The organism is Halobacteriovorax sp. ZH5_bin.2, assembly GCF_043196375.1.
In the GTDB taxonomy this organism is placed as follows: Bacteria; Bdellovibrionota; Bacteriovoracia; order Bacteriovoracales; family Bacteriovoracaceae; genus Halobacteriovorax_A.
The window spans coordinates 113,421-505,375 of sequence record NZ_JBEBMJ010000003.1; the positions used below are offsets into that span (position 1 = coordinate 113,421).

The 391,955-nt window shown below is 36.8% G+C and carries 356 protein-coding genes, 6 tRNA genes and 2 pseudogenes (1 of these 364 only partly in view); 223 read left to right on the plus strand and 141 right to left on the minus strand.

Translation table 11 applies throughout. The annotated features are described in order from the left end of the window. The 7 genes in view from ABMA76_RS09000 to ABMA76_RS09030 are tightly spaced (at most 7 nt apart) and all read left to right on the plus strand, a layout consistent with a single transcriptional unit that may run on beyond the window. Window positions 1–393, plus strand: the final stretch of a protein-coding gene (locus ABMA76_RS09000; protein ID WP_392909816.1) for a radical SAM protein. Its footprint begins 546 nt before the window's first position; the window shows 393 of its 939 coding nt (coding positions 547–939); the start codon falls outside the window, past its left edge; it ends in the stop codon at window positions 391–393. After that, a complete protein-coding gene (locus tag ABMA76_RS09005) occupies window positions 383–1,312 on the plus strand; it encodes a radical SAM protein (RefSeq protein ID WP_392909818.1) in 930 nt (309 codons plus the stop codon). The genes ABMA76_RS09000 and ABMA76_RS09005 overlap by 11 nt, the downstream gene beginning before the upstream one ends. Next, window positions 1,312–2,223, plus strand: coding sequence for a radical SAM protein (locus ABMA76_RS09010; protein ID WP_392909820.1), 912 nt, complete (start codon window positions 1,312–1,314; stop codon window positions 2,221–2,223). The genes ABMA76_RS09005 and ABMA76_RS09010 overlap by 1 nt, the downstream gene beginning before the upstream one ends. Then, complete coding sequence (locus ABMA76_RS09015; RefSeq protein ID WP_392909822.1) at window positions 2,220–3,314, plus strand: hypothetical protein; 1,095 nt, start codon at window positions 2,220–2,222, stop codon at window positions 3,312–3,314. The genes ABMA76_RS09010 and ABMA76_RS09015 overlap by 4 nt, the downstream gene beginning before the upstream one ends. A 7-nt stretch (window positions 3,315–3,321) precedes the next feature. Further along, entirely contained in the window at window positions 3,322–4,164 is an 843-nt protein-coding gene (locus ABMA76_RS09020; protein WP_392909824.1) for a hypothetical protein, read from the plus strand. A 1-nt stretch (window position 4,165) separates the two neighbouring features. Beyond that, window positions 4,166–4,840, plus strand: a complete 675-nt coding sequence (locus ABMA76_RS09025; RefSeq protein ID WP_392909826.1) for a hypothetical protein — start codon at window positions 4,166–4,168, stop codon at window positions 4,838–4,840. Then, on the plus strand, window positions 4,837–5,904 hold the full coding sequence (locus tag ABMA76_RS09030; RefSeq protein WP_392909828.1) for a DegT/DnrJ/EryC1/StrS family aminotransferase: 1,068 nt from the start codon (window positions 4,837–4,839) through the stop codon (window positions 5,902–5,904). The genes ABMA76_RS09025 and ABMA76_RS09030 overlap by 4 nt, the downstream gene beginning before the upstream one ends. On the opposite strand, the gene ABMA76_RS09035 is transcribed toward ABMA76_RS09030, so the two are convergent. Genes ABMA76_RS09035 through ABMA76_RS09050 form a run of 4 tightly spaced genes read right to left on the minus strand, consistent with a single transcriptional unit; the run spans window position 5,897 to window position 9,004 of the window. Continuing rightward, entirely contained in the window at window positions 5,897–6,562 is a 666-nt protein-coding gene (locus ABMA76_RS09035; RefSeq protein WP_392909830.1) for a PIG-L deacetylase family protein, read from the minus strand. The two genes, ABMA76_RS09030 and ABMA76_RS09035, sit on opposite strands and share 8 nt — an antisense overlap. Continuing rightward, a complete protein-coding gene (locus tag ABMA76_RS09040; RefSeq protein ID WP_392909832.1) occupies window positions 6,559–7,473 on the minus strand; it encodes a radical SAM protein in 915 nt (304 codons plus the stop codon). Before ABMA76_RS09040 ends, ABMA76_RS09035 begins: the two co-directional genes overlap by 4 nt. Further along, entirely contained in the window at window positions 7,470–8,042 is a 573-nt protein-coding gene (locus ABMA76_RS09045; RefSeq protein WP_392909834.1) for a polysaccharide deacetylase family protein, read from the minus strand. Before ABMA76_RS09045 ends, ABMA76_RS09040 begins: the two co-directional genes overlap by 4 nt. After that, window positions 8,039–9,004 (minus strand): NAD-dependent epimerase/dehydratase family protein, encoded by a 966-nt coding sequence (locus ABMA76_RS09050; RefSeq protein WP_392909836.1) that lies wholly within the window; start codon window positions 9,002–9,004, stop codon window positions 8,039–8,041. The genes ABMA76_RS09045 and ABMA76_RS09050 overlap by 4 nt, the downstream gene beginning before the upstream one ends. Before the next feature lie 105 nt (window positions 9,005–9,109). Between ABMA76_RS09050 and ABMA76_RS09055 the strand changes: the two genes are divergently transcribed. Then, window positions 9,110–10,831: a tail fiber domain-containing protein gene (locus ABMA76_RS09055; RefSeq protein WP_392909838.1), complete on the plus strand. Its 1,722-nt coding sequence runs from the start codon at window positions 9,110–9,112 to the stop codon at window positions 10,829–10,831. A 4-nt stretch (window positions 10,832–10,835) separates the two neighbouring features. Next, complete coding sequence (locus ABMA76_RS09060; protein WP_392909840.1) at window positions 10,836–12,029, plus strand: nucleotide sugar dehydrogenase; 1,194 nt, start codon at window positions 10,836–10,838, stop codon at window positions 12,027–12,029. Here ABMA76_RS09060 and ABMA76_RS09065 read toward each other — a convergent pair. Then, the gene (locus ABMA76_RS09065) at window positions 12,026–12,628 is read right to left on the minus strand and encodes a radical SAM protein (RefSeq protein ID WP_392909842.1); all 603 of its coding nucleotides are present in this window, start codon (window positions 12,626–12,628) and stop codon (window positions 12,026–12,028) included. The two genes, ABMA76_RS09060 and ABMA76_RS09065, sit on opposite strands and share 4 nt — an antisense overlap. 124 nt (window positions 12,629–12,752) lie before the next feature. Between ABMA76_RS09065 and ABMA76_RS09070 the strand changes: the two genes are divergently transcribed. Then, window positions 12,753–14,297 carry a GNAT family N-acetyltransferase gene (locus ABMA76_RS09070; RefSeq protein ID WP_392909844.1) on the plus strand — a complete coding sequence of 515 codons (1,545 nt, stop codon included), beginning with the start codon at window positions 12,753–12,755 and terminating at the stop codon, window positions 14,295–14,297. Between the two features lie 24 nt (window positions 14,298–14,321). Here the strand turns inward: ABMA76_RS09070 and ABMA76_RS09075 are convergent, their stop codons facing one another. Beyond that, window positions 14,322–15,914: a GMC oxidoreductase gene (locus ABMA76_RS09075; RefSeq protein WP_393061421.1), complete on the minus strand. Its 1,593-nt coding sequence runs from the start codon at window positions 15,912–15,914 to the stop codon at window positions 14,322–14,324. Between the two features lie 175 nt (window positions 15,915–16,089). Between ABMA76_RS09075 and ABMA76_RS09080 the strand changes: the two genes are divergently transcribed. Next, window positions 16,090–16,374, plus strand: a complete 285-nt coding sequence (locus tag ABMA76_RS09080) for a hypothetical protein (RefSeq protein ID WP_392857778.1) — start codon at window positions 16,090–16,092, stop codon at window positions 16,372–16,374. Here ABMA76_RS09080 and ABMA76_RS09085 read toward each other — a convergent pair. Beyond that, complete coding sequence (locus tag ABMA76_RS09085; RefSeq protein ID WP_393061423.1) at window positions 16,371–17,228, minus strand: hypothetical protein; 858 nt, start codon at window positions 17,226–17,228, stop codon at window positions 16,371–16,373. The two genes, ABMA76_RS09080 and ABMA76_RS09085, sit on opposite strands and share 4 nt — an antisense overlap. A gap of 1,036 nt (window positions 17,229–18,264) precedes the next feature. Between ABMA76_RS09085 and ABMA76_RS09090 the strand changes: the two genes are divergently transcribed. Beyond that, window positions 18,265–18,789, plus strand: coding sequence for a GNAT family N-acetyltransferase (locus ABMA76_RS09090; RefSeq protein ID WP_392909852.1), 525 nt, complete (start codon window positions 18,265–18,267; stop codon window positions 18,787–18,789). Between the two features lie 229 nt (window positions 18,790–19,018). Here ABMA76_RS09090 and ABMA76_RS09095 read toward each other — a convergent pair. Beyond that, a tRNA-Ile gene (locus ABMA76_RS09095) sits at window positions 19,019–19,095 on the minus strand. Window positions 19,096–19,228: 133 nt separating this feature from the next. On the opposite strand from ABMA76_RS09095, the gene dapF reads away from it, so the two are divergent. From dapF to ABMA76_RS09115, 4 genes are read left to right on the plus strand one after another with little or no spacing between them, the layout of a single operon-like run. Next, complete coding sequence (gene dapF / locus ABMA76_RS09100) at window positions 19,229–20,017, plus strand: diaminopimelate epimerase (RefSeq protein ID WP_392909854.1); 789 nt, start codon at window positions 19,229–19,231, stop codon at window positions 20,015–20,017. After that, entirely contained in the window at window positions 20,010–20,399 is a 390-nt protein-coding gene (locus ABMA76_RS09105; RefSeq protein WP_392909856.1) for a hypothetical protein, read from the plus strand. The genes dapF and ABMA76_RS09105 overlap by 8 nt, the downstream gene beginning before the upstream one ends. Further along, a complete protein-coding gene (locus ABMA76_RS09110; RefSeq protein ID WP_393061425.1) occupies window positions 20,399–21,184 on the plus strand; it encodes a TlyA family RNA methyltransferase in 786 nt (261 codons plus the stop codon). The genes ABMA76_RS09105 and ABMA76_RS09110 overlap by 1 nt, the downstream gene beginning before the upstream one ends. A 1-nt stretch (window position 21,185) precedes the next feature. Further along, entirely contained in the window at window positions 21,186–21,716 is a 531-nt protein-coding gene (locus ABMA76_RS09115) for a TIGR00730 family Rossman fold protein (RefSeq protein WP_392909860.1), read from the plus strand. 16 nt (window positions 21,717–21,732) lie between these two features. Here the strand turns inward: ABMA76_RS09115 and ABMA76_RS09120 are convergent, their stop codons facing one another. Then, entirely contained in the window at window positions 21,733–22,575 is an 843-nt protein-coding gene (locus tag ABMA76_RS09120; protein WP_392909862.1) for a hypothetical protein, read from the minus strand. A 205-nt stretch (window positions 22,576–22,780) separates the two neighbouring features. Between ABMA76_RS09120 and ABMA76_RS09125 the strand changes: the two genes are divergently transcribed. Next, window positions 22,781–23,575 carry a transglycosylase domain-containing protein gene (locus ABMA76_RS09125; protein ID WP_392909864.1) on the plus strand — a complete coding sequence of 265 codons (795 nt, stop codon included), beginning with the start codon at window positions 22,781–22,783 and terminating at the stop codon, window positions 23,573–23,575. Further along, a complete protein-coding gene (locus ABMA76_RS09130; RefSeq protein ID WP_393061427.1) occupies window positions 23,565–24,170 on the plus strand; it encodes a hypothetical protein in 606 nt (201 codons plus the stop codon). The genes ABMA76_RS09125 and ABMA76_RS09130 overlap by 11 nt, the downstream gene beginning before the upstream one ends. A 46-nt stretch (window positions 24,171–24,216) precedes the next feature. Here the strand turns inward: ABMA76_RS09130 and ABMA76_RS09135 are convergent, their stop codons facing one another. Next, complete coding sequence (locus ABMA76_RS09135; RefSeq protein ID WP_392909868.1) at window positions 24,217–24,561, minus strand: hypothetical protein; 345 nt, start codon at window positions 24,559–24,561, stop codon at window positions 24,217–24,219. Window positions 24,562–24,878: 317 nt separating this feature from the next. Then, on the minus strand, window positions 24,879–26,468 hold the full coding sequence (locus tag ABMA76_RS09140) for a cache domain-containing protein (protein ID WP_392909870.1): 1,590 nt from the start codon (window positions 26,466–26,468) through the stop codon (window positions 24,879–24,881). Between the two features lie 176 nt (window positions 26,469–26,644). Here ABMA76_RS09140 and ABMA76_RS09145 point away from each other — a divergent pair, with 176 nt between their 5' ends. The 7 genes from ABMA76_RS09145 to ABMA76_RS09175 all read left to right on the plus strand — a co-directional run bounded on the left by ABMA76_RS09145 (window position 26,645) and on the right by ABMA76_RS09175 (window position 32,693). Beyond that, on the plus strand, window positions 26,645–26,842 hold the full coding sequence (locus tag ABMA76_RS09145; protein ID WP_392909872.1) for a hypothetical protein: 198 nt from the start codon (window positions 26,645–26,647) through the stop codon (window positions 26,840–26,842). A gap of 241 nt (window positions 26,843–27,083) precedes the next feature. Beyond that, complete coding sequence (locus tag ABMA76_RS09150) at window positions 27,084–27,554, plus strand: fimbrial protein (protein ID WP_392909874.1); 471 nt, start codon at window positions 27,084–27,086, stop codon at window positions 27,552–27,554. 123 nt (window positions 27,555–27,677) lie between these two features. Further along, a complete protein-coding gene (locus ABMA76_RS09155; RefSeq protein WP_392909876.1) occupies window positions 27,678–27,833 on the plus strand; it encodes a hypothetical protein in 156 nt (51 codons plus the stop codon). Window positions 27,834–27,892: 59 nt separating this feature from the next. After that, a complete protein-coding gene (locus ABMA76_RS09160; RefSeq protein WP_392909878.1) occupies window positions 27,893–28,582 on the plus strand; it encodes a fimbria/pilus periplasmic chaperone in 690 nt (229 codons plus the stop codon). After that, a complete protein-coding gene (locus ABMA76_RS09165; protein WP_392909880.1) occupies window positions 28,572–30,986 on the plus strand; it encodes a fimbria/pilus outer membrane usher protein in 2,415 nt (804 codons plus the stop codon). Before ABMA76_RS09160 ends, ABMA76_RS09165 begins: the two co-directional genes overlap by 11 nt. Window position 30,987: 1 nt before the next feature. Next, complete coding sequence (locus tag ABMA76_RS09170; RefSeq protein WP_393061429.1) at window positions 30,988–31,905, plus strand: spore coat protein U domain-containing protein; 918 nt, start codon at window positions 30,988–30,990, stop codon at window positions 31,903–31,905. A gap of 44 nt (window positions 31,906–31,949) precedes the next feature. Further along, window positions 31,950–32,693: a hypothetical protein gene (locus ABMA76_RS09175; RefSeq protein WP_392909884.1), complete on the plus strand. Its 744-nt coding sequence runs from the start codon at window positions 31,950–31,952 to the stop codon at window positions 32,691–32,693. Window positions 32,694–32,698: 5 nt separating this feature from the next. Here ABMA76_RS09175 and ABMA76_RS09180 read toward each other — a convergent pair whose 3' ends face one another. The 3 genes from ABMA76_RS09180 to ABMA76_RS09190 form a co-directional block, all read right to left on the minus strand. Then, window positions 32,699–32,941, minus strand: a complete 243-nt coding sequence (locus ABMA76_RS09180) for a DUF6868 family protein (RefSeq protein WP_392909886.1) — start codon at window positions 32,939–32,941, stop codon at window positions 32,699–32,701. A gap of 10 nt (window positions 32,942–32,951) precedes the next feature. Continuing rightward, entirely contained in the window at window positions 32,952–33,704 is a 753-nt protein-coding gene (locus tag ABMA76_RS09185) for a hypothetical protein (protein ID WP_393061431.1), read from the minus strand. A gap of 245 nt (window positions 33,705–33,949) precedes the next feature. Further along, window positions 33,950–34,324 carry a VOC family protein gene (locus ABMA76_RS09190; RefSeq protein WP_392909890.1) on the minus strand — a complete coding sequence of 125 codons (375 nt, stop codon included), beginning with the start codon at window positions 34,322–34,324 and terminating at the stop codon, window positions 33,950–33,952. A 132-nt stretch (window positions 34,325–34,456) separates the two neighbouring features. Here ABMA76_RS09190 and ABMA76_RS09195 point away from each other — a divergent pair, with 132 nt between their 5' ends. From ABMA76_RS09195 to ABMA76_RS09220, 6 genes are read left to right on the plus strand one after another with little or no spacing between them, the layout of a single operon-like run. Then, window positions 34,457–35,851, plus strand: a complete 1,395-nt coding sequence (locus ABMA76_RS09195; RefSeq protein WP_392909892.1) for a hypothetical protein — start codon at window positions 34,457–34,459, stop codon at window positions 35,849–35,851. A 3-nt stretch (window positions 35,852–35,854) separates the two neighbouring features. Beyond that, entirely contained in the window at window positions 35,855–37,204 is a 1,350-nt protein-coding gene (locus tag ABMA76_RS09200; protein ID WP_393061433.1) for a hypothetical protein, read from the plus strand. A gap of 33 nt (window positions 37,205–37,237) precedes the next feature. Then, window positions 37,238–37,447, plus strand: coding sequence for a DUF4266 domain-containing protein (locus ABMA76_RS09205; protein WP_392909896.1), 210 nt, complete (start codon window positions 37,238–37,240; stop codon window positions 37,445–37,447). Then, window positions 37,416–38,597, plus strand: coding sequence for a DUF3570 domain-containing protein (locus ABMA76_RS09210; RefSeq protein WP_393061435.1), 1,182 nt, complete (start codon window positions 37,416–37,418; stop codon window positions 38,595–38,597). Before ABMA76_RS09205 ends, ABMA76_RS09210 begins: the two co-directional genes overlap by 32 nt. Before the next feature lie 9 nt (window positions 38,598–38,606). After that, the gene (locus ABMA76_RS09215; protein WP_393061437.1) at window positions 38,607–39,044 is read left to right on the plus strand and encodes a redoxin family protein; all 438 of its coding nucleotides are present in this window, start codon (window positions 38,607–38,609) and stop codon (window positions 39,042–39,044) included. Between the two features lies 1 nt (window position 39,045). Continuing rightward, window positions 39,046–40,005, plus strand: a complete 960-nt coding sequence (locus ABMA76_RS09220) for an FAD:protein FMN transferase (RefSeq protein ID WP_392909902.1) — start codon at window positions 39,046–39,048, stop codon at window positions 40,003–40,005. A gap of 109 nt (window positions 40,006–40,114) precedes the next feature. Here ABMA76_RS09220 and ABMA76_RS09225 read toward each other — a convergent pair whose 3' ends face one another. From ABMA76_RS09225 to ABMA76_RS09240, 4 genes and pseudogenes are all read right to left on the minus strand, one after another. Continuing rightward, window positions 40,115–41,686: a flotillin family protein gene (locus ABMA76_RS09225; protein WP_392909904.1), complete on the minus strand. Its 1,572-nt coding sequence runs from the start codon at window positions 41,684–41,686 to the stop codon at window positions 40,115–40,117. Between the two features lie 19 nt (window positions 41,687–41,705). After that, the gene (locus tag ABMA76_RS09230; protein WP_393061439.1) at window positions 41,706–42,266 is read right to left on the minus strand and encodes a hypothetical protein; all 561 of its coding nucleotides are present in this window, start codon (window positions 42,264–42,266) and stop codon (window positions 41,706–41,708) included. A 310-nt stretch (window positions 42,267–42,576) separates the two neighbouring features. Then, window positions 42,577–44,118, minus strand: a pseudogene (locus ABMA76_RS09235) (C1 family peptidase). A 739-nt stretch (window positions 44,119–44,857) separates the two neighbouring features. Next, window positions 44,858–44,933: transfer RNA gene (locus ABMA76_RS09240), tRNA-His, on the minus strand. A 162-nt stretch (window positions 44,934–45,095) separates the two neighbouring features. On the opposite strand from ABMA76_RS09240, the gene ABMA76_RS09245 reads away from it, so the two are divergent. Then, complete coding sequence (locus tag ABMA76_RS09245) at window positions 45,096–45,698, plus strand: hypothetical protein (RefSeq protein ID WP_392909910.1); 603 nt, start codon at window positions 45,096–45,098, stop codon at window positions 45,696–45,698. Between the two features lie 71 nt (window positions 45,699–45,769). Then, complete coding sequence (locus ABMA76_RS09250; protein WP_392909912.1) at window positions 45,770–46,498, plus strand: HAD family hydrolase; 729 nt, start codon at window positions 45,770–45,772, stop codon at window positions 46,496–46,498. Here ABMA76_RS09250 and ABMA76_RS09255 read toward each other — a convergent pair. After that, window positions 46,461–47,546, minus strand: coding sequence for an RluA family pseudouridine synthase (locus tag ABMA76_RS09255; protein WP_392909914.1), 1,086 nt, complete (start codon window positions 47,544–47,546; stop codon window positions 46,461–46,463). The two genes, ABMA76_RS09250 and ABMA76_RS09255, sit on opposite strands and share 38 nt — an antisense overlap. A 14-nt stretch (window positions 47,547–47,560) precedes the next feature. Continuing rightward, the gene (locus ABMA76_RS09260; protein ID WP_392909916.1) at window positions 47,561–49,759 is read right to left on the minus strand and encodes a hypothetical protein; all 2,199 of its coding nucleotides are present in this window, start codon (window positions 49,757–49,759) and stop codon (window positions 47,561–47,563) included. A gap of 81 nt (window positions 49,760–49,840) precedes the next feature. On the opposite strand from ABMA76_RS09260, the gene ABMA76_RS09265 reads away from it, so the two are divergent. Next, window positions 49,841–51,010: a hypothetical protein gene (locus ABMA76_RS09265; protein ID WP_392909918.1), complete on the plus strand. Its 1,170-nt coding sequence runs from the start codon at window positions 49,841–49,843 to the stop codon at window positions 51,008–51,010. After that, on the plus strand, window positions 51,010–51,801 hold the full coding sequence (locus ABMA76_RS09270; protein WP_392909919.1) for a hypothetical protein: 792 nt from the start codon (window positions 51,010–51,012) through the stop codon (window positions 51,799–51,801). Before ABMA76_RS09265 ends, ABMA76_RS09270 begins: the two co-directional genes overlap by 1 nt. On the opposite strand, the gene ABMA76_RS09275 is transcribed toward ABMA76_RS09270, so the two are convergent. The 4 genes from ABMA76_RS09275 to ABMA76_RS09290 form a co-directional block, all read right to left on the minus strand. After that, a complete protein-coding gene (locus ABMA76_RS09275) occupies window positions 51,796–52,767 on the minus strand; it encodes a hypothetical protein (RefSeq protein WP_392909921.1) in 972 nt (323 codons plus the stop codon). The two genes, ABMA76_RS09270 and ABMA76_RS09275, sit on opposite strands and share 6 nt — an antisense overlap. Before the next feature lie 108 nt (window positions 52,768–52,875). Beyond that, complete coding sequence (locus ABMA76_RS09280) at window positions 52,876–54,024, minus strand: cysteine desulfurase family protein (RefSeq protein ID WP_393061441.1); 1,149 nt, start codon at window positions 54,022–54,024, stop codon at window positions 52,876–52,878. Window positions 54,025–54,058: 34 nt separating this feature from the next. Then, window positions 54,059–55,165, minus strand: coding sequence for a quinolinate synthase NadA (gene nadA / locus ABMA76_RS09285; RefSeq protein WP_392909925.1), 1,107 nt, complete (start codon window positions 55,163–55,165; stop codon window positions 54,059–54,061). A gap of 27 nt (window positions 55,166–55,192) precedes the next feature. After that, window positions 55,193–55,510 carry a rhodanese-like domain-containing protein gene (locus ABMA76_RS09290; RefSeq protein WP_392909927.1) on the minus strand — a complete coding sequence of 106 codons (318 nt, stop codon included), beginning with the start codon at window positions 55,508–55,510 and terminating at the stop codon, window positions 55,193–55,195. A 209-nt stretch (window positions 55,511–55,719) separates the two neighbouring features. Here ABMA76_RS09290 and ABMA76_RS09295 point away from each other — a divergent pair, with 209 nt between their 5' ends. From ABMA76_RS09295 to ABMA76_RS09345, 11 genes are all read left to right on the plus strand, one after another. Then, complete coding sequence (locus ABMA76_RS09295; RefSeq protein WP_021265854.1) at window positions 55,720–56,493, plus strand: ParA family protein; 774 nt, start codon at window positions 55,720–55,722, stop codon at window positions 56,491–56,493. Window positions 56,494–56,600: 107 nt separating this feature from the next. Next, window positions 56,601–57,482 carry a ParB/RepB/Spo0J family partition protein gene (locus tag ABMA76_RS09300; protein ID WP_392857661.1) on the plus strand — a complete coding sequence of 294 codons (882 nt, stop codon included), beginning with the start codon at window positions 56,601–56,603 and terminating at the stop codon, window positions 57,480–57,482. A 149-nt stretch (window positions 57,483–57,631) separates the two neighbouring features. Next, window positions 57,632–58,450 (plus strand): hypothetical protein, encoded by an 819-nt coding sequence (locus tag ABMA76_RS09305; protein ID WP_392909929.1) that lies wholly within the window; start codon window positions 57,632–57,634, stop codon window positions 58,448–58,450. 113 nt (window positions 58,451–58,563) lie between these two features. Continuing rightward, entirely contained in the window at window positions 58,564–59,826 is a 1,263-nt protein-coding gene (locus ABMA76_RS09310; RefSeq protein ID WP_392909931.1) for a Glu/Leu/Phe/Val dehydrogenase, read from the plus strand. Between the two features lie 53 nt (window positions 59,827–59,879). Next, on the plus strand, window positions 59,880–60,365 hold the full coding sequence (locus tag ABMA76_RS09315) for a hypothetical protein (protein ID WP_392909933.1): 486 nt from the start codon (window positions 59,880–59,882) through the stop codon (window positions 60,363–60,365). A gap of 47 nt (window positions 60,366–60,412) precedes the next feature. Continuing rightward, complete coding sequence (locus ABMA76_RS09320) at window positions 60,413–60,928, plus strand: hypothetical protein (protein WP_021266190.1); 516 nt, start codon at window positions 60,413–60,415, stop codon at window positions 60,926–60,928. 78 nt (window positions 60,929–61,006) lie between these two features. After that, window positions 61,007–61,402: a LexA family protein gene (locus tag ABMA76_RS09325; protein ID WP_393061443.1), complete on the plus strand. Its 396-nt coding sequence runs from the start codon at window positions 61,007–61,009 to the stop codon at window positions 61,400–61,402. Window positions 61,403–61,409: 7 nt separating this feature from the next. Further along, complete coding sequence (locus ABMA76_RS09330) at window positions 61,410–62,681, plus strand: Y-family DNA polymerase (RefSeq protein ID WP_392909937.1); 1,272 nt, start codon at window positions 61,410–61,412, stop codon at window positions 62,679–62,681. 76 nt (window positions 62,682–62,757) lie between these two features. Continuing rightward, window positions 62,758–63,438 carry a hypothetical protein gene (locus tag ABMA76_RS09335; RefSeq protein WP_392909939.1) on the plus strand — a complete coding sequence of 227 codons (681 nt, stop codon included), beginning with the start codon at window positions 62,758–62,760 and terminating at the stop codon, window positions 63,436–63,438. Between the two features lies 1 nt (window position 63,439). Beyond that, window positions 63,440–64,396, plus strand: coding sequence for a DUF2817 domain-containing protein (locus ABMA76_RS09340; RefSeq protein ID WP_392909941.1), 957 nt, complete (start codon window positions 63,440–63,442; stop codon window positions 64,394–64,396). A gap of 3 nt (window positions 64,397–64,399) precedes the next feature. Further along, window positions 64,400–65,152 (plus strand): alpha/beta fold hydrolase, encoded by a 753-nt coding sequence (locus ABMA76_RS09345; protein ID WP_392909943.1) that lies wholly within the window; start codon window positions 64,400–64,402, stop codon window positions 65,150–65,152. Here the strand turns inward: ABMA76_RS09345 and ABMA76_RS09350 are convergent. The 3 genes from ABMA76_RS09350 to gpmI are packed head-to-tail and all read right to left on the minus strand — an operon-like array spanning window position 65,134 to window position 69,259. After that, entirely contained in the window at window positions 65,134–66,705 is a 1,572-nt protein-coding gene (locus tag ABMA76_RS09350) for an ArnT family glycosyltransferase (protein ID WP_392909945.1), read from the minus strand. The genes ABMA76_RS09345 and ABMA76_RS09350 overlap by 19 nt on opposite strands. Window positions 66,706–66,719: 14 nt before the next feature. Next, window positions 66,720–67,727 carry a 6-phosphofructokinase gene (gene pfkA / locus ABMA76_RS09355; RefSeq protein ID WP_392909947.1) on the minus strand — a complete coding sequence of 336 codons (1,008 nt, stop codon included), beginning with the start codon at window positions 67,725–67,727 and terminating at the stop codon, window positions 66,720–66,722. 8 nt (window positions 67,728–67,735) lie between these two features. Beyond that, window positions 67,736–69,259, minus strand: coding sequence for a 2,3-bisphosphoglycerate-independent phosphoglycerate mutase (gene gpmI, locus ABMA76_RS09360; RefSeq protein WP_393061445.1), 1,524 nt, complete (start codon window positions 69,257–69,259; stop codon window positions 67,736–67,738). 202 nt (window positions 69,260–69,461) lie between these two features. Between gpmI and ABMA76_RS09365 the strand changes: the two genes are divergently transcribed. From ABMA76_RS09365 to ABMA76_RS09375, 3 genes are all read left to right on the plus strand, one after another. After that, window positions 69,462–70,223, plus strand: a complete 762-nt coding sequence (locus ABMA76_RS09365) for a hypothetical protein (protein WP_392909951.1) — start codon at window positions 69,462–69,464, stop codon at window positions 70,221–70,223. Window positions 70,224–70,391: 168 nt separating this feature from the next. Beyond that, window positions 70,392–72,116 (plus strand): acyl-CoA dehydrogenase, encoded by a 1,725-nt coding sequence (locus ABMA76_RS09370; protein WP_393061447.1) that lies wholly within the window; start codon window positions 70,392–70,394, stop codon window positions 72,114–72,116. Between the two features lie 39 nt (window positions 72,117–72,155). Then, the gene (locus ABMA76_RS09375) at window positions 72,156–72,959 is read left to right on the plus strand and encodes a hypothetical protein (protein WP_393061449.1); all 804 of its coding nucleotides are present in this window, start codon (window positions 72,156–72,158) and stop codon (window positions 72,957–72,959) included. Window positions 72,960–72,961: 2 nt separating this feature from the next. Here the strand turns inward: ABMA76_RS09375 and ABMA76_RS09380 are convergent, their stop codons facing one another. Then, window positions 72,962–74,197 (minus strand): class I SAM-dependent RNA methyltransferase, encoded by a 1,236-nt coding sequence (locus ABMA76_RS09380; RefSeq protein WP_392909957.1) that lies wholly within the window; start codon window positions 74,195–74,197, stop codon window positions 72,962–72,964. A gap of 184 nt (window positions 74,198–74,381) precedes the next feature. On the opposite strand from ABMA76_RS09380, the gene ahcY reads away from it, so the two are divergent. The 3 genes from ahcY to ABMA76_RS09395 are packed head-to-tail and all read left to right on the plus strand — an operon-like array spanning window position 74,382 to window position 76,857. Further along, on the plus strand, window positions 74,382–75,677 hold the full coding sequence (ahcY, locus tag ABMA76_RS09385) for an adenosylhomocysteinase (protein ID WP_392909959.1): 1,296 nt from the start codon (window positions 74,382–74,384) through the stop codon (window positions 75,675–75,677). Between the two features lie 54 nt (window positions 75,678–75,731). Next, window positions 75,732–76,172, plus strand: coding sequence for a ribose 5-phosphate isomerase B (gene rpiB / locus ABMA76_RS09390; protein ID WP_392909961.1), 441 nt, complete (start codon window positions 75,732–75,734; stop codon window positions 76,170–76,172). A gap of 4 nt (window positions 76,173–76,176) precedes the next feature. Then, window positions 76,177–76,857, plus strand: coding sequence for a hypothetical protein (locus ABMA76_RS09395; protein ID WP_392909963.1), 681 nt, complete (start codon window positions 76,177–76,179; stop codon window positions 76,855–76,857). Here ABMA76_RS09395 and ABMA76_RS09400 read toward each other — a convergent pair whose 3' ends face one another. Together ABMA76_RS09400 and ABMA76_RS09405 are read right to left on the minus strand one after the other, a co-directional pair. After that, the gene (locus tag ABMA76_RS09400; RefSeq protein WP_392909964.1) at window positions 76,858–77,244 is read right to left on the minus strand and encodes a thiol-disulfide oxidoreductase DCC family protein; all 387 of its coding nucleotides are present in this window, start codon (window positions 77,242–77,244) and stop codon (window positions 76,858–76,860) included. A gap of 18 nt (window positions 77,245–77,262) precedes the next feature. Beyond that, the gene (locus tag ABMA76_RS09405; RefSeq protein WP_392909966.1) at window positions 77,263–78,972 is read right to left on the minus strand and encodes a hypothetical protein; all 1,710 of its coding nucleotides are present in this window, start codon (window positions 78,970–78,972) and stop codon (window positions 77,263–77,265) included. Window positions 78,973–79,245: 273 nt separating this feature from the next. Between ABMA76_RS09405 and ABMA76_RS09410 the strand changes: the two genes are divergently transcribed. From ABMA76_RS09410 to ABMA76_RS09425, 4 genes are all read left to right on the plus strand, one after another. After that, complete coding sequence (locus ABMA76_RS09410) at window positions 79,246–79,818, plus strand: metal-dependent transcriptional regulator (protein WP_392909968.1); 573 nt, start codon at window positions 79,246–79,248, stop codon at window positions 79,816–79,818. Window positions 79,819–79,912: 94 nt separating this feature from the next. Next, the gene (locus tag ABMA76_RS09415; protein WP_392909970.1) at window positions 79,913–80,368 is read left to right on the plus strand and encodes a hypothetical protein; all 456 of its coding nucleotides are present in this window, start codon (window positions 79,913–79,915) and stop codon (window positions 80,366–80,368) included. Continuing rightward, entirely contained in the window at window positions 80,368–81,585 is a 1,218-nt protein-coding gene (locus tag ABMA76_RS09420; protein WP_393061451.1) for an Npt1/Npt2 family nucleotide transporter, read from the plus strand. Before ABMA76_RS09415 ends, ABMA76_RS09420 begins: the two co-directional genes overlap by 1 nt. Before the next feature lie 31 nt (window positions 81,586–81,616). Then, complete coding sequence (locus tag ABMA76_RS09425; protein ID WP_393061453.1) at window positions 81,617–83,650, plus strand: M3 family metallopeptidase; 2,034 nt, start codon at window positions 81,617–81,619, stop codon at window positions 83,648–83,650. A gap of 422 nt (window positions 83,651–84,072) precedes the next feature. Here the strand turns inward: ABMA76_RS09425 and ABMA76_RS09430 are convergent, their stop codons facing one another. The 3 genes from ABMA76_RS09430 to ABMA76_RS09440 are packed head-to-tail and all read right to left on the minus strand — an operon-like array spanning window position 84,073 to window position 87,393. Beyond that, the gene (locus ABMA76_RS09430) at window positions 84,073–85,134 is read right to left on the minus strand and encodes a saccharopine dehydrogenase (RefSeq protein ID WP_392909976.1); all 1,062 of its coding nucleotides are present in this window, start codon (window positions 85,132–85,134) and stop codon (window positions 84,073–84,075) included. A 22-nt stretch (window positions 85,135–85,156) separates the two neighbouring features. Continuing rightward, window positions 85,157–86,404, minus strand: a complete 1,248-nt coding sequence (locus tag ABMA76_RS09435; protein WP_392909978.1) for an MFS transporter — start codon at window positions 86,402–86,404, stop codon at window positions 85,157–85,159. 2 nt (window positions 86,405–86,406) lie between these two features. Then, complete coding sequence (locus ABMA76_RS09440) at window positions 86,407–87,393, minus strand: NAD(P)H-dependent flavin oxidoreductase (protein ID WP_393061454.1); 987 nt, start codon at window positions 87,391–87,393, stop codon at window positions 86,407–86,409. Between the two features lie 109 nt (window positions 87,394–87,502). Here ABMA76_RS09440 and ABMA76_RS09445 point away from each other — a divergent pair, with 109 nt between their 5' ends. From ABMA76_RS09445 to ABMA76_RS09460, 4 genes are all read left to right on the plus strand, one after another. Then, window positions 87,503–90,166, plus strand: coding sequence for a helicase-related protein (locus ABMA76_RS09445; RefSeq protein ID WP_392909982.1), 2,664 nt, complete (start codon window positions 87,503–87,505; stop codon window positions 90,164–90,166). Window positions 90,167–90,171: 5 nt separating this feature from the next. Beyond that, window positions 90,172–90,999, plus strand: a complete 828-nt coding sequence (locus ABMA76_RS09450; RefSeq protein ID WP_392909984.1) for a DUF455 family protein — start codon at window positions 90,172–90,174, stop codon at window positions 90,997–90,999. Continuing rightward, complete coding sequence (locus ABMA76_RS09455) at window positions 90,996–91,886, plus strand: hypothetical protein (protein WP_392909986.1); 891 nt, start codon at window positions 90,996–90,998, stop codon at window positions 91,884–91,886. The genes ABMA76_RS09450 and ABMA76_RS09455 overlap by 4 nt, the downstream gene beginning before the upstream one ends. A gap of 93 nt (window positions 91,887–91,979) precedes the next feature. Then, window positions 91,980–93,392, plus strand: coding sequence for a hypothetical protein (locus ABMA76_RS09460; RefSeq protein ID WP_393061455.1), 1,413 nt, complete (start codon window positions 91,980–91,982; stop codon window positions 93,390–93,392). On the opposite strand, the gene ABMA76_RS09465 is transcribed toward ABMA76_RS09460, so the two are convergent. After that, the gene (locus ABMA76_RS09465; RefSeq protein WP_392909990.1) at window positions 93,389–94,201 is read right to left on the minus strand and encodes an HD-GYP domain-containing protein; all 813 of its coding nucleotides are present in this window, start codon (window positions 94,199–94,201) and stop codon (window positions 93,389–93,391) included. The genes ABMA76_RS09460 and ABMA76_RS09465 overlap by 4 nt on opposite strands. Window positions 94,202–94,387: 186 nt before the next feature. Here ABMA76_RS09465 and ABMA76_RS09470 point away from each other — a divergent pair, with 186 nt between their 5' ends. Then, window positions 94,388–95,458: a hypothetical protein gene (locus tag ABMA76_RS09470; RefSeq protein WP_393061457.1), complete on the plus strand. Its 1,071-nt coding sequence runs from the start codon at window positions 94,388–94,390 to the stop codon at window positions 95,456–95,458. Next, on the plus strand, window positions 95,439–96,101 hold the full coding sequence (locus ABMA76_RS09475; RefSeq protein ID WP_393061459.1) for a hypothetical protein: 663 nt from the start codon (window positions 95,439–95,441) through the stop codon (window positions 96,099–96,101). Before ABMA76_RS09470 ends, ABMA76_RS09475 begins: the two co-directional genes overlap by 20 nt. Here the strand turns inward: ABMA76_RS09475 and ABMA76_RS09480 are convergent. Genes ABMA76_RS09480 through ABMA76_RS09505 form a run of 6 tightly spaced genes read right to left on the minus strand, consistent with a single transcriptional unit; the run spans window position 96,098 to window position 101,556 of the window. After that, on the minus strand, window positions 96,098–97,264 hold the full coding sequence (locus tag ABMA76_RS09480) for a trans-sulfuration enzyme family protein (RefSeq protein ID WP_393061461.1): 1,167 nt from the start codon (window positions 97,262–97,264) through the stop codon (window positions 96,098–96,100). The genes ABMA76_RS09475 and ABMA76_RS09480 overlap by 4 nt on opposite strands. Then, the gene (locus ABMA76_RS09485) at window positions 97,264–98,646 is read right to left on the minus strand and encodes a pyridoxal-phosphate dependent enzyme (protein ID WP_392909997.1); all 1,383 of its coding nucleotides are present in this window, start codon (window positions 98,644–98,646) and stop codon (window positions 97,264–97,266) included. The genes ABMA76_RS09480 and ABMA76_RS09485 overlap by 1 nt, the downstream gene beginning before the upstream one ends. Then, window positions 98,643–99,644 carry an ArsA family ATPase gene (locus ABMA76_RS09490; protein ID WP_392909999.1) on the minus strand — a complete coding sequence of 334 codons (1,002 nt, stop codon included), beginning with the start codon at window positions 99,642–99,644 and terminating at the stop codon, window positions 98,643–98,645. The genes ABMA76_RS09485 and ABMA76_RS09490 overlap by 4 nt, the downstream gene beginning before the upstream one ends. Window positions 99,645–99,658: 14 nt before the next feature. Continuing rightward, the gene (locus ABMA76_RS09495) at window positions 99,659–100,471 is read right to left on the minus strand and encodes an ArsA-related P-loop ATPase (protein WP_392910001.1); all 813 of its coding nucleotides are present in this window, start codon (window positions 100,469–100,471) and stop codon (window positions 99,659–99,661) included. Continuing rightward, entirely contained in the window at window positions 100,471–101,121 is a 651-nt protein-coding gene (locus tag ABMA76_RS09500; RefSeq protein ID WP_392910003.1) for an outer membrane protein, read from the minus strand. Before ABMA76_RS09500 ends, ABMA76_RS09495 begins: the two co-directional genes overlap by 1 nt. Before the next feature lie 45 nt (window positions 101,122–101,166). Continuing rightward, the gene (locus tag ABMA76_RS09505) at window positions 101,167–101,556 is read right to left on the minus strand and encodes a polyhydroxyalkanoate synthesis regulator DNA-binding domain-containing protein (RefSeq protein WP_021265786.1); all 390 of its coding nucleotides are present in this window, start codon (window positions 101,554–101,556) and stop codon (window positions 101,167–101,169) included. A 492-nt stretch (window positions 101,557–102,048) separates the two neighbouring features. Here ABMA76_RS09505 and ABMA76_RS09510 point away from each other — a divergent pair, with 492 nt between their 5' ends. The 17 genes from ABMA76_RS09510 to ABMA76_RS09590 all read left to right on the plus strand — a co-directional run bounded on the left by ABMA76_RS09510 (window position 102,049) and on the right by ABMA76_RS09590 (window position 120,454). After that, window positions 102,049–103,920: a tetratricopeptide repeat protein gene (locus ABMA76_RS09510; RefSeq protein WP_392910006.1), complete on the plus strand. Its 1,872-nt coding sequence runs from the start codon at window positions 102,049–102,051 to the stop codon at window positions 103,918–103,920. A 62-nt stretch (window positions 103,921–103,982) separates the two neighbouring features. Further along, window positions 103,983–104,537, plus strand: a complete 555-nt coding sequence (locus ABMA76_RS09515; RefSeq protein ID WP_392910008.1) for a hypothetical protein — start codon at window positions 103,983–103,985, stop codon at window positions 104,535–104,537. Between the two features lie 105 nt (window positions 104,538–104,642). Beyond that, a complete protein-coding gene (locus ABMA76_RS09520; RefSeq protein ID WP_392910010.1) occupies window positions 104,643–106,406 on the plus strand; it encodes an ABC transporter substrate-binding protein in 1,764 nt (587 codons plus the stop codon). A gap of 113 nt (window positions 106,407–106,519) precedes the next feature. Then, entirely contained in the window at window positions 106,520–107,461 is a 942-nt protein-coding gene (locus ABMA76_RS09525) for an ABC transporter permease (protein ID WP_392910012.1), read from the plus strand. Window positions 107,462–107,469: 8 nt separating this feature from the next. After that, on the plus strand, window positions 107,470–108,342 hold the full coding sequence (locus ABMA76_RS09530; protein ID WP_392910014.1) for an ABC transporter permease: 873 nt from the start codon (window positions 107,470–107,472) through the stop codon (window positions 108,340–108,342). Between the two features lie 108 nt (window positions 108,343–108,450). Then, on the plus strand, window positions 108,451–109,281 hold the full coding sequence (locus ABMA76_RS09535; protein WP_392910016.1) for a hypothetical protein: 831 nt from the start codon (window positions 108,451–108,453) through the stop codon (window positions 109,279–109,281). Further along, window positions 109,282–111,327 (plus strand): coiled-coil domain-containing protein, encoded by a 2,046-nt coding sequence (locus ABMA76_RS09540; RefSeq protein ID WP_392910017.1) that lies wholly within the window; start codon window positions 109,282–109,284, stop codon window positions 111,325–111,327. It abuts the gene before it with no gap. An 83-nt stretch (window positions 111,328–111,410) separates the two neighbouring features. Then, window positions 111,411–111,494: transfer RNA gene (locus tag ABMA76_RS09545), tRNA-Leu, on the plus strand. A gap of 314 nt (window positions 111,495–111,808) precedes the next feature. Further along, window positions 111,809–112,858, plus strand: a complete 1,050-nt coding sequence (locus ABMA76_RS09550; RefSeq protein WP_392910019.1) for a hypothetical protein — start codon at window positions 111,809–111,811, stop codon at window positions 112,856–112,858. Window positions 112,859–112,906: 48 nt separating this feature from the next. Further along, window positions 112,907–113,617: a hypothetical protein gene (locus ABMA76_RS09555; protein WP_392910021.1), complete on the plus strand. Its 711-nt coding sequence runs from the start codon at window positions 112,907–112,909 to the stop codon at window positions 113,615–113,617. Window positions 113,618–113,753: 136 nt separating this feature from the next. Further along, window positions 113,754–114,410: a hypothetical protein gene (locus ABMA76_RS09560; protein ID WP_392910022.1), complete on the plus strand. Its 657-nt coding sequence runs from the start codon at window positions 113,754–113,756 to the stop codon at window positions 114,408–114,410. Window positions 114,411–114,547: 137 nt separating this feature from the next. After that, the gene (locus ABMA76_RS09565) at window positions 114,548–114,937 is read left to right on the plus strand and encodes a hypothetical protein (protein WP_392910024.1); all 390 of its coding nucleotides are present in this window, start codon (window positions 114,548–114,550) and stop codon (window positions 114,935–114,937) included. 160 nt (window positions 114,938–115,097) lie between these two features. Continuing rightward, window positions 115,098–115,481 (plus strand): hypothetical protein, encoded by a 384-nt coding sequence (locus ABMA76_RS09570; protein ID WP_392910026.1) that lies wholly within the window; start codon window positions 115,098–115,100, stop codon window positions 115,479–115,481. Between the two features lie 73 nt (window positions 115,482–115,554). Further along, window positions 115,555–116,247, plus strand: coding sequence for a hypothetical protein (locus tag ABMA76_RS09575; RefSeq protein ID WP_392910027.1), 693 nt, complete (start codon window positions 115,555–115,557; stop codon window positions 116,245–116,247). A 170-nt stretch (window positions 116,248–116,417) separates the two neighbouring features. Then, window positions 116,418–118,217: a DEAD/DEAH box helicase gene (locus ABMA76_RS09580; protein WP_392910029.1), complete on the plus strand. Its 1,800-nt coding sequence runs from the start codon at window positions 116,418–116,420 to the stop codon at window positions 118,215–118,217. A gap of 4 nt (window positions 118,218–118,221) precedes the next feature. Beyond that, entirely contained in the window at window positions 118,222–119,379 is a 1,158-nt protein-coding gene (locus ABMA76_RS09585) for an NAD(P)/FAD-dependent oxidoreductase (protein ID WP_392910031.1), read from the plus strand. 7 nt (window positions 119,380–119,386) lie between these two features. Next, window positions 119,387–120,454, plus strand: a complete 1,068-nt coding sequence (locus tag ABMA76_RS09590) for a glycosyltransferase (RefSeq protein WP_393061463.1) — start codon at window positions 119,387–119,389, stop codon at window positions 120,452–120,454. Here ABMA76_RS09590 and ABMA76_RS09595 read toward each other — a convergent pair. Together ABMA76_RS09595 and typA are read right to left on the minus strand one after the other, a co-directional pair. Further along, window positions 120,443–121,144, minus strand: a complete 702-nt coding sequence (locus tag ABMA76_RS09595; RefSeq protein WP_392910035.1) for a response regulator transcription factor — start codon at window positions 121,142–121,144, stop codon at window positions 120,443–120,445. The two genes, ABMA76_RS09590 and ABMA76_RS09595, sit on opposite strands and share 12 nt — an antisense overlap. Window positions 121,145–121,377: 233 nt before the next feature. Beyond that, complete coding sequence (gene typA, locus ABMA76_RS09600) at window positions 121,378–123,219, minus strand: translational GTPase TypA (protein WP_392910037.1); 1,842 nt, start codon at window positions 123,217–123,219, stop codon at window positions 121,378–121,380. Window positions 123,220–123,283: 64 nt separating this feature from the next. On the opposite strand from typA, the gene ABMA76_RS09605 reads away from it, so the two are divergent. Beyond that, on the plus strand, window positions 123,284–125,020 hold the full coding sequence (locus ABMA76_RS09605) for an ABC-F family ATP-binding cassette domain-containing protein (protein WP_392910039.1): 1,737 nt from the start codon (window positions 123,284–123,286) through the stop codon (window positions 125,018–125,020). Here ABMA76_RS09605 and ABMA76_RS09610 read toward each other — a convergent pair whose 3' ends face one another. From ABMA76_RS09610 to ABMA76_RS09645, 8 genes are all read right to left on the minus strand, one after another. Further along, window positions 125,021–126,385 (minus strand): hypothetical protein, encoded by a 1,365-nt coding sequence (locus tag ABMA76_RS09610; RefSeq protein ID WP_392910041.1) that lies wholly within the window; start codon window positions 126,383–126,385, stop codon window positions 125,021–125,023. 1 nt (window position 126,386) lies between these two features. Continuing rightward, complete coding sequence (locus ABMA76_RS09615; protein WP_392910043.1) at window positions 126,387–127,472, minus strand: hypothetical protein; 1,086 nt, start codon at window positions 127,470–127,472, stop codon at window positions 126,387–126,389. Window positions 127,473–127,566: 94 nt separating this feature from the next. Beyond that, window positions 127,567–128,121, minus strand: a complete 555-nt coding sequence (locus ABMA76_RS09620; protein ID WP_392910045.1) for a hypothetical protein — start codon at window positions 128,119–128,121, stop codon at window positions 127,567–127,569. 41 nt (window positions 128,122–128,162) lie between these two features. Continuing rightward, on the minus strand, window positions 128,163–129,956 hold the full coding sequence (locus ABMA76_RS09625; RefSeq protein ID WP_392910047.1) for a phosphatidylserine/phosphatidylglycerophosphate/cardiolipin synthase family protein: 1,794 nt from the start codon (window positions 129,954–129,956) through the stop codon (window positions 128,163–128,165). 83 nt (window positions 129,957–130,039) lie between these two features. Next, window positions 130,040–130,834, minus strand: a complete 795-nt coding sequence (locus ABMA76_RS09630) for a 2-oxo acid dehydrogenase subunit E2 (protein ID WP_392910049.1) — start codon at window positions 130,832–130,834, stop codon at window positions 130,040–130,042. Then, window positions 130,831–131,076, minus strand: coding sequence for a DUF1653 domain-containing protein (locus ABMA76_RS09635; protein ID WP_392910051.1), 246 nt, complete (start codon window positions 131,074–131,076; stop codon window positions 130,831–130,833). Before ABMA76_RS09635 ends, ABMA76_RS09630 begins: the two co-directional genes overlap by 4 nt. After that, window positions 131,076–131,612, minus strand: coding sequence for a CopD family protein (locus ABMA76_RS09640; protein WP_392910052.1), 537 nt, complete (start codon window positions 131,610–131,612; stop codon window positions 131,076–131,078). Before ABMA76_RS09640 ends, ABMA76_RS09635 begins: the two co-directional genes overlap by 1 nt. After that, a complete protein-coding gene (locus ABMA76_RS09645) occupies window positions 131,612–133,195 on the minus strand; it encodes a phosphoenolpyruvate carboxykinase (ATP) (RefSeq protein WP_392910054.1) in 1,584 nt (527 codons plus the stop codon). Before ABMA76_RS09645 ends, ABMA76_RS09640 begins: the two co-directional genes overlap by 1 nt. A gap of 232 nt (window positions 133,196–133,427) precedes the next feature. Here ABMA76_RS09645 and alaS point away from each other — a divergent pair, with 232 nt between their 5' ends. The 3 genes from alaS (at window position 133,428) to ABMA76_RS09660 (ending at window position 136,853) form a co-directional block, all read left to right on the plus strand. Continuing rightward, a complete protein-coding gene (gene alaS / locus ABMA76_RS09650) occupies window positions 133,428–135,998 on the plus strand; it encodes an alanine--tRNA ligase (RefSeq protein WP_392910056.1) in 2,571 nt (856 codons plus the stop codon). Between the two features lie 136 nt (window positions 135,999–136,134). After that, the gene (locus ABMA76_RS09655) at window positions 136,135–136,488 is read left to right on the plus strand and encodes a hypothetical protein (RefSeq protein ID WP_392910058.1); all 354 of its coding nucleotides are present in this window, start codon (window positions 136,135–136,137) and stop codon (window positions 136,486–136,488) included. Between the two features lie 65 nt (window positions 136,489–136,553). Further along, entirely contained in the window at window positions 136,554–136,853 is a 300-nt protein-coding gene (locus tag ABMA76_RS09660) for a hypothetical protein (protein WP_392910060.1), read from the plus strand. On the opposite strand, the gene ABMA76_RS09665 is transcribed toward ABMA76_RS09660, so the two are convergent. From ABMA76_RS09665 to ABMA76_RS09675, 3 genes are all read right to left on the minus strand, one after another. Next, window positions 136,850–138,076 carry a sensor histidine kinase gene (locus ABMA76_RS09665; RefSeq protein ID WP_393061465.1) on the minus strand — a complete coding sequence of 409 codons (1,227 nt, stop codon included), beginning with the start codon at window positions 138,074–138,076 and terminating at the stop codon, window positions 136,850–136,852. The genes ABMA76_RS09660 and ABMA76_RS09665 overlap by 4 nt on opposite strands. Before the next feature lie 52 nt (window positions 138,077–138,128). After that, the gene (locus ABMA76_RS09670; protein ID WP_393061467.1) at window positions 138,129–139,340 is read right to left on the minus strand and encodes a sensor histidine kinase; all 1,212 of its coding nucleotides are present in this window, start codon (window positions 139,338–139,340) and stop codon (window positions 138,129–138,131) included. 106 nt (window positions 139,341–139,446) lie between these two features. Next, window positions 139,447–139,522, minus strand: a tRNA-Met gene (locus ABMA76_RS09675). 150 nt (window positions 139,523–139,672) lie between these two features. On the opposite strand from ABMA76_RS09675, the gene ABMA76_RS09680 reads away from it, so the two are divergent. Both ABMA76_RS09680 and ABMA76_RS09685 read left to right on the plus strand, forming a co-directional pair. Continuing rightward, window positions 139,673–139,969: a hypothetical protein gene (locus tag ABMA76_RS09680; protein ID WP_392910066.1), complete on the plus strand. Its 297-nt coding sequence runs from the start codon at window positions 139,673–139,675 to the stop codon at window positions 139,967–139,969. Between the two features lie 102 nt (window positions 139,970–140,071). After that, window positions 140,072–141,088, plus strand: a complete 1,017-nt coding sequence (locus ABMA76_RS09685) for a tryptophan--tRNA ligase (protein WP_392910068.1) — start codon at window positions 140,072–140,074, stop codon at window positions 141,086–141,088. A gap of 5 nt (window positions 141,089–141,093) precedes the next feature. Here the strand turns inward: ABMA76_RS09685 and ABMA76_RS09690 are convergent, their stop codons facing one another. The 5 genes from ABMA76_RS09690 to rplU form a co-directional block, all read right to left on the minus strand. Further along, window positions 141,094–141,561: a 23S rRNA (pseudouridine(1915)-N(3))-methyltransferase RlmH gene (locus ABMA76_RS09690; protein WP_393061469.1), complete on the minus strand. Its 468-nt coding sequence runs from the start codon at window positions 141,559–141,561 to the stop codon at window positions 141,094–141,096. Window positions 141,562–141,567: 6 nt separating this feature from the next. Next, window positions 141,568–142,032, minus strand: a complete 465-nt coding sequence (rsfS, locus tag ABMA76_RS09695; protein ID WP_393061471.1) for a ribosome silencing factor — start codon at window positions 142,030–142,032, stop codon at window positions 141,568–141,570. 3 nt (window positions 142,033–142,035) lie between these two features. Then, window positions 142,036–143,037: a GTPase ObgE gene (gene obgE, locus ABMA76_RS09700; protein WP_392910074.1), complete on the minus strand. Its 1,002-nt coding sequence runs from the start codon at window positions 143,035–143,037 to the stop codon at window positions 142,036–142,038. Window positions 143,038–143,126: 89 nt separating this feature from the next. Continuing rightward, entirely contained in the window at window positions 143,127–143,381 is a 255-nt protein-coding gene (gene rpmA / locus ABMA76_RS09705) for a 50S ribosomal protein L27 (RefSeq protein WP_392910076.1), read from the minus strand. A 26-nt stretch (window positions 143,382–143,407) separates the two neighbouring features. After that, the gene (gene rplU, locus ABMA76_RS09710; RefSeq protein WP_021266313.1) at window positions 143,408–143,713 is read right to left on the minus strand and encodes a 50S ribosomal protein L21; all 306 of its coding nucleotides are present in this window, start codon (window positions 143,711–143,713) and stop codon (window positions 143,408–143,410) included. Between the two features lie 244 nt (window positions 143,714–143,957). Between rplU and ABMA76_RS09715 the strand changes: the two genes are divergently transcribed. After that, window positions 143,958–144,767: a hypothetical protein gene (locus ABMA76_RS09715; protein WP_392910078.1), complete on the plus strand. Its 810-nt coding sequence runs from the start codon at window positions 143,958–143,960 to the stop codon at window positions 144,765–144,767. Here the strand turns inward: ABMA76_RS09715 and ABMA76_RS09720 are convergent. After that, a complete protein-coding gene (locus ABMA76_RS09720; RefSeq protein WP_393061473.1) occupies window positions 144,764–145,306 on the minus strand; it encodes a hypothetical protein in 543 nt (180 codons plus the stop codon). The two genes, ABMA76_RS09715 and ABMA76_RS09720, sit on opposite strands and share 4 nt — an antisense overlap. Window positions 145,307–145,353: 47 nt before the next feature. Here ABMA76_RS09720 and ABMA76_RS09725 point away from each other — a divergent pair, with 47 nt between their 5' ends. The 8 genes from ABMA76_RS09725 to ABMA76_RS09760 all read left to right on the plus strand — a co-directional run bounded on the left by ABMA76_RS09725 (window position 145,354) and on the right by ABMA76_RS09760 (window position 155,787). Beyond that, window positions 145,354–146,610, plus strand: coding sequence for a dicarboxylate/amino acid:cation symporter (locus ABMA76_RS09725; RefSeq protein ID WP_392910082.1), 1,257 nt, complete (start codon window positions 145,354–145,356; stop codon window positions 146,608–146,610). Window positions 146,611–146,766: 156 nt separating this feature from the next. Then, window positions 146,767–148,296 (plus strand): transglycosylase SLT domain-containing protein, encoded by a 1,530-nt coding sequence (locus tag ABMA76_RS09730; protein WP_392910084.1) that lies wholly within the window; start codon window positions 146,767–146,769, stop codon window positions 148,294–148,296. A gap of 128 nt (window positions 148,297–148,424) precedes the next feature. Next, window positions 148,425–149,564, plus strand: coding sequence for a hypothetical protein (locus ABMA76_RS09735; RefSeq protein ID WP_393061475.1), 1,140 nt, complete (start codon window positions 148,425–148,427; stop codon window positions 149,562–149,564). Between the two features lie 152 nt (window positions 149,565–149,716). Beyond that, the gene (locus ABMA76_RS09740; protein ID WP_392910088.1) at window positions 149,717–150,889 is read left to right on the plus strand and encodes a hypothetical protein; all 1,173 of its coding nucleotides are present in this window, start codon (window positions 149,717–149,719) and stop codon (window positions 150,887–150,889) included. Between the two features lie 183 nt (window positions 150,890–151,072). Next, the gene (locus tag ABMA76_RS09745) at window positions 151,073–152,029 is read left to right on the plus strand and encodes a porin (RefSeq protein WP_392910191.1); all 957 of its coding nucleotides are present in this window, start codon (window positions 151,073–151,075) and stop codon (window positions 152,027–152,029) included. Between the two features lie 619 nt (window positions 152,030–152,648). Further along, window positions 152,649–153,614 carry a porin gene (locus ABMA76_RS09750; RefSeq protein WP_392910090.1) on the plus strand — a complete coding sequence of 322 codons (966 nt, stop codon included), beginning with the start codon at window positions 152,649–152,651 and terminating at the stop codon, window positions 153,612–153,614. A 99-nt stretch (window positions 153,615–153,713) separates the two neighbouring features. Beyond that, a complete protein-coding gene (locus ABMA76_RS09755) occupies window positions 153,714–154,709 on the plus strand; it encodes a hypothetical protein (RefSeq protein WP_392910092.1) in 996 nt (331 codons plus the stop codon). A gap of 91 nt (window positions 154,710–154,800) precedes the next feature. After that, on the plus strand, window positions 154,801–155,787 hold the full coding sequence (locus ABMA76_RS09760; protein WP_392910094.1) for a hypothetical protein: 987 nt from the start codon (window positions 154,801–154,803) through the stop codon (window positions 155,785–155,787). On the opposite strand, the gene ABMA76_RS09765 is transcribed toward ABMA76_RS09760, so the two are convergent. After that, window positions 155,784–156,260 (minus strand): tRNA (cytidine(34)-2'-O)-methyltransferase, encoded by a 477-nt coding sequence (locus ABMA76_RS09765; RefSeq protein WP_393061477.1) that lies wholly within the window; start codon window positions 156,258–156,260, stop codon window positions 155,784–155,786. The genes ABMA76_RS09760 and ABMA76_RS09765 overlap by 4 nt on opposite strands. 12 nt (window positions 156,261–156,272) lie before the next feature. Continuing rightward, window positions 156,273–157,781, minus strand: a complete 1,509-nt coding sequence (locus ABMA76_RS09770; protein WP_392910098.1) for a leucyl aminopeptidase — start codon at window positions 157,779–157,781, stop codon at window positions 156,273–156,275. Between the two features lie 101 nt (window positions 157,782–157,882). Here ABMA76_RS09770 and ABMA76_RS09775 point away from each other — a divergent pair, with 101 nt between their 5' ends. Continuing rightward, window positions 157,883–159,064, plus strand: a complete 1,182-nt coding sequence (locus tag ABMA76_RS09775; RefSeq protein ID WP_392910100.1) for an LptF/LptG family permease — start codon at window positions 157,883–157,885, stop codon at window positions 159,062–159,064. Here the strand turns inward: ABMA76_RS09775 and ABMA76_RS09780 are convergent. From ABMA76_RS09780 to ABMA76_RS09790, 3 genes are all read right to left on the minus strand, one after another. Then, a complete protein-coding gene (locus tag ABMA76_RS09780) occupies window positions 159,061–160,158 on the minus strand; it encodes a RodZ domain-containing protein (RefSeq protein WP_393061478.1) in 1,098 nt (365 codons plus the stop codon). The genes ABMA76_RS09775 and ABMA76_RS09780 overlap by 4 nt on opposite strands. A 20-nt stretch (window positions 160,159–160,178) precedes the next feature. Next, the gene (locus ABMA76_RS09785) at window positions 160,179–160,982 is read right to left on the minus strand and encodes a tetratricopeptide repeat protein (RefSeq protein WP_393061480.1); all 804 of its coding nucleotides are present in this window, start codon (window positions 160,980–160,982) and stop codon (window positions 160,179–160,181) included. 97 nt (window positions 160,983–161,079) lie between these two features. Continuing rightward, a complete protein-coding gene (locus ABMA76_RS09790; RefSeq protein ID WP_392910106.1) occupies window positions 161,080–162,228 on the minus strand; it encodes a class I SAM-dependent RNA methyltransferase in 1,149 nt (382 codons plus the stop codon). A gap of 65 nt (window positions 162,229–162,293) precedes the next feature. Here ABMA76_RS09790 and ABMA76_RS09795 point away from each other — a divergent pair, with 65 nt between their 5' ends. The 5 genes from ABMA76_RS09795 (at window position 162,294) to ABMA76_RS09815 (ending at window position 168,535) form a co-directional block, all read left to right on the plus strand. Further along, window positions 162,294–164,024 (plus strand): TrkH family potassium uptake protein, encoded by a 1,731-nt coding sequence (locus tag ABMA76_RS09795; RefSeq protein WP_392910108.1) that lies wholly within the window; start codon window positions 162,294–162,296, stop codon window positions 164,022–164,024. A gap of 20 nt (window positions 164,025–164,044) precedes the next feature. After that, window positions 164,045–164,740, plus strand: a complete 696-nt coding sequence (locus ABMA76_RS09800; RefSeq protein WP_021266154.1) for a TrkA family potassium uptake protein — start codon at window positions 164,045–164,047, stop codon at window positions 164,738–164,740. 30 nt (window positions 164,741–164,770) lie between these two features. Beyond that, complete coding sequence (locus tag ABMA76_RS09805) at window positions 164,771–166,003, plus strand: HAMP domain-containing protein (RefSeq protein ID WP_392910110.1); 1,233 nt, start codon at window positions 164,771–164,773, stop codon at window positions 166,001–166,003. 88 nt (window positions 166,004–166,091) lie between these two features. After that, a complete protein-coding gene (gene lepA, locus ABMA76_RS09810; RefSeq protein WP_392910112.1) occupies window positions 166,092–167,915 on the plus strand; it encodes a translation elongation factor 4 in 1,824 nt (607 codons plus the stop codon). A 2-nt stretch (window positions 167,916–167,917) separates the two neighbouring features. Next, complete coding sequence (locus ABMA76_RS09815; protein WP_392910114.1) at window positions 167,918–168,535, plus strand: hypothetical protein; 618 nt, start codon at window positions 167,918–167,920, stop codon at window positions 168,533–168,535. Here ABMA76_RS09815 and ABMA76_RS09820 read toward each other — a convergent pair. Next, complete coding sequence (locus ABMA76_RS09820) at window positions 168,532–169,467, minus strand: hypothetical protein (RefSeq protein WP_392910116.1); 936 nt, start codon at window positions 169,465–169,467, stop codon at window positions 168,532–168,534. The genes ABMA76_RS09815 and ABMA76_RS09820 overlap by 4 nt on opposite strands. Before the next feature lie 63 nt (window positions 169,468–169,530). After that, a complete protein-coding gene (locus tag ABMA76_RS09825; protein ID WP_392910118.1) occupies window positions 169,531–170,523 on the minus strand; it encodes a lysylphosphatidylglycerol synthase transmembrane domain-containing protein in 993 nt (330 codons plus the stop codon). 80 nt (window positions 170,524–170,603) lie between these two features. Between ABMA76_RS09825 and ABMA76_RS09830 the strand changes: the two genes are divergently transcribed. From ABMA76_RS09830 to ABMA76_RS09845, 4 genes are all read left to right on the plus strand, one after another. Then, window positions 170,604–171,917 carry a UDP-glucose dehydrogenase family protein gene (locus tag ABMA76_RS09830; protein ID WP_392910120.1) on the plus strand — a complete coding sequence of 438 codons (1,314 nt, stop codon included), beginning with the start codon at window positions 170,604–170,606 and terminating at the stop codon, window positions 171,915–171,917. Next, complete coding sequence (locus tag ABMA76_RS09835; protein WP_392910122.1) at window positions 171,917–172,723, plus strand: nitrilase-related carbon-nitrogen hydrolase; 807 nt, start codon at window positions 171,917–171,919, stop codon at window positions 172,721–172,723. The genes ABMA76_RS09830 and ABMA76_RS09835 overlap by 1 nt, the downstream gene beginning before the upstream one ends. A gap of 96 nt (window positions 172,724–172,819) precedes the next feature. Further along, window positions 172,820–173,002, plus strand: a complete 183-nt coding sequence (locus ABMA76_RS09840; protein ID WP_392857462.1) for a hypothetical protein — start codon at window positions 172,820–172,822, stop codon at window positions 173,000–173,002. A gap of 71 nt (window positions 173,003–173,073) precedes the next feature. Then, window positions 173,074–173,961, plus strand: a complete 888-nt coding sequence (locus ABMA76_RS09845; RefSeq protein WP_392910124.1) for an alpha/beta fold hydrolase — start codon at window positions 173,074–173,076, stop codon at window positions 173,959–173,961. Here the strand turns inward: ABMA76_RS09845 and ABMA76_RS09850 are convergent, their stop codons facing one another. Then, window positions 173,962–174,216 (minus strand): NifU family protein, encoded by a 255-nt coding sequence (locus ABMA76_RS09850; protein WP_021266260.1) that lies wholly within the window; start codon window positions 174,214–174,216, stop codon window positions 173,962–173,964. Between the two features lies 1 nt (window position 174,217). Next, window positions 174,218–174,922, minus strand: a complete 705-nt coding sequence (locus ABMA76_RS09855; protein WP_392910126.1) for an RsmE family RNA methyltransferase — start codon at window positions 174,920–174,922, stop codon at window positions 174,218–174,220. A gap of 79 nt (window positions 174,923–175,001) precedes the next feature. Here ABMA76_RS09855 and ABMA76_RS09860 point away from each other — a divergent pair, with 79 nt between their 5' ends. Together ABMA76_RS09860 and ABMA76_RS09865 are read left to right on the plus strand one after the other, a co-directional pair. After that, window positions 175,002–175,946, plus strand: coding sequence for a DEAD/DEAH box helicase (locus ABMA76_RS09860; protein WP_392988971.1), 945 nt, complete (start codon window positions 175,002–175,004; stop codon window positions 175,944–175,946). After that, a complete protein-coding gene (locus tag ABMA76_RS09865) occupies window positions 175,934–176,731 on the plus strand; it encodes a DNA repair protein RecO (protein ID WP_392910130.1) in 798 nt (265 codons plus the stop codon). Before ABMA76_RS09860 ends, ABMA76_RS09865 begins: the two co-directional genes overlap by 13 nt. Here ABMA76_RS09865 and ABMA76_RS09870 read toward each other — a convergent pair. The 6 genes from ABMA76_RS09870 to ABMA76_RS09895 form a co-directional block, all read right to left on the minus strand. Then, window positions 176,726–177,613: a hypothetical protein gene (locus ABMA76_RS09870; protein WP_392910132.1), complete on the minus strand. Its 888-nt coding sequence runs from the start codon at window positions 177,611–177,613 to the stop codon at window positions 176,726–176,728. The genes ABMA76_RS09865 and ABMA76_RS09870 overlap by 6 nt on opposite strands. Next, window positions 177,595–178,026 (minus strand): FixH family protein, encoded by a 432-nt coding sequence (locus ABMA76_RS09875; protein WP_392910133.1) that lies wholly within the window; start codon window positions 178,024–178,026, stop codon window positions 177,595–177,597. The genes ABMA76_RS09870 and ABMA76_RS09875 overlap by 19 nt, the downstream gene beginning before the upstream one ends. Continuing rightward, window positions 178,026–178,412, minus strand: coding sequence for a hypothetical protein (locus ABMA76_RS09880; protein WP_393061482.1), 387 nt, complete (start codon window positions 178,410–178,412; stop codon window positions 178,026–178,028). Before ABMA76_RS09880 ends, ABMA76_RS09875 begins: the two co-directional genes overlap by 1 nt. Before the next feature lie 2 nt (window positions 178,413–178,414). Continuing rightward, window positions 178,415–178,936, minus strand: a complete 522-nt coding sequence (locus ABMA76_RS09885) for a redoxin family protein (protein WP_392910137.1) — start codon at window positions 178,934–178,936, stop codon at window positions 178,415–178,417. A 64-nt stretch (window positions 178,937–179,000) separates the two neighbouring features. Then, the gene (locus ABMA76_RS09890) at window positions 179,001–179,261 is read right to left on the minus strand and encodes a GIY-YIG nuclease family protein (protein WP_392910139.1); all 261 of its coding nucleotides are present in this window, start codon (window positions 179,259–179,261) and stop codon (window positions 179,001–179,003) included. Then, window positions 179,261–181,714 carry a DUF3656 domain-containing protein gene (locus tag ABMA76_RS09895; protein ID WP_392910141.1) on the minus strand — a complete coding sequence of 818 codons (2,454 nt, stop codon included), beginning with the start codon at window positions 181,712–181,714 and terminating at the stop codon, window positions 179,261–179,263. The genes ABMA76_RS09890 and ABMA76_RS09895 overlap by 1 nt, the downstream gene beginning before the upstream one ends. A 304-nt stretch (window positions 181,715–182,018) precedes the next feature. Between ABMA76_RS09895 and ABMA76_RS09900 the strand changes: the two genes are divergently transcribed. From ABMA76_RS09900 to aspA, 26 genes are all read left to right on the plus strand, one after another. Next, complete coding sequence (locus tag ABMA76_RS09900; protein ID WP_392910143.1) at window positions 182,019–183,338, plus strand: glycine--tRNA ligase; 1,320 nt, start codon at window positions 182,019–182,021, stop codon at window positions 183,336–183,338. A gap of 63 nt (window positions 183,339–183,401) precedes the next feature. After that, window positions 183,402–186,053 (plus strand): pyruvate, phosphate dikinase, encoded by a 2,652-nt coding sequence (gene ppdK, locus ABMA76_RS09905; RefSeq protein ID WP_392910145.1) that lies wholly within the window; start codon window positions 183,402–183,404, stop codon window positions 186,051–186,053. Next, window positions 186,053–186,940, plus strand: coding sequence for a hypothetical protein (locus ABMA76_RS09910; RefSeq protein ID WP_392910147.1), 888 nt, complete (start codon window positions 186,053–186,055; stop codon window positions 186,938–186,940). The genes ppdK and ABMA76_RS09910 overlap by 1 nt, the downstream gene beginning before the upstream one ends. An 86-nt stretch (window positions 186,941–187,026) precedes the next feature. Next, window positions 187,027–188,709 (plus strand): hypothetical protein, encoded by a 1,683-nt coding sequence (locus tag ABMA76_RS09915; RefSeq protein ID WP_393061484.1) that lies wholly within the window; start codon window positions 187,027–187,029, stop codon window positions 188,707–188,709. 11 nt (window positions 188,710–188,720) lie between these two features. After that, window positions 188,721–192,557, plus strand: coding sequence for a hypothetical protein (locus tag ABMA76_RS09920; protein ID WP_393061486.1), 3,837 nt, complete (start codon window positions 188,721–188,723; stop codon window positions 192,555–192,557). A 72-nt stretch (window positions 192,558–192,629) separates the two neighbouring features. Continuing rightward, on the plus strand, window positions 192,630–194,054 hold the full coding sequence (locus ABMA76_RS09925; RefSeq protein ID WP_393061488.1) for a Mur ligase family protein: 1,425 nt from the start codon (window positions 192,630–192,632) through the stop codon (window positions 194,052–194,054). Next, window positions 194,038–195,732: a hypothetical protein gene (locus ABMA76_RS09930; protein WP_393061490.1), complete on the plus strand. Its 1,695-nt coding sequence runs from the start codon at window positions 194,038–194,040 to the stop codon at window positions 195,730–195,732. Before ABMA76_RS09925 ends, ABMA76_RS09930 begins: the two co-directional genes overlap by 17 nt. A gap of 119 nt (window positions 195,733–195,851) precedes the next feature. Beyond that, on the plus strand, window positions 195,852–197,018 hold the full coding sequence (metK, locus tag ABMA76_RS09935) for a methionine adenosyltransferase (RefSeq protein ID WP_392910157.1): 1,167 nt from the start codon (window positions 195,852–195,854) through the stop codon (window positions 197,016–197,018). A gap of 206 nt (window positions 197,019–197,224) precedes the next feature. Further along, window positions 197,225–197,455, plus strand: coding sequence for a hypothetical protein (locus ABMA76_RS09940; protein WP_392910159.1), 231 nt, complete (start codon window positions 197,225–197,227; stop codon window positions 197,453–197,455). A 153-nt stretch (window positions 197,456–197,608) separates the two neighbouring features. Continuing rightward, entirely contained in the window at window positions 197,609–199,150 is a 1,542-nt protein-coding gene (locus ABMA76_RS09945; protein WP_393061492.1) for a sigma-54-dependent transcriptional regulator, read from the plus strand. 237 nt (window positions 199,151–199,387) lie between these two features. After that, window positions 199,388–202,063, plus strand: coding sequence for a tol-pal system YbgF family protein (locus ABMA76_RS09950; RefSeq protein WP_393061494.1), 2,676 nt, complete (start codon window positions 199,388–199,390; stop codon window positions 202,061–202,063). A 40-nt stretch (window positions 202,064–202,103) separates the two neighbouring features. After that, the gene (locus ABMA76_RS09955; RefSeq protein WP_392857420.1) at window positions 202,104–203,036 is read left to right on the plus strand and encodes a sigma-54-dependent transcriptional regulator; all 933 of its coding nucleotides are present in this window, start codon (window positions 202,104–202,106) and stop codon (window positions 203,034–203,036) included. A gap of 9 nt (window positions 203,037–203,045) precedes the next feature. Further along, window positions 203,046–203,453, plus strand: coding sequence for a flagellar basal body rod protein FlgB (gene flgB / locus ABMA76_RS09960; RefSeq protein ID WP_021266076.1), 408 nt, complete (start codon window positions 203,046–203,048; stop codon window positions 203,451–203,453). A gap of 14 nt (window positions 203,454–203,467) precedes the next feature. Further along, window positions 203,468–203,911 (plus strand): flagellar basal body rod protein FlgC, encoded by a 444-nt coding sequence (flgC, locus tag ABMA76_RS09965; protein ID WP_021265925.1) that lies wholly within the window; start codon window positions 203,468–203,470, stop codon window positions 203,909–203,911. Between the two features lie 26 nt (window positions 203,912–203,937). Next, complete coding sequence (gene fliE / locus ABMA76_RS09970) at window positions 203,938–204,300, plus strand: flagellar hook-basal body complex protein FliE (RefSeq protein WP_021265866.1); 363 nt, start codon at window positions 203,938–203,940, stop codon at window positions 204,298–204,300. A 68-nt stretch (window positions 204,301–204,368) separates the two neighbouring features. Then, window positions 204,369–206,030 (plus strand): flagellar basal-body MS-ring/collar protein FliF, encoded by a 1,662-nt coding sequence (gene fliF / locus ABMA76_RS09975; protein ID WP_392857416.1) that lies wholly within the window; start codon window positions 204,369–204,371, stop codon window positions 206,028–206,030. Between the two features lie 42 nt (window positions 206,031–206,072). Then, window positions 206,073–207,104 (plus strand): flagellar motor switch protein FliG, encoded by a 1,032-nt coding sequence (gene fliG, locus ABMA76_RS09980; protein WP_392910165.1) that lies wholly within the window; start codon window positions 206,073–206,075, stop codon window positions 207,102–207,104. A gap of 28 nt (window positions 207,105–207,132) precedes the next feature. Further along, entirely contained in the window at window positions 207,133–207,948 is an 816-nt protein-coding gene (locus ABMA76_RS09985) for a FliH/SctL family protein (RefSeq protein WP_392910167.1), read from the plus strand. Next, window positions 207,935–209,305 carry a FliI/YscN family ATPase gene (locus ABMA76_RS09990; protein ID WP_392910169.1) on the plus strand — a complete coding sequence of 457 codons (1,371 nt, stop codon included), beginning with the start codon at window positions 207,935–207,937 and terminating at the stop codon, window positions 209,303–209,305. Before ABMA76_RS09985 ends, ABMA76_RS09990 begins: the two co-directional genes overlap by 14 nt. Before the next feature lie 5 nt (window positions 209,306–209,310). Then, entirely contained in the window at window positions 209,311–209,769 is a 459-nt protein-coding gene (locus ABMA76_RS09995; protein WP_392910171.1) for a flagellar FliJ family protein, read from the plus strand. Window position 209,770: 1 nt separating this feature from the next. Further along, window positions 209,771–210,304 carry a hypothetical protein gene (locus tag ABMA76_RS10000; RefSeq protein ID WP_392910173.1) on the plus strand — a complete coding sequence of 178 codons (534 nt, stop codon included), beginning with the start codon at window positions 209,771–209,773 and terminating at the stop codon, window positions 210,302–210,304. Window positions 210,305–210,384: 80 nt separating this feature from the next. Continuing rightward, window positions 210,385–211,932, plus strand: coding sequence for a hypothetical protein (locus ABMA76_RS10005; RefSeq protein ID WP_393061496.1), 1,548 nt, complete (start codon window positions 210,385–210,387; stop codon window positions 211,930–211,932). Next, window positions 211,932–212,798 (plus strand): flagellar hook assembly protein FlgD, encoded by an 867-nt coding sequence (locus ABMA76_RS10010; RefSeq protein ID WP_392910177.1) that lies wholly within the window; start codon window positions 211,932–211,934, stop codon window positions 212,796–212,798. Before ABMA76_RS10005 ends, ABMA76_RS10010 begins: the two co-directional genes overlap by 1 nt. Window positions 212,799–212,808: 10 nt before the next feature. Beyond that, on the plus strand, window positions 212,809–213,276 hold the full coding sequence (locus tag ABMA76_RS10015) for a TIGR02530 family flagellar biosynthesis protein (RefSeq protein WP_392910180.1): 468 nt from the start codon (window positions 212,809–212,811) through the stop codon (window positions 213,274–213,276). 132 nt (window positions 213,277–213,408) lie between these two features. Then, the gene (locus tag ABMA76_RS10020) at window positions 213,409–214,689 is read left to right on the plus strand and encodes a flagellar hook protein FlgE (RefSeq protein ID WP_392910182.1); all 1,281 of its coding nucleotides are present in this window, start codon (window positions 213,409–213,411) and stop codon (window positions 214,687–214,689) included. 89 nt (window positions 214,690–214,778) lie between these two features. Continuing rightward, the gene (gene aspA, locus ABMA76_RS10025) at window positions 214,779–216,197 is read left to right on the plus strand and encodes an aspartate ammonia-lyase (RefSeq protein ID WP_393061498.1); all 1,419 of its coding nucleotides are present in this window, start codon (window positions 214,779–214,781) and stop codon (window positions 216,195–216,197) included. A gap of 38 nt (window positions 216,198–216,235) precedes the next feature. On the opposite strand, the gene ABMA76_RS10030 is transcribed toward aspA, so the two are convergent. Together ABMA76_RS10030 and ABMA76_RS10035 are read right to left on the minus strand one after the other, a co-directional pair. Further along, window positions 216,236–216,577, minus strand: a complete 342-nt coding sequence (locus ABMA76_RS10030) for a hypothetical protein (protein WP_392912046.1) — start codon at window positions 216,575–216,577, stop codon at window positions 216,236–216,238. A 94-nt stretch (window positions 216,578–216,671) separates the two neighbouring features. Further along, window positions 216,672–217,106, minus strand: a complete 435-nt coding sequence (locus ABMA76_RS10035) for a hypothetical protein (protein WP_392912048.1) — start codon at window positions 217,104–217,106, stop codon at window positions 216,672–216,674. Between the two features lie 119 nt (window positions 217,107–217,225). Between ABMA76_RS10035 and ABMA76_RS10040 the strand changes: the two genes are divergently transcribed. Together ABMA76_RS10040 and ABMA76_RS10045 are read left to right on the plus strand one after the other, a co-directional pair. Beyond that, window positions 217,226–218,392, plus strand: coding sequence for a thiolase family protein (locus ABMA76_RS10040; RefSeq protein WP_393061500.1), 1,167 nt, complete (start codon window positions 217,226–217,228; stop codon window positions 218,390–218,392). Window positions 218,393–218,436: 44 nt separating this feature from the next. Then, window positions 218,437–219,501 (plus strand): Crp/Fnr family transcriptional regulator, encoded by a 1,065-nt coding sequence (locus ABMA76_RS10045; protein ID WP_392912052.1) that lies wholly within the window; start codon window positions 218,437–218,439, stop codon window positions 219,499–219,501. On the opposite strand, the gene ABMA76_RS10050 is transcribed toward ABMA76_RS10045, so the two are convergent. Then, window positions 219,498–221,105, minus strand: a complete 1,608-nt coding sequence (locus ABMA76_RS10050) for a hypothetical protein (RefSeq protein ID WP_392912054.1) — start codon at window positions 221,103–221,105, stop codon at window positions 219,498–219,500. The two genes, ABMA76_RS10045 and ABMA76_RS10050, sit on opposite strands and share 4 nt — an antisense overlap. Window positions 221,106–221,269: 164 nt before the next feature. On the opposite strand from ABMA76_RS10050, the gene ABMA76_RS10055 reads away from it, so the two are divergent. The 4 genes from ABMA76_RS10055 (at window position 221,270) to ABMA76_RS10070 (ending at window position 225,288) form a co-directional block, all read left to right on the plus strand. Next, complete coding sequence (locus ABMA76_RS10055) at window positions 221,270–222,061, plus strand: GYF domain-containing protein (protein ID WP_392912056.1); 792 nt, start codon at window positions 221,270–221,272, stop codon at window positions 222,059–222,061. A gap of 6 nt (window positions 222,062–222,067) precedes the next feature. Next, on the plus strand, window positions 222,068–222,796 hold the full coding sequence (locus ABMA76_RS10060; protein ID WP_392912058.1) for an alpha/beta hydrolase: 729 nt from the start codon (window positions 222,068–222,070) through the stop codon (window positions 222,794–222,796). Next, window positions 222,786–223,307 carry a hypothetical protein gene (locus ABMA76_RS10065; protein ID WP_392912060.1) on the plus strand — a complete coding sequence of 174 codons (522 nt, stop codon included), beginning with the start codon at window positions 222,786–222,788 and terminating at the stop codon, window positions 223,305–223,307. The genes ABMA76_RS10060 and ABMA76_RS10065 overlap by 11 nt, the downstream gene beginning before the upstream one ends. Before the next feature lie 61 nt (window positions 223,308–223,368). After that, a complete protein-coding gene (locus ABMA76_RS10070; RefSeq protein ID WP_392912062.1) occupies window positions 223,369–225,288 on the plus strand; it encodes a serine/threonine protein kinase in 1,920 nt (639 codons plus the stop codon). A 27-nt stretch (window positions 225,289–225,315) separates the two neighbouring features. Here the strand turns inward: ABMA76_RS10070 and ABMA76_RS10075 are convergent, their stop codons facing one another. Beyond that, window positions 225,316–226,062: a hypothetical protein gene (locus ABMA76_RS10075; RefSeq protein ID WP_392912064.1), complete on the minus strand. Its 747-nt coding sequence runs from the start codon at window positions 226,060–226,062 to the stop codon at window positions 225,316–225,318. A 163-nt stretch (window positions 226,063–226,225) separates the two neighbouring features. Here ABMA76_RS10075 and ABMA76_RS10080 point away from each other — a divergent pair, with 163 nt between their 5' ends. After that, window positions 226,226–226,870, plus strand: coding sequence for a hypothetical protein (locus ABMA76_RS10080; RefSeq protein ID WP_392912066.1), 645 nt, complete (start codon window positions 226,226–226,228; stop codon window positions 226,868–226,870). Between the two features lie 22 nt (window positions 226,871–226,892). Here ABMA76_RS10080 and ABMA76_RS10085 read toward each other — a convergent pair whose 3' ends face one another. After that, window positions 226,893–227,321 (minus strand): hypothetical protein, encoded by a 429-nt coding sequence (locus ABMA76_RS10085; protein WP_392912068.1) that lies wholly within the window; start codon window positions 227,319–227,321, stop codon window positions 226,893–226,895. A 246-nt stretch (window positions 227,322–227,567) separates the two neighbouring features. Between ABMA76_RS10085 and ABMA76_RS10090 the strand changes: the two genes are divergently transcribed. Together ABMA76_RS10090 and ABMA76_RS10095 are read left to right on the plus strand one after the other, a co-directional pair. Then, complete coding sequence (locus ABMA76_RS10090) at window positions 227,568–228,476, plus strand: YihY/virulence factor BrkB family protein (RefSeq protein WP_392912070.1); 909 nt, start codon at window positions 227,568–227,570, stop codon at window positions 228,474–228,476. Beyond that, complete coding sequence (locus ABMA76_RS10095) at window positions 228,473–229,903, plus strand: hypothetical protein (RefSeq protein WP_393061501.1); 1,431 nt, start codon at window positions 228,473–228,475, stop codon at window positions 229,901–229,903. Before ABMA76_RS10090 ends, ABMA76_RS10095 begins: the two co-directional genes overlap by 4 nt. Here ABMA76_RS10095 and ABMA76_RS10100 read toward each other — a convergent pair. From ABMA76_RS10100 to ABMA76_RS10115, 4 genes are read right to left on the minus strand one after another with little or no spacing between them, the layout of a single operon-like run. Next, window positions 229,896–230,744: a class II glutamine amidotransferase gene (locus ABMA76_RS10100; protein WP_392912073.1), complete on the minus strand. Its 849-nt coding sequence runs from the start codon at window positions 230,742–230,744 to the stop codon at window positions 229,896–229,898. The genes ABMA76_RS10095 and ABMA76_RS10100 overlap by 8 nt on opposite strands. 32 nt (window positions 230,745–230,776) lie before the next feature. Further along, a complete protein-coding gene (locus ABMA76_RS10105) occupies window positions 230,777–231,385 on the minus strand; it encodes a TetR/AcrR family transcriptional regulator (protein WP_392912076.1) in 609 nt (202 codons plus the stop codon). Continuing rightward, window positions 231,385–234,579, minus strand: coding sequence for an efflux RND transporter permease subunit (locus ABMA76_RS10110; protein WP_392912079.1), 3,195 nt, complete (start codon window positions 234,577–234,579; stop codon window positions 231,385–231,387). The genes ABMA76_RS10105 and ABMA76_RS10110 overlap by 1 nt, the downstream gene beginning before the upstream one ends. Then, window positions 234,576–236,060 (minus strand): TolC family protein, encoded by a 1,485-nt coding sequence (locus ABMA76_RS10115; RefSeq protein WP_392912081.1) that lies wholly within the window; start codon window positions 236,058–236,060, stop codon window positions 234,576–234,578. Before ABMA76_RS10115 ends, ABMA76_RS10110 begins: the two co-directional genes overlap by 4 nt. Window positions 236,061–236,226: 166 nt before the next feature. Between ABMA76_RS10115 and ABMA76_RS10120 the strand changes: the two genes are divergently transcribed. The 5 genes from ABMA76_RS10120 to ABMA76_RS10140 all read left to right on the plus strand — a co-directional run bounded on the left by ABMA76_RS10120 (window position 236,227) and on the right by ABMA76_RS10140 (window position 241,122). Beyond that, on the plus strand, window positions 236,227–236,970 hold the full coding sequence (locus ABMA76_RS10120) for a YkgJ family cysteine cluster protein (RefSeq protein WP_392912084.1): 744 nt from the start codon (window positions 236,227–236,229) through the stop codon (window positions 236,968–236,970). A 12-nt stretch (window positions 236,971–236,982) separates the two neighbouring features. Then, complete coding sequence (locus ABMA76_RS10125) at window positions 236,983–237,624, plus strand: class I SAM-dependent methyltransferase (protein WP_392912086.1); 642 nt, start codon at window positions 236,983–236,985, stop codon at window positions 237,622–237,624. After that, window positions 237,621–237,953 (plus strand): arsenate reductase family protein, encoded by a 333-nt coding sequence (locus ABMA76_RS10130; RefSeq protein ID WP_021265763.1) that lies wholly within the window; start codon window positions 237,621–237,623, stop codon window positions 237,951–237,953. Before ABMA76_RS10125 ends, ABMA76_RS10130 begins: the two co-directional genes overlap by 4 nt. A gap of 3 nt (window positions 237,954–237,956) precedes the next feature. Continuing rightward, window positions 237,957–238,688, plus strand: coding sequence for a tRNA-uridine aminocarboxypropyltransferase (locus ABMA76_RS10135; protein ID WP_392912089.1), 732 nt, complete (start codon window positions 237,957–237,959; stop codon window positions 238,686–238,688). A 127-nt stretch (window positions 238,689–238,815) separates the two neighbouring features. Next, entirely contained in the window at window positions 238,816–241,122 is a 2,307-nt protein-coding gene (locus ABMA76_RS10140) for a hypothetical protein (protein ID WP_392912091.1), read from the plus strand. Between the two features lie 6 nt (window positions 241,123–241,128). Here ABMA76_RS10140 and ABMA76_RS10145 read toward each other — a convergent pair whose 3' ends face one another. The 3 genes from ABMA76_RS10145 to ABMA76_RS10155 form a co-directional block, all read right to left on the minus strand. Next, complete coding sequence (locus tag ABMA76_RS10145) at window positions 241,129–241,500, minus strand: hypothetical protein (protein ID WP_392912094.1); 372 nt, start codon at window positions 241,498–241,500, stop codon at window positions 241,129–241,131. A gap of 82 nt (window positions 241,501–241,582) precedes the next feature. Beyond that, window positions 241,583–242,221 (minus strand): hypothetical protein, encoded by a 639-nt coding sequence (locus ABMA76_RS10150; RefSeq protein ID WP_392912096.1) that lies wholly within the window; start codon window positions 242,219–242,221, stop codon window positions 241,583–241,585. Between the two features lie 18 nt (window positions 242,222–242,239). Beyond that, window positions 242,240–242,316 (minus strand) — tRNA-Arg (locus ABMA76_RS10155). Window positions 242,317–242,431: 115 nt separating this feature from the next. Here ABMA76_RS10155 and rsgA point away from each other — a divergent pair. The 6 genes from rsgA to ABMA76_RS10185 all read left to right on the plus strand — a co-directional run bounded on the left by rsgA (window position 242,432) and on the right by ABMA76_RS10185 (window position 249,213). Further along, a complete protein-coding gene (gene rsgA / locus ABMA76_RS10160; protein WP_392912098.1) occupies window positions 242,432–243,418 on the plus strand; it encodes a ribosome small subunit-dependent GTPase A in 987 nt (328 codons plus the stop codon). 133 nt (window positions 243,419–243,551) lie between these two features. After that, a complete protein-coding gene (locus tag ABMA76_RS10165) occupies window positions 243,552–244,013 on the plus strand; it encodes a PilZ domain-containing protein (protein WP_021265844.1) in 462 nt (153 codons plus the stop codon). A 45-nt stretch (window positions 244,014–244,058) separates the two neighbouring features. Then, window positions 244,059–245,147 (plus strand): hypothetical protein, encoded by a 1,089-nt coding sequence (locus ABMA76_RS10170; RefSeq protein ID WP_392912100.1) that lies wholly within the window; start codon window positions 244,059–244,061, stop codon window positions 245,145–245,147. A 19-nt stretch (window positions 245,148–245,166) separates the two neighbouring features. Continuing rightward, a complete protein-coding gene (locus ABMA76_RS10175; RefSeq protein ID WP_392912102.1) occupies window positions 245,167–245,910 on the plus strand; it encodes a hypothetical protein in 744 nt (247 codons plus the stop codon). Between the two features lie 9 nt (window positions 245,911–245,919). Beyond that, window positions 245,920–246,459, plus strand: a complete 540-nt coding sequence (locus ABMA76_RS10180; protein WP_392912104.1) for a peptidylprolyl isomerase — start codon at window positions 245,920–245,922, stop codon at window positions 246,457–246,459. Between the two features lie 273 nt (window positions 246,460–246,732). After that, complete coding sequence (locus ABMA76_RS10185; RefSeq protein WP_392912107.1) at window positions 246,733–249,213, plus strand: BspA family leucine-rich repeat surface protein; 2,481 nt, start codon at window positions 246,733–246,735, stop codon at window positions 249,211–249,213. Here the strand turns inward: ABMA76_RS10185 and recJ are convergent. From recJ to ABMA76_RS10200, 3 genes are all read right to left on the minus strand, one after another. Further along, window positions 249,210–250,931 (minus strand): single-stranded-DNA-specific exonuclease RecJ, encoded by a 1,722-nt coding sequence (gene recJ / locus ABMA76_RS10190; RefSeq protein WP_392912109.1) that lies wholly within the window; start codon window positions 250,929–250,931, stop codon window positions 249,210–249,212. The two genes, ABMA76_RS10185 and recJ, sit on opposite strands and share 4 nt — an antisense overlap. A gap of 46 nt (window positions 250,932–250,977) precedes the next feature. Continuing rightward, on the minus strand, window positions 250,978–251,223 hold the full coding sequence (locus ABMA76_RS10195; RefSeq protein WP_021265840.1) for a hypothetical protein: 246 nt from the start codon (window positions 251,221–251,223) through the stop codon (window positions 250,978–250,980). A 146-nt stretch (window positions 251,224–251,369) separates the two neighbouring features. Beyond that, window positions 251,370–252,692, minus strand: a complete 1,323-nt coding sequence (locus tag ABMA76_RS10200; protein ID WP_392912111.1) for a hypothetical protein — start codon at window positions 252,690–252,692, stop codon at window positions 251,370–251,372. 144 nt (window positions 252,693–252,836) lie between these two features. Here ABMA76_RS10200 and ABMA76_RS10205 point away from each other — a divergent pair, with 144 nt between their 5' ends. Next, window positions 252,837–253,580, plus strand: coding sequence for an acyl-[acyl-carrier-protein] thioesterase (locus ABMA76_RS10205; protein ID WP_393061503.1), 744 nt, complete (start codon window positions 252,837–252,839; stop codon window positions 253,578–253,580). Between the two features lies 1 nt (window position 253,581). On the opposite strand, the gene ABMA76_RS10210 is transcribed toward ABMA76_RS10205, so the two are convergent. From ABMA76_RS10210 to ABMA76_RS10225, 4 genes are all read right to left on the minus strand, one after another. Next, window positions 253,582–257,151 carry a fibrinogen-like YCDxxxxGGGW domain-containing protein gene (locus tag ABMA76_RS10210; RefSeq protein WP_392912116.1) on the minus strand — a complete coding sequence of 1,190 codons (3,570 nt, stop codon included), beginning with the start codon at window positions 257,149–257,151 and terminating at the stop codon, window positions 253,582–253,584. Then, complete coding sequence (locus ABMA76_RS10215) at window positions 257,148–262,172, minus strand: tail fiber domain-containing protein (RefSeq protein WP_393061505.1); 5,025 nt, start codon at window positions 262,170–262,172, stop codon at window positions 257,148–257,150. Before ABMA76_RS10215 ends, ABMA76_RS10210 begins: the two co-directional genes overlap by 4 nt. A gap of 140 nt (window positions 262,173–262,312) precedes the next feature. Further along, the gene (locus ABMA76_RS10220; protein ID WP_392912121.1) at window positions 262,313–263,110 is read right to left on the minus strand and encodes a hypothetical protein; all 798 of its coding nucleotides are present in this window, start codon (window positions 263,108–263,110) and stop codon (window positions 262,313–262,315) included. After that, window positions 263,110–263,568 carry a hypothetical protein gene (locus ABMA76_RS10225; RefSeq protein ID WP_392912123.1) on the minus strand — a complete coding sequence of 153 codons (459 nt, stop codon included), beginning with the start codon at window positions 263,566–263,568 and terminating at the stop codon, window positions 263,110–263,112. Before ABMA76_RS10225 ends, ABMA76_RS10220 begins: the two co-directional genes overlap by 1 nt. 178 nt (window positions 263,569–263,746) lie before the next feature. Between ABMA76_RS10225 and ABMA76_RS10230 the strand changes: the two genes are divergently transcribed. After that, a complete protein-coding gene (locus ABMA76_RS10230) occupies window positions 263,747–265,126 on the plus strand; it encodes a M48 family metallopeptidase (RefSeq protein WP_392912124.1) in 1,380 nt (459 codons plus the stop codon). 94 nt (window positions 265,127–265,220) lie between these two features. Here ABMA76_RS10230 and ABMA76_RS10235 read toward each other — a convergent pair whose 3' ends face one another. The 4 genes from ABMA76_RS10235 to ABMA76_RS10250 all read right to left on the minus strand — a co-directional run bounded on the left by ABMA76_RS10235 (window position 265,221) and on the right by ABMA76_RS10250 (window position 271,701). Continuing rightward, window positions 265,221–266,393 (minus strand): hypothetical protein, encoded by a 1,173-nt coding sequence (locus tag ABMA76_RS10235; RefSeq protein ID WP_392912126.1) that lies wholly within the window; start codon window positions 266,391–266,393, stop codon window positions 265,221–265,223. Then, window positions 266,390–266,797, minus strand: coding sequence for a nucleoside diphosphate kinase regulator (gene rnk / locus ABMA76_RS10240; protein ID WP_392912128.1), 408 nt, complete (start codon window positions 266,795–266,797; stop codon window positions 266,390–266,392). Before rnk ends, ABMA76_RS10235 begins: the two co-directional genes overlap by 4 nt. A gap of 297 nt (window positions 266,798–267,094) precedes the next feature. Continuing rightward, complete coding sequence (locus ABMA76_RS10245; RefSeq protein ID WP_393061507.1) at window positions 267,095–268,654, minus strand: methyl-accepting chemotaxis protein; 1,560 nt, start codon at window positions 268,652–268,654, stop codon at window positions 267,095–267,097. Between the two features lie 212 nt (window positions 268,655–268,866). Next, window positions 268,867–271,701 carry a hypothetical protein gene (locus ABMA76_RS10250; RefSeq protein ID WP_393061509.1) on the minus strand — a complete coding sequence of 945 codons (2,835 nt, stop codon included), beginning with the start codon at window positions 271,699–271,701 and terminating at the stop codon, window positions 268,867–268,869. Between the two features lie 91 nt (window positions 271,702–271,792). Here ABMA76_RS10250 and ABMA76_RS10255 point away from each other — a divergent pair, with 91 nt between their 5' ends. Then, window positions 271,793–272,425 (plus strand): NAD(P)H-binding protein, encoded by a 633-nt coding sequence (locus tag ABMA76_RS10255; protein WP_393061511.1) that lies wholly within the window; start codon window positions 271,793–271,795, stop codon window positions 272,423–272,425. Window positions 272,426–272,595: 170 nt separating this feature from the next. Next, window positions 272,596–274,458, plus strand: a complete 1,863-nt coding sequence (locus ABMA76_RS10260) for a CheR family methyltransferase (protein ID WP_392912136.1) — start codon at window positions 272,596–272,598, stop codon at window positions 274,456–274,458. A 29-nt stretch (window positions 274,459–274,487) separates the two neighbouring features. Here ABMA76_RS10260 and ABMA76_RS10265 read toward each other — a convergent pair whose 3' ends face one another. The 7 genes from ABMA76_RS10265 to ABMA76_RS10295 form a co-directional block, all read right to left on the minus strand. Then, window positions 274,488–275,204 carry a phosphoribosyltransferase gene (locus ABMA76_RS10265; RefSeq protein ID WP_393061513.1) on the minus strand — a complete coding sequence of 239 codons (717 nt, stop codon included), beginning with the start codon at window positions 275,202–275,204 and terminating at the stop codon, window positions 274,488–274,490. A 16-nt stretch (window positions 275,205–275,220) separates the two neighbouring features. Beyond that, on the minus strand, window positions 275,221–275,706 hold the full coding sequence (locus ABMA76_RS10270; RefSeq protein ID WP_392912140.1) for a cyclic nucleotide-binding/CBS domain-containing protein: 486 nt from the start codon (window positions 275,704–275,706) through the stop codon (window positions 275,221–275,223). Between the two features lie 275 nt (window positions 275,707–275,981). Next, a tRNA-Gly gene (locus ABMA76_RS10275) sits at window positions 275,982–276,057 on the minus strand. A gap of 98 nt (window positions 276,058–276,155) precedes the next feature. Next, window positions 276,156–277,334 (minus strand): APC family permease, encoded by a 1,179-nt coding sequence (locus ABMA76_RS10280; protein WP_392912141.1) that lies wholly within the window; start codon window positions 277,332–277,334, stop codon window positions 276,156–276,158. A gap of 47 nt (window positions 277,335–277,381) precedes the next feature. After that, window positions 277,382–278,311: a KamA family radical SAM protein gene (locus ABMA76_RS10285; RefSeq protein WP_392912143.1), complete on the minus strand. Its 930-nt coding sequence runs from the start codon at window positions 278,309–278,311 to the stop codon at window positions 277,382–277,384. Further along, window positions 278,308–278,583, minus strand: coding sequence for a hypothetical protein (locus ABMA76_RS10290; protein ID WP_393061515.1), 276 nt, complete (start codon window positions 278,581–278,583; stop codon window positions 278,308–278,310). Before ABMA76_RS10290 ends, ABMA76_RS10285 begins: the two co-directional genes overlap by 4 nt. Before the next feature lie 15 nt (window positions 278,584–278,598). Continuing rightward, window positions 278,599–279,483 carry an exonuclease domain-containing protein gene (locus ABMA76_RS10295; RefSeq protein ID WP_393061517.1) on the minus strand — a complete coding sequence of 295 codons (885 nt, stop codon included), beginning with the start codon at window positions 279,481–279,483 and terminating at the stop codon, window positions 278,599–278,601. A 142-nt stretch (window positions 279,484–279,625) separates the two neighbouring features. Between ABMA76_RS10295 and lpdA the strand changes: the two genes are divergently transcribed. After that, window positions 279,626–281,014, plus strand: coding sequence for a dihydrolipoyl dehydrogenase (lpdA, locus tag ABMA76_RS10300; protein ID WP_393061519.1), 1,389 nt, complete (start codon window positions 279,626–279,628; stop codon window positions 281,012–281,014). Between the two features lie 19 nt (window positions 281,015–281,033). After that, window positions 281,034–282,689: a 2-oxoglutarate dehydrogenase, E2 component, dihydrolipoamide succinyltransferase gene (sucB, locus tag ABMA76_RS10305; protein WP_393061521.1), complete on the plus strand. Its 1,656-nt coding sequence runs from the start codon at window positions 281,034–281,036 to the stop codon at window positions 282,687–282,689. 49 nt (window positions 282,690–282,738) lie between these two features. Here sucB and ABMA76_RS10310 read toward each other — a convergent pair whose 3' ends face one another. The 3 genes from ABMA76_RS10310 to ABMA76_RS10320 all read right to left on the minus strand — a co-directional run bounded on the left by ABMA76_RS10310 (window position 282,739) and on the right by ABMA76_RS10320 (window position 284,759). Continuing rightward, complete coding sequence (locus ABMA76_RS10310) at window positions 282,739–283,311, minus strand: glutathione S-transferase family protein (protein WP_393061523.1); 573 nt, start codon at window positions 283,309–283,311, stop codon at window positions 282,739–282,741. Between the two features lie 8 nt (window positions 283,312–283,319). Continuing rightward, window positions 283,320–283,934 carry a hypothetical protein gene (locus tag ABMA76_RS10315; protein ID WP_392912151.1) on the minus strand — a complete coding sequence of 205 codons (615 nt, stop codon included), beginning with the start codon at window positions 283,932–283,934 and terminating at the stop codon, window positions 283,320–283,322. Between the two features lie 93 nt (window positions 283,935–284,027). Beyond that, the gene (locus ABMA76_RS10320; protein ID WP_393061525.1) at window positions 284,028–284,759 is read right to left on the minus strand and encodes an SAM-dependent methyltransferase; all 732 of its coding nucleotides are present in this window, start codon (window positions 284,757–284,759) and stop codon (window positions 284,028–284,030) included. 120 nt (window positions 284,760–284,879) lie between these two features. Here ABMA76_RS10320 and ABMA76_RS10325 point away from each other — a divergent pair, with 120 nt between their 5' ends. Beyond that, window positions 284,880–285,014, plus strand: coding sequence for a hypothetical protein (locus ABMA76_RS10325; protein ID WP_392912154.1), 135 nt, complete (start codon window positions 284,880–284,882; stop codon window positions 285,012–285,014). Here ABMA76_RS10325 and ABMA76_RS10330 read toward each other — a convergent pair. Continuing rightward, on the minus strand, window positions 284,994–285,746 hold the full coding sequence (locus tag ABMA76_RS10330) for an endonuclease I family protein (RefSeq protein WP_392912156.1): 753 nt from the start codon (window positions 285,744–285,746) through the stop codon (window positions 284,994–284,996). The two genes, ABMA76_RS10325 and ABMA76_RS10330, sit on opposite strands and share 21 nt — an antisense overlap. A gap of 132 nt (window positions 285,747–285,878) precedes the next feature. After that, window positions 285,879–286,697, minus strand: a complete 819-nt coding sequence (locus ABMA76_RS10335; protein ID WP_392912158.1) for an endonuclease I family protein — start codon at window positions 286,695–286,697, stop codon at window positions 285,879–285,881. 232 nt (window positions 286,698–286,929) lie between these two features. On the opposite strand from ABMA76_RS10335, the gene ABMA76_RS10340 reads away from it, so the two are divergent. Then, window positions 286,930–287,334, plus strand: a complete 405-nt coding sequence (locus ABMA76_RS10340; protein ID WP_392857291.1) for a hypothetical protein — start codon at window positions 286,930–286,932, stop codon at window positions 287,332–287,334. Here the strand turns inward: ABMA76_RS10340 and ABMA76_RS10345 are convergent. Continuing rightward, entirely contained in the window at window positions 287,331–288,578 is a 1,248-nt protein-coding gene (locus ABMA76_RS10345) for a replication-associated recombination protein A (protein ID WP_392912162.1), read from the minus strand. The genes ABMA76_RS10340 and ABMA76_RS10345 overlap by 4 nt on opposite strands. A 163-nt stretch (window positions 288,579–288,741) precedes the next feature. On the opposite strand from ABMA76_RS10345, the gene rpsU reads away from it, so the two are divergent. After that, entirely contained in the window at window positions 288,742–288,966 is a 225-nt protein-coding gene (gene rpsU / locus ABMA76_RS10350) for a 30S ribosomal protein S21 (protein ID WP_021266202.1), read from the plus strand. Between the two features lie 60 nt (window positions 288,967–289,026). On the opposite strand, the gene ABMA76_RS10355 is transcribed toward rpsU, so the two are convergent. The 8 genes from ABMA76_RS10355 to ABMA76_RS10390 all read right to left on the minus strand — a co-directional run bounded on the left by ABMA76_RS10355 (window position 289,027) and on the right by ABMA76_RS10390 (window position 297,472). Beyond that, window positions 289,027–289,848 carry a hypothetical protein gene (locus ABMA76_RS10355; RefSeq protein ID WP_392912164.1) on the minus strand — a complete coding sequence of 274 codons (822 nt, stop codon included), beginning with the start codon at window positions 289,846–289,848 and terminating at the stop codon, window positions 289,027–289,029. A 48-nt stretch (window positions 289,849–289,896) separates the two neighbouring features. Further along, entirely contained in the window at window positions 289,897–290,442 is a 546-nt protein-coding gene (locus tag ABMA76_RS10360; RefSeq protein ID WP_392912165.1) for a hypothetical protein, read from the minus strand. Window positions 290,443–290,555: 113 nt separating this feature from the next. Continuing rightward, the gene (locus ABMA76_RS10365) at window positions 290,556–291,398 is read right to left on the minus strand and encodes a pyruvate, water dikinase regulatory protein (RefSeq protein ID WP_040314013.1); all 843 of its coding nucleotides are present in this window, start codon (window positions 291,396–291,398) and stop codon (window positions 290,556–290,558) included. Between the two features lie 41 nt (window positions 291,399–291,439). Beyond that, the gene (gene miaA / locus ABMA76_RS10370) at window positions 291,440–292,399 is read right to left on the minus strand and encodes a tRNA (adenosine(37)-N6)-dimethylallyltransferase MiaA (RefSeq protein ID WP_392912167.1); all 960 of its coding nucleotides are present in this window, start codon (window positions 292,397–292,399) and stop codon (window positions 291,440–291,442) included. Beyond that, window positions 292,396–294,087 (minus strand): DNA mismatch repair endonuclease MutL, encoded by a 1,692-nt coding sequence (mutL, locus tag ABMA76_RS10375; RefSeq protein ID WP_393061527.1) that lies wholly within the window; start codon window positions 294,085–294,087, stop codon window positions 292,396–292,398. The genes miaA and mutL overlap by 4 nt, the downstream gene beginning before the upstream one ends. Before the next feature lie 8 nt (window positions 294,088–294,095). Next, window positions 294,096–295,001: a diguanylate cyclase gene (locus tag ABMA76_RS10380; protein ID WP_392912171.1), complete on the minus strand. Its 906-nt coding sequence runs from the start codon at window positions 294,999–295,001 to the stop codon at window positions 294,096–294,098. A 111-nt stretch (window positions 295,002–295,112) separates the two neighbouring features. Continuing rightward, a complete protein-coding gene (locus ABMA76_RS10385) occupies window positions 295,113–296,339 on the minus strand; it encodes a hypothetical protein (protein WP_392912173.1) in 1,227 nt (408 codons plus the stop codon). Beyond that, the gene (locus ABMA76_RS10390; protein WP_392912175.1) at window positions 296,339–297,472 is read right to left on the minus strand and encodes an acyl-CoA dehydrogenase family protein; all 1,134 of its coding nucleotides are present in this window, start codon (window positions 297,470–297,472) and stop codon (window positions 296,339–296,341) included. The genes ABMA76_RS10385 and ABMA76_RS10390 overlap by 1 nt, the downstream gene beginning before the upstream one ends. 237 nt (window positions 297,473–297,709) lie before the next feature. Here ABMA76_RS10390 and ABMA76_RS10395 point away from each other — a divergent pair, with 237 nt between their 5' ends. Further along, complete coding sequence (locus ABMA76_RS10395) at window positions 297,710–297,883, plus strand: hypothetical protein (protein ID WP_392912177.1); 174 nt, start codon at window positions 297,710–297,712, stop codon at window positions 297,881–297,883. Window positions 297,884–298,002: 119 nt separating this feature from the next. Then, window positions 298,003–298,695: a hypothetical protein gene (locus ABMA76_RS10400; RefSeq protein WP_392912179.1), complete on the plus strand. Its 693-nt coding sequence runs from the start codon at window positions 298,003–298,005 to the stop codon at window positions 298,693–298,695. On the opposite strand, the gene ABMA76_RS10405 is transcribed toward ABMA76_RS10400, so the two are convergent. The 3 genes from ABMA76_RS10405 to ABMA76_RS10415 are packed head-to-tail and all read right to left on the minus strand — an operon-like array spanning window position 298,692 to window position 300,752. Further along, window positions 298,692–299,243 (minus strand): hypothetical protein, encoded by a 552-nt coding sequence (locus tag ABMA76_RS10405; protein ID WP_392912181.1) that lies wholly within the window; start codon window positions 299,241–299,243, stop codon window positions 298,692–298,694. The two genes, ABMA76_RS10400 and ABMA76_RS10405, sit on opposite strands and share 4 nt — an antisense overlap. Further along, a complete protein-coding gene (locus ABMA76_RS10410) occupies window positions 299,230–299,967 on the minus strand; it encodes a flagellar motor protein MotB (protein ID WP_392912182.1) in 738 nt (245 codons plus the stop codon). The genes ABMA76_RS10405 and ABMA76_RS10410 overlap by 14 nt, the downstream gene beginning before the upstream one ends. Before the next feature lie 2 nt (window positions 299,968–299,969). Further along, window positions 299,970–300,752, minus strand: coding sequence for a motility protein A (locus tag ABMA76_RS10415; protein ID WP_392912184.1), 783 nt, complete (start codon window positions 300,750–300,752; stop codon window positions 299,970–299,972). 309 nt (window positions 300,753–301,061) lie between these two features. Here ABMA76_RS10415 and ABMA76_RS10420 point away from each other — a divergent pair, with 309 nt between their 5' ends. From ABMA76_RS10420 to ABMA76_RS10460, 9 genes are all read left to right on the plus strand, one after another. Then, entirely contained in the window at window positions 301,062–302,948 is a 1,887-nt protein-coding gene (locus tag ABMA76_RS10420; protein WP_392912186.1) for a hypothetical protein, read from the plus strand. A 3-nt stretch (window positions 302,949–302,951) separates the two neighbouring features. Then, a complete protein-coding gene (locus ABMA76_RS10425) occupies window positions 302,952–308,111 on the plus strand; it encodes a fibronectin type III domain-containing protein (RefSeq protein ID WP_392912188.1) in 5,160 nt (1,719 codons plus the stop codon). A 15-nt stretch (window positions 308,112–308,126) separates the two neighbouring features. Then, the gene (locus ABMA76_RS10430; protein ID WP_392912189.1) at window positions 308,127–313,118 is read left to right on the plus strand and encodes a hypothetical protein; all 4,992 of its coding nucleotides are present in this window, start codon (window positions 308,127–308,129) and stop codon (window positions 313,116–313,118) included. Between the two features lie 161 nt (window positions 313,119–313,279). After that, complete coding sequence (locus ABMA76_RS10435) at window positions 313,280–314,686, plus strand: hypothetical protein (protein ID WP_392912191.1); 1,407 nt, start codon at window positions 313,280–313,282, stop codon at window positions 314,684–314,686. An 11-nt stretch (window positions 314,687–314,697) separates the two neighbouring features. Continuing rightward, a complete protein-coding gene (locus ABMA76_RS10440; protein ID WP_392912193.1) occupies window positions 314,698–315,240 on the plus strand; it encodes a hypothetical protein in 543 nt (180 codons plus the stop codon). Then, window positions 315,227–316,120 carry a hypothetical protein gene (locus tag ABMA76_RS10445; RefSeq protein ID WP_392912195.1) on the plus strand — a complete coding sequence of 298 codons (894 nt, stop codon included), beginning with the start codon at window positions 315,227–315,229 and terminating at the stop codon, window positions 316,118–316,120. The genes ABMA76_RS10440 and ABMA76_RS10445 overlap by 14 nt, the downstream gene beginning before the upstream one ends. After that, window positions 316,110–316,730: a hypothetical protein gene (locus tag ABMA76_RS10450; protein ID WP_392912197.1), complete on the plus strand. Its 621-nt coding sequence runs from the start codon at window positions 316,110–316,112 to the stop codon at window positions 316,728–316,730. Before ABMA76_RS10445 ends, ABMA76_RS10450 begins: the two co-directional genes overlap by 11 nt. A gap of 12 nt (window positions 316,731–316,742) precedes the next feature. Continuing rightward, window positions 316,743–317,339 carry a tetratricopeptide repeat protein gene (locus ABMA76_RS10455; RefSeq protein WP_393061529.1) on the plus strand — a complete coding sequence of 199 codons (597 nt, stop codon included), beginning with the start codon at window positions 316,743–316,745 and terminating at the stop codon, window positions 317,337–317,339. Then, the gene (locus tag ABMA76_RS10460; protein WP_392912201.1) at window positions 317,339–319,462 is read left to right on the plus strand and encodes a hypothetical protein; all 2,124 of its coding nucleotides are present in this window, start codon (window positions 317,339–317,341) and stop codon (window positions 319,460–319,462) included. Before ABMA76_RS10455 ends, ABMA76_RS10460 begins: the two co-directional genes overlap by 1 nt. 54 nt (window positions 319,463–319,516) lie before the next feature. On the opposite strand, the gene ABMA76_RS10465 is transcribed toward ABMA76_RS10460, so the two are convergent. Next, window positions 319,517–320,659 (minus strand): acyl-CoA dehydrogenase family protein, encoded by a 1,143-nt coding sequence (locus tag ABMA76_RS10465; RefSeq protein WP_392857249.1) that lies wholly within the window; start codon window positions 320,657–320,659, stop codon window positions 319,517–319,519. Between the two features lie 179 nt (window positions 320,660–320,838). On the opposite strand from ABMA76_RS10465, the gene ABMA76_RS10470 reads away from it, so the two are divergent. Beyond that, complete coding sequence (locus ABMA76_RS10470; protein WP_392912204.1) at window positions 320,839–322,566, plus strand: hypothetical protein; 1,728 nt, start codon at window positions 320,839–320,841, stop codon at window positions 322,564–322,566. A 2-nt stretch (window positions 322,567–322,568) separates the two neighbouring features. Further along, a complete protein-coding gene (locus ABMA76_RS10475; RefSeq protein WP_392912207.1) occupies window positions 322,569–322,946 on the plus strand; it encodes a hypothetical protein in 378 nt (125 codons plus the stop codon). Here ABMA76_RS10475 and ABMA76_RS10480 read toward each other — a convergent pair. Together ABMA76_RS10480 and ABMA76_RS10485 are read right to left on the minus strand one after the other, a co-directional pair. Next, window positions 322,936–323,766, minus strand: coding sequence for an endonuclease/exonuclease/phosphatase family protein (locus ABMA76_RS10480; protein WP_393061531.1), 831 nt, complete (start codon window positions 323,764–323,766; stop codon window positions 322,936–322,938). The genes ABMA76_RS10475 and ABMA76_RS10480 overlap by 11 nt on opposite strands. 122 nt (window positions 323,767–323,888) lie before the next feature. Further along, window positions 323,889–324,725, minus strand: coding sequence for an endonuclease/exonuclease/phosphatase family protein (locus ABMA76_RS10485; protein ID WP_393061533.1), 837 nt, complete (start codon window positions 324,723–324,725; stop codon window positions 323,889–323,891). A gap of 150 nt (window positions 324,726–324,875) precedes the next feature. Here ABMA76_RS10485 and rlmN point away from each other — a divergent pair, with 150 nt between their 5' ends. Then, window positions 324,876–325,940, plus strand: coding sequence for a 23S rRNA (adenine(2503)-C(2))-methyltransferase RlmN (gene rlmN, locus ABMA76_RS10490; protein WP_393061535.1), 1,065 nt, complete (start codon window positions 324,876–324,878; stop codon window positions 325,938–325,940). A 2-nt stretch (window positions 325,941–325,942) separates the two neighbouring features. Here the strand turns inward: rlmN and ABMA76_RS10495 are convergent, their stop codons facing one another. Continuing rightward, window positions 325,943–326,212, minus strand: a complete 270-nt coding sequence (locus ABMA76_RS10495; RefSeq protein WP_393061537.1) for a hypothetical protein — start codon at window positions 326,210–326,212, stop codon at window positions 325,943–325,945. A 157-nt stretch (window positions 326,213–326,369) separates the two neighbouring features. Here ABMA76_RS10495 and sppA point away from each other — a divergent pair, with 157 nt between their 5' ends. The 12 genes from sppA (at window position 326,370) to ABMA76_RS10555 (ending at window position 337,279) form a co-directional block, all read left to right on the plus strand. Next, window positions 326,370–327,317, plus strand: coding sequence for a signal peptide peptidase SppA (gene sppA, locus ABMA76_RS10500; protein WP_393061539.1), 948 nt, complete (start codon window positions 326,370–326,372; stop codon window positions 327,315–327,317). Between the two features lie 10 nt (window positions 327,318–327,327). Further along, window positions 327,328–328,557 (plus strand): hypothetical protein, encoded by a 1,230-nt coding sequence (locus tag ABMA76_RS10505; RefSeq protein ID WP_393061541.1) that lies wholly within the window; start codon window positions 327,328–327,330, stop codon window positions 328,555–328,557. Then, the gene (locus ABMA76_RS10510) at window positions 328,557–328,946 is read left to right on the plus strand and encodes an SH3 domain-containing protein (protein WP_393061543.1); all 390 of its coding nucleotides are present in this window, start codon (window positions 328,557–328,559) and stop codon (window positions 328,944–328,946) included. Before ABMA76_RS10505 ends, ABMA76_RS10510 begins: the two co-directional genes overlap by 1 nt. Next, a complete protein-coding gene (locus ABMA76_RS10515) occupies window positions 328,946–329,800 on the plus strand; it encodes a hypothetical protein (protein WP_393061545.1) in 855 nt (284 codons plus the stop codon). The genes ABMA76_RS10510 and ABMA76_RS10515 overlap by 1 nt, the downstream gene beginning before the upstream one ends. A 1-nt stretch (window position 329,801) precedes the next feature. After that, window positions 329,802–330,602 carry a hypothetical protein gene (locus ABMA76_RS10520; RefSeq protein WP_393061547.1) on the plus strand — a complete coding sequence of 267 codons (801 nt, stop codon included), beginning with the start codon at window positions 329,802–329,804 and terminating at the stop codon, window positions 330,600–330,602. Further along, window positions 330,602–331,300 carry a MotA/TolQ/ExbB proton channel family protein gene (locus tag ABMA76_RS10525; RefSeq protein WP_392912240.1) on the plus strand — a complete coding sequence of 233 codons (699 nt, stop codon included), beginning with the start codon at window positions 330,602–330,604 and terminating at the stop codon, window positions 331,298–331,300. The genes ABMA76_RS10520 and ABMA76_RS10525 overlap by 1 nt, the downstream gene beginning before the upstream one ends. 14 nt (window positions 331,301–331,314) lie before the next feature. After that, complete coding sequence (locus tag ABMA76_RS10530; RefSeq protein WP_393061549.1) at window positions 331,315–331,731, plus strand: biopolymer transporter ExbD; 417 nt, start codon at window positions 331,315–331,317, stop codon at window positions 331,729–331,731. A 61-nt stretch (window positions 331,732–331,792) separates the two neighbouring features. After that, window positions 331,793–332,506 (plus strand): TonB family protein, encoded by a 714-nt coding sequence (locus tag ABMA76_RS10535; RefSeq protein ID WP_393061551.1) that lies wholly within the window; start codon window positions 331,793–331,795, stop codon window positions 332,504–332,506. An 8-nt stretch (window positions 332,507–332,514) separates the two neighbouring features. Then, window positions 332,515–333,837: a TolB family protein gene (locus ABMA76_RS10540; RefSeq protein WP_392912242.1), complete on the plus strand. Its 1,323-nt coding sequence runs from the start codon at window positions 332,515–332,517 to the stop codon at window positions 333,835–333,837. A 130-nt stretch (window positions 333,838–333,967) separates the two neighbouring features. Next, on the plus strand, window positions 333,968–335,515 hold the full coding sequence (locus ABMA76_RS10545) for a sigma 54-interacting transcriptional regulator (RefSeq protein ID WP_392857216.1): 1,548 nt from the start codon (window positions 333,968–333,970) through the stop codon (window positions 335,513–335,515). Between the two features lie 77 nt (window positions 335,516–335,592). Further along, complete coding sequence (locus tag ABMA76_RS10550) at window positions 335,593–335,763, plus strand: hypothetical protein (protein ID WP_021266323.1); 171 nt, start codon at window positions 335,593–335,595, stop codon at window positions 335,761–335,763. 85 nt (window positions 335,764–335,848) lie between these two features. Beyond that, window positions 335,849–337,279, plus strand: coding sequence for an HD domain-containing protein (locus ABMA76_RS10555; RefSeq protein WP_393061553.1), 1,431 nt, complete (start codon window positions 335,849–335,851; stop codon window positions 337,277–337,279). Here ABMA76_RS10555 and ABMA76_RS10560 read toward each other — a convergent pair. Beyond that, window positions 337,272–338,081, minus strand: coding sequence for a hypothetical protein (locus tag ABMA76_RS10560; protein ID WP_393061555.1), 810 nt, complete (start codon window positions 338,079–338,081; stop codon window positions 337,272–337,274). The two genes, ABMA76_RS10555 and ABMA76_RS10560, sit on opposite strands and share 8 nt — an antisense overlap. Before the next feature lie 152 nt (window positions 338,082–338,233). On the opposite strand from ABMA76_RS10560, the gene ABMA76_RS10565 reads away from it, so the two are divergent. The 10 genes from ABMA76_RS10565 (at window position 338,234) to ABMA76_RS10610 (ending at window position 352,105) form a co-directional block, all read left to right on the plus strand. Further along, the gene (locus tag ABMA76_RS10565; protein WP_392857211.1) at window positions 338,234–339,007 is read left to right on the plus strand and encodes a cell division ATP-binding protein FtsE; all 774 of its coding nucleotides are present in this window, start codon (window positions 338,234–338,236) and stop codon (window positions 339,005–339,007) included. Further along, window positions 338,995–339,792: a hypothetical protein gene (locus tag ABMA76_RS10570; RefSeq protein ID WP_392912248.1), complete on the plus strand. Its 798-nt coding sequence runs from the start codon at window positions 338,995–338,997 to the stop codon at window positions 339,790–339,792. Before ABMA76_RS10565 ends, ABMA76_RS10570 begins: the two co-directional genes overlap by 13 nt. Beyond that, complete coding sequence (locus ABMA76_RS10575) at window positions 339,777–340,832, plus strand: murein hydrolase activator EnvC family protein (RefSeq protein ID WP_392912250.1); 1,056 nt, start codon at window positions 339,777–339,779, stop codon at window positions 340,830–340,832. The genes ABMA76_RS10570 and ABMA76_RS10575 overlap by 16 nt, the downstream gene beginning before the upstream one ends. A 14-nt stretch (window positions 340,833–340,846) precedes the next feature. After that, window positions 340,847–342,184, plus strand: coding sequence for a S41 family peptidase (locus ABMA76_RS10580; RefSeq protein WP_392857207.1), 1,338 nt, complete (start codon window positions 340,847–340,849; stop codon window positions 342,182–342,184). Between the two features lie 169 nt (window positions 342,185–342,353). Then, the gene (locus ABMA76_RS10585; RefSeq protein WP_392912252.1) at window positions 342,354–342,548 is read left to right on the plus strand and encodes a type II toxin-antitoxin system HicA family toxin; all 195 of its coding nucleotides are present in this window, start codon (window positions 342,354–342,356) and stop codon (window positions 342,546–342,548) included. A 15-nt stretch (window positions 342,549–342,563) separates the two neighbouring features. Further along, a complete protein-coding gene (locus ABMA76_RS10590; protein WP_392912254.1) occupies window positions 342,564–342,983 on the plus strand; it encodes a helix-turn-helix domain-containing protein in 420 nt (139 codons plus the stop codon). Window positions 342,984–343,042: 59 nt separating this feature from the next. Beyond that, window positions 343,043–344,344, plus strand: a complete 1,302-nt coding sequence (xseA, locus tag ABMA76_RS10595; protein ID WP_393061557.1) for an exodeoxyribonuclease VII large subunit — start codon at window positions 343,043–343,045, stop codon at window positions 344,342–344,344. Next, the gene (locus tag ABMA76_RS10600) at window positions 344,341–345,777 is read left to right on the plus strand and encodes a histidine kinase dimerization/phospho-acceptor domain-containing protein (protein WP_393061559.1); all 1,437 of its coding nucleotides are present in this window, start codon (window positions 344,341–344,343) and stop codon (window positions 345,775–345,777) included. The genes xseA and ABMA76_RS10600 overlap by 4 nt, the downstream gene beginning before the upstream one ends. 229 nt (window positions 345,778–346,006) lie before the next feature. Next, window positions 346,007–346,627: a hypothetical protein gene (locus ABMA76_RS10605; protein WP_393061561.1), complete on the plus strand. Its 621-nt coding sequence runs from the start codon at window positions 346,007–346,009 to the stop codon at window positions 346,625–346,627. Continuing rightward, window positions 346,628–352,105: a PKD domain-containing protein gene (locus tag ABMA76_RS10610; protein ID WP_393061563.1), complete on the plus strand. Its 5,478-nt coding sequence runs from the start codon at window positions 346,628–346,630 to the stop codon at window positions 352,103–352,105. A gap of 32 nt (window positions 352,106–352,137) precedes the next feature. Here the strand turns inward: ABMA76_RS10610 and ABMA76_RS10615 are convergent, their stop codons facing one another. The 3 genes and pseudogenes from ABMA76_RS10615 to ABMA76_RS10625 all read right to left on the minus strand — a co-directional run bounded on the left by ABMA76_RS10615 (window position 352,138) and on the right by ABMA76_RS10625 (window position 353,608). Then, entirely contained in the window at window positions 352,138–352,788 is a 651-nt protein-coding gene (locus tag ABMA76_RS10615; protein ID WP_393061565.1) for a hypothetical protein, read from the minus strand. Window positions 352,789–353,028: 240 nt separating this feature from the next. Further along, window positions 353,029–353,187: pseudogene (locus ABMA76_RS10620) on the minus strand (HRDC domain-containing protein); the annotation flags it as partial. A gap of 34 nt (window positions 353,188–353,221) precedes the next feature. Then, window positions 353,222–353,608, minus strand: a complete 387-nt coding sequence (locus tag ABMA76_RS10625) for an RQC domain-containing protein (RefSeq protein WP_393061567.1) — start codon at window positions 353,606–353,608, stop codon at window positions 353,222–353,224. Between the two features lie 565 nt (window positions 353,609–354,173). On the opposite strand from ABMA76_RS10625, the gene ABMA76_RS10630 reads away from it, so the two are divergent. Then, window positions 354,174–354,782, plus strand: coding sequence for a hypothetical protein (locus ABMA76_RS10630; protein WP_393061569.1), 609 nt, complete (start codon window positions 354,174–354,176; stop codon window positions 354,780–354,782). A gap of 24 nt (window positions 354,783–354,806) precedes the next feature. Here ABMA76_RS10630 and ABMA76_RS10635 read toward each other — a convergent pair whose 3' ends face one another. The 3 genes from ABMA76_RS10635 to ABMA76_RS10645 all read right to left on the minus strand — a co-directional run bounded on the left by ABMA76_RS10635 (window position 354,807) and on the right by ABMA76_RS10645 (window position 358,385). Next, complete coding sequence (locus tag ABMA76_RS10635) at window positions 354,807–356,135, minus strand: PolC-type DNA polymerase III (protein ID WP_392857196.1); 1,329 nt, start codon at window positions 356,133–356,135, stop codon at window positions 354,807–354,809. Between the two features lie 97 nt (window positions 356,136–356,232). After that, window positions 356,233–357,057 carry a purine-nucleoside phosphorylase gene (locus tag ABMA76_RS10640; protein ID WP_393061571.1) on the minus strand — a complete coding sequence of 275 codons (825 nt, stop codon included), beginning with the start codon at window positions 357,055–357,057 and terminating at the stop codon, window positions 356,233–356,235. Between the two features lie 8 nt (window positions 357,058–357,065). After that, window positions 357,066–358,385, minus strand: a complete 1,320-nt coding sequence (locus ABMA76_RS10645; protein ID WP_393061573.1) for a thymidine phosphorylase — start codon at window positions 358,383–358,385, stop codon at window positions 357,066–357,068. 161 nt (window positions 358,386–358,546) lie between these two features. On the opposite strand from ABMA76_RS10645, the gene ABMA76_RS10650 reads away from it, so the two are divergent. The 13 genes from ABMA76_RS10650 to ABMA76_RS10710 all read left to right on the plus strand — a co-directional run bounded on the left by ABMA76_RS10650 (window position 358,547) and on the right by ABMA76_RS10710 (window position 371,001). Continuing rightward, complete coding sequence (locus ABMA76_RS10650) at window positions 358,547–358,942, plus strand: hypothetical protein (protein WP_392912262.1); 396 nt, start codon at window positions 358,547–358,549, stop codon at window positions 358,940–358,942. 86 nt (window positions 358,943–359,028) lie between these two features. Then, a complete protein-coding gene (locus ABMA76_RS10655; protein ID WP_392912264.1) occupies window positions 359,029–360,243 on the plus strand; it encodes a NupC/NupG family nucleoside CNT transporter in 1,215 nt (404 codons plus the stop codon). 181 nt (window positions 360,244–360,424) lie between these two features. Then, window positions 360,425–361,996 (plus strand): Rne/Rng family ribonuclease, encoded by a 1,572-nt coding sequence (locus tag ABMA76_RS10660; protein WP_021266295.1) that lies wholly within the window; start codon window positions 360,425–360,427, stop codon window positions 361,994–361,996. A 49-nt stretch (window positions 361,997–362,045) separates the two neighbouring features. Continuing rightward, window positions 362,046–362,657 (plus strand): LON peptidase substrate-binding domain-containing protein, encoded by a 612-nt coding sequence (locus tag ABMA76_RS10665; protein ID WP_392912267.1) that lies wholly within the window; start codon window positions 362,046–362,048, stop codon window positions 362,655–362,657. Window positions 362,658–362,978: 321 nt separating this feature from the next. Continuing rightward, window positions 362,979–363,596, plus strand: coding sequence for a 30S ribosomal protein S18 (rpsR, locus tag ABMA76_RS10670; protein WP_021265803.1), 618 nt, complete (start codon window positions 362,979–362,981; stop codon window positions 363,594–363,596). Between the two features lie 41 nt (window positions 363,597–363,637). Then, window positions 363,638–364,648, plus strand: a complete 1,011-nt coding sequence (locus tag ABMA76_RS10675; RefSeq protein WP_392912269.1) for a DUF2232 domain-containing protein — start codon at window positions 363,638–363,640, stop codon at window positions 364,646–364,648. Between the two features lies 1 nt (window position 364,649). Beyond that, window positions 364,650–365,264, plus strand: a complete 615-nt coding sequence (gene rplI / locus ABMA76_RS10680) for a 50S ribosomal protein L9 (protein WP_392912271.1) — start codon at window positions 364,650–364,652, stop codon at window positions 365,262–365,264. 72 nt (window positions 365,265–365,336) lie between these two features. Continuing rightward, window positions 365,337–366,698 (plus strand): replicative DNA helicase, encoded by a 1,362-nt coding sequence (gene dnaB, locus ABMA76_RS10685; protein ID WP_392912273.1) that lies wholly within the window; start codon window positions 365,337–365,339, stop codon window positions 366,696–366,698. Then, the gene (locus tag ABMA76_RS10690) at window positions 366,673–367,833 is read left to right on the plus strand and encodes a chorismate-binding protein (protein WP_392912275.1); all 1,161 of its coding nucleotides are present in this window, start codon (window positions 366,673–366,675) and stop codon (window positions 367,831–367,833) included. The genes dnaB and ABMA76_RS10690 overlap by 26 nt, the downstream gene beginning before the upstream one ends. A gap of 132 nt (window positions 367,834–367,965) precedes the next feature. Further along, window positions 367,966–368,199, plus strand: coding sequence for a hypothetical protein (locus ABMA76_RS10695; protein WP_392857177.1), 234 nt, complete (start codon window positions 367,966–367,968; stop codon window positions 368,197–368,199). Between the two features lie 235 nt (window positions 368,200–368,434). Further along, entirely contained in the window at window positions 368,435–369,202 is a 768-nt protein-coding gene (locus ABMA76_RS10700) for a motility protein A (RefSeq protein WP_103216391.1), read from the plus strand. A 64-nt stretch (window positions 369,203–369,266) separates the two neighbouring features. After that, window positions 369,267–370,112: a flagellar motor protein MotB gene (locus ABMA76_RS10705; protein ID WP_392912277.1), complete on the plus strand. Its 846-nt coding sequence runs from the start codon at window positions 369,267–369,269 to the stop codon at window positions 370,110–370,112. Continuing rightward, window positions 370,087–371,001, plus strand: a complete 915-nt coding sequence (locus tag ABMA76_RS10710; RefSeq protein ID WP_392912279.1) for a pseudouridine synthase family protein — start codon at window positions 370,087–370,089, stop codon at window positions 370,999–371,001. Before ABMA76_RS10705 ends, ABMA76_RS10710 begins: the two co-directional genes overlap by 26 nt. On the opposite strand, the gene ABMA76_RS10715 is transcribed toward ABMA76_RS10710, so the two are convergent. Next, window positions 370,951–371,448: a hypothetical protein gene (locus ABMA76_RS10715; RefSeq protein ID WP_392912281.1), complete on the minus strand. Its 498-nt coding sequence runs from the start codon at window positions 371,446–371,448 to the stop codon at window positions 370,951–370,953. The two genes, ABMA76_RS10710 and ABMA76_RS10715, sit on opposite strands and share 51 nt — an antisense overlap. 90 nt (window positions 371,449–371,538) lie before the next feature. Between ABMA76_RS10715 and ABMA76_RS10720 the strand changes: the two genes are divergently transcribed. Genes ABMA76_RS10720 through ABMA76_RS10735 form a run of 4 tightly spaced genes read left to right on the plus strand, consistent with a single transcriptional unit; the run spans window position 371,539 to window position 374,449 of the window. Further along, the gene (locus tag ABMA76_RS10720; protein WP_392912283.1) at window positions 371,539–372,324 is read left to right on the plus strand and encodes a WYL domain-containing protein; all 786 of its coding nucleotides are present in this window, start codon (window positions 371,539–371,541) and stop codon (window positions 372,322–372,324) included. Between the two features lie 11 nt (window positions 372,325–372,335). Then, window positions 372,336–372,947, plus strand: coding sequence for a septation protein IspZ (locus ABMA76_RS10725; protein ID WP_392912285.1), 612 nt, complete (start codon window positions 372,336–372,338; stop codon window positions 372,945–372,947). Continuing rightward, entirely contained in the window at window positions 372,940–373,686 is a 747-nt protein-coding gene (locus tag ABMA76_RS10730; protein ID WP_393061575.1) for a protein kinase, read from the plus strand. Before ABMA76_RS10725 ends, ABMA76_RS10730 begins: the two co-directional genes overlap by 8 nt. Beyond that, window positions 373,676–374,449, plus strand: coding sequence for a PP2C family protein-serine/threonine phosphatase (locus tag ABMA76_RS10735; RefSeq protein ID WP_393061577.1), 774 nt, complete (start codon window positions 373,676–373,678; stop codon window positions 374,447–374,449). The genes ABMA76_RS10730 and ABMA76_RS10735 overlap by 11 nt, the downstream gene beginning before the upstream one ends. Before the next feature lie 64 nt (window positions 374,450–374,513). Here ABMA76_RS10735 and ABMA76_RS10740 read toward each other — a convergent pair whose 3' ends face one another. The 7 genes from ABMA76_RS10740 to ABMA76_RS10770 all read right to left on the minus strand — a co-directional run bounded on the left by ABMA76_RS10740 (window position 374,514) and on the right by ABMA76_RS10770 (window position 382,771). Beyond that, entirely contained in the window at window positions 374,514–377,489 is a 2,976-nt protein-coding gene (locus tag ABMA76_RS10740; RefSeq protein ID WP_393061579.1) for a metallophosphoesterase, read from the minus strand. A gap of 76 nt (window positions 377,490–377,565) precedes the next feature. Then, the gene (gene pheA, locus ABMA76_RS10745; protein ID WP_393061581.1) at window positions 377,566–378,387 is read right to left on the minus strand and encodes a prephenate dehydratase; all 822 of its coding nucleotides are present in this window, start codon (window positions 378,385–378,387) and stop codon (window positions 377,566–377,568) included. A gap of 8 nt (window positions 378,388–378,395) precedes the next feature. Further along, on the minus strand, window positions 378,396–379,127 hold the full coding sequence (locus ABMA76_RS10750) for a prephenate dehydrogenase/arogenate dehydrogenase family protein (RefSeq protein ID WP_393061583.1): 732 nt from the start codon (window positions 379,125–379,127) through the stop codon (window positions 378,396–378,398). Continuing rightward, window positions 379,127–380,284 carry a pyridoxal phosphate-dependent aminotransferase gene (locus ABMA76_RS10755; RefSeq protein WP_392857158.1) on the minus strand — a complete coding sequence of 386 codons (1,158 nt, stop codon included), beginning with the start codon at window positions 380,282–380,284 and terminating at the stop codon, window positions 379,127–379,129. The genes ABMA76_RS10750 and ABMA76_RS10755 overlap by 1 nt, the downstream gene beginning before the upstream one ends. A 19-nt stretch (window positions 380,285–380,303) precedes the next feature. Further along, on the minus strand, window positions 380,304–381,395 hold the full coding sequence (locus ABMA76_RS10760; RefSeq protein ID WP_393061585.1) for a chorismate mutase: 1,092 nt from the start codon (window positions 381,393–381,395) through the stop codon (window positions 380,304–380,306). A gap of 205 nt (window positions 381,396–381,600) precedes the next feature. Then, window positions 381,601–382,038 carry a 6-carboxytetrahydropterin synthase gene (locus ABMA76_RS10765; RefSeq protein ID WP_392857154.1) on the minus strand — a complete coding sequence of 146 codons (438 nt, stop codon included), beginning with the start codon at window positions 382,036–382,038 and terminating at the stop codon, window positions 381,601–381,603. A 76-nt stretch (window positions 382,039–382,114) separates the two neighbouring features. Beyond that, on the minus strand, window positions 382,115–382,771 hold the full coding sequence (locus ABMA76_RS10770) for a hypothetical protein (RefSeq protein WP_392912301.1): 657 nt from the start codon (window positions 382,769–382,771) through the stop codon (window positions 382,115–382,117). Between ABMA76_RS10770 and ABMA76_RS10775 the strand changes: the two genes are divergently transcribed. From ABMA76_RS10775 to ABMA76_RS10795, 5 genes are all read left to right on the plus strand, one after another. Continuing rightward, a complete protein-coding gene (locus ABMA76_RS10775; RefSeq protein ID WP_393061587.1) occupies window positions 382,772–385,045 on the plus strand; it encodes a DNA polymerase II in 2,274 nt (757 codons plus the stop codon). Next, window positions 385,042–385,338: a hypothetical protein gene (locus ABMA76_RS10780; RefSeq protein ID WP_392912306.1), complete on the plus strand. Its 297-nt coding sequence runs from the start codon at window positions 385,042–385,044 to the stop codon at window positions 385,336–385,338. The genes ABMA76_RS10775 and ABMA76_RS10780 overlap by 4 nt, the downstream gene beginning before the upstream one ends. An 81-nt stretch (window positions 385,339–385,419) precedes the next feature. Next, a complete protein-coding gene (locus tag ABMA76_RS10785; RefSeq protein WP_392857147.1) occupies window positions 385,420–385,644 on the plus strand; it encodes a YggT family protein in 225 nt (74 codons plus the stop codon). A gap of 82 nt (window positions 385,645–385,726) precedes the next feature. Next, window positions 385,727–386,563: a hypothetical protein gene (locus ABMA76_RS10790; RefSeq protein WP_392912308.1), complete on the plus strand. Its 837-nt coding sequence runs from the start codon at window positions 385,727–385,729 to the stop codon at window positions 386,561–386,563. Window positions 386,564–386,718: 155 nt separating this feature from the next. Then, on the plus strand, window positions 386,719–387,591 hold the full coding sequence (locus tag ABMA76_RS10795; RefSeq protein ID WP_392912309.1) for a septum formation initiator family protein: 873 nt from the start codon (window positions 386,719–386,721) through the stop codon (window positions 387,589–387,591). On the opposite strand, the gene ABMA76_RS10800 is transcribed toward ABMA76_RS10795, so the two are convergent. Beyond that, entirely contained in the window at window positions 387,536–388,060 is a 525-nt protein-coding gene (locus ABMA76_RS10800; protein WP_392912311.1) for a DUF192 domain-containing protein, read from the minus strand. The two genes, ABMA76_RS10795 and ABMA76_RS10800, sit on opposite strands and share 56 nt — an antisense overlap. A gap of 30 nt (window positions 388,061–388,090) precedes the next feature. Between ABMA76_RS10800 and aspS the strand changes: the two genes are divergently transcribed. The 3 genes from aspS to ABMA76_RS10815 all read left to right on the plus strand — a co-directional run bounded on the left by aspS (window position 388,091) and on the right by ABMA76_RS10815 (window position 391,860). Beyond that, window positions 388,091–389,878 (plus strand): aspartate--tRNA ligase, encoded by a 1,788-nt coding sequence (gene aspS / locus ABMA76_RS10805; protein ID WP_392912313.1) that lies wholly within the window; start codon window positions 388,091–388,093, stop codon window positions 389,876–389,878. 49 nt (window positions 389,879–389,927) lie between these two features. Continuing rightward, on the plus strand, window positions 389,928–391,388 hold the full coding sequence (locus ABMA76_RS10810) for an SLC13 family permease (RefSeq protein ID WP_392912315.1): 1,461 nt from the start codon (window positions 389,928–389,930) through the stop codon (window positions 391,386–391,388). 97 nt (window positions 391,389–391,485) lie between these two features. Beyond that, on the plus strand, window positions 391,486–391,860 hold the full coding sequence (locus ABMA76_RS10815) for a hypothetical protein (RefSeq protein WP_392912317.1): 375 nt from the start codon (window positions 391,486–391,488) through the stop codon (window positions 391,858–391,860). The last annotated feature ends 95 nt before the right edge of the window (window positions 391,861–391,955 follow it).

Sequence of the window (391,955 nt, forward strand, 5' to 3'; positions counted from 1 at the left end):
ATTATTAGTCTTTTCAGTGCAACGAAGTTTGTGGATACTGAAGGGCAAAGAACATTAAACGAGTATATTAAAAAATTTGATAATGATCTAATTAGGCCTGAAAACGAAAGGAAAAGGGCGATTGATGCTCTTTTTAATATTCGTCCGAAACCAGGCCAAAAGAAAGAAGTTGAAATTAAGTGTATGAGCCTTAGAGATCGAAAGGTTTATATTGACCAATTTGGTCGTATCTCTCCATGTTATGGCCATGCTGAATATGAAGGTCCAGGACATTTCTCTGGTGACGTATTTGATTACAGTGAAGTTTTAAGCTTTAAGTTCAAAGACTGCTTTAAATGTGAAAAAAGAATTCAAAAAATTATTGATGTAATGGAGTTAGACTTTGTCTGTTAACTACGATGCACTTTCAAGAAGTATACGGATTGAGCTTGATCTCACTGGGACTTGTAATGCCAGATGTCCTCTTTGTGCTCGTAATTATAAGCATATTGATGTGAAATATAATGAACGTCACCTTAATGAAATTACTGATCAGCTAGATAAATTCCCAAACGCTAAGTATGTTCATTTGGTTGGTGCATTTACAGAGCCTACTCTTTATCGAAATATTTATGACCTATGTCGATATCTAATAAAGCGTAATATAGCTATTGAAATTTGTACTAATGGTGACACTCACAATCCCGAATGGTGGGCCGAACTAGGTAAGATTCTAACAGAAAAAGATAGCGTGTATTTTACTATTTGTGGCTCGACTCAAGAACTTCATGAAATCTATCGTGTGGGAACTAGCCTTGCAAATATTAGAGCAAATGCAAAGGCATTTCGCGAAGCCAATATTCACAAGGTTGATTATATCCAGCATATTCTATTTGATTATAATGCCCACGACCTTGAATCTGGTGGAATGGATGAATTATTAGAAGAATTCAGTAATATTAATCTAACCCAAACTCTTTATCGACGCGATTTAAGTGTGTATAAGAATCCATTTAATCTTGATAAAATGCTTATTACTCCAGATCTTAAGAGAAAGTATGATGTCATCATTGAGTCAGCGAAAAAGAAATGGCAGGACAAAGTTGATGGTAAACATGATTATGATATTGATTGTCGATCATTTCATAACCGAAGTATTCATATCGATCAATTTGGAAGAGTCTACCCATGTTATGTATGGCTTGAAGAAAGTCGCAAAGAAGAGTGGGACTTAGATTATAAGAAAATAAAGAATTTTGAATACGAATGTTGTCAGATCTGTGAGAAAAATTGCAAAAAACTTATGGATATGTGGGACCTCGAGATTCTATAATGCTTTATAACAAATTTGTTGAGTTTATTGAACTTAGTTTAAACAATTACTGTCATCTTCAGTGTCAGGGGTGTCCGAGCCTACCATATAATCATCCAAATTCTAGAGAATTAGATTTTGATAAAGTCTTTCCAATCATTAAAGATTTCAATCCAAAGGAGATCTTTATATGTGGTAACGATGGTGAGCCATTAGAACATTCTCGAATTGACTTAATTTTACAGACTCTTGGTCAGCGCTATACTGATAATGATATTCTCATTGCAACAAATGGTGAGAATTTAGAGAAGTTAGATCTTAGTACTTTATCAAAGTATAAGAATATTGTTTTTCAGGTGGCCATTGATGGCCATAAGCAAAGTATTCACGAGCAAACACGAGTCGGTGGAAATCTTGAAAATGTTTTAAAGAACATTGAATACGCCATCAGTTTTGGGATTAATGTTGAGCCTATTTATTCACGCCACTTTAATAATGAAGGCTTTGAGTATGAAACCTATAAAATGGTACGTGATCGTCTTGGTCTCGAATTAATTTTTAGAGACACTACAATAGTTACCAAGAAGATTAGACCGCCAAAGATCAAGAGTGAATTAGGGAATATGACTTTTCTCTATGAAAAGAGCTATAATAAAAAAATAAAACCTTGGTTTAAGAGAATATATATAAACTCAGATGGTAATTGTTATCCATGTGTTTCATTTATTTATGCGAAAACACAAGTCGCTCCGGTTTCAATTTATAAATATGTGCGCAGTTTTGATTTTTATAGTGAGTTTATAAAATTCTCTAAAAGTTTTTGTGATTGTTATCAGGCCTTAGGAAATACTACTCAATGTAAACTTAATTGTGACTTCTATATGAGTGAGTTTAGTTATGATAGCATCGAATCAATAAGGAAGTTGTCATGATCAGTAGTAATACTTCATTTGGAAAATTGAAGTCCATGATTGTTGGACGAGAATTAGAAATAAGTAAAAGAGTTGCAGATTTTACCTTTCAGCATTTCTACGGTGAAAATTTAACACACGCAGTATACGATAGACTTAAGCACGATGGTGAAGAATACTATGTAAATCACGATTTGCTTGTAAAGCGAAATGAACAATTGGATGGGCTTTCAACAAAATTAGAAGAATTAGGTGTTAAGATCTATCGCCCCGATCACTTGTCACAAGTCGTTCCAATTAAAACTCCAGATTATAAAACAGAGCTATCTGCTGCAAGCAATGTTAGAGATGTGTCGCTAATTTATCGTGATTGTATAATTGAAACTCCTACTTATGTAAGAAATAGATACTTTGAGAATACTTTACTTTATAAAGTATACAATGAACTATTTGACGGAGGACGAGGTGGGAAATGGATAAAATCTCCACATAATCGACTTGTTGAAGAGACGATGGATTTAACACCATGGAATACAAAGAGAGATTATAATAACTTTGATCGTGATAAATATACGATGGCCATCGATGGCGCACAGTTCTTGCGAATAGGTAAAGATGTTATTGTTAATATCAATTCATATAATCATTATCTTGGCCTTGAGTGGATAAAATCGTTATTCCCAGACAGTCATTTTCATATCGTAAATGTCGCAGATAATCATATTGACGGTGTGTTAATATGTTTAAGACCTGGGACTTTTCTTGTAAATCCTAAATATAGAAATATAAAAGAATTATTACCTGAAAAATTCAAAGCTTGGGATTGCTTGTTCCCTGACGATTATCAGGTAGAACCAATTATTGAAAAAGGGATGACAGATATTGATATTCAGTTAGCAAGTACTCGTGGGATGGATATTAATATTATAAGCCTTGATGAAGAGAATGTTTTAGTTAATGAGAAAGCTTACAACGTAATCGAGTTATTGAATAATCGTGGTTTTAATGTTCATACCGTAGCACTTGAAAATTGTGAAATCTTCGGTGGGGGGATTCACTGCTCGACATTAGATATTCTTAGAGAAGATGAATATATTGATTACACAAAATAGGACTTAAATGAAAATTGCATTAATAACAATGATTGAAAGTAATAATAAATGTACCAATGATGATATGGGGATTGATTTCGAATTTCAACGTCATTATGAAGATGAGGCAATCTTGTGTTTTGAAAATTGGCGCAAAAATGGAGGTAGCCTAAAAGACATTCCTATTTATACATATTGTCCAACTCAAAATATTATAAGTAATGAAACTAAAAACAAACTAGAAGAATTAAATGTAACTTATATTGAAAAATATCATGAAGTGACACAGAGCTTTTCTTCCGGTTTTATCAATGTACCTTTTTGTGGGATGTTATTAGAAGAGGAGTTAGAAGAAGATATCTTTATCCATATTGATCTAGACATGAATTTAATTAAACCAATTAATGATGAACTTATTAATGATGTTTATAAAGATGGTCATATTCTTGTTGGTCAATATGATGATATTTCAAAACTGGATCAACGTTTCTTAGGCGAGGATTGGGGAAATCCTCTTGATACTGGGTTTATTATATCTCGACGCGACTCTAGATTTTATAAGTACTTCTATGAAGAATTAATGAAGTTACACGAAACGAATGGAGATAAGCGTTGGAAGAAATATTGCCAAAATGTTAGAGAGTATTTTTTAGAAGAGTATGTTATTGATCGTGCTTATAATGAGAAAACTCAACCGATTAAAACTATTGAGTATTATCAGGTAGGTGAAGGATATGCTTCTATTGATACTTTTCCTGATGATAAACTTGATAATATTTATTTTTGGCATGAACATTTATATCCAAGTTCTAAATATGACAAGGTTCGAGAGAAAATTGCTTATTTTAAAAGAATGAAGGGACGTAACTAGGATGGATATTGAAAAAATCTTACGTGAAAAAAAAATTCAATTCCTTCATGAAGTCCATGGAAAGCTTAAAGATGACTTTAATATCGATGTGAAGTTAGGAACTGGATTTAGTAAAAGTAAGATTTTTTATGCAGTCCCTATTGGTAATCGTAAATATGTCTACAAGCCAGCTCTTGAGTATTTAGTTACAGGTTCTCCGGATATTGACCGTAAATTAGATTTTACGTTTGAAGAGCTGTTACAAAAATATCGCGACTTAATAGGGAGGAAAACAATTTTACCAACACTTTTTGAAGAATCGGAAAATTTTCTAGTTTTTGAGTATTACCGTGAAGAAGATGGTTGGTTTAAGATGGATGACATAAAGAAAAAAGATGCTACCGTTATTGTTGAACTTACGAAGAATATGTGGGGGAAGAGTAAAAGAGTTCTATTTCCTTTCTATAATCAACTTTATTCAAAAATATATAAACACGTTGTTACGGGCGAAATTAAAATCGTTGATTTGAAATATGTCGAAATTCAAAAACGAAGACCTATCTTTATTTATATAAGAGACTATAACTTGAATAATCTTTATTACTTAGAAAAAAATTACAATCCATTTTTTAACGTTAAAGATGTATTGAGTCGCGAATACCCTGTTGATGAAGCAATTGAGGAGCATTTATATTGAAGAAAGTACCGTTTTTTAAACCATCGATTGGTTTAGATCTCAAATATAAATTAGAAGAAGTTCTAGATTCTGGTATGTGGACAGGTGGTCAGGTCGTTGAAGATGTAGAGCTTAAGATAAAATCTAAATTTAACTTTCCAAACTTCTTATGTACAAGTAGCGGGACATCGGCGTTTGAGGTTATTCTTGATGTTCTTCTCGAAAAATCACCATCAAGTATTGTTGTACCAGTTAATACTTTCGTGACAACTGCTGAAGTTCCGAGGCGGTTGGGGCATAATGTAATATTTTGTGATGTAGACGAGCTAACAGGTATGATTAGTATTGATAGTCTTAAAGATATATTACAAGCTCATACCGTTGATGCCGTTATTCCTGTTTCAATTGGTGGCTTCTTATATGAGAGAGAAAAACTAGTTGATCTAAAAGAAAAATTTGGATTTAAAATTATAGAAGATTTTGCACAGCTCATTTATCGGTCTTGTTACGATAGTCGAATTGATGCATCTTTTTTTAGCTTTTATCCAAATAAAATTCTTTCGACTCCAGATGGAGGAGGAATCGTTTTCTCTGACTCAAGGCATGTTGAAAAAGCAAAAAAATATCGCTTGCATGGTATTGAAAAAACGAATGATAGTTATGATGTGGGCCATTTGGGAAGAAAGGCCAATATGACTAATATTGTTGCTACAATTCTAAACGACCAGGTTAATTTACTAAATTCAAAAATACAAAATAGAAAAAAAGTACATCAGTGCTATTTAGATTTGTTAGATAATGACTTTGTTAAATGTAGAGTGTTATCACATGAAATGATACCTTCATTATTTATTATTCACGTAAATGAGCGCAATAATTTACAAAGGTACTTGAGTGAACATGGTGTTCAATCATCAATTCATTTCAAACCACTTCATATGCACACATATTGGAATAATGATAGAAACTATTATGGTGCTGAAAGGTATTATAGCACAACACTAAGTCTGCCCTTTTACGAAAGCCTAACTAGAGATGAAATTAGATATATTTCTGATCTTATTAAAAGTTTTTATTCTAATTGATAATTCTTTCAATATAAAAACTTTCTGCTATTTGTAATCCACACTTACTCCCTTCTAGCTTTGCATGTAGTTCGATACATTCAGTTGATCTCGGATGTGGAAAGCTTTTGATTTCACTAGCGTAAGCACTTAAGGCATTTTTTTTTATATTTAGGTCTTCATCAGATATTGTATTGAAATAATTTTTTGAAGATCTTTGTATTAGTGAAGATTGATATTCGACACTTGAGGGTATATCAAAGGAAAATATATTAGGTGTGCGTAAATTTGGCAGAGGACGAAATAATGTAAGAACTAGCTGGTTTACTATTCTGTGGTCAACATTCAAATCATTACTTGAATGTGTATACACAATATCATATTGATTTTTGCCAATTACTTCTTGTGATTTTTTTATGATTTCTAAAAGGGGATATCTATCGAGTTGATTATCTTTAAAAGTCAGCATGGTAACTGAATCAATATTCAGTATTTTTGAGGATTTATCGAGTTCTTCTCTTCTTTTTTTTATCGACTTACCATCTTGTGAGGATGTACTTTCTGTGAGAACAATCAAGTGCACTAAGTCCTTGTCTCTTTTGTGTTTTGCTATAGTTGCACCACAACCTAGAACTTCATCGTCAGCATGTGCCACCACAACTAATATGTTTTTTCTCATACCTTATCCTTTTTAAATTCCCAGTAGTCATCACATTCACAATAATTAAAAGGGCAGTTGATTGCATTCGTTTTAAAGTCACAAGTCAAAATATGTTTTTTTATACCTTTACATGCATATGAAACCATTGCGTCATAATGAATAATAAAAGCGTTGATTGCACACCGCCATCCTTTTAGTGCATGTAATTCATTATTAAGAAATTCTGGCTTAGTCAGTATTTTTTCTCCTGATATAGTCTCGATGCTTACCGTCTCTTTATTTTTAAGTTCTTTTATTTTTTGCTCACAATGAATAATAAATTCATTTATTTCTTCTTGATAGGCGATGTAGCGTGTCACGCTATCTTCCTTCTTGTGTAATCGAATGGGATTAAGGGTGTGTGTACTCGCTTGAGAGAGTGCAAAAAGATTCTTAAATACTTCTTTAGACTTATTAAGATGGTCGATTTCGTTGGTGATTAGAAATGCCGTGTCTGTACGATAAACTTTTGCAAGACTTTCGAGTTTTTCAATGAATGATTTATTTGGATATTCAGGATGGTAGCTTGCGGTGATTTTAACTTTTGGTGAAGGCGTTATCTTTACCCAGAAGTTTAACGGTTTTACAAGATTTGTTACAATTCTAATTTCTTTTAGTTTATCGATTTCAATTAATTTGTTTAATATTTCAATGAAGTCCGGATGTAAAGTTGGCTCTCCACCAATAAGGTTGATTATAAATTCTTCTTCAATTTGTTGTAGTTTTTTTAAAACAATCTTCCCTAAGGTTGTATAATTCGTATCACTCTGAAAAGGTTTGTAATAACAGTATGAGCAATCATACTGGCAATGTGAGACCATTTCCCAGTTTATATTGATACAGGTGTTATCTTTACCAATCCTAAAGACTTCTTCAGTTTTATATTTCATCGTTTTCTCAGTTCTTCAATTGCGATACGTTCTTTTCCAAAGAAATTTCTTATACCTTCCTTTTTTAATATTTCTTTATATAGGGGAGCTTCGTAGTTATAAGGGAAACAAAAGCTATCAACTCTTATGCCTTCACGTTGGAATGTTTCTAACATTTTATTTGTGTCATTCTTTAGGTGCTCGTAGACCATTCTAAGATCTTTACTTTCCCTTAAATCTTTATGTTCATGAGAATGACCACCTATGAAACAATTTGGACTTTGGGCTATCTCCCTTATCTGATCCCAGTTCATGTATGCTGTAGTGTTACCTGTAGTGAAGAAGTTCTTGTGGGCAATACTACAGGCGATGACTTTATTTTCTTGCTCCATGAATATAGGATTTACTATATTAGTTGATACAAAGAAGTATTTTTCCGTTTTAAAATTTAGAAAATGTTTTAGATGTTTGTATTGTGTATATAGTCCATCATCAAATGTAATTATAAATTGAGATAAGTCTAGGCTTAACATCCAGTCATGGACTTCATGAATCATTACAATTGGTTTACTTCTCGTTCTAATGCTCATGTTTCACTTTTAAAGCTTAAAATGATGTCATCAACAGTAAGCTTAGGACTGTATGCTGTTTTTAGTTTTGTTATATCTGGAGACCTTCTGTAGATGTCTTTGGATTCTTTTGAATACTCCTCGTCATATTTCTTAAAAACAATTTTCGCATCAGGACGAATATGTTCTTTTACTTTTTTAGCAAGTTCATAGATTGATAATTTGTTCTGATCATTACCTATATTTACGATTTCATTCTCAAATAAGTTATCATCTATTATTCTTTCTATGGCATTAGAAAAGTCAATGACATGACAAAATGCTCTGGTTTGCGTTCCTTCGCCATAAACGAAAATCGTGCCTTTTTCACTTGCATCCTTCACCATCTTTGGAATGACCATTCCTTGCTCTGCAGATTGAGATTTTCCAGTTACGTTAAAAAGTCTCAATATCGTATGAGGAATATTGTAACTTCTAATGAGAAATTCAGTCATAAGTTTATTACAGGCATAACCCCATCTAAGAATATTGGGAGGGCCAATAATGAGCTCTTGAGTTTCTTTACAGTCATCTTGATTTCCGTAAACTTCTGAAGAAGATGCAAAGAAGGTCCTCGTCTTGTTCTTTGCAAGCATTGGTAAAAGTGTCATGTTGACTTTATATTCCTGTATTATACTTTTTTGTGGATTTTTATCGATACTTTTCACTCCAACTGAAGCAGCAAAATGAAAGAAGTATGCTGTATCTGTAAGCTCATTTGAAAGCCATTTCATTTCTTCTTTTGTCATCGCTGAAAGGTCGATTTTTTTGTATATTATTTGGCCACTTATTTTTGATATTCTGTTTATTTTTTGTTTATCAATATCAACTTTGTCGATAATGACAATTTTAAATTTGTGAAAGAATTTCTTGGCAATTGTGCTCCCTAGGAAGCCAAGACCACCAGTTATGATGATTTTCTCTGTCGTCATATTTTCAACCATTTGTACTCTTACAATCTGTTGGTAAAATTATTTAGTTATTAATAATGCATTAGACGCTAAATATGTTTATAATTATAACATAGTACATTTAAATGGGATGTCTCAATGAGAAATAAAAAGAATTTTAATCAATTTGGTTTCACACTAGTGGAGATTATGGTTGCAGCAGGCCTTCTTGGTGTTCTGTCTGTTGCCGTTGTTAATATTATTGGAAATATTAATAAGACTTCAAAAAGAGCAACTCAGATTTTTAACATTCAACAAGAAAGACAAAGGCTGGCAAGACTTCTTTCTGACCCTGAGGCATGTATGAATACTCTAGGTAATTTAGATCTTGGTTCAAACTCAAGTGCACCTAAGCAGTTTTGGTCAGTTGTTACTGTTAATAATATTAAAAATTCTGATGATAATACGATTTATTCAATCGGTGATGAAATCGGACAAGGTGCTGATACGATTACTGTTGATAATGTAAGAATAAGAAGGCCTCGTGATGCAAGTAACAATCCTACAGGTAATTTAGTTGAATATAGCGTCGGGACAGAAGAGTACACAAAAATTGAAGTAACATTAGAGGCATATTTTAAAAAAGGTCGAGCAGCTACATCAGCTGCTGCCGTTAAACAAAACACAATCGGAGCAGCAGTAAGTCGTGCAACAGTACCACTTCAAGTTGTTGTCCATCGAAGTGGAGCTAATGAAGGACGAATCTTCTCATGTTTTGGGGATGCTGACCAATTCCTAAATAATGCCTGTGAGGCCCTAGGGGGAACGATTGATGTTGATGGTGACTGTAAGGATTTGAAAATTAGAACGATCCAAACAACACCGGCCACTAATACTACGAATGCAGCTACTATTGGAGATACTTACTCAGCTCAAATAACAAATGATAATGGACAAAATGCACCATTAAAAGTGACTCTGGGGGGGGCCGAATATCTGTCGATCGATGAAGATACAATTCAAACAAAAGGGAAACCTCTAAATCTTAACCCATGGGGACGAGTTGAAATTGGTCAAGACAATCCGTCTGCTCCTGAAAACTCTAATGCAGGTTGGACATCAAGTGCTAATCCAGGCAGTCCTCTCTTAAAGCTCCAGGATTACACTTCGTCATACGGTAGAAGTTCAATATCTTTTGATACAAGATCGATACAGGGGACGAGAAATGGTGGAGCGAACATTATTATGTTAAATCCATATGGTGGTACTATAACGGTTGGTACATCTCCAATCCTTGCTGCTGGTTCTGCATCTTTAGACGTTTATGGAGACGGTGTATTCAGAAGAAATGTCGCTTTTAATAATGGTACATCTTATGATGTGAATTTTAATAGTAATAGAACGTACTTCAGGCAAGGGGCGACTCTAAGTGCTAACAAGACACTTACTGTTGATACAGGTGCAAATATTAGGATGAATGGAACTTCATATATAAACTTCCAAGGAACTTCTTATATGAATTTTGCTTCAGATAGAAGATATAAGCACGATATCGTAGAGCTTGAAAATGTACTTGAAAAATTTAGCGAAATTAGAGGTGTTGAATTCGTTTGGAATGCAAATAATAGAAGAGATATTGGTTATATCGCTCAAGAAATTGAAAAGGTATTTCCGGAAGTTGTATCGACAGATGAAAATGGTATGAAGAGTGTGCAGTACACAAAAATGCCTGCAGTAAATACAGCGGCTATTAAGGAGCTTAAGCGTGAGAATGATGAGCTGAAGTTTAGAGTTAATCTTCTTATGAAAGCTCTTTGTAATGGAGAGGATGCTTATAAGTATGAAGAGGTTTGCTCAATTCCTGTAGCACCTTTAGAATAATGAAATGAAAAATACAACTCTTGCCATTATTGGCGTCGGATATGTGGGAATCAACTTAGCTGTTAGGTTCCCACAATTCTTTAAAACATTGGCCTTTGACATTGATAAAGAAAAGATTGATTCCTTGAAGAATGGAGTCGATTTATCTGAACAATTCTCGACCAAAGAGATCATAGATTGTGGGTGTTTATTCACTTCGGATATAGAGATGTTAGCGGATGTAAATTACTACCTTATAACCGTTCCTACGCCATTAGATACTTATAATAAACCAGATCAAAGTCGTGTTCTTGAAGCTGTAGAAAGCCTAAGAAATTACCTGTGTTCAGGAGACACTATTATTATTGAATCTACTGTCATGCCTGAAACAACAAAATCAATTAGAAAGCTAATTGGTAGAGATGACATATATTTTGCCTTTTCTCCAGAACGTGTTAGTCCTAATGACAAATTTATGAAATTTGAAGAGATTGTTAAGGTTGTCTCATGTGAGTCGCTGAATAAGTTAAGAGATTTAGAATTTATCTATAATAAGATATTTAAAAGAGTCGAATTAAGCCGTGACATTGAGGCCAGTGAGTTTGCAAAGCTTATTGAAAATACTTCTCGAGACATAAATATTGCAATGATGAATGAGTTCTATCAAGGTGCTCTGAAGAAGGGAATCGATTTCAATGAAGCAGTTAGACTTGCAAGGACTAAGTGGAATTTTCCAAATGTGAGTAAAGGTCTTGTTGGGGGGCATTGCATTAGTATAGACCCTCGTTATTTGTCGACCTATCTTGAGTCTGATAATGATTCAATTATCCTTAAAGCACGTCAAATAAATGATTCAATGGTTAACTCTTTAGAGGAGAGGATACTAGCGATGAGTAAAAATGATGACAGGGTTTTATTGCTTGGGAAAACTTATAAGAAAAATTGTAATGATACACGTGATTCAAGAGCACTAGAGTTATATGAAAAGCTAAAGGTTCGTCTTGATCGAGTTATCGACTCTTTTGATCCATATATTGATAAAGCTAAGAATATATCAGACTATAGAGATTACGACTTAGTGGTTACTTTAGTTGCACACGAGGAATTTACATATTTAGAAAAAGAATGGTGTATAATCCTTAAACCAAGTGGAGCAATTTTTGACTTTGCACAAGTTGTCTCTGATGTCTTGGAAGAACAATTTAAAATTTATTACTAAATTAGATTACAATCACAGTGATAGCGAAACAGCGTTTCAAAGCTATCTTCACTAATTCTGTGCTTGTTTCTCATAAAAAGTTTAAAGGCGTCACCACGGTTTAGAGTTTGACCATGTTTTGAGTTACATGAAAGCTTAAATGAAAGGTGTGAATACTTGTCTAGAAAATCATCTACCATATGATGATTATCGTTTGTCACGATAATTACATAAGTAAACTGTTCTTCATCCATATTTGGATATTCGATTTCTTGATCAAGGTTCTCTACACAGTGATATAATACTTCATCAACATATTTTAGGTACTTATCGCCATACCTTTTAATAAACAATCCATTTGTAAATACATCAATAGTACAATTTAGCTTTACGAGATGTTGAAAAACCTTTTCCATCGTTACGGGGTCGATAAGGCCTGGTTCACCACCACTTAGGCTAACTTGTGCCCCTTCTGTTACAGAATAGATCTTACCTAAGAGCATCTCTTTGCTAATAGGAGAAGTTTTATTACGCTTATGTGTATCAATAATACAGTAAGAACAATCCCAGTTACAGTTGTATGTAGTAATGATAGTGAATTCATCACGCTTTGCCGTCATGCTCTAATTATAACATGGTCCAAAATTGTGAAAAAGCTTTATTTTATCTAAAGATTTTAGCTACTTAATAGAGTCTTGTAAGCGGCAATATTACTGCTAAAATAGATATATCAAGGATGACTAAATGACGAAAAAAGCAAAAGAAGTGAAGCTTGAGGTAAGGCTTTCAAACCTAAAAGATATAGATGGGATTCATGCATTAGTTGCTCGGTCTTATACTGGCTTTCCTGATGACTACACCAAAGGGATGATTCGCGGGCAGATTACAAATTATCCTGAAGGAAATTTTGTTGCCACACTTAATGGAAAGATAGTGGGCTATTCTGCAAGTATTCTACTTCCTGAAAAAACAGTTTTTAAAAAGCATACATGGGCAAGTATCACAGGACGAGGTTATGGTTCCACTCATGACGAGGATGGTGACTACCTCTATGGATATGAGACTTGTGTTGACCCCTCTATTCGAGGACATCGTATCGGTCAACGTCTATATAATGCCAGAAAAAGACTTGTTAAGTACGAACGCTTAAAAGGGATTGTCTTTGTTGGCCGAATTCCAAGTTTGCACCGCCGTATCAAACAAGTTGATAGTGTCGAAGATTATATTGAAAAAGTAAAAGAAAAGAAGATAAGAGATACGACTCTTGGTTTTCAGCTCCGAAATGGTTTTGAAGTTTTAGGTGTTCTTGAAAAATATCTTCCTACTGATAAAGAGTCGATGGGCTATGGTGTCCATTTGATATGGAAAAATACAGAGTACCAAGCTCAAGAAAGTAAAAAAGATCGTCCTGTTCAACAGAACTCAGTCCGAGTTGTTAGTGTACAATATCAACAACGTGGAATTTCTAGTTTTAAAGAGTTTGAAGACCTTGTTGAATACTATGTTGATGTAACGGCAGACTATCGTGCTGACTTCGTTCTATTTCCTGAGTTATTTACGATGCAGCTATTATCAATTAAAAACGAAGAAGTTGAAGCTAACGTTGCAATTGAACATATGACTGCATACACTGAGGATGTTAAGGCCCTCTTTCAACGTCTTGCTGTAAAATATAATGTAAATATTATTGCTGGATCGCACCCTACGAAAGTAGGAGAGCGTGTCCATAATATCAGCTATATTTGTCTCCGAGATGGGCAAATCCACGAACAAGCAAAAATTCACCCAACTCCTGATGAACAATACTGGTGGAATATTGAAGGTGGTGATGAGGTTAAGGTTATCGATACTGACTGTGGCCCAATTGGTGTCTTGATCTGTTACGATAGTGAGTTCCCTGAACTTACAAGACACCTTGCAAATCAAGGTATTAATATTCTTTTCGTTCCTTTCTTAACTGATAACCGACAAGCTTATTGTCGCGTGAAATATTGTTGTCAGGCCCGTGCAATTGAAAATCAAATCTATGTGGCCATGGCAGGAAATGTTGGAAACTTACCAAGAGTAAATAATGTCGATATTCAATATGCTCAAAGTTGTATTTTAACTCCTTGTGATTTTCCATTTGCGAAAGATGGAATTGCAGCTGATACTACTCCAAATGTGGAAATGGTTGCTATTGCAGACCTTAGAATAGATACACTCTTAGAAGCTAGACAAAATGGTGCTGTTAAGAACTTAAAAGATCGTAGACATGATTTATATTCGGTCGTTTGGCATGGAAAGTAGGTGGCCCTTTTGGCCACCTAAGTCTTAATTATTTTTGGCAGGAATTTTACTCATTCCGTATTCTGTAATTGCTGTAATTGAAAGAGATGGATTTACCCCTGGATTGGCAGAAATCATTGATCCATCAAAGACATACATATTTTCGTAATTAAAAATTTTATTATTTTTATCAATGACGCCTTCATTCTCTGTCTCTCCCATGCAGGCTCCCCCAAGAATATGCGCCGTCGAAGGAATACCCGTTAATGTTTCAGTAAACATAACCATTGGTTTCCCATCAATGATCTCACAATATTTTTTTGCCATTTGATGAGCTGTTTGTATAAATGCAGTTGGGGCTTCACCTTTTGAAAGAACTGACTTCATTCCAAAAATACCCTTCGTAAATTTTAACGTACTATCAAGGTGCTGCATAAAGAGATGGATATTCGTTTGTTTTGCGAAGTCTTTTACGGTCAAAACTTTAAACCACTTAATTGGATCTTTGAAAGGTTCTATTGCAAGTTTAATCATTCTTAAAAAGAAGTTTGGCTCCGATATCATCGGAACCATAAGAACTCGCCAGAAGCCTGAGCCCTTACCATAGCGTGTTGGTTCAAGGTGCGAGTGTTCATCAATGTCAATGATTGAACCAATGGCCACGCCTTTGGTCATATCAATATCTTTCTTATATGTTGTATTTAAAATAAGTGCTTCGTTATTTGTGCGTATTGTATCACCTAGAGCTGGTGATAATTTAGGAAGTGTTGTTTTCTTTAAATCAAGTAGTAAGTTAATCGTTCCTAGAACACCGGCACTAAAGATAACACCATTGGCCTTTAGCGTTCTTGTCTTTCCAAAATACTTTGTCGATTCTTTTAAAGTTACTTCGTAACCAGTTTTTCCGTTAGCTCCATCTATTGGGGAAACATGTGTTACTTTATTTTCTGGAAGTATATCGACACCAAGCTGTCTAGCGAGGTAGAGATAATTCTTGTCGAGAGTATTCTTTGCATTATAACGGCATCCCGTCATACAGGCTCCACATGAAATACAACCTGAGCGAGTAGGCCCTTTACCGTCGAAGTAAGGATCAGCAACTTCAACACCTTCTTTGCCTTCTTCTCCAAAGTAGACAGAAACTTTCGTTGAGTCGTAATATTTTTCACGGCCAATATTTTTCGCAAGTTCAAGCATTGTGTGATCTGCATCGCCATGGTGTCTTGTTTTCTCTGCACCAAGCATTTTCCAAGCTAGATCATAATATGGAGAAAGTTCTTCTTCCCAATTATTTAAGTCCTTCCATGGTCCATGATTAAAAAATTGTGACTTCGGTTTTGGAAGTGTATTTGCGTAGACAAGAGAGCCGCCACCAACACCAACGCCACTTAAAACTGAAATATGCTTAAAGAAAGTTAGTTGTTGGATACCGAAGAACTTCAACTGAGGAAGCCACATCCACCTTGGAAGATTCCAATTAGTTTTTGGAAATTTTGTTGTATCAGAGAAGTCTTTCCCTTTTTCAACGACTAGGACGCTATATCCTTTTTCAGCAAGTCTAAGTGCTGAAACCGAACCGCCAAAACCTGATCCAATAATAATATAATCGTAACTTTCCTTGATTTTTGTATTTGGCATATATCCCTCAAATCTTTTGAATACTCACAATTATACATAAGGATTTCAATATGTTGAGTAGTTGAATGTTAATTATTGATTAGAGTTATCTTGAAAATCCTTGTTTTATTAAGGGCTTAGTAAATGTCGTGAGGGCCTAGTAAGGTGGTATAATAGAGAAGATTTTGGAGGATTTATGAAAGCAACAATCACATTCTTAGTACTGGCCATGACGACGTCTTCTGTCTTTGCCAAGGGAAGACCACTTCTTAGATGCCCTAAGCAGGGGAACAAGGTTATTATTTGTCACGTGCCTCCAGGAAACCCAGATAAGGCCAAGGAAATTACAATCAATAAGAACTCTGTCCAAGACCACTTAGATCACGGAGACTATGCTGGCTACTGTGAAAACACACAGTATGCTGATAAGAAAGAGATGTGTGGAATCTGTGACGTGGATATCGATCCTACATGTAGCTAGTCGTCGTAGGTATTAAACTCATCAACTGCATCATATAATTCATTTAAAAAATTATCTTCTGAATAATAGGTGTCATAATGACCGTATGCGACGGCGACACCTTTTTTTGTACTTTTAATAATATGACTAACAAGGAATGGTATCTCATCTCCGTCCATTTCCTCAACGATTACAGCTGCTCCTCCAGAGGCCCCACCGTAAGCAGAGCAATCTTCGAAGTAAATATAGTTTTCAGAACTTTCATCCCTATATTCTCTATACTTACAGTCTTCATCGTATGTTAACTTCTTTCCTTTTGCTCCTAGGCCCGTGTCGCTCGAATGCCCGGCAAATGTAATAAGAATACCATCTTCCTTGGCAAAATCAGCATCTCCAATAATTAGTGGCGGAATATCTTTATATGAAATTAGTTCATCTAAAATGAGAATCGCTCTATCTTCGTAGAGATCGCCACTCTTATGAATCTTTGCTTCTCTTTTGATTTTTCTGCCATCATTGGTTGTGAAGGTAATATAAATCGGTTTTCCACTTTCAATATATTCATCAATACAGTGAAAGGCCGTCGAGGCTACTCTTGAATTTTCGTCGAGATCATTTCCAATGAGATTTGCTGAGCAGTGATTATTAAGTTTTCCAACTGCCGCTAGCCATTTAGGTGAGCTTGCTGTTCTTTCTTTTCGATCATCGCCTACGTGAGGAGTGTCGTGGATATATCTGACAATATCTTCAACTTGGCCTGCAAGCTTAAGGATCTTATCTAAGTCTGGTGAGGCACTATTATTGTATTCGCACTCTTCAGCATAAGTCATAAATGTAAACGAAAGGATTACTAGAATCCTTAGCAAGCTTTTCATATTTCCCCAAATATCCTCAAAGATAACAAAGCCTTAACTTCTTAAGCACTTATCGTAATTTGTTAAAAAGAATTTAGTTATGGGGTACGCGCCACCTTTTCGTGAATTAAATAAGTTAGAGAAATAATTCTTTTTAGGATTGAGAATAATAGATTTTGTATTAGTTACTCCTAATTAAGCATGTGTTAATTTATTAGCTTTATTTATATTGACTTAGAATTTCAATTCTTCTTGGTATGTATAAGTATCTTAGGGTGTTTAAATATCTAAAATCTCGAAAAGGTGGCGCGTACCGTTTACTAAGCGAACACCATCGAACATATTCTCTAAAACGTGTGATCCTCGGGTAGGTCCTTGTTATGATCAAATCTTCCCTAATGGTGCAACTTTAGTTAAGGCGAAAGCGCATGAAAGCTCAGATAGTCGTTCGTGGGCCTATCAAATTATTGATAAGTAGAATAATGTCGTATGCTACAGCTTTCGTGATTCAATTAGTTATGTACCTATGAATAAAGACTAGAAAATAGCTTTTATTAAAAAAATATTTGAAGAGTAACAAAAGCTTTTTCATAGCTTAGTGGAAATAGTTTTTGCCAAACAATCTGTGGTGGGACATTAATTTCACTTTATGAACTATGTGTCCATAACTCATATGTTATTAAATATATTTAAATATCAATTAAAACCTCAGTTGAAACTGTAGCTTCCATAAAAAAGAAGGGCGATATCTCGCCCTTCCCGAGTTATAACTTGCTCAGTATAATCAATATATTAACCAAGCAAATCACTAACTCTACGTACAATAAAAAACCTCCATGATTTCTCCCTATGAGTGCTCATCATTGAGCGGAAGAAAGGACTTTTTATTGACAGCTATCGTATGTTATAATTTCTTTAGATCCTTCCCGATGAAGGCTCTACGTACAATAAAGAAGCCTCTGTTTATCAGGGGCTTTTTTGTATGCAAGTGGAAGATGTTCTCAGTCGTATCTATGTGTATGATTTGATTAGCTTAAATAGAGTGGAGAAACAAATTATGAATATTACGATTGAAAAAATTGATCCAAATAATGAACTACAGGCAGAAGCTTATTGCTCATGGCTTGCAGATGAACTAGTTGTCAATAACTGGTTCCTTCAAAACGACGATGAAGATTTCACCGTCTCTTTTTCTATAAATGACTTTAAAAAAGCATTTTCTAAAGAGGATAAAGTAGCATTTATAATTAAGGATGATTTTGACTACTTTGGATACGGATCGTTTTTTATAAATCACCCTGCTGGAATGTATAAAGAAGGTCGCGTTTGTTGGCCAAGTCTGGCCATAGGAAAATCATCTCATCGCGGAAAAGGATTATCGAAACATATTTTTTCCGAAATCAGAAAACTAGCAATTCGTGAAGGATGCACTCATGTTGAAGCTGGTATCTTTGATTTTAATGAGGCCATAAGAGCAAACCTTATAAAAATGGGATTTAAACTTATCGGAAGAAGAGAGAATCTTACATTTGTTGATGGAAAGTGGTGGGGATCTGAGCATTATTTAATAGAGTTGAAATAGCTTTAGATTCACTTTTTCTCTTTAGTGTGACAACCCTTCGGGTGGTCCCTGCGTTCAAGAAATAGATAAATAGAAAATTGTATTGTGCTCGACTTGGTCGCTCTCGGCCATCCTTGGCCTCCGCGACATACCTACATCCTGTAGGCAAACTTGTGAAACACAATTTTCAATGGACTTATATAACCCTCAATAACAAAAAAGGCCGACGCGAGGTCGACCTTTTTTATTATGGTGGGACATACAAGACTTGAACTTGTGACCACCCGGTTATGAGCCGGGGGCTCTAACCAACTGAGCTAATGTCCCATAAGTTGGTAATTTGAAATATAAATTTAACTAAGATTTGGTAATCTGGCTACAAAATTTTGCTATGTGGCAGTGGTGCGATGTGTAATTGGCGACAGTAGTCAAATTCGCAAAACAATGAAATGATAGACCCATGACAAAGTTTAGTAAGTATAGCTCAAATGGAAATGACTTCATTCTTATTGATAATCGTGATGGGAAGCAGGAAGTTAGTAACACTGAGAAGTGGCAGCAATTGTGTCAACGCTGCTTTGGAATTGGAGCCGACGGAGTTGTTTTCTTAGAAAGTAGTGACAAGTATGACTTTCATATGCGCTACCTAAATGCTGATGGCAATGAAGAGAGTATGTGTGGAAACGCGACTCGTGCTATCACTGACTTCTATCGCCGTACAACTGGGACAAAGAATACAGACTTTAAATTTACTACGGGAAGTGGGCTCTACTCTTCTGGAATTGAAGGTGATGTCATTTGGGTTCATATGACCGTCATTAAAGATGCTGATCTATACGATCTCACTAATAAGTATGAAGACGCTCAGGATTCGTACTATATTAATACTGGTGTTGAACACAGTGTGTTTATGGTCTATGACGCTCAAGAGGTAGATGTCGATACAGTAGGAAGACGTGTTCGTTTTGACGAAGACTTTCCTCGTGGCTCGAACGCTAACTTTATCAATCAAATTGATGAAGGTGAGTGGCGTATTCGAACATATGAACGTGGAGTTGAGGCCGAGACCTTTGCTTGTGGAACGGGAAATGTCGCCGCAGCCTGCATGCTCTGGGATAAAGAATACGAACATAGAGACGAAATAGAATTTCTAACAAATGGTGGTATACTATTTGTCAAAAGAGTCGATGGCTTCATCTATCTTGGTGGCCAGACAAAACTTGTCTATACTGGTGAATTTAATGATTAAAAAGTTTTTATTACTTTTCCTTTTAGGTCTAAATACATATGCCACAATCTTTGTGGAAGTTGTGATGACACATGAAAAGGACTTCGAGGGTCAAACAATTCTTATGAGTGAACTCCACTTTATTGAAAATATTCAACCAGAGAAGATGAGTCGCTTTGTTATGAAGAGTAAAATTGATCTACTTTTAAGTGGTCAATTTGTTGATAGCCAAGAGATCTATGGCCCAGGTGCCATGGTGAAAATTGAGGGGAGAGTTCTTTCAAAAACCCTCTCAAAAAGCTTTGAACTAAACCTAAAGCTCGGAACTGAAGGGGATGTTGTCTTCAGTGAACCGGAGCTAGGACAGAAAACAAAAATTAAAATCAAACCAGTAGTTCATTAATGTCTGAAGAAAATTTTGAAAGATTAGATAAGAAACTCGTCGAGCTTGGCCTCGTTACGACTCGTAGTCGTGCCCAGCAAGTAATTGGAGATGGTAAAGTTACTGTCGCAGGTAAAGTAATCACAAAAACCTCATATAAAGTTTCAAGCAGTGATGACATTCAACTAAATGAGAGTAGTGAAGAAGTTGGCCGAGGCTTCCATAAGATCGCTGGAGCACTTGAGGCGTTTGATGTTGTCATTGCAGATAAATTGGTTGCAGATGTTGGTGCCAGTACAGGTGGTTTTACTCAATTTTGTCTAAACCATGGTGCCTCAAAAGTTTTTGCCATTGATGTTGGTCACGGGCAATTGGCATCAAGCCTAGTTAGTGATGTAAGAGTCGTAAATCTTGAAGGGACAAATGTACGGGAGCTGCACAAATTAGATGAAGCAGTTGATCTGTGCGTTGTGGATCTTTCATTTATTTCGTTAAATTTAATTTGGAAGAACCTTATTGATATTAGTAGAGACGATGCTGAAATGATCGTTCTTTTCAAGCCTCAGTTTGAAGTTGGAAGAGATGGTATTGGTAAGAAGGGAATTGTAAAAGATAGAAGTTATGTTCTAAGGGCCGTTGAAGAAATGAAGATTCAATGTGAGGCCATGGGACTTGGAATTCTTGGTTTTAAGCCTTGTGTAATTAAAGGTCGCAAGAGTGGAAATCAAGAATACTTTTTATATTTAAAGAAGAACGCTAAATCTCTTCTTTCATTAGAAGATTTGAATATTGAAGTTGGAGAGTAATATGAGAGTATGTGTATTTTGTGGGTCATCAAGTGGAAGGGGCGAAACATATTTAAACTACGCAAAAGATCTAGGTGAGAAACTTGTGGGAAATGGCCACTACCTTGTCTATGGTGGTGCTTCAATTGGTGTCATGGGGATGATTGCAGATACGATGCTTGCTAAAGATGGGCATGTTATCGGTGTTATGCCAAAGTCACTAATTGATTGGGAAGTCGGGCATCAAGGTCTGACTGAGTTCATCGAAGTCGATACAATGCATACTCGCAAAGAGAGAATGTATGAACTCTCAGATGTTTTTGTTACTTATCCAGGTGGCTTTGGAACTCTTGATGAGTTATTTGAAATTACGACGTGGGCGCAACTTCAATACCATAAGAAGCCAATCTATTTAGTTAATGTAAACGGCTACTTTGACCACTTAATTAAGCATATTGAAAATTCAGTTGCTGAGGGATTTATCTCGAAAGAGCACTTCGAATTGATTACGATCTTAAATTCAAATGAAGAGTTAATGGAGAGGATCAATTAAGATCCTCTCATATATTTTATTCTTGTAGAATAATATAAATATTTGGTTCGTCGATTTCAATTTTATCATTTTCAAATCTTTCAAGCTCTTTGAAAATGGTACGACGAACATTAAATAGGCCTGCCTTTGCCTTATCAATTCTAATATTGATAATCTTGTTAGCGAGGTCATAAGAAGAGCGTCCTTCGAACTTAACCTTAATTCCCTTTGAAACATTTCCTTTTAGGTGACCGCTAAACTTTCCACCACGAATATTAAGTTTTAGATCATCAACTTCAACAGCACTACCAAGTGTTTCATATTCATTTGTTAAGTTATAGAAACTTCTCTCGCTACTTTGAAAATAGGCACTTCCTACATTTAGACTTAGAAAGTTAAAACAGTTTTGAAGGAGCTGCTCATACTCATTTCCTTCACGACTTTGCTTTTGACACTCAAGACGAGTTCCTGATAGTCGAGTAGAAAAACCTTCACCACTTGCTTGGACTTGATTTAAACTAAGTGCGATGTTTGAGTTGTCATTATTATAATTAATATTTGATATTCCAATTTTATCAGCATCATTAATCTGGAGAGTTGAAAGATCGAGTTCGAACGACTCATTATCTACTGAAAAGATAAGCGTCCCACCGTAATTTTCTACTTCGAGATTTGGATTGATAAATTCTCCAAAACCTTCAATTGAAATTTCTTTACTAGTTCCTGTCCCTTTAGGACTTGTATAATTAGCATTTAACTGGCCAATTTTCCCAATTGGAAATGCCGGTTTTTCGTTAAGCTCATTGGCGTGGGCCGTGGAAATATTGGCGAACATTAGGCAATACGATGCCGCAATCATTTGACATGACTTCTTCAACATAAACAACTCCGTTTGATTGTGTGTGGTTACAAACAAAATCGGGTTAAAGTCGCTCTTTACGTAGGTTTTGTGCTGATCTGATAAAAAATGGTAAATAATGCCGCTTTAGTGAGTTGTAAGTATTTGAATCTAGGTTGGTGAACGTAATACCTGTTGAGTTTGATAGACTATTCAAGAGTCGGCTTTTTGTGTTAAAGTGCGCTAAATGTTCAAGAAAATTACGTTACTATTTATCATCTCACTCTTTGTCATAGCAGGTTATGTGCTATCGCGTGTGCCTGTTCTTAATATTAATAAACTGGCCGAAGGCTATGTGAAGACTTCTATAAAAGATAAAAGTGTTTCGTATTTGGTTACAACTAAGAGGCCACGTAATTGGGCCTATCTAAGTGGAATGCCCAAGCATGTTTACTATGCCTTTATTGTTAGTGAAGACTGGTCATTCTATGAACATCAAGGCGTTGATTTTAGACAGATTTATCATGCAATAAAAGATCATTTAAACGGAGAGAAACTTAGAGGGGCGAGTACCATCTCTCAACAACTAGCAAAGAATCTCTACACTAAAAGTGAAAGAAGTCTGGAGCGTAAAGTTTTTGAGCTCTTTACAACAATGTACTTAGAAGAGAAGTTAACAAAGGATCGAATCCTTGAAACTTATTTAAATATAATTGAATTTGGCAAAGGCCTCTATGGTATTAAGAATGCTAGCTGGTTCTACTTTAAGAAGCGTCCTGCTGACCTAAATCCAAAGGAATCTGCTTTCCTGGCCATGTTACTTCCTAATCCCAAGGTTTACTCACAATCATTTCGAGATAAGAAGTTAACAGAGTATGCGTCAGCTACAGTGAACTCCATATTAAGAAAAATGAAAGTGACCAAGGCCATAAGTGAAGAAGAAATGTTGGCCTTTCAAAAAGAACACCTCTCCTTTGAAGAAGTAAAAAGAAGTGAAGGTGGAAGTAAGCTAATACTAGAAGAGGAATTCTTTGAGCTATAAAGATGCCTTAGAGCAAGTATATTCGAATACGGGCCTGGCCCATGCTAAGAAGCGAAGAGAGCTTCTTGTCGAGCAAATGTTTGCTAATGAAGCTTCTGGCCTTGATTGTCTAAGTTGTACCGGACGTTGCTGTACATATGAAGCAAACTCAATGCAGATGACATCAATTGAAGCATTGGAAGCAATGGCCGTCCTTGAAGAAAAGAATCTTTTAAATGATGAAACGAAGAAAAGGTTAGAAGATTGTATTTCTGAATTTCGTCTTGATAAGTATATTCAAATCGGGCCAGGTGAGTATTTTAGAAAGTCCTACACATGTCCTTTTTATTTCTATCCAAGTTTTGGTTGTGGACTTGGTGTCGATCATAAACCTTATGGTTGTATTGCCTTTAATCCATGTGAGGCGAATCAAGAAGATGGTGGAAATTGTCAAAGTGATTTAGATATTCAAGAAAAGCGAAATCTTCAATTTGAAAAAACAGAAGATCTCGCAGACAAATATTTATATGATCAATATAAAGTTTCTCTATTAAAAGAACCGATCCCAATTAAGCTACTCGAAATTTGGAAAAAGGTTTATTCCGAAAAATTATAACGTAATCCCATTACTATTGTTTTAAAATTAAAATCGAAAAAAAAACTTATATGTTGTTCAAAATAAGATCTGAGAGTGGTTTGGGAAGAATATTGTTAGGAACTTTCATGATAATATGACCACCTTCTTTGTTTTGAAATTTACCAAAGCTATCATCAAAACGAAATTCTGCGTTTTCAAAAGTACGCACATTAATTTCATTACCATTGACGTGATCAACGAATGATGACTCAAACTTAAGTTTCTCTAAAGACAACTCTTCATTCAAGATAAAGAACCAGTGATAAATTTTTGCCTTTTCCGTATCGTCAGGCAACCCTAGCCTTTTAACTTCAATAACAGATACATTCTCATTCATAAAATAAAATAATGTTTCAAATTTTTTTTCCATAAAAGTATTTTACTTTGCTTAAAGACGAAGAGTAAAGAAATTGACGGGGATATATGGTTAAGAATCAGACTAGGAAATTTATACGGTCAGATGAAGTATTTGGGAATGTTCAAAAAGAAGTATAAGAATGAATTGCTATAAAAAAGAAAGAAGAAGTGAATATAAGAATACTGAAACACATCACCTAACCGATATAAATCCTAAATCTGTAACTATAATACTAAATTTGTATCTATTGTCAAATAAAAGTTTGAATAGTGAAACAGTTGGGTGAGAATGAGTAGGGCATAGGCCCTACTCACTAAGGTTATTTATGGTTAGGCAGCTTTATCACCACCGACGAGGTCGATAACTAATTTGACGATATCGTCGAGATTGTCTGCCTGGCCTTTGAGGTTTGCGGCCGAGCGAGATGCCTCTTGTGCAGAATTATTATTTTGAATTGTTGTTTCATCAATGAGCCTGATTGCATTTGTAATTTCATTTACACCTTGGGTTTGTTCGTTACATGCACTTGCAATCTCAGTAATTTTTCCATTTACGTTTTGTACATTGTATACAATTTTATCAAGTACTTCCTTACACTGTCCGGCCTTCTGCCTTCCAGCTTCAACAGTTTTTGAACTGCTTTGAATAACTTCATTTACCATTGCAGTTGTTCCTGAAACAATTGCTTCGACATTCTTGATTGATTCATCAATGAGTACTTTGATTTCATCAGATGCGGCTCCTGACATTGAAGCGAGTGATCCAATCTCCTCAGCGACAACAGCAAAACCTTTACCGCTTTCACCCGATCTAGCAGCTTCAACAGAAGCATTGAAAGAAAGAAGCTTAGTTTGAAAAACAATGTCATTAATAACTTTAGTCTTATCTTCAATTTCTTTAATGATATTTAAGATCTCTTGAACTTGGTTATTACTACTTTCCATTTTCTTCATTGCATCTGTGTTGCTATTTGAAATATTCTCAATAGCGTAAAGCATTTCATCGATAGTGCGTTTTCCATTTTGTACTTCGTACTCAGACTGCTCACCTGACTTTTTAGAGTCCTCAGCGAACTCAGTATTTCTTCGTATCATTGAAGATATTTCATCAACTGAAGCAACTGTTTCTTGAAGAGACGCAGCCTGCTCATTAGTTGCAGCAGATAATTGAGTTGATGTGTTATATGTTACCTTGGAACCGTTAGCGACTTGTAGTGAAGTTTCTTTAAGTTGATTTGCCATTGTTAGAAGAGGATTTGATACACTTGTTTTTAAAACGAAAGCAAATAATGCACCAATAACAATAAGGCCGATAAAACCGAACATTGCTTGGTTTAGAAAGACGCTAAAAATATAATCATTAACGTCGTCAACATAGATACCTGTACCAAGTACCCATCCCCATGGTTTATATAATTCAACATAAGAGTACTTTTCAACAAACTTATTACTGTCATGCTTGCTATTCCAGATATAGTTCACAAAACCTTTGTCTTGTTTTTTTACGAGTGCAACAACGTCATTAAAGAGTGGTTTACCTGCCTTGTCGACAAAAGTCTTAACACTTTTTCCTCTTAAGCTTTCACTAGGATGAACGATCATTCTTGGCTCAAGGTCATTGATCCAAACATAGTCATCCATATTACGTCCATAGCGAATACTTGCAATGTAATGTTTTGTGATCTCTTTGGCTTCCTTTAATGTATATTCACCAGCTTCAACTTTTTCGTTCATCGACTCAAGAAAGTGATAAGCAGTCTTAGTCACATCCTCAATTTGATTTTTCTTTTCCTGTAATAGCGCAGACTTTGTTGAGCTATAAGAGTAGGCAATAAAGATTGAAGTGAAGATAACAAATGGTATGAGGGCCATCAGAATTATCTTCGTGTTTAAACTTAGACTTTTCACTAACGCTTTCATAATTCTCCTGAGTTTCTATACAATTTCTAAAGATTCTTGCTATAACTTCGGTAAAAGAAATGTATTTGTTAGTGATGTTAATCAGTTTTTAGGCTCGTTTTGCTAACAATTTTGTAAGTTTGAAACGAAATTTGTTACAATTTATCTAAGCAAAACTAATCTTGATGAGAAAATAAATGAAGTTACTTTCAACTAAAATATTTCCTCTCATAGGCCTTGTTGTCTCTGGGATCTATCTTCTAAATCCGACCGCTGGAATTATCGAATTAATTCCAGATAATATTCCCTATATTGGCAATCTCGATGAAGCAGGGGCCGTGATTCTGTTTCTATCTTGTTTAAAGATACTTCGCACTCAAAAAGAAAGAGAGTAATTTTCTTAGTTTCCTAATCAGCAAAATCAAAGGTAAAATTATAATGTGAACATCTTTGTAATTAGACAAAGATCTTTACACTTTTGTACCTAAAATTGATCAAAAAATGACACTTGATTAATTTATAGACAGATAATGGAGATGTATCTAATCGAAATCTTGTGACTACTGGTGGCATGATTGTTGCAGTAATTTCAGTATGTTTAAGAGTTAATCTCTAATTAATATATAGGAGCAAATTATGAAAATTGTTAAAGGTTTATTCATCTCTTCACTCGTTATGGTTTCAACTGCTTACGCGGCAACAACTGGAACTCTTGTTTTAAAAGGGCAAGTTCCTGCACTATTGTCAATTAGTGTTACACCAGAGGCCGTTGCATCTGCTCTTCCTCTAGACACTACTCAAGTGGACTCTAAAGTTGCTACTGTAAACGAGGTTTCAAACTCAAATAGTGGTTATACTGTTTCTTTTAGTTCAGCAAACCAAGGAAAGCTAGTTCACAATTCAGTTGCATCATCGTCAATCGACTATGCATTAAGCTATGATGGAAATGCTGTTGATTTATCAACTACTGATGTATTCACATTCCCGTCTGCGGCAAGTGTGAATGTCGATAAGGATTTAGCAATTTCTTATACTGGTGTCGATCACCAAAACCTTATTCAAGGTGAGTACGCTGATACGGTTACTTTAACGATTGCAGCTAATTAATACTTAAGTTTTTTAGTCAGACATCCGATAGGCAGAGTAATGAAATGCTTTACTCTGCCTTTTTTATTTGTCACCTCCCTTCTTTCACTCAGTGTTTACGCGAGTGAAGCCAAAGAATTACACTTGAGAGGAAGAGTTCCAGCATCCGTTATTGTCAATGATGAGTTAGATCCTAAAGACTCAAATGATGCTATTAAGTCAAATCTTAATAAGAATTCTTATGATGTTAAAAAGTCTGAAAAGAATGGCCATCCAATGATTGAAATCTCATTTCACTAATTCATCTTCAATTAAAATTTGTGTATAATAAATAGGATCTAAGCTGTCATGGAGGAAGCTTGAAATTACTTATTTTATTAGCACTTTTCCCACTTTTAATGTCTTTTACTTTTAGGCCAACTACTCAAACAATTGATCTAAGTGATGGACAAAAGGCCACTCAATTTCAAATAGAAAATACATCGTCAGATATGATTCCAGTGACGGTAAATGTTTTTGAACGAATACAAAAAGAAGATGGAAGTGAATCTCTTCCTAAGACAAATGATGTGAGTGTTTTTCCTCCTCAACTTATTATCTCTCCTGGGGATCGAAAAACAATTCGTGTGGATTGGAAAGGAGATGCGAATATTTCTTCTGAAAAAGTTTATCGTATAGTTGCTGAGCAAGTCCCTTTAAAACGTGGAAGTACTAATAGTAAGAATCGAGGTGGTATTAAGATGCTACTTAAGTATATGAATGTCTTATATGTAACTAAGAAGGAGTTTAAGCCTAAACTTGAAGCCAGACGTTATGAAGTTGGAAAGAAGATTAGAATTTATATTTCTAATAAGGGAAGTTCTCATCAGTACCTAAAGAATGTAAGGTTTGAATTTGTAAAAGGTGATAAGAGGTTATCATTCCCTAGCAAAGAGCTGACTAAACTTAATGGACAAAATATTTTAGCTAATACAACACGATTCTTTGAATTTAATAATACAATTAATCTTAAAAATGGATATGAGTTAAGAGCGTCTTTTGATAAGTAATTATAGACCAATTCTATTTGTTGCACTCCTGTCTCAATTGAGTCCTCTAACTGCTTATGCTCAGTCTGAAACCGAGCTATTTCGTAGTGTCTTTGGTGAAGTTAATTATGAAGCACGGTTAGAACTTATTCTTCATGGAAAATCTCTTGGGGATATTCCAGTAAAGCTTCAAGGAAGCCAGTTAAAGTATATTGATAGTGTCATTCTAAATGAGAAGATAAGAAGTCTTGTTAAGAATGAAAATTATAAGTTAATCGATACTTCTAAGAAATGGGTGGCTACTTCAACAATTCCTTATACTCTAAGCTATGATCCTAAAGCACTACAGGTAATATTAGATATACCTATAGAGAGTCTTAAATCTGTTTTCTACTCATTAGAAGAAAATCCAAAAATTAAATACGCTGGTCAAACAATTGAAGCGGCTCCATTTGCAGGTTCTATTAATTATCTTCTTGATAAGAACTTCGGTGATTCGTATCTTGGTGGCGATTCTTTAACTTTGAATATTAACTCTTTCTTGAATATAAACACTTATGTTCTGCAGTTGAATGGATTCTATGTTGATGATGAAGATAAAAACGACCCTTATTGGACGCGAAGAGACTTTAGTTTAACAAAGGATTTTGAATCCTCACGCCTTCGAACGAGGCTAGGGGATACAACAACTGGCCGCTTAGGCTTTATGCAATCAAAAGCAATAGGTGGATTTAACATTAGAAAACAATTCTCTATTAATCCTTATGAGACACCTTATACGCAAGGAGAGAAAGAGTTTCAAATTGTTAGACGATCAAATGTTAGTACTTATGTTAACGGGACTCTTGTAAAAAAAGAAATCCTACCTGCTGGTAATTATCGTTTATCAAATCTTCCACTTGTTAATGGAATTAATAATGTACGTGTAGAGATTGATGATGGAAGTGGTGTTAAGCAGTTATTAGAATTTAATATCCCAACATCATTATCGATTTTAAAAAGAGGTGAATTTGATTATTCATTAAGTGCGGGAAGAAAGTCAGATGATTCGGGAAGAACAAGGAGCTATGTTGATAATAATGAGTTTTATAGTGGCCTTATTCAATATGGATTTACAGACCTATTTTCAACAGGTGCCTATTATCAAAAAGATGACAAATTTCAACTAAGTGGCCTCTATAATGGTATTGCAACAGAGTATGGGAATTTCTTTCTTGAGAATGCTTATTCTGATTATAAGAACTTTAATGTGAGTGGCTATGCAGCTTCTTTGACTTGGCAATTTCAAGATATCGCTGGTTACTTGCTTGAAAATCTATCTTTTTCAGCACGCTATGAAGTTTTCGGTGGAGACTTTAGGGCCACTGCCGATTATAATGGGCCTTCGATTAAAAATAACTATCAGCTCAATTTATCATTTCCTATTTTTTCTCGAAGTTCGATAAATCTAGGGGCCGGACATGAAGAATATCGTGACTCTGGAAATGGTTCTCGAAATTTTATTCGTACCTCATTGAATATTAATCCCATAAATAACCTTAATGTAAATCTTTATGCTGCTCGAACAAAAGATTTAAATAATCCGACTGATCACTCTGTCTCTGCTTTTTTAACATGGTCTTTTCCTTCTCAAAATAGCTATGTGTCGATGTTTAGAGACTTTGAAGATAAATCAAGTCGAATATCTTACACGAAAGATAATAGTAATGAGTTATATAAGCCAAGATATACAGTTTCCGCAGACGACGATGAAGTTAATGGCCGCTTAAATTTAAGTGCTAGCATGCCGACGCCAATGGCCGATTACTTTTTTAAGGCGTCTTATGCTCATGAGAAAAGTGGTGATGATTATAGACAGATAGGATTCGGGTTATCGACGACTTCTTTATTCGCATACGATGATGGCCTTGCTTACGCTCAATCTCGTTCTAATACGAATAGTTTCGCACTCTTTAAAACTAAAGAAGCTTTAAAAGATCAAAAGCTTATTATTAAATCAACTTCAGTTCATGCAGATACTCAAACTCCACTCTTTGGGGAGCTTGCAATAACTGATATGGTTCCATATCAATACCGTGAAGTACAATTAGATCCAACTGCTCTCGATTACGGAACAACACTTGAAAAGGAAAAGTTTGTTCTCTATCCGACATATCAATCAGGACATCTCATTAATATCCGAGATAATGGTCTATTAAGTCTTAAGGGTAAAATTACACGTAAGGGAAAACCAGTTTCTCTTGAAATTTGTCAGCTAGGAGATAAGGTTTTCTTTACTGATCGAGAGGGTTTCTTCTTTGTGGATGGAGTTGATAATGAAAAAAGTTTACTAAAAATTAGTGGTAAGGAAGTTAAGAATATTTCGATAAATCAAGAATCCCGTGGGATCATTGATATTGGTACGATTGAGATAGAGGGGAAGTAATATGACATTATTTAAAGCTTTAGTAGCTATATTCTGTGTCTCATCTGTTTTAGCGGCAAAATGTGACTTGAATATTAGCGTTAATAATTTTGTAGGGACAATAAATTCGAGCGTACAAGCTGTAGCCCATCCAATTACAATTTCTCGATCTAAAAATGCAACTCAATGTAAAATAATCAGGGCCTTTTTTAGTACAGGGGGAGCTGGAAACTATAATCGTATGGCTTCGACTTCTAATAATTCGATTCCTTATAACTTATATAGTGATAGTAATATGGTTACTGTTCTTAAAGATGTATCGGATGCAACTCAAGCAGGTGAATACAGTGTGATTAACTTACCTGTAAGATACAACTCTTATCAGTCAAACTTTTATATCAAGCAGGTTGATCTAGATACGGTCTTTTCAAGTGGCTCAGGTTATTTTGGTGATAATATTCAAATTAGTTTCTATAGTGTTAAAAACAACGGTCAGCTTGAATATGAAACGACTGCTTATTTTTATCTGCAGTTAGTTGTTCCAAGATATGCTGAGCTAAGCTTAGTTCCTTTAGGTTCTCCTCATGACCCTAACTCTACCCAATATATTATGAATTTTGGAAATCTAACGAGTCAGGATGTAAAGAGTGCAACTCTAAATGTGAAGGGAAATGTAGGCTTCGGTGTTTATATGACTTCACAGAATGGATCAGTTTTAAAGAATGCTGCAAGCAGTGTTCCTTATCAAATTAAGGTGGGCCCAAATAACTACACGTCACTTTCAAATGCTGGACAAGAAACATATATGTTTCAGCGCAATAATGCCACTTCTATCAATGCTGAGAGCTATCCTATCTATGTGAAATTAGGAAATGTTCCAACAAATGCATCGACTGGTGATTATGAGGATGTCATTACAGTCACAGTTAAAGCTTGGTAAAAATATTACTTAAGTAAATTGCTCAAGTTGTCGATAAGAAATCCATGAATATAAAAGACCTAAAGTACGGTGTTGCCGTACTCGCAATTGGTGCGACTACTTTTTACTTTACTGAAAACTATATTGCAGACTCTGGGCAGGCCCAACGAACCATCGCTAGTGAAGGTCTTGTTAGTAACTGCCTTGATGCTGTTAGATCATTCTTAGGTCCAAAGAAAATCGAACCTTTTGCAAAAGTAAATCTCGTACTAAATGAGAATGAGCGAAAAGTTAATGGAAAGATCGTTGCTTACGCTCGTGGCGGTTTTGAGATTAGAGGTTATGGAAGTCATCAGTTAATATCTTATAGTGAAATTGCGACTATTAACGGTAAAGAACTGAATGAAGTCGAGATCTATCGCTTACTCTTGTCTTCTGAAATTAATAAAACTAAGTCAGATCAAATCCAAGTTAGAATATTAAATAACTTAGAGTTTGAAGATATTAAAGGACGGAATTTTACAACAGATGGTGAGTCTTTAAGCTTTCAAGACTTACAAGGTGTAAAGTATAATATCCCTCTTGAAGAGGTCTATCACTTTTCTTCATTTGATCCAAATACTGCTGCCAGAAAGGGAGTCGAAACTTTCGCTGGGGAATTTGTTTCTGTACGTCTCACAAATGGCGAAATTGAAGATGGGGTTATTGCACTCTCAACGGATAGGAACTTTGCTGAATTAACAAGTGTACACGATAGTAAAGAAATCGTTCAAATACCTTTAAGTGAGATTGAATTAGTTTTTCAATAGTCGTATTAGAGAATAAATTTTAAAACTAGGTAAGGTGTAAGATTAAATACAATCACAAGTAGTTTGAAGTTCGCTAGGTATTTAAAATACATTTTAGGGAACTTCTTCTCTTTAATACCAAACATACTAGAGTGAATTTCAATTACTTGTTTTTTAAATATGAGAATCATTACTGTCGAAAGTAGTAAAAATCCCATATTGATAACTGCACAATAACCTAAGAAAGATGTCATTAAGTCTATAGTCATTTAATCTCCATTAGTCCTTACTTGGTAAGTTTTCTGCAAAACCTCTAAATGCGTAGGCTAAGATATCACGATCACTCGGTGTTTTAGGGAATGGGTACCTCTTATTCATGCTTTCGCTATTCTTCTTAGATGAAAAGGCCGAGACTAAATCAATGATCTTATCCACACCGTCCCTTTTTCTAATTGTGTATTCTAAGTCATTTCGATCTGATTTTTTTATTATTCCATTCCAAGCGAGGTACTTATTTCTGATATCATAGATCGAGAAGTTAATATCCATACTTCTTTTTGTTGTCGTGGTTAAACTTCGATCCCCTGTTTCATTTCCTTCTGCATTTGTGACAGCTGATTCTGTTCTATCATTTTCAACAATGTCACTTTCAATTCTAGCAAAGACGAGGTAGCGACGTTTTGTTATATTTTGCCCTAATATTGTAAGCGACTTCTCACTGAGTATTCCATCTTCTTCAATTTCACGTAGTATCTCACGATAGAGTCCTCTACCAATTTTTTTGATCAACGGTGATGCATTATCAACCATTAAATCTCTTCTCTTTTCTTGTAACTCGACACGAAATTGATTTGCAGTACTGATTTGCTTCTTATAATCCCAGTTTTCGCCAGTATGGACAATCCCTGCAATTGTTAATCGTCCTGCTTGAACATTTGTATATGTGAAGTCGGCCGTCTTTCTAAGGCCATGTACTTTTGTTGCACATGAAGTAATTAGTAGGGTACTTAAAAGTACGATAATCTTTAACATCTATTTCTCCAGTCTCAAGTTAAGCTAAATCCATTTTATTAGAACACGATCCACTTAACAATAGTTTAGATTTTACGTAGTTAGCAATTTGAAAAATTAAGATGAAATTAAATGTATGAACCTGTTTTGATGCTATTATGAAGATGGTAGGAATCCTTCGGGAGGACTGCTCAGCTCGCAGCTACTGTCTGTGGGCAAGAAAAGAGGTCCTCGCATTATGCGAGGGCCTTTTTTTTTGTAAGGTATTATATCTGAGCAAAGAGATCAATTTGATTACCGTTTGGGTCTCTAACCGAAGCGTACCTTTGTCCCCAGAAAGCATCCCATGGTGATTTTTCAATTTCAAAACCAGCGTCGACGATTCGATGAAATAGCTTATCAACTTCATTAGGAGAAGTTTGTTGAAAACACAGAGTTATTCCAGAATTTATAGGCTCTTTCCAATCTTTATTAATCTCTTTAAGCAAATCAAATGAATCCAACATGATTCGTAAACCATTTTCTTGTGTCGCCTCATAATGACCTTTTCCATATTCTTTAAAGTCTAAGTTTAATAAGTTGTAGAATTGAATTGATTTTTCAATATTCTTACAAGCAATTCCAATCGCGCTTACAGTCATAGTGACTCCTAATTCTTAGGTTTAGTTTTTGTTGTCCTGTTTTAACCACAGCTTAAATTGACATGATTTGTCCTCTGGCATTTATTAAAGATACATTTTTTTTCGGTACTGAACAATATCATAGGAGGATATGTGAAAAAGTTAACAAAAATGGCAGTTGCCCTGGCCGTACTTTCTACGGTTGCAACGTCTGTTTCTGCTTCATCGAGAGTAATTCGTGACAACCGTTTAAAAGATTTAGGCATTTCACCTGTCTTAGGGCGCGGCTACTCCATAGCGACTAATACTTATCAAAGTACATGCTTGGGGAAAATTGAAACGACTCAGCCCTCATATGATTTAAAATATCGATATATTGAAATTGAACAAGATTGGGAGACACAGTATAGGCGCTCTTTTGAAACAAAGAATACATTTAAATTTCTATTCTTAAAGAATAATGTAAATGTCTTTTCGGAAGTCGAAGGCAATACAACATATCACTATCATTATATCTTTGCAGATATTGATGTTGATAGCTATTACCATTCTCTCTCAGAAGGTAATAGCGATTTAAGTGAGAGTGCTGCAAATCTTCTTCGAAAAGGAGATGTTGTTGGCTTCTTTGACTCTTGTGGACCTTATTATGTACGTTCAATCGGTCGTCACTCAAGTTTCCTCGGTCTACTTCGATATCGTACAACATCTGTCGAACGAGATGTTAATTTTGAACTTGAGCTTAAGTCAAAGATGCGTGGCTTCTTCTCAGGGGGATCAACTGATACGACAATATCAACTGAGTTTAGAACTGAAACGCAAACTAAGAGACTTGAAATTAATATTTGGGCCTATGGACTTGGTAAAGGTGAACTTGCAGATATTATTCCAACTGATATTGATAGCTTCAAAGATTCTGTACGTGATGTCGTAAAGACAATGCAGGATCCAAATGCTGGTCGAATTACAACAATGGAAGTAGCGCCTTGGATTGAAAATACTCAATTTCAAGACCTTTTAGAGTTAGAAGATGAAGAAGGTAAATTACTTTTTGAAAAGAAAAAGAACCTTGAGGCTAACGCTGAAATTATCAGCGAACTCGATCGAATTGATAGAGCACAGGTTGATCAATATTTTAAGGCAAGTAATTGTCGTCGTATTCTTGAAGATGAATATTTAAATATTGATGATGACTTCGGTGGAGGATATGAACCAGAGAATACATTCTTCTCTAATTTATCTCAGCCAAATAGTCAGAGTTCTGAAATTTCACTTGAGGCCTTTGATGCAGTACTTTCAACAGATAAGGTCGAAGAATATTTGATCGCAAATTATATATTTAACTACGGACAACCTGAACCAACTCCTGAGCCTGAAACAGGGGCATTAGCCTGTATAAAGGCCATTCATGAGCAAGGAATTGATCAGGTACATTTTAGGAATATTCCTGCGTGTGTTGATGCTAGGTTAACAGGGGTGCCAGTATCTCCTCTTTTAGATAATTATTGTATGCCAGAATTGGCAAGAGTCATTATTCCTGATGATGCTTAATTTATGAAAAATATAACTTATATACTTTTATTAATTTTCCTAGGTGGGGCCAAAGTAGTGGCCCTGCCTCTACAAAATACAATAAATGAAGAGAATTTCCATTCTACGTTGTATATTGATGATCCACGTGTAACACAATTAAATGGACATCTAAAATTATTAGATGGTTTTTCAAGGAAATTGTTTAAACAATCTAATACGTGCTTTGATTTACAAAACTTCAAAGGAACACAACAATCTAATATTCAGTTAGATTTTCATCAGAAGGTTATTGGGACAAATCTCTATAACCCTTTCTTTAGTAAGTACTATAATAATGTCTACAGTAGTCATGTTGATAAAATTCTCAAAGCGCAAGATCAAAAGATCACAAATACGATACAGATTGCAATACATAAAACGACTTACGCACGGGAGCGAGATACTGAGTATGTTGATATTAATTCACGTTATAACCAGCTAATCTCAAACGGTGACTTATTTAAATTTAGTGAACTATGTGGAAGTGGTTATGTGAATTCTTTCAATAAATACGCTGGAGCATGGTTTACTATTGTTTTCAATCGAAGTGCAGATAGTGATGATACTGTTTTCACAAACCTCCTTGAAGCTTATATTCGTTTATTTGATTCAACTGCAGAACCAAAGTTAAGAGCACAATTAAATAGAGAACTCGCTAATCGTGCTGTTGTTCTTTACGCCGAGTTTAGAGGAATAAATCCTTTAACGGTTCCTATTCAAAATTTAAGAGATATAGCAGAGTTTAGATCTTTAATTACAAGAATAAAGTCTGCAATGCTTGCATCTGATGCTGGCCTTTATATGGCGTTAGAGTATACCCCTTGGGGTTATAATGATGAATTTCAAAAAGCATTTTATGATTTTCTCACACGAAACAGTAAACAACCAATTCCTACTGAACCAAGTAGATCTCAATGGTTTAATTTTTATCAGAATATGGAATTAGCAAGACTAATGAGTGATGCTATAGCTTATGAATCAGATATCATTGGTCGATTTGAAGTTTGTCGTAATCAAATGTTAAGCGATTGGCCATTAAGAGGTAATGAAAAGAAGTTATTCGTTAATCACCTTGATACCGACGGAGCAGGAATCGCTCTCGCTACGATCTATCAAATCTTATCCGAAGAAGCACTAAAGAACTTACAAGATAAGTTTGATAATTTACAAAATGGAGAAGAAAACTCTGTTTTACTTTGTAACAAAAGATTGAATGGACAAACTTTTCTTTTGAATCATTATCGCGAGTTAGTTGAGTGTAAATGGTTTGATGAGTTTACTAAGTCACCAACTTTGATTTTAGATGCTCTTTGTCCACTGACACCAAAGTAAGTAATGTGATAAAATTTTACAAAAGGATATCACATGAAAATTTACTTACTTCTCTTTTTGTTCCTATCACTATTCGTTTCTTGCGCCAATGTTGATCAAATTGACCGTGGCCTATTATCAAAAAAAATCATGCAACTCGATCCTCACCCTGAAGAAAGTATGTTTCAAAATGAAGTACGTGCATTCAGAGAAGGTGCTGTTGGAGGCACAAATGCTGTTGGAGGTGGATGTGGTTGTAACTAAGTATAAAAGATTACTTTTCAGTTTTCTTCTGATTCTTGTTTCTACTAAAAATACATTCGCCGAAATGATGGCCGACGGAAAAACAAAATTCAAACTTCTGTTTAATCTCTACCATCAAAATAGTGACGATGGTAATCAAGTCTATGATAATTCAGGAAAAGAAGAAGCTAATGTTGTTGAACCAATGCTCTTTGTGGAACATCAAATAACTGAAGATTCCGCCATTAATGCACATTTTGTTTTCGATTTTTGGACAGCGGCATCTGATACAAAGTTAGATGGTGCAACAGGTGCAAGTGGACCAGGTAGAAAGGGACAGTCCCGCCTGTCTGGGAATATTGGCGTTCGAAAAGAAATGGGCGATTGGGAAACAAGTGCATCAGTTGGTTTCTCTTCAGAATATGATTATCGCTCATTCAATGGAAGTCTTGGTGTTCAACGTTCGATGGCAAAAGATAACTTTACACTCGGGCTCAATATTCAATACTACAAGGATAAAGTGAAGCTGTTCGAGGATTTGAGCAATCCTCCAACTGCTAAAATCTCTGACTTCCTTCCCCGAGATATATTTGCAGTTAGCCTAACTGCGTCTCAAATTTTGACAAGACAAGATATTATTCAATTTGATTTAACATTCGTAGAAGCTAGTAAGAACTTGGAATCGACTGCTAGTAGTGTTTCTGTTGGTGGTGTAAGGCAGCCTGAAGTATTACCTGATACACGAAGTCGCTATGCTATCTCTTCTAAGTGGGTTCATGGTTTTAGCGATGAAGTGGCCATGAATTTATCATACCGATATTATTTTGATCAGTGGGACTTGGATGCTCATACGTTAAGACTAGCTTTTTTGAAAGAGATTAATGATGATGAAGATTATGTTGAGATTGCTCTTCGTTATCATAATCAATCAAGTGTTAAGTATTACCAGGATTCCTTTGCTACGGCCAAAGATTATATGACTAGTGACTCTGATTTAGCAGACTTCTCTTCATATGAGTTGAGTGCGCTTCTTTCTAGTAATTATGATTCAAAGAATATATATGGTATCGAATTTGAAGACTTCGTCTGGAATAATGGTGTGACTTTCGCTAAACGTACAAATGGACTTGTGTATGCATATATTCAATCTTCAGTTGGTTTTCAGTTTTAGGAGTGTTTGGTGAGAATATTATTTGTAACTTTAATTTTGTTCTTCTCCTTCAATTCTTATTCACAAAAAATAGAAGATTTTACGATACCAATTTATGGTAAATCGCAAAACTTTATATTAAGTGAAAGTCTTATTAAATACGATAAGGTTTTTCTTAATTTCTGGGCTTCTTGGTGTACCGCTTGTATTCAAGAAATGGATGAACTAGAAGATTTGAAGAAAAAATACTCAAGTAAGAATATACTTTTTGTTGCAATAAATGCAGGAGAGAAGAAAAAGAAGATTAAACGATTTTTAAAGAAGCGAAATTTTAGCTACTTAATACTTGAAGATAGTGATCGTAAGATCTCAAAAAAGATTGGGGTGACTGAACTTCCTCGCTCTATTGTTATTGATAAAAAAGGCAGTATTCTTTACAGCTCTGATAAACCTCCAAAGGAATTATAAGTTGTTTGAGAAAGGAAATGACATTACATGTGAGTATAAATTCTGTGCAATGGGTGGAGAATTTCAAATTATGTGTTTCCCACAAAGCTTTCTTTCGAGGGAAGACGTGTATAAAATTTTTGTAAAAGCAGAAGAAGAGGTTAATCGTATTCAAAATAAATTTACAGATTTTGAAGATAGTCCATTTAATGAAATTAATAAGTATGCTGGAATAAGACCTGTTAAAGTCGATGGAGAAATTTGGGATATTATTCAAAGAGCAAATAAAATCTCAAAAGAATCTAATGGCGTTTTTGATATTTCATTTGCCACGATTGGACACTTATGGCGAAAAGCAAAAAATGAAGGTCGAACCCTTAGTTTTCTAGAACGTTCTCAAGTTCAAAGTTATATAGATTACCGTAAAATAAAATTCAACCGATTTACAAAGAGTGTTTATCTTCCTTTTGAACAAATGCGTATAGGACTAGGTGGGATTGGAAAAGGTTACGCCGTTGATAAAGTTTATGAGTTACTTCTTAAAGAAGGCCTTCATAATTTCTATATAAATGGTTCGGGTGATATTCGTGTGCACTCTCTACCTAATGCTCCTAGGGCCTGGCGGATCGGTATTAGAAATCCATTATCTAAAGACAGTTCTAAGTCGATTGGAGTGATTCAACTTGCTACCGGTAGTGTTGCTTCTTCTGGGGGCTATATTCAATTCAATCCCAATTCTGAAGGATTTAGCGACCACCATATTGTAAACCCTAAGAGTGGCCTGAGTAGAGACGACATTCTTGCGACAACAGTTATTGCTGACAATACTGTTAGCGCTGATACAACAGCAACTATTTTGATGAATTTGGATATTTCGCAAGCAATAAGCTACTTGGATTTACGAAAATTTATTGGTTTCGTGATAGATTCTCAAGGAAAAACCCATCTTTCAGCGGCCGCTATTAGCTCTTTTGGCCTATAAATAAATATATTTAACTACTTGTTTTCTTCGATGGGGAACAATTGATCACTCAAATATAAGCTCTTATAAAACGGCCTTCTCAGTAGTTCCTACCAAGAAGGCCATTATTTTATTGATTGTGACTTGTTGGAGGGACACTATCAATGGCATTGTTTTCTGGTGGTGTTAGCTGCCCAAGGAATTCAGGAAGCTCAACGCCAGCTTGCTTGGCAAGATCGTGTACTGCTGGAAGTGAATTAATTAGCCCGCTTAGAAAGTTTGATGTCGCACTCTTTCCGTTGTGACCATTTCCGCCACCGTCCCAAACAGTAACCTTATCAATCTTAAGGTCTTGGACGGCCTTAACTTGCTGAGCGATAATTTCAGGAAGTTGTTCAACCATAAGTAGGGTAGGAACAAGCCTCTTATCATCACCAACAATTTCAACAAGCTTATGATAACCTTGTGCTTTCGCCTCAAGTACTTTTTGAATACCTTGAGCTTCTGCTTCATATTTCGCTAAAATTGCATCGGCCTCACCCCTAGCAATTCTTCTTTGTCTCTCTGCTTCTGCTTCCGCTGTAATTTCAACTTTTCTTTTATTAATTTCTTCTTGAGCAAGTTCTGTCTTTTCAAGTCTTGCAATCTCTTCTAGCTTTTGTGCCTCTAGAACTGCTTTTTGTGCTTGAGCTAAGGCAACTTCTCCTCGTTTCGCAGCATCGGCCTGCTTCTCTTTTAAAGTAGCATCATATTCAGCAATACTTGCCTTCGATTCATTTTCACCTTTTACAGACTCCGCTTCTTGAATGGCAACGAAGACTCTCTGCTCTTTTAAAGCTTCTTTCTTACCTTGCTCAGTAATTGCTCTCTGCTTTGCTTGGGCAACTTCCTGCTCTCTTAAAGCAGCGGCTTCTCCAGTAATCCCTTCTGCTTCATATTTGGCAATACGAATCCTTTTATTTCTCTCGGCCTCTTTTTGACCCGCTTCTGACTCGGCAACTTGATTAGCAACCTGGACTTCTTTTTCCTTATTTGCATTTGCTTCACCAATGGCACCATCTTTATCTTGTTCAGCAACTTCTACTTTCGCTTTGTTAATCGCTTCTGCTGCAGCTTTCTTTCCAATAGCTTCAATATATCCTGACTCATCTGTGATATCTCGAATGTTAACGTTAATAACATCAAGACCAATTTTGTTAAGCTCAAGGTTTACGTTCTTATTAACTAGGTCTAAGAATTTCTCTCTATCCTGATTAATCTCTTCAATTGCTAGAGTTGCAATAACGAGACGCATTTGACCTAGGATAATATCTTGGGCCTGATTAGAGACTTCAGCTGTTGATAGCCCAAGTAGACGCTCAGCTGCGTTTGTCATAATATTAGCTGTAGTCGAAATACCTACTGTGAACGTTGAAGGAACATTTACACGAATATTCTTCTTTGAAAGTGCACTTCTTAAATCAATCTCAATCGTCAGTGGCTCTAGTGAAAGGTATGTATAATCTTGTAAAAGAGGAATTACAAATGACCCACCTCCGTGAATACACTTTGCAGATTGACCAGTACCAACGCTTCCGTAAATTACTAAGATCTGATTAGAAGGACATCTCTTGTATTGCTTTGATAAAAATATTGCTGCAAAAAGTAGAATTAAAACAGGAACAACAATGATTCCCATAATTCCAAAAGTACTAAATAGCATGAGTAATCTCCCTTAAATATTATGCTTTCTTAACGATTAAATTTCCTGAGTCATCAACATAGTGAACTTTGATGCTTTCAAATGCATTAATCGCTTCACCCTTGCTACTTGCTTGTAGAATCTGCTGCTTATTTCCAATTGTAATCTCTACTTGGCCAATACCTTCACCCTTAGCTGGAATATTTGTGTAAGCTCGTCCAGTTCTTCCAATGGCCTCTTTGATATTTACTTTTGGAATATTATTAAATTTTTTAATTTGGAAAGTGATGAACGAACTAAATAACATCATGACAAAACCAAAGACACCGGCCGCAAGCACTCCATTCACATCAGATAATTCCCATTCTTGTTTTGCTGCTAGCCCAATCCAGCCAGCACCCATAAAGAATGCTAGAATCGATTGTGTTGAGACAAGAGTGAATGCATCTCCACCATCTGTATGCTCAATGTCCATATCACCATCGAAGTCTGCGTCTCCATCACCCGTTACAAATAGAAGAAGCATCTTTAATACAAATAAAAGTGTTCCTGCAAAGGCCATTACCGCATAAACAGGGTTTTGCGAAAATATCTCTTTCATCTAATCTCCGAAAATAAATAGTGTTCAGTTTTTAGTATATGGATAAATATGTAAGTGGTTAGTGGGTAAAAATGTCTAGACGTCCTGTAGTAAGGGAGTTTGGTGGCTTTGGTCTTTCTGGTGAATTTAGATTGAGTTTGCAAGTGCTTGAAATTTAATCGCTTACTTTTTGGGGGTATTTAAGATTTATCATCTCAAATACAATTAATATAAGTTCAAATGATAAAAAAATAGTTTAAGTGGTTTCTTTAAATACAAGTACTCCATTCCACTTTGGCTATTTGATACATATAAGCACGAAATCTAAAAGTTAGAGATTACATATTCTTTTTTGTTGGTTTCTATCGTAGTCGTTATATATTAGACTCGCTGCTCTTGAACACTCATACGAGCTGTATTCTCCCTTATAAATACTTTTGCAATTATCCAGTTGAGTGACTTGATCTAGGCCTTTGGGAACCGAACTAATGATACTACTACATTGTTTAAAATTAGATTGATCCTTGAATTCTTTAAAACAATTGGCGACCTTACTCATATATATAACTTCAAAAAGAGTTGCATGATTTAGGCATTCTTCAAATGTATAGTTTCCCTTAAATCGATCTAGACATAATTGTTTGTCCGGATTATATCCTTTTTTAGATGCCTCAGAACAGTCCTTAAATCTTTCTATATAAGTAGGGAAAGTAAGTTCACTGGAAGTGTATTCAATATTAATATCTTCAATATCATCAACTTTGTTAATCATAGTGAATAGATAGAGTTTTTCATTTAAATTAGTAAGCTCCTTTCTTACATTTTTAAAGCTGATCATTTTGACTTCGTCTAAATCAAGGCTTCCATTATTATCAGTTGTTGCATATTGAAATGAATTAATAAACTTATTATTGTGCTTAACGATTGTTGGTGCACTGTTGTCGTTGAGTCTTGCAATTGCAACCTGAATTTTAAATTGTGATTTTGGTAAATACTCTACCTTTCCATCAATTTGTATATTTATATCATTACCATCAAAGTTTATATCTGTTGTTAATGATGCTTTAGGAGATATATCTTCTGATTTTATCTGCTTAATAAGCTTCACTTTCTCCTTTAGCTTTACCGCTGTTATTTGAGGCGCACCATAGAGTTTGTTGATATATTCAAAGGCAATTGTTCCATAACCATTGTTACCCCAGTTTTTTCCATAGCTATTTTTAAATTTGAAAGTTTGATCCTTAAGGTTATAACCCGTAATCACAATGGAGTGAGCAAAACACTGATTAACAACATTGCACTCATTACTTAGACTTTTATTGTATTCAATCTTGCCCTTCACAGAGTTGAGCATGATCTCATCATTAATCACAATATTAACTGAAACAGGACGCTTGTTTTTAGCTAGATATGAAGTAATTAAGTCTGATCTTTTCGTACTATAGTCGTCTATATCATAGATTTCAATATTATCACTTAATGAAATAATTCTATCGGCATCGACACCACTATTATGGTGGTAGCATTCGTAATTAGATGATGCACTATATGAGTCTTGTGAGCAAGGCATACGAGGTTAAAGCCAGCTTTGTTGATAAGGCGAATCAGATTCGTATGTGATTCCATACTTTTTGGCAGCTTGAAGATTTTTAACGACACTAGAGCCTTCTTCTAATACTCCATATCTGTCATAGTTTTTTACAGCAAAAATCATAAACTGCTCTGAGATATTAATCTCAATATTATGTTGTTTTATTATTTCACTTTCCAATAGGGATGTAGCGCTAAAAAATGTACATGCACCTCGATTTCCTTGATTCTTGACTGAAGACTGAATATTACTTAAGTCCACAGTATTCGGCACTAAGGACATATCTACAGCTGCGTTTGCTAAATTAATAACAAATATCTGCAAAGAAAAAACTGTAAATAAAGCGAGCAAGTTTTTGATTGTAATATCCTTTTGAAGGTATGGTTTTATTTTGTAATTTAAAAGCAAGTTCTGGGCGAGCTTTTGAAAAAAACCACTTCCTTGATAAGTGAAGTATTAACGAGTTATGGATAGTTTGCTGTATAAAGCGTTGTGAATTTGACGACTGTGTAAAAGTTAGACAATGAAGGGCGGAGAGCTGGAGTTAGTGACCCCGCTTTGCAGCCATCGTGGCCTCGCGGGGGACCCTCATCGTGAGGGCCACCCACGACTTTGCCGTTGCTACAAAACCCAATCATTCTCCACATATAAAAAAAAAGCCCGAGTAGTGGCTTGAGACGAGTATGGTAGAGGTGCAGGGGCTCCTCCTCATGCTTTCGCATCACGCTCAAGCAATCGTCGCCGACTCACTCGCTTCCGCTGGCCGTCTGGGCCAGCTCTTCGCTGTCGCGCGCTCGTTCGCTTCTCGCCCCATTCGGTTTTTAATTGTGTTGCTCAAAGTTTGTTATTTCGCTCTGGAGTAATTGTGGTGTGCAGAGTTGGTGACCCCGCTTTGCGGCCATCGTGGCCTCGCGGGGGACCCTCATCGTGAGGGCCACCCACGACTTTGCCGTAGCTACAAAACCCAATCATTCTCCACAAATAAAAAAAGCCCCCGTATGAATACGGGGGCTTTTTTTAATGGGGTGACCGATGGGGCTCGAACCCACGACAACCAGAATCACAATCTGGCGCTCTACCAACTGAACTACGGTCACCATAAGAATGTGGAATTATTTATAAATGCTTGGGCCTTATGAGTCAACAGTTAATTGCATAATGTGTAAGGTTTATGCGAAGCGTCCTAGGAATATCTTGCATATAAATGCCCCAAGGCATTAAAATGATTAGTGAAGTTACCAAAAAACTAGGAAGGATATATGAAAAAGGTATTTCTATCACTAATGATGCTTTCACAGGCTTCAATTTTCGCGTACGGGATTGGTCAATCAACAATGCCAATGCTTAGTGGAAGTAAGCAAATTGCAACAGAACTTACTGGAATTACGTCTGATAAGGGCGGAATGGGGATGCAAGTTCGCTACACTCAAAAACTAGATGAAAAATTAATCGTAGACGGTGGGATTGGTATCTCAGGTGGTGAGCGTTCACAAAGACTATTTGTTGGTGCTGACTATGAAATCTATCCAGATTACATGCAACAACCAAGAGTTTCTGTGAAAGGGATTCTTGAGCGTTCAACTGAGTTTGACCAAGGGGTTACAAAAATCTCAATGGCACCAACTATCACTAAGGGATTCTCTTTCTGGGGTAAAGAAGCTTATCCATATGCTTCACTACCTGTAGGACTTTCTCTAAATGGTGACACTAAGACTTATGATACAACGATCAGTCTTAATACTGGTATCAACGGACAGCTTCCAATTGAAGGTTTCAAACACCTAAACGGAACAATGGAAGTTCAAGTTGGACTTAAGGACTCATTCACAGCATTCCTTGCTGGTGTTTCGTTTCCACTATAATATCTTTCAGAAATTATATATAACTAAGAAGGCGGCCTAAGAGTCGCCTTTTTAATTAACAGGGCAATCCAATGACAAAAATTATACTCTCAGACTTTGATGGAACACTTACTCACCACACAGAAATGAGTAGTGAACTTTTTGATATTTTAAAAATAGCTGACGAGAAGAAGATCCCTTTTGTCATTGTTACAGGCCGCTCTATTTCTTGGGCACACTTTCTTATCACTCACTTTACTGCACTACCTATTGTTATCTCAGAAGGTGGGGGAGCAATAAGTTGGCGTGATGAAGCGGGTCTTATTCAAAATGAATTTCTTGTTCCTGAAAGTGAGTTGGCCAAGCTTGAAGCCTTTTGTATAAAGCTTAAAGAAAAGTATCCAGATCTTTATTTAACAAGTGATTCGTTAGGAAGGGTTGCAGATCGAGCGATTGAACTTTGTGATCTTCAAGATGAAAAATTTAAAAATGAAATTTGTCATCTTATGGATGAAGAGGGAATCAATTACTCAACATCAAATGTGCACCTAAATTTTTGGTGTGGAAACCTTTCAAAAGCAAATGCAACGAAAGTTCTTTTTAATAAATTTTTTCCAAGTTTAAACATGGCCGAAGATGCAATTTACTTTGGCGATAGTCTAAATGATCAATCAATGTTTGATAAAGTGAAGACATCAATTGGTGTTTCAAATATCAAATCAGTTCTTGATAAGCTTGCAGTTAAGCCTCATGTGATTCTTAGTGGAGATGAGAATGCTGGGCCTAGCGGGGTTTTAAGCTACCTGAAAAATAATCTTTAGCGGCACCTTTTACAGTCGATTCAATCTCGTCCACAGGAGTTGTAAATCTCTCTTTGATTAAAGGAATGAAATCTTTTGGTAGTGAAGAGATATACATGCGATCCTCACCCTTATAGTGGAGCTTTAATCCAATTGCATGAAGGCAGTGACGATTATGTTCCATTAGATCATATTCTTCAGGGCTTGCTAGGTTATCTTTAAAGCGTTGAAACATTTCAAAAGAACCTAGATAGAGTTTATCTCCAACGAGGGGGAGTCCTCTTAGCATTGCGTGGACTCTAATTTGGTGCTGGCGTCCCGTTTGTGGAAAGGCCAGGCCAATGACATAGTCGTCTTCTTTATAAAGAACCTTAAAGTCTGTGTAGGCGTGTTTACCTTCATGAGAGTCTTCAGGGTAAGAGTCGATGTAGACTCTCTTTAGTCCTTCTTCTGAGGCACCAAGACGCTCATCAGAATAGAATTCGATTTCTCCATTATAATCTTCATTTGCTTTGGCAATGAAGAAGTAACACTTTTTCACGCGATCATGGATAAATTCTTCACCCATTAGGTTTGCAATCTGAGGCTCTTTTCCAAGCATCATGACACCTGAGGTCTCGCGATCAAGTCTGTGAATTGAGTGAATGGTTTTTTCATACTTCTCTTCAAACATAACTGTTGCACAGTAGAAGAGGTGGCGCCCAGTAGGGTGGCATGCCATATAAGGAGGCTTATTCATAACAATAAGCTCTTTGTCTTCAAAGATAATCTCTGGTTTTTCGTCTAACTCAATAAGTTCACCACGCCAGTATTCATCTTCTTGCGTTGTTCTTTCTATCTTAAAGAAGATTCTTTCTTTGTAGTGGAGAGTTGTAGAAGGGCGGTGCTTTCCTGGGCGGCCAATGATTTGCACATCGCCGGCCTTGATACGCTTCTTTACTTCTTGGCGCGACCAAGTCTCGAGATAGATTTGCAAATATTGATCCAGTCTCATACCATGCTGAGTTTCCTCAACATAGTATGTGACTTCATATACTTGCGTTGTAAATTTCTTATTGAGAATGGCCATAATCTAATAAAGTATTAATATCTTTCTTTAATTAGATACTTTATTAGCGCAAATGATCCGTTCTGTGAATAACCATAAGTTTTTTGAAGGTTATCAAGAATGTGTTGAATCTCTTTCTTAATATCTTCTTTTAAAGGAATGTGGCCTTGAACATCCTTTCCACTTTTTTCCGCTTCAAAGTAGACTAAGTTCTTAGAAATATTCTTAATAACCTTCTCTTGTTCTTGTCTAAATGATTCTTTTAGACGATCCACGACGTCAGGGAAAATTTTAATATAATCAACTTGTTGGCCAGGATTATCTAAGTACCAAGCACCTAGTTTTGAGATAAGATGTGAACGGAATGTTGCTGGGTCTTCCTTTAAAGAAATATTATTTTCAAATTCTTTAATAAAATAAGTGTCACCTTCTTCATATTTTCCAGTGACTTCATTTTTAATTTTTTCATTCTTAATCTGAGCGTTGATATTTTGTATATACTTTTTGAGGTAGTCTTCATACGAACGATCATCAACAAGACCTAGACATCCTCTTAGCTGACGATCAAATTGATCGAGGCAATCTTCATTAATTAGTTCGATAAATTTTTGAGGGTTATGGTAATCACCGTGAGCAGACATGTTTAAGAAATCATACTCAGACTTCTTATTTATAATTCTTTTGAAGTAATCAAGAACCTCAATGAATGTAATATCTTTATTTAAATCCGCAAGGCGATAAATCATATTCTTAATATCACGAGGTGAAATACCAAATTTACCTTCATAAAGATTATCGAATTCAAACTCAGATTCAACTTTTGAGATATTGTGTTTTAGAAGTTGTGCTTCTTCAACATTCAGGTGAGAAGGAAGCTGGCGATCACTTGAGTAAAGTGCACATTTCTCAAGAGGATTAAGAGTTGTCACAATTGCTGAAAGCTTTTTATTGTCTTCATAGTGCTTACTCATACATGAGCGAATGCGTGTCATTACTGAAAATTTAGCAATGGCCGAAAGTGAACCTGGCTCAAAGCGAGTACGATCTTTAATACTATCGATTTGCTTCTTATAGATATCCATCTCGCACTTATAGTCGAGTAGGTAAGGAACGCGAATAAATGTAAATCGTCCTTTAAATGAATTAAAGTCAGGGTGTTGTTTAAATGCTGTTAAGTGAACTTCATTTGATGTTCCAATAAAGAAAATATCAAGCTCTGTTAAAATCCCACCTAAATTGATTGATCCAGATTCCATCGTCATAAGAAGGTATTTAAAAGTATCAAGAGGTCTCTTTAGTAGGTCTGAGTATTCTAAGATTCCGCGGTTTGCGTGAATCGTTTCACCAGACATTTGAAATAGATTCAGTGACTGTAGTGAAGGAGGAAGAGAGGCAAGTCTTTGATCCATTGTGATCTGTTGCATCTTCGCATCGACATGAAGTTGTGGCTCAATAGTCACGGCACTACGTGAGTAGCGACGAGAAACTGTATAGCGCTCAACACGAATATGCTTTAAAACTTCTTCATGCTTCCCTTTGTAGTTCTTTAAAAGTGCATCGTAGATCATACGATTTCTTTTTGAAAGGTCACCACGTACAAGATATGATTTTTCAATTTCTTCTAATTTCTCTGGCTGATCATTAAATGCAGAGTGAATGAGATCTTTTCTTACTTCTTTTGGAATAAGAAGAAGTGGGTGATCTTTTAACTCAGATGCCAAGATGGCCGAGATATCTTTATCTTCTAATAAAGCATATGAGCTTAAGTTAACAGAAGAGTGAGTTTGGTTGAGCCCAAGATTTCCTTTTACCACAGTATTAATAGGGAAGATCCAACTAAAAGTATAAAGAGCACCTTCATCTGTTTTAGAATAGTCTTCTGCGCCTTTCATTAGACGTTTAACAAGCGAGCTTTTTGAAGAACCATTTGGTCCAACAAGTAAAAGAAATTTATTATTAAAACCTTCTTCAGCGAAGTTTCTCAGTTGTTCAATTATTTTTTCTTCGATTTTATATTGGCCAAAAACTGCTGGTGCATCTTGATCATCCTTTTGAAAAACATTGAGATGTCCTTGTTCATCACGCCCAAAGTAGTCCACCATATCTTGAAGATATGCCGATGTTGGTCTAAGTTCTCTGTCTGGAAACTTCTTGAAGAGTTCGTAGTAGTCAAAAAATGACATTGTTTCATTTCCGTTAACTTCTAAATCATTTAAACTATCTAACCAATCCATAATCTTCCTTTGAATCCTTTTAACATAAGGGATTTCTAGTTATAATTTTACCATTGATTGGGTGTTACATATAAGTGAGAAATGTTTAAAAAAATAATCTTTACTTCCATTCTTATTCTGAGCATTGGACTCGGGTATTGGCTTTTTACGAATGAGAAGTCAGGGCCTAAGCTTTCAAACGAAGAAATTATCGAAATTGTTAAAACATTGAAGTTTGAATGGGAGAATGCACACCTTGATAAAGAGGGGATGTGTAAGAAACTCAGCTACGTCGATGACCAGTACTACCAATGTTTTCCGGAGTATATGGCCTGCTTACTCGAAAAGAAGCTCGTTAATGTCCATATTAATAAGAAATTAGTACCAATTACCATGAAGGGAAGCTATCGCTATCATCAGATGCCTAGCTACCGCTACTACGACTTTACAGTAAAGGCCGAGGGGTTTAACGAAGAACTCAAGCTTAGTTTTGTCGATAGTTGTCAGGAAGTTTACGTTCCACAAAGATACTATCCATTCTTAGCAAATAAGAGAGATGTGACAATTTCATGGGATAACTTCAATCGTAATATCTTTGTTGATAAATACCATGTTCAAAATTGGGAAGTTCTAAATTGGGCAAAAGCTTCTAAACACAAGTTGGCCCAGCAAGCGGCCAATAAAATAAAAGAGAGGAATAAGTACACTTATGCCTACGGTTTATCAATTGATGAGATGGAAGCTTATTGTTCATTTCAAGGAAAATCAATTTTAAGTGCACGCGTCTTTGATGCTATTTCAATTCATCCTGAAGATCTTAATGATACGACAACAAAATACTTAAGAGCTCCTTTTTATCCATGGGAGAGAAAGAATACAAAAACACTCTTAAATGAAATTCAACGCATGAAAGATTTTCATATCGATGAGATCACAAATGAAGAAAGGTTGAAGCTTTGTGAAAAAGATTATTCAAGTGAATGCCTTGATCTAAATTATATTCAAAAAGATAGCAGAAATGTTTCTTGGGCCGGAGTTTATGAGGTCTTTGGTGGCCCACTTGAGTATTTAAGAAATATTATTCATCCAAGTGAGAATATTAAATTAGCTTCATTCTATTTTAGTTGGCATCAAAAAGCACATCAAACGGGGATGCGAGGCTATTGGGATGGAGAAGGTTTTGGTCTTAATAATATTGCATTTGATCCCTTTATTTCTAAAGAGATTGGCCCTGAGTATAAGATTGCCTTCCGTTGCATGAGGACATTGTAATGAAGCTTATTCTAAGTTTATTTATTCTACTGAGCCTTGTTTCGTGTCAGCAAGAGAAGTTTGACTTTGCAAATGAGTTGGCCTTTACAACGAATTTTGAAATGAATGAACTCTATCAAGGCAGTAAGGGAGTTTATGAGCCTAAGAATACGTGGCTTCTTCTTTTTACGTTTAACAAGTACTGTTACTTCTATAAAACGCCATTTAATAAATCTCTTGGAGAGTCTCGAATTACAAAAAGAGAAGCAGGAAAGTGTAGTTTTAGTGGGGATGCCATTTTTTCCAAAGCAGGAATTAAAGATTTTAAAATGAATCTTCATGTACAAGAAAAGATAAAGCTTAGTCTTATCATTGACGGAGAGAGTTTTAATTATCCTCTACTTAATCATTCAGTCCCAAAGAAGTTTACGCCTTTTAATAATCAATTAAAGAAATCTTTCTTCGATAATGTCTACGTTAATGGTGGTTTGGAGCATTTAAAAACTAAAATATTAAAAAGTGGAACCCTTTGCCATGGTGTTAATATTGAGTGCAAGGATGTGGTGAAGTATAAGTGTGATCTTTGTGAGGATGGCAGTTTTGAAGTAGTCGACTTCAATTGTGCACAAGGTGGAAGTAAGTATTGTGGTAAGGATAAGTGTGGAACAAAGAATCAACCGGCCTGTCCACGTGGCTATAAGGTTCTTGATACAAAGCTCCCATCTCTTTGTTTCAATGGGTCTCCAGCAGGCTTTTGCTCTCCAGGACTTAGTACATTCTGTAATGATGAGGGAATTCTAATTTGCTTATAAGATTTCTTTGCCAAAGACAGTAGCAGGCTTAAGTTTTAGACGAGATTTTCTTACTTTCTTAATTGCATCAATATCTTCGGGATCAATATAGCAACTATCAACTGCCTGATAGAAGTGAGAACAAACTCTAATCTGTTCTGCTTTTACTTCCTTTGTTTTCTTATTAAATTTAACGAGAGTGATAAATTCACCATGCCCAAGGTTTGAGATTATTGGGTAGCCCGCCACTTGCATATGAGGCTCAAAACTATTTCCTGTAAAAATCAAATCAAAAGTATCTGGTGGAAGGCGTTTAAGAATCTCCTTTGTCGCTTCTTTATCAAGAGAGCAATTCTTAAACTTATAATCAATCTTATCGCTGCATGCAGTGTGAGAGTGTAGGAGAGCAATATTTAGATCAGTTTTTCCTCGAAGTTGTTTTTTGATTTCAATCACCCTAGCGACGATATCGTCAAATAGTATCCCTTCAAGGCCATCTTCTTTTTTAAGTTTAGGCTTATAAGGTGTCAGCCCTATAATTCCAACTTTAATACCTCCAATCTCCTTAATGATATATTCTTGGTTTCCATATTGAGTAAATGCTGAATTTGTATCGAGAGAGATAAGATTAGAGTTCACAAATGGAAGCTCTTGTGGAAGTAGGTTACTTTTGAAATTGATAAGCTCATGATCAGATAAGAGGATGGCATCGTAATTAAAGTTGGTCATCTGATTGAGAATTAACTCACCGGCGAGGTCATATTCCTTTTCTAATACCTGCCCGCCGTCAATTAACACTAGATTATTAAGTTTTTCTCTTAGGGCCGAGATAAACTTGTAAAGAAGAGCATCTCCACCAAATTGAATTTTAGATGAAACAATTAGCTCATCATTATGAGACTCTACTTTTGAATTCAAACTAGATGTGTAAGCAAAGTAAATTGTGTCAGAGTCGTTCTTCGATAGAAAGCTTTTGTCGGCTTTCATATAGCTATACTTTCGAGAGCTATCACTACATGAAGTGATAGCGCCGATAAGTATCAATATAGATATTAGTAGTTTGTTTTTTTTCAAGTTCTAGTAACTTCTCAAGCCTTAGTAGCTTTTAATTTTTGATAGTTTTTCATATGCAATTGTAAGTGCATTTTCAATTCTATCATAGAGGGCCGGATCGTTACATAGCCCTAAAGAAATTCTCACTACGCCACGACCAATATCGTCAGCTACTCCCATGGCCTTAAGAACTTTTGATGTCTGAGGGTTATTGTCAGAACATGCTGATGAAGTTGTTACATAGATTCCTTCTGACTCAAGCTCCATCTGAACGGCCTGCCCGTGGATTCCTGGGTATGAAAGATAAGTTGTCGAAGAAAGTCTTGGCGCTTCTTCTCCAATGATAACAACTTGTGGAAATTTAGCTTTTATATTTTTTTCAAACTCTTCACGTTTACTATTAATAGCATCGTGCTTTTGTAGGTTATTCATTGAACAAGTAAGTGCTACTGCAAGAGTTTCATTTCCTAAGTAGTTTTGCGTTCCACCACGTAGACCTTTTTCTTGACCACCACCAATGATAAGTGGCTTTAAAGTTGTAGGGTCTTTAGCAATTAGAATACCTGAACCAGTCATACCACCAATTTTGTGACCAGCTACGACTGCATAATCAATACCTGACTCTTCAAAATTGAAGCAAGTCTTTCCTACAAATTGAGTCGTGTCACAAAGGTAAGGGACACCTTGTTCCTGGCAGATTTTTGCAATGTCGTTATATGGTTGGATAACACCAGTTTCATTATTTGCTGCCATAACAGCGACAAGGGCCGTGTTATCGTCGATATGGTTGATAAGATCTTCAATATCAACGATACCATTAGGTTTTGTTTGAAGTGTATATACTTCGCAACCAAAATTCTCTGCATAGAACTGAGCATTGTTGCTTACCGCTGAATGCTCAATTCCTGAGATGATAATTTTCTTTTTTGGATTATTTAAAAGAACAGATTGAAAAACAGATGAGATCCCTTCGGTAGAGCCAGAGTTAAAAACTAGCTGACTCATATGTGCTCCTAAAAGCTTGGCACAAACTGAGCGGGCATTCTCCATAGCAACTTTTACGCGAGTCCCGACGTGATGAGTTGCATTTGGATTAGCAAATGGTCCCTTATTAAGTCGGTTGATAATATACTCTTTAACTTCATTACAAATTGGAGCACTTCCATTGTAATCAGCGTAAATCTCTTGCATGTTGTCCCTCTTCTTTTCTTGTGTATTAAACCTATTACTTACTCAGCTCAAGCATCTTGTTAAGTGCTTTTAATGAGTACTCTTTTGTTTTTTCGTCTACTTTAATTATGTTTATAGGTTTATTTTCCTTAATTGCTCTAAAGCTGGCAAGTAGCCAACGAGGTCTTACTCGATACATTGTTGTACACAAACACTGGTAAGGTGACAGTGAAGTAATTTCTTTATCAGGGAAATCGTTCGCTAATCTGTTTACAAGGTTGATTTCAGTACCAACGGCAAATTTAGAACCAGCTGGCGCATCTTTAATTTTATTAATGATGTAGGCAGTCGATCCGTTATCGTGAGCCGCCTGAACAACATCAAAGTTACACTCTGGGTGAACGATAACAGTTGTATCAGGTTTATCTTTTTTAATTTGTTCAACTTGAGTTGCTGTAAAGCCTTGGTGAACAGAACAGAATCCGTACCAAAGAATTACTTTTGCTTTATCGATTTGCTCGGCTGTAAGTCCACCATTGAGCATATTTGGGTTGTACACAACCATATCTTCTAGTGGGATACCAAGGTCAAAACAAGTGTTGCGACCTAGATGTTGATCTGGAAAGAAAAGAAGTTTTTGTCCTTGATCAAAGGCCCACTTAATAATGTTATGAGCATTCGAAGAAGTACAAATTGTTCCATCGTTTTCACCAACAAATGACTTTAAGGTTGCCGCACAGTTGATATAGGTGATTGGGATGATCTTATCGTTAGTTGATCGTTGCATGAAGGCCCATGCCTTATCAATCTCTTCACGATTTGCCATGTCGGCCATTGAACATCCCGCTTGCATATCAGGAAGGATTACATGTTGATCTTCAGAAGTTAGCATATCAGCAGTTTCGGCCATAAAGTGGACGCCACAGAAAATGATATAGTCTTTATCAAGTTTGGCAGCATCTTGGGCAAGCTTAAGCGAGTCTCCTTTATAGTCTGCAAACTCAATAACATCATCTTGTTGATAGTGGTGACCAAGAACCACAACTTGATCCTTAAGTTCTTCTTTGATCTTTCTTAACTCAACTAGCACTTCTTCATCTGATAATTCCTCTTGAGAAATTAACGGACGGTGAACTTCTTCTTTTCCGAATAGATCTAACATATTTCTTCCTTCTCGATTTTAAATTAATTATTTGATTGGGTAACCGCTATCGCCCCAAGCAAGAATTCCGCCTTCAAGGTTGTATAGGTCTTCAAAACCTTCTTCTAGTAGAAATTGACATGCTGTTAAGCTTCTCTTTCCACTGCGGCACTGAACAACGATCTTTTTTGACTTATCTGGTAGGTGACTTCCAAATTGATTTGCGAAATCAGATAGAGGAATAAAGATGGCACCATCAATATGGCCAGCATCCCACTCATCTTGTTCGCGACAATCTACTAGGATTAGGTCTGTATTCTTGTCCATTAAATCTTTTAATTCACCAACTTCCATAAAGTTAATCATCGTGTCATCTCCTTATATAATTGACGTTTTGGAATTTAAAACATTCTGGCCAACCTGTCACCTGAACATCCTTAAAATTGATTCCAGTTCGTGTTGCGCTAAGTTAAAAAAAATGTTTTATCAGGTATTTGACGTTGCGTGATAGTTTTCTTAACATTTTATATAGATAGTCTTTTATTACGGTCAAAGGGATGACCGAGGGAGCTTACATGGAAGTTATTACGGTTGCAAATAACAAGGGTGGTGTTGGAAAAACAATGCAGTGCTACCAATTAGCGACACACTTAGCTAATAAAGGGAACAAAGTGCTTGTTATTGACCTAGATTCACAGGCCAATCTAAGTTCAACTTTTAATCTACAAATTCACAGAACTCTTATTCCTGAGTGGTTAATCGGTGACGTTACAATTGAAGACGTTATGGTTCCGTCAGAAGGTAAGGGAAAATTACATAAGAATATCACTGTAATTCCATCAAGTCGTCATATGGCCAACCTTTCTAAACTGCTAATCCTTTCAGAGGGTGAAATTAGAAAAGAAGCTGGTCGTAAGGAAAGGCTAATGAGACTTAGACTTGAGCAAGCGCAAGGAATGTTTGATTACGTTGTAATTGATACTCCTCCAATGCTTGGTGATGAACTTATTATGGCACTAGTTGCTTCTAATAAGATTCTTATTCCTACTCAGGCTCAAGACTACTCAATTGATGGTCTAGAAGAGTTAATGGATACTTTTGAAATTATCAAAGAAACAGAGAACCCAGCTCTTGAATTCTCGATTATTCCATCAATGGTAAATACAAGAAGAAAGATTGAAAGACAAAGACTTGAAGAACTTGCTCAGTCTTTCAATATTACGCCACCAATTAGAAATCTTGTTCAAATGCAAGAATCAATTTCATTAAGAAGACCTATCTGTAAGATGGGGAAAAAGTCTCGTGGTCGCGGTGATTACACAGCACTTTGGGAATCATTAAATCTATAATCTATAATTTTTGAGACACACGGATGTGTTTCGCTTTTAAAGGGGCCATGTGTGTGTGACTGGCCCTCTTTAAAGGAAAACAGTCTCAACATAGGGAAGAGGAATTTATGGCAAAAGACTTTGCTCCAAGAGTTTCTAAAAGAAAAAGAAAGACAATCGATCTAACTGAAGGTCTCGATAGTAAAGTAGTTGAAAGACTATCAGGTGACCGCCTTTTACAGGGGGCGAAACTTGATGAGGTTTTTCTAAAAGAAATCGTTGTAAAAGAACAGGTAAGAACTAAGTTTAATGATAGTTCTTTAAAAGAGCTTTCGGAAAACATTAAACAAAACGGTCTAATTCAACCGCTTGTTCTTCACAAAGATAAACTTGGTAGACTTGTTCTTATTTGTGGTGAGAGACGCTATCGTGCCATGACACTTATTAATAAAGAGAAGTGTCCTTGTTTCATTCTTGATAAGAAGTCTGAACAAGAATTAATGGCAATTCAATTCTCTGAAAATTCTTCAAGGGAAGCTCTTCATTATATTGATAAGGCCGATGGTATTTTAAATTACCAAAAGGCAACGAAAGCAAGTGAAAGAAAGATCCAAGCTGCACTTGGTATTTCAAAATCAGAAGTACACCGTTCTCTAATGATTGCTAAAATGGGCAAGAAAATTAAGGAAGCGGCAAAAGCATTTAATATTGAAAAGTACGTTCTTCTTGAGCTTGATGCTCTTGAAAAAGGTGCGCTAAAAACTAAACTGACTAAGATGCTTTATAAAGGTGAACTAACTAAGAGAGCTGAGCTTAAGAAGGCCATTAAAGATGGTGGTGTTCTAAAAGCTGGTAAAGTTAAAAAGGCACCTAAAGTTCCTAAGGGACTAACGGCAAATGCTTTTATCAAAACACTTAAGTCACAAGCAAAAACGAAAAAGCTTGATAAAGAAACACAAGCACTTCTAAATCAACTTCTAAAAGAAACTCAAAATATCGTCGATATGTAGTAAGCAGATTTTAAATTAAATAAAGTTAAGAGAGCGAGGCCTAGTCCTCGCTCTTCTTTTATATTTTCTTAGCCTAAGTTTGACTCTTGGCATCACCATTGCAAGTTATAATACAGAAGAGACATTACTCAACGTAATTTAAGGGACTTATGATGGTAAACAAGGCTAAAATCTACACACACTGTTCAAAAATTATCCAATTTGGTTTGTTGGTGTTCACAATTCAGACAGCTGCAAATGATATTTCGCTTTTTAAGTCATTCAATCCAAGAGTTAAGGTCGCCCAGGCCAAGGCCCGTACACCGCAGAGCTTTTATGCAGATGTGGACTACACACCAAAGCCTGAAGAGTATAAAACATTTCTTGATTATGTCTTTGTTTACGATAGAGCAGGTGTTCTTCAACGTATGTCTAATCACTACCAGCAGCTTCAAGCGCGCGATGAATACGTAAAGAATTGGGATCTTTCAACAACAACGATGTATCGTCTTTCAACAATGGATGAGAGAAAACGCTACTTCAATAAGCAGTTTTTAAGGTATATCGACAAGAGAATTTCTGGTTCGATCAAGGCCGCAAAGAAAGGCTCTACAATGGCCGCTGTTGGAAATATGAAAGATACACTCTCTCCAAGTTCAGAAGCTGAGTTACTTCCAAATTTTAAAGTTAAGTTTAGAGCAAAGGTTTTAAAAGGCCTTGCAACGATTAAATTTGTAAATCCATACCTTGATGCAAACACACACCTTTCTCTATCAGATGGTGTGACAATGCAATTACAGAAAAAATTCAATGATAATCGTACGATTGCTTCGATTGATTATAACCCTGCCGGGACAACGGTAGAGTTATATGTTGAACAGGCCATTACAAGTAACTTAAGGGCCAGAGCGTCTTCAATCGATATGGTTGGTGGCAGTAATGCTGATCATGTGTTTCGCGTCAATTATCATGCACCATTCAATTTCTAATTAACCGAATTCGCCAAAAAAAGTCAGCTTTTGCTTCAACCAAAAGCTGGCTCATCCGTTATATTTGAAGTAAATTAGACATTATTTTACACGCTTAACGGAGTTATTAAAAAATGAGCAATCTTCTAGACAATCCACTATACCAGGATGCCATTGCGCAATTAGAAGAATCTTCAGCGATCATGGGACTAGACCCAAACGTTGCTGACAGACTTAAACACCCAAAAAGAGCACTTCAAGTTGCAGTTCCTATTCGTCTAGATGACGGTACTGTTAAGACTTTTCAAGGATTCAGAGTTCAGCACAATATGACTCTTGGACCTGGAAAAGGTGGGGTACGTTTTCACCCAGGTGTAGACCTTGCTGAAACAGCAGCTCTTGCGATGCTTATGACTTTTAAATGTGCCCTTGTTGGTCTGCCTCTTGGTGGAGCAAAAGGTGGGATCTGTGTTGATCCAACAAAACTTTCTCGTCAAGAACTTCAAGGTTTAACGAGAAGATACACAACTGAAATTAATATGATTATTGGTCCAACGATTGATATCCCAGCTCCAGATATTGGAACTGACGGACAAACAATGGCCTGGATGCTTGATACATATTCTCAACTTAAAGGTTATACTGTACCAGGTGTTGTTACTGGTAAGCCAATTACAGTTGGTGGCTCTCTTGGACGTAGTGAAGCTACGGGGAAAGGTGTTGCATTCTGTGTAAACTTTGCTGCAAAGAAACTTGGAATGAATATCGATACGAATACAACTGTTGCAATTCACGGTTGGGGTAAAGTTGCTGTTCCTGCAGCACAAGACCTAAGCGCTCAAGGTGCAAAGATCGTTTCTGTATCTGATGTTTCAGGTGCAATCTATGATCCAAATGGTTTAGATATTGAAAAAGCAGTTGATTGGGCCAAAAACGGTGGGCTTCTTGCTGATATGGAAGGTGTTGAAAAGATTTCTAACGAAGAACTTTTTGCTCTTGATGTTGATATTCTAATTCCAGCTGCAATCGATGGTGTTATCACTGAAAAGAATGCTCACAATGTAAAAGCTAAGATCATTGCAGAAGGTGCAAACGGTCCACTTAATAAAGCTGCAATTGATATTGTTACTAAGAATGGTTCATTCCTAGTTCCTGATATTCTTTGTAACGCTGGTGGTGTTATCGTTTCTTACTTTGAGTGGGTACAAGGTCTACAGAACTTCTTCTGGGATCTTTCTGAGATCAACAAGAAACTTCACGACATCTTAAAAGATGCTTTCGAGAATGTTTACGAAGCTCACCAGAAATATGAAATTGATATGAAGAAGGCCGCTTTCGTTGCTGCTCTAAGAAGACTAGAGAGAGCAATGAGACTTAGAGGTCTTTTCCCAGGTTAATATTTATACGACAATTATAGGCGCGTCCTTTTAGGGCGCGCTTTTTTTTTATTATGAAATATATTGCAACACTTCTTTTTACATTCTGTTGTCTTGCTAGTGTCACTAGTGAGCTTGTTACGGGCGCTGATCGTAAAATTTTCAGCTACGCAAAGGTGTGCGAATTCTTTGGTGTAAAAGATGCAATGTTAATGAATAAATCTTCCTCAACTAAGATCGATTGCATGGGCAAAGAATTTGAAATTGCAAAATTCTGCGAGTCCAAGTTTTCAAAAAAGTTAAACTATACAAAAGCTCGCTTTGATCTTGTTGATGGGAAAGTATCTTGTCATTTTTCTGATACTGTTATCCTTGAATTGGTTTGCAAGGATAAGTATGAGAAATTTTGTAAGGATGCTAAAGGATCTTGTGAGAACTTAAAGAAAGACTTTGCTCACTCTCTAGAAGTTTCTTCAGCGATGATTCTAGAAATTTATCCTCCTCATTTAAAATGTTTTTATCAGTCAAAAGCAAAGATCCCTAATTCTAGTAATTTATAATTTCTGATTCTTTCACACTTCTTGCACTCCTAGTGATAGGAGGGATTATGCACAAGCAAATGCTAGGTCTTCTACCTCTTGGAGGTAAGGGACACTTAACAGAACTTTATGGTTATGCTTCAAAGGGAGTACCTGGTCTTGAGATCGTAGGTCTTGGGCCAAAAGGGAAGTCTATTAAAGAAAAATTTATTTTTCTCTCGAAGAAGTACAACTTAAAGATCTCACCGAAGCGCTATGTTCTTTGCATTGATGATAATATGGTTTTAGGCTCTTTAAGTTCTAAAGAAGAACTCTATCGATGGCTTGAGTTGCCACTTTTAATTCTTTACTGGTCGATGGCCGGGGTCCTTCCTATACAAAATTTAAATGACTGTCTTTGTGCAGGAAGAATCTCGACACGAGGAAAAATCGAGCCATTTCGATTTGATGAAACTTCACAGGCCTTCTTAGAAAGATTAGATGCCATGAGTTTAAAAGTAATTGCAAGCTACACTCAGGATCTTCGAGGACTTACGTACTTTATTCCTCTTGATGAGATCATAAAGTTTCCAGATGCTTCATAAGCTACTGTAATTATTTGCTATGTAGGAAAGTAATTCTTTTTCTTGTGCGTAAGTTATGCGTAAGTTATACTAACTTTCATGGAAAAGAAAATTAGAGCAAAACTACCGATTGCAAATTGTGGACTCTTTGGAATCAGTGAGGATCACATACAAAATTATCAATCTTTAGATGATCGTTTTGTACAGAATCGTTCTGCGACATTTTTCTTTGAAGCACAAGGTGACTCGATGGAGCCATTGATTATGCCCGGTGACGTCCTGGTTATCGATCGATCTTTAGAAGTAAGGAGTGGTCGAGTTGCCGTGGTTTATCTGGACGGAGAGTTCTTGTGCAAGAGATTCATTAGACAAGATGGGGAAACCATTTTGCGCTCACACAATCCTCTGCATCGAGACATTACCATCTCTGAGGAGATGGACTTCTTGGTGTGGGGGCCAATTGTGGCCGTGGCCCGTGACATGAAAGAGTTATGAGGGCCTTATGGAAAAAGTGTATGCGCTGGTGGACTGTAATTCCTTCTTTTGTTCTTGTGAAAGATTATTTCGACCTGGATTAAGAAATAAACCTGTTGGTGTCTTATCAAATAATGATGGGTGCTTCGTCTCTCGTACTCCTGAACTTAAGGCGTTGGGAGTAAAAATGGGGGACCCGTACTTTAAAGTAAGGAGGCTTTGTGAGTCACACAATGTTCATGTTTTTTCTTCTAATTTTTCTCTGTATACAAATATCAGTGATCGGGTAATGCACGTTCTTGCAACCTTTGCTCCATCAATTGAGATTTATTCTGTCGATGAAGCCTTTATTGACCTAACTGGCGTAAGCGGTGATCTGAATGAATACTGTCAGCGTATTCGCCAAACAGTCTTTCAGTGGACTGGTATTCCGGTCAGTATTGGTGTTGCCCCAACTAAGACTCTAGCAAAGGTGGCCAATCATATTGGGAAGAAGTCACTGAAGGCCCAAGGTGTCGTTTGTATTTTAAATGAGAGGTTACAGGATATTGCTCTTCAGCGCACACCGATTGAAGACGTTTGGGGAGTCGGGAGAAAGAATAGTGTTAAGCTTAAAAGTATAGGTGTGAAAACAGCATACGATTTTAAGAAGTTTAAAAATACTCATGTCATTCAAAAGCTTCTAACAAAGTTAGGGCGCATGACACAAGATGAATTACGAGGAATAGCTTGCTTTGAGCTAGAAGAGACCCAGCCTAAGAAAAAAGAAATTCTTTGCTCTCGAAGCTTTAGCTCAAGTGTTGTGGACTTAAGAAGTTTGCGAGAGTCTGTGGCCAATTATGTCACAAATGCTAGTGAGAAGATGCGTAACCAGCAAAGTCTATGCTCAACAATTGAAGTATTTTGCTTAAGTGATCCACATAAAGTTGACCAAACTCCATACTACGGAAGAGATAAAGTGAAACTTCTTGGTCCAACGAGTGACACAAGGAAAATTATTAAATACGCATGGGCGGCCCTTGATGATCTCTTTCGTATGGGGGTCTGTTTTAAAAAGGCGGGGGTTAAGTTGGGAGAGTTCTCTGACTCAGAGATTGTTCAACAAAGCCTCTTTGAGGAATTGGATGATCCACGAAGCGTGAAGCTTATGGAAGTTATTGATAAGATAAACCGGCGCGAAGGCAGTGGCATGGTTAGGTCCATGGCATGTGGAGTTGACAATCAAGCTTGGAAGATGAGGCGAGAAATGGTTTCGCAAAGATATGTGACAGGTTGGGGTCAGCTACCAAAATGCTCATAGGTGTTTTTGAAAAGAGTGCGCAGCGTCAGTTGTGACTATTATTGCCTTTGGTCGAAGAGGTGACTATAATGGCGAGATGAGCATATTTAAAGATAAAATTAATATATTTGAAGCAGTAGTATTAACATCAATCGCCCATATGGTAATTTTTGGGATGTATTTTGCAAGTGCAAACCCTGAATGGTTTTCGGGTGTCTATACAGTTGAAGATGGATTTTTAGAAGTACAACAGGCCATCTACTTATTACTCGTTTCATTTGTCTGTCTGTGGCGCTACTTTAAGTTAAAAGGGACAAAGCCAAAGTTATTCTCTTTTGCACTTCTTGGATTTGCTGCGCTTTTCTTCTTTGGGTTTGGAGAAGAGATTGCTTGGGGACAGAGAATTTTTAATGTTGCTGCACCTGAATTCTTTCAGCAATACAATACTCAAAACGATATTACACTTCACAATTTAAAGTTTGGTGATTTCAAAGTTAACAAAATTATCTTTGGTCTTATCATCGGAATTATCGTTGGAGTCTATGTTTTATTTCTTCCATTCCTTTATAGAGCAATTGGATTCATTCAATACCTCGTTGACGACTTTGCTGTTCCAGTTCCAAAACTAATGCACTCACTTTTTTACTTACTAATGTTTGTTTTAGTAAGCCTTATTGACCATGGTAAAAAAGGAGAGGTTGGAGAGCTTGTAGGATGTGCAATGTTCTTCGTGATTTTCTTATTCCCTTATAACGACAAGACTTTCCAGAGGTCATAAGATGAAGGACTTCGATGAGTTAAATGCCATAAGCGAGTTAACTAATATCGAAGATCCTTTAATTCGTTGTCGAGAAATTACCCGTATAAGTCACGAAGGAGATAGCTATCCAATTCACAGCTTTGAAATTGGTAGCACTGATGTAAGTGCTCCTGTTCTTGGTTTATTTGGTGGCATTCACGGACTTGAAAAAGTCGGGACTCAAGTTGTTGTGACATATCTTTCATCATTATTTAAGCAATTATCTTGGGATGAAGAGTTAAGACGAAGCCTCGAGAAATTTAGAATTGTATCCATTCCCCTTATTAACCCATGGGGGATGTATCATCACCGTCGCTCAAATCCTAATAATGTTGATCTCATGAGAAATTCACCATCGCGAACTCATGAGAAAACAAAGTTTCTTCTCTCTGGTCATAAGCTCTCTGATAAGCTTCCTTGGTATCAGGGAAATAGCGATGAAATGGAGCATGAGCTTCAAACTCTTGTGGATTATGTAAGAGAACATATCTTTGCTTCTCAGCGTGCCATCTCCGTGGACTTTCACTCTGGTTTTGGACTAAGAGATCGCCTTTGGTATCCATATGCTCGAACGCTTACTCCATTTAAGCATATAACGGAAATGGAAAACCTTGAGCACTTATTAAATGAAACTCACCCTCATCACATTTACCGAGTCGAGCCAACTTCCGAGAGTTATACAATTCAAGGAGATGCTTGGGATTACTTATACGATGAGTATCTTGTGAAGAATCCTGATGGAGTCTATTTGCCATTAACACTTGAAATGGGAAGCTGGATTTGGGTGAAAAAAAATCCATTACAAATCTTTAGAAGAGGAGGGCTATTTAATCCTCTTAAGTCTCACCGTTATGATCGAACGATGAGAAGACATATTATGTTAATCAAATTTCTCTTTCGAGCTGTTGGAAGTTCAAAAGCATGGGTGAAAAGGTAAGTTATGAATTGGTTACTTCTTAGAGGCTTAGCAAGAGATAGCCGTCATTGGTATGAATTTCCAGAATATGTGGAAAAAATGAAGGGGACACAAAAAGTCTTTGCCATTGATTACCTAGGAGTTGGTAGTAAGAACGACGAAAAATCGCCTCTAAAGATTTCAGATTATGTAGAAGATATGAGAGATGAGTGGCTAAAACTTAAAGAAGAAAATGAGGGGCCATGGAGTGTCATTGGTATTTCAATGGGGGGGATGATGGCCCTTGATTGGTGTGAACGCCATGCCGATGACTTTGAACATGCTGTTCTTCTAAACACTTCAACAAGTGATTCAGGAAAGATCTATCACCGTATGTCTCTTGAGGCGATGGGGACTTTTTCAAAACTTATTTTCAATAAAAATCACCGCGAACGTGAAAGAAAAGCACTTTCACTTACTGTTAAGATGAAAGATCTATCAGACGATCTTCTTGATGCTTATGCAGCTTACTTTGAAGAGAGGCCACTTAATCGAGTTAACTTTGTCAGACAATTAATTGCGGCATCTCACTATCGTCTCCCAAAGAAAGTAAAGGCCGATGTCTTATTACTTGCAGGAAAGCAAGATAAGTTGGCCAATTATAAATGTAGTGTTGAAATTTCTAAAAGGCTTGGTGCCACGCTTGAACTACACGAACAAGCGGGACACGATTTACCTATAGATGATCCAGAATGGATTATAAAAAAGATTGAAGAACATTACTTTGATAGTAAGTAAACTTCCTCTTTTAATGGTTCATAAGAGCGTGCTTTTAGGGCCGCCTTAATATGAGGCCACTTTACTCTTCTTTTCCACTTTTGCCATTTGGCAACAAGTCTAAGGTCCTTGCGATATTCAAGTGGGGTCTTTGATTCTGCTGTTATCACAACGGCATTCTTCTTTTCTAAGAAAGTTGCAATTTGACTATATTTAATCGGCTCAACATTCATTTCTAATGTTTGCTCATAAAAATAAGAGCGACGATCAACAAGGGCAACTGTCTTATCCTTGAAAAGGCCATGAGCTGCTTGTGGAACTGGTAAAATATAGAACTGTGAAGCAACAACTGACCAAAGAAAAATTAAATAGAGCCCCATGGTATTGAAAGCAATAAGCATTTTCTTTTTGAAAATAAAAATATTTGTCACAATAATAAGAGTAACAAATAGTAAGTTTGCAACGATCGTTACACCATCTGAAAAATATAAAAGTAGAAAACCAACGGCCAAGAAGAGTAGGTTGATTGGTAAGAAGATTAAAAGAATACCTTTTGCCTTTTCTCTAAGTGTCTCTAGGTTAATTTGTAATAGCATATATGCCATTAGAAATGGGATCGATGGGATTGCATAGTGATGCGATCTCTGCGATGGAATTAACCAAGTGATAAAGAAACATAGAAAATGGACAAAGAAGAAATATGTTTCATCATTTAAACTTCTAAAATTCTCTCTAACTTTCTTCCAAGCAAATGGAAGAACAAGTAACCATGGTAGTGCATAGAGGATGAGACCTTGGAATACCTTAATCATTGGCATTGGCTTTTGATCAAACTTTCCAACATTTTCTCTAACAAAGAAGTAATTAAAGAACTCTTCTCCATAGTTGAGATAACTGATGAAGTACCAAAGACAACTGAGGACTGTTATTGAAAGAAAGTAGAAAAAGCATTCTTTTATAATAAAGCGCTTCTCTTTCTTGAATAAGAAGACTTGATAGAGTGACATGGCAAGAAAGCTCATGACAATTGTAACAGGTCCTTTAATTAGCGCACCAGCTGCTCCAAAAAGAACCGCCCAAATAAAGTACTTCTTTGCTTTTGTTTTTAAGTAATCAAAAAGAAAGAGTGAACTAATGAATGGAAGAAGTGAGAGTGATGTCTCCATCATAAACGTTCGGCCAAACTTTATTGCTCCATAACTTCCTAAGAAGAAGGCCAGTGACAATAGTGGTTCAACACTAAATCTTCTCTTTAACCAAACTGCCGCTAGTATTCCTAGGGCAATTGTCAGAAAGGCCATGGAAGCACGTGCGCCTGTTAATGAAGATTCTCCCATTAGTACATAGATAGGGAACGGAAGCCAGAAGTGAACTGGTGGTTTAGACCAATGTCTATCTCCACGATAGTGTGGAGTCATTATATTATTTGTGTCATACATATCTTGCGATATTTGCACATATAACGACTCTGTCCCTTGTCTTGGAGCACTAATATTTCCAATATCCCAAAAATAGAGAATTGAAAAAAGGAATGTAAAAATAATAAATAATTTTTTATTTGAAATATTTGTCATAATTTTTAGCTTTTCTATTTTGATAGGGTCTTAACCATATCCACATATTTCTCTTCCACTTCAAATTTCTTACCAAGACATTTTTCTAAATTCTCGATAACAATTTGACCATTTTGTTCTGCAGTCACAATAGCAGTCTTTCCTTCAAGTAGTGACTTAACTGCAAGATGTCCCATTTGAGTTGCAATAAAGCGGTCACGCCCTGTTGGGTTACCACCTCGTTGGATATGCCCCAGAATGCAAACACGAGAATCAATTTTATGATCTTCTAGAAGCTTATTGTGAACATAGTGTGATAGACCTTCTGTTTCACCTTCAGCAGCGATAATAATTGAAGAACCTTTTCCACGTTTAAGCCCACGCTTGATATCTGCTGCAATTGTATCCACATCAACATTACTTTCGTCTTGAACAGGAAAAATAATATTTTCAGCACCTGTGCATAGGCCTACATGAAGTGCAATGGCCGGTGACTTTCGTCCCATGACTTCAACGATGAATGTACGATCGTGTGAGTGGGCCGTATCGCGAATCTTATCTACCGCTTCAATAGCTGTTTGTACTGCCGTATCAAACCCAATCGAGTAGTCAGTACCTTCGATGTCATTATCTATTGTTCCAGGGATTCCAACTACAGGAACACCATGTTCCTTATGAAGTTCCCATGCACCATTAAATGATCCATTCCCACCAATAACGACTAATGCATCGATATTCTTTCTTTTTAGAATATGAGCTGCTTCTCTTCTAATTTCTGGTTGCATAAATTCAGGGCAACGAGAAGTTTGTAGAATTGTTCCACCTTTTTGAAGAATGTTTCCCACACTTGCAGCATCCATTTTGTGTTGAGAACCTTCAAGAAGACCTGTGAATCCACGACGAATTCCATAGATTTCAATATCATTTGCAATGCAAGTACGAACAACGGCCCTAATGGCACAGTTCATTCCCGGGCTGTCTCCTCCGCTGCAAAGGACAGCAATTGTTTTAATCGACTTAACATCTTTTTCAACTTCGCTCATAAATATTCCTATTCAAAAATATGATGGCCAGTAAAACTCGCTGGACGATCAATCCCCATAATATAAAGACATGTTGGAGAAACATCCATTAGTGAATGATCTCCCGGTGCAATTGTAAAAGCTTTATCTTTTAGTGCACTGTTAATCACACAAAATGGTACCGGTGCTCCGGTGTGAGCAGTATGTGGTGTTCCATCTTTATGTGTCATTTGATCACTGTTACCGTGATCTGCAGTGATAACCACTGTAATATTCTCATCAAGACATTTCTTAACTATTTTTCCGACACACTCATCAAGTGTTTCAATTGCTTTGACTGCCGCTTCGTACTTTCCTGTATGACCAACCATATCTGAGTTCGCAAAGTTGACAACACTAAAGTCAAAGTCACTTAATTTTGCAATTAATTGCTCTGTCACTTCAGGCGCACTCATTTGAGGCTTTTCATCATATGTCGAAACTTCTTTAGGTGATGGAATAAGAAAGTGCTCTTCATTTGGAAATGGCTTCTTTTCTCCACCATTAAAAAAGAATGTGACGTGTGCATACTTCTCAGTTTCAGCAATCTTTAATTGTTTCTTTCCAATACTGCTTAAGTACTCAGTCATTGTTCCTTGTAACTTCTCTTTATCAAATAAAATTGGAAGCTCCATCTCATCTGGAATATATGGTGTCATACATAAGAACATGGCCGGAAAGAATGGCCTTTCAAATTCAGTAAACTCTGGATAGTTAAATGCCATTGTTAACTGAATAGCACGATCTGGCCTAAAGTTTGTAAAGAAGACGCAGTCACCTTCCTTAATCGCATAGTCTTTATTAAAGAGTGCCGGTGCTATAAACTCATCTGTGCGGCCAGCTTCATATTCACTATTAAGATAATCAAGAGGTGATAAGTCTGTTACATCACCATGGCCTAGGAACATGTCGTATGCTTTCTTGATTTTTTCCCAACGGCGATCGCGGTCCATTCCAATTGAGCGCCCTTGCATTGAAGCAAAGTGTGATCCTTCAAAACCTACGATTTCTTTTAGGTACATATCACCACATGCCGGTGGTGTATCTCGTCCATCCATAAAAGCATGTAAGAAAACTTCAATGCCTTCTTTCCTAAGGCACTTAATGATTTCTTTTGTATGTTCAATATGTGAGTGAATCCCACCATCAGATAAGAGTCCCATTAGGTGGATGCGATTGTTATTCTTCTTTGCAACTTCGATGAGCTCCTTTAGTTTAGGTAGTTCACCAAAAGTATGATTCTTAATTGACTCATTAATACGGACAAGGTCCTGGCGAATTGCTCGACCGGCCCCAAGATTCATATGGCCAACTTCAGAGTTTCCGACAACTCCTTTAGGAAGGCCAACTAAAACCCCACCTGCTTGGATTGTTGTATATGGATAATCTTTAAACAGTCCGTCTAAAATAGGAGTTTTCGCGTCTCGAATCGCGTTCTTTTCTGTGTTTTCACTGATTCCAAAGCCATCTAAGATGATTAGAAGGGCCTTTTCACTAATATTTTTGATCGACATAAATATTTTCCCGTTAAAAGCTTGTTCAGTCCTTATTCTAATACTACCCAAAGATTAGACAAAATACTCTATCGTGTTCACTTTTTAAACACCACGACTTTCTAAAGGACTGTAATCTCATCTTAAAACTTGGCACACAACTTGTATATATATAGGCAAATACTTTAAACACACACAAACACAGAGAATATTGGAGATTACTATGAAACTTAACCTTAAGAACACATTACTTTCAGTTATTGTTCTAGCTTCGCTTGTCGGATGCGGTTCTGATGGAGGAGGTGGCGCTGGAGGTAACCTCAACTATGGAAATTTCCCTGCTGGCTCAGCAAGTGAATACGTTGATACTGCTAGAGGTCTTCCTAATAGCTTAAGTACGGCCGATGATTTATCTCAAGCGATTGTAAATAATAACTTTGCAAGTAGAAGTATTGGCAATAATCAATATCCTATTTACACAATTTCTAGCTTTGATAGCTTATCTGGATCGAGTAATTCAGGTGATTGTGATGACTTTGAAATATTTGGAATGAGCTTAGGTACTATATGTACTTCTTCATCATCTTCTTCGTCATTGAATTATTCTGTTGGCGGATATCGTGGACTATACAGTGATGGAAGGTTAGCTCGTAGCAATGAGTCCTTAGATGGAGCATTTGGATCTACTATTTCACAGTTAGCAAGTTTCTTGGCCACTAAAGTTCAAGAGTCAGATACAAATGGTACCCTTTTTAAGCGTTATGGTAATGGATATGCTCCATATAAAGATGGAATGTGTAATGACTATAATTGGGTTAGTAGCTACTACGGTGGAAATATTCAATTTTGTACACAAGTCGCACAAGCATATGCAGTAGAATGGATTGTGACAATTAATGGAAAAAGAATGATGATTAATATGAATGCACCACTTGTACAACAGCCGGTTTTAAGAGCAACAACTGTTGGAGTTTCAGCTTACTAATAAATAAAAAACGACTTTAAATATATACCTGACAAAAAAGCGCGGCGATGTTCGCGCTTTTTTATTAAATTTAACCTAATTTACTCCGGCTATTTTGTGTCTACACGTGCATGAAATCTGAACATCCATTATAATAGAACTGTTTTAGTATTAAAAAAGGACTATTATATGGCAAAGTATCGTACAGATTTAATGGATGTGAATTTCAATCTATTTAAAGCGTGCAAAATTCAAGACGAAGCGAGCGAGCTTGGGTATGGTGAAGCTGATTTAAAAGATATCCTAACTCAATTCGATAAGTTCGTTGAAAATGAAATTTATCCCACTCGTCAGATTTCTGATGAAATTGGCGTAAAGCACGTTGACGGAAAAGTTATTGTTCCAGAAGTTTTTCACCAAGTAAATAAGGCCTTCTATGAGAATGGTTGGTATGCACTTGGTTATCCTGAAGAGGTTGGTGGAATGCCTGCACCTCACGCAATGAAAGTTGCATGTACTTCAATGGCAATTGGTTCAAATGTTGCGTGGTCGATGTACTACGGACTATCTCAAGGTGCTATGAATGTAATTCTTAAGGTTGGCTCTCAAGAGCAAAAAGATCTTTTCGTTACCAAAATGATGACTGGTGAATGGGGAGGCACGATGTGTCTTACTGAGCCTGGTGCTGGATCTGATGTTGGAAATGCAAATACAACGGCAAAGCCTCTTGATAATGGGAAATACGCAATTAATGGTGTGAAGATCTTTATCTCTTCTGGAGAAAGTGATCTTTATGAGAATAATATTCACCTCGTTCTTGCAAGAACTCCTGGGGCACCAGAAGGAACGAAAGGACTTTCTCTATTTATCGTTCCACGCTTTAACGTCGAAACTGGTGAATCAAATAATGTTAAGTGTACGAAGCTTGAGCACAAAATGGGAATCCATGCACAAGCAACATGTGAGCTTACATTTGGGCAAGACGGTGAGTGTGTTGGTGAGTTGATTGGGAAAGAATTTGATGGAATGAAGAATATGTTCATTATGATGAATGAAGCAAGACTTCTTTGCGGACTTCAAGGTGAAGCGCAGTCTAATCTTTGTTTTGAATTAACTGAGCAATATGCGAAAGAGCGCTCTCAATTTGGCACTGAAATTATTAATATGCCAGATGTTAAGAGAATGCTTCTAAAGATGAGATCAACAGCTAGAGGCCTTAGGGCCCTGTCTCTTTATACGGCAAATCTATTTGATAAGGCCGAAAAGGGTGATGAAGAAGCGGATAAAGAAATCGCTCTTTTCACTCCAATCTGTAAGGGATTCTGTACAGATGAGGGCGTGAATATCGCCAGCGAAGGTGTCCAGGTTCATGGTGGTTATGGATATTGTACTGAGTATGGAATTGAACAATTTATGCGAGATACAAAAATCGCTACAATCTATGAAGGAACAAATGGTATTCAGGCGATTGACTTTGTCATGAGAAAAATTCTTATGGATAAGGGTGAAACATTCTTTAATGTTGGTAAGAAGATTCACGCAACAATGAATAGAGAGGAAGCGAAAGCCTATCCACACGAAGTTTCAATGATTGGAAAATCAATGGAAATGAGTGAGGAAGTTGTGAAAAAATTTGGTTCTTTTATGGCAGCAAAAAATCAGAGTGCGGTACTTGCGCATGCAACTGATTTCTTAAGCTATTGTGGAAACCTTGTTGTTTCATGGTTACTTCTTGAACACGCTTGTATTGCTCAAAACGAATTGAAGACAGCAACAGGTGAAGAAGAGAAGAAATATTATCAGTCTAAAATCGATGATTTTAAAGTTTTCTGTCAGTACCAATTAACGAGAAATATTGGGCTCGCACATAGTGTTTTAAACTTCGAGGAAGATTTAACTTCGATTAATGTTTAATTAAAGATTAAGCACAAAGGTATGTGAGAGATGGAAGTAATGGAAAAAGGTGTCGACCTATTTAATGAGGCGACTCGTGGTAGTACAGACTACTACAAAGACAATGTTTATATTATGAAGACAAAAGGAGAGTATGCTCCCTTAAGCTTCATGAAGAAGAAAGTTGAAGGCTTTGATGAGGAAAGCTTATTAAGCCGTGGTTTTATCTATGACTCTTTAGAGCTCGTAGGTGATAAAGAATTTTTAGGATGGTATGAAAAGCAATTTTCTCGCAAGATGAAGAGAGCTCATGCTAAGCAAGTTCTAATTATTCACTTACCAGATAATAAAAGAATCTTTGATGCCATTGAAACAGTTAATAAGGTTTATGACATCCTTCGCGATGAACGTATTATCTTCAATGGTAAGAAACTTCCGGTACAGCTAGGAGAATGGTACGCCAAGTGTATATTCGGATTAATGCAGAAGAAGTCGACTTCCCAGCGTGGTTTCGACTTTTATGTTGGTGAAAAAAGAATTGAAGTTGTCGTTCACTGGGGAGATCAAACTTCACCAAAAGGTGTGAAGGTTAGAAAGTCTCTTTGTGATCTTTCAGCAAGTGTTATCATTATTTATCTTGCACGTAATTTTATGATTAGAGATATTTGTCTACTCGACTCAGATTATGTGCTTAGAAAATTTGCAGGAAAAGGGCATACACTATTCTTAAAAGATTCTGATATCGGAACATACTTCTTTTCTAAATCAACAAAGCATAAGGATAAAGTCGTCAATAAGAATGCTCTTCTTAAGTACGCTCTACCTAAGCTTGCGATGAATCTAACTGAATTCTTAGAAGGTTAAGTCTAAACTAATTCATATTTTAAAAGGCGGCATTCAATGTCGCCATTTAAAAACTCAGTCTTCTTACTTGTCTTTAAACGAATATTTTTTCGTAGTGGCCCGTGAGCTGTCAGAATAAATGCAGTAGATCCTGCAAAGTTATTCTTAAGAGTTTCACCGATTTCATAGTAGAAGTCATTTATGTCTTCAAAACCAATGGCGTGAATACGCTCTCCATAAGGAGGGTTAAAGAGAATAATTCCTCTTTCAAACCCTGCAGGCACAGAGGACTTTGTGAACTCTTCACAGTTGAAATTAACGAAGTCTACTCGGCCAAAGCAGTCGAGAAGGTGCTTTCGTGCTAGTTTGAAGTTTTCGACGTCAGCATCATTATAGAAGAACTTTCCACTTGGAATTGATTCAATTCTATCTTGAGAGTCCTTCATGATTTCGTGAACTTTATCAAAGTACCAATCAACTAGGTTTGAATTATGGAACCATGGTTGTCCAGTAAATGAGTAAGGCGTTGTATTTTGCTTAAGCCTTAAAAAAGCCGGAGATAATTTTAAGTAGTAGAAGATTGCTTCAATAAGGATTGTTCCAGACCCTGCCATTGGATCATAGAAAGGACCTTGGCAATCCCACTTTGTTTCAGCAATAAGAGAAGCAGCTAGATTTTCTCTTAGAGGTGCACGGTGACCTGATTCACGGTAGCCACGTTTATCAAGAGAAGTTCCGACCATGTCAGCGTAAACGATTACTTTACAACCTTCTTTAACTTTCTCAACACGTTGAAGAAAGCTAATATTTGGTTCATTAGTCTCAACATTTGGACGCTTATTAAATTTTTCTCTCATATAATCAACAAGAGAATCTTTTAGAGTTTGAGATAAGAAAATTGAACTTCTAAAAAGCTCCTTACTTTCTCCATCTAGAAGAGTGTTGATTTTAAAAGTTTGTTCTGGAGTAATATAATCTTCCCATGGAAGCTCACTCGCTCTTTTATAAATCTGTTTTTCGTCTCGGATATAGAAGAAGCCAACTTCCTTAAAAACACGAGAAGCAATTCTAGCATTGAAAATATACTCAACAGTTGCCTTATTACGGGCCTTGAATGAAGCTCCTCCACGTCCGGCCTTGGCCTCAATTCCGTTAGCGCGTAGCTCATTTACTAGATATTGTTCACATCCTCTTGGACATGACGCAAAATAAAAACTCTTGTCATTAATGACTTTGTTCGACTTCTGATATTTTTCCATGACTCGATTTATGACTTATTTAGGTATGTGTCAAAGAAAAAGGCTTAAGTTGGTAAAAATTCGTTCATTTTACTCAATAAAATGGGCTAAATTCCTTTGTATAGGCTTCAAACTTGACGGATATACTGTTATAGTTTCGGACATAAAATATATTAAGATTTATTCATACATAAAGTGAGGAAACATGAGCTTTACAGATTACAAAGTAGCAGACATCTCTCTAGCTGACTGGGGAAGAAAAGAAATTAAAATCGCTGAAACTGAAATGCCGGGACTAATGTCTCTGAGAAAAGAGTTTGGAGCGTCAAAGCCACTTAAAGGTGCAAAGATCGCTGGTTGTCTTCACATGACTATTCAAACAGCTGTACTTATCGAAACTCTAGTTGAGCTAGGTGCTGAAGTAAGATGGTCTTCATGTAATATTTATTCAACTCAAGATCAAGCTGCTGCGGCCATCGCTGCTGCTGGAATTCCTGTTTTTGCTTGGAAAGGTATGAACGAAGAGGAATTCGACTGGTGTATCGAACAAACTCTTAAGTGGGCCGATGGATCAGCTCTTAATATGATCCTTGATGATGGTGGTGACCTTACAAATATGGTTCACGACAAATATCCTGAGTTAATCGAAGGAATCAAAGGTCTTTCTGAAGAAACAACTACTGGTGTTCACAGACTATATGAAAGAGTTAAAGCTGGAACTCTTAAGATGCCAGCAATCAATATCAATGACTCTGTTACAAAGTCTAAATTTGATAACCTTTACGGATGTAGAGAGTCTCTAGTAGACGGTATCAAGCGTGCAACTGACGTAATGATCGCTGGTAAGACTTGTGTTGTTGTTGGTTACGGTGATGTTGGTAAAGGTTCTGCTCAGTCTTTTAAAGGTCTTGGAGCAAGAGTTATCGTTACTGAAATCGATCCAATCTGTGCTCTTCAAGCAGCGATGGAAGGTTTTGAAGTAATGAAAATGGATAAAGCCGCTCTAGAAGGTGATATCTTCGTTACAACTACTGGTAACTACCACGTAATCAATGCGTCTCACCTTGATAATATGAGAGATGGTGCAATCGTTTGTAACATTGGTCACTTCGATAACGAAATTGATATTAAGCACCTTCACAACAACTATGAAGAAGATAATATCAAGCCACAAGTTGATCTATACACAGGTAAAGATGGTAAGAGAATCATCCTTCTTGCTCAAGGTCGTCTAGTTAACCTTGGTTGTGCAACAGGGCACCCTTCATTTGTTATGTCTAACTCATTCTGTAACCAGGTAATTGCTCAAATGGAACTTTGGGACAATGCTGGTAAGTATGAAAACAAGGTTTACATGCTACCTAAGCACCTTGACGAAAAAGTTGCTCGTCTACACCTTAAGAGAATCAATGTTGAAATTGATGAACTTTCTCCTCAACAAGCTGAGTACATCAGCGTACCGGTTGAAGGTCCATATAAGCCAGAGCACTACCGTTATTAATTTAACAAATACTCAAGCCTCCTTCGGGAGGCTTTTTACTTTTAGGTCCAAATAATGAGTAAAAAAATATTCCTAGCAACAGATCACGGTGCTTTCGAACAAAAGGAAGCGGTAAAGAAATTCTTAATCGAAGAAGGTTATGAAGTAGAGGATCTCGGTACTCACTCTTCGGAATCATGCCACTACCCGGAATATGCAATTGCTTTAGCTAAAGCGGTTCAAAAAGAGGGCAAGGGAATTCTTCTTTGTGGTTCAGGGATTGGAGTATGTATGGTTGCCAATAAGTTTAAAGGCATTAGGGCCGCTCTTTGTCATAATGTTGACCTTGCAAGGCTTTCTCGTGAGCATAACAATGCAAATGTAATTTGCTTTGGTGGCCGCATTTCTACTAGTGAAGAAGTTTTGGCCATGACTAAGGTTTGGCTTGCTACTGAGTTTGAAGGCGGTAGACATCAGACTCGCATTGACATGTTCACTGACCTCGGTGAAAATTAATCTTATGTTTAAAGTTAAATGGACTGAATATATCTCATTCTTTGTTATCTTAGTTATTGGTATCTATAGCCTATATATATCAAGAACTGATTTAGCTTATTTTGATAAAGTACTTAGCGCACAAAATGGACTTCTCGAATGGTTTACTTTTGTCGGTCTATGCCTCATTTCATTTGGCTACTTTTACAGACGCAGAGTTTTGGCAAAATTTAGAGACTCAAAGTTTCTACTTATGCTAGTTGTTCAAGGTGTGTTCTATATTATCTGTGCCTTGGAAGAGGTGAGCTGGGGACAGCGTATCTTTGATTGGAATTCCCCTGAAATGTTTAGAGATATAAATAGTGTTCTACTTGAAACAAACTTTCAAAATTGGTTAATTGCTCGTGGAGTTTCTCATGAGTCTTGGAACCTTTTTCTAAGAGTTATTCTACTTATTTATCTTTTTGCTGTTCCTATTTCATATCTTAAAATTGAAAAGGCCAAGTTATTCATTGATAAATTTGCACTGCCTGTACCAAAGGCAACTCATATTATAAGTTTCATGATTCTTCTTGTGATCACACTTTTTATTCCAAGTGATAATAAAGTGCAATTTGCAGAGTTTTGTTTGACTTGGGTTTTAACGGCCCTAACATTAGAGCCATTTAACCGTAGTATGTTTTCTCGTCGAAGTCTTGTGCGCTAGTTAGGCGTGCTTCACACAGCTTGGGCATTTTCTTTTTAGCATTCTTCTGTAAGCACTCGTTGTCTTATGAAAGTAGCTTGTGGCCTTCTGACCCATATTACTTTCAATAAGCCAGCTAAACTTATTTACAAGTGGGTAGAGCTTAGCAAGGTGAGTGATAACTTCGTCACCCTTTAAAACCTTCTTATCACTTGTGATGTAGTGAACGACTTCTTGGCATTCTTCTTTAGCTAGCTCGGGATATACTTGATAGAGCTTCTCATCGTTAACACTTACAAAGTTAACAGACTTAGCTTCTTCTAAGCGGGCCAGAGAATCCTTAAATCTAACACAAAGTGGACATTCATCATCGAAGATGAGAATTGGTAATTTGTAATTTTCTTCCATGAAAACAACCTTTTATTTTTATTGTGCTCCTAATTTCTTAGTCGCTGAGTAACGATATCTTCTTGATATGATCTCAAAAATATTACTAGATTTATCTTTTGTTATGCCTGCATTTCTTTGTGCTCTTTGTGAGAAGTCTAAAATTTCTGCACTGGCATTTGCATTATCTTTCTTTTTCTTCTTTAGTAGGTGTGCGTATGGATTTACGGCCTTTTTCTTACTCTTCTTTTTATTATCTAAGCCGCTACCACCTCTAAAGTAGAGTCCATTATTTTTTGGCTTATAAGATGCTGTATACTTTCCAACCTTTCCTCTTAGTCCTGAAGCACGAGATTTTAACTTTGCTTCTGCTGACTTACTTTCACTAGTTTCTGGTGTGGCCGAAATAGCATTAGCGACGGCTCCATCAAACCCTAGCTGTCTTAGGCCCTCAGCGATTTTTGCATCTTTCTTCTTATAATTAGCAGGTAGGTTGATCTTGTTTAAGCCTTCTTTTAGTTTATCGTTGGCCATGGCAAAGATTTTTCCTGACGTTGATTTGAAGCTATTTGAGCTATCACCAGGAGTTGAAATACCATTTGTCATTTTGTAGAAGTCATCAAGACTTGTTCCAAGTCCACCTGGAATATACATTCCTCCAATCTTTGATGAGATTCTTGAATCGAGACATGAGTTCGTTTGGCGACAAGTACAGTTAAGATCTTCTTTTACGTTATTATCAACACAAGTAACTTGCCAGTTATTATTCTGAGCAGTTCTTTGTCTAATTTGCGGATAACAATACTTCACATCGTTCATTGTTTCAGGCTGACTACAGTAGCAATCGCGATCTGAAACAGGATTACATTTACCTTTACCACTTAGTTTATTTGCGACATTGTTTAGTTTGTCAGCAGCATCACCGTGCATCTTATGCTCCCACATATAGTAGCTCGTCATAAGCGTTGAGGCCCCTAGCTTTACCCAGTTACTCCAACCACTTGTGAATCCACCTTGTGTTGCCATCGAGGCAATATAGCAAACAGTTGTCGCTCCCCATCCTTTTCTTTGGATATCAACCGACTTCTGGCGATCGCGGTGTGAGCGAGCTTGCTTATAAAGGGCCTGGCTTTGAGCGTTTTCAACATCAGGTTCTGTTGCAAGTGCAAACTCATCACTCTTTTGTTGTGTCACACGTGCAATAACTTCTGCTCCCATTGGAATATATTGGCAGTAATCAGTACCCTCTTTCTCGCTGGCCTTGTCATGTTCTTTTTGAGCAGCATCAAGGTCTTTTTGCTCGACTTGAGAATCGGCCATTGCCTCGGCCTTACCTTCTTGATTGAAACTAATACCTTTCTCACTATATTTGGCCGCAACATCTTTCTTAGTCACAACATCAATCTGGTTGAATTTTCCACCGCCTCCAGCTTGTGACATGGCCGGCATAATAATAGAGTAGGCTTGCCCTACGGCCTTAAACATTGAAGGTGACATTCCCATGAACTTCTCACCATCAGTTGCATCGCCACCCTTTCTTATACTTTCACACTCTTGAGAAGTACCACATTCTTGGGCCCACTTCTCATCAGCTTCTCTCTGCTGATAACCAGCGTGCGTATAATTCTCCATTGTGTATTTATCTCTGTCCGTAATATTTCCAGACTCAACATCGGCGTCCGAGGGAGCTTCATAGTTGCTATTTTGTCCATAGGACAACATTGAACTCGTTACTAAAAATAACGTCACGAGAGTGGTGAATATTTTTGATTTTGGCCTCAACATTAGCTAACCCCAATTATTTAGATTCTCTTTAATTTTAACACGCTGTGGTGTTGCTCGGGAGGTCTGTAATATATGCCTCATTAAAAACCACGTAAATTCAATATGTTACATGAGTTAATATTTTAGAAATCAAAAAAAGCGATGCACATAATTTGGGGCATCTACTAGAGGCCATTAGTTGCCAAAAATACCTGAAATTGCTAGATTAAAGGCATAACCTAATTTGTGAGAAATATCATGGCAAATACACCAACAAAAGCTAATACTAATGACAAAAAACCTCGTGAGGCTGAGTTATCTCACTCTATGGTTCACTATCTTTTAGCAATTCATAAACTAAAAGAAGACAAGGGTTATGCTCGAGTTACAGATATTGCCAAAGATTTAGGTTTAACTAAGGGTTCTGTTTCAACAGCTCTTAATAATCTTAAAAAACGTAATTTAGTAAAAGAGGAAGATGATACAAAATTTCTTCTCTTAACTGATGATGGTCACGATGAAGTTCACAAGACTTTAACTTCTCGTACTCTTCTTTATTATTTCCTAAAAGACTTTGTAGGTGTTTCAGAAGCAGTTGCTGAAAAAGACTCTTGTATGATTGAGCACCTTTTAAGTGAGGAAACTAGTACAAAATTCTTTGAATTCATGAAGACACTTTCTTGCTCATGTGACGATCTTGCAAAAAGTGGTAAACTTCCTAAAGGTTTTAACTTTCAGACAACTTTAAGTCTTTGTGACTACAAGTCGGCTGAAGAATTTATGGAAGGTCAAAAGGGTGATACGTACTTACAGGAAGAGAAAGACGTTTAAATTCTTATTTCTTTTAATTCTGGGCATATCGCTATCAACTGCATCAGCAACTGAGTATTGTTTTAATCGTAAACGGCCAATACATACTATTCGTATGGATTTGTTGAAGTACGCTATTGATGGTGAAAAGATCAAAATAGATTCTCATAAGAACTGCTTAAATGTTGAAGTAAAATCATATCGCCAAGAATTATTTCGAAAGCTAGTCAATAAATACTTTCCAAATGAATTAGAGAAAAGCTCTGTCTCTCACTACACTCAAGAGATATGTAAATTCAAAATGAAGGAAGTCACAAAGCTTAATGATAAGGTTAATGAACAGCTCTCTGACATCATTAGTTCTCAAGGCAATGACTTTGAAATGGATTTCGGTGGTGAAGTCTATCATGCAATTTGTAAGAAGAAGGGGAGTATTTATCTTCTCGATTTAAGAAATAAGAAGAATAAAGACCAATTAACGACCTTAACTTTTAGTTTAGGAAAGTGGGTCGACTTAACTTCACTGACAAAACTTGAAAATAAAGAATACTCTCTCATGGTGATTGAATAATGAAAAATATTATTACGGCCGTTAAGGAGATCAATGCTGGTCTTTTTGGGCTATCTCAAGATGAGAGAAGAAATATTCTCTTAGTTACTTTTACGCTTTTTCTAGCATTCTTTTCATACCCAATGATTCGTTCGAGCTCAACTGCTCTCTTTATTCAAAATTTTGGAGCAAAGAGTACACCATGGATTTGGTTATCTTCGGTAATGTTTCTTGGTCTCAGCGTTAGTATCATTAATGAACTACAAAAATACTTTTCTATTACGATAATTTTTAATGGTATTGTGGCTATTTCATTGGCCCTTATGGGAGGGGCCCTAGTAGCACTTGGAAATGGCTTCGCTTACGGAAGTGGTGTCTTTGCTGTTTGGAAAGAAGTTTATATTATTTTAGTTGTCCATTTATCATTGGGGTATCTAAACTCTGTCATTGATTTTAGGGTTGCAAAGCTCGTCTATGGGCCACTTGGAGCCTTGGGTTCTCTTGGAGGAATCTTTGGAGGGCTTCTTACGACAAAGCTAATGAAGGGGATGGGAGTTTACTATGCTGCTTCTTGCGGCCTACTCATTCTTGCACTGGTCATTGTTATTTTTAGTTTTACCCAAAAGCAATTCTTAGCACTCAAAGAAAAGTCTCCAATATCTTCACTTGCAGATAAGAAGCTCTATGTCTTCTTTATTTGTGGCCTAATTATTCTTTCACAAGTGGTAATTAACTTGGCAAATTATAAATTTAATCTAGGACTTGAAGTATTTAAAGACGCTAATGAGAAGGGTGCCTATCTTGGCAATATATATTCTTCGATTAATGCCATTTCACTAATTGTCCAAATTATTATTATTCCAATTGCTTTTAAATATTTTAAAGTTTCATCAGTCCATATCTTTATTCCATTTGTCTTCTTTATCTTAATTATTTTGGACCGCATGGAATACTTAGGTTTACTCGGGACAGCAATTTTATTTGTTGGCTTCAAAGGCCTGGACTATTCGATCTTTTCGGCGGCCAAGGAGATGCTATATTTTCCTTTAAGCAAAGAACAAAAGTATGGGGCCAAGTATATTGTTGATATGGTTGTCTACCGTGCGTCAAAAATGGGGATTTCAGCTCTACTATTAGTGTTTACGAGTTTGGCTTTTACCCAAAATATGCTAATAATATCAGTGTTACTCTGGCTAGTTCTAGCGGCTTTTATGGCCATTAAGTTTCGCGCAGAGTAATGCCTTTAATAAGATTCATTTAGGAGTTTATATGTCTAATCCATTATTAGAAAAATTCACAAATCCATATGGTGCAAGGCCATTTGATACAATCAAAAATGAGCACTATATGCCAGCAATTCGTGAAGCAATTAAGATGCACAAAGAAGAAATCGAAGCGATTAAAAACTTTGATGGTGAACTTACATTTGCAAATATCATTGAGCCATATGCAAATTCAGGAGGCGCTATTGAAGATATTTCAATGATCTTCTTTAATCTAAAATCTGCAAATACAGATGATGAGATGAATGAAATTGCAAAAGAGTTCTCACCTCTATTAACTGCTCATGGTAACGACGTTAACCTTGACGCTGATCTTTTTGCAAAAGTTAAAGTTGTTTTCGATAACAAAGAAAATGAAGACTTAAATGCTGAGCAGATGACTCTTCTTACAAAGATCTATAAAGGGTTCGTAAGAAATGGTGCTCTTTTAAGTGAAGATGATAAGAACAAAGTAAGAAAGATTGATGAAGAGCTTTCTAAGTTAGGCCTAGAGTTTTCTGATAATCTACTAAAAGAAACGAATAAATTTGAAATGGTACTTGATAATAAAGAAGATCTAGCAGGTCTTCCTGAAGGACTTATTGAAGCTGCTGCAATGACAGCAACAGAAAAGGGTCATGACGGTAAGTGGGTTTTTACTCTAGATTATCCAAGCTTTGGTCCATTCATTACTTACGCGCAAAACCGTGAACTAAGAAAGCAGATGACAATCGCATCTGGTACTAAGTGTGCTAAAGGTGACGAACTTGATAACCAAGAAATCGTTAAGAGAATTGCACAGCTTCGTTTTGAAAGAGCAGGGATTCTTGGATACAAGAGTCACGCTGATTATATCTTAGAAGAACGTATGGCCATGAGTGCTCAAAATGTTTTCGATCTTTTAAATAACCTAAAAGAAAAAGCAATGCCTGCTGCAATTGAGCACATGGATGAAGTTAAAGCCTATGCAAAAGAGCAAGATGGTGTTGAGGACTTCTCTTCATGGGACTATATGTACTACTATGAGAAGTTAAAGAAAGAAAGATATAGCATTGATGATGAAATGCTAAAGCCATACTTCAAATTAGAAAATGTTCTTAATGGTGTTTTTGAAGTTGCAACAAAGTTATACGGACTAAACTTTAAAGAAGTTACTAATGTTCCTAAGTATCACCAAGATGTAATGACTTATGAAATTACTGATCGTGACGGAAACTTTATTTCTCTATTCTATGGTGATTACTTCCCACGTTCATCTAAGCGTGGTGGGGCATGGATGACAGCATTTAGAGAACAATATGTTCTAAATGGTGAAGATGTACGTCCACATATTGCAAACGTGTGTAATTTTACTAAGCCAACAACAACGAAGCCATCGCTTCTAACTTTTAATGAAGTGACAACTCTCTTCCATGAATTTGGTCACGCGCTTCACGGTATCCTAACGAAGTGTCAGTATCGTATGCTTTCAGGTCCAAATGTATTTTGGGACTTTGTTGAGCTACCATCACAGATTATGGAAAACTGGGCATTTGAAAAAGAATGTTTAGACCTATTTGCTAAGCACTATGAAACTGGAGAGTTAATTCCAGCAGAATTGGTTCAAAAGCTTAAAGATAGCTCAAACTTCGGTGAAGGACGTCACACTATTCGTCAACTAAGCCTAGGTCTACTTGATATGGCATGGCACTCAGGTGACCCATCAAATATTACAAATGTTGAAGAGTTTGAAAATCTTGCAACTCAAGATGTTCAACTACTTCCTAAAGTTGCTGGAACAATGGTTTCAACTTCATTTGGTCATATCTTCGCTGGTGGTTATTCAGCTGGTTACTACTCGTACAAATGGGCCGAAGTTCTAGATGCAGATGCATTTGAATTATTCCTAGAAGAAGGGATTTTTAATACAACAATTGCAGATCGTTTCAGAGAAAATATCCTTGAAAAAGGTGGTTCAGAGCACCCAATGAATCTTTACAAGAAGTTCCGTGGACGTGAGCCAGAGGTTGATGCACTACTTAGACGTGGTGGTCTTATTTAAGCGCTCCGCAAAATTGGCCGCCCAAAGGCGGGCTATTGTTTGCGGCGCTAGCTCCCCAGTCTTTAGCTAAAAAATTATTTCAACAAGCCGGGTTCAAGCCCGGCTTTGTTGTCTCTGGAGCCAAGGATGGGAAAGTTATCGCAAAGAAGAAGCGACACTTTAGCTTTGCTAAAGTAAGCAACAGACTTACTTATTAGCAGACTTCTTCGTCTCAAAGATCTCTTTAGCATGTGAGCAGGTAAACATCTGCAGCATCTTAGCGAAGCTAAGATATGATGCAGTGTTAGCTCCCCAGTCTTTAGCTAAAAAATTATTTCAACAAGCCGGGTTCAAGCCCGGCTTTGTTGCCTCTGGAGCCAAGGATGGGAAAGTTATCGCAAAGAAGAAGCGACACTTTAGCTTTGCTAAAGTAAGCAACATACTTACTTATTAGCAGACTTCTTCGTCTCAAAGATCTCTTTAGCATGTGACCAGGTGAAATACTCTCTGGCATTCTTAAGCTCCAAAAGATGAGGAATCAACTGATTCGAATAATCAATCGAACTCTCTTTCGGCAGTGCAGAAGGAAGATTATCAATTGCAATAATATTACATTCATGTTCAATTGAACTTTCAACTCGATGAAGTGGACTATCCCAAGTTGTATGGACATCGTAAACCGGTATTGGGTTTAGGTCACTATTAGGATCACAGCTAACATCACAGATATAAGATAGTTTTTGATTTTTCTCCATAAGAGACTTGTCTAAAAATGGAGGAATCTTAGTTGTCATAAGAACTGTGTTAATGAAAATATCAGCGTTAAGAATTTCATTAAATGGGCCACCAACTTTGGTTTCTTGAACATCCCAATTAATTGATTCAAGCTCTAGATCATTAAGAAGTTCTCTTGCTCCACTTCCACAACGTCCCAGGGCACCAATAATAAAAGTCGAAGGGTTTTGTTTTCCATTTCTTTTCTCGTTAATAATCTTGAGCCATTCATCTTTAGAAGAGTAGTGCCTCAAAGAAGCAGGGGAGTTTGAGAAATAGTTCTCAATACTAAGTGCTGCACCAACATAGCCGGCCCAATAACCAAAAGCGGCAACACGTCTTTTGTCTTCGTTGAGTAAGAATTCGAGATCGAATAGGGTTCCTTCACCTTTTCGATAACGGTCAAAAACTTTTTGTGATCCATTTTGACCCTTGTAAATATGGGCAAAGTAAATGTGATTGTGTTTTAGTGGAAAGTCATCCGTTTCTTTAAGTTCTTTTAGGCCTAAGATATAAGTATCGTCACCAACTGGTGCTTCAGTAACCCAAGCATGGCTTTCTTTTATCTCACATCCTATGCTTCTGTATTCTTCAATTGGAAAAATTCGATCATTTGATTTTTCGACGACTACTTTATAGCCTGCATCGATTAATTTTTTTGCATTTTCTGGTGTTAGAGGAGTTCTTTTTTCAAATGCCTTATCTTCATCTCTTAACCAAACTGTTGTCATACTTAATAACCTTGTCTCTTAATTAAATTTTATCCTGTATTGATGTATCCCTATCGACGGTTTCGTTATTTAAGTTAAATAATGCTTTCATATCTGAAAATAGCATTCTCGGGAAAATAAGTGCACAGAATGCAATACAGACGACGATAAGGATCTCTTCTGTCGCATATTGATTTCCAATAAATGTAAGGATAATTCCACCTAGTATATTTGGGACAACAAAGCCAAGATCGAGTAGGGCAAATATCCTCGCTAGGTACTTTGTTTCTACTTTGAGGGAAACATAATTTAGTTGATTTGTAATACGAACGAATACAACAAATCCCCAAACAAAGAAAATCATTAAGGTTGCTGAATAAGAAGCTGTATAGAGCCAAATTGCCATTAGAACAGGTTCTAAATAGAGTGTTGTAATAATTAATTTTCCAACAGGCTTATCTTTAAAAATAGTTGAACTGGCCCAACCACCAAATAGGCCGCCAAGACCGAAGAGCGCAAGACCTATACCGTAGTCTTGTTTCGTGGCCCCTAGTGTTTCAGTAAGATATGGAAGAATGAGGGGGAACATAAACCCAAGAACGAGACCTTCAATAATGACATTTGAAATTACGGCAAAGAGCTCTTTTTGTGTTCGAGCATACTTGATTCCGTTCTTTATTTCAGAAAAGAAGCTCTCACTATCGCCCTCTTGTTTTGGGGGATTATAAGTTAAGCTCATTATGAAGTAGATTCCAACAATATAAGTTAGGAAATCAAGAGCGACTACTTCTTTGATTCCACCAAAGGCCGTAAACATTGTTGCACCAAGAAATGGCCCAATCATATGTAGAACAGCAAATGCTGAACCGAATAGTGCATTGGCGCGGCTCATATCTTTTTGTGGAACAATATCATTTACCATTGCCTGTCTGGTGGGATTGTACATCCCTGTAAACAGGGCGATTAGGCCATCACAAAGAATGACTACCTCAGGAGTTTTGGCAAAGATAATTGTAAAAATAATTGGGATACGAATATAATTAGTAAACAGTAGGACATGCTTACGATTATATTTTTCGCCGATGACCCCACCGATTAAATTTCCAATTGTTAGAAAGAATAGAAATACTGCACGTGCAGCACCAAGGTAGCTCTTATTATGATTTGATAATTCAAATACTAAGAGCATTAGCGCTGTTTCTGAGACAAACGAGCCAAGCTCAGATGTCAGACCTGCAATATAGAGCCTTCTAAAATTTTGATAACGTAAAACCTTAGGCAGCTTAAACATAATTAGGATCTTTTAGCTAAGAATTCTTCAACGGAAGTATCAAATTCTGAAACAATTCTATCGACAATTTCTTCCACTGTTTCAATCTTTTCAATGAACTCAATAGAAGGACCGGCAACCCATACTGTTTTATATGTGGCACCAAAAGCGGCGTTCTCAACGGCCTTCATTCCCTTATAACCAGTGAGCATCTTTGCATACTTTTTAAGTTTCTTATTCTTACTCATGGCCTTTTCAACAATATTTTGTTCAGTTCCAATTTTTTGTACATAAGGAGTATTGATAACGGTACAAGGTGTACCAGAAATCTTATTCGACATCACAATATCTTTAGCACCGTAATGAACAACGGCCTCTTTGTAAGCATCAGAAACAATTGATTCTTTAGTGGCAATAAAAGGAGACCCAATTGAAACACCTTCACAACCTAGGGCCAAGATACTAAATAGGCCTGAACCTGTTGCAATTCCACCTGCCGAGATTACTGGAATCTCTAAGTTTTTCTTAAGTAGAGGAACGAGGATACTCGCAGGTGTTGGCCCTGCGTGCCCACCAGCTCCCGAATTTACAGCGATAACTGCATCGGCTCCTTGATCTTGTACTTTTTGAGCATATTTTAAATCAACAACGTCACAGATAACCTTAGTTCCTTGTGGACGACACTTTTCGATAACTTCCTTTGGATTTCCAAGGGAGGTGATAATGAAATCTGGTGCATACTTAGCACACAAATCAATTTGTTTGTGCATGTGGATGTTTGACTGGTTTACAATGATATTGATTCCAAATGGACCTTCACATCTTTCCTTCAATTCCTTTAGACCTTCCTCAAACTCTTCTGGAGTTCTCCAATTGAGTGCTGGAATACAACCCATAATACCTGCTTTAGAAGCCTCTACTAGCATATCAATACTAGTTACAAGGAACATCGGGGCCATAATAATAGGGTATTTGATATTAAAAGTTTCTGTTAGCCATGTTTTCATCATATGCAGTCCATTTTTCTTTATATGTTTATTGCTTAATTATAATGTATTTTTTTGTATTTAACACCTAAGATTACTTGCACAATTTCTTCCCTCAACGTACTCTTAAAGAATGAGCTCACAAGAAATAAATAAGCTACCTGACTTCTCCGCAATTCGAGAAAATATAGAAACCGAAAGAAAAACGATTATTAAGGTCAATAATTTTTCCGATGATGACAGTTATGTTAGAGCAAGTGATGATGCTCTTGTCGTTCTTGGCTTTCTTGAGTCGACCCTAACTAAGTTGTGGGCAGTTTTTGATGAGAATCCATCTTTAGTTTATTTCTTCAATAAAGACTTCACGAATTTTAATTTACTAATTAAACAAGACAATATCCTTGATTTGATTTTTATTGATGATTGTATGATCCCAGAAAAGGAAGCAATCTTCTTTGGTCAGGATGGTGGGTTATCTCAAAATATCCTTTCTCTTCACGAGAAAACATTTTATGAATGGGGACAAAAGGTTTTAAATCAGCATAATGAGACTCAAACCTTTATTCGCTCAGATATTGATTTAACAAAACATAAAATCAGTGAGCTGAAGTGTCAGTGTATTAAGTGTGTGAATGACTTTAGGGCACTTCTTAGAGACTCAGTCTATGAAAACTGTGTTGAAATTATCGAAACAACAAAAGAGCAAATAAAAGAAGAAATTGATAATGGAATTCATGTTGTTTCAGATATCGTTTTTAATCTTCAAAAAACTCTCGATAAGAATTTCTACAAATTAAGAAATACAATTAAAAGATCTTCTCTAAACAGATTAGAAAATCAGGTTAAGCAATATTTTAAATCTGAATTTGCTTATCCGTCAGAACTTGCTTCGCTTCACCGAAGAAATGTAAGTATGTTGTTTGATCAATACTTAGAAGCAAATGAGCTTAGTACTGATCTTATCACTGATGCTGAATACGACAAATTCTATCGCTCTCTTTCAACTCATTACTGGAGAAATGAAAGATATCTAGAGCGTGAATTTAAGAAATTTGTTAAATCAATTATCATTCTAAAAAAGAAAGACGTTTCTTCGACAATTCTTCAAGAATACCTTGGAGAGTTCTGGACTCACTCTTCAGCAAGACAGATGAAGAGAAAGATCGTCTATCATATGGGACCTACAAACTCAGGTAAAACTTATCATGCAATTGAAAAGTTATCGACTGTCCCTAAAGGTTGCTACCTTGCTCCTCTAAGACTTCTGGCCGCAGAGCTTTACGATACACTGAATTCAAAAGGTGCAGTCACAACTCTACTGACAGGTGAAGAAGTTATTGAAAGAGAAGGTGCAACACACTACTCGTCGACTATTGAAATGGCACGATTACAAGAAGTTTTTGACTGTTGTGTAATTGATGAAATTCAAATGATTACTGACCCTTCACGTGGGTGGGCGTGGACGAGAGCACTTGTTAATATTATGGCCGATGAGGTTCATCTTTGTGGTGATGCTTCTGCTCTTGATCTCGTGAAGGTAATCGTTGAGCTTTGTGGCGATGAACTAATTATTAATGAATACACGCGTATGACAGAGCTTTCAGTTGAGAGGCATCCAATTGTTCTAGCTGATATGCAAAAGAACGACGCCCTTATTGTGTTTTCAAGAAAGAATGCTCTAAGGCATAAAAGAGACTTAGAACGTTTAGGTTATAAAGTTTCGATTGTTTATGGACGACTTTCTCCAGAAGTTCGCCGAGAGCAGGCACGTAAATTTGATCAGGGAGAAACAGATGTAATTGTTTCAACTGATGCTATTGCAATGGGAATGAACTTACCTATTAAGAGAGTTGTTTTTTCAACTCTTTCTAAATTCTATGATGGTCATCAGCATGATATCTCAGTAAGTGAGATAAAGCAGATAGGTGGACGTGCTGGGCGTTTTCAGAGATTTCCTCGCGGAACTGTGACGTGTCTAAGAAAGGTCGAAGATGGAATTGAGTCAATCAATGAAGCTTTAAATGCAACTCTTGATCAAAGTGATCAGTGTATGGTTGGGCCTGACCTTGATATCTTCAATCAAGTTAATAAGGCATTAATTGATAATAATCTTCCAAAGCTTAAGCTTTCGGAATTTTTACGTCTATTTAACACGATGACTTTTCAGGCTCCTTTCTATTGTGTTGATATGAAGGAGATGATTGAACTAGCTGAGATGGTTGAGGATGCAGATTCAAATGGTATTCTAACTGATGCTGAAATATTTGGCTTTGCTTGTGCTCCAGTAAACCTAGGCTTAATGGATCATGTTCAATTCTATAATTGGATCCTACATAAATACGTTAATATGGAAGGGATTCCTTGTGAACCGATTGAACATGGTTCAAGTGATATTGATTACCTTGAGACTTCGATTAAATGTGTTGAGCTATATCAATGGCTCTCAAGACACTTTAATAATAAAAACTTTGTTTATTCTGAAGTAGAGCTCTTAAATAATAAGCAGCTTGCTATTGATCAGCTAAATGAACTTCTATCACAAAAGATTATTGCTAGATGTTCTTCATGTAGTGTTAAGCTGCCAGAAGACTCTCGTTTCCCTATTTGTGAAGAGTGCTTTGAAAAGCGTAAGGCCAATCGTCGTAAACCTGGTAGTGGTCGATTTAAAGGTAAGCCTGGAAAAGGTGGAGCCTCTAAGGGATCGACAGGAAGAAATTTTAAAGGTAAAGGCCGTCCTGGACAGAGTCGAAAAAGAAATGTAAGTCGTAAGAGAAAAAATACTACTTCTAAACCTTAGAGATAATGAATACTTTCGAGTACGCAAGGCTATTGCTAGAATCTCCATTTCTTGAAGACAAGCTAACAACATCTGATGTTGTTACAGATCTCAATTATCATAAAACACAAGATGGCATAAAAGATCTTCGTCCCGCAAGAGAGGGGAAGATTATTTTCTCTTGTGAACAACTAAAATTTCCAAAAAGAGGTAGTTTTCATTTAGATGAAAAGAAGGCGATGGCCTTACACTTCTTCGCAAATCATGAGCTTTTGGCCATTGAAATGATGGCAACCGCTTTGATGTATATCCCAATAGAAGATAAGTCCCAATACAAGAGGATTGCCTCTGGTCTGTTACAGACTATTGATGATGAGATCAAACATTTTAATCTTTACCGTAAAAGAATGAATGACTTTGGCATTGATTTTGGAGATCTACCTGTTAACGATTTCTTTTGGCGACAGATGCAAAAAATCACATGCTTTGAAGAGTACTTTGCTGTGATGGCCTTAACTTTTGAGGCTGCCAACTTAGATTTTGCAAAGTTTTATCGCGACATTTTTCAAGGTGTTGATGACAAAAAGTCAGCAGCAATTTTAAATGTTGTTTATGAAGATGAGATCTCACATGTAGGCTTTGGCGTACATTGGTTAAATAAGTGGCGAAATCAAAGTGATCTATGGGAATTCTATGTACAGTCGCTACCTGATCTACTATCTCCTGCACGTGCAAAGGGAATGATCTTTGATCGTGAGGGGCGAGTGAGAACGGGGATGGATGATGACTTTATATCTCGTATTGAGAACTTTAAAGATGAGTTTATCGTCACGAATCGTAAGGAGTGGAAGTGAAGTATCGTGTTAATCTCGACTTTGATGCTGCACTTGCTGCTAACAATCCAAAAATTAAAATTGATAAGTACTTAACAGAGCTTGAGTATATCTTCTTCTTAGTTAATGACTCTAGTGAAAACACTCTCTGTACAAAATTAAGTTATCCACAAGAGTATTTAGATAGCTTAACTCATTTTGGCTTTATAACAGGGACCGTAAAAACTGACTTCAATAATTATCTAAATTGGTGGGGTGATCTTACAGATTTCAAAAATGCCCAGCTTCTAAATTCTAAATGTTGGCTGGCCAGCTGGCATAGGCCTTTAGATGACCTGATTATAAATAAAGGTGAAAGTATTGAAATCCATGGTGTACATTTCTATCGCCCTGATCAAACTTTTTCGGGTATTGGTAATAAGGTTATTAATAAGCTCGCGGATTTAGAACGCGTGAGCTTTCCAGGCGTTCTTTCTAAATATGTTAAGGTTACCAAAACATTTGGGGTTACATACAATCTTAAAACTGATGACTTCTTTGTCGTTGAAAATCTAACAGGCCCAAATGGACAATTTAAGGGTGGACGTTTGATCGATCTAGAAGAGCTTGAATTAGAATTCGACCTCAACTCGACTATCAATCTGATCAAAGAGAACTTACCAAATAATTCAATACAAAAAATTCAATTCGATAATATGATCTATGAAGATGAGAGTGGAGAGCTAAAACTTTGCCCACTTGTTGAGTTAAATTATCGTCGCACCATGGGTGAAGTTATTTTCAATGTAACAAAAACTCTGGGAGAGGGAACACTTCATTTTGGTGATAAACAGTATCTTAATAAAGATTCTGTCATTCTATCACCACCTTTCGTTAAAAATATTTGCTACTATAACCGAGTTAAGTAGTTGGATAAGAATGCTAAATAGATAATATTCCTTCGAGGATTCTCAATTATACAGTAAAATGGAAGAGTTCTTTGGTTTAGATTAGGAGTACTTGTGGCCAAGAAAGGTTTTTTTGACAAGATGAAAGGGAAGCTAAAGAAGTCTGAAGAAGACGAAGAGCTACTCGAAGAATTTGAAGAAGATGAATTTGAATCTGATGAGGATGATTCTGATTTTGATGATGCAACATCAACAGATGTTAAAATTCCTAGTGCCCAAGAATTAGAAAATACTGAACTTGAAGATGACTTTGATGCAGCTGGTGGAGCTGATTTTATTCCTCCACAATCTCAAGATGAAGTCTTGGATGAAGATGACGAAGAGGAAGATGAAGAGTACGACGACGAAGATGATGAAGATGATGAAGACAGTGAAGATGAGTCTTTCGTTGAAAAATACTTCCCATCTGTAGCAAAGCTATTTAAGAAAAAATCATCTGATGAAGAAGTAGAAGATGATGATCTAGAATCTGATATCGATGATGAAGAGGATGATGAAGATGAGGAGGATGACGAGGAAAAGTCATTTCTTGAAAAACAACTTCCTTTTCTTGCTAAGCTTTTGAAGAAAAAATCGTCTAAAGAAATAGACGATGAAGATGAAGATGAAGATGAAGATGACGAAGATAGCGACGATTATGACGATGATGAAGACGAAGATGACGATAAAAAGACTAACGATAAAAGTAAGCTAATTAAAATCGTTCTTATCGTTGCAGTTGTTCTTTTAGCAATCGATCAATTTGTCTTAAACGATGGAAGTGATAATGAGGTACCTGAAGTCCCTCCTGTCAAAAGACAGAAAAAGCCACGTAAGAAGAAGCCAAAGAAGGTAACAGAAACAAAAGAGTCTGCAAAGGCCGTGGAACAAGCTGAGCCTCAAGATGAGCAACCAGCACAACAAAAAGTTGAAGTTAAGCCAGAACCAACTAAAGAAGTTCAACCTGAACAACAACCTGAAGAGCAAGTCGAAGAACCTGCAGTGGTGCCTAGTGAGCCTCAGGTTGAAGAAACAAAGCCTGATTCTAGTTTGAATCTTGGCGAAAAGAATACTGAGCCTACTCCGGAGCCAGTCATTATCCCAACAACTCCAGTTGATTCTAATATCAGCTTTGGTGAGCAAGATGTTGAAGATGAAGAAAAGGCGGATACTCTCGATAATCAACTAGATAAGATTGTTGATAAATTAGAGGAAGAAAAAGAAGAAGTTATTAAGAAATTAGATTACGTAGCACCTCCGAACTACACAGAGTTTGGACGTGGTCTAGTTTATAACTGTAAAGGGAAGCACTGGGCCTGTGTCGATCGCGATGCCTATGTTAAATGTGAAGATAATATGAAGTGGGCACAACAAGAAGGTAAACCTAACGAATGTGCAACTTCTAAGATTTTAGCATCAGAATACGACTGTAGAACTTTACAGGAGTACTATATTAATACTGTTGCAGAAACACCAAACTGTAATTAAGCGGCGTCTTTCTTAAAGAGGCCGTCGATGATTGTAAGCGTGAACGTCTTTTCTTGTTTGGCTTCTTCTTTTTTCATCGCTCTTACAAATGCTTTTGCTAACTCTGGGTCAAATTGTGATCCAGAGAACTCTTCTAGTTCAGCATAAGCAACTTCATAATCTAGTCCCTTACGATAAACTCGAGTTGATGTCATAGCATCGAAAGTATCGGCAATTAGAATAATTCGAGAAAATAATGGAATATCTTCGCCTTTAAGTCCCTCTGGGTATCCACGGCCATCCCATCTTTCGTGATGATATTTTGCAAATGTTGCTACTTTTTCAAAATGAGTAAACCCCTGAAGGATTTCAAATGATTTTTCAGGATGACTCTTCATTTGAAGAAATTCATCCTCTGTAAGCCTTGATGGTTTATTTAATACTTCGTCTGGTACACCAATTTTTCCAATATCATGGAATAGGGCCGAAAGCTCTAGATCATATAATTCATCTTCGTTTAGTCCGATTTCTTTCCCAAGAGTTAAACTAAAATAGGCAACTCGTGTACTGTGTCCGTACGTATAATGGTCTTTACAATCTAGCGCATGAAGAATTGTTCTGGCGGCCATTTCGCAAATCTTTTTCTGCTCAAGCTTTAGTGCTTTATTTTCAGCTTCTAACCTCTGCGTTGGATCATCAGTCGCACCCTTAGCATTAACTACGGTTTTTCCAGAGATTGTTTTGGAGTGAGTCTTCTTTGCAGACGTACTTTTGCGCGTACTAGCTTTCTTGCGTCTCTCTCCCAAATTTACGATTTTACTCTTCTTCATTTATAAGACCTAGTGTTACAGTCGGGTTATACCCATATTCTAATAATTCTTCGGGTCATTCTTAAGGAATCTTTAATTTAATCGGCTCATTTATATGATATTGGTCGCTTAATATGCTAAAATGGATTTTCAAGATGCCAAAATTTCGTGTCATCGCTATTTAATTTTAAATACTTAGGAAGAGTTATGCGTATTAGAATCGTCGAGACGAATCTCGATAAAATTGCCGTCGATAAGCTCAATAATCTACTAGAATTGCTAGAGCTTTCAGATCTTAATAAAGAAACTTCAGAAGAAAATAACGAATCGGCCGCAAGTCAAGTTGCCTTTACTAAATCACAGACTGATGTATCAAACGATGAGTATTTCATTATTGTATTCAATGATGGAGATCAGATCGACAAATCTATCCTAGAAAATGAAATGTGCTTAGGAGTATTCTTTGCTGATAAAACAGTAGAAGAGAACCTGCTCAATATGAAGAATGCTGTTGAAGGCCTAAAGGCCATGGAGCTACAAAAAAAACTTCTTTATAAAATGAATAGTGTTATGGAAGGGCTTGTTGGACAAGTTGAAAGCATCAAAGAGATGCATAAGAATATGGCACCATTTAGAAGTGAAAAGATTCGTGGTGTTGGAATAACATCTCGTTTTTGTGCTGGAACTTCTAACGGAGGTGAGTTCTTTGACTTTTTTAAAGTAGGTGGAGATGTGTGGATTATCTCTCTACATGCTTCTTCTTATATGTTAATTGGAAATTTCTTAACAATGATTGAAGGGTGGAAAGCTGAAGGTACTCTTTCTATGGATAAAATTCTCAATCATCTAGAAAGTCGACAAGAAGATTTTTCTGAATTTGGAGAGGCTTCTATTCTTGTCGCTAAATTAACTCTGGCGGACCTGACACTTGAGAGTGTTAATATTGGTGGCCATGAAATTCTATCTCATAATGATATTCTTATTAAGTCTAATGAATTTAGCTTCCCTGACTCATATGAAATTAAGAAAGAAAATATTCAATTGGAAAAAGGAAAAGGAGTTCTCTTACTGTCTCCTGGATACTTCAAAAATAATGACCATATCATAAATGGCGAAGAATATATTTCCTTTATTAAGAAGAACTGGTCGTCTCCGGTCGAGTTAATTAGTGAATTAACATTTCAGAGTAAAAAGGGATATAATGAAGATGAATTCTTACCAAACGATCAAACCATCTTAATGGTAGAGGTAGATAAAAATGCAATTTCTAAAATCTAGTATCATTATTCTTGTCACAACTGGGGCCATGGCCTTTACTGGAACAGAGTGTTTTCAATCTACATTTGATGTTTCTGTAAAACATAAATCTGCGCCATTTGGTCTTTTGAATAAGACAATTACTATTAGCAAGAAAGAGTGTGAAATAGAGATAGCCCATAATCAGTACAAGTATATGAATCGCAATTGGCTGATCGATATTTGTCGTGATCCAATCCACGTGAAATCGACTTCTAACTCTGTTGATGTTTATCGCAAACAAGGTGAGTGTCATGCGACTTCAAATGAGTTTTGTGATGAGTATAAAACAATTAAAAAAATTATTGAGGATGATGGCCTAATCTTTGCTTCTGGTGCAAAGAATAGTCTCAATGATGACCATGGCCGTGTGTTTTGTGCAAAACTTTTAGTTGAAGAGTATTTAAATGCTAATACAGTATTTAGTCGTAATGGTAATTACGATTACTTAATGATTAAAAAGCCTATTGCAAGAATTCCGGAAGACCTCAAAAGAAAGAGGGCCGAGTTTAAAGCGGCTAATGAGAAAGCTGAAGCAAAAGAAGAAAATGGCCAAGTAGAATCGACTACAGAATCTTCTGGGGATTTTCAAATCGATGAAAATGCTGGACCAGGTAGTTTCTAGATTGATTTAAATGCCGACTCAAGATCGTCGATTAAATCATCGGCATCTTCAATACCGACAGATAATCGAATAAGGTTATCTGTCAGTCCGATACTTTCACGAACATTCTTTGGTACAGAAGCATGAGTCATAATGGCAGGATGCTCGATTAAACTTTCAACTCCGCCAAGACTTTCAGCAAGTGAGAAAATTTCTACTTTTTGTAAAAACTTTTTTGATTTTTTAATATCACCTTTCAAGAAAAAGGTAATCATCCCGCCAAAGCCTGACATTTGTTTTTTTGCAAGCTTGTGCTGTGGATGAGACTTAAGGCCTGGGTATGAGACTTTCTCTACTTTTGGATGGGACTCCAAGTACTTTGCCACTTTCATAGCATTCTTTGCATGGGCCTCCATTCGTATCGCAAGAGTTTTAATTCCTCTTAGAACAAGCCAAGAATCAAATGGTGATTGAGTTGGCCCAAGTGACTTCTGTAATGTCCATAATTCCTCATAGAGTTTTTTGTTATTTAACATACAGGCGCCACCAACAACATCAGAGTGGCCATTGATATATTTTGTCATTGAGTGCATGACAATATCGGCACCTAAATTGAGTGGGTTTTGGAAGTAAGGGCTCATGAATGTATTATCAACAACAGTCATGGCCTTATGCTTTTTTGCTAGCTTTGATATCTTTTCGATATCTGAAATTTTTAAGAGTGGATTTGTTGGAGTTTCAACCCAAACAAGTTTAGGTTTATACTCTTTTAAGGCTTCTTCAACTTTCTTAACATCTGTCGTGTCGACAAAAATGTAATTATGAATTTTATTAAAAACTGTTGTAAAAAGTCGGTACGTTCCCCCGTAAACATCATCACCACATAGGATTGTTGAACCTACTGGTAGTGCATGCATAATAAGCATTTCAATTGAGACACCACTTGAGGTTGCTAGTGCATACTTAGCATTTTCAAGAGCAGCAAGTGATTCTTCAAGTCTTGTACGAGTAGGGTTGTGGCAACGAGAGTATTCATAGCCTTGATGGACTCCCGGGCCTGTTTGAGCAAAGGTGGTCGTCTGATAAATTGGAGGTATTACTGCCCCTGTCTCTTTATCTGGATGACCACCAGCATGTACGCACACTGATGACTTACCTGCCGATTTCAGTGTGCGCTTCTTCATTAGTTTGAGCCTTTTTCAGACATGTATTGAAGAACGTCAATTTCAGAAAGTAGATCTGAAACTTTTCCACCTTTAGTGATTACTGCAACTTCCTTCTTAAGAAGAGCATCAGCTACAGTCTCAAGTAGTTCATTACAATCAACAACACGGTATTTGTTTGTGATCGCTAGTGAAATATTATCATCTTTTTGGAATTCACCCATAATAACAGGCTTAATAAGACTTCTTTCAGTACATAGACCAAGTACATCACCATCCTTGTTTAGGACAGGTACTTGAGAGATATTCTTCTCTTCCATTAATGTAATGGCCTCACCGATTGTCGTCGTGTCTTGAACAGTAATAATATTTCCGTCCTTACCTAGAGTATTTAATACCTCAGAAATTTGAACATTAAATGATGAATCAAGGTAGCCACCATCGCTCATCCAATCATCATTATAGATTTTTGAAGCGTAACGGTTTCCTGAATCATGTAGAAGAATTAGGATCTTCTTTGGCTCAGTTTGCTTAGCTGCGTACTTAAGTGCACCTTCAATAACGGCACCAGCAGAACCTCCAGCATAAATACCTTCTTCTTTAAGAAGTTTTCTTGTCATAAGAAATGATTCTTTATCATTAACAACTTCAAAGTCGTCAATAAGGTCAAAATCGTAGTTTTCAGGAATAAAGTCTTCACCAACACCTTCTAGTACATATGAGTGAGCTTGACCCATTTCTCCTGTTTTGTGGTAACCCGCGATGATTGAACCAACACAGTCAACACCAACGATTTCTACTTTATCCATTTTTTCTTTGAAATAACGGCCACATCCACTGATTGTTCCACCTGTTCCTACAGCGGCCATAAACACATCGAAGTCACCTTGAGTCTGCTCATACATTTCTGGAGCTGTCCAAGTGTAGTGAGTATTTCTATTATGTAGGTTATCGTATTGATTTACATAAAATGAATTTGGAATTGTTTCTGAAAGTTTTTTAGAAACAGAGTAGTAAGAGCGTGGGTCTTCCGGCTCAACGTTGGTTGGACATACAACAACTTTTGCACCGAATGCTCTAAGGTTATCAATTTTTTCTTTTGATTGTTTGTCAGCTAGTACGAAAATACATTTATAACCGTGAACAGCTGCCCACATCGCAAGACCAACACCTGTGTTTCCAGAAGTACCCTCAATAATTGTTCCACCTGGCTTAAGAACACCTTCTTCAACAGCACGATCAAGCATATAAGCACCAATACGATCTTTCGTTGATCCACCTGGGTTCATATATTCTAATTTTACGTAGAACTCGCAATTTGTATCTTTTCCGATACTATTTAATTTTACGATTGGCGTATTACCAATTGCTTCAACAACGTTTGCCTTAGCACCTTTCATCATTCTTCTTTCTCCGTTTGCTTCCAATTTTTCTGTAGGGCCCTTAATTGCTCTATAGGATCAAAAGTCACAAGATCTGGAAACGTTAGAGTTTCGATATTAGACTTTTTCGAAATGGAAGTTTTTATTTCTTCTTGTTTAATTATTGTTTTTTTAAACTCTTTCATCTCTGCAGTTTTTGGCTGCCATGAAGCGAGGTTGTTATACCATGATTTATTGATAATGAGGTAACGTTCGGTGTCCATTTGGGCCTGAATTGAGTCAAAGATTTGCTTTGTTTCAACTTCTTTCATATGTTCGGCTGATGTCACTAGATACCATCTTGAGTGAGCTGGATCATTTAATGTCTTTTCTACACTTAAACCATCGATAAACTTCTCACGATTTCCATAGAGGATTGAAATGGCTTCAAGAAAGTCATTAATAAAGCCCTGTCCTGTGACACTTTCGAGGTAACTTAGAAATTTTTCAATTCCAGTTGAAATGATGCGATTGAAAAAACGCCCCGGCTTATTCTGATTTGTTATATAGTTAAAAGCTTCTGCAAAAGTTTTATTGAAAAAGCGATTGATCTTCTTTGATGAATTTAGAAAATCTAGAAAGTTCTTTCCTGGTGCTGTGTCTACAACTATTGCATCATAAATACTTCGATTAATTTGCGTTTGTATTTCAAGAACTGCAAGGATTTCGTTGAGACCACCTCTTGAACTTGTTAGGTTTTCTAAAATCTTATTATCAACTTTAGAGCCGAGAATCTTTTCAAAAGATGACTTACAATCTAATAGAAGAACATCAAAAGAAATCTCATCATTCTTAAATTCAACTATTTCTGACTGGTCTTTTAAGTTCAACAGTTGTCTTAGGCGCTTGGCCGGATCAATTGTAATTAAGAGAACTTTCTTATTATCAGCTGCTAATGAGAAGGCACGGGATGCTGAGATTGTTGTTTTTCCAACACCTCCTGTTCCACAAAAAATTTCAATTTTTTTAAAGTCCTTCACTAGTAAGCCTATTTTTATTCGGATTTGAAAATATCCATTTTTTCAATAATTAGATCACTCAACGCCTCTACTTGTTGCTCTTGGTTTTGAGCAATAATTAGCGGAAAGTGTAGATCATATTTTACCTGAAACTTCTTCTGTAATTGTTTTTGATTCTCAATCTTTACCTTAATAAAGTCTGGAGTATCATCTTCAGGGAACTTATTCAAAGTTAAGTCACAATTGAGAACTTCAATTGTCGAAATATTGTATTCGTCAGTGAGTTCAGCTCTTAATTCAACTCCCTCTTCAACAGCAAGCTCCGTTGGAATACTAACAACAACACATTGAGTGTGTTCTTTATTCGTTAAGAAGTTATGCATCTTATCGATATCGTTTGCAATTGGTCCAATTTTAAAAATATCTTTAAAGACCTTAGGTGAGTGAATCGTTGAAAGTAGGTGACCAGATGCTGGTGCATCAACTATCACAATATTCTCTTCATCCTTTGCAAGGTCAATAATGTGCCCTAGGAAAATGAGTTGGCCAAAGCTTGGCACCATATCAAAGAGGGCCTTAAAGAAAGAAGTTGAAACAATCCACTTTGCAATTGTTTTAGAATTGAGCTTTCGAGCAATATATTCTTGGACTGAGCTTAAGTGAGTTAGTTCAACTGTATTGATATTAAGAGATTTAATCAGTGCAATATCCTCATTTTGTTCAAATGAGAAATAATATACATTCTTATTATGATTAAGTTCAGAAATCGACTTAGTCAGCGCCAAGGAAGTGAGGCTTTTTCCAACGCCTCCCTTTCCCGTGACGATATATAAGTCTTTAAACTTCATTAGAATTTGTAGAATACCGTTAGTAGAACTTTAAAGTAGTATCCCTCAACATCTGAGCGATTCTCTTGATCTACGTCAAACGGATCATTGAATGAGGCCATAGCACCAACAGAGATTTTTCTATTTAAATCAAAGTCCGCACCAGCACCAAGTTGATAACCAAATACTGTCTTAGCATCCGACTTATACGTTTCAGTTTTGATTTGAGGTCTAAAGAACCCAAGTCCAACTGCAAAGAAAGGCTGGAATGCATCGTAGTGAAATAGCTTTCCTTTGGCCCCAAAAAGAAGACCTGCTATCTTTGAATAAGAATTTTCAAATTCATGTTTTGAATAGTGAAGGTTAGCGTAGAAGTCAAACGAGTAAGAAGCCTTATAATTATAGAATAATTCAGCTGTAATCTTATCTTCACCATTATCTTGAAGATCGCTCATTAGTAGAGTTTGTCCAATACCGATCCCAATAGAGTGAATATGGAGTTCTTGTCCACTAAGTAGTGCTGCAGCGGCAGCTGCCTCAGAGTTTTTCTTCGCTGATTTTGAAGAAGTCAGTTGTTTAACTGTTTGTGCTTGTGTTTGAACACCAAAAATAAAAAGGCCTGCTAGAATAACTGCAGGCCTTAATATAGATTTTGAAATTTTAGAAATCATTTCACCCTCTAAACTAAATATATATGCAGTAATAACTGCCTTATATTAGTTTAAAGTAGTCGTAGTTTCAACAGAAGAGTTTAGGTTTGCTGCACTGTTGAAAGCGTTGAAAGTTTGAGCTGGAGCTTCTTCAACTACAGGAGCTTCAATACCTTCTAGACCTCTAATATATCCAGTGAATGTACCTTCTTCACCACGGATAACTCTCTTAAGAAGTTCAACGTCACCTGGCTTAGTTGACTTTTTCTCTTGATCAAAAAGAAGTTGGATTTGAGTCATGTAAGTGATGTCGTTTTTAGTCTTGTTATCGATTACTTGAATCTCGTGACCTTCTCTGATGATTTGAGCGATCTCTTCAAGTGTTACATAGCAACTTTGGTGTGTGTCATAAAGTTTTCTGTTTTGGTACCTTTTAATAATTCTTACATCATTCATTCTACTACCCCTATTGGTTTACGAATATATCTCAAGTTTAATTTTAGAATTCTCTTGAGCTAAAACGAGTTAATAATTAACACGACGCCTTCTAATAGTTAAGCTTTTTGTATAAATTTCACCGTTAATACAAAATAAGTAAAATTAAATACTTACAAGTTCAACTTATAACAAAAGACAGGTTGGTGTTCATATATTTTATTGATTTCCCACTGTGTCTATTGCTTAGCGTTTTGAAATTTGCATCAGAGAAGTAACAGTCTATGACAGTAACTGTCAAGGGATAGGCTTCTTAATTTTATCTAAATTCAAAGAGAATCCATTTATTTGCCATGATTTCAGGTGTTTACCATGCATTAGGTCGAACTAATGTAAGTTGTTGATTCTTGAGTACTTACCTAAGTTGCCCCTACAAAATTAAGGATTAATTTTCTTTAAGAAATATCTGTTTAGGACGATGAGTGATTGAGGCAGTAAGGCCAAGGATATTAAATGTTTAAAATTTTTATTAGAAATTCACTCTGCATCGTAGCTTTAGTAACACTTGTTGGTTGTGCTACGACTAGTAGTGTTAAAGATGATTCTGACTCTAAGATTAATGAAGATTCACAGCTCTCAAGTACGATTTCTGACCTTGAGAAAGCAAAGCGTGCACAAGAGTTTGTTGATCAGTCTTTAAGTGAAATTGTAGAAGAAGCAAAAACAAAGGGTGAGGCAACGGTAAACTTTGTTGCAAGTGACTTATTTTTAAAAGCAGCAGATGCTTCATTAAGTGGTGACTCTGTTTCAGCTTCCTTAATCTTGAAGCATGTTGTTGAACTAAGGCCCAAGGATATTTACCTAAGAAAGAAATATGCTGTTGAGTTAATCAAGTCGAGCCAATTAGAAGATGGAAAAAAAGAGCTTGAGTACCTAATTAAACATGCAGATAAAGAAATTAAGATTAAGGCTAAGTTACTACTTGCTGGGGTTTACGGGGCCCTTGGTAACTCAAAGAAATCAATTAAGCTATACCGTCAACTAGTCTATAAAACAAAGCCAATTCTAAGTGAAGCTTGTATTTACTTATCGAAGGCATATGTTGATGTAAAAAAGTTTAACAAAGCTGTTGGTACATTAAGTTACTGTTCGAAAAAAGACCGTGATAATCGCAGTGATTATGCTTTTCATAAGGGTAAGATTTACTTTGAAAAGTCTGATTACAAAAATGCAAAAAAGTATTTTAATACTTCTTTAAAGCTTGATCCAACAAATCAACAAAGCACTATCCTTTTAGGTATGATCTATGAACAAGAAGGAAGCTTCAACTCTGCGAAACTTCTTTATCATAAGTTCTTAAAGTATGATCCGAGTAATTATACAGCTCTTGGAAAGTACGTTAATTTATTATTCTCAGATGGAGAGTATGAGAAAGTTGTCCCATACTTAGAAAAGCTACTAGCGCTTGATCCTGAGAACCTAAATTTAAAAGTGAGACTTGGAGTTATTTATACTGAAACGGATAGAATCGAAGATGCGAAAGGTATCTTTAAAGAGATTCTTTCTGTAATACCGGATTCTGATAAAGTTCTGTACTACCTAGCGAGTCTGTATCAGAAGTCTAATGAGGGTGACTTAGCTGTAACTTACTTCTCACGTATTAAAGAAGATAGCTCTCTCTTTCATGAATCTAATATTCAGATTGCCAATATTTTAAATACTTATGCTCAGAAAGATCGTTCTCAAGAAAAGCGTTTTGTTGAATTCGTTAAAGAGCGTTCAAAAGCTTCGAAAGAGTTACGCTTTGAACTAGAGGTAATCCTTGCGGGCTACTACGAAAATAGAAAAGACCTTGGAAGAGCGATTGCTTTAATGGAATCTCAAATTGAGCACAATAGTTATACTGATGGACACGCATACTATTTAGCCTCTTTATATGAAAAGGATAAGGCTTTCACAAAGGCTGAGAAGATCATGCTAGATATCCTAAAGCGTGACCCTAATAACTCTCATGCACTAAACTTTCTTGGCTATACTTACTTAGAGCAAGGTGTTCATATGGATAAAGCCTATGCTTATATTAAAAGAGCTGTTCAGCTTAATCCTCAAGATGGCTACATCCGTGACTCTTTAGGTTGGTATTACTATAAAACTGGTGAGTATCAAAAAGCGTACCGTGAAATTAAGAAAGCTTTTGCTCTTGTTAGCGATGATGTGGTCATTGCAAAGCACTTAGGGCTCATATATACTTCATTGAAGAAGCCGGAAAAGGCTCGTCAATACTATGTCGAGGCACTTAAAAATTGTACGAAAGTAAAAGAACGCGAAGAAATTCTAAATTATATCGAAAAGCTGGACTCTGTGCGCTTGCCGGCATCTCATTAATATCCTGTACATCAAATCCAATTAAAAAAGACATAAATGCTAAGGGCTCAACTGATAAAGTTGTGGCCCATAAGCTTCTTAGTAGTGGTCTTTGTAAAGAGTTTAAAGGTCGTGGCCGTTTGAAACTCGGTAAAAATCAAGATCGTTTTACTTACAATGCTATTTTAAATAAAAAGACTTTTAGCTTGGCCATTGATGTTCCTTTTAAAGGTCAAGAAACTCTTATTCTCCCACTCGACGCTACTAGGCCAGTCGAAGGAACTCTTTATAAGAAAATTTCAACTGAGCTGGTGAAGGCAGGGCGTTATACTTCTTTAAAAATATTAGATGATTTCTTGCTTAAGAATCGTCTGTTCTTTAGTGACTTAAAAAATATCGACAGCAATTATTGTGACAATGGTTGTCTTGAAGGGAAGCTTACACATTACAGCAATGGCAATGTAGACTTCGAAAGAAAGATGCTTGGAAAGTATGAGTATCACGCAAGCTTCAGTCAGCTCGAGGCCAACGAATACAAATTTATCAGACTCGAAGGAATTCGGTACTCGAAGAATCCACAAAAAGAGCAGAGAATCTTGGCCTTAGACTTAATCGTCGATAGCTGTGAATCCATCTAGCAGTGCAGCACTGGTTCCTAAAAATTCTAGTAAATTTATCTTATGTCTTGTATAAAATACTCTAGTATTATTCTATGCAATAATTTTTTGAACAAAGGATGGTTTATGAAATCAAGGAATCTTGTTTCATTTTTAATCATGGGACTTTTAGCATTAACAGTTTCATGTACAAAAAAAGTAGATCTTAGTGAAAAGGTTCTACACCTGGCCGTTACTTCAGAAGTGAAGGGAATGGATCCAATTTATACAAACGACAGATATTCTTCAAATGAAGTTGGTCGTGTTTACGAAGGTCTATTAGAGTACCACTACTTAAAAAGACCATACACACTTGTACCAAATCTGGCAGAGTCTCTTCCAGAAGTATCTGAAGATGGATTAACTTATACTTTCAAAGTTAAACAAGGTGTTCTGTTTCAAGATGATGCTGCTTTTAAAGATGGTAAGGGACGTGAGCTAGTTGCAGAAGATTTCGTATACTCAATCAAAAGACTTGCTGATCCAAAGCTTCAGGGTCTTGGGTGGTGGCTACTTCAAGACAAAATCGTTGGTCTTGATGAGTGGCGTGAGAAAAACTCTAAGAAAGATACTGTTGATTATTCAGAAGTAGTTGAAGGTCTAAAGACTCTTGATAAGTATACTCTTCAGTTTAAATTAAAGAAGCAGTTCCCACAATTCCTATACTCTCTAGCAATGCCTTTTACTTTTGTTGTGGCCAAAGAAGTTGTCGATCACTATGGAAAAGAGTTCCTTAACCATCCAGTTGGTACAGGTCCATTCATGTTAAAGGAGTTCCGTCAGTCAGCGAAGAAATTCATTTACGAGAAGAACCCTAACTTTAGAAAAAAGCTTTTCCCAACAGAATCAAGTGATGAATTTAAGCACATGCTTAAGTATGCTGGTAAGCCAGTTCCTTTTGTCGAAAAAATTGAAATTAATATCATTAAAGAAGATCAACCAAGATGGCTTAACTTTCTAAAGGGAAGAGTTGATTATATTGGTATCCCAAAAGATAACTTTGAATCAGCTGTTACTCCAGGTAAGGGATTAGGAGATGAGTTCGCTAAGAAAGGAATTGAGCTTTCAGTTTCACCATCTCTAGATGTTACTTACACAGCATTCAATCACGATTTAAAACTATTTCACAATGTTGACTTAAGAAGAGCACTTGCTCTTGCTTATAATGTTAAAGAGTTTAATAAGTTATTCTATAATGATACAGCTCTTCCGGCACAATCGGTTGTTCCTCCGGGTATCGCTGGTAATATGCCTGATTATGTAAATCCTTACCGTAACCGTGATCTAGAAAAAGCAAAAGCACTTCTTGCTAAGGCTGGTTACCCTGAAGGTAAAGGTCTTCCTGAAATTACTTATGACTGTCCAAGTTCTTCAACTTCAAGACAGATTGGTGAGCTTTTCAAGAAGCAAATGGCCGAAATCGGTGTAAATATTAAAGTTGTTCAAAACTCATGGCCGGAGCTACAAAAGAAAATCACTGCTCGTCAGGTTATGCTTTACGGAATCGCATGGGGTGCGGATTACCCAGATGCTGAAAACTTCCTACAGCTTCTTTACGGACCAAATCGTTCACCAGGTGCTAACGGATCAGGTTACGACAATCCAAAATTCAATGAACTTTTCGCAAAAGCTTCAATCATGCAAGATTCTCCAGAGAGAACTGCAATTTATGAGCAGCTTAATAAGATGGCAGCTGAAGAAGTACCATGGCTTTACGGTGTTCACCGTCAGTCATACCTAATCAAGCATAGCTGGTTAAAGAACTACATCACAACTGACTTTGAAGCTGGTCAAGCTCAATACCTAGATATTGATCTTGAAGCTAAAAAGAATATGCAATCAAAATTATAATTGATTATAGCGCTGGAGTTTTCTCCGGCGCTTATTTAATGAAGCAATCGAAATGGTTGCTTTTTTAAATAAGCGAAACGCTTTAATTAAGTAAGAGCTAAGGAGCTGTTTTTGTGAATACTTGGTCATATATTTTAAGAAGATTACTTTATACGATCCCTATTATTCTTGGGGTATGTTTAATTATTTTCGCGATCTTTAACCTTTCTGGTTATGATCCTGCCCAACTTTTATTAGGTAAGCACGCGAGTGCTAAACAAATTGCAGAGGTAAGACACGAGCTAGGTTTAGATCGTCCTCTTGTTGAACAATATATTGGTATCGTAAAGTCTGCCTTCACATTTGACTTTGGTCGTTCATGGGCAACTAAGCAGAGTATTATTGAGATGATTAAAGAAGGTGCAGTACCATCTCTTACTTTAACTCTTCCAGCTTTCTTAATATCGACTATTCTTTCAATCTTACTGGCAATTGTTGTTTCATTCTTTAGAGGTAAAGCAATTGACCGCACGTTAGTTATTATAAGTGTTTCTTTAATGAGTATTCCTTCTCTTGCATATATTCTTTTCTTCCAAAAGTTTTTTGCATATGAGCTAGGTTGGTTTGAAATTTCAGGTTATGAACACGGATTCCCTTACTTTATTCCTTACATCATTCTTCCTGTTATTATTATGGTCGTCTTAAACTTAGGTCCAGACCTTCGTTACTTTAGAACAGTTATTCTAGATGATATTTACCAAGACTATGTTCGTACTGCTCGTGCAAAAGGTCTTAGTGAAAGAGTCGTTCTTTTAAAGCACGTTTTAAAAAATTCATTAATCCCAATTATTACATATGTAGTTATTCAAATCCCTTTCCTTATTTTAGGTGCTCTACTTCTTGAGAGTTTCTTCTCAATTCCAGGGCTAGGTGGATTAACTGTAAAAGCTGTATTTGATAATGACTTCCCAGTTATTAAGGCAATGACGATTCTTTCGGCAATGGCCTATATCATCTTCACAGTAATTACGGATATTCTATATACAATCGTTGATCCAAGAGTAAGGTTAAAGTAGGAGTTGTCATGTCAGCAAATTTATCAAGCGAATCAAAATCACTATGGGGACATGCTTGGACTGAGCTTAAGAAAGATAAAGCCGCAGTCTTTAGTATGGTTGTTATTGGATTATATGTATTACTAGCTGCACTTACATTCTTTGGTGTAATTGCAGGTGAATGGTCAAAAGAAATTGGTGCATCTTATATGCCACCAAGTGCCGATGCATTATTTGGAACAGACATTTTCGGACGCTCTGTTGTTTATAAAACATTAAAAGGTGCGGAGATGGCAATTGGGATTGGTTTCTCTACTGCAACAATCTCGACTGTAATTGGTGTGACTCTTGGTCTTATGGCCGGATACTTTGGTGGAAAAGTCGATGAAATCATTGTTTGGTTTTACACGTCACTTGCATCGATTCCATATATCATGCTTCTTTTTGCCGTAACAATGGTACTAGGAAAAGGTACGTCGTCACTATTCTTAGCTCTTGGGGTAACTTCTTGGGTAGGTCTATGTCGTCTTGTGCGTGGTGAAGTTCTTCGTCACAAGGAAAGAGAATATGTCCAAGCAGCGGCAGCACTTGGAGCTGGTAATATGAGAAGAATGTTTAAGCATATTCTTCCAAATATCTTCCACATTGTTATCATTCAATTCTCACTAAGATTTCAACAGGCCATTAAGTCTGAGGTAATCCTTTCTTATTTAGGACTTGGTGTACAAGGTCAGCCATCTTGGGGAACAATGATTGATGACTCAAAACTTGAGCTTGCTCGTGGTGTATGGTGGCAACTTTCTGCGGCTACACTAGCAATGTTTGTGCTTGTTCTAGCACTAAACCTTCTTGGGGACGCTCTAAGAGACTCTCTAGATCCAAAACTTAAAGGTAAAGCGTAGGAAAATGCTCTACTATTAAAAAATAGCTTAATTAATTTACTCAGTATTCCGATAAATATTATTAAGAGGGCCTAGAGATAGGCCCTGATATTATAAACTTATGGGATTATGAGAGAGATAAACTTAAGCCTCCAGCAAATTCAAAACAAGCCTCTACTTAAAGGAGAGTTGTATTGGTCACGTCCAAGTGGCAGACGTCTTCTTATAGGCCGTGCTGGTGAGTTTGCAAATCTCGAGTTGATAGAAAAACTTTCTCAGCAAAACGATCATTTCTTTCAAAAAATAATCATCGATGAAGAGCGTGTCTCTAAAGTTATCGACCACTTTATGGATCTTCAAAAAGCCGAACTAGAGGAAGTGAAGTTTCGTTATCGTAATCTTATTCTCGTGGACTTTTATCGTGCTTTAAAAGAAGGTGAGAAGTCTTCAACACTGGACTTCGTTTTTATTTGTCATGAAACTTTCTATGAGTTCAACAATGATAAGATAAACCTTGAAGAAGAATTTATTAAAACAAGTGCTGTGACTTTTAAGAAGGCACAAGTTATTGCTTCTTCTGTTGTTTACTTGTCACTGGTATCTGGCTATCTCGACTTCAATTTTTTAAAAGAAGTTTTTAATACGATCCTTATGACATACTTTGCATATGTCTGTCGTAGCGGCGTAAGTGTATCTGATCGGTTATCAAGCCTAGAAGAGTCATATGACAATGTTAAGTATTTAAAGAGCTTAAGTAAGGACTTTTTTAACCTTGATTATAACTTAGATGATGATGTTAGTAGCCTGTGGCATAAGGTTCATGATCAAGTCTTTGCCTTAGAGTTAGAATTTGACTCTAATGATATTGAGGTCATTTTTAAATCCATTTTAGAAAATGTAAAAGACTATCGCTACTTCAATGATATTTTCTCTCAAGAAGATATTGGGAGGAGTGCTTAGATGACTAATAGAATTGAGGTTTACACATTTATTGAACAAGAGCTTTTTGATAAGCTAGGTGAATTAATGTGTGAAGACTTAAGTTTTATTCAAGTCAAAAATATTACAGAGCTTTTGGATAAGAAAAATATTATTGTTGGTGACGTCAGCTATAAGAATACCAACCCAATGGGGAAAGTTGTTTATATTAGTGAGGAAGTCAAAGTCGGTGAAGTCAGTCTTACTCCAGATGCTATCTATACGGAAAACTCATTTATTTTAAATGAAATTGAAAATTACTTCGGTGTTTTACAAACCCCTAAAAATCGTACATTTCCGCAGTTTACAAAGGTTAAGCAGTATAAAATTCTTTCTCGATTTAGTGTCGGTTATTATTGTGACCTTGCAAACCTTAAGGCCCATGAGAATGGATTTGATATTGAAAAGCTCTCGTTAAGCTTACAAGGAATTCTAAATGGTATTGTTTTAAAAAGGCAATGTGCTCCTGTTGAGATGGAGATGCTATTTAGTGACGAAGAGCTGCTCATTAATATGAATATTTCGTCGATCTTTATGGATGATGAATTGATTAATGAAATTTATCGTTTTGTCTCAAATGACTTTTCATACCTTTGCCTAAGAGTAAATCGTAAGCAAGGAAAGATGGATTTAAGATTCTCTCTTCAAAAGAAGAAGTCATATATTGCGCGTTTTGATTATGAAGTTGGAACGTCTAGAATTAGTCTAAATAGTGAAGTTGTAGCGAATACTAGTGAGAAAATTGTTGATCACTCTAACTACCATGACCCAATCGTAAAAAAGGTAACCCTTAAAGAATTAAAGCGTATGATCGATTTTCTTTCAAAGAGGGATGTAACAAACGATGACTTTCTCGATCACCTAGATGCTTACCCTGATAAGCAGATGCTAAAAGTTCTTGCTGATGATGACATTGATTTTATTAAAAAGTCAGTTCTTAATAAAGAGCGAGCGGAAAGCTTGAAAGAAGCGATCAGGCTAACAGTTGCTAATAGTTTTGAGGAGCAAAGTAGGGAAGAATTTAATGAAAACTTCTTTAACAAGGTGGACAGACAAACTTTAAAAGACCTTGTTAAGGCCGAAAATTGGCCAATTGATAATGATGCTCTAAAAGAAGAAATTAAATCAAAAATTCTAAGTGAAAAAGAGCCTGAAACCTATAATGAATACCTCAATTCAGTTCAAGGCTATGTCGAAGAAAATTATAATGTTCCAAGAGAAGACTTTGAAACGGTCAAAGATGGTGTTGAAGGAAGTCTTGCGGAAGAGTTTTTGGATAAGAGTGGTAAGTCTGTAGAGCAATTTATAAGAGAGTCAGAATACTTTGCCATGAAAGAAAAGGTTGCTCGTATGAGTCACTTATTTGAGCAAATGCAGGCCAAGTTAGAGCAAGCCAAGCATTCACCTAATTATGCTGCTCCTGTTAACGAAGGAAAAGGTGAGTCTCCTTTAGGAGCGATGGGAGAGCAACGAGTAATAGAAGATCTTGAGGAGAAGGTTAAGCAACTTTCAAAAGAGCTTGAGATCAAAAATGATTCAATCGAAGTAATGAGCCAAAAAGTTGATGCCGCTAATTTAGCTGCCACAGAAGATAAGCAAGAGCTTTCTCTGGCCCAACAAAAACTAAAAGAAGAGATTTTAAAGGTAGAAGACCTAGAGAAAGAATTATCGAAGTTTAATGGGGGGGCATCTGGAGGTGCTGGTTATGGTGATGATCTAGAGACAAAGCTTAAGGATGCTAATATTGAAATTAAGATGTACAAGCAAAGGCTTAAATTTGCTCAGTCTCAAATTCAAACATTAGAAAAAGCAAAGAAGGCCGCTGCAAGTGGTGGTGTAAATAATAAGAAAATTGCTCATCTTGAGAAGCTAATGGATAAACAAAATAAGATTAAATCGAAGATGGAGACAGAAATTTCCTCTCTCAAAAAAGATAATCATAAAATAAATCAGGAAAATAAAATCCTTTCAAATAAAATTAAAGACTTAGAGAGAAAGCTTAATAATAAAAATAAATCAGCAGCTTAATTTTTTTCTTGCCATTTTAGGTGAAGTCCCTTATAAATATTCTCACGCCTTACCAATGAAATTTTTGAAAAATTTTTAATTGTGCCCAGATGGTGAAATTGGTAGACACGCTAGACTTAGGATCTAGTGCCTTTGGCGTGGAGGTTCAAGTCCTCTTCTGGGCACCATCTTTTTGGTAGATCGCTTTCGCGGTCTTTTTTTTTGCCTTTTTTGCAGGTGGCAATTAGCAATAGGCTAATTGAAGCCGTGCAACCCTGATGAGCGACCACGATGGGAGCGAAAGAGGGTCCCATGCAAACTTGTTGACTCAATTTTAATTTCCAACTTCGTAAGATGAATTAATCGTATTACTCTTTTCCACGATTCTATGTTCCACTCTGCACGAAAACGTGCCTTGGGGCACCTTTTCCCGCAGGCGGTTGCTTCAAATCAATCATTTGCTATAATTAAATACAATTTGTGGTTTAAAAATTGGATCTAAGTGAAAATTATCAAAATAATACTAATAACTCTCTTTTGTTTCTTCTCTGTTCGTGCAGAACCAATCGATTTTAAAGAAGTAGTAAGAAGTAAGAATGTCGACTTCATTAAATTTCCATATCGAATAGCTTTTGATGGCGAACGACTGTCTGAGATATATAAAAAGTTTATTATTGATGAGGCCGTCGTCAGTATTAACCACGAAATGGTTAAGCGAACAATGAAGGCCAATCAAAAAGACTTCTCAAAATTACAAAAGGATACGATTCTTCAGCTTTATATTTCAGTCGATTTACTAGATTATAATAAATTCTCTGTATATCAACATCAGCTAAGTAAGACAGAGCAAATAAGTCATAAAAGTATGAACAGGATAAAGGAGCAGTTAGGCCAAAAGTCATTTCGCTCTTCTGTTTTTTATATGGCCTCTTATGGAAAGTTTTCGCAGGCTAATCCATCTTATGCAGATGTTAGCTTTTTACAAAACTCACCAGTCTCGCTAGGTTTAAGTTCTGCTTATTATCCAAAAGAGAGTTCATATAATATTTCTGGTAGTCTTTACTATTCTTATCTAACGACTGCTGAGATCGATAACTATACTAGTGATGAAGTTAAGGTAGATCCAGAAATTGGTGGAAATATTTATTTTTCTTACCGTTTAAAGTCTCCTGCTATTTCAGTTTATGCAGGTTTTGATTTTGAAAAGTTTAATACTTTCAACCTTGAAAACTTACAGAAGAACGACTTTGTTACTTTTGATACAAATAAAGTGCTCTATTTCACTCTAGGTGCCTCTCGCTCAATAGAGCTACTTGGTCATAAGATTTTTACTAAATTAAGTTATTCGCAGTCGCTGTCATCTCAACGAAGCATAAGTTTAGCTAACGCCGAAAATACACGAAGCTTTACTGGTAGCAAGATTCTCTTATACTTGTTTAAAAACGTCGGGAATAACTTCTTTGCTCATAGCTTAATTAAGTATCATTGGATGAATGGGCCATCTGACATCACGACACTGCGAGTGGGACTAGGGATTGGCTATATTTTATAAAACTTAAACTTTTATTCACTAATGCCGACAATATATATTGAGGTATATGTGAAAAAGTATAATTTAATTTCAGTTTTATTTATTGCTTTTATTTTTCAATCTTGTTCATTTGATGCTTACAAGTTTATTGCAGATGAAGGTTCAGTAGTTGAAGGGGATACTTTCGTTCTAACTCAAGATGATCTTGTTTTCAATCTTGGGACTGTTAGTGAGAAGAGTGACCTCTTACGATCGGATACCATTTACGAAGATATCCCAAAAAGAAATATCATTGAAAAAGAGATTTCTTTGAAAGGTAATCGTGCTCCAGCGTCTTCAAGTATGGACTATGATTTATATGTTGTTCAAAAGTTTGATACGGCCATGAAAATTGCTTTCTATCTCTACAAAGATATTCGTAAGTGGAAAGAGATTAGATCGTTAAATGGAACAATTGATATGCATGTTGGACAAACAATTAAGGTTCCAAGGATTCCTAAAGATTTGAAATATGTAAGACCTGAAGGTGAGCCGTATTTAATTAAGAAGGATGATACTCTTGGTAAAGTTTCACAAGATGTATATGAGGGCAATAGTCGTTTCTGGATTAATATTTGGGATAATAACAAAGAGATCATTGATGATTATGATCTTATCTTCCCTGGTTTTACTCTATACTATAAAGACTTTGCGACAGTTAAAAAGGAATATCGTGCTGTAAGAAATAAGTATGATTTTTCGAACCCGAAAAGAAGAGAGATCAGTTCTGAAAAAAAATAGATCTAATCAGTTTATTTTAGTTTCTTTGATCGTTGTCGGAGTTGTCATTTTTTCAATTTTTTTGAATCCTTCTAAGGAGAAAGCAGTACTCCCTGTGGTAGAAGTTAAAAAAGCCATCAGAGTTCAAAAGAGTAAAGTGCCCGCAATACCAATTGAAGAAAAACCTACTGAAGTAACTGAAGAGGTCAAGGTTGTTAAGAAAGTAGAAATTCAGCAGATTGTGATTGAAAGAGGAAAACCTAAAAATAAGAAAGGTATAATAACACAATCCTTTAGTTGGACTTCTCTTAATCAATTATCTCAATCTGGTAAATATATTATTGAAGTTTTCAATAGCAAAGGTGAATTAATAAATAGAGAGATCGTTGATCAACATTCATTTGACTTTAAAGAAAATCAAATCGGCCATTATAAAATTAAAATTTCTCATTTTGAAAATGATCAACTCGTTTCATTTGGTGAAAAGAATTTTATTCTCAATCCTCCTGAGAATAGCAAGCCGAAGCAGTTGAATAAGTATGTGATGAAGTATAATTCAAAAGGTAAGTGCTACCGAGTCGATCTTCCTGATTATAAGACCGCAAAGAAGTACTATATTGAAATTTATCGCGATAACAAAATGAAGAGAATTATTAGGGAGATCTGGTCAGATAGGTCTGAGTTCTGTTGGCAAAGCTCTCGCGATGGACGCTACTTCTTTCGCTATAAGTATATAGACTTCTGGGGCGGTCGTTCTCAGTATTCTGGTATTTCTGAAGTCATCTTTCCCATATCACCAATGACAAATTTTTAAAGGTGATAATACGGGGTTAATGTTTTCTTAATCTTTCTTAATCTTTCTCAATTTGTATGAACTTGGTTTGTCGAGCAACTTAGATATTGATAGGTTTTCCTATATCAAAATGTGAATTCTATTGAGAGGGAGGATTTATGCCTAAAATGTTAAAGGGATTTCTGTGTTTACTTGTGCTTATAACGGGCCTTAATTCATTTGCAAATGATCAGACAGATAGTGATCAAACAACTGAACCAATGCCTGTGCCGCTAAGTACTGCTTGTATGGTACAAGGAAATTTTGGTGATAACTTACCAATAAGAATAAAAATGACTCGTGTCTTTCATGAATGGGCCAAAAAGCGCATTATTGATAATACAACGATGGAAGAGTGTTATGAGATCGCTGGCGACATTGCCAACCTTGATATTGGAATTAAAGATGTAAAAACTGGTGAGATCATTAAGACAATTTCTGCGAAACTTTGGTTTAAGAATTTTGAAACTTCAGAATTTATTGAAGATGAAGTATACCGCGATTTCTAGAGTAAATTCAGGTGCTTGAGGCTCTTTAAAATTCAAAGGGCCTCGTTAATTTCGTGTGTACCTTTTATACAGCACTTGTAATGCTTTCAAATTGAAATGAAATATTCTTTATTGATGATAGTCTGGCTTTAGTTCAATTCTAAAATTAAAGGAAATTATCATGAAGGCATTTTTAATCGCATTCTTCGCTCTATTGATCTCTGCTAGTCCATTTGCTAGTGCTCTTGAGCTTCAAGAGAAGCTAAATATAATCAAAGAAGAAATTTATGATCAGGAGCACCAGAGTGCTGCTTTTGATATCACAATTATAAAAAGACAAAAGGCGCTTGATAACCTGCTTTTAAAGAGACAAATTTTAGCCGAAGAGACGGCATTACAACATGTTATAAGAAACCTTGAGGATCGCATGGCCCATAATGAATACTCGGCGGACGAAGAAGATCGTATTCTCGCTGCATTGAATACGTTACTAGAAGTTAGTGCGGCGGATGGGGAAGATGCCATTGATCGTTTCTTCGATGATCACAAAGACAATAGAGAATAATATAGTTTTATTTGGCCATCCTGTTGAGGTTTATTGTTTTGCCCAAATTTTCAAAAGGTGGTAAATAGGTGGCATGAAGACTCTTATTTTAGTATTTGCGGCGATTTCATCATATGCAATTAATATCAAAAAATTTGAAATTGATTACCGTGAGAAATCAAAAGAATTTGATGTCTCAATGCTTTCTGGAAAAAAGAAGGGGACTCGCTTCTATCAAGGAACAATAAGTGATACGATTGAGCAGCCAGTAGATAAGGTTCTAGAGACTGTTCTTGCCTTTGATAAGCGTTGTAATAACGAGTATAGGGATAAGCGTACGCTTTCTGCTAAAAGTATCTTATGTCCATTCTCAAGTGATTCTTTAATCGAATCAGTAATAATCAAAGATCTTAAAGTAAAAAAACTGGATAAGAATGAAATTAAGCGATTTGTCGTAAAGCGCAGGTCCTATAATCGCGGTCTTTATACATATAATGATCTTATTCGTGTTTATCGTTATATGGATGGCTTTAAGATCACGATGGAGATGATGAATGATAAGCAATCTGAAGCTTATATCGCTTCTCCTCTTAGTAATAACAGTGTGATGCAAACCTCTGGTGGGGTTTACTATATTATGCCGGCCTCTGGCGGTAAAACTCGCTATACATATACATTCACTTGCAGCACGGATCACTGGTTACTTAATAAATCGATAACGGTCTCAACATTTTTTAGCAACATGGCCAAAAATTTACGATCTGAATTTGAGACAATTAAAAATTGAACAATTGTATTATTTCCATGGCCCTTGAAACACAGCGTCTAGCGTGTTACAGTCCCGGAAATTAAGAAAATACGCCTATTTATCAATGACGGTCACTTAGTCATTATCCCGCTCTTGAATCGAGCAACATCCGTGGCCAGCATTCTAGGCTAGCGTTTAAGGAGTCAAAATTGAATTTTAACGAAATTCCACTTAGGGAATCGCTGCTTCGTGCACTCGAAGATAGAGGTTTCGAAACAGCAACAGATATCCAGTCTCAAGCTATCCCACTACTAATTGAAAAGGACACTGACTTTGTTGGTCAGGCCCAGACAGGGACAGGAAAGACTGCGGCCTTCTCTCTTCCACTACTTCATCTTCTAGATACTAGTAGTAAATCAATTCAAGCAATCATTCTTTCTCCTACGAGAGAGCTTGCTAATCAGATTTGTGATGAAATTAAGAAACTATCAACACATGACAATATTAAAACAATGTCAGTATATGGTGGTACACCAATTGATAATCAAATTAGAAACCTAAAGAAGATTAAACCACAAATTGTTGTCGGTACTCCAGGACGTGTTCTTGATCTTATCGGTAGACGTGTACTTCAACTTGCAGAAGTTAAATATGCTGTTTTAGATGAAGCTGATGAAATGCTAGATATGGGATTCCTTGATGATGTTAAGGAAATTCTAGCTCAAGCTGAAAATAAGAAGACGTGGATGTTCTCAGCAACTATGCCACCGGCAATTCTTGATTTAATTAAGAATTACCTTGATGAACCAGAAATTGTAAGAGTTCAAAAGAAGACTCTTTCAAATGATAATATCACTCAGAAGTTTTACCTAGTTCGTGATCAAAATATGAGAGAAGCGGTTTGTCGTCTACTTGATGCTGTTGAAGACTACTACGGGATTATCTTCACAAAGACAAAGCTTGAAGCAAGCTCTCTTTGTGATGAATTAAATCTAAGAGGTTATCTTGCAGATTCTCTTCACGGAGATATGGACCAGAAGCACCGTGATGTAACAATGAAGAAGTTCAAGAACAAGAAAGTTAAACTTCTTGTATGTACTGACGTTGCTGCTCGTGGGATTGATGTTGATCACTTAACTCACGTTTTCAACTATGGCCTTCCACAAGACCTTGAGTCTTATGTTCACCGTATTGGTCGTACAGGACGTGCTGGTCAAAAAGGTTTAGCTCTTTCAGTTATTTCACCAAGTGAAATTAGAAAGATCTCTGCTCTTGAAAGACTAACAAAGGCAAAAATTGAAAGAGAAAGAATTCCAACTGTCGATACTCTTAAAGGTGCTATGGTTCGTCGTAAGCTTAATCACTTTGATGAAATCTTTGAAGAGCTTGAAAGTGATGACAACCTTGATGAAAGTTTCAGTATTTTCGCTGAAAATTTTGATCATCTAGAAAAAGAACAAGTACTAAGAGCTATGTACATGTCACTATTCTCTGATAATCTAAAGCGTTTTGAAATGAATCCAATTATTGATATGGAGCCAAGACAAAGAGGAGAGCGTGGAGAGCGTGGTGCTCGTGGTGCTCGTGGTGAAGTTAGAGCTGACAATCGTGGAAATATCCGTTGTTTCGTAAACTATGGACGTGATGACGGTGCTCAAATTAAGTCTTTCCTAGATGCAATTGCTGGTGAGCTTAATATTGACCAAAGAAAGATCCGCAACGTTCAACTAAAAGAGAAGTTCTCTTTCATTGATATTCCTATCGAAAGTGGAAAACTACTTATTAACGGTGAAGAGCAAGTATTCATTGGTAATAAGAAACTAAGGTTTGAAGCGACAAAAGAGCGCTCACGTGATGGTGGACGCGATGGTAATCGTGGTGGACGTTTTGGTCGTGGTGGCGATCGCGGTGGACGCGGTGGTGATCGTGGCGGTCGTGGTGGTTTTGGTAACCGTCGCAACTCAACACGTTCAAACGGTAATAGAGGAAACTCTCGCAGCTCAATCTAATTAAATGAAAAAATATGATGTCATAATCATTGGTGCTGGTGCCGCAGGTTTATTCTGCGGCATTCATGCTGCCAAGAGAGGAAGAAGCGTTTTAATTCTTGAAGGTGCCAAAGGCCCAGGGAAGAAGATTCTTGTCTCAGGTGGAGGCCGTTGCAACTTCACCAACCTTGATGTCACGCCTAATTTCTATGTTTCAAGTAATCCTCATTTTTGTAAGTCGGCCTTAAGCCAGTACACGAATTGGGACTTTATTTCTTTTATTTCTGAACACAATTTAACGTATACAGAAAAGACTCTAGGGCAGCTCTTTTGTGATCAAAAGTCTCGTGGGATCCTAGAGGCCCTACAAAAGTCTATTCCAAGTAACTGTGAATTGAGAGTAAATAGTCGTGTTGTCGATGTAGAATATGAAGAAGAGTATGTGGTTTCTTTAAGTGATGGAATAACCTTCACAAGCGAAACACTTGTTCTTGCAACAGGTGGCCTTTCTTTTCCTGGGCTTGGTGCAACCGATATCGGTTACCGTGTGGCCAAAAAGTTTGGTCATAAGTTAATCGAGACGACACCGGCACTTGTACCGTTCACGCTAGGTAAGGTTAATACGAATCTGGCAGGTATTGCAATTGAATCGGAAGTAAAAGTAGGGAATATGAAGTTTCTAGAAAATATTCTATGGACTCACAAGGGACTAAGCGGTCCTTCAATCCTAAAAGCATCTTTGTATTGGAATAAGAAAGATGAAGTAAAAATTAATTTCCTTCCAAAATCTGATCTTTATGAGATCTTAAAAGAACATAAGAAGAAGAATCTCGTAAATGCTTTAAAGGAGCATCTCCCAACTCGTTTTGTTGAGCTTTGGCTTACACAACATGAGCTTCCTTTAAATAGAAATTGTGCTGAATTGTCTGGAGCACAAAAAGAAAAACTTATCGAAGTTATGCACCATTGGACCTTTGTACCAAGTGGAACTGAAGGTTATCGAAAGGCCGAAGTTACGAGAGGTGGTGTCGATACTAATCAAGTGAGCTCTAAATCAATGGAGAGTCGATTGCAAAAGAATCTTTACTTTATAGGTGAAGTTCTTGATGTTACAGGACTTCTTGGAGGATATAACTTCCAATGGGCCTGGTCTTCTGGCTATGTAGCTGCAAAATATGTATAATTTCTCTATGAGAAATAAGAAAAAAGAAAAAGCAGTCATATTTACTGGTGGTGGAAGTGGAGGACACGTCGTTCCTGCTCTTACTTTAATTGAAAAATTAAAGCAGGATGGAGTAAGAATTTACTATATCGGCTCTTATTATGGAATTGAGTCTAAACTAACTCAAGGTAAGGTTAATCGCTATATTGGTGTTTCAACGGGCAAACTTAGAAGATATTTAGACTGGCAAAACGTGACAGATATTTTTCGCTTAATGATTGGGCTAATCCAATGCTTTTACTATCTTGCCCATATTCGAATGAGAGCAAATACAATAGTATCAATGGGTGGCTTCGTTAGTGTTCCAACTGTTGTTGCGGGAAAACTCTTAGGCTACAAAATTATTGTTCATGAACAGACTTCTCGCGTGGGGCTCGCAAATAAGATTGCTTCACTATTTGCTCACCGTGTATTTGTAAGTTTTAAAGATTCATTAAAATACTTTCCTCAAAAAATTGTTCGCTATTCTGGTTATCCTGTACGGGATGAATTTAAGACGACTCAGTTGAAGACTCGTACCTTCAAAGGCATTGAATTAAAAGATTCTGAAGCACCTATTTTATTTATCACTGGAGGAGGAAATGGTTCAAAGCTTTTAAATGATAAAATTAAGGAGAATTTAGACTCGTTAACAAAGGAATTTGTGGTTATCCATCAAGTGGGAAGCCAGTATATTGATGAATATAGCTCTCTTGAAAGTAGTCGCTATTATCCAGTTGCTTTCCTTGGGGACGAGATGCCAGATCTTATGAAGGCCGCAAAATATATTATTTCTCGCTCTGGTGCTGGAACAGTCGCGGAGTTAATTGCGATTGGAAAACCAAGCCTTTATATTCCACTAAAGATTGCTCAAAAAAATGAACAATATCATAATGCAATGGAAGCAAATCGTCTTTTGGGATCAGTTGTTATTACTGAGGATGAATTTGGAAATTGTGATTTACTTGAAGAAATTAAAAAAATCCCATCACATGCTACCCCTCAAGATAGGGAGCATGCGAGTGAGATTATATTAAAAGAAATTTTACAGTCTTAGTAGGACGCCGCGAGACTTAATTGTCTTGATGTAGTTTGAGAAAGGTTTAATCTTTCTTCTTAGATTCGATAGGTGAGTATCAATATTTTGTGAGTTTACATCACTGTCGGCCCAAACAACTTGAGAGATATGATCTCTTGAAAAGATTTTGTTAGGGTTAGAAGCAAGTAGTGTAATGATCTTATACTCAGTTGTCGTGAGTTTAATTTCTTTACCTTCAAGAGTGACATTTTGTTGATCAAGGTTGATTGAAAAATTATGATCTTCAAAATTAATCTCATTCTTCTTTTTACGACGGTGCTTACTTTTCTTAGCTTCAACTTTATTTTTAATACGAGCAACTAGTTCATTGATAGTAACTGGCTTAACAATAAAGTCTTGTGCACCAATTTCAAGTCCTTTTACACAAGCTTCCTCTGAAGGATCTCCCGTTAAGAAGATAACAGGAGTGCGTGGAGCTAGTTCTCTGGCCTTGCTGAATAGTTCGAAGCCATTCACTTCTGGCATGTGAAGATCCAGTACCATGATGTCTGTTTTATTAGTGTTTAAGAAACTTAATAACTCCAGAGGATTCTGAATTAACTCCAGTTCAAAATCATCCTCAAGAAGATCTTGGTAGTTCTCTAAATTATCGCTGTCGTCGTCAACGATTGTTACGTGTGGCTTATGTGCCTTTAAAGATTTTGACATGATTCAACTTCTCATTCTTTAGTTTTGAACTATAACATGTTGATTTTAAAGGTTGCTTCATATAATCGTCAATAAGATAAATATATGCTCGTCGCGTCTTTGTGGAATAATTTATAGAATTTCTTTAATTATAGGTACTTAAGGAGCTGTAATCTTGATAAAAAAAAGCCCCTAGTTTCTCTCTAGGGGCCTATATTCGTAGCTTAAAAAATATTTAATGCCGACAATTTTGCCTAATCTTTACTCTTTTTTTCTTTTCTAACTACTGAACGTTTATTAGCAGCAAGCTCTTTCTTTCTGATGCGAATATTTTGTGGAGTTACTTCAACCCACTCATCATTATCAATCCAGTCTAGTGCCCACTCAAGAGTTCTTGGTCTAACAGGAGGAAGGATAATGTTTTCATCTTTCCCAGCAGTTCTTACAGAAGTAAGTTGTTTACCACGACAAACGTTAACGTTCGCGTCGTTTTCTTTTTTACTTTCACCTACTACCATTCCTTCGTAAACCATATCACCTGGCTCAACAAAGAATTCACCGTTGTTTAGAAGGTTAAATAGAGCATAACCTGTAACTTTACCTGTTCTGTCTGAGATGATTGCTCCATTTTGACGAGCAAGCATGTCACCAGCATATGGACGGTAACCTAGGAATTCTGTTGAAAGGATTCCTTCACCACGAGTGTCAGTCATGAAAGCACCACGGTATCCAATTAGACCACGTGATGGAATTTCAAACTCAACTCTTGTACGACCTTCACCAATTGGCATCATTGAAGACATGATCCCTTTTCTGATTGAAAGCTTCTCTGTAACAACTCCTGTGAAATCTTCAGGAACATCAAGAACAGCTAGTTCATATGGCTCATGCTTTTGACCATCAATTTCTTGGAAAAGAACTTCTGGTCTTGAAACCATAAGCTCAAACCCTTTTCGTCTTAGTTCTTCGAATACGATAGCGATTTGAAGTTCACCACGTCCTTTAAGTTTATATACTTTGGCATCGTCAGTACCTTCGTACTGAAGAGCAACGTTTAAACGACAAGCATCTTGTAAAAATTCTTCTAACTTTCTAGAAGTTAGGTATTCACCTTCTTGCCCACTCATTGGAGATGTTGAAACGGAAACGTTTACAGCAACAGTAGGTGGCTCAACTTCAATTCTCTCTAGAGGATTTTGAGCTGTTGTTGGTGTGATTGTATCTCCAATATGAACCTCTTCAATACCTGCACAAATTACGATCTCACCAGCATGGGCTTCATTAACCTCTACTGTTTGTAGACCTGAGTAAGTTTGAATATTTGAAACTTTAAAGTTCTTAGTTTTACCATCACCGATACAAGTGAATTGTTGGTTTTTAACAATTGTACCTTTGTGGATACGACCTACAAACTGCTGTCCTAGGAATTTTGAGTATGTAAGGTTCGATACTAGAAGTTGTAGTGGAGATTCAACGTCTCTTTCTGGTTCAGGGAAGTAATCAGATACCATAAAGTCTAGTACTGGAATCATGTCATCTCTAACTACACCTGGCTCCATTGCGGCCCAACCATTTTTAGCTGAAGCGTAGATGAAAGGGATATCAATATCGAAATCTTCAACTTCAAGTTCTGTCGCAATTTCAAGAAGTAGGTCTTCACATTCACCTTTTACTTCGTCAATTCTTTGGTCTGGACGGTCAACTTTGTTGATAATAACGGCAACCTTAAGTCCACGTGAAAGTGCTTTTCTAAGTACAAAACGAGTTTGCGGAAGAGGACCTTCTGATGCGTCTACTAGAAGTAGTACACCATCAACCATCATTAGTGATCTTTCTACTTCTCCACCAAAGTCCGCGTGGCCTGGAGTATCAAGTAGGTTAATCTTTGTGTCTTTGTAAAAGAAAGAACAGTTTTTAGCTGTAATTGTAATCCCGCGTTCTTTTTCGATCTCGCCAGAGTCCATTACTCTCTCTTCAACTTCAGCGCGTTCGTCAAAAGTATTTGATTGCTTTAGGATTTCATCAACCATGGTTGTTTTACCGTGGTCAACGTGCGCAACTACTGCGATGTTTTTTAGTTTCTCGAATTGACTCATTGTGCCCCTTTCTTGCCTGTCTTATCTGCTTTCTATTAATGAATTTATTTGCTACACAATATATATGATTCAGCTTGTAAATGTAACTAAATCTTTTGGTGGCCGAACGCTTTTTGAAGAAGTGACGTTCTCCCTCAATACGGGTGAAAGAATAGGCCTAGTCGGACGTAACGGAACTGGTAAATCGACTTTGTTTAAGGTTATTACTGGTGTTGAGTCCTATGATAGTGGCCAGGTGAAGATACCAAAGTCTTATAAAATCGGTACTTTAGATCAACATATCCACTTCACACATGAGACTGTAATTGCTGAATGTATGTCGGCACTTGGGCCTGAATTTGAGTATGAGACTTATCGTGCGGAAAAACTCTTAACTGGACTAGGCTTTTCTGATGAAGATTTTTTAAAAAGCCCTCAAAGTTTTTCTGGTGGATATCAGATTCGAATTAATCTCGTCAAAACTCTTTTAACTGAGCCAAACTGCCTATTATTAGATGAGCCAACAAATTATCTTGATATTGTCTCACTTCAGTGGCTTCGTTCATTTCTAAGAACATTCCAAGGTGAAGTGATTATTATTACTCACGATCGCTCCTTTATGGACTCGGTGACAACTCATACCATGGGTGTTCATCGTGGAAAGCTTAGAAAAATAAAAGGGCCGACTAAGAAGTACTACGAACAACTTGAGCAAGATGAGATTATTTATGAACAAACTCGTGTGAATCAGGAAAAGAAAATAAAGCATATGATGGATTACGTGGACAAGTACCGCGTAAGTGCTAGGGGTGCATCACAAGCTCAGTCGCGACTTAAGGCGATTGAAAAAATGCAGGATATGAAGCAACTTGAAAAGATTGCTGACTTAGACTTCTCATTTAATCATACTCCTTGTCCGGGAAAACAGATTATGAAAGTTCATGATCTAAGTTTTGGATATGATGATGAAGACTTATTTTCAGGTGTAAGCTTTGAAGTCGACCGCGAGGATCGAATTGGGATTATAGGAAAAAATGGAAAGGGGAAGTCGACACTCCTCAATGTTCTCTCCCATGAACTTAAACAAGGGACTGGAGAGATTTGGGAGCACCCAAGTCTTGCTCTTGGTCACTTTGGTCAGACTAATGTGAAACGCCTTCACGCTGAAAATACAATTGCTCAAGAGATTCAAGAGGTAAATACAGAACTTCCTATTACAAGAGTAAAGGCCATTGCTGGGACAATGCTCTTTACTGGTGAAGATTCTGATAAAAGAATCTCTGTGCTGTCAGGTGGTGAGAAGGCAAGAGTTATGCTTGGAAAGATTCTGGCAAAAAAAACGAACTTACTCTTCCTCGATGAGCCGACAAACCACTTAGATATGGAGAGCATTGAGTCTCTTGGTGAGGCCATAAACGACTATGAAGGGGCCTGCCTCATTGTTACACACAATGAAGATCTTCTAAGGTCTTGTGTTAATAAGCTTGTGATCTTTAGAAAAGATGGCGCCGAGTTTTTTGAAGGAACGTATGACGAATTTCTTGAGAAAATTGGCTGGGAAGAAGATGCTAAACCAGTAAAAGATAAGCCTGCGCCTGTAAAAGTTGAACCAGTTAAGAAGGAAGAGGCTAAGGTATCTGGAAATAAATACAAAGAAGAAGAGATCATGGCGCAGATCGAGACTTTAGAAAAGTATCAGTCTGTATTAGAAGAAAAGATACAGAATGCTTCAGCGGCCGGAGACACCGATGCAATAACTAGCGCAGGCCATGAGCTTGAACTAGTTAATGCAAAAATCGATGAGTTATTAGAGTTGTTGTAATTATTGTTCTTGTGCTGAACTCGACTTCGAAGAATCAGAAGGGCCAGTTCGAATTGCTTTATCCGCCTTGGCATTAGCACATTCTGTGGCATCGTTCTCATCACAAGGGCAGTAGGCCAGAAGTTTTGACTTGATATCAAACTTCTTTTGCTTTTCAGAGTGTGCTTCACAAATTAGTTTCTTAAGACATACTCCCTTATTTGAACAATTGGCATTCTTTCCTTCAAATAACTTCTCATTCGTATCAAAGTTACAGTTGTAATAGATTAAGTCATCTGGAAGAAGTTCTTCTTCTTGCTCTATTTCAACTTGCTCAGGAACAAATTTCTCCTCGTCGCCACCATCTGCTTCTCGTGGAATTGATTCCGGAATCGCCACTGGTTCTTTTTCTTCGACCTGAGGGACCGGTTCTTCTTCAACTGGCTCTTGAACAACTGGGGCTGCCGGTATTTCTGGTTTTTCAAAAATTGTTGCAAGCCTCTCTTTAAGAGCGTTACAACTAAAGGCCTTTTTAGGTGTACTTTTTGATTCACAAAAACAATTCACATTATCAATAATCTTTTCAAATGTTTCTTTGTTATTATTATAGCGCTCTTTTAAAGATTCTTTAAAGTTAGGAACTTTAGCAGAAGCCTCAAGACACTGAGCTGTTGCATAAGCATAAGAAGGTGAGACCTTAATACAAATACCAGCTTCACTATTTCTTTTTGAGTTTCTTGTTGCAACAAATTGTACCGGATCTAGACTAGAGTCGTAGGCTCCAAAAATTTTCGGGTTACAACGGAAAAGGTTCTTTCCACCACAGCTATAGCTATTCGTATATACTTCTGAGTCGACACTCTTTACTTTATCTAGTCCAGAAACCTTCCAAGGAGCTTGGCAATAGCTCCCTTTTCTTGTGGATGCCCATCCACCAAAGTAGCACATATTATTACAGTCTTGTCCTTCTGCACAGGCGGTAGGGATTAGCATATCCATGACAAAATTAAACGAATACCTTCCACCATTTGTACTTTCAACTTTATAAAGTCCATTGCGCGATACTTCGGCAAGAGTTTTCAGATAAGCTTCGATAATATCTGAAGTATATTCACTTTGTGGGAGCATCGTTAAAGCTTGCTGATAAATATAATTATCAGAAACAGCAACATCTGTTGTTGAAATTGGGTAGGTTACCTGAATACCAATTTTTGGGTTCTTTAAAAACGGTTTAACCTTGATGTATTTCTTCGACTTCGTTTGAATTAAATAGTGTTCCTTTGTAACATTAATTAATTTCCCTGTGTTGTATACAGTCGGAACCGTAAATGCGTACGTATTAAAAATTGAAGTAATTGAAAATAGAACAGAAATTAAAAACTTCATCTTATACCTCCGTTCCAAGTTCAATGACACTACACTTGTTCTCAATAGTTGAGTTAAGAATTGTTTTTACGTGACATGGGTTATCGTCAATAGTCTCCTCATCGTTGAACTCACACGTGATTTGATAAGTTTGATTCTTACACTTATAAGTTTGAGCACACACTCGAGACTTTGAGTTATCATTTATACATTGCTTAGGGTCTTTTTGTGAAAAAGAGATCAACTCAAATTTTCCAAAATCAATTTGTTCGCTTTGATTTGTACAGATCTCATCACGACATTTTCCGTAAAGCTTTGCGGTTGGAGTGAAGCCGTCTTTAGGATCATAGTTATAGCTTTGATCGATTGGATAGCAATTACTACGTCCAACTCTTTCAAGTTCTTCCTTAGAAAGTTTTAATCTCTTTGGTCGACAATTACTCTCTTTTGCTAAGATATTCTTTGTTCTTTCGTAACAGAAGTAATACCTTCTCTCAATTTCTGGAACTTGTTCCTCAACTGGTTCTGGTCTTGCGGCCTCTGTTGTCTTGATTTCAAGGGCACCGCGATCCATTGGGTTTAATAGGGCCACTTTTACAATGTTGCGAGCACTTTCATTTTGAATACAACGAACTGTCATTTCGCCAGCTGAAACAATCCTAAGAGTCGTTTGTGAATTATCGTAGCAGTAATTACTTTCTTTATTCACTTCCTCTTCTTTGACTGCATGGTAGAGCTTTCTTACTTCCTCTTTATCGCGATATACATCTAACTTTATACGGACATCTCTTAGAGAGTCTCGAGTAGTTGTGGATGTATCTCCTTTGGCAATCTTATCTACTAATATCTTTTCTTCTTGTAAAAGAGGATCGGCCTTTTCCATAATAACTTCTGTAAGCCTTGCTTTTAAATGTGCTGTAAACGCATTTTTGTAGGCATCTGACTCTAGAATATTAATTTTAGAACCATGAATACTCGCTTCATAGAACTCATGACCTTCAATTATTTGATCCACGATCTTATCGTCGTTTGCAAGCAAAGGTGTTGAGAAGAGTAGTGGAGCTATGAGTCCACATAGTTTTAAAATCTTTTTCTTTGAATAAGTCATTACGATAATTCCCTTTCTCTCATTACTTTATTCTTATCGGAGAGATAGCGAAAATACTTGAGTAAATGTGTGCTTTTCTAAGTGTTTAAAATCTCTATTGGTTGTGAGATTTCACATTATTGCTTTTTTGGCCTGGTTGGCCTTTATGTCCACCACCTTTCTGGTTGGACTGCGACTGGTTAATGACACGATCACGTGATTCTAAAGTAACTTTCGTTGCACTAAACCAAGGATCTTCAATTTTAATCTGATCTTCGTTACCATCTAGGATCGTGATGACTGGCACAATATCATAAGAGTCTTTCTTTTCTTGTTTTACTGAAAGCCTAATGGTTTGAGGTCCTTTGCCCTTTCTCGCACTTGAGTTTTCAAGTTCAACAACATACTTACTTTCTTTTCTTAGAGTTTTGTACTTTTTACGAGGGCAACCGCCAAGTTTGTAAGCGGTGACAACATCAACTGCACAGCCGTCACTAATATAGTACATAAGATCGTATTCAACGACGATTCGATCAGGAGAGTCGGCATCAATAGTAATTTCTTTCTTAGGAAAGAAGCTTTTGCTAAGCTTTATCTTCATTTCTGAAGCTTGAATAGCGACTGCAAAAATAAGTACTAATGAAAGTTTTAAGACATTACTAAGTCTCATATTACCACCTCAGAATAGTTTTCTAGGTTACTCATCGGAATTTATTTTAAATTATTAAATTTTAGTGGAACCGAGTTTGCCATATCTCTAACAAAGACTTCATCTAGCTCTCTATTAAGATCTTTGTCTAAGCAAAAAAGGGTGTTTTCATATGAATGGTCGGTAGCATTGTGTTGAAAGTTGTAACTACCAATACTTGATAGGATTCTATCAAAATAAAAAACTTTTGAATGAAGAAAACTAATGTGTAGCCATACACGTGTATTTTCAAATCCTGAATAGTCATTGATTAAGTTTTCAAAATGGGCCTCTCCAAAATAGTCATTCCACTTCTTTATGCTCTTAAGCTTTTTCTTTATTCTCTTACGGAGCGATTTATCGCTAATATCTTCATTTAAAATGAGATCCTTAATTTCTTCATTTTTAATATCGATAATTTCATTACCTGTCATATCTGTGCCTGTTGTAATGAAATCTAATGAGATTCCTCTTTCTTGAAGATCTTTTAATTTGTGATGAAGCTTGTTGAACATTTTAAAAGTATCAAATTTTTCAATGAGTGGTGCCTCTTTAAAGACTGACCTGTAATAAGTATCAGATCGAATTGGGTCCATAATTCCTAAGTATTTATCAATATGATTAAGGGCCAATAGGTAGGCGTCTCCAATATTGGTTTGATATTCATATGGAGATTGTTGAATAAAGCGACAAACTCCATTCATACGCGTTTCTTTGTTATTTAATACTCTGTCGTATTGGGCCTGGCCCCTTAATTCGTTCTTGGTTTCCCATTTCTGTCTTGCTTGGTAAAATTTAAGTTCTTTACCGAGATCGGCAATAGCTTTGCGAGAATTCTTCTTTTTAAAATATTGCCAATCTTTTAAGAAACCGATGGCGATATCAGTTACAAGTGGCCCTTGGATAATGACATCGATATCTTTATTTTTAAAATCCGTGTCACGAGATAAATTGTCTGCATTTAATTGATTTTGACCACCAATGATTGCAGTCTTGCCATCCACAACAAGCTTCTTATGGTGATAAACGGTTCGTCCTTCATGCTTCCAAAAATCATTCGCTCTTATGATTTGCACACCTTTCTTTTTTAGTTTCTTAGGACATTCATTATGACCTAGCGCCTTTGACATCATCTTGTCTTCCATAACATATACTTTGACGCCACGTTGGTGCGCATTTATCAGTTCATCAATAAGTACCTTTACAGAGCTGTCACAAACAAAGCTAAGTGAAGACATTAGGACTTCAGATTTTGCACCTCGAATTAACTCTAGTTTCTTCAGGTAAGAGTGATGGTTTTCTAGAACTCTTACTTTATTTCCAAAACTCAGTTGAGACTTGGATACCTCATCCATTGTGACTTGAAAGTTCGTTGTGAGATAAGGGTGCTCTATTGCATTATAATCAATTTTATCGAAGTCTTTAGAAAATAGAGAAAAGTCAGTGATCTTTTGCCTAATAGGTGGATGATTTAAAAACCCCCACTCTTTAAGTGGGTATTCATCCACAAGGTGGTGTCTTTTCTCATTAGAAAAGTTGAATTGAGAGTAGTAATTGATCTTGGCCTCATTAAAAGTCGTGCCTCTATATTCATTAATATAGGCTTTATAATTTGTTTGGTAGTCATCTTGTAAAAGGTGCCAAGTTAACTCGAACCATTTTGTATTTTCGAGTCTTCCATATTGATCTTTTTTATAGCTGTATGTTGCTCTGTCTTCGCTTGACTGATCAATAACGTAGTCACGATCTAAAAATGGAATCTGAAGCGCAAGGGCATTCGTGGCCATGATAAATATGAGAATTAATTTTTTATACATGCTCATATTCTAGAGCGAATTAAGGAAAATATATTGAATTTTGAAAGATCTACTAACCTGTTTAAAAAGAAAACAGCTGTAATTTAAAGTAGTTGTGGGCTTTTTGCGTACTTCTTTATTCCTGCAATGATCTTGCTCGCATAAACTCCATCAATAATTCGATGATCCAGAGTTGCCCCAACTGTTAGGGTGGGTCTTGCGATAATTTCTCCATTTTCAACGATGGCCTCTTCCTTGATCTTAAATAGACTTAGAACAACTGGGACATGAGAGATTGTTGGAATTGGTGCAAAGGCAAACTCAGCGCCAAAGTTTCCTACACTCGTAATCATGCATGAACCAAATGGGTCACGCTTAACACTAAAGAGGCTGGTATAGAAATTAAGTCGATACATAGCAATATCAAGTAGAGTAAGAGCTGGTCTGGCCAGAAAGTTTGGAATGAGTGCGACAACTTTCTTCACTTTCTTAAAAGACTTATCCTTATCATTTCTTATATTCTTTGCACTATCCATGAGTTCTTTTTTTATCTCAAAAACACTCTTTCTATCGGCATCTCTGATAACAGTTCCTGAAAGGTCACGACCACTGTGATCCACTGAAACTTGTAAGAAGATATCGACGCTCTCTCTTTGGTAAAGATTTGAGCCTCTAATCATACGGTTTATCTGCGGGTTTTCGTGAAAAACTTGCGCAATAATCTTTGTGAATAGGTGAGTAGGTGTAATCCCTTTCTCTTTTGTATATTCTTGAAAATTTGTTGCATCAAATTTTAAGAGTCCATATGTCGAGGGATCAACAGGCATTTTCCATGTATTCATGGACACTTTACGCCAAGATGAAAGATGCTTTACCTTTTTAAGTTTAATATGTCTCATAATCGAGAGTTTGCTTTTTGGTCACCGATATATTTAAAACGAGGTGTTTCAATACCATCGATAACAACTGTCTCAATAAACATTTCTAGTGGTCGTACCCACAGCTTACCAAGATCATTTTCATAAAGGCATTCGTAGTAAACTAATTCTTCTAAAGTTTCAGAGTGGCGTACGATATCGTGAACGATATAATTCATGCCCTTGTAGTGCTGGTATAGGCCACCTTTAACAATCTTGCTCATTAGTCTTTTCTCACTTTTCGATAAAATTTTATTGCGGCCATAAGAACTACTCCTAAGGCAATTATTCCACCAACTCCATAAAGGATTCCTTCTAAGCTTTTAATCACTGCAAGGAAAACAATAGCAAAAAGAAATAGCGTCGCTACTTCATTCCAAACACGTAAGAATTTTGCAGAGTGAGGAAATTTGTCATTTTGAAGCGCCTTAAAAATCTTATGACACTTAAATTGATATACTAACAGTAGTAAAACTAAAGTTAGTTTGAGGTGAAGCCAGTAGTGACCTTTCATTGGCCAATAAGTTGTATAAACTAAAGAGGCCCCGAAGATAATAGTGGCAATACACGCAGGCCAGGTAATTCCATACCATAGCCTGCGAGACATAATCTTAAATTGAGCACTTAAAATAGTTCGTTCGCTATCACTCTTATCTTGCGCCTCTGTATGATAAATAAAAAGACGAACAATATAGAAAAGTCCAGCAAACCAACAAACGATACTAATTAAATGTAATGCTTTTAAATACTCGTAACTCATTATTTTCCAAATGTTGGAGCACCAGTGATATTTTCCTCATAGAAATTACCGAATGTGCTCATTTGCTTGTGAAAGCTAACTGCAAGCTCTTGTGCTTTAGCTGTATAAGCATCCTGATCTTCCCACGATTTTTGTGGATTTAAAATTGTGCTTGGAATTTCTCCTACAACTTTTGGAATATTTAGACCAAAGATAGGGTCTTGTTCAGTTTCAACATTTTGAAGATTATTTGCTTGAATATTGCGAATAATTTGTCTTGTAATATTAAGTGGGAAGCGCTGGCCTGTTCCATAAGCACCACCAGTCCAACCAGTGTTTACCATCCAAACGTTAAATCCTAACTTGTCGATATATTCACCAAGTAGTTTCGCATACTCGCTTGGGTGGCGAAGCATGAAAGGTGCACCGAAACATGAAGAGAAAGTAGCTGTTGGCTCTTTAACTCCAATTTCAGTACCAGCAAGTTTCGCTGTGTAACCTAGGACAAAGTAGAACATTGCTTGTTCTTTAGTAAGCTTTGCTACTGGAGGAAGAACTCCAAAGGCATCAGCTGATAAGAAGAAAACATGCTTTGGAATATCTCCACGAGATGTCTTTTCTAACTCATCAATAAACTCTAAAGGATAAGAAGCACGTCCATTTTCAGATAGTGACTTATCGTAGAAATCAACTCGGCCTGTGCTCTCATCTAGAACAACATTTTCTAGAAGTGCACCAAAACGATTTGATGCTTCATAGATTTCAGGTTCACCCTCTTTGGAAAGCTTATATGTCTTAGCATAACAGCCACCTTCAAAGTTGAAAGTTCCCGCTTCACTAATACCATGCTCATCGTCACCAATTAGAAATGTTCCTGTATCAGTTGATAGAGTAGTTTTACCCGTTCCTGATAGACCAAAGAAGATTGAAACTTCACCATTATCTAGGCGAGATGCTCCTGAGTGTGTTGGCATAATATTCGACTCTGGTAGAAGATAGTTCATTGCTGCAAACATACTCTTTTTGATTTCACCTGCGTAAAGTGTTCCTGCAATGATAGTAATCTTAGACTTTAGACAAGTAACGACTGCTGTCTCCGACCTTAGATCAAAATCTGCCGGATCAAGAAGAAGTTCTGGCGCGTGAAGAATTGTGAAGTCATTTTCGTTAAAGTCTCTTACTTTCTCACGGAATAGGTGAGTTGAGAAAAGTGCATGATTTGGATTTGTTGTAACAAGCCTTGCTCCAAGGTTGTGTACTTCATCAGCTCCTACACTTCTTTCCGTAATGAATAGATCACGATCTTTATTTAGATAATTAGTCACATGTGACTTTAGCTTTGCAAAAGTTTCTGGCGTCATTGATTTAAAGTTATTTTCCCACCAGATAGTATTTTCTGTTGTTTCATCGCGGACGATATAACGGTCATTGGCACTACGCCCCGTATGCTTTCCTGTCTCAACAACTAAGGCACCATCTTTTGTTAGTTTTCCAATGCCACGAGCTACAGTTTCTTGGATTAAGAAACTTCTTGCAGAGTTTACAAATATCTTATTATTTGGTCGCTCCATGTTAATTCCCATGTCTGTATAAAATTGCGTCATACATCATCTCCGGTTCGATTTTTACAGTCCATAATTGTTCTTGTTCTTAGTTCTTTTTATGCCTCTAAATATATGCTTTTTAAACTGTATTGATAACCATTTTTATTCTAATTCAGCTCATATTTTTTAACGCTAGAAGTAGTCGGAACAACGATTTTATAGTATATTTTGAAGACTTATACACAATAGATATGATGCACTTAGTTGTGCTTTGAATTATAAGGAAGAAAATATGCAGCCATTATCATCTCGCGAGATTAGAGAGAGATTCCTAGATTACTTTGAAAAGATGGATCACTTAAAAATTAGTGCATCTTCAATCGTTCCTCAAAACGATCCGACGCTACTTTTTATCAACTCTGGGATGGCCCCATTAAAGAATTACTTTCTTGGGAAGGAGACTCCTCCGTCTCCAAGGTTAGCAAATTACCAACCGTGTATTCGTACAAAAGATATTGATGATGTTGGTGATCGCCACCACTTAACAATTTTTGAAATGCTTGGTTCTTGGTCAATCGGTGATTATTACAAGGAAAGAGCATGTAAGCTTGCTTATGATCTTCTTGTTCACGAGTTAAATTTTGACCCGAAAAGACTTTATTTTACAGTTTACGGTGGAAATGAAGACTTAGGAATCAAGCCAGATACTGAATCAATTGAAGCATGGAAGAAGTGTGGTGTTCCTGAGGACCATATTGTTGTTCTTGGTGAAGATAATTTCTGGGGACCTGCAGGTGATCATGGGCCATGTGGGCCATGTACTGAAGTATTTTATGATACTGGTGCAGAGTATGGTCCGGAATACAAACCAGGTGGACACTTTGATGATGTAAGTCGCTATATCGAAATCTGGAATGCTGGTGTATTCATGGAGCTTAATAAGAAGAAGGATGCAACATTTGAGCCGCTTCCACTTAAGTCTGTTGATACTGGTTCTGGTCTTGAAAGACTTGCAATGGTGATGAATGGCTGTGACTCTGTTTATGAAACAGATCTTCTGGCACCACTAATGAAGCTTTCAAAAGAACTTCTTGGAAAAAATACTGATGTTCAAACAGAACGTATGATCTCTGATCATATGCGTGCAAGTATTATGATTCTTGCCGAAGGTGTAATGCCAGGAAATGAGGGACAAGGATATATTCCTCGTCGTCTTATTCGTAAATGTGTAGCTGCATGTATTTCAAGAGGTGTTAAGCCAAACTTTAAAAATCATATTCAAAAAACAATTGAAATGCTTGGGGACTTTTATCCTCAACTTAAGTCTGCTCGTGAAGCAATTATCTACAATATGGAACAAGAGATTAATGAATTTGTTCCAATCGTTGAAAATGGACTTAAGAAAATCGAAGAAGAGCTATCAACAAACTCAAAATCAAAAGAGTTATTTCCTGGGCATGTTGCCTTTGAACTCGTAACAACTCATGGTCTTCCTTTAGAAGTAATTAAAGCTGAGCTTACTTCTAAGAATATTGAGTTTGCGGAAATCGAATATAATGAGTGCTATGAAGCTCACAGAAAAGCTTCTCGTGTAATCTCTCGTAAAAGTTCAGTTGGTGCTGACCAAGAAAGAATTGAACTTGAGTTTATTGAAGTTGCCGATACTGAGTTTACTGGTTACGACTCACTAGAAATAGATAGTGAAATTCTAAAGATCTACCGTACAGAAGATGAAGTTTACTTTGCAACAAAAGAGACTCCATTCTATGGAGAGTCTGGTGGGCAGGCCGGTGATATTGGTACAGCTAGAACTTCTACTGGTGAACTTCAGGTTATCGATACAATGAAAGTGAAGAATACACATGTTCATATCGCTAAGATTATTTCTGGAGAAATTGAAACTGGTGAAAAAATAGAATTAATCGTTGATGGTGAAAATAGAAAGGCATCGATGAGAAATCACTCTGCAACACACTTACTACATGCTGCTCTTCACGAAGTTATTGGAAAGCATGCAATCCAAAAAGGTTCAATGGTTACTGCTGAGCGCTTACGTTTTGACTTCCAAAACCCACAAGCTGTGTCTGCGGATGAGCTCGCTAAAGTTGAAGCACTTGTTAATAAGTGGATTATGCAAAACGACTCACGTACGACTAAACTTTGCTCTTATGAAGAAGCAATTGATAGTGGAGCAATGGCACTATTTGGTGAAAAGTATGATAGCGACGTTCGTGTTATCGCTTTTGGTAAAGATAGTGTTGAGCTTTGTGGAGGAACTCACGTTGGCCGTACTGGAGATATTGGACTATTCGTTATTACAACAGAGACTTCTGTTGCAAAAGGAATTCGTCGTATCGAGGCCGTAACAGGAACTGCTGCTGTAAGAGTTATGCAAGAAAGATCGGCCCTTTTAAATGCTGCTGCAAAAGAGTTAAGTGCAAAACCTTCAGATGTTCCAGCTCGTATTAAAGATCTTCGCGCAGAGATGAAAAAGAAGATTAAAGAAGCGAGTGAGAAGGCCGCAAAAGGTGGCTCAACTAACTTCACGAAAGAAGTTAAACGTGACTATGAAGGCTTTAAAATGCTAGCTGCAACTCTTGAAGCAGATGCTAAGGCCGTAAAAGAATTAGGTGATAACTTAATTAATAAGGGAGAGGTACAAATTGTGTGTCTTCTTTCTAAAGATGATAAGGGAATGAAGTCATTTGTATGGTCTAACTCAGACGTTAAGGCAGGTGACCTCCTTAAAAAGATTCTCGAGCCAGTATCTGGCCGTGGTGGTGGACGTCCTAACTTTGCTCAAGGTGGAGCTCCTGATGTAAACTCAGGATCTCAAGTGCTTGAATTTATTGAAAAAATGTAATCGTTCTTATAATAGGCACAGGTTCAAAGAGCCTGTGTCTAATTTCCTAACATCCCTATACTTAATTTCACTCCATAGTCGTTAGCAACAAATTCTGGTGTATAAAGAATCTGTCTTAAATTTATGGAGTGTAGACGTGATTAAAACTAATTTACCAACAGATGCTCTTTCTCGTGAGCTTCGTCGTTTAACAATGCAACTTGATATTATTGAGAATCATCTAGATGCTGCTGAAATCGAAGAGAAAAGAGAGCTTGTTGAAAAATCCATTATCCTTAAGATGAGTGATATGACCTCATCAAATATTAACTACCTTGGCAAACTTAAGGGAGTTAGAAAAACAAGCTTAAAGAAACGCTTCGTTCAGGCCGAAATTAACTTACTAGGTAAGGGCATTGGCCGTTTTCCACAAAAGAATGAATTACGCCTAAAAGTGATCAAAGATCGTTTTGATGGTGTTGTTCACCGATTCAACAAATTTTCTGCATAACCTGTTCATAATTAAGTATTTATTAACTTTGCTCCGAAATAATCTTGAGAGATTTGGAGTAAATTATGAGAGATTATGATCCTAGAGTTTCATTTGCACAGAAGGTGGTTGTGGCCATTCACTACACGCGAGAACAACGCTCGCGTGTAAACGATGTCTTTTACTTCTCTTCGCTAAAACACTTAGACAAGGCCTACCTCGATGCCAATATTATACCTGTGGATATTGCTGAGAAAATACGTGAGGGGTGGGTTGAGTGCTACAAGAGTATATGCCAAGAGTCTTTTAGCTTGAATGCTAAGGCCAAAGAGCATTTAAGCTTTTGGAGCGAATTACTAATGCTGCCAAATGAGAGTATCCATTAATTCTTTGCAACTTGAAATGAGAGTGACACTCTGGTTCCGATATTGACGTCTGAGCTGACTTTGATTTTACCATTTGAAAAGTCGGTGAAGTACTTAACGATAGGAAGTCCGTAACCCGTACCTATTTCGCCTTTGGTTCCAAGGCGACTTGTCTTTCTTTCAAAATGAAAGAGGCCCTCAATGATGTCTTTAGGTATTCCTATTCCTTTATCTATAATGTCGATATAGACACGGCCAGCATCATCATAAAGTTTAATGAGAATGTCTTGTCCATCATAACTAAACTTAATGGCGTTTGAAATTAAGTTACTTAGTATATGATCGAAGAAAATCTTCTGTTCGCAAAAGAAACCATTACTTGTATGAATATCAAAGTGGAGTTTAAGATTCTTATCATTTAAAAGCTTGAAGTGTTGTTCAGAATAATCCTTAATTAATTGCGGATGAATCATACTTTTTTCTGTAAGAAGACTTTCAGAGTCCAACTGAAAGCTTCTAACATTAGAAATAATCTCTTGTACTTTTTTTAGTGAGTTATTAATTTGTAAATACGAAGAATCATCAATAACACTTTTTCTAAGTAAGCTTGAAATCTTAAGCTTCAAAATTGTTATAGGATTTGAAAGATCATGCAAGACAACATGTAGTAATGTATCAAGTTGCTTATTAGAAAGCGCTAATTTAAGTCGTGAGTTCGATTCTAACCAAACGTAGAAGAAGAAGTAAATCGTTGTAAGAACTGAAAATTGGACAATATTAAATTTCAAAAGCGTGTAGTACTGCTTAGTAGTTAGAGGATAAGAGAGAGAGCTAATAGTAAGATCGAGCATAAAAAAAGATGCAAATGTTGAGATCATAACAAGTACGCCAAAGAGAAGACCTGAACGTTTATAAAAGACCCCAAAGAAAATTGGTGTTCCTGTAATCCAGAGAATTCCTGGTGACTTAACTCCTCCAAAAGTAAATACAATGATGATCATGATAAAGACTGAAGGAAGAACGCAGATGGCCCTGGCCAGTCTATGCTTACCTAAGAAGCATGAAACGACGAAAAGTAAGACCTGACTTGTTGTATACGTGTAAAAGAACTCTTTTGGGATTTTGTGAAAGAGAACCTGTGGGTATGCTACGTAGTAATAACAAACTGTTATCGAAACCATAATCAGTGTGAAAATAATCAGGTAGCGCTGAATAAGGAATTCGCGTTTAAAATTTAATTTCATTTGGGCCACATTAGTTCAAAATGAATTCTTATACTAGCAAAGTGAAATTTATTTATGGTTTTTTTAATGGAAAACTAAGAGTAAATTCCGTGCCTTTCCCAGCACTTGTAGGTGAGAGGACAGATATTTTGGCCCCTGATAACTCAGTGAAGTAGCGAACAATTGGTAACCCATAACCTGTACCAATTTCTCCTATTGTACCTAGTCGCGATGTCTTCTTATCAAAATCAAAGATTTTATCGATAATATCCTCAGGTATGCCAACCCCTTCATCGCGAAAACTTAAGATGGCCGCATCATCTTGGGCCTTAAATGTAACTTCAATGACTCCTTCAATATGACTAAACTTAACTGCATTTGAAAGGAGGTTACTTAAGATATGGTCTTTTAGGATAGATGGTGAAAACTTTATGTAAAATCCACCTAAGTCGTTAAAAACTAATTTTAGATGCTTCTTATTCATTTCTTTAAATTGCTCACTTAAATAAGTTCTCACTTCAGAAGAGCTGATTAATTTTCTATCTTCTTGAAGGCCCTCGGAGCTTAATTGAAAGCTTCTAACATTTTGAATAATTTCTTCGATTTTTGTGAAAGCTTTTTTTATCTGCCTTGTTTCTACTTCCTTTATATGAAAACGTCTTTTTAAACTTTCAATTTTAAGTTTTAGTATTGTTATAGGATTTGAAAGGTCGTGGAGTACGACGTGTAAAAGGGTATCGAGCTGCTCCTTTGAATTTTCAATTTCATCTCGCGTACTTTGCTCTAGCCAAGTGTAGTAGAGAAAGAAGAGGGTAATAACTATTGAGAAGTGAATAATATTCATTCTCTTCTCGGCCATATATAGCTCGTGTGGAACTCTTACTGTCATCGAAAGTATCTGTGCTTCAAATGTGTAGAAAACAGCGTAGATAGCAAGCATGAGTAAGATACCAATGATCATACCCTTCTTTCTAAAAAATATTGCAAAGAAGATCGGAAAACCTGCTATCCAAAAAACTCCCGGTGCATGAATTCCTCCAAAAGAAGTAATGAGAACTAGTGTAATTGCAAAAGATGGAAAGAGACTTGATAGGTTTCTAAGGAGATGTTGCCCTTTATAGTCAAAATAATAGAAGGCCAGATAGAGAGTAGAGATCGGTAAAACAAAATAATACAAAACTGAATCATTAATAAAATGATGATGCCTAAAAGCATAGCTGACCAGTGAGACCATTGCCATGACATTGGTAAAGTGAATGAGAATTGTATTAAGTCGATCTTTCATAATAACTAAATATTTATATATAAAAGTTTGTCGGTTATGACGAATTTTTATTTAGTTTTAATGACGGTAAGTGTGGTAAATGACTGGGTTTTTTTATTTAAGAAATTGGTTGCGGGGGCTGGATTCGAACCAACGACCTTCGGGTTATGAGCCCGACGAGCTACCAACTGCTCCACCCCGCGACAAAGTAAAATCAATATATTATCAGAAAGGTCTTATGTCAAATTAAATTTGTCAGACATAAATTACTAAAATTTCTAGAAGACGCTCCGATATGAACTCTGTATGAGGGATGTTAAAAAAATAAAATTTTTGGAGTTTAGAAGATGGAAATGCAAAATCATAGTAAGTTAACGATTGATATCGACACTTCAGAGCTTACGCCTGCACAACTTCGCGCGATTAAGACAATTAATATGCTAATGGCACATATTGTGACGACTGAAGATGAAGCAGATTTTTTTGATGGGACTGCTGAAGTTATGAGAATTTGTGCTTCACTAGTTAAACAGTCAAAATTTTGCCAAGGCAATTCATCAATTCCATATGGTGATCAAGCATTGGAGTTTTCAATTGAGCTATTAACAGAGCTTATGGAATCTTCTTCAGTAGTAAAATACGATAATTAAGAGAATAGATATTTTGTTAGAAAAGGGCCTTAAGTGGGCCCTTTTTTTTTGTGTAAATATTAGCTATAAAAGACTGTGAACTTTTATAATTAGGCTTTTAGAATGAGTGACTCAAGTAAAAAGAAAATTTGTCTTACAGGTGTTAAACCGACAGGAATGCCACATTTAGGAAACTATATTGGCGCGATCAAACCAGCTATTGATAATGTTAAGAACTCTGAAATGGAAGGCTATTTTTTCATTGCAGACTATCACTCACTAATTACTGTTCATGATGGTGAAACTCTTCGCAGTGATATTTACGAAGTTGCCGCAACTTGGTTGGCGGCAGGGCTTGACCCTGAAAAAGCAGTTCTTTACAAGCAAAGTGATGTTCCTGAGATCACCGAACTTAACTGGATTATTTCTTGTTTTGCTTCTAAGGGTTTAATGAATCGCGCACATGCTTATAAAGCTAAGAAAGATAAGAATGCTGAAGAGAATCGTGATGAGGACTTTGGTATTAATATGGGCCTATTTTCTTATCCAGTACTTATGGCCGCAGATATTCTCTTTATGAATGCGAACTATGTTCCAGTTGGTGAGGATCAACTTCAGCATATTGAGATTGCTCGTGATATCGCTTCAAGCTTTAATCATAAATATGGTGATCTTCTAACTCTACCTGAAGCTATTGTTAGTAAGGAAGAAGTGAAGTTACTTCCAGGTCTTGATGGCCGAAAAATGAGTAAGTCGTATAATAATCATATTCCTTGTTTTGTTCCTGAGAAGAAATTAAAGAAGATGATTAATAAAATCACGACAGACTCAACTCCACCAGAGGCTCCAAAGAACCCTGATGATTCTCTAATCTTTGATATCTATAAATTCTTTGCCACAAAAGAAGAGCAAGATGCTTTAGCAAAGCGCTACCGAGAAGGAATTGGATGGGGCCATGCAAAGCTTGAACTTTTTGAAATTGTAAATCGTGAGATGAAAGAAGCTCGTGAAAAATATGATGCACTTATGGCAGATAAATCTCAAATTGATAAGATACTAGCTGAAGGTGCCGCAAAGGTTCGTCCAATTGCTCAAGAAAATTTAAGACGTATTAAAAAGGCCATTGGCGTTTCAAATTAATTCTTTTAGTTCTTATGATAAGGGTGATCTTGTTTGATCGTCTGTGCACGGTAAATTTGTTCGATAAGAACAAGTCGTGCAATTTTATGTGGAAATGTCATTGGAGATAGGGAGAGTTGATAATCAACTGTCTTTAGAAATTCTTTTGGAAAGCCGGCCGCTCCACCAATTAAGAAGCAAACACCTTTTTGCTGAGTTTCAATAACGTCATAGATAAACTTACTCAGTTTTTCACTATCACAAGTTTTTCCATGCTCAGTCATGGCAACGATATGTTGGTTTCCAAACTTAGCTTTAATGGATTCGACTTTATTTAGAAGTTCTTTGAGTTCAAGATCGATATTTTCTTGATGACCTTTACATTCGTGGATATGAAGTTTTGGGAAGTTAATACGCTTTAAGTATTCATTTTCAAGCGCGATAAGATGCTTATCTTTTAACTTCCCAATGACAATAACGTGATTGTCTTTCATAGATTACTAGAAGTAACCTTTGTCTGAGTCTGCAGAAGTTTCTGCATCATCAGAAGAGTAGTAGTACTCATTTGGAATTTCAACTGTTGGTACTGACCATAGGTTATCAATGTCGTAAGCTTCACGAGCTGACTCATCAAAGATATGAACAATAATGTCACCAAGGTCAATTAGAATCCAGTCTGTCTGTTGGTGTAGACCTTCTTTAGAGATGACTGTTTGTCCTTTTCTCTTCATTTGTTTTGCAATCTCATCAGACATAGCATTTGCCATTGAAGAGTTTGTTGCAGAAGCAAGTATGAAGTAATCAGCAAGAGCAGTCGTTTTTCTCATATCAAGAACTTTAAGGTTGATACCTTTAAAGTTTCCAAGAATCCAAGCACTGGCCATTGCGATATTTAGAGGGAATTTTAGTTTTGAATTATCTGCAATTTCATCTACGTTTTTTGTGATAAATTCATTTTGTGACATTGGTTAGTCCTTTATCGTTTTAAGCATTAAAGATTTAAGTAAGTCTATATTAAGTCCAGATACTGAAGAGATCGGAAGACACTTTCTATCAACTTGTGCTTCAAAGAAGTCTTGAAACTTCTTAATTTCTTCATCTGTCATAGCATCAATTTTTGTTAAACAAATTAGCTCTTTCTTATTTAAAAGATCTTCACTATAGCGACCAAGTTCTTGGCGAATAATTACGTATTGCTCAAATGCCTCGTATTCATCAAGACACCAAGAAACATCAACTAAGTGAACAAGAGATTTTGTTCTTTCAATATGTTTAAGGAATTTAATTCCAAGTCCTTTACCCTCAGAAGCATCTTCAATTAGCCCTGGAATATCGGCAACAACAAATGAGTCATCTTCACCAAGTGTAACAACACCAAGATTTGGCTCAAGAGTTGTAAAAGGATAGTCTGCAATCTTTGGCCTTGCCGCAGAGATTGAAGAGATCAGAGTCGACTTACCAGCATTTGGTAGTCCTACTAATGCGATATCAGCAAGTAGACGAAGTTCAAGTTCTACTTCAAGCTCAATACCTTCTTTTCCAGCAGTTGCTTTTCGTGGTGCTTGATTCGTTGCAGTTTTGAAGTGGATATTTCCAAGGCCACCACGTCCACCTTGGGCAACCATCAACCTCATACCGTGATCAGTTAGATCCGCGATAACTTGATTTGTTTCTGCATTACGAACAATCGTTCCAATAGGAACCTTAATTGTGAGGTCATCGCCAAATGCTCCACACATTTGACGGCCACCACCTTGTTGTCCGTGTTCGGCACGGTAGTGCTTTTTCCCTCTGAAGTTAACTAGAGTGTTCATTCCTTCGTCGGCTTCAAAGTAGATGCTCCCACCATCACCACCGTCACCACCATCTGGTCCACCAAATGGGATATACTTTTCGCGGCGAAAGCTTACGCATCCGTTTCCTCCGTTTCCGGAAATTACTGTAATTTTAACTTCATCGATAAATTTCATAATAAGGTCTTATATAAAAAAAGGGAGCACTATGTATAGGCTCCCTTTAATATTTACAACTAATTAATAGCGTAAAATGGTAATTTTAATTAAGCTTCAACAACAGAAACGATTTGCTTCTTCTTGTTATAGAAACCAAATTGTACTTTACCTTCTTTCGTAGCGAATAGAGTAAAGTCTTTTCCAACTTTTACGTTTTTACCAGCGTGGAACTTAGATCCCGCTTGTCTTACAATGATGTTTCCTGGAACAACTACTTCACCACCAAACTTCTTAACACCATACATATTTGGGTTTGAATCACGACCGTTACTTGTTGAACCACCGGCTTTTTTGTGTGCCATATCTAACTCCTAAAATTGATAATTAATTAAGCTTTAACTTCTTTGATTTTTAAAGTTGTAAAGTGTTGTCTGTGTCCGTTCTTCTTGATGTACTTACCTGGCTTTCTTTTAGAAACGATAACTTTTCTTGAACGATCATGTCTTACTACTTCAGCAACAACCTTAGCACCTGCAACAGTTGGAGCACCAACTTTTGCGCTTTCACCACCAACAAATAGAACCTTATCGAATTCTACTGTTGAACCAGCTTCTTGATCTAATTTCTGAACATCAATAGTCATACCAGCTTCTACTCTGTACTGGTGACCTGAGATCTCTACTACTCCGTACATACTTTCTCCTAATGAAAGGCAGCCTTTGGGGGTTGCTATATTATATCGCGAACTCTTTTTTCCCTCGGACTGAAATTAACTTTATGAAACTAGGATTTTTATTAATAATTGGGCCTGTTGTCAAGGACTAAGACGCAATTACACTCCTTTATTTGAGGATTTTTTGCCTAGCGCTAAGCCGAAATGCTTCCGAGCTTATTTTGTCGGAGAAAATACCGAAAAATTAAGTTGAATGGAGGCACTAATGCAATCTGTAAGTACTGAAAAATACACATATTATCAATATGCTAAGGAGCAGGCATTGCCTGTTTATATTAGACTGCGCGTCGCGGAGTTCGATCCTGAGATCGCAGGATTTTTGCAAATCATGAATTTTACCGAATTAGGTGAAAAAGAAAGTGAGTTGGCCCAACAAAATTTAGCGTCAAACCAATTGGCCAAGGTCATGACAATTGATGAGGCAACACCGATGGTTGCTGCTCAAATCAGATCAAATTTTGATAACGATAAGTATGGGAAAGAATCTATCGTTCAAAAGCCAGGCTACAATGTCTACCGCTATAAGAATATGGCGATGATTGTTCTATCTCTAGCGTCAAATGAGTGGCTTATGGGAACATTTCCCGAGCTAGGTCACACAGAAAGAGAATTTGAGAGCCGTGTGGTGATTAATCGTTTCCTAACTTGGGCACTGGCGCCAATGGGAATTATTGGCCTGTGGGGCCGTAAAACAAAGCAAGGAATCATCTTAGGTCGCATGGCCGAAGTAAAAGGTGAGGTGATCTATATTGATTATCGCAACCAGAATATATTTACGATGAGTGAAGTTCATAAGCTAAGAAAATCTGAAATATTCATCAAGCAAGATGCCCTTCATAAGTTGGGGCCAGTAAGAATGAGATTTGAAGATGCACAAGCATTTCTAGCAATTCATTCGGCCTATTTTGGTGCCAATGGGATGCCAATGGCAACAAGACAAGCTGTGGCCACTCTTGCCAAGAATATTATGAGCTATAAGTTTGCGGTAAATGATATTGCAAAAGAGTTGAGTTAATTTTTTAAAAGTTTAATGAGAAAAGAATCCTTATTTTTCACATCATCTTTTTTTATCATATGAATAAATATCGGGAAGCATGTAATTGTACATGCTCCTGAATATGTTATGGCAAGTCCGGCTTCGTCGTTCCAGATATAGACCGATGTGCCGTCATTATTGATAAACTTATCCTGCTTTCCATAGCGATTGATCAGTGACTGGTGAAAAGTATTGTGAAGAAAATAATTAGGAAGTCTTGCGTAGAAATCTAAAACGATTTCATCTCGAACATGAATAAAAACTGGAAAGAAATAACTTTGGTGGCGAATTTGAATTTCATATGTTGCCACTGGTTTTTTATCATTAATAAGCCTAATTGCTTTGTATTCTTTTTTTATATCTGACAGTTTTTGTCCAGGATGAAAAGGCTTAAATTTATCGAAGGTAAAATCGTAATTTGGTTCTTCTACCTTAGCTTTTGCCGGATTGATAAATATGCAAAATGATAAGAGAATAAATGAACATGTTAGAATTTTGTTAAGATTTTTTTCAACCATACGTTATTTTAAACGATTTGAATTTTTATAGTTAAAAGGGGAATTTAATGCAACCAGCAGCAAAGAAGGAAGCGCAGAAAATTGGTATTGCAATGGTGCTCGGATTAATTTTGGGTCTTCTGTTACATTATTTTGGAAAGGGTGAATACGTAAAATTTATTTCTCCTATCGGAGATGCCTTTATCTCCCTTTTAAAAATGGTAATCATTCCTCTTGTTTTCTCTTCAATCTTTATGGCCATGTATCATTTAGGTACTCCTGAATCTTTAGGAAGAATGGGTGTAAGGGCCGTAGCATACTATTTTGTGACAACATGTATTGCGGTTTTATTTGGTATCATTTTTGTAAACCTAATCAATCCTGGTGTTGGTGCTGATCTTGGGGCCGCTGGCGTACAAGGTTTATCAGAAGCGATGCAGTCTAAGGTTGCAAGTAGCTCTGGTGGTTGGGCATCACTATTTGCTTCAATTAAAGAAGTTCTTCTAGGTGCTATTCCTACTAACCCATTTGGTTCAATGGCCGATGGAAATATCCTTCAAGTAATTGTCTTCTCAATTCTAATGGGGATGACAGCATTATTTATTCCAAAAGATAGTGAGCCATTTGTAAAAGTTGTCGGTTCACTTGAATCACTTTCAAATAAGCTAACGATGGGTGTGATGAGCTTAGCTCCTTATGGGATCTTCGTCCTAATGACAGGTGTTCTTGCTAAATCTGGATTTGGCGCAATTGTTTCACTTTCAAAATATATGGTTACTGTAATTCTAGGTCTTATTTGTCATGGTATCTTCCTTCTTATGGTAGGTAGTATTCGTAGTAAGACATCTCCCCTTGAAATTATTAAGGGTATTGGACCAGCTATTATTACGGCATTCTCAACGGCTTCTTCAGCGGCAACTCTACCGATTACGATGATGAATGTTGAAGAGAACCTTGGAGTTGATAAGGACACTGCTAAGTTTGTTCTACCTCTTGGTGCAACTGTTAATATGGATGGGACGGCCTTATACGAATCAGTCGCGGCCATCTTTATTGCACAAGCTTATGGCTATGACTTAGGTCTTACACAACAAATTATTATTTTTATGACAGCTTCTCTAGCGGCCATTGGTGCTGCAGCGATTCCTGGAGCTGGACTCATTACAATGTCGATTGTTCTTTCGGCTGTTGGTCTTCCAATTGAGGGGATCGGTCTTATCCTGGCCGTTGATAGAATTTTGGACATGTTCAGAACTGCTGTTAACGTATTTGGTGATGCCATGGGAACAGTTGTTGTTGACTCAATGCTGAAAAATAAAGAATAAACAATACAAAGTATTGATTTTAGTACGTAACTTAACCGAAAAAATCTTTTCCTCGTTGACTCAGACACTACAATTTGAAAAAATATGAGAACCCTAAATTTAGGGTTCTCTTATATTTATGAACGCTGAATACACATATATAGTTAAGGATGATCGATGAGAATTAATGGATTAATTTTACTGATAGCCTCCCAACTGCTCTTTTCATGTATCTCTGTTGAGAAAGATGTCCCGAGCCCGAAGGACATTTCTGAAATAGTTGAGACAGATGCTGAAATCGAAGCTGATGCGGAGTTTTCAGAAGAAAAGATCATTGCACGAAGTGCTAAGCACGGTGCAGAGTTTTCAAGTGATCAAATTGTTGGGTCTGCAAAGATCGAACATCCGACATCTCACGAACTTAAGACTTACTTCCTATATGGAGCTGAGCACTTAAATCTTGAAAATAATTATTTTGACATCCCTGTTGTTTACAATGCTGCTGTTAAGAAATGGATTAAGTATTTTACAACTCGTGGCCGTGGCTTCTTTGAAAGATATTCTGCGAGAGCTGGAAGGTATGCGCCAATTCTTTCAAAAGTATTAAAAGACAACGGACTTCCACAGGATTTAATTTTCTTAGCAATGGCAGAGTCAGGTTTTCAAACGAAGGCAAAGTCATGGGCAAAAGCAGTTGGCCCTTGGCAGTTCATGCCATACACAGGACGTCGTTATGGACTTGAAGTTAATTGGTACGTTGACGAAAGACGTGACCCAATTAAATCTTCATATGCAGCATCGAAATATTTAAGAAAGTTATTTAACCAATTTGGTTCTTGGGAACTTGCTGCTGCTTCATATAATGCTGGTGAAGGGAAGATGTCACGTGCAATTCGCCGCTACCGCACAAAGAACTTTTGGAAAATTAGAAAGGGCCGCTATCTTAAGCCAGAAACAAAAAACTATGTTCCAAAAATTATGGCCCTTGCGATTATCGGAAAGAACCTTAAGTCATTTGGTTTTGAAGAAATCGATTGGCATGAGCCTTTAGACTTTCAAGAGATTTCTGTTCCTGGTGGAGCGGATTTATTTGAAATCGCAAAAGATCTAAATGTTGAATTTGATGATCTACACTATCTAAACCCAGAGATTCAAAGATGGTTTACACCGCCAACTCATAAGACTTATACACTAAGAGTTCCAGTTGGAAAAAGAGAGCAGTGGGCCGCTTGTTGTACACAGAAGAACTACGTTGCAAGTCAGGATGTTTTTCAGAAGTACCGCGTAAGAGGAAAGAGAACTCGTCTTGATGATGTTGCAAGAAAGTTTAAAATTAAAGATAAAGAAGTTCTTACTTGGCTAAACAATGATTACAAATCACATCGTTCTAGAGTGAAGCGTGGGTCATATGTGACACTGCCTTTTAGAATCGGTCAGAGTAAGAAAGATAATATGTATGCTGATCTTTACGATAAGCCACGTAAGTCAGTTGTGAGAAAGAGAAAGTATCGCAATCGTATTCGCCTAGCTAAACAACGTGGAAAGAAAATTAGTAATCCAACAAAGTACTATACAGTTCAACGTGGTGACTCTTTATGGTCAGTATCACGAAAGACTGGAGTTAGCCTTGATACCCTAATCGTTTCTAACTTAAAGATCATTAAGAAGAGACAAATTAGAGCAGGTGACAGACTCGTCATTAAATAATCTAAAAAAATGTAAGAAAAAAATAGTGAAAATACCTGAAACCACGCTTTAATGCGTGGTTTCGCTATTTAAATTCCAAAAAAAATAAGCTATTGTATTGCCAAACACAACACAAGGAATTTGGTACCATGGCCTATAGCGATATTCTAAAGCTTAAAAAAGTCGAAGTTAAACAAGAAGAGAAGACATTTATTAAAAACTTAATTGTTGGAAATGATATCTTTGCTATCGACTTATTTGACCATTTAAATAACTTAGATGCGACAAGTGTGAAGCTTCTATCAGAGGAAGAAATTACTGAAGATAATTTCAAACTTATGGGGCCATCATTAATTCGCGGTGAAGAAAATATCTCAATCTTCAAAGAACTAGGGCTCGTTGAAGAAGCTCAAATTAGTAGCTCTTGTTTTTATAAAGACTCAAAGTTTCATGCCTTTGGCTCACGTACAAAGCCAATGCCACTACTTTGGGGAGAAGAGAGTTATATTGATAATCATATTCAATTGTCACCATCTGAAATTCTTCCATCTCTTAATAAAGAAGGGCTTCTTGAAAGAATCAAAGAGAATAGTTATGGCCTTAGAATCAAAGAAATTTTCCGTACAACTCCTGAAGAGCTTATTGATCAGGCCTTCTGGAAAGTATGCCTAACAAATGGGTTAATTATTGAATGTGAAAACCTATACTGGGGAGAGTCTCCATCAAAATTTTTAGAGCTTTTCAAAGATAAGAAAACGCTTTCTAGTGAGTTTATCGAATTCTGTGAAAGCACGACTACGCCGTGTTCTTTATATGTTCACTTAGATCTTGAAGAGAAAATTACTAAGGAAGAAGATCAAGAACAGACTTACTTCTTTCCTCTTTCTTTTACTCACGATTGGGGACATTTTATTGGTGAAATTTGTGATTCAGAGAGTGAGGGTTATGCTCAAACGGCCAAATTCGTTACTTTTGTCGATAAAGAAGAGAGCACGGAAGAAGATATTTCTAAAAAAATCAATCTTTTGAAGAAAAACCTAGCTAAGAATTTTGACGCTTTTGATGAGAATAAGTCAAAGGAGCGCGTGGTTTTAAGAGATTATTCTTATTGTCCAGATATTGACGATTCTTCAATTGCAGATGGAACTCTAAATGAAGATCATCTAATATTCTTTAGTTTCAACGCTCCTTTGAAGCAGGCGGCGACAAAAAATACTACATTCGTAGATTCCTGGATGTCGTCAAAATTCCTTGCACGTGGCATGGCCGTCCAAGCAAAGATAAAATAAAAAATACTTATACAAACCCCGGAATTACGAATTCTTCAGCAATTTCGGGGTGTTGACATTCATCCCATCTCCTTTGAAAATTTAAGAACTAACATTTTTTAGAAGAGTTTAATAATTAAACTCAAGGATTTTACTCACTCAAGGAGAGGAATATGAAAAAGGTATTTTTAGGAGCAGCTACGCTAGCACTTTTAAGTACAAGCGCTTACGCAACAAAAGCAAGACTTCTTGCTCTTGGTGATGAAGTTGAAGACAACTACTACACAATGGATGATCGTTACATCTTTACTAACGCATCATTTGTAAACAACTTTGGTGACATGGTTGTACTTGAATATGGTGAGCAAGGTGTCGGTGCGGGATATGCATCTCTAGACGCTGATAGTGATCCAAAAGCAATGGGTGGATTCTTTAAGAAAATGGGGAACTTCACATATGGTGTTTATTTAGGAAATGAGTCGAATATTTCTTCTTCTTTAAGAATTCTTGCAACAAACCAAACTCCAGCTCTACTAAATAACTTTGGTTACTTAGCAACAGCAGATAATCAAGTAGATCTTTTTATTGGTGGTAAAGCAGGTGTAAATTGGGGTGCTTCTTTTGTTTACGCTTCTTCTGAAAATGAAATTTACGAAGATAGCGCAATGGCGCTTAGAATAGGTGCTAACAAAGACAACTGGGATGCTTATGCGAATATTTCTTTAAAATCAGAATCTGAAAACTTAAACGCAGCTGCAAATGGTAATAAGTTTGATGGTACTTTAGGTGTACAAGTTGGTGGTTCTTACACTCTTAATCAAGATACAAAGTTTTATGGTTCATACAAAACTTTTTCATGGGATCAAGTTAGAGAGGCACAGGAAGGTGAAGGTGACCTTTCTCGTCTAGACCTAGGAGTTGGAAAAGAATACAAAGTTGATGGCGGAATGGTTTTCATTAGAACTGCATTTCAAATGATTGATGTAGAAGTTAAAGACCCGAGCACAAATACAGCATCTCTTGAAACAATGAATCTTCCAGTTATTATTGGTGTTGAAAGAAAAGCTAATGATTGGTTAACTCTTAGAGGATCTGTTTCACAATCAATTTACTCAAATGCCGACTCTAAAGGTTTAGCAACATATGCAACTGCTGCAAACGAATTAGCTAGAGCTGTAATTGAAAACTATAATGGTTCATTCATTGATGGTGAAGCATCATTTGAAAACACAACTCGTGTTAACTTAGGTGCTACTCTTACTTATAAAACTGTTGATATTGATGTTTACACTGGTTCAAACGGTGAAGACACTGATTCAAGAGTTGCTATGAAGTATAACTTCTAATCAACTTTAAAATTTTTGATTATATACAGAAGGCCGTGGAAGCATAATCACGGCCTTTCTTAAAAAAAAGTAAAAAAAAATTGCACACAAAAACAAAAAGGGTATAATTTAGTAAATTATTTTTAAAATCGAACTAGAACGCTAGTTTAAATAAAACAAAACAAGGAGTAAGTTTTGAAAAAAATGACAGGTATTATCGCAATGGCAGTACTTTCTTCTGCAGCATTTGCAAACACAATCGTTCCAGAAACTTCACGTGATGGAAAAACTAAAAATGATTCAGTAATCGCTACTACTGGTGAAATGAGAACTTTCGTAGCTGGTGAGTATAACTCAAAAACAACAGAGTCTGACGCTGCTGGTTCATCAGAAGTTGATACAACTAACATGAATGTTTATGGTGCATGGTCAAACAAAATGATCTCTGTTGAAGCAGATATCAACATGGGTGAGTTTGCTGATACTGATAATGATTCATATGGTGTTAAAGCTGCATATAGAATCAACAAGGATTTTGCTCTAGGTCTTGGATACACAATGATGTCTCAAGATACAGCTAATGATGATGAGCAAACAAAACTAGAAATCGCTGGTTCATACAACATGAATGACCTTGTAATCGGTGCTTCTTTTGCAATTAACTCTGAAGAAGATAATGCTGGTACAGACGGTTCATACAACACTCTTACAGTAGGTGTTGGTTCAAACGCTAACAATATGTCTTGGGAAGCAGGTCTTACTTACACAATGGAAGAAGATACTGATCTAGATGTAGGTTCAAAATTTGAACTATTTGCTGGTATGACTAAAGTTGTTAACAACATCGAATTAGACGGTGATCTTTCTTATACAACTGGTGATGCTTCTGCAACTGCTGGTGGTGACTACACTAACCTAGAGCTTAACTTTGATGCTGAATTCCTAGTAGGGAAAATGTTCTACATCACTCCAGGTCTTAACTACACAAGCGAAGATAATGATGGTTCAGAAACTAACCAACTTGATCTATCTGCTGACTTTGGTTACAGAGCTAACAAGATCGATGCAACTTTTGGTATTGACTATGCTGTAATGGCCGAAGAAAACAATGTTGATTTTGATTCAATGGCTTGGAAAGTTAATGTAGCTTACAACTTCTAATTTTAATTTTAAAATTTAGAATATACGTGAAGGGAGGCTTATGCCTCCCTTTTTGTTTGCGTGCATCCGCAGGAGCGGATGACGCAATTCAACCCAGCGAGTCCCAGGAAGGGACGAGTCGGGTAACAAGCCATGCAATCTCGCTTACTATTTATTGAATGAATTACTTTGCAAAAAAACGCAGGAGCGGATGACGCAATTCAACCCAGCGAGTCCCAGGAACGGACGAGTCGGGTAACAAGCCATGCAATCTCGCTTACTATTTATTGAATGAATTACTTTGCAAAAAAACGCAGGAGCGGATGACGCAATTCAACCCAGCGAGTCCCAGGAACGGACGAGTCGGGTAACAAGCCATGCAATCTCGCTTGCTATTTATTGAATGAATTACTTTGCAAAAAAGCGCAGGAGCGGATGACGCAATTCAACCCAGAGGCGACCACGAAGGGAGCCTTCGGGTACAGTCTTTGCAAAATTAAGTAGCTCATTATTGAATGAAACTCTTAGTTGTAAATATAGAATCCACAGCCGTCTAAGTTTCTTTTTTTTAATTAATTTAAGTTTTTATTTTTTTCTTCTTAGTTGAAAATTTGCATATACAAATTTAATGGAGGAAGAAATGAATAAAACATTTATGGCGGCAACTTTAGTTGGGCTTACAACATCAGCAGTATTTGCAAACACGATTGTTCCTGAAATATCACGTGATGGTAAAACTAAAAATGATTCAACAATTGCAGTAACACAACAGATGAGATCTTTTATAGCAGCAGAATATAACTCTACTACGTTTGAGCCTGATGCAGGTGGCGAAATCGATACGACTAATTTTGATATATTTGGAGGCTGGTCAAATAAAATGCTTTCTATTGAGGCCGATCTCGATTTTGGTAATGTTGATACAGGTGCAGCTGACACTGATTTTACGACTTACGATATTAAGGCCGGCTTTAGATTAAATAAAGAATTCGCTCTAGGGCTTGGGTATCAGATGATAGACACTGATCCTAATAATGAAGTTTCTACAATTGAAATAGCGGCATCATATAATATGAATAATTTTATAATTGGTGCATCATTTAGCATTGTTGATGAAGATACTGGTTCTGCTGATGGTTCTCACAGTAGAATTATATTTGGTGTAGGCTCAAATGAAACTGCAATGTCTTGGGAAGCAGGTCTTCAATTCGATTTAGAGGAGAAAGATGATGCAGTAACATCTCCTTCTAGAACGAAGTTATTTGCTGGTACGACAATGATTATAGGTGATATGGAAATTGACGGAGATATCGATTATACAACTGGTGACTTTACTGTTGCTGGTGGAGATTTTTCTGAGTTACATCTAAATATTGATGCTGAGTTCATGGTTGGTGGAATGTTTTATATTACACCAGGTTTAGAGTACACAACTACAGATAATAATGGAACAGATACCGATCAATTAGATCTATCTGCAGATTTCGGATACCGAGCAAATATGATTGATGCTACTTTCGGTATTGATTATGCTTTAATGGGTGAGGTCGGAAATGCTGACTATGATGAAATGGCATGGAAGATTAATGTTGCTTACTTATTTTAAAAACTAATTATGATCTAATACCTATTTGTAAAAGGGAGATTTTCATCTCCCTTTTACAGTTGTATAATCGATGACAACATATACGCCTAGGAGCTTTAGTTGAAATCGATTACATTTTTAATACTTATTACTCTTTCACTGATTAGTGCTAGTGTATCTGCAAATTTTATTCTTCCTGAAATTTCTCGTGATGGTAAAAGCTTAAACACTTCGGTTATTTCTGTCTCTCAAGAAAAAAGAAACTTTACCGCTATCAAGTATGAATACTTAAGTGTGGAAAGTGATGCGACTCCAGCAGTTGAAATCAAACAAAGCTCTCCAGGTGTTTGGGGTGGATTTTCGACGAATGGCTTTAGTGGCCAGTTAAATTTGGATATTCCTACTTATAATATGGAAGGTGCAAAAAACCATGCAACTAATTTCTCATTTCTAGGTGGATACCAAGTAAATAAGAATCTTACCTTAGGGCTTGGTTACACAAAGTCTGAATTAGATATTTCAACAGATGAAAGCGTAATTGCTGCTGGAGGGAGTCTTAAAGTAAATGATAAGGTTTTAGGTGGCTCTATTGAATATGTTGAAAACAAAACTTCTGCCACAAAAGGTGGATTCTTTATTCTAAGTGCAGGCTTTGGCCAGCAAGATGCTAAGAATAGTGTTGAAGCAGGTGTTCAATTAATGACAGAGGGCTCTGATGATTTAACAACAGGAAAGCGTTTTACTCTTTTTAGTGGGATGACAAAAGTTGTTAACGGCATTGAAATAGATGGTAGCTTCACATACGAATTCGGAAATTACCTAAAAGATGAAGATAATAGCTCAGATGGAAATAACTTTAATGCACTTTCTTTTGAATTTGATGCTGAATTCTTAGTAGGGTCAAACTTCTATATTACTCCGGGAATTAATTATTCTGCAGAAAACGCACCAGGTGTTTCAAGTGATACTTCTGACGTTAGGTTAAAAACTGATTTCGGTTATCGCACAAAAAGACTAGATGCAACAATCGGTGTAAGCTATGTCTTCGTCGGAGAAGAGAATGATATCGATTATGATGGCCTTGGTTGGTCCCTAAATATTGGGTGCTCAATCTAAGATTTATTTATAAATTTTATATGTGGACGGGGAGGCTTTGACCTCCCTTTTTATATCCTCTAAAATAAATAAAACATGTTTGAGAGGGGATATGAAAAAACAAATTTTTGCACTATCACTACTAATATCATCAACTGCATTTGCAAATCGAGTTATGCCTGTAATCTCTAAAGATGGTAAAACGAGACACAGTTCTTCAATGGCCGTGTCAAATGATCGTAGACAATTTTTTAATACTCAATTTGAAGGTGGGAGTGCTGAGATTCAAGATATTGATACCCTAGATAGCTCTGACTTTGATATCAATGGTGCTTTTGGAAATCGCTTATTTTCGACGGAGTTTTCTTATAACGACAATGTCGGTTTCGCTCAGACTAGACCAATCATTACAGAAGTTGGTCATAATAGAGAGGCCGTTCTTCTAATGGGATTTAGACCTGTTGATTTAGTATCTTTTGGTTTCGGTTATCGAAATATTGAAAGAGATATGCAAAATAAGAATATTAATACTTTTGAAGTTGAAGCTTCAACAATGTTTAATATTAACCGCGTAAGTTTTGGTGGTGCCTATAAGTATGTAAAACCAAACTCACAAAGACATGGTTACTACGCAGACTTAACTCTTGCTGGTGGATACTTAGACGAGGTTCTTTCTGCTGAAGCTGGTTTAAGTGTTAAGACGAAGAGCCAAGAGCTTAATCGCGGAACTCGTAAAGAATTCTTTATTGGTGGAACAAGAAAGTATAGTAACTTAGAATTTGATACTGATTTTGAGTATGAGTCGGGAGACAATGGTTACGAGACAGGTGACTATAAGAGAATGAAGTTTAACTTTGATCTTGAAGTCCTTTATACGAAATACCTATATGTAACTCCAGGAATTGAATATAGAAAGCTTGAGATTAACAACTCTTCATCTGAGCAAGTTTATACTTCTGTGGATTTTGGTTATCGTGAAGCTGGAATGGATATAACTCTTGCTTTTGATTATTTAGCTGATGGAAGTCTTGAGATTGCAAATCAAGATATTAAGCTTGATCAGTATCGCGTAACTTTAGGGATGGGATACCTATTCTAGTATTGAATAACTCTTAAGGCTTCGAAGGCCACGGCCGTGGCCACATTTGAGAGATTCAACGATCTCACATGTTCTGAAAACATCGGAAGACAAAATAAACGATTAGGGTAGCTATCAAAGATATGCTTTGGTAGCCCTTTCGTTTCGGAACCAAAGACTAAATAACACCCCTTCGAGTAGCCACGTCCATAGAAGTGGTTTTCCTTAGCAGTCTTTGTGTAGAAGAATAGATCTTCTTCTTGTGGCCTTTCATTTTCAATAAATTCTTCCCAGTTTTCGTATTCGGCAACTTCAACGTGTTTCCAGTAATCAAGGCCTGCTCGTCTTACGGCCTTCTCTGAAAGATCAAAACCATAAGGTTTAATAAGGACTAGTCTTGCGCCAAGAGCGATGCAAGTACGCCCAATACTCCCGGTGTTTCCGGGAATATCTGGCGCATATAGAACAATGTTAAAAATTGCGTTACTACTCACTGGGATGACTTCTTAGTTTTGCTTTAAGTACTCGACAAGAGATCTAATCACAGTTCCTGAAGCACCTTTTGGTGGACAGTATGGAAGGTGAGATTGAGAGTCACCAACACCTGCGATATCAAGGTGTGCCCAAGCAATGTCATTCTTAATGAATTCTTGTAGGAATGCAGCAGCTTTAGCTGTTCCACCCCAACGTGAACCACCGATATTCTTAAGGTCTGAAATAGTACCTTTCATATCTTTTTGCCACTCAGGGATAATTGGAAGTTCCCACATATACTCATCTGCTGAATCAGCAGCCTTAAGAAGGCTAGAAGCAAGTTTCTTGTCATTAGACATAAGACCACAAACTTCAGTTCCAAGTGCCATTAGACATGCTCCTGTAAGAGTTGCAGCGTCGATGATTGCATCTGGTTTTTGATCACAAGCATAGTCTAGACAGTCTGCAAGAACTAAACGTCCTTCAGCATCAGTGTTTAAAATTTCAACTGTTTTACCATTTCTAGCTTTTACAATTGAGTCTGGCATTGTTGCTTTAGAGTTAACAGCGTTATCAGTCATACCTAGGATACAAGTGATCTTAACAGGAAGTTTCATTTTAGCAGCAGCTCTAAATGCAGCGTATACAGTTGCAGAACCGGCCATATCAAACTTCATATTCATCATTGACCCACCTGGCTTCAGTGAATATCCACCAGTATCAAAAACAAGTCCCTTTCCTACGAAAGCGATGTGCTTAGTATTCTTAGTTGCTTTTGAGGGAGTGTAAGTTAGGTGAACTAGTTGAGCATCAAATGCAGAACCGTCGTTAACAGATAGGAAAAGATCCATTTTTTCTTTCTTAAGTTCTTTTCTACCCATGATCTTACACTTAACACCGGCCATACCTTCAACGTCTTTCTTAACACGCTTAGCGTATTCAGTTGAACGTAGAACGTTTGGTGGCTCGTTTACGAAGTCACGTGCAACGTTTACAGACTCTGCAACGATTTGCGCGTTTTTGATAGCTTTATCAAAGTCTTTCTTTTTAGCTGCTTTTTCCGCAGTATCGATGATTACTTCTTTAAGCTTTGCTGGCTTTGAGTCTGAAAGGTACTTATCAAACTTATATGCAGTCATTTCGAAAGCTTCAACTAGAACAGCTAGAGACTCTTCTTTCTTTGACTTGTAAGTGAAAGTATCAAAAGCTACAGCTACTTTCTTGTACTTAGAAACAGCTTTATAAGCTTTTGCTAGCTCTTTTCTAATATCTTCAGTTGTAACTTTAGTCTTATCACCAAGACCAACAACTAGAACGTCACTTCCGTAGTGGTTGAAAGAGTAAGTTGTTCCTTTCGCACCAGTGTAGTCTTCTGAGCTGCTCATTGATTCAAAAGTAGCCTTAAGCTCTTTTGGCCAACCTGTAAGTGCTACGGTTGCAACTTCTTTTTTACCTTTTTTTGTCATTGTCGAGTAAGCACCGATTACATAGCAATCAGCACTTGAACTTTCTTTAGAATTTAAATTCAAAGTGAATTTCATATTTGCTCCTTAAAAGGGGGTTTCAAAGTGATTTAAGAGGGTATAAACTAACAGTAAGTATACAAAAAGACAAAGTATGACAAAAGTCGGCAAGGGTTTTCATGGACGCAGTCAAAAAGATTAAAGATTTAATCCCAACGAAGATATTTCAAAGATACCTTGCGTCAAATTTTATCGTACCCTTTGCGATGAGTCTTACATTCTTTGTTGCCTTCCTCTTAACGACACAACTCTTCAAATTCATGAGGCTTGTGACGAAAAAAGGTGTAGGAATTTTGCAATTCCTAGAAATACTTGGCCATATTTCAATTAGTTTCATCCCAATGGCGACTCCACTGTCGATTCTCTTTGCTATGATTTATACACTAAATAAATTAAGTGAAGACTCTGAAATTGTTGCTCTAAGGGCCATGGGAATCAATAAGCATCGAATCTTTTCTCCTTTTTTTATTATTTCAATTCTAATTGCTGCTTCGGTTGTATCTCTGAATACGAATATGATCCCGACATCTAAGAAGATTTTTAGAAATACTTTTAAGCAACTTGGTTCAAAGGGAATCCTTACGGACATTAAAAAGGAACAATTCTTTACTGAAATTCCTGGAGTCATTCTATTTGCTGAAGATGTAAAAGATGAAGGGAAAGTACTAGAAAATGTATTCTTAAGGATCTCATCAAAAGATAATGTTGATAAAGTGATTATGGCCAAAAGAGGAGTTCTAAATAAGCCGAAAGTAGATGGAGACTCAGTTGGCCTCAATATTCGATTCGACTTCTTTAATGGCAGTATCATTTCAATTGATAAAGAAGGCCATGAGATAGAAAAAATTCTTTTTGAAACATATGAGTATCCAATAGTTACCAGTCAGAGCTTTTCAACTGTTAACAAGGCCAGCATGATGTCATCTAATGAACTGAGAAGGCATATTAGGAAATTGAATGGCCAGCTTAAGAAAGCTAAGACGAAAAGAATCAAAGATAATCTTGAAGATGATATAAGAAAGGGGAGCATTGAGTATTGGGGACGTTATACGATTCCAATTCAATGTGTTATTTTTGCTCTTCTAGGTTTTGTCTTCGGTGTAAAAAAGGGACGTGGTGCAACTCGAAATACAAGTGCTCTGGCCCTTCTTGTGACGATTATCTACTACGCACTTTATTTCTCAGGGGTTTCCTTGGCCAAGAAAAATAATGTTCCAATCCCTCTAGTCCTGTTCTTACCAGCGGTAATCACAGGAGCTATCGGAATTAGTTATTATAAAAAGTTAGATTGGAATTCTTAGTTTTGAGAATTTTCTTTTTCTTCTAAGTATTGCTTAGAAGTTTGGACACCACCGTTTTTGTCAAAAATAAAAAGCGGTAGTTTATGATCTTTTGCGATCTCTACAGGAAAAACTAAACTTTTAACACCTGAACGTGAAGACATTCCAAGTAATTCACCATTATAGAAAACATTTAAGGCATCGATATTTCCAAGACGAAGTAGAACTTGGTCTCCCTTGATTAGTAGGTAGCGTCCTTCTTTTAGAGTGAACTTCTTAATTGGGTCATTATCACTTTGATAAACAATCCAAGAGTCACCAGTCATTGCTTTAAGGAAAATATTTTGTTTACCTTCTTCAAAAGCTGCTCTGATATTAGCAGGGATGATTTCATTTTTCTCTTCTTCAGAAATATCTTTGAAAGCAAAGAGAGGAGAAGGTAGGTTGTAGAAGTTAAGTTCTTTTTCCTTTTCTTCCGCTGGTTTTTCTTCTTTCTTTGTCTCAACTACTACTTCAGGCTTCTTTTCTTCAACCACTTGAGTTGGAGTTTCTTCGGCCACAACTTCTTCTGTCGTTTCTTCCTCGGCCGTGTCTTGCATAGGAGTGCTTTCATCTAGCACCTGGGCCTCAACAACAACTTCCTTAGTATCTTCACCTGTGTCGACTTCTTTTGATTTATCGAGATTAATGTAAATAAAGATACCAATTGAAAATGCTGCCACAACGCCAAGTAACTTATATTTTAATGAATCAGAAATCTGAACTTCTTGTTTTACAAGATCTTGTTTCTTTTCAACATTGGCCTGAGGGAAGTCCTCTGCTTCAAGAGGTTGAGACTTCTCGGGTGAGACTGCACCATAAAGTTCTTCAAGCTTTCTTGTTGCTTCCTCTGCATCAATGTCATAAGTTTTAGCGAGTGTTTTAACAAACCCTCTTACGTATGCAATATTGGGAAGCCTTTCAATATCATCCGCTTCAAGTGCTGATAGGTTTGTGAGATTGATTCTTGTATGTCTGCTTACTGCTTCGATACTTAAATCTTTTTTATCTCTAGCCTTTTGTAGGTACTTACCTAGAGATAGGTTTGGGGCTTCTTTTGCAACTTCCTGTTCCATTATTACGCCTTTTTAATTATTTATAAATTATCAGTTTCAAATTTGTTCGAATAATATACGTTCTTCATTAGGTTATTTTTTATTACTAAACTTCTTTTTGCATAATCAGTTCTTGGGAACTGTTCAATGATCTGATTGTAAAGTGGTAGCGCCTTTTTACTTTCTCCAAGAGAGCGATAAATTTCTGCAAGTTCAAATTTAGGTGCAATCTCTTTTTTACACTCACCACTTGTTGCAATATTTAAATTTTTAATGGCATCTTTAATATTTCCATCTTTCTTATAAATCATGGCCAATTGAAAAGGCGCCGGACAATAATCTAAAGTGTAGCCTGTTACTTGTTGAAGATATTTGATTGCCGCATCTTTATTTCCTCTCTTTAGTTCAATTAGAGATAGGTTGTACTTTACTCGGTAGTTGTAGCGATAGATAAGATCTTTAAGAACAACTTTGTACTGCTCTTCGGCCTTATTGTAGTCACCTTCCTTGAAGTAAATCGAAGCGAGATTATTTCTGGCATCAGAGTTCTTATTATCAACCTTGATTGCTTGCTTGAAATAGAACTTAGCTTTTTCAGGTCTGTTTTTGAAATAATAAGCAAGTCCAAGATTGTTTAGCGTCTTTGTATCATTCGGCTTTAATTGATTAGCATTCTCTAAAGCCTCAAGTGCTTGAGAGTAATCCTTATCAATCATCTTTTGAGTTCCATATATATAGAAAAGTTCTGCTTTTTTCAACTGCTCCGTTTTCTGACTTGAAGAACAAGAAGTTGTCATGATTCCAATTAATGTTGCAAATAGAAAAGTAACTGTAGTTCGTTTCATCATTTCACCAAAAACGTTAGATTAAAAAGAGAATATACTCTTTAATTGTAATGGCTTTCAGCGCCCATTACAATGTTAATCTAAGAGCTTACAATCGTTACCTATGTTTAAAGAAGATAACTGATTCAAAGTGTCGGGTACCTGGGAAGAAGTCGAACATGTGCGCTTCTTCAATGATGTAATCATTAAGAATCTTATGAGTATCTCGGGCCAGTGTTTGATTGTTACAGCTTACATACACGATATATTTTGGATTAAGTACTTTAGTAAAATCGTCAATATTTTTCAGGCCACTGCGAGGTGGATCTATAACAAGTAGATCAATATCTTTTATATTGAAGGCTTCAAGTTTACTAATGGCCGATTGATGATAAATATCGAGCTCGCTATACTCTTGATACTCCTTATTTTGTAACTTGATATATTTTGTCGGAGTTGCATCCATAACAATCGTTCGATGAGAAAGGGACTTTGTAATATTCCCATTTCCGCCAAAAAGGTCGACTGTTGTTGAGGTGCCATTTGTGACACTTTTCATTTTTTCATTAACTAGATTTAATAAAAGCTCATTCATTGGTGGATTTACTTGTAGAAATCCCTCCGCAGAGTAATAAGAGTCAAAAGTTTTTAAGATCTTTCCATCGCGCTGGAATAGCTCAATATGCCCTTTTGTCTTTTTAGCTTCACCTTGCCAATTGTCATGCAAGTTAGCTAGCTCCCGATTGATATCATCATTGGCCATTAAACAATTTTTAATTGAAGTGATTTTTGAATTAGAGTCATTAAAGAACCCAAGTGAGTTATCCTTCTTATTGTAATGAAGCTGAATACGATTTCGATAATGGTAGCGATCACTTGCTTTATGGATAATAAGTTCATCACTCAAATCAATCTTGAATTGTCGATTGAAATTATCGAGATAAGCTTTCTTCTTGAATTCAATTTCATTCTCATAGCTTGTGTGCAGGAAGTGGCAACCTCCGCATTCACTATAATAAGGGCATTCAGAATCAGTACGTAATTGGGACTTCTTAGTTAACTCAGTTAAGCTTGCAAATTGAATGCTTTTCTTAGACTTGTAGACAAGGGCCTTTCCTTCTTCTCCAGGTAAAGTTTTTTGGATAAAGGTAATTCCATTTAATTTTGAAACGCCTTGACCAAGAGAGTCGAGGTGTTCGACTTTGAAGTCGACGGGGAAGTTTTTTTGAAACTTGATCTCTTTGTTTGGTTTCTTCTTTTTAGTCATAGGAAAATATGTCTCAATCTGCTATAAGTATCAACTTAGCTAAATTAGTAATATTATTAAATAATATGGCATCATTATTACAAAAATTGTCATTCCTGTTTGAACTTTTTTTCAACGGTAGTTTTATCCTCTTATTCACTCTCTATGATAATAAGAAGATTCCTGCCAGTTGGAATCAAAAGTTTATCGTGAATACCCTAGACTTAATGGTTTGGGTAGTACCAATTGCCATTGCTTTAACAGTTATTAAGAACATGATTGAAGCAAAAAATGGTGAAGACTTTTTCCGTCGTTATTCATTTTCGTTACTTGTCTTTATCCCAACGCTTATTACTTGGGGTGACTTAAAGTTCACTTATCTATTAGCGAGCGCTCACTTACTCTCAACAATTTTATCTTTATATGACGATGGGGGAGAGACAACTAATCGGGAATATAAGAATCGATTTGATACGCTCTTTAGTAAAATAAAATTAACTTCTGCTCAGCTTGTACTCTTCACATTTGGTGGGGTTATCTTAGCTGGAACATTATTACTTATGCTTCCTCTATCTGCTGCGGATGGAGTTAGTATTAGCTTTGTGGATGCTCTCTTTACCGCAACCTCCGCAACATGTGTAACCGGCCTATCTACTCTTGGAACAAATACAAGCTTTAGTATTGTTGGCCAACTTGTTATTTTAGGATTGATTCAAATTGGTGGACTTTCCATCATGACTTTATATTCTTCGATGGCCATCGTTCTTGGTCGATCAATGAAGATGAAAGATCGTATTATCATGCAAGACCTTCTCGATGTTTCGTCACTTGAAGAACTCTTTGCCATGATTATCAATATTGTTAAGTACACTTTCATTATTGAACTTTGGGGTGCAATCATTCTAACGATTGGCTTCACATTTGAAGGCTTTGAATTTGGTCAGGCGATGTACTACGGATTCTTCCATAGTGTTTCTGCTTTTTGTAACGCAGGTTTTGCTCTTTTTGATAACTCTCTTGAAAACTATGCAACCAATCCACTCATTCACGGAACGATTGCCATTCTGATCTCTCTTGGTGGGATTGGCTTTATTGCTCTTAAGGAATTAAAGGAAGTTGTCACAAGAGAAAAGACCATCGTTCGACTGGGAATGCACACTAAAGTTGTTCTCATTACTTCACTGGCTTTAACTGTCGGTGGAGCAATCTTTATTTTCTTTGGAGAGTTCCTAGGTGCTCTTGATGGATATAATTTATGGGAGAAAATCCAAATATCTGTCTTTCAGTCAATTACTTTAAGAACGGCCGGGTTTAATACCATCCCACTGACAAATCTCCACTCATATACGATTTATATGATGGCCATGTTTATGTTCATTGGTGGATCTCCTGGTTCGACGGCCGGTGGGGTAAAGACAACAACTCTGGCAATTCTAGTTCAATCTATTATTTCAACACTTAAAGGTGATAAGAACGTTATGATGTTTGATCGTAAGATCGCAGGCCCAGTTGTTGTTAAGGCAACGGCACTAATGTTTATCTCTATCGTTGTTTCAACATCATTTATTTTTGTCATGATGAAAATAGAACCAAACCAAAACTTCCTGCCACTCTTCTTTGAAGTACTGAGTGCTGGGGGTACAGTTGGGCTTACACTTGGAGTTACCCCATTTTTAACTGTCGCAGGAAAGATCGCAATTTCGATGCTAATGCTTATTGGACGTATTGGGCCTCTCACATTAATCTTAGCGATTGGTGAGAGACAGAAATACTCAGGTAAATTAGACTATCCTGACGGACGAATAATGATTGGTTAAAATTAAATAAAGGATTTTATATGCTAGTTGCTGTTATCGGGCTAGGGACATTTGGAGCAAAAACTGCGGTAGGACTTTTTGAAAAAGGTGCCGAGGTAATTGCTATTGATAAGAATGATGAGCTCGTTGATAAAATTAAAGACCGTACTACTCACGCTGTTGCCCTTGATGTAACAGATGAGAGATCTCTTCGATCAGTAAATATTTCTGACGTCGATACGGCAGTTGTGGCCATCGGGGATAATATTCAAATGTCGATTATGGCCGTAACAATGCTTAGAAAGCTTGGGGTTGGTCGTGTTATTGCCCGAGCTACCTCTAAACTTCACGAGCACGTTTTACATGAAATTGGTGCTTCTGAAATCATTAAAGTTGAAGAGGAGATGGGGGAAATCGTTGCTTCTAAGATCATCGCTCCACACGTTCTTCAGCGCTACAACTTTGCAGCTGGTTATTCAATTGTCGAATTAAAGCTTGGGAAGAAGTTTGAGGGTAAAACCCTTGTCGAGAGTAAGATTCGCCAAAACTATTCACTTAATATTGTTGCCCTTCAAAAGAAGGTTCCATATATCACTGAAGACGGTAAGTCCGCTTATCGTATGGAGATTAATGATTGTCCGATGCCGATGGATATTATCGAATCAGATGACATCGTTGTTCTTGTCGGAAGTGAGAAAAACTTTAATAAACTTTTTGCTGATCTTGAGGATGCATAAGTCTTTAATGTCGCATAAAGGGGAAGTATTTTGAATTTATCACTAAGAAATCGAGTCGCGTGGAGTTTTTCATTTGCAGCAGCAGTTGTAATCCTTCTTGCGTTCATCGTTTTTTATCATTTAAATAATCTCAATAAAGAAATTGAGTCCATCACAGATCGTTCTAATAAAGTAACTCTTATTACTGACGAAGTTAGGATTTCGGCCGTTGCGATTCTAAAGAACCAAAGAAGAATTCTAACAAAGAAACCTACTCCTGAAATGGTTGAGAGGATTCTAAATCTTTGTGAGTCATTCACATCTCAACTTCAAAGACTCGATACTCACTATGATGAGCCTGAAGTAAAAAAGATTATTGGGCAAATGCTCTCCTATACGGACTCTCTAAAAGTTATTCTAAGCAAGGCATCTTTATTTCATCGAAACAATATTGGAATGACCTCTATTGGAGAACTTGCGGATAAGATTCTTGATGCTTTCTCTGAATTTCAAGATATTCAGTATTATCAAAATGTCGAAAGAGAAGAGAAGATTAAGGGAATTATCAACGAAACAAAACGTAAGATGATGATTACTCTTATTATCGCTTTTCTATGGACAATAATTTTAGGTTTAGTTATCCCTGGAAAGATTGCGCTACCATTTAAGAAAATTAAAGATGCAATTCGCGAGCTTCAAGATTGTAACTTCGATGTTTCCATTTACTACTCCCAAGATGATGAGATTGGCGAAATTGCCCAAGAGATGAATAAGATGATTCACTCTTTTAAGAAATTCGAAGAATTACGTGCGGATAAGATCGTTGTTGAGAATAGAAAATTTGATGTACTCGCCAATATGGTTAAAAGGCCGGTTCTTTTAACAAATGCCAAGGGTGAGCTGATGTATATGAATAATCAGATTTACCAACTTCTTCAGGTTCAATCTGAGGATACAATTGGTAAGGTGATGACTGACTCAATTATTCCGCAGTGTATTATTGAGACCTATGAGCTTGCCATTAAGCGTCGTTCAAAGATTGAAAACCAGGAAATCAAAATCGCTAAGCGCGATGATTCAACTAAATCAGATAAAGAAGTTGGGGATAAGATTTCAGTAAAGGTTGATATTGAAGGTGATGAGGTTGCCGAGGAACAGGAAGAAGCCGAGGAAGTAGTTGAATATATTTATGAGGGCTACGCGTCAGTTATTCCAATTCGTGGACGCGATTCGTCACTAGATTATTACTTGATGGTAATGTCAAAAGAAGTTCAGGCATCTTAATGATTTAGGTGCCTGAAAATGCTGAAAATATAGTTATCCATTGATTTCTGTGCTATGATTCGTGGAATTTAGCGGAGTTATAGATACAATGATTGATAGGAAACTAATTCGAAATTTTTCCATTATTGCCCATATTGACCACGGAAAGTCGACACTTGCGGATCGATTAATTGAAAAAACAGGTTCAATTACTGATCGTGAGAAATCTGATCGTATTCTCGATAATATGGAACTTGAAAAAGAGCGTGGGATTACAATTAAGGCCCAAACTGTACGTTTGAATTACAAGGCCCGCGATGGACAGACTTACTACCTAAATATCATCGATACTCCGGGTCACGTTGACTTCTCGTATGAAGTATCAAGATCACTTGCTTCTTGTGATGGTGCACTGCTTGTCGTTGATGCTTCTCAAGGTGTAGAAGCACAGACTCTTGCCAATGTTTACATGGCCATTGAAAATGATCTTGAGATCATGCCTGTTTTGAACAAGATCGATCTTCCTCATGCGGATGCAGATCGTGTAAAGCAAGAAATTGAAGATGTTGTAGGAATTGAGGCACTAGATGCTGATGAAGTTTCTGCAAAGTCAGGTCTAGGGGTTGAAGATCTTCTAGAATCAATTATAGAAAAAATTCCTCACCCAAAAGGTGATCCTAATAAGGACCTACAAGGTCTAATTTTTGATTCGTGGTTTGACCCATATCAAGGTGTAATCTTCTTACTAAGAGTTGTTGAAGGTACAATTAGTAAGAAAGATATGATCTACCTTAAGAACTCTGATCAAGAGTATGAAGTTCTTAAGCTTGCTGTGAATACTCCTTTCTTTACTGAAGTAAAAGAGCTGGGTGCCGGTGAAGTAGGGATGGTAATTTGCGGTATTAAAAATATCCGTGACGTAAAAGTTGGGGATACTGTTATTAATGCCAAGAAGAAAGATACACCAAGTTTAGGTGGATACGAGGAAGTAAAGCCAATGGTTTTCTGTGGTATCTTCCCTGTTGAGTCTAACGACTATGAAGTTTTAAAAGATGCACTAGAAAAATTAGCTCTTAACGACTCTTCGTTTACATATGAGCCAGAAACTTCTCAGGCCCTAGGTTTTGGTTTCCGTTGTGGTTTCCTTGGCCTTCTTCATATGAATATTATTCAAGAAAGACTTGAGCGTGAATTTAGTTTAAATTTAATTTCAACAGCGCCTTCTGTATCTTATAAAGTAAAGATGAATGATGGTGAGATTGTTGAAGTTGATAACCCTTCAATGATGCCAGAGCCTGGTAAGTTTGAAGAGATTACTGAACCAATCGTTTCAATTTCAATTCACGTACCAAATGAGTATGTAGGTAAGATCATTCGTCTTTGTGAAGAGAAGCGCGGTATTCAAACTGATATGAAATATATTACGGAAGAGCGTGTACAAGTAACTTACGATCTTCCACTTAGTGAAATGGTTTTTGACTTCTATGATAAGTTAAAAAGTTATACTAAGGGATATGCATCAATGGACTATGACTTCAAAGGTTACGAACCTTCGAAACTAGTTAAGGTTGATGTTTTACTTAATAGTGAAAAAGTTGATGCCCTATCAATTATTTGTCACGTTGATAATGCTTATTATAAGGGACGCGATCTTGTTGGTCGTTTAAGAAAGATTATTGATCGTCAACAATTTGATATTGCCATCCAGGCCGCAATTGGTGCTAAAATTGTTGCTCGTGAAACTGTTAAGGCACTTCGTAAGAACGTACTCGCCAAGTGTTACGGTGGTGACGTTTCAAGGAAGAGAAAGCTTCTTGAAAAACAAAAAGAAGGTAAGAAGAGAATGAAGATGGTTGGATCTGTTGAGGTTCCACAGGAAGCATTCTTGGCCGTACTTGCTGTAGATGAAGACAGTAGTGGTGGGAAAAAATAAACATGGAAGAATTGAGAAGTATTTTAGATGATGCTGTAACGAAGTTTTCATCAAATGAATACTATGACAAATTAAGGTCAGCAAAAGAAGAGTACTTTAAGCTTGCTGGAAAATTATCTGAAGAAGATGAAGATTACGAATCTCGTATGAATGGTTTCGTCTATTGGTATATCACTCAACGTGACTTCGATGATAATGGGCCATTAATTAAGAAATTTGTTAATGAAATCTCAATTGAAGAAAATCAAAAAGATTCAATGTTAAGTATTAACCATTCTCTTTTTGAGTACCGTGGACAAAACCTTTTTAAAAAGCATGTCTTTAAAGACATTCTTCACAATACAAAATTTTACATTCCTAAGAATGAGTTTACATTACAGCTTGTAAAAGATGACTTATTCATTGCCCGTACAATTAGCCATGAAGGAAAGACAATGTTACTCGATGACATCTCAGTTCTTCCATATGATGCAAGAGGACCGCTAGTTAAGGAATCAAAGAAAGTTAGAAAACTTAATGATCGCAAAAGAGATATGCAATTTCTTTTAAAAATTGAGGCCCTAAAAACAAAGTGGCGCCAATACGGTCATATCGATCCTAAAAAGATTTTTGTTTTTTAAATTTTATATGAAATGGCCAAGGCGATTACAGTTCCTTCAAAATTACTATTGTCATTTGAATAGTTAAAGAACTTCATTTTGCCGTTTAATCCAAAGTTATTTTTAAAAAAATAGTCTGCTGAGAGAGTTACTTTACTACCGGAATATTCCTCTTCGTCTTCATTTTTTGCAAAAATTATATTTGAATAAATGAGATTCAGATCAAGTCTTCTAAGATGTAAGCCTAGTCCTAGAATTCCTTGGATTAGATTATTTTGACTAAATAATAGCTCGTTACTATTTAAAGAAGAGGTTTTAATAGTTTGAAAGTTCTCACTACCTAGCCCAACTAAAAAAGTTATCGTTGGATTCGTCGAAGATGATATTCTATCCAAAATTGTTAATTCGTAATCTGACAAGCTTTCATCTATTTCTTGATTGCTTCCTTCTAAAGTGATTTCACTTAGCTTAGTATAACTAGCAATAAGCTCGAGTTTATTATTATCAGAGAGATATGTTGAATATTCAATTTCAAGACTAGGTGATAAATTTACTTGGTACTTTGCTTCAAAACTTGAAAGATATGTTTGATTATAAATTCGGTTAGAGATACCAGCTTTAAAAATTAATTGGCTAGTTTGATCTTTACTCTCTTCAACATATTGAGCATTTAAAGGCTCTGCATACTTCCATGAAAGAGCAGGAGAATAAGGGTTTGTCAGATAAATTGACTGGCCGGCCCTCGGTCCTTTTGTGGAGTCGATATGTTGATTCCAGTCCTTAAGTTGAGCTGCAAAATTACTAATATGCCCATCTTTATACTTATCATATTTTTTTGCAATCTCACTCCAGCTGGTGTCTCTTTTTAATTTAATTGCTTTTGGTTCTTGTAAAAGAGCATAAGAAGTTAAATTCAATATGAATGAAAATAAAATAAATACAGATCTAAGCATTATTTCTCCGTTAAATAAATTTTATCATATAAGAATGATTATGTAAGACGAAGAAAATTTTATCTATTCATTCTCAAGCGCTTCAGCTTCTTTAAATGTATGCTTCTTTTTCCAAAGAACGTATGGAATCACACCTAGAAGATTCACTGAAATTGCTACTAAGAAGTAGAGGTTAAAGAATGAAGCTCCCTTATCTTGGCCTAGGGCCTTAAAAAGTTCTTCAAAAACAAGGTGACCAACTCCTGCTCCCGCAGGTGAGATAGGAATAGCTATTGAGATAAGGCCCACTGGAATAATACTAAAGAGCTGCTTGATTCCAATATTAACATGAAGGAATGAGTGAACTAGGCTCCAAAAAGCAGTAATAGCTAAAATGTGGACAATAACTGAAAGGCCAATAGACTTTAGGATAACAGCTCTGCTTTCTCCAATTTTCCAAAAAGTCTCAGTGATACTTGCGATCTTATCTCCAACAAATGGAAGGATTTTAATTAGCTCAATCACATGTATCTTAATTCTTACTGGCATAAAGAGCACAAGAATGAATCCAAGAGCACCAAGTAGCAACATAATATTAAATGAGATAAGTGGCTTAACCTTTGGCGATAATACAGTTAACTCTGAATAAAAATAAATCGAAGATAGTCCACCTACAATCAAGAGCCCGATGAGACCAATGATGCGATCAATAAGTGCGGTACTTAAGAGAAAGGATCTCTTTAAATTCTTGTCACAATCCCTAACGTAGAGAAGCTTTAAAAAGTCTCCCGTTACGATACCAGGAAGAAAGGTTGAAAAGAATTGTCCTATTAAATTGATTGGGTAGATCTTCTTAATATGAATTTTATCACTCTTAGTTTTAAGAAGTAGTGACCAACGAAATGCTGCAATAAATGAACTGCATACTAAAAGAGCAAACGAAATTAAGGCCCATGGCCCATTCTCCAGTACTTGTCCGATCAGACTAAGGTCAAGTTTATCAGATTTTGCAAGCCATGTGAGAATTGCTGCTGCAAAAATAACCTTGAGAATTGTCTGAATTGACGCTTTGTGCATATAGTTAAATTCCTTATTTAGGCTTAAAACTTAGCATAAAAGGTGCTAATCTAGTACCAATTTTTAAAAAGGATAAAAGCTTGAAAATTACAGTAATTGGAACGGGATACGTTGGATTAGTAAGCGGGACTTGTTTTGCGGAAATTGGTCACAAGGTAACTTGTGTCGACATTGATGAAAACAAAGTCGCCATGATGAGACGTGGTGAATCACCAATTTTTGAACCAGGACTTAATGATCTATTAAAGAGAAATATTAAGGCCGAGAGACTAGCTTTTTCAACGGGACTAGAATCAGTTAAGGATTCAAAGTCAATTTTTCTAGCAGTAGGAACTCCTTCAGGTGATGATGGAAGTGCTAACCTTACTTACTTATTTCAAGCGGCCGAAGATGTAGCAAAGAATATCTCTGATGATGCAATCATTGTTATTAAATCAACAGTACCAATCGGAACTTGTGAAAAAGTAAGAGAGATTGTTGCAAAGAATACAGATAAGAAATTTCATATCGTAAATAACCCAGAGTTTTTAAAAGAAGGTTCAGCGATTGAGGACTTCATGAGACCAGATCGCGTTGTTATTGGACACAATAATGAAAAAGCCGCTCAGGCCATGGAAGAACTTTACGAGCCATTACTAAAACAAGGTAATCCAATCTTTATGATGTCGAATTTATCGGCAGAAATGACAAAGTATGCTTCTAATTGTTTCCTTGCTACAAAAATTTCTTTCATCAATGATATTGCAAGATTATGTGACACTTTAGGTGCTGATATTAATGAAGTACGTAAAGGAATTGCAAGTGATAGAAGAATCGGTTCTCACTTCTTGTATTCAGGGCCAGGTTATGGTGGTTCTTGTTTTCCAAAAGATGTGAAGGCCTTAATTTATACGGCCAAGGAACACGGTCATTCTTTAAGAATCGTTGAAGCAACTGAAGATGTAAATGATGAGCAGAAGCTCTACATGGCAACAAAAATAAAAAGACACTTCGGAGAAGACTTAAGTGGAAAAACTTTTGCGTTCTGGGGAGTAGCATTTAAAGCTAATACTGATGATGTACGTGAGTCTCCAGCAATCTATATGGCAAAAGATCTAATCGATGCCGGTGCAAAAATTCGTTTCTTTGATCCTGAAGGTGGGCCAAACTTCATGAAAGCTGTAGGGGAAAAATACCACACATCTTTAGAAGAAGTTTCAAATAAGTACGATTGCTTAAGTGGTTGTGATGCAATGGTTACTGTGACTGAGTGGAGAGAGTTTTCAACTCCAGACTTTGCTGAAATCTCTACTCGTTTAAATGAAAAGGTAATCTTTGATGCGAGAAATCTATTTAAGACAGAAAAAGTTTTAGCAGAAGGTTTCACTTACTACGCGATTGGGAAGAAGATTTAATGAATGAATTGGTCGTCGCCAATATTCAAATTTCTTCATCACTTGATTACAAATCAAATCTAGAAAAAATTAAAACATACTTATCTCAGGCAAAAAGAGAGGGGGCCCAGGTGGCCTTCCTGCCTGAATGTTTTTATTCAATCTCTAATGGCCGCGAGCCAAGCCCGTACCTCGTGGAGTGGGACAATGAACACTTTGATAACATCAGGCAATTGGCCGTTGATTCTGGGCTCTTCCTTATTGGGGGCTCTGTTGCTTTTAAAACTGATACAGGTATTCTTAATAAGGCCATTAACTTGGATCCTCAAGGTCATGTTATTGGTAGCTACGACAAGTGCCATCTATTTTCTTGTGACATCACAACTGTAGATGAACAAGGACAACCAAAACGAAAAAAAATTAATGAAGCCGATATTTATACTGCTGGAAAAGATCCTTTAATTATTGATGTGCTTGGCTGGAAGATCGGAATCGCAATTTGCTTTGATCTTCGTTATCCAAGCTTTCTTCAATATTACTATGACAATAAAGTTGATCTTATCACCTTTGCTTCAGCATTTACTGTACCAACAGGACAGGCCCATTGGCACACTTTATTACGAGCACGTTCAATTGAGGGCCAATGCTATGTTGTGGCCAGTGCTCAATGTGGTGAAAATAATCCAGGAATTCATACCTATGGACACTCTTTAGTTATTAATCCATGGGGAGAAGTTCTTTCTGATCAAATAAATGATGAGGGACTGTCTCTTGTAAGACTCAAAAAAGAGCAAATTACTGAGACACGTTCACGAGTGATCCTATAGTCTAACTGTTTAAATTTATTGGAAATTGAGTAGAATTTGGAGGTATTTCATAATTACCTGCCGATAAGTCTATATGATTAGATTTAGGAGGCAAATATGGAATTACTAGAAATTATACTCGTGACTACAGTCATGGCATTTGCCACCAGCGGAAATATTATTCTTTCAGGATTAAGTTATTGGGAGACTGAAGATAGGGTAAGAAGGTCAATTTCTCATGCCAATGAAGACTATGGTATGCGCGAGTCTGAATTAGAAGAACACACAAAAGTTGCATAATTTAATCTTAATTAAGTTCTTGTATGAATGGACTTCTCGATAAGTAGTAAAAAGCTTATCGAGGAGTCTCAATGCATTTAATTCTTATCTTGCTTTATCTCGTTCTATTTTCTTGTAGTAGTACGACACAATCACCAACAGTTAAATACCTTCAAAAAGAAACGATCGTTAGACATAAGTATTCTTCAAATCACGTAAGAATTTTCAGTGAAAAGGCTTCGGTTGGAGAGCATCTCGTTATCCTACCTTCGCTTGGTAGAGGGGTCGAAGATTATACTGAGAAATATAAATCGACTCTGACAAATCGTTTTGTCCAGGCAGGTTATCAAGTTGTTTTAATTCAGCCGCGTGGTATCGGAAAAAGTTCTGGGAAGCTAAGTGGAAAAAGTACGACTATGCTAGAGCTTGTTGATGACATAAGAGACACTCTTGATCAGTTAGGAATTGAAGAAATTTGGCTTGTTGGCCATGCTTTTGGAAATAGACTAGCACGAAGCTTCACAACATATTACCCTAAGTATGTTAAAGGTCTGGCCCTTCTTGCTGCTGGTGGCAATTATCAAATGACTAGTGAAGCACAGAATTGTTTGAAGAATTCTTTTAATATGCGCCTACCAAAAGATAAGCGATTAGAAATGATTAGCTGTGCATTCTTTGCAAAAGGAAATGATGCTTCTATTTGGCTAAATGGGTGGTTCCCACAACTCGCGGCCGCTCAAATTCATGCGACCTCTACTATCGATGCAAATAAATATAAGATGGCAGCAGGAAAGAAGTTTTTGGTTGTCCAGGCCAGTGAAGACTTTATCGCTCCTCCTGAGTTTGCCGGTAAGGTATTAGCTAAAGAGCTTGAGGATCAGGTAACTTATAAAGAGGTCGAGCATGCTGGGCATGCTCTAACGAGTGAACAACCAGATGAAGTTGCTGAGATCGTAATAGAGTACTTTAAGCAGTACTAATTACATAAATGGATTATCACCTTTTGAGTGATCTGTTACATCGACAACTTCAACAATATCTGGAAAATTTTGTTTTACAAGTCTTGCAACACCATCAGTAAGAGTTGCTTGTGAAGCAGAGCAACCTTGGCAACCACCAGTCATCTTTACGTAGAGCTTATCATTATCGTAATCAATTAATTCGATATTTCCGCCGTGGGCAGCGAGTGCTGGCCTTACTTGTTCATCAAAAAGTTTTTCAATTTTTCTAAGCATATTAATTCCTATCCATTAATTGGTTTAAGTGGCCAAGGATTGCGATTGAAGCATTTTCCACTCTCATAATTGAAGGGCCAATGCTTATCTCTTTAAAACCAAGATTTTTAAATTCGTTAATCTCTTGGTTAGTCCATCCACGCTCAGGTCCAATGGCCAATTGTAATGGTCTTTCGATATCTATTTTAACATCTTTTAACTTGATTGTGGCATAAGGTGAGAGAATAAATCTTTGAACACCTTGTGGTTGCATATCTTCGTATTGATAAGTCTTCTTAAGTTTAGGTGCCTTGTAGAAAACAGCTGACTGGCTTACTCCAAGTTCAGATAGTTCTTGAAAACGTTCGTAAACTTTAGAAGTGAGGTAGCTCTTATCACTTAGAATGGCCTTAAAGATATGAAAGCTATCTGCCCCCATTGCACTACAATGCTCGAAAACTTTCTTCATCGTAGGTGGCCTTGATGCCGCAATGATTAACTCAATAGGGTAGTGAAGTCCTGGACGAATCGTGCCAATTTCTACCTCAACAATCGCGTCGATAATATTGCTTACCTTAAGAGTCGTTAGTCCTTGCTCAAGAATTGTTCCCTTGAGTTCATCACCAATCTTTACTTTGACAACTTCACGTAAATGTCTCGATTGCTCTTGCGTGAGAACAACTTTTGAGTCGCGAATTTGATCTTTTCTTATTATGACAGAGTTCATCTTCTTTAATTTTAATGAGTTATAGCTTTAATTCTTTTACCACTTCTTGCACCTCTTGGGTATGGATTTTAAAGCAACTTTGTCACAGATCGTCAATAGAGAGCACTCATTCACATTATTTATGGCCCCAATGGGCTGGGGGAAAACAAGACTTATTTGGCAATTATTAGAAGACTTTGAAAGGATTATTATCGTCTCTCCGTTGCGTTCAATTCTGGAAGATTTGAAGGAGAGGGAATGTGTTGTGGATAATATTTCTGACAAGGGAATCTTTTTAACAACTGTGGAGTCACTTTCTAAGGATGATCTTAATTTTGCTTTAAAATCCAACTCCCTTTTTGTATTAGATGAATTTCATCTCTTTTACGAATGGGGAGAGTCTTTTCGTCCGAGGTTACTTGATTTCCTTTATCAAATCTCATCTTCTAAAAATACCAAAGTGATAGGACTGAGTGCAACTATTACAGATGAGTTGTATCGTGTGATCGAAAGGGATGTTGAAAATAACTTTAAACACTTTTGTTTTCTTAATATTGGAAACTTCCAAAAGAAGAATATGTATAAGAAGAAGCGGATGTTGATTCGGCCACTTCTTCTGCTAAAACTTATCTTAGAACAATTACTCTTTGAAAGGGGGAGAACCATACTCTTTTGTTCATCACGAAAAGAAGTCTTCTTTTGGCACAAGTTTTTTAAAAGATTAGGCATTTCATGTGATTACTGTGTAGGGGGAGAGGTTAAAGACTTTGTGGCCAGAGAGAATAAAAATCCTGCAGATTTGATTATTGCCACTAGTGCTTTGAGCCATGGAGTTAATTTACATGGAATTGAAAATATTTATATTAGCTATAAGCCTAGTGAGTCCACAAATTTTCAAATGATCGGTCGTGGTGGTCGTTTTGGGGAAGAATTTCAATATATTGGTGCCATCGAGAAAGGGAAGAAGTGGTGGGAAAGAATTCACTACAAGATATGTAATTATCTCTTTATAATGAGTCAGGACTTATTATTATGGTTGAATTAGAAGGTATTCTCATTAACAAGATACCATATCAAGACAAGCACTTGATTGGAAACTTACTCCTTAGAAACGGAAATAAAATTTCTGTGATGTTCTATGGTGGGCAAGGTGGTGGAAAGAAGAAAGTTTCTTCTATCTTACAAATAGGTTACCTTTTTAAAGTTGGCTTCGGTCGAGTTAAGAGCAGTTTTGAAATCTTAACGAGTAAGGATCATGTCGAAAAATGGTGCCATAAGAATATTTCTCACAGTCCAATGGCCTTCTACTTACTTTGTTTCTTCTGTGAACTGTGCCAGTCATTTGCTCCACAAATTACACATAAAGACGATCTTGATTTAAATGAGAAAAGTCATGAGGGAATTTTTCGCCTTCTTTCAAATGCCATCTTTCGCCTAGAGAGCCGAGTGTTAGTTAGTGACTTTAATGCCAATCATGAGTTATTCATTTTTCTTGTTAAGGCAATGGTTGAGCTTGGGATCTTTCCACGAACAGAGACTTGTGCTGTCTCGGGGGTCGAAATTGGTGATAATGATTTTGTTTCTCTCTCAATTGAGCAAGGTGGCTTCATTCACTTTTCTCACTTAAGCCTAGAGGAGCAAAGACTAGTAAATGGACAAGAAGGTAAAATACTTAGAAGCGAAATGCTTAATGTAGCCGCCAGTAAGTATTCAGAGTATCAAGTCAGTACGCAAATTCAAAAATCTGATTTAAACCAACTTGTTAATTATATCTGTTATCACCAGCACGTTCAGCGCGAGCACTATAAGTCTTTAAGTTTACTCTTATAGGTCTTCAAATACTTTGTAAGTAAGTGAGATGGCCTTTGCTAGATTTGTATTCTTTGCTACATTTAAGATTGTCTCATCTGAATAATTTAGAACAAGTGAACTTCTCGTAAACATATATGAGTAGTTAAAGCTTGTTGAAAGATAGTACTTATTTTCACCTTCAATATCATCGATTTTAACGGCACTATCTTGCCAATACGTTAGGGAAGTTCCAATGCGCATTGTTGCGTTTGGATTATATCCAAGACCTAAAGAAGACGAATACCCAAATCCTGGCTCAACTTCTTTATTATCAATTGTTCTTGTAAAACCATAGTGTCCTTCTAGGGTTACAGAGTAGTCGTAATCGTAAATAACTTTAAAGAGAGCAAGGCCTAGAGTTGACTCATAGACTCCTCGGCTAAGTGAGTCTGATAAGAGGGGATCGTCATAACTATATATAGAGTTACCATTTGGGATTAGCTGTTTGAAAAATAGAAAGCCACGAGGCTTTAAAAGATTGTAAGTGAGTTCTGGTAAAAATTCCCAAGTAAGTTGAAAGCTTGGGTCGACTACTTCAGTGGTACTAGTTTCTTTTAGCGAAGACTCTACTGTTCTTTTTTTGACTGGAATATCAATGGCGATTTGAAAATAGCTGTCAATGAGGTAGCTACCTTTTAACGCGACAGTTTCAGTAACTTCATTCTTAGAATTAATATTATGAATCTTGCCATCAACTCCTGCTTCACTTGTTACTGCAGAGTTTGCATAGTTAATTTTTGCTTCCCATTGGTGGTCACCTAAAATAATATTTGGAATATTTGCGCCACCGCCGCAACATGAAGATGCATTAGTCGTTAGTGAAAAGAAGAATGTCAGTAGAATTAGAGTGTAAGTGGCCATGAGACAGTGTCGTATAAGTTTCCGTTATCTTTTAATTGTAAGTGAAAGTCCCAAAGACCACCCATTGTGAAATAGATGTCAGTTAGTTCATAGATTCCTGTCGCAACCTTCGCTACAGTAATTGGATAGGATCCATGCCCCATGTCTGGCATCCAAATATATGCCGAAAAATCTCCAATCGGATCCTTAAGGTTACCTGCTGAATCTTTAAATGTGATCGTGATCTTTGAGCTATCGTAGAGCAGTGGCCCTTTTTCCCATTGTCGAGAAATTGTCAGGGCCTCTGTATTAAATTGTAATTCATTTGTAATATTATCACGTCCACCAACTAACTCTTTCAGGTCGCCAGAGAATGGAGATTTTCCACAACTTGTGAATAGTAAGAATAAAAGTGTCAGTGATAATAATTTCATTACTTCTTAAGCTCCACATCAATTGCAGCAAAGTCACCATTTAGTTCAAAACGAACTTGCCAATAACCTTTCATGTGACCCATGAAGAATTTTGCATTTCCATTGATTAGTTGATCTTCATCAAATGACCAAGAAATAGCTGGTCCACCGTGTTGGTGACCGTTTGCCATCATCATCCATACATAAACTTTAAGATCTTCTGGAGATACTCTTTCTCCTGATTGTTTATCATAAACAATTGCTTCAAATGCTGAAGGCTTTCCATCAAATGGCCCGTTAGTCCACTCGATATCAACACATAGATTTTGTGTTTCAATTTCATAAGGACATGCCATTATTGAAGCTGTTATAACTAGTACAATTAATGCTTTAAACGAATTTAACATATTTACCTCGCGATATAGCACCCAAGTGCCTTTGATTCTTTAAATGGTAGTTCTTTATTTTTTTGTAATGCTGTTAGCACATCATTTAAGTAGAATTTTGAAGACAGCTCAGGACTTCTCTTATTTGTAACGGCCCCTTGGTAGATAACTTCCTCTTTTTCATTTAATAAGAAGACATGAGGAGTTTTAAGAGCATTCATTTTATTTGCGTACTTTAGGTCTTGATCAATGAAGATAGGGAAGTTGATTTTGAATTGATCAAAGTATTCAAGTGCCTTTTTCTTGCTGATATGTTTATTAGAGCTAAAACCAATGAACTCAAAATTGTTAAACTTCTTTGCAAGAGAGTTAATGTAGTCGAATTGTTTTTGTGAACAAGGGCAACTAGGAGAAAGAAAAATAAGAACTTTCTTTTTACTCGTTAGAGAAATTTGCTTCTCTTGATGAGTTGATAAATCGTAACGAACTTCAGTAAATGCCCCAAACGTTGCGCTTGAGATAAGGAGTACAATTAGTAATTTCATAGGTGTTATTTATAAAATCTCTAATTGAAGTACAAGTAATCAATACCCTGGTAGGTATTAATTTTTACGATTTCTTGATTAAAGTCAGCTTTTGAGGACGAGTAAGCTTCTTAATCTGAGCTTCTCGTTTGCTCGCGCTTGAGCGATTTGGGTGTTCTTCTGTAAAACGAATTTTTTTAGGTGGGTTGGCCTTGGTGAACTTCGCACCTTTTGGGTCATTCTTATGTTCTTCAAATCTTCGCTCTACATCAGTTGTAATACCAGTGTAGAGCTTTCCATTCTGTGTTTCAATAATGTAGACAAACCACTTGTCGGCCTTTGCCATTAATTCTTTCTCGCTTGATATGTATCTTCTTTCATAAGCATTCCCGTACCAATTCCGTACTTCTCTTGAGTGCCTAACATAGACTTTAACTCATTAGTGGAAATCTTTCCATTAAAGAAATTAAGATAGCTTTCAAGCTTATTCTTTAGTTTCTCACCATGTTCGTTTAAAAGTTCGACTCTAAATTGAGAAACACCTTTAGCAATGAGTTCATCAATTAGGTCTGTTGAACTCTGTGCAATAGCATTGAACATTGTATTTCGACACTCTTGATCGGCCTTAATAAAGTGCATATTTCCAAATTGGTCTTTGAGTTCCACATGGTGCTTTTCACAAGGTTTCCCACAGTCTTTAAATGACGATCCTTCAGATAAGAAAGCTGCATATACACAATGTTCCATATGAAAGCTTGGCATATATTGGTGGATATTAACTTCTATTCTCCCAGCATCAGTACTTGCAAGAAGATTTTCCAACTGCTTCGCATTTAAATCATATGATGATGTTAAGGTTTCAAAACCTTTATCTAGTAAGTAATTGGCCGTTTGTGAGTTGGCGACGTTTAAAGAGAAGTCACCCTTAAGTGGAATATCACATTTAGACTTTAAGTATTGGTAAGAACCAAGATTACGACAAAGTATAAAGTCTGGTTCTAATCGAGTTAAAACATTTAAATGATGATACTCTTTTGGTTTCAAAATTCTATTCGTAGCAATACCAACTTTACACTTTGGAAGTTGCTTTAATAGCTCTAATGAGGGCTTGTAATCCTTTCCAAATTCAAAATCTAATGTGATTAGAAGTCTATCGTAGTCACAACTCTTTAATACTTCAAAAGTTTCTTTTACTTGATCAATATCTCTAAGAAGAAAATTTAAAGTAATGTCTGTTTCAGAAATATCTTTCTTTGAGAGATTGTAAGGTTGGGGCAGGGGAGCTTTAACTGAGACTCTTTTGTTGTTCAATTCTTCAATGGCCTCTTGTCTCATTTTCTTTAGCGACTTTGAGTGAATAAATGGAGACTTCTCATTTGTTATTAACTCAAATTTTGAAGTAGCATAGATTGTGCGAGATAAGGCACAGGCGTCTTTTTCAACTTTTTCAAAATCTGCTGGCTTTCTTGCTTCTTCAACTAAGTCTTCGCTTTCAATTATAACTTGGTTAAATCCATCGTTAATTTTATATGTCAGCTTTTCGCCAACATTTGCAATTAGTGTTATTTGAACTGGAATACGCTTTTGCTTATTGATATCGCTAATTAAAGACTCGCTCTCTTTTGCTACTTTTGGATCTGAGTTTAAATAGATGTCCATTCCTGGGCGAACTTGCTTCCATTTAAAATCGTGGGCAAGTGAAAGGCTTACGCGTTTTCCTTTTCTTTTTACACCAAAGATTGAAGATCCAATTTCCAGACCCTTGTTATCATCGCATATCGCAACCCCCATTCCATTTTCTAATTCTCGGTCAGTATCGATTTCTAAAAATGGAGGAGAAACTTTTTTTACCTTTCCAAGCTCTATTCCTCGGTGAGCACCGTAGTGACCTTTAACAAGCTGTTGATGGTCTACACCGTGAAGCCATCCTGAAAAGAGTCCACGTGAATATGTGAGTGCCATATTATCGAGCTCTTTTTGTCCGACTCTCTTTCCTTCAAGTTTTGCTTTAAATGCACTTGCAGCAGTCGAAACATAGGCCGGACCCTTAAGACGTCCTTCAATTTTAAAAGAGTCAATTCCCATATCTTGGAGCTCATTGACTTCTTCGATTCCACAAAGGTCTTGAGGAGAAACAAGGTAGCTCATCTTACGGCCGTGCTTTGTGAGGTCTTCTTTCTTTCCGTCCACAAACATTTCGTAAGAGAAGCGACAGCTTTGGGCACATTGGCCACGATTCGCGGAACGCCCTCCAATACTTTCCGAAGTAAAGCATTGACCAGAGTAGGCAACACATAAAGCTCCATGAGTGAAGACTTCAAGTTCACGTTGCGTATTTGATCTGATCTCTTTAATTTCTGGAATTGAGTTTTCGCGTCCTAGTACGAAGCGCTTGATATCAAGATCTTCTAAGAATGCGATATGATCGTGGTTAGTCACAGTCATTTGAGTCGAGCCGTGAATAACTTGCTCTGGATAAAGTTGTCTAACAATATTTGCTAGTCCGATATCTTGAATGATTAGGGCATCTGGGCCTAAGGCCACAACTTCATTTAACCTTTCAATGGCATCTGAAATTTCTTCTTCAAAAATTAGTATATTAAATGCGACGTGAACCTTAACTCCATAGAGGTGGCACATATCGATGATCTCTTTTAATTCATTAACGGAGTGGTCGTGAGTTCTACCACGAGCATTGAAGCCTGGCATACCAACATAGATGGCATCCGCACCACCGTGAATTGCCGCAAGGCACATTTGCATATTGCCCACAGGGGCGAGAATTTCTGATTTTTTCATGACCTGCTTTTAACACGAGAGCAAAAGGTACGCGATACCAAATCGTGATTTCAGTAATTTATATATAGAAAATAAGCGAATTTATGACAATTCTTCGCAATTATAAAAGCTACTTATCTAACTCAAGAGTCGTTATTAGGCGGTACTTATAAACTAGTCGATTTCCTATTCATTTCAATAAAAATTGACGCATAAGTTAGTAATATTACGGAAAGGTGGCGCGTACCTTAATGGGAAAATAATTAGCCGTTCGGCATTTCAAAAGGTATACTTTGTGCAATTATTTACCATAATAGGGGGCATTGTGTCAGAAAGTAATATTAAGGACATGCAGCAAATTGTTAGTCTAGCTAAACGCCGTGGATTTATTTTCCAAAGTTCGGAAATTTATGGCGGTCTATCTTCTTGTTGGGATTATGGCCCATACGGAATTGAGTTAAAAAGAAACTTAAAGAATAAGTGGTGGAAGGCCATGACTTTACGTTCAGATATCGTTGGTGTTGATGCTTCAATCTTCATGCACCCACAAGTTTGGAAAGCTTCAGGTCACGTTGATGGCTTCAATGACCCAATGGTTGATTGTAAGCAATGTAAGTCGCGTTTTCGTGAAGATAAAATTGATACATCAGCTCCATGTCAAAACTGTGGAGTAGTAGGTGAGTTTACAGAGCCAAGAGATTTCAACTTAATGTTTAATACGCAGATGGGGCCTGTTGAAGATTCATCAGCGAAGGTTTACTTAAGACCAGAAACAGCTCAAGGGATTTTCGTAAACTTCTTAAATGTTCAATCAACAATGAGAAAGAAACTTCCATTTGGTATCGCACAAATTGGGAAAGCATTTAGAAATGAAATTACTCCAGGTAACTTCATTTTTAGAACTCGTGAATTTGAACAAATGGAAATGCAATACTTCATTAAGCCTGGTACTCAAATGGAGGCCATGGAGCAGTGGAAAGAGATTCGTTGGAATTGGCACTTATCAAATGGACTACGTCCTGAAAATTTAAGATGGCATCCACACTTAGGAGATGAGCTTGCTCACTACGCTGATGCTGCTGAAGATATTGAATATAAATTTCCACATGGTTGGGATGAGATGGAAGGGATCCACTCAAGAACTGACTTCGATCTACGTCAACATGAAGAGTTCTCAGGAAAGAACTTAAAGTATACAGATCTACAGGATGGAAATAAAAAATATCTTCCATACGTTCTAGAAACATCTGTTGGTTGTGATCGTTCACTTCTAGCAATTATGTGTGATGCTTTTAGAATTGAAAATGAAGGTGATAAAGAGAATGAAAGAGTGGTAATGAAATTCCATCCATCTCTTGCTCCTGTTAAAGTTGCTGTTCTTCCATTAACGAAGAAGTTAAATGAGCCAGCAACAAAATTATTTAATGAGCTACAGCAAGAATTTGCTGCTGAATATGATGTCGCGGGTTCAATTGGTAAGCGCTACCGTCGTCAAGATGAGATTGGAACTCCATTTTGTATCACTTTTGACTTCGATTCATTAGATGATAACGCTGTTACAATCCGTGACAGAGACTCGATGAATCAAGAGCGTATTGCCCTCGATCAAGTTAAAAACTATTTAAGAGATAGAATCTACATTTAAAATATTTTTTTGAAAGGCCACAGATTCGTGGCCTTTTTTCTATACTAAGCAAGGAGCGCAGTTATGAGTAAATGGGTTTACTCGTTTTCAAAGGAAAAAACTGAAGGTAATAGAAGCATGAAAAATCTTCTAGGTGGTAAAGGTGCCAACCTAGCTGAAATGTCTGCTCTTGGATTACCGGTCCCTCCAGGTTTTACAGTTACAACTGAAGCCTGTATCGATTATCAAAAAGCAAACACGATAAATGAAGAAATTAAGTCTCAAGTTGTTGAGGCCCTAAAACTTGTTGAGTCATCAACTGAGAAAACATTTGGTGGTGGAGAGAATCCACTTCTCTTCTCTGTTCGTTCTGGAGCTAGAGTTTCGATGCCTGGGATGATGGATACTGTTCTTAACCTAGGTCTAAATGATGAAACAGTTGAGGCCCTTGCTAAGAAGTCTGATAATGAAAGATTTGCATGGGATTCATATAGAAGATTCATTCAAATGTATGCCAATGTTGTTATGGGGATGAGTCACTCTCTTCTTGAGTCAACTCTAGAGGACTTAAAAGAAGCAAAGGGTGTTGACTCTGATACAAAATTAGATGCAAGAGACTTTAAAAACTTAGTTAAGGTTTATAAGCAAATTATTGCTCAAGAAACTGGAAAACAATTTCCAACAGATCCAATGGAACAATTATGGCTAGCAATTGAGGCCGTCTTTGGATCTTGGAATAATCCACGTGCAATCAAGTATCGTCAGTTAAATAATATTCCAGGTGACTGGGGAACTGCAGTCAATGTACAGGCCATGGTTTTTGGAAATATGGGTGATGACTGTGCAACAGGTGTTTGTTTCACTCGTGATCCATCTACTGGAGATAAGAAGTTCTTTGGTGAGTATCTTGTTAATGCTCAAGGTGAAGACGTTGTCGCTGGGATCAGAACTCCGGCACCAATTAATGAATGTTCAAAGAATGATTCAAATAGAAATGAAAAAACTCTTGAAGAGTATATGCCTAAGGCATTTGCTGAACTTACAGATCTTTATCAGCAACTAGAGAAACATTACAAAGATATGCAAGATATCGAGTTTACGATTGAGGCAGATAAGCTTTATCTACTACAAACTCGTAATGGGAAAAGAACAGCAGCAGCCGCTTTGAAAATCGCTGTTGATCTTGAGAAAGAAGGTATTGTGACGAAGGAAGAAGCAATTATGCAAATCGATCCTGAAGCACTAAATCAACTTCTGCACCCAAGACTTGATCCAGATGCAACGAAGAATATTATCGCTAAAGGTCTTCCTGCTTCACCTGGCGCTGGTGCAGGGAAGATTGTTTTTCATTCAGACGATGCAACAAGTATGAATGAAAATGGTGTGAAAGTTATTCTTGTTCGCCAAGAAACTTCACCTGAAGATATTGCGGGAATGGCCGCAGCTCAAGCAATTCTAACAGCACGTGGTGGGATGACTTCTCACGCGGCCGTTGTTGCACGTGGAATGGGGAAGCCTTGTGTTGCTGGATGTTCTGAAATTTTAGTTGATAGTAAAAATCGTACAATGATTGTTGGCGATAAAAAATATGTCGAAGGTGACTTTATTACACTTGATGGTGGAACAGGTGAAGTTATTGAAGGTGAAGTACCAACTCTTGATGCTGAAATTAATGCTGACTTTGCTGAGTTCATGTCTTGGGCAGATGAGATTAGAACGTTAAAAGTTCGCACAAATGCTGATAACCCTGAAGATAGTGAAACGGCCGTAAAATTTGGTGCTGAAGGTATTGGTCTTTGTCGTACAGAACATATGTTCTTTGAGCCAGAAAGAATTCTTGCAGTTCGTGAAATGATCTTTGCTGATTCAACAATTCAAAGAGAAAAAGCTCTTGCTAAACTTCTTCCGTATCAGAAAGAAGATTTTAAAGGGATCTTTAAGGCCCTTGATGGTATGCCTGTTAATATCAGACTTCTTGACCCGCCTTTACACGAGTTCTTACCTCATTCGGATGAAGAGAAGAAAGAACTTGCTGAGTATATTGATGTAGAAGTAAAAACTATTGAAGATGGATGTGAAAGGCTTCACGAGTTTAACCCAATGCTTGGTCACCGTGGTTGTCGTTTAGGTATCACTTATCCAGAGATCTATACAATGCAGGTTACTGCTATTACTCAAGCTGCTCTAGAGTCTCTTACTGAAGGGATTGATGTAAGACCTGAGATCATGGTTCCTCTTGTGGCAACAGCTAAGGAGTTATCAATTCTTAGAGAAATCTTAGTGGCAACGATTGATAAGACTAAAGGAGATAAGGAGTTTAAGTATAAGCTTGGAACAATGATTGAGCTTCCACGTGCAGCGATTACAGCTGCGGAAATTGCAGATCATGCAGACTTCTTCTCTTTTGGAACAAATGACTTAACTCAGACAACTTTTGGTCTTTCTCGTGATGATGCTGGACGTTTCTTAACTGAATATATTTCAAAATCAGTTCTTCCAAATGATCCATTTGTTTCACTTGACCAAGAAGGTGTTGGTTACCTTGTTAAGTTTGCAACTGAGCAAGGACGAAGTGCTAATAAAGATATTCACGTTGGAATTTGTGGTGAGCACGGAGGGGAGCCTCAATCAATCGATTTCTGTCATAGAATTGGTTTAGATTATGTATCTTGTTCACCATACCGAGTGCCGATTGCTCGTCTGGCAGCTGCTCAGGCCGTGATTCGCAATAAGTAATGTCGATAGAAGAATTAACAAAAAAAATAAAAGCAGAGTTTGGCAGTTATAATTTTAACTGCCTTGCTTTTTCTTATATTGATTTCAAGAATGATTCGTATGAAACATTTTCTTTTTTCGAAAATCCTTTTTTAAAAGGTCAAAAAGTTTATTTTGACTTAGCTTCTTTAACAAAACCCCTAACTCTTGGCTTTGCTTATTTAAAGAAACCTGAAATCTTTTCTGAAGAGATGAAGCTTCTTTTAAATCATCGAGGAGGACTAAATTCATGGGGAAGACTTTCATTCGAGAATTGGCGAGAACAAATTCTCTCTTATCCAATTAAAGAAAGTGAGACTCTTTATTCTGACTTTGGCGCTCTTAGGCTTCAACTTGAAATTGAAAAGAAGCAAGATCTTTATGACCTTGTCTCACCAATGTGGGATGAAGAAATAAAGCACTGGCTTGATATTGGAGATGAGGTTTGTGTTCCTACTGGCCGTCGAAATAGAGAGAGTATCGATGGGGAAGTTCATGATGATAACGCTTTTGTTATCGCTGAAAAAGTTTCTCATGCTGGACTCTTTGGTACGATTGATGGTGTTTGTAAAACACTCTTAAAAGCAGATGATGAATACCAATTAATAAGTAAGACGAAACGTGAAAGTGATCAGCGTTTTATTAATGGTTGGGATAGTGTGACTAGTCCTGAAACTTCTCTTGCTGGTAAGTGTTCCAATAAAGATACCTTTGGTCATCTTGGTTTTACTGGGACATCAATTTGGATTGACCCTCATTCTCAAAAAGGCGTCGTAATTCTAGCAAATGAAGTTATTAAATATTGGTATGATCGAAAGAAGTTGAGCGAAATAAGAAAGGAAATTGCAAATACTTTCTTTTGTAAGTAGTTAATTTTACTCTTTGTCTTACACCTTAAATTAAGAAATTGTTAATAATTGCCGATAAATATCAAGTATTTTATCGGAGATGAAAAATGGGACTCGTCCTTAAACAATTTCAATTATTATTTTTAGTACTTTCATTCTTATTGGTTTCTTGTCAGCAAACGCAAAGATCAATTTCTAGTATTGAAGACCAGGTTGATAATCAACCGGCCCTTTATTTGAATACAATTACAGAAGCATCAGATTTATTTGACCGAAATCTTGAAGAGTTAGTTGCTCATTATAATGTTAACCTTCAAAAACGAGTTTATGACTCGAGTGAAACCAGAGCGGTACTTATCTCGCTAGAGTCAATGGAGCTTCCGGAAGGACAGGCCTTTGCTATTGATACGGCAATCGAAGATAATGGTGTCCATGTCTTAAAAGTTATCCGTTCAACAAATGATGCGGCCATAACTAAGTCATCTAAGAGTTTGCTCTTTAACTTTCTTTCAGAAATTAATGAAAAGAAGAATATTGTAAATATCTACTCTTTCTTTGAAATTGCTCACAATGCTAAAGCAGGTGATCTTCGTGCAAAGATTGCCTTAGAAAATATAAAGATGAAGGCATTAGGAGATTCCGCAATTTATGATGAAGATCGAAAGATTATCGAAGAAGGGATCTCTGAACTAGAAAGTGATTTTAAGGTTGTGAAAAAAGAAATGAAGGCCAAAGAAACAGCTCGAAAGAGTGCAATGGCCGCGCTTGATAAAGCTGCTGAAAACCACCAACTTAAAGCATTAATTCAAAATAATGACCGTAAGGGTGTTGCTGACCTTTTAGAAAAATATCTTCCTTGGGAGCAAATGACTCCAATTGAAGACTCATATTGGAATCACATTCTTAATCGCATGCGAAACCCTATTCCTGCAAAAGATAAGGTTCTCGTCTACCGTGGGACATACGGTGACCGCCTATTTCCTCAGATTGTTGATGGCCAGGAACTCGAGTATGAAGACGCTGTAAAGAAAGCAAATCTAGGCTCGATGTCTACTATTTTAACTCGAAACCAAGGAACTTATAACCGTCGACTTCGCTCTCTCCAAACGATGTATGGAAAGAAAATTGCTTCTAATCCAAGTAATACAGATTCTAAATTCGTTGAAACAGCTCGCTTAACGACAATGCTTAAGCAGCATTCTATTGAAGCTCAAGGAAGTCCATTCCTTTCATTTACGTCTAACTTTGATACTGGCTATACCTTTGGATTTTCAATCGCAGATGACAAAACAGTTGCCGATGCTAAAGGGGCCATGGGTGCATTCTTAATCGATCCAGAACTTCTTATGTTTAATCAAATGTCTGGATTTAAGTCTGAAATGGAATACTTAGCACCATTAATCACATTTCCTGATGAAATGGTTGGCTTCTATGATGAAGACTATATGGAAAAGGTTAATCGTTCAGCTATTAAAGATGCACTTCACGATGGCCTTAAGAAAGAAATGATTAGAATTTATGGAGATACACAGGGGCCAGAAATCGCTGAAGAAATCCTTTCTCGTTCAAGCGAGTTTAATGAATATGAAAAGGCGTATCTTGTTCCAAAATTAAAAACAAATTTGACTGGGGCAACTAATGAGAACGTCGGAATTGCAAAGAAGATTAGTAACTTCTTTAGTAATTTAAAGAATAAGTTTTCCTCTTCTAGTAAGGGGAAAGTAAAAGTGATTGATGAAATGCCTAAGATTAATAATTGTTTATACGCTATTAAAAGCTTCTTACAGTAAAAGAGGAATTCATGCATAAGAAAGCATTTGGTTTACTTTCCGTCTTACTTCTAACTCTTACTGTTCTTACACAGTACTCGCAGGTAGATCGTTCTGAGTATTCTTACTTTAGTACTAGAGCACCTGCTTCTGTTGCTGATATGGAACGTTTAGAGACGTTACTAGCTGTTGATAAACTCGATTACTATATCGGTGAATATATCAATAATTTTGGTAAGAAGATTGATGATGAAGCACTAGGAGAACTAAAGAAAGTTGAGCTCGATTATATTATTGATAAGTACTCAACTGATTCTAGAATCTTTGATGCAAAGAAATACGATGCAATTATTTATGATATTTTAAAAGAGCGTCTAGGTAAGAAGCCTTCTGGTTCAAAAGCTAGTTATGAGTGGGGTTATAACTTCTTTAAAAATAAACTAAATGAAGGTTTTACTCTTCTCGATTCTAAAATTAAACCAAAAGATGATTCTGCTATTACTAAAGTAGAGCCAAGGTCTGAGTTTACGCTTCCTGATCAAGGAATTAAAAATGGTGAGCTTACATTAGATGCTGATCACTATATTTCAAATCGTACGACACGTGCTGTTTTCTGGGAAGCAGTTGAAAGCAATCGTGATGTTGAATTTCATCTTGAAAACTCTAGAGAGTTCTTAAAGAATTTACAGGCCAATGGTGGGCAAATTCTAAAAGAAATTCGTCCCTTTGCTAATAATTATAATAAAATTTATGCCGTTCAATACCCTGGTGAGTCTACTTATCGTTATGCAATTACTGCAATCGGTGGGAAGGATCGACTTAATCACCTAATGCTACAATTTGGTTTATCGAAGAGAGGCCATACAGTAACAAATAAGGTTCGTATTTTTGGTGATCTTGATGACACTCACAAGATGATGGAAGACGAACTCTCTGGAATTTTTAGACATCTACCAAAGTCTGAAAGAGTCATTATCGGACAAAAAGGTGCTATTGAGAGAACTTTTGAAACGCTGTGGAAAGTTCGTGCCCTTAAAAATCTATATGATGACGAGCCTGATTTGGTGCTATCTCACATCTCAGATAAGTTAAAAGACTCTTTTAAAGATCTCATGGCCGATGGAGATATCAAGAAATACGATATTTTTAAAAATAAAAAAGATATTGAAAGGGCCTTTACTAAGTTAGAAAAGACAATTAAAGCTAAAGGAATTGAGCCTTTTGAGTTTAAGAAATATGACTATGATAATTATGTTATTTCGATGTCAGATATTGTTTTTAAAAACTCTAAAGGGGAAGACGTTGTTTGGCGTGTTGTTGCAAATAGTTGGGGAGATGAAATTTCTCCTCTTGCAAAGGCCCTAAAAAATACTGGCCATAAGAATATCACTTATATTGGTACAGCAGGAGCCTTTCCTGATAAAGGTTATAGTGTCGGTGATCTTGTTATCCCTTCACATACGCGTTTAGATGGTGAAAGTAAAAAACTACGTGGAACGATGATGGATATTGATGGTGCCAAAGTTGGTGGTACTGTTGATCACGTATATTCTCCGTTTATCGAAACAAATGAATGGCTAGAAGAAAGCTCAAGTCATTCTGACTTTGTTGAAGTTGAAGTAAGTCACTTACGAAAAATTTTAAATGGCCAAGATGATGATCTTCAAGCCTATCTATTAATATCAGATGTTCTTAAGTCGGAAGGGGAGACTCTCGCTTCTGCTACTGGAGCGAAGAGAAGAAATTCTCTTAATAAACTTCTCTATGCAATGCTTGATAGAGATGAGGTTGGAATACCACAAGGTGTAAACACTGCTGATAATCATATTGGAATTCTAAGAAGTTCAATTGATAAAGTTCTTGGGAACAAGGCCAATACTTTAAAATATTATATTTTCTCAATGCTTAAGGATAATAAGAATGTATCTGAAGCAGCGATTCAAGCGGCAGTAGACTCTGTCGATAATTTTAGTGATAACTATTTTACAAAGAGAATCACTGAGTCTTCGGAGGTCTCAAGCTATGTTTTAAGAAAGCTTGAAGAATTTGGGCATATGCCAAAAATCTCCGTTGATAAAGAATTTGTTGACGGAAAGTGGCATCCTAAAACAGGTAAGATTATTATTAATATCCACGCTGATACACAAGAGTTAGTTGATCAGTATAAAGAAGTTGCTAAAGATTTTGAAAATGAAATTGCAAAGGTTTCTAAGTTTTGTGAAATCAATTTCATAAGAGGACCTCCTTCTAGTGAGTTTGTTACTATTCCAAAATACGTAGGTCTAGATAGTGACTTCCTTGTTAATCTATATTCGCAATCTGCATTCAAACAAGCAGGTCTTGACGCTCAGGTTACTTATAACGGCAATTTAAAATTTAACTTCTTACCAACTGTTAATAATACTGATGTATGTGCAGATGACAAATTTTGTCACCTTTCATTCTTTAAACCAGATCAGGCCACAAAAGACTTATTAGTTGACTTTGACTCACACACAAAATTCAAAACACAATTTAATAAAGATCCAGTTGAGATGTTTAATGGAATGATTAAGAGGGCAAATGAAATTACACAAACTAATTATAGCTTTGAAGTTGTCGTTGAAAAGAATGCGACTCTCGAAGATGGTAAATTAGCTGAAATTGTTCCAGATATAGATCCTAATAAGGGACTTCTTGTAAAAGTACGTTTTACGAAAGAAGGGTATAAGAATCCACTAGTACTCTTAGAAGAAGCTATTCATGTAAGCCAAATTACACGTGGAGATGACTTTTTAAAGCATCCCGTTTTTTGGGCCGAAGCTGCTTTAAATGCAAAACATGGTTCAATGCGCTCTCGTGAGTTCTTAGCGCGAGCAGAAGTGGATGCAATGGATAAATTATCTAACTTAATGAGAAGTAACTTCTCCGGAAATGCAGATGCAGCTCTTGCGAAAATTGAACAATATGCAGAAGTTAGAAAGGCGCATGCATCAAAGATTGCCAATAATCTTAAGAAGAAGGTACGCGCTGAGAAAACGATTCGTAATGGTTTAGCTAAACAATGGAAAGCTCTTCATAAGGCACTTGAGGCACAAGATCTTAAACTAGATGATTATATTGCTTCTGGTAACCGTAAAAAAGTAGCCGAGTTAATTGAAGCGTATATGCCATGGGAACAAATGGAGCCAACTGAGATTGCAGCATGGCAAAGATGGGTAAAAGAAATTGAAAATCCAAGTGATGATTTCTTTGTCAGCTTTAGAGGTTTAGGAGATGACCTTGTTCGTGAGTCAGATGATGGTGGCCACTTCTTAATGGCCAAGCTTTTGACAAAGAATCAGGGGAGTTACACGAGAAGACTTCGTTCGTTAAAAACCTACTTTGATAAAAAAATTAGTAAGAAAGCAGGTGTGCATATGCCGGTTGAATTTCAGTCTCTTGCTGGTGTTTTCAAAGGCCATAGTGTTGAGCCTTTAGGTTCTCCTTATTTATCAGGATCAGTTCTTTCTGTTGCAGATAATTTTGCTAGTGAATCCCAAGGTCAAAAAATAGCTGCATTGAAGATGTCTCAAAATAGGAGCTTATTAAACCTTGTTTCAAATTATAATGAACTCGAAGAGATGATCCCACTGATCGTCTTCCCTGATGAGATTATTTCAATTGAGCCAGCAGGGGATAGTGAAGCAATTCAGGATTCTGTGGAAGAAAAAATTGGACGTCCTCTTAAAGATACAGAACTTGAAAGATCAGCGGTACAGGCCGATAGCGATTACAAAGTTAGAGCAACGCTTGAATGGTGGAAACAAATTGATCCGAATGGTATTACGCCAACAAATTCTACCAAGACCTGCAAGGGTGTAATTAAGATGTTCTTATCTCAACAGTAATTAGTTGATCATAATATTTACCCTTACCCTTTGTCCGAAAAACGGTTAAAATTGACGGATAAAGGGTAAGTTATGAATTTAGAAAATTATAAAGATATAGATGCATTATCTGCATTAAAAGAATCAAATAAATTTAAAAAGGTGTTCTTTTACCGTATTTGCGGGACTGGGATGGGAGCAGCTGCATGCCTCCTTAAAGAAGCGGGGTTTGAGGTTGCTGGTGCGGATCGCATGTTCTATCCTCCAATGAGTACCTATCTAGATAACTCGGGTATTAATGTCTATAAATTTGAAGAACACAATATTGAAGAGATTATTAAAGACTACGATTTAATTGTTGTAGGAAATGTTGTTGCAAGAAATTCTGATGATGCAAAATTTATTGAAGAAAGTGGGCTTCCGTTTTGTTCATTTCCGGCGGCAATCGGCGCATTGGTTCTAAAGGATAAAACCGTTGTTGGTATTTCAGGAACTCATGGAAAGACAACGACAACATACTTTGGTGTTCAACTTTTTGAAAAACTAGGGATGGAACCAGGTTATCTCATTGGTGGAGTTATGGATGAGCGTCCACCTGCGAGAGTTGGTAAAGGGGATTACTTCTTTATTGAATCTGATGAGTATGATTCTGCATACTTTGAAAAATTCTCAAAGTTTCGCTCTTACTATATTAATAAATTAATTATTACATCGCTTGAATTTGATCATGCTGATATTTTTGAGTCGATTGAAGATATTAAAAATGAGTTTAAGGCTATTCTTCCAATTGTAGATGAAGTAATCGCTTGTTCTGAGTGGCAAAGTATTAATGATCTAAAGGTCACAGATAAGTCTTGGTCAGAGTATGATCGTGAAAATGTAAAAATCATTAATGTCGAAAATGGGCTGACTTCGTTTTCAATGAAATGCTCAGTTGGTGAGCATAAATTTAAAACAAACCTAATGGGGCACCATAATATTCTCAATTTAGCATCTGTTATCATTGTCGCTTTAAAAGCTGGAAAGACCCCAGAGGAAATACAGGCCGGTATCTTAGATCTTAGAATGGTGCAAAGAAGGCAGGAGGTAAAAGGTGAATTTAATTCTTCGCCTATTATCGACGATTTTGCTCACCATCCTACTGCCGTCCAAGAAACTTTACATGCAATATCTTTAAAATATCCAGGCAAGAAAATTCATGCATACCTTGAACCGGGATCTGCAACTGCTCGAAGTGATCTTTTCCAAGAAAGATTTGCAGACTCATTAAAAGGAGCGGCGAGTGCAACAATTATCAAGCCGTCACGTCCTACAACGGCAAAGGGCCAAGGGGATCTTGATGTTGATAAGCTAAAGTCTGACTTAGAAAAAAGTGGAATAAGAACTAATATTGTTACAGAGTTAGAACCTTTAATTATGTTTATAAAAGAAAATAGCAGTGAGCAGAGTGTTCAACTTGTTATGAGTAATAGTTCTTGTCTAGGCTTATGGAGTAGTGAGTTTGTTAAAACACTTTAAGACAACTCTTCCATTTCTCATCGCTTTTACAAGTTTTTCTGGCCAGTTTGTTCACGCAAAGAGCTTAACAGATGCACAAGTAATCAATGAGTATATGAAGCTTCATCGCAAGCAGTACAAAACGACGTGCTCGATGAAAATTTATAATGAGTCTCAAAAGCTTTATAAGAACTTCTTAGGAAATGGAATCTTTATTCCTTTTCAATTAAGTGGCGATCTCGATGAGGGAACAATTAAAGAATATGTTCCACTAATGAAAAAGAAGAGAGAGTGGATAAAAGGTGTTAATGAACGCCTTTCCAAAATGCGCTCTTTTAGAAATGTACTGGCACGAAATCGCCAAATTCAAAGTCAATTTGAAAAGGCCATGCGCCACAATTATAAGTATCGCTACATAAAGGATTTAAAGACTAAATCTCACGTGGCCCTTGAGTCAAAAAAAGAGATCAAACAATTTCTAAAAGATCTTGAAAGGTACCTAAATAGCCTCTTCTTTTTACAATCTTTTAACTTTCCTGTTGATCACCTTCATTTAAGAAGTGAGTATGACAAGGTTAAGGATTTAGAAACAGCAGAAGGAAAACAGAAGTCAAACTCTGCATACTTATTGAGAAAAATTGTTGAGGATGGAAGTGTTGATCCTAAAAAGGGCCGATCTGATTTAAGTCTTCGCTCTCTAATTGACTCAGTCTACTTACGTATTGTTGGCTTTGACCAACCATTCTTAACTGAAGAACTACGTTATGATATTTCTGATTTAATTTCTCGTCTGGATGGAGTTTTAAGAAAAGGTCATAAGAAGACTTACGCTAGAACAAAGTACTGGCAAAAAAAGATTATTGAACGTGAAGACTACTACCTTGATCTGCTTAATAAGAGTAAAACAAAAGATGATATCTTAAAGAAAATCTTCGAAGATAAAAACCAGGCCCGCTATGCCTTAAGCCAGTATATCTATGATAAGGAAGCTTTAGTTTATAAGTTTTGGAAAAGACAAAAAGAGATTTATCGTAAGCTATACGCTCTAGAAACGATTTTGATTCATGAAGTTGGACGTCTCGATGACAATTACGGAAGTGAAAGAAGAGATGTGGCCAAGGTTGTAATCAATCGTGTGACAAACCCTGGCTATAATACAATTGAAAGTGATGAACCGTTCTATCAGTCTCTTGTTAAAGCAGGTGTAAAAAATACTGACAAGTATCCGTGGCTTAATGTGCTTTTTAAAAGAGGGCAGTTTTCATTTACTTACTTTTTTATACCTGCTTCGAAGGGAATCTTTTGTCCTGACCAATCAAAGTCTGCACGAAAGTTAATGCGTAAGAATTTAAAAATGATTTTGGATGAATTACATAATCCTGATAAGGACTTCAAGGCAACACGTTACTTCTCAAGAGCTTCAATGCTTGGACGAATGGATATGTCCTCTTTGTGGGATGAGTACACAAGTATGGAAGAGCGTCCAGGACCTTTAATTCACAATACGACACGATTAAAAACATTACTTACTCGTAAGAACTTAAACTACTTGTATTCTTTTAAAGATAGCGGTGAACATAATTACGATGTCTATCGCTATAAAAATAAAGTTTATGTACATTCGGCCAAGAGCGGTAAGTTCTATCAATACCGTAATCCTCATTATTTCAAATACTTCGTAAAGAACGATGATTACTAATTTTTATTGAGTATAAGCTATTGAAAATAGTAGTTGAAACTAGTTGTTAAAACGCGCTAATAGCAGTATATTCATACAATTATTAGTGTATTAATTATTTATAGCTAGGAGATGAGGCAGTGCTAAAAGATTTTACATTCACTTCTGAATCAGTAACAGAAGGGCACCCTGATAAAATTGCGGATCAAATCAGTGATGCGGTACTTGATGCGATGTTAGAACAAGATCCAAAATCTCGTGTTGCTTGTGAAACTATGATCACAACTGGTCTAGTTGTTCTTGCAGGTGAGATTACTTCTACAGCTAATATCGATTTCCAAGAAACAGTAAGAAATAAAATTAGAGAGATTGGATACGATCACTCTGATAAAGGTTTTGATGCTAATACTTGTGGTGTTATGGTTGCTCTTGATAAGCAATCACCAGATATTGCTCAAGGTGTAAACGTTGGTGAAGGTACATATACAGAATTAGGTGCTGGTGACCAGGGTCTAATGTTTGGTTACGCTTGTAACGAAACTGATAACTACATGCCAATGACAATCGATCTTTCTCACAGACTTGCTGAAAGACTTTCAGAAGTTAGAAAGAATGGAACTTTAGGTGAGCTTAGAGCTGACGGTAAAACACAAGTTTCTGCACAGTACGAAGATGGCAAATTATCTCGTATCGATGCAATTGTTGTTTCGACTCAACACTCTGACAATATGACTCTTGCACAAGTTCAAGAAGCAGTTAGAGAAGAAGTTGTTAATAAAGTTGTTCCAGCATCACTTGTTGATAACAACACGAAATACTTCATTAACCCAACTGGTAAATTTGTTATCGGTGGGCCAATGGGTGACTGTGGTCTAACTGGTAGAAAGATTATCGTTGATACTTACGGTGGTCACGGTGCTCACGGTGGTGGAGCATTTTCTGGTAAAGATCCAACTAAGGTAGACCGTTCAGCAGCTTATGCGACAAGACAAATTGCTAAGCACATCGTTGCTGCTGGTCTTGCTGATAAAGCTCTAGTACAAGTTGCATACGCAATTGGTGTTGCTGAGCCAATGTCACTTCTTGTTGATACTTTTGGTACAGAGAAAGTAGATGTTGCTAAGATCAACAATGCTGTTAACCAAATCTTTGATATGAAGCCAGCGGCTATCATTGAAAGACTTGATCTACTAAGACCAATTTATTCTCCAACTGCAGCTTACGGGCACTTTGGTAGAACTAAAGATGGTTTCTTCCCTTGGGAAGAATTAAGCTATGTGGAGAAGTTAAAAGCTCTTTGCCTTTAACCGAAAGCCGCGCCATCGCTGCGCTAGGCTAGCTTTCTTGAGTCACATCCATCTCAGCTTCAAAACTGCCCTTTGGGGCACTTTTGCCGCAGGATGTCCCTTAGGAAGAACTGTCGTACTTTGAAAAACTTAAAGCACTTTGCTTGTAGTATAGAAGGCTCCGAAAGGAGCCTTTCTTTTTTCCCAAATCAGTTTATACTTATCCCATGAATGAATTCCTCATGTTTACATTGCGCTACACGCCATTCTGGTCAGTTCCAATTATGATCATTGGTGGCCGCTTTGCGTACTATTATTGGTTAAGAGGCTACACTCTGCCTCCAATCTTCTTTGCACTTTGCTCAGCTATCTCAAGTTTCTTCCTATTTATTTGGGTAATGGCCGGTGGTCCAGACAAAGTTGTTCATTATTTCTTAGATATTGTAAGAAACTTTTAGACATTAATATTTATATATAAACTTGTGATATTAGCTATTTATGCTAGTTTCGGAAGTTTTATCATGGTGTTAAAAAATTGACACGTCCACGAGTTATTCGATACCATTTTAGTGGGACAATTTTTAACCTCACACGATGAGAGGCAACAACACATGAAGAATGATTTTAATTTTCTAACTGATACATTCTCAAATGATGAATCAGATAATGAAGTAAAAATCGATCAAGGAAGAAAACCAGTGATTATTGTCGTGGAAGATGATCAAACTCTTTCCGCAATGATAACGAAGTATCTAAGTAAGAAGATAAACCTAGAAGTTATTAGCTTTTCTTCTCCAACACCTGCAATCGAGCATATTACTAAGAATCAAGTTGATCGCTTTTGTCTAATTACAGACATTAGCTTTGAAGATAATTCGTCTGACGGACTCTATCTAATCGACTTATTAAAAGAGCGTGGCTTAACTTTTAGCTCTATCGCTATGACAGGCTTTGCCTCTATTGAAACAGCAATTGCGGCAACTAAGAAAGGTGTTTTTCACTACCTTACTAAGCCGTTCGAGCTTGAAGCACTAAAAGACCTTGTGGTTAGGGCCCTTGTTCATAAACTTGAGTACCGTGAAAGTCTTGAGATAACTGCTGGAACAAGTTCTGCCAATGATAAGCGCTCGTTTGGGACTAAGTATAAATTAGAGATGCCTACAGAAGACGATATGTTTTGTGGGATGATAGGCCGCTCTAAACCAATGAGAAAAATCTTTGAGCGTATTAAGAAAGTTGCAGCTTCAAGTTCAACGATCTTAATTGGAGGTCCTTCTGGTACAGGGAAGGAGCTTGTTGCAAAGGCAATTCACTTATCTTCAAATCGTAATCATAATAAAATTGTAAATGTAAACTGTGGTGCGATCCCTGGAGAGCTTTTAGAAAGTGAACTCTTTGGCCATGAGAAGGGAGCCTTTACTGGCGCAGTCTCAAATCGTATGGGTCGCTTTGAAGCTGCTGATGGTGGATCAATCTTCTTAGATGAAATTGGCGATATGCCACTACTTTTACAAGTTAAGCTTCTAAGAGTTCTTCAACAAAGAGAAATTGAGCGTGTTGGTTCTTCAACGACGACTCCTGTAGATGTGCGTATTATTACAGCAACTCACAGAAATCTTGAAGACTCTGTTCAGCAAGGTAACTTCAGAGAAGACCTTTACTACAGACTAAATGTTATTCCGATAAAGATACCAGCATTAAAAGATCGTAGAGAAGATATTCCTCTTTTAATTTCATACTTCCTATCACGCTTTGTAAGTGCTGATGGTAGAAATGATATTGAATTAGATGACGAAACTTTTGAGATTCTTATGTCTTATGAATGGCCTGGTAACGTTCGTGAACTAGAGAATTTAATTGAAAGACTTGTTATCTTAAGAGGTGGAAATAAAATTAGACCTCAGGATCTACCACCAAAAATTCTAGCTCTTACAAATCGCTCGACAATTGATACTGATGATCTTGTTAGTCTTCCAGATAATGGTATCAATTTAAAAGATTTTATGAATGAAGTAGAAGAGTCTTTAATTAAGCAGGCGCTTATTAAAACGAATGGTAATAAAAACCAAGCTTCAAAGCTGCTACAGATGAATCGTACAACGCTTATTGAAAAAATGAAGAAGAGAAATTTAGACGTTACTATTCAACAATAAATTTCTACTTAACATGGCCAATATGACACCAATACTTAAGCCGACTTTCACAGTCGGCTTTTTAAATGCCTAATATCTTGTAGTGTAAAAACTTTGACATGGAAAAAACGTCCCATGAGAAAAATTTTCCTTTGAAATATTTCAAAATATTGTAAAATAGATTCACGGCATGCTTTAGGACGAAGAAATTGCCAAATAATTGACGTTATTAAATTTGAAACAGGAAGTTTCTACCAAATGAAGATAGATTTTAATTCAAAAAATTTATTATCTTTTATCGTACTTATTTTTAGTACTGCCTTCCTAAATATTGCATCAGCATCAATTGTTACACCAGAAGCTCATAACGACTTCCTGCGTGTTAAATTCTTTATTGATAAGAAACTCGTTAATGTAACAAAATCAAACTCAGAGGTATCATTCTCGACGTTAGATGGAGATATTTATACTAAGGTGAAAGATGGGCTGAAGAACTTCTCTTCTTCAAAGTATATTAAGAGAATCTCTTATACTGAGCCAACATCTGGTAATAATGTTTTCACAATCTCTTTAATGCTAAAAAAGAATGTAGAAGTTTTCTCATTCTATAAGAATCGTGACCGTGCATACTTTGTCGATTTCTGGAAAGATGGTGCTGTTACTACTAAACAAGCAGCAATCAAAGATATTTCAACTCTAGTAAAAAAGAATGAAGCATCAGCACAACAATCAACACCAAAATTTGTAAAAAAGTCTAAAGCTGTTAAGCCAGCTCCAAAGATAGTTAGAAAAAATGTTGTTAAAAAGGCTCCTACTAAGAAAGCGAATCCATATCGTGATTTTAGATATGGAGCCTCTTTTATCTGGGATTATCAAGCTCTTGCACCAGAGCTAAAGACACAAATTCTAACGAATAGAAAAACAGCAGAATACTTCTTTCCAATTAAAAACTTTGATTACAATAAGAATGAAAAAGAAGCTCATATGCAACTTACTCTTAATCTTTATAGAAAAGGTAAGTGGGGACTTATGTATAAGTCAATTAAGCTTTATGAGAAGAAATTTTCACAGTCTTACAATCCTTATAATGACTACATGAAGGCCAATGCTCTTTTAAGAGAAACTCTTGAAAAGGGTGATATTAAGCCAGTTGATACGGCCGTTTCAATGTATACAAATATTCTTGAAAGAACTGATATTTACGATCTAAGAAAAGGTATCTACAAATACTTAGTTCAATTTTATCGTGAAAAGAAGGACTTTGTTAAGGCCCTTAAATATGCCAAGAGATTTTTCAGTGATGCGAAGGAGAACTTTGATTACGAAGAACTTGAGTATATGGGTGAGTACATCCTTTCATCTCTTGCAAATTTAAATCAAGTTGAGAAGGTAGAAAATCTTATTAAAGATAAGACTTTAGTTAAGATCATTTCTAAGCAAAAGCTTAAGGCTTATGAAATGTATACTTATTTAAGACAAAATGATGAAGAAAAAGTGATCAGTGCTTATGAGATATTCGCTAAAACTACTAAAGGTGAGTATCTTCCATCGATCTATTACAATGCTGCAGAAGCATACTTTAGAACATCACAATATGAGAAAGCATTTAAAATTTATGATACTTTTATTTCTAAGTACTCATATATGAGTGAATCTGCTCAGGCAAGATTACGTATGGCCCTCATTGCCGATCTTGAGGATCGTCCAAAGAGTGAAGTATTAGAGCTTTATAAAAATGCAATTAACAGAGCTCAAAATCAAGAAGTGAGTCTAGAAGCACGTATTCGTTATGTTGGAGTTCGTACTATTAGAAAGATTAAACCAGATACAAAAGATCTTGAAACAAGAGTTTTCCTTGATAAGGGAACTGATAAGAAGTTAAACAAAGATCTTGAAATGCTTCTGTGGCAAACTCGTTTAAGAACGTTCATTGTTGATGGACAATATGAAGAGGCCTTAACATTTTTGACTGCACTACCAATTGCGGCCATGAAAATAAGTGAAAAAAAGGTTTTTGAAGCTGATGGAGCCGAAATTGTTTACGGGATCATCAAAACAAACTTTGAAGAAGGTAAGTTTGCCCGTGCTATTCGCGCTTGGGAAATTTATAAAGATACTTATTTTGCAAAGATCGGTGCTGATCCAGAAATTCAATTTATTATCGCAAAATCGTATATAAATCTTACACTGTGGGACGGATTTCAGAAAATGTATGAGAAAATGATAGCGAGCAAAAAGGAAACTGCTCATACTTTCCCTTTATGGGTTTCTCGCAAGGAAGTTAAGAAATTGGACTTGTATAAGAACGAGCTACAAATTCTAAGAAATCTAAAACTAAAAAATTACACTTCAGTAGACCGCATTATCGCGAGTACAAAAAAAGATTACCCAGGATTTGAAAAGATCACATTTTATAAAGCTCTTGCTCACTATAAGAGAGGAGAGTTTGCAAAAGCTGAAAAAGAGTACGAAAAATTCTATGCAAGTGATGCTAATGCAAACTCAATTGATGCTAAAGATCTTGTCGATTCAATTCAGTTTTACCTTGAGTCAATTTATGAGAGTAAGAAATTTGATAAGTACTTAAAAGTTTCGACAGCTCTTCTTAAAGATGCTAGCTCATTCCAAATCGCTGACACTGTTGTTGAAGGATTAAGAGAAAGAGTTAATTACCAAAGAATTGAAATCCTATTTAAGAAGGCAAATAAACTTGCATCAGATGAAGCAAGAGCGTTCCTAAACGATTATGAAAAATCACTTTATAAAAATCGTGTGAAGTTTTTATTAGGAAAGGAAAGCCTAAGACAAAACGATTTCACAACAGGTGAGAAGTTATTAAATGAAATACTTTCAGATAGCGAAGCAAAGGATTATTTGAAAGAGTTGGCCAGGACAGAGCTAACACTAGTTAACTTAAAAAAACGTACACTATAATTTAGCCCACGGATCGGGCAAACGACAGACAGGAGGTCAGATGAATACGTTTACAGCGGAAATTTTTGGGCAGGACCCTAAAATAGTTAAGGCACTTAAAGTTGCAAACAACGTTGCTGTTACAAAAGCACCAGTTCTTATTGTTGGTGAAGCAGGTGTTGGTAAGAAGACATTAGCTGGCTTTATCCATGAAAATTCAACAAGACAAGGAAAGCCATTTGTAACTGTAGACTGTGCAGCTGATGCAAATCAAGTTGAGAATGAGATCTTAGGTTATAGAGACCCAGAAACAGGACGTTTCATTAAAGGTGCATTCGAAAACGCGAACGGTGGTACTGTTGTTCTAGTAAACGTAGATGGACTAGAAGATACTTTCCAAAAGAAGCTTCACAAAATCCTTGGTGAACTAACTGATTATGAAATTGACGTAAGAATGGTTGCAACAACAACTAAGAACCTTTCTAAGCTTGTTGGTGCTGGTCGTTTTTATCGTGGCCTATATACTTTCATTTCATCTAACTCAATTACTTTAACTCCACTTAGAGAAAGAGTTGGTGACCTAGAGTACATCGCAAAAAATATTATCAAGACAACTCTTGGTGGTGCAGAAGTATCTGTTCAAGAAGAAGCAATGAACAAGATTCTTTCTCACTACTGGACTCACAATGTTAAAGAGCTTAAGGCCGTTATCGAAAATGCACTAGCTAACTTTGAAGGAAATGAAGTTTCAGCTGAGCACCTTGAGATCGGTGAGAAGAAAGCAGTAAATGTTATCTCTGAAGATGATTCAGAAGGAATCAGACTAATGTCTCTTAAAGAAGCTGAGAAGCTACTTATCAAAAAGGCACTTATCCATACTTCTGAAAATAGAACTCAAGCAGCAAAGATTCTTGGTGTATCAATTAGAACACTAAGAAACAAAATTAATGAGTATCGCGGAGACGGGAACTCATACTTTGTTAACTTAAGATAAGGTTTCGTCATGAGGGTTGAGGATAAGACATTAAAAGCACTAGCTGCATCTTTGAATTTAAGACAGATCCGACATGAGGTCTTAACTTCAAATATCGCTAATGCAGATACACCAGGCTATAAGGCCAAGCGAGTTGACTTTGAAGAAGCGCTTGCAAGAGCTTTAGACGTCGATGGGAATCTTGAAATGTTGACCTCTGAAGAGAAACACTTTGACGTTGGCAATGGTGGTTTTGAAAATCTTCAACCTGAAATTTATGATGATCCAAATGGCATCGTCTCTGAAGATGGGAATACTGTCGACAGAGACGCTGAAATGGCCAAGATGGCAGAAAATAAGATTTTGTATGATGCATCAGTTAAGTTACTAAATAAGAAACTAGGGATGCTTAAATATACAATTAACTCTGAAAAATAGAGTAGGGGGAGATAATGGATTTACTAACGAGTTTAAAAATTAGTTCATCAGGTGTTGCAGCAAATAAGAAGCGCATGGCAGCGATTTCTTCAAATATTGCAAACGCTCAGACGACAAGAACGGCCGAAGGTGGTCCATATCGTAAGAAAGAAGTTGCTTTTGGAAGCGAGCCTGCTCGTGAAAGCTTTTCTGATATTTTAGAAGGTGAGATGGGTGAGGTTGCTCAATCTGTTCATGCTACAGAAGTGGTTTCGAGTGATAAACCACCAATTCTAAAGTATGAACCAAATCACCCTGATGCAAATGAGCAAGGGTATGTTGCCTATCCTAACATTAATGTGATGGAAGAGATGGCAGACATGATTTCAGCTTCAAGAAGTTATGAAGCGAATATTAACGTTATGAATACAACTAAGAGTATGGCGATGAAAGCGCTTGAAATTGGAAGTGGAAACTAAGAAGTATAAAGGAAAGGGGTTAAACCATGGCGATCAATAATATTACGACAATGAATGACGTCTTTAACTCTCACAAAATGCGCGAGTGGACAAGTCCAACTGGTGGCGCAGAAGAATTCAAACTAGAAGGTTTTGATGAACTTTCAAAAGTTACACCATCTGAGAGAAGTCAGTCATTTTCTGAAATGCTTTCTAATCAAATTATGGATGTAAATAATTTACAAAAAGAAGCTAACACAGCTATTGAAAAATTGGTGAGTGGTGAGAGTAAGAATATCCACGAAACTATGCTAGCTGTTGAAAGAGCTGAAATTGCTTTTAAGACTATGAACCAAGTTCGTAATAAAGTAATTGATGCTTATAAAGAAGTAATGAGAATGCAAGTCTAGTTAATAACTAGTTGTTAATGATCTCTTAATTTAGGATGAATTAAGAGTTTCAGGTGTCAGGAGGATACGTGAAAGATTTTTTCGATAAAATGCTTAGAAACTTCAAAGAGTTCTATGGAGAACTTGATGCAGGAAAGAAGATTTCTCTCTTTGCTGTTACTGGGGTTATTCTAGTCTTCCTACTAGGTGTTGTCCTTTGGGCCACTCACACAAACTACAAAGTTCTATACTCTGACCTTAATAAAGAAGATATGACAAAGGTTGAGGTCTTCTTAAGTCAGAATAATGTTGAGAAGAAAACTTCAGCTGATGGAAAAACAATTAGTATCCCTGAGGATATGATCGAAACAGTACGTCTGAAAATGATGACTTCAGGATTCTCTTTTTCAGGAACAGTAGGTTATGAAGTTTTTGATAATCAATCTTTTGGAACAACTTCATTTGTTCAAAAAGTAAATAAGCAAAGAGCACTTGAAGGTGAGCTCATTAAGACAATTAAGCACTTAAGAGGTGTTAAGAGAGCTCGTGTTCACTTAAATATCCCTGAGTCTTCACCATTTGTTTCTGAAAAGAAACCACCAACGGCTTCTGTTGTCCTTGAGCTTAATCGTGGTGTAACTCTAACCGAACAAGAAATCAAAGGGATCTCTTCACTTGTTGCTTCATCTGTTGAAGGAATGAGAGGCGAGGGTGTTGTTATCCTTGATCACAGAGGGAAGAAACTCTCTGAAAATATAGGGGACGCGATGACGGCCAATACGGCCAATCGTCTTGCTCTTGAATCAAAGCTAAATAGAAAGTATGAAAAACAAATTGAAGATATCTTAACGAGAGTTGTTGGTGCCGGAAAAGTTATCGCTAAAGTTTCAGTTGATATGGACTTTACTGAAAGCGTATCGACTCAGACAACTTATGATTCTGAAAACAAAGCTGTTCTTTCAGAGGTAACAAATACTCAAAATCTTCAAGGATCACGTCCTTCTCCACAAGGAATTCCTGGAGCAAGATCAAACCTTCCTGGGGAACAACCACAACCAGGTGTTCCTGAGACAAGAAATGATGTTAAGAAAGAGTTAGCAACTCGTAACTATAACGTTCCAAAGAAAGTAACTCGATCAAAGTCTCCGACTGCATCTGTTAGAAAGATTTCAGCAGCAGTTATGGTAGATGGTAAGCATGTGACTCAAACTGTAGATGGTAAGACGGTTACAAAGTATGAGCCATGGTCAGAAGCTGATATCGCTAATTTTCAAGCGATTGTTGCTTCAACTCTTGGAATTGATAATCGTCGTGGTGATGTTATCACAATTAAGAATATGGAATTCCAACAAGAAGATCTTGAAGCTATTGATGCTCTTATGCGTGAGCGTGAAAATAGAGAGCTAATCAAGAATATCTTTAAGTATCTTGCAATTGGTTTAACGATTTCTCTATTCTTCTTCGTTGTTGTTCGTCCGTTCATTCAATGGGTAACAGACAATGCTGTAGAAACAGTAGAAGACTTCTTACCAAGAACTCTTGAAGAGCTTGAAAAAGTCCAAGCAAATCAAAAACTACCTGGGCTTGAGGATGCTCTTCCACAGATTGAAGAGAAACTCAATCCAGAGAAAATTGAAGGGAATATGCTACGTGAGAAGATTATCTCACTGGTTGAAGGAAACCCTGCAAAAGCGGCACAGATTGTGCATGATATGATTCATAGTACGGAATCTGATAAGCAGATTGCGTAATGATAATAAGTAATAGAGCCCTTTAAGGAAGAGGAGAGAAAAGTGGCCGATCAATCATTAGACCCAGATGTAGAATACTCGCTACTATCAGGACAAGACAAAGCAGCACTTCTGCTTAGTTCCCTTGGTGTGAGTACGACACAACTTATATTCGCACATATGCGCGATAATGACGTAAAACGTCTTATCAATGCGATGTCTAATGTTAAGAAAGCGCCAATTTGGATGATCAAGCGTGTTCTTGAAGAATTCTATTCTGAACTTAACGAAGAAAATGATCTACTTTTCTCTGATAACTCATCTAGAGACTTTATTGTAAATGCTCTTGGGGAAGATCGTGCCAAGCAACTTCTTGGTCAAATTATTGATGTTGGTGCCAACCAGACACTAGAATCACTGGAGCTAGTTGATACCAGAACTCTTGCAAACTTCCTAATTAACGAGCACCCTCAAACAATCGCGCTTATTATTGCGCACTTATCAGCTGAGCGTAAGGTTGATGTTCTAAGACGTCTTCCTGAAGGTCTTCAGGCCGAAGTTGTACTAAGGGTAGCAAACCTTGACTTCGTATCTCCGGAGCTTATCGCGCAACTTGATGATGTTCTTAAGACTGAGCTTTCAACTCTTGGAACTATCGATACAAACCAACTTGGTGGTGTTGAACCAATCGCAGATATGCTTAACCTTATGGATAAGAACTCTGAGAAGAATATTATGGGACGTGTTGAAGAAAAAGATCCTGAACTTGCAGAAGAAATCCGTAAGCTTATGTTCGTTTTCGAAGACCTTGTTTATGTTGATGATCGTGGTATCCAGTCACTTCTTAAAGAAGTTGATCAACAGAAGCTTGTTATTGCCCTTAAAACAGCTCCTGAAGAAATTAAAGCGAAGCTATTTAGAAATATGTCAAATCGTGCAGCAACTCTTCTACAGGAAGACCTTGATGCTCTTGGGCCAACAAAGCTTTCTGATGTTGAAAAAGCTCAAGCAGAAATTGTACATAAGTGTAAAGAACTTGAACAACAAGGTAAGGCGTTTATCTCTCGTGGTGGAGATGGCGATGCCCTTGTTTAATATTTAAAAATAGGTTATTGGCCGTAGTATGACTCGTGATGTAAAAGAATATGAATTTCACTCTTTCTCTCAAAAACCACTTAACTCTAATGTTGAGGAGTTTGAGTTTCAAGACTTCGAAGGTATGTCGATTCGTGAAATTGAAGAGAAGCAGAAGATTATTCGTGTTGAAAGAGAGATGGCCAAAGATACTGGTTTTGATCTAAACCCTATCGTTCATGAACACAGAGGAGTACGTGCTCAAGAAGAGAGTGACTTTACTGAAGCTGTCCATGAAGAGGTTGCACGTCAAATTGAAGCAATCAAAGAAGATGCTTATCGTGAAGGGCTTGAGCTAGGACGTGAGCAGGGAAGAGAAGAAGTAAAGGTTGAGCTTGCTGGAGCGGCAGAAGAAAAGATTCTTCTTCTAAACGATATGGTTTCAGAAGTTTTAAGTACACAAATAGGACTTCTTTCTGCTCAAAAAATGCAAACATATACACTACTTAGAACAATTGCAAAATGGATTGTTCTTAAAGAGCTTAAGGATGACGGTGAGTATATTATTCGTCTTCTTGAAAAGCTTATTGTGGAAGCGCAAACAAAAGAAAATCTTCTAATTCGTGTCAATGAGAAGCATTTTGAACAAATGCCAGAAGTCTTAGAAGTTGTTCAAGGTAAACTTGGAGAACTCACTAATACTCGTGTTGAAATTGACTATGATATAGAAGCACCAGGTATTGTCGTTGAATCTCAAAACGGTATTGTCAATGGTAGCTTAAAGACGCAACTCGATAGTCTTGATAAGTTATTTGAAGCAGTAGGATTAGCAAGTTCAGAGGACGACTCGGATGAATCACAATAATTTCTCTACATTAGATTTAGAAGCAATTCATAAAGCTTATGAATATGCTACACCTTACCAGAAAGTAGGGAAGGTATGTGCCTCAAAAGGGATGCTCTATGAAGTAAACCTTTCCCGTGCTGTTATCGGCTCTAACGTTGAATTCGTTACAGAATTTGGGGATCGTTGTCTTGGTGAAGTTGTCTCAATTGATGGACCAAAATGTCTAACAATGCCATATTCTGAAATAGCCGGAATTAATTCGGAAACAAAAGTATATTTAAAAGAGCTTGTTACAAAAGTTAATGTTGGTGAACAGTATCTTGGCCGTGTCATTGACTTCCAAGGAAATCCAATTGATGGTAAGGGTCCAATAAAAAGATCAAATGAAGTTAGGTCAATCTTTGGTGAACCAATCAACCCTCTAGAGCGTCCACCAATCTGTGAAATGCTTGATACTGGTGTTAATGCTATTAATGCCTTTATGACAGCTGGAAAGGGACAACGTTTAGCTATTATGGCGGGCTCTGGTGTTGGTAAGTCTGTAACGCTTGGGATGGTTGCACAGAAGTCATCAGCTGATGTTAATATTATTGCCCTAATTGGAGAACGTGGCCGTGAGGTTCGTGAATTTATAGAGCACGATCTTGGTGAAGAAGGTTTAAAAAAGTCGATCGTTGTTGTTGCAACTTCTGATACTTCAGCATTAATTCGCATGAAGGCCGCTTATGTTGCCACAACATTTGCAGAATACTTCAGAGATCAAAATAAAGACGTACTGCTAATGATGGATTCAATTACACGTTTTGCAATGGCGTCACGTGAAATCTCATTAAGTGCTGGAGATCCACCTGGTCAAAAAGGTTATACTCCAACAGTATTTGCACAACTTCCAAAACTAATGGAGCGTGCCGGAACAAAAGCTGATGCTGGTTCAATTACTGGTATCTATACTGTTCTTGTTGAAGGAGGAGATATGGATGAGCCGATTGCTGATGCTGTAAGAGGGATTAGTGATGGTCACATTATTCTATCTCGTGCCCTTGCTTCAAAAAATCAATTTCCTGCAATTGATGTACTACAATCACTATCGAGGGTAATGAATAAAGTTGTCTCTAGTGAGCATCGAGTTGTAGCAGGACATATGCGTGACCTCATGTCTGCATATCGTGATAATGAAGATCTAATCAATGTTGGTGCTTATTCAAAAGGTTCAAACCCTAAAGTAGATAAGGCCATGATCATTATCGATCAATTAAACGATTTATTAAAACAAATGCAGGGTGAGGATCATTATCAAACGATTGATCAACTATATGATTCAATGGTTGGCCTCGCAAAGTATGCGGAAGAAGCATATAACTCATATGAGGAGTAATATAATTGCGTAGAGAAAAGTTTAAACTACAAGGCCTATTAAAGTTAAGAGAGTTCAAAGAACAAAAAGTGAAGCTTGAACTTGGGCAGATTAATATAGAAAAAGGCCGTTTAAACGAAGCAATTTCCAAATGTCATCAAGATATTGAAGAAACATATAAAGCACAAGAAGCCTTCTTTGATACATATACGTCAGGAAGAAATGCTCAATTCTTTCCAATGTTTATTCAATCTAAAAGAGACGAAATTAAGGTCTTAGAAAATCAATTACATGCCGTTGAGAGACAATATAAAGAGAAGGTCAAAGAGCTTTCTGTTGCTAAAGGTGAAGTGAAAGTAATTGATAATTTAAAAAATGAATTTGAAACAGAACAAAATAGGGTCATTGAAAAGAAGCGCCAAGAAGCTATTGATGAATTAATGATGGCAAAGAGGCATGCTCGAAAATTGGCCGGGGAAGCTTAAAATGAAAAGGTTATTTCTTTTAGTATTAATATTATCATCTTCACTTAATGCTTTTTCGCAAGAGAAGAAAATCTACTCGCAAGAAGAGTTTGATAAGGCCCTTGAAGTGGCCCTTGAAAAAAAGATGAAAAAAGTAGGCCGCTCAAAGTTGATTGAGTTCTCAAAAGAACTTCTTAAAAAAGAAGAGGAATTGGCAACACGTGAAAAGGCCCTAAAGAATCAACAAGAACAAGTTGTTGTTAATCAAAAAGAGCTTGAAGGGCGAATTAAAGAATTTAAGGCCTATCAAACGAATTTTCTTTCATGTCTTGATAAGAAAGATTCAGATGAACAAAAACGTGTGATTCACATGGTTGATGTAGTTTCGAATATGAGGCCACAAACAGCAGCAAATTTACTATCTCAACAGGATCCATCAATTTCGATCAAGATTCTTGGAGAGCTTGACCCAGTGAAGGTTTCAAAGATCTTTAATATGATGGATAAAGAGATTTCAGCGCGCTTACAAAAGCAATATATGACGATGAAGAAGTAGAGGTAAACTTTTCCATGGTTAATTTTTTCATAAATTTATGCAAAGATATTGCAAGGCGTTAACAAGAGGAACAAAGAGTAATGCTTAAAAACTTAATTGGACATAACTTAAAAGCAAAGGGGACGAAGGAGCAGTCGCATACTAGTGCGAAGACTGGTTCTGTTGATAACCTACTTTCTAGTCATGCCAATAAGAAGCTTTCAAAAGGACAAAAGGAAGAGTTTAGTAAACTTCTTCTAGGTGGGGAGTCCAAGAGACAAAAATCACTTCAGACTACGAATGTGGCCAAGGGATTAGTGTCAAAATCGCAAAAGCATAATCTAAATAACCCTGTTAACGAAAAAATCTCTCATCAAGAAGTTAGAGAGCTTCTTAAAGAGGGAAAGGCAAATACAAATACCTTTATTAAAGAATCACATAGTCCAAAGATGGCAAAGGCCATGGCAAAGCACACAACGCCGACTTCTTTAATATCAACTCTAAGTTCAAGAGAAAAAACTCCAGTAGGTAAGCATAGTGATATTGACAATATTCTTGGTACTAAGAATATTGTCGAACTACAAAAAGCTAAGACAACACTTGCTAACTCTAAACTTGAATCAACTCTTGAGAATAAACAAGCTCCAAAGCTTGCTGCTGAGGGTGTTAAGACTAATGCTCTCTTAGGAAAGAACACTCAAGCTATTATTGATTCAGCACAGGTGACACCTGAAAGAGCTGTTGAGGGGATGAAAGATAATAATCTTTTAAGAATGGCCTCAACAAATCTCTTAAAAGGTAAGAAGTCAGCTAGTACAAATAATAACAATCTAGCAAGTAGTGCAGATTTCTTGGCCAATCGCCAAGTATTAAATAATAGGCCAGCAAGTGACTTAAAGGTTTCAAATAGCTTACATATGAATAAGTTTGCTAAGGAAGCATCTCATAAGAATAATTCAATTATTCGTATGAAGAGTGAAGCAAAAGTAGAGGACTTCTCATCTGATATTGCGTCAAAAGGTGAAAGAAGAGCTCCACAAGTTCAAAATAATTTAATTGGTGCCCTTGGAAATACTAATGCAACAAACGATTTCAGACCAGAAATCAATCTAGGGAAAGCATCAGAAGTTCTCGATCTTTCAAATGTATCGAATGCAGATCAAATGATCAAAGAAGTTACTAACTATATTGAGATGAACCGTATTGAAAATGGTAAATCTTTACAAGTTCTTGTTAAGCATAATGAGTTAGGACATTTTCATGTTACTGCTAATAAAGATGCTAATGGTATGATCGCTCTAAATATCGAAGCTACAACGATTGAAGCAAAAGAGTTCTTTAAAGAGAACGAAGTTAAATTATTAAAGAACCTTGATATGAAAGGTGTTAGAGTTGCTGACTTCAAAATTCATACGGCAACATCTGGTCAAATGAGTGATACGGCTTCTCAATCTGAGAGCTTTAAAAATGAAAAGCGTAATAGTGAAAGACAAGTGGACAAAATCTCCACTTCAAATATGACTGGAAATGAGTCTGAATATACGAGACAATTAGATAGTGAAGATTCTTTTGCATTTGATCGTTTTCAAGATGCAAGAGAAGGCCGTCAAAGAAGATGGCAAGAATATAGCGAACGTATAGGTGCATAATGCCAGGAATTGGAAAACCACAACAGAGAAATTCATTTTCACAAATCGGTATGGCCCCACGCCAGACGAAGGGGAATGGAAGAGGTGGTTCGGTAGGTGAAGAACTAAACCGTATTGCTGGTAATAATATCGCTGATCAAAAGTTCGTTGATGCTAAAGATCACAATAAAATGGGACAAGAAGGTTTTCTAAAACTTCTATCTCACCAATTAACTCATCAAGATCCAATGAAGCCAATGGATCAAAAACAACTTTCTGCAGATCTAGCTCAATTTTCTCAATTAGAGCAGATGACAAATATGAATCAAAAGCTTGATAATATGGGAAAGAATGACCCTCAAGAATTAAAGTTTTTTGGTGCAAGTTTCTTAGGAAAAGAAATTTTAACGAAAGGTTCATCGGTTACTTATGATGGTCAATCTTTCAGAAAAGATGTTCCATTTTTCTTAGACAAAGAAGCTAAGAATGTTATGGTTAATATCTATGATAAAAATCGCCAACTGATTGGTAAGGTTGAAGCTGAAAATCTAGGAAGAGGACAACACACTCTAACTTGGAATGGACGTCAACTTGATAATACCAGAGCTGCAAAAGGTGATTACACTCTTGAGGTTTGGGCCTTTGATAAGGACATGAATAAGTTTAAGGGTGAAACAAAGTCGACAGGTGTTGTTAGTGCTGTTGATTTTGATAACGGAGAAACTATTTTCACACTAGAAAATGGAAAAAAAGTTTTTCTTCGTGACGTTGATAGCTTCAAACAAGCTTCTAATAGTGGTTCAGAAATGAACGATAAAAATATTGCCGCATTGCAAAAGAGAGCGGCTCAAAACTATAATAATATTAACAATTCCGCTAACCAATAATTGGAAATAAATGGGAACTAAAGATATTTCAAATTTTCATATTCCAAATGTAAGCCAGGTTCCTGGTTCGAAGAAAGTTGATCTTCGTAACCGTCTTGGTAATGTTAGTGGTGGTAATGAAGCTGCTCAATCAGAATTTAAAAACCTTCTGAATGAACAAATCTCGAATGAGAAGATCAATAAAGCGCATCATTTAGATCAGTTAGCGCAAACTCAAAGAGAACACGGAATTCAACTTTCGACTCATGCGGCGAAGAGACTGCAAGAGAGAAATATTGATATTGATAGTAATGAATTTTTTAAGCTAAAGGATGCTTTCCAGAAACTTCAAAGTAAGGGGGGAAGAGATTCTTTAGTGATTACAGATAAAGCAGCCTATATCGTGGACGTGCCGGCCAAGAAGGTGGTTACGGCCATAGATAAGGGAAGTATAGAGAGTAACGTTTTTACAAAAATTGATTCGACTGTATTGGTTTAAGATTTAATTAGCTGGTCCTAACGGAAGCTTCGTGTTTGCCTGTCGTTGTAAACACACCTTTTAAAATCCTTATTCCATTTAGTCGTTTTTAGATCTAAAAATTTAGATTTAGTTTTAGTCTAGGAGGGACGAATGAGTATTTTACGATCATTTAACATTGGTGTATCTGGTTTAAGCGCTTCAGGAGCGGGAATGAATGTTGTTTCAGATAACATTTCAAACGCTGGAACTAACGGTTTTAAAGCTTCTAGAGCAGAATTCCAAGATGTACTTGCTGTCTCTCTAAAAGGGATCGAAGGTGGAGATCAGTTCGGTGCTGGTACAAAGCTAGCTCACATTAAGCCGATTATGACTCAAGGTGATGTTGCAAGAACTGAATCAATCACTGACCTTGCAATTCAAGGTGATGGTTTCTTCAAAGTAAAAGCTCCATTCGGAAATGGATATTCTAGAGATGGTTCAATGCACTTTAACAAAGACGGTGAACTTGTTAACAGTGATGGATATAAAGTAATTGGTTTCAAATCAAATGAAGATGGAACACTTACAAATAAAGAAGGTGAAATTAAGCTTGGGAATACGACGATTCCAGCTCAAGCAACTGAAAAAGTTAAGCTTTCAATGAACCTAGACTCAAGAGTTTCTGTAAAACAATTCGATCCAAATAATCCAGAAGAAACATCAAACTTTTCTTCTTCAATTACAGTATATGATAATGTAGGTACAGCTCGTCTTGTAACTGCATACTATAACAAGACAGCTGATAACAACTGGACTTATAGAATCATGGCTGATGGTGCTGATGCTCAAGGTGGTGAAGCTGGTAAGATGGTTGAAATGGCACAAGGTCAACTTGTCTTCAACGATAAAGGTCAACTTCAAGAAGAGATCGAGTCTTCAAACTCTTTCAACTTCAATAAAGGTGCACAACAAGGTCAAAGAATTGAATTCTCTTGGGGTGAATCAATCTCTGAAGGTGGAGATGGGACAGATGCTTCAACTCAGTATGGTTCAGGTTCTGCAGTTGCTAGACACACTCAAGATGGTGCTTCAGCAGCAACTCTTGGATCTCTATCATTCAACGATGATGGTATCCTTACAGCAGTATATGACAATGGTGAAACAAGAGATATCGCTCAAATCGCTATTGCAAAATTCGATAACAACGAAGGTCTTTTCAAAATGGGGAAAAACCTTTTCAAAGAATCTAAAAACTCTGGTCAACCAGCAATGGGGAAACCAGGTGAAGCGGGACGTGGGCAAGTTCTTTCTAAATCGATTGAGCTTTCAAACGTTGATATCGCAAGTGAGTTCGTTAACCTAATGACGTCTCAAAGAAACTTCCAAGCTAATGCTAAGACGATCTCTACAGCAGACAAAATGATGCAAGAGATTTTCAGAATTAAGGGTTAATAATTAACTCATACTCCTATGCTTTTGAGGCCCTCTTTTGAGGGCCTTTTTTATGTTCTTGTGTTTAAATACTCCTATAGGAGATTTATATGAAGACTCGAATCGAAGAAGATTTACTTGGACAATTAGAAATAAATAACGAAATGCTCTATGGGATTCATACTCAAAGGGCCCTAAATAATTTTCAAATATCAAATGCAAAAATCGGGGACTATCCTAACTTTGTTAAAGGAATGGTTCTAACAAAGAAGGCTGCAGCTGCGGCCAATAAAGAAATCGGAACAATGGAAGATGATAAGTGCGATATGATTATTAGCGCATGCGATGAGATCCTAGCGAACTTAGATGAATATCTTAAATATTTTCCAACTGATGTCTTTCAAGGGGGAGCAGGTACTTCTGTCAATATGAATACTAATGAAGTTATTGCTAACGTAGCACTTGAGATGAATGGACATAAGCGTGGTGAATATGGAGTTCTAAACCCAAACGATCACGTTAATAAATCACAATCAACTAATGATGCTTACCCAACAGGTTTCCGTGTCGCCGTTTACTTTTATATGACTAAAGTAATAGAGCGCATCCAAGGCCTTTCAGATAGCTTTGAAAAGAAAGGAATTGAATTTGAGAAGGTTCTAAAGATGGGAAGAACACAACTTCAGGATGCTGTTCCAATGTCTCTAGGAGATGAGTTTCACTCATGGGCAGTTAACCTTCGAGAAGAGGTGCGCTCACTATCTCGTTGTCGTGACTTAGTTCTTGAAGTTAATCTTGGAGCGACAGCAATTGGTACAGGACTGAATGCTCACGATCGTTACTCTGATTTGGCAATTGGTTTTCTTTCAGAATTTACTGATGGAAATTTCGTAAAGTCTGAAAACCTTATTGAAGCGACTTCAGATTGTGGAGCTTATGTTATGATTTCAGGCTCTCTAAAAAGAACAGCTGTTAAGCTTTCAAAGATTTGTAATGACTTAAGACTTCTTTCTTCTGGACCTCGTTGTGGTTTTAATGAAATTAATCTTCCTGAACTACAGGCCGGTTCTTCAATCATGCCAGCAAAGGTAAATCCAGTTATTCCTGAAGTTGTCAATCAAGTTTGTTTCAAGGTTATTGGAAATGATATGACAATAACAATGGCAGCTGAAGCAGGACAACTTCAACTTAATGTTATGGAGCCAGTGATTGCTCAGTCTCTGTTTGAATCAGTTGATCTTCTAAGCCATGCGGCCACGACGTTAAAAGAAAAGTGTATCGAAGGAATTACTGCCAATGAGGAACATACGACAAATATGGTTCTAAATTCAGTTGGTATCATTACTTACTTAAATCCATTCATTGGCCATCACATGGGCGATATCATTGGAAAAGAAGCGGTTAAGACTGGAAAATCAATTCGTGAATTAGTTCTTGAGAAGAAGCTACTATCAGAAGAAGAGCTTGATGAAATCTTATCTGTTGAAAATTTAATTAAGCCTAAGTACAGAGCAAAGTTATTTAAATAAAAAAGCCTCCATTAGGGAGGCTTTCTTTTTTCGTTATTTTAATGACGACGGTTTCTTCTTTCTTTAAAAATATGGGCACGGCAAGTTGCGGCCATAATATTTGGATGATTCGTTGGCCCCGAGAACCTAGTGAAGTCAAAGCTTCTAACATTGCAACCATGCTGGCAGACGTAATTAAAAGTTCTTTGAAATCCATTTGTGTATGTAATCGTGTATTGATAATCAAGAACTGTCATACGTCGATGTGAGTTGTTGTAGATCTCACAATTAACAAAAGGTCCCCAATTAATTTGACCTTCCACTGTACGGTGTCTTTCTTCTTGTGCCCAAATCTTTTGAGTTAGAAAAAGTAGCAGTGCTAAACAAAGTAGCTTCTTCATAAAAATCCCTCTCTAATGAATATTTATATAAAAATGCTATTAGAGTTAAGTGGCTCTGGCAAGTTAACGTGAGTTAAGCTGTGGATGCTGTGTGTTACTGATTGAGAAGTCTATCGGCCTGGATCGTTAGGCCAACATTCTCTCTTGTCACTTTGCAATATAGTGTTGTTCCCTTGAAAGTTTCTTCTTTCCACATGTCCTGGTAGTCATCCCAGTTTTCGTCTGCAAAGAATTGATCAAAGAAAGCACCAATTGAGTCTACTAGGCCTTCAAGAAGCTTTGTATGGTCACCATTTTCCTCTAGATCCATTGATGCGAAGTAAGTCGTTGCTGCAGCCGCTTCGTTTGATGTATCAACAAGAGAGGCCATAACAAGAACTTCACCTTTATAGAGTCTTCCATAGATCTCAAATACTTTATTCGCGTCAAATAACTCGTTGCGATACGTATCTTGAAGAAGTTCAAGTACCGAATCTGCCCACTCGTTTGGAAGATCAATTAAAAATGGCCCGTTAGTTCTTGAAAGCATTCGCAATATCCTTTTTAACGCTGTGAAAATCTATATAGAAGTAGAAGATAATTAACAAGCCACTGTTTGTGTGTCAATATATCTGGACTTTAATTAAGACTAAATAAAAGGAGTAAATAATGAGCGTTTATATTTTATCAGGTGCAAGAACACCAAGTGGAAGTTTTTTAAGCTCACTTTCTCAAGTTGGAGCAACTCGTTTAGGTGCAACTGCAATCGAAGCTGCTGTTGAAAAAGCAGGTATCGCTAAAGATAAGGTTGATGAAGTATTTATGGGTAATGTTGTTCAGGCCGGTGTTGGACAAGCTCCAGCTCGCCAGGCTGCGATCTTTGCAGGTTTAAGTGAAGCAACTCCATGTACAACTATTAATAAGGTTTGTGGATCAGGAATGAAGACAATTATCTCTGGTGCTCAGTCAATTATGACAGGAGACAACCAAGTTGTTGTTGCTGGTGGTATGGAAAATATGTCGCAAGCTCCTCACTTACTAATGAACTCAAGAACTGGTGTTGCAAAATTTGGTGCAGCAGAAGTTAAAGATGCTATGCAATGGGACGGGTTATGGGATGTTTACTCTGACCAAGCAATGGGAAATTGTGCAGAAGAGTGTACAGAAAAATATAATCTTACTCGTGAAGCACAAGACGCATACTCAATTGAATCTTTTAAAAGAGCTCAAGCTGCAATTGAAGCAGGTATCTTTAAAGATGAAATTGCTCCAGTAACAATCAAGGGCCGTAAAGGCGATACTGTTGTTTCTGAAGACGAAGGGCCATTCAAGGCCAAGTTCGATAAAATCCCAGGTCTAAGACCAGCTTTCAAAAAAGATGGAACGATTACAGCTGCTAATGCTTCAACGATTAACGATGGTGCTGCTGCTGTTGTTCTTGCTGGGGAAGAGTATAAAGATAAAGCAGATTTTAAAATTGTTGGTTGGGCCTCACACGCTCAAGCACCAGCTTGGTTTACGACAGCTCCAATTGAAGCAATGAAAAAGAATCTAGAGAAAACTGGACTAAAACTTTCAGATATTGATGTTTTTGAAATCAACGAAGCTTTTGCAGCTGTTCCAATGGCAGCGATGGAAGAGATGGGGATTCCTCATGAGAAGCTAAATATCTATGGTTCAGGTGTATCTCTTGGTCACCCAATTGGAACTTCTGGAACTCGTATTGTTGTAACTCTTATGACTGCGATGAAAAACCAAAATGCAAAGTACGGTTTGGCCTCTATTTGCATCGGTGGCGGTGAAGCGTTATCATTGATATTAGAAAAAATTAAATAAATTAGCAGGACTTTCATAGTCCTGCTTTTTAAGTAGGACTATGGATGGCCCAAGCTCAAACACAAAAACAACATAAATCTGGTATCGTACGTTTTAAAGCGGGTGAAGTTCTTTTCAACCAAAATGATCCAGCAGATTCTCTCTATATTATTCAAAAAGGACAGATAAGACTCTATATCCCAAAGGGGCAGGGCTTTGTTGAAATCGCTATTCTTCGCGCCGGTGAAGTAATAGGTGAGATGGCCTATTTTGATAATAAAGGATCGAGAAGAAGTTGCTCTGCTGCAGCGATTGTTCCTACAGATGTTGTTCGCGTAACATTTAATGCCTTTGATAAAACGATGCAGGGACTAAATCCATGGTTTAAGACTATTGTTAATACTCTTGCGGATCGTCTAAGAAAAACAAATGATCGTGTAAAGGCATTAGAGTCAAACTCTGTTGGTTTTGGTAAAGATGGAAAAGTCGGTGAGTATGTTTTCTTTCATACAACTGATGTACTAAGAATTCTTGCAGGGATTTATCTTTCATCAAAAGTTCACGCTCAAAAAGGTGAAGACGGTGCTCACCGAATTCATATTAGTTCGATTCGTTATTACTTATTTGATATTTTTGGTGTCTCAGAAATTAAATTTGAAGAGATGATTGAGCTTCTTAAAAGAGAAGGCTTAATTATCATGGAAGACGATAAGGATGGCCAACCTAAGCTTGTGAAAATTCCTAATCTTGAAAGTCTTCGAAGTATTGTTGCTTTTGTTAACGCTGAAAAAATAAAAACAGATGATAAGAAAACTAAAGTATCTAAAAAATGTAACCTCATTCTTTCTCGTATGAAGAGTCAGCTTCTTGCCAAAGGTGTAACAAAAGGGAAAGCTTCTGCAGATCTATCAGCAGTGATTGCAGAGCTGAAAGAGGGAGAAGCAATAGTCAATCCGGAAGATATTCGTCCTGCCATTCTTTCTGGAATTGTAGAAGATATTTTTGTGGATGATAAAGGTAATATGACTAACGTGGTAGATATGGATAAGTTAGTTAAGACTTTACCGGGCCTAATCTTTCAAGTTGCTTGGCAACGTATCAATGAAGAAAAGGCCGGCAATAGTTATTAATTTCCAGTTGGATAGAAGTTTACTTCAACGTTGGCCCCATCACTATAAACTGCATTTCCGAAAAGTTTTAGGAAATATCCTGTCTCATTCATGACTGGAGTCGCTGGAGTGTCGTCTGTCGGACTTGTTACTTTAATATTGAAGTTAGAGTAGTAAGCAGGACTTGATCCAGACTTCATTAGCTGCCAACCATTCGTTGAACTCTTATTAATTGTTTGTCCATTAATCTTAAGAGTAATCGAGCTTTCAACAGGCTTACTATTAAGCTTCACATATCCATAGAAGTTTTGTGGCGTTTGGTAGCTAACAACTAAACATTCTGGATATTCTACAATGGCATTACCATTTAGGCGGATGAAGTGACCAGAGTGCTCTTCTCCAACTGAAGGAGAGTATCTTGTAGCAAAATTCCCTCGTTCTCCAATATATGAGTAACCATTACTCATACTTTCAAGAATAGGTGTCCCCGGTTGCGAGCTTCCTCTTACATACTTTGTAATAATAAGAGAGTTCGTATCAATACGAGCTCCTGGTTCTGCCACTTTCCAGTAGTTGTACTTATGGTTTAAAATCGCATCTTCAATCGAATTGTAGACATGATCAAAAATACTATTGAAGTTACTTTGAGTACAAACATTTACATTGTCGTTATAGCCAAAGCCATTGTACGAGTTATTAGAACGTGGAAACGGATATGGATTACTTCCACTTAAGTTCTCATATGGTTGATTGTAAACGAGGTCACTGGCCCCGTGATAATTGAAGTTTTTCTCACCTTTAGTGATCTGTGGGCAACTATAAGACTCTGGATCAACAGATGGTGCAAGTGAGATCAGTCTTAACATCGAAGAGTTAAGCTCATAATTTCCAACATTACTACATGTCGAATTAAATGTTGCGGCAGTATTCTTAGTTGTTCCAAGCACTTGCTTATCAAAACTCGAGTAAAGAGACTGAGAGTAGAGTGCGCCGTTGTAATTACCACGCATACAAAGGAGATCGTGGGCCATGGCCTTTCGATACTTAACAGCGAGGGCGTGATTATTTGATAGGTTTGATCCTGTCGTATTCCAAGAGTTATCGTCTTCATTAGACATGATGACAATAATAGTGTGGGCATTCTTTCTAAGAGCACCATTTAATTGATTAAGTTTGACGAGTTCGTTAATACGAGAGAGTCCGCCTTCTCTTGTTCCTGAAGCAGGGCTGAAGTTTGAAATAACACTCGAAGCAGCATAACGAGAAATTGTCGTTACTCCTGAAGGATTGATTCCCGCGCGAGAAAAGAAGTATGTTCCACTATTTCCCGAGCCAATAAGAGGTGCCATAAGAACCTGATAATCAAATCGATCCGCAATATTATTCACAACATTATTAAGTGCCGTTTTTGTCTGGTTACTAATAAAACCCGTACTCGTTGAATTATCCCATACAAAGAGTAGGTCAACAGGTGGTCTAATATAGGTAAATTTAGAACACATTTCACTGTTAACTGTTTGTGTCGGGTCCGTCCCAAATGAGTTTGAATTCTTGCGAGTCGCAAATTCTTCTTTCGCACATGAGGCCATAAATAATAATGTCAAAACGATTAAGATCTTTTTCATCAATTAACTCTTCGGTTAAGAAAAAATAAAACTTAAATATAATTCGGCCTTTTTTACTAAAGTATTACTCCCATTTGATGCTTCTTAGGGGCAATATTTTTCATTAATTTTGTTAATGATATCAACAGGTTAAAATAGGAAGGTCAAAGCAAACGGAGAGGAATATGGCACAATGGTATTACGTTGAAAAAGGTGAAAGAGTAGGACCTGTCGAACTAGAAGAGGTTGAAGTTCTATTTGGAAAGGGGAAGCTCACACCTGATAGCTATGTCTGGACAAAGGGTTTTGATAATTGGAAGTTAATTTCTGAGGCCACTGAGCTAGGTCACTTATTAAATAAGAGAGTAGTGGATGAGCTACCTCCTGAACTTGATATGCCTCCAGTTATTGATGATCAGCATGTTGTTCTTTATTCATGGGATGATATCAAAGATGATGAAAAAATTATTACAATAAAAATTGGACTTGATCGCGGTACTGATGAAGTAGAGTATGGGCCATTTAGTGTCATTGATTTACAAAAAGCCTATCAGCAAAATCGCATCAATGAAAAAACTCTCGCCTATATTCCCGGTGAGAATGAGTGGGTGTTCCTTGCTGAGACTCCAATTGCAAAAAAAGTCATGGGCTCAGTTCCTCCTTTAATTACTGATGATGAAAGGAGACTTAATCAGCGCAAGCCATTTGTAGCACGTATGTTCTTCCATGATTCTCAACAAGTATTTGAAGGTGTTTGCCGTGATATCTCAATTGGTGGAATGCAAGTTCTTGTTTCAAACTTTCCATTCAATGTCGGAGATGAAGTAACGTTAAATGTTCACCCAGAAAATTCTGATTACCACTTTATTGCTTCTGGACTTGTGGTTCGTCACTTAAATGAAAACCAAGGTTTCGCTCTTCGCTTTGTTAATTTATCTGATGAAGCAGAAAGCTCGATCAAAAGCTATATCGGTTAATCTTAGATGGATACTTCGATCTATATTCGTGAGTATCGCTGTGATAAAGAGGATGCAAAAACCCTCATACTCTTTCATGATATTGGGGGAGGTCACTATACTTATGATAGTTTGATTCCTCTACTTGTCGAAGAGGGAGTGAATGTTGTTTCCTTTGATTATTTGGGCCATGGATTAAGTTCTGGGACACGTGGACACTTTGAAAGTATTGACCAAGTAAAGACATTTTTAAATGAACTTTATCAACATAGTAAACTTGCTCAAGGCGATGAAGTCTATACGTTGTCCGTTAATCAGGGGGCCCTGATTTCATTACTTTTTTCTACTTTATTTGATAATGTAAAAGGTAATATCTTTTTAAATCCAAAGATTCGCACAGAGTTTAGTAAGAATCTTAAAAATGAATTGATATCAAAAATACCTTGGCAGCCAAACTTTCTATCGCGTGCTCATGTTAAGTTGTCAAAGCAGAGTAACGACTTAACTGCTAATAATTTTGTGACAAAGAAAACCTTAATCGTTCTTAACCAAATCTTGAAAAAAGTTCAATTAGATGTCTATTTTATGGAATGTAGAAATTTAATCTTTAGTAGCAATAAGGATAGTATTATCTTTGAGACGATTATGAGTGAATTTAGAGATGAAATCGAAATCCCAGAGTTTAATTCTGTAAAGACCATAAAAAAACAAGACATTATTTTCAAAGAAACTTATAATTGGATACATGAAAACTAAAATTTTAGCTCTTTTTGCCCTGTTTTTATTAACTTCATGCGGAAATATGACAAAGAACTTTGTCAAAAGTGGTGAGTCAATTATCAAGGGTGGTACTGCTGGTGGTAAGCCTTGGAATGAAGCTTTAACATTTCAACGTCTATCTTGGTATTCGGAACTAAATCTTATGTATGATGTTTTCTTTACAAAAATGGATCCAAGTTCTCCTTTTTGGCAGTGGTTTTCTGAAAGTGAATCGAGACGCCTAAAAGAGTGTAAAGCAGTCTATGTTTCCATTACATTTAGTTTAGACTCCGACCGAATTTCACATGCAATGTTTTACAATCAAGTTTTATCGAAAGAGCTTCAGCCTGTCGTAACAAATGACTTTGATTTGGCCATTGCTAATCATCCTGATTTCAATAAATTCTTTTTGTCTCTATACAAGAGTAAAACACTCTGTGCAACATCTGATATCGGTGACTTAAAGATCAAATTTCCTAATTTTAAAACGAGAACTCTGCATTTTTAGTCAAAAACTTATCTAAAGTTTGAACTTAAAAGCTCCGATAAAAATGCGAGGAGCTTTAGTAATGAGTGAAGAAAAGAAATTTGAAAGATTTGGTCGATACCTTATTCTAGATCACTTAGTTGATGGTGGTATGGCCAAAATTTGTCGAGCGCGCTTTCTGGGGGAGCAGGCCGATAAAATTGTTGCCATAAAAATGGTTCAACCACAATTCTCATCTGATGAAGCATTTCAGACAATGTTTATGGATGAAATTAAAACGACTTTTGGTTTATTACATCCAAATATCGTTCAGACCTACGATTATGGTTTTCATAATGGCCAGCTTTTCGTTGCAATGGAATATTGTGATGGGAGAAACCTAAAGCAATATATCGATAAGCTGAAGGAACATAATTATGTTTTTCCAGTAGAGATTTCATCTTTCATTACGATTCAGGCCGCTCAAGGTCTTCACTACGCTCACACATTTACAGATAAGCTAACAGGAAAGCCTGCTAATATTATTCACCGTGATATTTCGCCTCATAATATCATGCTAACTTTTGATGGCTCTGTTAAGGTTATTGACTTTGGTATTGCAAAGTCTGAAACAAATTCTGAAGCGACTCAAGCAGGAACAATTAAAGGAAAGTTATCTTACCTTGCTCCTGAATACTTAGATGGATTAGACCTTGATCCACGTTATGACTTATTCGCAACGGCAATTACTCTTTGGGAAATGCTGTGTTCAAGAAAACTATTTAAAGCTTCAAATGATCTAGCAGTTTTAAAGAAGATTCAGGAATGTAAGATTCCTGTTCCTTCATCAATTAATCCAATGGTTCCAAAAGAACTTGATAAGATCATTTTAAAGGCCCTTCATAAGGATCGTAACAAGCGTTATCAATCTCTTGAAGAGTTTGCTCGTGCTCTTAATAAGTTTTTATATTCAACTTATCCAGACTTTAACTCTTCGGATCTTTCGTACTTTGCGAAGGAATTATTTAAAGACGAAATTAAAGTTGATCGCGAACGAATGTATGAGTTTGGTCAAATTGAACTAGGCCCATATATTAGAGACTATAAGAATGAAACAGAAGGGAGACCTTCTTCTGATGATAGCGTTGATATAACTCAACCTTCTGCAGCTAAGAAGAGGAAAGAGAAAGAGGCCCTTTTTGAGCTTGATATTGATGAACAAACAGATATTCAAGTTGAAGGTTCAATACCTAAACTTGATATGGCATCAAGATCGGCCAAAACAAAGATTAATAAAATTGATATTCGCTCTAATAAAACAAGTGCGAGTACAAAAATTAAGCGTATTAAGAAAAAGAAAAAAGTTGAAACAAAGAAGAAGAATTACTTCATTCATGTTGCTTCTATTGCTGCGATTGCAGCTGGAGTTTACTTTGCTAAGGATCATATCCCATTCTTAAAAGATTCGCCGACAGTTTCGACAGAAGTTGCAACGACGACAGGTGAAAAGGATAAAACAAAGCGTGCACCGACAAGTAATCAAACTGGAACAATTACGCTTAAAAATTTCAGTAGAAATAAAGATAAATTATATATCAATGGTGTTGAACAAAGTGTTGATGTTTTAAACCGATTAAAAGTTCGTGCAAATGAACTTCTAACAATTCGAGTTGAAAAAACTGGACGTGAACACTTTATTGCACAAGATATTTCTGTACAAGATGGTGAGTCTCGCAACATTCAAGTTGAGTCGATGGCCAAGGCATACTATGGTTACTTACAGACAAGCTCTGCATGTATCCGTGGATCAATTAGCTTTGAATTATTTGGAGAGCAGAGAGAAGAAAAATTACCAATTCGCTTTGTTCCGGGAATTCCTTTTGCGACAGGTATGAATTCGCAAGGTGATAGTATTCCAAAAGAGTACGAAGTGATTATTAAGGACTCAAAGAGCTCTGTGCCACACAAGGTGAGCTTTGAAATTGAGAATTCTAAAGTTGTAGATCTTTGTAAGTTACTATAAAAAAAGGCCCGTTAAACGGGCCTTTTTTTATCTTGATAATGCTTTGATTAGTGTTGCAAGAACTGACTCTTGAAGCTTTGTGATTTGGCCGATATTTGCCATGATAATAAAAGGGCTTTTCAGAATATTTCCGCAAATTGTTAGCTCTCCCTTATCTTCGTTATACTCGACTATTTGGAAAGCATTTACAAACTCTTCTTCAAAGTGCTTCATAAGCTTGGCTTCAAAATCTTTACCTTTGACAGGATTTGGTTTCTTTTCACCATCAATTGTGATGTGAACTAACGCTTTCTTGTCGCTATTTTTTGAAACGTCTTCAATATCATTATAAATAAGCTTTAACTTGTTAGCACCTAGGTTGATTTTAAAGATATGCCATAGCTCTTCAAAGAAAGCAGTTCTATCATTTGGCCATAAAGCTTTTAAGTGATCAACAACTTCAAAAAGTTCTTCTAAGAGAACGATATTATTTTGAAGGATCCAATTACTTGAGATCTTATTGAATACTTGTTCAAGCTTCTCATTTGACTCCGCTTCAAATTGTTCAGAGTTTTCAAAGAATGTACCTAGTTCGTGAAGGGGAGTATATTTTGATTCTTTCTTTAGAAAATTATGGACGCTCTCTTCTTCTAATAGTTCAGGAGAATAAAAAATACAGTCAAAGTTCTCTTCAGATACTTCTGATACATCAGCAATCTTACTCTTTGTCGTACTATTTAGATCTCTGATAATAATTTGATTCTGATTTTTAATAAAACCAATCTGGCGTTGCATTATGTCCCCTCTGTGTGTCCTATTGCAAAATATTATCGAATTAGTCGAGCATACGTCAATGCTGTATGCCCGCAGGAACAAGGTTTGTAGCTGTTTTTAGTTAAATAGGGGAATAAAAGAGCATAGTGCTGTGGATATTTGAACTCAATGCTATAATTAACATATGTTGTCATTAAAGTGGATGATTGGCCTTTGCCCGATCTTATTATTTTCAACAAATAGTATTGCTCAGGATGCCTGGCTTCTCGATGATTTCTATACTCAAGGGACTAAGGAAGTTGAGCAGAAAAAAGAGAAGGTACATTACAAGAAAGACTCGGCCTTATATCAAGTTGATATCAATGGGGATATCGTAAGAGAGTATATTGGGACATCAATTGTCGATGGAATACCAACTCTTCAGATCTATGACGTACAGAAGAGACTCATCTTTAGTTATAAGTTTCCTATTTCAGGATTTAACTCTCATCTCTATCGAATAAAAAGAAGAAAAATTTCTGATAATAAAACAGCAACTCTCTTTTATCAATTTAATGGTAACACTAATTATATCAATACTTATGGCTCATCTAATTTATGGGGAATTGTTGTTGAAGATGGCCAGTTAGATAATATTAAAATTCATAATTTTGGCCAAATCTGGCAAGAGAATAAAGATAATTATGGCCTTTATAAACGAGCTCATCTCGTAAATTTCATGGATGTTAACAAAGATGGACAACTGGATGTCGTTATCTCTAGTGGTTCAGTTTATAAAGCTTACTCCCATATTAACGGGAGTAAGTGGTCTCAAACATATAAAAAATAATACTGATTTTTTTAAATGACTCTTATGAAGCTTTCTTAACTTCATCAGATTCTTTTGAACTTCTTTTATCTGAGAGGTGAGCTACATTCGAGTGATCAGTTGACTCTTCATTTTTTAAACTATTTGCATATGAGTCTTTGTTTGCTCTAAAGAAAGTATATGCACTAACAGCAATAGGAAGAAGAATAAAGAAAAGGTAGAGTAGACTTTCAGAAGCATTACTTTCTGTATAGCTTTCTACTTTTAAAAGCTCAGGACTATGGACTCTTTCAGTCTTTGCAGTTGAAGGTTTTCTTGTTGGAGAAAAGTCGTACCCTTTGGCCTTTGAAGGTTCAACTTCTTTATACTCATCAATTGATGAAGTGTACGTATCTTCTACCGCTGGTTTTCTTGCAAAAGAAAATTGTGACGATAAATACATTAGTGAAATTGCGATTACTAACTTACTCATTATTTTCTCCATCCTAGAAGTGGCGATGGCCACCTTATTATTTTACCACCATTTTAAAGGCAGTTTGAGATGGTAATCTTTGACCATCAGCTAATCTTACATATCGGCTAGTTTTCATAGGTACTTAAAATTGCGCTAAAAAAAAGAATGAACAGACTAAAATTCAGGGATTTATAACCGATGAATATATATAGGAATCGATGAAAAGTAGAGATAGGGAGTCAGGTATTCGTGCCTGAATAGAAAATGAAAAAGTATATGAACGCCGTTAGGCTCGATCCTGACAAAATTGAAAAAGACTTTCTAGAATTTTGTAAGACATTCGTACTACGCTTAATTGCTTCGATTTTCTTGTTTAAGAAGAGAAAGGGAGAGGTTCTAGCTGGGGCGACAACATTCTTTACAATCTTAAGTTTTGGCCCGGCCATCATGATCTTAATTTCTATTATTGGTGCCTACTTAGGTGATAGTGATACGGCCAAAGAGCATATTATCTCAATGATTTTCTCAAATTTTCCACAAATCGATACGTCTGTTTTAAATGCAATTAAGCATTTAGTTGAAGAGCAGGTGAAAGGCTCATTCGTCGATTGGCACCAACTAGGACTTTGGTTCTTTGCATGTCTTGGGATTAGTACTTCATTTATTTTTGGAATTAATACTCTTTCAAAAGTTGATATCGATGGTGGGATGATTCAAGATGACCTTAGATCTGCTATTTTTGGAGTCGTTCTTGCTCTGTTCTTCCTCATTGTTTCTTTTCTTATGGAAAAGAACGTCATTGTTGGCCTATTATCAAATCTAACGACTCATTCTAATGAACTCTATTACCTTATCGAATTACTTTTACTACCTTTTACTATCACAACCTTTGCTCTTATTTATAAGGTATCAGCTCAAATAAAGGTTAGCTATAAGGATGCTCTTTGTGGAGCATGTGTCTTCGTTATGTGCTTCTTTATTGGGAAGTCGACTTATTGGGTTTATCTTAAGTATTTTAAAGATGATTTAGTTAGTGATTACGGAAGTTTTTATAACCTACTCGTGGCGATGATTTGGGTTTATTATATTATATGTTCCTTTTATTTAGGGGCATGTTATACGTATGTTCCGAAGATAAAGATTTTCAACGGAAAGAAAAGAGGTAAGCGTTGATTAAAGAAGATGTCATTTTATTGATGTGCCATGAAATATGTGAAGACTTACATATTGATAAGGTACTTCGTAAGAACTTCTTTGCTTATTTCTACTCATGGTCTTTTAACTCATATAATCAAGTAGAAAAACTAATTAGCGATATCGATAATGATCAATCATTTTTTAATCGTTGGAAGAGCTCATTCAAATATATGAATGCAAAGTTCAGCTATGAAGAAAAGAAGCAGGTCTTCTTTCGTCTATTTGATATCTTTAGTACTAAGATAAGAAATAAAAAGGCTCCTCATATCTTACGTGAGGCCTATGAACATCTAGAGATCGAAGAATCTGATCTTGAATATATTAGAGATAGTTTTTATCGCACTCAATATTTTAATCAGGCGGGACTAAGAGATTACTCTAATGCGCTGTTGTTTTCATTAATGATCTCATATTCAAATGATGGCATTCTCGATCAAGCTGAGTTTGAAAGCTTAAGAAAAATCTTACGCCACATTAGTAGACATATGCCGAAAGTTCCAATTCATTCATTTGATATAAAAAATGTCTTGGCCGTTAATGCTTACTCAAAGGAAGAGATCCTGAAAATGAGAAGTGAGGTTGTCGAAGCTGTAAAGTCGGATGGTGAGGTCAATAAGAAAGAAATTGCGGCCGTGAAATCAGTTGTTAAGAAAATGCACCTAGGCGAGTTTCATGATGATAGCTGGGAAGTTGTTTCGCCATTTATCTCTCTCATTGTTTTACTTGCAGATCACGAGTTAACAGACAAAGAAGAGAAGTGGTTCCTTGAGCACTATGATGAGAATTTTATTGTTAATAATATTGAACAAGTCTTTTGGCTATTTAGTGTCTTAATTCAGGTACCTTCTGTCTTTAAGAAGAATCGTTCATTCATTCGTAAAGTATGGCATGATCAAAAACCTCTTTATGATATGGCCAATATGTTATTCCTAACATTTGCTAAACACTTCTTGAGACTCGATGAGAATAGGTTAACAACGTTTGCCGATTATATTAAATCTGGTCGAAAAAAAGAAATCTTTGAAGGTATCGATGAGATCTTATCAGGAAAGGTTGTTGAGGAAGAGATTCTTCTTATCATCAATCTCGTTCTAAACGATCGATATGATCTTGAAAAAATAAATGGATTTTTAAATAAGAGTTATGTAGAAAGAGTTTTTAAAGGGATAAAGAAAGAGGACTCAAAGCTAAAATACTTGGCCATTTGTCATATCCTTTTTGCTGACGAAACAATCGATGGAAATGAATATAAGGCACTGTGGGAAGCCTTCGCTTCATCTCGATTAAATCCTCAAATGCTTCAATCGGTAATTTACGATTATTCAATTTGCAAAATGAAAGTCTATAAAATGGATGATTACCATGAGTACTTAAACTCAGGGAAGTTTTATCGAGCTATTTAAGATTTTTATTAAATAGTCTCATCTTAAAATCAACCCCCATGATCTCCATTGGTTTAAGATCAATCCAGATATTGTCTCCTGATAGTGGCTCACTAGAAAAGATAAGGTGATTAACATAACCCGTCTGCGTAGGTGCCTCACACTCAGGAGAGAAGCTACTGCAAGTATCGCGATCGAGACATTTATTCTTATAAGTCGAATAGAAAAGCTTTTTACCGCCATTGAAGGCAAGCATAAGGTTTCCATTTGTTAAGATAAATGAAATAAAATTATCTGTTGGTGGTGCTTTGGGATCAAAGTTAAGGTCTCCAATGATATTAATCAGATCTTTGATGGCACTGTTGATAATATTTGTGACAAATTCGATATCAATCTCTTCTTCACTTAGATTAATCTCTTTTGAGATCTTAGAGAGAAGAAAGTAGAAGAGAACTTCACTGTCTGTTGTTCCTAATATAAATTTCTGAAAATATTCTGGAATATGCTCAAGAATTTTTTCGCGACATTTATCAAAATTTTTAATATTTCCATTGTGTGCAAAGGTCCAATGGCCATATTGAAATGGATGAGTGTTCAGGATATTTGTTTCTCCAACTGTTGCTTTACGGATATGCCCGAGGACAGTTTGTGATGACACAACACCTGACACTTTTTTGAAAATCTTATCTTCGAGAGCAGCACAAGTAGATTTAATGATGTGAGGAGAGTTTCTCACATAATAGGCAACACCCCAACCATGCGGGTGCTCCCGGCTTTGTACTTCAAGAGCATTATCTGCTTGAACAAGGCTTTGGTGAACTTGACTTAATATAACTGATCTAAATCCAAATAATCGACACATAGAAAAAAATCCTTCTATGTGTCTGATCGGTTTTATCTAATAAAATTTAAAGTTGAACGCACATTTCTTCTAATAGACTCAATTTTTTCCTCTTCGGTGAAGTGGCAAATTTGTTCTTTCATGAGTTTGATAAAAGAAGATTGGGCAACAAGAGAGATAATAATAATATTATGCATGATATTTCTGGCGGCCCAGATGAGTTTTTCTTGATCACCAGTATAATCAATTTCTTTCTGAATCAGTTCCATTAAAACATGTGTTCCAGGAGGGCCCATTGGTTCTTCAAGGCATGTTGGAGGCATAATTGCTTCATCTAATGGTAGCGTATTCATAAGGAAGAGCTTCATCGAATTGAAGAATGTATTACTTTCATCCATGAAGTACTTGTAGATCTCAATGGCGAGGTCTTCTGTTGATGTAAGCTTACCTTTGATTTCATCTAATCTTTCACGCATGCGTAAAACATTTTCATTTAGAACTTCTGCATAAAGCCCGGCCTTTGACTTAAAGTGATAGTTTATGGCCGAAACGTTAGCATCTGCTTCTTTAGCGATGTCACGGATCGAAGTATTATCGTAACCACGGTCGGCAAAAAGCCGACTCGCAGTTGCTAAAATTATATCTCTTGTTGTCTTGCTCATTATGCTTCTACCTCTTGTGTATCAACAATTTCAGCAGATGACTCTTCATTACTCGATTGGGCAGTATTTCCTCTTTTGAAAATCTTATTTGAAATTTTATCTGTAAATTCCACAAAGTCTTCAATGATTGCATACGCGCAAGGGATGAATATTAGAGTCATAATTGTTCCTGATGTAAGACCCCATGCCATCGACATTGTCATAGGTACAAGCATTGCATCTGAACCGCCAATACCATATGCCGTTGGTAGAAGTCCTGATACAGTTGTTAAAGAAGTTACAAGAACCGCTCTTAAACGTAGCCCTGAAGCTTTTACAAGAATTTCATTTAAGCTTAATTTTCCTTCTGCTCTAAGCTCATCAATGAAGCTGATAAGAACAATCCCTGAGTTAACAATAATACCAGCAAGGCCAATGATCCCAATTAAGGCAAGGAAGCTGATTGGACGTGAACGATCAGGATATCCACTAAGAATCGGTGTTGCAAAGGCAATTGAGAAACCGATGAACCCGAGAGGGATTGTCATCATGATGATCATTGGACGTAGAAAACTCTTAAATAGGAAGACTAGAATCGCAAAGATTGCAATAACTGCAAGCACACCGGCTTGAGCTAATGATTCAAGGGACTCTTTCGTACTTTCTGCAGCTCCACCAAAGCGTAGTGAAACTCCTGGATACTTTGAAGATACCTTATCAAAAATTTGCTTAAGCTTTATGTTGGCCATGGCCGAAGTAGCGTTAATATTGTCAACAGATCCAATTAAAGTCTTAGAACGCTTGAAATCATAGCGCTTAACATTTGGCGTTCCATTTTCTTTACGAATCTTGGCAAGTGACTTAAGTGGAATAAGGTTACCGCGATTATCCATAACTTGAATATTAAGGATATCTGTTGGTTTTCCTCTTAGTGCTTTTTTGAAACGTACTTCTAGGTCGACATCTTTATTATCAAGAGTAACCGTACTTGCGATACTTCCCGCAATTGCAGCTCTAATTGCCGTACCAATTTGTGAAGCTGAAACACCTAATTGATCAGCACGAACGTAGTCGATATCAACGTAAACTTCTTCATCTCCGTAAACATCATCTGTCTTAAGGTCTAGAATACCGTCAATTTTTCCTAATTCACCTGAGATTTCTGCGATGATTGCATCAAGTTGTTCAAAGCTATTGGCCCTAAATGTTCCTTGAATATCTTCACCAACAGGAGGTCCGTTAACTTGAGATTCAAATGTTAATGACTCTAGCTCTGGGATTTTAATTTCACGTAGCTTTTTAAGCATTTGCGTTTCAGCAATATTGTATTTAGCGTAATCATTTACGTAAATGAATAGAAGTCCAACGTTATTACCTTCTTTATCTTTTGGATCAGAAAAACCGATAGCAGCTTTTCCGGCAAAACCTACGATATGCTTAGCTTGGTCACCAATCTTTTCTTTGATCTTGCGACTAACTTCAAGCATGTACTCTTCAGTCTTCTCAACTGGTGTTCCTCTTTTTGCTTCAAAACGAGAAAGGTAAATTTCTGTTTGATCTGCAGGGAAGAGAATAAACTTATTACCAACGGCCATGAAAACAAGAGAGCCAATGATAATACTTGTGAAGAAAAATGCAGAGATATAACGATGTTTAATCGCAACTTTCATAAGTGATTCAAATTTCGTTTGAAATTTTGTAAACCAATCGGCTTTCTTTTCTGCTCCAGTTTTCTTAGCGGAACCTGAGTACTTTGCAAGTCTCATTGGTAATAAGAAGAATGATTCAACTAGAGAAAGAATAAGAGACATTGTTACAATAATAGGAATGGCCATGATGAATTGCCCCATAATTCCTTTTGTTACAAGCATTGGAATAAAGGCAGCAATTGTTGTCATTGCCGTACCTGTAATTGGAAGCCACAGAGATTTAACACTCGAAAGGGCAGCTTCTTTAGCACTATATCCTTCTTCATTCATTAGACGTGTAAAGTTCTCACTGATAACAACACTATTATCAACAAGCATTCCTAGTGCAATTACTAGAGCTAGTACAGTCATGGCGTTTAATGTAAGACCGTAGTCAGGCATGAAACCAAGTGTTCCAAATACTGCAAGCGGTAGTGACATACTAGCAAGAAGTCCAATGCGTCCTGGAAGGAAGATGAATAAGAAGAAAATAACAAGAAGTAGACCTGAAACAGCGTTTGAAGCTAGTACTTCAAGTTTATTAACAACTTTAAGTTCTTCGTTATTATAGACGTAGAATTTATACTCAGGATATCGTTTTTCAAACTTTTCCATATGAGCTTTAATCTCTTCAACCATGGCAATAGTATCTTCACCTGATTTTTTCGAGATCGTAATAAGTGTTGCTTCTTCACCATTGTATGATGTGATTACTTTCTTCTCTTCCTTTCCATCAATTACTTGAGCAACATCTTCTAGGAAGATATTAGCTCCTGAAAAGTTTGAACGGATTAGAATATTTTTAAGTTCTTGAACATCTCTAACTTTCGCTTCAATACGAACAAGCTTTTGATCATCAACTGTTTTTAAAGTACCGCCAGGAACGTTTACATTTCTAAGGCGTAGTTTATTTAATACCTCGTCAATACCAATATGCTGTCTTTCAAGTTTTTGTAAATCGAGAATAATCTCAAATTTTCTCTTAGCGAAGCCATCAAGAGATACACCTTTAACGGCCTTAATGTCTTCAATATCTTCTTTTAGGATATCTGCAACCTCATCTCTTTCGCGAACGGTATTAGGGCCAACGAGTGCAATTTGATAGACTGGAATTTCATCCGAGTTAATCTCTTGAAAAAGGGGAGCATCTTGAAGGTCTTGCGGAAGATCTGATACTCGGTCAACAGCTTTTTGAAGGTCACTCATAACATCATCAACACTGTCGACATTATCCATATCGACACGAATGATAATTTTTGAAAGCCCTGCTTGTGAAGTTGACTTAACGTCCTTTACACCTGAAACAGTTCTGATTTCATCTTCAATTGGTTTTGTGATTTTGATTTCGATATCATTTGCAGAAGCACCATCATAAACTGTCGTTACAACAGCTGTTGCAAATGAAACGGTAGGGTATGACTCAGAGGTCATTTTATTAAGTCCCATTAATCCATAGATTAAAAGGAAAAACGTTACAACAATTGTAAACTTATGATTCTCTATAAAGAATTTCGATAATTGATTCATAGTTTCGCTCTTCTATTTAACTTACACGGAGTTTGGTTAAAAACTGTGAAGTAATTAATAATAGTTTCTATAACTTGATACTTTGTACTGATTTCATCGAGGTTTGAGTTAAGAAGCTGGTTCTCATCAATAAGTAAATCTTGTGATGTAACACGTGCTTGTTTAAATTTTCTCTTTGAGTCTTTCAAAGTATCTCTTAAATGAACTTCGTTTCTTTTTTGTGCTCTAATAACATTTTGTAGTGTTAATACCGATCTAAGAGTTTGGGCATGAAAAGCATCAAGCTTTCCTTTCACTTCTTGTGCTTGGGCAAGATTTTGACGTTTGATGATTTTGTCTTGAATCTCTCTTGTCTTATCTTTTTCCCCACCAATTGGCATTGTCCATTGGATACCAACTGAGAAGCGATTATCTCCATTGTCAGTCAACTCTTGAAAGCTATTTGAATAGCTATATTCTTTTCCAACAACTTCAAATTGAGTTGTTAGTTTTAGATCTGACTTATCATAGTTATTATTAACTTTTTGAGTAAGTTCTAGGTCTTTTTGAAGAAGGCCCAATACTTCATCATATTCTGTGTACTCAAGTGGTAGTGATGATGAATGCTGTGCAATTGTTTGTGTACATCCCATAACATCTTCAACTGTACGATCGAGGTTATATGCTGCTAGTTGAACCGTTTTTCCACCAAGCTTTTGAGGGAACAGAGATTTTAAAGTTTTTAAAAGTTCATTTCTTTCAAATTCTAAAAGATAGAGTTGTCCATTTCTTGCCTCTACTTGAGAGCTAATACGTGAAAGATCGCCCTTGTCTGCAATATTGCTGCGGTAACGTTTTCTTGTATCTTTTTCAAGCTCTTTCGTTGTTTTTAAAAGGGCCTTGGCAATCTTAGTCGACTCATTATTAGCAACGATCTTCCAATATAGCTTTCTTACTTCTTGAACAAAGGCATGAGAAGAAATCGTTCTTTGTCTTTTGGCAATTTCTTCTTGCACCATAAGGCTTGCATCTTGAGCTCTTGAAGTCGAACCTAGAAAATCCTTGTAGATATCTAGAGCTAGAAAAGCCCCTGCTGAAGAAGTTGTTCCATCTTTTACGAAGTTATTAGAGTATTGGTTTGTGTTAACCATGACTCCGTAAGAAAGTCCGTACTTTGAATTCTTACTTAGCTTCATTTGAAAGTCTGTAAGAGGTGAGGTTACTGGAATAAACTGAGCAAAAGATTTTTCTTTCGTTTCTTGATAATTAGCTTGAGTATCTAATTTAAAACCAAAGTTTTCATCATACTTTGCTCTCTCTTGCTTCTTAGCAAGTTCCTCTAAAGAGATTCTTAATTGGTTAAAGTTTTCTTCCTCGGCCCATTGAATGAGTTTATCTTCATTGAGCATAACGGGAAGGGAATTGGCCCAACTATACGATGTGCCAGTAATTAGTACCATGAGGACAGAGAATTTAAGTCCGTGGCGTAAGTACTTGTTCATAACTATATTACTCCCTTATATATTCAAACAATTGTTTGATTCAAACGCTTGTTTGAAATTTACTACAATTTGGTTTATGTGCCAAACACTTTTATGGCCGAATATATTCACTTTATAAATGAACATTGTTGCCTATCGCTAAGTCATAGTGACAAAGTAAGTTATAATGATAAGTGAGAGTAGGCTCTGTCAGGAGGTCGAGCTGAATTATCCACAAAGAGCACTTCAAACTTTTAAAAAGTACTCACAATTAAATGAGTTTAGAGAGTTCTATCTTACAGTCTTTAGTCGACTACAGAAAAGGTTAAACTCTGTTGAGAGGGCCCAGCTGACTCATGAACTTGTTGATCATTTTACTAATGAAGCCAAATCTGACCCCACTGCAGAGTCCATGATTTCTTGTCGTAAAGGCTGTTCGGCTTGCTGTCATACTCAGGTTTCGGTAAACCAAGATGAGGCGGAGCTTTTGGCCACTCGTATCTTAGAAGATGGAATCAGGATTGATATCGATTCACTGGCAAAACAATTGACTGCTGGAAATGACTCTGTTGCATGGTTTGCAATTCCTTATAAACAAAGAGGCTGTGTCTTCCTAGATGATAAGGGTGCATGTCGTATCTACTCAGATCGCCCAAGTGTTTGTCGTTCAAATTATGTCATAAGTGATGCCAGACATTGTGATACATCAAATGGGGAGTATAAGACGATTAGAATATTAAAAACGAGTAAGGCCGACTTTGTAACAATGGCCGCCTTTAATTTAAGCTCTAAAGGTGGAGCATTACCTTTAATGCTCGTTGAGTCTCTAAACAAATTAGGGGAACAAAAATTATCTAAATCAATGAAGAAGAACTTCAAAAAGAATAGCTTTAAAAGGCTAAAAGAGCTTTTCAATAGTAGTGTGATGTAATAAAAATACTTCATGCACTGTCCATTATGTCATAGTAACTCAATTCATTTGTATGCCAATACACTAGGTAGCGATTATTTTGAATGTAAGAATTGCTCTTATGTTTTTAAGGATCGTACTAAACTACTGGATAGTGTTGTGGAGAAGTCGCGCTATGATACTCATGAAAATAATAGTGAAGATCAGGGTTACGTTGATTTCTTAAATCGACTTATTTTACCGTTGAGTGAAAGACTATCTGAAAATAGTTATGGCCTAGATTTTGGTTGTGGCCCTGGGCCTACAATTTCTAAAGAGATGAAAAAACGTGGTCATCATGTTGAAGACTACGATATTTATTATGCCAACAAACCTGAATTATTAGAAAAGCAGTACGACTTTGTTACTTCAACAGAAGTTTGGGAACATTTTTACGAGCCAGAAAAAGATATCAAAAAATGTTGGGATCTTGTGAAACCAGGTGGACATTTAGGTGTGATGACATATTTTACACCGGAAGAAAAAGAGAAGTTCTCTAATTGGTGGTATCTTCGTGACGAGACGCATGTAGGTTTTTACAACGAAGCTGTCTTTCGCTATATTGCTAAAGAACTAGGGGCGAGCTTAGAGATCTTAAGTCGCCAAGTTGTTATTCTAAAAAAGGATTTATCATGAAAATTTACGGAATTAAAAACTGTGATACTGTAAAGAAAGCTCTTAAGTACCTTGAAGCGAAAGGTGCAACTTATGAGTTCATTGATTATAAGAAAACACCACCAACAAAAGATGATCTAAAGAGATGGGATGAGGCCTTTGGTGAACTTCCTGCAAATAAGCGCGGTCCAACTTTTAGAAAGATTAAAGAAGAATTTGAAGGTGCGACAAAAGCAAAACAAATCTCTCTTTTAATTGAAAATTCATCTGCAATCAAAAGACCTATTCTTGAAAAAGGGAAGAAGACTCTTAGAGGTTTCTCTCAAGAAGAGTGGGATCAGTTATTCTAATTTATGCTTAAAGATTTAAAAGATACAAATTCATATCGCATAAAGTGTATGGGCTGCTCTAGGCCCAAAACACTTTGTGTATGTGACCTGATTAAAACTTCTCAAATTCGCTCTAAGATTGTGATTCTAATTCACCCAATGGAAGCGAAGAAAGAGAAGCTTGGGACAGGTCGAATTACTCATACTGGATTAGCAAATAGTGAATTAATCATGGGGATTGATTTTACTAATGATAAGAAGGTAAATGATCTTTTAAATGATTCTAGATATTACCCAATGGTTCTATACCCTGGTGAGGACGCACTCAATATCTCAGCTCCTTCAAGTGAAGAAGTTGAGCTATTAAAGAATAAGATTCCTCTTATCTTTGTAATTGATGGAACTTGGCCATGTGCTAAGAAGATGATGAAGCTTTCAAAAAATATTAATCAGCTTCCTCGTATCTCTTTTTCGTCAGACAAGGAATCAGCATTTCTCATTAAGCATCAACCTCATAAGCAGGCCCTTTCAACTGTTGAGTCAGTTCATGTCTTAATCAAAGAGCTTGGAAAATATGGTGTCGAGGACCTTGATGGCAATGAAGATTCGATGATTGATGCTTTCAAGGCCATGGTTCAAAAGCAGATCGATATTGCCTCTGATCCTAATGTTCCAACGTATCGTGGACGTAAAATGGATAAGCAGAGAGTCGCACTTGTCAGAGAGAAGAAAAACCGCTCATTTATTCTCAAATAACCCATTTTTTTGGCATCTATTAATTTATCTAAGTGATTGATATTAAAGAGAATGCACTTAAGTTCCGGCTTTTTTAGGAACTCTTAAGGCCCTATAATAAAATATAAATTATTAAAGAGGGATTCTTATGAGAAGCTTAAACGTACTCAATAAATTATTAACAGCGACCATCATCTTTACGATGATCAATCTTAATATTGCCATCAATATCGAGCAGGCGCGCTTTAATATCACAGGCCAACAAGCGATGGCCCAAAGTACACTTCCAAAAGAAGATCGTTCAATGTCGGGGGACGGTTCATTCAAGTTAAAGAATGCTCAGGAGTCTGATAGTGATAGTATGGCCCGTAAGCGTCAGCAAAATAGTGGGACCTATACAAAAGAAAAAGCAAGTGGGGGATTACTTGGAATCTTTAGTAATCAACTTTTTGCACCTCTCATTTTGTTAACAATTGCATTCTTAGTCGCAAAGATCTGGCTTTTCTTTAAACCAAGTAAGCCTTATGACGTTTATGCTGCAGCTCTTGGCGCAGGTATTCTCTTATTAAATGAAGTCATGAGTGCGTTTAAGCAAAATGAGTCACTTAAAGATCGAAAGGATCGAATTGAATATGAAGGTCTTGATGAAGATGGGCAAATTGACGTTTCTCAAAAGCAAATGCTTGAAGAAGAGAAAGCAGCACTAGAGGAAATCAAGGGAACGGCCGAGAATAAGTCAAAATATCAAAAAGCCGCAGCCGCTGCATTTGCTGTAGCTTCAGGAATCGCATTTGTTCAAGGTAATGGTGAGCAAATTCAGGCTCAAGCATGTGCTGCAGCTGTTAATGCAAGAGCGAAAACTATTATGGCCTTAGAAGGTGGTGCAGCCGCATGTTTTAATACAACTGCAGCAGGCGCAAAAGCTCCAATGGTGGCATGTGAAGCTACTGCTGTTACAACTGAAAATATTGAAGCCTTAAAACTACAACCTGGAGAGTCGGCTACTCAATATACTCTCTTAACGGAGCTGATTACGACGAAAGAATCAAGTAAACAAACATGTACCCTAGGTGGTGATACTTACGCGGCTACTCAAATAAAAGAGTGTGAAGCAAAGATTAAGGCTACAACTAAAGCAGCCGCCGCAACAGGACCTGGTGCCGCAGCTGCAGCAGCACTTCTTGTTAAGTTAAATGCTGCCTATGCTACGATTCAAGCAGCTAATGGAGCACTCGTTGGGACAAAGGCTACTCTTGAGTCTGCATGTTTAATGCATACGAAAGAAACAGTGAAAAACTCAGGTCAATCTAAGGGGATTGAAACAGCAGCAGATGCAAAACCGAGTGCAAAAGCTGGTTTCTATGCGTCGATTCTTACACTACTTATAAATAAGGCACATGCTGGTTATGGAAACCTTATTGGGGCACTTGGTGGATTAATTGCTGCTTATAAATTACCAGTAGGAACAGCAATGGATACATTCATGCTTTCAAGTATTAAAAGAGGAACACTATGGCTTGCCATGAGTGGGACGTCTTTAGCTTCATCGAAAGCGATGGATCAGGAAGCAGATGCCATTCAAAAAAATATTGATAAGATTGATTCAATCTTAGCAAAATTTAGATCTGCTGATTCTGTAACAAGTGCACAAGCGAAGACACTTCAAAAGAAGACGACAATGTTAAGTGCTTATACGCCTCAACAAATTGGTGAGAAGTTTGAGTGTATTGGAGGTCTTCCTAAAATTGCCACAAATAATGGCTCTAAAGCGTGTCCAAATGCTAAGAAGTATATTGTTAGTGGAACAGATAAACTAAATGCTGCTGGATTTAAGATGCCGGATAGTTTAGTGGGATCACTTGTTAATGCTGCTAATGGTATTCAGGATACGACATCTGTATCTCCAACGACACAAGAGGCATTCGATGCTCTTGGATCATCTGCTAATGCTCTTAATAAGAAAGCAAATGCAGTAATGAAGAAGACGCTAGAAAGAGCGCAAAAGTTAAATAAGAAAAAACCTGTTGCTAAAAATTTACTAGCTTCATTTGGTAGAAAGTTTGGAAACTTAAATAAGAGAGCAGGTGGCTCAAGTGGTCTTATGTCAGCTCTTCCATATCTTTCACAACCAAACCAAGGTTCAAGCTTTGATGAGAATGAAGATGAAGAGGAATTACAAGATGGCCTAGCTGTTGATGCTAAAGGTGGAGAAGGTCTTGATGCGGCCGGTGCTGCTAATAATGGTGGATTTAAGTTTGACTTTGGTGAAAGTGATGCTGATCAATATGCACTTCATAAGAATTCTGAATTTGCAGCTAATGCAGACGCGGTTGCAGCAATGGAAGAAGATAGCGAAGGTGAGATTATTGAGGATTCAAATGTTGATATCTGGAAAGCAATCTCTGTTCGTTATAAGAAAACTGCTTACGATAGATTATTAAAGCGAATTGAATAAAGGAGACTAGAGGTCGATCTTTTTGATTCGCTTATCAATACCAAGATTCTTCTTACGATATTCTTCACCGAATCTCTTAGGACAATCAACTTCTTGATAAGAAAATAATTTTGTATCTTTGAAAAAGTAGTGTGGTTTCTTCCCTTGGTAAAACCATTGGGAATGGGACCACGAACTTACTTTTATTTCTGGCTCTTTGCTCTTTTGATTAATAACGACATCATCAATTTTGTAAATTGAGCTTGGAGAACGATTCTTTCCAGCATAGCGATTATCCACTTCCTCCACACATGTATCCACATCATAAGCAACATGATAGCTAGGTGAGCACGAGGCCAAGAAGGAAATTGAAAGTAGCGCTAGAGTGATTCGTTTCATGAAATACTTATCGTCAGCTCATGAAAATTCCTTTAACTGTCAAAGTTTTATTTAAGTAAATTTAGAGGTTTAGAGATTTAAATTAATTTAAATATCTTAAAAAAAGACCTAAAGCTAAATAAAAAGAGAAGTGAAAACCAAGAGATAGAAGGTAGCCACGGTAGAAATAAGAAATGAGATAGGCAAAGAGGAGCCCGCCTGCAATTGAAGGTAAAATGAAATAAAGGGCATCCATTCCAAATATATAAAATAGTGGCAAGTGAATGACAGCGAAGAAAATCCCAAAGTACTTCACACTATCTCTTCGATTATAAAATTTTAGATAGTGTTCAATTAATATATTAATTAGTAGCTGTTGAAAGATAATATCAGCAGACTTCGAAATAAAAACATTCCAATTAAAAAGTGGAAAGAGAATTTCTGAGTTGATGATTTCAAATTTCTTAATCATTGAAATAGGAAATAAGTAATTAATTGAAACGGCCATTGCTAAGAAAGCGATGCTCACAGTTAAGTAAGATCTAATATGCTCTTTAGAAATCTTTATTGAACTTGTGATGTAATTAAATACTAGGGCGCTAGCAATAAAGAAAGCAGACGTCGGGGCCCAGCCTGAATTGTAATCAATTCCGTATGGCTTAAACACAAGATTTATAATACCCATGATAAGCATCCAGAAGCTGCCCACGATAATTGTAAATTTAAGTGATTGTTGATTCATAGAAAGTCGTTGAGAAAATGGCGCACTCGTCAGGATTCGAACCTGAGACCGTCCGCTTAGAAGGCGGATGCTCTATCCAGCTGAGCTACGAGTGCGTACTTGGACTTTGTGTTCAGTTAAAATAATGGCACATGCCAGATTTGTCAATATAAGATGTAAAAATGTTGAAGAGATGGTAAAGTTTATAGAAAGTTTACACAGTGGAATTCTATGTCAGATAACGTACTAAAAGCTAAAATTATTCGCTCGCACCAGCGCGACTTCGATTGCCTCATCGACGAAACTAAAGAAGTAGTCAAGGCGACGGCGCTTGGTAACCTTCTCAAGAAGGGAGAAACCCTCGTTGTTGGCGATAATGTTTATTTAGATACGATAGCTGAAACAGGAGAGTTTATTATTAAAGAGGCCATGCCTCGTAAAAATGAAATCTTTCGAATTCTAGTGAGAACTTCAAAACGCAAGGTTACGGCCGCTAATTGTGACTACCTTGTGATCCTATCAAGTGCTGCAAGACCAAAGTTTAAGCGTGGTATTATCGATCGATTTCTCGTCCGTGCTTTCCAATGGGGAGTGGAGCCAATCGTAGTCTTCAATAAAATGGATCAATATGATCCTGATGAGTTTGATATTCAATACGAAGTTCTACGTCTTAAAGAATTAGGTGTTAAGTATTTTGAAATTTGCGCTCTAGATAAGGATTATGAGACCCAATACCTAAAGGGTGGAATGAATGAATTCAGAGATGCCCTTAAAGGCAAGACTGCTCTCTTTGTTGGCCAGTCTGGGGTAGGAAAGTCACAAACGATTTCCTGTCTCTCAGAAGGAGAAGTGGAGCTTAAGACGAAGCAAGTTGGAAAGGTAGGTAAGGGTTCACACACGACAACTTGGTCAGAAATTGTCGACCTTGGTGATTTCTATCTTATTGATTCTCCAGGGATTCGCTCTTTCTCTCTCGACGATATCGATCCAGATGATCTGATGGAACTTTTTCCTGATCTTGAAGAGATCGCTCGCCACTGTCAGTTCTCAAATTGTAACCACGGGCCCGAAAATCGAGGTTGTGCCTTCTATTCTGAGGAATATGATCCAGAAACTGAAGAAGGACTTATGGTTCACTCTAGGCTTGATAGCTACCAACTATTTCATTCCGAAATTTCTTCGACGCCATTTTGGCAGAAAAAGAAGAAATACCGTTAAGTTCATGATTTTACTAAGGTCTTAACAGTTGGACCTTCTTGCCTAGCGCAAGATTTATCTCTTATTTACCTCATGATTTATGCTCTTTTGACGATAAGTCAGACAGCTAAAATATCTGTAATAAGGGGTAATAATGTCTGATAACAAAGTAATTAACTTCCAAGCTAAGAGAGAAGAGAATATCGAGAAGAAGCGTAGAAGCTTTGAGCGTATTTGCTTTAATAACTTTATGGGAGCTTACTCGGTAATTGAGTCAGATGGTTATTCTTATGCAATCAATATGGTTGATATCTCTCATGATGGACTTTCGTTCAATGTACCATGGACAGATAAGACAGATGCAAAGCTTAAGGAAGGGGATGAGCTAAAGCTTAAATTCTACTTCACGAAAGGATCATATATCCCTGTTATCGTTAATATTCGTCACAGCGCACTAACTCAAGGTGCGGACGGTGTCACTTATATGCAATATGGTTGTGAATTCGACAAGTCGATGCACTCATTTAAGGCCATGGAGCAATTTATCAACTTCATTTATGCATTCTCTGAGTACTCAGTAGTGGATAATGGAGAGATGAAATCTCTTTTTATTTAATGGTATCTAATTGTCATTAAGCCTTTAAGCTTATAAGATCGGGCCATGAAAATCGCGATTTTAGGTAGTGATAAGCAGGCCCTTGCCGCTTATCGTTTTTTTGAAGACTTAGGTGTCCACGTTAAAATTATTGGTCAAATTCCAAGTGAATCTCTTGAAGGTTTTCGAGAAGTTGCCCATCGTAATGTGGAGGTGATTCGCGTTCATAAACGCTTTCTTGCACCGTCTTCTGTTTTAGAAAGTCGTTCTCGCGTAGCCGATACTTTCCGTGTTGTGTTTAAAGTCGATGCAACACCTGAAATTGAGCGCCAAAAATTAGAGAATCCAGAAATTTTTGAAAAACTTGGTAAGGATGTTCTTGATTCTCTAAAGAATTCAATCGAGTCCTTTGAGGACTTTGACTTCATTTGCTATTCAAATGAGTTAACTACGGCAAACCCAATGGGCGCCGCTCAAGTTCATGCTTTAAATGAACTCGCTCTCGCTGATGATGAAAGAATCACTTACCACAGTGAGCACGAGTCTTCTCTTTCAGATATTAAAGCAGCTAGAAACCTATGCTTAGTAGGTACTGGGGTTGAGAATCTTAAGCTTCTAAGCTTAATAAAAGATGACTATCTTAAAGATCTAACAAAGACTCTACAGATTATCACTTCTGAAGAAGTTCCATTTGGAAATCTAACTACAGCACAAGTTAAAGAATATAAAGATGAAATTTCTCAATTTAGTGACCTTTTAGCAAAGGATCGCCAGCAATTTGACGATGAGAAAAGAGAGTTCGAAGAAAAGATTATGCAGTGGAGAGCTCTTGAGCCACATATTAAGGCCAAGACTCCAACACCTGCTGAGCCAAAACCAAGGCTTATGATTTATAATAGCGCCGTTGTTTCTTCTGTTGATAAGCTTTTAGATCGTAAAGGTTTATTCGTAACGATCGAGGGAAGTGATCTTCTTGGTGGTGCTGAACAGCTTAAAACTCTTGCCTGTGACCGCATTTGTGTCGACCAAGGCGTGAGTGTTGAGTCTAGTAAAGTAAAGGGGCTAGCGAGTGATGAAGAGGGATTCTATCCTCTTCATGAGATGGCGTTAGAAGAAATTAAAGAAAATATGTTAAAATATTTTTCTAAGCAATAATTGAAAACTAGGTTTTATATTGAAACTAATTTATATCGTATTCATATTAGCACTTCTTTCTTGTACGACGGCCGTTGATCGTGAGTACAAAAGAGTACAAACAGATGAATACTACCGTGATTCAGGTGCTGCTGTTTATATGCTTCCAATTCTTCCGGAATGGAGAAATTATTCAGGGGAAGGGCAGTGTAAACGCACAAGTGACATGAGGTACTTAAATATTTTAAACCTTATGGATAGCTTTTCAATTGATCATCAAAGTGCTTCTCAAATTCAATTTGCTTTTAACCGCTTATATTCAGAACGTGCCCAAAATATGGAGAGGAGTCCAACTCTTAAAGAAGTTGAGCAAATCTTCTTTAGTGCTAACGACTTTGTTACGGCAACTGGTGGTTATCTAAAGCAGCCAAAGTTTTCGCGAGTTAATGTCATTTGGTTTGATAGTTACCGCGATAATATGGCCCAACTTAAGAAACTTATGTCTTCTAAGTCAATGCTAGAAGGAAGGCCTGTCTTTGTTTCTCTATGTCTTAAAGACACTGAATTAAAAGCTAAGCTTAAAGAAGCCAGTGTTAATTTTGAAGGTGCTTATTTTGTCGACTATCGCTATTTAACTTACTACACACCTAAGGGAGAGTTATCTTCAGAAGAAAATTTCTACTTAGATCAGTATTTGAGTACAAGTGTTAAGAGTCGTCGTGTTTATTCTCATAAGAAACGCCCAAATTTTATTAAGGGACGCTTTAAATATATCAATTATTAAGGAGTAATTATGTTCGGTTTTGGAACTAAGAAAGATGCCCACAAAGAGGATCTAGATCGCCTATACGCAAACTTTGAAACAAATATGGGAAATTTCAAAGTAGAACTTTATGCAAAAGAATGTCCAGAAACAGTATGGAACTTTGCTAACCTAATTGAAGGTAGACAAAAGACTCCTGCGAAAGAAGGGCCATATTATGATGGTCTAATCTTCCATAGAGTTATTGCTGGTTTCGTTATTCAAGGTGGATGCCCAGATGGAACAGGAATGGGTGGACCAGGATATAAATTTGAAGATGAGTGTCGTCCAGACCTTCGTCACGATGGAGCAGGGATTCTTTCAATGGCAAATGCAGGGCCAGGAACAAATGGATCTCAATTCTTTATCACTCTTGGGGCCACTCCACACTTAGATGGACGCCACACTGTTTTTGGTAAAGTTATCGAGGGGATGGATGTTGTTGAAAAGATCGGTGAAGTTCGCACTGGTATGCACGATCGTCCAATGCACGATATCGTCATGGAAAAAGTTACGATTGAAAGACCATAATTCATAATCAATTTGAAATATCGTAAAGGTAAAGGCCCAGTTTCTTGGGCCTTTTTTTTGGCAGTTTTTCTAAGCTCCATTACTTATTCTTTTAGTAATCAATTTTACCTTTTACTTTAAAAATATATCTTAGCTAATACTTACTAATGTAAGCATTTGATTTCTTAAGACAATTTTTTCTCTTTAGTGTTGGTAGGAGAATGACGATAAGATGTCCATAAAATCAGTGGTTTATACTGATCTTAGGTTTTCAACGGACTAAGGAGAACTCTGTTGCTAAGACAATTACTTATTATCTCTACATTTCTATTCATATTAGTCAGTTGTGGGAAAAAGCAAAGCGGTAACGTAAAGCTTAAGATGCACTCTGCTATTGCGGCCGCTGGTATTGATATGCCAGGTGGGATTGTTCTCTATGGCCATAATAATACGACAAGTGAAGACGTGGCCATTGAGTTTGGTGAGAACCAATCAAATATTATCTTAGAGTATGGTGAGTGGGATATCTTTGTCGTTGGTTGGAATGGGCCAAATACTGTTGAAGGTACAATGTATTGTGGAGGTGCTGCTCTAAATATTGACTCAAGTGAGGCAACACTCGAATTAACAATCTCAAATGATCTTTGTACAAATCCTGGAGCTAATGAACAGAAATTCATTACGGCCACAAATTACCTCAATCTCTCTTTAAATTCATGTATCAATTTAACTGGAGACTGCACTTCTAATGTGGGAAGTGTGCGCTCTTATTCAGTAAGTTTAATCACAAGTAAAAGCGATGCTGAGGGAAACCTCACTCCTTCAAGCCTTGATTCAATTTGCTATGACGTCTCTCTTGGAACAGGAGAAACTAGTGGTATTGCTATTCCATATGGTGACGCACCCTTAAGTAATTTCGATTTAAAAATTAATACCTTTGCTAGCACAGGCTGTAGCGGTGAAACCGAAGTCTTTCTTGTTGAAGACGGGCTAAGTAATTTTGCAAATGCTATTAGTTCAAGTGGAAGTGGTGAGGTTGCAGTAAGCAACACTGGATCAAGTATTGTGGTCTATACAAAGACTCCTTCTATTTCGTACACTGACTCATTTATCTCTATATGGGAATTCCCAGTGGCCAACCACACCCTTGATCTACCTCTTGCTGGTGGTTTTAATTATAACTTCACTGTGGACTGGGGAGATGGCAGTACGAGTACGGTAACATCCTTTTCTGACGCTAATAAGTCTCATACCTATACTGCTGCTGGGACGTATACCGTAACAATTCAAGGCTTAGTAGAAGCGATAAATTCTGCCTCAAATACTTCTGCTAATTATTTAATCGAAGTTCCAAACCTTGGGGATATGGGATGGCTGTCATTTTATAAAGCATTTTATTATTGTCAGAATTTAACGACAGTTTCTGGAGGGGATACTTCTTCTGTCACAAATATGAGTTCTATGTTTTCTGGAGCTGTTGTTGCAACCCCTGATACAAGTGGATGGGATACCTCTGCTGTCACAAGTATGGGTTATATGTTTAGTGAAGCTTCTACTGCCAATCCTGATACAAGTGGGTGGGATACTTCTTCTGTCACAAATATGATTGGTATGTTTCAAGGAGCTTCTGTTGCAACCCCTGATACAAATGGTTGGGATACATCGGCTGTTACAGATATGAGTAAAATGTTTCAAGGAGCTTCAGTTGCAAATCCTGATACCAGTGGGTGGGATACTTCTGCTGTCACAGATATGAGTGGTATGTTTTATAACGCTTATGTTGCAACCCCTGATACAAGTGGTTGGAATACCTCTGCTGTCACAGATATAAACGGTATGTTTCGTGGAGCTTCAGTTGCAAACCCTGATGTCAGCGGTTGGGATACCTCTTCTGTAACAGATATGAGTATAATGTTTTCTGGAGCTTCTGCTGCCAATCCTGATGTCAGTGGTTGGGATACTTCTTCTGTCACGGATATGCGTAATATGTTTGCTGGGTCTTCAGTTGCAAATCCTGATACAAGTGTATGGGATACCTCTGCTGTCACGGATATGAGTGGTATGTTTTATTATGCTTCAATAGCAAATCCTGATACCAGTGGTTGGGATACTTCTTCTGTCACGGATATGCGTAGTATGTTTTATTATGCTTCAATAGCAAGCCCAGATACTAGTGGGTGGGATACTTCTGCTGTCACGAATATGAGTAATATGTTTTATTATGCTTCAATAGCGAACCCAGATACAAGTGGGTGGGATACTTCTGCTGTTACCGATATGAGTTCTATGTTTTACCGGGCTAGTTACGCAATGCCTGAGACTGGTACATGGAATACTTCTTCAGTTACGAATATGAGTCGAATGTTTCAAAGTGCACATAATGCTAACCCTGATGTTAGTAATTGGGATACATCTTCTGTTACGAATATGACGTCGATGTTTTGGAATGCATTTGATGCTAGGCCTGATGTTACAAATTGGGATACGTCCTTAGTAACAGGGATGGAGTATATATTCAAAGAAACAAACTCTGATATTAACTTATCAAATTGGGATTTCTCAAATGTTACAGATATTGGAGAGGGGTTTAATGGTCTAAATTTAAGCTCAGCAAATTATACAAACCTTCTGATCAGTTTAGATGCAACGTTACCAGTTTCAACAACGACAGAGATTGATGTGGGGACGACGACGTATGATGCAGCAGCCGCTACGGCGAGAGCGAATCTTATTGCAAACGGATGGACTATTGTTGATGGTGGTCAGACGCCTTAGTTTAATTCAACTCGGTCAACCATCAGTTGAATATACTTATTTCCATTGAAGTAATTTAGAGCAAGAGTGAAGAAAACATCCATTTCGACACTTGGATCATTTTGGCGCTCAAATATTTCATTTGGTGTAAGCGCTCCCCACTTAGTCATATAATTAAAACTAATCCCTTTAAGATTAATTTTTTGATTTGTAATCGAAGTAAAATTCCATCTTACGTGAACATCTTTTAAAAGATCAAAACTCTTAAGCTTTGCACCTTTTAATTTAAAGATGGGCTTCGCATTACCCATTCCAAAGGGTTCGAGAGCATCAAGTCCTTTAAGAAGATTTGGATCAATTTCATCTGGCGTAATCTCAAGATCGTAAAACTCTTGCACTGTTCTTTCTATTAATGGAATGGCCTGAAGCTTTTCATTCATTGAGGCCTTGAATTTTTCAAGATTTTCAACTGGCATGGAAAGACCGGCCGCTGCCTTGTGACCTCCAAATTTTAAGAAAAGATCACGGTGCTCATCTAGAAGTTTATAAATATCAAGCTCGCCCGCAGATCTCGCAGATGCCTTAATAACACCTTCATCTTCAGCATCACTAAAAACAATAGCGGGAACTTTAAAAGTTTCAACAAGTTTTGAGGCAACAATTCCAATTACACCCTCATGAAAGTGTGGGGCATAAACAATGGCAATATCTAACTCACCGTCTCTCTTAAGCTCATCAATAACTTGTTCTTTGGCCTCTTCAAAAACTTCTCTTTGAATGGCCTTGCGTTCAGTATTACAATTAACAAGTTGATGGTAGTACTCACGAGCTTCGTTATAATCTTTTGAAATTAAAAGTTTTAGAGCAACCTCTGGGTGGTCAAGTCGACCTTTCGAATTAATTAGAGGGCCTACGTTAAAAGATAGTTTTTCACTTGGAATAATATCTTTTCCACGATCAGTTGGGTCAAAGAAGGCCTTAATCCCTTCGTATTGAGTATTCTTAATCAGTCTCATTCCATGACGAACAAGTTTCAAATTCATAGGGCTAAGTGGAGCAAGGTCACAAATAGTACCAATGGCCACATATTGAAGAAGATCGTAAACAGATGGAATTTCTTGTCCACGAGCTAATAGCTTCTTTCTAATCTCTACACAAATAGCAAAGGCAACACCAACTCCAGCAAGAGGCTTCATTGCTGAGTCAGCAGGCTCATCACGTCGAGAAGGGTTAACTACGGCAACTGCTTCAGGCATTGTTTCACGACCATCTTTGTGGTGGTCAGTGATAATAAGCTTTAGGCCTTTTTCTTTTGCATAAGCTGCAGCTTCAACATTTGAAATACCACAGTCAACCGTAATCATAAGATCAATGCCTTCTTCAATAGCGCGATCAATTGAACAATTGTGAAGTCCATAGCCTTCTACAAAGCGAGAAGGTTGAATAAGATCAACTTCTAAATTTAGCTTTTGAAAGAATTGGTAGAAGAGAGCACAAGACGTCGTTCCGTCTACATCGTAGTCTCCATAGATGGCGATCTTCTCGTTATTATCAATGGCCTTGATGATTTCATCCGCGGCAATATCAATATCAATAAGTTCACCAAAATTAGGCAATGCTTTTAGATCCCAAGAAAGAAATTCTTGAATTTCTTCAACGCCCATTCCTCTTTTTTGAAAGAGTCTTTGAACGACTGGATGTAAATTAAAATTCTGAGTTGCGTGTGTTGTGTTCTCCATTAGAGAACGATATCACGTTGGAACTTGATCGAGAATTAATAAAGTCTTACCAAAGTACGGTAATGCCTTTAATAATATCTTCTTCGTGCAGCTCGTTAACATCTGAAAACAATAGCTTAAAGTCAGAAGAGTTCTTTGCATGGACCTTATCAAAGTATTTTGTTGGTAAGAATGATTTCTTGCAGCTTTGGCATTTTTGAACTTCTGTTGCGGTATCGTGCACGTGGCCACAAACGTGACACTTTTTAATAATTCTTTTTTTAGCAACTTCCATATTAATTTCTTTCATCATTCTAACCTTAATTCCTTTAGATTTAGTACATACCTCTTCGAAAGATGGGTGAATAAGTTTAGAAAAATCGGCAATAATTACCGAAAAAAAGCAAAGGCCGAGTGTGTAACTCGGCCTTTGTCATCAAATAAAAGGGGGGAGGGGTATTAAAAAAGTTTTATATTAGCGCTATTAGAAGCGTCTAAAGCAGTCGTAAAATTGTTTAGAATAGGGTTACTGTCTGCAGTATTGATTCCCATATTAAAGTTTTGGTTTGGAATATTGCTACCCCAGTTATAACCATGTTGAGAGTAATCAAAATTTTGAACCTGAATTGATTGCTCTGGAGTGTAGTAATTACCCCAAGGCATTGATTCACTTACTCTTAACATAGGTGCACTTGCTCCGTAGTAATCGTTGTAAGTATGGTTCCAATTATTCAGGCGATTAAGATCTTGCATCATATAAGATTGCTCTCTAAAGTCGCGCACCATGCTAGAAAAACTTTCCTGTCTCTGGTTTAGCGCATCGTATGTACCAAAGTAAGAGTTCACTTGTGGTTGCGTAAATTGAGAAGTAAGCATGCTAACAAACTGTTGCATGGCCAAGGCCTCTTGCTGTTGTTGGCGTTGATACTCAGCTTGTTCCTTCATTTCTCTGATGTATTCAACAAGAGCTAGTTCAGCTTCTGATAGCTTGTCGTCTTTATCTTCATCTTTATCTTTTTTATTCTTCTTAGCTGTTAGTTTATCTTTTACTTCTTCTTTTTCTTCTAAATCTTTTGAGTCGTTCTTGTAGTCTTCAAGTTCTGCCGTAATCTTTGCAAGTTCATCTTGAAGTTTTTTAATCTCGTCAGTATCGACTTTTGATTTTGCATTCTCTAGCTCACAAACTAAGATCGCATTCTCTTTCTTTAATTCTTCATTCTCTAATTCTAGTGTTGAGAGTTTCTCACTAATCTCTTGAAGCTTCTCTCTTGTTTCATCAAATTTTGAAATAGCTTCTTTTGCCGTATCAAGCTCTGCTGTTCTTTGCTCGATTAATTCTTCAAGTGCCTTTATTTTTTCTTGGCGAATATTATCATCAACTGGATCAGATGATTGTACGTTTGCTAGTTTTGATTTTAGGTTAGAAATTTCTTCACTGCTTTTTGCAAGCTCTTGTGTAAGAGTATCTGATTTACCTTGAAGGTCCTCGTATCTTTTAGATAAGTCTTTGAAGTCTTTTACAAGCTTTTCATCAACATCTTTAATTTCAATCTTTACGATATTTTCTACCTTTCCAAATAGTTTCGCCGTATCGAACCAAAGATCAAAAATACCTTTTTGGTGGACTTGATAAGATGTTACAGAAATTTGCTTCTCACCTGCGATCTCGCGGTAGTGGCCACTATGATATGAGTTATCTGAAACTAACATTTCATTTTGCACATAAGTGCTCGATAGAAATAATGCACTCATAATAAATAGCTTTTTGTAACAAGCTTTCATAAATTCCTCCCAAGAATTTGATTCAATTTATTACTTGCAACTGCTATGCCAAGAAAAAGGCCAAAAACCATGCAAAAATGCCATGGATACTGTTCATCTTTTAGACACTGGCCAAAACCAATGCGCTTTTGCTTTAATAGATGCATGAAAGATAAAGTATTTAAAAAGACGTATCAGGTTAGTATCAATAGTGTGAATATCAACAAGAAATTGGGCCTATTCGGTATTCTTGGTTATTTACAGGACATTGCTACTGTTCATGCAGAGGTGATGGGTTTTGGTTTAGAAGATATGATAAGAGATCAATCCTTTTGGGTTCTCGTAAGACAAAAACTACGTATGACAAAATTTCCTGCATGGAATGAAAGCGTAGAAATTCAAACTTGGTCGAGACCTCCCGAAGGAATGTATGCCTTTCGCGAGTTTGAAATATTTCTTGATGGTGAAAAAGTTGGAGATTGCTCAACTGTATGGATGATCCTAGACGGTGTGACAAGAAAGGTGAAAAAGCCTGACTTCCCAATGGAGAGAATTAATCCACGCACAGATTATCATCTCGATTACATCGCTCACAAGGTAGAAGTAAGAGATAACTTTGAAAAAGTTAATACCATTACAGTACGCAACAGCGATCTCGACTTAAATATGCATGTGAATAATACAAAGTACTCGCAATGGATTCTTGATTCCACTCCAATAAAGCTTCATAAGACTGCAAAACTTAATGAATTTGAAATAAACTTTATGGCCGAAACACACTTAGGGGATGCAATTGATATTTACCGTGCCCGTAATGAAGAAGGGGAGAAGAGTCACGATATTGTCTATAAAGGGGTTAGACACTCTGATGGTAAGACTTGCTTCCTAGCTAATCTTTTAGCGGACTAGATTAGCGTAGATAGAACTCAAAGCTACAGGCACCTTTTCCAGAATAGCAAACTTCTGTTCCATAGGCCGGAACAACACCTTCATTACCACCATTGATGGTAAGATTATATGCATCGACGCCATTGTAATTATCATTGGCATTTTGACCTGAACACCCCTCTGTTCGACTTGTGTGGCGTAGGTTCCCTGTACAATCTACTTTGTCGTAATCCCAAGTTCCATTTCCATTTTCAATAATCGGAGCACCGCCATTGTAAGATGGAGAAATAAACATGGCATCTGTTGTTCCATTGGCCCTTGAGAAGTACTCTGGGTTTATTGAAGCGCGAGTATTAGGCAGTGTTCTCTCTGTTAAGAGATTGTCTGCAATTGCACTCACCATAATAGAGTTATCAAGATCTGTAACACCACTTGAGCGAACAACAAGAGTCCAGCCTCCGCCATCTGTTGTCATATCACAATAGACTGTACGTAGGGCATTCTGCCCTGGATGGAAGTTGATCGTGTAATTTCCTGAAGGAGCATTTGGATTCTCTTCAAGGATCTGTTTACAAGAAGATTTATAATCACCATAAGAATTTGACTCACGAATCATAAACCAGCCATTTCCGGCCCCTTGAGCTGTGGCAGGGTCTGTCGCATAAGCTTTTGATGAACCTACCCAATAAGCACCATTTTCATAACCCGAGTATGAAACTTCTCCCCCTCCTGTTATATTTCCGTTCCAGCAGTTTCCATACCAGAATGGAGAGGTCATCAAGCTTGCACAATTTGAAGTATGCCCATCGTTGTCTTGGTCAATTGTTGTCCACTGCATTTGGCTGTGTGTGAGTTCTACACCAGGTGTAACAGAGCCAAGTAACTGCTGAGATGAAACAATATTTAGTCGATACTTATCGGCAGAATCAAAGTTCTTAATTGTCATCATGGCCTGCTGCGAGATTGGCTGATTGTAATCGTACGACCAAGAGTAGAGCAGTTGGAAGTCTCCGTTACCTGAAATATTATCCCAGTGAGAAAGGCCAACAAAGTAGTTAAAGTATTCTAGATAGTCATGAGTATTATCAGACCCGATCCCAGTTGTTGATAGTGTTGTACACTTACCTGTCGTATCACTTGCTGTTCCATTAGCAGATGAACATCTAGGCAGTGTTGAAATTGAATTGGCGTAAGTGATATTTGTTGTTGGTTTATTAGTTCCACCACGCGTATTCCCCCATACGAGAGTCCAACCTCCACCATGAGTTGTCATATCACATACTGTTGGAAAAGGAGGATTCGTACCAAGTGGTCCATCTGGATCAATTATATAAACTCCGGTCCCACTAGAGTAGCCGCGATCGAGAAATTCACGACAAGACTTCATTGAAGGAAGTGAGCGTACCCAAACACGAGTTTCTTGATATTGTTTTAATGTAAGCCCTAGTCCTGATTCGACCTCGGTGCTATTGTAAGCATTTGTACAGTAGTTGTTATCCGTTGATGTACAAGTCGAAATTTCGGCCCTGGCCATTGTATCTCTTGGAATACATCTTTTTCCGTAGCCACCACCCACATAAATTCGATCTGGCGTTAATGGGTCTACGTTTACACAAGTATAAAAAACACGCCAAAAATTTCCATATCCATGAAAAAAGTAATTTCCAACAAGACCTACGTTCTCACTACCATCCATGTTAGCAAACTTTACTCGTGGGCTACTTGCATCGGATTGGGCAACTACTTGTTGATAATATTCAGGAATCGTTTTATCTAAGTAAGCTGTCTCCCATGTGTTATCTGTAACATTAAAACCGGTATTAACTCCCTCCATACGCATTTGGTTGAAGGCAATGGAGTTCGATCTTGAATAAACTTCGGCCGAGGTCTCTCCTCGAATAGCATGAGTAGGGTAGCCGTGCCATACTTTTGTCCAGCCTCCACCCTCTGTCGTCATATCACACTCAACTGAAACTGGATTACCTTCAGGATAAATCGTATAGCTTCCACTTCCTTTTGACTTACCACTTAAGAGAATATCCATACAATTCTTTGGACGATCATATTTTTCTCTTAAAAAGTAGCGGGCCTTGACAGTTGCTTGTCCTGTATTGAAGCCACCAACTCCACGAACACGGTTAAGGTCATCACTACCATCTGTATGATAAATATAGTGACGTGGCTGATCGTGTACGTCAGATGTTCCTGTTTGATTGTATGCAGGAAGACAGTCTCCCCATCCAAAACCAGATCCTGCCCAGTTTGTTTGACTATCTAAGTAGTAACTTGTTCCATTGCTATTTCTAAAGCGAAATTGTGAGCCACCTGTCATAATGTCACAATCTCCTGGTGTCGTCCTACTTGGCCCTGCCTTAATATCAACAACAAGATTAAAATCTTCTGGGTTAAAGAATTCAACTGTCGAGTAGTCAGTTGCTCCCCAGTTGCCGATATCACGGGCCATCATTTGAGTTGCCGAGAAATCAAAGAAATTATGCATCCCAATTGTATTAATATCCGCATAATTTGTACTATTGATATTGATGCCAGCAAATTCGTTTTTCATTATGTTATATGACTTCTTCGTCGTCATTGCAGGATCTGCTGCATTGGCATAGAAGAGAGTCCAACCACCATTGTCGATATCCATTTCACAGTAAACTTGGGTCGCAGTTACTTGGTCTGGATAGATCGTATAAACTCCTGAACCTTTGGATTCTCCTAGCTCTAAGATATGTTGACATGACATTGGTCTCATCCCTTCATCGTGGAGATAGAGCTCTGCTAATTGTGTCCCAACATTATTATTGTGATCTGAAGGAATTCCCGTTTTATAAGCAGCATCTGAACCAATGGCAAAGTACCAATTTGAGTGGTTAACTGAACCATCAATAAGAGATTGATCACCATTTGAGTAGCCAAAACTATTATTTCCAAGCTCTAGGCCACCCCATCTTTGACTATTCATTTCAATATCAATTTCTCGATAACCACGAACAGGAGTGTCGTAAATTGGATTTGTAAATTGTGACCAAATATTTTTCTTACCTTCGTTAGGGTAGTTAATCCAAAAAGTAAATCGATTAAGATTTTCAAACTCATCAATATACTGAACGATGGAATAAAGGTTACCAGTCGGTGCTGCTTGATTATAGAGTAGAGCTGAATTCGTAGTAGGGAAGAATCCGCCGGCGACATCATGTTTATAGATTCTCGTCCAGCCACCGCCATTATTATCCATATCACAATAAACACTTAAGGCCGCAAGAGGTCCTGCTCCATCGATATCAATTGTATAGAGTCCACTAGGGTATGTTCCTGTTTTATTGAGTGTTGAGCATGAAACCTGGCAGTCGCGAACGACAATGTCGGACGGTGCATTGGCATAGAAATTCATCCATTCTGGATTAGTCTTCGTTGAAACAAAGTGTGGATTAGTTGTCGACGTATTCCAAACCTTCTTACAAGTATTGTGAGCGACGATTGTTTTAAGTTCATTGGCCGCTAGTTTAAATCCTGTATCAACAGTATTGATCGCAAGAACAGCTTGCGAGAAGAGTAGAGTAAATAGAAAACCTATTTGAATTTTCATTTCTTATTTGCTTTTTGTAACTCTTTAATTGCTTGACGCATCTCTTGCATTTCAGCTTTAAGTTGCTCGTTTTCTTCTTTTAGTGAAGCGATTTCTCTTTTCACTTCTTCGTCATTAGAAAAAAGTTCTTCAACTTTATTTGAGATAGATTTTACAGCTTCAACGAGTAGGGCAGTGATATTCCCGTATTGAACTGACTTATAGCCATCTTGCCCTGTCTTAACTAGTTCTGGTTGAACCTTTTCAACTTCTTGTGCGATAAAACCAACTGTCTTTTCTTTTGGAAAATTTCTTTCTGGAAATTTATCTGTTTTCCAATCAAAAGTAACACCTCTTAAAGATTTTACCTTGTGAAGTGGATCAATGATTGTTTCAACATTTTCTTTGAATCTTTCATCTGAAGTATAAAGGTAAGCTGCTGCTAGAACGTTTCCTGCTACATGTAGCTTTTCTGTTGCCGCAGAGATACCGATACCAACATTGCCATTGTTACGTCGAATACTGATTGAGTTTACATCATTTAAGATATTTGAGTCTGCAGTTTCGTGAACTCCAATATGAAGATAATCTGGACCGGTTCCATCGTAGTGGATAAATCCACCTTGGAAGGTTCCATTCGCTTCAGTAAAACGAATTCGTCCGCCTTCAAATTGATTAATAGCATCTCCTGAAAGGGTTATATTTGGACCAGTAATTGCATCGTCATTTCCCTTAATCATAAGCTTTGACGTTGGACTTGTATCTCCAATTCCGACATTTCCAGTAGGGGTAATTGTCATATGCGTATTCTTGTAAGAGGCGTCATCATTTCTTTGTCCAAGATATAATACTCCATCATTATTATTAAATGACCAAATCTTATTATCAGCTCCACCTGAGCGATCTTCTAAATAAATATATGAATTAAGTGCACCACTAACGTGAAGTTGATTTTGTGGAGTTGCTGTTCCAATCCCCACATTTCCTGAATTGTAATAAATATTACTTCCGGAAGTTGTCCATTGAGATTGATTAACTCCAGCAATCTCTGTTGTGACATAATTCTTCATGGCACTAACTGAAGGAGCCTGAACTGTTTCAGTACCTGCTGTTGAGTTTACAACTGCTGCTGATTGAGCTCGTCCATTCGTAAAGTATAAATTGGTTGCACCTTCGGCCAGGTCATCAGTATTTGCAAGACCCGTAATTGCTGTGTAGTTCGCATTGATTTGTGCCTGTAGTTTTCCGTAAGCATCCAGTATTGTATCTGTTGCAGCTAGTACAGAATTTGCTCCAACTGAATATCCTGTAAGAGGTGTGCTCATTACATTTGATGCTGGTACACGTCCACTTCCATCGAGTCTTAAAAGCTCATTGGCACCATTTGAAGTATTAACAGCTATATTCACATCATCAGTGTTCGCCGTTAGAGTAAGATCACTAGAAGCAGTTAGGCCTTTGAATACTAAGTCAGTTCCAGTCTTTGTCTTATAGAGAGAAGTTCCACCGGCACTTGAAGCTGTGTTTTGTTCTCCGCTTGCTGCAACAACACCTGATAAACAACCTACACCGTCAATACAGATATCATTGCCTGTTGTGACATTCATACCACCATCAATAGTAAGCTTCTGTGTTGGTGCGATATTTCCAATGGCAACATTTCCACCAGAAGACTGAAGATAGACATCAACATCACCAGCATTAGGGCCTGTGGCAAATGTTCTAAGGTATGTATGAGTATCACCACCTTCATAGATTAGGCGGAAGTTCATGTCTTGAAAGTCTGGTTCACCATTATCTTCAATTAGATCAAAGAAAGATGCTGTATCTCCAACAGTTAGTGAGAATGCTTCAGTTGTTGCACCTGCTCTTGAAATATAGAATGGTTGAGTGCCTGAAGCCGTTGCAAAGTTTGCACCACCATTTACGGTAAGCTTGTGGCCTGGAGATGCAACACCAATCCCAACATTACCTGCACCATTAATTCGCATTCTTTCTTTATTAAGATCTGCAATTAATGAACCACTTGTTCTAAAAACAAGGGAGGCTTGTCCATAGTCTGCATCGGCACCATCTGTTTCCTGAATCGAAGCAATCGATGCATTGGCAACTTTTGAAGATCCTGAGTAGTTAGATGTAAATAGAATATTACTTTCAGCGCCGATCGCTGGATCTGTCGAATTTAAACGTAGCATCGCAGGAAAATCTCTTCCTGCCGCAAGACTTACGGTTTTATCTACACCGTTAATATCAAGAAGCGAATATGGTGTTGTTACACCAATTCCAATATTTCCTGTCGGATAGTGAATATCACTTCCTGTTGTTGTCCATTGTGTTGCGCGATTATCAACATATGATTTAATAGCAGCAACTGAAGGTGCCTGATCTGTCTCACTGCCTACTGTCGAGTTCACAACTGCTGCAGTTTTTGCTCTGGCATCAGTGTGATAAAGGTTCGTTGAGCCCTCTAAAATATCATCAGTGTCATAAGCTGAGATTGATGCAAGAGACGATGCGTGAGAGTCAAGTTGTCCTTGAACTTTTTGGAATGCTTGAAGAACTGTGTCTGTTGCTAAGACACTTGAAGCTGCTCCCGTTGTAAACCCTGTTAGGGCGACATCAATGGCAGGATTATAATTAATAATTGAATCAGCTAATTTATCACCGGCTCCAACTTGAGCAATCTTGCCATTCGTTGTCCCAACATCAACGGCAAGAGTTCCAGAAGAGGTGATTGTTCCACCTGTTAGTCCTGTTCCACCTGTAACGGCAGTAACGGTTCCAGCATTGCCTGTTGGCCATGAGGCACGACAGTCTGCTGAGATACAAAGCTCTGTAGCCTTCACCTTTCCAGCTACATCAAGTTTTTCTGTCGGTGTATCTATTCCAATACCAACGTTTCCTGACTCTGTTATTCTCATGGCCTCAGAATTTAGTGGCTTGAAAATAATATGTGCTTCATCCGCATCATTTGCCATTGTTCTAATCTTTAGACCTTGATAGTCATACATCATTTGAAAGTAGTCAGTTGTACTGTCCCATGAACGATCCATTCTAAAAGAGCTCGCCCAAGTATCATCAACTTCTTTAATATGGAGTTGCGACGTTGGTGCGTTGATATTGATACCAACTTTTCCTGTCGAATAATGAATATCACTACCTGCTGTTGTCCATTGTGTTGCACGATTATCAACATATGACTTAATAGCAGCAACTGAAGGGGCTTGATCTGTCTCACTTCCTACTGTTGAATTTACGACTGCTGCAGCCTTTGCTCTAGCATCAGTATGATAGAGATTTGTTGAACCTTCTGAAATATCGTCAGTATCATAAGCAGAAATAGCTGCAATATTTGAGGCATGAGAGTTAAGTTGTCCTTGTACTTTTTGAAAAGCTTGAAGAACAGTGTCTGTTGCAAGAACACTAGATGCTGCTCCAGTTGTAAATCCTGTTAGGGCGACATCAATGGCAGGATTATAATTAATAATTGAATCTGCTAACTTATCACCGGCACCAACTTGAGCAATCTTGCCATTCGTTGTTCCCACATCAACTGCAAGAGTTCCAGAAGAGGTGATTGTTCCACCTGTTAGCCCTGTTCCTCCTGTAACAGAAGTAACAGTCCCGGCATTACCTGTAGGCCATGCGGTACGACAATCGGCCCCAATACAAAGTCCTGTTCCTTTGATATTACCGGCAACTTCTAATTTTGAAGTTGGATTAAGAACTCCAATACCAACCCGTCCAGCATTTGTAACAGCTAAACTTTCAATATCTGTTCCATCAATATCACTTACAACTCTAAGACTATGATAGCTATTTGAAACTCCCTCTGAAGCTATAAGAAGACCTGCCATATTTGCATAATCTGTAATAGCGGCAACATCAGCATCAGTGGCACCAAAGCGCATTGTGTTTACGTCGTTTGCTCCTCCTACTATGTGTAGAGGTCCTGTGGGAGAGCTCGTCCCAATTCCAACATGGCCAGTACTAAAGTAAATATCCAGACCTGAGTCCGTCCACTGAGATGACGTAATAGCACCTGTTTGAGCTGTTACATAATTCTTTACTGAGTCAACTGACGGAGCAGTATCTGTTTCCGTTCCTGCCATTGAATTGATAACTTTTGCATCTGCCATCGATTGTGCAGTCGTATCGACATAGCCTTTCACAGCAAGCTCACTTGGTACTTGAGTTGCAGAATCTAAAGTTCCTGAGTTATCAAGATCACTTGCCGGAATTTGCGCTACATTGGCAAGATTTCCAAGTCCGACATAAGTTTTATCAATCGTTGGTGCATTAATCTTTGACCAACTAATAGCTGCTGCTGCGTTAATATCCGCATCCATAATTGACCCATCTTGGATTCCACTTGAATCAACTTCTGGACTTGAACCGCTGGTTACACGTCCGAAGTTATCAACTGTTACCGATGTGTAAGTTCCGGCAGATCCAATGTTTGCTTGACCAATAACTCCCGCATTATCAACAAGAGTCGTATCAACAGCAACTGCCGCCGTTTGATCCACACACTCGAGCTTATTTGATGCATTTACTGAGACAACTTGTCCAGGAGAACAAGCCGCTGCGATAACTAAGTTATCTGCCATCGCAGAGTGATTGGCGTAAACTGAAATTGGATTCGCTAAGATATTTTGATAATCATAGGCGATAGGATTTCCAACATCTGTAATGTCCGTTACGCGAATAACAAGTGTTTGTCCTGACGGTATTTTATCAATGACATCTGCAGTACTCGAATAGAGTGGATCAAATGATCCCAAATTATCAAAATCTAATTCAACAGTGTAGATCCCATTAGAGAGTGGAACACTATTAATTGTTTGAGTCGCAACAACGGTTGCAAGATCATTTGAATAGAAGAGATCAAATTTTAAATTAGGAGTACCTGTAATAGGAGTTCCATTACTTTGCACAAGGCGCCCCGAGTAACCGAGCTTACTTGTCGAAGCGTGTAGGTTTAAGGATAAGAAGCTTAAGCTAAACGCTAAAATGAATGTAAAGATTCTACTAACGTACAATAAAGTTCCCCTGTGTTTACAGTGGCATATCGTCATAATATAGCGAAACATTAAAGAAATGAAATTTAGGTAGTTAAGTGGACAATATTTCCAATTTATGGCCTGGAGGTGCCAATTTTATTGGGCTTACCCTCCAATTATTAGGGAGTTGCATTACATGGAGGATACATACGAGTAAGCTCTCCAATTGGCCCACCAGTCTGGCTGTGGTTTGGTCTTAGCTTTTCCCAATAAGAGTTGGTTGGAAAAATCTTACCATTTGCCTTATACATACCTTTTTTACCAAGAAGGATATTGTACATAATATCCATACTGCAACGAACTTGGTTTCTAGGTTCGATTGTCGTTTCATAGCCTGAAGCAAATTGACAATTCTTACCACGCCAATAACGAGCATCTTTTTTTCGGTTTAATTGAAAGAGGCCGGTAGGGCGATCCGTAGCGTCTGGCACTCGTCCAGTGTTTACTTTTGTTGGATCACATGAAGATTCAACTTGAGCAATGGAAGCAAACATCCAAACCCAAAATCTCTTTCTTTGCTCTTTATTAAGATTATACCAATTTGGACACGTATATGGCCTCGCTGTCATTCCCTTTATTTCATCATAAAGAAACATCTCTGCCGCACCTTCTTCGTTGTCGATATATTCCGTAATCATTTGCCCCCAAACACCTTCATTACCATCTTCAGTAATGAACATTTCACAACCCTTATTAAAGTACTTTCCGTCTCTGCGGTGTTCTGTAGGGAGAGGATCTCCTTGAGAAATTGTATTATCTTCCACCTGGCAGTTATGGCAATTTCCATCGGGAGGATTCGTGACACTATTGATAACACTATTGAGCTCATTCAAAAAGTCGGCTTTTCTTGTATTGATGTCATTACTATAAGAGTTTAAACTTAAAAATAGAGTTGAAAGAAGAATGAGAGACTTCATTATTTTGCCTCCTTATTCTTTTGAACTTTCTTATAGACACACTTGATGCCACTTTCTTTTGATTCATAGTTGATCGTATCATTTTTGATCTCTAGTGTTTGAGTACTCATCGAATCCTTCTGCTTAGCAGAAGTATTACAGTTCTTAACTTCACTCACTTGAGTTACTTTAGTCTTTGTATATGTGAAAGTTGAAGTGTAGGTACAATCTGACTTTTCAACCTGTTTCTTATCTGTAAGGGGACCGAAATAAATTCTGTGACCTATTCTAAGACCTTTCTTTGGGGATTTCTTATCAACAAATTGAATGTCTGAGGCATCACAAAAATCAGAGTTTCTTACTAGGGTTTTATATTCACCGACGTGCTTTTTCATCGTAGAGATGAAGTCGTTTGCAGGAGCGGCCATTGTTATGCTTGATAAGGCCAAGAATATAGTAAAAGTTGATATTTTAATCATAGTTTTCCTCATGTTAACTCTAAAATTATACTATTTTATTTGGGGCAAAAGGCTAGAAGAGACAAGATTTCCCCATCGATAATTATTTATATCGATAAATAGGCACATTATTACACACTCTGTGACATATATAGGCTTTCATTGGTAGTAATGACTATTACAAAAATGGGAGAAGCGTATGAAAAGAATGGTCAATATTGCGACATTGATGACACTAGCACTACTTGTGTCATGTAATGCTGAAAAAATATCAAAGGTTAAATTTGTCCATGCTCTAGAAGGTGAATCACTTTCTGGTGAAATGAAAATCAATGGTCTAGAGTTAAACCTATCTGGATCAGGTGAAGAGTCATTTGAAGTAAAACCAATGTATCCTAGAAAATTAAAGCTAGAGTTAGATTATAATCATGGGCCAGAACTTAATAAGCTTTCAGCAACTGAAATTAAGATGGAATTTGAAGTACGTAACTACGATTCTGAAAATGGAAGTGTTGATCTTAGAAAAGCAGGAACTGTAAAACTTCAAGGTGATAAACTTAAGCTAACGAATTGTACTAATACAGTTGATTTCAAAGTGAATGGAGATGAACTTGTTGTTGATATGTCAAAATTCAAAAGTCTTGCATCTTGTAAAGTTGTAGGAAAGTACAAAAATTACAATCGTATTGGTGAAGAAGGTCGTTTACACAATGGTTTTGGTCGAAACTTCTTTAAATTTGCAACTGACTCACAATTTGGGAAAGAAGCTGCCTACGAAATTGTTAATAATTTCTCACGCTATATTTATCAAGATGGTGAAATGGCCGAATACTTAAAAACAATGATTACAAAAATCGCGAAAGCATCTGATATGCCAGATATTGAGCCAAAAGTTTTCTTTATTAATGCTCCAATTGAAAATGCGTTTGCTCTACCAGGTGGATATGTTTTTGTCTTTAGAGGTTTAGTTGACTCTCTCAAAACAGAAGCAGAACTTGCGGGTGTACTTGGGCATGAATGGGCACACGTAACTGAAAGACATGGTACTGAATCTGTGACAAGAAACTTAAAGTCAATTGCTGCTAAGTTTGTTGGTGCTGGATTTGTTTGGGCAAACTTCGGAATCTTAGGTGGGGCGGCAACTTACTATGTTTATGATAAGTTAGAAGATATTCCGCTTATGGGATTTAGCCGTATTCAAGAACTTGAGGCGGATAAGCTAGGTGTTCAGTATGCGTATAAAGCAGGATATTCTCCTTATGGACTTGGTAAGTACTTCTCATCAGTTCCTGATTATGATGAGACTTTCTTTCAAGCAATTACTTCGAGTCATCCAAAGTCATCGACAAGGGTAGAAAAGATTGAAGAATTAATCTTTAATTATATTCCTTATGATACGTCTCTTATTGTAACAAGCTCAGATTATGAGTTAGCAAAGGATTCAATTAATGATTTAGAGTCAATGCCTCCTCATGTTGTAAGAAAGCTTATGGTATCGATGGGTGCACTTGTTGATTCGAGTATAAAAAAGAGTGTACGTAAGAAACTCAAACTTGAACATAGACTTGAAGAAAGATAAGAAAGATAAGAAAGAGAAGAAAGGTAAGAAAAAGTAAAACAATAATACCTCCGGTATTCATCATTATCGGAGGCCCTTTACTGATCTATTTGACTTATTTACTTATTCTATTGTCACGTGATTCATCTCTTCCATCTTTTATCCAACTTATAAAGTGATCTAAACTAATAAAAGGGATGGGGTTCAAACTTAAGGCTTCTAGGCCATCAAATGTTTTTCCTAAACCGCAAGCATGAATCTTATTATTCCACTTAACTTCAGGAAAGTTCTCCATGAAAGTTTTTGCTTGGTGCGAACTAGTCCAAAAGAAAACATCTATATTCTTTAGTTGCTCTAGGTAGGAGTTATTGGTCTTATTTATTACATAATGGTAAGTCCCGATAACATCGCCTACAATAGAAGTTGCACCTTCTCTACTAAGAACTTTCCAGGGTCTAGTTCCGGCCATGATTTTTATTGCTTTTGAATTCTTAAGGACGTTGATTTCTCCATGCCCAAATCCGTCCGAGCTTCCGTGAAACCAAAGGCCCTGTGCAAGGCCTTTTTTCCATGTGGTGCTTCCTCCGCAGAAGAGAATATGCTCATTGTTTGTATTATTTTTTACTGTTGAGAAATTATAGTGACTTGTCACAAATAAAAACGATGGATGACTAGGTAATGTCGCTACAGTTTCTTGCTTGCTGATTAATTTATCATAGATACAATTATTGAGATTCTTAATTCTCTTTGTTTCAGGGAAACCTATAAAGCAAGTGTTGGGTCTTGAGGGTAGCGGACCCTTTCTTAAGATCTTTTGAATATTTACAATCTCATTCCCTTTTATTATTGAAGAGATTTTTATCGTCTCTCCTCTAACTTCCCTTAAGTGTGAGTTAGTGCTTTTTGTAAAGACAGAAAGTGGGAGTATGATGAAGTCCATTTTTTCAAGTTGTTCATGGATGCGGCCACTCACTTCTTGAATACACTTCTCAAGTTGAAGGAAAGGAAGAATTAGTCCCTGATTCTTTGAGTTCAGAAGATCCTCAAATTTTGAACTTAAGTTTAAGTTAGATATTTTAGATAATTGAACATCACACTTTTTTGGTCCAACTGGTAAAAAGTCCAGTAGATAGCAAAGTGTTTGTTCCTTACTATCTACCGAATAGGTTTCAAGCAAAAAAGTACTGATATTTCTCCAGTCTTTCTTCAATTCTTTAGAAAAAAGTAATATATCGTGTGGAGGATTAAATTCACCTGCACTTTGTAATGAATGAGTCTGATTGATCATAAATGTACATCACCACTTGCCTCAGGCTGATATATCACCTTGATGATTTTTAGTTTTTTAGTTGCTCCAGAAGGGAAGTCCCATAATATCTCTTGGCCTTCTCTGAGTCCAATCAGAGCACATCCAAGTGGTGCTAAGATTGAAATATTTTTTTCTAAATAATTAGCATTATCTGGGTATGAAATTGTAATGGTAGAGCTTCTCTTCGTCGTAAGATCAAGGTATTCAATTTTTGAATTCATTGTTACTAAGTCAGGAGGAACCTCACTATCACTAATGATATTTGCTCTTTCAATTTCATTTTCAAGATTTTCTAAGCAATTATTTTCATCTTCATAGTCACTATTGAGTAGATTGTTGAGTCTCATGTAATCTTTTTCTGTAATAAATATTTTATTATCCATAAATTCTCCAAGTATCGTAAATGTAAAAAGTAAATAATGGGGTTGGTTAAATATAGTTATTCAACCACTAGTAGAAGTGTTGGTGTTTTCCTGAATAAGAATGTGTCTTTATATAAATATAAGTCTCTCATACCAAAGGATATTATATCATACCTTACAAAAAAATTGTATAAAATGGATATCCGTAGATTTTATATAAAATTATAGAAAAATTATATTGTTGTAGTTTGTTTTGTGAAGTAGGCATCTTTTGTAATGATAAACCTATTACAAAAGATGCACTATTGAAGTTGATTATTACACTGCTTTCTTCGTACTTGGTGACTGTCCGAGTACTTCATTGGCCAGGTTTGAAACTACATTTGAAACGTTTTCAAATTCCGAACTAAGCTCATTTACACCAAGGTCTATATTTTTAGCTGATGTTGATGAAAGCTGAGTACCTTTTTCAATTTGTAGAATTGCTACATTGATATTCTCGACTCCCTCTGATTGTTCACTCGATGCAATAGTAATTTGATTCATTAAGTCTTTTACCTCATTAACATTTTCTACAACTTCTGATAGTGAACGCTCACATTCAATTGCCATTTTCACACTGTCTGCAATCTTTTCGCTGCTATTTCTCTCTAAGCGATTTATATTTTCTTTTGTTGTTTGTATTATTTTTTCGACGTCAATGATCGACTGAGTCAGCATTTCTGAAATTTCATTTGCTGCATTTCCACTCATTTCAGAGAGGGCCCCCACTTCTTCTGCTACAACTGCAAATCCTTTACCATGCTCACCAGCTCGAGCGGCTTCAACTGAAGCATTAAATGATAGAAGCTTTGTTTGAAAAACAATATCATTGATTACTTCTGTTTTCTGTGAAATTCCTCTGATTACTTCAACGATTTCTGTTATTTGTTCATTTGAAACTAAAACGTCTTTCATGATGACACTATTACTACTTTCGACTTCAGTAATAATATCCTTCATTTTCGAAACATTTTCCTGACTTGCTATTGCAACATTAAAGCTTTCTTCTGACTTTAGAGAGGACTCTTTAGCACTTTCAAGATTCCTTGTTACCATTGCAGCTATCTCATGAACTGTAGCAGAAGTCTCATTTGCTGCTGAAGCTTGTTGATTAGTTGCTTCGGCCATTGAAGTTGTTTGTTCTGAAATGCTTCTCGAAACCTTATGTGAGTTATTAATTGTTGCTTGTAGATCGTTAACGATAGAGCTCAAAACTTTTTTCACATTGTTATTAGTTGTGAAAATAAGAATTGCCAGTAAAATCGAAGATAATGCGATAGTACCAAGAAGAATATTTCCTCTTGTTTGATATTCTTTTTTAGTAACTTCTGTTCTATCATTTAACATTTTTGTGAAGTTGTTTATTAATTTCTTTATTGTTATCTTTGCTTGATCATATTCTTTTCCAAATATTAGGCTCTTCGCATATTCAAAATCTGGATTTCTTTTTATAGAAAAATTTCCGTCATTATCCTTATATTTTCCCTTGATGGCATTCATGGCAGTAAGTTCTGTTTGAATAAGAATATTTGAGTTTTCTTCGGCCTTATTCAATTGGGCAAACTCTTCTTTTGTGAAACCTAATTCTTCCATTTTTTTATGAAGTGAAATCTTCTCTCCATTTTCGTTTTCTTTTTTTCCATCTCTAATAGCGACAATATCCCAATATTGTTGCTCATACTTTGTATCACCAGTAATGATATATGTTCGAGCAAGCCTTGTTAGATTTTCTGAACTAATCATTAGTTCCATGGCCGTTTCATATGAATCAAATCGGTTATCACTAGCTTCATTCAGTTCTATCTGATTTATTGCAGTAGTAGCTATGATTCCCAATAAAAAAATGACTAATGTTGATAAGACATAATTTAATATTTTAATTTTTTTCCTATAGACATCCATACACCTTTTAACTTTTCTCGTTTTATTTTTTTAATTCGTCTAAGTTAAGAATTAATTTAGAAAAAAATGTTTTTGTGTAAGGTTTGTCTGTACTAAGTGTATAGTGTTTATTTTTTCTTAAAAACTGAAAGCAAATCTATTGTTTTTTAAAATAGAACTCCAATTCCTAAGAAAAATTCACTTATGTTTTCCGAAGTTTCATGTGTTCTTACAAAACGATATCCAAAGTCGACAGGTAGTGACCTGAGAATTGAAGTATTAAAGATGAGCTCTGCTCCATAACTACTGATATGAAAATTGTTGTCAGTAGTGAAGGCATAGACTTTTGTATTATCGTAGAATAAATTCATGTATAGACGCTTAACGTAGATCAAGGCCGCAATATTATAGTCTGGATAAAATAGTGGGAATAGATAGTTAGAACTTGTTTTAATATATCTCTTCGTTGCAAAATAATCATAACCGCGAGAAAAGACATAACCCATGATCTCTTGTGATGTTGGTTGGAAACGATAACTTTTTCCATTGCCATATTCTTCACCTGTAATAGAGAGTTTAAAACCATTATTCCTAAATAGTCCAGGTGTTGTTATTGTAAGATCTCCAAACCAACGATAGTCACCAATTAAACCTGTTGTGTCTTTAGTATTTGCATCCTGATACATTCCTAATAGTGAAAAACTCCATGGAGAGATAATTGATCTAGCTGTATAATCTTTGTAAAGGTTGATCATTAATGTTGTCGTTTGACGTGTAAGACTTGCTTCTCCACTGATATTGATTTCATTAGAGTTATAGTCATTTGTTTCTACGAGTTCAGCACTATATCCTAAAGTAAGATTAAAATTATATAAGTTATGGCGTGAAGTAAGTGGTAGTTGTATTTGTGCTCCAACAGCATTCTCATCCCAACCGTAATCATCATTATCTGTACCGAGGCGACTTACTTCTCTTTCTCTTAAGTCAGCAAGTATGCTAAAGATTGGCCAATACCTCTTAAAGTCTATTTGTAGTGATGAATAAGGTGTATTCTCAGCTGCTTCATATCCAAGATTAACATTCCAACCAAAGTCTCTTAAGTAGTTATCTGCCCATAGAGATAGGCCATAACCTTGTCCAACAAAGAAGCTCCATGAGTGAGGAGTGAAGGCCCTCCAGTCAAATCCTGAGTAATCTTTTTCTTTGTATTGTTCATAGTTCTTATTTGCGACTTCTTTACGATCTTTAAAATCAACTCTTTCAAAATTATTTAAACGATCACTAGGACTATCTTTAGAGTAATACTTATCAGGGTCAGTAAGGTATGAAATAGGAATGGTTTGACAATTATTTGCTGTCACCTTACTTATTCTTTTCCCATTGATTGTTTGTTCAGAGAATAGAATTTCACCATTAGTCATTGTCGGTGTATAGGCTGCTATTTTGGATGTTGTACACTTCGCTAATGAGTTCGCATCAAGATTAAGTTTGAAGACTTCTACTGCACCGTTGTATTGCCCTTCAAATAGTAAATTGTTTTTAAAATCTGATTGTAGCCAGTATAGATTGTTAAAACTAATTGGTATTAAAGGTGTTACTTGTTGTGTTTCAAAACTTGCTTTTACAATTCCCTTACCCCCTGTGTCGACTGTCACTAGAGCGATAACTTCATTGTTGTTAATGGCCACTGCTTCAAGAAATTTATACTTCTCATTTTTAATGTGACGTAACATCTTTCCCGCAAGATCAATCTCTTGGACAAGCCACTTGTTTTTTGAGTCAAAGTTAATCGCAGTGATTCTGTCTCCAGCTTTGTTAAAATGTGGATTATATAATCGCTGTCCAGAAGTTATATATTTTTTGCTGCCGTCTTTTAAATCGATAAGACTTAAATCAGAATAGCTTTTAAACCCATAGCGCCAATGTGGTAAAAAGTGAGACTGGATAGCATGAGTCTTACTATAATCAAGTCGAGTTAAATCTTCGCTATAGGGGATATCTGTAAGAACTTCTTTTTCCCCATTAGATTCTCTAATTAAACGATAGAAGTTATTAAGGTCATATTCTAAGTAATATAAATCATCACCATTTTTAAATTGGTTGGTCTTAATCTTAAACTCTGTTGTTTTTAAATCAGGGAAACTGTCTTTCTTCCACTTTTTTCTGAGCTCTTCAAAAGCTTCATAGTAAAATTCGTAGAAATCGACACCTGAAGCATTTTCGATGGCACCAATAATACCATTTGGATATGGCCTTGCTGTCACATTGTCCATAACAACGTCCCAAAAATTATCACCATATTTTTTGTAACCATGAGAGATAAGAACGTAACCATAAATATACCAACTAACGAGTTGGTCATTGTATGTACCATTTACAAATTGGTCATATGTTGGAGTCTCTCCTTTTAAGAGGATTGCCTTAAGTCTTGCCATAAAGCGAGAAGAGCGTCCACGCCCTGACTGAGTATACTTTGTTTCTGCGTAAACGGCGTCACCTTCCATATACCATGGTTTTCTTGCAAGAAAGTGTAGAATTGATTGCCCAGAGTCTCCCATCAGTACATCAAAAGCTTTAACCGTTTTCTTGTTGAAAATATCTTGTTGGATAATGTGGCGATACTCATGAATGGATAAATTTTCGTGCCATTCAACTGTACTAACGTGAGCGAAGAAGTTCGTTGAATCGAACCACTCCGTTCTTCTAGGTGCAAGAGTAACAAAACCATTTGGATCACCCATCTGTGGACGATAAATTAAGCTAACTTGCTTTGGTTTTTGTAGGCCATATGAAAGTCCAACATATTTTGAGTAGTGCTCCATAAGATTTGCCATATAAATCGCATTATCTTTAAAGCCTGTTGGATAGATAACTTGAACAAACTCATTTTCTACCGTTGACCAATTTTGCGGGGGACTTTGAGTATTTGCCCAATTATGTTGTGCCAATGTGTGAAAAGATGTTGATAATATAAAGGCAATTAAAAGCGCAAATCTTTGCATTAATGTCTCGCTATGTTTAAGTCTAATTTTATTTATATAAATTAAACTTTATTGTCGTGAATATGTAAACGAAATGCTGGAAGGATAGTTTATGAGAATACTTCTTTTAGGTGCAACAGGACTGGTTGGCGGCCAAATATTAAAACAAGCATTAGAGAATCAAAGTGTTGATTTTGTCGTTGCACCCGTACGCCGTGAAATTGGTTCACACACTAAACTAAGTGCACCTATTATCGACTTTGATCATATAACGAAAGCTATGCTTAAAGAATGGAATGTCGATGCTGTTATTTGTGCTCTAGGGACAACCATTAAAGTGGCCGGGAGTAGGGATGCTTTTTCAAAAGTCGATTTTGAATACCCTCTCGCATTTGCAAAATGTGCAAAAGAGGCCGGTGTCGAAATCTTTGTTCTTAACTCCGCAATGGGTGCAGATGAAAAATCAAGATTCTTCTATAACCAAGTTAAAGGAAGGATAGAGAATGCCTTAAAAGAATTAAAGTTTAGATCTCTCTATCTAATAAGACCTGGGCTCATTGGTGGAGAGAGGAAAGAGTTTCGTCTTGGTGAGCTTCTTGGGAAAATAATTTTAAAGTCATTACACTATATCTTATCAAAAAAGTTGCGTATTAATCCTGCTTCTTCAATTGCAAATGCCATGTTGATGGCCGCAATAGAGGGAAAAACTGGAGTTGAAATCATGACATCTGACAGGTTCATTTAAATTCAAAAATGAGTTTTCAGTATCTTAGTTCGAGATTGATATAAATTTTGTTCTGATTATATTTTATTATTTAACTATCTGAAATTACGGTTAAGAAATTGTAATAGTTGTCGATAAGTAGAGATATAGATTTTTCATCTATGGGGATTTTTTGTTTTTCGGAGAACTATGTGAGCGAAGCTTTTAAGAAAGGTATTGAGTGGGACATTATCAGTCTTGCTAATTATGTGTCAGAAATTGTTTCAAAAGAAAGTGGAAACATTTTAGGGCCAGCACAACAATCGATGGTAACAAGCCGTCTTAAAAAGAGGATGATGACCTTAGGTTGTTCGACTCCGGAAGATTACTATAGTTATCTAACGAAGAATTATAACAAGGAATCGTCTCATCTCATTTCGATGCTAACGACTCACCATACTTATTTTTTTAGAGAGTTTTCACACTTTGAATATCTCTTAAAAAATATTGATAGTATTGTTGCAAATGCTAAGAAGCGTGGGGATTCAACAATTCGAATTCTTTCGGCCGCTTGTAGTCGAGGACAAGAGGTGTATTCACTTGGAATGTTCTTCAATCATCACTTAAAGAATTATCCAGGTATGCGCTTTGAGATTATCGGTACTGATATTGATCCAGAAAGTGTAAAGATTGCCCAGAATGGCGTTTATCGTTACCGCGAAATTAAATCGATTCCAACAGTGTACTTAACTGGGAATTGGATGCGTGGCTCTGGTGAAATTTCAAAGTTTGCAAAAGTAAACGCTAATATCAAAGATAACTGTCAATTTGGTGTAATGAACTTACTTTCACCTGAAAAATTTCTAGGAAGTAAGAAGTTTGATGTTATTTTTTGTCGTAATGTTTTTATCTATTTTGACCAAAAATCAATTGAAAATATCGTTGTAAATTTTAAGAAGTATCTTCATAAAGATGCTTTATTTGTCACAGGTATTAGTGAGTCTCTTAAAGGAACTAGCTTAAAGGTTCAAACATTAGCACCAAGTGTTTACTGTCTTGATCCATCTGCACCAGTTAAAACAGAGAGAACTCTTAGTCTTGTTAAAGACGGTGGTGCACCAATTACAAGAACGACTTCAAGACCTAGTTCATTGCTTTCATCTATTCCAAAGCCTATTCGTATGCTAATTGTGGATGACAGTTCTTCTGTTGTGAAGCTATTAACAAAGATCTTTGAGAAGGATGAGGATTTTGAAGTTGTTGGTACAGCTGCTAATGGTGTTGAAGCACAGGAATTCCTTAGGACTAATAAGGTCGATGCCATGACTCTTGATATTCACATGCCTGAGATGGATGGTGTTGAATATCTAAAAAAGAATTATCGCATGGGACACCCAAATGTCATTGTAGTTTCAAGTGCAAGTCGAGAAGATACTCGCTATGCCCAAGAAACTCTTAATAATGGAGCATGTGACTTTGTTGAAAAACCTGCTCTTAATAATCTCTCTGAAAGAGCAGAAGAGATTAAGAACAAAATTAAAATGTCATTCCTAAATTCAGGAACAGCGATGACACGAATTGATCGTTCATTCCAGAAAAGTTTTGATATTAAGTCGCCAGATACGAAGGCCCGCTTCTTTGTTGGTAGCTTTAGTGATAAGAAGAAGATTGTTGCAACTCTTGATGAATTAAGAGGAAACCAACCTCCAACATTCCTATTTTTTGAGGGTAATGGAAACTTCCTTGAGATGATTAGTGAAGAATTTAAGTCTGTTCCAAATGTTGAAGTCTTTTCTCAGATGACTACAGTTGTGAATAATGCTGTCTATATTTGCGATTTCAAGACTCACTTTGCAGCTGTTAATTCAAAAACATCTTCAAGAAAGAAAAGTTTATCGGTTTTTGGAATCGTTTCAAAGCAAGTAGAGAACTCATTTTATGATTTAAAGAACGCTCAAATTCTTATCGAAGATACTGAAAGTATTAACGACAGTATCAAAGAAGTCGCTTCAGATATCTTCCCTTGGACGAGTTTTGCTCACCTTGGGACTGAATATCTTGCAGATGATGATTAAATAGTATTTTAATATGGGGGCCAGGAGGCCTAATTCCTGGCCTTCTTAATTGGCCCACCTTCATTTTCATACCTTTCAATTTGTTCTTGTTTTTTTCTTTCTTGAGTTAGTAGATAGATCTCTTCTAGCATTTCTCGTACTTGCATGTTTGAAACTTGCGGAAACTCTAAGTAAAATTCTCCAACAGATAGGAAGTTATGAGGTGTCTCAAGTACTAGCATATCATCAACAGTATTAGTGATATCACTCCATGCTTCCCGTGAGCAAACAGGAGTGACAACTTGTATTTGGTTTGGCTTATGTTGTTTAATTAGCTTTATCGCAGCTTTAACTGTTGCACCTGTCGCAATACCATCATCAACAATAAGAATATCACGGCCAGACAGATCCATTGGTGAATGATTTTTTCTCAATAGCTTTGCCTGTTCTATGGCTTCTTGTTTTTTGTCATTAGTTAATCGTCGTAGTTGAAGGTCGTTAAGACCAAAGTGGCTCACTAACTCTTTATTATAGTAAATATCTCCTGATTCGGTGACTGCACCAATGGCCAATTCTTGATTCCTTGGCGCACCTATTTTCTTTACACAGAATACATCGAGGGGCAGCTCGTACCTTTTTGCAATTTCGTAGGCTATTGGGACACCTCCTCTTGGAAGTGCAATAACTAGTGTATTACTATCCGCGAGTATTTTATCTTTAAACTCTTCAGCAAGCAGTTTTCCTGCCTCTTTACGACTCTTGAACATATTATCTTCCTATTTATTATGCAATTTTAACTTGTCGTTTTTCATCGATTGGACACTGAATGGCCGACTCTTTTTCAATTTCTAAATTTACAATTCGAGATAAGTCATAAAGTTCATTACCAATTGTTTGAATAATGTCATCAGATGAAATAATTCCTACAATCTGATCTCTTCCATTAACAACAGGCAGGCGTTTAACACCATTTGCCTGCATCTTTTTAATTGTATCGACCACACTATCTTTTGGTGTACATAGGACAACATTTTGAGTCATGATTTCACTTACTTTTGAATTTGGCTCAATTTTTCCTTCTTTACCAAATGAAATTGCGATGTCTCTATCAGTTAAAATTCCAATAGGAGTGTTCTTCTTTCCTGTTATATTATCCACAACAACGATGGCACCCACATGCTTCTCATACATTTGTTTAGCAGCATCTTTTAATGTCGCATTTGAATTTATGATGACAGTATTTTTTTGAATCATATCTTTAATCGCCATTTCTCTATCTCCTTTGAGTTGTTTTAGATTTAAAACGATTATAAAAGGAGTTGTTCACGAATAAGATTTAATTATTTTTTAAAAAAGGTTTTGATTAATTTGCGATTACTGTTCATATCAGCGTTAGCGCTGGTGTATCGTTTAGAATGAATAGTATCTTATTTATTAAAAGAATGGAGCGCGTGATACTGAACACGCAAGTGTTCAGCAAGAATAACCAAGCGTTAGCGCCGGTGTATCGTTTTAAATGAATAGTATCTTATTTATTAAAAGAATGGAGCGCGTGACAAGATTCGAACTTGCGACATCCACCATGGCAAGGTGACACTCTACCAACTGAGTTACACGCGCTTACTTGAGTGAGAAGGAATATATTGCTGAGAGAAAAAGTTGTCAATACTTATGGAGTAAAAAAATCTAGGAAAAAGTTTAAATACTTAATTTTACAATCAAATAATAAGAAATAATATATTTACAATAACGGCCAATACGGGACTCCAGAGATACTTTATTTTGACCTGTCTTTTCTTTATTCGAATGAAAATAAGTGATGTATTAACAAAAGTGAAGACAATAAGAATGATAAAACTTGTGGCCATGGCCAAGGACTTTAATTCAAAAAAACTTATGAGTAAGGCAATGACGGCAGCGATGACAAGAGTTGCATAGATTGGGGTCTTTGTTTTTTCATTAACCACAGATAGAAATGTCATCCATTTATAGGGGTGTCTAAGGCCATAGAGTATCCGTGATCCCATAATAACCTGGGCCATTATTCCATTAAATATCGCAAAAACTCCTATCAGGCTAATGACTATGGGATTGCCTCCGTGATGAACATACATATCTTTTATTGGAGCAGTGCTAGTGTTTAATTTATTTAAGGGAATACTTGAGATTGCAACAAGGGCTACTAAAATATAGAGAATTGTTGAGGTGATTAGAGCAATATAGATGGAGCGGCTAATAGTGAGTCCTGCAACTGTTGTTTCTTCAGCAAGATTTACCATGTCCTCGAAACCAATGAAGGCATAGAAGGCAATAAAAGCTCCTGTTACGATTGATTGGGATTTGTTCCAAGAGAGGCTTTCTAGTATTACTGGAATCATGAAGTCACTTTCAACAAGTTCCGGCCATGCGACTAAGCATACTAAAATTAGCCCAGTAACTTCAATAAGAGTAAAGACAATAACAAGATTGATTGACTCTTTGATTCCTTTTATTGCCAGAAGAGTGATAACAAAAATTACAAGAGTAGCAATTAGGAAACTAGGTATGTTTATAATTACTTGGAAGTAGCCAATAAACGCCTTAGTTAAAGTCGATGCACTAACAACGCCAGTAAAGGCCACTAACCAGCCGACGATATTTGATAGGCCCAAGTTCTTAAATCCTTGATAAACATATTCTGCCTCTCCTGCACTTTTTGGGTGGAGTCTTACCAACTGTGAGTATGATATTGCAGTTAGCGAAGCGATCAGAGCAGAGAGTATAAATGAGATTGGGGCCAGAACTCCTGCAGCTGCAGCAATCTTTCCTATTAGTGAATAAATTCCTGCTCCTAAAATCGTACCAATACCATACAAAGACACTTGAAATGTATTGAGAGTTCTTTTTAGTTTTGCCATATAGTAAATTCTAAAAAAACTATAAGTTAATTAAAACTCTATTTAAGTTATAAGTTACGCTTTCCTGAGCCATCCGGAGAGTCGAGAATATATTGGGGAAGTAGCCAGCCCGGAACTTGGCGGCGTAGTTTACGGTAAATTTCACGGCCCTCATCTTGGGTGAGATAAAAGTGCATGGCACCTTTGGCTTGATCTGGATGGTGGAGATAGTAAGGTCTCACCCCTAGCTCATGTAATGTATAGATGAGCTTTGCTAAATCATCGACATTATCATTCACACCTTTTAAAAGTACGGATTGTGAAAGCAGAGAAAAACTACTTCCAAGTCTTGCTATGCAGTTACGAACATCACTTGTAATTTCATCTGCGTGATTTATGTGAATAACAATATTAATATCGTTGAAGACTTGCTTATAAATGTTTAGAACTTCGATCACTTCATTACCAATATAATTTGGAAGAGATGCCGGAGTTCTTGTGTGAAAGCGAATGAATCTTATATGCTTTAGTTTGCTAAATTCACTCAGATAGAAATTAATCTTTGAAGCTGAAAGCATGAATGGGTCACCACCTGAAAAGATGATTTCATTAATTTCTGAATGGGACTTTAAATAAGCAATAACTTTTTCAAAGTCGGCCTTAAAGATTTCGTGCTTATCACTTAATTCGTTCTTTCTAAAACAGTAGCGACAGATAACAGGACAAATCGTTGTTGGAGTAAAGAGAGCGCGATTGTCGTAGCGGTGAATCAGTTGGGGGGCGACGTATTTTTCTTGATCGCCAATCGGATCTTCAAATCCCTTATCCGAATTTTCAAGAGCTGAAGGAAGGAATTGTTTGGCGTGAATTCCGTCTAAGCCTTCTTTCTGAATGATTTCATTTATATGATCAGGAATAAAGACTTCGTAACGAGATGGCCCTAAATTTAAACCAAAGCGAGCATTGATTTCATCTGTGCTTCGCAGTCCTTTTCTCATTCCTGATCTTTATCTTCTAGATTTTTTTTATTTTTTTGAGATTCTTCGTATTTCTTTATATCGTTTAGATGATGCCATTTGGCCCAAGCTGCACAACCACGAATTAGTAGGGCACCGTAAAGTGCAATTCCTGTAAAGTGAAGCATTACACTAACTGTTGAAAGAACACCTGTGTTTTGAAGTAACCAGTAAATCCAATAGAGTAAAGCGATGTGAATGATGAAGATCACAACAAATTGGATTTTATATGAGATTGATTTTCCTGCTAGCATGGCGTCTTTATATAACTACTTTGAGTCATTTTCAATATGCTCACGGATTTCTTGAATCTTTTTAATGGCAAAAGACTTGTAGATATCTGTAAGTAGGCAGTGAGCGTAGAGAACATCTCCTGCTGGCATTGGAAGTAAGGCAACAGGTTTTATTGGTCTAAACTTTCCTTTATAAGATCCACCCTTATATTTGATATCAATCACTTCTTGTTTAGCGATATGCTCTTGAAGTTTTTGAATCGTTTCAGGAGCTTCTGCAATATTGGCCTTTCTGAAGTCTTGAATATTAAGGATTTCACCTTCTTTGAGCTGACGATTAGACTTTACTTCATCAAGAGTTTTGGCAAAAACTCGCAGACACGCGACTGTGTCGTCTAGTGCACGATGGTGGTTCTCAAGTGGAATATCAAAATGTTTACACAATGAACTTAGTTTATGGTTCTCGCTTCCTTTGACATATTTACGAGAAAGTTTGCATGAGCAATAAACTTTAGCTTTATGTAATTCCATCTTAAGTTGATGCATGGCAAAGACGATAAAGCCTATATCAAATTTTGCATTATGGGCCACGAGAGTGTGAGTTCCACAGAACTCAAGAAATTTTGGTAAGACATCTTCAATTGAAGGAGAGTCCTTAACCATCTCATCAGTGATGCCATGGATTTTTGTTGTGAATTCTGGAATTGGGTTTTTAGGTTTTACAAGGGTTTCAAAAGTTTCGATTTTGTTCCCGATGACTTTAATAGCCGCAATTTCAATAATTTCGTCAACTAAAGGGGAGAGTCCAGAGGTCTCTAGATCGAGTGCTATAAGGCCTTCTGGGAAATACTTATTGATATTTTTAATTTCGCTCTGTGTAAAATTAATGATAATCCCTTTAAGTTGGCTTATAGAGGGCAATTACAACGATTTGTAAATATTAACTAATCGTAGCAACGTGTCATGCCAATTTTAAATAATTTTAGTACGTTGAAGAACCTTAAATCTTAACTTTTATTACTGATTATGGGCCTTATGGTCAATAGTTTGAGGAAATATTTTTATGAAGAAATTTGATGTTATTGTTATTGGTTCTGGGCCTGGTGGATATGTCGCCGCTATTCGTGCGGCCCAACTTGGAAAGAAGACTGCTATCGTAGAAAGTAAAGAGCTTGGCGGTGTTTGTCTTAACCGTGGATGTATTCCAACTAAAGCGGTTCTTAAAGCAGCTCACAGTGTACACGAGCTTGCTGATATGAAAGATCTTGGTATTGATGTTGAACTTAAAGGTTTAAACGGTGGCCAAGCAGTTAAGCGTGCAAAGGGAATCTCTGCTAAGATTTCTGGTGGTGTTGCTTACCTAATGAAGAAAAATAAAATTGAAGTTTTTGAAGGATACGGAAAACTTCGCACAAATACACAAGTTGAAGTTACTTCATCTCGTGGTCATACTGAAACAATTGAAGGAACAAATATCATCCTTGCAACTGGTGCTCACTACCGTGCGTTCCCAGGACTTGAGCACGATGGTAAGAGACTGATCGGTGCTTGGGAAGCGATTAAAATGGAAGAGCTTCCAAAGTCAATTGGGATCATCGGAGCAGGTGCAATTGGTGTTGAGTTTGCTTACTTCTGGAATGCGTTTGGTGTTGATGTTCATATCTTTGAACTTCAAAAGCACTTACTTCCAATTGAAGATGAAGAGTCATCTAAAGTTGTAGAAAAAGCATATAAGAAATACGGAATTAAAATGTCTCTTGGTGTTGAAAAAGTTTCAGCTAAGAACAATGGTAATGACGTAACAATCACTTCCGTTCTCGGTGGAAAGACTGTTGAACACAAGTTTGACATGGGTCTAATTGCTGTTGGTATGACAGGAAATATCGATGGAATTGGACTTGAAACAGTTGGTGTTCAAACTGATCGTGGGTTTGTTTCAGTAAATAATACTTACCAAACAAATGTACCAAATATTTATGCAATCGGTGACCTTGCTGGTCCACCACTTCTAGCGCACGCAGCTTCTCACGAAGGTATCATTGCAGCTGAAGCAATTGCAGGTCTACACCCACATCCACTTGATAAGATGAATGTTGCTGGTTGTACTTACTGTCAGCCTCAAGTTGCATCTGTTGGTTACACAGAAAGAGCTCTTAAAGAACAAGGTATTAAATACTCTGTTGGTAAGGTTCCATTTACTGCAAATGGTAAGGCCATGGCCTCTAACGAAACAGAAGGCTTTGTTAAAACTCTTATGGGTGAAGATGGAGAAATGCTTGGTGCACACATTGTTGGTACTCATGCAACTGAACTTATTCATGAATATGTACTGTTCAGACAAATGGAAGGTGTTGATGAAGAAATGTTTGCAACAATTCACCCACACCCGACTTTAGGTGAATTCCTAGCAGAATCTGTGTTAAATGCTAAAGGTAGATCAATCAATTTTTAATTATATATAAGGACTGAGTATGAAAAATGATATCGTAATGCCACAAATGGGTGAGTCTATTACAAACGGAACGATTACAAAGTGGCACAAGCAAGTTGGTGACACAATTGAAATCGATGAGATCCTACTAGAGATCTCGACTGATAAAGTTGAATCGGAAATTCCATCTCCATTTTCTGGAAAGATCGTTGAGATTCTTTTTGAAGAAGGTGAAACAATTGATGTTGGTGTAAAAATCGCAGCAATCGATGATGATGCAAACGCAGCTGTTTCAGCAGCTCCAGCGGCACCAGCTGCTGAAGCTCTTCCACCAACTCCTGAGGCAGCACCTGCTCCTGCAGCGGTAGCTTCTTCTTCAGATACACTTGAAGATGTTGTTATGCCACAAATGGGAGAGTCAATTACTAACGGTACAATCACTAAGTGGCACAAGCAGCCAGGTGATATGATTGAGATCGATGAAATTCTTCTTGAGATCTCGACTGATAAAGTTGAATCAGAGATTCCATCACCATACGCAGGTCGTGTTGAGCAAATTCTTTTTGAAGAAGGTGAGACTATTGATGTTGGGATTAAAATCGCAGCAATCGAAACAGATACTTCTAAGGCATTTGGTGCAGCAGCAACTACGACAGCAGCAGTAGCAAGCGCTCCTGCAGCGGCAGCGCCGGCGGCAGTTGCAGCAGCTCCTGTAGCGGCGGCTTCAGTTCCTGCTGGACGTCGTTTCTACACACCACTTGTTAGAACTCTTGCTCAAAAGCACGGAGTAGACGTTAATGAATTAGCACACCTAAAAGGAAGTGGAGCAGGCGGACGTGTTAACAAAGCTGACTTCATGAACTTTCTAAATAATAGAGGGGCAGCTCCTGCTGCAACAACTTCGGCTCCGGCAGCGGCACCTGCGCCAGCGGCAGCTCCGGCTCCAAAAGCAGCACCAGCTCCTGCAGCTTCTTCTGTTCCAGCTGCAACAAGCGGACGTGTTGAAGTTATCAAAATGGATAATATGAGAAAAGCGATTGCTAAGAATATGATCGCTTCTAAAATGACTTCACCACACGTTAATTCAATTGATGAAGTCGATATGACGAATCTATTTAAGTTTAGAGAAGGGTTTAAGAACCAATTCAAAAAAGAAGAAGGTTTCTCTCTAACTTATACTCACTTCATTCTTTATGCTCTTGTTCAAGCACTTAAAGAGTTTCCAATGGTTAACTCTTCAATTGTTGGAGATGAGATTCATATGAAGAAAGATATTAACCTTGGATGTGCTGTAGCTGTTCCTGGTAACGGGCTAGTGGTTCCAGTAATCAAAGGTGCTGATAACTTAAATATTAGAGGTATGGCAAGAAAGCTTGATGAGCTTGTTCAAAAGGCAAGAGCTAAGAAGCTTACAATGGATGATATGTCAGGTGGAACTTATACTTTCACAAATAACGGATCATTTGGAATTCTTGCAGCAACTCCAGTTATCCTTCAACCACAACTTGGTATCTTCTGTGTTGGTACAATGAAGAAGCGTCCAATTGTTACTGAAGATGATGCAATCGCAATTCGTCAGATGATGTATGCAACTCATACATATGATCACAGACTAATTGATGGTGAGATTGGATCTAAATTCCTTAGACACGTAATCAACACTCTTCAAACAACTGATTGGGCACAATTATTCTAAGAATTTTCAAAATTCCATAATGAGAAAGGCTACCGATGGTAGCCTTTTTTTATGCTCTCGGTGCTGATTTTTGATAGCGCTTTTTATCTTTTAAGCTCTCATAGAAATTTTCTAGGGCAAGATGGCCTTTTTTCCAGTTAAAGACTTCTCGAAATGAAAGCCAATCAAGGACACAAAATAACCAGTCCTTCTCCATCTGATGAAGCCCACCTTTATCAACTTTTTTTTCTAGTGAAGCAAGAATGCTTTTTACTCTCTCAAATTGAACTTGTGAAAATTTAGACTCCCAATTAGGATCACATTTCCAAAGCTTTTGTTGAAAGAGAATAATACATGAATCGCAAAGCTCATCGATTAGGCGTAGTGCTAATTTAGTTTGAATATCTAGTTGCTTTCCTTGTTTTTCAAGTAGGTATTCACAAATAATAGTCGAGTCAAAAACCGATCCATCTTCTGTTTCTAAAATTGGAATTCTTCTTGCAGCATTGTGTTCTCCAATCTTCTTCGCACCATCTGGAGTAATTGATGTCACTTGCTCAAGCTTATATGGGATTCCTAAGTCTTCAAGTACAAGAATTACTTTTCTAACAAAAGGTGATGTCGTTGATCCTATTAATTTCATATCGGTCCTTAGTTTAAATTATTATCAATTTTGATTTCGGGATTATATGTCTTGATTGTAACGTTAAATTGGCATTGATAGATATCTTTTTTCTTATTCTTTTCAACGTAGCAATTAAGGTGTTTTCCTTTTCTTACCTCGTAATTTTTATTCCCAATTGTATGGTAGCTTTCAGCGATTAAATCGAGTTTGTCCCAAAAGCGTTTTGCTAGATGGGAGTCAAATTTGATTCTTAGGGTATTATTGTCGTAACTAATAGTTGATTTCCCATTGGCCTTTGAGGTTCCAAGAAATTCACTAATCGCTCCTTTGCCAAAATCTGTATCCTTATCAAAGGCAGATAATTGTCCTTCACCACGGCCATTCAAATAAAGGTGGCAATGAAATTTATGATTTGGTTCACGTACACAAAAGAAATACTTGTGGTAGCGAAAGACAAGTCCATGAACGAGGTCAGCATAGGTATTCTTAACGGGAAGGCCTAGAAAGATTTCTCTGGCATATTTTGAGTCTACAACTGAAAACTCATTAACGTGACTAGAGACGGCAATTTCTGAGATTTCAGCAGCAAATGTTTTAAAGGTTAGGATAAGGGCAAAGGATATCAGTACTAGCTTCTTCATAACTATGAACTATAGATTTCATCGATTTTGAAGTAAAACAAGTTCACAAAAGCTTAACAAAGAAAACAGTTGGCCAACAAACTAAATTTCTAACTACTTATAAATAGTAACAAGGCTTCGATACATTTTCTTCGCCTTGTGTGACTCAACATTCTTATTAATCTCGTTGAACTTAGTACGATATAAGTTTGAATTTCCTTCAGCAACAAAATCAGGAGCTAGCTTTTCTAGTAGTTCCTTGGCCTTATTATTAAAAATAAGATCATCTTGAGTGAAATCTTGTACCTCAAATTTGTCCTTATACTTATTGGCCAGGGCCTTACCAAGTCGTGTCTTGTGAAATGGTCTCTCCGAAGTATAGGTAAGGACGAATCTTCCTTTTGGCTTTAGACAGTCCATAACCTTGTTTAGAGTTCGGTAGAGGTCATTTAGCATATAGAAGCCATCAAGTGAGATCACAAGATCAAACTCGTTTTCTCCAAGCCATGTTGTTTCATAATTTGCTTCTTTATAGTCGTGATCACTTTCAACTAAGTCAAATCCCTTGGCCTTAAGCTTATACTTTTTGGCAAAGTGGGCAGTTAGTTGACCAGTCCCGCAGCCAATATCGAGAACTTTTTGATGAGGCCTAAAGTGAGAAGTAAGGGCAGAGAATTGCTTCTTTGATAAGTTATTTTGCATGAAACATTCAATTCCGTGCATCTCTTTACAGTATGTTAGATATGATTGTGATTCTTTTGCAAAACGGTAGTAATTTGAAAAGGCCTGCTTTGCTTTGGCGTTGAATCCTTTCTGACTAAGTAATTTTCGAATAATTTGAAACATAGTTTTTTATACTCCTATTTTCTTTAAAATTCTATCTTCATGAAATCTTAATCAATTAGAATTTGTGAGAACTTCAATAAAATGTTTAAAATATATTAAGAAGCCAAATAGGAGGTTCCTATGATTAAGTTTTTAGTATTTTTAGGTCTGCTTGTGACTTTAGCGAATGCTGCTGTGACAACGGTATTTATTGACGGCCTCAATTTTCAAGGCCGCCAAAAAGTTGAAAATATATTAGAAGTCTTTGATATCTGAAACTAGCTCAGGAAAGTCGATAAAAGGGTTTCTATTTCCTTGAATTCTTTCGATTTTATCATTGCGTTCGATCTCTTCGCTATCGACAGGGTCTTCAACGTGCCATCTTCTTAAATAGCTTTCCATTCTATTATTAATTTTTGCTCCATAGCGAGTTGCAAAGTAGAACATTGCACGAGCAACATTACCCTTGTGCTCAGTAGGCGGCTCAAAGTAGTGTCCATCTGAGTGAGATGCAAAGCAGTCTCTCGTAGCACTTTTTCCATTTTTTAGCTCAGCAAAGTCGTTTGAACTACGAACGCTATTTGCCTTGGAGTCCGTTGGGAAGAGATGGTGAAGGTCACCCTTTTGTAGTCTAGAGCTAAATCCACCTGTGAATTGAGATTGTGGCCATGTATGTTCACAGTTTACAACCTGATGGTTTGGGATTGTGCCATTACCAATAGGGCCAATATTTGGAGTTCTTCCGTTAAATACTTTATTACAGTAAACACCTTTTACGTAAGGTTGATTACTTTCATCATATTTTAAGTGTAATTCATTAAATAGGTAGCGCTTAGCTTGAGAGTAAGAATTTTTTGTGTGATTTTGGCTTGTAATTCTCTGTAGTTTTGTTCTTAGGGTTTCATTTTTTAAAAGATCATTTGCGATATCTGCTTTAAATGATTCCGGGTAATATCCGGCCGTGGTCGTTAGGGCCAATAGGGCCACTACTAAGAGTCTTAATTTCAAAATCTAATCCTTGATAATGTTCTTGTACATAAAAGCATCTCAAAGATAGAAGGTTTTGCAAAATAAAAAATCAAATAGAAAGGCCTTCTTAACAGAAGGCCAATATTAGTACTGAAATGGATTAGTCAATTATTAGAAGTTATTGATCTTATCAGCTAGGTTAGCGATATCAATAAATGGGTTTCTGTTATTTTGTACAGAATAAATAATTTCATTTCTTTCTCTTTCTTCAGCATCAACTGGATCAAGCTTGTCCCACTCTCTAAGAACTCTTTCTTGGTTACTTGAGATTGAGATATCATATCTTACTGAGAAGTAGAAAAGTGCTCTTGCAACATTTCCTTTGTGATCCGCTGGTGGCTCGAAAGCACCGTTACCTTGAGTTTGAGAAGCTGTACAATCTTCGTAATCTACTGGGAAACCATCTACATTATCAAATTCATAGTTACCTCTTACAGAGTTTGCTTTTGAATCAGTTGGGTATAGGTGGTGTAGGTCTGACTTTTGAAGTCCTTTATCAAAACGACCAGTGAATTTAGACTGTGGCCAAGTGTGTTCACAGTTAAGAACGTTTGAGTTAGGGATTTGCCCTGGACCCATTGAACGAGTTTGGTATCTTCTTAGTGTTTTTTGGCAGTATACATCTTTAATGTAGTAACCTTTATCATCTTCTTTTAAGTGGATTTTTCCGAAAAGAACTTTTCTAGCACCTTTGTATCCAAGGCTTCTTTGGCCATAACAACGACCTTTGTTCTTAGAGTCACAACCAAGTACATCCTGAGCATTTGTTTCTTGGTGAGTTGTATTTAGAACTTCAAAAAGATAGCTCTTTAATTCCTCACCACCTCTAGCAAGAACATCTTTAGTTTCTTTTGGGTAGTATTTGTTTAATTCTGCAGCATTACTCGTAAGAGCGAAAAGTAGTGTTGATAGAACGATTGCGATTTTCATCAAATCCCCTTTGGTGTTTGTGTGTGTGAAACTTTTATATGATATAATTATTAAATTGGCTAATAGTAAAATTAAGTTTTTCTAATAAAATCTGACACAGAATCTATTTTCAGCTATTAGACGCGTTGTTCTTAATGAAACTTTGACAAAACTACCGAAAAATCTGGATTTATTTAGTGCGTTTTTGTATAAGTCACCAAAGAAAATAACAACACTATTAGGGTAACTTAATATGAAATACATCTTACTTGCATCATTGCTTATATCTTCAAGTGCATTTGCTTACACTAAGACAACTCTTAATTGTATTAAGAAGCTAACATATGATCTAAATGTCGATAGCCGTGCCTTTAAAGTTAATACAGATGAGGTTGATGCAGATATTGATTTCGAGGGAAGACCTCTAGATGAAGCAATTGCTATCATTAGAACGACTCTTGAACTTAATGGATGTAATAGTCATAACACAATTAACTTCTCTAAGACGCCATCAGGGCGTGCTAAGAGCCGTTGTGTAGAGCTTGTGCCTGGACAAGACTATTCAATGAGCTGCTATGTTGAATCAAATATGGGATTCTTCTTTGTAACAAAAGACCTACAAACAGATGCTTTTGTTGTTTATTCTCGCTGGGATTAATCACCCCATAGTTCTAATAAGCGCTTCTTAATATTATTTTCGACACCTATTTCTTTAGGCTGGTAGAATTTTGGTGTTCCCTTAGGTGCATATTGCTGTCTAACAAATGATCCTTCAAAGTTATGAGGGTATTGATACTTTACCTTGTGAAACTTATCTGGAAAATTCTTTAAGTGCTCCGGAACTTCAATTGTCTGCGAGTTTTCAACGTAGGCAAGGGCCTCGTTAATAGCATTATAAGCAGCATTACTCTTTACTGTACTTGCAAGATAAGTGGTGGCTTGAGCGAGTGTGATTCTTGCTTCTGGCATACCAATATTTTGGACAACGTGAAGGGCATTAGTTGCTACCGTCAGTGCATTTAGATCAGCATTACCGACATCTTCGCTTGCAAAGATAACAAGTCTTCTGGCGATAAAGACTGGGTCTTCTCCACCGTCGAGCATGACCGCAAGCCATAGAATAGCCGAATTTGGATCACTTCCACGCATACTCTTGATAAAGGCCGAAATCACATCATAATGACGATCTCCCCCAGCATCAAAATTACGTGAGTTTTCTTTGATGATATTTTTAACTGTTTCAAAATCAATTTCATCATCTTGATCGAGAAGAGAGAAGATAACTTCAAGGCTGCCAAGAGCGATACGAGCATCACCATTTGCATAATCACAAATGAGATCGAGATACTCTTGCGATAAGTCCTTTTCAAGTTTACTGATCGTTCTCTTTATAAGTGAGCGAATTTTATCTGTTGTAAAAGACTTGAGCTCAATGATCTTCATACGCGAGAGGAGGGCGCGATTTACAGAGCGACGTGGGTTCTCAGTTGTTGCGCCAATAAGGATAAAGCTACCTTGTTCAACGTGAGGAAGAAGGGCATCTTGTTGGGCCTTATTAAAACGGTGTATTTCATCAATAAAGATAATGGACTTCCTTTGAAAGTCGCGCGCTTCTTCTTGGGCCTTTTGAATGAGCTTCTTTAGGTCTGCAACACCTGACAATACAGCGCTGAATTCATAGAAATTTGCATGAATCTCATTACCTAGAACCTTGGCCAGAGTCGTTTTTCCACTTCCAGGAGGTCCCCAGATTATAAGAGAAGGGATATTCTCACTTCTAAGAAACGGAAAGCGCCTAGCAAGTGCATCAAAGCCTTCATAATCCTGTCTACTTTCAGGTCTAACCTGGTGGGCCAGGGGTGTAACTTTGTTGTCTTTTGCGTTAAATAAGCCTTGTTGCATATATTACCTATTCGTTATTGGCCATTGACACACTGTGGGGCCGTCGTGTAATTTAACATACCAATTAAAGCTAGACAAAATTTGCACGTAATAACGTGTTAATAAATCTCGCAAATGCGTCGTTAAAGGCGTTGAGAAAAAAAAATAGAAGGAGGTGAATGTTATGTCTAAAGATTACTCAATCAAAATCGAGATCGATGAAAGATTAAGTGCGGAAAGAGCTCTTAAGAAATTCAAGAGATACTGCGAAGCTTTCGGTGTTATTAGAGAATACAGAAAGAGACAAGAGTATAAGAAGCCTTCTATTAGAAATAAAGAAAAGCTACAAGCGGCTGAGAAGAGAAGAAAGAAAACTCAGACGAAGTACAGTAGAGGTTCTAAAATCTAATTTGATTTAAATTTCTTATATAAAGAGAGGCTCCGTAAGGAGCCTCTTCTTTTATGTGGGCTAATAAAACATAAGTTTAAGAATACTATTCCAACGAGCGTGCATAACCTTAACGTTACGAACATACTCTCTCGGAAATCCGGTTTGACCTTTCTCTAGGTCCATATGAAAAACATTCCATTGCATATTTAGATCACCAAGGCGATCGATGAACCAGCGCCTATCGAGTTCTGGAATCATCTTCAACTCAAGAGGTGAGAGGAAGTTATCAAGAAATTGTTCAAAGGATGGCTTTAGCTCATTTGGAATGATGTAGATAAAGGCATCATTAGAGTAGTTGTACATCTTACCAACGTAATTCTTATACTTTTCAATATACGGGACGTAAGTCGAAAAGTTAGTTCCCTCTGTAAGGTGAAGAAGTTGTATATAAGATTGAATCCTAAGGTTTAGGTTATCGATATTATCAAGAAGAGAGATAAGGTTGATATAATCATCAACATTTCCGTACTGCTTACTTGGAAGAGAAATGAAGTCTTCTCGTAGCTTTTTGATATTTCGCTCAATTGCTTGAATAAGTGGAACGACTTCCTTTATATGTTGATAGCAGGTCTTTTGATTTTTCTTACAATCGTTATATGCACCATCAAATTGAAGAACGAGTTTTAATGTGTTCTCTCTTAAGTTGATGAAGTCTTGAGATGTGTAGGTGATTCTCTTTACGATATAATAGAAGTCATTTTTGATTGAACGAAGCTGTGGACGTACATAGCGACGATAGCTGTAATCGCTTAGCTTTAGTTTTGAAGAATCAAAGTTAAAGTACGGATACTCAGCAAAACTTGAAAGCGTAAAAAGAATGGCAAATATTATTTTCTTCACTTCTTAAATGATTGAAGAGATGGCGCAAAATGTCAATGAAATGAACCCTTAACCAACAAGATCGAGGTCAGCTTGAGGGGAAATATGACTTAGTTCAATGAACTTTGGTTTCTTTTGCAGAGAGCGAAAGTCTCGCACCCAGCTATCTGTATTACAAAGTGAAATTGAAATATTATGTCTTGGAATTTTATTCTTTGCTAAGCTTCTTGGAAATAATCTTAATGGTGCTCCATGAAGCTTGAAGTGAACATCGAGGTGAGAAGGAATCTTACCTGAATAAATAAGGGCCAAGCAAATAAAGGCACCGGCATTTGATGTTTCAATTTGGATTCTATCGCTTTTAACTCTTTTAATAAGAGAGAGAAGGTCATTTGAATATCTTTCGATTTCTTTTGTATTTAAGTTTTCAAACTTGAAGATATCTTTTCTGTTTTTAGCAGTGAGAACTCTTTTTTCATTCTCTGAAAAGTTAAGGTGAGAAAAATTATTCATCATCACTTCATCAAAGGTAGGCTCTTGAGTATCGAATTTATAAACTACATCAGCTCCAGCACCTTTAACTTTGATTTTTCCAGAAAATAAGACCTTAGACACAACGAACCCCGTAGTTACTAAATTGATAATGTTATTTAGTTAATCGGAACGATTGGGTATTAAGTTAAGTAAATTTCCTATTAAATTTGAAATTTAACTAATTATCATGGAATTTATTCGTCAGACTCACTCATTAACTGCTTGAAAATATTATTCTTTCTCATTTGAAGCAGTTTCATGATATCTGTGGCCGTCTCTTCTAGGGCGCGGTCAGTAACATCAAATACCGGCCATCTCTTATTCTTACCAAAGATTTCATTGGCCCATTCGAGTTCCTCGATTACTTTATTCGTGTCCGCATAATCACCTGTGTGCTCAGTTGCGCCAAGTTTATTTAAACGGTTTTTACGAATTGAATAAAGTGCTTCAGGGTCAATCGTTAGGGCAAAGATTTTTCTTTGGTCTATTTCAAAGAGTTCTTTTGGAAGATCTTGTCCATTGATAATAGGGATATTTACAACCTTGATTCCGTGTTGAGATAGGTACACTGAAAGAGGTGTTTTTGATGTACGAGAAATCCCCACAAGAATAACGTCTGCTAGGTGGAGAGTTTCAACATTTCTTCCATCATCGTGGTTAAGCGTAAACTCCATGGCCGCAACACGGTCAAAGTATTCTGAGTTCACAGCGTGTAGAAGGCCTGGCTCACTCTTAGGCTCTTGGTGAAAGTAATTAGAGAAAGTCGTTAATACTGGCCCCATTAGATCAAGGGAGCGCACATGCTTTTGCATTGAGATCTCTTTTGTATATTCTCTAAGCTCTGCTGAAACGATTGTGTAAATAACGAGGTCGTGATGAATAGCTGCTTCGTCAAAAATTGATTTGATTTGTTCCTTAGTGCGAACATTTTTAAAACCAGTATAGAAGACTTCGCTTTCTGGGAATTGTGTCATGGCCGCGCGACTGATCGCTTTTGCTGTTGAACCTGTTCCGTCAGAAATAATAATTATTTTCATCTTTTTCAAAATTTAGCCTCGATTTAATACTTTAATCTACTTTATTCAAGAATGAAGTCTTCGACAAGGTTATAGATGTCATTTCGCTGACTTAATGGGTGAAAGCGAGATAAGGGAGTCACTTTCTTTAAGAAAGTTTTTTGTGACTTCGCAAGTCGGCGAGTGGCAAAATAAATCTTTTCGATTAATTCTTCTTCAGATGTGATTTCGCCGTTTAAAAACTGGATAGTTTCTTTGTATCCAATGGTTTTTAAGGCCTTAAGCTGAGCATGATGTTCGTCGTTTTTCATGATCTCTTTTACTTCATTTAAAAGACCTTGCGAGAGCATCTGCTTTGTTCGCTTGAGAATAATTTCCCAATGTTCTTCTTTAGGTAAATCAAGGCAGATATTTAGCGTATCCCAGCCGTGAATATTTGTTGAGAAATCATAGGCTCCTTGATCGTCGGCCTGTTTTTTCTGTTCTGAGATCTTTTTACCCGTCATGCGGTGATACTCGTAGGCACGAGTACGACGATAGTGATCGTTCTCATGGAGATTCTCAAGTGATTCAGGATCATGAAGTTTAAGGTAGTCAACAATTGGGGCCATACCTTCTTTTTCATAGATCGCACGGGCCTCTTGCTGAATGGCCTCATCTGTTGACTCTGATTCATACATGCCACGAACTAAACTTCTAAGGTAAAAGGCACTTCCACCAACTAGAATAGGAGTGATCCCTCTTGCATGTAGCTCATTGATTTTATTCTTTGCTAGCTCCACAAAATCTGAAGCATTAAGCTCATTTGTAATTGGGGAGATGCTAACGAGGTGATGGATAACACCATCCATTTCTTTCTCGTCTGGCTTGGCACTTCCAATATTTAATTCATTATAAAAGAGGACACTATCGAAATTGATAACGTGGCATCTGTCGATACCTATTCGCTTGGCAAGCTCAATGCTAATACCTGTTTTTCCAGAAGCCGTTGGCCCTAATATAAGAATCAATTTCTTTGTCATTTTAATAATTTTCTCAGTTTTTTTGGTGAGATCTTCTTTGCAATTTTCTTCTCAACAAGATCGTAGAATGAAGTAAATGAAAGGAGCTTTCTGACCTCATTTACTTGAAGTTCTAAATCTTTAAGAAGCTCATAACCATTAATTATATTAGTCGCAATCTTCGCATAGGGAAGGTCTTCAAATACATGAGATACAGACCTTAGAACGCATGTGTGTCCATCAAGACGCTCAATTTCGATTCCCATTGCCATATATTGCGCAAGATTTTCCATGTCTGAGATATCTTTTGAAATTGGCTCTGAAATTAACAGAGGAGTCATATTATCAATATCAATTTGTTCACAAGCATCGTCTAAGAAGACTTGTGCATCCACAAAGTATGGCCCCCTTTCAACGTGATTAAAGAGAAAGATATTCTCACCCAGCGCCGAAATCGTTAGCTCACTTTGTTGGCCACTAGCACTTTCTCCAAACAGAGAGCTCTGCCCATGAAAGTCTGTTGATTGATTGAGTTCATTTTGAAATCTTTGAAGATTTAATCCACCACAAAAATTATCAGCAACAATATTGTCCGCACCTTGGTTAAAGAGGGCACTTGAAAGGGAATTAAAATTGGCTTCTTCCTCATTCATCTCCAGAGCGTGGTTTTCTGTAATATGATCTTGATTCTCAGAAATAAGTTTCTTTGCTGTTGCACTCGTGAGAGAGAAAATCTCATTACTTTTTAAGAATTTTATAATTGTCTTGTTAGGGTGAACGTTTACATCAATTTCATTCTCTGGAACTTTAAATTGCATGATGTAATCACCAGTAAGACCTTGAGGCCAAAACTTTTCCATATTTCGAATAACGATTTGATGGATTTTTTTATCTGTAAAAAGGCGGTTGTTTACAAAGAGAAACTGCTGCTTGCCGCTATAGCCCTTAGAGGCATCTTTTGAGATATAGAACTGACAACTTGAACCAAGGTATTCACCATAGGACTGAAGTATTTCAGGCCTATTCTTACGAGACTTTTTCTTAAAAATTTCACCCACACGATTAACTGTGTGCTCTTGAGCTCGGTAAATATCAGGGTCTTGATCATCCCAGGTGATAGAGAACTCAACCTGTGGGTAGTTAATTAAGAAAGAATTGATAACACGTTTAAGTGCATTCTTTTCACTTTGACCAGACTTCACGAATTTTAAACGAACAGGCGTGTTAAAGAAGAGGTCTTTGACATAAGTCGAAGTTCCACACTTATGTGTAGAGTACTTTGAGTGTTCAACAGTTCTCGCACCATGAATGACGTATTTGGCGCCTTCCTCAGGGCTAGAACGTGGTGCTGAATGACATGAGATTCTTGCAACACTTGAAATCGAAGCAAGGGCCTCGCCACGAAAGCCAAAAGTATTAAGCCTGTATATATCTTCAAAGTTGTTTATTTTAGAAGTTGCATGACGGCAGAAGGCGTAGGGGAGTTCATCAAAGAACATTCCATCGCCATTATCTTCAATTGCTATGAGGTCAAGTCCCGCATTGATAATAGTAACTCGAACTTTAGTCGAGTTTGCATCAATTGAATTTTCTAATAATTCTTTAAGAACATTGGCCGGGCGTTCAACAACCTCACCGGCCTTGATTTGATCAATTAAGTGTTCGGGAAGAAGGTTAATTCTATTTTGTGAATTTTCTGATATTTCCATTATACGAACTAGTCGCGATAGAAATTAACCTGGTTTCTTCCACCTTCCTTGGATTTGTATACTGCAGAGTCGGCCCTTTTAAATAGGTCTGTTCCGCTACTAACTCCCTGTCTGTAGTCTGAAACACCAATCGATGCAGTTACCGGTAACTTATTATCGTCGTAAATGAAATCGTGAGTCTCAACTGCCTTTCTTAGGCGCTCTGCGATTTCGTATGATTGTTTAATATTTGTCTTTGGAAGTAGGACAACAAATTCTTCCCCACCGTAGCGAGCAAAGATATCTGTTTCTCTAATTCCATTTGAACGGATAACTTCTGCAAGTTCTTTTAAAACGTAGTCACCAGCATCGTGTCCATAATTATCATTAAGTTTCTTAAAGTGATCTAGATCGAAAACAATAAGAGAAAGAGGAGTTCCTGTTACCTTTGACTTCTTTACTTCAATATCAAGTTTCTTATTGAAGAAAGATTTGTTGTAGCAACTAGTTAGTCCATCAGTATTAGCTTCTAGTTGAAGCTTATCATATGTTAGTCTTTCTGGATCACCTTTAGGAAGGTATTTAAGTGCCATTGCACCCATCTTAATGATGTCACCTTTTTGTAATTCAGTAGGGGCTTCAACTTTACTGTTATTTAAGAAAGTTCCATTTCTAGAACCAAGATCAACTACCTGATATCCATCAGCTGAAGAAACTAGCTTAAAGTGCTCTCTTGAGATTCCATTGAACTCAAGTGGAATATCACACTTTGCACTTCGACCAACTGTAATCTCTTCTTCTTTTAAATCGAAAAGAGTACCGTTTAAATCACCACCAACAACAAGAAGTGCCGCAGGCTTATCTTCGGCTTCTTTATTCGCTGATGCTAGGGCAGCTTTGATGTCAGTTAATACTAGAGTAGCGTCATCACTCATATTCGTCCTTTCAGTACTTTATAATAGATTGTTTTCCCTGTAGATTTTAACTAGCGCCCCGATTTTAATCAAGATTGGAAAACATTTCTATCTGTCTAAATCGAGTATTTCTCATAGGTTATCAAGCCATTCAAAGCTATATATTTTTCCGGCCTCAACTCCAGGTTGATTAAACGGATCAATATTTAGGCAATAACCTGTGATAGCTGTCAAGTATTCGAAGAATACAATCAACTTGGCCAAACTTTGTTCATTTAGTTTTTCTATTTCAAAAGTAATATGTGGAACTTTTTGTTCTTCTAAAGCTTTCTGAGTTCCGTAGAACTCCGAGTCCATTAAGTTCTTCAGTGTATACTTTCCGAGTTTTTGTAATTTCGGATGATTGAATGAATTACTTAATCTAAAATCGTTTTCAAACTCTTTTACATGGATGAGTAGCATCACTTTGTTAAGTGGCCCTTCCATAAAGAGCTGCATTTGTGAATGCTGATCTGTTGCACCATATGAAGGAATTGGAGTTAGTCCAATTCGTGAACCATCTTCTTTTTTCTTTCCAAGACTCTCGGCCCATAATTGGACGAACCAATATGCAAAATTCTTCATTTTGCTTGAGTAGGGCATGATTACTGTTTGATCATGGCCATGCTCTTGATGGTTTAAGAAAGTACTGATTACTTCTTTAAACTCTTGTGACTCTTTTAGTGAAAGGCCATATTCAAGGCCACTCTTGCAAAGAGCGTGAATATCGATTCCTGCAAAAAGGGCCGGAAGAAGGCCAACGGGAGTCAGGACACTAAAACGGCCACCAACATTTGTTGGAATATCTAGTGTTGTAATACCAAGTTCATCTCCAAGCTCTCTAAGTTGTGATGTTTCAGGGTCACTTGCAAAGACAAAGTAGTTTTTGAATTCGTCTTCTTTTACTCCGAGCTTTATTAGTTCATTTGCAAGGATGGCAAAAGAAGCAAGAGTTTCGGCCGTACCACCAGATTTTGAAACCACATAGATTAGAGAATTTTTTAAATCAGTACTTTCTAATAATTGGTTTGTGTCATCTGGATCAATATTGTTAAAGAAATAAAAACGGCGTTTCATATCTTTTTTTAAGGCGCTTACAAGCATCTCTGGCCCAAGCGCACTTCCGCCAATTCCGACTTGGATAAAGTCACGACGGTCACCATACTTATTAAATATATCAACACATTGTTGTGGATAATATTCTTCACTTAATTTTGTAACAAATTCAAAGCGAGGATTAGTTTGAAATTTTTCAATCTCCGCCGAGACTTGTTCTGACTTGTCCTGTTCTTGAATAAAGGAGTTAATTGAAATTTTCATTAGGCTCCGTATTCCTTTTTCAGCAGACGAGAAATAACAACTTTTTGGATTTGATTGGTTCCTTCAACGATTTGAAGAACTTTTGCATCTCTCATAAATCTTTCAACAGGATATTCTTTTGTATAACCAACACCACCAAGAATTTGAACAGCATCAGTTGTTACTTTCATTGCAGTATCACTTGCACGCATCTTTGCCATTGAAGCAAGCTTTTGATTAGAAGCTCCGTCATCAATTGATTTAGCAGCAGCTTGAACAAGTAGTCTTGCAGCTTCTACATCACAGGCCATATCCGCCATCATGAATTGTAGTCCTTGGAAGTCAAAGATTGGTTGTTTAAATTGTTGTCTCTCTAGCGAGTATTTAATCGCTTCATCAAGAGCACGAGTTGCACAACCTACTGAGATTGAACCAATAGCAATACGTCCCTTATCTAGGCCACTCATTGCAACTTTAAATCCTTCACCTTCTTTTTGTAGAAGGTTTGCTTCTGGAACAAAACAGTTTTCAAAAAGAAGTTCGCGAGTAGGTGAGATATTCCATCCCATCTTTCTTTCTTTTTTACCGTATGAGAATCCTTCCATTCCATCTTCTACGATAAATGCAGAAACACCCTTTGCTCCTTCGCCACCTGTTCTTGCCATTACGATATATGTTTTAGCAATTCCGCCAGAAGTGATCCAAAGTTTTGAACCATTTAGAATATATCCACCTTCAACTTTCTTTGCAGTCGTTTTAAGTCCTGCTGCATCTGAACCAGCTCCTGACTCAGAAAGTGCGAAAGCACCAATTGCTTTACCACTTGTTAATTCTGGAAGGTACTTTTGTTTTTGCTCTTCGTTTCCAAATGTATCTAGGATAGATTGAACCATTGATGAAACAGAGATTGTCACAGCATAGGCAACTGATGACTTTGCGATTTCTTCTAGAGCATAACTATAGTCTTGAACTGGAAGATTGAGTCCACCATATTCTTCTGAAACAGTCATTCCTGTGAAGCCTAGCTCTCCAAGTTCATTGAAGATTTCCATGCGAAATTTTCCTTCAAAATCATCGTGCTCCATATGTGGCTCGATTTTTTCAAGGCGAAAACGCTTAAGTCCTTCAACGATCTCTTTTTGCATCTCATTCATATTTATATCCTTTGAGTTCTTTAAATAATTTAATTCATTATAAAATCCACCTACAGTACCAAATAAATCATAAATGGTTAAATTTTATGAAATTCAGTGTTAGGAGCTTGTATTCTTAAATGTGATTACAGTATGTTATAAGATGTATCCATTAACTATGTTTTATTTAATGGATTTGTACGATACAATAGTACAAAGGGTGAAACTCCCTTCCTAAGCGCTAGCAAGGAGAATACAATGAGACACGATATCAATTTGGCCCATTCTGATAAGGCCAATGTAGAAGAAGTTGAGTTAACTAATTCGTTTCCCTACATGCTCTTGATTACCTCAATGGCCGTGATCACTATCATGCACTTAATTTTGTATCCATTAGCAAAGAAATTTGCAGCGAATTTCGCTGGTTTTTAAGTGTCCTGCCATAGAATTTTGTCGCTGAAGTCTTAGTCATTTCTTAGCTAAGTATTTGATTTTATACTTTTATTACCGAAATTCTTCGTTTCTATCTAGATAACTTTTATAATTTGAGTATGAAAACACTACAAGAATTTAGACCAACTCACAAAAATGTAATCAGCAACGGAAAAGCAAAGAAAGTTCGTGTTGCACGTAAAGTAAAGAAGGTTAAAAAGGGGAGTTCTTCTTTGAACCTTACAAATATTGCACTTGCCGCCTGTGTTGTTCTTATGGGTGTTGGACAATATAAGAAGTCATCTGAAGTGGCAAAGTTAAAAGAGGTGAATGCTTCTTTAACTCAAGAAGTTGCTAATCTTCAGATGAATTCGATGAAATATATGGCAGACAAGAAGATCCAAGAAATTTCAAAAGAAACTTTAAAAAGTAAAGTTGCTCACGTGGACTCATTGAATGCCATTATTGCAAAAAGTAAAGTTGACCTAGCTAAGGCCAACTTAGAAATAGATAAGCTTAAGAACCTAAAGATGTCTGAGTTACAGTACAAGACTCAACTTGCTCAAATTGAAAATGAGTATCAAAAACGTCTAGATGCACACAACAGAGCAAGCACTGAAACGATCACTCGTATGGGACGTAAGATGATGGCCGAAGTTGATAGTGCTGGTTTAAAGACGCGTGCACCAGCAAGTGCTACACGTCATGTTGTTCAATTTAAAGGAAATAAGCCTGTGAATGCAAAAGTTCTTACTAACCAAAAAAATGATGTTGAGTCAGATGAGTGGCGTTCAAATAATATGGAGCTCTAATTACTCTCAAATTTTAAAAGAAGATTCATTGCCATATCCTTTCGATATGCAATATCGTTAGGCAGCGCCCTGAAGTCCATTACATCAATCGTACTCATAAATTTCTTATATCGCTTAGATAGATCTTCTCTTGCCTTACTAATAAAGAATATATCGAGAAATGTAATATTATTTCTCGCAATCGTAATTTCTCTCATGCTGTTAAAATAAATCGCCATATTCTCAAGATAGAGTAGAGCAGCGATACTTTGATCTTCATTAGTCGAGCTGTTTTTTAAGTCACGCTCGTAGAGCGAGTATATAAACTCCTCAATTGTATTAACGTCAATTGGCCTTGCTACAGAGATTATTTGAGTGATATCACGTCTAAGACATGACTGATATTCAGTCAGCCTATCTTGTTGAATGCATTTGTCGTAATCAATCTTATCAATTCTCCCTTGGGCCTCTGAAGGAACTAGAAAGAGATAAGTTGGAATCGTGACTCCTAAGAATACGACAAATACAACGATAAATTTTATAAAATCTCTAAGCTTATTTCTTGTCATTAAAATATATTCCGAATCCAAATTTGATTTTAGATTTTGGATCTTTAGGTTCTACAACTTTAATAATAACTCTTCTATTTGGGTTAAAGAAAACTTTCTTTTTATTTTTTTCTTTTAACTTTTCTAGCTCTTCTTTTGTAATAAGAGGTTCAGAGTCACCCTTTGTTGTGGCCGCAAGTGTAGTCGGTGGAAAACCAAAGTACTCAAAACGAGAAAGGACTTTCGCGGCCCTTACAGCTCCTAGCTGCCACGGACCTTCGATTCCTGGAGCAATACTTCTTTCATCAGAGTCAGTATGTCCTTCAATCATAATACGATAGTTAGGATTCTTTGTTCTGATAATATCAATCATTGTATCAAGAGATTGAATACTGCTCTTACTTAACTTAGTACTCCCTTCAGGGAAGAGGATACTACTTGAAAATGAAATAATTAGCTCATTATCAACGAGTGATATTTTACTATTTTTTTCAAGTTCAGGGTGCTTTGATATTTCTTCTGTTAGCTCTGATAATTCTGTTTCTGAGCTTTTATACTTGTCCTTTTGAAAGGATGTTGAGAGGTCTTTTGCTTTCTTGTTAAACCCCACTGGATCGTAATTAGCAAAGGCCATCATCAGAATGAAGAAACATGCAATTAGGGTCATCATATCTGCATATGACGTCATCCAATCGCCATCACCGCCTCCGCTATCTTGTTTTACTGCTTTTTTCTTTACTGCCATTATTAACTCGCTGATTTCCAGTCTAGTCTTTCAGTTGGTAAAAGGAATGAGTTTAATTCTTCTGCCACAAGAACCGGGTTAGACTTGTCTAGGATATGCTTAATTCCTTCGATGATGATATTATCTTTTGTTTCCATTTGAATCTGAATATCTTCTAAGTTTTCAGCAATTGGAATAAATCCTAAGTTGGCAATGATTACTCCATATAGTGTTGTAATAAGACATACACCCATGGCCGGCCCAATCATTTTCATGGCATCGGCTCCACCAAGGTTGGCAAGAAGTACGATCATCCCAATTGTTGTTCCCATCATTCCAAATGCCGGTGGGAATTTACCAAGAGTCTTAATCTTTCTTGTATCTTCACTACGAATAGCATGCATATTAACTGCACGTTGTTCGAGAATTTCGATAATCTTTTCTTTTTGAAGGAATCCATCTGCGATTAATTCAAGACCTTCCTTAAGGAATTCATCGTTTGCTTTACCTGGTAGGTTCTCTGCAGCTTCACCTGAACGGTAAGCTTCACATATTTGCATGATCTCTTTGATAACTTCGGCCGAATTGACCATTTTTCCACCAAGAAATTGCTTAAGGAAAATTTTAAAAAGAGCACCAATCTTATTTAGTTGGAAAGCTACTGATGTAGCAGCGAAAGTCCCACCAATTACAATAAAGAGAGAAGGGCCATCGACGAAGAGGCCTAAGTTACTCGAAGACATTCTTAGTCCTGCAAAGAGAACACCGGCCGATATTATTAGTCCAATTAAAGAAAAAATATTCATTTATTCACCTTTGTAAATATTCATAACAAAATTTTACTATTTTTAACTACTTAGGTTAACTCTCTACGATATGGTCACTTTTTTCCCATCGTATATTAAAGTACTTAGAGCATTTTACTCATCTATGTAGAGGCAACTATGGTTGGCATCGGTCCTCAAGATTGAAAAGTTAACGATTTTACCAATAATCATTGTTCGGAATAATTTTCCTTTAATTTTAAGAACTTAAAATAGTTTTATTTTTATTCTATTATTAACGATGTGACGCTACGAGTCGTGTGCAATAATTTCACAATGTTTGGTATTGATATGAATAAAATTTTATTGATCTTAAGTTATTTTTTACTTTTTAGCTGTGTAGGTAAGGTAGAGGATGCAAACTCTGAATTAACAAAGGGGATTAATGATGGGGAGACTGTCATTAATTACACTGGGATTCAAGATGCTTTTCCAATAGCACACGATAAGGTTGAAATTTACTTCCCGCCGTCTAATTTAGACCCGTTAAAAGTAACATATATCATCAATTACGATGGTGCTATCGCTCCAATTACAGTACCAGGGCGAACTCTTGTCCCTGATTATCGAGGGTTTCTTCGCTATACAGTAACTGGCCTAAATATTAATGAACAATATGTTTTCAACGTTCAGGCAAAGGACGATAAGGGGCAGCAGTCAGTAAATGATGCCTTTAAATCTGTGACGACTTTTTCAAACCAAACTTCTAACTTTACAGGAATCGGTAGTATTAAAAATCTATCTGGTGGAGCTTCTAAAAACTCATTATTAATTGAGTGGCCGGCAGCTGAGCGTACAGGTGGTTATATTCCTGAAGACTCAGATGTTTCAAAATATGAAGTTGTCTTAGTTAATTCTGATACAGCAACTCCTGTTGCTTTTGATGATACTTCATTTACAGCACCAACACGTATTGTGAACTATGTTGATGGAAAGAAGATTTCTCAACAAGTTAACGGTCTTCTTCCTGGAACAACTTACTATGTAAGAGTAAGAGGTATTCACCATGGATATAGTAAATATAGTTCTGATCCAAGTTACTTTTATGAAAAGAATAATAGCTACTTAAGTGCAACAACTCTAAGTGATAGTGTTGGTGATATTCAAGTTGATCTAGATTCTTTTGAAGTTACAACACCAAGTAATAGTACAGGTAAAACTTCTCTTGATTTAAGTTGGGCAACAGGTATTGGTGCCATCGATCACTATCGAATTTATTACAAAGAAAATGGTACAGGTGAGGCGTGGTCGACATATAAGAATAGTCGTGATGATATATGTAATGGCCAAGAGACAACAGATCCTGCTTATTTTTGTAAGCAAGTTACATATGAAGATAGCAAGTCAAAACTTGTTGAGCTAGAGCCTTATACTTCATATGAAGTATATCTTATTATGTGTCTAGACTCTCTGTGTTCGCCAGGTAAGTCTATTATTTATAATTCTCCAAATGTTTATCGCACAAGCCCTCCGCTTGTAAGCTTTTCTGGAATTACAGAAGTTAATAACCCACGTTACCACTGGGCACTTAATGAAATCTACTTAAGTTATGAGCCAGTTGATCTAGCAAGTGGTGTTATCGATGGAATGTTAATTGAGGTCAAAGGAAGAAGTTCTGGAGAGCCATATATTGATACATTTATTAACTTTCCAGATGGAAATAATCCAACATCATTAAATCCATCAACTCTTGATTTTACTAATGGAACAGAAGTTTCAATTAGAGGGATCGATATTAACTCGACGGAAGAGTACTGCTTCGCTTTATTACCATTCGTTTACGTTGGAGATGTTGTAACTCCTAATCGTGACTCTGAAGTTGTTAGCTGTATTGTTCCACAAGTTATGACTCCTACATATGAAGACTTTACTGGAATTAGCTCTCTGTACTTTGACAGTTCAAATAATTCGGCGGCCATCTCATGGACTCCACCTGAAGAAGGTGTATACGACCGATATGTTGTCTTTATGAAGACAACTGCTGGAACATTCAGTTTCAGTGATGCTGTTAATGGCGATAATGACTACTTAAGATTTGAGGCAGAAGAGAATGCACTTGGAATTACGATTCCTTTCATTCCTGCTGGAACATATTACTTTGGTGCCCTTACTTATTTGTACCAAGAAGACAAATACTCTGAATTTAACAATAGTATTCAAACACTGGTGGTAGAGTAGTTTATGAAATTTTTATCAATTGTACTTAGTTTATTATTACTTGCCAGTTGTGTTGGAAAAGTAGAAGACGCTAATCTCGAAAATGCAAAAAATGCAGAGAGTGGAAGGCAGACTTTTCAATTTGCAGGTATTTCTAAAGTTATTCCAATTTCAAATGATAAGGTTGAAGTTTACTTCTTTCCTGCTACTGGGCCGGCTTCAGAGCTAACATATCTTATTAAAGTAAACGACGCGACAATTCCTATTGAAGTTAAGGCAGACTCTTTGTCTGTAAATGACGAAGGGATGTATCGTTTTACGGTACGTAACTTAAATGTAAATACTGAATATACATTCTCTGTCGGTGTACGTGATGGTAGTACTGGTAGTCAGAGTGAAAACGATGCAACCTTATCGGCCAGAACATTTTCAAATTACACGGCTGACTTCGCAGGGATATCAAGTGTCGAACCTCTTGTTGGTGCTGCTGGACAAAATACTGTTCTTGTAAAATGGGTACCGGCAGTGACTTTAGGGTCAACTTATAATCCAATGCCAAATGATCCAATTGCATATGAAGTCGCTTATATCGCTGCTGATGATGGAACAATTTCTGACTTATTCAATAATACACACCCAGCAATTCAAAGAGATCTAAAGCCTGGTGATATCACGGCATCTACTGGTGGAACAACTGAAAGAGAAAGACAAGTTACAGGGTTAATACCGGGTAAGCAGTACTATTTCAGAGTTAGATCAATTCATAAGAGTTATGGAGTTTATCAAGATACACAAGGCTATCGTTTTGAAGAAAATAATAAAATTGCTTCTGTTACGACTTTAGGTTCAGGTGGGCTTTTTGATTGGGATACACTCTCTCTTAGAGCGGCCACTCCAGACAAAAACTTAGGTCTAACTTCAATCGATTTAACTTGGACTCCTGCAGTAGGGCCATTTGAAAATTATAGAATTTATAATTATAAACTTGGTGAAGCAGAGGAAGATGTTGATCTTGTAAGAGCAAGAATTCCTGAAGAAATTGATGCTTCAATTATCGACCCATTAAACTTAGCTGGTGATTACCGCACTGCTAATGCAGATGAGTTTTCAAAAAGAATAGGAAGCTTAGAAGAGTATGATTACTACCTAACATTTGCAATCGCTTGTCGTACTCTAACTTGTGGTGATGGTGAGAGAATTATTGGGAAGCCAGTTTTCTATCGTGCCATACCTAAACTAGCTTCTTTTTCTGGGATCTTAGGGATTCAGAGTCCTCAAGATATCAACAAGCTTAATGAAATTACAATTAATTTTGATCCTCCTGTTATTGAAACAGGTTTTTTAAACGGATTTGATATTTACTGTTATGAGGGTGAAAGTGACGCAAGTCCAACTCTTCTAAACTTTAATGTTGCAAATGCAAGTGGAAAAGCTTCATGTGATGGACTTATCAGGCTAGATGATAATCCTGGAGATTATGCTGGATTTGGTTCATATACGAGTGTGCGCATCCAAGGAAACTTCTTTGGAGCTGGGGATACTGTAGCTGATAAAGAGTATTGTTTTGCGGCGGTTCCTAGTATTGCAGGGAATAACTTCTCTCTAAATGATGTTGAAAATGCGATCGTAAAATGTATTACACCAATTGTTAAGGTTCCAACAGTAGAGCAATTTCCAGGTGTTCTTAATGCATGTAACACGGGTGCCGATTATATTACTGTCGGTTGGGATGCTCCGACTGGTGGTATTTATGACAAGTACGCTGTTTTCTATAAAGAAAAAGACGGAAAGGTTTTCAAGTATACAGATGCCCTAGCAAATGATCCAGCCTACACTAGAGTTGATGATATTGTTGCAACAACTTATACGTATACAATTCCTTCTCTTGTTCCAGGAAAGATTTATCAATTTGGTGTTCTTCCTTATATTGACGGTCCATCTCCGATTTATGCAGATATCAACACTGGACTTGGTGAGTGTAAGATTGAAGTACCTAAGCCAAAGTTTGAAGAATGGGTTGATATTTTTGCGATTGGTCCAAAAGCAAATGGTATGGTTACACCAACGGGACCTGATCGTAATAAAGATTATATTTTAGAAACATTAAACGACAGTGGTCAACCAATTGAAGTTGAAGTTGATCCTTCAACACTAGCTCCAACAAGTAGTTTTGAAGACCAATTTGGAATTGCAAGTGGTAGTGCTCAATTTAGTGGAGCCTATGGTTCTAAAGATGGAGTGACAACTAATCCTCTACACCAATATTCAAACTCTGGAATCATTCGTATCGCTTGGAAGGATGTGACATTTACAAGTGGAACGCTTTCAATGCAAACTTTCATTGATGCCTATGAAACTGGAATGCAAAAGAAAGATCATAAAATTGGATATCGTGTTTACCGTTCAGATGATAATAAAATCACTTGGAAAGATATCACAAGTGGTGACTTCGATTACCAAACTCTGACGAATAAAGGTTTAATTCACCCAGCTGATTATACGGAAAGAAGTCGTACTAATGAAGTTCTTGAAACATATCGTGCGGTTATGTTTACAGATTATTCTGTAAAGCATATTCAGGCCGGCGACGACTATAATCACGCTCGTGTTTACTACTATAAAGTCGTTCCTGTCTTTAGAGGAGTTGAACTTGAGTATGAAAGAGAGACAACAAATCCTCAACATATTATTAAAGTTGTTCTTCCTCCTGAGAATATGGCCCTCGTTCACAGGCTAATGGCAAACCGCCAGCAATGTCGAGAACTTGGTAAAGTTCACTCAAAAGATATTAGTCAAAAATACACTTGTTCTTGGAATGGAGTTGGGGCCAGAGGTCTAACGTCTCCATGGATTAAAGGTTCAACGGTTTATGACTTTGGTCCAAGTATGCTAATTGACCGTTTTGAACTAGGTTGTAATTTCACTAGAGGGGATTATGCATATGAAAGAAGTAATTACTCTGGAACAATTCCAAACTTCACTGGATCAAATGATCTAGGATCAGGGTTTAAGGGCTGTTTTAACGGAAATCCTTCTAGCTATACTGCAGGTGTAAATCATCCTAATACTGGAGAGTCTTATACAGATCGTAGTCAGCTTCGTGTTGGTGATTGTTTTGGTGAAGATACCGCTTCAATTGCTATTACAAGTACAGCATGTGCTGATCCAGATACTGCTGATCGTAGAAACTTTATCTCTCCAGGACTTTCTGGTGACTTCACAGACTGTACTGATCCGGCCAATATTGCGACAAATTTCTTTGATCCATATGCTGGGAATGGAAGTTATGCTTCTTATAATGTGCAAAGTGAATTTGCAGCAGTTTACTACTCAAGGAATGCAGTTAAGAGTTATGAAGACCGTATTAGTCATGGTTACTATAGAGGAGCAGGTGGTGCTGCCCTTGCTGATGGAAATAACCTAAGAAATAAAAACTACCTTGGGCCATCACGTTGTATGATTAATATTCCTGTTTCGGATTCAACTGACGGGGATAAGCTAAAGCCAAGATGGATTGCTGTTAATAATCTTTCAACACTTGCTCATGGAGTAGATGATGTCGACATTCTTGATATGTCGATGAATGATATTCTTAGTAATAATAAGCTATTTGATTCTGGGATTAATGCAACTCCAAGTCCTGCTTATACTAATGTTGATGCATCACCACGTTATCGTGGAAATACAAAATTATCACGTGTCTTTTCTTCTAATGATTCAAAGCTTCCTCCACTAACAGGTCTTAGCCAGAATCAAGCCAATCGTGTGTGTAATTCATATGAAGTAAAGATTGGAACATATGATGATGATGCAGATGAATTTAAGCAAATTGGGCCAATAAGAGAAAAGAGGCTTATGCGTCGTGGAGAAGGGGTTACGGCAAGTCGTTATCCTAAAGATTTTGATGAAGCAGCTGTTGCAGAACTTGAGACAGGAACAAGAAATGATGCTCCTGTAACAAGTGGTGTAAATTTTGAAAACTCTTGTAATGTCTATGATAGAGACGTTATTAGTGGAGCAGCGACAAATCAGCAAAGATCGGGTGATCGCTTAATGATCAATATGCCAAGTAGTTACCAAGGAACTGTAACGACACCACGTCGTATACCTTTTATTACTGGTTCAAGCTTCTATGATAATGGTGGGACGCAATTTACGACTCAAGCCTGTACATCTCGTTTTGGTGTCCAAGATATTATTGGAAATAAGGCCGAGATTTCATCAGAACAAATCTTTTGTGGTTTTGATAGTGAAAAGCTAATGCTTGGAGCAGGTCTTGCCTCAAACTCAGTTGAGGCTCCAAATGGTGCTTACTATCTTAATACATTAATTTCTTGGGTTATGTCTGATACAGATACTGGCCGTTGCTCATTTGTTGAACCAGGTGGTGCAAGAGGTGGAAACTATCTTGTTAATGGTGCCTTTACTCCTATTTTTGACCTCTTTGGAAATGTTAATACTGGAGTCGCTGAATCTGTAAACTCAATTGACCCAGGAAGTGTTAGTTATTATAGAAATGGTGACGGATTCTTCCTAGACTTTGGGCAGGATAACTTTGCACCGAAACTTTCAATTAATGACACCCTAGCGATTAAGTGGGATCAAGATGTTATTGATCGTGCTCAGGATATCTCAACTGATCCACGCCGTGGCCGCTACTTTAATCCAATTATAGGTTTACCTCTAGAGTGCCAGGGGAGTTTATGTTCAGAAAGTTTAGATAATATGTCGATTTCTCTTGATACTTTTGTAACGGACTTTAGTCTCGATCCTTCGACAATGGATATTCCAAATTTCCCTGTCGGTGATAGTCAGATTTTCTCAGATGGGATGTCTGAAACTAGAATTAGTCGTAATGCGTATATGTCTCCTTCTTCGAGAGAGTACTTTTATGACTTTATTGAGACTGTTGATCCGGCGACGGACACATATGCTACATATTCGAGTACTCGCGGTGGAGCTCTAAAGTCCTCTCTGGATAATGATGGAACATCAGTTGACTACGTTAGGTGGAGTCTTTCTCGAACAACTCCTATCTATATGCTGAACTTTGGGGAATCGAACACAAAGAGTAGTGGACGTTACTCAGCGAAGTTTAATGCTAGAAGTGAGCACGAACAGATGAGAACTGAGTATTCAGCTGTTAGATGTGTTGTACGCATCGAAGATGAGTCTTATCAATAAAATAAGGTAGAATAAATGAAGAAGTACGTTTGGTTGATCTTATTCTTTTTTACAATAATCTCGTGTACCCCCGTCGAGAAGGCAGAAGAGACTGCTGAAATTTTAAATGACGGAGTTGATGGGACTGTTGAGTTCTCGGTTGTCGGTAATCTTGACCGTGGTGAGTTCCTACTAGGTGGTCTTGGCGATGAAATTCTTATAAGAGTAAAGAATAATACTGGTTATAACCTAAGTGATGCACAACTTTTAATCGATCAGGCTTCTTCAGCTGGGGTTAAGTTTTTTCCTGATGAAGCAGGAGAGTCAGAAAGCCCTGGATTCGGTGGAGATTGTGGTCTAGTTATTGCTTCTAAAGCAACTTGTTATTACAAGTTAAGATATGAAGCTCGTACCTCAGGAATTCACACTCAAGATCTTCAATTTAACTATAAGACTCTTATTGATAACTTTTCACAATCAACGCAGCTGAAGTTCTTAACAGGAACACCTGCTTCATTAGTATTTGAAGAGGAGACAATTAATTATTCATTTGGTGTTGTTGAAAGAACGGAGCCAAAAGTATTTTCTCAAAGACTTGTTGTTGTTAATACGGGGGAACTTAGGGCCCGCAATATTACAATGACTAAGCTAGATAACACAACGTCAAATGCGATTAGTATTGTTTCAAATACTTGTGGAACTGTACTCTTACAAAATGAAACGTGTGAACTTGTTGTAGAATTTGAAGCAAAGAACTATGGTGTTGGAGCACCTGATGGAAATGTTGACGTTGATTATAATTCAAATATTAGATTCGACTATGGCCGTGACCCAGAGGGTGGTATTAATGCTCTTAACGTTTACTTTGATGCCAAGTCAATTCGAATTGAAGGTGATATTCAAATCGGAGGTCTTCCTAATTTAAGCTTTGATGACCTTGTCGTAGGTAATATCGATACGCAAACATTAAAAGTTTCGAATAAAGGATATAAAGAAGCAATTGTTCTAAGTGTTGATGTAAGAAATGCTTCAAATACACTTATAGCTCGTTGTTTAAGAGATGATAGTACTGGTGGTGATAATCTTGTCTGTCGAGACCCTTCTGGAGATTTAACAAGTAGTGCAAGTGATCTTCCGCTAACAACAATTCCTTTTAAATTCTTTGATACAAGTAAGTGTTTTATTGATGTAAATGACTTCAACTATGTTCGTGGTGAAGATGGAAGAATTACAAATACAGCATTAAAACAAGTTGCTGGTAGAACGATTGCTGACCCAGGTGGTTCTTGTTTCTTTAACGTTACTTTTCATCCTAGTGTTCAGTTTGAAGCAGATGGAAATTTTAATAATTACCGTTTTAATGTTCATTATGATTCGACTTGGAAAGATAATGTCGTTATTAAAAATGACCTAGACTCAGATGAGAATAATTATGTTGTTGAAGATGCTAATTACTTGGCTGCTGCAAAACTAAGCTTTGACGTCATCGAATATAAGAATACGACATACACTAATTCGGATACTGTTGATAATGACTTATTTGATTATGATTTAGGACGTATCTCTCTAATTGCAAACTCAAACTATAAAGAAAGACTTAGGATTAGGGTTAATAATAGTGGTTCAACATTTGGCGAGGTTGTAAGTGTTACAGATGGGGCGCAACCTACCGCAAATGTTATTACTGAAACAAGTTATAATATTAATAACTACTACCAAAATATAAAAAACTCAGGATGTGATTTCCTAAATCCATATAATGGGCAATGTGATATTTTATTTGATCTAAATCCAATTGTATCAACGAATCCTGATAGTACTGCAGCTGAGAATGAAGAAAACTCATCAATGTATGATGTACTAGAAGCTTACCCTAATCGTTACAAGATCTTTAGAATCAAATATAAAGATGGAACGACTTATAATGATGATATGTCTCCTAGGACAGACCGTGAAATTGAAATGAAGATGCGTGGCCTTCTTGTTAGAAAAGGCTTTCTATCTTTCTCTGATTTTACAATGACTGAAGGGATTACTTTCCCTCCTGTTACGGCCAATGAAACACGCTATTTTCATTTAAAATTAGAAAATGTTGGTACTGGTGGAATTACTTATATTAATCTCAATACACCTGTAGTATTTCCTGGAACTTTCTTTTGGGCACCTGACTCTAGTACACCTCTATTTGGTGGTGAAATTGTTGATAACCCAAGCTCTGCGCTTGTAGCCGGTGTTGATAAGGATTGTTACGACTTTATGGACTTCGGTGGTGCTATGGGGCCAGCTGCTGCATCTCCAGGGACAAATGCTCCATCGCTTCTTGCTCCTGGAGAGGTTTGTAGTTTAACAATCGAATTGAATAAATTATCAAATGATAAACGAGAAGATAGCTATTACACTACCAATGATCGCAGGTGGCAACGCCACTTTTCGGCACCACTAAACGGCTCTCATGCTTTAAGAGAGTATAGTAGTGGAATGATGGTTCAAGACTTCTTTAATTTTGGATACTTTGATGGAGATGGAATTGCTGATGCAGGAACTGGGTACACTCCAGATCTAGATGGACACGGTGGATTCTATACAACACAAGATTATCCTGTTGCCATAAACTCGAGAAAATCAGCGGCACTTGTTCCTGAAGGGGCTCAGCCAATGATTAGTGCAGTTCTATGGCGCCAGCAGGTTAATATTCCTTCTCATTCACCTCTTGCAGGAGAATGGGGAAGAAGTTTTGGAAGCTATACCATTCCAGCAATGTATCGAGATCTTGCTAAGGGAACTGCTGCTGAACCTATATCTTACGCACCAACAAAGTCTATCAATAGAATAGCTCCTTATCGTGATACTACTTATGACTATGTTCTTTATGCCGGTACATACTATGCTGGCGAGACAGTTGAACTACCATTTCAGCTATATAATGCTGGAGAAAGACAGGCGTCTTCATTAGTTCAAATGTTAAATGGAGATAGTGAATTTACTGTAACCACAATGCCTGGGGTTGTAGGACAATCCTCTTTGGCAAATATTGAATTAAGTTTTTCTCCAGCGACACAAGGAACTTTTCAGACTGAATTAGAAGTTCAATATAGAGATGGATCTCAGACTCTAGTAGATCGTGATTCATATTCATATGCTGACAATATTAAGTCGCTTCGAATTCTTGTTGTTGCAGAAGCCGTAGCGGCAAATACGGGAAGAATTTCTTTAAAGACTCAAAAGTATACTGTTGAATATGATGAGCTGACTTCTTCTCATACTGAAACATTAGATCCAGCACAAACGAATCACAATCTTGTGATGAATGGTTATGATGCTGCAACAACTGTTGGTGTTGAGGCCGTTAGAGGTTCAAATGTTTATGCAAAAACTCGTCTTGTCTTTACAAATGAAGGGACAACGACAGTTAATAATGTGAAATTTAACTTAAAGACGTCACTTCTTGGTGCCATCCACGATAATAATGGTGCCGGTGTGGGATACTCTCTTGAATCTGTTAATTGTGGAGCAAGCTTAGCTCCGGGCGCTTCTTGTTTTGCTGATGTAAAGCATAAGGCCAGTATCGCAGAATTACCGTTAACAACTCGCTACGGTATTGTTTCTTATGATATTGGTACAGATCAGTACTATGCAGAATCATTTAGAATTCAATTTACAGCAGTCGATCCGGCCAAAGTAGCTGCCGGGAATTTAATCACAAATAATATTAGTGATGGTTCTGGTGGAACTATTCCAAATGCGTACTTTATTGATATTGGAACTTACACGAATCCAGCTCACCCGATTCTTTCAGCTTATCCAAGTGGATCTTTAATTAAGAATATTAATTTAAATAATCCAAGTGATGAGAAAGCAAGTTTCCTAAAAGAGTATAGGGAATTCGTTGGTAATCAAAGTGCAACGATTCCAGCTGGGGACTTTCATACAATTTACAATCAAGGATTTATCCAGGTTGAATTAAATCGACCTTGTTTCTTTGGTGATGATGAAGGTGGTGCCCTACCTGAAGAGGAATGGGGATTTAACGCAAATACAACGAGTACTTGTACAATGAGAGTAACATTCACATTTGATGAGACATACCTTGGGGAGTACGTTGATGAAAGTGAAAACTATGCCATTTTAAAATACTACGATAGTAAGAGGGCATCAGTTTCTACACTACCAATTTATGTCAAAGGATTTATTGAACCAAATCGTTCAAATGCAATGACGAATGAAATTTTTAATGTAGAAACAGATGATACGGGAAGAGTTTATTTAGAATGGGTTGACTTCGCACCAATCAATAATGACTGGGGACCAATTATCTCATATCGTGTTTACTATAGTGAGTTTGAAAGTAGTTTAAGTGACCTTTTCAACTCGACGGGATTAACTTTTGTTGAAACAGCGGGAATGACTCCAAATGTTGAAATTACAGGGCTTCTCCAAAATCGATTCTATTACTTAAGAGTTGTTGCTGTCAGAGAAACATCATCTGGTAAACAATATATTTCGATGCCTAATGGATTCTCAACGAAAGAAGTCGTTGTACCTGATGAGACTGCAATTTACGATTATTCGAGAGGGTTTATTATCGATAAATTTGCTCTACCTGAAGGATCTGGTTCGCCAACTTTCATTACTAAGTCAGAGGCCATTGAAAATTGTGAGGGAGCGACTCGTACAATTAGAAAAGCAGGTGGTAATAGAAGTAGAGCAAAAGAGCTTATAGATTTAAATGATTACTACTTAATTAATGGTGATGATGCTAATAGTGATTATCCGTTCTTTGCATTCCCACATTGGCTGGCCGATGCGCAAGAGGATATAGCACCATTATTTCCTGGCTTTAGTTGCGATTTAACAAATATGCACAATGAAGAAGATAGTATTATGTTTATTAAGAGCTGCGATAATTGTACGTGTAATAGTTTATCAAAAATTGTTGGAGGGGAAGACTTTCCACTCGATACAATTATTTATGCTTACGACGACTTTAGTGGTGCAGCTAGATGTCGTGTTTCACAAGATGATTTTTAAGTAAAGAGGCAAGTATTATCTAGCTAATTTTGTTGGATAATACAGCTCTCTTTTTTTATTTAATTCTTAACGAAATCTTAATGATTTGTTCAATAAATTCACGTGTTTTAAGAGAATTTTGCCCCGTATTATTTAGTATTTAATTAACTTAGAATATTTATGTGATGAATACGTTTTACATTTATATTCTAACATTTTTTCTCTCTTTTTCTTCTTTTGCCGAGGAAGTAAAAGTTGTTGCAACTGAAACTGTTCAGGAAGAAGAAGTCACTCCCTATATGATGATTAGAGTGACTGAGGCAAAGGGGATCGACAGGCGAGACCTTGCTCTAATTCGTAAGTCTGCAATGGAAATTGTTCTTGGAACTTCTTCATTTGAAATCTTAATGGGAGATAGTGCAGCAGCAGTTTATCAAAATACTTTTGCACTTGACCTTTCGACAAAGAAAAAACGTAATAATTCATATGTTCTCGACTTTAAAATCTTAGACGTTCAAAACGGAAAGACGGTAACGCAAGTTTTTAATGATAATGTTCCTAGAAAGAGATTTCATTTAGAAGTAAGAAAGCTACTCTATGAGCTATTCTATGGTGACGGTTCATCAAGCCTTAGGCCTCCAAAGGAAGACCCTAAGAAAAAGAAGGCTAAGAAGAAGTTAAAGAGTGAGATTGTTTCAGCAATCAACTCTCTCAATTCACCACGAGTAAATGATACGAATGCTGTAAGCATTTTTTCTGTTGATGAGTCTCCTGTTGTCGAAGAGATAATCGTTGCTGCAGATATCAAAAAGATTGATAAAAAGAAAAAAGAAAAGAAGAAGGCGAAAAAGAAAGAAGAGAAAGTTAAAATTAGTAATTTCAAATCTCCTGATCTCGACCTAAGGATGAATGCTAAGCCTGAAAAAGTTGAGGCATCAACACTTACGTTAATACCAGATAGCTTCTATGCAATTGGTTATTTAAAAGAGACAACATTAGCTTCAAATACACTTAATACAAGTGAAGTCGTTGATACTAGAACTAATCTTACAAGTGTGAATATTACGTACCTAAGTAATTACAAGGTAGAGGAGTGGCAAGAATACTTCTCTGTAGGTGGTTCGTTTTCAAATATTCTTAGTGAGAACCCTTATGGGATCTCTCCTCGTATGTCTGTTTACGGTGCATATAATAAGCTACTTCTGGGCGATTCATTTTTTGCTTCAGTTGACGCTGAATATGAAAGTATAAGTTTTGCCAATATTAAAGATAGAGGGACGGGGATTGCCGGATTTTCCAATAGTGTCTTTTGGTTTGGTTTCGGTTTTAAATATATCAATGAGCACTTTGCAAAGAAGACTGTCATTGAAGGCTTCTTTAAGAAGGCCCTTATTGGATCATCTGACTTGAGTACGACAGGGGACTCGACACCATTAGATGGTGATAAGTACGTGTTAGATTTTTCAGTGAATTTATATAAAAATTTTGGTCTTGGTGGGTATATTGAAGTTGTAAATCTCGCTTCAGCAGCAACATCAGCTTTTGATACTTCTCACCAGATTTTTGGCGTAAGGCTAGTTTATAATTAGGAATGATTACTATGGATTTTAAGGACAAAATTGAAAGCCTATTTTCTTCTTCGGTACCTGAGGTTAAGCCAATTCAAGAGGAAACACTAATTTATTTTGGTGATAATCAAAGGCAGCAGGTTAAAGATTTTTCAATTTTTAGTAAGTCTTTTAAGGATCAATGCTTAAAGGCACTCAAGATCAAGAATGTTGAAATAAAGATCTTACAGAATTGTTTAGAGAAAGAGTTAATCAATGCATACCTTGTTCAAAAATTATTAATTGATGAAATGAAGCTTTTAAAGAAAGTCGTAGGGGATATTACTGGGGTGAAACTCTATGTTACACCTAGCTTTATGACGATTCAGCTTTGTGACATTGGAAATATCAGAACGTCGGTAAGTAATATGCAAAGTGATATCTTTGGTAGACGTGGACTTAAGAACCTTGTTGCAATTAGGCTCACTCGTAGTGCTAAGAAAACGAATTTAGTTTTAAAAGTTAAATATAAAAATATTGATGAAAAAGATTTTCTACAGTTTAGAAATCGTGAGGTATTAAATGAAGTTCTTTGATGTGGCAGATAACACAAACCAAAAGGTTGAATTAGATAAGACAGTTAAAAAGACTAAGGTCTTTAAGAACCTTCCTGGTATTGCTTTAGTTGTGATCGATGAAAATGACCAAGTAATCAAAGTTAATTCTGAATTCAGAAAAATGTTTAATAATGTAAACCTTAAAGGTGGAAATTGGGATATTTTCTTTAAAAAGACATTTCGTAAAGAGAAGGGACTTGCTGACACAAGTAACCTTTTCAAGAATTGCAATGATATTCTAAATGACTATATCATCCACACATCAATGGATGAGACGACAGGCTACCGTTATGGTTGGATTTATAAAATCCCTGTTGATGTTATGAATAAGGTTTCTCAAAAGAGAACGGCCCTTATGGAATCAAAGAAGCTAGATGCTTATAATCTGATAGAAGATGAAGTTTTTGGTAAGCGACTAAGTTGGATTAATAATAATCTGACACTATCTGATTTTCAATATGCTGATGATTGCGTTCTTTATTCAAATAGTAATGAAGCAAAGATGCTACTAAGAGACTTTGTCGAACTTCTGTATGGTGTTTTAAATATGAAGACAGAAGAGTCTCATTGTACAGTTGAGTTCTCTAGAGGGAAAAACGGATTACAAATTACAGGTGTTTTCACTAGCTTTAACTTCTCGGATGGTGACTTTCAGTCAAATATTAGTTGGCATGGAAGAAAGATGCGTCTGAATGATATCTGTAAGGTGATGGAGTCACGCTTACCAGATCTTTATACTTCTCTCTATGTAAAGAACTTTAGAGCTGATCATCAGTCAAAGCTAAAAATTACTTTAAACGTAAACGATATCGATGGTGTTAGATGGCACGTATCGAGAGGGACTGCTGGTGGCCTTTAAAAAGCTATTGATTCTTGGTCTTTTAAGCTCAAGTCTCCTTGCAAACGAAACATTCTATAATTCTGCTAGTATTTCACTAGGGATGATGAATTACTCTGTCACACCTAATGAAAGTACTCTTCAAAACACTGATGGTACTTCAACAGGTGAGGAAAGTGCTGATGCAGCAGCTGCCGCAGTATCTGCTATTTCAATTCAAGTTAATTGGGAGTTCAAGTCAGAATTAAAGAAAAGTTACTATATTAGTGGTGTTCTTCCAATGATGTCTGCAGAAGGGACGGGAGTCTATTCAACTGTTGTTGGAATGAATTGGTACTTTGGTGATATTGGTACGAAGTATTCATATACAAGTAATGGTCAAAATCTAACGATAACACCAACAAGTAAGTATTACTGGGGTGCCTTTGTTGGCCCAGGTTACGTTATTTATAATACTGACTCTGCTAAATACTCAGATATTTTCTTTGATTTAGGAGTAAACCTAGGCGCTGGTTGGCGTTGGGGTAAGAATAGAACAATTAAAGCTGAAGCGGCAGTTAGTCGTGCAACAGGAATTAAAACAACTGGAATTAAAATGGGGGTATTTGTAGGTATTAGCCAATATCTATAAATAAATTTTTTAATGAAGTACTTATTACTATTATTACTATCTACATCTGTATTTGCTGCTAAGTTTAATGTTAAGTCTGATCCAAGTGATTGTGACGTATACGTTATTGATAAAAATGGTAAAAGAGTTTCCCTTGGAAAGACACCTTACGAAACTGATGTAGAAACGATGCAAACAAATTATGGTGCAAATGGGCCAGTTCAAATTGAGGTTTATAAACCTGGGTTTGAACCATATAGTTTATCTGTTCCAATGCTTGCAAAGTCAGATATTGATATCAGCGCCAACCTAAAGGTAGAGAAGGATATTGAATTAGCACAGGATTTTGACTTTCTTGTGGGTGATTTATTTGATGTACTAAGGTTGATGAGAGGGAAGAACTTTGATCTTGCTTTTGCTAAGCTTGAAAAACTTGAAGTAAAATTTCCTCATTTTTCAATTATTCACGAAATGAAAGGCTCTATTTCATATCTAAAGAAAGATTTTAAAAACTCTCTTGCTTTCTATCGTAAAGCGTTTGGGATTAATCCTAAAAATAGAGAAGCATATAAAATGAAAATTTACTTAGAGAAAAAATTTAATGTTTCTAAGAATGAAGGAGGTAAATAATGAAAAAATTGGCTTTTATCTCATTACTACTACTTTCTTCTGCGGCCATTTCAAATCCAAAGATGAATGTCCTGCCAAGTCTTGAATGGCAAAAGAATGAACTTGAAATGAAGGTTCATGATAAGTTACAAAGAGGAACCGAGGTTATCCTCGGACATGAGCATTTCTTTGTTGATGTTGAAATCGTAACGAATACTCCTGAAACTCCAAACTTCAGTATTCCTTTGAATCCTTCACCTCAAGGTGGTGCCGGAGGTATTGATGGAAAAGGTGGTAAGGAATTAGATTTAGCGGATGATTCTGATCAAGCTAAATCAGCTGAAGATGGTAAGACAAAGTCTGATGCTGAAATTAAATTTACTAATGATGTTCCAGAAACTGATTATGGTGAAAGTATTGTTTTTTCTCGTCTTGGTATGGAAGCACCACTTATTGATGATTTTAATGATTTCTCACCTTCAGGTAAGATCTTATTAACAATGGGGGATAACTCTAAAGATAAGATTAATAAAATGAAAGAAGACTTCTCTAAAGAAAAAGAGAAACTTGTTGATCAAATTAAGAAGCTGAGAGATGCATCTAAGGCCAAGCCTAGTATGATTGAGCAGATGTGGAAATATAATACTTCTATTGATATTTTCAAAAATATCTCTGAAATTAATATTTCTGTTCGTCTACCAAATGATATTGCTAAAGACGAAAGAGTTAGAATTGAAGGGCTTATTAAGTCAATTAAGCTTGGTGTAAATGATATTACTCCTAACTTTAAATTCTCTTATACGATTAATGTTCCTCAAAAAGAAGATGTAATTTCTAAAAGTGATTTCCTAAAGGCACTAAGTAGCGTTTCAAATATTATTGCAATCGTTCTTGGGGTTCTATTAATTGGATTTGTAGGGAATCGTTTGATTTCTAAATTCTTTGAACTTAATAGTGCTGCTCAAGCTGGTGGTAATTTTACAATGCAAAGTGATAGCTCTGATTCTGATGATGATGGGGGAGCTGGAGAAATGTTGGCCGCTGGTGGTGGCGGTGGTGACGGCCTTGGTGGCGTACACTCCCTTAATGGTATTGAAAGATTTAAGGTTTTTGCAGATAACACTCCTCAAGAAGCAATTCTACTAGTTAAGAAATGGATTGCTCAAGATACAAAGAGTGGGCATGCAGCTCTTAGAGCTCTCGTACAGCAAATTGATAATAGTGCACTAACAGATGTATTTAAGATGTTAAGTGAACCTGAAAAGGCAAAGTGGAGAGATCTACTAAATAAACCACTTAATGCAAGCGAGTTATCACTTGCAAATGACTATATTAGTAATCAAATCGTACAAAGTGTTATTCTTCCTTCTCTAATCGAAGATCCAAACACTTACGATTTACTTCTTAAGCTTAATGCTGACATGATTAACCAGATCTATGAAAAGGATCCGTATATTGTTTCACTTGTTCTTAACGCTCTAAGTGAAAGCTTTGTCGCTGAAGTTCTTTCAAGTTGTGATACTGAAACAGTAGATCAGATTTTAATGTCGTCAGTAATTATTAAGGAGCAAGAGGTTAGAGATAATCAGGCCCGTATTAAAGAAGTCCTTTCTCAATATGTTGAGTCTAAGTCGAAGCTTCCATTTGTTGAGAAACTATACGATATTCTTCCAAATGTTTCGTCGGCCGTTGAGAGAAGTATTTTCAATACACTTAAACAGAATATCAATGTTGAAGAGTTCACTGAACTAAGTCAGAAGAATTTCCCTTCTGAGCTTGTAAGTGAGCTACCGACGAAATTTTTAAAAGAATCACTTGCTACCTATGACCTAGGAAAGAAAGTTTCATTACTTTTCCCAATGGAAGAATCTGAGAGAATGTATTATTTAGACCTTTTTGCGCCTGATGGTACTAAGGCCCGTGACCTTATGCAAATTGAGTTTGATTCTGTTGAACGTGATGAGATGAGAAAGAGCAAAATCATTGCTGGCAAAGATGATAGCTGGCGTGAGTTTGTTAAGTTCGTACGTACTCGAATCACAAAAGAAAAAGATGAGAAGACTGAGATCGAAAACCTTGTCCATAATTGGGCCCAAGAGTTATATGGCTCAGTTGAGACTCGACCAGACTTAAAAGTAGCATAATAAAAAAAAGCAGCTCTAAGAGCTGCTTTTTTATTTCTTATTTTAAATTTCTATTTAGACTTGAGCTGCTTTTAGAAGATTCTTAGCGATAATCATGATCATAACCTCATTAGTTCCAGCACCAATTTCATTAAGCTTATTATCTCTCATCATACGCTCAACTGGGAACTCTCTTGAGTAACCGTATCCACCGTGTAGTTGGATAGCATCAAGAGCGATCTTCGTTGCCATTTTTGGAATTGCAAGCTTAACTTGAGCTGCAACAACTGGCCCCTTTTCTCCTTGGTCGTAACGGTAAGCTACGTTGTAAAGGAAGTTTCTCATCATCTCTGTTTCAGTTGCCATTTCAGCGATCATTTTCTGGATCATTTGGTACTCACCAATTGTTTTTCCAAATTGTGATCTTTCATTTGCATATTTAATACACTGATCAACACATGCTTGGGCGATACCTAGTGAGATACCAGCGATTGTGATTCTTTCAATCTCAAGGTTTTTCATCATGTGGTAAATTGAATCACCTTCGTTACCAACAAGTTGCTCAAGACCTACTTTAGCATTGTCAAAGATAAGTTCACCTGTTGGAGAAGCACGCATACCCATCTTGTGGATTGGGCTTCCAAAGTCAAAGTGACCTTTGTCCTTTTCTAGGATGAAAGTTGAAAGGTTCTTTCTCTCTTTTCCTGTTCTTGTATAGACGTAAGCGATATCTGCGTATTGTGCATTTGTGATCCACATCTTCGTTCCATTTAGAAGGTAGTGGTCATCTTTTTTCTCTGCTTTTGTTTGAATACCAACTGCATCAGATCCGTATTCTGGCTCAGACATACCCATACAACCGATATGCTCACCAGTAATTAGTTTTGGTAGGTATTTTTCTTTTTGTTCTTTAGAAGCGTTATTTTCAATATTGTTAACACAAAGGATAGAGTGGGCAAGGTAAGAAAGAGTTGAAGAAGCACATGCTTTTCCAAATTCTTCCATAACGATTGTTGCAGCAAGGGCACCCATTCCAGCACCACCGTATTCAGGATCTGCAGTAATTCCAAGAACTCCAATTTCACCCATTTTTTTGAAAGCATCCATGTTGAAACTTTCTTCTGTATCATGCTTTTCCGCTACAGGAGCAAGCTCTTGTCTTGCAAAATCACGACACATTTTTTGGATTTGTTTTTCTTCTTCTGTGAAATACCACATACTCTGTCCCCTCTGTCATTTTTTAATCAAAATAACTTACCGTGTCTTACATCCTATGGCAATAATGCCACAGATGTTTTTAGCCAATAGACTATATTTAGTGAGAAGATAAAAATTGTAAGTACTTGAAATTGTCAAAGTGTTTTACATGACCTACAATTTTTTTAAGGAGTCGATTGATGCTTACAACACCTGTAGTCAAGGATGAGGACACGGTATTTCCAGGGGAGAATTGGTTTTTCTACTGGAAAACTTCAGCTTCTCTTTGGAAATCTAAAATTGAACAAACGTCTTTAACAGATAAGATTATCGTACCGATAAATTGGAGCTTCCATACGGATACCGGCGATAAGATTGATTTTGCAAAGCAAAAACCTGAGACGGACTTCAAGCGCCTATATGATATTTGTAAAGAGTTGGATAAGGAGATTATCTTTCTCTTACCTGTTTCACCCGTACCATATCTTCCAAATGGTGGTATTCCGTACCTCTTAGCAAGAACTGCTAGCTGTGATCAGTACGGCCTTAACCGTGCAAGTGCAGATAGTGATGGAACAATCCATAATTTCTATAGCTTCTATGACCCTCGAGTTTATAAAGGCTTTACTCGTTTTTGTTCAGAACTAAACTCATACTTTCAAGAAAGTGGAATTAAAGCACCTTTGTGGGGGGCCAACTGCGGTCATTACTCTCATGGCCACTTCAACTCTTATATTTTTGATCGCTCAGTAGCGTTCCAAAGTGGTTTTAGTCGCTTTGTTGAAATGAAAAAGGGTGAGCTTAAGCTTGAGAAGATTACGGCCGAGCAAGAACATGAGTTTATTATAGAGTATAATGAAACGATTTCTCGCATCTATATCGATATTGTTAAGCATTCGATGGAAAAGAATTGGCAAGGTGTAAAGAACTTCTCTTTCTTAGAAGGCTCGATGAACTCGATTGAGAATCGTATGCTTGATCAAGTGAGTGATACAAAGATCATTGATGATGCTCTTAAGAGTTTAGACAATGGAATTCTTCCGTCTTCTATTCTTCTTCCTAATCGCAATAAGAATGGGATTTATTCTGATTTAAAGAAGCAGGTTATTAACTCTTCTCGTTTAGATGAATTCTATAATGATAAGACGATTATCGCAGATAACGACTATATTTTTAAAACTTCAAATGCAGTTAATATTTTCCACAATGTGAAGGACTTTAAAAGTAAGGAGCTAATTGCTTTTTCTGGTTTTATCGACTTTTGTAAGAATCAATTCAGTTGGAATTATAGCTATAGCGATATTAATGAATTTCACTGGGAAGACTATGTTGAAAGTCCATTTCAGTTCTTCTACTTCAATGGAAAAGAGATTAATGCTGAGCTTCTAGGTAAGGTCCTAAAGCTCTTTATGAGCGGCGGTAAGGTACTTATCGATATTGCTTACCTTGAAAAGAATTTAAGAAGAAGACTAGAGTCTTTCTACTTGGAAAATGAATTAAGTGTCGAGAAGATTCGATTTATAACTGAGATTAATACTGTCACAATGGGTGAGGGGCGACTGCTTATCTTTAACTCAAATGATTTTCAAGAGTGTAGTGACGATGAGCTCAATACATTTTGGAATAAAGTAACGAAGAGTATTGGTTATATTGGCTGTGATATTTCTCAAAGCGGAGAAGTTCGCTACAAATGGCAAGAAAGGGCCATTGCTTCTTCTGATCTTAAATATGATAAGGTAAAGCGTATTAGCTTTTTTAATCCTTCAAGTTATAAGCAAAAACTTAATATTAAATATCCATCGGAATACGTTTTCCAAAAGATGATCGATCAAAACCATGTTGAGATAAATAATACTCCACATGAGATTGAATTGAGCTTCATGCCTAAGGGAAGTATTTCATTAGATTTTGGGATAATTTCGGAGTAGAGATGGGTGCAAGTGATAAAGTTTTATATGTAAGTTATGTCTATAGTGAAGAGCACAGTCTTTTCTTTATTCGTTCGATCTTTACTGCAAAGTCATCAGTTGACTTTAGTGAAGTTGAGCTTGGTCCTCGTATGGAAATAACTTCAGATGGCTACCTTAGTGGATTCTTTGATGAAGATGAATTAACGAAATTTGCTTATGATCTTAGTGATCGTCTAAAGCAAGATAGGGTATGCTTAATTTCTCCAGATTGCTTTAATAAAGTTTTAGAAACAACTAAGAAGATTGGTGGATTACTTGAAGCTTTTGTTGAGCATGGAAATGTCTTAGAAAACCCTGAAAGAGCAAAGAAGGGATTCCTATCGAGTTTTATTCGATAGGAATTCTAAAGCTAGCTTGCAAAGGCTTGTGATCTGATCCTTCGATATCTCCTAGAACTCTAGCTTCAATTAGTTCAAGGTCACGATACCAAATGTAATCTAGTTTATTACCAAGCCACTTCATACGATCATCAGGGCCTGTGTAGATAGCTTCTTTAAAGCCTTCTCCATTCAAAATACCTCTCATCATCTTAATTTTAGATTTTGAGTTAGTGTTAAAATCACCAGCAAAAACAACTGGGCCATTTGTCGTTCTTATATAGTTAATAACTTGGGCAATTTGTTTTTTTAGAGATTTCTTTCTGACAAAATTAATCGCATGAATATTAATAAAGGTAATGTTACGGCCATCTTCAAGTTTATACTGACTTGCAAGAGATAGCTTCGGTGTGCGAATAAATGGTTCTCTTACTTTACTTCTAAGAGGTGTGATTGTTATTGCAGGATACTTTGAAATATTAGTAACTCCTGTGTTGTACTTTCCCCAACTAATAAATGAAGTGGCCAAAATGATTTCTTCATCTTCTGGAGTAAAGAGGCGCTCCTTCATCTTACCTTTAAAGCTAAACTCTTGCCCTAAAAGAATATCGCTTTCATTCAGCAGTTCTTCAAAGTCTTGGCGCCAGCTTTCATTCTTTCCTTTATACATATTCCAAGCAGTGATCGTGAATTCATTAGGAAAAGGGCAGTCATGGCATGAAAGGCCTTGCTTTACTTGAATGATCTTATCTGAACTTGGAATTTTGTGAATGAGCTTTTCTTGTGCAAAAGATGGTGTTGCCAGTAAGGCAACGGCTAAGCTTATCATAAGCTTTTTCATAACAAATCCTTTTGTTTGAATCTAATCTTTTAATATCTTTAATTATCTATAAGAGAATACAGATGTGCAAAGAAATGCAGCTAAATTTTTCTTTTTATAAGCTAAACTGTCAAAGCTAATACCTAATCAATTAGCTCGAACTCTGCCTGAAGAGGAGTGTGATCAGATCCTTCAACCTCTCCAAGAACTCTTGCTTCCACTAGATTAAGTCCACGATACCAAATATGGTCAAGAGGCTGACCTAGGAATGTCATGCGATCATCTGCTCCAGTATAACGGGCCTGTTTGAAACCATCTTTTTTAAATAGCATATTCATGATGAGAGTTTTTGTTGGAGCATTAGTATTAAAATCACCCGCAAAGATAACTGGGCCTTTGATATTTTTTACAGCTTTTAGAAGTGTTGCTATTTGAATTGTAAAAGGTTGAATACCGACAAAATTGAGAGCGTGGATATTAACAAAAGTAACATCTTGTCCATTCTCTGCTGGATATTGAGTCAAAACAGAAAGCTTTGGTGTGTTAACAATGGGCTCTCGATCACTACTTTGAAATGCCTGCTTTGTGACAGCTTTTATAGTTGAACTGGTAAAGACACCGGTTGCTTTTCCATCTGTATTATAAAATGAAGTTGCTAGTACACTTTCTCGCTGGCCGCTTGAAAGTATCTCCTGCATTTCTCCTTGTAGTAGGAATTCTTGACCAAGGATGATTTCACTTTCGCTTGCTAGCTTTAGATAATCTCTTGCCCAAGAAGGCTCTTTTCCTTTGTACATATTCCAAACTGTCACATTAAAACGCGTCCCAAGCTTACACTCTGTGCAGTTAAGTGACCCCTTTATGGAAATTAAATTATCTTTTGAAGGAACTCTATAAATAAGATTGGCCATATTATTTGCGGCCAAGACAGATCCTTGAAGTAGCAGAAGGGATGTGATCAATAGGCCAAGCTTTCTCATATTTATTCCTAATTATACTGTTGTCAGCAAATCTTGTTGTATTTGAGGTTTAATAGACCAAAGAATAGGCTAAATAGCAAAAATTCTACAGAGGAGCTTGTAATATTTAGTCCCTGACCATATAAATGTCACCTAATATTGGAGAATCATATGCAAAAGCAGCTTTTTTACTCGCTTTCACCTAAGTCTTTGAAATCATTCCTTGTTGAGAATGGTCAGAAGCCTTTTGTGGCAAACCAAATTCTTCAATGGGTCTATGAGAAACACGAGTACACTCCTGAGGGCTGGTCAAATATTTCTAAGAATCTTAAAGAGCTATTAGAAGAAAACTTCGACTTCACACTTCCTAAAATTGTATGGAATGGACTTTCAAAAGATGGCACGAGAAAGTTTCTTGTGGCCATGAGAGATGGGAAAACTGTCGAAACTGTTATGATTCCGGCCAGATCAAACCGTAAGACTCTTTGTGTTTCTTCACAAGTAGGGTGTGCTATTGGTTGTACTTTCTGTCATACGGGAACAATGGGGCTTATGCGCCACCTTGAGGCCGGTGAAATTATTGGCCAATTTTTAGCTGTAACGAAATTTCTAAGAGAAAAAGTTGGGCCAGAAGAGCGACTTTCTAATGTTGTCTTTATGGGTCAAGGTGAGCCTCTTCATAATTTTGAGCAAGTAAAAGCAGCAACTGAACTTATGGTTGATGAAAAGGCACTAGGCCTTTCTCAAAGACGTGTGACAATTTCAACATCGGGACTAGTTCCTGCAATTAAGAAGCTAGAAGAATTCCCATCAGTTAATATTGCTATTTCTCTGCACGCTGCTCACAATGAGATTCGTACAGAGCTTATGCCAATTAATAAGGCCTATGATCTGGACAGACTTCTAACGGCGATTAAGGAAATTCCACTTAAGGCCCATCGTTATATTACTTATGAGTACCTTCTAATTGATCAATACAATGACCGCGCCGAAGATGTTGAAGCACTTTTAAAACTACTTCCTAAGAAAGTATCTAAAGTGAACCTAATTCCTTTTAATGAATATCCTGAGTCGAATTTTAAACGTCCAAGTGTTAGTCGTATCAACTGGTTTAAGAATCAGCTTGATAATGGTGGAATCACGACGACAATTCGTACGACAAAGGGGAGTGATATCTTAGCGGCCTGTGGCCAACTTAAGAGTGAGCTAGAAAAAGATCTAAATCTTTGGAAATAAGATTACTTCTTATTTTCGTAATCCCAATACTTAACTTTTGTATTCTTAGAAGATGGAAGACGCGTCGATTTTTCTGATTTTGAGTCATCTTCAACTTGATAGGAGTCTTCCCAAGATTCTTGAGTCTTATGGTGGACTACTTTCTTTTTAAATGAAATTGGTTTTTTCGCTTCTTGATAAAATGAAGGAGCTTCATACTTCTCAGCAAAAACAAAGCTAGACTGAATTACTAGAGTAATTATGGCAATTGTTTTAACGCTGAAACCTTTCATATATCCCTCACTTCGCATTCGCGGTTTTATTCCTATATCTTTTCGGATAGGGACAAATTTACTTTAATCGGCAAGTTTGTAACATGTTAAAAAGTTTACGAAATCCAATATTTTTGGGAAGATAGAAGGGTAGATTTATAAGCTCAGGGAGGATGCTTTGTCGAATACTAAATCAAAAGATCGCGCGGTCATAGGCCTTATGGCAATGGTTGCAGTTTTCTTCGTTGTACTAATATTATTTTCAGCTTATACCGTGACAATTTTCAAAGGAAATAACGATCTTGCTTCGTCGAGTAAGAAGTCTAAAGATAAGATTGCCCTAATTGAAGTTGAAGGTGTCATCATGGACGCTAAGAAAACGATTCAACTTCTTCACCGTGCGGAAGCGGATGAAGCAGTTAAGGGAATTATCTTAAGAGTTAACTCACCAGGTGGTGCTGTTGCTCCAACTCAAGAAATCTATCAAGAAATCCTAAGAATTAGAGGAGCCGGGAGTTACGCTGAAGTAACAAAGAATCCTAAACCAATCTATGCATCATTCTCATCAATCGCAGCAAGTGGTGGTTACTATATTGGCGCAGCAACAGAGAAGATTTGTTCATCTCCTGGAACACTGACTGGATCAATTGGTGTCATCATGCAATTCGTTGACCTTTCTGAGTTATACAAATTTGCCATGGTTAATCCACAAACGATCAAAGCAGGACGTTACAAAGATATCGGTCAACCTAATCGTTCGATGACTAAAGAAGAAAGAGCTCTTATGACTGAGATGACTCTTGATGTCCATAAGCAATTTAAAGACGATGTAGCAGCACAGCGTAGTGAAAGAATCACAGTTGAAATAGATGATGTTGCTCAAGGACAAGTCTTCTCAGGTGCGCAAGCAAAGAAGCTTGGTCTTGTTGATGATCTAGTAGGTCTTTGGCCATGTGCACGCCAACTTCATGCAAAACTTGAGTTAGAAGGGGACTTAAACCTTTCAGAAATGAAGATTAAGAAGAAAGCTAATTTCTTTTCAATCTTAGAAGATTTAGAAGATGTTAAAGGTGCAGTTAAGAATTTTGTAAAAGCTAATAGCTCGACAACTTTAATGTACAAATAATAGAGGCATAATGCATATATACTTAAATTGGCTACAAGATCATATACTAGCAGTTGTAGCATTCGTATTTACACTAATTTTGATCTATCACTACTTCAGTGAGAAGGATACAGGTGTAAAACTTTCTAAACGATATCGTAACTCAATCTTTGAAGCTCAATCGAAAGTATTTCTAAATGCGACTCAATACCTAATCTCTGGTAATCGTGATCTTGCGATTAAAGAGTTTTTAAGTGCAGTTGATATTAACAGAGAAACAATTGATACATACTTTGCTCTAGGTGGACTATTTAGAAGTAATGGTGAAATAGAAAAGGCCATTAGTATCCACCGCTCTCTTATTGCAAGAGATAATATTTCTGAATCTCACCGCATTCGTGCCCTTAAAGAGTTGGCCATCGATTTTGATAAAGGTGGTTTTGTTGATAAGGCCATTGAGACTTATAAAGATGTCTTAAAAATCAATCGTGATGAATATGATGTCATCCAATCGCTTTGTCGTATTTATGAAGATATTGGAGATTGGGATCAAGCCTATAATTATCGCATCATGCTTTCGAAAGTTGGGCATGAGAATCAGTCTGAAACGATTTCACATATTCTTGTTCAAAAGGCCAAGAAGTTTTTTGAAAATGGTCAGCTTTCTAAGGCCATTGAAGATCTAGAAGATGGTTTTCGTTTTGCTCCTTCTGTATCAGCAAAGATTTTAAAGCTTAGAATTCTTCTTCACGAAGGTAATATTGATGAAGCGAAGTTCTATCTAGTTGAACTTTTAAAAGAGCAGCCAATGTATGCTTCTTTTGCATTTGAGTCACTTGAAGAGGGATTCAAAGGAAGCGAAGAAGAGAAAGAGAAGTACTTTAAAAGATTAAACCTTTTAGTTGAATACTTCTTAGAAATGAAAGATGAAGAATTACTTTCTAATGAATCGATAATTCTTACTAAAATTAGACTTTTTAAGCAGCAGCATCAATTACATAAAGCTTATGAATTACTAAGTGAGTGGGATAAGAGTTCTAATGCTACTTCAGAAGCCTTAAAGTCTGAATATATTAAAATTTTAATTGAGTTAGGTAAGAAAGAAGAAGCCGTTTCACAAACAAAAGATCTTCTTGAAAATATGCACCAAACTCTTACAAAGCACTACTGTCGTGAGTGTGGCTACAACTCAGATGAGATTTTTTGGCGTTGTCCTCAATGTCACGAGTGGGAAACAATACAGTTTAGATGGAAAGTATAATGAGAATATTTCTAGTATTTTTTCTTCTTTTACCGGTCTTTGCTCAAACAAAGGCCCAGTCTAGTAATGATCAGAAGAAGACAATTTACTATGTACAGTCTGTTTATTCACAACTGCACCAAAATCCTTCAAAATTTTCTCGAGTATTATCAACTTTCGAATGTGGGCAACCTTTCTACGTTTTAAGTTCACCAATATCTGATTTCTATCAAGTCGAGTACTCAAATTATAAAGGTTTTATGAGTACAAATGTACTTTCTCAAAGAAAGCCAGATGGTTGTTGGCAAGATATGTATCGTCGCTTCTTTGATCAAATTGAGATTGGCGTTACAGAGATACACTACTGGGGAAGACTTCAGGATCTTCTCATTAAAGGGGAGAGTAAGTAATGAAGTACTTCTTATCACTTCTCCTGATATTTAATACTTATGCTCAAGAAAACCTTCCGGTAGAGAATGAATTTGTGAATTTTAATAAAATTCAAAAAGTTCTAAAGAAGGATGGTCTTGAGACGGCCGCAAAAGAAAAAGCCAAACAGGCCAAGAAGAAACAAGTTGATGTTGATGCACAAAAGAAGGCTTTTTATAATACACCAGCTGGTAAAGACTTTTGGCATATCATGACTCAGTACTGGCTTGTAAAGAATGTAGGGGTACTAAAGTGGGATTTTCATAAACCTGATTTTGGTGTCCGCGAATATTACGCTAAGTTTTTAAAAGAGGTAGGCTACTTTGGTATCAAGTTTGATATTTTATATCTAAACTCACCAAATGTGACTCACTTCGGATTTCCTCTATCAACAAATCACTATCTATTTGTCATTAGTGTTCCATTTATTAGAGCAATGGACTTATCTAAGTTACAAATTTCGCTTCTTTTATTTGAAGACTTATTAAGGTTAGAGGATCAGCAATTTATTAAAAAATTTGATGATGAAACACTTTTAAAATTAATGAATAGTAATTTTTATAAGAAAGAATTCCCGAAGGAAGAATTTCATAAGGTTTTAACTCGTTTTAGTGATGTAGTTTTTAATTCTGGTTTTACTTTTAAGGATCAGTTTAAAACAACGAAGAAAATGGATACTATTTTAAAGAATAATCCAAAGTACTGGAAAAACTATTATCACTTACTAGAGAAAATTGATTCTTTAACAAAAGGGAATTTACTTTATAAGAATTATTCAAAGATTTATCCAGCGCCTGAACTACAGTTGAATTGGATAAACCCAACGACGAATTAGTATGAAGTTATTCGCCAAAGAAAAATCTATTTATCTGGCAAAGTACGCCACATCGACAATAATTTACTGGATTATTTACTTTATTCTTGTCTCAATTATTACGTTCTTCCACTTTAGACTTGGGCACAAACTTATTATTGTAGAGAATTGGCTATATGATTTCTCTTGGCATGTTCTCGTCACTGCAAGAATTTTAGGATATCTTGTTTCAATCTACTTCTTTTCGGATATGAAGTTTAGGGATATTAAAGGCCAGTTATCCTTTGATTGGTACAACAGTGTTAATATTCCAACTTATTTAATTTCGATGGGCACGCTCATTGTCTTTATTTTCTTTAGCCGACCATCTCATATGGAAAATGTACAATTTAGTATATGGCAGCTAATTGTTCACAACGTCCTTATTTTTGTATTTTTCTTTTTTGAGTTTTTGAATTCAAAAGTCTTTTTAAAGTCCAGACGTATAGGGAAGGGGTTTCATATTTTAACAGAAGGCTCTCTCTTATATCTTTCCCTATTGGTTTTATTTCCAAGAAATACGAGTTTAGAAATAGGTCATATGTTTCTATTCTTCTTGGCATATACTCATCTCTATTTATTTAATTACTCTGTACTTAAAGGGATGATTTTTATTTCAGTTGTTTTTGTACCTCTTTTTGCCTTCTTGGGTCATGATCCATTATGGGGTACATATTACTCAATATTCTTTTCAAAGCTAAGTAACCTTTTGGTTCCAGCTATTAGTTTATTAATTGTTACATCCGCATATTCATATATTTTAAAAAAGCAAGGAGAAGTATAGTGGAAGGTCATAATTTAGATATTTTCCAAATCCTTTTAGACTCAAGTATTGTCGTTAAATTAGACTTACTTCTTTTAATCTTAGCATCAGTACTTTCGTGGACGATAATTTTCCAAAAGAGATCACTATTTAATAAAACAGAAAAGGCCAACCGTGAATTTAAAAACTTCTTTAGTGGAGTGGCCTCTCTTGAAGAAGCATATCATGATGCCCAAACTATTGAAGATAGTCCGTTAAAGAAATTATTTCTTTCTGGTTACCGTGAACTTAAGAAAACAGAAATTGCATTAGGTGAAGACTATGGGCTCATTAAAGAACATTATTCTTCAATTGCTAATCAATCAATGGAGCGAACTTTATCTAATGAAGCAGTAGAAGTTGATCAGCAAATGAGTAATGGGCTAACAACTTTGGCTTCAATTGGTTCGATTACGCCATTCGTTGGTTTATTTGGAACAGTTTGGGGAATCATTGATTCATTCTCTGGCCTTGCCAGTGGTGGTGCAACGCTTGAGACAGTTGCTCCAGGGATTGCCGAAGCGCTTGTTGCGACTGCTGTAGGTCTAGTGGCCGCAATTCCTGCAACTTGGTATTTTAATAAATTTGGACAAAGAAGAAATAAGCTTAGAGAACAACTTCATATCTTTGGTAATCAATTTATCAATGAAGTTGAAAGATATATTTCTTCAAAATCATAATTTAGGGGTTAGTAATGGGTATGAATTCTGGTGGTAATGGAGATGGACCGGTATCAGAGATTAACGTAACACCACTTGTTGATGTTATGTTAGTTCTACTTGTTATCTTCATGATTACAGCGCCCTTGATGTTAAATGGGATTGAACTGACTTTACCTAAGACTAAGGAAGTCAATGTCATGAGCTTAAGCTCTTCACAAGTTGTTCTTAGTTTTACTAACTCTGAAGAGTTTTATGTAGGTAAGGATAAAATTCTACTAAGTGAACTTATTGCTGTTGTTTCAAATAAGCTAAAAGAAACGAAGTCACAGACACTCTTTCTAAGAGCTGACTATCAATTAGAATACGGTAAAGTTGCCAAGCTTATGTCTTATTTAAAATCAAATAATATAAATGATATTGCTCTGGTAACAGAGCTAGAGGATAAGTAGTATCGAAAAGAGTTTTAACAAATACATTTCTATCTCATTAGGAGCGCATGCTGTCCTAATTTTGGGACTGTATCTTCTATCGATCTTTAAACTTGGGACACCTTTTGATCCAAAGAGGGCCAATCTCGATAAGGTTCGTGTTATTGGTAAGGCCATTAAAGTTGATGTTGTGGCCATGCCTAAGATGACTTATCAAGAGCTTAAAAAAATGACTCCACCACCACAAGAGCAAGTAGAGGTGGTTAAAGAGAAGGCCAAGGATACTGGTGGAAGTGATAAGGCGATTCTTGAGAAAGCAACTAAACAAAAGTCTTTAAAGGATATGCTATCTAAGTTTGCTAATCGTAATGTGAAAACAGATACAAAAACAAAGCAAAATGCTAAGCCTAAAAAGATTATTGAGGATACAACAGACTATAGCAATATCATTGCTGCAGGAAATAAGCTTAGTGAAGGTTCTTCTTATACTGGCACTGGTAGTGCCCAGGCCCAGGGGGACTTTGATAATTATGTTATCTCTGTGATGGAAGCTGTTCGTAAGCACTGGAGACTTCCGGCCTATCTCGCAAACCTTGAGTTATCTTGTCATGTTCAGGTTTTCATTAATTCGCAGGGAAAATTATTAGAATATAAAATTATAAAATCGAGTGGGAACGCGGAATATGATAGTAAGGCAGTGGGATCAATTCGCGCTGTTGGATCATTTCCTCGTCCGAAAAAAGAAATTACTAATAGGCTAGTGGCCGGAGAACTCGTTCTTGCCTTTCCTATATAGGAGTTTTTATGAAGTATTTAGTATTACTACTTATATGTTTAAACGTTATTGCTGATGGTGGACTAACTGTTGTCTCTGTAGGGGACGCCGAAGTTGTTAAAGAAAGCCTACTTGTAGAAAAGATTTTTTCAGAGGGAGTCTTTACTCCTAATGAGGTTGAGCAGTCTGAGAATTATATTAATATCGTACGAAACGATTTTAAATTCTATCAGAACTACTTTAATGTACTACCTCGCCGTATCTCGCAGACTTCCTTTGATAATGTACGCTTTACGAATTACAAGACGAAGGAAACTAATTTCTTAGTTCGCTTTAAAATTGTTAGAACTGCAACGCAAACATCTCTTTCATATAAGCTTTGGAATATTGCTGCCGAGCAAGAACTTATTTCGAAATCAATTCCATATGATGCTAATAATCGAGAGGCCATTCACGCAGTATCTGATGAAATCTACCGCGCCATTGTTGGTAAGCCTTCTATCTTTAAGGATAAAATCGTTTTTGTTTCAGATTATAAAATGCCAGATGGAAAGAAAGAGCTATTCATCATGGACTTTGATGGTGCAAATCCAAAGAGGCTAACATGGCATAATGGTGTTGTTCTTTCTCCTGCTGTATCACATGACGGCTCAAAGATTGTTTACAGCCTTATTGATGAGTCTATTAAGGGAGCAAAGAAGAACGTAAACCTTATGCTCTATGATGTGGCCACAAAGAAGTCGACTATATTATCGAAAAGAAAGGGCCTAAACTCTGGTGCTATCTTTACTAATAATGGTGATGAAATCATTTTAACTCTTTCACATCAAGGTAATGCCGAATTATATCGCATGAATTTAAAGACTCGTGCAATTACACGCCTAACAAAAAGCTACGCACCTGATGTTGACCCATCACTTAGTGCTGATGGTTCAATCTTAACATTTCTATCTGGACGCCCAGGAAAGCCGATGATCTATACAATGGATCCAAATGGCCTAGAAAAAGATGTTAAGCGTATTAGTTATGTTGGTAAGTACAACGCCACTCCACGTTTTCACCCAAGTGCTTCAGAAATTGTTTTCTCAAGCTGGTTAGATAATCGCTTTGACCTCTTTAAAGTAGGATCAGATGGCCAAAACCTTCATCGCTTAACGAAGGATTTCGGTTCAAATGAGGATCCAGAGTACTCAAAAGATGGACAGTTCATTATTTTTACAAGTTTGAGGGTTCTTTCACAGTCGAGGGCCACTCAAAGTGTCTATATTATGGACACTTGGGGCAAAATCCTAGGGCCACTGACCTCAAATTTCGGAAAGTGTACAAGTGGTAGATGGCTTAAGTCACTATAATCACAGTAAAAGTATATTTTTTTTGAACAACCGAGTATTTTAGTCTTGTAAAAAATTCAGACGCGCTGTATCATGAATTTAGTTTAACGCTTCGCAGAACACGCGCTAAAAAATACACGGGAGTTTTTACATGACAATCGAAATGAAAAAAGAATCAACAAAAATTGAAAATCTACTGTCTACACTTCTTACGACTTTAGATGAGCAGGTTTTCTTTTCTGAACTATCAAAATTCTTTAAATCAGAAATCGTTTGTGATGAAATTATCGTAAACATTGCACATGAAGACGGAAGCTGTCGCATGGTTGCTAAGAATGCTCGCGCTGTAAAGAACGCACAAAGAATTTCAAAAGGTCTTGGTGCTGTAGGACACGTAATCAAAACTAAGCGTGCTTACTTCTCAAACAACGTACAAAGAGATCCTCTATTTGCTTCAACAAAAACAGAGATTTCTCACTCTGAACTGTGTGTTCCAATGATTATTGACGGTGTAATTATCGGTACTATTTCTTTCAAAGGAAATAGCGAAGAAGTTAACTTTAAGAAAGAAGACATTAATATGGTTATCGATAGCCTAAACTCTATCCAGAAGCCACTTAAGAATATGAAGATGTATCTATCTGCTAAGTTCTTAAATGAGTCACTTAAGCAGAAGATCGAAGAAAAAGAAAATGAACTAAAGAACTCTGTACCTGGTGTAACTCTATCTCGTTCAACAACTCAAGAGAAAGAAATCATCGGTAAGTCAGAAATTATGCAAGAGCTTCTAGTTGCAGTTGATCGTGTAGCTGCATCAGATGTTAACTCTTACATGGCAGGTGAGACTGGTGTTGGTAAAGAAATGATCGCTAGAAGAATTCACTGTCGTTCAGAAAGAAAGAATCACGCTTTCATCGTAGTAGACTGTTCAATGGGTAACGATGAGTACCTAGAGTCAGAAATCTTCGGGAAAGAAGAAGTTGATGCTGTAAGAGGTTTCAGAATTAAGAAAGGTGCTCTAGAAGCAGCTAACGGTGGAACAATCTTCATCAACAATATTGATAAAATGCCAGTTAAAGTACAGGCGAGACTAATGAGCTTCATCAACGACCTTGCTTACTCAAGAGTTGGAACTCATGAAAAACTAAGATCAAACGTAAGAATTATTGCAGCTTCTTCAATCAATATGAAAGAAAGTGTTGCTCAAGGTACTTTTAGAGAAGATCTATTCTACAACCTATCAACAATTGGTTTAAGAATTCCTTCACTAAGAGAAAGAAAGTCAGATATTGAAATTCTAGCTAACCACTTCCTTAACCTAGGAAAGTTACCAGAAGCTCAAAAGTCAATGTCTCCAGGTGTTGTTAAGCTTCTTGAAGATTACAACTGGCCAGGAAACGTAAGAGAACTTCACTCAATCATGGAAAGAGCATATGTTCTATCTCCAGGAATGATTGTTGAAAGAGATCACCTTGCTGATAGCATCAAAGTTGAGCAAGCTGAAATCTCTGAAGAAAAAGAAGAAATCAGAGTATTTAGAGAAATGACGCTAGGTGAAATCGAAAGAGAACACATCTGCCAAACTCTAGATCACTTAGGTGGTAATAAGACTAAGACAGCTAAAGTTCTTGGGATTACAGTTAAGACTCTTTATAACAAGCTGCACAGCTACGGTATGATTGAAGCAAAAGAAGCATAATCAACCCTTAAAGAAGCTTAAAGAAAATTGATAAAGCGTAATTTTGAAGTTATTATGACAGTCTAAAAGGAGAGCCCATGTCAGAAGACAATAGACTACCAAAGAACTTCAGAAGTTCACCAGATTTAGAGAACTTCTACCGCTTTATTTATGAAAATAACTTAAGAAGTGAAGCGAAGAAAATTTTTGAAGCGTTAAAAGTCGCTACAACTCCTGTAAAGAAAAGAGGAAGAAAGAAAAAGTCTTAATCCTTGTATCTATCAACAAATTCATTATAAAATATAAGATGCCCGTTAATAAACGGGCTTTCTTATATTATACCAAAGGATCAACATGGAAGTTGTCTCAAACGCTAAATTAGGTCTAAAAGTTTATGATCCATTATATGGATTCATCGACTTAACTCCACTTGAGATGGAGATCATCCACAGCCCATTCTTTCAAAGGCTACGCTGGATTAAACAACTAGGGTTTTCATTCTACGTTTTTCACGGTGCTGAACACTCACGCTACGGCCACTCAATTGGTGTACTTAATAATGCTCACCATATTCTAAGGTCAGTTGGCCGCGGTGTGGAAGATGGTGAATTATTTCAAAAAGTTCAAAAGACAAAAGAGGCCAAATATCATCAGGCCATTCGCGTCTCAGCTCTTCTTCACGATATTGGAACATTCTGTTTTTCTCACACAACAGAGATGGCCTATATCAAGATAGGGGAGACAACAAATAAGAAAGGTGGAAAGGGATTACAAGACGATCACGAAAATCTTGGCTCTTTCATTATTAAGAATACTGACTACGAAGGTGGACTTACTCGAATTCTAAAAGATCATGGAATTGATCCACAAGAAGTTTCAGACCTTGTTAAAGGTACGCACTCGTCAATTCTTGCCAATCAAATTCTTCACTCAGAAATTGATTGTGACCGTATGGACTATCTTCTAAGAGATGCTCATTACACAGGTCTTAAGTATGGAACATACGATAGAGAATATCTTCTACACCATTTCACGACAGAAAAAGTTGCAGGCCACGATATTCTAGCAATTAAAGAGAATGCACTTCACTGTGTCGAAGATTTCTTAAGTGCGCGCTTTGCTTGGTACTCGCAAGTCATTCGCTCACCACGCGGATCAAAGTATGATGCAATTGCAGATGCTCTTTGTTATCACATGTTAGAGAAGGGCCATATTTATCGCTATAGTGATTTACTTGATATTATCAGTAATGATCCAATGCGCTTCTATGGTTTTAACGACTCATACTTTATGAATACAATCCACAAGCTTCTTGTCGATGGAGAGTTTGATAAATATGCAGATATCAAAGATATGGCGCGTATTCTTCTGCTACGTCATGGTGCCAAAAATATTGATACAAGTGACTTCTCGCAATCTCTACTTGAGCAAGATAATGTTGGCTTTAATGATAAGCTCTTTAAGAAGACAAGTAATAAGGCCAATGACATTGTTAACTTTGTGAAAGATAAGGGAAGTGATGCTGATTGGGTTATTCCAGATATTCCTAAGAAGAAAATTATCTTTGTTAAGAGTCCAAGAGAGCTTGCAAAGAAAACAAATACGGCAAACCTTCTGTTAGAGCGTGATCCTGTTAAGATTAGTTTTGATGATGGACAGGTAAAGCTACTCGCTGATGTTGAAAACTCGATAATATCAAAGCTTTCAAACGTAATGAGTTATACGCCAAATTGTTTTTGTTCAGATGGTGCTTATAATTTATTAAAAGACGAAGGCGTTATCTAACTTTCTTTGCACGCTCGATAAGGGGTAAGTAGATACCTTCTAAACTTGCCCCATCGTATTCAATCTTTGTCAGATTTCCTGTGAGTAGTTCTAAATTTGAATTTACAAACAGCACTTCTGTATAACTCTCAAAAGTAGGGTAATCCCTTATAAATGCCTTCTCTTCAATCGAATTTTCAAGATTTAAAAGTAGGCAGATTATATTTGCACTTCCTCTTCTTTGTGGAATTCGAGGAATGATAAAGCTTAAGTTTTCAATGAGATTATTGAGGTACTCATCTCTTTGCTCTTGCCCGTAAGTAACCATGGTCTTATTTGTAATAGAAAAGAAGGTTGCCTCAACTCCCATAAAACGATGGGACTCATTATCAATTGATAAGAGAGATATCGTTTCATCACGAGGAGAGAGAATATACTGACAAGTTAGCTTGTCGTAGGGAGGCACAAAAATGAACTCTTCAAAGCGGTCTGAGGAATTTTTATTTAATCCAATGACCTCAATGAAATTAGATTCAACCTCACCGCATAACATACCAACAGTAATTGCACGTATACGACTATTTTGATCAAGATATTCGTTACAAAGAACTTTGTCTGTAAAGGCCAGCGTGACATTGACTCCAAGTCCATCAACTTTATTTGTTTTAAAACGAGGGCCAATATCGACAGGTGTATCGATGACATAGATGATGTCATAAAATGAAAGATTTCTACTTTCTCTATCTCCATCAACACTACTATCTTGCAAGAGGGAAGATAGAAGGTGAGCATCGAGCTGCTTTCCATTAATTTTTTCAAGCACTTTGACCTCTCTTATACAGATTTGCAGCTGATTCTACGTAGAAAATTTGTTTCCATCAATAGCTGAAATATTAAGATTTACTTATTTGACGCGCATAGTCGGTCTTTTTATCTACCTTTGCTTAAAATCTGATTTTGTTATAAAATTAGAGAGTGGCAAAGAGGATTTTTGCCCAATTCAAGTTAGGAAGATTTGAATATAGAAATGAAGGACTCATATCAATGATCTCAAGCAGTTACGCGAATCAAGCAAGTAATTTATTTGGAAACCAGAATTTGAATACAAATATGTATTTTACCCTGGAAAATGTCACTGTTGATTACAACGGTATCAAGGCCATCTCCAATATCAATTTGCAAATTAGGAAAGGTGAAATTGTTTTTGTTACTGGGGCCTCCGGAGCAGGTAAGACAACGCTTTTAAATGTTCTCGCTGGTAATGTTTCACCAACAGGTGGAACGATTAAAATAGAAGATCGCATTTTTACAACACAAGTTTTTCAAGATCTAAGACTAATTGAAAATATGAGTCTTATCGATAATTTACAATTTGCATTTGATCCAAGTGTTTATCGCTCTCGCAAAGAATTTGAGAGCGATCTAAGCGAACTAATTAAAATTCTAGGAATTAAAAATCGCGTAAATCTTAAGGCCAAGGATGCTAATGGGGGACTGAGACAAAAGGTTGCCATCATTCGCGCCCTTCTTGCAAAGCCAGATGTATTTATTGCGGATGAGCCATCAAGCTCCCTAGACTTTGATAATACAAAAAGACTTTTTGATTTATTAAATATCTATAATGCGAAAAGAGGGACTACAATTATTTGGGCCTCTCACAATCGCGAATTAGTACAACGTTTCACGGGACGTATTATCCACTTAGATAACTCTCGTCTAATACACTCGGGGCATGCATGTTTTATTTAAAAGAATTAGCTCGTTTCACAAAAAATAATCTTTTTGGGCAAGCGCTTTTTTCTCTTTTAACAATCTCACTTGTTATTTCTGTTTCAAATTATGACAGTTTCAAGAAGAAGATTTCAAATGCGCTTCCGGCCATTCAAAATGAATACTACTTCAATGCTCTTGTTGATGGGGACTTAAATACAAGTAGTATTTCAAGAAAAATTAAAGGGCTTCCTGGTGTAAAGGGTGTTGAGGCCATTAGTGCAACAAAGAGCATGGCCGTTACAAACGAACTTAAAGATGTTCTTGAACTTGGTAAAGATGAAATCACATCGATTATTTCAATGAAAGGTCTAAAGATTATCTTAGATGAAAAAGTTTCGGAGAGTTCGACAAATCTAATTAGAGAATACTTAGTGCGTCTTACTGGTAAAGATAATGTTGTTCTAGGAAGCATTAGAAAGAAAATCTCAAATACTCAATCTTGGAAGAATGTGATGACAGAACTAAAGAGAAGACCTCTTCAAGTACTAATTACAGTTCTTTCTCTTTTTTGGGTTGTAGCATTTATGACAATTAGAAGAAATTTAAAACAGGTTTCTTATCTTGTTGAAAAGTTTCAAAGAAAGAAAAATGTAGCCTTCAAAATGTATACAGTAAATATCGTTACTTCAATTCTTATTGGTTGTGCTCTTTCATTTGCATTCTTCTCTCCAAATGAGGTGTTTGCGTTAATTGTAAGTGGAGCATTATTAACAACTTCTGCGTGGTACACGATCGGGAAACTTGAATGGCAAAAAGCTTAGTTCTTTTCACAGTACTTTTAATCTCTTCTGTTTCAATGAGGGTGCAAGCCGCTCCAAGTCTTAACGCGATCAAGGGGAAGGTTACAGACTCACGCACTAAGATTGATAATTATAAGAAATCAATTCAGTCTATTGAAACAAAGCTTCAAACTAAGAATGAGGACTATCTTCAGGCAATGAAATCAAGGCAAGACCTTGATTATCAAATATTTGAATTAGAAAAGAATCTTAACCAATCTCTCTTTGACCTTGAAGCAGATAAGGTAAGAGTAAAGAAAACGATTCGCCATGTGGCCCTAAGCTATATGGAGAACTCAACACATGAAGATCTTATTAAGAGTCAGCTTCTCTTAAGATCTCTTAAGAATGAAAAGAAAGAAATTCAATCAAAAATTGACTACTGCACAAACTTAAAGAAAAAAACTTTTGAGCTTAGAGCTCGTTTAAGTGAAACTGTAAAGATTGAAAGAGAGCTTTACACTTTACTACAAGAGCTTGAGACTCGTAAAAGTACTACTGTTCAAGAGTTCTTAACTGAAAAAGAAAATCACGAAAAATTAAAATCAGAATATAGTAAACTTAGAAAATCTCAGCGCTTAGCGAAGCAGAAGGCCCAAGCAAAACTTAATGCAAGAAAGGCAAAGAGTAAGAGCTCAACTTCTACAAAGCTTGTAGCAAACTTCGCTGTTCCAGTTAAGAAGTATATCTCTACTGAAAATGGTAAGAAGGGGATAACTTATACTGTTAAGAGTGGACAAGAAATCTTTGCAACAAAGGCCGGAAAGGTTGAATACGTAGGCTCACTTGCAAACGTTGGTAATGTTATTATGGTTGATCATGGAAATGATATCCGTAGTATTTATCTTGGAGACTTTGCTTCAAGTGTAAAGAAGGGACAGGCCGTCGATCTTGGCTCTTCTGTTGCTAAAACAAGGTTCTCAATTAAGAAGGGGAATCTAAGTAAGGTTTACTTTGAAATTAGAAAGAAAAATACAGCACAAAATACAGCTCAATTAATTAATACTAAAATTAATATTTAAAATTAGGAATAATAATGAAAAAGCTATTTGTTGCTCTCATGCTGACGGCATTTGTAGCACCTGTACAAGCAAAAGAAACGACGAAGTCGCGTTTTGAAAAACTCGAACTCTTCAATAAAGTTATTCATATCATTGAAACAAATTACTACCGTAAGGTTGATATTGATAAGCTCATTGATGGAGCACTAAAAGGAATGTTTCAAACACTTGACCCTCACTCTGCATTCTTAGATGAAGAAGTCTTTAAGAAGATGCAAGAAGACACAAGCGGGGAGTACGGTGGACTCGGGATCGAAGTAACACAAAAAGACGGTGTTCTTGTCATCACAACTCCAATTGAGGATTCTCCAGCAGAGAAAGCAGGACTACTTCCAGGAGATAAGATTGTTGAGATCAATAATGAATCAACAATTGGTATTACTCTAGATGAAGCTGTTGATCGTATGAAAGGGGAGCTTGGTACAGTTATTAATCTTGGTATCCTAAGAGCTGGCGAAAAAGATATTCGTAACTTCAAGGTAAAACGCCAAAAGATTAAAACAAAACCTGTTAAGTCATTTGCTGTAAATAACTACGCTGTTATTCGTTTAAGCCAATTCCAAAAAGATGCGGCAGCATATGTTGTAAAAGCACTTAAGAAAGAAAAGAAAAAACTTGGTAAGAATTTTAGAGGTGTTGTTCTTGATCTTCGCTCAAACCCAGGTGGTCTTTTAAATGAGGCCGTAAATCTTTCTTCGATCTTTCTAAATGATGGCGTCGTGGTTTCAACTGAAGGGCGCGATCCAAAGAATAAAGAAATTCGCTATGTTAAAAAGAGTGGCCATAAAGAATTAGATATTCCTCTTGCTGTACTTATTAATGGTTCAAGTGCTTCTGCTTCCGAGATTGTTGCAGGTGCTCTACAAGACCATAAGCGCGCTCTGATTGTGGGAACAAATTCTTTTGGGAAAGGAAGTGTACAAACTGTTTCTCAAATTTCAGAGGAACAGGGAATTAAACTTACAATTGCTCAGTATATGACTCCAAAAGGAAGAAAAATTCAGGCCCTTGGAATTAAGCCAGATGTGCAAGTTTCTCAGGTTGAAGGTGAATTTGTTGAAGAGCATATGTATGATGATGGTGGGGTAAGAGAAGTTGATCTTAGAAACCACTTAACAGCAACAGTTGAAACAGAAGAAGAAAAGCAGGCTCGTCTTAAACGTGAAAAAGCAGCTCGTCTAAAGAGAATTGAAAGAGCTAAAGAAATCAATAAAAAGAAAGAGGAATCACCTGTTCATAGAAAGTATGCAGCAGACAAGGACTACCAAGTTCTACAAGCGATCAAATTCCTAAACGCAGTCAATAAATTTTAAGATATTAAATTTTTATTCAAATATTGAATTACTTTAATAAGGCCACCTAATAGGGTGGCCTTTTTATTTTCAAAAACTTATTAAACAAAACTGATTAATTTTGAATATTTACACAGCTTTTTTGCTGTGGAATTGGATTGATAATTATTGTATAATAAGCGAGTGAGTTGTGGGAAATAGACGGGCCAAAGATATTATCAAAATACTCAAAAATAATGGTTTTGTTCAAGTTAGTCAGCGTGGTTCTCACAAGAAGTTTAAAAAGGGATTGGTTACTGTCATTATCCCTGATCATGGAGGAAAAGATCTTGGTTTCGGTCTTATAAAGGCAATTGAAAAACAAACCGGCGTAAAATTGATTTAGAGGGAAGGTGATTTCATGATTAAATACAAAGCTAAATTCACAAATGATTCAAATGGTATCAATGTTATATTTCCAGACTTACCAGGGTGCTTTTCCTACGGTGAAAATAAGGAAATAGCAATGGCCAATGCAGTTGAAGCGTTAGACTTATATCTTGAAGAAGCTAACGATCCAAAGTGGCCACTTCCAAAAGCTAAGAATCATAGAGGCGAGAATTTTAATTGGGTTACTCCAAGTCCAGAGATATCGATTCCTTTGATGATTCGTGAAGCTCGCAAATCACGCAAGCTCACTCAACAGCATGCCGCGGATCTTCTTGATATGAAGCTTCAGACATATCAAAAGCTAGAATATATTAGAAAGTCAAACCCAACAGCAATGACACTTCTTAAAATTGCAGAAGCTTTTAAAGTAAAATTTGAATTAGCTGGATAATCTTCAAAAAAGGTGCTGTGCGTCTTCTCACTTTCTTTAATATTTTGCATCATAAAGGGATGAATAATAAAGTCCCATCAGTCTCACAACTCGTTAATCACATAAAGAAAAATCTCGAGTCTAATTACCAAAATATTAGTGTAACAGGAGAGGTTTCAAACCTTAGCTCCTCTGGTGCTGGACATTGGTACTTCTCACTTGGTGATGGTAATGCACTTATGCAAATGGCCCTCTTTAAAATGGATGCCATGAGAAACCCGATAATCAAAAATATTCGCGCAGGAGATAAAGTCATTGTCTCTGGCTCCGTTTCTGTTTACCCAACTCGAGGAACGTTTCAATTAATTGTGAAACGAATCGTTCCAGCAGGTAAGGGTGATCTTCAGGAGCAATTTGAATTACTAAAGAAGAAGCTACAGGCCGAAGGTCTTTTTGATATGAGTTCAAAGCAACCGATACCGACGATGCCAAAACGCATTGGTGTTATTACGGCAAAGGGAGCCGCGGCCTTGCAAGACTTTTTAAATGTATCTCAAAGACGATCTGAATATCATCAGGTACTTCTTTCTCCGGCCCTAGTTCAAGGAGTCAATGCTCCAGCTTCAATTCGTAAGGCCCTTGAGAAACTCATTGCATATCACTTGAAGGCAAAGGAAGAAGGGCGCACGAAAGATATGTTAGATGTTATCGTTCTCACTCGTGGTGGTGGCTCGATGGAAGACCTTTGGGCGTTTAATGATGAGGCCCTGGCCTGGGATATCTACAATTGTCCAATTCCAACCATTAGTGCCGTTGGACACCAGGTCGACTTCACGATTTCTGATTATGTGGCCGATCTTAGAATGGAGACACCTTCTGCAGCAGCTGAAGTTCTAACTCAAAAATTTATGGCGTTAGATTCTGATATGAATCGCATTCGTAAGGATTTAAAAGGTGCCATGAATATGGAACTTCGTCGCCGCTATGATATCCTTTCTGAAACGTCACCGAAAAGTTTCCTCATTGCTCTTAAATCGAAAATTTCAGATTATAAACATGAGCTTGAAAAGCTAAATCTAATTAAGAGAAAAGAACAGATCCTTTCTCTCTATGAATATACATTTGAGCTAGATCGCCTAAGCCGTGATCTTGTGAAAGCTATTCAAAATAAAATTGTGAATTATAAAAATAAGAATATGGAATTTGAGAAAATCCTAGGGGCCTTAAATCCAAAAAATGTTCTGACTCGTGGTTATGCCTACACGCAAATTGGTGACAAAGTGATTAGTTCTGCTAAAGACATGGTAAAGCTTGAAAATGTCGATGTGGATATTCACTACGCTGACGGTAAGGTGACTCTTCACAAGGGAGCTCGCTCGTGAGTGCATCACTTGGTTTCCAAGATAGTGAAGTTAATTCACCGAAACAGAATTTTTACTATCACTCAAATATTGAAATTGATGAAGAACTAGAGCGCAATTTAAATTACTCTGGATTTAGTTCTAGTGACTATGAATTCGATTTCTCAATTGAATCGAGTATTCCTCTGATTGTTAAATTGGAGGGCCATATTATTGAGATTGAGACGATTGAAAATCTTAAAGAGCTTCTGCACTTTAAAAGAGAGCTTGCTAGAGTTTTTAAGCTAAACTCAAGTATGGCCAGTGCTAATCTCGATGAGATGGAAGTTGCGGGCCTTTATCTTGAGAAGGTATACCAAGACAACGACGACAATTTCATTCCAGAACTTTTTAAAATTTCAGAAATTAAAAATGAATTCAATATTAAGGTAATCGATAAGGCCGATTCACATCTTTACCCGGTTAAAGAAGACTACTGCTTTGAAGATACAGCTTCTTACTATCTACTTACGGTAAAGGGGGAGAAGGAAGAGGCCCAGAAGGCGGCCCTGGCCATTGCCAATGTTATCCAACTAATTAATGCAAATGAAGAAGAGCTCTCAAGTGAGCAGCTTGGTGTGACAGATTTAATTAATAATCTAACTTATCCAGTTGTTATCATCAGTGACGACGGAATCGTTCACTATCACAATGACCACTTTCTAAAGCTTGGAATCACACCAAATAATCTTATCAAAAATCTTGAGTCAGGATGGATTGATATTGATGATCAAAAATATAAAATCCTCTCAAGTACGACTTCAAACCTAAGAACGATCTGTCTTGTAAAGCAGGAATTCAATTATACCAAGTCTCACTCTGAACTTGGTATTATCACAAGCTCCATTGCCCACGAACTTAATAATCCTCTTGCTGGAATTCTTGCGGCCATTAACATGCTTGAGCTTGAAGAGTGGGAAGAAGACGATTTAACAATTCTAAATGAAATGAAGGCGTCAACAAATCGTTGCAAGAGCCTAATCAATACTTTCCTTGGTTTTGCCAAGGTCAATGATCAGCTAAGTCGTCAAAGTACATTTGAGAGTATCCTTCAGCAGGCAATCTCTCTACTGAGCAATCGTAAAATCGAATCTGGAATATCAATTCAAACAAATATTTCGAATGATCTCAAAGAACATGCCATCAGTGGTGCGAGTCTTCCAATCATTCTCTACTTAATCCTTAGTGAGATGATGACGCTTAAAAATCACGAACTCTTAATTGATGCTAGCTTTAACTCGATCGATTGTAACTTCTATCGTCGTGAACACGACATCATTCTTACGGTAAAGAATCTCAATATCGAAGGACAAAAGAGTAAAATTTTAAACCGCTTAATTATCCACTTACTTGCACTTGAAAACTCTCGCGTTGAGATTCATGGGCAGGAGATTGTGATTTATAATCTGATTTAAGCACCCGCGTATAATTGACTCAGATTCATTCCAATCAACTTTTCTCATATTGTTGGCAATTTTTTGAAGAAAAGTTCTAGTTTCTATAATCTCTTTCTTTAGAATTTCTTGACTTTGACACTGCTAAATACGATGAACTCGGACTCAATATAACTTGTGTGGAAATAGGTAATATTTAGTTCGATTATACCCGATAATCATTTCATAAATTTGATGTGTGAGGGAAGTTATGTCGAAACTATTTTCTTTGTTAGGTACTCTTGTATTCGTATTAAATATTAGTGTTTCAGCGGATGAGTCTTGTGTACAACAAGAATTTGATACAGCAATTGTGTGCGAAAAGAATTTTAGGGCCAACTCTCTAGCAGATCTTGAAAGATATAAAACCGAGTCTCATCTTAAAAGTCGTAACCTAACAATAGCTTTTGATTTACTAGGTGATGAAAATATAGAGCTACATACGCCATGCCTCGTTAGATACCATAAAGACTTTAAAATCAATACGACTGGAGATATCTGTCTTGATGCTAGAGATGGTATTCGTTTACACGCAGGAAAAAATATTTCTGCAAACAATATTCATCTTTATTCAAAAAAGATAATAGCAATTCAAAAGGAAGCAACAATTAATGTTAATAGTATTTCATTGGTTTCTAATGGGGAGTCCGCTGACTCAAGGGTTCATATTAGAAATACATCTTCTGTTAATGCTGTTAATTTGAATCTATACGGTACAAAAAGAGCAACTCTTGGGTATTCATCTTCTTATAATATTACGGGGGCAATCAATATTGAATCTCGTGATGAATTTTCTAGTATTTGGAGAGATACTCAAATTATAACTCCGTAAATGTCTATCATATCAGATGCTGAAGTAAGACTGGCCAACAATGTTGTCATTGAATCAACTGGATTGAGTGCGCAAGCACCTGAGTGTAAGTTGAGAAATTTAATAACTCTCGGTACAGGGAGTTGTTTTGATACATCGAGGCCTACTTCTCGTATTAAGAAAGTTGAAACACAGGTTCTAATTGGTGAAACATTAACTTTTGATTCAAGTCGTTCAAGTGCTACAAATGGAATATTAGAGCATTCTTTTTCTGTTAATGGAGAAGTACTGCAGAAAAATGAAGGTAATATTTTTACTCATACATTTAATCAAGAAGGTATTTACTATGTGAAATCAAAGATAGTAGACAATCTCGGGTATGTGTCGACAGCACAAAGAAAAATTACTGTTTCTGCACCGATAACAAATGATCGAGAAGCTTTCTTTAAGTATGCAGTAGAAGATGGAATGCTAGAGCTTATTTTTATCCAAAGTATTCCTCGTGATCAAATAACAAGTGCAAAATTTATTGTAAATGAGCAAGAATATAATCTTCCAAATTTCTATCATCTTGATTCTATTTTTATAAATGACATTGCAAGCGGGGCGCATGATGTAACTCTTGAAGTAACTGATATTTATAATCAAGTCTTTAGATATCAAAGAAAAGTTTTTGTTGGAACAAATGAAGAAATGGAGATCATTGCACCTGTTATGGAATTTGACATTATTCCTTCTGCTCCAAAAGAGGTTTTTATCGAGTTTCGTGGAGTCTTTGATCCTGCAGGGCTTTTTGATGGTCTTGTCATTGACTGGGGCGACGGAGAGGTCTCTGAACATTGGGTACCGGATGAGGGAGGAGTTAAACACTCTTATCAATCAACTGGTACATATGAAGTAAATGTTGAGTTTATTAAGGCCGGTGAAAATGGAGAAACAGTTAAAACTTTAACAAAGCAAGTAACTGTTACAAACGACGAGGTCACTGCTCAGCCTCCACTTGTTAACTTTAGATATGAAAAACAATATTTCGCACCACACGTAGCATTTAATATTGATCTTTCGATGTCTCCGACAGGGGAAATCGTAAGCCGTACTTTCGATTATGGGGATGGCACTGTCTACACTGGGAATGAGCCAATCCATACGCATTTTTATGATCCGGGCACATATTATGCAACATTAACAGTTGTAGATGAATACGGAATGACTGCATCTCAAACTGCACGAGTCATTATTGCAGAAGAAGGTGAGGATTTTATTTCAAATCTTGAATGCTTTGATGAAGGTGGTCTCTACGTTGGATGTGATGTGGTGGCACTTGCAAAAGATGAAGAGATTCAGTCCATTGAAATTGATTGGGGAGATGGTAATACGGAAACATTTGAACCTGCATTTACTAGTTGGACGTGGGACTTTTTTGATTATGAATATAGTGAGCCTGATAATTATGTGATCCAGATTACAGTAACAACAAACTTTGGATCATATTTTAATTCTTTGGCATATTCCAATCTTGATTCGAGTGATGAGCCAGACCCTATTGATGAAGTAGAGGAACCTGTTAATTTAGCACCTGTTGCTGAGTTTTATTGTTTTTCAAATATACCATTATTCGTGGAGTGTATTGATGAATCATATGACTTAGATGGGGATGGTGTAACAAGAAAATGGATTATTAACAATGAAACAATTAATAATACAAATAATAAAATACGCTATTTTTCAAAAAATTCTACTACTGTTCATGTTGCGTTAACTGTGAGCGATGGAAAGGATGAAAGCTCCTCTTCCGAAATGTTTACGACTGAAAGTCCTGGAATCAATGTGTCTTTCACTTGTATTCAAGATGATAATGAGATTATTAAGTGCTCTAATACTTCCAGTACTGAGTATCAGTCTATCGACGTTGATTATACATGGATAGTAAATGGTGTAGAGAGCAGTAAGGAAAATAATATTGAAATAGAAGTTATTCCTTCTATACAAGAAATAGAAGTGAAGCTCATCGCCAAGCAATTAAACTTTAATTTTAATTCTAGTTTTGTCAAAAATATCAAGGTTGAAAAAATGAAGCCTGATGATATTAAATCTAAAGGTGAGATTGTCTCTATAATAGAAGAGAATACGGCATTGGGGCAGAGAGACGTATTCATGTTTGACATAATCGGAACCACACTAAAAGAAGGAGAAAATGGGACAGTTTTAAATGTAAGTGTTTCACTTAATAATACTTTTATTCAAAGAGAGTTTTTAACTGTTCAGGATGAACGTCTAGTTGTAAAGGTTGCTAATATTAAAGATGGTGAAAATATTTTAAAGGTATCCGGCCATGATATTAATGGGAATTTTATAAATACTGAGTTTCGTTACTTCTTTGGGACGCGTGATATTGATTTAGGTTCAGAGCTTTCAGATAATGTTGAGGTTTGTAATTCATTTTTTAGTTCAAAATGTATAAAGGTTGAACGTGAAGGGCAGGTCCTCAAAAATATTCCAATGGGGAGCTTTATTCTAAAAAGTAATTCTTCTGGTGAGGTGTTCGGTATTTTAAAAAGTGATAATACATTTATTTTGAATAAGTCGAAAGTTGTAGATAATGAGTTAGGTGAGAGCTCTTTATTAGAGTCAAGCAGTTGGAACGTTTTAGAAGGTAACTTGAGAAAAAACAATTCAGGAAGTCTAACTTTAGTTACTAATAATGGGTACTTTCTTGGCGACACTCAATTTGTAGCTAGAGAAGCGAATGAATCTATAGCTTTACCATATTTTGTTAATGAGTTTAGAGAAGATGGGATTGCTATAATTAAAGTTACTAACCTTAGAAGCAATGTTACAGTTTTTAAAATAATTACGGATGATAACTCAGGTGATGAGAGCGAAGTGTTCATAGATGTGTTTAAAAATGACAGCATTTCTGTACAAGTCGCTATCCTTAAAAAGGAAGAAAGTCTAGTAACAAGCATTTTTGATAAATTGCTCGGTTCCCTTGTTGATTACTCAATTGCAAGCAGTGATAGTGATGGCATTTCTCTTAGTCCTTTGCTTAAGGATCGAGTAATTAAGGACTTTAAATTTTACAATGTAGTTGGAGATGAAAGGTTTTTTTATAAGCCTCTTCGTAATTTACCTGGTGGAGATTTTCCTTATCATTACGATATTAAATCTGGGCTTGGTGCTAAGGTTCATCGTTTTGGAGTTGAAGTGCTAACGAACAATAATTTTTCACAAAACTTAATGAATGTAGAGTTGCTTTTTTGTCCAGTAAGCTCATTTAGTAATGAAGAATGTACAAGGTATAGACTAAATATTGAAAGTTTCTCGGATGGAAGGGGGATTATTCAGTACAATGATTTTTATCCAAAGACTGAGTTTTATAAAGTATGTTTGGCTGTAACTAGTGTAGTTGATAATTCTAGACGAGATGTTTATTGTGCAAAAAATGATTTTGGTGGAACTTTATTTAGGTCTTTAACGGCTGTCGACAGTGGTGATTATAGTAGATATAGGTTCGGGGATAGGGATAGCCATTTGGGAGGAGATTCTTGGTTTAGTTATTCCTTAGTTAATAAGCCTACTGTTTTGAATTTATTTTTTACTGATGGTTTTCTATTTAATGATTCAAATACTTCTGTATATACAGGGAATCATAAAGAAAAGGGCGTTTTGAAACATGGGGCACATGATGATGGTAACAAAATAGACATTATCCTTAAAGCGATGAGCGATGATTATCAAAAAGATTTAGAAAATGTTTGGCATACTAAGAAAATGACTTATACAAGAAAGATTCTTCAATTTCTTGATGATAATATTGAACATGTTGAAAAAGTACTTCTAAATAACTCTAAGCTTACTGATAAAAGTTTATTAACTACGGAGGAGATCTTAAATGATACATTCTCAAATACTGTAAAGGCTACTTGTTTTTCAGATGGACGTCGAGCTAGTGAAGTTATTAATCATATTAATGAAGGCCATAAGTCTTGGATGGATGTGAGGCTCTTTGGGTATGGAGCGAATGGGAGCCTTCAGGATAGATGGGGGAAACCAGTTAAAAGATTTTTAGTAAATAATGCTTTAGAAATTGAATTTAATTATATTGATGATTTTGCAACTGGTAAGGTCAGTACTGAAGATGATATGACGTTTGAATACTTTTATCTTTACGATAAGGAAGGTGATTTGAATGGTGTCCCTCTTTCTTTCCCGACGGAACCCAACGATGAATTTCCTTATTATGTTAAAAATTCAAAAATTTATATAAATGGAGCAGCTGATATAAAACCTGATTTTATTGAAAAAAGATTTCAGGTAATTGTTCTTGCAACACATAATAAAAATGAATATTGCAAATCGCAAGAATTGAACTTAGAGATGTTGAAGTTTAAAAGTATTCCAAGAGCGAAGAGCATAAATGATAACTCTATTAGTATAAAAACTGGAATGTACAAAATATTGAAAGTACCCAGTGCAAATATCGGAGAGCAGGGTTTGACATATTTATATTCACCTGTACGTATGCATGACCCTCAACATATAGGAGTTGATTATACTTTTTCTAATGTACAAACTTTTAATATCGAAGGTAATAGTTTTTATAAAAATGAAGGATCTTATTTTGATGTCTCTGGAGGCTTCGTTCAACCCCCTGTTGAAATGACACGAACTAATGGTGATGTTTACGATAGGTTAAGCGTGACGAATCGTTCGCTTAGGAGGTTTCCTCCTAGTGAATCGGGTGCGAAGCAAGATGGTTTTATTATTTTAAAAAACTCATCTAGTATAGACCAAGATGTGAGTATTGGTACATTTCCAGCTTCTATCTACCCTGTTAAAGGTGAATCTATTTATAAGTTTAATCGCGAGTTACAGAACTCAAATATTGATTATAGTAAAAATCCTAGTTTAGAAATAAATATACAAGCTTTTGGTATAGACGTAGAGTCAGGGGATCTATTAGATTTACGTGAGCACATCGGAATATGGGAGAATGTTGATAGTTATATTGATAATGGATACGCCGTAGGTATTCGTGATAAGCCTACTGCTGTAGAACAGTACTTTTTGATTATGCCAGATGAGTTTGTATCAAATATACGCTCAATAAAACCATATGTAACAAAGTATTATAGTAACTCGATTACATATGGAACGTACGATACTAGGCTGTTTAAAAAAGAAGTCGTATATGGTGAATCTACTTTTCCGACAAACTCAAATCGAACGATATTGCCAACTTCATGGAGTTGGCAATCATCAGGTGTTAGATTCCAGTCTTCACCGACTATTTTTTCGGATGAGTTAGATGGGGCAACTGATTCAGACTCTAACAATGTTGATGATATTTATTTTAGTATCCATTATGATTTAGTACCTTCACTAACAAGTGAGGTTTTAGATCAAGCTGGCTATTATCAATTGAAGGAAAGTAATTGTACAAACTCTGAATACAATTTAGATTCAATATGTCGAGATCTTGACGAGTTGGGATATTAGAAAATAAAGGCTCCTGTCTTTTTGATAGAGCCTTAATCCGAACTAGTAGTAAAACTTTTTATTATTAAAAACTTTTCGTTATTTGATTCTATAGACCCTATGTAAATGTTATGGTCGGCTGCCTCATAGTCGACCTCTAAAGTGTAATAAACGCTAAAGCCTGTGTCGAATTTTTTGAAGTTGTCTAGTTTGCTTAAAATAAGTTTGAAATCTTTTTTCTCAAGCTCATTTCTTAATAATTTTTCCTTCTTCAAGAAGAAGCCTGGTACATTTGGTGAAATTTCAACATTTGGAGAAATCAAGCCGCGCAGACAAACAAGGTCTTCTTTTTGTAGACAGTTTTTTAAGTCATTTTTAAAAGAGGCCCAATCGTGATGTTTTCGCATTTTTTTGTCTAGTTCGAGTTTTTCTAAGACATGCTTTGGGCAGTTTATTTTTTTTAGTGGTTGTTTGTCTGTATCTAGTAAGTTGATTGATGCACATTCTTTAGATTGTTTATGATAAAGCGTCCCTGGTCCATATCTAAGGAGGTTTCTACCATCATCATTGTCAGGGAAAAAAAGTAGTATGCCTCCACTACCTGTGACTTTATGTAGAGTATTGTATCTTGCAATACCATAATCTTCTGCAAATGTTATACTTGCTAGTAGCAAAATTAGGCCTTGAAGTAATACTTTTTTCATAGAATCTCCTTTATATTTATAATTTTATCATATAAGTTAATCAGAGCAATTTTTTATGTTTATAGGAAAATACGGCTACTTTCTAGTAAATATCTCGTAGGTGAATTTAAATATATATATCAAATAACGGAAAAAGAAGACTTCTTTCTTTTCTAGCTTATTTAAAATTTTGAAAATCATAAAATAGAAATAGAGGAGTTTCTAGATGAATATAATCGTTATCTTCGCGTAAGAATTAGCTTAAGCATCCCCATTTAACGCCTCAAGGAAATTCGTCCCAAAGAGCTGAAGCTTCTTAGGTTCAACTCCATAGATGCTTTCGAGATCATCGAGAGTTTGTGGGCGTTGGGCGGCCATCTCCATAAGAGTCTTGTCTGGAAAAATCTTAAAGGCTTGTGTGCGTTTCTGTTGGCAAGTTTAGAGCGTAGAACTTTTAAATTCTCATACATTGTTTTATCAGTTCCATCATTTGGTCTATATGTGGCGACAGCTTTCTTTCTTGTGGTGGCTTTCTTGCGAACCGCTTTCTTTTTTGTTGCTTTTGTTTTAGTCGCAGTCGACTTCGAAGCAGGTGCACTTTTTTTAAAGTCTGCACGAATCCTGACTTCCTTGCGATCTTCAATAACATCGATGCCGATTGAGTAAGTTTAGTTTCTGAGCTTCCATCCATAATCATCTTAAGATAGCCTTGGGCAATTAGTTGGCGACATAGAGAATAGAGGAAGCCTTGGTCTCCCTTACTTGCATAACCAAAGCTTGTGATATGGTGGTGGCCATTTTTTTGAATGACGCCTGAAATATTTCCTTTGAGATCATCCACAATAAGGCGGGCTATTGTTTGCGGTGCTAGGCTCCCAACTCTTTAGCTAGAGATTAGCGTCGAGAGCCAGGGGCCAAGCCCGAGCGGTTCGCCTCAGGGCCAATGGGAAAGTTAACGCATAAAGAGAACGATATATTCACGAAGTGAAAATGAGTAACAAATCACCTCGTACAACCGACTCACATTCATACCAATCAACTTTTCTCATATTGTTGGCATTTTTTTTGAGAGAAGTTCTAGTTTCTAGAATCTCTTTCTTTAGAATTTCTTGACTTTGACACTGCTAAATACGATGAACTCGGACTCAATATAACTTGTGTGGAAATAGGTAACATTCAGTTCATTTATACCCGATAATTATTTCATATATTTGTGAGTGAATGAAGTCTGTATTAGTGACTAAGAAGTATTTATGAATAGGAGGGCATTCTTGCTTAAATTCACGCTTTTTTCAAAATTAATATTGATGATTTTAATGATATTAACCTCTACTTCATCATACTCAAGAAGTGTTAAACAACCATTTTCCTGGGATGTATTAATAATAAAGCTTAGAAGAGATTTTATGAATTGTGGTAAACCCGTAGTGATTGATAATCGAAAGTTACGAAGTGGATGTGGAAAGGAATATCTTAAAGATTTTGATCTAGATACTTATAAGATGTTTACACTTTCAATATCTGGTAGGGATATTCTCATTTTTAATTATGGAGGATTAAAAGATTTTAATGGTGAACTAATACATTATCGTTATATGGATAAGGATATTGTTAGAGTGTTTAGAAGTGTTTATCCGTTAGAAATTTATGAATACTGTAGTTATAAGAAATTGAATTGTGAAAAACTTGAAATCGAAAATAGATATCCAAAGCTAACTGATGAAAAGATCGAAAAGTTATTAAATAATGAGAAGTATATAGCGATACCAACAAAATACTATTCAACTTCTGAAGACAGTGTTGTCTTTTCTTTTTTTAGAAATGATTTAGGCTATTATGATTTTAAATATGTAAAATTTAATAAGGAAAATAAGGCCAAATCATTCGAAGTCATCTTTTCTAGTCAGGACAAGTTTGAAATTATCAAATATTGTTTAAAGAAAGAAAATAAAGATACCTGCAAAAAGATAGAAGCTCTTAGGCCATATATTCAAAAGTTTGAGTCATATATTTAAATTGGTTTCAAATGTTACCGCTGATTAAATAAACGCTTCCGGATAATTATACTTATTCGGATTGGTTTCAATGAATTTATCAAGCTGAGTAAAGAAGAAGTCCTTATTTTTTAGGGCAAAAGAATCCTTAAAGATCATAAGTTCGCGCTCTTGGCGTAGGTTCTTTGCCATATAAAGATTAACAAGGTCTTGTAGCATTTCAGGGAAATGAATTTCTTTAAGCTTTTGCGCTTTCTTGCGATTAGACTTCGAGTTGATATATTGAATCAGTTTCTTGTCGTGTCCAGGGTAGCGAAAGATTAATCCTTGTCTAATTCCTAGAGCGCCAAGAGGGTAGATTGTAAATTGCTCGGGAACAAGGTGGTTCATAAGAACGAAGTCAGCTTGCTTGATTTTTTGAAGCTCTTCTTTGTACTCGGCCTTTAGTTCTTCTTTCGTACCGTCTCCAATCAAATTTTGACGAAGCATTGTGATGGCCTCTTCTTGATCGGCCTCATCCATTTTATTAAATGAATGATTAAAGCGAATAAGGGCCTCAAGAATTGGGCCACTAAGTTTTATGGAAATAGTTTGCCACTCAAGATCTTTAATACGCTCGCTAATGAATTGAATTTCATTTTCTTTATTCGTGCACGGGAAAGAGAAGAGGATGATTCCGTTTTGTCCTTTTACTGTAATAACAAAAGGAGCAAAAATCTTTTTCATCTTTGCCACAATCTCATCGTGCTCACTTGTGTCTTTTTTAAAGTTACAAAGATCAAGCTCGTAGCGATTTTTTGGGTAGTAAAGGTGATTGATCTTCTTAATGTCTTTTTCAATAAAGATATTGAGATAGTTTAAGAAAAGTTGCGCCGTCGCGATAGCATCATCAAGAGCACGGTGTGCTTTTTGGTGAGAGATATTAAAAATACGCGACATATAGTTTAGATTCGAGTTCATAAGAGTTGGAATAAGATACTTTGTCATAAGGTTTGTACATAGGCCCTTATTCTCAAGTTGCTTTCTTCCAAGCCTTTCTAATACTGAATTTAAAAATGGAATATCAAATGAAGAGTTGTGAGCGATAAGAACTCGGTCACCAATAAATTCTAGAACTTCATCAATAACGGCATCAATAGTTGGTGCGCCTTCAACTTCATCTTGTGTAATAGAAGTTAGCTTTTGAATAAAGTCTGGGATTTTTCTTTCTGGATTGATGAGGAAGCTTTTCTTCGCTCCTACTTCCAGGTTATCAATTTGGACGAGGCCAATTTCAATGATTTTATCTTTTTTCTGGTTTCCACCAGTTGTCTCTAAATCGAAGACGCAGAAGCTCATGTCTGCTAGCATTTTCTTTGAAGAATGTGTTTCCATCAATAATCCATGAAAGCCGAGTATTCACTCGTGGTTAGGTATTGAATAGATTATAGCAAAGATCTCCCCACCGAGGTAGGGAGAAAATATGATTTTTTTATTTGATATTTGAGATAACTTCTTCAAGAAGCTCTAGGAACTTCTTCATAACACGTGCGGCCTCGTGCTTAATATCATCGTGATTTAGTTTAGTATTCTCAATTCCTGCGGCCATATTTGTCACACAAGAGATACCAAGAACATCAAGTCCCATGTGGTTTGCAGCAATACACTCTTGTACTGTCGACATTCCAACAAGGTCTCCACCGAAGTTACGATACATGCGAATTTCAGCAGGAGTTTCATAAGTTGGCCCCATAACACCAACGTAGACACCTTCTTTAAGATCATATGAAATATTCTTTGCGGAAGCATAAGCGATCTCTTGAAGAGCAGGTGACCATGCATAAGTCATATCTGGAAAACGAGTTCCTAGCTCTTCAATATTTTCACCAACAAGACAATTTTCACCTGTTAGGTTTAGGTGATCCTTAATAAGAACAAGCGAGCCTGAGCTGTAATCAAGATTAATTCCACCAGCAGCATTTGTGATGATTAGATTTTTAATTCCAAGAGTTTTTAAAACGCGAACAGGAAAAACTACTTCATCAAGAGAGTGGCCTTCATAGCGGTGGATACGCCCTTGCATAACTGCAACAACTTTTCCTCCAAGTTCACCCATAACAAGTTGACCTTTGTGGCCAATAACCTTTGTCTTTTTAAAACCTGGAATTTCTTCGTATGGAATTTCAACTCTGTTTTCTAAAAGGTTAGCAAATTCACCAAGTCCTGAACCTAGGATAACTCCAATATCAGGTGTCTTATCATACTTGCTTTGAATATAGCTCTTTGATTCTTCTAGTCTTTTAAAAATTGCGTGCATACGTACCTCTAGATTTCTTTCACTTCAAAGATTAACTTGCTTGCTTTAGGCTTTGCAGTTGTCACTTTAATATCTTTCTTTAAGTCAGCAAGAATAGCTTCAACTTGTTTCTTCTGGTTTTTATTGTGATAGATTTCAACAAGCGCTTCACCTTTAGAAACCTTGTCACCAACTTTCTTATTAAGAACAAAACCAACACCGAAGTCAATCTTGTCAGTTGCTTTGGCACGTCCACCACCAAGGCTAACACAGTGAAGTCCCATATTCTTACAAGCGATAGCTGAAACATAACCATTCTTAGTTGCGCTAAATATGGTCTTCTCTTTTGCTAGTGGTAGGCGAGAGTAGTCATCACAAACTTTCTCATCTCCGCCTTGAACCTTAATAAGGTTTTTGAAAACCTTAAGTGCTTTTCCATTATCGATGACAGCTTGAGCTTTCTTTTCACCCTCTTTAAGTGAGTCCGCTTTACCTGCAATATAGATCATGGCACCAGCAAGCTTAACACTGATATCAGTTAAGTCTTTTGGGCCATTACCTTTTAGTGTTTCAATTGATTCAATAATCTCAAGTGAGTTACCAATATACTGACCAAGTGGTTGGTTCATATCTGTAATCATTGTGATCATACGCTTATCAAAGCGCTTTGCTGTATCACGAAGACTCTTTGCTAGTGCTTTTGCATCCTTGATATTATCCATGAATGCACCGTCACCAACTTTAATATCCATAACGATTCCATTAGCACCTTCTGCTAATTTCTTACTCATGATTGAAGCTGTAATTAATGGAATTGATTCAACTGTTCCCGTAACATCTCTTAGGCCGTAGATGATCTTGTCAGCAGGAGCGATGTCCTTTGTTTGACCGATAAGTACGATTTTTTCTTTATTAAGTTGCTTCTTGAATTGTTCGAGAGTTAGTTCAGTTTTAAATCCTTTAATCGATTCAACTTTATCAACTGTTCCACCAGTGTGGCCTAGACCACGTCCGGCCATCATTGGAACCTTTACTCCGCATGCCGTTGCGATTGGTCCAAGAATGAACGATGCTTTGTCTCCAACACCACCAGTTGAGTGCTTGTCGATCACGTTCACACCTGAGAATTTTAGCGTCTTTCCAGAGTAGAGCATGGCATCTGTTAGAGCGGCCGTCTCTTTTACACTCATCCCATTTAAGTAGATGGCCATAAGAAGTGCAGACATTTGATAATCGGCAACATCACCATTTGTAATTCCATTAATGAACCACTTAATCTCTTCATCTGTTAATTTTTTACCATCTCTTTTTTTTGAGATGATCTGATATGCGCTAAAATTTTCCGACATAGTATTCCTTTTAAAAATTTAATTCCCTAATAATTCCTGTGCATTTATTGCATCAAATTACTTATGCGTATAGAATAGTAAAAGGGTCATTATAGACACGGCCATTAGAGGTGGCAATGATGAAACTTAATGCGTAGCGCAGGGATTTTAAGGTTTTAGAAATGTTCAAAAAAATTATCATTATATGTTTAGCTCTTACATTTTCATTCTCTTCAGTAGCACAAACAAATTTTAAGGAAGAAGGATTACGTGACTTAACAACAGTTGCAGGCCTTGGACTTGGTGGAGCAATTCTTGGACTCTCGACACTATCATTTGTTGAGGAGCCAAAAGATCACCTTAAAAATATCCTTGTTGGTGCTGCACTAGGGATCGTTGTTGGTGTTGGTGTTGTGGCCTATAACCAAGCGGCAAAGTCTCAGGCAACAATTCGCCAAACTGGATTCCGCGACTTTGATACGACTAGTCGTTTAAATTGGCATGCGTCAAATACGGCACAAGATATCAAAGAGTTTAATGCTGTAAATCCAAAAGTTGGTTGGTCGTTTAACTTCTAATTATTCTTTTTTATTGTCCATTTATGCTCAAACCTATACTCTAAAGCTGTTTTTAGAATTAATTTAATTTAGTTATAGGGTATTCCATGGAAAGAGTTATTTCGGCATTTGGTTTAATCGTTATGGTTGGTGTTGCTTTTGCACTATCAAATAACCGTAAGAAAATTAATTGGCGCTTAATTCTATCCGGGCTTGCTCTTCAGATCTTCTTTGGCTTAATTATTCTTAAAACAGATGCAGGACAAAATTTCTTTGAAGGTGCTCGTGGCTTCTTTACTGCAATCCTAAACTTTACGAATGAAGGCTCTGAATTCTTATTTGGGCCTCTGACTAATGTTCCAAAAACTGGATTCATCTTCTTTGTTATGGTTCTTCCAACAATTATTTTCATGTCGTCTTTAATGAGTGTTCTATACCACCTCGGTGTTATGCAATTAGTTATTAAGGCATTTGCAAAAGTAATGTCTGTTGTGATGGGAACCTCGGGAGCTGAATCTCTTGCGGCCGCGGCCAATATTTTCGCTGGCCAAACAGAAGCTCCTCTTGTTGTTAAGCCACTTATTTCAAAAATGACTGAGTCTGAACTTATGGCCCTAATGACTGGTGGGATGGCAACTGTTGCAGGTGGTGTACTTGCTTCATACGTTGGCTTCGGAATTGATGCCGCTCACTTACTTTCAGCATCGGTAATGTCTGCTCCGGCAGCACTTGTGTGTGCCAAACTTATGATCCCAGAGACACAAGAGTCTCTGACTAAAGGTGATTTAAAATTAGAATTAAATGATACTAGTGTTAACTTTATTGATGCCGCTGCCAATGGTGCTAGTGAAGGTGTAAAGCTTGCTATTAATGTTGGTGCAATGCTTGTTGCGATTATCGCACTTGTTGCCATGATTAATGGTGGTCTTGCCTTAGTTACAGGTTGGTTTGGTTTTGAGGGAATTACTCTTGAGCTAATCATGGGGAAATTATTTGCTCCTTTTGCTTGGTTATTAGGTGTTGAGTGGAAAGATGCTCAAATTGTAGGAACACTTCTTGGTAAGAAGTTAGTACTAAACGAGTTCGTTGCTTACTTAGACCTAAGAGAAAATATGGGTAATATATCAGAACGCTCGGCCATTATCTCTACTTACGCCCTTTGTGGTTTTGCTAACTTCTCATCAATTGGGATTCAAATTGGTGGAATCGGTGGGATCGCTGAGAATCGTAAGCATGACCTTGCAAGACTTGGGATTCGCTCTCTAATCGCAGGGACACTTGCTTGTTTTATGACAGCATGTATTGCGGGTATATTTATTTAATACCGTCTTCGTCTAATTCTAAATTAATTGAGTAGGGTAACGCGGAATATTATATCTTCTAGCGTAAAACCTTGCTCACACGTACAATTATTAGTAGGTTAAAGTCTTTGGCTTGAGCGATGCTCGCCGACTTGCCTCGCGCTTTTATTTCGTATTTCGATTTAGTTTAAAAGGAATATATATGTCTAAAGATTTGATTATTAACAAAACAGTTAACGAGTGGCGTGCTGTTTTGATGGAGAATGGTGAAATTCTCGATTTCCTTATGGAGAGAACGAAACCAACTGCAACGCCACACCCGCGCCTTGGAAATATCTACCGCGGAAAAGTCTTAAGAGTATTACCTGGAATGCAGTCAGCATTCGTTGACATTGGTTACTCAAAAGCAGCTTTCCTCTATGTAGACGATGCCTATCTTCCAACTCTTGATGAGCAAAGAGAGATGGCCAAAAAGGCCGAGGTTATTAAGAAAGAAAAGAAAGAAAATGGCCTCGTGATTCCTGACGAATTAGCAACTCTATCTGAATCAATGGATATGAAGATGCGTCCAGAATCAGCAACAATCGAATCATTCCTAAAAGAAGGGGATGAGATCATTGTTCAGGTTGCCAAAGAGCCGATCTCAACAAAAGGGCCACGTGTTACTCGTCATGTGACAATTCCAGGTCGCTATGTTGTTTATATGCCATTTATTGAGCACACTGGTGTTTCTCGTCGTATCGAAAATGAAGAAGAACGTGATCGTCTAAAAGAGATGCTTGAGACAATTCGTCCAGAAGGTAAGGGTGTTATTGCTCGTACTGTTGCTGAAGGAAGCTCATACAAAACTCTTAAGTCTGACTACGATATGCTGACAAAGATTTGGAAAGAGGTGCAAAAGAAATCTGAAAAAGAGAAAGCACCGGCCCTTTGTTATGAAGACTTAACTTTTATTCAACGAGTTTTAAGAGATATTACAGATGAAGACGTTGATAATATTATTATCGACGATAAAGACGGTGTAAAAGAAGTCGAGAAATTTGCAACAAAGTATCTTCCTCAAATTAAAGGGAAGGCAAAATTCTTTGATGAAACAAATCCGATCTTTGAAAAATTTAATGTTGATATCGAAATTGAAAGAGGACTAAGTAACAAAGTTTATCTTCGTTCAGGTGGTTCTCTAAATATCGACCAAACAGAGGCCCTGGTTTCAATTGACGTTAACACGGGAAAATTTGTAGGACGAAAAACATTAGAAGAAACTATTCTTCGCACAAACCTTGAAGCAGTTAAAGAGATCGCTTACCAACTAAGACTTAGAAACTGTGGTGGGATTATCATTATCGACTTTATCGATATGGAAAAAGTTGAAAACCGCGAAGCTGTTTATAACTCACTTGTGGACGCTCTTAAAAAAGATCGTTCAAAAACAAAAGTACTTCCAATCTCTGAGCTTGGACTTGTTGAGATGACTCGAAAGAGAACTCGTGACACACTAACTCGTATTATGTGTGAGCCTTGTCCATATTGTGAAGGAAATGGAATTGTAAAAACAGTAAATACGATTTGCTATGAGATTGTCCGTGAGCTTGGTAAGAAAATTCGCAACAATCCAGAATCGAAGAAGATATCAATTTATGCCCACCCTGAGGTGACAGCATCTCTTTGTGGTGAAGAGCTTGATATCATCGAAACGATGGAAGAAGTCTTTAGCGTTAATCTTCAGATTCGCTCGGAGAACTCTTACCACGTTGAACAATACGAAATTTTTTAGCCGTGTGGGTGCTTATGGCACCCATACTTGCTTTTAGGGTTTAACTGATATGAGAGCACTTCTATTCCCATTACATAAAGTTTCATATCAGGCGATCTTAAAGAAGCCCCTCAATATTTTTGAACCGCGCTATATTCATATGATTCACGAAGCAGAGCAGACTAACACTCCTGTTGCTTTGGCCTATGCGACTTTGCAAGATGCTGATGACGAAGCTGATACGATTGCCATCAATCACGAAAAATACCATGCAGTGAAGCGCATGGTGGGGCTTGGCCGTGTTCAAATTTTACAAAAGTCAAAAGACGGCACCATGCTTGTTGTGCTTGAGCCACTTTTTAAGGGACTCATTATGGATGTCTATAATGAAGATCTACCATACAATACCATTGAAGTTGATCCCATTACTGAATTCTTAACGGTGATGCCAGAGCATATGATCTCGCTGCAAAGACTTGGTCTGCTCTTTCGCCACTGGGCCAAGTCATTCTTTAAGAATCAAGTAGAGTACGATGCCCTGATGGAGGCAACACAAGACCCAGTCGTTTTAGTTGGCGCCATCACTGAATTTGTTGTGACTTCTCCCGATCTTAAGCAGGGGATTCTCGAAATCGATGATATCAACGCCAAAATCGATGTCCTTCTTGAATGGCTCGACTAGTGGTACGCGCCACCTTTTCGAGATTTCAGTAACTTGGTGATCCAGCACGACAAAAAATTGAAAAAAATTCGCGTATTTAGGCTATTTTGACTTGAGTTGGGGGATATTATTCCTATACTCACCACATAACTCATTGAAATCATATTGTGCTCATTCAGCAGTTCTTAGCCAACTATCTGTAATCACGTAAAGGTGGCGCGTACCCGAACTTCCTTTACACAAAGCACAGTTACTGATAGATTAGCACCACATTTGACCGTTAATTTACTCGCTTCCCTGTGGTGGGGAGGCCAATAATAACTATTGTCCAGGAGATAAAGTATGATTTATGAGTTAGCATTAGTAGCTCACGCGGGCGCAACAGAAGATCAGCAAACAGCTCTTAAGAACCTAGTAGCTGAAGTTGCAAAAAATTACGAAGGTGAAGTCCTTTTAACTGATGATTGGGGAATGAGAACATTTGCTCAAACTGCCAAAAACGGTTCTAAAACAGGTAACTACATCTATTTCATCGTTTCAGGTAACAAAGACCTAAACACAGAACTTCAAAGACGTTTCAAAATCAACGAAGACGTTCACAAGTACCTTATCATTAAATTAGCTGATAACAACGAAGCTGCTGAAGCAGTTGTTAAAGGTTACAAAACTCCATTCTCAAAAGCTCACCCAGGTTCACAAACTGATGAACTAGAAAAAGGTGCAGAAAAAGATAAGAGAAGATTTGCTAAGAGAAAGAACTGTTGGTTCAAAGCAAACAGCATCACTGCAGACTGGAAAGATCCAAAGACTTATAACTGGCTAATCAACGAGTTTGGTAAGATCCAACCATCAAGAGTTACTGGTGTTTCAACTAAGCACCACAGATGGGCACAATCTGCAATTAAGAGAGCAAGAAATATTGGTCTAGTTTCTCACGTTAGAGGTGACTTCGCTCACTAAGAGTGTTGAGAACTTAGTCTTAAGGGAATTAGAAAAAGATAATGAACGATAAGAAACCAAACACATTTACACTTATCTCAAAAGATAACTTCACAATAGGGAAGTTGCTTTTCTTATGTGTCGTGAGTTTGATCTTAAGCGTTGCTTATCCACTAGGTGTATTTTCACCGCTTCCAGTGGCATTCGCTTTCTTGATCTATGGAAACTTAAAGACGCTTGTGACTTTCGGTGTAACGATTGTTCTCTGCTTTATTGCTGCTCAATCGAGCGACTCTTTCTTAATCCTTGCTAACTCGGCGTATGTTTTATTCTACGCTGTTATCATTGGTTACTTAAGTGCTGCGACTATTTTGCGCAATGAAGATCCTGTAAAAGGATTATTAAAAAGAGGACTCATCTTACTACTCGTAATCTTCGGAATCATGGGGACGATTGAAGTGATTTTTCCTTCAACAATCTCAACGACGATTACAACTTCAGTAAATGAAGGTTTGTCACAATTAAAGAATTCGCCAGATTATAAAGAACTGATTGCTCGCGGTGGAGAAGTCGCAGCAACTTATCAAAGTGTTTTCGAGAACCCTGATGATATCATTAAAAGAATCTATCAGTGGGGATTCGCTGTTATCTTTGTAAGTACATTCTTTATTCTATGGCTAACGGTTTTCATGCTTTTAAGAAATGCAAAGTTATGGAAAATGCTTCACGGCTATAAATATGGATTAAAGCACTTTGTGCGCTTTCAAGTGCCTGAGTACTTTGCCCTTATCGTAGTTGTTGGGCTAGCTCTCTTCTTAGGTGGAGAGTATATCGGTGGTGAGATTATTGAGGTTATTGGCCTTAATATCTTACTTTGCTTAGGAATATTCTATTTCTTTCAAGGAATGGGTGTTTACTTAGACTTCTTAAAATATATTAAGGTGACTGGGTTTGTTCGCTCAATTCTTGCGATTATGACTATTTTCTTTGCTCATCGTTTTATTGCGATTGTTGGCCTTTTAGATTATTGGGTCAACTTTAGAAGATTTTTTAAAAATAATAAGGAGATATAAAATGAAAGTTATTCTTAAAGAAACTGTAAAGTCTCTTGGTAACGTTGGTGAGATCGTTAACGTTTCAGCTGGTTATGCAAGAAACTTCCTAATACCAAATGGTTCTGCAGTTCTTGCTGATGAATCAAACACAGCTCAAGTTAAGCACTTTGAAAAACTACTTGCTAAGCAAGTTGCTGCTGATAAAGCAGAAGCAACAAAAGTTGCTGGTACAATCAATGGTTTAAACATTGAACTAATCAAAAGAGTTGGTACTAACGGTAAATTATTTGGTTCTGTTACTACTCACGAGCTTTCTCTAGAACTAGGTAAACTAGGTCACAACGTAGAAAGAAGACACCTTCTTCTTGAAAACCCAATCCGTGCGGTTGGTAGCTACGATGTTAAAGCTAAGATCTTCAATGGTGTTGAAGCTGCTTTTACAGTAACTGTAAAAATGGATCCAAAACAAGAAGAAGAAAACAAGAAAAAAGCAGAAGAGCTAGCTGCAATGAAAGCTGCTCAAGATCTTCTTGCTAAAGAGCAAGCAGAAGCTGCTGCTTCAGGTGACACTTCTGGTGAAATGACTGAAGAAGAAAAGTTAAAAATGGAAGCGAATAGAATTCTAAGAAGCTAATTTTTTTCTTATATTAAAGAGGGGAGGCCTTGAGCCTCCCTTTTTATTTCTAATCATATTATGGGGCAGAATATGGTTGATCAAAACAACACAAACAACGCAAGAACACTTCCAAATGATACTCTTTCAGAGAAATCTCTACTTTCGTGTTTAATTCTCGATAGTATGTCTTTCGATGAAATTTCTGACTTAAAGTTAGAAGGAAAGGATTTTTATAATCCGAAGTATGGAATTGTATTCGATGCCATTAAAGACATGGTTCATTCGAATAATCCTGTTGATTACGTAACAATTTGTTCATACCTTTCGGATCACAATCGCCTGGAAGAAATCGGTGGTCAAAACTTTATTCTCGATATTACTGAAGATCAGGTATCGAGTGCCAACCTTCGCCACTATGCGAAGACTGTTAAAGATAAAGCGTCTCTTAGAGACCTCGTTCGCCAAGCTAGAAAAGTAGCGGACAAAGGTGCAACTTTCTCAGGAAATGCACAAGACTTCATTCAGGAAGTAGAATCAATCTTCTTTGGTCTTACAAACGAGGCCAAGCAAGGAAGTATGGTTAAGCTTAATGAATGTCTAAAAGAAAATATTAAAGAAATTGAAGATACATCTCGCATCGCTGGTGAGATTCATGGTGTACCAACTGGTTATGGTGCCCTTGATAAATTATTACTTGGTATGCAACCTGGTCAGCTGATTATTCTTGCTGCTCGTCCTGCCATGGGGAAGACTGCTCTTGCTCTTAACGTTGCACAAAACGCATGTGAGTTCTCAAAACTTCCTGTCGCGCTTTTCTCTCTGGAGATGATGGCCAAGGAACTTTCAATGAGACTTCTAACTCAACGTGCGAAGATCGATTCAAAAAGAATTCGTACAAAAGAGTTCCTCGAAACAGATTTAAGAAAAATTGGGCAGGGGATTCAGCAGCTTGCTGATATGCCAATTTATATCAATGATAATGCCGGGACAAACCTTCTTGATATTCAGTCAGCTTGTCGAAAGATCAAGGCTTCAGAAGGCCTAGGCTTAGTTGTTATCGACTACCTTCAGCTAATGAGTTCACATAATAAGATGCTTCCTCGTGAACAGCAGATTGCTGAAATCTCAAGGGGCCTAAAGAATATGGCCAAAGAACTTGAGTGTCCGGTTATTGCACTTTCACAGCTTAACCGTGGGGTTGAGTCTCGTCCGAATAAGCGTCCAATGACTTCAGACCTTCGTGAATCTGGTTCAATTGAGCAGGATGCCGATATTATCATGTTCGTATATCGTGATGAGTACTATAACCCAGATACAAAAGATCAAGGGATTGCAGAAGTTATCGTTGGTAAAAACCGTGGTGGTGAAGTTGGAACGGCCAAGCTAACATTCGTTGGTGCGCACACAAGTTTCGAAAATATCGCTTATGCACAAGACGATGGAAGAAGTTAAGCAATCTGCTTACGCAATCTTTAAGCATAAAGAAGGCTTCTTAAAACTTGAGAGGCCTTCAAAATACCTTCATATAACAAATAAGAAAATTTATGACCGCTTAAATGAAACTGAACAGGAGTTTTCTGTTGCTGTTTTAAAAGAGTTATTAGGCCACAGCTGGCATGTACAATCACTTCACTATGAATTAGGCCACTATTTCTTATTAGAGGCCCCGTCTTTCGAAAATGAAGTTAGTCTTGCAACTCTTATTAATTTTGAAAATAAAAGCTTTATAAGGCCAATTGAAGGCTTTAGAAAACCAACGGCAAGTATTGAAAAGATTATAAGTGAAGATGAGTATGAGAAACTTTTTAAGATGACTTATGAGAACTTACTAGCTGGTAATTGTTATCAGCTAAATCTAACCTCACTTATCGAAGTCGTGATTTCGAGTACAGAAGATCTTATTAATACCTTTCTAAGCAAAGAGCTTTTCTCTAAACTTGGTGAGTTTGCACATATTCTCAACTTTCCATTTGAGGATCGTCTTGTCATAAGTAACTCACCAGAGTGTCTCTATGAATTTGATCAAGCAGCAAAGAAGTTAATAACAAGGCCAATTAAGGGAACTGTAGCGCAAGAGCTGGGTGAGGATTTTCTCATTAATGATGCTAAGAACACTAGTGAACTCAATATCATTACCGATCTTTTAAGGCATGACCTATCGGCCATTGGCAAGAACTTCTCTAAAGTAGAGTCACTACGTGAATTCTTTCGTGTCCCTGGCCTTATTCATCAATACTCAAAAATCAGCGTCGAACTAGAAGAGTGTAATGCATTGGCACTTGTCGCATCTCTTTTTCCAGGTGGAAGCATTACTGGTGCGCCCAAGAAAAGGGTCGTTGAATTGATTAAAAAGATTGAAACCAAAGACCGAGGGATTTACACAGGTTCTACCATTTTAAATTTTGACACAATATCTAAAGCATCTATAAATATCCGTTCTTTAGATCTTGAACCATCTTCCAGACGCGCACTATATGGGGCCGGAGGAGGAATCACATTACTGAGTGACGCTCAGAGCGAATTTCAAGAACTAAAAGCCAAAGCTAATAGCTTTCTTAAGGTTTTCTTTAAGGATGTAAAAATCTAATAAATTCTTACATGTCATTTGATAGTTTTGACATTCAAATCTATCGCTAGATATGATTTTTTTGTGACAAAGTGAAGCAAAGGATTGCTCCAACATGGATCGTTGAAAATTTGTCACAGGAGAGGGAAGTCAATGGATATGACAAACAACACAACACAGACAACACAGAACAAAGATACTCACAACAAGGACGTTATGGTGCAATTAAATGATTTAGTTGAAATCTCAGGTGTACCAACTGATTTCATTAAGAAAGAGTTAATGCTTGATGATACTGTTTCAATGGATGAATTGAGATCAAAAATGCTTAAATTTCTCGACACAACTTTTCAAGAGCATGGTGTCGATACTTCTAAAGTAAAATAGTCAGTTAATCTTTTGGAAACATAGGACTTGTTTCTCAATAATCTCCTTAATGCCCTTCTTACTTAAGCCTAGGTTTAGTAAGAGGGGCATTTTTTATTGCCCTTACTGAACACCTTCAATCGGTAGAAATTTCCACAACTATGCAATTTAAAGTGCTTACTAAAAATTTATTAAGGTAGGCCGTCTCATTTCCGATACTTAGAATGAAATAGGAAAATTTTCATAGGAATGTTGTATGGATATAGCATCAGTCATAGGTTTAGTTTTAGCAGTCGGTGGAATCATGGGTTCCATTATGTCAGGTGGGGCAATTTCGATTTTTATCGATGTTCCTTCTGTACTCGTTGTTGGGCTAGGTCTAATCGGAGTTACTCTTTATCGTTGGCCAATGGAGGTTGTAAAAGGTCTTGTTGCAATTGCAATGAAATCAATCTTCTTCACTCCAGTGGATCCAAAAGATAAAATTAACAAAATTAAAGAACTAGCGGAGCTTGCCAGACGAGAATCAGTTTTTGCATTAGAGAAAGCAGAAATTGATGACCCGTTTATGAAAAAGGCGATGACTCTAGCAGCGGATAACAGACCTCCTGAAGTTATTGCTTCAATTCTACAAATGGATATTGATTCTATGGAGTCACGCCATAAAACTGGTGCTGATGTTTTTGATGGTGTTGCAGCCGATGGCCCAGCGATGGGAATGATCGGGACTCTGATTGGTCTGGTACAGATGCTTCAGAACCTTTCAGATCCTTCGGCGATTGGTCCTGCCATGGCCGTTGCCCTTTTAACAACGTTCTATGGTGCGATTATTGCCAACGTTTTTGCAGGGCCTGTTAAGAATAAAATTTCATATCGATCTCAAATGGAGCTTATGTCCATGAGTATCGTTGTTGCGGGAACACTTGGGATTGTTGCAGGTGAGAACCCACGTATGATTATTGAAAAACTTAATTCATTCCTTCCACCAAGTGAAAGATCTGCTTCGGACGAAGGCGAAGAATAAGTTTTAAACAAATTTTAAATGAGTATTTGAGGAATAAATACTAAGGGTAATCAAGGAGTAAGAAATGGCAGATGATAGTGCTGCAGTAGTTGATGATGGCGGAAACGCGAAGTGTCCTGAGTGTGTACCGGGCCTTCCCGGTTGGATGGCAACGTTCTCTGACCTTGTAACGCTTCTACTTACATTCTTCGTACTTCTTCTTTCTTTTGCAAAGACTGAGACGGCCAAATATGAAGCGGCCCTTGGTTCAATTCGCAATGCCTTTGGTGGTAACGTTCTTCAACAGGGTGAAGTCATTCAAAAAGGAAAGTCTCCTGATAACTTCCCGACAATGATGGAATCTCAAACTCCAATCAAACCTTTCCCAATTGAATTTTTAACAATGGAAGGGATTCTTGATAAACATGAAATAAATCGTGGCTCAGAAGAAGTTCTAAAAAATATGCGTCATGACTTAAAAGAGTTTAACTTAAGTGAGAACGTAACAGTTTATGAACAGGCCGAAGGTATCGTTGTTCGAGTTAATGATAAGATTTACTTTAAGCGTGGTTCAGTTGAAATTGAATCAACGAAAATAGCTGTTTCATCATACCAACGTATGATTGATCTTCTTAAAAAGCGTAATTGGAAAGTCTTTGTTATGGGTTATGCCGCTCGCGGTGAAGTATCAAATGATGGAAAGAGTGATGCTCTTGAGTTATCATCCGCTCGTGCCACTGCGGCCACTAAATCTCTTATTAGAAGAGGAATTAATCCAGAAAGAATTTCAACGGTATTCTATGGTGATACCCGTTTAACAGACCTTCCGGGACGATCTCAAATGGAGATTGATAACGAAAATCGTAAAGTTGAATTTATGATTAGAAAGCGTGATCTTGAAGATAATGGCCACAAAGTTGAAGCACAATAAGAATTTTTGTAATCTCACTGAAAAAGATAGTTTGAAGGAGTTCCTTAAAGGGGAGCTCCATTTTTCTAATAAAGCAATTAAGACCTCTTATATTTCAAAGGTTATGCTGCAATCTCATCTCGCTCCAAAGAGTGAACTATACCTACCGAGAGATCTTTTAAATCGCTTTCACGTTAATCCTATTTATACAGGGCCGGCCATTGAAGTGATTCATGAAGACGATATTTTTATCGTCTTAAATAAGCCGCAAGGTATTCACGGTCACCCAATGGAGTATAGTGAAACTGATACAGTATTAAATTTCATGCGCTCACGTTTTAATCTCCCAAGTCTTGGAAACTCTCGTTCTGATTATGAAAAGGGCCTTCTTTATCGTCTCGATCAATTAACGAGTGGTGTTCTTATCTATATTAAAGATGAGCTCATTCACGAAAATCTTAGAAACTCCTTCTCTCAAATTGCTAAGGAGAAAACCTATCTCGCTATTGTCAAAGGAAAGGTTAAAGAGGAGATGGATTTAACTGATCGCCTTGTCTCAAGTGGCATCAAGGGTGAGAAGATGATCGTCAATGACATTGGAGTTGAAGCGACTTTAAAAGTTGAACCTATTTTCTATCAGGACAAAAAAGATCTCACACTTGTTAAGATCACTTTAAATGAAGGCCATCGCCATCAAATACGTGTTCAACTTTCTCACGCAGGCTTTCCAATTGTGGGAGACCCTCTTTATAACGATGATTATAATGAGAAAGAAGATAAGCGATTGTATCTCCACGCCTTTCAATACTGCTTAGATGTAAATGGACACACAACTTGCTTTAAGGCCGAGAAGGCTGAGCTATTCTGCGACCTCTTGGACTTGGATAGTCTGATGGATGTGGCGAGCTAGGTTATTCTTATTTTTAAGTGTCTTTAACTTCACAACATACTTACCTTCAGAAAGAGATGAGAGAATCATCTTTGGATGAACAAGTTTGACTACAATCATCATTGTTCGCTCAAGACTTTCTTCCATAGCATAACGAGAAATTGAAATATAAGAATTGGCCAGGGCCTTGTACATTTCACGACGAAGGATCTCTTTGTCCGTTCCCTCAGGTACGATCTTTTCATCAACAGGAATTGTCACTTCTAGGTTATTTTTATTACACTCAATCTTCCAAGAAGGGTGCATATACTTATCAAGACGTACTTTTACAGAACGACACGATGTCGCTAACATGCGATCTGCACGCTTTTGGAAAGCGCCGTTTTCTCTTAATTGAAAGATAAAGATAATAAATATTAATATTCCGAACCCGAGTACTGGATTCCTAAGTAGTGATTTCAATACCATAGCAATATTATCGCACTAAATTTTATAAAAATCACTAAAGGAAATGATGGCCATATCCGATAAATATAGTAGGTTATTTAAGGAGCTGTAATGACGTCATTTTCGTCTATGGAAGATCAAAATTTTTGGAATATTTTATTTAATTTAGAAGAAATTAGAAAGCCAATTAGTTTGGTTTCATTCCTAAGAAAAAATCATATTAATCGCGATGAATTCTATATGTTTTATGAGAAGTCTCACTTCTATGGACTATCGATTGACCTTCGTCCCAAAGATAATGAATTTTTACTGATGCCACTTTCATGGCGTAGGGATTATGGCGATATCTTACTTGAGAATACATCACATCGTGAACTTATTAAGGATATTCAGGCCGCTTGTAAAGAAGGGCGTGTCTGTGAGTTTACATTCCTAGATCACTCTAAGAAGAAGGTTCGTCCGTGGAGAGTTGTTCTTTCCCAGAATCTTTATAAAGTCATTAGTGAAGATGTTGTGACAAAGAAATTAATCACAATTGATATGAACGAAGTCGATGATATTGAATTTCAGGATTTTGATTACGCTTCAATGTATTCAAGATTTGAAATTGAAGAGTATATTAATGCTCTAAGACATATTGATGGCAGTGATCAGCGTTTAGTATTAAAACTTAACTATGGATTCGAGTTAACTCCAATAAGTAATTTAATCTTTCTAGGTCATCCATACTCAACAACAAATCAGTATGGTGAAATCATTTGGGCCGCATCTGTCGAGAAGTCTCTTTATTTATTTGATTGGCTATATTCAATGCGCGATCAAATTGAAATTCTTGAACCGAGTTGTATAAAAGAAGAATTTGAGGAGTTTTGCCAGAAAAGAAGAAATGCTGCATAATCCGACATGAGATGAAAAAGAATAACTTATTTCTAATATCGTTTCTCCCGGCACTTCTTTATTGGTACCTTGAAGAAACACAGACAGTGGAGATTGCCATTATTGGCGGTCTTTCGCTGGCAATTTTAGAAATCATTTTTGAAAAGATATTCTTTAAACATATTCACTCAATCTCTAAGTTAAATTTCATCATTATTTTAATTCTTGGGCCAATCTCCCTTATTGGCCATGATGGAGTTTGGTTTAAGTTACAGCCATTTTTTACGGGGCTCTTTCTTAGTGGGTTTCTTATTTTTAATCTCAAGCAGGGCAAGAGTCTTATGCTTACGATGATGGAAGATATGGAAAAGAAGGCCAATGTACCAAAAGAGATAATGACGAAAATCGAGTATCACTTGGCCTACTTTCTTCTATTCAATGGTATTTTTATGGGTTACTTGGCCATTTACGAAACAACTTCTCGTTGGGCCTTCTTTAAATCCATTGGATTCTATATTGTTTTTGCGGTCTTTTTAGTATTAGAAATTATTTTAATTAGACGTGAAGTAAAGAAGATTATGCTTGAGCAAATGCAGGCCCAAGCCGATATGATTCAAACACACCACGGAGGCCAAATTGACTAAGGCAAGCGATATTGTTGAGATTGAAGAGTTTGATATTTCTCCAGGAAGAACAATTGCAAATCGTTATGTGGTTCTTGAAAAACTTGGTTCTGGGTATGAAGGTGAGGTTTACCGCGTAAGGGAGAAACACACCAATATTGAAAGGGCCATAAAAATCTATTTCCCACAAAGAAATAAAAAATTTAAAGTGAGCACAAGATATGCCCTAAAGCTTGAAAAGCTCAGCCATAGTCCAATTGTAATGGACTGTATCTCTCATGAATTGGTAACTTTAAAAGGTCAAAAAGTAGCATGCCTAACTTCTGAGTTTATCGAAGGGGAGATGCTTGGAGAGTTTATCCAAAAGCAAAAAGGTAAGCGCCTTGAAATCTTCTCTGCCATTCACTTGCTGTATTCAATCGTCGTAGGAGTCGAGTCTATTCACCTTGAAGGTGAGTATCACGGAGACCTTCACACCGAAAATATTATCATTCGTCGCTTTGGATTAGAGTTTGATTTAAAGATTATTGATCTTCATCACTGGGGTGATTCAAAAAAAGATAATCGCGACGAAGATATCATTAAAATCATCAGAATTTTCTATGATATCCTAGGAGGACAGAAGCATTACAAGAAGTTATCTCCTTCCATTAAATATATCATTTGTGGACTTAAGCGTGGGATGATCTTAAATCGTTTTAAGAATATTAGTATGCTTCGTTACCACTTAGAAACCATGGATTGGTCTGATGCCGTTTAAGAAAATAGTTTCCGATGTAGCGGAATTTGAACACGATATTTTTGACTTTGGTGATTATCGCATTGGCTACTTCATTGCCAAACATAAGTTAAAAGAATCAGGCGATAATAACGAAGATGCACTCTTTATTAGCGGAGAAGAAAAGTCATTCGTTGTTGGAGTCTCTGACGGAGCTGGCGGTCATCCTCGTGGACGGGACGCTGCCGTTGCCATCGTTGAGGCCATTGCAAATTACAAAGACGGTAGCAATTGTCTAGAGCTTATTGAAGCTGCCAATCAGAATGTATCAGATCTCAAGGCCGGTGCAAGATCAACTCTTGCCTTTGCCCAGATTAAAGATGATATGGTTCGTTTCTACCATGTTGGGGATTCTGAAATTCTTTATTGGAATGCCCATGGGAATGAAATCTATACTTCCACTCCACACTCTGGAGTCGGTCATATGGTTAAGGCCGGAGTCCTTGGACAAGAGGAATCCCTTGCTCACCCTGAAAGAAATTATGTGAATAACCTCATGGGTGACGACGTCATTAAAATTGAATCAACGTCTGGTGCCAGCATCAAAAAAGGTCACACGATCCTTATTGGAAGTGATGGGCTTTTTGATAATATCCCTCACGACTCCCTTACAGAACTCATCGGACAAGGGATCTTTGATAAGTCATTTGAAAACCTTGCTGAGTTTTGCAAAATTCAAAACGAAGAGGCCTGGCTTAAGTATGACGATATTTCTTTTATCGCGATTCGAAAGGTTAAGGCCTAGCCGGTTCCATGCACCTTTGGTTTCGCACGTACGAAACCAAAGGTGCATGGAACCCTAGTAACTTTTACTTTGTTTTATCTTCAATAATCTTTACACTATTAATATCTATATCAAATTCGCCACATATTCTTTGTTTTTTTGATATTGGTAATTTTGTTGTTTTAATATAGTCATAGATCATGAACTTTTGTAATCTCATTGGTAGATATATCCTTGGGATGTTTGCCTTTAATTTTTCTATATCCAATTCGTCTGGCGCTGTATGATCTAGATAAATTTTCAAATGTGCAAGCTTGTGAAGATTCGTTGGATTATCATTAGCCACTTTCTGAAATACCGGTATAAGAGTACTTGAACCTGAAGTTAGAGAGATACGTTCAATCATCCAATAACTAAAATGGATGAATGTTTCACTAAGTAATTTTTTGACATCATTTTCTAAATCTATATTACTAATTGTAATTTTATTTTTTGATGATTCAAGCCTTTCAAGTGCAATCTTCTTAACATACTTGTAGACGTCATCTAGATGTGTCTCTAAAGCATGATGAAGTAAACTAATAGTACGCGCTGTTAGTGCTTGAATTTCTTCAACCAATGTTAACTTGAGGGGGCCTTTCATACTACCAGCTTTGTTTTGGAGTATTTGGCCTAGTACATTTATAATACGATATGATCGAGATATCATATTAGCTTCATTAAGTTGATCCTCTTTAGTATCTACAATATTATTGAGTTGTTCATTTCTTTCAATTTTTTCATTTAAATTACTTTCAGGATTATCATAATTATTGATTTGGAGATAGTCCTTTTCTATCTTTATGTTATTTGTAATACTGCTTATTGCATTTTCAAGATTTATCACTTCAATGTCATGAAGAGCCTCTTGTCCTTCTTTAATCATAAGTTCAGTAATAGAGTTATCTGTTGAAAAGTATGCTGTGAATATAATAATACTTGACTCTAGATCTTTATGGGATTTTTTTACTAATTCTTTTTCTATTTCAAATTTAATATGATCTTCAAGATTTGTAGCAATATGTTTACCTATGAAATAATGATAAAGAAAGTCATTGTTGAAAGAAATTTGCTTCATGTCTTCCTTTAAAACTCTATGTTTAACTAATAGTGCTTTTGTCTTATCAATATTAAAATCTACAAGACTGTCTGTTTTATATAGATCACATACATTCTTGAATCTGATAGGTGATAACTTGTTATCTTCTTGATAGGCATAATAAGCGAGATAACATAATAACGTTTGAAGTCCTTCAGGCCCTATACCTCTTATGCATATATTGTTTAAAGTAATGTTTATCAAATTATCAACTAATGTTAATGATGTACTCGAATATGGATCCTGATCAAATTCAGCACTCAAAATATTATTGATTATGAGTATTATATAAAAAGGTGTGTTTGGAATGAAGTTCAAGGAAATGGTTTCTCTAACTCTTTTTAAATAATAACTAACTTTTACTGGATCATATTCGTTCTTTTTGTCTCCAGCTGTAATCCATTTCTTGATAAGCTGTTGGGTTCTTTCGGAGTTGAAATCCGAAAATGAATATATCGTAAAATCATAGTTCACATTAATTAGTTGTCTTATTTTTAAAGACTCATCTGCTAGAAAAACAATTGTAGTGAAAGTAGTTTGAAAACTCTCAATGATATCATTGAAGTTATCATCCTCCAGTTCATCATTACCAACATTATCAATTATTAAAACTTTATCTTCCTTAGGGATGAAATCATAATTTTGTCCAATATAAGTATTAGATACGTAATTTTTAAAATCTTGAATTATGTTTTTATTTTTTTTCTTAATTATATCCTTTATATTTATAATTATTGGTAACTTCCCATTTTCATTTAAACTTATGAATAATGAGTTGGCGAAAGATGTTCTTCCTCCATGTTGTTTTGATGAAATGCCATAAACGCCTCCACTCATAAACTTTTTTAAATATTCATCTTTTCGAAGTTCTATTTCAGATTGTGAATGTTCATCTAAGTCTACTTTAAGATTAGGCCAGATATAAATATCATTTAGCAAAACTTTATCTAAAATATTATGACCTAAGTTTAAATTTATTGAATTAATATCTTGTAGGTATTCAGGTTTGGGTTGGTATTTAAACTTTTTAAAGTTTTGTTTCCTAAAGAACTCTTTTGCCTTAGCTTCTTTCGTACTTTCTTTTCCATTAAAGTTTTTAACGATGAATTGTTTAGCACCAATATCTACTATAAGATGTTTAAAGAGAATTTGATCACCATCCTTTCCAATTGATGACCTTAAGAATAGGCATTCATTTTTATCTGATGTTTTGATGTAATCATTTTCCGTGTGTTCATGTCCAGATAGAAGAATGTCACTTTTTTCTTCGATGGTTCTCTGAAAGTTATGCATGCTGTTTTGTGATTGCCAATTAGACGGATGATGGGTAATTGTAAAAACAACATCACCGTCATTAATATTTAAAAAATTTGAATCAAATACGATTGCACCATAAGGTTCTTGAATCTTAGACATCCAGGCCGAATTAAAACAGTTAAATGTAATTTTCTTATTGAAGTAATTAAATGTTCTACTCCATTGCATCTTATTTTCTACTTTTTCATTCTCAATCTCCTGATTGAAAATGAAGTAGTTAGATAATTCTTTTGTGCAAGTATCAATAACTTGCTGTGATATTTTCATTGTGCCATTTCGTATAAAATCTACGATTTGATCGCGCATGTCGTCGGAATTTGCAAAGTCTAAATCATGATTTCCTGGGCATGAAACAATGTTGAATATATACCCTTCATCTTCCATTTTAGTTTTGAGATCTATTAAGAAGCTTGTTGCTAAATCAAATTCCTCTTTTTTTCCTTTATTTACAATGTCTCCTGTTAAGACAAGTAAGATTGGATCTGATTTTATAATACAGTTCGAAGTAATATATGTATGTAGCGTGTTGATTGATGTATTTACCCAGTTTTGATCATCTTTATTTAAATGAATATCACTTAAGTGAATAATATTTAAGTTTCCCATAAATCTCCCTTTATATTCGGGGAGACTTATCGTTGTAAATAAAAATAACTTTAATTAGATGACTTTAGGTGAGCACTTAGAATTGTCCAGCAGGATAACTTCCAAGGATCTTAATGTCATTGGCGTCGCGCTTTAACTCTTTAAGGCATTCTTGGACCTTGTCATTGTGAAGCGCACCCATGAAATCAACATAGAAGATATACTTAAATGGTTGATGAGGGATTGGGCGTGACTCAAGCTTCGTTAAGTTGATGCTGTAGTCAGCGAAAACTTGTAGGCAGCCTAGAAGTGCTCCAGGGTGGTGCTTTGTTGTGAAAGCGATACTTGTTTTCTCTTTTCCAATTCCCGTTGGGATATTCTTTTCTTTAACGAAAATAAGGAAGCGAGTGAAGTTGTCTGCTTCATCTTGAATCTTTTCCTGAATGATATTGAGGCCGTAGTAGTCTGCGCAAAGGCGTGAACCAACGCAGGCTTCATTTTCAGATTTTGATTCAGAGATGATTTTGGCAGAGCCTGCAGTATCAAACTCCGCAACTGGTTTTAGGCTTTCTTTCTTAAAGAAGCCATGACATTGGGCCAAGGCAATCGGGTGTGAGTAGACGGCCTTGATATCCGCTACATCAACACCCTGATTGGCCATAAGGCAATGGTTAATTTCTAAGTAGAGTTCGCCAATGGCAAAGAAGTCATGTTTAAAAATTAAATCCATATTGATATCGACGTTTCCGACGATGCTATTTTCGATAGGTAAGATGGCACAAGCGACTTCCTCATTTTCAAGGGCGCTACATACGTCTTCACTTAGGGCAATGCCCACGGCCTCAACGTCTTTACCAAAATATTTATAGAGTGCTTCTTCTGAGTAAGAACCTTTGGTGCCTTGAAATGCTACCTTCATGCCTTTATTCAATCTTCAAGCCTTTTGATAACTTTATTAAACGATTCGAGGAAGTCTTCACGAGTTTGTTTGGCATATTGATTATGCTCATTCATATCTGCGAATAATTCCCATGAATCATTTTCGACAGTCTTTAAAATTTTTAAAAGTCTACGGTAACCTTTTGTGTCGATCGGAAGTTTTTTCGCATCCATATCCATTAGCGTTCTTCCAATCATGTGAGTGAGTAGAAGAGAGTGGGAGATCTGTTTATCGTGCTCGGCCGCTGTTGTCTCTATTACCTTGATTCCATGAAAGCGCATAAAGGCACAAATCTTTTGATAGTATTTATCTTCGATGCGAACAGGGCAAACAGCTATTTTAGTTCCAAATAAAGTTTCACCTGCTGAGTCTGGCCCAAACATTGGGTGAGTCGCAAGAATGCTGACTGTTTCTGGCAGATGCTTCTTCATTGCAGCAACTGGCATCTCCTTAACGGAACAGACGTCAACAACGAGAGCATCTTTAGATAGTAGTGGAGCGATCTCTTCAATAACAGATTCAAATTTATTCATTGGAACAAAAGGAATGACGATTGGATTTTTGCAAACTTCTTCAAGAGGTTTGAAGTGACACCCCATGGCCTCAATTTCTGCTTTTACACCTTCGTTTATATCATAAACTTCAACTGTAAAATCTTCTTCTAGGTATTTTGAAATTAATTTTCCTAAACGTCCGAACCCAATAATTCCAACTTTCATTAACAAAGAACCTTTTTTATATTTTCGTAAGCTTGTTCAATTCGTTCTACTGAATCTGTAAATGCCAGGCGGATATAATCATCTTGTCCAAAGAATTTTCCTGGAACAAGGGCAACGCCAGCTTCTTCAATTAGCTTTTGCACCATCTCAACCGAGTCATTTACAATTCCTCTTTCAATAAATGGTTTGATATCAAGAAAGAGGTAGAAGGCCCCTTGAGGTTGAGTTACTTTGAAGATTTGTGAGAATAGCTCATAAGCACGTTTTTTACGCTCAGTCATTGTCTCTAACATATCGCCAATGATTTCATCACTATGCTCAATGGCATTGATGGCACCATATTGTGTAAATGGTGGAATATTTCCACATAGATGGCCTTGGAAGCTATCTACTTTCTTAATGAACTCTTCCTTGGCAATCATGTAACCGACGCGAAAGCCTGTCATACAAAATGATTTTGAGAAACTTTGAATCGAAATTGATCGATCTGCAATTTCTTTACCAAGCATAAGAGGTGAGACGAATTCACAATCATAAGTAAGAGATTCATAGGCTTCATCACTAACGATAATTAAATCGTGTGCAATGGCCATTTCACCAAGTTTTGTTAGTTCTTCTCTTGTATAAACTGCACCAGACGGATTATTTGGTGTGTTGATATAGATTGCTTTTGTCTTTGATGTAATTGCATTCTTAATGGCATCAAGATCGAGGTGAAAATCTTCTTGTGAGTTAACAAAGACAGACTTTCCTCCAGCAAGCTTGATACTTTCTGGAATTGTGACCCAGTATGGAATAGGGACGATAACTTCATCACCTTCATCTAGAATCGACTGAAATGAGTTGAAGATAATTTGTTTTGAACCATTTCCAACGAGGATATTTTGAGGTTCAATTTGAGTTTTACAACGATGATTAAAGTAGCTTGCAATGGCCTGCCTTAGTTCTGGCTCACCACTTACAGAAGAGTACTTGGTTTTTCCTTTCTTAAGGGCCTCATAGATGGCCTCTAGAATACTTTCTTTGGGCAGGAAATCTGGTTCACCGACATTTAGGCCGATGATATCCTTTCCTTGACTTCTAAGGTTTGTAATTTGTGCCGAAATCTGGATACTACCAGACGGAGCAATTCCTTCCACTCTTTCAGATACTTTCATAACTTTATTATATCACTTTTTATGATTCTTTCTTAAAATCATTCATCATACGAGTTTGTTCTCTAACTGACTCAGTGTGAATTGCATGGTAAAGCTCTTCCACAAATCGACGATCTAGTGAAAGCTTTTCTCCCTTAGCAATACGATCATTCATTAGAGTATCCATTCTTCCAACTTGAAGAGGAGTGACGTTATTTGCACTCTTTAGTGCTCCAATTTGCTTAACGATATTCATACGCATATGCATAAATTCAAGGATATCATTATCAATTTGATCGATTTTATTTCTAAGTTTATTTAACTCATCTTCAAATCCGTCATTGTGTCCAACGGCATCTCTAACTTGTAGGTGAGTGATAATTTCATGAAGCATCTTAGGTGTTACCTGTTGAGCGGCATCACTTAAAGCTTTATCTGGAGTGATATGAGTTTCAACCATCACACCGTCCATATTCATATCCATGGCCTTCTGACAAACCTCTCCAATAAGATTTCTGTTACCGGCAATGTGTGAAGGGTCACAGATAATTGGAAGATCTGGCATTAATCTTTTAAGTTCGATTGGAATGGCCCAGTATGGTTTGTTTCTGTACTTTGTTTTTTCTGCACTAGAAAAACCTCTGTGAATTGCAGCAAGTTTATCTAGGCCAACATTTGAAAATCTTTCAATAGCACCCATCCAAAGCGCAAGGTCAAGGTTGATTGGATTCTTTACCATAACTGGAATGTCGACACCTTTAAGGGCCTCAGCGATTTCTTGAACAGCAAATGGTGAAACTGTCGTACGTGCACCAATCCAAAGGATATCCACATTGTGCTTAAGGGCTAATTCAACGTGTGAAGCATTTGCAACTTCTGTCGTAATAGGAATATTAAAATCTTTTCTAACTTGTTCCATCCAAGGAAGGCCAACTAGTCCGACACCTTCAAATGTATTAGGGCGAGTTCTTGGCTTCCAGATACCTGCACGAAAGGCGTCCACTTTGCCATTTTCAACTAGCTCTTTTGCAATTTGATATACTTGCTCTTCACTTTCTGCTGAACACGGCCCAGCGATAACAAGAGGCTTTTCATCAATTTTAATCCAAGAGTTTAGTGGCGCTATTTTCATGTGACATCCTTTTAGGCTTTCTTTTTGGTCAAGTATTAAGATAAATTTATATTACTCAATACGATACTATTCAAGTCTTTAACTCATCGAAATTGACTTAAATTTTCTTAATTTATTCAGTGTTTATTTGATGTAAATGGAATTATTTGCTTAGGGAAAGTTATGGGCCAAAATATCGCTAAGTATATCAGGCCCACTATAAGAATTATGGAATATAAATTGCTGAGTTCTTTTCGTTCTCTTTTACTTCAAGACGAGAAATCCATACGCGACCGTCAGTTTTCTTCTTAATAAGTTCAGACATTTTTTCGTAAACGAATTCTGCTGTTCCTTCCATTCCTGCATTCGGAAGAACTCGAAGTTGAACGACACCTGCTTCATCAAGTTTTTTAAACTCATCCATAAATGGATCATCTTGTGATGCAAGGAAAGTGTGATCGAACATATCATCAAGCCAGGCCTTTACATCTTTAAGATCACCAAAGTCCATAACCCACATTTCCTTTGTTAATTCAGAACATTCAAATTCAAAGTGAAATGAGCGAGAGTATCCGTGAACGAAGCGACAGTGTGAATCTGCTTTCCATTGACGGTGTGTACATGGGAAACCATAGAAGTGTTTTGTTGATTTAAAAGTGGCCATAATTATCTCCGTTTAAGTACCTACACACTAGCATAGATCGGGTAATCATGGCCACATGATCTAGTCCCAGAAGGGACTATAACTTGATAGTTTTGATATCTTCATTAAGTTCTTTGGTAGCTTTTTTGGTAAAGATGAGGGTAGGGGAATACTTGAAAGCTACACCCAGAACCAGAAGAGTTTGGATAATGAAGATATTGCGATTAATATCCTGTCCTCCTTCTGCTGCCACGAAGTTTCCAGCTGAGGGAAACCATCTTAGGGCAATAAAGTAAATCGCAACTGGTAAGAGCATATTCACTAGGCCATTGTAGACTCTTTCTTTTGAGTTCTTAGGGGGATTTAAGAACTCATTTAAAAGAGCGAATCCTAAGGACAGTAGTGAAAGGGCTGTAAATACCACGGTCATTACAGGGTTTTGGAAAACTTGAATGGATAAGAGTGCCAAGACACCAAAGAACATATAGCTGAGTAAGCGATACTTCTTGCCCTTGTCATCCTTTTCCGAAAAGAAATCCACTAAAAAAACTAAATTGAATACTGTGAATACGATTGTTATTGTCATGCCCTGCATATCGGGGCTTTTGCCAATGTCTAAACTTAAGAAAATACTAAAAAAGGCTAAATCCTCTTTAACAAATTGCTCTAAATAAGCTACGCTCTGTCCATGACGAATATCATAAGCACGCAGGGTTTTATCATTCACGATCAAGTTTTTGATCAGGCCAATCATATGGAACTTATCTTTTGGATTAAAACACCAGAAGATGTTGTTAAAGTTATTACTTCAAACGAGCGCCCTCTCTTTTTTATTGAAAGTGATGCCAACTTAAATATTAGCTTTCAAGGTGAGAGAAAGAAGTTAAACCTAAAGGCCTTCAATGGTAGAACCTTAGATGGTATTTATTTTAATCGTCATAAAGATCTCATGGATACAAGAGAGCACTTTCATAAAAATGGAATCCGTACCTATGAAAGTGATGTTAGACCAAATGAACGATTCTTGATGGAGAGATTCATTAATGGTGAAGTTCTAATTCAAGGACAAGCTCAAGTGATGGGGAATGTACGTGTTTTTCATAACCCACAAATGAAGGCCCTGGGAATTCACGAGTCCGCCCAAAAGCCTACGCCTAATTTTAATATTATGTCCTTAGATATTGAAACGAGTATGGGAAATGACCTTTACTCAATTGCAATTCATCAAATAGGTGATCGCGATATTAAAAAAGTTTATATGGTTGATGAAAGTGGCCAGTACTCAAATGATGACTTAACAACTTTCTATCGTAGTGAAAAAGAATTAATGATTTCATTCATTAACGATTTTCCTAATTATGATCCTGACTTTATCGTCGGCTGGCACGTTATTGGTTTTGACCTAAAATTCTTAGAACGAAAGTGCCAACAATTTGGTATTAAGTTCAACCTTGGGCGCGATGGCTCTCAAGTTCGTTTAAGAGAAAGAAAGGGCGCCGGTTGGTTTTCAACAATTGCAGGTCGTCAAGTCATTGATGGGCCTCCAACTTTAAGGTCCGCATTCTATCAATTTGAAAACTTCAAACTCGATACTGTTGCTACTGCTGTTCTTGGTGCGAATAAAGATATTACTGAAACAGGGATGGATAAGGTTGAAGAGATCACAAGACGCTTCTTAGAAGAGAAGCATGCTCTTGCAAAATATAATATTCTCGACTGTACTCTCGTTCTTGATATTTATAAGAAGCTAGAAATTATAGATCACCTTTATCGTCGCGTACAACTTAGTGGAATGCTTATTGATCGTCTATCTGGCTCAACACGGGCCTTTGATCATATCTATTTACCGCGTCTTCATCGCAAGGGTTTTATTGCAGGAAATACCTTAGATATCGATAAGGAAAGTGCATCACTTGGTGGACTCGTTATAGAAGGAACCAAAGGATTACATGAAAACGTTGTGGTTCTAGACTTTAAGTCTCTGTATCCAACGATTATAAAAACTTTTAAGATTGATCCTCTGTCTCGTTTAAAAGGAGATGTTAATTCAACAATTCTTAAAAATGGTGTTGCCTTTTCTAAGACGGAACATATTCTTCCTGAACAAATTGACTTTCTTTTAAAGCAGAGAGAAATTGCAAAGACGAGACAAGATAAAAACTTATCACAGGCCGTAAAGATTTTAATGAATTCATTTTACGGAGTGATGGGATCAGGTGGTTGCCGCTTTTATCATGCAGACCTTGCAACCTCAATAACTTCAACAGGGCAGTGGCTTTTAAATGAGTCCATGAATTATGCTCGCTCTCTTGGTTATGAAGTTGTTTATGGAGATACGGACTCTGTCTTTATAAAACTAAAGTTCTTAGAGGTTTCTCAAAAAGATAAAGCTGCTACTGAACTTGCCAGAAAGATTACAACGCATTTAAGTGAACTTATTGAAAGAGATTATGATCTCGAGTCACATCTTGAGATGGAGTATGAAAAGTGTTTTAAGAAACTTTTTATTCCTGAGTCTCGTAGTTCTGAGATGGGTGCAAAAAAACGCTACGCCGGAATTTTTGATAATGGTGAATTATATTTTTCTGGAATGGAATTTGTTCGCTCTGATTGGACGAAGGCCGCAAAGAGTTTTCAATACGAAATTTATAAGCGATTCTTTAATGCTGAATCTTTAAATGAATATATTAAGAATTATGTAAATGATCTTAAAAACGGCCTATTTGATAAAGAATTGATTTATTCAAAGAGGTTATCAAAAGATATCAGTGAGTACACAAAGACAAACCCTCCTCATGTGAAGGCCGCAAGGTTGCTACAAGAAAAGGAGCCTAATAAGAATATCAGGAAAATCGACTACTTAATAACAATGCATGGGCCAGTTCCACTGGACTTTGCACCGAAAGATATCGATTATCAACACTATATTGATAAACAACTGTCTCCAGTGGCAACTGATGTGCTAAAATTTATGGGTATCTCCTTTGACGATATTGTCATGGGTTCACAAATGAGTTTATTTGAATGAGCGAGCAACAAGAAGTAATACATTCTAGAAAAAGCTATAAGAAGAATTGGGCCTTTATGGGTTCTGTGTTCCTTATTATGGCCATCATCTACGTTTTCTTTAAACGAGATCTCTACTTATATGTTTGTGAGCAAGAGAATAACGCCCCGGCCTGTTTCTTATTATCTGATATTTATCAGGATGACGGGGAGCATGCAAAGGCGCAAAAGTATCTTGAGCTATCTTGTCAGAATAAATATGAAATCGCTTGTAATAAGCTAGGCAAGGTACTTCCGGCCACTATCGTGAAATAGCGTCACTTTTATTTCCTTACCATCGCTTGAACTTTTTTCGCTTCTTATATATTCTATTGAGCAGTTCAAAGGGGTTCTGTTTTGATTCGAACATTAATTGATATTTATATTTTTATTCTCATCATTGATGTGATTATTTCTTATATTCCTCAATATAAGTCACATCCAATTTGTATCAGAATTAAGCAACTCTCAGACTACACATGTGGGCCAGTTCGCCGCATGTTACCTGAAATGGATATTCCATTTGATATCTCTCCGATGATTGTCATTTTATTTTTAAAGATTTTCGTCGCAGTTTTTTAGTTTCTTTGTAATTTCAAATTCTTGCCAATACGTATCAAAAGTTATTAAACTATAATCATATGTATTGCCTATGGAGGGGTTAGTGCACAACGAGTTTGATTTTCTTACACAAGAGACTTTTAACCTAAATACACAAGATACTTTTTTGGCCGATGAAGATTTTCGAAATGAATTTCTTTTTGGCTCAGATAGTTTAGAGTCTGAATCAGAGTCGAGAGCAGAATATCCACAAACTTCTGGCTTCGTATACAATATCGTTAAGAGTAGCTCGACATTTTCTATTCGCGGTGTGATCTCGGACAATATTAGCGAAACATTCGAGATGGCCAAGTCTGGTGATCTGACAACGCTAAAGTCACTGAGAATCGATGAGAGTGAAGTGGCAGCAACTCTCTACTATGAAATTTCAAATCTAGATCTTGCTCAAGTTATTTACGATCAAATTTTTAATAAGCGCTTTCCTCTTGAGGAAGACTTAATCTGCAATATTTCTGACCCTGGCTTTAGCTGGTGGTATCAAAGAAGTGATGATGCGATTCGAATTAATTTCAAAAGTCATAAGCTTGAAGGCAGTGGAGAAAGACTGAAATTAGGACCAATTGGCGATGTTTGTATTGCAAGTATCCTATTTACACGTCTAGAAAAGGCCATTGAAGAGAAGATGAATCTTTTAGAATTTAGCATCTCTGAAAAGCATTTTATTATTAAACCAAAAGATCGTTTTCACCGAGTTTTTGAAGAATTGTCACTTATTTTTGAAGAAGGAGAGCTTGATAACGATGCTCAAATTCTTAAAGGGCTAGACGATACTTTGAAATTATACCTAATAGAGTTGGCCACAATCAGAAAATTTTGGCTTCATATTGAAGCTTTAAATACAAATTTTGATTATTCAACAACTCAGAATCTTCTGTCTTAATCGTTAATAAAACGGCCAGAATGCCTTTGTGCGCTTTGTCACGATAAGTTTTCCGTGAGAAAACTACTTGTGTGAAATTTTGAAACGCATTAAAATATTGATATTGGGAAAAAAAGTATTCATGAGGAATACTTCGCAAAAAACAGGATGTAAGTTTGCAGTTTTCACTAGGAAGAAATCGTGGACCTTCTGCGTCAGGGTCTGCATCGAAGACTAATAGTAGTTCAGAGCAAAATTCAAGAAGTGCAGCAATGCAAAAGGCGATTGAGAGAAATCGCGCAAAGATGGCATCAAGAGGTACTTCTAGACCGATGGGAACTCCTCCTCCGACTCCTGGTGCATCGGCAACTGCCCGTCCAAGACCGAGGCCGATGTCTGCTCCATCTCGTGAAGAGGGAGAGTCTAGTGAATCGGGATCATCTGTTTTAGCAAAACTTCGTGCTCAACGCGCTCAACGAGAGGCAAGTGCCGCTCCAAAGCCGGCAGCTGCGCCAAGACCAACTCCGACTCCTTCTGCTGCTTCTGCAAGTGGGACTCCAACAAGAAAACCAATTACTCAAGCTGATAATATTGAAATGTCTTCGCCTCTAAGAAAGAAGGCGACTGCACCGGCAACTGTTAATTATGCAGATCAAACACCTGCAAAAGCAATTGCTAAAGCAAAGACAGCTGTTAGCGCAAAGAGAAAAGTAAAGTCAAAGTCTAAAAAGAAAGGTGAGCTTACACACTGGGGTGTGAAGCTTTGCTGGGGATTTTGCTTATTTCTACTTGGGCGTTTAGTTTTTTCTCAGGGTGGAGTCATTGAGTACTTTGATAAGAAGTCGACACTTGATCAGGCATACCATGAAGTTACTCTGCTAAAAGCGGAGAATGATGGGCTGATGAAAGAGCTTGATCTTATTAGAAATAATCACCGTTACAAGAAGAAGCTTGTACGAGATCATCTTGGGTATATTGCTCGTGATGAGTATCTTATTTTATTCCCAGAGACTTCTGAAACTTCAGGTCAAGGGCTTTCTTCCATCTAAGTTGGGAGCCCTTAGTAATTCCATACTTCTTTGCCATGCCGGCATGTAATTCTAAAACAAATTGACCTTGATAAACCTTTGTCGTTGGAATCTTTTGCGGCTCATTACGACTTGGGTAGTGAGGTAGTGTTTCAATCGCTACAACTTTAAAATTCTTATCTAAAAAAATAATATCGAGATCAAAGTGAGTGTCAGGCATCCAAAACTTTAGAGGCATCTCTTTTGGGTAGACAAAGACAAGACCTTCATCTTTTTTCATTCTATTGGCCTTAAGTCCACTTAGGCCTTGTTGTTTCTCTTCTTCTGACACTGCCCATGAAATATTTATCTCACTATTCTTTGGTGTTAGCAGGGTTTTCTCAGACCACTTCTTATTAATGAATTGGGCATGGGTATGTGTGCCTAGCGTTAATGTCAGAAAGACAAAAAATGTACTGAGAATATGTGAAGAATTTGTTATAAATTTCATACCAAAAAACTATATATCAAGAGGATTAGCATGTCACAGATTAAGGGTTTGATGAGAACTCACAATTTAGGAGAATTAAGGGCCGAGCATATCGGAAATGAAGTAACACTATGCGGTTGGGTAAATAAGAACCGTGACCTTGGTGGTCTAACATTTATCGATTTACGAGATAAGTTTGGTGTAACTCAACTTAACTTCACAAATTTCAAGGGCGACGCTGATCTTCTTAAAAAATGCCACCTTGAATCAGTAATCAAAGTAGTTGGGACTGTTGCAGGACGTCCTGAAGAAGCACTAAATAAAAATATGCCAACAGGTGAAGTTGAAGTTCATGTAACAGACCTTCAAGTTCTATCTGAATGTGATATTAACAATATTCCATTTCTTCCGTACGGTGCTACGGAAGCAACAGAAGATAATAAACTTAAGTATCGCTACCTAGATCTTAGAACAAAGAAGCTTCAAGATATTTTAAAGCTTCGTTCTAAAATCACGCTAGACGTAAGAAATACAATGAGTGCAAATGACTTCATCGAAGTTGAGACGCCAATTCTTTATAAGTCGACACCTGAAGGTGCTCGTGACTATGTTGTTCCATCTCGTGTTCACCCAGGGCATGTTTATGCACTTCCACAGTCGCCGCAAACTCTTAAGCAGCTTCTTATGATTGGTGGAACAGATAAGTACTTCCAAATCTGTAAGTGTTTTCGTGACGAGGACTTAAGAGCTGATCGTCAGCCTGAATTTACTCAAATCGATATTGAAGTTTCGTTCGCTACTGAAGAGTATATGAAAAACCTTGCTACAGATCTTATGAGAAATATTTTTGAGCTTGGTGCTGACTTTGAAATTCCAGTGATGAATTATAACGATGCCATGAGAGACTATGGTTCAGATAAGCCAGATGTTCGTTTTGGTTTAAAGCACCATGTTGTTTCAGAAATCTTCAAAGATACTGACTTTGGAGTTTTCAAATCAGCTATCGAAAATGGTGGCATGGTTAAGACGATGTTCGTACCAGCTACGATGGGAACTTTCTCTCGCAAGATCCTTGATGGATTTGTTGATGTAGTTAAGCCATTTGGTGGAAAGGGTGTGGCCTTCTTTAAAGTTGAAGAGGGGAAAGCATCTGGTGGTATTTCAAAATTCATCACAGATGAAGTTCTAGCTTCGCTATCAAGTCTTTCTGATCTAGATGGTGATGCTGCAAATGGAACATGGCTTTTCTTCGCTGATAAGGAAGAAATCGTTCACGACAGTGCAGATGCTCTTCGTCGTCACCTTGGACGTGAACTTGGTCTTATTAAAGACGGTTATGCATTCCTATGGGTAAATGACTTCCCATGTTTTGAAACAGATGAAGAAAGATTCTATGCAAAACACCACCCATTTACTTCTCCAAAGATTAGTGAAATGGATAAATTCATGAATGAAGAAGTAAATGTTAATAATAAAACTCTTCGTGATCTACCTGCTCAAGCATATGACCTTGTTTGTAATGGTTACGAGCTTGGTGGTGGATCAATCAGAATTCACAATGGTGCAGTTCAAGAAAGAATGTTTGAAGTTCTTGGAATGAGTGAAGAAGAAGTTTCTAGTCAATTTGGATTCTTCGTAAATGCTCTTAAGTATGGAACTCCTCCACACGGTGGAATCGCGCTAGGACTTGACCGTATCACAATGGTTAAGGCCGGAACTGACAATATCCGTGACGTTATCGCTTTTCCAAAAACAACGACAGCAAGTGATATGATGTCGAATGCACCATCAGTTCCTGCAAAAGAGCAGACTGATGAATTACACTTTACTTTTAAATAAGCTTCTATGCCCTTGTTACTAGTAGCAGGGGCATTTAAAGTATCCTGATATGATAAAAAGACTATATGATGAATTCAGAGATGAATGGAAGAGGAGTACTGCGAAATCAGTCATCTTTCAATTTTTAGGAATCATCTCTTTCTTCTTAGTCTACACTTCAAATTTACCCTTGGAAGAAAATGCTAAAACATTTTTGGCCATCTTTTCTTACGTTGTAGTCCAGTGGCTACTTTCAAGCACATCACTCTTTATTTCTGGAATGATGGGGGTTGCTCTAACTGTATTATTTGGAGTCGTTTCATTTGAAGAAGCCTTCAGTAGTTTTAGTTCTCCAATAATCTTTCTCTTTATGGGAGGCTTCTTACTTGCTCGCGCAATGGAGAAGTTAGGGCTGGATCGAAAAATTTCAATCGCTATCTTAAACTCTAAGTTTATCAATGGAAGTTTTAATCGAACTTTGGCCGTTGTCATTGTTGTGACTGCTGTTTTTTCTATGTGGGTTTCAAACTCTGCAACCGCCGCCATGATGATTACGATAGCTTTTGGGATCCTTAAATCATTTAAAGTAAAAGAAGAAATTACAAAGCAGTACTTTTTACTGATTATAGGCTATGCCGCAACAGTAGGGGGAATGGCTACTCCTATTGGTTCTCCTCCGAATTTAATTACGATGGGACTTCTTGAGCAGCACACTGGTCAGGCCTTAACATTTTGGGATTGGTTTAAGTATGGAATGCCTTTGAGTTGTGGCTTTATGGCCATTCTTTATTTCTATGCAAGGACAAAGATCACGGAAGAAGTGCCAAAGGTTAATAAAGAAGATTTAATTTTAAGTCTAGGAAAAGATTATAAGCTTTCAAACAATGAATTTCGCCTAATGGCTATCTTCTGCCTAACAGTGTTCTTTTGGTTTGCTCCAACTATTTGTACTTTTGTTCTTGGAAATGAAAATGCATTGGCAATTTATGTAAACAAATATGTGACGCCGGCGATGGTTGCTATTCTTGCGTCTTGTAGTCTTTTCATGTTTCCAATCTACAGTCGCTCTAAGCTCCTTGATCAAGAGGATATAAAGAAGATTGACTGGGGAACTTTACTGCTTTTTGCATCCGGACTTTCTCTAGGAACGACACTCTTTAAAACGGGGATCGCAGAGTATGTTGGACATAATCTTATTACTTTATTTAGTGATTGGAATTTCTCTATTATCTTGATCCTGATTGTTGCAGTAACAATTTTGCTAACTGAGCTTGTTAGTAATACAGCTGCTGCAAACATTCTTGTGCCAATCCTGATTGCAGCGGCATCTCAGGCAGGCTTCTCAACGTTGACGGCTGCATTTGTCATTGCCTTTAGTTGTAATATGGCCTTTATGCTTCCTGTTGCCACGCCACCTAATGCGATCATTCATGGAACGGGCCTGGTTCCAATGAGTCGAATGATTTCATTTGGAGTTATCTTAAATTTGACTGCTTTTGTCGTTTTAAGTGCTATTGTCGCATTTTTCTAGGGACTAAAACATTCTGTAGACCTGTATCAGTAGGGGTTTTGAACTCTTGTAAGAACTTTGTTGCACGAAATCATAGGGGCAGATAAAATAGAATATTATGGCCCTTAGTTTAGAAAAAACTTTTATTAAAACGACAAAGAATAAGATTAAGAATCGTATTGAAAACTCTGATGAATCATTACTTGAGATTATTCTCGATCACAAAGAGGAGCGTTCTCGTCGTACCCAAAAAGGTGAGCATAAGGCCTGTGTGAAAAGACCATGGGACTCAAGTGATAGTTCTCAGCGTGATCTCTTTAATGGTAAGAGCGAAGGCTATAACAAGTCTAAGGTCGCAAATAAAACGGTCATGAAGCCGTATCAAAAAGAAAATGAGGGGAGTCGCTCAAGTAAGTCTGCGAGCTGTGACGAAAAACTAAAGTCACGAGTTCTTAGTCGTGCTAGCGAAATCTTCGCCAACCTTGATCTTTAGTTTTAAGTTTTAGGGGCGCGGCTGAGCTCAACAAACCAGTGCGACATTCTTTTTATAAAAGATCTCGTAAGGACAATTATAATTTAGTGTCTTAC

Excerpts from the sequence above, each read along its gene's own strand:
- ABMA76_RS10200 (WP_392912111.1), bottom strand. The coding sequence starts at position 252,692 with ATGAAAGCTTGTTACAAAAAGCTATTTATTATGAGTGCATTATTTCTA.
- ABMA76_RS09855 (WP_392910126.1), bottom strand. The coding sequence starts at position 174,922 with ATGAACTCTGTCATAATAAGAAAAGATCAAATTCGCGACTCAAAAGTT.
- ABMA76_RS10570 (WP_392912248.1), top strand. The coding sequence starts at position 338,995 with ATGTTTTATTTAAAAGAATTAGCTCGTTTCACAAAAAATAATCTTTTT.
- recJ (WP_392912109.1), bottom strand. The coding sequence starts at position 250,931 with ATGGAGAACACAACACACGCAACTCAGAATTTTAATTTACATCCAGTC.
- ABMA76_RS09720 (WP_393061473.1), bottom strand. The coding sequence starts at position 145,306 with ATGGTTGAAAAAAATCTTAACAAAATTCTAACATGTTCATTTATTCTC.
- ABMA76_RS10005 (WP_393061496.1), top strand. The coding sequence starts at position 210,385 with ATGCTTAAAAACTTAATTGGACATAACTTAAAAGCAAAGGGGACGAAG.
- ABMA76_RS09290 (WP_392909927.1), bottom strand. The coding sequence starts at position 55,510 with ATGATTAACTTTATGGAAGTTGGTGAATTAAAAGATTTAATGGACAAG.
- ABMA76_RS10485 (WP_393061533.1), bottom strand. The coding sequence starts at position 324,725 with ATGAGAAAGCTTGGCCTATTGATCACATCCCTTCTGCTACTTCAAGGA.
- ABMA76_RS09295 (WP_021265854.1), top strand. The coding sequence starts at position 55,720 with ATGGAAGTTATTACGGTTGCAAATAACAAGGGTGGTGTTGGAAAAACA.
- ABMA76_RS09715 (WP_392910078.1), top strand. The coding sequence starts at position 143,958 with ATGCAATCTGTAAGTACTGAAAAATACACATATTATCAATATGCTAAG.
- ABMA76_RS09310 (WP_392909931.1), top strand. The coding sequence starts at position 58,564 with ATGAGCAATCTTCTAGACAATCCACTATACCAGGATGCCATTGCGCAA.
- ABMA76_RS09480 (WP_393061461.1), bottom strand. The coding sequence starts at position 97,264 with ATGAAGAAGCGCACACTGAAATCGGCAGGTAAGTCATCAGTGTGCGTA.
- ABMA76_RS09880 (WP_393061482.1), bottom strand. The coding sequence starts at position 178,412 with ATGTTAAATTCGTTTAAAGCATTAATTGTACTAGTTATAACAGCTTCA.
- ABMA76_RS10290 (WP_393061515.1), bottom strand. The coding sequence starts at position 278,583 with ATGCTAGCAGGAAAATCAATCTCATATAAAATCCAATTTGTTGTGATC.
- ABMA76_RS09850 (WP_021266260.1), bottom strand. The coding sequence starts at position 174,216 with ATGCTTAGAAAAATTGAAAAACTTTTTGATGAACAAGTAAGGCCAGCA.
- ABMA76_RS10425 (WP_392912188.1), top strand. The coding sequence starts at position 302,952 with ATGAAATTTTTATCAATTGTACTTAGTTTATTATTACTTGCCAGTTGT.
- ABMA76_RS10735 (WP_393061577.1), top strand. The coding sequence starts at position 373,676 with ATGCCGTTTAAGAAAATAGTTTCCGATGTAGCGGAATTTGAACACGAT.
- ABMA76_RS09640 (WP_392910052.1), bottom strand. The coding sequence starts at position 131,612 with ATGAGTTACGAGTATTTAAAAGCATTACATTTAATTAGTATCGTTTGT.
- dapF (WP_392909854.1), top strand. The coding sequence starts at position 19,229 with ATGACAAAGTTTAGTAAGTATAGCTCAAATGGAAATGACTTCATTCTT.
- ABMA76_RS09665 (WP_393061465.1), bottom strand. The coding sequence starts at position 138,076 with ATGAAATTAAATTTTAAACGCGAATTCCTTATTCAGCGCTACCTGATT.
- ABMA76_RS10810 (WP_392912315.1), top strand. The coding sequence starts at position 389,928 with ATGATAAAAAGACTATATGATGAATTCAGAGATGAATGGAAGAGGAGT.
- ABMA76_RS10780 (WP_392912306.1), top strand. The coding sequence starts at position 385,042 with ATGAGCGAGCAACAAGAAGTAATACATTCTAGAAAAAGCTATAAGAAG.
- ABMA76_RS09870 (WP_392910132.1), bottom strand. The coding sequence starts at position 177,613 with ATGGCCACTTACACTCTAATTCTACTGACATTCTTCTTTTCACTAACG.
- ABMA76_RS10675 (WP_392912269.1), top strand. The coding sequence starts at position 363,638 with ATGAACGATAAGAAACCAAACACATTTACACTTATCTCAAAAGATAAC.
- ABMA76_RS10445 (WP_392912195.1), top strand. The coding sequence starts at position 315,227 with ATGAAGTTCTTTGATGTGGCAGATAACACAAACCAAAAGGTTGAATTA.
- ABMA76_RS09025 (WP_392909826.1), top strand. The coding sequence starts at position 4,166 with ATGGATATTGAAAAAATCTTACGTGAAAAAAAAATTCAATTCCTTCAT.
- ABMA76_RS10030 (WP_392912046.1), bottom strand. The coding sequence starts at position 216,577 with ATGAAGAAGCTACTTTGTTTAGCACTGCTACTTTTTCTAACTCAAAAG.
- ABMA76_RS09535 (WP_392910016.1), top strand. The coding sequence starts at position 108,451 with ATGAGAGAGATAAACTTAAGCCTCCAGCAAATTCAAAACAAGCCTCTA.
- ABMA76_RS10465 (WP_392857249.1), bottom strand. The coding sequence starts at position 320,659 with ATGTGGTATTTCACAGAAGAAGAAAAACAAATCCAAAAAATGTGTCGT.
- ABMA76_RS09300 (WP_392857661.1), top strand. The coding sequence starts at position 56,601 with ATGGCAAAAGACTTTGCTCCAAGAGTTTCTAAAAGAAAAAGAAAGACA.
- ABMA76_RS09090 (WP_392909852.1), top strand. The coding sequence starts at position 18,265 with ATGAATATTACGATTGAAAAAATTGATCCAAATAATGAACTACAGGCA.
- ABMA76_RS10280 (WP_392912141.1), bottom strand. The coding sequence starts at position 277,334 with ATGGCAAAACTAAAAAGAACTCTCAATACATTTCAAGTGTCTTTGTAT.
- ABMA76_RS09350 (WP_392909945.1), bottom strand. The coding sequence starts at position 66,705 with ATGACAAATATTTCAAATAAAAAATTATTTATTATTTTTACATTCCTT.
- ABMA76_RS09470 (WP_393061457.1), top strand. The coding sequence starts at position 94,388 with ATGCGTATTAGAATCGTCGAGACGAATCTCGATAAAATTGCCGTCGAT.
- rsfS (WP_393061471.1), bottom strand. The coding sequence starts at position 142,032 with ATGTCACAAAATGAATTTATCACAAAAAACGTAGATGAAATTGCAGAT.
- ABMA76_RS09835 (WP_392910122.1), top strand. The coding sequence starts at position 171,917 with ATGAATGAATTGGTCGTCGCCAATATTCAAATTTCTTCATCACTTGAT.
- ABMA76_RS10815 (WP_392912317.1), top strand. The coding sequence starts at position 391,486 with ATGGCCCTTAGTTTAGAAAAAACTTTTATTAAAACGACAAAGAATAAG.
- ABMA76_RS09890 (WP_392910139.1), bottom strand. The coding sequence starts at position 179,261 with ATGGCAAAGGCCGACAAGTGGTTTGTCTACATTATTGAAACACAGAAT.
- ABMA76_RS09895 (WP_392910141.1), bottom strand. The coding sequence starts at position 181,714 with ATGAAAAAATCAGAAATTCTCGCCCCTGTGGGCAATATGCAAATGTGC.
- ABMA76_RS09210 (WP_393061435.1), top strand. The coding sequence starts at position 37,416 with ATGCTGTTGGAGGTGGATGTGGTTGTAACTAAGTATAAAAGATTACTT.
- ABMA76_RS09015 (WP_392909822.1), top strand. The coding sequence starts at position 2,220 with ATGATCAGTAGTAATACTTCATTTGGAAAATTGAAGTCCATGATTGTT.
- ABMA76_RS09840 (WP_392857462.1), top strand. The coding sequence starts at position 172,820 with ATGGAATTACTAGAAATTATACTCGTGACTACAGTCATGGCATTTGCC.
- ABMA76_RS09010 (WP_392909820.1), top strand. The coding sequence starts at position 1,312 with ATGCTTTATAACAAATTTGTTGAGTTTATTGAACTTAGTTTAAACAAT.
- ABMA76_RS09045 (WP_392909834.1), bottom strand. The coding sequence starts at position 8,042 with ATGAGCATTAGAACGAGAAGTAAACCAATTGTAATGATTCATGAAGTC.
- ABMA76_RS10115 (WP_392912081.1), bottom strand. The coding sequence starts at position 236,060 with ATGAACAAGTACTTACGCCACGGACTTAAATTCTCTGTCCTCATGGTA.
- ABMA76_RS09185 (WP_393061431.1), bottom strand. The coding sequence starts at position 33,704 with ATGTTAAAGATTATCGTACTTTTAAGTACCCTACTAATTACTTCATGT.
- ABMA76_RS10085 (WP_392912068.1), bottom strand. The coding sequence starts at position 227,321 with ATGAGTAAGTTAGTAATCGCAATTTCACTAATGTATTTATCGTCACAA.
- ABMA76_RS09430 (WP_392909976.1), bottom strand. The coding sequence starts at position 85,134 with ATGACAACAGTTTGGTTAAGAGATGAAGATAAGGCATTTGAAAAAAGA.
- ABMA76_RS09110 (WP_393061425.1), top strand. The coding sequence starts at position 20,399 with ATGTCTGAAGAAAATTTTGAAAGATTAGATAAGAAACTCGTCGAGCTT.
- ABMA76_RS09785 (WP_393061480.1), bottom strand. The coding sequence starts at position 160,982 with ATGAAACGAACTACAGTTACTTTTCTATTTGCAACATTAATTGGAATC.
- ABMA76_RS10440 (WP_392912193.1), top strand. The coding sequence starts at position 314,698 with ATGGATTTTAAGGACAAAATTGAAAGCCTATTTTCTTCTTCGGTACCT.
- ABMA76_RS09520 (WP_392910010.1), top strand. The coding sequence starts at position 104,643 with ATGAAATCAAGGAATCTTGTTTCATTTTTAATCATGGGACTTTTAGCA.
- ABMA76_RS09645 (WP_392910054.1), bottom strand. The coding sequence starts at position 133,195 with ATGACGCAATTTTATACAGACATGGGAATTAACATGGAGCGACCAAAT.
- ABMA76_RS10740 (WP_393061579.1), bottom strand. The coding sequence starts at position 377,489 with ATGGGAAACTTAAATATTATTCACTTAAGTGATATTCATTTAAATAAA.
- rplU (WP_021266313.1), bottom strand. The coding sequence starts at position 143,713 with ATGTACGGAGTAGTAGAGATCTCAGGTCACCAGTACAGAGTAGAAGCT.
- pheA (WP_393061581.1), bottom strand. The coding sequence starts at position 378,387 with ATGAAGGTAGCATTTCAAGGCACCAAAGGTTCTTACTCAGAAGAAGCA.
- ABMA76_RS10080 (WP_392912066.1), top strand. The coding sequence starts at position 226,226 with ATGTTGTCATTAAAGTGGATGATTGGCCTTTGCCCGATCTTATTATTT.
- ABMA76_RS10105 (WP_392912076.1), bottom strand. The coding sequence starts at position 231,385 with ATGAGCAAGACAACAAGAGATATAATTTTAGCAACTGCGAGTCGGCTT.
- rsgA (WP_392912098.1), top strand. The coding sequence starts at position 242,432 with ATGTCAGATAACGTACTAAAAGCTAAAATTATTCGCTCGCACCAGCGC.
- ABMA76_RS09740 (WP_392910088.1), top strand. The coding sequence starts at position 149,717 with ATGAAAAAGGTATTTTTAGGAGCAGCTACGCTAGCACTTTTAAGTACA.
- ABMA76_RS10325 (WP_392912154.1), top strand. The coding sequence starts at position 284,880 with ATGATTAAGTTTTTAGTATTTTTAGGTCTGCTTGTGACTTTAGCGAAT.
- ABMA76_RS09275 (WP_392909921.1), bottom strand. The coding sequence starts at position 52,767 with ATGAAAGCCGACAAAAGCTTTCTATCGAAGAACGACTCTGACACAATT.
- ppdK (WP_392910145.1), top strand. The coding sequence starts at position 183,402 with ATGAGTAAATGGGTTTACTCGTTTTCAAAGGAAAAAACTGAAGGTAAT.
- ABMA76_RS09135 (WP_392909868.1), bottom strand. The coding sequence starts at position 24,561 with ATGGAAAAAAAATTTGAAACATTATTTTATTTTATGAATGAGAATGTA.
- ABMA76_RS10235 (WP_392912126.1), bottom strand. The coding sequence starts at position 266,393 with ATGATCAATCAGACTCATTCATTACAAAGTGCAGGTGAATTTAATCCT.
- ABMA76_RS09625 (WP_392910047.1), bottom strand. The coding sequence starts at position 129,956 with ATGTATAAAAAATTAATTCTCATATTTATCATGGCCACGAATGCCCTT.
- ABMA76_RS10055 (WP_392912056.1), top strand. The coding sequence starts at position 221,270 with ATGGCACAATGGTATTACGTTGAAAAAGGTGAAAGAGTAGGACCTGTC.
- ABMA76_RS10760 (WP_393061585.1), bottom strand. The coding sequence starts at position 381,395 with ATGAAAATAGCGCCACTAAACTCTTGGATTAAAATTGATGAAAAGCCT.
- ABMA76_RS10550 (WP_021266323.1), top strand. The coding sequence starts at position 335,593 with ATGTCAGAAGACAATAGACTACCAAAGAACTTCAGAAGTTCACCAGAT.
- ABMA76_RS10630 (WP_393061569.1), top strand. The coding sequence starts at position 354,174 with ATGAATTGTGGTAAACCCGTAGTGATTGATAATCGAAAGTTACGAAGT.
- ABMA76_RS09845 (WP_392910124.1), top strand. The coding sequence starts at position 173,074 with ATGCATTTAATTCTTATCTTGCTTTATCTCGTTCTATTTTCTTGTAGT.
- ABMA76_RS10720 (WP_392912283.1), top strand. The coding sequence starts at position 371,539 with ATGACGTCATTTTCGTCTATGGAAGATCAAAATTTTTGGAATATTTTA.
- ABMA76_RS10060 (WP_392912058.1), top strand. The coding sequence starts at position 222,068 with ATGGATACTTCGATCTATATTCGTGAGTATCGCTGTGATAAAGAGGAT.
- ABMA76_RS10650 (WP_392912262.1), top strand. The coding sequence starts at position 358,547 with ATGTTCAAAAAAATTATCATTATATGTTTAGCTCTTACATTTTCATTC.
- ABMA76_RS09820 (WP_392910116.1), bottom strand. The coding sequence starts at position 169,467 with ATGCTTAGATCTGTATTTATTTTATTTTCATTCATATTGAATTTAACT.
- ABMA76_RS10075 (WP_392912064.1), bottom strand. The coding sequence starts at position 226,062 with ATGCAACGCCAGATTGGTTTTATTAAAAATCAGAATCAAATTATTATC.
- ABMA76_RS10545 (WP_392857216.1), top strand. The coding sequence starts at position 333,968 with ATGACAATCGAAATGAAAAAAGAATCAACAAAAATTGAAAATCTACTG.
- ABMA76_RS10480 (WP_393061531.1), bottom strand. The coding sequence starts at position 323,766 with ATGAAAAAGCTTATGATAAGCTTAGCCGTTGCCTTACTGGCAACACCA.
- ABMA76_RS09745 (WP_392910191.1), top strand. The coding sequence starts at position 151,073 with ATGACAGGTATTATCGCAATGGCAGTACTTTCTTCTGCAGCATTTGCA.
- ABMA76_RS10220 (WP_392912121.1), bottom strand. The coding sequence starts at position 263,110 with ATGAAGTCTCTCATTCTTCTTTCAACTCTATTTTTAAGTTTAAACTCT.
- ABMA76_RS10140 (WP_392912091.1), top strand. The coding sequence starts at position 238,816 with ATGAGAAGCTTAAACGTACTCAATAAATTATTAACAGCGACCATCATC.
- ABMA76_RS09865 (WP_392910130.1), top strand. The coding sequence starts at position 175,934 with ATGGTTGAATTAGAAGGTATTCTCATTAACAAGATACCATATCAAGAC.
- rpsR (WP_021265803.1), top strand. The coding sequence starts at position 362,979 with ATGATTTATGAGTTAGCATTAGTAGCTCACGCGGGCGCAACAGAAGAT.
- gpmI (WP_393061445.1), bottom strand. The coding sequence starts at position 69,259 with ATGTCGATCAAAAATATTAGTGAAAAGGCCCTTCTAATCATCTTAGAT.
- ABMA76_RS09505 (WP_021265786.1), bottom strand. The coding sequence starts at position 101,556 with ATGAATGATGTAAGAATTATTAAAAGGTACCAAAACAGAAAACTTTAT.
- ABMA76_RS10615 (WP_393061565.1), bottom strand. The coding sequence starts at position 352,788 with ATGAAAAAAGTATTACTTCAAGGCCTAATTTTGCTACTAGCAAGTATA.
- ABMA76_RS10705 (WP_392912277.1), top strand. The coding sequence starts at position 369,267 with ATGGCAGATGATAGTGCTGCAGTAGTTGATGATGGCGGAAACGCGAAG.
- ABMA76_RS09630 (WP_392910049.1), bottom strand. The coding sequence starts at position 130,834 with ATGAGACATATTAAACTTAAAAAGGTAAAGCATCTTTCATCTTGGCGT.
- ABMA76_RS10655 (WP_392912264.1), top strand. The coding sequence starts at position 359,029 with ATGGAAAGAGTTATTTCGGCATTTGGTTTAATCGTTATGGTTGGTGTT.
- ABMA76_RS09575 (WP_392910027.1), top strand. The coding sequence starts at position 115,555 with ATGAAGACTCTTATTTTAGTATTTGCGGCGATTTCATCATATGCAATT.
- ABMA76_RS10345 (WP_392912162.1), bottom strand. The coding sequence starts at position 288,578 with ATGCAACAAGGCTTATTTAACGCAAAAGACAACAAAGTTACACCCCTG.
- ABMA76_RS09190 (WP_392909890.1), bottom strand. The coding sequence starts at position 34,324 with ATGACTGTAAGCGCGATTGGAATTGCTTGTAAGAATATTGAAAAATCA.
- ABMA76_RS09615 (WP_392910043.1), bottom strand. The coding sequence starts at position 127,472 with ATGACTTATTCAAAGAAAAAGATTTTAAAACTATGTGGACTCATAGCT.
- ABMA76_RS10210 (WP_392912116.1), bottom strand. The coding sequence starts at position 257,151 with ATGAAAATTCAAATAGGTTTTCTATTTACTCTACTCTTCTCGCAAGCT.
- ABMA76_RS09875 (WP_392910133.1), bottom strand. The coding sequence starts at position 178,026 with ATGAAATTATTATCACTGACACTTTTATTCTTACTATTCACAAGTTGT.
- lpdA (WP_393061519.1), top strand. The coding sequence starts at position 279,626 with ATGAAGAAATTTGATGTTATTGTTATTGGTTCTGGGCCTGGTGGATAT.
- ABMA76_RS10365 (WP_040314013.1), bottom strand. The coding sequence starts at position 291,398 with ATGAAAATAATTATTATTTCTGACGGAACAGGTTCAACAGCAAAAGCG.
- ABMA76_RS10395 (WP_392912177.1), top strand. The coding sequence starts at position 297,710 with ATGAGACACGATATCAATTTGGCCCATTCTGATAAGGCCAATGTAGAA.
- sucB (WP_393061521.1), top strand. The coding sequence starts at position 281,034 with ATGAAAAATGATATCGTAATGCCACAAATGGGTGAGTCTATTACAAAC.
- ABMA76_RS09140 (WP_392909870.1), bottom strand. The coding sequence starts at position 26,468 with ATGAAAGCGTTAGTGAAAAGTCTAAGTTTAAACACGAAGATAATTCTG.
- xseA (WP_393061557.1), top strand. The coding sequence starts at position 343,043 with ATGAATAATAAAGTCCCATCAGTCTCACAACTCGTTAATCACATAAAG.
- ABMA76_RS09105 (WP_392909856.1), top strand. The coding sequence starts at position 20,010 with ATGATTAAAAAGTTTTTATTACTTTTCCTTTTAGGTCTAAATACATAT.
- ABMA76_RS09885 (WP_392910137.1), bottom strand. The coding sequence starts at position 178,936 with ATGAAATTACTAATTGTACTCCTTATCTCAAGCGCAACGTTTGGGGCA.
- ABMA76_RS09500 (WP_392910003.1), bottom strand. The coding sequence starts at position 101,121 with ATGATTTCTAAAATTTCAAAATCTATATTAAGGCCTGCAGTTATTCTA.
- ABMA76_RS09020 (WP_392909824.1), top strand. The coding sequence starts at position 3,322 with ATGAAAATTGCATTAATAACAATGATTGAAAGTAATAATAAATGTACC.
- ABMA76_RS09205 (WP_392909896.1), top strand. The coding sequence starts at position 37,238 with ATGAAAATTTACTTACTTCTCTTTTTGTTCCTATCACTATTCGTTTCT.
- ahcY (WP_392909959.1), top strand. The coding sequence starts at position 74,382 with ATGAGCTTTACAGATTACAAAGTAGCAGACATCTCTCTAGCTGACTGG.
- ABMA76_RS09435 (WP_392909978.1), bottom strand. The coding sequence starts at position 86,404 with ATGTTTAAGCTGCCTAAGGTTTTACGTTATCAAAATTTTAGAAGGCTC.
- ABMA76_RS09920 (WP_393061486.1), top strand. The coding sequence starts at position 188,721 with ATGCATAAGAAAGCATTTGGTTTACTTTCCGTCTTACTTCTAACTCTT.
- ABMA76_RS09510 (WP_392910006.1), top strand. The coding sequence starts at position 102,049 with ATGTTTAAAATTTTTATTAGAAATTCACTCTGCATCGTAGCTTTAGTA.
- ABMA76_RS09825 (WP_392910118.1), bottom strand. The coding sequence starts at position 170,523 with ATGCACAAAGCGTCAATTCAGACAATTCTCAAGGTTATTTTTGCAGCA.
- ABMA76_RS10775 (WP_393061587.1), top strand. The coding sequence starts at position 382,772 with ATGGAACTTATCTTTTGGATTAAAACACCAGAAGATGTTGTTAAAGTT.
- ABMA76_RS09150 (WP_392909874.1), top strand. The coding sequence starts at position 27,084 with ATGAAAATTGTTAAAGGTTTATTCATCTCTTCACTCGTTATGGTTTCA.
- ABMA76_RS09495 (WP_392910001.1), bottom strand. The coding sequence starts at position 100,471 with ATGAAGTTTAAAGACTTATATATCGTCACGGGAAAGGGAGGCGTTGGA.
- ABMA76_RS09370 (WP_393061447.1), top strand. The coding sequence starts at position 70,392 with ATGGCAAAGTATCGTACAGATTTAATGGATGTGAATTTCAATCTATTT.
- ABMA76_RS10195 (WP_021265840.1), bottom strand. The coding sequence starts at position 251,223 with ATGATGAAAGAAATTAATATGGAAGTTGCTAAAAAAAGAATTATTAAA.
- ABMA76_RS09570 (WP_392910026.1), top strand. The coding sequence starts at position 115,098 with ATGAAGGCATTTTTAATCGCATTCTTCGCTCTATTGATCTCTGCTAGT.
- ABMA76_RS10575 (WP_392912250.1), top strand. The coding sequence starts at position 339,777 with ATGGCAAAAAGCTTAGTTCTTTTCACAGTACTTTTAATCTCTTCTGTT.
- ABMA76_RS09260 (WP_392909916.1), bottom strand. The coding sequence starts at position 49,759 with ATGGATTGGTTAGATAGTTTAAATGATTTAGAAGTTAACGGAAATGAA.
- ABMA76_RS09680 (WP_392910066.1), top strand. The coding sequence starts at position 139,673 with ATGCAAAATCATAGTAAGTTAACGATTGATATCGACACTTCAGAGCTT.
- ABMA76_RS09670 (WP_393061467.1), bottom strand. The coding sequence starts at position 139,340 with ATGAAAGATCGACTTAATACAATTCTCATTCACTTTACCAATGTCATG.
- ABMA76_RS10700 (WP_103216391.1), top strand. The coding sequence starts at position 368,435 with ATGGATATAGCATCAGTCATAGGTTTAGTTTTAGCAGTCGGTGGAATC.
- ABMA76_RS09660 (WP_392910060.1), top strand. The coding sequence starts at position 136,554 with ATGAGAGATTATGATCCTAGAGTTTCATTTGCACAGAAGGTGGTTGTG.
- rplI (WP_392912271.1), top strand. The coding sequence starts at position 364,650 with ATGAAAGTTATTCTTAAAGAAACTGTAAAGTCTCTTGGTAACGTTGGT.
- ABMA76_RS10430 (WP_392912189.1), top strand. The coding sequence starts at position 308,127 with ATGAAGAAGTACGTTTGGTTGATCTTATTCTTTTTTACAATAATCTCG.
- ABMA76_RS10765 (WP_392857154.1), bottom strand. The coding sequence starts at position 382,038 with ATGGCCACTTTTAAATCAACAAAACACTTCTATGGTTTCCCATGTACA.
- flgB (WP_021266076.1), top strand. The coding sequence starts at position 203,046 with ATGAGGGTTGAGGATAAGACATTAAAAGCACTAGCTGCATCTTTGAAT.
- ABMA76_RS09070 (WP_392909844.1), top strand. The coding sequence starts at position 12,753 with ATGACGAAAAAAGCAAAAGAAGTGAAGCTTGAGGTAAGGCTTTCAAAC.
- ABMA76_RS10205 (WP_393061503.1), top strand. The coding sequence starts at position 252,837 with ATGAAAGATAAAGTATTTAAAAAGACGTATCAGGTTAGTATCAATAGT.
- ABMA76_RS10090 (WP_392912070.1), top strand. The coding sequence starts at position 227,568 with ATGAAAAAGTATATGAACGCCGTTAGGCTCGATCCTGACAAAATTGAA.
- rpsU (WP_021266202.1), top strand. The coding sequence starts at position 288,742 with ATGTCTAAAGATTACTCAATCAAAATCGAGATCGATGAAAGATTAAGT.
- ABMA76_RS09400 (WP_392909964.1), bottom strand. The coding sequence starts at position 77,244 with ATGGAAGAAAATTACAAATTACCAATTCTCATCTTCGATGATGAATGT.
- ABMA76_RS09475 (WP_393061459.1), top strand. The coding sequence starts at position 95,439 with ATGCAATTTCTAAAATCTAGTATCATTATTCTTGTCACAACTGGGGCC.
- ABMA76_RS09035 (WP_392909830.1), bottom strand. The coding sequence starts at position 6,562 with ATGAGAAAAAACATATTAGTTGTGGTGGCACATGCTGACGATGAAGTT.
- ABMA76_RS10690 (WP_392912275.1), top strand. The coding sequence starts at position 366,673 with ATGCACAAGACGATGGAAGAAGTTAAGCAATCTGCTTACGCAATCTTT.
- ABMA76_RS10045 (WP_392912052.1), top strand. The coding sequence starts at position 218,437 with ATGGCCCAAGCTCAAACACAAAAACAACATAAATCTGGTATCGTACGT.
- ABMA76_RS10285 (WP_392912143.1), bottom strand. The coding sequence starts at position 278,311 with ATGAGAAAAGGACTGCGAAGCACAGATGAAATCAATGCTCGCTTTGGT.
- ABMA76_RS09320 (WP_021266190.1), top strand. The coding sequence starts at position 60,413 with ATGCACAAGCAAATGCTAGGTCTTCTACCTCTTGGAGGTAAGGGACAC.
- ABMA76_RS09325 (WP_393061443.1), top strand. The coding sequence starts at position 61,007 with ATGGAAAAGAAAATTAGAGCAAAACTACCGATTGCAAATTGTGGACTC.
- ABMA76_RS09915 (WP_393061484.1), top strand. The coding sequence starts at position 187,027 with ATGGGACTCGTCCTTAAACAATTTCAATTATTATTTTTAGTACTTTCA.
- ABMA76_RS09225 (WP_392909904.1), bottom strand. The coding sequence starts at position 41,686 with ATGCTATTTAGTACTTTTGGAATTATGGGAATCATTGTTGTTCCTGTT.
- ABMA76_RS10065 (WP_392912060.1), top strand. The coding sequence starts at position 222,786 with ATGAAAACTAAAATTTTAGCTCTTTTTGCCCTGTTTTTATTAACTTCA.
- ABMA76_RS10420 (WP_392912186.1), top strand. The coding sequence starts at position 301,062 with ATGAATAAAATTTTATTGATCTTAAGTTATTTTTTACTTTTTAGCTGT.
- ABMA76_RS10495 (WP_393061537.1), bottom strand. The coding sequence starts at position 326,212 with ATGAAAGGTTTCAGCGTTAAAACAATTGCCATAATTACTCTAGTAATT.
- ABMA76_RS10340 (WP_392857291.1), top strand. The coding sequence starts at position 286,930 with ATGAAATACATCTTACTTGCATCATTGCTTATATCTTCAAGTGCATTT.
- ABMA76_RS10050 (WP_392912054.1), bottom strand. The coding sequence starts at position 221,105 with ATGAAAAAGATCTTAATCGTTTTGACATTATTATTTATGGCCTCATGT.
- ABMA76_RS10410 (WP_392912182.1), bottom strand. The coding sequence starts at position 299,967 with ATGGCAGTAAAGAAAAAAGCAGTAAAACAAGATAGCGGAGGCGGTGAT.
- ABMA76_RS10645 (WP_393061573.1), bottom strand. The coding sequence starts at position 358,385 with ATGTCGGAAAATTTTAGCGCATATCAGATCATCTCAAAAAAAAGAGAT.
- ABMA76_RS10335 (WP_392912158.1), bottom strand. The coding sequence starts at position 286,697 with ATGAAAATCGCAATCGTTCTATCAACACTACTTTTCGCTCTTACGAGT.
- ABMA76_RS10660 (WP_021266295.1), top strand. The coding sequence starts at position 360,425 with ATGTCTAAAGATTTGATTATTAACAAAACAGTTAACGAGTGGCGTGCT.
- ABMA76_RS10770 (WP_392912301.1), bottom strand. The coding sequence starts at position 382,771 with ATGATTGGCCTGATCAAAAACTTGATCGTGAATGATAAAACCCTGCGT.
- ABMA76_RS09345 (WP_392909943.1), top strand. The coding sequence starts at position 64,400 with ATGAATTGGTTACTTCTTAGAGGCTTAGCAAGAGATAGCCGTCATTGG.
- typA (WP_392910037.1), bottom strand. The coding sequence starts at position 123,219 with ATGAGTCAATTCGAGAAACTAAAAAACATCGCAGTAGTTGCGCACGTT.
- ABMA76_RS10130 (WP_021265763.1), top strand. The coding sequence starts at position 237,621 with ATGAAAATTTACGGAATTAAAAACTGTGATACTGTAAAGAAAGCTCTT.
- ABMA76_RS09465 (WP_392909990.1), bottom strand. The coding sequence starts at position 94,201 with ATGAAGAAGAGTAAAATCGTAAATTTGGGAGAGAGACGCAAGAAAGCT.
- ABMA76_RS10100 (WP_392912073.1), bottom strand. The coding sequence starts at position 230,744 with ATGTGTCGATTATTTGGATTTAGATCAGTTATATTAAGTCAAGTTCAC.
- ABMA76_RS09685 (WP_392910068.1), top strand. The coding sequence starts at position 140,072 with ATGAGTGACTCAAGTAAAAAGAAAATTTGTCTTACAGGTGTTAAACCG.
- ABMA76_RS10580 (WP_392857207.1), top strand. The coding sequence starts at position 340,847 with ATGAAAAAGCTATTTGTTGCTCTCATGCTGACGGCATTTGTAGCACCT.
- ABMA76_RS09990 (WP_392910169.1), top strand. The coding sequence starts at position 207,935 with ATGAATCACAATAATTTCTCTACATTAGATTTAGAAGCAATTCATAAA.
- ABMA76_RS09305 (WP_392909929.1), top strand. The coding sequence starts at position 57,632 with ATGATGGTAAACAAGGCTAAAATCTACACACACTGTTCAAAAATTATC.
- ABMA76_RS09330 (WP_392909937.1), top strand. The coding sequence starts at position 61,410 with ATGGAAAAAGTGTATGCGCTGGTGGACTGTAATTCCTTCTTTTGTTCT.
- aspS (WP_392912313.1), top strand. The coding sequence starts at position 388,091 with ATGTCACAGATTAAGGGTTTGATGAGAACTCACAATTTAGGAGAATTA.
- ABMA76_RS10255 (WP_393061511.1), top strand. The coding sequence starts at position 271,793 with ATGAGAATACTTCTTTTAGGTGCAACAGGACTGGTTGGCGGCCAAATA.
- ABMA76_RS10800 (WP_392912311.1), bottom strand. The coding sequence starts at position 388,060 with ATGAAATTTATAACAAATTCTTCACATATTCTCAGTACATTTTTTGTC.
- ABMA76_RS09245 (WP_392909910.1), top strand. The coding sequence starts at position 45,096 with ATGAAAAAGGTATTTCTATCACTAATGATGCTTTCACAGGCTTCAATT.
- ABMA76_RS09540 (WP_392910017.1), top strand. The coding sequence starts at position 109,282 with ATGACTAATAGAATTGAGGTTTACACATTTATTGAACAAGAGCTTTTT.
- ABMA76_RS10455 (WP_393061529.1), top strand. The coding sequence starts at position 316,743 with ATGAAGTACTTATTACTATTATTACTATCTACATCTGTATTTGCTGCT.
- ABMA76_RS10135 (WP_392912089.1), top strand. The coding sequence starts at position 237,957 with ATGCTTAAAGATTTAAAAGATACAAATTCATATCGCATAAAGTGTATG.
- ABMA76_RS09055 (WP_392909838.1), top strand. The coding sequence starts at position 9,110 with ATGAGAAATAAAAAGAATTTTAATCAATTTGGTTTCACACTAGTGGAG.
- miaA (WP_392912167.1), bottom strand. The coding sequence starts at position 292,399 with ATGACAAAGAAATTGATTCTTATATTAGGGCCAACGGCTTCTGGAAAA.
- ABMA76_RS10315 (WP_392912151.1), bottom strand. The coding sequence starts at position 283,934 with ATGAAGAAGCTAGTACTGATATCCTTTGCCCTTATCCTAACCTTTAAA.
- ABMA76_RS10725 (WP_392912285.1), top strand. The coding sequence starts at position 372,336 with ATGAAAAAGAATAACTTATTTCTAATATCGTTTCTCCCGGCACTTCTT.
- mutL (WP_393061527.1), bottom strand. The coding sequence starts at position 294,087 with ATGGAAATATCAGAAAATTCACAAAATAGAATTAACCTTCTTCCCGAA.
- ABMA76_RS10530 (WP_393061549.1), top strand. The coding sequence starts at position 331,315 with ATGGGTATGAATTCTGGTGGTAATGGAGATGGACCGGTATCAGAGATT.
- dnaB (WP_392912273.1), top strand. The coding sequence starts at position 365,337 with ATGGTTGATCAAAACAACACAAACAACGCAAGAACACTTCCAAATGAT.
- ABMA76_RS09335 (WP_392909939.1), top strand. The coding sequence starts at position 62,758 with ATGAGCATATTTAAAGATAAAATTAATATATTTGAAGCAGTAGTATTA.
- pfkA (WP_392909947.1), bottom strand. The coding sequence starts at position 67,727 with ATGAGCGAAGTTGAAAAAGATGTTAAGTCGATTAAAACAATTGCTGTC.
- ABMA76_RS10540 (WP_392912242.1), top strand. The coding sequence starts at position 332,515 with ATGAAGTATTTAGTATTACTACTTATATGTTTAAACGTTATTGCTGAT.
- ABMA76_RS10265 (WP_393061513.1), bottom strand. The coding sequence starts at position 275,204 with ATGTTCAAGAGTCGTAAAGAGGCAGGAAAACTGCTTGCTGAAGAGTTT.
- ABMA76_RS09365 (WP_392909951.1), top strand. The coding sequence starts at position 69,462 with ATGAAACTTAACCTTAAGAACACATTACTTTCAGTTATTGTTCTAGCT.
- ABMA76_RS10400 (WP_392912179.1), top strand. The coding sequence starts at position 298,003 with ATGAAAACACTACAAGAATTTAGACCAACTCACAAAAATGTAATCAGC.
- ABMA76_RS09780 (WP_393061478.1), bottom strand. The coding sequence starts at position 160,158 with ATGGAACAGGAAGTTGCAAAAGAAGCCCCAAACCTATCTCTAGGTAAG.
- ABMA76_RS09775 (WP_392910100.1), top strand. The coding sequence starts at position 157,883 with ATGGACGCAGTCAAAAAGATTAAAGATTTAATCCCAACGAAGATATTT.
- ABMA76_RS09955 (WP_392857420.1), top strand. The coding sequence starts at position 202,104 with ATGAATACGTTTACAGCGGAAATTTTTGGGCAGGACCCTAAAATAGTT.
- ABMA76_RS09750 (WP_392910090.1), top strand. The coding sequence starts at position 152,649 with ATGAATAAAACATTTATGGCGGCAACTTTAGTTGGGCTTACAACATCA.
- ABMA76_RS09395 (WP_392909963.1), top strand. The coding sequence starts at position 76,177 with ATGTTTAAAGTTAAATGGACTGAATATATCTCATTCTTTGTTATCTTA.
- ABMA76_RS09120 (WP_392909862.1), bottom strand. The coding sequence starts at position 22,575 with ATGTTGAAGAAGTCATGTCAAATGATTGCGGCATCGTATTGCCTAATG.
- ABMA76_RS09440 (WP_393061454.1), bottom strand. The coding sequence starts at position 87,393 with ATGATGAAAACATGGCTAACAGAAACTTTTAATATCAAATACCCTATT.
- ABMA76_RS10110 (WP_392912079.1), bottom strand. The coding sequence starts at position 234,579 with ATGAATCAATTATCGAAATTCTTTATAGAGAATCATAAGTTTACAATT.
- ABMA76_RS10515 (WP_393061545.1), top strand. The coding sequence starts at position 328,946 with ATGAAGTACTTCTTATCACTTCTCCTGATATTTAATACTTATGCTCAA.
- ABMA76_RS09690 (WP_393061469.1), bottom strand. The coding sequence starts at position 141,561 with ATGAAAGACAATCACGTTATTGTCATTGGGAAGTTAAAAGATAAGCAT.
- ABMA76_RS09910 (WP_392910147.1), top strand. The coding sequence starts at position 186,053 with ATGTCGATAGAAGAATTAACAAAAAAAATAAAAGCAGAGTTTGGCAGT.
- ABMA76_RS09760 (WP_392910094.1), top strand. The coding sequence starts at position 154,801 with ATGAAAAAACAAATTTTTGCACTATCACTACTAATATCATCAACTGCA.
- ABMA76_RS09585 (WP_392910031.1), top strand. The coding sequence starts at position 118,222 with ATGAAAAAATATGATGTCATAATCATTGGTGCTGGTGCCGCAGGTTTA.
- ABMA76_RS09940 (WP_392910159.1), top strand. The coding sequence starts at position 197,225 with ATGAATGAATTCCTCATGTTTACATTGCGCTACACGCCATTCTGGTCA.
- ABMA76_RS10510 (WP_393061543.1), top strand. The coding sequence starts at position 328,557 with ATGAGAATATTTCTAGTATTTTTTCTTCTTTTACCGGTCTTTGCTCAA.
- ABMA76_RS09985 (WP_392910167.1), top strand. The coding sequence starts at position 207,133 with ATGACTCGTGATGTAAAAGAATATGAATTTCACTCTTTCTCTCAAAAA.
- ABMA76_RS09725 (WP_392910082.1), top strand. The coding sequence starts at position 145,354 with ATGCAACCAGCAGCAAAGAAGGAAGCGCAGAAAATTGGTATTGCAATG.
- ABMA76_RS09795 (WP_392910108.1), top strand. The coding sequence starts at position 162,294 with ATGGCATCATTATTACAAAAATTGTCATTCCTGTTTGAACTTTTTTTC.
- ABMA76_RS09145 (WP_392909872.1), top strand. The coding sequence starts at position 26,645 with ATGAAGTTACTTTCAACTAAAATATTTCCTCTCATAGGCCTTGTTGTC.
- ABMA76_RS10170 (WP_392912100.1), top strand. The coding sequence starts at position 244,059 with ATGAAAATCGCGATTTTAGGTAGTGATAAGCAGGCCCTTGCCGCTTAT.
- ABMA76_RS09425 (WP_393061453.1), top strand. The coding sequence starts at position 81,617 with ATGTCTAATCCATTATTAGAAAAATTCACAAATCCATATGGTGCAAGG.
- rnk (WP_392912128.1), bottom strand. The coding sequence starts at position 266,797 with ATGGATAATAAAATATTTATTACAGAAAAAGATTACATGAGACTCAAC.
- ABMA76_RS10270 (WP_392912140.1), bottom strand. The coding sequence starts at position 275,706 with ATGGCGATTAAAGATATGATTCAAAAAAATACTGTCATCATAAATTCA.
- ABMA76_RS10460 (WP_392912201.1), top strand. The coding sequence starts at position 317,339 with ATGAAAAAATTGGCTTTTATCTCATTACTACTACTTTCTTCTGCGGCC.
- ABMA76_RS10165 (WP_021265844.1), top strand. The coding sequence starts at position 243,552 with ATGTCTGATAACAAAGTAATTAACTTCCAAGCTAAGAGAGAAGAGAAT.
- ABMA76_RS09175 (WP_392909884.1), top strand. The coding sequence starts at position 31,950 with ATGAATATAAAAGACCTAAAGTACGGTGTTGCCGTACTCGCAATTGGT.
- ABMA76_RS10230 (WP_392912124.1), top strand. The coding sequence starts at position 263,747 with ATGAAAAGAATGGTCAATATTGCGACATTGATGACACTAGCACTACTT.
- ABMA76_RS09620 (WP_392910045.1), bottom strand. The coding sequence starts at position 128,121 with ATGAGACTTAGTAATGTCTTAAAACTTTCATTAGTACTTATTTTTGCA.
- ABMA76_RS10250 (WP_393061509.1), bottom strand. The coding sequence starts at position 271,701 with ATGCAAAGATTTGCGCTTTTAATTGCCTTTATATTATCAACATCTTTT.
- obgE (WP_392910074.1), bottom strand. The coding sequence starts at position 143,037 with ATGAAATTTATCGATGAAGTTAAAATTACAGTAATTTCCGGAAACGGA.
- ABMA76_RS10310 (WP_393061523.1), bottom strand. The coding sequence starts at position 283,311 with ATGAAATTAATAGGATCAACGACATCACCTTTTGTTAGAAAAGTAATT.
- rpmA (WP_392910076.1), bottom strand. The coding sequence starts at position 143,381 with ATGGCACACAAAAAAGCCGGTGGTTCAACAAGTAACGGTCGTGATTCA.
- ABMA76_RS10035 (WP_392912048.1), bottom strand. The coding sequence starts at position 217,106 with ATGCTTTCAAGAACTAACGGGCCATTTTTAATTGATCTTCCAAACGAG.
- ABMA76_RS09605 (WP_392910039.1), top strand. The coding sequence starts at position 123,284 with ATGATTCAGCTTGTAAATGTAACTAAATCTTTTGGTGGCCGAACGCTT.
- ABMA76_RS09280 (WP_393061441.1), bottom strand. The coding sequence starts at position 54,024 with ATGCAAGAGATTTACGCTGATTACAATGGAAGTGCTCCAATTTGTAAT.
- flgC (WP_021265925.1), top strand. The coding sequence starts at position 203,468 with ATGGATTTACTAACGAGTTTAAAAATTAGTTCATCAGGTGTTGCAGCA.
- ABMA76_RS10040 (WP_393061500.1), top strand. The coding sequence starts at position 217,226 with ATGAGCGTTTATATTTTATCAGGTGCAAGAACACCAAGTGGAAGTTTT.
- ABMA76_RS10380 (WP_392912171.1), bottom strand. The coding sequence starts at position 295,001 with ATGAGTGATGACGCTACTCTAGTATTAACTGACATCAAAGCTGCCCTA.
- rlmN (WP_393061535.1), top strand. The coding sequence starts at position 324,876 with ATGCAAAAGCAGCTTTTTTACTCGCTTTCACCTAAGTCTTTGAAATCA.
- ABMA76_RS09945 (WP_393061492.1), top strand. The coding sequence starts at position 197,609 with ATGAAGAATGATTTTAATTTTCTAACTGATACATTCTCAAATGATGAA.
- ABMA76_RS10640 (WP_393061571.1), bottom strand. The coding sequence starts at position 357,057 with ATGCACGCAATTTTTAAAAGACTAGAAGAATCAAAGAGCTATATTCAA.
- ABMA76_RS09590 (WP_393061463.1), top strand. The coding sequence starts at position 119,387 with ATGAGAAATAAGAAAAAAGAAAAAGCAGTCATATTTACTGGTGGTGGA.
- ABMA76_RS10605 (WP_393061561.1), top strand. The coding sequence starts at position 346,007 with ATGTCGAAACTATTTTCTTTGTTAGGTACTCTTGTATTCGTATTAAAT.
- alaS (WP_392910056.1), top strand. The coding sequence starts at position 133,428 with ATGCAGCCATTATCATCTCGCGAGATTAGAGAGAGATTCCTAGATTAC.
- ABMA76_RS10015 (WP_392910180.1), top strand. The coding sequence starts at position 212,809 with ATGGGAACTAAAGATATTTCAAATTTTCATATTCCAAATGTAAGCCAG.
- ABMA76_RS09595 (WP_392910035.1), bottom strand. The coding sequence starts at position 121,144 with ATGTCAAAATCTTTAAAGGCACATAAGCCACACGTAACAATCGTTGAC.
- aspA (WP_393061498.1), top strand. The coding sequence starts at position 214,779 with ATGAAGACTCGAATCGAAGAAGATTTACTTGGACAATTAGAAATAAAT.
- ABMA76_RS09265 (WP_392909918.1), top strand. The coding sequence starts at position 49,841 with ATGTTTAAAAAAATAATCTTTACTTCCATTCTTATTCTGAGCATTGGA.
- ABMA76_RS09770 (WP_392910098.1), bottom strand. The coding sequence starts at position 157,781 with ATGAAATTCACTTTGAATTTAAATTCTAAAGAAAGTTCAAGTGCTGAT.
- ABMA76_RS10715 (WP_392912281.1), bottom strand. The coding sequence starts at position 371,448 with ATGGTATTGAAATCACTACTTAGGAATCCAGTACTCGGGTTCGGAATA.
- ABMA76_RS09050 (WP_392909836.1), bottom strand. The coding sequence starts at position 9,004 with ATGGTTGAAAATATGACGACAGAGAAAATCATCATAACTGGTGGTCTT.
- lepA (WP_392910112.1), top strand. The coding sequence starts at position 166,092 with ATGATTGATAGGAAACTAATTCGAAATTTTTCCATTATTGCCCATATT.
- ABMA76_RS09315 (WP_392909933.1), top strand. The coding sequence starts at position 59,880 with ATGAAATATATTGCAACACTTCTTTTTACATTCTGTTGTCTTGCTAGT.
- ABMA76_RS09565 (WP_392910024.1), top strand. The coding sequence starts at position 114,548 with ATGCCTAAAATGTTAAAGGGATTTCTGTGTTTACTTGTGCTTATAACG.
- ABMA76_RS10635 (WP_392857196.1), bottom strand. The coding sequence starts at position 356,135 with ATGGAAACACATTCTTCAAAGAAAATGCTAGCAGACATGAGCTTCTGC.
- ABMA76_RS10750 (WP_393061583.1), bottom strand. The coding sequence starts at position 379,127 with ATGAAAGTTGGAATTATTGGGTTCGGACGTTTAGGAAAATTAATTTCA.
- ABMA76_RS10405 (WP_392912181.1), bottom strand. The coding sequence starts at position 299,243 with ATGACAAGAAATAAGCTTAGAGATTTTATAAAATTTATCGTTGTATTT.
- ABMA76_RS09065 (WP_392909842.1), bottom strand. The coding sequence starts at position 12,628 with ATGACGGCAAAGCGTGATGAATTCACTATCATTACTACATACAACTGT.
- ABMA76_RS09040 (WP_392909832.1), bottom strand. The coding sequence starts at position 7,473 with ATGAAATATAAAACTGAAGAAGTCTTTAGGATTGGTAAAGATAACACC.
- ABMA76_RS10180 (WP_392912104.1), top strand. The coding sequence starts at position 245,920 with ATGTTCGGTTTTGGAACTAAGAAAGATGCCCACAAAGAGGATCTAGAT.
- ABMA76_RS10020 (WP_392910182.1), top strand. The coding sequence starts at position 213,409 with ATGAGTATTTTACGATCATTTAACATTGGTGTATCTGGTTTAAGCGCT.
- ABMA76_RS09115 (WP_392909860.1), top strand. The coding sequence starts at position 21,186 with ATGAGAGTATGTGTATTTTGTGGGTCATCAAGTGGAAGGGGCGAAACA.
- ABMA76_RS09180 (WP_392909886.1), bottom strand. The coding sequence starts at position 32,941 with ATGACTATAGACTTAATGACATCTTTCTTAGGTTATTGTGCAGTTATC.
- ABMA76_RS09080 (WP_392857778.1), top strand. The coding sequence starts at position 16,090 with ATGAAAGCAACAATCACATTCTTAGTACTGGCCATGACGACGTCTTCT.
- ABMA76_RS09450 (WP_392909984.1), top strand. The coding sequence starts at position 90,172 with ATGAATACTTTCGAGTACGCAAGGCTATTGCTAGAATCTCCATTTCTT.
- ABMA76_RS09200 (WP_393061433.1), top strand. The coding sequence starts at position 35,855 with ATGAAAAATATAACTTATATACTTTTATTAATTTTCCTAGGTGGGGCC.
- ABMA76_RS10505 (WP_393061541.1), top strand. The coding sequence starts at position 327,328 with ATGCATATATACTTAAATTGGCTACAAGATCATATACTAGCAGTTGTA.
- ABMA76_RS10555 (WP_393061553.1), top strand. The coding sequence starts at position 335,849 with ATGGAAGTTGTCTCAAACGCTAAATTAGGTCTAAAAGTTTATGATCCA.
- ABMA76_RS10710 (WP_392912279.1), top strand. The coding sequence starts at position 370,087 with ATGGCCACAAAGTTGAAGCACAATAAGAATTTTTGTAATCTCACTGAA.
- fliE (WP_021265866.1), top strand. The coding sequence starts at position 203,938 with ATGGCGATCAATAATATTACGACAATGAATGACGTCTTTAACTCTCAC.
- ABMA76_RS09925 (WP_393061488.1), top strand. The coding sequence starts at position 192,630 with ATGAATTTAGAAAATTATAAAGATATAGATGCATTATCTGCATTAAAA.
- ABMA76_RS09610 (WP_392910041.1), bottom strand. The coding sequence starts at position 126,385 with ATGAAGTTTTTAATTTCTGTTCTATTTTCAATTACTTCAATTTTTAAT.
- ABMA76_RS09635 (WP_392910051.1), bottom strand. The coding sequence starts at position 131,076 with ATGAGCAAGATTGTTAAAGGTGGCCTATACCAGCACTACAAGGGCATG.
- ABMA76_RS09415 (WP_392909970.1), top strand. The coding sequence starts at position 79,913 with ATGGATTTGTTGAAGTACGCTATTGATGGTGAAAAGATCAAAATAGAT.
- ABMA76_RS10125 (WP_392912086.1), top strand. The coding sequence starts at position 236,983 with ATGCACTGTCCATTATGTCATAGTAACTCAATTCATTTGTATGCCAAT.
- ABMA76_RS10590 (WP_392912254.1), top strand. The coding sequence starts at position 342,564 with ATGATTAAATACAAAGCTAAATTCACAAATGATTCAAATGGTATCAAT.
- ABMA76_RS09375 (WP_393061449.1), top strand. The coding sequence starts at position 72,156 with ATGGAAAAAGGTGTCGACCTATTTAATGAGGCGACTCGTGGTAGTACA.
- ABMA76_RS10470 (WP_392912204.1), top strand. The coding sequence starts at position 320,839 with ATGCTTACAACACCTGTAGTCAAGGATGAGGACACGGTATTTCCAGGG.
- ABMA76_RS09445 (WP_392909982.1), top strand. The coding sequence starts at position 87,503 with ATGAGCTCACAAGAAATAAATAAGCTACCTGACTTCTCCGCAATTCGA.
- ABMA76_RS10755 (WP_392857158.1), bottom strand. The coding sequence starts at position 380,284 with ATGAAAGTATCTGAAAGAGTGGAAGGAATTGCTCCGTCTGGTAGTATC.
- ABMA76_RS09085 (WP_393061423.1), bottom strand. The coding sequence starts at position 17,228 with ATGAAAAGCTTGCTAAGGATTCTAGTAATCCTTTCGTTTACATTTATG.
- ABMA76_RS09060 (WP_392909840.1), top strand. The coding sequence starts at position 10,836 with ATGAAAAATACAACTCTTGCCATTATTGGCGTCGGATATGTGGGAATC.
- ABMA76_RS09800 (WP_021266154.1), top strand. The coding sequence starts at position 164,045 with ATGCTAGTTGCTGTTATCGGGCTAGGGACATTTGGAGCAAAAACTGCG.
- ABMA76_RS09735 (WP_393061475.1), top strand. The coding sequence starts at position 148,425 with ATGGCCTATAGCGATATTCTAAAGCTTAAAAAAGTCGAAGTTAAACAA.
- ABMA76_RS10145 (WP_392912094.1), bottom strand. The coding sequence starts at position 241,500 with ATGAAACGAATCACTCTAGCGCTACTTTCAATTTCCTTCTTGGCCTCG.
- ABMA76_RS09340 (WP_392909941.1), top strand. The coding sequence starts at position 63,440 with ATGAAGGACTTCGATGAGTTAAATGCCATAAGCGAGTTAACTAATATC.
- rpiB (WP_392909961.1), top strand. The coding sequence starts at position 75,732 with ATGAGTAAAAAAATATTCCTAGCAACAGATCACGGTGCTTTCGAACAA.
- ABMA76_RS09250 (WP_392909912.1), top strand. The coding sequence starts at position 45,770 with ATGACAAAAATTATACTCTCAGACTTTGATGGAACACTTACTCACCAC.
- ABMA76_RS09270 (WP_392909919.1), top strand. The coding sequence starts at position 51,010 with ATGAAGCTTATTCTAAGTTTATTTATTCTACTGAGCCTTGTTTCGTGT.
- ABMA76_RS09075 (WP_393061421.1), bottom strand. The coding sequence starts at position 15,914 with ATGCCAAATACAAAAATCAAGGAAAGTTACGATTATATTATTATTGGA.
- ABMA76_RS09950 (WP_393061494.1), top strand. The coding sequence starts at position 199,388 with ATGAAGATAGATTTTAATTCAAAAAATTTATTATCTTTTATCGTACTT.
- ABMA76_RS10610 (WP_393061563.1), top strand. The coding sequence starts at position 346,628 with ATGTCTATCATATCAGATGCTGAAGTAAGACTGGCCAACAATGTTGTC.
- ABMA76_RS09255 (WP_392909914.1), bottom strand. The coding sequence starts at position 47,546 with ATGGCCATTCTCAATAAGAAATTTACAACGCAAGTATATGAAGTCACA.
- ABMA76_RS10520 (WP_393061547.1), top strand. The coding sequence starts at position 329,802 with ATGAAGTTATTCGCCAAAGAAAAATCTATTTATCTGGCAAAGTACGCC.
- ABMA76_RS10320 (WP_393061525.1), bottom strand. The coding sequence starts at position 284,759 with ATGTTTCAAATTATTCGAAAATTACTTAGTCAGAAAGGATTCAACGCC.
- ABMA76_RS10475 (WP_392912207.1), top strand. The coding sequence starts at position 322,569 with ATGGGTGCAAGTGATAAAGTTTTATATGTAAGTTATGTCTATAGTGAA.
- ABMA76_RS10120 (WP_392912084.1), top strand. The coding sequence starts at position 236,227 with ATGATAAGTGAGAGTAGGCTCTGTCAGGAGGTCGAGCTGAATTATCCA.
- ABMA76_RS09530 (WP_392910014.1), top strand. The coding sequence starts at position 107,470 with ATGTCAGCAAATTTATCAAGCGAATCAAAATCACTATGGGGACATGCT.
- ABMA76_RS10390 (WP_392912175.1), bottom strand. The coding sequence starts at position 297,472 with ATGAATGAGATGCAAAAAGAGATCGTTGAAGGACTTAAGCGTTTTCGC.
- nadA (WP_392909925.1), bottom strand. The coding sequence starts at position 55,165 with ATGTTAGATCTATTCGGAAAAGAAGAAGTTCACCGTCCGTTAATTTCT.
- ABMA76_RS09410 (WP_392909968.1), top strand. The coding sequence starts at position 79,246 with ATGGCAAATACACCAACAAAAGCTAATACTAATGACAAAAAACCTCGT.
- ABMA76_RS10150 (WP_392912096.1), bottom strand. The coding sequence starts at position 242,221 with ATGAATCAACAATCACTTAAATTTACAATTATCGTGGGCAGCTTCTGG.
- ABMA76_RS09815 (WP_392910114.1), top strand. The coding sequence starts at position 167,918 with ATGGAAGAATTGAGAAGTATTTTAGATGATGCTGTAACGAAGTTTTCA.
- ABMA76_RS10225 (WP_392912123.1), bottom strand. The coding sequence starts at position 263,568 with ATGATTAAAATATCAACTTTTACTATATTCTTGGCCTTATCAAGCATA.
- ABMA76_RS10665 (WP_392912267.1), top strand. The coding sequence starts at position 362,046 with ATGAGAGCACTTCTATTCCCATTACATAAAGTTTCATATCAGGCGATC.
- ABMA76_RS09230 (WP_393061439.1), bottom strand. The coding sequence starts at position 42,266 with ATGAAAGAGATATTTTCGCAAAACCCTGTTTATGCGGTAATGGCCTTT.
- ABMA76_RS09730 (WP_392910084.1), top strand. The coding sequence starts at position 146,767 with ATGAGAATTAATGGATTAATTTTACTGATAGCCTCCCAACTGCTCTTT.
- ABMA76_RS10000 (WP_392910173.1), top strand. The coding sequence starts at position 209,771 with ATGAAAAGGTTATTTCTTTTAGTATTAATATTATCATCTTCACTTAAT.
- ABMA76_RS10695 (WP_392857177.1), top strand. The coding sequence starts at position 367,966 with ATGGATATGACAAACAACACAACACAGACAACACAGAACAAAGATACT.
- ABMA76_RS10415 (WP_392912184.1), bottom strand. The coding sequence starts at position 300,752 with ATGAATATTTTTTCTTTAATTGGACTAATAATATCGGCCGGTGTTCTC.
- ABMA76_RS09790 (WP_392910106.1), bottom strand. The coding sequence starts at position 162,228 with ATGACTAAAAAGAAGAAACCAAACAAAGAGATCAAGTTTCAAAAAAAC.
- ABMA76_RS09380 (WP_392909957.1), bottom strand. The coding sequence starts at position 74,197 with ATGGAAAAATATCAGAAGTCGAACAAAGTCATTAATGACAAGAGTTTT.
- ABMA76_RS10385 (WP_392912173.1), bottom strand. The coding sequence starts at position 296,339 with ATGAAAATTTCAATTAACTCCTTTATTCAAGAACAGGACAAGTCAGAA.
- ABMA76_RS10070 (WP_392912062.1), top strand. The coding sequence starts at position 223,369 with ATGAGTGAAGAAAAGAAATTTGAAAGATTTGGTCGATACCTTATTCTA.
- ABMA76_RS10010 (WP_392910177.1), top strand. The coding sequence starts at position 211,932 with ATGCCAGGAATTGGAAAACCACAACAGAGAAATTCATTTTCACAAATC.
- ABMA76_RS09125 (WP_392909864.1), top strand. The coding sequence starts at position 22,781 with ATGTTCAAGAAAATTACGTTACTATTTATCATCTCACTCTTTGTCATA.
- ABMA76_RS09170 (WP_393061429.1), top strand. The coding sequence starts at position 30,988 with ATGACATTATTTAAAGCTTTAGTAGCTATATTCTGTGTCTCATCTGTT.
- ABMA76_RS09420 (WP_393061451.1), top strand. The coding sequence starts at position 80,368 with ATGAAAAATATTATTACGGCCGTTAAGGAGATCAATGCTGGTCTTTTT.
- ABMA76_RS09485 (WP_392909997.1), bottom strand. The coding sequence starts at position 98,646 with ATGATGAAAGGTGCTAAGGCAAACGTTGTTGAAGCAATTGGTAATACG.